This is a genomic window from Pseudomonas citronellolis (assembly GCF_001586155.1).
Taxonomy (GTDB): domain Bacteria; phylum Pseudomonadota; class Gammaproteobacteria; order Pseudomonadales; family Pseudomonadaceae; genus Pseudomonas; species Pseudomonas citronellolis.
Window position 1 is genome coordinate 168,466 of sequence record NZ_CP014158.1, and the last position, 450,376, is coordinate 618,841.

Here is a 450,376-nt window from a genome sequence, read left to right on the forward strand (position 1 = left end):
AGGCCTGGACCAGGATCGACGAGCCCGGCGTCTACCGCGGCCAGTGCGCCGAGCTGTGCGGCAAGGACCACGGCTTCATGCCCATCGTGGTCGACGTGAAGGCCAAGCCGGACTTCGACAAGTGGCTGGCCGAGCGCAAGGAAGAGGCGGCCAAGCTCAAGGAGCTGACCAGCAAGGAGTGGACCAAGGAAGAACTCGTCGCCCGTGGCGACAAGGTCTACCACACCATCTGCGCCGCCTGCCACCAGCCCGAAGGCCAGGGCATGCCGCCGATGTTCCCGGCGCTCAAGGGCTCGAAGATCGTCACCGGGCCCAAGGAGCACCATCTGGAAACCGTGTTCAACGGCGTTCCGGGCACGGCCATGGCGGCCTTCGGCAAGCAGCTCTCGGAAGTGGACATCGCCGCGGTGATCACCTTCGAGCGCAACAGCTGGGGCAACAACGACGGCGACATGGTCACTCCGCAAGACGTAGTGGCCTACAAGCAGAAGCAAAAATAACGAGGAGCCTGCGATGAGCGCTGTGATCGACCATCCCGAGCATTCGCACGCCGGCGAGCACCACCATGGCCCGGCCAAGGGCCTGATGCGCTGGGTCCTGACCACCAACCACAAGGACATCGGCACCCTGTACCTGTGGTTCAGCTTCTGCGCCTTCCTCCTCGGCGGCTCCTTCGCCATGGTGATCCGCGCCGAGCTGTTCCAGCCGGGGCTGCAGATCGTCGAGCCGGCCTTCTTCAACCAGATGACCACCATGCACGGCCTGGTGATGGTGTTCGGCGCGGTGATGCCGGCCTTCGTCGGCCTGGCCAACTGGATGGTGCCGCTGATGATAGGCGCGCCGGACATGGCCCTGCCGCGCATGAACAACTTCAGCTTCTGGCTGCTGCCGGCGGCCTTCGGCCTGCTGGTCAGCACCCTGTTCATGCCCGGCGGCGGCCCCAACTTCGGCTGGACCTTCTACGCCCCGCTGTCCACCACCTTCGCCCCGCACAGCGTGACCTTCTTCATCTTCGCCCTGCACATGATGGGGATGAGCTCGATCATGGGCGCGATCAACGTGATCGCCACCATCCTCAACCTGCGCGCCCCGGGCATGACGCTGATGAAGATGCCGCTGTTCGTCTGGACCTGGCTGATCACCGCCTTCCTGCTGATCGCGGTGATGCCGGTGCTGGCCGGCTGCGTGACCATGATGCTGATGGACATCCACTTCGGCACCAGCTTCTTCAGCGCGGCCGGCGGCGGCGACCCGGTGCTGTTCCAGCACGTGTTCTGGTTCTTCGGCCACCCCGAGGTGTACATCATGATCCTGCCGGCCTTCGGCGCGGTCAGCGCGATCATCCCGGCGTTCAGCCGCAAGCCGCTGTTCGGCTACACCTCGATGGTCTACGCCACCGCCTCGATCGCCTTCCTCTCGTTCATCGTCTGGGCGCACCACATGTTCGTGGTCGGCATCCCGCTGGTGGGCGAACTGTTCTTCATGTACGCCACCATGCTGATCGCCGTGCCCACCGGGGTGAAGGTGTTCAACTGGGCCTCGACCATGTGGCAGGGCTCGCTGACCTTCGAGGCGCCGATGCTGTTCGCCGTGGCCTTCGTCATCCTCTTCACCATCGGCGGCTTCTCCGGGCTGATGCTGGCCATCGCCCCGGCGGACTTCCAGTACCAGGACACCTACTTCGTGGTGGCGCACTTCCATTACGTGCTGGTGCCCGGGGCGATCTTCGGCATCTTCGCCTCGGTGTACTACTGGATACCCAAGTGGACCGGGCACATGTACGACGAGACCCTGGCCAAGCTGCACTTCTGGCTGAGCTTCATCGGCATGAACATGGCCTTCTTCCCCATGCACTTCCTGGGGCTGGCCGGCATGCCGCGGCGGATTCCGGACTACAACCTGCAGTTCGCCAACTTCAACATGGTCTCGTCCATCGGCGCCTTCCTGTTCGGCACCACCCAGCTGCTGTTCCTGTTCATCGTCATCAAGACCATCCGCGGCGGCAAGCCGGCCCCGGCCAAGCCCTGGGACGGCGCCGAAGGCCTGGAGTGGACGGTGCCCTCGCCGGCGCCCTACCACACCTTCAGCACCCCGCCGGAAGTGAAATGAACCGGCATCCGCGGGAACGGCCCTGGCCGTTCCCGCAGGAGGGATAGAACATGAGCGACGGCAATATCGAGACGCGCAAGCTGGTCACCCGCCTGCTGGTGGTGGTGGTGGCCATGTTCGCCTTCGGCTTCGCCCTGGTGCCGATCTACAACGTCATGTGCAAGGCCCTGGGCATCAACGGCAAGACTTCAGGCAGCGCCTACCAGGGCGGCCTCCAGCAGGTGGACATGGCGCGCCAGGTGAAGGTGGACTTCGTGGCCAACAACAACATCGACATGGTCTGGGAATTCCGCCCCGAGAGCGAAATGATCGTGGTGCACCCCGGGGCGGTGAACCAGATGCTGTTCGTCGCGCAGAACCCCACCGACAAGCCGATGACCGCCCAGGCCATCCCCAGCATCGCGCCCTCCACGGCCGCGCGCTACTTCCACAAGACCGAGTGCTTCTGCTTCACCCAGCAGGTCCTGCAGCCCGGCGAGCGCATCGAGATGCCGGTGCGCTTCATCGTCGACCGCGACCTGCCGGCGGACGTCCACCGCATCACTCTCGCCTACACGCTGTTCGACATCACCGCACGCAAGCCACCGGTGGCCAGCAACGACCGCTGACCGGCCCAGGAGAACAAGAATGGCAACCCACGATCCTTACTACGTTCCCGCCCAGAGCAAATGGCCGATCATCGCCACCATCGGCCTGCTCACCACGCTGTTCGGCGTCGGCACCTGGATGAACGACTACAGCGCCGGCAAGGAGGCTTCCCACGGGCCCTGGATCCTCTTCGCCGGCGGGCTGATCGTCGCCTACATGCTGTTCGGCTGGTTCGGCAACGTGATCAAGGAGAGCCGCTCCGGGCTCTACAGCCCGCAGATGGACCGCTCGTTCCGCTGGGGCATGAGCTGGTTCATCTTCTCCGAGGTGATGTTCTTCGCCGCCTTCTTCGGTGCGCTCTTCTACATCCGCCACTTCGCCGGGCCCTGGCTGGGCGGCGAGGGCCACAAGGGCATCGCCCACATGCTCTGGCCGCAGTTCCAGTACACCTGGCCGCTGCTGAGCAACCCGGACAACAAGCTGTTCCCGCCGCCCAAGGAAGTCATCGAGCCGTGGAAGCTGCCGCTGATCAACACCATCCTGCTGGTCACCTCCAGCTTCACCGTGACCTTCGCCCACCACGCGCTGAAGAAGAACCACCGCGGCCCGCTGAAGCTTTGGCTGGCGATCACCGTGGCGCTGGGCGTGGCCTTCCTGTTCCTGCAGGCCCACGAGTACCACGAGGCCTATAGCGAACTGGGCCTGACCCTCGGCTCGGGCATCTACGGCACCACCTTCTTCATGCTCACCGGCTTCCACGGCGCCCACGTGACCATAGGCGCGCTGATGCTGAGCATCATGCTGATCCGCATCCTGCGCGGGCACTTCGACGCCGAGCACCACTTCGGTTTCGAGGCGGCCAGCTGGTACTGGCACTTCGTCGACGTGGTGTGGATCGGGCTGTTCATCTTCGTCTACGTGCTTTGAGGAGGCACGCCCTGTAGGAGCGAGCTTGCTCGCGAGCCAGCCCCGCTGCGGAGTCGTTCGCGAGCAAGCTCGCTCCTACGAAGAGCAAGAGCAGGAAGTCAGAAAGTAGCGGAAGTGACCAACTGCCCGGAGTAGAAGCCCCAGGCGACCAGGGCGAGGGTGAGGGCGGCGAGGATGACCCGCACGGTAAGGGCGTTGACCACACGGGAACCGTGGCCCTCGTCCTTGACCAGGAAGAACAACCCGCTGAACAGGCTGGCCACGGTGGCCAGCAGCAGAACGACGATCGCGGCCTTGAGCATGACCTGGCTCCGATTGCTGAGGGGGTAACTTGCAGTATAGCCAGCACGCCATCGACTCCCGCCCGCGCCACGGCGTGGCGGCGGTCTTCCGGCCGGGCCTGGCGCCGACCCTGGTGGTCCTGGCGCTGCTCCCGCTGCTGGTCGCCCTGGGCTGCTGGCAGCTTTCCCGCGCCGCCGAGAAACGCGTGCTGCTGGCCGCCGCCGAAGCGCGCCGCGAAGCCGCGCCCATCCCCGCCGCGCAGCTCGAACGCCTGGCCAACCCCGCCTACGTGCGGGTGCGCTTGCAGGGCCGCCTGGACGCCGAACATACCCTGCTGCTGGACAACCGCACCCGCGACGGCGCCGCCGGCGTCGAGGTGCTGCAGCCCTTCCACGACAAGGCCAGCGGCCTCTGGCTGCTGGTCAACCGCGGCTGGTTGCCCTGGCCCAACCGCAGCGTGCCGCCGGCCTTCGACACGCCCGCCGGCGACCTGCTGCTCGACGCCTGGGCCTACGTCCCGCCGCCCGGCGGCCTGCAGCTGGCCGATGTGCGGCAGCAGGCCTGGCCGCAACTGATCACCCGCGTCGACCCGGACGCCACCTGGCAGGCCCTGGACCGCAACGGCCTGGCCCTGGAGCTGCGCCTGGAACCGGGCGACGCCGCCTTCGAGACCAACTGGCCGGTGGTCGCCATGGCCCCCGAACGCCACACCGGCTACGCCGTGCAGTGGTTCGCCATGGCCACCGCCCTGTTCGCCCTCTACCTCTATCTCGGCATCCGCCGCGCACGGGAGAAGCCCGCCCATGACCAGCCTGACCCTCGATGAAACCCAGCTGCGCCGCCGCAACCGCGGGCGCCTGCAACTGCTGCTGATCCTCGCCGTGGTATTCGGCCCGATGCTGCTGGCCACCGGCATGTACAAGTTCCGCTTCTGGGTGCCGGAAAGCCGCAGCTACCACGGCGAGCTGATCGCCAACGGCAGCACGCCCGCCGACCTGGGCGTGCAGGCCGACGCCGCGAGCGACCGCTGGCAACTGCTGGTCACCGCCCCCGCCGCCTGCGCCGCCGACTGCCAGCAACTGGTGTACCTGGCGCGGCAGATCAACATCGGCCTGAACCGCGACGCCAACCGCGCCGAGCATGCCCTGGCCGCCGCCCAGGCGCTGCCGGCGGACTTCCAGGCGCAGCTGGACAAGGACTACCCGCGCCTGAAGCGCTACGCCCTGCAGCCGGCCGCCGGCGAGCAGGCACCGCAGCTGTGGATAGTCGACCCCCACGGCAACCTGGTGCTGCGCTACGCCGCCGGCGCCAACGGCAAGCAGATCCTCGGTGACCTGCAACTGCTGCTGAAGCTCTCCCACATCGGCTGAGCGCAGGCCACGACAACAACAAGAACGGGGGCTGTGCATGACGAACACACCGCGTAAACCCGGCTTCTACGTCGCCGCCTTCGCCACCGCCCTGGCGCTGGTGGTGGTGCTGCTCGGCGCCTACACCCGGCTCACCCACGCCGGCCTGGGCTGCCCGGACTGGCCCGGCTGCTACGGCTTCATCCACGTGCCCAGCAGTGAGGCGCAGCTGGCCCACGCCGAGCAGCACTTCCCCGAGGCCCCGGTGGAAGCGCAGAAGGGCTGGAACGAGATGATCCACCGCTACTTCGCCGGCACCCTGGGCCTGCTCATCGCTGGCCTTGCGGTACACGCCCTGCTGCGCCGCGGCCGCGACGGCCAGCCGCTGCGCCTGCCGTTGCTGTTGCTGGGCGTGGTGATCGCCCAGGCCGCCTTCGGCATGTGGACGGTGACCCTCAAGCTGTGGCCGCAGGTGGTCACCGCGCACCTGCTCGGCGGCTTCACCACCCTGTCGCTGCTGTTCCTCCTCGCCCTGCGCCTGTCCGGCGCCGTGCAACCGCTGCAACGCGCCGGCGCGCCACGCCGCCTGGCGGCCTTGGCCCTGGCCCTGGTGGTGCTGCAGATCGCCCTGGGCGGCTGGGTGAGCAGCAACTACGCGGCGGTGGCCTGCATCGACCTGCCCATGTGCCACGGCCAGTGGTGGCCGCAGATGGACTTCGCCAACGGCTTCCACCTGACCCAGCACATCGGCCCCAACTACCTGGGCGGGCAGCTCGACAGCGACGCCCGCACGGCCATCCACATGACCCACCGCATGGGCGCCTTCTGCGTGGTGGCGGTGCTGCTGGTGCTGGCCTGGCGCATGCAGCGCGTCGGCCTGATCTACCCCACCGCGCTGATGCTGCTGGCGCTGTCGCTGCAGGTCGGCCTGGGCATCAGCAACGTGCTGCTGCACCTGCCGCTGCCGGTGGCGGTGGCGCACAACGGCGGCGGCGCCTGCCTGCTGCTGAGCCTGGTGCTGGTCAACTACCGCCTGCGCGCGCCGGTCCGCGTCGCCAAGGTCGCTGCGGCCGGCAGAGCGCGCACACTGCCGGCGCTGGAGCGGCCGGTGGCCTATCCCTCGCAAGGCTGAACCCCCTTCAACGAACGGAGAGTCGAACATGGCCAGCGTACTGAGCGGCACCCGCAGCCAACCCGGCTGGCGCGATTACCTGGAGCTGACCAAGCCCAAGGTGGTCCTGCTGATGCTGATCACCTCGCTGATCGGCATGCTGCTGGCCACCCGCAGCGGCGTGCCCTGGACGGTGCTGCTGTTCGGCAACCTGGGCATCGGCCTGTGCGCCGGCGCGGCGGCGGCGGTGAACCACGTGGTGGACCGGCGCATCGACTCGATCATGGCGCGCACCCACCGCCGCCCGCTGGTGGAGGGGCGGCTCTCGCCCAGCGTGGCCCTGGGCTTCGCCCTGCTCCTGGCGCTGGCCGGGATGAGCCTGCTGCTGACCTTCACCAACGCCCTCACCGCCTGGCTGACGCTGGCCTCGCTGCTGGGCTACGCGGCGCTCTACACGGGCTTCCTCAAGCGCGCCACGCCACAGAACATCGTGATCGGCGGCCTGGCCGGCGCCGCCCCGCCGATGCTCGGCTGGGTGGCGGTGACCGGGCACCTGTCGGCCGAGCCGCTGCTGCTGGTGCTGATCATCTTCGCCTGGACGCCGCCGCACTTCTGGGCCCTGTGCCTGCACCGCAAGGACGAGTACGCCAAGGCCGAGATCCCGATGCTGCCGGTGACCCACGGCGAGCGCTACACCAAGCTGCACATCCTGCTCTACAGCCTGGTGCTGTTCGCCGTGAGCCTGATGCCCTTCGCCATCCACATGAGCGGCCTGGTCTACCTGCTCGCCGCGCTGGCCCTGGGCGCGCGCTTCCTCGACTGGGCCTGGGCGCTGTACCGTGACAGCAGGCCCCATGCGGCCATCGGTACCTTCAAGTACTCTATCGCCTACCTGTTCCTGCTGTTCATCGCCCTGCTGGTGGACCATTACCTGCCCATCCACATGGCGCTGTAACAACCGGGTTCGCGAGCATTTCCGGGAAGCACGGCTTTTCGTAGGATGGCGTTGAGCGAAGCGATACCCATCAGCACGACCGTATGGGTATCGCAAGCTCAACCCATCCTACGAAGAGCATCTCGGCGCATGACAGTTGCTCCTACGAAAAGCCCCCGCAGGACCGACCTGCAGGAGCGAGGGCGCGCCTAGCCCTTGCTCGCGAACGCCCCTCGACCTCTCCCGACCACGAGAACCCCATGTCCCGAGTCAACAAGACCGTCCTCATCCTGGTAGCCATAGTCGCCGTCATCCTCGGCCTCACCGTGCAGAAGGTGCTCACCGAGAAACACCGCCTCGACCCCGCCGCGCTGCTCGACGCCGGCATCGTGCTGCTGCCGCAGAGCCGCGAGGTGCCGGCGCTGACCTTCCAGGACCAGGACGGCAAGCCGTTCGACACCGCCAGCCTCAAGGGCCGCTGGAGCCTGCTGTTCTTCGGCTACACCTTCTGCCCGGACGTCTGCCCCACCACCCTGGCGCAGCTGCGCGAACTGCAGGGCAAGCTGAGCCCGGAAGCGCGCGCGCAGCTGCAGGTGGTGTTCGTCAGCGTCGACCCGCACCGCGACACCCCGGCGCGCCTGAAGGAGTACCTGGGCTTCTTCAACGCCGGCTTCCAGGGCCTGGTGGGCAGCGACGAGGCCATCCAGAAGCTGGCCAACGCCATGAGCATCCCCTACATCCCGGCCGACACCAGCAAGCCCAACTACACCGTCGACCACAGCGGCAACCTGGTCATCATCGGCCCGGACGGCACCCAGCACGGCTTCATCCGCGCGCCGCTGAACAACGCCAAGCTCGCCGAACAGCTGCCCAAGGTGCTCGCCGACCAGGGCTGAGCCATTCGCCGGCGCGCAGCCGGCCCATTCACCGCGCTGCTTTGTCGCAGCCAGGCAACGGCCACCCTCGGGTGGCCGTTCTTTTTTTTCATCACCCGCCTGCACAGCCTTGGACTAGTCTGTTTTTCAAGGTCTGCCCCGACGCCTGCCCGAAAGCCAGGAAACATGCGCCGTGAGGCTGTCGCCAGGGATTTTCTGACTCTGTAGTCAATGTAAAAAATCTGCTACGGAATTCCAGGCATCAGTGATCACTCATATTTCGGATTAAAAACATTAATTAACACCTATAGATACGCCTGAGGCAGGATTGACGGGCCTCTCACCGGGTTGCCGGGGGTTCTGATGAGCAAACATTCACACCAGGGATAGCGTTTTCCCCGGGTCACAATAGGCAATTAGGCTAAAAGCCAGGGCGCACGCGCCCCTTGCCGGGACGGGGGAACTACGGGTCCCAACGTGACTTGTAGTCCTTTTTCAGTACTACTTCAGAACTTCTTGCCGACCCAGTGGCTCGATTGCACAATGCCGACGCCCAGCGGGTTCTGGACCCGCCCTTATCGCGGCATGCGTTGCCAGTTCGACAACCCGGCCGCCTTCCGGCGCCGGACTACTCAAGGATCACGCAGGAGATTTGTGAGTGCAGATCGGTGTCCCTCTCGAGACCCATGCCGGTGAAACACGGGTCGCCGCCACCGCTGAAACCATCAAGAAACTGGTTGGCCAAGGCCACCAGGTGATCGTTCAGAGTGGCGCCGGTATCAATGCCTGTCAGCCGGACAGCGCCTACGAGGCCGCCGGGGCGAAGATCGGCTCCGCCGCCGACGCCCTGGGCGCCGAACTGGTGCTCAAGGTGGTCGCCCCCAGCGCCGAGGAACTGGCGCAGATGAAGCCGGGCGCCGTGCTGATCGGCATGCTCAACCCCTTCGACAACGACAACATCGCGCGCATGGCCGAACGCGGCATCACCGCCTTCGCCCTGGAAGCCGCCCCGCGCACCTCGCGGGCGCAGAGCCTCGACGTGCTGTCGTCCCAGGCCAACATCGCCGGCTACAAGGCGGTGATGCTCGCGGCCAACCACTACCCGCGCTTCATGCCCATGCTGATGACCGCCGCCGGCACCGTTAAGGCCGCCCGCGTGCTGATCCTCGGCGCCGGTGTCGCCGGCCTGCAGGCCATCGCCACGGCCAAGCGCCTGGGCGCGGTGATCGAGGCCTCGGACGTGCGTCCGGCGGTGAAGGAGCAGATCGAATCCCTCGGCGCCAAGTTCGTCGACGTGCCCTACGAGACCGACGAAGAGCGCGAGTGCGCCGAAGGCGTCGGCGGCTACGCCCGCCCCATGCCGGCCTCGTGGATGGAGCGCCAGGCCAAGGCGGTGCACGAGCGCGCCAAGCAGGCCGACATCGTCATCACCACCGCGCTGATCCCGGGCCGCAAGGCGCCGACGCTGCTGCACGAAGCCACCGTGCAGGAGATGAAACCGGGCTCGGTGGTCATCGACCTGGCCGCGGCCCAAGGCGGCAACTGCCCGCTGACCGAAGCCGGGCAGGTGGTGGTCAAGCACGGCGTGACCCTGGTCGGCCACACCAACCTGGCCGCCATGGTCCCGGCGGACGCCTCGGCCCTGTATGCGCGCAACCTGCTCGACTTCCTCAAGCTGACCCTCTGCGCCGAAGGCTTCAAGGTCAACCTGGAAGACGACATCGTCGCCGCCTGCCTGATGTGCCGCGACGGCCAGGCCGTGCGCAAGAACGGCTGAGCCCTCCTTAATAAAGAAGAACCCGCCGGGCTTCTGCCCGGCCTAGAGACCGGTGAAAGACGATGGAAGAAATGCTGATCTCCCACGGGATCTACAACCTGATCATCTTCGTGCTGGCCGTGTACGTCGGCTACCACGTGGTATGGAACGTCACCCCCGCCCTGCACACCCCGCTGATGGCGGTGACCAACGCCATCTCGGCGATCGTCATCGTCGGCGCCATGCTGGCCGCCGCCCTGACCGTCACCCCGCTGGGCAAGATCATGGGCACCCTGGCCGTGGCCCTGGCCGCGGTCAACGTGTTCGGTGGCTTCCTGGTCACCCGCCGCATGCTGGAAATGTTCAAGAAGAAAGCGCCGAAAGCGCCGGCGGAGAAGCACTGACCATGAGCATGAACCTCGTCACTCTCCTTTACCTGATCGCCTCGGTCTGCTTCATCCAGGCCCTGAAGGGCCTGTCGCACCCGACCAGCTCGCGGCGCGGCAACCTGTTCGGCATGGTCGGCATGGCCATCGCCGTGCTCACCACCGTGGGCCTGGTGTTCAAGCTCGGCGCGCAACTGGCCGAGGGCGGCAACGCCGCCGCCGGCATCGGCTACATCCTGGTCGGCCTGCTGATCGGCGGCAGCGCCGGTTCGATCATGGCCAAGCGCGTCGAAATGACCAAGATGCCCGAGCTGGTCGCCTTCATGCACAGCATGATCGGCCTGGCCGCGGTGTTCATCGCCATCGCCGCCGTGGTCGAGCCGCAGTCGCTGGGCATCGTCCAGCACCTGGGCGACACCATCCCCACCGGCAACCGCCTGGAGCTGTTCCTCGGCGCGGCCATCGGCGCCATCACCTTCTCCGGTTCGGTGATCGCCTTCGGCAAGCTGTCGGGCAAGTACAAGTTCCGCCTGTTCCAGGGCGCACCGGTACAGTTCGCCGGCCAGCACATGCTCAACCTGGTGCTGGGCCTGGCTACCCTGGGCCTGGGTCTGGTGTTCATGTTCACCGGCAACCTCGCCGCCTTCGCCCTGATGCTGGCCCTGGCCTTCATCCTCGGCGTGCTGATCATCATCCCCATCGGCGGCGCCGACATGCCGGTGGTGGTGTCGATGCTCAACTCCTACTCCGGCTGGGCCGCGGCGGGCATCGGCTTCTCGCTGAACAACTCGATGCTGATCATCGCCGGCTCCCTGGTGGGCTCCTCGGGCGCGATCCTCTCGTACATCATGTGCAAGGCGATGAACCGCTCGTTCTTCAACGTCATCCTCGGTGGTTTCGGCGCCAGCGCCGACGACGCCGGCCCGGCTGGCGCCAAGGAAGCCCGCCCGGTGAAATCCGGTTCGGCCGACGACGCTTCCTTCCTGCTGACCAACGCCGACAGCGTGATCATCGTCCCCGGCTACGGCCTGGCGGTGGCCCGCGCCCAGCACGCGCTGATGGAACTGGCGGAGAAGCTGACCCACCGCGGCGTCACCGTGAAGTTCGCCATCCACCCGGTCGCCGGCCGTATGCCCGGCCACATGAACGTGCTGCTGGCCGAGGCCGAGGTGCCTTACGAGCAGGTGTTCGAGATGGAGGACATCAACTCCGAGTTCGGCCAGACCGACGTGGTGCTGGTGCTCGGCGCCAACGACGTGGTCAACCCGGCGGCGAAGAACGATCCGAAGTCGCCGATCGCCGGCATGCCGATCCTCGAGGCCTACAAGGCCAAGACCGTGATCGTCAACAAGCGCTCGATGGCCAGCGGCTACGCCGGCCTGGACAACGAACTGTTCTACCTGGACAAGACCATGATGGTCTTCGGCGACGCCAAGAAAGTCATCGAAGACATGGTCAAGGCCGTCGAATAACGACAGCCGTCGATCCACAAGACACCGGCCGCGCGCCGGTGTCTTGCTTTGCCGCAAAGGAAAACCCTCTGGACTTTGGTAGTAAGGAAGGCGGTGGCGGGGTGATTTTTCGACCTTGGTATAAGGGCGAAAAATCGCCGAATCCCTAGACTGGCCGCCTTGCACTCCCTATAAAGCCTGAGGTTTTTCCATGTACCGTGATCGCGTGCGCCTGCCTTCCCTGCTCGAGAAGGTGATGACTGCTGACCAGGCCGCAGCCCTGATCCAGGACGGCATGACCGTCGGCATGAGCGGCTTCACCCGCGCCGGCGAAGCCAAGGCCGTGCCGGAGGCCCTGGCCCAGCGCGCCAAGCAGCAGCCGCTGAAGATCAGCCTGATGACCGGCGCGAGCCTGGGCAACGACCTCGACAAGCACCTGACCGAGGCCGGCGTGCTGGCCCGGCGCATGCCCTTCCAGGTCGACAGCACCCTGCGCAAGGCGATCAACGACGGCTCGGTGATGTTCATCGACCAGCACCTGTCGGAAACCGTCGAACAGCTGCGCAACCACCAGCTCAAGCTGCCGGACATCGCGGTGATCGAAGCCGTGGCCATCACCGAGCAAGGCCACATCGTGCCGACCACCTCCGTGGGCAACTCGGCGAGCTTCGCGATCTTCGCCAAGCAGGTGATCGTCGAGATCAACCTGGCGCACAACACCAACCTGGAAGGCCTGCACGACATCTACATCCCGACCTACCGGCCGACCCGCACGCCCATCCCGCTGACCAAGGTCGACGATCGCATCGGCAGCACCGCCATCCCGATCCCGCCGGAGAAGATCGTCGCCATCGTCATCAACAACCAGCCCGACTCGCCCTCCACCGTGCTGCCGCCGGACAGCGAGACCCAGGCCATCGCCAACCACCTGATCGACTTCTTCAAGCGCGAAGTGGACGCCGGCCGCCTGGCGAAGAACCTCGCGCCGCTGCAGGCGGGCATCGGCAGCATCGCCAACGCGGTGATGTGCGGCCTGATGGAATCGCCCTTCGAAGACCTGACCATGTACTCCGAAGTGCTGCAGGACTCCACCTTCGACCTGATGGACTCGGGCAAGCTACGCTTCGCCTCGGGCAGCTCCATCACCTTGTCGAGCCGCCGCAACGCCGACGTCTTCGGCAACCTGGAGCGCTACAAGGACAAGCTGGTGCTGCGCCCGCAGGAAATCTCCAACCACCCCGAGGTGGTGCGTCGCCTGGGCATCATCGGCATCAACACGGCGCTGGAGTTCGACATCTACGGCAACGTCAACTCCACTCACGTCGGCGGCACGAAGATGATGAACGGCATCGGCGGCTCGGGCGACTTCGCCCGCAACGCCCACCTGGCCATCTTCGTCACCAAGTCCATCGCCAAGGGCGGCAACATCTCCAGCGTGGTGCCCATGGTCAGCCACGTCGACCACACCGAGCACGACGTCGACATCCTGGTCACCGAACAGGGCCTGGCCGACCTGCGCGGCCTGGCGCCGCGCGAGCGCGCCCGGGTGATCATCGAGAACTGCGTGCACCCGTCCTACCGCGATGCCCTGGCCGGCTACTTCGAGGCCGCCTGCCAGCGCGGCGGGCACACCCCGCACCTCCTGCGCGAAGCCATGAACTGGCACATCAACCTGGAAGAACGCGGCCACATGCTCGCCGCCAGCTGATCCGGCGTGCCTGGCGGGCCATTCCACAAAGAATGGCCCGCCAGGCTGGACAGTCGGAAAAAAACCACGTAAAAACACTTCCGAACAGTTTTTTATCCCACAGCGACTGTTCCGCTTCTCCTACTGCCATCCCCGGCAGGCCTGCTGAAAATCCTCAATCCCCCGCCGCCTGTGCACCACAATGGAGCGCAGCGGTACAGTTCGCCCCAAAATCGCCATTACAGTTCGCTGAAACAATTCGCTGACGCTATTTAATTCAAGGCAACTGTACCTATCGCGGCTGACCAAAAAGTCAGAAGATACTCCTCAACAACTTCCGCAACCCCACTACCCGCCAAAAGCGGGAAGGACGAAAATCATGGAACGTACCCTCGGTTCCGCCACTGTCAGCAACATCCGTTCTTCCTCCACCGCCCACCGCAGCCTGGTCGGCACCGTCCGCCTGTGGCAGCGCCGCATCGAGAGCCGCCGCCAACTGGCCCGCCTCGACTCGCGCCTGCTGGCCGACGCCGGCATCAGCGAAGCCCAGCGCTACGCCGAGCTGAACAAGCCGTTCTGGAAGTAAGCGGAAGCGCTGAACTGTCAGGCGGTAGATAGACAGTTCGAAACTGTACTGGTGAAAGGCCGCTAGATTGAGCGGCCTTTCTGCTTTTCCAGGCCCGGATCGGCGAACAGCAGTTCCCGATACAGACCGGCCCAGCGCCGTCCCATGGTCTCGGCGGTGAACAGTTCCTCGTAGCGCGCCTCGGCCTTCCTGCCCATCTCGGCTGCGCTCTCCGGGTGCTCCCATATCCAGCGCATCGCCTCGCGGAACGCCTTCGGCTCGCTGGGCGGCACCACCAGCCCCGTCACCCCCTGGATATTGATGTAGCTGGTGCCCGTCCCGATCTCGCTGGAAATCATCGGCTTGCCGTACATCGCGCCTTCCAGCAGGGAGATGCCGAACGCCTCCGAACGTAGGTGCGAAGGAAACACGATGGCGCGGCTCAGTTGCAGCAGCGCCACCTTGTCCACCTCGCTGACCCGCCCCAGGAAGCGCACGTGGCCCTCCACCCCAAGGGCGGCGGCCTGCGCCTTCAACTCAGCTTCCAGCGGCCCGGCGCCGACCACCACCAGCGGGTAGCCGGTCCCCTGGATCGCTTCCAGCAGGATGTGCAGGCCCTTGTAGTAGCGCATTACCCCGACGAACAGGAAGAAACCCTCTCCCACCCGCTGGCGCCAGCCGTCCAGGCAGTTCGCATCGGGCTGTGGATAACCCGTCTTGTCCAGCCCGTAGGGAATCACTTCGGTCTTGCCCGGGAAGCGCCGCAACACCTCGCTGGTGGCCAGGTAGTTGGGCGAGGCTGCCACTATGCGGTCGGCGCAGCCGAGGAAGCCGTTCATCAGCGGCTGGTACAGCTTGAGCAGATGGCGCTGGCGGACGATGTCCGAGTGGTAGGTCACCACCATCGGCTTGCGCACCCCGGAGAGGAAATGCACCAGGTCCATGAACGGCCAGGGGAAGTGGAAATTGATGATGTCGGCCTCGGCGGCCAGGGTACGGAAGCGCGGCAGCACGCTGTAGGAGAAGCCCGTCGAAGCCAACTGCAGGTCCAGGCGCGCACGGTGCACCCGGTGTCCATCGACCTCCAACAGCGCCGGCTCGGGATTGGCGCTCAAGGTGAGCACCTCGTTCTCGATGCCGTGGGCCTCGCCGCTGCGGCAGAGCTGGTTGATCACCTGTTCGATCCCGCCCACGGAGTCGGGCAGGTAGGTCTTGAAGAAATGTAGAACGCGCATTCAGCCTCCCATGGCCTGGCGATAGGCCTCGACGGTGGCGCGGGCGCACGCCTGCCAGCTGAAAGCCCCGGCGCGGTCCAGCCCCAGGCGCCGCAGACGTGCCCATTCGCTCCCGTCCTCCAGCAGCCGCTGGATGGCATCGGCCATGCCCTGCTCATCCTGCGGCTCGACGAAACAGCCGGCCTCGCCGGCCACTTCCGGTAGTGACGAGGTGCACGCCAGCACCGTCGGCACGCCGCTGGCCATGGCCTCCAGCACCGGCAGCCCAAAGCCCTCATAGAGCGACGGGAACAACAGCAGGCGCGCGCCGGCCAGCACGCACGCCAGGACATCGTCGTCCAGATAGCCGAGCAGGCGCACCTGGCCGCCGGCCAACGCCGCGGTCAACTCTGCGTCCAACTGTTCCTGGCGCCAGCCGGCCATGCCGGCGATCAGTAGCGGATAGCGCTCGCGCAGTGCCGGCGGCAACAGGGCATGGGCGCGCAGGGCCTGCTGCAGGTTCTTGCGCGGTTCCAGCGTGCCTACGCAGATCAGGTAGCCCCTGGCTTCCAGAGCCAGTGGCGCCAGTACAGTTCGCAGCTGTTCCGCCGTGCGTGGCCGGAAGCGCGGCGCACACCCCAGGGGCGCGACCATCACCCGCTCCGCCGGCAGGCCGAAATACGCACGCAGCTCCTCGCCGACGAAGTGCGAATCCACCAGGATGCGCCCGGCCCGGGTCACGCCTTCTCCGACACGCCGCTCGATCTCCGCCAGGCGGTCACGCGGCTGGGTCTGGGGATAACGCACGTGGGTCAGGTCATGCACCGTCATGACCATGGGGCCCTCGAACGCCAGCGGCCACAGGCTCGGTTCGTGATACAGCTGCACATCCCGCTCGCGCAGGCCCCGGTCGAAGCGCTGCTGCTCCAGCCAACGGCGGATCCGGTAGGCGCCCGGCACCCGCCTGGCCGCGGCACTCCAGCGCGAATAGCCCGGCAACGCCGCCTGCGGCAGCGCCTGCGACCAGCCCCAGCCATGGAAATAGTCCAGACCCACGCCGGGCTGCTCGCCCAGGGCCTGCGCCAGTGCCGCCACGTATTGGCCGATGCCGGTGCGCGGGGCCTGGAGGATGCGGGTGTTAAGCGCAATTCGCATCGACTCGTCCAGCCTGGGTGACGGGCAGCGGCGCAACATCCCGCATCGTGCGTTCGAGCAACTGCAGGCTGGCCTCGCGCCAGCCGATCCAGCGCCATTGCGCCAGCGAGCCCGACGCCGGGAAGCGCCCGCCGGCCTCGTAGGCCTCCACCAGCCGGGCCAGGCTCGCCGGGTCGTCCAGGTCGAAGTAGGCCATGAAGTCCTGGCCGATCTCGCGGAACACGGGGATATCGCTGGCCATCACCGGCAAGCCACGCTGCATGGCCTCCACCAGCGGCAGGCCGAAGCCCTCGGAGTGGGAGGGAAACACCAGCGCGCGCGCCTTGGCGTAGGCGTATTCCAGGCCCGTATCGTCGAGCCGGTTGAACATGAACAACTGGCGATTCAGGCGCGGATGACGGTGGATGGCGCCAATGAGGTCCTCGCTCTTCCAGCCGATCTTGCCGATGATGCACAGGCGCGCCTGCGAGCCCGCGGCCCAGAGCTGCTCGAAGGCCCTGAGCAGATAGGCGTGATTCTTTCGCGGCTCGATGGTGCTGACCATGAGATAGACCGGCGCACCGGACTCGAACACCTTCACCAGCGCCGGATCGGGCTTCTGCTCCTTCTCCACCTGGTCCAGCTCGGAACCCAGGTAGAAATGGTCGAACAGGCGCTTCTGCGCCTCTTCCGCCCCCAAGCGGCGGACTACCTCGGCCCGGACCTCGTCGCGGATGGTTTCGGAGATGGCGATGAAACCATCGGCGGTGCGCACGACCCAGTCGAACCAGCGGTCGAACACCCGGGTCAGCCCGGCATCGCAGAACTGCGAGTGTGTCAGCGGGATCAGATCGTAGATGACGGACACGATGCGGATTCCCTGTGCCTTCATGCTTTCGGCCAGCGCGTAGAAGTCCACGTGCCAGGACGAGTCGAGCATCAGGAACACGTCGCCCGGGCGGATTTCCAGCGGCACCGAGCGCTGCCGGACCATACCCAGGCGGCGCTCGAGCCACAGCAGCGTGCGCAGCGGCAGCGTCATGCTCAGGCTGCCCAGCTTCCAGCCCCAGAACAGCGCGCGCCTGGGCGTACCATCGGCAGCCAGGCCCAGCTTGCCCACCAACCAGGAGTGCAAGCCCCAGAAGCGCAGCCTGGCGTGGTCGAAGCCGTGGATCAGGCGGCGCATCAGGTTCGGCTTGCCGGATACCCTGGGCGGGATCAGCTCCAGGACCTGCTTGAGCTGCCCGTCCTGCATGATCACCGGGATGCATTCGACATCGCCCTGGCGCCCCTCGAGGTGCTGGACGACGCTGCGCACGACGCGCTGAATGCCCGAGTTCAGGTCCGGATGCTCGTAGACATAGGTACATTCGATCAGCAGGCGTTTCACGACAGGCTCCGGTCCGGAATGGGGGCTGCGGCTCGTTCGACCTCCAACTGGGCGCCGAGCCAGGAATAGCCGATGAAGTTCTCCCGGGTGCTGTTGACCACGTGGAAGATCATGGCGCAGTCGGTCCACTCGTAATTGCCGTCCAGGTGGGAGTCCAGGCGCGAGATGCTCAGCGACACCGAGTAGTTGCCGGTGCCCAGGCGTACGGGGAAGGCGTAGCGGTAGATCACTCGCTCGCCTGCCTTGAGATGCTCCTGCGCCTGTTCCAGGCGATGGGAGTTGATGCCGTACATGGCTTGGCCGAGACGGTCCTTGAGCATGAAGCCGAGGACCAGACGGTCGATGTCGGCCTCGACCCGCACCGTCACCTCCAGCACCACTTCCTGGCCGACCTCGACCACCTCGATGGACCGGCCCTGGGCGTCGAGCAGGCGCACCGACTCCATCACCGCCTCGCCGCTGCCGGAGATGGTGCGCGCCTTGCCATGGGCCAGCATCTCTTGGCGGACCATCTGGTTGAGGCCGTTGCCCATACGCGCGTGGTAGTAGTCCATGACCATTTCCGGGTCGCCCTGCTTGGCCACCCGGCCGAACTCCAGCAGCACCGCGCGATCGCAGATGGACTGGATGGCGAAGCGGTCGTGGGAGACGATCAGCAGCGTGGTGCCGTCGCGGCGGAAGCTGCGGATGCGCTCGAAGCTCTTGTGCTGGAAGTAGGCATCGCCCACCGACAGCGCCTCGTCGACGATCAGCACGTCGGGCCTGCGTGCGGTGGCGACGCTGAACGCCAGGCGCATCTGCATGCCGCTGGAGTAGGTGCGCACCGGCTGGTCGATGGCTTCACCGATCTCGGCGAAAGCCTCGATCGACGGCATCAGCGCCTCGATTTCCTCACGCTGCAGACCCAATAGCTGCGAGGCCATGTAGACGTTCTGGCGACCGGTGAACTCGGGGTGGAAACCCATTCCCAACTCAAGCAGCGCCGAGACCAGCCCACCGACCTCGCAGTGCCCGGTGGTGGGCGCGGTGGTGCCGGTGATGATCTTCAACAGCGTGCTTTTGCCCGCGCCGTTGGAGCCGACGATGCCCACGGCCTCGCCCGGCTGGATCTCCAGGTCGATGTCCTGCAGCACCCAGCGCTGCTGGTGCCGCGGCTGGCCGCCAATGCTCAGCCATTCGCGCAGGCGCGCCCAGCGCGAGGGGTATTGCCGGTAGGCCTTGCCCAGGTGATGTATGCGGATCTGTCCCATCAGAGTTCGTCCACCATTTCGCCCGAGCGTCGGCGGAAAAGCGCCAGCGCCAGGCCGCACAACAGGATGCCGGCGACGGCCAGCGGGAGCAGCTGCGCCCAGTCGGGCCAGCGGCCGTAGAGGAACAGGTTCTGGTAGGACTGGATCAGCGCCGTCATGGGGTTGAGCTGGATCGCGTGGCGGATCGGCTCCGGCAGGATGGCCAGCGGGTAGACGATGGGGGTGAACCAGAACCAGAACTGCACGACTATCCCGAACATCTGCCCGACGTCGCGGAAGAACACGTTGAGCAGGCCCAGCAACATGCCCAGCCCCACCGCGAACATCAGCTGCAACAGCAGCAGCAGCGGGAAAGCCAGCAGGGCGACGCCCGGCAGGCGCCCGGTGATCAGCAGGAAGCCGCAGAACAGGCCGAAGATGATCGAGAAGTTGAGCAGCGAGTTGAGCAGGCTCACCAGCGGCAGGCAGATGCGCGGGAAGCTGAGCTTCTTCAGCAGGTTGGAATTGTCCAGGAACATGGTGAGGCTGCGCGACACCACCTCGGAGAACAGGCCCCAGGTCAGCAGGCCGGAACACAGGAAGACGCTGTAGGCCAGCCTGTCGTCCACCCCGGGCAGGCGCGTGCGCATCACCTCGGAAAAGATCACCGTGTAGACCAGGATCATCGCCAGCGGGTTGAGCACCGTCCAGGCCACCCCCAGCAACGAACCCCGATAACGCGTTTCGAACTCGCGCCTGACGCTGCCGAGGATGAACCCCCGGTAGTGCCAGGCGCCTTTCAACATGCTCAGCGACATCAGACGACCCTGCCGTAGACATCCTCGAAACGGACGATATCGTCCTCGCCCAGGTATTCCCCGCTCTGCACCTCGATCATCACCAGGTCGATGACACCGGGGTTTTCCAGCCGATGCTTGTGGCCGGCGGGGATGTAGGTGGACTCGTTGCTATTGACCAGCCGGACCGACTCGCCGTTGGTCACCTTGGCCATGCCCTGCACCACGACCCAGTGTTCGCTGCGGTGGTGGTGCATCTGCAGCGACAACGAGGCATTGGGCTTGACCACGATACGCTTGATCTTGAAGCGCGACCCTTCCTCCAGGACCGTGTAGGTGCCCCAGGGGCGGTTCACGGTGCGGTGCAGCCGGTAGGCCTGGTTTTCGCTGTCCTTGAGCTGCTTGACCACCTTGCGCACGTCCTGGGCGCGGTCGGAGCGGGCGACCAGGATGGCGTCCGCGGTCTCGACGATGACCAGCCCCTCCACCCCTACGGTGGCGATCAGGCGCCCCTCGCTCTGCACGAAGTTGTCGCGGCTGTCGACGAAGATGGCGCTGCCGGCGGCGCGGTTGTTCTGCGCATCCGGCTCCACCAGCGCGCTCAGCGCGCCCCAGGAGCCGATGTCGCTCCAGTCGAAGGTCGCCGGTACCACCGCCACCCGCTCCGAGCGCTCCATCAGCGCGTAGTCGATGGATATGTCCTCCAGCACGCCGAAATGTTCCGCGGGAAGCTCCTGCTGCAGGAAGCTGCCCACCTCGTCGGGTTGGCTGGCCATCTGACACTCGATTGCCTTGGCCAACAGCTCCGGCGCGTGTCGTTCCAGTTCGCCGAGGCAGGTGCCGACGGTGAAGCAGAACATCCCCGAGTTCCATAGGAAACCGCCAGTGCTGACGAAGCCTTGGGCTGTAGCCAGGTCCGGCTTCTCGACGAAGCGCCTGACCCGGCTGCCGCCCCGCTCGTCGATGGCGTCGCCCATCTCGATGTAGCCGAAGCCGGTTTCCGGCGTCGTGGGCACTACGCCGAAGGTCACCAGGAATCCCTCTTGCGCCAGGGCACTGGCGTGTTCTACGGCGCGGGCGAACGCCTCGGTATCGCGGATCAGATGGTCGGCCGGCATCACCAGCATGGTCGCCTGGTCGCCGTGCCGGGCACGCAGGGCGAGCGCCGCCACGGCAATCGCCGGCGCCGTGTTGCGGCCCATGGGTTCGAGGATGAAATGTCCACGCTGGTCGAGCTTGGCGGCCTGGAAATGGTCCTTGCTGTGGAAGAAGTAGTCCCGGTTGGTCACCGTCACGATGTCGCCGTCGGCGGCGAGCACCCCGGCCGCCCGCCGGTAGGTCTTCTGCAGCAGCGACTGGCCATCGGGCATCGCCATGAAGGGCTTGGGAGCGCCTTCGCGGGAGACCGGCCACAGGCGCGTGCCTGCGCCGCCGGAGAGAATCACGGGAATCAGCATGGGTTACTCCTTGCCAACCCGGCGCAGGTCGGCGTCAACCATCATGTGGATGAGGGATTCCAGACTGGTCTTCGGGCTCCAGCCCAGCACGCGCTCGGCCTTGGCAGGGTTGCCGAGCAGCACATCGACTTCCGCGGGGCGGAAGAAGGCTGGGTCGATCACCACGTGGTCCTGGTACTTCAGGCCGACATGGTCGAAGGCGATGCGGCACATTTCCCGCACCGTGGTGGTCACGCCAGTGGCCACCACGTAATCGTCCGGCTTGTCCTGCTGCAGCATCAGCCACATGGCCTCGACGTAGTCGCCGGCGAAGCCCCAGTCGCGCTTGGCGTCGATGTTGCCCAGGCGCAGTTCGTCCTGCTTGCCGAGCTTGATCCGCGCTACCGCGTCGGTGACTTTACGGGTCACGAACTCGATTCCGCGCAGCGGCGATTCGTGGTTGAAGAGGATGCCGCTGGAGGTGTGCAGGCCGAAGCTCTCGCGGTAGTTCACCGTGATCCAGTGGCCGTACAGCTTGGCCACGCCATAGGGGCTGCGCGGGTAGAAGGGTGTGTTCTCGTCCTGCCGCTCGGCCTGGATCAGACCGAACATCTCGCTGGTGGAGGCCTGGTAGAAGCGTGTCTGCGGGCTGAACTGGCGGATCGCCTCGAGCAGGTGGGTGACCCCCAGGCCATCGACCACGCCGGTGGTGATCGGCTGGTCCCAGGAACTGCCGACGAAGCTCTGCGCCCCCAGATTGTAGATCTCGTCGGGCCGGCTCTTGATCACCGCACGCTGGATCGACGAGGCATCGGCCAGGTCGCCGTCCAGGTACGCCAGCTCGGACTCTATGCCCAGCTCGCGCAAGCGCCAGCGGGTATCGGTACTTCGGCGAGCCACCAATCCGTGGACCTTGTAGCCTTTTTCGAGAAGCAGTCTGGCGAGATAAGCGCCGTCCTGACCGGTAACGCCGGTAATCAGTGCAGATCTTGTCATTCTTGTAACACCCGTGATTCCCAGTCCGACAGAATCGTCGTCAGGGTTTGTCTTATCGTTATGTTCGGCATCCAGCCCGTCGCCTCGTGCAGCTTCCGATAGCTACCGCACACTCGGCGTTGTTCCGCCCGCCTCATGCGGGTGAGGTCCTGAATCAGTTCGATGTCGATATCCGCCAGGTCGGCCAGTTCCAGGATGAGTTCGCGGATCTTCCGCTCCCGTCCGGAGCAGACGTTGTAGACCTCGCCGCCCTCGCCCCTGTCCAGCAGGGCGAAATACGCGTCCAGCACATCCTGCACATCCAGGAAGTCCCGGGTAACGTCCACGTCGCCCACCTCCAGCCGGCGGGCCTGCAGGCCCTGGCGCATCCTGGCGATCTGGCGCGCCGCGCTGGCCAGTACGAAGGCGTCCTTCTGGCCCGCGCCGACGTGGTTGAACGGGCGCGCCACCAGGCAGCGCCAACCTTCGGTGTAGCCCCACTGGCGACACAGCAGCTCGGCGGACACCTTGCTCACCGCGTAGGGGTTGCGCGGCCTCGGTTGCAATTGCTCGTCGATGGGCAGGTTGGCCTCTTCCACCTGCCCGTAGACATCGCCCGAGCTGACATACAGGAAACTGCCCCCGAAGCCGGCACGCTGCAGCGCCTGGAGCAGGTTGAGCGTGCCCAGCAGGTTGACCTCGAAGGTCGCCGCGGGGTTGCGGAAGGCCTCCGGCACGAAGGTCTGCCCGGCCAGGTGAATGACGGCATCCGGCACCTCCTGCGCCAGCACCGCGTCCAGCGATGGCGGGCTCAGCAGGTCGAAGGGCGCATCCCCGACGAGGCGCCACGCGACGTCGCCACCTTCGGCGAGGCGGGCGCGCAGATGGCTCCCGACGAAGCCCCCCAATCCGGTTACGAACAGTTTCCTGGTCAATGCGTCCCCCCTTGTCTGTATGTTGTCGGGACCGTGCAAAGGGCTTGTGACGATGCACACAGATAGCGGCGAGCTCCCGTAGGCGCCCGTCACCCGCCCTCATCCCTCCTGTCGTGCTCCCAGTACCTTTTCGACCTCTTGCTCACGACGCCCATGTAGCCAATCGTTGGCGAGGCGCTTACCACGCTCGCGAAGGGGAACCTCCAGCAACCGGTAGTTCAGCTCTGCGCACACTAGGGTCAGTACCCCCGCAGTGAAAACGAACGAATAAAAGAAGTCGTCGCCGAACCCTGAGCTCTCCGGGGACAACCGATGCCAGACTTCCCGGGTCGCAAAATAGGCAGGCATGTGGATCAGGTAGACAGCATAGGAGCGTGCACCGAGCCAGATCAGCGGCCTGGCCAGCGGTCCGAACAGCGCACACAGGTAATCCCGGTTGTACGATGCGCCCCAGACCAGAAGTGCCGCCAGCAATGCGATGACGCTGAGCCGCATGCCGATGATGTTCAGGACATTGGAGCCCAGCGCCAGTAGCCCACACAGTGGCACGACCACGAATAGGGCTCCCAGCCAGGCATTGTTCAGAAACTGAGGAGCGAACAACTGATAGGACTGGTGACGCGACCAGATCGCTATCAGAACCCCCAGGCACAAAGCGTCGATACGCGTACATACCAGGAGCATGTGATAGCCGTCCCGTGGGGAGAGCAACTGAACAACTGCAACAGCTGCCACTAGGAGCACCAGGCGTTTGCGCAACAGCAGGTAAAGGAACGGAAACACCAGGTAGAACTGCTCTTCCAGAGACAGGCTCCAGTAGTGACTGCTCGCGCCATACTCGAAATGCCCGAACGAGGCCGCCAGACGGAAGTTGGCGACCTGGAGCACAGCCGCCATGGTTGGTTCGGCATTAGCTCGCACGCTGCCGAAGGCGGCCGACTGGTTGAAGCACACTGCCGCCATCAGTATCAGCACCAGCCACAGCCAGGCAGCCGGCAATAGTCGCCAGGCACGACGAATCCAAAAGACGATGGCAAGCTGCAGGGCCTCATGCCGAGTGGCCGCCCCTTCCATACGCGGAATCAGATCGCGAGCGATCACGAAGCCGGAGATGGCGAAGAACAGGTCTACCCCTGAAGCTCCCCCGAAATAGCTGAAGAACAGGGCTAGTCCAGGTGAGCTCCATGTGAACAGGTTCTGGTTGGTGTGGAGAACAGCCACGAATAACACGGCTATCCCGCGCAGCAGTTCAATATCGGCAATTTTCTTATTGTTCATCCTGCGCCGGCTCTATGGTTTGCGTGCAATGATCACCTGGCTCTTGGGCATCACCTCGTCCAGGGCAGCCTTGACCTTCTCCCCCTGGGGCAGTGAAAGCAGTGTGCTCCAGGTTCGGTCCCACTGCTCCAGCAGCGGGTGCCAGGGCGGGGATAGGGTCGGCTGGCCGCTGGCCCAGTAGAAGAACCACCATAGCGTCCGGTAGAAGCCGTAGGTCGTACGCCGCTCCACCTCCAGCCCGGCTTCGCGCACCAGCGTCTCGAAGCGCTCGCGCTCGAAGATGTGGATATGGTTCGGCTGCTGGAAGTAGCTATCCGGGGCGATGCCCTGCTGCGCCTTTTCGCCGAACGCATCCGGCACTGTGAGCAGGAACAGCGAACCGGGGCGCGCCACCCGTACCAGCTCGGCGAGGAAGCGTGCGGGGTCCTCGACGTGCTCCAACACCTCCATGGCGATGACGCGATTGACCCGGCCGTCCTCCAGTGGGATCGGATTGGCGTCCGTCACCAGCGGATGCACCGCCCGTGCGGCTGTCTCGCGAACCCGGGCCACGGCCGTATCGACGCTCGACTGATTGATGTCGGCGACGAAGATTTCCGCCCCCTGCCGCCCCGCGAAGAGCGTGAAACCGCCATCGCCACAGCCGATGTCCAGCACCGAATCGTCGGCGCCGATCGGGAAGCCCTCGATCAGCTCGCCGGTGTCGTTCCTGAACCAGCCACTCAGGGACATGTCGACCAGGCCCACCGGCACGGATGCCTCGGCTGCCTCGTTCGGCCTTTCCGGGGCTGGCGGAGCCGACAGCGCCACAGCCGCATCCGGTGCCTGTAGCAGTTTCTTCAAACGGTGCAGCATGGGTGCTCCTTGTGAATTCGTTGCCAGACCGGCAGCACACGCGGTGACGGAGCCGGACATGAAGAACAGGGCGGCACGGAAGCTCCCGAGGCGAGTCCGGGAATGCCGGATACGTCACAACTCGCCGGAGCGCCGCTTACGTATTCGCTCATTGAGCAACGCTCCATTCGGCGATACGGTTGCCTTCGGCCCGTGCCGCCGCCGCAGCCAGGAACGGTCGCAACCGCTCGTTCACCGCTCGCCTGGAGCAATAGTCCTCCATCCGTCGCACAGCCCTGTCGGCCATCTCCCGATACTGCTCCGGCTGCTCACGGAACAACCTGTAGGCATTGCGGTACGCCGCAACCAACGACGTCCAGTCAATCTGCTGTCGACAGGTACGTATCGCCGAACGTGGATCGTGCGGCCAGGCGGTGGCCTCCGCCCAGCTGTCCACCACGAACGCCACGTCTTCGTCGATGTAGTCGCTCATGCCGGAATGGACAGGGGCGATCGCCGGCTTGCCACAGGAGAGGAACTCCATCAGCGGCAGACATTGCCCCTCGCCGAAGGACGCGTTCACCACATAGCTAGTGGCTGTCATCAGCGCCTGATAGTCGGCATCCTCCAGGTAACCATGTACCAGCAGTACGCGGCATCGGAACGCTGGCAGGCGTGCCATGCAGCGAGCCATGGCAGTCAACGCCGAGCAATATTCACGATGGGTCAGCTTGAACAGCAGCACGGCATCGGACGTATCGGCGAACGCCGTGCAGAAGGCCGTGATCAGGTCCTGCCAGTTCTTGCGGCCATCGTAGGGATTGAACACCGTGGTGAAGACGACTCCCTCCAGTTCGAGGGCGAAAGGTGCCGGCTCGAACAGGGCTCGCTGCGGGAAGACATCCGCTGCAATCTCGGCGGGTTCACGGGAACCCTGCGCGGCCTTCGGTTGACGTCGCAGCAGCTTTCGCGAAACGGCCTTGGCCGCATTCGGCAACAGATCCTGCAGGACCAGCAGGTACCAAGCCGCCAAGTAACGGCGATGAATTCTCAGCCAGCCCTGCCAACCCACTCGTGATGCTGCCTCGACGGCGGCGGTGGCAATACCTTCCTCCTCATCGGGAGGCTCCTCGCCTTTGAACAGCCGGTGCCAGCGGTCAGGTTTGGCATGCAGGAACGACTGCAGGTCCAGTTTCCAGCTGTCGAAAACCACACCGTTGCCGCGTATCGATTGGCGCCCGGTCGCCATTGGCAGCGCGCGCAGCGCCGCGAAGGAATCCCATACCGGCGCCGGCACCGAGAGCATCGGGTAGGTGGCGTGCAGCACCTTGCGCGACGCCGCCACCGTCGACTGCGAGTGAGTGATCGCCTGGCCGAACTGGCGCAACATGAACGGCCAGTCCTGGGTGAAGTCGCGCAACCAGACCTCGTGGGGAATGCTGTCGAACTCCCAGGCGAACACCGGGATGGTCGGGCACTCCAGGTTCGCCTGCGTCTTGTGCGGCGGCGAGAAGCTCAGGAACACGCAGGCCTGCCCGCGTTCGCGGCTTTCCCGGTAGAGCGGGTCGACCTCCCCCCCCGGGTCGCTGACCACCACCACCTCGCCCAGTTCGCGCAGTGCCGGCAGGAACTCCTTGAGGACGAAGTAATAGCTGTACTCCGGTGCGCCGAGGCTGTTACGGATGGTGGAAGCGTTCGTTTCCGAGTAGACCAGGATCCTCATGAACCGGCCCCCACCTGAAGTGCCACAGGCTGGGCATCGGTACGTCGCGGCGCGAGGAACTGTCGCCAGTCGTCGGCCAGCCGCGTCCGGTCGCAGCGCTCCCTGGCGGCCTCCCGCGCCGCTCGCGAAAGCTGCCGGTAATGTTGCGGATTCTCTATCGCCACGGTGAATGCGCGAGCGAACACCTCGCACATCGAGGTCCAGTCGAGGCGGTGGTCACGCAAGTGCAGGCGCTTATCGGCATCCTGCACCCAGTAGGCAGGCTGCTCGGCGGAGCGGATGAGGAAGGGGTGGTCGTCCCCGATCCACTCACACAGCGCGCTGTGGCGAGGCGCCAGCACGGGCCGGCCGGCGCTCATGAACTCCTGCACGGTGAGGGCGGAGCCCTCGCTCTGCGCGGGGTGCACCAGATAATGGCTGGCCGCGACCAAGCGCGCGTACTCGGTGTCTTCCAAGTGAGCATTGACCACCACCACGCGGCACTGGAACGGCGACAGGCGCGACAGGTTGGTGAGCATCGCTATGCGTCCGGAGGACAGGTTGCTGTGGGTCAGCTTGAAAACGAGGGTGGCATCGGGCTGATCCCTGAAGGTCCAGCAGAAGGCGGTGAGCATTTCGGTCCAGTTGCGGGACGGGTCCTCGGCGCTGAGCACGCAGGTGAAAATCACCCCGTGCAGCCGTACCTTCTGTTCGATGGCCGGCAAGCAGCCATCAGGCACCTGCCGAGGCGGCGCTGGCATTGCCGCGGCAGTAGGCCGTGGCCGCAGCAGTTCGACTACGGCCTCGTTCCACCAGTCCCGCAGCAAGGTCCGGCTGATAGCCAGGCGCCGCCGCCAGGCCAGTGGTTGCGCGGCGGCAACAGGCGCTTCCTGGGTCAGCGGAGACGAGGAAGGCGGCTCGACACGGGCCAGTCCGTCCACGCACAACCCGATCGATGGGCTGTCCAGCAGTTGTCCACGGAAATCCAGCGTACGCGGGGCCAGCGAGATGCTGAGTCCTTCGTCCGGGGCCAGGGCGGCGAACCGCTCCCAGGGCTGGGCGGCGCTCACCAGGACGGGAAAATCGTTGCCCATCAACGTGCGGATGGCGTCGGCCGCCTGCTGGCTGAAGGTGATCACACCCTCGCTACGCGCCAACGGCGCTCGCCAGGTTGCAGCCTCGGGCGGCAGGTCCGCGAAGGCCCAGGGAAAGACGTAGAAACAGGGGCAGCCAGGCTCCACGGCCTGGGACAGGGGCAGCCCGAAGTGGCACAGCACCACGGGGCGGCCTGCCTCCCGGTAGTTTTGGCAAATGGCACGCAAGTCGGCATCCAGGCCCACCCCGACCGGTTCCCCGATCGCGTTCAGGACGGGCCAGATCGCTCGCTTGAGAAACTGTATCCCTTGTCCAGGTACCCCCAGAACATCGGAAGGATCCAGTCCTTCGCACAGACTCCGAACGAGAATGATCGTTTTCATCGTTGTTTTCAGCAACCTGACAGCAGAGAACCATTGTTGTTATTGAATGTTTGATGCCGAAAAATCCGGCCACGCACAGGGTCTCTTCGCTACCAGTCAGACCAAATCGCGACATCCTGCCGCAGCCTGGCAAGACTGTGTACACGCTCTAAAAAGCCATTTCGCACCGTCTAATTCAAGGCTTTTGTAGTGAAAGTGCAAATTACTGACAGATATGTCTGGCAGATAAGGCCATGGCGGAGCGTCTTCTACACAACCACAGCTAATAGTGACTGGCGAGTCATTGCGACGGACGACAACTTCCGGACTGTCGTGTGCGAATGCCGAGCGAAGGGTCGCTCCTGCCACGAATGTCGATCCCCAGCGCCGCAAGGGACCCACACAGCGACGCTGGAACGCAACAGTACAGATGATCTCGGACGTGCAGGTGTATCGATCGTCGAGTCGATACCTGTGTCTGGCGGCGGCGCCTCATCGGCTGGATGCTGTTCTTCCGCCAGGGAGAGCAGACAGATGGACCGTAACCACAGCCACCGTGTTCCGCACCTCGACATCACCCCGACGCCATGCCGCGTATCGATCAAGCGCCTCATGGCGGTGCTACGGCATTGCCTGCAAAACGCCCGCACCCGCCACCAACTCGCCCAACTCGGCGAGCGCGAGTTGGCCGACGCTGGCATCGACCGTTGCCAGCGCGCGCGGGAACTTTCGAAACCTTTCTGGCGCTGAGCGGCTGGCCGCCGGGGGCGGGCTCCGCTAGTCTGCATCGGTAGCGCGCGGCAGCTTTGGCCGCGCGGTTTCATCTCGACTGGGAGTGTCCATCCATGAATCGTCTGCGCCTGCTTACCGCCGCCGCCCTGCTCACCTGCGCCAGCGGCGCCTTCGCCACCAGCTTCATCGTCACTACCGATGCGCTGGTCGGCGCCACCAAGGCCACCTCCGACGGTACCACCGACATCACCAACTCCTTCCGCGACGACAAGATCGTCCTGGACGCCCGCGACGACGCCGCCAGCTTCGTCGCCACCGCCGGGCAGGTGCGCGGCGCGCATCTGGAAGCGGCGCTGCGGCACATTCGCGGCAAGCTGCCGAGCCTGGCCGCCAACGACCTGCAGCTGGCCCAGGCGATCCTGGTCATCTGACTTCCCCCTCGGCCCGGAGACGCTTTTTCAGAGCGTCTACCGGGCCTGCGAGGCTGGCTCTTGCCGGCACATTCCGTTAGCCTTGTCGGCTGTGCTTTTCCGATCGCCATAGCCCATGCGCAGCCTCCTATTCCTGCTCACCGGCCTCTGCCTGGCCACCCCCGCGCTGGCCTTCGAACAGACCACCATGTTCGTCGCCGGCAGCAGCTACGTGACCAGCAAAGTCACCAGTACGCCTTTCGAGAACAAACTGCTCGGTGCGGCCCGCGATGATGCCGCCAGCTACATCGCCACCGACGGCCGGGTGCGCGGAGCGCGCCTGGAACAGGCGTTGCGCTGGCTGCGCAAACAGCACCCGGAGCTCGCGGCGAACGATCGGGAACTGGCCGAAGCCATTCTTGCCCAATAGTCAGTCGTGAGCAGCGTCCGCTGCCGTTTCGGAGACTCCCATGCGCCTCAGCTCGATCCCCAAGAGCCCCCTGATCCTCGGCCTGCTGCTGGCCGCCTGCGCCTCCAGCGCCCAGGCACAGTCGGTCATCCGCCTGTTCAACATCACCACCAACGCCATCGGTCGCAGCGTGGACTTCACCTCCGACACCACCACCTCGATCCGCGACATGAAGATCGTCCGCGAGGCCCGCGACGACGCCGCCAGTTTCGTCGCCAGCGAAGGCGCCATCCGCGGCGCGCAGCTGGAAGCGGCGCTGAAGGTGGTCCGCGAGAAGGTACCGGATGCGCGCGACGCCTCCGACCAGCAGCTGGCCGAAGCCATCCTCGCTCTGTGATCCCCCGCGGCCGCCGCGCTCTGGCGGCACTGGGCCTGCTCGTCGCCGTCGGCGCCCGGGCCGATCTGCGCCTGGAGCTGCTGCCCGACGGCCTCGCCCCGGCGCAGCGCCAGGCCAGCCAGCAGCTGCTGGATGACGTCCGCCAGGCGTTGCCGCCACTCTTCGTCCAGGCCCTGGACCGCCGCGTCGAGGTGCAATGGCGCGACGACCTGCCGGGCAACGGCATGGGCCAGGCCCTGCGCCCCGGCGCCATCGCGCTGAACCGCAAGTACCTGGCCGCCCTCGCCGACGGCAGTGCCGCCAGCCTCAAGACCGGCCGCAGCCACGGCACCTTGCGCCGCGAATTGCAGGCCACGGTGGTCCACGAGCTGACCCACCTGTACGACCGCGGCCGCCTCTGGCTGCCCGCCGAGGCCCGGCTGATCCAGCGCTGCACGCGCCAGCAGGGCAGCATCGGGCGCATCGGCGAGGGCGCCGAGTGCCGCGGCCAGGCCAACCGCCGCTTCACCCTCTCCGACGACCCGCGCCTGCTCGACCTCGCCGGCTGGCCGCAACTGGCCGGCAAGCGCGGTCAGCGCGAGCACGACAACCGCTTCGTACTGCGCAGCCCGGACCGCTACGAGCTGAGCAACCCGCGCGAGTTCGTCGCGGTGAACATGGAGTACTTCGTCCTCGACCCCAGCTACGCCTGCCGCCGCCCGGCGCTGTACCGCTATTACGCCGAACGCTTCGGCGAGCGCCCGCAGCGCCAGGCCTGCGAACAATCCTTCGCCTACCTCAACGCCGGCCGCGACTTCGGCCGCCAGCCGCTGGGCAGGCTGGACCCGGAGCGCGTCTACGAGGTCGACTACCTGCTGGCCGAGGCCAACGACCAGTGGGTGAGCCGCTGGGGCCACGCCATGCTGCGCCTGGTGGTCTGCGCCCCGGGCCGGCCGCGCGGCCCGGATTGCCGGCTGGACCTGGACCAGCACCTGGTGCTGTCCTACCGCGCCTTCGTCGGCGACCTGCAGCTGTCCAGCTGGGACGGCCTGACCGGTTCCTACCCGTCGCGGCTGTTCGTCCTGCCGCTGTCCCAGGTGATCGAGGAATACACCAAGATCGAGCTGCGCAGCCTGGCCTCGATCCCGCTCAAGCTCAATCGCCAGCAGATCGACGAGCTGGTGGAGCGGGCCATGCAGGTGCACTGGGGCTACGACGGCAACTACTACTTCATTTCCAACAACTGCGCCGTGGAAACCCTCAAGCTGCTGCGCAGCGGCATCCCCGACCCGCGCCTGCAGGACCTCGACAGCATCACCCCCAACGGCGTGGTGCAGATCCTGGAGAACCGCGGCCTGGCCGACGCCAGCGTGCTCGACGACTCCAAGCGCGCGCTGCGCCTGGGCTACCGCTTCGACTCCTTCCGCGACCGCTACCAGGCGATGTTCGAGGTGCTGCGCCAGCGCCTGGACATTCCCCAGAGCAAGGTCGAGGACTGGCTGGCCCTGCCCGCCAGCGAGCGCCGCGCCTGGTTCGACAAGGCCGACCTGCGCGCCAGCGCCGCCATGCTGCTGCTGGAGCAGGCCTCGCTGCGGCGCCAACTGCAACTGGCCCAGGACGAGCTGAAGCGCCTGTACCTGGGCCACCGCGACGACGCCCGCGCCGACCCCAAGCTGGTGGCGGCGGGCAAGACGCTGCAGCAGATCCTCGACGACAGTGGCTTCCTAAGCCAGCCGGCGGAGCTGCTGGACAGCGGCTACGGCCTGCCGCAGCCGGGCGAGTCGACGCGCCTGGAACAACAGACCCAGGCCCGCCAGGCGCGCCTGCGCCAGCTCAGCGACAACCTCGACCAGGAAGTCCGCGCGCTGCTGGAGCCGGAGCGCCGCGAGGAGTTGCAGGCGCTGGAGGCCAATCTCAAGCAGCTTGGTGCGCACTTGCGGGCGCTGCATAAGGCGGCGGGTGGGTTTGAGTTGCCCTGAGGGGCTGTTTCTGTAGGAGCGACTGCGCCAAAGCGCTTTTCGTAGGATGGGTTGCAGGGGAGCACGTTGGGAGCGAGCTTGCTCGCGAACGGTGGTCAGCTGCGGCTTCGGTACGTTGGTTTGACTTCGCTCCCTCTCCCCAGCCCTCTCCCTGAAGGGAGAGGGGGCTAGTCCGTGCCGAGATGAGGCATGGTTTCAGCCTGGCAGCAACGGAATTGCCGGCTGACTCCAGAACATCCAAGCACACCGAACGGTTCCCTCTCCCTTCAGGGCGGGGCGCGCAGCCGAGGGTTAGGGAGAGGGGCTCTTCAGGACACGCACCGAGCCATCGGGCTGCGTTCCGTTCGCGAGCAAGCTCGCTCCTACACAAAACCCACCACCCCAAACAAAAAACGCGCCCGAAGGCTAATGCCAGTCAGTTAAGCTGACTGGCATTTTCATTTTCGTGTCGAATATTTTGCTGGTCGCTGCTTCACCGTTCTCGGGAACCAGCGATCAGGTCGCCGATGAGGTAGGACATACTGCGCCGCTGAGGCCTGCAAATCTGCCAGAAATCCTGGCAAGTTACCGGGATGGTTCAGCGACGTGCCATGCAGCAAGCCCAGGATTGCCCAACTGCAGGCGGTAAAACTCATTTCGCATGGGTATACCCCCGGGCACTGCCTCGACATCTGTACCATCTGATAACGTAACAGGTTGTAGCCCAGCAGCACGCCCCACAGTTCTTGCGCAATCATCTCCGGAGTCTTGCTTCTCAGGGTGTATTCGCCGCCCAAAAGTCCTTGCTTGATCTCCCGATAGCCCAGTTCGATTTCCCAGCGCTGACTGTAAAGATCGACGATCTCATCGCCAGGGAAACGCAGCGGATCGGTCATTGAGGTCAAGACGCTCACCACCTTTCCTTTGATCGTTTTGCTCAGCAACCTCGCTCGAATTTCCAACGGCAAGTCTGGCCATTGTTTGCGAGCCTGAGGCGATGTACGCAGAACGACCTGGGCATCATTGCGCCCAAGCTTGTGCTCTACCTCATACTGAGTGCCCTTTTTCAAAGGGATCAGCCAGTGTCGATGCTCGCCGTGCGATTGCCAGTGATGCAGCAAGCCCAACGAGTAGAAACCTTTGTCGAACAGGGTCAACGAATGATTCGGCGTGGTGGCGATCAGCTGTTCTGCCAGCTTCATTTCGCTACTGTGATAGCCCTCGAAAGTGCTGCTTATCAGTAGATGGCTGGTCAGCTCCATCTGACAGACCATCCGAACTTGAGGAAAGCTGCCGTCACCATGCTGGTTGGTCGCGCTGCCGTAGCACGCACGATTTTCTGCGGTATCAGGCGTATCCAGACAACGCCGTCCACGCCAAGCAGCGTCAATCCCAACCACTGCGGATGTTTGGTTTCTTCGTGCCATCGCTGCTGGGTCAGCGTAAAGACTTCGCGTACAGCTTCGCTACCCAGCCGCTGCCGCCCTTGCACAACAGCGCTGGGCGCCACCAGCGGCCGCTTGCCCGGTAGCATGATGTCCATGTGGTTCACGACATCCCAAGCCGACATCCGGCGGAACAACGCCATGCCGATGATGCACCACACCAGGCTTTCAAGCGGAAGACGACGCTTGCGAATGGTCGAGACACCTGCAGTCTCGAAAGCCTGTTTCACGATGTCTGGATCGAGCAAAGCTCCCAGCCCCTCCAGCGCATGAGGCCGCGATGCCATTTCGTGAGTGAGGGACAGGGCTTGTGACAGGCGCATAAAAAATCCGATGCTCGTTTCCAAGCATCGGATTTTGCGGCCTGCAGACTAAAGGTCAATGTGTCAGCCTTAACTGACTGGCATTAGCCCGAAGGCGCGTTTTTCATCAACCGAAGAACCCCTCAGCGGCGCCCCTCCAGCTTGAAGTAGAAGACCTTGGTCGCCTGCCGCGCGACGATCCGGCCGCCGCTGATGCGCGGCTCGAAGCGCCAGGTGTCCATGGCCTGGCGCACGGCGTTGTCGAACATCCGCGGCGGCGAGGAGTCCAGCACCTGGATGTCGTCGATGCGGCCGTCGGCGGTGATGGTGAACAGCACTTTCACGTGGCCTTCGATGCCGCGGCGCTGGGCCATCAGCGGGTACTTCGGCGAATCCATGCGCAGCGGCTTGATGTCGCTGTCGTTGAGGCTGCCGGTGGGCAGGCCGGCCGGGCCCTGGGTGCCGGTCGGGGCGGCCTGGGCGCCCGGGGTGCTCTGGCCCACGGTCGGCGCGGCCGGAGGCGGCGGCGGGGCGGGCGGCGTCGGCTCGGCCTGGGCTTGCTCGGCCGGCTCGGGTTCGGGCTTGGGTTTCGGCTTGGGCTTGGGCGCCTTCTTCGGCACCGCCTTTTCCACCGGCTTGGGCTTGGGTTTCGGCGGCTCCGGCTTGGGCGGCTCGACCACCGGCTCCGGCGGCGTGGGTTGCGGCGGCTGCGGCTCGGGCGCGGCGGCCGGCGGCTCCTTCACCGGTTCGGGCTTGGGCGGCAGCTGCACCACGCTGACCTGCATGGTCGGCACTTCGCCACGGCCGAGGTTGAGCTCGTCGGGGCTGGGCACGGCCCAGACCAGGCCGGCGACCACGGCCAGGTGCAGCACCACGGACAGCCCGGAAGACTTCCACCAGCCCGCCTGCTGGGGCGGCTGCTCCGCGTCTTCCACGCCCTCCACGGGCGCGGCGTAGGGGATCAGCAGTTCGGCGACGGGAACTTCCTCGTCGCGGCGGGCGCCGGAGCAGTCCACCAGACGCAGGTTGGCTTCATTGCCACGCTGGGCGCTGACGCAGGGCAGCGAGAGTCCTTCGTCGCTGTCGGAGGACGAAGGAAGTTCCGCGGCGGACGCGACGAGAGTGGAACTCGCCGGCGAGCGCGATTGCGATGGCGACATGGGAGAAGCCTGTGGAGAAATGACAGAATCTGATAATTATTATCATTCGCCCCGGGTATGGCAACCTTATTGGCCATCCGGCAACCAGGCACAGGTCAACATTTGCTGCTGCAGCGCCTGCGGATCCTGCTCTTTGGCGAAGATCAGCTCCAGCCGATTGTCCCGCCGCCAGGCGCTGGGCTGCCAGGGTTCGGCGCCCGTCACCCGGTTGCAGGCCAGCCAGCCGTCCTCGCAGTGCAGCACCGCCTTGGCCCGCAGCAAGCCGTCCAGGCCGGCCAGCCAGGACTCCAGCGCCGCGCGGCGGAAGCGCCAGTCGGCGTGCAGGCGCCAGCCGACGGCCTGGTGTCCACCGTCGCTGTGCACCTGGCGCAGGGGCGCGGCACGGGTCAGCAGTACCGGCAGTTCGGCCGTGGGGGCTGGCAGCTCCACCGCCGCGGCCGGGTCTAACGCTGCGACGAACGGCAGGCTCGCGAAGGGCAGGCGCCCCTGCTCGGTCCACACCAGCGGCAGCGCCGGCAGGCTGGCTTGCAGACGCGCGCGGGCCGCCTCATCCAGGGCTTCGCTCTTGTTCAGCACCAGCAGCGCGGCATCGGCCAGGGCGTCCTGCTGCGCCTCCGGCAGTGAAGCCCCGGCTGCCAGCGCCGCGGCATCCAGCACCAACAGCAGCGGCTGCGGCGCCAGCACGCCGCGCCAGGGCGCCTCGCCCAGCTGGCGCAGCAGGGTGCGCGGGTGGCCGAGGCCGGAGGGCTCGATGAACAGCCGCTGCGGCCGCGCCTTACGCAGCAGGCGGGCGAGGCCGACCTGGAAGGGCGCGCCGTTGACGCAGCACAGGCAGCCGCCGGCCACCTCGCCTATGGCCACGCCGTCGGCGTCGGCGGCCAGCAACGCGGCGTCCAGGCCGACCTGGCCGAATTCGTTGACCAGCACCGCCCAGCGCTCGCCAGGCGGGCGCTGGGCCAGCAGGTCGCGGATCAGGCTGGTCTTGCCGGCGCCCAGTGGGCCGCCGATCACATGGGTGGGAATCTGTTCGAGCATGGCGCCATGTTGCCGCCTGACGCAGGCCGGGAAAAGCGCTAGAGTCGGCCCTTCGCTCAAAGGACCCCGTTTTCATGCGTCTGCCGGCCCTGCTCCTGTCGTCCTGCCTCGCCCTGCCAGCCCTTGCCCACGCCGAAGCCTGCGTGGTGCACAGCCGCGGCAAGAACCTCGACGTGAAGGTCTGCCAGCAGAACCGCAGCATCCCGGCGAAGCTGTTCCACGAGGGTTTCTGTCAGCCGCAGCTGAAGGACCAGCAGGTCGAGGTGACCTACGCCGACGCCTGCCCCAGCGGCGCCTTCGGCGTCTGCAACAACGCCCAGGTGCCCAACAGCCCCTACCGCCAGGACATCCACTACTACGGCGTAGCCAGCGACGCGCGCTTCCTCCAGCCGTTCTGCGAAAGCCAGAGCAAGGGCCAGTGGCAGGCCGGCAAGTGACCGTCACGCGCCTGTCATGGGCGGCTGTTCTACTGCTGGTCGGGTACCTCACACCCACTGGCGCCCCACGCCAGCAAAGATCTTGGTGATAGGGCCGCCCCGCGCGGCCCTCTTTTTTCCGACTCTATTTCCCGCGTTTTCGCCATCCGGACCGGCGGTATCGCCGTTCGTCCGCGCAAAGGTGTCTTGCGCAGCCGCCCCTTCTGTCAGAAGGTCACATCCGCTAAGTTTTCAGAGCGTGAGGTACCTTGGGGGTTACGCATGAGCACGTCTATGAACCTGGACGGCCCCTTCTATCCACCGGCGCTGGGGGCGCCGGAACGACTCAGCGCGGAGCAGTTGCGCGCCTCGCTGGAAATCACCATGGCCGAGCACGGCGGCGGCGCCGTCTGGCTGTTCGCCTACGGCTCGCTGATCTGGCGCCCGGAGTTCCCGGTGGCCGAGGCCAGCCGTGCGCGGGTGCACGGCTACCACCGTGGGCTGTACCTGTGGTCGCTGACCCACCGCGGTACCCCGGAGATGCCCGGCCTGGTGCTCGGCCTGGACCGCGGCGGCTCCTGCGCCGGCTTCGCCTACCGGCTGCCCGACGACGACCTCGACGCCAACCTGTTCGCCCTCTGGCAGCGCGAGATGCCCTACGCCTCCTACCGCCCGGAATGGCTCAGCTGCCGCCTGGAGGATGGCCGCCGGGTGCGCGCCCTGGGTTTCGTCCTCGAACGCCACCTGCCCAGCTATGCCGGCTCGCTGCCGGACAGCATCGTGCAGCGCGTGTTCGACAGCGCCCAGGGGCACTTCGGCACCACCCGCGAATACGTCGAGCAGACGGTCAGCGCGCTGCGCGCCTGCGCCATGCCCGACCTGAACCTGGAGGCCCTGCTGGCGCGCTGCTGCGCCAAGGCCAGCGGCTGAGTCAGGGCGTCGGCTGGCGCACCTCGATCGGTTGCGCCGGCGTCTCGTCCAGCCCCCAGTCTGACCCATCCGCCCAGTCCTCGCCGAAGGTCTCGATGGGGTGCTGGGTGCGGCTGGAGCCATTGCCGCAACCCATGGCCGAGGCCGGGCAGTAGCGGTCGCAGCCCCAGCAGATGCGTTCGGGGTGGGCGGGGTGCAGGGGGAATTTCTTGGCCATGGAGGTTCGCCTGAAGGGAGTGGGCCCAGCTTCGATTCAACGCCTTCCGGCGCCCTGCGTACTTGTCGCGAATCAAGAAGTGCGGGAATAAGCAAATGCAGCATAAGTAAAGCATTTTTTATTCCTTAATTTATTGACGAAGCCCACCTACACTGCCTCCCCATGACGACTTTCAGGGGGATGAACCCATGCGCAGCGAACGCGTCCGCTATGTCCTGGTGCCCGGCTGGCACGGCTCGGAGGACGAGCACTGGCAGAGCCACTGGCAGCGCGCGCTGCCCAACGCCTCGCGGGTGGAGCAGCGCGACTGGGTGACGCCGCGGCATGTCGACTGGGTCGCCGAACTGGACCGCGAGATCCGCCGCCAGCCCGGTCGCGTGGTGCTGATCGCCCACAGCCTGGGCTGCGTCACCGTCGCTTCCTGGGCCCGCCGCGCCGGGCCCAGGGCCCTGGCCCAGGTGGCCGGCGCCCTGCTGGTAGCGCCCGCCGACGTCGAGCGCGAGACCTGCCACGCGGCGCTGCGCAACTTCGCCCCCATCGCCCTGGACGCCCTGCCTTTCCCCAGCGTGCTGGTGGGCTCGGACAACGACGCCGCCTGCAGTCCGCAGCGCGCCTTGCAGTTGGGCCGCGCCTGGGGCGCCGAGACGCTGATCCTGCCGGATGCCGGGCACATCAATGTGAAGTCCGGCCACGGGGCCTGGGAAGCCGGCTACCGTCACCTGTTCCGCCTGCAATACCTGATCGACCAGCGCGAACGCCGCCGGGCCTGAGCGAGACGGAATGTAGGAGCAACTGTCTTGCGCCGATGTGCCCTTCGTAGGATGGGTTGAGCTTGCGATACCCATGCTGCCGTGGTGATGGGTATCGCTTCGCTCAACACCATCCTACGAAAAGCCGTGCTTCCCTGGAGGTGTAGGCGGGCCCTGCCCGCGATTTCGCGCGCAGGGCGCGCTCCTGCATGGGAATGGTGCTCGGGCTTGCCCTCACCCCAGCCCTCTCCCGGAGGGAGAGGGGACCGCAGGCTCCGAGCGCGGGTAGCGCGGTGTAGCGGATCTCATCCGCGATCCGGCTGTCATGCGTGTCGCGGCATGACAGCAGAAACCCATCCTACGAGCCTGCCGCTCCCGCCTCGCGCCGTGCGCGGCCTTCGAGGCGGCGGCGCAGGCCGTGGCTTTCCAGGCTCAGCCGGCAGCCCTTGGCCGCCGCGGCGCGGCCCCAGTCCTCCAGCAGTTCCATGCAGGCGTGGTCGATGTAGCGCAAGTGCTGCAGCGGCACGTGCAGCGTGGTGCCCGGCTTCACCTGGTCCAGCAGGCGCGCCAGCTGCGGTACCCGCAGGAAGGTGGCGGCGCCCACCAGGCGCAGCTCGGCTTCGTCGCCGGCGCCGTTGTAGTGCAGGCTGGCCTTCAGTCGCGCGGCCTTCAGCGCCAGCTTGAGCAGGGTCAGGGCGAAGCCCACCAGCACGCCGGTGAGCAGGTCGGTGAGGACGATGCCCAAAGCCGTGGCCAGGTACACCAGCGCCGGCATCCGCCCGTAGCGCAGCAGGCCGGTGAGCGCCTTGGGATCGGCCAGCTTGAGCCCGGTGTAGACCAGCACCCCGGCCAGGCCGGCGATGGGGATCTGCCGCAGCAGCCCGCCGAGCAGGGCGACGAAGGCCAGCAGCCAGAGGCCGTGGAGGATGGCGGACAGGCGGCTGCGGGCGCCGGCCTGCACGTTGGCCGAGCTGCGCACGATCACCCCGGTCATCGGCAGCGCGCCGAGCAGGCCGCAGATCAGGTTGCCGACGCCCTGGGCGGACAGCTCACGGTCCATGTCCGAACGCGGCCCCTGGTGGATGCGGTCCACCGCGGCGGCGGAGAGCAGCGTCTCGGCGCTGGCGATGAAGGCCACCGCCAGGGCCGCCAGCAGCAGCTCGGGTTCGGCCAGGCGCAGCAGGTCGGCCGGGCGGACCCAGTCGATGGCCTGGCTGAGTTGTTCCGGCACTTCCACCCGCAGCACGTCCATGGGCAGCGCCAGGCTCGCCAGGGTCGCCGCGCTCACCCCGAGCAGGGCGCCGGGCAGGAAGCGCAGGCGCGCCGGGCGGAAGCGTTCCCAGCCCCACATCAGCGCCATGGTGCCGAGGCCCAGGGCCAGGGCCTGCGGGCCGTTGCCCAGCGAGGCGGCGAGGGCGCCGGGGAACGCCAGCAGGTTGTCCAGCCCTGATGCCTGTGGCTGGAGGTCGAGCATCACGTGGACCTGCGACAGCACGATGAGGATGCCGATGCCGGCGAGCATGCCGTACACCACCGCCGGCGCGGTGACGCGGAACCAGCAGCCCAGGCGCAGGCGCCCGGCGACTAGTTGGATCAGCCCGGCCAGCAACAGGATCGGCCCGAGCATGGCCATGCCGTGGCTGCGCACCAGTTCGAAGACCAGCACCGCCAGGCCCGCCGCCGGCCCGCTGACCTGCAGCGGCGAGCCGGCCAGCAGGCCGACCACCAGGCCGCCGACGATGCCGGTGAGCATGCCCTTGGCCGGCGGCATGCCGGAAGCGATGGCGATACCCATGCACAACGGCAGGGCGACGAGAAAGACCACCACCGAGGCCAGCAGGTCGCGGGGCAGGTTGTCCTTGAGGGCGCGCAGGGGCGCATGAAGGGGTTGGGGAACGGGCATGGCGCTTTCCTCCTTGGCTTTTTCGGGCGCGAGAAAGCCCACGACGCCGGGTCAGCGGCATCGACACGCGCAGGTTGTCAGGCCGCGCCGGCGGGCCGGCGCGGGGTTCGGGCAGGTGTCAGGTCAGGAAGCGGGCACGGCTGTCGTTGTGGAGGTGGGCGCCGTGCCCGTGAGGGTCAGGATTGCGAGTAGCGCGGGCGCGGCGTCGCCATGGGCATCGGGCCTTCGCCGTCCAGCGGGCGGAAGTGACCCACCTCGGCGTCGTAGGCCTTGATCTGGCTGGTCTCGATGTCATAGACCCAGCCGTGGATGAACAACTGGCCGCTGGCCAGGCGCGCGGCCACCGAGGGGTGGGTCTTCAGGTGGTCGAGCTGGGCCACCACGTTTTCCTCGGTGAGGATGTCCAGGGTGTCGTGGCTGGCGCAGCCGCAGTTCTGCTCGACCACCGTCTTGGCCACTTCGGCGTGGCGCAGCCAGGCCTTCACCGTGGGCATGCGCTCCAGCGTCTGCGGGTCGAGCACGGCCTTCATGGCGCCGCAGTCGGAATGCCCGCAGATGATGATGTGCTGCACGCCCAGGGCCATCACCGCGAACTCGATGGCGGTGGACACGCCGCCGTTCATCTGCCCGTAGGGCGGCACCACGTTGCCGACGTTGCGGGTGACGAAGAGGTCGCCCGGCGAGCTCTGGGTGATCAGTTCGGGGACGATGCGTGAATCCGCGCAGGTGATGAACATGGCGCGCGGGTTCTGCGCATGGGCGAGCTTCTTGAACAGCGCTTCCTGTTGCGGGAAGACCTCCTGGCGGAACTGGCGGAAACCTTCGACGATGCGCCGCAGGGCCTCGTCGGCATTCTCCGTGATGTGCTCCTCACCGTGCGATTTGTCGTTCATTGCATGAGCCTCGAAGAGTGACGATGGATTTTTCCCATGCTTGCCGACGTTTCGCACATGGCGAAAAGACACAAACGTTGGGAAATGATGTTCGTGACCGTTTGGTCATCCTGTCGGCAACCCTAGACAAGGAAGATTAATCAAAAATTAAATAAACGCTCTATCTCGCACGTTACAGACATCTTTAAGGCAAGATCGCCGATGATGCCGACAAGCTATCATGGCCCGATGATGTGAATGCGCCGCCTCAGAACAGGCTCATCTGTGCCCGCGGGACCTGGAACAGCGAGCAGTCCAGCCCACCGTAGTCGCGGCGGTCCAGCCCCAGGCGGCGGGCGGCCAATTGGAAGCGCTTGGCCAGCAGTTCGGCGAACACGCCTTCCCCGCGCATGCGCGTGCCGAAGCGGCTGTCGTAGTCCTTGCCGCCGCGGCTCTGGCGGATCAGGCTCATCACGTGCTCGGCGCGGTCGGGGAAGTGCGCCTGCAACCATTGCTGGAACAGCTCGGAAATCTCCAGCGGCAGGCGCAGGAGGATGTAGCCGGCCGAGCGCGCGCCGTTGTCGTGGGCGGCTTCCAGCAGGCGCTCCAGCTCCATGTCGTTGACCATCGGGATCATCGGCGCCAGCACCGCGCTGACCGGCACGCCGTGCTCGTGCAGGGTGCGCATGGCGCGCAGGCGCGCGCCGGGGCTGGCGGTGCGCGGCTCCATGATGCGCTTGAGCTCGTTGTCCAGGGTGGTGAGGCTGAAGGCCACGCTGACCAGGTTGAGGCTGGCCAGTTCGCCCAGCAGGTCGAGGTCGCGCAGGATCAGCGAGCCCTTGGTGATGATGTGCAGCGGGTGGCGGAAGCGCAGCAGAATCTCCAGCGCCTGGCGCGTCAGGCGCTGCTCGCGCTCCAGCGGCTGGTAGGCGTCGGTATTGATGCCCAGGGCGATGGGCCGCGGCACGTAGCCGGGCTTGCTCAGCTCCGCCTCCAGGCGCTCGGCGAGGTTGGTCTTGGCGATCAGCCGCGTCTCGAAGTCGATGCCCGGCGACAGGTCCCAGTAGGCGTGGCTGGGCCGCGCGAAGCAGTAGATGCAGCCGTGCTCGCAGCCGCGGTAGGGGTTGATCGAGCGGTCGAAGCCGACGTCCGGCGACTGGTTGCGGCTGATCACCGTCTTCGCCTGCTCCATCCGCACCTCGGTGGCGCGGCAGGGCGGCGCCTCGTCCTGGTACCAGCCGTCGTCCTCGGCCTCGCTGCGGGTCGGCGCGAAGCGGTTGTGCGGATTGCTGGCGGTGCCGCGGCCACGCGGCGGCAGGGGAGAGGACATGGGTGGGCTCCAGAATTTACTGTATATAAATACAGTATTCCCATGCGAATGACAGCCCCTGCCGATGGATGGCTGGGCGTAGGGCGAATAACCGTTCGCGGTTATCCGCCGTTTGACCATGGCCCCAGGCCCCCTGCGGAGCCAAACCCGAAGCCCCGCCTCAAGGCGCTCCGAACCCGACATCGGGTTGGGCAACGGCGTACAACCGCGAACGGTTGTGCGCCCTACGAATGGTGATGGGTATCGCTTCGCTCAACCCATCCTACGAGGGTGTTTCTCCCGCATCCCGCAGGAGCGGATTCATCCGCGATGCCGCCGGCAGGGCCGGCGCTCATGCCATCGCCGACCTCAGATCAACGCCCGCAACGACCAGTACAGCAGCGCCGCCAGGCAGATCGCCGCCGGCAGCGTCAGCACCCAGGCCAGCAGCATGTTGCGGATGGTCTGCCATTGCAGACCGCTGCCGTTGGCGGTCATGGTCCCGGCGACGCCGGAGGACAGTACCTGGGTGGTGGACACCGGCAGGCCGTAGATGTCCGCCGCGCCTATGGTGAGCATCGCGGTGAGCTGCGCGCTGGCGCCCTGGGCGTAGGTCAGCGGCTGCTTGCCGATGCCCTCGCCGACGGTGGTGACGATGCGCCGCCAGCCCACCAGGGTGCCCAGGCCGAGGGCCAGGGCCACCGCCACCTTGACCCACGGCGGGATGAACTGGACGGTGTCCAGGCTGCGGTCGCGCAGGGCCTGCAGGGTGCTCCAGGTGTCGACGTCGAAGACCTGCTCGGTGCGGTCGAGCTGGCGGATGGTCTCCACGCTCAGATACAGCTCGTTGTGCAGCGCCAGCACCTCGTCGTCGGGCAGCCCGCTCAGGTCGTCGTGGCCGCGCAGGCGCGCGCCTATGTTGTGCAGTTGCGCGGCCAGCGCCGGCAGCACCTCGGGGGTCAGGCGCTGCTCGCTCTGGTAGTCCAGCAGCACCCGGCGCGGGGCCGTGGGGATGTCTTCCGGGGCCAGCCGGCGCAGCTGCAGTTCGGCCCGGTGCGCCAGTTCGCGCAGTTGCTGCACCTGGGCCGGCGCCTGGCCGCGGTCGACGGCGAAGCTCAGCGGCATCAGCGCGGCGAGGATCAGCATGATCAGGCCGATGCCCTTCTGCCCGTCGTTGGAGCCATGGGCGAAGGACACCCCGGTGCAGGTCAGCACCAGCAGCGCGCGGATGCCCAGCGGCGGCGGCTGGCGCCCCTGGGGCGCGCTGAACAGCGTCTTGCGCCGCGCCACCGCGCGCATGCCCAGCAGTAGCAGGCCGGCGCCGAGGAAGCCCAGCAGCGGCGACAGCAGCAGGGCGTAGCCGACCTTCTGCAACTGCTCCCAGGCGCTGCCGTCGATGCCCAGTTCGCCGCTCAGCACGCCGTGGGCCAGGCTCACGCCGACGATGGAGCCGATCAGGGTGTGCGACGACGACACCGGCAGGCCCAGCCACCAGGTGCCCAGGTTCCACAGGATGGAGGCGCCGAGCAGGGCGAAGATCATCGCCAGGCCGGCGGCGCTGTCCACCCGCAGCAGCAGGTCCAGCGGCAGCAGGGTGACGATGCCGAAGGCCACCGCGCCGCTGGAGAAGAGCACGCCGAGCAGGTTCCATAACCCCGACCAGCCCACCGCCAGCTGCGGCGGCAGGGCGTTGGTGTAGATCACCGTGGCCACCGCGTTGGCGGTGTCGTGGAAGCCGTTGATGAACTCGAAGCCCAGGGCGATCAGCAGCGCCAGGGCCAGCACCAGCAGGGTGCCGCTGGGGCGCAGCTGGCCGCCCTGGGCGAGGATGTCCAGGGCCAGGTTGCCGAAGGTGTAGACCAGGCCGCCGCCGAGCAGGAGGAAGAACAGCACTTGCCCGGTGGGCGTGGCCACTTCCTGCAGCACCGGGTTCACCGGCATGCGCGAGACGCGCGTGGCGCGCAGGGACTGGAGCAGGTGGTAACGGTCAAGCACGTCCGTTGTGCTCCCTGTCGGGGACTGTGGTGTCGGGGGCGGGGCGAGGGGGCACTGGCGGCTCCTTCCTGCAAATGCCTAATAGCCTAGTCCGCCGGGCGGCGCTGCGGTTCTCCAATGTTTCCGAGATAGGCGCCCCAGGCGATATGTCAAATGGCTATTATCCGTGCCGGTCTTTCAACCACTACGCTTTCCTGGTGGGCCACCCGAGGGCACTGTCATGCAGGAAGAAAGCCCAAGTGCGTTTCCGAGATGGATGCCAGCAATGCCCTACGACCAGCTCCCGGATGTCTTCGCGCAGATTCTCGAACAGGCCATCGATGGCGTGGTGGTGCTGGACGAGCACAACCGCGTGCTGCTGTTCAACGCCGCCGCGGAGCGCCTGTGGGGCTATTCCCGCGAGGCGGTGCTGGGCCAGGACGTCGGCCTGCTGCTGCCCCGGGAGGTGCGTCCGCGCCTGGACGCCAGCCTGGACACCGAGGGCATAGTCGGCAGCCGTAGCGAGGTGCCGATGCGCTGCCGCGACGGCAGCCGGCTGTGGGGCTCGATGTCGATCTCGCACATCGAGTTCGACGGCAAGCGCCTGCTCGCCGCCTTCGTCAAGGACTGCACCCTGCAGCGCCGCCAGCGCGAGCAGATGGACGTGCTGTCGCTGGCCGCCAACGAGACCGACAACGCAGTCATCGTCACCGGCCGCGAGGGGCGCATCCTCTACGTCAATGCCGGCTTCAGCCGCATGTTCGGCTGGAACGCCGAGCAGGCCCAGGGGCGCTACCCCTCGGAGCTGCTGCAGGTGCCCCAGGCCAGCGTGCGGCGCTGGCGCCAGGCCGGCGCCGGGCTGTTCCGCAGCGAAGAGCTGGTGCGCGACCTGATCGGCCGGCCGCTGTGGTGCTCGGTGGTGGCCAACCCCATCCTCGACGCCCGCGGCCAGCCGGTGAACTCGGTGATGCTGCTCACCGACATCACCCACACCAAGCTGCACGAAGTGCTGCAGAACAAGGTGCTCGACGCCCTGGTGCGCGAGCGCCCGCTGGTGGACGTGATGGACCTGGTGTGCCGCGAGGTGGAGCGCATCGCCCCGGAGGTCAAGGCCTCGATCCTGCGCGTGGACGCCCAGGGGCGCATGCACCCGCTGGCTGCGCCGAGCCTGCCGGAGGCCTTCTCGCAGTCCATCGAGGGCGCGCGCATGGGCCCCCACGCCGGCAGCTGCGGCACCGCGGCCTACCGGGGCAAGGCGGTGATGGTCAGCGACATCGCCAGCGACCCGTTGTGGGACGACTACCGCCAGCTGGCGCTCCCCCTGGGCCTGAAGGCCTGCTGGTCGAGCCCGATCAAGAACAGCGAGGGCCGCGTCATCGGCACCTTCGCCTTCTACTACGAGCAGTGCCGCGGCCCGGACGAGTTGCACCTGCGCCTGGTGGACGTCAGCCTGCCGCTGTGCGCCCTGGCCCTGGAGCGCGAGGAAGCCCGCGCGCACATCCGCCAACTGGCCTTCTACGACACCCTCACCGGCCTGCCCAACCGCAGCCTGCTGCTGGCCGAGGCCGAGCAGGCGATGACGCGCATCGAGAACGACGAGGCGGAAATGGCGGTGCTGTTCATCGACCTGGACCGTTTCAAGCAGATCAACGATTCCCTCGGCCACCCGGCCGGCGACGAGCTGCTGCGCCTGGTGGCGGCGCGCCTGCAGGAGGTGGTGCGCGAGCAGGGCCTGGTGGGGCGCCTGTCGGGCGACGAGTTCGTGGTGGTGCTGCCGTACTGCGGCGGCCTGCTCGCCTCGCAGATCGCCGAGCGCATCCTCGCCCGCCTGGCCCTGGCGCACCGGGTGGGCGGCGTCAGCCTGATCACCCTGGCGAGCATCGGTATCAGCCTGTTCCCCAGCAACGGCCGGGACATGGAGACGCTGCTGCACCGCGCCGACATCGCCATGTACCAGGCGAAGAACGGCGGGCGTGGCAGCTACCGCTTCTTCAGCGAAGAAATGAACCAGCGCGCCCAGGAACGCCTGGCCCTGGAAAGCGCGCTGCGCGAGGCCGTGCAGCGCCAGGCGCTGAGCCTGCACTACCAGCCCCAGGTGCGCCTGGACGACGGCCGCGTGCACGCGGTGGAAGCCCTGGCCCGCTGGCGCCACCCGCAACTCGGCGCGGTGGCGCCGAACCGCTTCATCCCCCTGGCCGAGGAGTGCGGCATCATCGGCGAACTCAGCCAGTGGGTGCTGCGCGAGGCCTGTCGGCAACTGGCCGACTGGCGCCGGCGCGGCATCCACATCCCGGCGGTGGCGGTCAACCTGTCCCCCGCCGACTTCCGCGATCCCGACCTGCCGGTCCGCCTGCAGGACCTGCTGCAGCGCAACGGCCTGGCCGGCACCGACCTGGTGGTGGAAATCACCGAAGGCATGCTGCTGGACAACCACCCGGCGACCCTCGACATCCTCCGCGCCGTGCATGGCCTGGGCGTGCGGCTGTCGATGGACGACTTCGGCACCGGCTACTCCAGCCTCGGCTACCTGCACCGGCTACCGATCAGCGAACTGAAGCTCGACCGCAGCTTCGTCGCCGAGCTGAACGCCGGCGCGGCGGCGCAGGCGCTGACCGACGCGGTGATGAACATCGGCCGCAGCCTGGAGCTGATGGTGGTCGCCGAAGGGGTGGAGGACGAGGCGCAACTGGAGCTGTTGCGCCAGCAGGGCTACCCGGTGGCCCAGGGCTACCTGTTCTCGCGGCCCTTACCGGCGGCGGCGCTGGAGGAGTGGTTGGTGAGGAGGGGGAGAGAGGGGTAGGAGCGAGATTGCTCGCGAACCGGCTTTGCCGGTGGCTCTGGCGTGTCGGGTTGACTCCGATCCCTCTCCCCAGCCCTCGGCTGCGCGCCCCGCCCTGAAGGGAGAGGGGGCTAGTCCGTGCCGAGAGAAGGTATGGTTCCAGCTGGAAACCACCGGAGCTGTCGGCTAACGCCAGAGCAACCGTTTCTGCCGAACGGTCCCCTCTCCCTTCAGGGAGAGGGTTAGGGAGAGGGCGCTCTTAAAACCCCAGCACCGATAGCCCCCAGCAACCTCAATCCTTCTTCTTCAGCTTCGGATTAGGGAAAAACTGCACCCCCTGCACCTTCGGATCAGCCGGCTTCTTCAAAGCGCTGGCATTGACCCGCGTAGCCAACTCCTTCGGCACCGACTGCCCCTGGGCATTCAGCGTGTCGGCGTAACCGCAGGCCACGCACTCGCGGTGCGGCACGCCGTCCTCGTCCCACATCAGGATCTTGTCCTGCTCGCTGCAGGCCGGGCATACCGCGCCGGCGATGAAGCGCTTCTTCACCTCGGCCATCACGCAGCCTCCCCGGTCAGGCCGGAATGGCGCAGCAGCGCGTCGATCGACGGCTCGCGGCCGCGGAAGGCGACGAACAGCGCCATCGGCTCCTGGGAGCCGCCCTTGGCCAGGATGGCCTCGCGGAAGGCCGCGCCGGTCTGCGGGTTGAACACGCCCTCTTCCTCGAAGCGCGAGAAGGCGTCTGCCGACAGCACTTCCGCCCACTTGTAGCTGTAGTAACCGGCCGCGTAGCCGCCGGCGAAGATGTGCGCAAAGCTGTTGGCGAAGCGGTTGTACGCTGGCGGGCGCATCACCGCCACTTCGTCGCGCACGCCGTTGAGCACGTCGAGCACGCTGCGGCCGTCGCCGTGGCTGGTGTGCAGCTCGAAGTCGAACAGCGAGAACTCCAGCTGGCGCACCATCATCAGGCCGGACTGGAAGTTCTTCGCCGCCAGCATCTTCTCCAGGATGTCCTGGGGCAGCGGCGCGCCGCTCTCGTAGTGGCCGGAGATCAGCGCCAGGCCCTCGGGCTCCCAGCACCAGTTCTCCATGAACTGGCTGGGCAGCTCCACCGCGTCCCAGGCCACGCCGTTGATGCCCGAGGCGCCGGCGTGCTCGACGCGGGTCAGCAGGTGGTGCAGGCCATGGCCGAATTCGTGGAACAGCGTGGTCACTTCGTCGTGGGTGAGCAGCGCCGGCTTGCCGTTCACCGCCGGGGTGAAGTTGCACACCAGGTAGGCGACCGGGGCGATCAGCTGGCCGGCGGCGTCGCGGCGGCGGTCGCGGGCGCCGTCCATCCAGGCGCCGCCGCGCTTGTTGGCGCGGGCATAGAGGTCGAAGTAGAAGCGCCCGACGTGCTGGCCGTTCTCCTCGATCTCGAACAGGCGCACGTCCGGGTGCCAGCGCTCGAAGTCATGCAGCTCGCGGATCTGGATGCCGTAGAGCTTCTGCACGATGGCGAACAGGCCGGACAGCACCTTGTCCACCGGGAAGTACGCGCGCAGCGCTTCCTGCGACACGCTGTAGCGCGCCTCGCGCAGCTTCTCGCCGTAGTAGCCGGAGTCCCAGCTCTGCAGCTGCGCGCAGCCCTGTTCGGCGGCGTAGGCCTTGAGCTGGTCGAGGTCCTGCTGGGCGTAGGGCTTGCTGCGCACCGCGAGGTCACGCAGGAAGTGCAGCACCTGCTCCGGGGATTCGGCCATCTTGGTCGCCAGCGACAGCGCCGAGAAGTTGGCGTAGCCCAGCAGGCGCGCCAGCTCCTGGCGCAGGTCGAGGATTTCCTGCATCACCGGGCCGTTGTCGTTCTGCCCTGCGTTGGGGCCCTGGTCGGAGGCGCGGGTGCAGTAGGCGGCGTAGACCTCTTCGCGCAGGGCGCGGTCGTCGGCGTAGGTCATCACCGCGAAATAGCTGGGGAACTCCAGGCTGATCAGCCAGCCGTCCAGGCCCTTGGCCTGCGCGGCCTGCTGCATCTGCGCCTTGGCCGAGTCGGTCAGGCCGGCCAGCGCCGCCTCGTCGGTGACGTGCTTGGTCCAGGCCTGGGTGGCGTCCAGCAACTGGTTGGAGAAGCGGCTGCCCAGCTCGGACAGGCGCGCCTGGATTTCCGCGTAGCGCTTCTGCTGCTCGGCCGGCAGGTCGATGCCCGACAGGCGGAAATCGCGCAGGGCATGTTCCAGGATGGTCTTCTGCGCCACGTCGAAGTTCGCCGCGGCGGGGCTGGCGGCCAGGGCCTCGTAGGCCTTGAACAGCTCGCGGTTCTGGCCCAGCTCGGTCCAGTAGGCCGAGAGCAGCGGCAGGCAGCCTTCATAGGCCTCGCGCAGTTCGGCGCTGTTGCACACGGCGTTGAGGTGGCTCACCGGGCTCCAGGCCGCGCCCAGGCGCGCATGCAGTTCGTCCATGGCCAGCACCAGGCCGTCCCAGCTGGGGTTGGCGCCCTGTTCGGCGAGGATGCGCGCGATGGCCGCGCGGTTGTCGGCGAGGATCTGCTCGATGGCCGGCTTCACATGCTCGGGGCGGATGGCGGAGAAGGGCGGCAGGTCGTAGGACTGCAGAAGGGGATTCGCGCTCACGGTGGCAACCTTGGCTGAGGAAACACCCGGCCATCTTAAATACAATCGACGGCATCCGCAGCCTGAAGGAAAACTATCGTGGCCATACGTTCGTATCAGGGTAAAACGCCGCAACTCGGCGAACGCGTCTTCGTCGACCCCAGCGCCGTGCTCATCGGCGACATCGAGATCGGCGCCGACAGCTCGGTGTGGCCGCAGGTGACCATCCGCGGCGACATGCACCGCATCCGCATCGGCAGCCGGACCAGCATCCAGGACGGCAGCGTGCTGCACATCACCCACGCCGGCCCCTACAACCCCGACGGCTTCCCGCTGACCATCGGCGACGAAGTGACCGTCGGCCACAAGGTCCTGCTGCACGGCTGCAGCGTCGGCAACCGCGTGCTGGTGGGCATGGGCTGCATCGTCATGGACGGCGCGGTGATAGAAGACGAAGTCATCCTCGGCGCCGGCAGCCTGGTGCCGCCGGGCAAGGTGCTGGAAAGCGGCTTCCTCTACGTCGGCAGCCCGGCGAAGAAGGCCCGGCCGCTGAGCGACAAGGAAAGGTCCTTCTTCGCCTATACCGCGGGTAACTACGTGAAGCTGAAGGATCAGCATATTGCCGAGGGCTATGCCGAATGAGGCAATAGGCCGCGCGGAGACGATTGGGCACCGGTCTGTTTGTACGGCAATGAGACGAGCAGGAATGCTCTTCCGAGTGTCCGGTGCTTTTTAGCTGCCTACACGGCAGTGAAGCACGAGATCAACCGGGCCTACTGCGCCTCGCTTTTCTTAGCTGCCTACACGGCAGTGAAGCTGCTGGAAATGCCCGAGCAGACCCAGCGTCTTTTCTTAGCTGCCTACACGGCAGTGAAGGTGCTGCTCACCGACGGATCCCTGGCGTTCCTTTTCTTAGCTGCCTACACGGCAGTGAAGTAGAGATGTTACTCCTCAACCCCCTGACTTCCCACGAGAAAGCACCCTATCCACACGCATAACCCTTTTTCCAGGGGCCTCTCCAACTCATTGATTTTCATGGGACTCGCAAGAGGCTCCAGAAAAAGGGCAGGAAGTCACTGCATGGGCGTTTGGTCGGTGCGAAGGCCAGTTGTATGCTTCCGGTTCGATTCTTCCTGCCGCAGCTTCGCCCATGCACTACCAGAACATCCTCTTCGACCTCGACGGCACCCTCACCGACCCGCGCGAGGGCATCACCCGTTCGATCCAGTATGCCCTGGCGCAGCTGGGCATCGACGAGTCGGACCTGCGCCGGCTCGAGCACTTCATCGGCCCGCCGCTGCTGCAGTGCTTCATGAGCACCTATGGCTTCGACGAGGCGCGGGCCTGGGAGGCGGTGAACCATTACCGGATGCGCTTCAAGGACACCGGGTTGTACGAGAACCGGGTGTTCGACGGCGTCGGCGAGTTGCTGGCGCTGCTTGGCGGCCAGGGCCGCACGCTGTTCATCGCCACCAGCAAGCCCACCGTGTTCGCCGCCGAGATCGCCCGGCATTTCGACTTCGCCCGGCATTTCAAGGTGATCTACGGCAGCGAGCTGGACGGCACTCGCACCAACAAAGTGGAGCTGATCGAGCACCTGCTGCGCCTCGAAGGCCTGGACCCGGCGCAGACGCTGATGATCGGCGACCGCAAGCACGACCTGATCGGCGCGCACCGCAACGGCCTGAGCGCCGCCGGCGTCGGCTACGGCTTCGGCAGCCGCGAGGAGCTGCTGGCCGAAAGCCCGGCGCACTACTTCGCCAACCTGGGCGAACTGCACGCAGCCTTCGCCGCCGGCTGAGGCGCAAGACCCCGGGAGGACCGCCTCCCCGTGCTGCAACGGGGCGCCGTGGCGGCGGGGGAAATCGCGTCTAGAATGAGTCAGTCGGATGACGTCAAAAATATGGCAAATAGCCATTAATTTGCATTGCCTGGGGAAAGGCTCGCCTGCACAATTGCGCTTTCGCCAAAAGAACGACACTGACTCGGCGAACGGGATTTCTGGGGACAGCCATGGCGGCACGATGGGGATTGCGCGGCAAATCGGTGGTAGCGCTGTTACTGGCCTGCGTTCTGGCGTTGGTTCCCGCGGTGCTGCTCGGCTGGAAGGCGATGGAGGACATCCGTACGCACTTCGGCCTGGCCTATGCGAAGAACTTCACCCTGCTCAACCAGCAGAAGATCCTCGCCCCGGTGATCCGCGAGCTGTCGCTGTCGCGGCGCCTGGCCGAGTCGGTGGTGACCCAGGACTGGCTGCTGGACGAGAGCAGTTCCGAGCGGCGCACGCGCTTCTTCCGTGAGGCCGACGGTTACCGCGGCGACCAGGGCGAGTATTCCTACTTCGTCATTGTCGACTCCTCGCTGCACTACTACTTCAACGACTCCACCTCGCCGCTGTCCAACGCCCCGCGCTACACCCTCAGCCGCGACGACCCGCAGGACGCCTGGTACTTCGCGACCATGGCCAGCGACAGCCCCTACAACATCAACGTCAACTACGACGCCAAGCTGCGCGCCACCAAGGTCTGGTTCAACGTCCAGGTCATCGCCGGCAACCACAAGGTCGGCCTGGCCGGCGGCGGGCTGGACCTGACCGCCTTCCTCGACCAGTTCATCTCGCGCCGCGAGCCCGGGGTGACGCCGATGATCGTCGACGCCGACGGCGCCATCCAGGCGCACCCGGACCGCAAGCTGATTGCCCTGAGCTCCGGCGCCGGCACCGCCGAGAACGCCGGCCACCGGGTCTTCGACCTGCTGGCCAGCGACGAGGAACGCAAGGGCCTGCGCCAGGTGCTGGACGACGCCCAGGCGCACCCGGGCGAGGTGCGCACCTTCTGGGCCACCCTCGACGGCAAACGGCAGCTGCTGGCCACCGCGTACATTCCCGAGCTGCGCTGGCACGTGCTCAGCGCCGTCGACCTGCACGCCGCGCAGGTGCTCGACAGCCGCTGGATCTGGCCGCTGGCGGGCACCCTGCTGGGCCTGCTGGCGCTGCTGCTGATCGGCTTCGCCTACACCGTCGAGCTGCTGCTGCTCAAGCCGCTGCGCGGCCTGCGCCAGTCGGCCAAGGCGATCGCCGCCGGGCAGTACGACAACCCGCTGCCCAAGTCCCGCGGCGACGAGATCGGCGAGCTGTCCGACGCCTTCGCCAGCATGGCCAACCAGGTCCGCCGGCACACCGAGGACCTGGAGGACAAGGTACGCCAGCGCACCCAGGCCCTGGAGCAGGCCAACCGCGAGATGGCCGCGGCGCAGAAGAAGATCGGCGATTCCATCGACTACGCCAGCCTGATCCAGCGCGCCATCCTGCCCGACCGCCAGCTGCAGTCGTCCCTCGGCCAGCACCATTTCGTGCTGTGGAAGCCGCGCGACGTGGTCGGCGGCGACTTCTACATTTACCGCGAAGGCAGCGAGGACAGCCTGATCGGCGTGGTCGACTGCGCCGGCCACGGCGTGCCCGGCGCGCTCATGACCATGCTGGCGCTGGCCGCCATCGACCACGCCATCGACAGCGTGCAGAGCCACGACCCTGCGTCGATCCTGCGCGAGACAGACCAGGTGATGCGCGGCATGATCGGCCAGGAGCGGGTGACCCAGGCCCTGGCCACCAACATGGATGCCGGTTTCGTGCGCGTCGACCACGGCCGCCGGCTGCTGCACTTCTCCGGGGCGAAGATCTCGCTGTTCGCCAGCAATGGTGACGAGGTTCGCGAATACAAGGGCGGCCGTCGCGCCATCGGCGACAAGCGCCAGGGAGAGTACGAGAATATCCAGCTGCCGCTGGAGCCGGGCTGGACCTTCTACCTGTGCACCGACGGCTTCCTCGACCAGGCCGGCGGCGAGCACGGCTTCGGTTTCGGCAACAGCCGCTTCGCCGAACTGCTGCGCCGTCATTCACGTCTGCCATTGGCCGAGCAGGCGCGGGTGTTTGCCGCTACCCTGGCGGACTATCAGGGCGAACGGCCGCAACGCGACGACATCACCATCCTGTCCTTCCGATTCGAGTAGGAGTACGCCATGGAGACACTAGACCTGTTGGCCATGCGTGAAAGCTACACCCGACAACGCATCCTGCTGTGCTTCAACGGCCCGATCTCGCGCAGCCTGATCGAAGAGATCGGCCACGCCCTGCGCAACTACATGCAGGCCGAGCAGGCGCACCCCAGCGAGGCCATGGACGTCTTCGCGGTCTACATCGAGATGACCCAGAACATCCGCCACTACGCCACCCAGCGCGGCTACGGCGACCAGGACGCCTCGGCCACCGTGGCCATCGCCCGCGACGACGACGGCCACTACGTGGTGTCCGCCGGCAACCTGGTGGAGCTGGCGGACGGCCGCGAGCTGGTGCGCAACATCGAGGCCATCGCCGGGCTCGACAAGGCCCAGCTCAAGGCGGCCTACAAGGAGCAGCTGCGCCGCCCGCGCGATTCCGGGGTCAGCAGCGGCGCCGGCCTGGGCCTGCTGGACATCGCCCGCAAGTCCAGCATGCCCTTGCAGACCTCCCTTACCGAACAACCCGATGGGCGCGCGTTCTTCAGTCTGCGCGCCGTGATCTGACCACGCGTTTCAGGAATACAAAGGTATGAGTGACCTTCACATCAGCGGCACCCAGTCCACCCCGTCGATCCACGGTGACTGGGAAGCCGGCGTCCTGGCCATGCAGGGCGACTCCTATCCCGAGAACTCCTACGAACTCTTCGGCCAGGTGATCGAATGGGTGGAACGCTTCCTCGCCGGGGAGCAGCGCCCGCTGGCACTGGACCTGCGTCTGCTATACCTCAATACCAGTTCGATCAAGGCGATGATGGATATCTTCGACCTGCTCGAGGAAGCCCACCGCAACGGTCGACAGACCCAGGTGAGCTGGCACTACGACCGCCGCAACGAGCGCGTCGCCGAACTGGCCGAGGAATTCCGCGAAGACTGTAGCTTCCCGTTCGTCATACAGCCCTACGACGAGTGATGCCATGAACAGCGAACGCGAGCTGGACCTGTTGATCGAGGAGCTGCTGGCCGACCCGCAGTATTTCGACCATCCGCTGCGCGAGGCGCTGTTCCTCAAGCACCAGCAGTCCCTCGACCAGCTCGCGCGCCTGGAGCGCATCGCGCGGATTTCCGACGGTTTCCAGTCGATGGCGCGGGCGCAGAACTCGACGCTGTCCGAGCGCTACCACAAGCAGTTGCGCCAGCTGGAGAAGGTGGCGCGCATCTCCGACCGCTACCAGAACATGATGCGCGACCTCAACGTGGCGCTGCGCGAGGCCTCCACCCACGACCCGCTGACCGGCATCGGCAACCGCCGCCTGCTGATGGAGCGCCTGCGCGAGGAAAGCGAGCGCGCCCAGCGCAGCGGCAAGCCCTACGTGCTGGTGATCCTCGACATCGATCACTTCAAGCAGGTCAACGACACCTGGGGCCACGAGGTGGGCGACCGCGTGCTGGTGGAGATCGGCTGCACCATGCAGGCCGCGCTGCGCCAGTACGACCTGTGCGGGCGCTGGGGCGGCGAGGAGTTCCTCCTGCTGCTGCCGGAAACCGCCATGGCCGACGCCGACCAGGTGATCGACCGGGTACGCCAGGACATCCGCTCGCTGGCCGTGCGCGTGGGCACCGAGGCGCTGTCGGTGACCGCCAGCTTCGGCGTGGCCGAATACCGCCTGGGCGAGAGCTACTCGCAGACACTCAGCCGGGCCGATGCGGCGCTGCTGGAAGCCAAGCGCAGCGGGCGGGACAAGTGCGTGGCGAGTGCTGTGGCGAGTGGTTGAGCTGACGGGGTTTCTGTAGGAGCGAGCTTGCTCGCGAACGGTGCTCGCCGGTGGCATGGGTATTTCAGGTCACCTCCGCACCCTCTCCCCAGCCCTCTCCCTGAAGGGAGAGGGGGCTAGTCCGTGCCGAGAGAAGGTATGGTTTCGTCCTGATACCTGCGGAGTTGTCGGCTAACGCCAGAACAACCGTTTCTGCCCAACGGTCCCCTCTCCCTTCAGGGAGAGGGTTAGGGAGAGGGGCGGAGCCAATCCCAGGTACCAAAGCGACAGGTGAACCCCCATCGCAATCACCCCACCGCAAAAAAACCTCAAACCCTCACACTGGCAAAGGTCGACTCCCCCTGTGCCTGGCTCAGCGCCGAGATCGCCGAGGAGTGCGGCATCAGCGCCAGGTCCTGGGGTATCGGCATGACCATCACCGGCTGGCCGATCGGCTGGCCCTGGCGTTCGTCGCGTGGCGGGATGCCGAAGTATTCGCGGTAGCACTTGGAGAAGTGCGGGGTGGAGACGAAGCCGCACACCGAGGCCACCTCGATGATCGACATCGAGGTCTGCTTGAGCAGCTGGCGCGCGCGGATCAGGCGCAGCTTCAGGTAGTAGCGCGACGGCGAGCAGTGCAGGTACTTCTGGAACAGCCGCTCCAGCTGGCGCCGCGAGACGTTGACGTAGACCGCCAGCTCGTCGAGGTCGATCGGCTCTTCCAGGTTGGCTTCCATCAGCGCGACTATTTCCTGCAGCTTCGGCTGGTTGGTGCCGAGCATGTGCTTGAGCGGCACGCGCTGGTGGTCCTGCTCGTTGCGGATGCGCTCGTAGATGAACATCTCGGAGATCGCCGCCGACAGTTCGCGGCCGTGCTCGCGGCCGATCAGGTGCAGCATCATGTCCATCGGCGCGGTGCCGCCGGAGGAGGTGTAGCGGTTGCGGTCGATGGAGAACAGGCGGGTGCTCATGGCCACCCGCGGGAAGGCCTCCTGCATCGCCGCCAGGCATTCCCAGTGCACGCTGCAGTCGTAGCCGTCGAGCAGGCCGGCGCGGGCCAGCGCCCAGCTGCCGGTGCACACCGCGCCGAGGCGGCGGCCCAGGCGCGCCTGGGTCTGCAGGAAGCTCACGTGCTCGCGGGTGACGCTGCGCTGGATGCCCACGCCGCCGACCACGATCAGCGAATCCATCGGCGGGGCGCCGTCGGTGCTGGCGTCGGGGGTGATCTGCAGGCCGTCGCTGGCCCACACCTGGCGGCCGTCGAGGGTGAGGGTGTGCCAGCGGTACAGCTCCCTGCCGGAGAGCTGGTTGGCCATGCGCAGCGGTTCCACCGCCGAGGCCAGGGAGATCAGGGTGAAGTTGTCCAGCAGCAGGAAGCCGATGGACTGCGGAGCTCGGTTTTGCGGGGGAACTCCGGGGTTGAAAGCATTCATGATGCTCGATCTCCTCACGCTAGTCACGGTTGCCCCTGAGGGGCTTTCTTATGCTTGTTTTCTGCCTGGGTGACCCGCAGGTCACCACCGCTTCCAAGAGCAAGGCAAATGCCGTGCCTATGTTGATTGGGCGTTCAATAAAAAAAGAAAAGCGCCTGGGAACGGCGCTTTTGGGAGCTTGGATGCGACCCCTGACATGTCGCAAACGCCTATGGGGCGTGGCCTCTGGGGCATTTGGTAGCACTCGGCCCGTGGCTGCCGAGTGCCAGCATTTTCCGAAAGTAACGCTTGTCAGACCTGCCCGATAACGGCGCGACGCTGCGCCAAAATGTGGCGCCGGGCGCGCGGAGTGAGCAAAAGGGGGTCAGCACTCGATGATGCTGACGGCCAGGCCGCCGCGGGAGGTTTCCTTGTACTTGTCGTGCATGTCGGCGCCGGTGTCGCGCATGGTGCGGATGGCCTGGTCGAGGCTGATGAAGTGCTGGCCGTCGCCGCGCAGGGCCATCTGCGCGGCGTTGATGGCCTTCACCGCGGCGATGGCGTTGCGCTCGATGCAGGGCACCTGGACCAGGCCGCCGACCGGGTCGCAGGTCAGGCCCAGGTTGTGCTCCAGGCCGATCTCGGCGGCGTTCTCGACCTGCTCGGGGCTGGCGCCGAGCACTTCGGCCAGGCCGGCGGCGGCCATGGCGCAGGCCGAGCCGACCTCGCCCTGGCAGCCGACTTCGGCGCCGGAGATGGAGGCGTTCTTCTTGCACAGGATGCCCACCGCGGCGGCGGCGAGGAAGAAATCCACCACGTCCTGCTCGCTGGCGTCGGGGTTGAAGCGCATGTAGTAGTGCAGCACCGCCGGGACGATGCCGGCCGCGCCGTTGGTGGGCGCGGTGACCATGCGCCCGCCGGCGGCGTTCTCCTCGTTGACCGCCAGGGCGTAGAGGTTGACCCATTCCATGGCGCTGAGGGTGGAGCCGATGACGTTGGGCTTGCCGATCTCCAGCAGGTTGCGGTGCAGGCGGGCGGCGCGACGCTGCACGTTGAGGCCGCCGGGGAGGATGCCCTCGGCCTTGAGGCCGTTGTTCACGCAGTCCTGCATGGCGTGCCAGATGCGCATCAGGCCGTCGCGGGTGTCGGTGTCGCTGCGCCACATGCGCTCATTGGCGAGCATCAGCTGGGACACGCGCAGGTTGTGGCGGCGGCACAGCTGCAGCAGCTCGGCGGCGCTGTTGAAGTCGTAGGGCAGGCGGGTGGCGTCCTGGTCGAGGGAGCCGGTGGCGGCCTGCTCGGCATCGACGACGAAGCCGCCGCCGATGGAGTAATAGGTGTCGGCGTACAGCTCGGCGTCACCCTCGTAGGCGACCAGGCTCATGGCGTTGGGGTGGTAGGGCAGGTTCTCCTCCAGCAGGCGCATGTCGCGCACCCAGTCGAAGGCAATGCGCCGCTCGCCGGCCAGCAGCAGTTCGCCGCTGCCGAGCAGGTCGGCCATGCGCGGGGCGATCTGGCTGGGATCGATGCGGTCGGGCCATTCGCCCATCAGGCCCATGATCACGGCGCGGTCGGTGCCGTGGCCGACGCCGGTGGCGGAGAGCGAGCCGTAGAGCTTCACTTCGACGCGGCTGACGCGGGGCAGCAGCTGGCGCTCGCGCAGGGCGCCGACGAACAGGGCGGCGGCGCGCATGGGGCCGACGGTATGCGAGCTGGAAGGGCCAATACCGATCTTGAACAGGTCGAACACACTGATAGCCATGCCGGCCTCCGCAGGAACTGGGCGTGATGCGGAGCGCCCGCGGGCACTCCTGATGCGGGGCATCATCGGCCCTCGGCCGGCGGGGCCGGCGTCCGGCACCGACTTGGCCTTATCCAAAAGCGCCGCGGCGTGCGACACGGGAAGAATCGTGCCAGGCGATGTCGCTAATGCGACAAATAATTACGAATTTGAGACTTGGTCGATAGACAACATCAATCAGTCGACAGCCCCATATTTCGGGGTGTTTCATGATGAACGGTCGACGAACGGCTAGGGTTTCGCCTTCGGACCTGCGCTTGACCCCTCCCCGTAATTGCTAGAGGCTGACCTCATGAAGTGTTTTCTGTTGTCGCTGTTGGCGTTACCCGTTCTTTGCTCAGGCCTGGCCCAGGCCGCCGAACCACAGTCCTGCTCGCTGGTCCGTTTCGCCGATGTCGGCTGGACCGACATCACCGTCACCACCGCCGTCACCCGCCTGGTGCTCAGTGAACAGGGCTACCGCACCAAGGTCGAGCGTCTCTCCGTCCCCGATACCTACAAGGCCATGGCCGAGAAGCGCATCGACGTCTTCCTCGGCAACTGGATGCCGAGCATGGCCGCGGACATCAAGCCCTACGCCGACAACGGCCAGGTGCAGACGGTGCGCGCCAACCTGGAGGGCGCCAAGTACACCCTCGCCGTTCCCCAGTACGCCTACGACGCCGGCCTGAAGAGCTTCGCCGACATCGCCAGGTTCAAGGAGCAGCTGGGCGGCAAGATCTACGGCATCGAGCCGGGCAACGACGGCAACCAATTGATCCGCAAGATGATCGCCGAGAAGGCCTTCGGCCTGGGCGACTTCCAGCTGGTGGAGTCCAGCGAGGCCGACATGCTCGCCTCGGTGCGCCGCGCCGGCGCCCTCAAGCAGCCGATCGTGTTCCTCGGCTGGGAACCGCACCCGATGAACACCCGCCTGCAGATGCGCTACCTGGAAGGCGGCGATGCCTATTTCGGTCCGAACTACGGCGGCGCCACCGTCTACACCAACGTCAGGGCCGGCTATCTTGATGAATGCCCGAACGTCGCGCAGCTGCTGCGCAACCTGAAATTCGACCTGGCCATGGAGAACCGCCTGATGGACGCGGTGCTCAACGAACGGAGCAATCCGCGCCAGGCCGCCAAGGACTGGTTGCAGGCCAACCCGCAGGTGCGCGACGCCTGGCTCAAGGGCGTGCAGCCGCGCGCCCAGGCCCAGTCCAAGGCCGTCGCCCAGCAGTGAGAGCGACGCCGCCGGGACGCCGGAACAGGGCCGTGGAACTGGATGCGACACCCCTGGTGCTGATTGCGACTTCGCCTGCACTGGTTGCGACGCACCCGGTATGCGGCGGATTTTTCCTGTTCCATGATCGTTTCCGAATCGACGAAGAAAGGGCCCGCGTCCCGGCGCGGCCCACCTAGAAACCCACGCAGATCGCCCCATCCCGTAGAGGAGTACGCTCATGAAAGGTTGCAAGTCTTTGCTACTGGCTGTGTCCCTGAGTACGCCGCTGGTGGTTCAGGCCGCTGAACCTGAGTCGTGCGGCACGGTTCGCTTCTCCGACGTCGGCTGGACCGACATCACCGTCACCACCGCGACCACTCGCCAGGTGCTGGAGTCGCTCGGCTACACCACCAAGGTGAACATGCTTTCCGTGCCGGTGACCTATCGCTCGCTGGCGAACAAGGACCTCGACGTCTTCCTCGGCAACTGGATGCCGAGCATGGCCAACGACATCAAGCCCTACGCCGACAACGGCTCGGTGGAAACCGTGCGGGCCAACCTGGAGGGCGCCAAGTACACCCTGGCGGTCACCCAGGCGGCCTACGACGGCGGGCTGAAGACCTTCGCCGACATCGCCAAGTTCTCCGACAAGCTCGGCGGCAAGATCTACGGCATCGAGCCGGGCAACGACGGCAACCGCCTGGTCCAGGGCATGATCGACAAGAACCAGTTCGACCTGGGCAAGTTCAAGCTGGTGGAGTCCAGCGAGGCCGGCATGCTCTCGCAGGTGGGCCGCGCCGACCGCCGCAGCCAGTGGATTGTGTTCCTCGGCTGGGAACCGCACCCGATGAACACCCGCTTCAAGATGCAGTACCTGCAGGGTGGCGATGACGTGTTCGGCCCCAACTACGGCGGCGCGACCATCTACACCAACGTGCGCAAGGGCTACGTCCAGGAATGCCCGAACGTCGGCAAGCTGCTGACCAACCTCACTTTCACCCTGGACATGGAAAACAAACTGATGGACGCCGTGCTCAACGAGGGCAAGAAGCCCGAGGACGCGGCCAAGGCCTGGTTGAAGGATCACCCGGAACTGCTCGATGCCTGGCTGGCTGGCGTCACCACGCGTGACGGCAAGCCGGCGCTCGCCGCGGCCAAGGTCGCTTTCGCCAAGTGACCCTGGCCGGTCGCTTCCACCTTGCTTGATGGGCCCGCACTATGTTTCTGACTGAACACAAGATCCCCCTCGGTGAGCACATCGCCGCCTTCGTCGACTGGCTCACCCGCCATGGTTCGGCGGTCTTCGACAAGATCTCGGATGTCCTCGAGTTCCTCATCCACGGTGTCACCGGCGGGTTGCTGTGGTTCCACCCGCTGCTGCTCACCGCCATCATGGTGGGCCTGGTGCACTTCATCCAGCGCAGCATCGGCCTGACGCTGTTCGCCCTGGCCTCGCTGCTATTGATCCTCAACCTGGGCTACTGGCAGGAAACCATGGAGACCCTGGCCCAGGTCATCTTCGCCACCCTGGTGTGCGTCGCCATCGGCGTGCCCCTGGGCATCCTCGCGGCGCACAAGCCCTGGTTCTACACCGCCCTGCGCCCGCTGCTGGACCTGATGCAGACGGTGCCCACCTTCGTCTACCTGATCCCCACCCTGACGCTGTTCGGCCTGGGTGTGGTGCCGGGCCTGATTTCCACTGTGATCTTCGCCATCGCCGCGCCCATCCGCCTGACCTGCCTGGGCATCCAGGACGTGCCGGCGGAGCTGATGGACGCCGGCAAGGCCTTCGGCTGCTCGCGTTGGCAGCTGCTGACCCGAATCGAACTGCCGCACGCCATGCCCAGCATCGGCGCCGGCATCACCCAGTGCATCATGCTGTCGCTGTCGATGGTGGTGATTTCCGCGCTGGTAGGCGCCGACGGCCTCGGCAAGCCGGTGGTGAACGCGCTGAACACCGCGGACATCTCCCTGGGCTTCGAGGCCGGCCTGGCCATCGTCCTGCTCGCCATCCTGCTCGACCGGGTGTGCAAGCAACGCTCGCTGCGGGGGAGGTAAGCAACCATGGCTGCGATTGAATTCAAGAACGTCGATGTGATCTTCGGCAAGAACACCAAGGAAGCCCTGCGCCTGCTCGACGAAGGCCTGGGCCGCCAGGAAATCCTCAAGCGCACCGGCCAGGTGCTGGGCGTGGAGGACGCCAACCTAGACGTCGAGCGCGGCGAGATCTGCGTGATGATGGGCCTGTCCGGCTCGGGCAAGTCGAGTCTGCTGCGCTGCATCAACGGCCTCAACACGGTCAGCCGCGGCAAGCTGCTGATCGAGCACGAAGGCCAGCAGGTGGACGTCGCCAACTGCTCGCCGGCGACGCTCAAGACCATGCGCACCAAGCGCATCGCCATGGTGTTCCAGAAGTTCGCCCTGATGCCCTGGCTGACCGTGGCCGAGAACATCGGCTTCGGCCTGGAGATGCAGGGCCGCCCGGCTGCCGAGCGCAAGAAGGTGATCGACGAGAAGCTCGAACTGGTGGGCCTGTCGCAATGGCGCGACAAACGCCCGGACGAACTCTCCGGCGGCATGCAGCAGCGCGTCGGCCTGGCCCGCGCGCTGGCCATGGACGGCGACATCCTGCTGATGGACGAACCCTTCTCGGCGCTGGACCCGCTGATCCGCCAGCAACTGCAGGACGAACTGCTGGTGCTGCAACGCCAGCTGCACAAGACCATCGTCTTCGTCAGCCACGACCTCGACGAGGCGCTGAAGATCGGCTCGCGCATCGCCATCATGAAGGACGGCCGCATCATCCAGCACAGCAAGCCCGAGGAGATCGTGCTGAACCCGGCGGACGACTACGTGCGCACCTTCGTCGCCCACACCAACCCGCTCAACGTGCTGTGCGGCTCCAGCCTGATGCGCGGCCTGGACCAGTGCCGCCGGCAGGACGGCGAGGTGTGCTTCGACCAGGGCCGCGACTGCTGGATCGGCCTCACCGAGACCAACCAGATCAAGACCGCGCGCCAGGGCAGCAACATCATCGACCTGCAGCAATGGCGCCCGGGCGACCCGGTGGAAAAGCTCAAGCACGAGCCGACCCTGGTGGACGTCAGCATCCGCATGCGCGACGCGCTGCAAATCCGCTACCAGACCGGCCACAAGCTGGTCCTGCAGGAGCAGAGCCGCGTAGTCGGCGTGCTCGGCGACAGCGAGCTGTACCACGCGCTGCTGGGCAAGAACCTGGGCTGACGGGGCCGAGGCAACGAAAACGCCGGGCAGATGCCCGGCGTTTTCGTTTTGCGCGGAGTTTCTCCTGCACTTCGTAGGATGGGTTGAGCGAAGCGATACCCATCGCCACGGCCGCATGGGTTTCGCAGGCTCAACCCATCCTACGAAGAGCCCATCGGTGCAGCCATTCTCAATGCTTGAGCTCGGCCAGCCCCTTGAGCAGCGCCGCGTGGAAGGCCTGCGGGTCCTGGATCTGCGGCGCGTGGCCGAGCTTGTCGAACTCCACCAGGGTGGCGTGGGGGATGGCCTGGGCGGTGCGCTTGCCCAGCTCGGCGTAGTTGCCCAGCTTGGCGCGCAGCGGCTCGGGGGCCACGTCCTTGCCGATCGCGGTGTTGTCCTGGGTGCCGATCATCAGCAGGGTGGGCGCCTGGATCTGGCCGAACTCGTAGACCACCGGCTGGGTGAAGATCATGTCGTACTGCAGCGCCGAGTTCCACGCCACGCGCTCGTGGCCGGAGCCGTTGTACAGGCCGGCGAGCATGTTCACCCACTTGTCGTACTCCGGCTTCCACTGGCCGGCGTAGTAGGTGGCCTGCTCGTACTTGCGGATGCTTTCCGCGCTGGTCTTCAGCTCGCGCTCGTACCACTGGTCCGGGGTGCGGTAGGGCACGCCCAGGGCCTTCCAGTCCTCCAGGCCGATAGGGTTGACCAGCACCAGCTGCTCGACCTGCTGCGGGTACATCAGCGCGTAGCGCGCGGCGAGCATGCCGCCGGTGGAGTGGCCGAGCATGGTCACCTTGTGCAGCCTGAGCTTGTCCAGCAGGGCGTGGGTGTTGCTCGCCAGTTGCTGGAAGCTGTACTGGTAGTGCTCCGGCTTGGTCGACTTGCAAAAGCCGATCTGGTCCGGCGCCACCACCCGGTAGCCGGCCGCGCTGAGGGCGGCGATGCTCGCCTCCCAGGTGCCGGCGCAGAAGTTCTTGCCGTGCAGCAGCACCACCGCGCGGCCGTTGGGCTTGGCCGGCTTCACGTCGATGTAGGCCATGTGCACGTGCTTGCCCTGGGAGGCGAAGCTGAAGTGTCCCACCGGGTAGGCGTAGTTGAAGCGTTCCAGTTCGGGACCGTAGTTCGGCCGGGTTTCGGCGGCCTGCAACGGCAGGGCGGCGGCCAGCAGCAAGGCGGGGAGCCAGCGTCGGAACATGGGGTTTCCTCGGGAGGGCGGGGGAATGCTCTAGCATGCCTGGGGAGGCTTGAGGCTCACAAGGGCGTAGGGCGGATAACCGTTCGCGGTTATCCGCCGTTTGACCTACGACGGCGCTCTTCCTGCCATGTTAGGAGCAACTGTCTTGCAAGCCGCGCCGAGGTGCTCTTCGTAGGATGGGTTGAGCTTGCGAAACCCATGCGGTTGCGCTGATGGGTATCGCTTCGCTCAACACCATCCTACGAGAAGCCGTGCCTATCCGTATTGTAGGAGCGGGCCCTGCCCGCGAATCGCGCGCAGGGCGCGCTCCTACAGGTGACTCCGTTCGCGATGGCGGCGTTTCAGGCCGGCCCGTCGCGGGTCAGCCAGTCGATGAACAGCGAGAACAGCTCCGCCTGGGAGTTGATCTCCAGCTTGGTGTAGAGGTGCTTGCGGTGCATGCGCACCGTCTCCGGCGAGATGTCCAGCACGCGTGCGCTGGACTTCACCGAGTGGCCGCGCAGCAGCAGGTGGGCGATTTCCCGCTCGCGCTCGGTCAGGCAGTCGCCGCCGAAGTTCATGAAGGCTTCGCGGATGTGCCGGTTCAGCGCCGCCGCCGGTTGCGCGCCGGCGTCGCCGCCGGCCAGCAGCAGGTCGAGGCCGCCGCGGCTCTCGAACTGCCGGCACAGCTCGCGCACCAGCGGCAACGCGGCGCGCAGCAGTTCGGTCTGTTCCTCGCTGAAGCGCGCGCCGCTGCGGCCCTGGTACACGCACAGGGAAAGCTTGCGCTGGGCGTCGAGGTCGACGATGTAGTGGCTGTCTTCCACCGAGCCGCACTTGAGGTAGTAGGTCTTGTAGTACTCGCTGGCGAAGAAGTCGTCCGGGGCGATTTCCGCCAGCGGGTAGAAGCCCTCGGCCAGGCCGCCTTCCATGGCCAGGCAGAAGGGGTCGAGCAGGTAGCCGCGGGCGTAGTAGCGCTCGGTCAGCGGCTCGCGGTATTGCGCGGGGATGCCGTGCTGGAACAGGTGGCGCGGCGGCTGGCCCTTGCGCTCCAGGCCGAACAGCGAGGACTCGATGGGCACCAGCGCGCCGAGTGCCTCCACCAGCCGCGCCGGGAATTCCGCCGTGGCCACCGCCGCCATGGCGCGCGCCAGCCCCGCATGCCAGGCATGCCAGGCATGCAGGGCCGGGCTGTTGGGTGGGGTGTCGAGTGGGGTGGCCGGTGTGCTCATGGTCGGCAGCATACGGCCGCCGCCGACCAGGTGCAAAGCGCCGCGTCCGCGCATCAGTGGCCCGCGTAGTCGCCGCTGCGCTTGAGGTCCTCGGCGGTTTCGAGAATCGCCTCGCGCAGGGTGTCGACCACCTCGTCGACCTGCTCGCGGGTGATGGTCAGCGGCGGCGACATCACGTTCAGGTGCACGATCGGGCGCACCAGCAGGCCGCGCTTCTGCGCCCGCAGGTGGATCTTCTCGCCGATGTTCAGCTCCTCGGGGAACAGCGTCTTGCTGCGCTTGTCGGCGACGAACTCGACGCAGGCCATCAGCTTCTGGCAGCGCACGTCGCCCACCAGCGGCAGCTCGGCCAGCTCCTGCAGGCGCTGCTCCAGGTAGGCGCCGACGTCCTTGACGTGTTCCAGCAGGTTCTCGCGCTGAATGATCTCGATGTTCTTCAGCGCCGAGATGCAGCTCACCGGGTGCCCGCTGTAGGTGAAGCCGTGGCTGAAGCAGCGGCCTTGGTTCGGCTCGGCGATCACCTTCCAGATGCGCTCGGAGAAGATGCACGCGCCCAGCGGCAGGTAGCCGGAGGTCAGGCCCTTGGCGGTGGTGATGATGTCCGGCTGCATGCCGAACACGTCCTCGGAGGCGAAGAAGGCGCCCAGGCGGCCGAAGGAGGTCACCACCTCGTCGGCGACGTAGAGCAGGTCGTACTTCCGGCACACCTCCCACATGCGCTTGTGGTAGCCCTTGGGCGGGATGATCACGCCGCCCGAGCCCATGATCGGCTCGGCGAAGAAGGCCGCCACGTTGTCGGCGCCCAGTTCCAGGATCTTGTCCTCGAACTCCTTGACCAGGAATTCCAGGAAATCGCCCTCGGTCATGCCTGCCGGCGCGCGGTAGGGGTTGGGGCAGGAGATGTGGTGGATGAAGTCCTTGAGGAAGTCGAACTCGGCCGGGTGGTCGGCCACCTTGCCGCCGAGCGACATGGTCAGGAAGGTCGAGCCGTGGTAGGCGTTGACGCGGCTGATGATGTGCTTCTTGGCGTGCTTGCCGCGGCAGTTCTGGTAGTACTGGATCAGCCGGTAGGCGGTGTCCACGGCGGTGGAGCCGCCGGTGGTGAGGAACACGTGGTCGAGGTCGCCCGGGGCCAGTTCGGCGAGCTTCTCGCAGAGCTGGATGGCGGTGACGTTGGCCATGTCGCAGAAGGGGTTGGAGTAGGCTAGCTGGCGCACCTGCTCGGCTATGGCCTCGGCCATCTCCTCGCGGCCCAGGCCGATGTTGGTGCACCACATGCCGCCCACGGCGTCCAGGTAGCGGTTGCCCTTGGTGTCGTAGATGTAGGCGCCCTGGCCTGCGGCGATGTTCAGCGCGCCGTTCTCGCGGTGGTCGTCGAACACGTGGTAGCCGTGCACGTAGTGGGCCTTGTCGGCGGCGACCAGCTTTTCGTCATCGAACTGGGCGAAGAAGGCGGCGGATGGGGTGGTCATGGCAGTACCTCGATATTGCGGTTTCATCTCGTTAATTCCGTTTCCCTCTCCCTTGCCGGATCTGGTATCGCCTGAGCGCTTCAGGAGGGCGCCATCGGTCATCTCGGCACTATCGGCCCCCTCTCCCTTCAGGGAGAGGGCTGGGGAGAGGGGGCTCTTCAGTCAGTAGTCAGTCACGAAAACTCAGGTCCCCGTCTTCACCGCATTCCACGTCCGGGTGATCAGCCGCGTAGCCTTGGGCCCCTGGACCTTCTGGGTGAACAGCCGCGAGCGCGTCTCGGCATCCGGGTAGATCGCCGGATCGTCACGCACCTCGGCGGCCAGCAGCGGCTTGGCCGCGCCGTTGCTGGTGGCGTAGCGGATGTAGTCGCTGACGTCGGCGGCCACCTTCGGCTGCAGCATGTACTCGATGAACTTGTGGGCGTTGGCCACGTGCGGCGCGTCGGCCGGGATGTAGAAGTCGTCGAACCAGATCAGCGAGCCTTCCTTGGGCACGAAGTAGCCCAGCTTGACCTTGGCCCCGGCCTCGTCGGCGCGGGCCTGGGCGGTGGCGTAGTCGCCGGACCAGGTCATGGCCATGCACTGGTCGCCGTTGGCCAGGCCGTTGAGGTAGCTGGTGGAGTCGAACTTGCGGATGTACGGGCGGATCGACTGCAGCAGGTCCTGGGCGGCCTTGAGGTCCTCGGGGTTGGCGCTGTTCGGGTCGCGCTTGAGGTAGGCCAGGGCCAGCGGGATGACGTCGGTGGGCGAGTCGATGATGGTCACCCCGCAGTCGGCGAATTTCGACACCACCTTGGGATCGAACAGCATCGCCAGCGAGCCGATGGGCGCGTCGGGCATGCGCTGCCTGATCTTCTCGATGTTGTAGGTGATGCCGTTGCTGCCCCAGGTGTAGGGCGCCGAGTACTGCACGCCGGGGTCGTAGTGGTCCAGGTGCTTGAGCACCTCGGCGTCGAGGTTGCTCCAGCTGGGCAGCCTGCTCTTGTCCAGCGGCTGGAACACCCCGGCCTTGAGCAGCGGCGGCACCAGCGCGGCGTTGAGCACCACCAGGTCGTAGCCGGAGCGGCCGGGCAGCAGCTTGCCCTGCACCGTCTCGTAGGAGTCGAAGGTGTCGTAGACCACCTTGATCCCGGTGGCCTTTTCGAAGTCGGCGATGGTGTGCTCGCCGATGTAGTCGGTCCAGTTGTACAGCCTCAGCGTGTTGCCGCCGTCGGCGTCCGCGGCCTGGCCGAGCAAGGGGCTCAGCAGCAGGGCCGTGCCCAGGATCGCTGCGCAGGATTTGTACATGTCACTCCCACCTGTGGTTGTTTTCGAGGGTCGTGTCGGCTGTGGCCACTGTCCGCCGCCGGCCGTCGCCGGGCCATTCCCCGAATGGGTGGGTGGGGCTGGTATGCTGTTGCACATTCGTTCAGATTGGCGGCCTCGGACACAGGAGCGGCAGGCGATGAACCAGGCAGTGCGCTTTTCCCGGCTGGAACCCGAACAGCGCAAGGCGCTGCTGATCGAGGCCACCCTGGCGTGCCTGAAGCAGCACGGCTTCCAGGGCGCGTCGATCCGCAAGATCTGCGCCGAGGCCGGGGTCTCGGTGGGGCTGATCAACCACCACTACGCGGGCAAGGACGAGCTGGTGGCCGAGGCCTACCTGACGGTCACCGGGCGCGTCATGCAGTTACTGCGCGAGGCCATCGACCAGGCCGCGCCGGACCCTCGCGCACGCCTCTCGGCGTTCTTCCGCGCCTCGTTCAGCGCCGAGCTGCTCGACCCGCAGCTGCTCGATGCCTGGCTGGCGTTCTGGGGCGCGGTGAAGACCGCCGAGGCGATCAATCGTGCCCACGACCATTCCTACGGCGAGTACCGCGCCCTGCTGGCCCAGGCGCTGAACCAATTGGCCGAAGAGGAAGGCTGGGCCGACTTCGACGCCGACCTCGCCGCCATCGCCCTGTCCGCCATGCTCGACGGCCTGTGGCTGGAATCCGGGCTGAACCCCAACACCTTCAGCCCCGAGCAGGGCATCCAGGTCTGCGAAGCCTGGGTCGACGGCCTGCAGGCCGGCGGGCGGCAGCGCTTCAGCCGTCGGCCGGCGGACTGTTGATCGGCCGTTCAGCAATCGCTACTCTGCGCCGGCCCCTGGGAAATTTCCCATGGGCGCCCATCCTCTAATAAGAAATCCGCCGCGACCTCGCCGGCGGCCGCAGCAGGGTATTGGCGATGGCTCCCCGTGTACTGATCGTCGACGACGATCCGCTGATCCGCGAACTCCTCCAGTCCTACCTCGCCGGGGAGGGCTACGAGGTGGCCTGCGCCAGCACCGCCGAACAGGCCGAGGCCAGCCTGGCCGAAGCCGAGCAGGGCGGCCCGCCGTTCGACCTGGTGCTGCTGGACATCCGCCTGCCCGGCAAGGACGGCCTGACCCTCACCCGCGAACTTCGCGTGCGCTCGGAGGTGGGCATCATCCTGATCACCGGGCGCAACGACGACATCGACCGCATCGTCGGCCTGGAATGCGGCGCCGACGACTACGTGATCAAGCCGCCGAACCCGCGCGAGCTGGTGTCGCGGGCGAAGAACCTGATCCGCCGCGTGCGCCACGCCCGCGCCCCGGCCGCGGCGACGCCGGCGCGCCAGCCGCTCAAGCGCTTCGCCCAGTGGCGCCTGGACCCGGACCGCCGGCGCCTGGTCGACCGCGACGGCGGCGAAACCCTGCTCACCCACGGCGAGTTCCAGCTGCTCAGCGTGTTCCTGCGCAACAGCGGCCACACCCTCAGCCGCGACCAACTGATGGACCAGATCCGCAACCGCGAGTGGCTGCCCAACGACCGCTCCATCGACGTGCTGGTCGGCCGCCTGCGCCGCAAGCTGCGCGACGACCCGGCCGAACCCGAGCTGATCATCACCATCCACGGCGCCGGCTACCTGTTCACCGCCGCTCCCAGCGACGCCTGAACGTGCGCTGGCTGGCCCTGCTCGCCCTGGCGCTGCTCGCTCTGGCCCGGGGCGGCCTGGCGCCGGCCGCCGAGCGCGTGCGCTACTGCGACTATCCGGTGTACCCGCCGGTGTCCTGGAGCGATGGCCATGAAGTGCGCGGGCTGGCGCCGCAGGTGGTGAAGCGCGTGCTCGGCGGGCTCGGCTACGACGTGCAGGTGGTGGTGCTGGGCAACTGGAAACGCTGCCTGCTGGACGCCGCCGCCGGGCGTGTCGACGTGGTGCTGGCCTACCGCACGGCGCAGCGCGACCAGGGCCTGGCCTTCGCCGAGGCGCCGGTGCTGCGCGAGGAAGTGGCGCTGTTCTACAACCGCCGCAAGCCGGTGCGCTTCCAGACGCTGGAGGACCTTTCCCGCTACCGCGGCGGCCTGCTCTTCGGCGAGAGCTACGGCGCCGCGTTCGACCGCTTCGTCGCCAGCCACGACAATATCGAGTACGTCTCCGACAGCACGCAGAACTTCGGCAAGCTGATCCGCCAGCGCATCGACTTCATCCCCTACGAACGGCGCACCGGGCGGCTGCTGGTCGAGCGCCTGCCCGGCGGCGCAGACATAGTGGACGCGCCGCAACCGATCACCGTGGACTACCTGCGCCTGGCGGTGTCGCGGCATTCGCCGTTGCAGGCGCGCCTGGGCGAGATCGACAAGGCCCTGCAACGCCTGCAGGCCGACGGCAGCCTGGCGCGCTGGCTGGATGAGAGCGAGCGCGACTACCGCGCCATGCTCGCCCCCGGGGCGCAACCATGAAGGCCCTGCGCGCCCCCGGCCCGCTGGCGCGGCGCCTGCTGCTGCGGGTGCTGGGCTTCAGCCTGTGCTTCACCCTGCTGGCCGGCGCCCTGCAGCTGTACCTGGAATACCGCCGCGAGATGCGCGACATCGAAACCCGTCTGGAGCTGATCCGCAGCGGCTACCTGGCCAGCTTCGAGCGCAGCCTGTGGGACCTCAACCAGGCCCAGCTCAACGTGCAGCTGCACGGCCTGGTGGACTTCCCCGACATCGCCTGGGCGAGCCTCGCCAGCGCCGACTTCAACCTGATCCAGGGCGACATCCAGGCCCCCGGCCCGCTGCGCGTCGAACACTTCCCGCTCAGCTACCAGCCGCCGGACGGCGAGCTGCGCGCCCTCGGCGAGCTGGCCGTGGCCATCGACCAGGGCGCCGTGTATCGCCGCCTGTGGCACGGCGGGCTGAGCAACCTGCTGTGGATGGGCCTGTTCCTCTGCGGCCTGGCGGTGGCCCTGAGCTGGCTGTTCCACAAGCTGGTGACGCGCCACCTGGAGCGCATGGCCGAGTTCGCCGGGCGCATGGCCGGCGGCGACCTGCAGCAGCCGCTGCGCCTGGACAAGCGCATCCGCACCGAGGCCGACGAACTCGACACCGTGGCCCATTCCCTCGACGACATGCGCCAGGCCCTGCGCGAAGAGCGCGACGAACTGCAGCGCCAGGTCGAGCGGCGCACCGCCAGCCTGCGCCGGGCCAAGGACGAGGCCGAGGCGGCCAACGAGGCGAAGAGCCGCTTCCTGGCCACCATGAGCCACGAAATCCGCACCCCGCTGAACGGCATCCTCGGCATGGCCGAACTGCTGCGCGACGCGCCCCTGGGCGAGCTGGAACGCAAGCGCCTGCACGCCCTGCACAAGGCCGGCGAAGGCCTGCTGGCAGTGCTCAACGAAGTGCTGCACTTCGCCAAGCTGGAGGACGGCGCCAGCCTGCCGGAGCCGGTGGACTTCGACCTCGGCGAGCTGCTCGACGAGGTGCTGACGCTGCTGGAACCCCGCGCGGCGGCCAATGCCACGCTCCTGTCGCTGCACCTGGACGACGACGTGCGCCGCCGTTGCCGCGGCGCCGAGCAGTTCCTCCGCCAGGTGCTGAGCAACCTGGTGGCCAACGCGGTGAAGTTCACCGAGGGCGGCGAAGTGCGTGTGGAGGTGGAACTGCTGGCGCAGCAGGGCGAAGGCCAGCGCCTGCGCTTCGCGGTGGTCGACGATGGCATCGGCATTCCCGAGGCGGTGCAGGCGCGCATCTTCGAACGCTTCACCCAGGCCAGCGAGGAAGTCACCCGCCGCTACGGCGGCAGCGGCCTGGGCCTGGCCATCAGCAAGCGCCTGGTGGAAGCCATGGGCGGGCGCATCGGCGTGCGCAGTCGGGAAGGGCAGGGCAGCACCTTCTGGTTCGAGGTCGAGCTGCAAGCCGCGCTGGCTCCCGTGGTGGAGCCGCAGACGGCCCCGCGCGGCGAACGTGCCCTGAGCGTGCTGCTGGTGGAGGACGTGCCGCTCAATCGCGAAGTGGCCCAGGGCCTGCTGGAGCGTGACGGCCATGCCGTGTGCCTGGCCGAGGATGCCGAACCGGCGCTGGTCGCCTGTCGCGAGCAGGCCTTCGACCTGATCCTGCTGGACATGCACCTGCCTGGCCTGGGTGGCATCGAACTGTGCCGGGCGATCCGCGGCCAGGAGGGCGGGCGCAACCGGGAAACGCCGATCCTGGCCTTCACCGCCAGCGTGCAGCCGGCGCTGGTGCGCACCTACTTCGAAGCCGGCATGCAAGGCGTGCTGGCCAAGCCGTTGCGCGTCGACGACCTGCGTCGTGCGCTGGCCAACCTGCATCCGCCCATGCTGGAGCGGCCAGCGAATGGGGTGATCGACGAGCAGGTGCTGGCGACCCACCGTGAACTGCTGGGCGAGCATCGGGTGAAGGAACTGCTCGGTGTGCTGCGCGACCTGCTGGCGCAACAGCTGCCGCTGCTCCACGAAGCCATCCGCGCCGACGACGCCAGCGAGGCCGCCGGCCTGGCCCACCGCCTGGCGGGCAGTTGCCACTCGATGGGCCTGCGCGGGCTCGGCGAATGCCTGCACGGCCTGGAAGAAGCGGCCCTGGCCGGCGAACCGCTGCAAGCCTGGAGCGAAAGACTCGACACGCAACTCGGCGCCGCCAGGGCGCACCTCCTGTAGGAGCGAGCTTGCTCGCGAACGGACTCCCCGGCGGCTGCGGCGTCATGCGGTTCGCGAGCAAGCTCGCTCCTACGAAAGGCATGCATAGCCGCATGGCTTACCGGGAGGCACGCATTTCCCGCAGGCACGGACAGTCCCCTCTCCCTTCAGGGAGAGGGTTAGGGAGAGGGTTGCGGGCTTGCCGGTGAACTCCGTGCGTTCGGCCAACTCCGTCCCCTCTCCCCAGCCCTCTCCCTGAAGGGAGAGGGGGCCGCATGGCATGCTCGGACGTTTCGGCGTCAGCCGATGCGTCCGAAAAGCCCCCGCTACAAATTCCTTTGCTCGCGAACGAATTTCCCGGCGGCTGCGGTGCCATGCGGTTCGCGAGCAAGCTCGCTCCTACGAAAAGCACAGAATGCGCAGACCCAGCAGGGAGGCACGCATTCCCCGCTGGCACGGACAGTCCCCTCTCCCTTCAGGGAGAGGGTTAGGGAGAGGGTTGCGGGCTCCCAGATGAACTCCGTGCGTTCGGCTGACTCCGTTCCCTCTCCCCAGCCCTCTCCCTGAAGGGAGAGGGGGCCGCACGGCATGCTCGGACGTTTCGGCGTCAGCCGGTGCGTCCGGAAAGCCCTCGCTACAAATTCCTTTGCTCGCGAACGGATTTCCCGGCGGCTGCGGTGCCATGCGGTTCGCGAGCAAGCTCGCTCCTACGAAAAGCATGCATAGCCGCATGGCTTACCGGGAGGCACACATTTCCCGCAGGCACGGACAGTCCCCTCTCCCTTCAGGGAGAGGGTTAGGGAGAGGGTTGCGGGCTCCCAGATGAACTCCGTGCGTTCGGCTGACTCCGTTCCCTCTCCCCAGCCCTCGGCTGCGCGCCCCGCCCTGAAGGGCGAGGGGGCCGTTCGGCAGGCTTGGATGTTTCGGAGTTAGCCGGACGTTATCCCGAGGGCGTGGGGACTAGCCCGCTACAAATTCCTTACAGCTTTTTACATCTTCGATCCCGCCGTTCAACGCGACCTTACATCCCCTTCGAATAATCCGGCGGTATCCGTGCCCCGAGCCACGGCCTCTGACTGATTGGAGATAACAACAATGATCCAACGTAGAGTTCCGCTTCGCCGCGCCCGCCGTTTGCCGGAGGTGCGCCATGTCTGATTCGAAGATCCAGCTCACCCGCGCGCTCAAGAGCCGCCACATCTTCATGCTGTCCCTCGGCGGGGTGATCGGCACCGGGCTGTTCATGGGCGCCGGCGTCACCATCAACCAGGGCGGCCCGGCCGGCGCCGTGCTGGCCTACCTGGTGGCCGGGCTGCTGATGTACCTGGTGATGGTCTGCCTGGGCGAGCTGTCGGTGCAGATGCCTGTCTCCGGCTCCTTCCAGGCCCACGCCACGCGCTTCATCGGCCCGGCCACCGGGTTCATGATCGGCTGGGTGTACTGGATGAGCTGGGCCTCCACCGTCGGCCTGGAGTTCACCGCCGCCGGCATGCTGATGACGCGCTGGTTCCCAGAGGTGCCGATCTGGCTCTGGTCGGGCTTCTTCGTGGTCGTGCTGTTCTCCCTCAACGCCCTGGCCACCCGCGCCTTCGGCGAGGCCGAATACTGGTTCGCCGGGATCAAGGTGGCGGCCATCCTCGCCTTCATCATCGTCGGCGTGCTGGTGATCTTCGGCGGCATCCACCTCAACGACGGCGCGCCCGCCCCGATGCTCAACAACCTGGTCGGCGACAGCCTGTTCCCCAATGGCCTGTCGGCAGTGTTCGCGGTGATGATGACGGTGGTCTACGCCTTCCAGGGCTGCGAGATCATGGGCGTGGCCGCCGGCGAGACCGACCAGCCGGAGAAGAGCATCCCCCGCGCCGTGCGCAACGTGGTGTTCCGCGTGCTGATCTTCTACGTGCTGGCGATCGTCGTGCTGGCCGCCATCGTCCCCTGGCAGCAGGCCGGGCTGGTGGAAAGCCCGTTCGTGCAGGTGTTCGACATGGTCGGCATCCCCTACGCGGCGGACCTGATGAACTTCGTGATCCTCACCGCCATCCTCTCGGTGGGCAACTCCGGCCTGTACGCCTCTACGCGCATCCTCTGGGCCATGTCCAAGACCGGCATGGCGCCCAAGGGCCTGTCCAAACTCAGTTCCCGCGGCGTGCCGCTGTACGCGCTGCTGATCAGCCTGGCCTTCGCCCTGCTCTCGCTGCTGACCAGCGTGGTCGCCGCCGACACCCTGTTCATGGTGCTGATGGCGGTGAGCGGGATGGCCGGCACCGTGACCTGGATCGTCATCGCCTACGCCCAGTACCGCTTCCGCCGCGAACACATGGCCAAGGGCGGCAGCGTGGCCGACCTGAAATACGCCGCGCCGCTGTTCCCGCTGATCCCCCTGGCCTGCATCGCCATCTGCTGCTCGCTGTTCGTGTTCCTGGCCATGGACCCGACCCAGCGCCCGTCGCTGTACTGGGGCTTCGGCTTCATCGCCGCCTGCTACCTGGCCTACTACGTGCTCAAGCGCAAGCGCCCGCAGGTGGTCGGCGAGGCGGTGCCGAGCATCGGCTGAACCCACGAAGCCCCGCCCCGCGGGGCTTTTCGCTTTTCGGCCTTTCGTAGGATGGCGTTGAGCGAAGCGATACCCATCACCGCAACCGCATGGGTTTCGCAAGCTCAACCCATCCTACGAAAAGCCGTGCTTCCTGGAACCGTAGGAGACTTCGTCCGCGAAGGCCCGCAGGGCCGTTTGTGCGAAGTTGTAACAAGGTCCCGGGAAAAACCCTTCCGAATCCCCGCAGCCCCCGCACCACGCGGCCTTCCCGCCGTCCGGCGGGGCGTTACAAGCCCCCCGAACGGGTGCATTGCCGTCTTGTTGAACACTTGTTTAGTATTGTGGCCAACACCGCCCTCATGCGACAACAACAACGAGGCCAGCATGACTCACGCATCCCCGCTCAGCCGGGTCCAGGACGGCATCGCCTGGATTACCCTGAACCGCCCCGAACAGCGCAACGCGCTGGACGTTCCCACGCTGAAGAATCTGCACGCGCTGCTCGACGCCTACGCCGTCGACCCGGCCGTGCGCGTCATCGTGCTGACCGGCGAGGGCCGCAGCTTCTGCGCCGGCGCCGACCTCGCCGAATGGGCCGAGGCGGAAGCCCGCGGCGAGCTGGAGACCTACGGCTGGACCGAAACCGCCCACGCCCTGATGACCCGCCTGCACGGCCTGGACAAGCCGACCATCGCCGCGGTCAACGGCACCGCCGTCGGCGCCGGCATGGACCTCACCCTGTGCTGCGACTTCCGCATCGCCGGCGCCTCGGCGCGCTTCAAGGCCGGCTACACCGGCATGGCCTACTGCCCAGACGCCGGCGCCAGCTGGCACCTGCCGCGGCTGATCGGCAGCGAAGCGGCCAAGCGCCTGCTGTTCCTCGACGAACTGTGGAACGCCGAGCGCGCGCTGAACGCCGGGCTGGTCGGCGAAGTGGTCGCCGATGACCAACTGCAGGCCCAGGTCGGCGAATTCGCCGCGCGCCTGGCCGCCGGCCCGACCTTCGCCTTCGCCCAGACCAAGCGCCTGATCCGCGACGGCGCCAACCGCACGCTGGCCCAGCAACTGGAGGCCGAGCAGGCCGCCGGGCTGCTCTGCGGCCGCAGCGAGGACGCCGCCGAAGCCCTGCGCGCCGTGGCCGAGAAACGTCCTCCCAAATTCCAAGGCCGTTGAACGGCGAGGTATTCCCCATGGATTTCAAACTGACCCAGGAACAGGAAATGCTCGTCGAGGCGGTCAAGGCCTTCGTCGAGAAAGAGCTGCTGCCCCACGAGGAAGAAGTCGACCGCGCCGACGCGGTGTCGCCGGAGCTCGCCGCGCAGATTCGCGGCAAGGCGCTGGCCGCCGGCTTCTATGCCTTCAACATGCCCGAGGAAGTCGGCGGCGGCGGCCTCGACTACCTGTCCCAGGCGCTGGTCGAGCGCGAGCTGTCCAAGGTCTCCTGGGCGCTGCACGTATTCGTCGCGCGGCCCTCGAAAATCCTCATGGCCTGCAAGGGCCAGCAGGTGCAGGACTACCTGCTGCCCTGCGTGAACGGCGAGAAGATCGACTGCTTCGCCCTCACCGAGCCGGGCGCCGGCTCCGACGCCAACTCGATCAAGACCCGCGCCGTGCGCGACGGCGACGACTTCGTCATCAACGGCGCCAAGCACTTCATCAGCCACGCCGGCCACGCCGACTTCGCCATCGTCTTCGCCGTCACCGACAGCTACGAGCGTAACGGCAAGAAGCGCAACGCCGTGACCGCCTTCCTGGTCGACAAGGGCACCGCCGGCATGACCGTGCGCCGCGGCCCGAAATGCGTCAGCAACAAGGGCTACCACACCTACGAAATCTTCTTCGACGACTGCCGCGTGCCGGCCTCCAAGGTCCTCGGCGAAGTCGACAAGGGCTGGGAAGTGGCCAACGCCTGGCTCACCGCCGGCCGTGTGATGGTCGCCGCCAACTGCGTCGGTCAGGCCCAGCGCGCCATGGACCTGGCCCTGCAATGGTCGGCCGACCGCAAGCAGTTCGGCCAGGTCATCGGCAGCTACCAGGGCATTTCCTTCAAGCTGGCCGACATGGCCACGCAGATTCGCGCCGCCGAGCTGATGACCCTGCACACCGCGTGGAAGATGGACCAGGGCACGATGACCGACGGCGAGGCCGGCATGGCCAAGCTGTTCGCCAGCGAAGTGCTCGGCAAGGTCGCCGACGAGACCGTGCAGATATTCGGCGGCATGGGCCTGATGGACGAAGGCCCGGCGGAACGCATCTGGCGCAACGCGCGCATCGAGCGCATCTGGGAAGGCACCTCGGAAATCCAGCGCCACATCATCTCCCGCGAACTGCTGCGGCCGCTGCTGCGCTGATCCTCGCTCCCCTCTCCCGCTTGCGGGAGAGGGGCTGGGGGAGAGGGCAACGAGCCTTGCACCGAGACCTGATATGAACACAGAGAACCTCAAGCGCCTGCTGGCGCCCCGTCACCTGGCCTTCATCGGCGGCCGCAGCATGGCCCGCGCGCTCAAGCGCTGCGCCGAGGGCGGCTTCGCCGGGCCGCTGTGGCTGGTCAACCCGCAATACGACGAGCTGGAAGGCGTGCCTTGCGTGCGCAGCGTCGCCGAGCTGCCCGAAGGCCCCGACGCGGTGTTCGTCGCCACCAACCGCGACCTGACCCTGAATGCGGTCGCCGAGTTGGCCGCCAAGGGCGCCGGCGGCGCCATCTGCTACGCCTCCGGCTTCGCCGAAACCGGCGCCGAAGGCCAGGCCCTGCAACAGCGCCTGCTCGATGTGGCCGGCGACATGGCCCTGCTCGGCCCCAACTGCTACGGCCTGCTCGACTACCTGCACGGCGCCGCGCTGTGGCCGGTGGCCCACGGCGGGCACATCGTCGAGAGGGGCGTGGCGGTGCTGACGCAGAGCGGCAACTTCGCCTACAACCTGTCGATGAGCGACCGCTCGCTGCCGATCGCCTACATGGCCTCGGTGGGCAACCAGGCGCAGCTGGGCGTGGCCGAGCTGATGGACGTGCTGCTCGACGAGCCGCGCGTCACCGCCATCGGCCTGCACCTGGAAGGCCTGAAGAACGTCCCCGGCTTCGTCCGCGCCGCCTACAAGGCGCTGCAGAAAGGCATCCCGGTGATCGCGCTGAAGACTGGCGTATCGCAGATAGGCGCGGAACTGGCGCTCAGCCACACCAGCTCGCTGGCCGGCTCCGACGCGCTGTACGACGCGCTCTTCGACCGCCTCGGGGTGATCCGCGTGAGCGGCCCGGTGAGCTTCATCGAAACCCTCAAGGCCGCCGCCTGCGGCAACCTGCCGGCCGGCCCGAGCCTGGCCGCGCTGGCCTGCTCCGGCGGCGACGCCGGGCTGATCGCCGACTACGCCGAACGCAACGGCCTGCCGTTGCCCAGGCTGGTCGACGCGCAGCGCGCCGAACTGGCCCAGGTGCTGCCGGACTACGCCAACATCGCCAACCCGCTGGACTTCACCACCGCCATCTGGGGCGACGGCCCGGCGCTGGAGAAGATGCTCGACAGCGCCCTGCGCACGCCGGCCGACGCGGCCCTGCTGGTGCTCGACTACCCCGGCGAGGAAACCGGCGAACGCCCGCAGTGCGACCTGCTGCTGGAGCTGTACTGCGCGGCGCTGAAGCGCCACGACAAGGTCGGCTTCATCGCCTCGGCGCTGCCCGAACTGCTGCCGGCCCACGCCCGCGAACTGCTGCACGGCCACGGTGTGGCGGCGTTGCAGGGTGTGGAAGACGGCCTCGCCGCCTGGGGCCGCATCGCCCACTACCGCCAGCGCCGCGACGCGCTGCTGGCGCGCGGCGAGGCGGCGCTGGTGCCGCTGTGCCCGCAGGCCATCGACGGCCAGGGCCGGCTGCTCGACGAGTGGCAGTCCAAGCAGGCGCTGAAACCCTTCGGCCTGTCGCTGCCGGCCGCCGTGCTCAGCACCCCCGGCCAGGCCCGCGAGGCCGCTGCCGACCTGGGCTATCCGCTGGTGCTCAAGGCGGTCAGCGCCGAGCTGCCGCACAAGACCGAAGCCGGCGGCGTGGCGCTCAACCTACGCAACGAAGCGGCCCTGGAAGCGGCGCTGTTCGATATGCGCGAGAGCCTGGCGAAGCACGCTCCGCTGCTGAAGTTTGAGCAAGTGCTGCTGGAACGCATGGCCAGCCCGCCGCTGGCCGAGCTGATCGTCGGCATCAAGCGCGAGGTCGGCTTCGGCCTGGCCCTGGTGCTGGGCGCCGGCGGCATCCTCGTCGAGCTGCTCAAGGACAGCCGCAGCCTGCTGCTGCCGACCACCGACGCGGCCATCCGCGACGCCCTCCTGGGCCTGCGCAGCGCGCCGCTGCTCAGCGGCTTCCGCGGCCGCCCGGCGGTGGACATGGACAAGCTGGTGGACGCCATCCGCGCGGTCGCCGACTACGCCTGCGAGCATGCCGACGGCCTGCTGGAACTGGACGTCAACCCGCTGCTGGTCAACGCCGAAGGCGCCGTGGCAGTGGATGCGCTCATACGGCTGGCCGACGCCTGAGGACCTGAAGGGGAACACGAACGCTCCCCTCTCCCTTCAGGGAGAGGGGCTGGGGGATAGGGTGGTGGGCCGACGCGCCGACGACAAGAGCCCCTCTCCCCAGCCCTCTCCCGCAAGCGGGAGAGGGGGCAAGAGCGCTACGGCGCGAACGGCGATCACACACGTCGCCGGACAGACGAGGATTTGCCCATGCAACAACAGAAGACCCTCACCGGCGGCCAGGCCCTGGTCCGCCTGCTGGCCAACTACGGCGTCGACACCGTGTTCGGCATCCCCGGCGTGCACACCCTGGAGCTGTACCGCGGCCTGCCCGGCAGCGGCATCCGCCATGTGCTGACGCGCCACGAGCAGGGCGCCGGCTTCATGGCCGACGGCTACGCGCGCGTCAGCGGCAAGCCCGGCGTGGCCTTCATCATCACCGGCCCGGGCGTCACCAACGCCGCCACCGCCATCGGCCAGGCCTACGCCGACTCCATCCCGATGCTGGTGATCTCCAGCGTCAACCACACCGCCAGCCTGGGCAAGGGCTGGGGCTGCCTGCACGAGACCCAGGACCAGCGCGCCATGACCGCGCCGATCACCGCCTTCTCGGCGGTCGCCTTGACCCCGGAAGACCTGCCCGAGCTGATCGCCCGCGCCTACGCCGTGTTCGACAGCGAGCGCCCGCGCCCGGTGCACATCTCGGTGCCGCTGGACGTGCTCGCCGCGCCCATCGCCCGCGACTGGACGAATGAAGTGGTGCGCCGCGCCGGCCGTGGCCAGCCCGCCGCCGACGCGCTGCGCCAGGCTGTGGATAAACTCGCCGCGGCCAAGCGCCCGATGATCATCGCCGGCGGCGGCGCGCTGCATGCCGCGCAGGCCCTGGCAGCGCTCAGCGAACGCCTGGCCGCGCCGCTGTTCACCAGCGTCGCCGGCAAGGGCCTGCTGGCCCCGGAGACGCCGCTGGCCGCCGGCGCCACCCTGTGCACCCAGGCCGGCTGGGACATGATCGCCGAGGCCGACGTGGTGCTGGCCATCGGCACCGAGATGGCCGACACCGACTACTGGCGCGAGCGCCTGCCGCTGAACGGCGAGCTGATCCGCGTGGATATCGATTCGCACAAGTTCAACGACTTCTACCCCAGCGCCGTAGCCCTGTTGGGCGATTCGAAAGCCACCGCCGAAGCGCTGCTCGCCGCGCTGCCGGCCGCCAAGCGTGACGCCGGCAGCGCCATCGACCGCGTCGCCCAGCTGCGCCAGCAACTGGATGCCAGCCACGCGCCGCTGCAGCTTATCCACAAGGCGATCCTCGAACGCATCGCCAAGGCGCTGCCGGCCAACGCCTTCATCGCCAGCGACATGACCCAGCTGGCCTACACCGCCAACTACCTGTACCCCAGCCAGGCGCCGCGCGGCTGGCTGCACCCCACCGGCTACGGCACCCTCGGCTACGGCGTGCCCGCCGGCATCGGCGCCAAGTTCGGCGCGCCGGAGCGCCCCGGCCTGGTGCTGGTGGGCGACGGCGGCTTCCTCTACACCGCGCAGGAACTGGCCACCGCCACCGAGGAGCTGGACAGCCCGCTGGTGGTGCTGCTGTGGAACAACGACGCGCTCGGGCAGATCCGCGACGACATGCTCGGCCTGGATATCGAGCCGGTCGGCGTGCTGCCGCGCAACCCGGACTTCGCCCTGCTCGGCCGCGCCTACGGCTGCGAGATGCGCCAGCCGCAGAGCCTGGACGAGCTGGAGCGCGACCTGCGTGAAGGCTTCGCCCACCCCGGCGTGACCCTGGTCGAACTGAAACACGCCTGCGCGAAGTAGGCCCCGTTGCACCCGCCGGGGCGCAGGCCCCGGCGCATTGAAGGACTCCCCGTCATGCGCTTCTCGAACCTCACCCAACGCATCGCAGGCCCCGGCGCCGCCGCCTGGGACATCCACTACCGCGCCCTGGCGCGCCTGGAGCAGGGCGACGACATCCTGCTGCTGTCGGTGGGCGACCCCGATTTCGACACCCCGGCGCCCATCGTGCAGTCGGCCATCGACAGCCTGCTGGCCGGCAACACCCACTACTCCGACGTGCGCGGCAAGCGCAACCTGCGCGAGGCCATCGCCCGCCGCCACACGCAGCGCAGCGGCCAGGCGGTGGACGCGAACGACGTGGTGGTGCTGGCCGGCGCGCAGTGCGCGCTCTACGCCGTGGCGCAGTGCCTGCTGAACCCGGGCGACGAGGTGATAGTCGCCGAGCCCATGTACGTCACCTACGAAGCGGTGTTCGGCGCCTGCGGGGCAAAGGTCGTGCCGGTGCCGGTGCGTTCCGAGCACGGCTTCCGCGTGCAGGCCGAGGACGTGGCCAGGCTGGTCACCCCGCGCACCCGCGCCATCGCCATCAACAGCCCGCACAACCCCTCCGGCGCCAGCCTGCCGCGGGCGACCTGGGAGGCACTGGCCGAGCTGTGCATCGAACACGACCTGTGGATGATTTCCGACGAGGTCTACAGCGAACTGATATTCGACGGCGAGCACGTCAGCCCGGCCAGCCTGCCGGGCATGGCCGAGCGCACCGCGACCCTCAACAGCCTGTCCAAGTCCCACGCCATGACCGGCTGGCGGGTGGGCTGGGTGGTCGGCCCGCAGGACCTCTGCGGCCATCTGGAAAACCTCGCGCTGTGCATGCTCTACGGCTCGCCGGACTTCGTCCAGGACGCCGCCTGCACCGCGCTGGAAGCCCAGCTGCCGGAGCTGGAAGCCATGCGCGAGGCCTACCGCCAGCGCCACGACCTGGTGCTCGACTGCCTCGCCGATTGCGTCGGCCTGCGCGCCCTGCGCCCGGACGGCGGCATGTTCGTAATGGTCGACATCCGCCCCACCGGCCTCTCCGCCCAGGACTTCGCCGACCTGCTGCTGGACCGCCACGGCGTCTCGGTGCTGGCCGGCGAAGCCTTCGGCCCCAGCGCCGCCGGGCACATCCGCCTGGGCCTGGTGCTCGGCGCCGAGCCGCTGCGCGAAGCCTGCCGGCGCATCGCCCTGTGCGCCGCCGAACTGCTCAAGGAGAAGCGCTATGCATGACCGCCTGCGGCTGTACATCGACGGCGCCTGGGTAGCGCCGCAAGGGCAGGGCCTGGCCGAGGTGCAGAACCCGGCCACGGAACAGACCATCGGCCGCGAGTGGGGCGAGGAAGGTCTGGCGGAGTTCGTCGAACACAAGGTCATTCAACTCTGAACGCCTGAAGAGCACCCTCTCCCCAGCCCTCTCCCGCAAGCGGGAGAGGGGGCAAAAGCGCTTCGGTGCTACCGGCGGGAGAGGGCGCTGCAGGATGAACACGAACGCCCCCTCTCCCTTCAGGGCGGGGCGCGCAGCCGAGGGCTGGGGAGAGGGTGCTGAGCCAGTACGCCAATCCGCCAAGTAGCGCTTTTCTAGCCAGGAATCCACATGAACGTACTGATCATCCACGCTCACAACGAACCCCAGTCCTTCAGCACCGCGCTGTACAAGCTGGCCGAGGAAACCCTCAAGGGCCAGGGCCACGAAGTGCAGGTCTCCGACCTCTACGCGATGAACTGGAACCCGGTAGCCAGCGCCGCCGACTTCGGCGCGCGCGCCAACCCGGACTACCTGGTCTACGCCCTGGAGCAGCGCGAAGGCGCCAAGCACCAGACCATCGCCGCCGACATCCAGGCCGAGCTGGACAAGCTGCTCTGGGCGGACCTGGTGATCTTCAACTTCCCGATCTACTGGTTCTCCGCCCCGGCCATCCTCAAGGGCTGGTTCGACCGCGTGCTGGTCTCGGGTATCTGCTACGGCGGCAAGCGCTTCTACGACCAGGGCGGCCTGGCCGGCAAGAAGGCGCTGGTCACCGTCACCCTCGGCGGGCGCGAGCACATGTTCGGCGAAGGCGCCATCCACGGCCCGCTGGAAGACATGCTGCGGCCGATCCTGCGCGGCACCCTGGCCTACACCGGCATGACGGTGCTGCCGCCCTTCGTCGCCTGGCACGTGCCCTACATCGGCAACGACGCGCGCCAGGACTTCCTGCGCCAGTACCAGGACCGCCTGCAGCACCTGGAGGGCGACCAACCGCTGGAATTCCCGCGCCTGGCGCAGTTCGACGAACGCCTCTACCCGCTGCCGCGCTGACTGGCACGCCTCGATGCCGTGGCGCACCGTCGTAGGATGGTGTTGAGCGAAGCGATACCCATCACCGCGACCGCATGGGTTTCGCAAGCTCAACCCATCCTACGAAAGCACCTCGGCGCCGCCTGCAAACGAAAAAAGGCGCACATCAATCAAGACATGCGCCTTTGGAGGAAAAGGGCAGCCGCTGCAGCGGGGTATGCGCGGGGGAGTGTTGGCAAGCGGCTGGTGTGCCGGGTGCCAGACGATGGGCCTGATGGACCCATCGCTGCTGCAGCGACCTGGTTGCCACTATACCCGGCAACTGTCGCGGGAAAATGACCCTATACTGCGATTCAGTTTTGCAGACGGGGCAACAGTGGACACTTTACATGCGATGCGGGTCTTCGCCCGCGTGGTCGATGCCGGCAGCTTCACCGCCGCCGCCAATGCCCTGGGCCTGTCGACCGCCCAGGTCTCCCGCGTGGTCTCGGACCTGGAGGCCTACCTGCAGGCGCGCCTGCTGCACCGCACCACGCGGCGCCTGGCCCTGACCGAGACCGGCGAACGCTACCTGCAGCGTTGCCGGGAAATCCTCCTCGACGTCGAGGAAGCCGAGGCCGAGGCCAACGGCGCGCACCTGCGCCCGCGCGGCCGGCTGCGCGTGCACTCGTTGACCGGGCTCGGCCAGCAGCATCTCATCCCGCTGATCTCGCGCTACTGCCAGCAGCACCCGGAGGTCTACATCGAGCTGACCCTGGCCCAGCGCCAGCCGGACATCCTCGAAGAAGGCCAGGACGTGGTCATCACCCGCGACCGCGAACTGCCCGATTCCGAGTACGTCGCCCAGACCCTCGGCAGCATCTACAGCGTGCTCTGCGCCAGCCCCGGCTACCTGGCCGAGCGCGGCACCCCGCGCGCCATCGAGGACCTGCGCGAGCACCGCTGCCTGCGCCTGCAGGACCCGACCTTCCCGGAAGGCTGGGCCTTCGAGGAAGACAACGAGGCGAGCGTGATCCGCCCGCGCGACACCTTCATGGTCAACGTCGCCGAGGCCCTGGCCGGGGCCGCCCGCGCCGGCATGGGCATCTGCCTGCTGCCCAGCTACGTGGCTGCGCCGGCGCTGCGCCAGGGCGAGCTGGTGCGCGTGTTGCCCGAGCGCAGCCTGCACGTGCGGCAGATCTTCGCGCTCTACCCGTCGCGGCGCTTCCTCGACGCGAAGATCCGCACCTGGGTGGAGTTCCTCAAGGAAGAACTGCCCAAGGCCTTCGACGCCGACGAGCAGGTGATGAACGACCCCGCGCACTGGGCCTGAAAACGGATTGTTGCTTTTCAGGCAATGGTCTGTTGGTGAGCCAGCTATTTTTCCGCCTGTCGCCGAGTCGTAACCTTTGCATCGCCCCCACTGAGCGGGGCCAATCAAAGGTTCGAAAATCATGTCCCGTAAACTTGTTGTTGCTGCCCTGCTGTCCGTTTGCTCGCTGTCCTTCGTGCAACTGAGCTTCGCCGAAGAATCCCGACTGATGACCGACAAGATGGTGAAAGCCAACGAGGCCGCCATCGCCGCTGCCCAGCAGGCCTCCGATGCCGAGCGTACCGCCGGCAAGGCCGCTGCCCAGTCCAACGCCGATTCCTGATCGGCGTTACTTTCCCCCGGGAAGCCCGGAGCGTGAGCCGGTATTCCCAATGCCTTGCGCCGCATACGAAATGCGGCGTTTTTTTATCCTGGCGGGGGCGGTGATCTTTTCATTTTATGAAAAAGTCTTTCGCCGTCTTCGCGCTTTATCGGAAATAGATAGGTCAATAGACTTGTCTTTATCTGCCGGGCTCTCCCGGCAGGCCCGACACGATCAGCCTGATGTGTCACCGAGGGGCGGTGACTGCGAACTTCCGCCCCTCACGCCAGCCGGTTCCTCCAACGCCGACTGGCCCTGCTTCCCGACGCCGATATCCGATTGCTCCAATCGACGTCTTCTTTCCGGCCGCTGCACTCAGCGGCCGTTTTTTTGCCTGTGGAAAAGCGCCGGCCGCTCGAGGCGATATTGGCGAAGTGCCGTTGCGCAGGACAGAATCCCTTCTGTCTGGACATGGATGCCACGCATGACGCCGAACCTGTTCGCCACTCCCCGCGCAAGCCTGGGCTGGCCGCTGCTGGCTCTGTTCGGAGCCGCCGTCGCATTGCTGCTGCTCTGGTGGGGGGCAGGGAGCATCTCGCGCGGGTACCTGGCCAAGCGCCTGGAGGAGGCGACTCAGCCTTCTCCGAGATAATCCCCCCGGCTCAACCCATGCCGCTGCATCTTCTCGTTGAGGGTGCGGCGCGGCAGGCCGAGCAGTTCCATCACCGCCTTGATGTCGCCCTTGCACTGGCTCAGGGCCTGGCGGATGCATTCGGCCTCGTAGGCTTCCATGCGTTCGAACAGGCCGCTGCCGGCCGGCGCTTCCAGTTGCGCGGCGCGGTCCAGGCCGAGCACGTGGCGCTCGGCGGCGTTGGCCAGTTCGCGCACGTTGCCCGGCCAGTCGTGGGCCAGCAGCCGGGCCAGTTCGGCGGTGGACAGCGGCGGCGCCTCGCGGCCGAGCTTCTCGCTGGCCAACTGGGCGAAGTGTTCGAACAGCAGCGGGATGTCCTCGCGCCTTTCGCGCAGCGGCGGCAGGCGCAGTTCGGCGACGTTCAGGCGGTACACCAGGTCTTCGCGGAAGCGCCCGGCGCGGGCTTCTTCCAGCAGGTCCGGCTTGGTCGCGGCGATCACCCGCAGGTCGACGCGGATGCTCTGGTTCGAGCCCAGGCGCTCCAACTGCTGCTCCTGCAGCACGCGCAGCAGCTTGACCTGCTGGGCCAGCGGCATGCTCTCGATCTCGTCGAGGAACAGGCTGCCGCCGTTGGCGTGCTCCAGCTTGCCGATGCGCTTGCCCTGGGCGCCGGTGAAGGCGCCGCTCTCGTGGCCGAACAGCTCGCTTTCGAACAACTGCTCGGGGATGGCCGCGCAGTTCAGCGCGACGAAGGGCTTGTCCGCGCGCGGGCCGAAGTCGTGCAGGCAGCGGGCGACCAGCTCCTTGCCGGCGCCGGTCTCGCCGCGGATCAGCACGTTCACCGGCGTGCCGGCCAGGGCCAGCACCTGGCGGCGCAGGGCTTCCATCGGCTTCGACACGCCGAGCAGGCGCGACTCCACCTGGTCCTTGAGCGTGGCCTGTTCGCGCAGCTGGCGGTTCTCCAGCACCAGGCGGCGCTTTTCCAGGGCGCGGCGCAGGCTGTCCAGCAGGCGCTCGGGGGTGAAGGGCTTCTCGATGAAGTCGTAGGCGCCGTCGCGCATGGCCTGCACCGCCATGGGCACGTCGCCGTGGCCGGTGACCATGATCACCGGCAGGTCGCGGTCCAGCTGCTGCAGGCGTTCGAGCAGGGCCAGGCCGTCCGTGCCGGGCATGCGCACGTCGCTGATCACCACGCCGGCGAAACCGCGCTCCAGGTTCTTCAGGCACTCCTCGGCGCTCTTGCACAGGCGCACCGTGAAGCCGGACAGCTGCAGCCACTGCTGCACCGCTTCGCGGATGGCGGCTTCGTCATCGACGAAAATCACGTGTTCGGTCATGTCTCTTCGCTCGCGGCGGGCAGCACCAGGCGGAACAGCGCGCCGCCTTCGGGACGGTTGGCGGCCTCCAGGCGGCCGCCGAGTTCGTGGACGATGCCGTAGGATACCGCCAGTCCCAGGCCGAGTCCCTCGCCCACCGGCTTGGTGGTGAAGAAGGGATCGAAGACGTTGCCCAGGTGTTCGGCGGCGATGCCCGAGCCGTTGTCGGCGACTTCCAGAATCCAGTACGGGTCCTCGCGACGCAGTGCCACCCCGATGTGCGGGCGCTCGACGCCGGCCACCGCGTCCAGGGCGTTGCGCAGCAGGTTGACCAGCACCTGTTCCAGGCGGATGGCGTCGCCCAGCACCCAGGCCGGCACGCTGAGCACCTGGCTGACCTCCACCTGTTCGGCGCGGATGCGCGGCGTCAGCAACTGCAGGGCCTGGTCCAGCACGTGGCCCAGTTCGATGCGTTCGCGCAGGCCGCCGGGGGTCTTGCGGGCGAAGGTCTTCAGGTGGCCGGTCAGCGCGGCCATGCGCTCCAGCAACTCGTCCAGGCGCGCCAGGGCGGCGCGCGCCTCGTCGCTGCGCCCGGCGTCCAGCAGCAGGCGCACGCTGGCCAGGTGCATGCGCTGGGCGGTCAGCGGCTGGTTGATCTCGTGGGCCAGGGCCGCCGACATCTGCCCCAGGGCGGCCAGCTTGGCGGCTTGCACCAGGCCGTCCTGGGCGGTTTTCAGGGCGGCGGTGCGCTGTTCCACCAGTTGCTCCAGTTCCTCGCGGCTGCGCTGGCGCAGGCGGGCGATGCGCCAGCGCTGTTGCAGCAGCAGGGCTAGGAACACCAATGCCAGCCAGGCCCCGGCGGCGGCCAGGCGCGCGGTGGCGACGTCGCTCTGCACGCCGCGGGCGTCGCGCAGCAGGTGCAGGGTCCAGTCGTCGTCGGGCAGGCTCAGGGACTGCCAGAGGTAGTCGGTTTCGTCGTCCTTGGCGCCGACGCGCACCAGGCGGCTGTCCTCGCCCAGCGGCTGCAGGGTGCGGTGCTGTAACGGGCTCAGCGGCTGGCGGTCGTACTGGCGGGTCTGCGCCAGTTCCAGGCGGGCGAAGGTGTCCAGCGGCTGCAATTCGCGGTAGCGCCAGCCGGGGTGGTTGGCGAGGAAGACGATGCCCTTGGTGTCGCTGACCAGCACCAGGTCGGGGGTCTGGCTCCACTGCTGTTCCAGGTCGGGGAATTCCAGCTTGACCACGATGGCGCCGAGGAAGCGCCCGGCCTCGTCGCGCACCGCGTTGGCCAGGAAGTAGCCGGGGATGCCGGTGGTCACGCCCACCGCGTAGAAGCGCCCGGTGCCCTGGGCGATGGTCTGGCGGAAGTAGGGGCGGAAGGCGTAGTTGTGGCCGACGTAGCTGGTCGGCAGGCGCCAGTTGCTGGCAGCCACCGCCAGGCCGTCGCGGTCGAGCAGTTCCAGGGTGGAGGAGCGCGCCGCGGCGTTGATCCGCTCCAGCTTGAGGTTCAGCGCCTGCTGCAGCCCGCCGGCGACCGGGCCGGCCAGGGCCTGGCGCAGCTCCGGGTCCAGGGCCAGCACCGCCGGCAGGCTGCGGTAGCGTTCCAGCAGGGTGCGCAGCGAGCTGACGTACAGCCCCAGCTGCTCGTGGGCGGCCTCGGCCTCGGCGAGCAGCGAGCGGTGCCGCGCCTTTTCCCCGGCCCAGTACACCGACAGCAGCAGGCCGGCCAGCACCAGCAGGCTGGCGAGGATCAGGCGCAGGGGACGGGTCGGGCTCATGGCGCTCGGTGCGGGTGGGCGGAGCGCGACCATAGCATGTCCGGGCACTGGTCCGGCGCGGCCGCGGGTCGCTACACTGCGCGACCCTCGAGGAGAACGTCCGATGCAGTTGATCGCCTGGTCCCATTCCTGCTCCGCCGGCTTCACCCTGCGCGGCTGGCGCAGCGAACCCAGCGGCAAGCCGTTGCTGCACTTCCTGCATGGCAATGGTTTCTGCGGGCGGGCCTACGAGCCGATGCTCAAGCACCTGGCGCGGGACTTCGACCTCTGGCTGTGCGACGTCCAGGGCCACGGCGACAGCGACCACGGCGGGCGCTTCCATGGCTGGAACCGCAACGCCGAGATGGCCGTGGAGGCCTTCGAGGCCGGCCGCGGGGGCTACGGCGAAGTGCCGCGCTACGCCTGCGGGCACAGCTTCGGCGGCGTGCTCAGCAGCCTGATCCTGGCGCGCCATCCGCAGCTGTTCGAACGCGCGGCGCTGCTCGACCCGGTGCTGTTCACCCCGGCGATGATCGGCGTGATGGCGCTGTCCGAGGTGCTCGGCCTGCACGAGCGCAGGGCCATGGCGCAGAAGGCCAGGGCGCGGCGCAGCCAGTGGCCGGACCGCGCCGCCGCCTATGCCGGCCTGCACGGCCGCGGCATCTTCAAGGGCTGGACCGACGAGGCGCTATGGGCCTACGTGGAGAACGCCATCAAGGCGGTGGACGGCGGCGTCGAGCTGAAATGCCGGCCGAGCCGCGAGGCGGAAATCTTCAGCTCCTTCCCCAAGCGCCTGTGGCCGTCGCTGGCGAAGGTGAGCACGCCGACCCTGGTGCTGTTCGGCGAACGGACCTACCCCTTCGTGCCCAAGGCGGTGGCCCGCTGGTGCGCGCAGAACACCCACGTCGGCGGGCAGAGCGTCGCCGGCGGGCATTGCTTCATGCAGGAATACCCCCAGGACAGCGCCGAGCGGGTGGCGCGCTTCCTGCTCGGGCACGAGTAGCTAGTCGCCGACCTTCTTGTCGGCGTGGTTGCGCCGCCACTCGTCCAATCGCACCACCTCGGCCTTGTGCCGTGGCGCCTGTGGCTCGGCCGTGGGCGCCGGCAGGGCCTGGGCGATTTCCACCACCGCGTGCACCTCGTGGGGCTCGGGGTGGAAGCGGAAGGGCTCCAGCTCGATCGGGCCGGGGCGCTGGCCGAGCATGGTGATGCTGCCGTTGTAGCGGTCCTGGCCGCTGGCGGTGAACTCGAAGCCGTATTCCCGGGCCAGGCAGAGCATGCCGTTGGCGCCGCGGCGCAGGCGCAGGCGGCGCAGGGCGACGTTCTCGTCGAGCAGCTCCACCCCCTGCCGCGCGCAATGCTGGCGCGCCAGCTGCAGGGCGCGCTCGCGGATGCCGTGGGCGCGCCACCACCAGGCGGCGGCCGTGGCCAGCAGGAGGAATACGAAAAGGTTGCCCAAGGTCACTTCAAGGCTCCGCTCGGGAAGAGGCGCTCCAGCTTACCGAGTCTGTAGGAACGCGGCGAGAGCCGCCGGTTCCCAGGTGGTGATTTGCGCCCCATACTGACACATCCAGTTGCAGGAATTCGTCATGTCGTCGCGCACTCCCCACGTCCTCGCCATCCAGTCCCACGTCGTCTTCGGCCATGCCGGCAACAGCGCCGCCGTGTTCCCGATGCGCCGCGTCGGGGTGAACGTCTGGCCGCTGAACACCGTGCAGTTCTCCAACCATACCCAGTATGGCCACTGGACCGGCCAGGTGCTGCCGCCGGAGCAGATTCCGGCGCTGGTGGAGGGCATCGCCGCCATCGGCGAGCTGGGCAACTGCGACGCCGTGCTTTCCGGCTACCTGGGCAGCGCCGCCCAGGGCCGCGCGATCCTCGAGGCGCTGGCGCGCATCCGCGAGGCCAACCCGCGGGCGATCTACCTGTGCGACCCGGTGATGGGCCACCCGGACAAGGGCTGCATAGTGGCCCCGGAAGTCGGCGAGTTCCTACTCCAGGAAGCCGCCGCGGTGGCCGACTACCTGTGCCCCAACCAGCTGGAGCTGGACAGCTTCTGCCAGCGCAGCCCGCAGTCCCTGGAGGATTGCGTGGAGATGGCGCGCAGCCTGCTGGCGCGCGGCCCGAAGGCGGTGCTGGTGAAGCACCTGAACTACCCGGGCAAGCCGTCGGACGCCTTCGAGATGCTGCTGGTCAGCGCCGAGGGCAGCTGGCACTTGCGCCGCCCGCTGCTGGCCTTCCCGCGCCAGCCGGTGGGCGTCGGCGATCTGACCTCCGGCCTGTTCCTGGCCCGCCTGCTGCTGGGCGAGGCGCCCTGCACGGCCTTCGAATTCACCGCCGCGGCGGTGCACGAAGTGCTGCTGGAGACCCAGCACTGCGGCAGCTACGAACTGGAACTGGTGCGCGCCCAGGACCGCATCGCCCACCCGCGGGTACGTTTCGAGGCGAAGGCGATCTGAGGAGCGGCGCGTCAGGTTTCTTCGTCTAGGTGAGGAAGTGTTTGTAGCAGGGCGGGCAGTGCGCTGCGTACGGTTTCCCAGGTCAGGCCGAGGTCGATGTCGAAATAACCGTGGGCCAGGCGGTTGCGCATGCCCCTCATGTTGCGCCAGGGCACCTGGGACTGGGTGGCGACGAAATCGGGATGGTTGTCCATGATCTTGGCGGCGGCTTCGCCGATGATCACCAGGCTCATGATGACCGCCTGTTGGGTACGCTTGTCGGCGAGGAACGCCGTTTTGTCCATGCCTTCGACGAAGGTGCAGGCGTCGTTGGCCGCCTGGCGGATATGCTCCAGATAATCCTCCAGGCGGTTGATCGTCATACCGGCCTGGCTTCGCTCAGCAACTGGGCGCGAAATTTCACTGGGATATCGCCGGGTGTCAGCAGGTCGACCCTTACGCCCAGCACTTCCTGCAGTTCGTCCTGCAGGCCGCCGAGATCGAATAGCGTGGTACCGGGCGCCACGTCTACCAACAGGTCAAGATCGCTGCCATCCTGGTCGGTGCCCTGCAGGACCGAACCGAATACGCGTGGGTTGAGCGTGCCATAGCGGCGTGCCAGGTCGCGGACGACCTGGCGCTTTTGTTCGAGTGCAAGCGACGGCTTCATGGCCTTTCTCCATTCAGGCGTGCCGCATGGATGGCACCTTCGTTGATGTATACCTCCAGTGCCACCCCGGCCTCAAGCCGACTGCGGCAACCCATCCGGCTGCGGCGCCGGGGTGCCGTGCTGCTCGACGCGCTGGTACATGCCCTGGGCGATCTCGCGTTCGCCCATGATCACCAGGCTGGCGCCGTTCTGTTCCAGGTATTCCACCTCGGCGTCGAAGTGCGCGCGGGCGATGATGTCCAGTTCGGGGTTGGCCGCGCGGGCGCGGCTGGCGATCTGCCCGGCCTCGAAGCCGTTGGGGATGGCGATCAGCAGCCAGCGCGCGGTGGTGATGTTGGCCAGGGCCAGCACTTCCGGGTTGGCGGCGTTGCCGACCACTACGCTGAGGCCGCGCTCGCGCAGTTCGGCGGCCTTCTCGCGCTTGTCCTCGATCACCACCAGCGGCGTGCCGTCCTTCTGCAGGCGCGCGCTGACCAGTTCGCCGACGCGGCCGTGGCCGATGAGGATGGCGTGCTCGTGCTCGCGCACCGGCGGCGGCAGGTCCTCGTCCTGCACCTGGGCCTCGCTGGGCTGGGCGCTTTCCTTGCGCGCCTGCAGGCGCTCGATGGCGATGAACAGCAGCGGGTTGACCAGGATCGACAGGATGGCGCCGGCCAGCACCAGGTCGCGGCCCTGCTCGGGCAGCAGTTCGAGGGTCACGCCCAGGCCGACCAGGATGAAGGAGAACTCGCCGATCTGCGCCAGGCTGGCGGCGATGGTCAGCGCGGTGCTGTTGGGGTGGCCGAACAGGCGCACGATGACGTAGGCGGCCACCGATTTGCCGAAGACGATGACCAGGAAGGTGGCCAGCACCGGCAGCGGCTCCTGGATCAGGATCGCCGGGTTGAACAGCATGCCCACCGAGACGAAGAACAGCACGGCGAAGGCGTCGCGCAGGGGCAGCGAGTTCTCCGCCGCCTCGTGGCTGAGCTCGGATTCGTTGAGGATCATCCCGGCGAAGAAGGCGCCGAGGGCGAAGGACACGCCGAACACCACCGCCGAGCCGGTGGCGATGCCCAGGGCGATGGCCAGCACGGCGAGGGTGAACAGCTCGCGCGAACCGGTCGCGGCGACCTTCTCCAGGGCCCAGGGCACCACGCGGCGGCCGCCGAGGATCATCACCGCGACGAAGGCCACCACCTTGCCCAGGGTCAGCAGGATCGGCAGCAGGATGCCGCCGCTGGCGCCGTCCTCGGCCTTGCCGCCAAGCGTGCCGGCCAGCGCCGGCAGCAGCACCAGGGTGAGGACCATGGCCAGGTCTTCGACGATCAGCCAGCCGATGGCGATGCGCCCGCGCTTGGTGTCGATCAGCTGGCGCTGTTCCAGGGCGCGCAGCAGCACCACGGTGCTGGCCACCGACAGCGCCAGGCCGAACACCAGGCCGCCGCCCAGCGGCCAACCCATCATCCAGGCCAGGCCCATGCCGAGCAGGGTGGCCACGCCGATCTGCACCACCGCGCCGGGGATGGCGATGGCCTTCACCGAGAGCAGGTCTTTCAACGAGAAGTGCAGGCCGACGCCGAACATCAGCAGGATCACCCCCAGTTCGGCGATTTCCGTCGACAGCGCCTGGTCGGCGACGTAGCCGGGGGTGAAGGGCCCGGCCAGCACGCCGGCCAGCAGGTAGCCGACCAGCGGCGAGATGCGCAGGCGGTTGGCCAGGGCGCCGAGGATGAAGGCCAGCACGAAGCCGACGGCGAGGGTGGTCAGTAGCGGTGTGTGGTGCATGGTCTGGGCTCCGGGCACGCAGGGAACTGCCGCCCCGGGAGGGCGGTGGTTCGCAGGTGGATCACGGGGGCAAACCCGCGGATTGGGCAAGTCTAGGCGCTGGCGAGGCTTTCGGCCTTGCCGACGCTCAAGGTTAACTTGTTGACGCGCCGGACTTTTTCAGCGGCACTTGAGAAATCTTGTCAAGAAATGTCGGCATCCTTGTCCCATTCTTCACGAATTGCCTGGTAACGCTGCTCAAGTTCCTGGCGCAGCTGGCGACGCTGCTGGGCCTGGGCGAAGCGCCGGCGCTCCTCCCGGGTGACCGGCTGCAGCGGCGGCACGGCGGTGGGTTTGCGCTCGTCGTCCAGCGCCACCATGGTGAAGAAGCAGCTGTTGGTGTGGCGCACGGATTTCTCGCGGATGTTCTCGGTGACCACCTTCACGCCGATCTCCATGGAGGTGCGGCCGGTGTAGTTGACCGAGGCGAGGAAGGTCACCAGTTCGCCGACGTGGATCGGCTCGCGGAAGATCACCTGGTCGACCGAGAGGGTCACCACGTAGTGGCCGGCGTAGCGGCTGGCGCAGGCGTAGGCGACCTCGTCGAGGTACTTGAGCAGGGTGCCGCCGTGGACGTTGCCGGAGAAGTTGGCCATGTCCGGGGTCATCAGGACGGTCATGCTGAGTTGGTGGTTGCCGGGTTCCATATCGCTCTCGCAAGGCGGGTGGGGGATGCCAAGACTGGACGCACTGCGCCCAGCCCCGCGACACACTCTTTTCTATACCCCCCATTGGCCCCGGCGAACAGGGGCGCGCGCCAATCGCCGGGCGATTGGCGCGCGGCGCGGCTCAGCGGCCGGCGGAGAGGCCGAAGTCGATGGCCAGGTCGGCGCCGGTGATGGCTTCGGATTGCGGGCCGCAGAGGTACCAGACCAGGTCGGCGACCTCTTCCGGGCGGATGAAGCGCGCTTCCTTGCCCTGTGGATAATCCCGCAGCAGGCCGAGCTTGTAGGCGGCGGGGTTGCCCTGGCCGTAGCGCTCGGCCTGGTAGTCGAGCATCGGCGTGGCGATGTCGGCCGGGGAGATGGCGTTGACGCGCACGCCGTCCGCGGCCAGTTCCAGGGCCAGGGTGCGGGTGAGCATGGTCAGCGCCGCCTTGCTCGCGCAGTAGGCCGCCGAGCCGCGGTAGGCCTGGCGCCCGGAATCGCTGGAGATGTTCACGATGCAGCCGCGGTTGTCCTTGAGGTAGGGCGTGGCGGCCTGGCACATGTAGAACGCGGCCTTGAGGTTGACCCCCAGGACCAGGTCGAAGTCGTCCTCGTTGAAGTTTTCCACCGGGCCCTCGCGCCAGACCCCGGCGGCGTTGATCAGCGCGTCCAGGCGGCCGGTGCGGGCGAGGATGTCCGCCACCAGGCTCTGGCAGTTGTCCGCCCGGCGCAGGTCGGCCACGGCGCTGGCATCCAGCGGCACCTGGGCGTTGAGCGCATGCAGCCCGCTCTTGTCGACGTCGGTGGCGGCGATGCGCCAATGGCTCTGGGCGAAGCGCTTGGCGATGGCCTTGCCGAGGCCGCCGGCGGCCCCGGTGATCAGAACAACGGGTGTGCTCATTGACTGAGTGATCTCCCTGCCTGATAGGGAAACGGCGCGCCGTCAGGCAGTGGCGGCACGCCGCAAGGAAGAGGGCCGCACGGGCGGCCCTCTGTCTCTACTGACCAAGAAAAGACCAGAATCTTCGCTTTGCCAGGGTAATTTTTTCGTAAATCCCGCTGGAGCTTTCGTAGGCGACTGATGGTCGCGCTGGCTCAGGCGTGGTGCAGGTACCAGCGCCAGTCCTGCTCGCCGACCTCGCCCATGAACTGGCGGTATTCCTCCCACTTGATGGCCAGGAACACCTTGAGGAACTCCTCGCCCAGCGCCTCGCGGGCCCAGCTGGAGGCCTCCAGGGCGCGCAGCGCGGTGAGCCAGTCGGTGGGCAGGAACTCGCGGGCCTGCTCGTAGCCGTTGCCCTCGATGGCCGCGCCGGGGTCGAGCTGTTCGCGGATGCCCTTGTGGATGCCGGCGAGGATAGCCGCGGCGGCCAGGTAGGGATTGGCGTCGGCGCCACAGATGCGGTGCTCGATGTGCCGGCTCTTGGCCGGGCCGCCAGGCACGCGGAACGACACGGTGCGGTTGTTCACCCCCCAGCTCTTGGCCAGCGGCGCGTAGCTGTTGGCCTGGAAGCGGCGGAAGGAGTTGGCGTTGGGGCAGAAGATGGCCAGGGAGTCGAGCAGCGTGGCCATCATGCCGCCGATGGAGTGCCGCAGCAGCGGCGTGCCTTGCGGACCTTCAAGGTCGGAAAGCTCGCTGGCGTAGAGGTTGTTGCCCTGTTCGTCGGCCAGGCTGACGTGCAGGTGCATGCCGCTGCCGGCACGGTCGCCGAACGGCTTGGCCATGAAGCAGGCCTGCAGCCCGTGCTTGTTGGCCACGCCCTTGACCAGGCGCTTGTAGCGCACGCCTTCGTCGATGGCCTGGAGCACGTCGAAGCGGTGCTCCAGGGTCAGTTCCAGCTGGCCGGGGGCGTATTCGGAGATGGCCGTGCGCACCGGCAGGCCCTGGGCCTCGCAGGCGGCGTAGAGGTCGTCGAGGAAGGGCTGCATCTGTTCCAGCTCGTACACGCCGTAGACCTGCGGCGCCTGCGGGCGCACGCCGTTCATCTGCAGCGCCGGCTGCGGGCGGCCCTGGGCGTCGCGCTGCTTGTCCAGCAGGTAGAACTCCAGTTCCACCGCCATCACCGGGTGCAGGCCCTCGGCCTTGAGCCGCTCGATCACGCGCACCAGGGCCTGGCGCGGGTCCGCCGGGGTGGCCGGCAAGCCCTGGGTCGGGTGCATGCTCACCTGTAACTGGCCGGTGGGCGAGCTGCGCCAGGGCTGCAGGGTCAGGCTGCCGGGCAGCGGGTAGGTCCAGCAGTCGGCGTCGGCCACTTCCCAGACCAGCCCGGTGCCTTCGACGTCCTCGCCCTGCACGGTGAGCGCGAGGATCGAGCTGGGCAGCGGCCGGCCGTTGTCGTAGATGGCCAGCAGCTCGTCGCGGTGCAGCAGCTTGCCGCGCGGGATGCCGTTGGCGTCGATGATGAACAGCTCGATGCTGCGCACCTCGGGGTGCGCGGCGAGGAAGGCTTCGGCTTCCTTTCGATCGGCGAATTGCATGGTGGTCCTCGGTTAGCGCGGCGCGCCGGATGTTCTCTTCGTAGGAGCAACAGTCTTGCAGGCTGCACCGTAGGATGGGTTGAGCCTGCGAAACCCATGCTGCCGTGGTGATGGGTATCGCTTCGCTCAACCCATCCTACGACGGCGCTGCTCCTGTTCCTTGTAGGAGCGGATTCATCCACGATCCGCCGGCAGGCGGCGGAAAGCATCGCGGACGGAGTCCGCTCCTGCGACGGTGTTTCGGGTGGGCCCAGGGGCGCGGTGCATCAAGCCTCGCGCGCGCCAGGAATCGCCAGCAGCTCGGTGATGCCCGCGTCGAGGGTGTCGATCAGGCGGTCGACGTCGGCTTCGCTGGTGTCCGGGCAGCACAGGGTCATGTTGTGGAACGGCGTGATCAGGATGCCGCGGTTGATCAGGTACAGGTGCAGGGCCATCTGCAGTTCGTCGTGGAAGGCCGCTTCGGCCTCGGCGCCGGTGCGCGGCGAGACCGGGCAGAACTGGAACTCGCTGCGCGCGCCCAGCTCGGTCACCGACCACTTCAGGCCGTGCTTGGCGATCAGCCGGCGGAAGCCGTCGGCCAGGCGCCTGGCCAGCGGCAGCATGTGGTCGTAGGCGGCCTGGGTCATCACCTGTTCCAGGTTGGCGCGCATGCAGTGCATGGCCAGGGCGTTGGCCGAGAGGGTGGTGCCCATGCCGCTGTGGCCGTGGCCATGGCTGTCTTCCTGGGCCTTCTGCCGCGAGGCGAGCATCTTCTCGGCCATGTCCGCGCTGCAACCGAAGATGCCGCAGGGCACGCCGCCGGCGATCGGCTTGCCGACCACGAAGAAGTCCGGGTCGAGGTTCCACAGCTGGGTGCAGCCGCCGATGCCGGTGGAGATGGTGTGGGTTTCGTCGATGATCAGCAGCGCGCCGTACTTGCGCGTCAGCTCGCGGCACTTCTGCAGGAAGCCCGGGTCGGGCAGGACCATGCCGATGTTGGTCATCGCCGGCTCGCACAGCAGGGCGCAGACGTCGCCCCTGGCCAGCGCGGCTTCCAGCGCTTCGACGTCGTTGAAGGGGATGGAGCGGCTGTACTGGGTCAGGTCGTAGGCCTGGCCGACCAGGCCGGAGCGCGGCACGGTCTCGCCGTCGCGGTAGCGCACCATGACGTCGTCGACGGTGCCGTGGTAGCAGCCGTCGAACACCAGCAGGGTGTTGCGCCCGGTGATGGCGCGGGCCCAGCGCAGCACGTAGCGGTTGGAGTCGGTGGCGGTGGCGGTGACCTGCCAGAACGGCAGGCCGAAGCGCGCGGCCAGCAGTTCGCCGCAGACCACGGCGTCTTCGCCCGGGAGCATGGTGGTCAGGCCGTTGTTGGCCTGCTCGGCGATGGCGCGGGCCACCGGGTCCGGCGAGTGGCCGAACATGGTGCCGGTGTCGCCCAGGCAGAAGTCGACGTACTCGTGGCCGTCGACGTCGTAGAAGCGGGCGCCCTTGGCGCGCTCGACGAACAGCGGGCAGGGGGTGGACCAGTCGGCCATCCAGTGCATGGGCACGCCGGCGTACAGCGAGTTGCGCGCGCGCTCGGCCAGGGCCACGGATTTCGGGTTCTGCTCCAGGAAGCGTTGGCGTTCGCGGGCAGTGAATACGTCCACGGCCTGTTGGGCGATTCCGCTGGCGGTCATCTTGCACACCTCGTTCGTTTTTTCGCACATCTTCCATTTGTGATCACAAAAAAGTCAATACATGCTGCGGGACGCCTGTTAATCTTTCTTCTCAACAGAATTTGTGATCACAAAACAGAATGGCTCATGGGAGCGCACTGGCAAGGCCAGTTGGCGCGCCTGATCGGAACAAGGGAAAAGAAAATGACGCACAACTGCAGCCTGACCTTCGCCCAACTGCCGGCGCCGCCGGCCCGCGCGGAGTGACGCCATGGCCGAGAACCTCCAGCAGCAGCTGTACCAGAACCTGCGCCAGGCCCTGCTCAGCGGGCGCTTCCAGCCCGGCGAGCGGTTGAAGATCCGCGATCTGGCCGACGAATGGGGCACCAGCCCGATGCCGGTGCGCGCCGCGCTGCAGCGGCTGGTAGCCGAGGGCGCCCTGGAGGGCGAGCCGCAGCGCTCGCTGCGGGTGCCGCTGATGACCCGCGAGCGCTTCCTGCAGATCCTGCAGATTCGCCAGTCACTGGAGGGGCTTGCGGTGGAGGATGGGGTGCCGCGCCTGCAAGGGGCGGACATCGAGGTCCTGCAGGCCTGTACCGAAGCCATGGAGGAGGCCGTGCGGCGGCGCGACGTGCAGGCCTACCTGGAGCACAACAGCCGCTTCCACCTGACGCTCTACCGCGCCTGCGGCAACCCTACGCTATTGCGCATGATCGAGGCGCTGTGGCTGCAGGTCGGGCCCTTTTTCAACCGGCTGTTCACCGGCGCCGACCTGTCGCTGCGCCTGAACGACTTCCACGGCCAGGCCCTGGACGCCATCCGGCGGGGCGATGCCCGCGGCGCGCGGGCGGCCATCGAGCAGGACCTGGCCTACTTCGGCCAATACCTGCTGAATCTGCTGGCGCTGGAGTCGGGGGCGAGCGTGACGCGCTGAGGGCGCGTCACTCGGTCTTGATGTAGCGGACGTTTTCCTTGCGGATGAGGATCGTCTGCCCGTCGAGCTGCTCGAATTCGTAGTAGTCGTGGTACTTGTCGAAATCGGCATGGTCCTTTACCAGGACCTCGCTGCCGTCGTTCAGCATCACCACGGCCTTGTCGGCACAGCCGGCCAGGCCGAACAGCAGCGCGCTGAGGAGTAGGAATTTCAGCTTCATAGAGTCTCCAAGGGACATCGTGGACCGGCCTTGGCAGAAGGTTTGGGTACACGCTCGGTAGCCACTGTGACAACCGCTCCGCTTGGAAATTCAGTGCTCCGGGCTCAGGTGTCCAACCATACGTCGCGTGCCCAGGTCCACACCGAGTCCCAGGTTTCCTCGGTCAGTTCGCCGTCCGCCCAGAGCACCACCTCGCCGTCCTGGGCCACCGCATAGTAGTCGTCGCCATCGGCGCAGAGCGGTATCAGCTCGCGCGGCAGGCCCATCGCCCAGGCCACCGCGGCCACCTCCGGCAGGTAGGTATGGGAGTGCGGGTCGGTCACCGTGACCGGCTCCAGGCGACCGTAGACCACGTCGCTGACCTTCAGGAGGAACTCGCGGAATTCCGACGGAAGGCCGATCAGCAGCTCTTCCTCGATCTCCACCAGCAGTTCCTCGTCCGGCAGCTCCAGGGGGACAGGGACGGGCTCGTTGAGTTCACGCAATTGGTCGATGACGTCTTCCACGGCAGGGGCCTCTCGATTGACTGGGGCGCTTTATACAGTAGTAGCCGGGCCTGGGCGCAAGTTCACGTTGGGGGTGTTTGGCGGACGAGTGGAAGGGATTGGGGTGGGGCTGTCCTGAGCGGGGTGTCAGTCAGGCGCCATTGGGGTGGTTCCGGCTACCCTCGCGAATTCCCCGCCACGAAGGCCCGGACCAGGTGTCTCCCGTCGAGGGTACGTCCCTGCAGTCCATCGGGGCTCTCGCGACATCCATGTCGCATGACCTCCTGAGTGCGGGTTTCGCTCGGCCTTCTGAAGGGGCGTTCCGGTGCGCGCAGAGGTTTCTCTGGAAGTCCGAATCGCGGACAGAGTCCGCTCCTACGGTTCCAGGAAGCGCGGGCGTAGGAGCAACCGTCTTGCGCCGGGGCGCTTTTCGTAGGATGGGTTGAGCTTGCGAAACCCATGCGGTTGCGGTGATGGGTATCGCTTCGCTCAACACCATCCTACGGGTCTCGTGTTTGCCGGAGGGGGTAGCGGACCTTGTCCGCGATGGCCGGAACCTCCGGCGCGATTCGCGGATGAGATCCGCTCCTACGCTGCCCACCCGCGCCATTCCCCTGTAATTGGATGGACTCACCCTCACCGAGGCGTCGAGGCGCCACGGTGGCGGTCTAAGAAGCCACCGACAGTGAGGGTGAGTCCATGAAAAAGCATACGACGATGAATAAGCCGGTGTCTGCAACCGATGTATCGGTGTGCACGACAGTCGCCGTGGATCTGGCGAAAAAGGTCTTCCAGGTGGCGGGGGAAGACGCCCAAGGTCAACTGGCGTACGAACAGCGAATCAAGTCGCGTGAAGCGTTTCAGGTGTTTCTGCAGAAGCTGCCGGAGGGCGTGACGGTGCTGATGGAAACCGGCCCTGGAGCACAGGCCTGGGCCCGGTTGCTGCAGGCGCAGGGCAACCCGGTGCGTATTCTGCCGGCCCAGCGGGTGGCCGAGCACCGGAGCGGAGCGAAGAATGATCGCAATGATGCCCACGCCATTCTGCGGGCGGGCCGGGATAGCAGTATTGCGTCGGTACCGGTGAAGAGCGTCGCGGCACTGGCGATGCAGGCCTGGCACCGTGTCCGGCGGGGCTATGTGCGGCGGCGCACCGCCATGGGTAATCAGATCCGCGGGCTGCTGCTGGAGCAGGGTATCGCCCTGGCGCAGGGGGATGTGGGCTTGAAGCAAGGTGTCACCCGGGTGCTGGAAGACGCTAGACAGCCGTTGCCGGCGCTGCTGCGCGAGCTGATCGACGAGATGCTGAACGAATGGCAACGGCTGGGCGAGCGTATCGCCGCGCTGACCGGGCGTCTGGAAGCCTGTGCCGCCGCCGACCCGACAGCCAAACGGCTAATGACGGTACGTGGTATCGGTCCGATCACGGCCACGGCCTTGCTGGCCAAACAGGTCGAGCCGGAACGTTTCGCCAATGCGCGTCAGTTCGCTGCCTACTTCGGTATCGTGCCCGACCAGCACAGCAGCGGGCAGAAGGTAAGGCTGGGCAAGATGACCAAACGTGGCGACGCCTATGTGCGCAGCCTGATGGTCGTGGGCTCGCATGCGGTGTTGAAGCAACTGCGGCCCGATTCCGAACACCCGGACGATCGGCGCCTGCAGCGCTGGCTACAACGCCTGGGGCGCAAGGGCGCGGCAGTGCGACTGGCCAACCGCAACCTGCGTATCGCCTGGGTGCTGCTGTGCAGCGAACAAACCTACCAGCGCAAGCCGAATGCTTGCCGGGAGATGGAAATGAGCCACTGATCAACGAGTTCCCGCCAACGGGGCGCCAAGTCGCTCCAACCCTTGCTGAAGAACATTGACCCCTGGTCAGACCGTCGCGGATCGATGCCTACGCTCCTACCGGCCTTCGAGGCCTCTTTGTAATCGGCATTCCGCGGGCTTACCCAATGTTGGCCAGAAGCCCGACGTGGCTTCCTCGAACAGGCCTAATACATAGATGCAGTCGGGTTTTCATGTTCAAAAGCGGGTTGACGGTGGGGGTGAGTCCATACATAGGAGCGCGCCCTGCGCGCGAAATCGCGGGCAGGGCCCGCTTACAGGTTGCCGGAAGGCACGGTATTCCTCCCGCCGTAGGACTCTGTCCGCGATTGGACTCACCGGCCACGCCGGACGTCCCGGTGGCACTCCCGGATACGAAAACGCCGTTTCCCGGTAGAGGGAAACGGCGTTCTTTCTTGCTCAAGCGAACAGCCCTACGGCAGAAGCCATCAGCCGTTCTGGCGGATACCAGCCAGCAGCCAGGGCTGGTCCTGACCCTGGGCGCGCTCCATGCGCCAGCTTTCGCTGAAGGTCTCGCCCTGGTCGAAGCGCGAGGTCTTGGAGAGGCCGCTGAAGGTCAGGGTGGCGATGGTCTTGTCGGCCTGGTCGTCGACGCCTTCCAGTTGCACCTGCAGGTTGTCGATGTAGGTGGACTGGTAGCCGTCGCCCAGTTCGGCGCGTTCCTGCTTCAGCCACTGCAGCATCTGCGGGGTGACGAACTCGGCGATCTTGTCCATCTCGTTGGCGTCCCAGTGCTGTTGCAGGGACAGGAAGTGCTCGCGGGCGGCGCCGATGAAGCGCTGCTCGTCGAACCAGCTCGGCGCGTTGATCGCCGGGGCGGCCGCGGCCGGACGGGCGCTGGCGCCGAACGGCGACGGCTGGGCGGCCGGCATCTCGCGCTGTTGCGGCGCATGGCCGGCCATCGCCGGCTGGCCCTGGGCCTGCTGGCGGCGACGGGAAGCGATGAAGCGGAAGGCGATGAAGGCGATCAGCGCGATGATCAGGATGTCGAGGAACTGCATGCCCTGGAAGCCGTCGCCCATGAACATGGAGGCCAGCAGGCCGCCGGCGGCGATGCCGGCCAGCGGGCCCAGCCAGCGCGATGCGCCGCCAGCGGCGGCGGCACCTGCGGCCGCACCGGCTGCGGGAGCGGCGGCGTTGGGGGTGTTCGGGGCGGTGTTCGGTTGCACCTGGCGGGTCTGGTGGCTCGGCGCCGAGCCCATGCTCTTGCCGCCGCCGAAACGTTTGGCGGCATTGACGTCGAGGCTGAGCGTCACGGCGACACAGAAGGCCATGGCAAGGCTGAGAAAGCGCTTCATTGGGGTCATTCTCTTGGTTGGAATACGACGCGCGTCATGTTGCCGAGCATGGCCGCCAGGAACCAGCCGGATTTTGTTTCCGGCTATTGCCCCTGCGCCGCGCCAGGTCTCGGGCCAGAAGGGCTGCGAAGGTCTGTAACCGGGTTTTTCAGCGGCCTCGAAGACGCTGGCCGTTTGATAGGCTGGCGCCCTAGCGGGGCCGCTGGCCGCGCGATCCCCCCACTGCCACATCGCGCGAGGACCGCCGCCATGCACGCTATCGACTTCATCCAGGACCTGGCGGTGATCATGCTGATCGCCGGTTTCGTCACCATCCTCTGCCACCGCTTCAAGCAGCCGGTGGTGCTCGGCTACATCATCGCCGGGGTGATCATCGGCCCGCACACGCCGCCCTTCGCCCTGGTGCACGACGAGCAGACCATCAAGACCCTCGCCGAGCTTGGGGTGATCTTCCTGATGTTCTGCCTGGGCCTGGAGTTTTCCCTGCGCAAGCTGTTCCAGGTCGGCGCCACGGCGTTCATCGCCGCCTTCCTGGAGATCACCCTGATGATCTGGGCCGGCTTCGAGATCGGCCGGCTGTTCGACTGGAACACCATGGACTCGCTGTTCCTCGGCGCCATCCTGGCGATGTCCTCGACCACCATCATCATCAAGGTGCTGGGCGACCTGAAGCTGAAGAACGAGCGCTTCGCCCAACTGATCTTCGGCGTGCTGATCATCGAGGACATCCTCGGCATCGGCATCATCGCGCTGTTCTCCGGCATCGCCGTGAGCGGCACGGTGGAGGCCGACCAGGTGGTCTCCACGGTGGGCAAGCTGAGCCTGTTCATGGTCGTGGCGCTGGTCGTCGGCATCCTGCTGGTGCCGCGCCTGCTGGCCTACGTGGCGAAGTTCGAGAGCAACGAGATGCTGCTGGTGACGGTGCTCGGCCTGTGCTTCGGCTTCTGCCTGCTGGTGATCAAGCTGGAATACAGCGTGGTGCTGGGCGCCTTCCTGATCGGCGCGATCATGGCCGAGTCGCGCCAGCTGGTGCAGATCGAACGGCTGATGGAGCCGGTGCGCGACATGTTCAGCGCCATCTTCTTCGTCGCCATCGGCCTGACCATCGACCCGCGGGTGCTGGTGGACTACGCCGCGCCGATCCTGGTCATCACCCTGGTGGTGGTGCTGGGCAAGCTGGTGTCCTGCGGCACCGGCGCCTTCATCGCCGGCAACGACGGGCGCACCTCGATGCGCGTGGGCATGGGCCTGTCGCAGATCGGCGAGTTCTCCTTCATCATCGCCGCCCTGGGCATGAGCCTGGGGGTGACCAGCGACTTCCTCTACCCGGTGGTGGTCGGCGTGTCGGCCATCACCACCCTGCTGACGCCCTACCTGATCCGCTCTGCCGACCCCCTGGCGCTGTACCTGGGGCGCACCCTGCCTTCGCCCATGGTGCGGGTGTTCGGCCTGTACGGCGAGTGGCTGCGCAGCATCCGCCCGCGCGGCGACAAGGCGGTGCTGGCCGGGATGATCCGGCGCATCCTGCTGCAGGTGGGGGTGAACCTGGTGCTGGTGATCGCCATCTTCTTCGGCCTGGCGTTCTTCGCCGGGCGGATCGCCGAGTGGCTGGCCAACTGGGTCGAGCACGAGGCGCTGCACAAGGCGCTGATCTGGGGCGCCGCGCTGCTGCTGTCACTGCCTTTCCTGATCGCCGCCTACCGCAAGCTCAAGGCGCTGGCCATGCTGCTGGCGGAAATGGGCGTCAAGGCCGAGAGCGCCGGGCGCCACACCGCGCGGGTGCGCCGGGTGATCGCCGAGATGATCCCGCTGCTGTCCCTGGGCGGCATGATGCTGCTGCTGGCGGCGCTCAGCTCGAGCATCCTGCCGCCGGGGGAGCTGCTGGTGGTGGTGGGCCTGGTGGCCGCGCTGGCGCTGGCGGTGGGCTGGCGCTGGTTCATCCGCCTGCATTCGCGGATGCAGATCGCCCTGCTGGAAACCCTGGAGCAGGGCAAGGGCGGGCATTGAGCGTGCCGGGGCGATGCGGCCGGACTATACGCCCCACGAACCGCGCCGAGGGGCTTTCGTAGGATGGGTTGAGCTTGCGAAACCCATGCGGTCGCGGTGGTGATGGGTATCGCTTCGCTCAACCCATCCTACGGGACTTGCCGGATGGTGTAGGAGCGGACTCTGTCCGCGATAGCCGGATGTTCCGGCGCGATTCGCGGATGAGATCCTACGCTGCGCCACCCGCGCCACTCCCTGTAGGAGCGCGCCCTGCGCGCGATTCGCGGGCAGGGCCCGCTCCTACAGGTGATGCCTGACGTTGGGGCGGCGGCTCTACACCGCCTCCAGCTTGGCGTAGCCGAGCATCAGCCACTTGCTGCCTTCGCTGTCGAAGTTCACCTGCACCCGGGCCTGGGCGCCGGAGCCTTCGAAGTTGAGGATCACGCCGTCGCCGAACAGCGGGTGGCGTACCGACTGGCCGAGGGCGAAGGGGGTTTCCGGCACGCCGGCGCCGCTGAACAGGCTGCCGCTGCGCTGGTTGCCGGACAGCGGCCGGCTCACCGAGTTGGACAGGCGCACTTCCTGGATCAGGCCCGGCGGGATTTCGCGGACGAAGCGCGAGACCTTGTTGTAGGTCTCGCTGCCGTACAGGCGGCGCGTCTCGGCGTAGGTCAGCACCAGGCGCTGCATGGCGCGGGTGATGCCGACGTAGGCCAGGCGGCGTTCCTCTTCCAGGCGGCCGGGCTCTTCCAGGCTCATCTTGTGCGGGAACAGGCCTTCTTCCATGCCGGCCAGGAACACCAGGGGGAACTCCAGGCCCTTGGCGCTGTGCAGGGTCATCAGCTGCACGCTGTCCTCGAAGGCGTCGGCCTGGGTGTCGCCGGCCTCCAGCGCGGTGTGGTCGAGGAAGGCCACCAGCGGCGGGATGTCCTCGTCCTCGGGGTTCTCGAAGGCGCGGGCGGCGCTGACCAGTTCTTCCAGGTTCTCCACCCGGGCCTGGCCCTTCTCGCCCTTTTCTTCCTTGTGGTAGCCGATCAGCCCGGACTGCTCGATGACCGTCTGGGTCATCCGGTGCAGCGGCATGCCCTCGACCTGCTGGGCCAGCAGGTCGACGGTTTCGAGGAAGCCGTTGAGCGCGCTGGCGGCGCGGCCGGTCACGGCTTTCGCGGCGATCACGTCGTTGATCGCGCGCCACATGGAGGTGCCGTTCAGCCGCGCGGCGTTGCGGATGGCTTCGACGGTCTTCTCGCCGATGCCGCGCGGCGGGATGTTGACCACCCGTTCCAGCGCGGCGTCGTCGTCGCGCAGGCGGATCAGCCGCAGGTAGGCCAGGGCGTTCTTGATCTCGGCGCGCTCGAAGAAGCGCTGGCCGCCGTAGATGCGGTAGGGGATCTTCTCCCGCAGCAGCGCCTCTTCCAGCACCCGCGACTGCGCGTTGGAGCGGTAGAGGATGGCGATTTCGCTGCGCTTGAGGCCGTCCTTGCGCAGGGCGTCCTCGATGGTCTCGACGATGTAGCGGGCCTCGTCGTGCTCGTTGAAGCCGGCGTAGAGGGTGATGGGCTCGCCATCCACCCCGTCGGTCCACAGCTCCTTGCCCAGGCGCCCGTGGTTGTTGGCGATCAGGGCGTTGGCGGCCTTGAGGATGGTGGCGGTGGAGCGGTAGTTCTGCTCCAGGCGGATGTCCTCGGTGCCGGCGAAGTCGTCGGCGAACTGCTGGATGTTCTCGATCTTCGCCCCGCGCCAGCCGTAGATCGACTGGTCGTCGTCGCCCACCACCATCAGGCTCTCGCCGCCCTTGGCCAGCAGGCGCAGCCAGGCGTACTGCACGGCGTTGGTGTCCTGGAACTCGTCCACCAGGATGTGCCGGAAGCGCCGCTGGTAGTGCGCCAGCAGGCCGGGGTCGTTGCGCCACAGGTCCAGCGAGCGCAGCAGCAGCTCGGCGAAGTCGACCACCCCGGCGCGGGCGCAGGCCTCTTCGTAGGCCTGGTAGACGCTGACCATGGTGGCCAGGTAGAGGTCGCCGCTGGCCTGGATGTTCTGTGGGCGGTTGCCCTCGTCCTTCTGCGCGTTGATGAACCACTGCGCCTGGCGCGGCGGCCAGCGCTGCTCGTCCAGGCCCAGCTCGCGCACCACGCGCTTGACCAGGCGCAGCTGGTCGTCGCTGTCGAGGATCTGGAAGCCCTCGGGCAGCCCGGCCTCGCGCCAGTGGGCGCGCAGCAGGCGGTGGGCCAGGCCGTGGAAGGTGCCGACCCACATGCCCGCCGGGTTGATCCCCAGCAACTGCTCGATGCGCGCGCGCATCTCCGCCGCCGCCTTGTTGGTGAAGGTCACCGCCAGGATGCTGTGGGGCGAGGCGTGCTCCACCTGGATCAGCCAGGCGATGCGGTGCACCAGCACGCGGGTCTTGCCCGAGCCGGCGCCGGCGAGCACGCGCTGGTGGCCCAGCGGCGCGGCCACGGCCTGGCGCTGCGGGTCGTTGAGGGAGTTGAGCAGGAGGGAGAGGTCGTCGTTCATGGGGCGGCATTCTACCGACGGCGGGGAAAGCCCGGCAAACCAAAGCGCCGTCCGGCACCTGCCCGACGAAAGTTCAGCGATTTGCTGGCATATTGCCGCTTTCCCGAGCTTGGGCGACCCTGCCGCCTCGGTTATGCTCGGGCCACGCCAAGGCCGACCACTACAAGAAAAAGCCGCCTATGACCGCATACCTGGATACCTCGGCCGCGCCTTTCAGCCAGGCCGAGATCCGCCAGCAATACGCCCACGAACTGGCCATCGAGCGCACCCGCCTGCTCTACCAGGGCTCGCGGGTGCCGACCCTGCTCATGCTGCTCAACGGCCTGGCCTGCGCCGGCCTGCTCTGGCACAGCCAGGACGGCCTGCTGCTGTCCGGCTGGCTGGTGTGGCTGGTGCTGCTGGCGGTGATGCGGCTGATCCAGGTCGCCGCCTTCCACAACGCCGAGCCGCAGCGCCAGGCCGAAGCGCACTGGCAGCGGGCGTTCCTCTTCGGCGCCGGCGCCTCGGGGCTGACCCTGGCCTTCGCCGCCATCGCCCTGGTGCCGCCGGATGCCTTCCTGCAACAGGCCCTGGTGTTCGGCCTGATCGCCGCGGCCATTCTTTCCGCCAGCGTCGCCTACGCGGTGAGCCTGCCGGCCTTCCTGACCTTCGCCTTGCCCTGCCTGCTGCCGTCCATCGGCTACCTGCTGCTCAAGGGCAGCGACCTGCAGCAGGGCTGGGGGCTGCTCGGCTCGATCCTGCTGTCGGCCCTGCTGGTGGTGGCCTGGCAGGTCAACCGGCTGGTCCAGGGCAGCCTGCTGCGGCGCTTCCAGACCCTTGCGCTGGTAGACCACCTGGAGCAGGCCAAGGGCCGCGCGGAAGCCCTCAACCAGGACCTGGCCCGCGAGGTCGAGCAGCGCCGCAGCGCCGAACGCGCCCTGCGCGAGGCGCGCGACCAGTTGCAGGTGCGGGTCGAGGCCGGCAGCGTCGAGCTGAGCAACAGCCAGGCGCGCCTGGCCATGGCCCTGGAGGCCAGCGAGCTGGGGCTGTGGGACTGGAACCTGCGCACCGACGAGGTGCACCACTCGCGCCTGCGGGAAATCTTCGGCCTCGACCAGGACGCGGTGCGCAGCATGCGCGCCGACCTGCGCCCGCTGTTGCACCCGGACGACGTGCCGCTGCTGCGCCGGGCCCTGGCCGACCACCTGCGCGGGCGCACCGACGGCTACCGCGTCGAATACCGCGTGCGCCACGCCGACGGCCACTGGGTGTGGGTGGAGGACCGCGGCCGGGTGATGGCCCGCGATGCCCGCGGCAAGGTCACGCGGATGGTCGGCACCCGCTGCGACGTCAGCGCGCGCAAGCGCCGCGAGGAAGAGCAGCGCCTGGCCGCCACGGTGTTCGAGGCGGCCAGCGAGGGCATCGTCATCCTCGACGCCGACTACCGCCTGCTGGCGGTCAACCAGGCCTTCAGCCGCGTCACCGGGCACCGCCCGGAAGAGGTGATCGGCCAGGTCGCCGCGAGCCTTTCCGGCAACCCCGAGACGCGCCGCCAGTACCTGCTGATCCGCGAGGAGCTGGAGCGCGCCGGCAGCTGGCAGGGCGAGCTGCTGGAGACGCGCAAGAACGGCGAGCCCTACCCGCAATGGCTGCAGCTGAACATGGTGCGCGACAACCGCGGCCAGCTGTCCCACGTGGTGGGCTTCTTCGCCGACCTCACCGCGCGCCGCGACGCCGAGGAGCGCCTGCGCTACCTGTCGCACTACGACGAACTCACCGGCCTGGCCAACCGCGGCCTGTTCAAGCAGCGCCTGCACGATGCCGGCCAGCGCGCGCGGCACAGCGGGCGCGGCCTGGCCCTGCTGCTGATCGACCTGGACCGCTTCAAGCTGCTCAACGACAGCCTCGGCCACGAGGTCGGCGACCAGCTGCTGCGGCAGATCGCCCGGCGCCTGACCCAGGCGGTGCCGGAGGCGGACACCATCGCCCGGCTGTCGGCCGACGAATTCGCCGTGCTGGTGGACTCCTATTCCAGCCTCTCGGCCCTGGCGCGCCTGTCCAGCCGCCTGCTGACGCGGCTGCGCATGCCGATGAGCGTCGCCGGTCAGGAGCTGATGCTCAGCGCCTCCCTGGGCATCAGCCTGCTGCCGGAGAACGCCCGGGAGATTTCCGCGCTGATGAGCCAGGCGAACATGGCCATGCAGCACGCCAAGCACCTGGGCGGCAACACCTTCCAGTTCTTCACCGACAACCTCCAGGCCTGCACCCTGGAGCGCCTGCAACTGGAAGTGCAGCTGCGCAAGGCTGTCGAGGACGGCCAACTGGAAGTGCACTACCAGCCCAAGCTGAACCTGGCCAATGGCCGCCTGGACAGCGCCGAGGCCCTGGTGCGCTGGCGCCATCCGCTGCAGGGCATGATCCCGCCCGGCGACTTCATCCCCCTGGCCGAGGAAACCGGGCTGATCGGCGCCATCGGCGAGTTCGTGCTGCGCCGCGCCTGCCACCAGGGGCGCACCTGGCAGGCCCGCGGCCTGGCCGAGCTGCGGGTGTCGGTGAACCTCTCGGTGCACCAGCTGCGCCAGGGCAACCTGGTCAGCCTGGTGCGCACCGTGCTCGACGAAACCGGCCTGGAGCCGCGGCTGCTGGAGCTGGAGATCACCGAGAGCCAGCTGCTGGAGAACGTCGAGAGCGTCAGCACCACCTTCCGCCAGCTGCGCGAGATGGGCGTGAAGCTGGCCATCGACGACTTCGGCACCGGCTATTCCTCGCTCAGCTACCTCAAGCGCTTCCCGGTGGACTACGTGAAGATCGACCAGACCTTCATCCGCGACCTGTCCGCCCAGGGCGAGGACGCCGCCATCACCCGCGCCATCATCGCCATGGTCCACAGCCTGGAGCTGAAGGTGGTGGCCGAGGGCGTGGAGCGCCAGGAGCAGCTGGACTTCCTGCGCCAGCACCGCTGCGACGAGATCCAGGGCTACCTGATCAGTCCGCCGCTGGCGCCGGCGGCCTTCACCGCCTTCCTGGAGGCCCACGGCCAGCGGCCGGGCTAGGCCGCTCAGCGGTGCGCGTGGTCGCCGCTCACGCCCTGCAGCACGGCCTGGTCGATCTCGCTGAAGCGCAGCACGCGGCCGCCTTCGGCCTTGGCCAGGCGCTCGGCGTCGGCCTGGTTGCCGAAGGAGGCGAGGGTGGCGCCCATCGCCCCGGGGCGCTGGATGCCCACCACGTAGTAGGCGCTGGTGGCGTCGATCAGGTGGCGGTCGTCCGGGTGGTTCCAGTCGCTGCGGGCCATGTCGTGCACGTACAGGCGCTGGCCGTCGTGGCGGTTCTCCGGCTGCAGCCACCAGCCGAGCAGCTCGGCGGTGGAGCAGAACTTGCGCACCTTGCCGGCGCTCACGGCCTCGCCCTTGGGCCCGGGGAAGCCGTCGATGAGCATGCCGCAGACGTGGCATTCGTCGCCATTGTGGAAGGGCACCGGGGCGAGGTTGGCGGCGTCCTGGCGGCCGTCGCCGCAACCGGCGAGCAGCAGGCTGAACAGGGCGGCGGCGAGGTAGAGGCGGGGCAGCGGCATCGGGGGCTCCTTGGAGTGGGTTTTCAGGCCGGGCGGCGCCGGAACAGGCGGTAGGCCAGGGCCAGCGCCGCCGGCGTCCAGGCCGCCAGGGCCAGCCAGAGCACGGCGCCGGGCACCGGCAGGTCGCGGCCCAGGACCAGCACGCCGTCGATCTCCGGGCCGAGGCCGGAGAGGTTGATCAGGCGGTAGATGTCGGTGGGGTTGAGCAACAGCAGCCAGGGCAGCAGTTCGGGGCTGATGCGGCCCTTGCCGAGCACCAGCAGGGCCAGCAGGGCCAGGTCGAAGAGCAGCACGAAGAAGAACCACAGGCCCAGCGCCAGGCCGGCGGCGGTGGACTTCTCGCTCACGCGGCTGCTCAGCGCGTAGGCCATGGCCAGGAAGGCCCAGCCGAGCAGGGTGGAGGACAGGATGAAGCGGGCGAAGGCCCACAGCAGCTGCGACAGCTGGATGTCCGCCACCAGCACGGCGATGGACAGCGCGGCGGCGGCGAAGCCGAGCAGGGTGGCCAGGGCGAGGATCAGCCCGTGGCCGAGGAACTTGCCCAGCAGCAGCTGGCCGCGGCTCAGCGGGTAGGCCAGCAGGAGCAGCAGGGTGCCGCCTTCCTCCTCGCCGACGATGGCGTCGTAGGCCAGCAGCAGGGCGATCAGCGGCATGAGGATGGTGGCCAGGCTTGCGAGGCTGGCCATGGTCGCCGGGATCGAGGTGAAGCCCACCTGCCCGGCGGTGGCCGCGCCGAACCAGGCGATGCCCACGGCGAGCAGGGCGAACAGCAGGCTGATCGCCAGCAGCCAGCGGTTGCGCAGGCCGTCGGCCAGTTCCTTGCGGGCGATGTGCCAGACCGGCGTCATGCTGTTTCTCCGCAGGCGCGCGCGGCGCCCTGCATGTGGTGCAGGTAGAGGTCCTCCAGCGAGGGCGGCAGCACCTCCAGGCCCTCGGGCTGTTCTTCCAGCAGCGCCTGCAGCAGGCGGCGCTGCCGTTCTGCGGCAGCCAGCAGCTCGATGCGCCCGCCGTCCAGGGCGCGCACGCTGTAGCCGCTGTCGCGCCAGTGGGCCAGCCAGCGTTCGTTGCGCGGGCCGGCGATGCGGATGCGCGTCGGCAGGCCGGCTTCGCGGCGCAGCTCGGCCAGGCTGCCGCAGGTCAGCAGGCGGCCGTTGGCGAGGATGGCGGCGCGGTCGATGTGGGATTCGACGCCGGGCAGCACGTGGGAGCAGAGGATGACCCCGGTGCCCTGGTTGCGCAGGCGGTCGAGCAGGCGGTAGAGCTCGACGGTGGCCAGCGGGTCGAGGCCCACGCTGGGCTCGTCGAGCAGCAGCAGGCGCGGCCGGCCGAGGATCGCCTGGGCCAGGCCGAGGCGCTGGCGCATGCCCTTGGAGTAGGTCTTCAGGCGCCGGTCGGCGGCCTGGGTCAGGCCCACCTGTTCCAGCAGCGCGTCCACCTCGGCGGGGGCCGCGCCCTTCAGGCGGGCGAAGTGGCGCAGGGTTTCGCGGCCGGTCAGCTGCGGGTAGAAGGTGACGTTTTCCGGGAGGAAGCCGAGCTGGCGGCGCACCGCGGGGTCTTCGGCGGCGCGCCCGAACACCCGCACCTGGCCTTCGTCGGGGCGCAGCAGGCCGAGCATCAGCTTGATGCTGGTGGTCTTGCCGGCGCCGTTGTGGCCGAGCAGGCCGAGCACTTCGCCGGCGGCCAGGTCCAGGTCGAGCCCGTGCAGGGCGGTGAAGGCGCCGTAGCGCAGGCTCGCGCCTTCTATTTGCAGCAGCTTCATGGGCTCGCCTCCGCTTGCGGTTCGCGCATCAGCGGGTGGCTGTCGCGCACCCCCGGCGAGCGCGTCACCGGGAAGGCGCGCTGCACCCAGCGCAGCAGTTCGATGGATGGGCTGGCGAGCAGCAGGCGCACCTGCGGGTACAGCCACAGCAGGCGGTCGACGTTGTCGTTGGGCTCGTAGAAGACATCGCCCAGGCCGTCGTCGTCGCGGTCCCAGCCCAGGTAGTCGCTCCAGTAGTTGCCGCGGCCGTCGGCCGACCATTCCTGGGTGCGGTTGGCCACGTAGAGCACCTGCCGGCGGTTGCCGACGAAGGCGTTGCCGGCGATGCGGTTGTCCTCCGAGCCCGCGGTCAGGTGGATGCCCAGGGCGCTGCCGGCCAGGCGGTTGCCCTCGATGCGGTTGTACAGCGAGTTGTAGATGAACAGGGCCTTGCCCTCGGCGCCGGCGATCATGCCTTCGCCGGTCACGCCGCTGCCGCTGCGCACGCCCTCGACGCGGTTGCCGGCGAGGGTCGAGTAGGTGATGTAGTTCATCAGGATGCCGTAATTCTCGTCGTCCACCGAGCGGTTGCCGATCACGCTGAGCTTGCGGCTCTGCATCAGCGCGTAGCCGGTGCGGGTATGGCGGGTCAAGTTGCCGATCACCCGGCTGTCGTTGGTGAACATGTAGTGCACGCCGTAGCGCAGGTCTTCCAGGCGGTTGTGCTCGATGGCGCTGCCGTTGGCGGTGTCGATGTAGATGCCGTCGCGGGTGTGGCGCACCCGGTTGCCGCGCACCAGGGCGTTGCGCACCGCGTAGAGGTGGATGCCGTTGCCGCGGTCCTGGGAGCGCAGCCGCGCATCGCCCTCGATGCGGTTGTCCAGCACCTGGGCGTCTTCGCTGGCGTCGAGCCAGATGCCGAAGCCCGGGCCCTGCAGCCGGTTGTTGCGCAGGACCACGCCGCGGGCGCGCTTCTCGACGAAGATCGCCGAGTCCATGTCGGTCAGGTTGCGGCCCCAGTTGCGCACCCGGCAGCCTTCGACGCTGACGTCGGCGCTGCGCACGGTGAGGGTGCTGCCCTCGCCCTGGCCGTCGAAAGTGGCGCCGTCTTCACAGCGCAGGCGCATGGGCCGGTCGATGAGGAAGCGGCCGGCGTAGGTGCCGGCCGCCAGCGTCCACAGCCCGTCGCCGGCCGCGCGCAGGGGCAGCTCGTCGATCGGCTGCAGCGCGGCCAGCGCGGGGCCGGCGAGCGTCAGCAGCAGGGCGAGGCAGGCGCGGGAAGTGGGCACGCGGAAGCATCCTCCGGGGGCTTTTGCAGGTGGCGGCTGCCGGGCCCCCGAGCCCGGCAGCGCCAGCGGCCCGTATCAGGCCTTTTCCACCAGCATGCGGCCGACCATTTCCATGTGCAGGGCATGGCAGAACCAGCTGCAGTAGTACCAGTGCACCCCGGGCCTGTCGGCGACGAAGGTGATGGACGAGGTCTGCTGCGGGCTGATCTCCATGCTCACGCCGTGGTTGACCATGACGAAGCCGTGGGTCACGTCCTCGATCTCGTCGAGGTTGGTGATGGTCACCGTGACCTCGTCGCCCTGCTTCACGGTGAACTCGGTGATCCCGTAGGTGGGCGCCATGGAAGTCATGTACACGCGCACCTGCTTGCCGTCGCGGATGACCTTGTTGTCCTTGAGCAGGTCGATGCCGTCCTTCTTCGCCCGGGCCACGGTCGGGGCGAAGAAGGGGTCGTCGCGCGACCAGATCTTGCGCGGCTTGATCTGGTCGCGGCGGGCGAGGATGCAGTCGTGCGGCTCGGCGAAGGTGGGGCCGTCGTGGACCAGTTGCATCTCGTCGCCGGAGATGTCGATCAGTTGGTCGTTCTCCGGGTGCAGCGGGCCGGTGAGCAGGAAGCGGTCCTTGGAGAACTTGCTCAGCACCACCACCCACTTGCCGTCGGCCTCGCGGGTCTCGCAGAGCGAGGCGTGGTTGTGCCCCGGCTGGTAGTGCACGTCGAGCTTCTGGCGGATGTAGTCGACCTTCTCGCCCTTGTAGGCGCGCACCGCGTCCTCCAGGTTCCACTTCACCAGCTGGCTGTCGATGAACAGCGTGGTGTAGGCGTTGCCGCGGCCGTCGAAGGTGGTGTGCAGCGGGCCCAGGCCCAGTTCCGGCTCGGCGACTACGACCTCGCGTGGGTCCTTGAGCTTGCCGGCGAAGAGGTCCGGCAGTTTATCGATGGCGATCATGCTGCAGGTCGGCGACAGCTTGCCGTTGGCGATGAAGTACTTGCCGTCCGGCGAGGTGTTCAGGCCGTGGGGGTTCTTCGGCACCGGGATGTAGCGCGTCACCACGCTATCCTTGCCGTCTTTCCTGCGGCCGTCGACCACCGGGACCTTGGAGTCGCCCAGGGTGACGAAGCGCTTGGCCTTGATCTCGGCCTCGATGCGCGGGATGTCGAACACCACCACCCAGTCGCGCTCGTTGCGCATCATGCCGGCCAGGTCCACCGCCTTCTCCGAGTTGTAGCAGGTGGAGGCGGCGAAGCGGCCGGTGTAGTCCATGTCGGTGTTGTCGAGGTTGCCGTCGACTATCACCTGCCAGGCCACCTCCATGGTTTCGGCGTCGATGGCGTTGTACATGGTGAAGGCGTTGTCCGCGCCGGGGTCGAAGCTGGAGCCGTCGTTGGGGTGGGGAATGATGAACTCGGCGTTGCAGAACACGTACTTGGTGTGCGGCACCTTCTGCAGGCGCAGGCCGTGGATGGCCTGGACGTTGGGGATGGTGACGATCCTGTCGCACTTCATGATGTCCAGGCGGATGCGCGCGACGCGGCTGTTGGCCTTGTCGTTGATGAACAGGTACTTGCCGTCGTACTTGCCGTCGGTCATCGAGATGTGCGGGTGGTGGCAGTCGCCGTTGTGGAAGCGTGCGCTGTCGCCGAGGATGTGCTTGCTCTCGTTGGTCAGGCCCCAGCCGGTGGCCGAGTCGACGTTGAACACCGGGATGCGCATCAGCTCGCGCATCGACGGGACGCCGATCACCCGGACCTCGCCGGAGTGGCCGCCGCTCCAGAAGCCGTAGTACTCGTCCAGCTCGCCGGGGCCGACGTGGGCCTTGGCCTGCGCCGCCTTGACCGTATCGGCCCAGGCCTCGCGCGGGATCACCGCGCCGCCCAGGGCGCTGGCGCCGACCAGCGCCGCGGCGCCGGTGACCGCCGAGGCGCCGAGGAAGTCGCGGCGGCTGAAGCCGCTGGCGTCTTCGGGCTGCGGGTGTTTCTTCTCGTTCATGTCCGTTCCTCCCAAGTTGCTATTCAGAATTGGCGCTTCAGAGTTGGCGCACGGCAATCCGCTCGCCGTCGTCCGCCGGTTCCGGCTTGCTACGTTTCTTGCGCTTGTTCACCAGCGGTGGGCACTTGTTCTGGTCGTGGTAGGTGAGCTGGCAGTCGAGGCAGTAGTGGCACTCGTTGGCGTTGATCCGGCCGTCCGGGTGAATGGCCTGGATCTCGCACTCGCGGGCGCACAGTTGGCAGGGCTGGCCGCATTCCTTGCGCCGCTTGAGCCAGTCGAACAGGCGCGCCTTGCCGGGGATGGCCAGGGCCGCGCCGAGCGGGCAGAGGTAGCGGCAATAGACCTTGCGGGTGAACAGGTTGACCAGCAGCAGGCCGCCGGCGTAGGCGACGAAGCCCCACTGGCGGGCGAAGCCCAGGGTGATGGCGGTCTTGAACGGCTCCACCTCGGCGGCGCGCTCGGCGGTGGCGAGCGATTCGAGGGAGAGGCCGAACAGCGCCAGCAGGATGATGTACTTGATCGCCCAGAGCCGCTCGTGGACCGCGAAGGGCAACTCGAACTGCGGCACCCGCAGCTTGCGCGCGGCCTCGTTGAGCAGCTCCTGCAGGGCGCCGAACGGGCACAGCCAGCCGCAGAACACGCCGCGTCCCCAGAGCAGCACGCTGGCGGCGGTGAAGGTCCAGAGGATGAACAGGATGGGGTCGCTGAGGAACAGTTCCCAGCGGAAGCCTTCGAACAGCGCGTGGACGAAGGTCAGCACGTTGACCACCGACAGCTGGCCCAGGCAGTACCAGCCGATGAACACCAGGGTGAAGGCCAGGTAGCCGCGGCGCACCCAGTGCAGCAGGTGCGGCCGGCGGGTGAGGGCGTCCTGCAGGAAGAGGATGGTGGCGAGCAGCGCCAGGGCGCCGAGCAGCACGCCGATCTGGAAGCTCTTCTGGTACCAGATGCGCAGCCACAGGGGGCGCTTGGCCTCTTCCAGGGCCGCCAGTTCCTCGGCGCTGGGCTGCGGCCGCAGCAGGTAGGCCTCGGGCGTCTGGTAGGGCAGGGCGAAGCTGGTGAACAGGCTGGCCACCGGGCCGGTCTGGCGGCGCACCAGCAGCTCCAGGTTCCACGGCGTGCCGGGGTCGAAGCGGTGCTGGGCGCGGACGATGAAGACGGCCATCTCGGCGAAGGCCGGCATACCCTCGGCGTAGACGTCGGACAGGCGCTGGTAGTCGAGGTCGCGGAAGCTGAGGATGTCGCCGAACTGGCGCAGCTGCACCCGGTCGAAAATGCCACCGCGCACGTAGCCCGAGCCCTTGAACGAATACTGGCCGTTGCCCAGCACGGCGATGGCGTATTCGCCGGGCTTCAGCGAGTCCATCAGCTCGTGGTACTGGCGCTCGCCCAGCAGGTTGCGGCCGACGGTTGGCGGGTTGAGCAGGGCGGTGTAGAGGTCGATGAAGTCGTCCGCCCGGTGCGCCGCATCGGCCGCGCCGACGCTGGCGGCCTCGGTGCCCTTGAAGGCGTCGTCGATCTGCCCGCGGTTCAGCTGCAGGCGGCGGATCGCGCCGTTGCCGGTCAGCTCGGCCCAGGTCGCCGGCTGGAAGGCGTCCAGGCGCACCTGCGCGGGCTTGGGCCGGACGCTGCCGCCGTCCTCGATCAGCCCCAGGGACACCGCCACGGTATGGGCGGCGCGCATGACGATCTCATTGACCACCATGACTGTGACAGTGGCGCCGGCGACGGCATCGATGGTGGTCGTCCGGGCGTCGCTGGAGCGGCCGACCACCACGCGCTGGTCGGCCCGCACGCCGGCATAGCCGGCGGTGAAGGCGTGCAGTTTCTCGACGGGAATGCCGATCAGCAGGATCGGCTCGTGGTGTTCCAGTACATAGGCGTCGCGGATCACCGCATGGGGATCGAGGATCACCTGCAGGTTGATCGGCTTGCCGGAATAGGCCGGCATCTGCGTGACGCGGATGCTCTGGAAGGCGTAGCCGAGCAGCTCGTCGCCCTTGAACAGGCGGCGCACGCCGAACTCGCCCTCGGCATCGCTGATGCGTTCTACGCCGGGGAACACCTGGGCGATGCGCGTGCGCTCCAGGTCGCTGAGTTCGGCGCCTTGGGCGGCCAGGCCGACCAGTAGCAACAGCCAGCCCAGCAGCAGATGGAGGCACCGGACGGCGCCTTTGCGGCCGGCGTCGGGCTCCGTACTACAGTGGGCATCCTGGTCGGCGGCCATCGGGTTTCCTCCCCTGCGCAACAACAACTACTTGAGCGTGACTATCCACTCGGCAAGGGTCTTGGCCTCATCCTCGCTGACAGCGTTGGGCGGCATCGGCATCGCGCCCCAGACGCCCTGGCTGCCCTTGCGGATGCTGTGCATCACGTGGGCCACGCCGTCGGACTGGTCGCCGTACTTCTTCGCCACGTCATGGAAGGCCGGGCCCACCAGTTTCTTGTCCAGCGTGTGGCAGGCCACGCAGGCCTTGGCCTTGAACAGGTCCTCGGCGCTGCTGGCGAAGGCTGGCGCCTGTGCCAGCAACCCGGCGGCCAGCAGTACGGCCATTGCTTTGTTCATGGTTCTCTTTCCTCGCAGGCTTGGCGCCGCAGCGCCGGATCCAGGTGCCGGCGTCCCCCCGGCGGTGGCTGCGATTCTAGGAGGGGCCCGTGGCGCAAACGCTTGATGGGGATCAAGAACTTCCGGCGCGGCGCTTGAGGCGGATCGTCGCGCTGGCTAGCGTGCCAAGCCGTGGAACCCGATGGAGAACCCCCGCCCATGAACGCCCCCGCCCAGGAACTTCCGCTCTTCTACCAGCCCAGCGGCAACGAGGTGACGCTGTTCGGCGAAGCCGCGGCGCAAGGCATGCCGGTGCTGATCAAGGGCCCCACCGGCTGCGGCAAGACGCGCTTCGTCCAGCACATGGCGCAGCGCCTGGGCCGGCCGTTGTACACCGTGGCCTGCCACGACGACCTGTCGGCGGCGGACCTGGTCGGCCGCCACCTGATCGGCAGCGACGGCACCTGGTGGCAGGACGGCCCGCTGACCCGCGCGGTGCGCGAGGGCGGCATCTGCTACCTCGACGAGGTGGTCGAGGCGCGCCAGGACACGGTGGTGGTGCTGCACCCGCTGGCGGACGACCGCCGCGAGCTGTTCATCGAGCGCACCGGCGAATCGCTGGTGGCGCCGCCCGGCTTCATGCTGGTGGTGTCCTACAACCCCGGCTACCAGAACCTGCTCAAGGGCATGAAGCCGAGCACCCGCCAGCGCTTCGTGGCGCTGCGCTTCGACTACCCGGCGGCGGAGGTGGAGGCGGGCATCATCGCCCGCGAGGCCAACGTCGACCGCGAGCTGGCCCAGCGCCTGGCGCAGCTGGGCGTGGCCCTGCGCCGCCTGGGGCGGCAGGAGCTGGAAGAGGTCTGCTCGACGCGCCTGCTGGTGCTCACCGCGCGGCTGATCCATGCCGGGCTGGCGCCGCGCGAGGCCTGCCGCGCCGGGCTGGCCGAGCCGCTGTCCGACGACGAGGGCACCGTCGCCGCGCTGATGGACCTGGTCGATGTCCACTTCGCCTGAGACCCTGGCCAGCGCCCGGCGCCTGCCGGGCGACCTGGCGATGTGGCTGTTCATCCTCGCCGAGCTGAGCGTCTTCGCCATCCTCATCCTGGTCTTCGCCGTGGCCCAGCGCCTGGATGCCGAGGGCTTCCGCGCCGGCCGCGCGGCGCTGGACCTGTCCCTGGGTCTGGCCCTGACGCTGAGCCTGCTGACCGCCGGCTTCCTCGCCGCCGCCGCGGTGGAGCTGGTGCGCCGCGGCCACCAGCGCCGTGCCGGCTTCCTGCTGCTGGCGGCGCTGGCGCTCGGCCTGCTGCACGTCTGGCTGAAGGCCGGCGAGTACCTGCACCTGGCGCAGCGCGGGCTGGACCTGGAGCACAGCACCTTCTTCACGCTGTTCTGGCTGGTCACCGGCTTCCACTTCCTGCACGTCTGGCTGGGCCTGGTGATCCTCGGCTGGATGGCCCTGCGCTGCCTGCGCGGCGCCTATGCCCAGGGCGCCCTCGGCGGGCTGGAGTCCGGGGCGCTGTACTGGCACATGGTCGACCTGGTGTGGGTGATGCTGTTCCCGCTGGTCTACGTGCTGGCGCCGCTGCCATGAGGTCGCTGGCCCTGGCCTGGGCGTTGCTGGTGCCGCTGGCGCTGGCCGGCATCTGGCTCGGCAACCACGCCGCCAGCGCGCTGCTGCCGGTGGCGAGCATCCTGCTGCTGGCGCTGGGCAAGGCCTGGCTCATCGTGCTGCGCTTCATGGAGCTGGGCCACGGCCCGGCGTTGTGGCGCCGGCTGCTGCTCGGCTGGCCGCTGGCGCTCGCCGTGCTCCTCCTGGCCGTCCACGCAAGCTACTGATTTACCTGAAAATAAATACCTGACAGGAAGCATTGGTCTTTCTTGATCGCCATCAAGCGGATCGGCCCGGGGGCCTTCCTAGAATGGCCGCAAATCGAGACCGAGGAGGACCCCATGTCAGACACCTTCACCAAGGGCATGGCGAGGAACATATACCTGGGGGGAGGCGTTTTCTTCTTCCTGGTGTTTCTCGCCCTGACCTATCACACCGAAACCACCTTCCCCAAACGCACCAACCAGGCCGAGCTGACCGAGTCGGTGGTGCGCGGCAAGCTGGTGTGGGAGCAGAACAACTGCGTCGGCTGCCATTCGCTGCTCGGCGAGGGCGCCTACTTCGCGCCGGAGCTGGGCAACGTGATCGGCCGCCGCGGCGGTGACGCCGCCTTCGACAGCTTCCTCGCCGCCTGGATGAAGATGCAGCCGCTGGGCATCCCCGGGCGCCGGCAGATGCCGCAGTTCCACCTCAGCGACCAGGAGGTGACGGACCTGGCGGCCTTCCTGCGCTGGACCTCGAAGATCGATACCAACAAATGGCCGCCGAACAAGGAGGGTTGAGCATGAACCCGGGCAATCCCCATCTGAAATTCGCTTCGCAAGCGGTGGCCAAGCCGTACTTCGTGTTCGCCCTGATGCTGTTCGTCGGGCAGATCGTCTTCGGCCTGGTCATGGGCATGCAGTACGTGGTCGGCGACTTCCTGTTCCCGGCCATCCCGTTCAACGTCGCGCGCATGGTGCACACCAACCTGCTGATCGTCTGGCTGCTGTTCGGCTTCATGGGCGCGGCCTACTACCTGGTGCCGGAGGAGGCCGACCGCGAACTGCACAGCCCGAAACTGGCGATCGTGCTGTTCTGGGTGTTCGCCATCGCCGGCGTGCTGACCATCCTCGGCTACCTGCTGGTGCCCTACGCGGGGCTGGCCAGGCTGACCCACAACGAGCTGCTGCCGACCATGGGCCGGGAGTTCCTCGAACAGCCGACCATCACCAAGCTGGGCATAGTCGTGGTCGCCCTGGGCTTCCTCTACAACATCGGCATGACCTTGCTGAAGGGCCGCAAGACGGTGGTCAGCGTGGTGATGATGACCGGCCTGGTGGGCCTTGCGGTGTTCTTCCTGTTCTCCTTCTACAACCCGGAGAACCTGGCCCGCGACAAGTACTACTGGTGGTGGGTGGTGCACCTGTGGGTGGAAGGCGTGTGGGAGCTGATCATGGGCTCGATGCTGGCCTTCGTGCTGATCAAGGTCACCGGCGTCGACCGCGAGGTGGTGGAGAAGTGGCTCTACGTGATCATCGCCATGGCCCTGATCACCGGCATCATCGGCACCGGCCACCACTACTTCTGGATCGGCGCGCCGGGCGTGTGGCTGTGGCTCGGCTCGATCTTCTCGGCCCTTGAGCCGCTGCCGTTCTTCGCCATGGTGCTGTTCGCCTTCAACATGGTGCGCCGCCGTCGCCGCGAGCACCCGAACAAGGCCGCCTCGCTCTGGGCCCTGGGCACCACGGTGACCGCGTTCCTCGGCGCCGGCGTGTGGGGCTTCCTGCACACCCTGGCCCCGGTGAACTACTACACCCACGGCACCCAGCTGACCGCGGCCCACGGCCACCTGGCGTTCTACGGCGCCTACGTGATGATCGTGATCACCCTGATCAGCTACGCCATGCCGCGCCTGCGCGGGATCGGCGAGGCGGCCGACGCCCGGGCGCAGAGCCTGGAAATCTGGGCCTTCTGGCTGATGACCATCTCCATGCTGCTGATCACCCTGCTGCTGACCGCCGCCGGCGTGGTGCAGGTGTGGCTGCAGCGGATGCCGGCCGACGGCGCGGCCATGCCGTTCATGGCCACGGTGGAGCAACTGAAGGTGTTCTTCTGGTTGCGCCTGTACGCCGGCTTCGGCTTCCTCATCGGGCTGATCTGTTACCTGCTGAGCTTCCGCCAGCGCGGCCGCATCGCGGTGGGCGTGGCGCAACAGGCCGGTTGAGTTCCCTCCCCCGGGGCCCGTCTGCCTGGCAGCGGGCCCTTTTTTCGCGAGGCCGCGATGACCATTCACCTGGAACTGGAGGAAGGCTTCGGCCGCGCCTGGCACCGCTTCATCACCCGCCGCGCGAGCCCGACCTTCGAGGACGCGGCGGTGAGCCTGGACGAGGTCCGCCGCAGCCTGCTGCTGCTGTTCCGCGGCACCGGCGGCGAGGCCGGCGTCGGCGTGGAGGCGGCCAGCCCGCGCGAACTGCTGGTGCGCCGCAGCCTGTTGCAACAGGTGGCCGGCACCTGCCAGCAACTGCCGGTGGCCTGGTTCGACGCCGACTCCCTGCGCCTGCCGCCCAGCCTGGCGGTGTACCCGGATGCGCAACTGAACCGCGAACTCTACCGCTGGCTGGCGCTGCTCGCGGCGCACAGCCAGCCGCTGCGGCACTGGGCCGGCGACAACCAGGCCTGGACCCTCGCCGTGTTGCAGCGCTACCCGCTGCTGCGCCCGCGCTACGAGCGCCTGGTGGAGGCGCTGCTGCCGCTGCGCCCGGACCCGGCCCAGCTGCCGCCGGCCGAGGCGGTGCTGGAGCGCGCGCTGCGCCAGGCCCTGCGCGAGCCGGGCAGCGTCCTCCGCCTGCCGCGCAGCGAGCGCGCGCCCTGGCCGCTGCCGTTGTGGCTGTATCCACCGCAGCAGTTGGCGGCACCGCAGCGCACCGAACTGGTCGACGGCGACGAGCAGGGCAGGCCGACGGGCGACGTCCGCAACGGCATCGCCCGCAAGCGCGGCGAGCGCACCGAACAGGACCCGGGGCGCGGCGGCCTGCTGCTGTTCCGCCTGGAGAACCTGTTCAGCTGGTCCGAGCACGTCGAGCTGGACCGCGCCGGCGACGACAGCGAGGACCTGGACGCCGCGCGGGTGGCCGAGGACCTCGACCACCTGAGCCTGTCCCGGCAACGCCAGCGCAAGGGCGGCGGCCTGCGCCTGGACCTGGACCTGCCGGCGGCCGAATACGACGACCTGCCGCTGGGCGAGGGCATCCGCCTGCCGGAGTGGGACTACCGGCGCGGGTGCCTGCAGCCCGACCACGTCTGCCTGCAACCGATGCTGCCGCGCGATGCCGCGCCGGCGCCGCTGCCGGATGCGCTGGCGCCCATCGCCCGGCGCCTGCGCCGGCAATTCGAAGGCCTGCGCCAGCAACCGCAGTGGCTGCGCCGCCAGCCCCAGGGCAGCGAGCCGGACCTGCAGGCCTGGCTGGACTTCAGCGTCGAGCGGCGCCTGGGCGCCTGCGCCGAGACCGGCCTGTTCCTCGAACGCCGGCAAACCCGCCGCGACCTGGCCTGCCTGCTGCTGGCCGACCTGTCGATGTCCACCGACGCGCACCTGGACGACCGCCACCGCGTCATCGACCTGATCGGCGACAGCCTGCTGCTGTTCGGCGAGGCATTGCAGGCGGTGGGCGATCGTTTCGCGCTGTACGGTTTCTCCTCGCTGCGCCGGCACCACGTGCGCCTGACCCAGCTGAAGAGCTTCGAGGAACGCCACGGCGACGCCGTGCGCGGCCGCATCCGCGCCCTGCGCCCCGGCTACTACACACGCATGGGCGCGGCGATCCGCCGGGCCACGCAACTGCTGCTCGAACGCGGCGAGCGCCAGCGCCTGCTGCTGATCCTCACCGACGGCAAGCCCAACGACCTGGATTGCTACGAGGGCCGCTACGGCATCGAAGACACCCGCCAGGCGGTGCTGGAAGCCCGCCGCGCCGGGGTGCTGCCGTTCTGCCTGACCATCGACCGCGAGGCGGCGGACTACCTGCCGCACCTGTTCGGCCACCAGGGCTACCAGATGCTGCACGACCCGGCCCAGCTGCCGCTGCGCCTGCCGCAGCTGTACCGCCAGCTGACCCGCCGCCGCGAGTGAGGCCATGCGCCATTGTAGGAGCGGGCCCTGCCCGCGAATCGCGCGCAGGGCGCGCTCCTACAGGGGAACGACGTGGCGAGTGAGGCGGTGGACAGCCCTTTGTAGGAGCGAGTGGGACGCCCAGTTCTTGCTCGCGAACCAATCCCCGCAGCGAGACCCGTTCGCGACCGATTTACCGGCCGCTCAGGACAGCCCCCTCTCCCGCTTGCGGGAGAGGGTTGGGGAGAGGGTGCTCTTGAGCCCAACACCTGCGTCGCCGGAAACCCCGTTCGCGAGCAAGCTCGCGGTGGTGGCGATGGGTATCGCTTCGCTCAACCCATCCTACGGGGCTTCGAACCTACCTGTAGGAGCGGATTCATCCGCGATCCGGCCGGCAGGCCGGTTTCGGGACGCCTAGCGCGGCAACCAGACCGCCATGGCCACGCAGAACACCGCAAGGACGACACAGAACAGCTTGAACCGACGCAGCCGCTTCTGTCGGGCCAGGGCCTGTTCGGCCGGCAGCGGCATGCCGCAGCGCGGGCAGTCGGCCTGGTCGTCGGGACTGGCCTGCTGGCAATACAGGCACTGGCGCATGCCTATTCGAACTGCTCCAGGCGCAGCGGATCGAGGACCTGCACGGTGCGGCCCTGCAGGTCGATGATGCGTTCGTCGATCAGCCGGCGCAGCACGCGGGAGAAGGTTTCCGGCTGGATCGACAAATGCCCGGCCACCAGTTGCTTGGCCATCGGCAGGTCGAAGCGCAGGTCGGCGTCGCCGTGGCGGTTGAGCAGCGTCAGCAGGTAGCGCACCACCCGGTGGGTGGAGTTCTTCAGCGACAGCGTCTCGATCTCGTTGATCCGCCGGTGCAGGCGGATGCACAGGGTGCCGAGCAGGGCGAAGGGCAGCTGCGGGTTGCTGTGCAGCAGCTCCAGGTAGGTGCGGTTGGCGAAGCGGTAGACCTGCGTCGGCTCCAGCGCCTGGGCCGAGGCGACGTAGTCCGGGGTGTCCATGAACATCATGGCCTCGGCGAAGGTCTGCCGGCCGACCACCACTTCCAGCACCTTCTCCTGGCCCTCCGGGGTCAGCCGGAAGATCTTCACCGCGCCGGATATCACGAAGAAGAACGCATGCGCCGGCTCGCCCTGGTGGAACAGCTTGTCGCCCTTGTCGAGGTTGAGCAGCTGGCAGGTGGCGAGCAGCTGTTCCAGCTGCGCCTCGTCGAGGGCATCGAACAGGTGATGCCCGCGCAGGATCTGCTGGTGGACGCGCTGGGACTGCATGGCGGAGCTTTCCTGGGCAGGGGACATCCGCCCAGTATGCTCGCCATGCGCGGGTTGGGGGGTGAGGCATGCTGTCACGCCGGCCTCCGGCCGATGAATGGTCATTGTGGCCGGTTGGCGCCGACGAATAGCAGGTTGTTTTCCAGGTGGATGTGCTGCATCAGGTCGCGGCGCAGCTCTTCCAGCCCGGCGTAGAGCGCGCGCCAGGTGGTGCAGGCGTTGGCCGGGGCGGTCAGGTCGTCGGTCAGCTCGGCCAGCGCGGCCAGGGACTGGGCGTGTTCGTCGTGCTCGTGGCGCATCACCCCGATCGGCCCCTGCACGTGCAGCAGCGGCACGCCCTGGTTCAGCCAGGGGAACAGGATGTGCTCTTCCTTGCACATGTGCGATTCGAGTTCTTCCTGCATCCGCTCCAGCAGCGCCACCAGGCCGTGGGGGCAGTGCGGGTGCGCGGCGTGGGTGCGCTCCACGCGCTGGGCCAGCGGCAGCAGCGCGGGGAACTGCTGGCGGTGGCGCTGGTGGTAGCGCTCGAGGATGTGCTCGATCAGTTCGGCGTTGCTCGCCTGGCGCCAGTCGCGCTCTTCGCTGGCCGGGCGCAGGGCGCGCAGTTCGCTGGCGATGCGCTCGGCGTCCAGGCCCAGTTCGCTGGCGGCTTCGCGCAGGCTGCGCTGGCCGGCGCAGCAGAAGTCCAGCTTGTAGTCGCGCAACAGGCTGGTGCTGCCGGGCAGGCTGCAGGCCAGGTCGCTGAGGGTGCGTTCGGTCAGGTTGTCGTGCATGGCGGCGGGCCTCGGGAATCGGTGCGGTAGGCAGGCGCCAGTCTAGGAAGGGCGGTGCTCCGGGCTCCTTGATTGCGGTCAAGCGTCGCAGTGCGCGGTTTCCCGTTCGTCGTCGCCCTCGGCGATGTGCAGCAGCTGCTGCGGGTTGCGCACCAGCAGCTTCTGCCGGCCGCTGCGCACCAGGCCGCGGCCTTCCCAGGCGCAGAGGATGCGCGAGACGGTGTGCAGGGTGGTGCCGGTCATCTCGGCGATGTCCTGGCGGCTGACCGGGAAGTCGATGCGCACGCCCTCGGATTCCGCGCGGCCGCTGTTGCGCACCAGGCGCAGCACGGCGTGGGCGACGCGGCGCTCGACTTCCTCGGTGGCCAGTTCGCAGAAGCGCACGTGGGCTTCCTGCAGGCGCACGCCGATGGCCTGCACGGTGTTCACGGCGAAGCCGGGGTGGCGCGCCAGCAGCGGTTCCCACAGCGCGGTGGGCCAGGCCAGCGCCAGACTTTCCTGGGTGGCGGTCGCGCTGGCGGGGTAGTCCTCGCGGCCCAGGGCGCGGACGAAGCCGAACAGGTCGCCGGGGTTGACCAGGCGCACCAGCACGCGCTGGCCGTCGCAGGTCAGCTGGGTGGCCTTGAGGCGGCCGTGCACCAGCAGGTAGAAGTGCTCGGCCGGCTCGCCCTGCTCGAACACAGTGGCGCCGCAGTGCAGCGGCAGCACGCTGGCCGGGCGGAGGATGTCGTCCTGTTCCTCGCGGGTGCAGTTGGCAAAGGGTGGCAGGTTCGCCAGCCAGGCGCGGTTGATCGTCGGCTTGTCGCTCACGCTCGGGATTCCCTGGGGCCCGCCGCAGCATACCCGTTTCGCGGGGTGGCGAAACTTGAGTGGGATCAAGTCAAGGCAGCTCTCTGACCAGGCGGAAACCCAGGTTGTCCGGCGGTTGCCCGGCGCTGCAGCCGCCGCCGCGGGCGTCGCGGACGAATTCGTTGATGGCGGCGCGGTGGCGGCCCTCGGCGATGCGGATCGAGCAAGCCTCGACGCGGCTCTTTTCCGTGCCATCGGCGTCCAGGCTGACCCGCGTGTGGCAGCTCTGCGTCCACTCCCAGACGTTGCCCGCAAGGTCTGCCACGCCCAGTTCGTTGAGGCCATGGCTGCCGCGCGGCTGTGCCCGGGCCGGGCCTTCGCTGGCCGCCGCGGCCTCGAAGCGGTAGCGCGCCAGCCAGCGGCGCGCCGGGTTGCGGCCGTCGTCGTCGATGCGCAGGGCGTCGTCGGCCCAGCGCGAGCCGGCGAAGAACGCCCATTCCTCATCGCTGGGCAGGCGCCAGCGCTGGCCGGTGCGCTTGGACAGCCACTCGGCATAGAGCTGGGCGTCCAGCAGGCTGGCGCCGGTGAGCGGCAGGTCGGCGCCGGGCGTGGCGGCCTGGCCATCCAGCGCCAGGCAGGCGCCGGCGTCCACGCAGCGGGCGTATTCGGCCCGGCTGACCTGGTATTTCATCACCGCGAAGCGCGGCGCCAGGCGTTCGCTGCGCAGCGGCGCGTCCACCGGGCGGGCGTCGCGCCAGTAGTCGCCGGCGGGGCGGAAGCGGTATTCCCGCGGCGTCAGGCTGACGGTCTCCGGCGCCAGGCTCGGGTCGCTGCGCGGCAGCCAGGCGCCCAGGGCGATGGCCACCAGCAGCAGCGGAAGGGCGATGATCAGCGCCTTGCGCATCGGCGTTCCCTCGTGGCGGGGCCGGCCCTCGCGGGCCGGCCGGTGGCGTCACTTGATGGGCGAGGGCGGTTCGACCTGGCTCATCAGGTCGGAGTCCCATTGCCCCTCGACCTGGAAGTGCGCGGTTGCGCCCAGGGCCACGCCCTCGATCAGGTTGTGGTTGAGGTAGGCGTACAGGCCCGGCTGGCGGAAGGTGTACAGCGCAGCGCCGGCGGCGCCGCCGGGGATGAACCAGGTCTCCAGGCCTTCCTCCGGCGGGTTGCCGAACTTGCCGGTGGCCCAGACGTGGTCGCCGTGGCCGCCGATCAGGTGCGGGCGGGTGTCGCGGTTGGCCTGGGAGTGGACGATCAGCACGGTCTCGCCGACCTTGGCGGTCAGCGCGTTCTTGCCGGTCAGGGCGCCGACCCGGCCGTTGAACACCACGTGGCTGGGGATCAGCCCCTTCATGGTCTGCATGGTGTCGTTGAAGCTCTCGGCGGGCGTGGCGTAGCGCTTGAACTTGCCGTCCTTGTCGCGCGGCACGTAGAAGTCCTGCTCGCCGATGTAGAACACCTTGTCGTACTTCAGCGGGCGGCCGTCGCGGTCCTTCAGGCCGTCGCGCGGCAGCACCATGATCGCGCCGTTCATGCCCGAGACCACGTGCCAGGGGATCATCATCCCGCCGGGCGCGCAGTGGTAGACGAACACGCCGGGGCGGGTGGCCTTGAAGCGCAGCTTGACCTGCTCGCCGGGGTTGACGATGGTCAGCGAGCCGCCGCCCAGGGCGCCGGTGGCGGCGTGGAAATCGATGTTGTGGGCCATGCTGTTGCTGGCCGGGTTGACCAGGGTGAGTTCGACGTAGTCGTCCTGGTGCACCACCATCAGCGGCCCGGGCACCGAGCCGTCGAAGGTCATGGCGTGGACGTGGGTTTCGTCGTCGTCGATGATCAGGTCCTTCTCCTGGATGACCATGCGGAACTCCACCACCCGCGGCTTGGCGCTGGTGCGCTGTTCGTGGGCATGGACGAAGGGCGGGGCGAGCAGCTCGACCTTGCTCCTGGCCAGCTTCGACAGGTCCGGCGCCGGCCCGGTCTGCAGCGGCGCCGACTCCTTGGCGAAGGCCAGACCGCTGCCGAGGACCGAGCCGGCGACGCCGAGCGCGACGGCTCCGGCGAGCAGGCTACGGCGCGAGAAAGGCGTTTTTTCCAGGTCAGCCATGGGTACTTCTCCTAATGGACGAGATTGCGTTGTCCACAGGGAAACCCCTTGGGCGAAAACCTTCTTTGCGCCGCAGCAAATAGCGGCGCAGCTGGACAATCTGCCGCAGCGCGCCGTCTGGTTTTTCCTACGGCGCCTGTGTGAATGCGGCAAGTGCCTGTGCGCCGAGGTAAGATTCCAGCCCAAAGAGCGAATTCCCCGCGCCAAGGCGCGGGCCCCAACGGACAAGGACCTTGCATGCGCCCGCGTGGACTCCCCCTCCTGGCCCTCACCTTCGGCGTGCTCGCCGCGCAGCAGGCCTACGCCAGCAGCGACGATTCCTGCTACCCGAGCTGGAACCTCAAGCGCGACACCCTGGACGTGTGCAACAGCCTGCCGTTCCTCAGCCCCGGCAACGACAGCCGGGTCAACCTGCAGCTGCTGCTGGCCGATGCCGGCCGCGCCAGCCTGCCGGTCAAGGCGCTGTCCGATGACGAGCAGCAGCTGGGCTATGGCCTGGTGCCCTTCCCGCTGACGCGGCTGTTCGACGAACCCATGACCGTGGAGCCCGCAGCGGCCGCCGCGGCCAAGCCGGCGGCGCCCCTGGCGGAGCTTGCGGTGCGCATCGGCCTGCCGGCGGACGCGGTGCCGGCCGAGGGCGAGCGCTTCGCCAGCGGCGAGGGCAGCCGCTGCCGCAGCAACAACCCGGCCACCGCCCAGGACTTCCTCGCCCAGCTGCTGGCCGCCGACCTGCCGCCCGCCGACCTGCCGCCCGCCGAGCGGCAGGGCCTGGCGCGGGCGCGCCTGGCCCTGTTGCAGGGCTGCCAGTGGGACGACGCGCAGCTCGCCGGTCTGCTGCCCAAGGACGTGGATTCCCCCGCCGGGCGCGACTTCGCCGGCTACCTGCAAGGCGTCGCCGCCTTCTACAGCGGCCACTTTCCGGCCGCGCGCAAGAGCTTCCAGGCCCTGCACGACAGCCGGCTGCCGTGGCTGCGCGAGACGGCGCGCTACATGCTTGGCCGCAGCCAGCTCAACCAGGCGCAGCAGAACGCCTTCGACGACATGGGCTACCCCGACCTGCGCAAGGTCGACCAGGCCGCGTTGAAGGTCGCCGAGAGCGACTTCAAGGCCTACCTGCAGGCTTATCCACAGGGCCGCTACGCCACCTCGGCCAAGGGCCTGATGCGCCGCGTGTACTGGCTGATGAACGACCCCGGGCGTCTGGCCGCGGAGTACGCCTGGCTGTTCGCCCAGCCGGAAGCGGCCCAGGGCAACGCCGACCAGGCCCAGCTGATCGCCGAGGTGGACAACAAGCTGCTGGTCAGCGCGCACCCGGACGAGGTCAAGGACCCGCGCCTGCTGGCGGTGCTCGACCTGATGCAGATGCGCCACCACGAAGCCGGCGAGGGCCGCGCCCTCGACCTGCCCGGGCTGCAGGCGCAGAAGCCGCTGTTCGCCGAGCTGCCGGGGCTGCACGACTACCTGCTGGCCGCCTGGCAGCTGTACGTCGAGGAACAGCCGGCCAAGGCGGCCGAACAGCTGCCGAAGGCCCTGCCGCAGAAGCTCGACTACCTCGCCTTCAGCCAGCAGACCCTGCGCGGCTTCGCCCTGGAGGCCGGCAACGACTGGCTGGGCGCGGAGAAGCTCTGGCTGCAGCTGCTGCCGCTGGCCCGCCAGCCGCTGCAGCGCGAGCAGCTGGAACTGGCGCTGGCCTTCAACTACGAGCGCAGCGACCGCCTGGTGAAGGTCTATGCGGAGAACTCGCCGGTGCGCACCCCGGCTATCCGCGAGCTGCTGCTGCGCCACATCGCCGGCCCCGAGCTGCTGCGCCAGCAGGTGAAGTCCGAGACGGCGCCGGCCGAGGAGCGCGACACCGCGCTCTTCACCCTGCTGTACAAGGACCTGCTGCACGGCCGCTACGCCAACTTCGTCAACGACCTCGCGCTGCTGCCGGCCGAGCCCTCGACCAAGCCGCTGAGCGCCAGCCTTGGCTTCGTCTACGGCGGCGGGCAGCCGCTGAGCCTGTTCCAGTGGCCGGGCGGCAAGGGCAGCTCCGGCTACGATTGCCCGGCCATCCGCGACCTGGCCCTGGCCCTGCAGCAGGACCCGCAGCCGCCGCAGGCGCTGAACTGCTTCGGCGAGTTCATCCTGCGCAACAACCTCGACAGCTTCCCGCTGGACAACCAGCCCGGCGTGCGCGAACTGGGCGGCAGCCCGTCGCTGTTCGAAGGCGAGCCCTACTCGCGCCTGGACGGCTACCTGAAGGTGATCGCCGACGACCAGGCCGGCAGCGACGACAAGGCCTACGCGCTGTACCGCGCCATCAACTGCTACGCGCCCAGCGGCTACAACGGCTGCGGCAAGCAGGACATCGCCCCGGCGCAGCGCAAGCGCTGGTTCCGCACGCTGAAGACGCAGTACGCCGATACGCCCTGGGCGAAATCGCTGAAGTACTACTGGTAGCGCCGCCATGGGCCTGGCCGCGAAGAGCCTGGCGCTGGGCCTGCTGCTGTGGAGCGCTACGGCCCGCGCCGGAGTGGTGGACGCCGCCGACTACGACGCCTTCTGGCTGTGGGGCGGCGTGCAGGCCCAGCCGGTGCTGCGCCAGGCGCGCACGCTGTACGTGCTGCAAGGCCAGGTCAGCGCCCCGCGCGGCGCCCCCGAACAGCCGGCGCGCCTGCACGCCCAGGGCATCGCCATGCCGCGCCTGCGCACGGGCCAGGTGTGGCTGGTCTACCGCGCCCACAGCCTGCGCTGGAGCGAGGACAGCTACGCTACCCTGCTGGCCCAGCTGCGCCGCTGGCAGCGCGGCGGCAACCCGCTGCTGGGCGTGCAGATCGACTTCGACGCCCGCACCCGCTACCTCCACGAATACGTGGCCTTCCTGCGCGACTTCCGCCGGCGCCTGCCCATCGAATACCGCCTGAGCATCACCGGCCTGCTGGACTGGAGCAGCAACGCGGAGCCGGCGACCATCAACGAACTCAAGGACGTGGTGGACGAGGTGGTGGTGCAGACCTACCAGGGGCGGCGGACGATTCCCGACTACCAGCGCTACCTGCCAAGGGTGGCGCGCCTGCAGCTGCCGTTCCGCATCGGCCTGGCGCAGTACGGGCAGTGGCAGGCGCCGGAGTATCTGGAGCGCAGTCCGTGGTTCCGGGGGTATGTGGTGTTTTTGCAGAATCCGTGAGTTGGTGGGGGTTGGTTGTAGGAGCGAGCTTGCTCGCGAACGGAGTTTCCCGCTGGCTGCAGTGTTTCGGGTTGACTCTTTTCCCTCTCCCCAGCCCTCTCCCTGAAGGGAGAGGGGGCTTGTCTGTGCCGAGAGAGGGTGTAGTTTCAGCTGGAAACCACCGGAGTTGCCGGCTGACGCCAGAATAGCCAACCCTGCCCAACGGTCCCCTCTCCCTTCAGGGAGAGGGTTAGGGAGAGGGCGCTCTTCAGGTCAAGCGCCGAGATTGCCGGCGAAGCCCCCGTTCGCGAGCAAGAACTAGGCGTCCCCCTCGTTCCTACGAAAAACCTCCGCAACCACAACTCCCCCCACATCCCGCCTTAGCCGGCCGCTCCAGCAGATCCCGCATCAGCAACCCATAATCCAGCCCCACCTCCTCCGGCACCGGCAGATACACGACGTGCCCATCACCCGGCGCGACCTCGATGGCTTCACCACGAACATTCTCCAGACGTTCCAGCCGCAGCGTACGGTTCCCGCCCGGCGTCATGAGTTCGAGGCTGTCGCCCACCGCGAAGCGGTTCTTCACCCTTACCTCGGCGAGGTCGCCACGCCGCCCGCCAGTGAACTCCCCGACGAACTGCTGGCGCTCCGCCCGCGAGCTGCCGTACTGGTAATTCTGATACTCGTCATGTACATGGCGACGCAGGAAACCCTCGGTGTAGCCACGGTGGGCCAGGGACTCCAGCTCATCCATCAGGCCACGGTCGAAGGGCCGGCCGGCCACGGCGTCGTCGATGGCCTTGCGGTAGGCCTGGGCGGTGCGCGCCACGTAGTAGTGCGACTTGGTGCGGCCCTCGATCTTCAGCGAGTGCACGCCCATCTCGGCCAGGCGCTGCACGTGCTGGATGGCGCGCAGGTCCTTGGAGTTCATGATGTAGGTGCCGTGCTCGTCCTCGTGGGCTTCCATCAACTCGCCGGGGCGGTTGCCTTCTTCCAGCAGGAACACCGCGTCGGTGGGCGCGCCTTCGCCGAGAGTGGCTTCGCGCACCAGTTGGCCCAGTTCGTCCTCCCGCGCCGGGTGCGCCTGGTATTGCCAGCGGCAGGCGTTGGTGCAGGTGCCCTGGTTGGGGTCGCGGCGGTTGATGTAGCCCGACAGCAGGCAGCGCCCGGAGTAGGCCATGCACAGGGCGCCGTGGACGAACACCTCCAGCTCCATGTCCGGGACCTTCTCGCGGATTTCGCCGATCTCCTCCAGCGACAGCTCGCGGGAGAGGATCACCCGGCTCAGCCCCTGGTCGCGCCAGAAGGCCACGCTGGCCCAGTTCACCGCGTTGGCCTGCACCGAGAGGTGGATGTTCGCCGCGGGGAAATGCTGGCGCACCAGCATGATCATCCCCGGGTCGGACATGATCAGCGCATCCGGCCCCAGGGCCAGCACCGGCTCCAGGTCGGCCAGGAAGGTTTTCAGCTTGGCGTTGTGCGGGGCGATGTTCACCACCAGGTAGAAACGCTTGCCCAGGGCATGGGCCTCGGCGATGCCGATGGCCAGGTTGGCCAGGTCGAATTCGTTGTTGCGTACCCGCAGGCTGTAGCGCGGTTGCCCGGCATAGACGGCATCGGCGCCGTAGGCGAAGGCGTGGCGCATGGCTTTCAGCGAGCCGGCGGGGGAGAGCAGTTCGGGGGCTTGGAGCATGGCGTGGGGACGGTTGTGGATAAAACGCCGCACTCTAGCGGGGGCGGGGGTTTGGTGCCCTGAGCGGGGTCAATGTTGGTGGGGCTTTTCGTAGGAGCGAGGGGGACGCCTAGTTCTTGCTCGCGAATGAGGTTTCCAGGTGGCCCCGGTGTTTCGGTTTGACTCCTCTCCCTCTCCCCAGCCCTCGGCTGCGCGCCCCGCCCTGAAGGGAGAGGGGGCTAGTCCGTGCCGAGAGGAGGAATGGTTTCAGCCGGAAACCTTCGGTGCTACCGGCTGACTCCAGAACATCCAGTTCTGCCCAACGGTCCCCTCTCCCTTCAGGGAGAGGGTTAGGGAGAGGGCGCTCTCCAGGTCAAGCGCCGAGACTGCCGGCGAAGCCCCGTTCGCGAGCAAGCTCGCTCCTACACAAAAAGCACAACCTCACTCCAACCACCGCCGCCCCTGCAACTCCAGCAACATCTGCGCCTGCTCCGGCCCATTGCTGCCGGCGGGGTAGGGGCGCGGGCGCTGGTAGTGCTCCTGCCAGCCGGCGATGATCGGGTCGATCCAGCGCCAGGCGGCCTCCACTTCGTCGCGGCGCATGAACAGCGTCGAGTCGCCCTGGATCACGTCCAGCAGCAGGCGCTCGTAGGCGTCCCAGCGGCGCTTGCCGGGGCTGGCGGTCTGCGCCAGGTTCAGGTCCAGCTCGGCCGGTTCCAGGCGCATGCCCTTGCCGGGGGTCTTGGTCATCAGCTGCAGGCTGATGCGCTCCTCCGGCTGCAACCTTATCCACAGGCGGTTGGCCGGGCCGCTGCCGTCGCCGATCAGGGCGTGGGGCACCGGCTTGAACTGGATGACGATCTCCGAGCACTTCTTCGCCATGCGCTTGCCGGTGCGCAGGTAGAAGGGCACGCCGGCCCAGCGCCAGTTGTCGATCTCGGCGCGCAGGGCGACGAAGGTCTCGGTGTCGCTGTCGTTGTCCACGTTCTTCTCGAACCAGTAGGCCGGTACCTCCTGGCCGCCGATCCGCCCGGCGCCGTACTGGCCGCGCACGGTGCGGTCCTGCACGTCGAGGCCGCCGATCGGGCGCAGGGCCTGGAGGATCTTCAGCTTCTCGTCGCGCACCGACTCGGCGTCGAAGTGCACCGGCACCTCCATGGCCACCAGGCACAGCAGCTGCAGCAGGTGGTTCTGCACCATGTCGCGCATGGCCCCGGCGTGGTCGTAGTAGGCGCCGCGGTTTTCCACGCCGAGGGTCTCGTTGACGCTGATCTGCACGTGGTCGACGTAGGCGCTGCGCCACAGCGGCTCGAACAGGGTGTTGGCGAAGCGCAGGGCCAGCAGGTTCTGCACCGTCTCCTTGCCCAGGTAGTGATCGATGCGGAACACCCGCGACTCGTCGAACACCTGGCCGATGGCCTGGTTGATCGCCCGCGCCGATTCCAGCGAATGGCCCAGCGGCTTCTCCAGCACGATGCGCGTGTTCGGCCCGGCCAGGCCGGCGACCTTGAGGTTCTGCGCGATGGGCGCGAAGAGGTCCGGGGCGGTGGCCAGGTAGTGCACCAGCACGCGCTCATGGCCGAACTTCAGGCGCTGGCGAAGGCGGCTGAAGTCGGCGCTCTGCGAGGCGTCCATGGCCAGGTAGTCCAGGCGCGTGGCGAAGCTCTGCCAGTCGGCGACGCTGAAGTCGGCCCGCGCCACCTGCGCCCGGCAGTGCCGCTCGGCCAGCGCCAGGTAGGCCTCCTGCGAACGCTGGCTGCGGGCCAGGGCGAGGATGCGGGTGTCGGCCGGCAGGCGCTCCTCGCGGTGCAGGTGGTAGAGCGCCGGCAGCAGCTTGTGCAGCGCCAGGTCGCCGGTGCCACCGAACACCAGAATGTCGCAGGAAAGGGGAAATGCGGAAGTTTCGGACATCATCAGGTACTGCTCCACCACTTATTGCCTGGGCGTGACCACCTGACTTGTAGTATAACTACAAGCAGACTACATCCCTTCCGCCGATCATAGCCGAGTCCAGCCCAGTGAACCTGTTGCAGCACATTGCCCAGTCGCGTCATCTGCTTCGCAAGTCGGAACTCAAGGTCGCCGATCACGTGATGCAGGACCCCGCCTCGGTCATGCACAGCTCCATGGCCGACCTCGCCCACGGGGTGGGCGTCAGCGAGCCGACCATCGTGCGCTTCTGCCGCGCCATCGGCTGCACCGGCTTCCAGGACCTCAAGCTGAAGCTGGCGCAGAGCCTGGCCGCCGGCGCCAGCTTCGGCCAGTTCGCGATCAGCGAAAGCGACTCGGTCACCGACTTCAGCCTGAAGATCTTCGACACCACCCTGCATTCGCTGATGGAAGTGCGCGAGAAGCTCGACACCCACGCCCTGGAGCGCGCCATCGCCGCCATCGCCCACGCCCAGCGCGTGGAGTTCTACGGCTTCGGCGCCTCCGGCGCGGTGGCCGCGGATGCCCAGCACAAGTTCTTCCGCCTGCTGCTCTCGGCCGCGGCCTATTCCGACCCGCACATGCAGGCGATGTCGGCGGTGACCTTGAAGCCCAGCGACGTGGCCATCTGCATCTCGCAATCCGGCCGCTCCAAGGACCTGCTGGTGACCGCCAACCTGGTCCGCGAGGCCGGCGCCACCCTCATCACCCTGTGCCCCAGCCAGACCCCGCTGGCCGACCTGGCCACGGTGAACCTGGCGGTGGACGTCCACGAAGACACCGACATCTACACCCCGCTGACCTCGCGCATCGCCCACCTGGTGGTGATCGACGTGCTGGCCATGGGCGTGGCCATGGCCCGCGGCCCGGACCTGGTCAACCACCTCAAGAGCGTCAAGCGCAGCCTGCGCAGCCTGCGCCTGTCGCCCAAGGTGGTGAAGAGCCACGAGGAGCCGCGGCCGGAAGAGACGTCCTGAGCCGGCGCCGACCGCTCGTCGGCGTCACCGCGGCTTCACCGCCGCGCCCTCAAATTGTCATCCGTCGTCCGCATCCTGGCGTCTCCAGCCCTTCGGCCTTGGGAGATGCGAGATGCAACGCCATATCGACGACACCCAGAACCTGGACAGCAAGACCCGCCGCAAGCTCGAGGACCAGCGCCGCATGCAGTTCCGCCGGGCCATCGAGGAGCGTCTCGAAGCGCAACGTCTCGACCGCGAGATGTCCGATTATCCCGACCTGATCGCCGCCAACTACCTCAATTCTGCGCGGGCGTCGGTGAAAAGCGCTCGGCCAGCTGGCTGATCAGCGCGCGCTCCTCGCGGATGAAGGCGACGAACGCCTGGGCCACCGGGCTCAGGCGCTTGCCGCGGGCGTGCACCAGGCACCAGCTGCGGTAGAGCGGCAGTTCCTCCACCGGCAGTTCGCGCAGCAGCCCGGCGCGCAGTTCGCGGCTCACTGCGTGGCGCGGCAGCAGGGCCAGGCCGAGGCCGGCCAATACCCCTTCCCGTGAGCCTTCCAGCGAGGCGAATTCCAGTGTCTGCGGGAAGTGCGCGCGCTTCTGCTGGAAGTGTTCCTCGCAGGCCTTGCGCGTGCCCGAGCCGGGCTCGCGGATCAGCAGCGGCCAGGATTCCAGGTCCTTCAGCGACAGCTTGGCGGCGCTGCACAGCGGGTGGTCGGGCGGCGCCACCGCGACTATCGGGTTGTTCAGGAAGGGCAGGAACTCCAGGGCCATGTCCTGCGGCACCAGGGACATGATCACCAGGTCGTCGCGGTTGTCCGACAGGCGCTTGATCACCTGGGCGCGGTTGACCACGGTCAGGTGCAGGCTGACGTCCGGGTGCTGCTTCTGGAAGGCGGCGAACAGGTGCGGGGTGATGTACTTGGCGCTGGACTCCACCGCCAGGCGCAGCTGGCCCTGCAGCGAGCCCTTGAGGTCGGAGAGCTGCATGTCCAGCACTTCCAGGCGCTGGAAGATGTCGGTGCTGGCGCGCAGCAGGGCGTCGGCGGCGTCGGTCTGGTAGAGCTTCTTGCCGATGTACTCGAACAGCGGCTGGCCGACCAACTCCTCCAACTGGCGGATCTGCAGGCTGACCGCCGGCTGCGTCAGCGCCATTTCCTCCGCGGCGCGGCTGTAGGAACGGCTCTCGCACACCGCACGGAACACCTGCAGTTGGCGAAGTGTCATTCGCATCAAGGACTTACGCATTCGCACCGGCTCCCGCACGGGTCAGTTCGCTCGACTATAAGTCAAAAATTATGGCTATCCCAATAAATATTGATTTTGGGTAATCCTCGATCCCGCGTAGGGTAAAAAAACGCCGGAACCCTGCTCCGGCATTGCGCCGAACCGCCGCGGATCGCTCCGCGGCGGATTGCCGATTGTTTCAAGTGCCGGGTCCACGAGCCCCGGTCGAGGGAAACCGCAAGTGATCAAGAAAATCCTGATCGCCAACCGTGGGGAGATCGCTGTCCGCATCGTGCGTGCCTGCGCCGAGATGGGCATCCGTTCGGTGGCCGTCTACTCCGACGCCGACCGCCACGCCCTGCACGTGAAGCGCGCCGACGAGGCGCACAGCATCGGCGCCGACCCGCTGGCCGGCTACCTCAACCCGCGCGCCCTGGTGAACCTGGCGGTGGAAACCGGCTGCGACGCCCTGCACCCGGGCTACGGCTTCCTCTCCGAGAACGCCGAGCTGGCGGAAATCTGCGCCGAGCGCGGGATCAAGTTCATCGGCCCGTCGGCGGAAGTGATCCGCCGCATGGGCGACAAGACCGAGGCGCGGCGCAGCATGATCGCCGCCGACGTGCCCTGCACCCCGGGCACCGAGGGCAACGTCGCCGACCTCGCCGAGGCGCTGTCCGAGGCCGAGCGCATCGGCTACCCGGTGATGCTCAAGGCCACCTCCGGCGGCGGCGGCCGCGGCATCCGCCGCTGCAACAGCCGCGAGGAGCTGGAGCAGAACTTCCCCCGCGTCATCTCCGAGGCCACCAAGGCCTTCGGCAGCGCGGAAGTGTTCCTCGAGAAGTGCATCGTCAACCCGAAGCACATCGAGGCGCAGATCCTCGCCGATTCCTTCGGCAACACCGTGCACCTGTTCGAGCGCGACTGCTCGATCCAGCGCCGCAACCAGAAGCTCATCGAGATCGCCCCCAGCCCGCAGCTGACCCCCGAGCAGCGCGCCTACATCGGCGACCTGGCGGTGCGCGCGGCCAAGGCCGTGGGCTACGAGAACGCCGGCACCGTGGAGTTCCTGCTCGCCGATGGCGAGGTGTACTTCATGGAGATGAACACCCGGGTGCAGGTGGAGCACACCATCACCGAGGAAATCACCGGCATCGACATCGTCCGCGAGCAGATCCGCGTGGCCTCCGGCCTGCCGCTCTCGGTCAAGCAGGAAGACATCCAGCACCGCGGCTATGCCCTGCAGTTCCGCATCAACGCCGAGGACCCGAAGAACAACTTCCTGCCCTCGTTCGGCAAGATCACCCGCTACTACGCGCCCGGCGGCCCCGGCGTGCGCACCGATACGGCGATCTACACCGGCTACACCATCCCGCCGTACTACGACTCCATGTGCCTGAAGCTGATCGTCTGGGCACTGACCTGGGAAGAGGCCCTGGACCGCGGCCTGCGCGCCCTGGACGACATGCGCGTGCAAGGCGTGAAGACCACCGCGCCCTACTACCAGGAAATCCTCAAGAACCCGGAGTTCCGCAGCGCCCAGTTCAACACCAGCTTCGTCGAAAGCCACCCGGAGCTGACCCAGTACTCGATCAAGCGCAACCCGTCGCACCTGGCCATCGCCATCGCTACCGCCATTGCCGCCCACGCTGGCCTGTAGGGGAAGGATTCAGAACATGAGCAAGAAAATTTCCGTTACCGATACCATCCTGCGCGACGCGCACCAGTCGCTGCTGGCCACCCGCATGCGCACCGAGGACATGCTGCCGATCTGCGACAAGCTCGACAAGGTCGGCTACTGGTCGCTGGAAGTCTGGGGCGGCGCCACCTTCGACGCCTGCGTGCGCTTCCTCAAGGAAGACCCGTGGGAGCGCCTGCGCAAGCTCAAGGCCGCGCTGCCCAACACCCGCCTGCAGATGCTCCTGCGCGGGCAGAACCTGCTGGGCTACCGCCACTACAGCGACGACGTGGTGCGCGCCTTCGTGGCCAAGGCCGCGGTCAACGGCATCGACGTGTTCCGCATCTTCGACGCGATGAACGACGTGCGTAACCTGCGCGTCTCCATCGAGGCGGTGAAGGCCGCCGGCAAGCACGCCCAGGGCACCATCTGCTACACCACCAGCCCGGTGCACACCATCGACGCCTTCGTCGCCCAGGCCAAGGCCATGGCGGCCATGGGCGTGGACTCCATCGCCATCAAGGACATGGCCGGCCTGCTGACCCCCTACGCCACCGGCGACCTGGTCAAGGCCCTGAAGGACGCGCTGCCCCTGGAAGTGGTGGTGCACTCCCACGACACCGCCGGCGTGGCCAGCATGTGCCAGCTCAAGGCCGTGGAGAACGGCGCCGACCGCATCGACACCGCCATCTCCAGCATGGCCTGGGGCACCAGCCACCCGGGCACCGAGTCGATGGTCGCGGCGCTGCGCAACACCCCCTACGACACCGGCCTGGACCTGGAGCTGATCCAGGAAGTCGGCATGTACTTCCACGCCGTGCGCAAGAAGTACCACCAGTTCGAGAGCGAATTCACCGGCGTGGACACCCGCGTGCAGGTCAACCAGGTGCCCGGCGGCATGATCTCCAACCTGGCCAACCAGCTGAAGGAGCAGGGCGCCCTCAACCGCATGGCCGAAGTGCTCGAAGAGATCCCGCGGGTGCGCGAGGACCTGGGCTTCCCGCCCCTGGTCACCCCGACCTCGCAGATCGTCGGCACCCAGGCGTTCTTCAACGTGCTGGCCGGCGAGCGCTACAAGACCATCACCAACGAGGTGAAGCTGTACCTGCAGGGCCGCTACGGCAAGGCCCCGGGGCAGATCAACGAGCAGCTGCGGCGCCAGGCCATCGGCAACGAGGAAGTCATCGACGTGCGCCCGGCCGACCTGATCAAGCCCGAGCTGGACAAGCTGCGCGGCGAGATCGGCGCGCTGGCCAAGTCCGAAGAGGACGTGCTGACCTACGCCATGTTCCCGGACATCGGCCGCAAGTTCCTCGAGGAACGCGAGGCCGGCGCCCTGAAGCCCGAGGAGCTGCTGCCGATCCCCACCGGCAACGGCGTGGCCGCGGCCGGCGGCGAAGGCGTGCCGACCGAGTTCGTGGTCGACGTGCACGGCGAGAGCTACCGCGTGGACATCACCGGCGTCGGCGTGAAGACCGACGGCAAGCGCCACTTCTACCTGTCCATCGACGGCATGCCCGAAGAGGTGGTGTTCGAGCCGCTCAACGAGTTCATCGGCGGCGGCGGCAACAAGCGCAAGCACGCCAGCGCGCCGGGCGACGTCAGCACCACCATGCCGGGCAACATCGTCGACGTGCTGGTGAAGGAAGGCGACAGCGTGAAGGCCGGCCAGGCCGTGCTGATCACCGAAGCCATGAAGATGGAAACCGAGGTGCAGGCGCCCATCGCCGGCACCGTCAAGGCGATCCACGTAGCCAAGGGTGACCGCGTCAACCCGGGCGAGGTGCTGATCGAGATTGAAGGCTGACCGACGGACAGACGGGTCTCAAGGTTCAGTCCCCGGGGGAGCACGATGCTCCCCCTTTTTTTGCCTTTGCGAAAGCCATCACCTTCCGGCGCGGCCGGCTCGCCGCTTCATTGACCTGCATCCAGGCCCTTCGCCGCGCGCACGCCTATAAACGGCAGGCCGCAGGCCGAGTTCCGGGGAGGAGGCGATGCGTTTTGCGATTGCTCTGCTGTTGACCGTCAGTTGTACCGCCCTGGGCGACGAGGCCGCCCAGGCGCGCTTCGACGCCATCATGGCCGACCCCGCCAAGCGCGAGCAGGCCTATGCCGCCGGCCACGAGCGCATCGTGCTGTGCCGCAACTGCCACGGCGACGACGGCAACAGCCGGCGCGACTACATCCCGAACCTGGCCGCGCAGGCCCCGGGCTATCTGTTCACTGCCTTCGAGCGCTACGCCAGCGGGCAGCGCAGCGACTTCGTGATGAACCAGGCGGCCCGGATGCTGAGCCTCGACGAGCGGGTGAACATCGCCGTGTACTACAGCCAGCAGCAGGTGCTGCCGCGCCAGGGCACGGTGGACGATGCGCTGCGCGCCAGGGGCGAGGCGCTGTTCGGGCAGGTCTGCGTGGCCTGCCATGGCCCGCAGGGGCTCGGCCAGCAGGGCGTGCCGCGTATCGCCGGGCAGCCGGCGACCTACCTGCAGCGGACGCTGGAGGCCTACCGCGACAAGGATCCGCGCCGCGCCGGCTCGACCATGCTGGCGGTGGCGTCGCAGCTGCAGGCCGGGGATATCGAGGCGCTGGCGGCCTACCTGCAGCAATTGCACCCCTGAGGCGGGCAAATCCTTATATAATGCACGGTCTTTCCCCACTGTCAGTGATAGCGACCATGAGCCTGCCACCCTGCCCCAAATGCAATTCCGAATACACCTACGAGGACGGCGCGCTGCTGGTCTGCCCGGAATGCGCCCATGAATGGTCGGCCGATGCCGCCGTCGAAGGTGAGGGCGATGCCAAGGTGATCAAGGACGCCGTCGGCAACGTGCTGCAGGACGGCGACACCGTCAGCGTGATCAAGGACCTGAAGGTCAAGGGCTCGTCCCTGGTGGTCAAGGTCGGCACCAAGGTGAAGAACATCCGCCTGGTGGACGGCGACCACGACATCGACTGCAAGATCGACGGCATCGGCGCCATGAAGCTGAAGTCGGAGTTCGTGAAGAAGGTCTGAGCCGCTCGGCTTTTGTAGGCGCGGATTCATCCGCGATCGCCGCGCACGGGCCCGGCCGATCGCGGACGGAGTCCGCTCCTACGGTTCCAGGATGCACGGCTTTTCGTAGGATGGGTTGAGCTTGCGAAACCCATGCGGTCACGGTGATGGGTATCGCTTCGCTCAACGCCATCCTACGAAAAAGCGCCTCGGCGCAGTCGTGTAGGAGCGGGCCCTGCCCGCGAATCGCGCGCAGCGCGCGCTATTCCGCCGGCTGCAGGTCCTGGCGCAGCAGCTCCAGCGCCTCGCGCGGGCCGCCGGAGACGATCTGGGTGGGCACCGCCAGCATCAGGTTCAGCGGCAGGCCGAAGGCTTCCAGGACGTTGCCGTCGCGGTCGCGGCCGGGCTGCTGGCTGAGCCATTCCGGGTACTTGCGGCGCATGCGCTCGACGTAGCTGCCGGCGTCCGGCAGGTAGCCGTACAACGGCTTGCCCAGGGCCGCGGCGTAGCCGACCTCGAAGCAGGTGCCGCTGTCCGGCTCGCTGCCGCGGAACGACGCCAGGTTGGCCAGCACGCAGTCGGCCTCGGCGATCAGGCGCAGGTTGGCGCGGTAGATCCAGATCGCCTGCTGGTGCGGCTCGGTGATTTCCGCCGGCACCTGGACGTCCAGCGGGAACAGCCCCTCGAACCCGTATTCCGCGCACAGCGCCTTGAGCTGCGCGCCGTGCCCGGCGGCGTCGGGGCGGAACACGTCGGGGCCGGCGAGGTAGATCTTCAGCATGGTCACAACCCCATGAACGACAGCATCAGGAAGGTGGCGAAGAGCACGAAGTGAGTCATGCCCTCGATGGCGTTGGTCTTGCCGTCGTGCAGGTTGAAGCCCGCCACTATCAGGGTGATGAACATCATGCCGGTCTGCAGCGGCGTCATGGCCATCTGGATCGGCTGGCCCTTGAACAGCGCCAGGGCCTCGATCACCGGCACGGTGAGGATCACCGTGGACAGCGAGGCGCCCAGGGCGATATTGACCACCGGCTGCATGCGGTTGGCCAGCGCGGCGCGCAGCGCGGTGAGGATTTCCGGGCTGGCGGAGATGGCCGCCACCAGCAGCGCCGGCACGATCGGCGGCACGCCGCTGCCTTCCAGGCTGACGTCCAGGGCCTTGGACATGACCTCGGCCAGCGCGCCGATCAGCACCACCCCGGCCACCAGCAGGGCCATGGACTGGCGCGTGCTGCCGTGGGCCTCGTGGCCGTGCTGCTGCTCGCCGTGCACCGCGTAGTTGTAGGCGAAGAAGTAGCTGTGCTGGCCGGTCTGCATGCGCAGGAACAGGCCGTAGAGCATGATCATGCAGCCGATGGTGAACAGCGAGTAGAGCTTCCACTGCGCCGCCGGGATCAGCTCCGGGACCACCATGGAGATGCCCACCGCGGTGAGGATCATGGTCACGTAGGTCTTGCCCGAGTCGTCGTTGTACGACTGCTCGCCGTGCTTCAGGCCGCCGAGCAGCGCGGCCAGGCCGAGGATGCCGTTCATGTCCAGCATCACCGCGGCGTAGATGGTGTCGCGGGCCAGGGTGGGCGAATGGTTGTGGCCCATCATGATGGCCAGGATGACCACCTCCACCAGCACCGCGGCGAGGGTCAGGATCATGGTGCCGTAGGGCTCGCCGACCTTCTCCGCGAGGATCTCGGCGTGGTGCGCCACGCGCAGCGAGACGCTGATGATCGAGGCCAGCAGGACGCTGGCGGCCACCCCGGCCAGGGCCTTGCCGCCTTCGAGCAGGCTGTGTTCCAGGGGGTAGACCAGCACCGCCAGGAGCAGGGCGAGGAGGAGGAATTTCTCGTCTTTGAGCAGGCGCAGCATCGTCGGGGGACATCCGTTCCATGGGATAGAGGCGCCCATCTTAGGCCTTGCCCGGGGCCTTGCCCACCGTCGCCGGGGCGCAGACACCTATGAGGTTATCCGCCGTTTGGCGCGCGCTTCGGGGTCGGCCGAAACGCCGGGCCGACCTGCCGCGTTACCTCAGGCCGGCTCGACCAGCAGCACCGCGCCATCCTGCCCGGTGACCTTCACCTGGGCGCCGGCCGGCAGGTCCGGGCCGCTGACCAGCCACAGGCTGTCGCCGACGCGGATCTTGCCGCGGCCGCCGATGATGGCGTCGTGCAGGGCGAACTGCCGTCCGACCAGCTCGCTGCCGCGGCGGTTCAGGCCGCTGGCGGCTTCGCCGGCGCCCGGGCGGTGCTGGTAGCGCCACCAGAACACCACGGTGAGCAGCGCCAGGATGCCGAAGGCGAGGAACTGCCAGGTCCAGGCCAGGGCCGGGGCGAAGAAGGCGAGCACCCCGGTGGCCGCGGCGGCGATGCCGATCCACAGCAGGTAGCCGCCGGCGCCGAACACCTCGAGGATCAGCAGCAGGGTGCCGAAGGCCAGCCAGTCCCAGAAGCTCAGGTGTTGCAGATAGCCCCACATGGCTCAGCCCCGGCCCTTGGCGCCCGGCGCGCCATCGCCGAAGGTGGCCTTGACGATCTCGCCGATGCCGCCCACCGCGCCTATCACCTGGCTGGCCTCCAGCGGCATCAGCACTATCTTGCTGTTGTTCGAGGCGGCCAGCTGGCCGAGGGCGTCGACGTATTTCTGCGCGACGAAGTAGTTCACCGCCTGCACGTTGCCGCTGGCGATGGCCTCGGAGACCACCTGGGTCGCCCGCGCCTCGGCCTCGGCCTGGCGCTCGCGGGCCTCGGCTTCGAGGAAGGCGGCCTGGCGCTGGCCCTCGGCCTTGAGGATCTGCGCCTGCTTCTCGCCCTCGGCGGTGAGGATTTCCGCGGCGCGCTTGCCCTCGGCATCGAGAATCTGCGCGCGCTTGAGGCGCTCGGCCTTCATCTGGCTGGCCATGGCTTCCACCAGGTCGGCCGGCGGGCTGATGTCCTTGATCTCGATGCGGGTGACCTTCAGGCCCCAGGGCGCGGTGGCCTCGTCGACGGTGCGCAGCAGGCGCTCGTTGATGGCGTCGCGCTGGCTGAGCATGTGGTCCAGCTCCATGGAGCCGAGCACGGTGCGGATGTTGGTCATCACCAGGTTGCGGATGGCGTTCTCCAGGCCGCTGACCTCGTAGGCCGCGCGCGCCGCGTCGACCACCTGGTAGAAGCACACCGCGTCGATCTGCACGATGGCGTTGTCGGCGCTGATGGCCTCCTGCGGGGGAATGTCCAGCACCCGCTCCATCATGTTGATCTTCTGCCCGATGCGGTCCATCACCGGGACGATGATGTTCAGCCCCGGCTTGAGGGTGCCGGTGTAGCGGCCGAAGCGCTCCACCGTCCACTCGTTGCCCTGGGGTACCACCTTGAAGCCCATGAACACGATCGCCACCGCGAGGATGACGAAGAGGATCAGGACACTGCCGGTTTCCATTTGCTGCACTCCTTGGTCGATTGGGACTTCCGTGGCGCCCGGCTCCAAAGGAGCAGGGCGGCGGGAAAAGCTAACCCTTTCCCGTGTCATCCCGCGAGCCCTGTCGGGCTCGGAGATTTCCTATTTCTGCTCGCTCTGCGGCGTCACCCGCAGCACTTCCTCGATGGTGGTCAGGCCCGCGGCGACCTTCTGCGCGCCGGACAGGCGCAGGCTGCGCATGCCTTCCTTGAAGGCCTGGCGGCGCAGCGGGATGAGGTCGGTGTCGGCGGTGATCTGTTCCTTCAGGCTGTCGGTCAGCAGCATGATCTCGTACACCCCGGCGCGGCCGCGGTAGCCGGTGTCGCGGCATTCCAGGCAGCCCACCGCCTGCTGCGCGCCGGTGGGCAGCGGGGCGTTCCAGGGCCGCGTCAGCTCCTGCCAGTCGCTCTCCTCCAGCTCCAGCGGCGCCTTGCAGTGCGGGCACAGGGTGCGCACCAGGCGCTGGGCCATGACGCCGAGCACGGTGGCGCGGATCAGGTAGTAGGGCACGCCCAGTTCCAGCAGGCGGGTGATGGCCGTGGGCGAGTCGTTGGTGTGCAGGGTGGAGAGCACCAGGTGCCCGGTCAGCGCCGCCTGGATGGCCATCTCGGCGGTCTCCAGGTCGCGGATCTCGCCGACCATGATGATGTCCGGGTCCTGCCGCAGCAGGGCGCGCACGCCGCTGGCGAAGGTCAGGTCGATGTTGTGCTGCACCTGCATCTGGTTGAACGAGGGCTCGATCATCTCGATCGGGTCCTCGATGGTGCAGACGTTCACCTCGTCCGTGGCCAGCTGCTTGAGCGTGGTGTAGAGGGTGGTGGTCTTGCCCGAGCCGGTGGGGCCGGTGACCAGGATGATGCCGTTGGGCTGGTTGGTCATGCTCTGCCAGCGGCGCAGGTCCTCGGGGGAGAAGCCCAACTGGTCGAAGCTCTTGAGCAGCACCTCGGGGTCGAAGATCCGCATCACCATCTTCTCGCCGAAGGCGGTGGGCAGGGTCGACAGGCGCAGTTCCACCTCGGCGCCGTCCGGGGTCTTGGTCTTCACCCGGCCGTCCTGGGGCTTGCGCTTCTCGGCGACGTTCATGCGGCCGAGGGACTTCAGGCGGCTGACCACCGCCATGGTGACCTGCGGCGGGAACTGGTAGACGTTGTGCAGCACGCCGTCGATGCGGAAGCGCACCGTGCCCTGCTCGCGGCGCGGCTCGATGTGGATGTCGCTGGCGCGCTGCTGGAAGGCGTACTGGAACAGCCAGTCGACGATGGTGACGATGTGCGCGTCGTTGGCGTCCGGCTCCTGGTCGCTGGCGCCCAGGTTGAGCAACTGCTCGAAGTTGCCCACGCCGCTGGTCTTCATGTCCTGGGCGGAGGCGCCGCTGACCGACTTGGCCAGGCGGTAGAACTCGGTGGTGAAGCGCTGGATGTCCAGCGGGTTGCACACCACGCGCTTGATCGGGCGCTTGAGCACGTGGGTCAGGTTGCCTTCCCAGCTGTGCACGAAGGGCTGGGCGCTGGCGATGGTGACGCTGTCCGGCGCCACGGCCACGGCGAGGATCCTGTGGCGCTGGGCGAAGGCGTAGGACATCAGCGGGGTGACCGCGGCGACATCGATCTTCAGCGGGTCGATGCGCAGGTAGGGCTGGCCGGAATACTCGGCCAGCCAGTGCACCAGGGCGTCGAGGTCCAGGTGGCGGCCGGGGCGGTGCTGGTCCGGCACCTGCTGGGCGGCGAGGAACTCCAGGGGGTGCTGCTGGTTCTTCACCGCGCTGCGGCGGATCGCCAGGCACTGTTCGGCGTCGTTCTGCGCGACTCGGCCCTGGGCGACCAGCTCGTGGAGGATATCGGCCAGGTCAAGCCAGCGATCCTGGGCGGGCGAAGCGAAGACGGACATTCGGACTCCCTGCGTTCGTGTGTGCCGCGGACGGCTGCGGGTGGAGCTGGTCTGAGTCCGGCCCGCGCCGTCGGGTTCCCCAGCTTATTTCAAAAGCGCCTTCCAAGGCTTGAGGGTCAGCACAGTATGGGCCTGGGCGGCGAGGGCATCCAGGTCCGCGCTGTCGCGCCGGTGCAGGGCCTGTTCCAGCTTGGCCAGCTCGCCGTACAGGCGGTCGGCCTCGGGCAGGTCGAGCACGCCGCGGGCCAGGCGCAGCCACACCAGCAGGCGTTGCAGGCGCGGCAGTTGTTCGGCGAGCAGTTCCGGCTGCTGCTGGGCACGGGCCAGGGGCAGGCCCTCGGCCTCCTCGGCGAGCAGGCGCGGCAGCCATTTGCCCAGGGCCGCGGCGCCCTGGCGGTCGCCGCGCTCGTTGCGGCCTTCCTGCCAGGCGCGGGCCAGCAGCCAGCGCGAGGCCTGCAGCGAGAACAGGCCCCAGCGCGTCTGGCCGAGTTCGGCGCGGAAGGCTTCCGGCGCCTGCTGGCGCGCGGCTTCGTCGGCTTCGCCCTGTTCGATGAGCGGGCGCCAGTCGCCGATCAGCGCGTCCAGCGCGGTGCGCAGCTCGCGGCTGCTGGCGCGCGGCGCGGCCTGGCCGAGGCTGCCGAGCAGGGCGCGCAGGTCCACCAGTTGCTGCAGCCACTCCTGCAACAGACGCCAGTGGCCGTTGAAGCGGTACTGCTCGGCCAGGCGCTGGCTGCTGCCCAGCAGCGACCAGGCGATGGCGGCGAAGGCGCCGTCCAGCGGGGTTTCCGCCAGCAGCTTCTGGGTGTCCGGGTGCACCGTGTAGCTGGCCGGGTCGAACAGCCGGTAGCCGCGCTCGGCCTTGCTGATGTCGCAGGGCATCAGCGGCAGGTCGGCGGCCAGCTCGGCGGCCAGTTCCAGCAGCGCGGCGGGTTCGCCCTGGCGCAGTTCCAGCTCCAGCTCGCAGATTTCCTCTTCCTGCCGGTCGGCGACGACCTTGCCCAGGTCGAGGGCGGCTTCGATCGCCACCTTGGTCTTGCCGCGGCCCCAGGCGATCTCGGCGCGCTGGCGGGTGAAGTCGGTGCTGAAGATCGGCTGCAGCTGCTGCTTGTCGAGGTCGGCCAGGGCCGCCGGCCAGCAACTGTCGTCGAGCTTGCCCAGGTCCAGCTCGGGCTTGTCCAGGTACCAGTCCCACTCGTTGCGCTCGGACAGCCCGGCGACGCTGTGGCCGCGGCTCTTCAGCGTCTGGATGTACTGCTCGCCGTCGCGGCGCAGGCGCAGCGCCACCTTGGCCCGGGCCAGGTCGCGGCCGGGGGTGTCGTAGTACTGGTTGTACAGCTCGCTCTGCTGCCAGCCGGACTTGTTGCGCTTCTTCAGCAGCGGGTGGTCGCGCAGCGCCTCGAGGGTCTGGCGGCTGGCGCGCAGCTTGATTTCGGTTTCTTTCTGCATGGCGGAGTCCGGGAAGGAAAAGGGTAGACGGGCCCGCAGGGCTTGGCGCGGGAGCGTTCGTCGAAGCCCGCTAGTGTACAGGACCGCGTCGCCGCGCCGCTGTTCCACGCGACAGCGGCGGTTCAATTGCACGCCATCCTGGGCCATGATGGGTGCAACGCTTCCGGAGACGCCCATGCCCCTGCCGAGCCTGAAAGACCGTTTTGCCCAGTTGCTCGCCCTGCCGTCGGTGAGCTGTACCCAGCCCGCCCTGGACCAGTCCAACCGCCCGGTGGTGGAGCTGCTGGCCACCTGGCTGGGCGACCTGGGCTTCGCCTGCGAATTGCAGGAGATCGCCCCGGGCAAGTTCAACCTGCTGGCGAGCCTGGGCAGCGGCCCCGGCGGCCTGGTGCTGGCCGGGCACACCGACACCGTGCCCTACGACGAGTCGCTGTGGAAAAGCGACCCGCTGCGCCTGGACGAGCGCGACGGGCGCTGGTACGGCCTGGGCAGCTGCGACATGAAGGGCTTCTTCGCCATCGCCATCGAGGCGCTGCTGCCGCTGCTGGACAAGCCCCTGCGCCAGCCGCTGCTGATCCTCGCCACCTGCGACGAGGAAAGCTCCATGGCCGGCGCCCGCGCCCTGGCCGAGGCCGGCCGGCCGCTGGCGCGCGCCGCGGTGATCGGCGAGCCCACCGGGTTGCGGCCGATCCGCCTGCACAAGGGGGTGATGATGGAGCGCATCGACATCCTCGGGCAGAGCGGCCATTCCTCCGACCCGAGCCTCGGCCACAGCGCCCTGGAGGCCATGCACGCGGCCATCGGCGAGCTGCTGGCGCTGCGCGCGCAGTGGCAGAAGGAATTCGACAACCCGCAGTTCGGCGTGCCGCAGCCGACGCTGAACCTGGGCTGCATCCACGGCGGCGACAACCCCAACCGCATCTGCGGCCAGTGCGCCCTGGAGTTCGACCTGCGGCCACTGCCGGGGATGGACCCGCAGGCCCTGCGCCGGGCCATCGGCGAGCGCCTGGCGCCCCTGGCCGAGCGCTTCGCGGTGCGCCTGGACTACCAGCCGCTGTTCCCCGCCGTGCCGCCCTTCGAGCAGGCCGCGGACAGCGAGCTGGTACGCCTGGCCGAGCGCCTCAGCGGGCATTCGGCGGAAGCGGTAGCCTTTGGCACCGAAGCACCGTATCTTCAGCAGCTTGGTTGCCAGACCCTGGTCCTGGGCCCCGGCGACATCGCCTGCGCCCACCAGCCGGACGAACATCTGGAACTCGCTCGCATCCCGCCGACCGTGGAACTGCTGCGCGGCTTGATCCAGCATTACTGCCTGTAACCGCCCTGAAGAGGAGAAACCCGTCGATGTGCATGCGACGACGATAACCGCCGCTCCCGCCGCCCTTGCCGGCCATTCGCACTCGACGACCCTTCATCGCCCGCTCACAGGCCACCTGGACAATGCAAGACTACGTCACCTGGTTACGTCACGCTTCTCCCTACATCAACGCCCACCGGGACTGCACCTTCGTGGTCATGCTGCCCGGCGAGGGCGTGGAAGACCCGAACTTCGGCAACATCGTCCACGACCTGGTGCTGCTGCACAGCCTGGGCGTGCGCCTGGTGCTGGTCCACGGCTCGCGCCCGCAGATCGAGGCGCGCCTGGCCCAGCGCGGCCTGGCGCCGCGCTTCCACCGCGACCTGCGGGTGACCGACGCGCCCACCCTGGAATGCGTGATCGACGCCGTGGGCAGTCTGCGCATCGCCATCGAGGCGCGGCTGTCCATGGATATGGCCGCCTCGCCCATGCAGGGCGCGCGCCTGCGCGTGGCCGCGGGCAACCTGGTCACGGCGCGGCCGATCGGCGTGGTCGAGGGCATCGACTATCACCACACCGGCGAGGTGCGGCGCATCGACCGCAAGGGCATCGGCCGCCTGCTCGACGAGCGCTCCATCGTGCTGCTCTCGCCGCTGGGCTACTCGCCTACCGGGGAAATCTTCAACCTCGCCTGCGAGGACGTGGCCATGCGCGCGGCCATCGAGCTGGACGCCGACAAGCTGATCCTGTTCGGCGGCGAGCGCGGCCTGCTCGACGAGGACGGCAAGCTGGTCCGCGAACTGCGCCCGCAACAGGTGCCGGCGCACCTGCAGCGCCTGGGCAACAGCTACCAGGCCGAGCTGCTCGACGCCGCCGCCCAGGCCTGCCGCGCCGGGGTGCGGCGCAGCCACATCGTCAGCTACACCGAGGACGGCGCGCTGCTCAGCGAGCTGTTCACCCGCACCGGCAACGGCACCCTGGTGGCCCAGGAGCAGTTCGAGCAACTGCGCGAGGCGGGCATCGAGGACGTCGGCGGCCTGCTGGAGCTGATCCGCCCGCTGGAAGAGCAGGGCATCCTGGTGCGCCGCTCGCGCGAGGTGCTGGAGCGCGAGATCGAGCAGTTCAGCATCGTCGAGCGCGAGGGGCTGATCATCGCCTGCGCGGCGCTGTACCCGATCGCCGATTCCGACGCCGCCGAGCTGGCGTGCCTGGCGGTGAACCCGGAATACCGCCACGGCGGGCGCGGCGACCAGTTGCTGGAACGCATCGAGAAGCGCGCCCGGGCCCTGGGCGTGAAGACCCTCTACGTGCTCACCACCCGCACTGCCCACTGGTTCCGCGAGCGCGGCTTCCAGCCCAGCAGCGTCGAACGCCTGCCGGCGGCGCGGGCGTCGCTGTACAACTACCAGCGCAATTCGCAGGTGTTCGAGAAGAGCCTGTAGTTCAACGCCCTCTGTCTTTCGTAGGAGCGGATCTTATCCGCGAATCGCGCCGGGATGTCCGGCCATCGCGGACAAGGTCCGCTCCTACGGGGGAGGAATACCGTGCTTCCCGGCACAACCTGTAGCGGGCCCTGCCCGCGAATCGCGCGCAGGGCGCGCTCCTACAGGGGAATGGTGTGGGTGGGGCGGCGTAGGAGCGGATCCCATCCGCGAATCGCGCCGGGACGTCCGGCGATCGCGGACAAGGTCCGCCTACGGGGGAGGAATACCGTGCTTCCCGGCACAACCTGTAGGAGCGGGGCGGCGTAGGAGATCTTATCCGCGAATTGCGCCGGGGCATCCGGCTATCGCGGACAAGGTCCGCTCCTACGGGGGAGGAATACCGTGCTTCCCGGCACAACCTGTAGGAGCGGGCCCTGCCCGCGAAATCGCGCGCAGGGCGCGCTCCTTACAGGGGAATGGTGTGGGTGGGGCGGCGTAGGAGCGGATCTTATCCGCGAATCGCGCCGGGACGTCCGGCTATCGCGGGCAAGGTCCGCTCCTGTGGGGCTTAAACGCCGATCACCCCGAGGATGCTCGCCTGGTAGGCCGCCACGAAGGTGTCGAAATCCCCTTCCGGCTGGTGTTCCAGTTCCTCTTGTTCGGCCAGGGAGATCTTCGCCATGGCCTCGAAGGCTTCCTGCTCGATGGCCGGCAGCGGTTGGGCGAGGGTTTCCGCGTGTTCGCGGCTCTTGCGCAGGGCGAAGGCGGTGAAGCTTTCGCCGCGCTCGCGCATTTCCGCCAGGACCTGCGCGGACGGCGTGCGCTCCGGATCGGCCACCTTCTCGCGCTGCTGCGCCAGGCTCTGCGCATGGGCGTCGCCGCCGGTGGCGCGGTCGAGCAGTTCGGCGATGGGCGCGATGTGTTCCAGCAGTTCGCTGGCCCAGACCTGCAACGGCACGGTCTGCCCGCCACGCTGCAGGTGCAGCCCCGGGCGGCGGCCTTCCTTGACCACCTTGAGGAAGTTGCTGGTGGCCGCGCCGCACTCGCCGTCGGCCAGCAGCGGGCTGTCCTGCAGCGCGCAGTAGAGCAGGAAGGCGTCGAGGAAGCGGCCCTCGGCGGCGTCGATGCCCAGCGGCAGGAAGGGGTTGATGTCCAGGCAGCGCGCCTCGACGTACTGCACGCCGCGCGACTCCAGGGCCTGGATCGGCCGCTCGCCGCTGTAGGTCACGCGTTTCGGGCGGATGCTGGAGTAGTACTCGTTCTCGATCTGCAGCACGTTGGTGTTCAGCTGCACCCACTCGCCGTCCTGCTTGGTGCCGATCTTCTGGTAGGGCGGGTAGGGCGTGCCCACCGCGCTGCGCAGGCTCTCGACGTAGCTTTCGAGGTCGTTGTAGCAGGGCGTCAGGCCGGCCTGGGCGTTGTTCTGGTAGCCCAGGTCGCTCATCCGCAGGCTGGTGGCCCAGGGCAGGTATAGGGTGTGCTCGTCGAACTGCTGCAACTGGTGCGGGCGGCCGCGCAGGAAGCCGGCGTCCAGCGCCGGCGAGGCGCCGAACAGGTACATCAGCAGCCAGCTGTAGCGGCGGAAGTTGCGGATCAGGGCGATGTAGTGCGCCGACTGGAAGTCGCGCAGCGACATGCCGCCGTCCTCGTGGCGCTGCAGCAACTGCCACAGCCCCTCGGGCAGGGAGAAGTTGTAGTGGATGCCGGCGATGCACTGCATGGTCTTGCCGTAGCGCAGCGCCAGGCCCTTGCGGTAGACGTACTTGAGGCGGCCGATGTTGGAGCTGCCGTAGCGCGCGATCGGGATGCTTTCCTCGTCGGGCAGCTCGCAGGGCATCGACGGGCTCCACAGCAGCTCGCCGTCCAGGCGCTGGCTGGCGAAGCGGTGGATGCTCTCCAGGGACGCCAGGGTCTGCTCGACGCCGGTGCTGGTGGGGGTGATGAACTCCAGCAGCGCCTCGGAGTAGTCGGTGGTGATCTGCGGGTTGGTCAGGGCCGAGCCCAGGGCCTTGGGGTGCGGGCTCAGGGCCAGGCGGCCATTGCCGTCGACGCGCAGGCACTCGCGCTCGATGCCGTGCAGACACTGGCTGAGCAGGGGCAGGTTGGCAGCGTCGCCGAGCAGCGCCAGGCGGCGGGAGAGTAGGTCGCTCAATTTGATGTCCTTCACGCGGCAGTCGCCCCACTATGGGGGTGGACCGGGCGGTCTACAAGGGGGAGGGCGGCCGGCGTTGTCGCCTGGCGGGCTGCGACTCACCGGAGCCCACGTGGCGCGCGGGCTGCCGATGGTCAGGATAGAGCAGGAAAGGGGCTCGGGCTTACAGCTGGGCGAAGGTGCCTTGTCCCTTGGCGACCAGCTTGTCGCCCTGGAGCACGTCGGCCTCCACCACCAGCGTGCGGCGCCCGGCGTGCAGGACCTTCGCCACGCAGCGCACCTCGCCCTCGGCGACGGCGCGGATGTAGTTGATCTTGCATTCCAGGGTGACGCTCTGGCGGTCGAAGCCATGGGCGCTGGAGCAGGCCAGGCCCATGGTCACGTCCATCAGCGAGAAGATCGCCCCGCCGTGCATCACGTTGCCGCGGTTGCGCAGGTGCTCGGCCATCTTCAGGCTCACTTCGGCCTCGCCGTCGCCCAGGCGCACCGGCTCAAGGCCGATGTTCTCGCTGAAGGCGCTGATCATGACGTCGCGGCTGGGCATCTCGCTCATGGGGCTTCCTTACTTCTTCTTCAGTTGCTTGGCATTGGCGAACAGCGCGGCCATGGCGTTGTTCGCCGGGGCCTTCTCCTGCTGCCGCGGGGCGCTGCGCTCGCCACGCTGGCCACCGTTGCCGCGGCCGCCGCCGCGCGGGCCCTCGACCTTCTCGCCGGGGGTGTCGCCCATGCGCATGGACAGGCCGACGCGGTTGCGCGGGATGTCCACTTCCATGACCTTGACCTTGACGATGTCACCGGCCTTGACCACTTCGTACGGGTCCTTGACGAACTTCTCCGACAGCGCCGAGATGTGCACCAGGCCGTCCTGGTGCACGCCGATGTCGACGAAGGCGCCGAAGTTGGTGACGTTGGTCACCACGCCTTCGAGCACCATGCCCGGCTTGAGGTCCTTGAGGCTCTCGACGCCGTCCTGGAACTCGGCGGTCTTGAACTCCGGGCGCGGGTCGCGGCCGGGCTTGTCGAGTTCCTTGAGGATGTCGGTGACGGTGGGCAGGCCGAACTGCTCGTCGGTGAACTTCTTCGGGTCCAGGCGCTTGAGGAAGGCCGAGTCGCCGATCAGCGAGCGGATGTCGCGGCCGGTGTCGGCGGCGATGCGCTGCACCAGCGGGTAGGTCTCCGGGTGCACCGCGGAGGCGTCCAGCGGGTTGTCGCCGTTCATCACGCGGAGGAAGCCGGCGGCCTGCTCGAAGGTCTTCTCGCCCAGGCGGCTGACCTTCTTCAGGTCGTCGCGGGACTTGAACGCGCCGTTGGCGTCGCGGTGCGCCACGATGTTCTGCGCCAGGGTGCTGTTGAGGCCGGAGATGCGCGCCAGCAGGGCGGCGGAGGCGGTGTTGACGTCCACGCCCACGGCGTTCACGCAGTCTTCCACCACCGCGTCCAGGCTGCGCGCCAGCTGCAGCTGGGACACGTCATGCTGGTACTGGCCGACGCCGATGGACTTGGGCTCGATCTTCACCAGCTCGGCCAGCGGGTCCTGCAGGCGGCGGGCGATGGAGACGGCGCCGCGCAGCGACACGTCGAGGTCGGGGAATTCCCGGGCGGCCAGCTCGGAGGCCGAGTACACCGAGGCGCCGGCCTCGCTGACCATGATCTTGGTGCACTTGAGCGCCGGGTATTTCCTGATCAGCTCGGCGGCCAGCTTGTCGGTCTCGCGGCTGGCGGTGCCGTTGCCGATGGCGATCAGCTCGACCTGGTGCTTGGCGCAGAGCGCGGCGAGCACGGCGATGGTCTGGTCCCACTGGTTCTTCGGCGCGTGGGGGTAGACGGTGGCGGTGTCCAGCAGCTTGCCGGTGGCGTCGACCACGGCCACCTTCACGCCGGTGCGCAGGCCCGGGTCCAGGCCCAGGGTGGCGCGCGGGCCGGCCGGGGCGGCCAGCAGCAGGTCGTGCAGGTTGCGGGCGAAGACGTTGATCGCCTCGGCGTCGGCGCCTTCGCGCAGCTCGCCCAGCAGGTCGGTCTCCAGGTGGGTGTAGAGCTTGACCTTCCAGGTCCAGCGCACCACCTCGCCCAGCCACTTGTCGGCGGCGCGGCCCTGGTTGGAGATGCCGAAGCGCTCGGCGATCATCGCTTCGCACGGGTGGCTGGTGCCCGGCAGCTCCTCGCCGACCTTCAGCGCCACGCTCAGCACGCCTTCGTTGCGCCCGCGGAAGATCGCCAGGGCGCGGTGCGAGGGCGCGCCCTTGAAGGGCTCGTCGTGCTCGAAGTAGTCGCTGAACTTGGCGCCTTCGGTTTCCTTGCCCGGCACCAGGCGGGCGGTGAGGGTGGCGTTGTCCTTGAGGAACACGCGCAGGCGGTCGAGCAGGGTGGCGTCCTCGGCGAAGCGCTCCATGAGGATGTACTTGGCGCCTTCGAGCACAGCCTTGATGTCGGCGAAGCCCTTCTCGGCGTCGACGAAGCGCGCGGCTTCGGTCTCCGGGGTCAGCGTCGGGTCGGCGAACAGCGCGTCGGCCAGCTCGCCCAGGCCGGCCTCCAGGGCGATCTGGCCCTTGGTGCGGCGCTTCTGCTTGTACGGCAGGTAGAGGTCTTCCAGGCGCGTCTTGGTGTCGGCCAGCTTGATCTCGCGGGCCAGCTCGGGGGTCAGCTTGCCCTGCTCCTCGATGCTGGCGAGGATGCTGGCGCGGCGCTCGTCCAGCTCGCGCAGGTAGCGCAGGCGCTCTTCCAGCAGGCGCAGCTGGGTGTCGTCGAGGCTGCCGGTCACTTCTTTGCGGTAACGGGCGATGAAGGGGACAGTGCTGCCTTCGTCGAGCAGGGCCACGGCGGCGGCCACCTGCTGCGGTTGAACACGGCCGGAGGGCAGTGCGGAGAGCTCTTCGGCGATACGGGTGTTGATGCTGTCCATGAATCCACCTGGTGAAACCAACGAGAATACGGGGTGTGGCGCTAGCGCCGGCCGGCTCGCTCGGGCGTCCGGCAGGCGTCTATGACAACGCCCCGCCGCAAAAGCGCCGCATTATACCCAGGCAAAATCGCGCGAGAGGGCGGTCGGTCGGGGAAAAATCTGCTAACAATGGACAATCCGTGGCCAACCGAGGCTGGGCGATAATTGCCGGCCTGACCCGAACCTGGAGTTTCTATGTCGAACCCGTCCACCCTGCCCGAAGGTGAAAAGATCCTCATCGTCGACGACGACGCCCGCCTGCGCCGCCTGCTGGAGCGCTTCCTCGACGAGCAGGGCTACCGCGTGCGCGCCGTGGAGAACACCGAGCAGATGGACCGCCTGCTGGCCCGCGAGCTGTTCCAGCTGGTGGTGCTCGACCTGATGATGCCTGGCGAAGACGGCCTCTCGGCGTGCAAGCGCCTGCGCGAGGCGAACAACCAGATCCCGATCATCATGCTCACCGCCAAGGGCGACGAGTCCAGCCGCATCCAGGGCCTGGAGCTGGGCGCCGACGACTACCTGGCCAAGCCGTTCAACCCGCGCGAGCTGCTGGCGCGGATCAAGGCCGTGCTGCGCCGCCAGGCGCCGCTGGTGCCGGGCGCCCCGGCCGGCGAGGACGAGGTGGTCACCTTCGGCGACTACGAGCTGTACCTGGCCACCCGCGAGCTGAAGAAGAGCGGCGGCGAGGTGCACATGCTCACCACCGGCGAGTTCGCCGTGCTCAAGGCGCTGGTGCAGCACGCCCGCGAGCCGCTGACCCGCGACAAGCTGATGAACCTGGCCCGCGGCCGCGAGTGGGACGCCCTGGAGCGCTCCATCGACGTGCAGATCTCGCGCCTGCGCCGGCTGATCGAACCCGACCCGTCCAAGCCGCGCTACATCCAGACGGTGTGGGGCGTGGGCTACGTGTTCGTGCCGGACGGTAATGCCCGCAAATGATCCTCCTGTAGGCGCGAGCCCGCTCGCGAACCGACTCCGCAATGGGGCGGGTTCGTGAGCAAGCTCGCTCCTACGTTCCGTGCTCTGTGGTAGTTCATCTTGAAAACCCCGCCCTGGTTCCCGCAAAGCTTCTTCGCCCGCACCCTCTGGCTGGTGCTCATCGTCGTGCTCTTCTCCAAGGCGCTGACGCTGGTCTACCTGCTGATGAACGAGGACATGCTGGTCGATCGCCAGTACAGCCACGGCGCGGCGCTGACCGTGCGCGCCTACTGGGCCGCCGACGAGCGCTCGCGCGAGGCCATCGCCAAATCCGCCGGGCTGGCCTGGGTGCCCCACGAGAACGGCCAGCCGGAAGAACAGCACTGGCCCTACAGCGGCATCTTCCAGCGGCAGATGCGCACCGAGCTGGGCCCGGACACCGAGACGCGCCTGCGCATCCACCACCCGTCCATGCTCTGGGTCCACGCGCCCAACCTGGGCGACGGCTGGCTGGGCGTGCCGCTGTACCCGCACCCGCTGCGCGGCCAGCAGATCTGGAGCGTGCTCGGCTGGTTCCTCGGCATCGGCCTGCTGTCCACCGCCGCGGCCTGGATCTTCGTGCGCCTGCTCGGCCAGCCGCTCAAGCGCCTGGTGGTGGCCTCGCGAGAGTTCGGCAAGGGCCGCAGCGTGCGCCTGCCGCTGGGGCAGGACACCCCCAGCGAGATGGCCGAGGTGTACCGCGCCTTCAACCAGATGGCCGACGATGTCGAACAGGCCGCGCGCGAGCGCGAGCTGATGCTGGCCGGGGTGTCCCATGACCTGCGCACGCCGCTGACGCGCCTGCGCCTGTCCCTGGAACTGATGCCCGAGACCGAGCGCGAAATGGTCGAGGACATGGTCCGCGACATCGAGGACATGGACCAGATCCTCGACCAGTTCCTCGCCTTCATCCGCGACGGCCGCGACGAGCCGGTGGAGGCGGGCGACCTCAACGAACTGACCCGCGAGGTGGTGGCGCCCTACAACCAGGGCGAGGAGCACGTGCGCCTGAGCTTGCAGCCGCTGCCGCCGTTCCCGCTGCGCCGGGTATCGATGAAGCGCCTGCTCGGCAACCTGATCGGCAACGCCCTCAACCACGGCGGCGGCAACGTCGAGGTGGCCAGCCACCTGGCCGGCGGCGACGGCGCGCCCTACGTGGTGCTGAGCGTGCTGGACCGCGGCGCCGGCATCGACCCGCAGGAGCTGGACAGCATCTTCAACCCCTTCATCCGCGGCGACAAAGCCCGCGGCGGCAAGGGCACCGGCCTGGGCCTGGCCATCGTCAAGCGCATCGCCGCGCAGCACGGCGGCAGCGTGGAACTGCGCAACCGCGAGGGGGGTGGGGTGGAGGCCAGGGTGTGCCTGCCGCTGGGGTTGATGTTGCCGCGGGGGGCTTCCTGAGCGGCGCAACTGTCTGGCCAACTGCGCCGAAATGCTTTTCGTAGGATGGGTTGAGCCTGCGAAACCCATGCGGTCGTGGTGATGGGTATCGCTTCGCTCAACACCATCCTACGGGACGGCCGCTACGCCGCTACGTAGGGCGGATAACGCATCAGCGTTATCCGCCGTTGGGGCTAGCCTGGGACGGCGGTGCACTGGATGGGCTCCGCACCCTCTCCCTAACCCTCTCCCTGAAGGGAGAGGGGACCGTTCGGAGCGCGTGGGTATTCCTGAGTTAGCCGGCAACACCGAAGATTTCCGGTTGAAACCATTCCTCTTCTCGGCACGGACAAGCCCCCTCTCCCTTCAGGGAGAGGGCTGGGGAGAGGGTGGGGCTGTCCAGCAGCGAGAATCTTCCAGGAACACTCCCGCTCTACCACTCCAACCCCTTCACCCCCAACCGCCCCACCTTCCCATAAGGCCAAGCCCTATTCTGCGCCCCATGCCCACTCGGCAGCCCGTGGTACAGCGGCACCCCCAGCGGCCTCAGGTACTCCACGAAAATCTCTTCCAGGCTATGCGCCACATTCTTGCGCGGGCAGTCGGTGAAGGTGCCCAGCACCACCGCGCCCAGGCTCTCCGCATCGATGCTGTTGAGCAACTGCCAAAGGCTGCGCTCCAGGCGGTAGTAAGGCTCGCCCACATCCTCCAGCACCAGGATGGCGCCGGCAGGAGCATGCAGCGCGGCTACCGTGCCGGCGGTGCTGGCCAGGGCAGTGAGGTTGCCACCGATCAGTTCGCCTTCGACGGCTTTCTTCGGACCGCTCAGTTGGGAGCAGGGCAGGTGACACTCCTCGCCAGCCAGCAAGCGGCTGACCGAAGCCAGCGAGGCCAGGCGCTCGCGCTGTTCGCTGGGGGCGCTCAGCGGCTGCAGGCCGAGGGCGCTGGCCACCGGGCCGTGGATCGCCGGCAGGCCGTGGCGGTGGAAGGCGCTGAGCAGGATGGAAATGTCCGAGAAGCCGACCAGCGGCCGCGGCGAGGCCGCCCGCAGCCGCGCCCAGTCCAGCCCGGGCACCAGCTGGGCGCAGCCGTAGCCGCCGCGCAGGCACCAGACGGCGCTCACGTCCGGCAGCTCGAAGGCCCGGTGGAAGTCCTCCAGGCGCTGTTCGGCGCTGCCGGCCAGGTAGCGGTAGCGGGCTTCGGCGTGCTCGCCCAGGTAGTAGTCGATGCCCAGTACCTCCAGCTGGCGCAGGGTGGCCTCGAAGACCTCCTCGGCGATGGAGGAGGCCGGGGCGACCAGGGCGACGCGGCCTTCGAAGGGCGACCAGGTCAGGTCGGAGGAGCGGGGGGATCTGGGCATAAACGAAATCCGGGACGGCGTGACGAACGATATTGTAGGAGCGAGCTTGCTCGCGAACGGAGTTTCCCGGTCACAACGGTGAATGAGGTCACCTCCGTACCCTCTCCCCAGCCCTCTCCCTGAAGGGAGAGGGGGCCGTTCGGAGTGGCCTGGAAGGCTGGCGCCATCCTCAAACCCCGTCATTCCCGCGAATGCTGGCCCGAAGGGGAATAACCCAGAAACGGCGTAAGTGGTGAGATGGCCGCCCGGCTCACCCTTTGCCCTTAGTCCTGACCATATGCGGCCCGGCATTCTTCTCCAGGTACTCGATGATCACCCCGGCGATGTCCTTGTTGGTGGTGGTCTCGATGCCTTCCAGGCCCGGCGAGGAGTTCACTTCCATCACCAGCGCGCCGTGGTGCGAGCGCAGGATGTCCACGCCGGCCACCTTCAGGCCCATGATCCGCGCCGCGCGGATCGCCGTCATGCGCTCCTCGGGGGTGATCTTGATCAGGCTGGCGCTGCCGCCGCGGTGCAGGTTGGAGCGGAACTCGCCGGGCGCGGCCTGGCGCCGCATCGAGGCGATCACCTTGTCGCCCACCACGAAGCAGCGGATGTCGGCGCCGCCGGCTTCCTTTATGTACTCCTGCACCATGATGTTGTGCTTCAGCCCCATGAAGGCCTCCAGCACCGACTCGGCGGCCTTCTGCGTCTCGGCCAGGACCACGCCGACGCCCTGGGTGCCCTCCAGCAGCTTGATCACCAGGGGCGCGCCGCCGACCATCTGGATCAGGTCCGGCACGTCGTCCGGGGAGTGGGCGAAGCCGGTGATCGGCAGGCCGATGCCCTTGCGCGAGAGCAACTGCAGCGAGCGCAGCTTGTCGCGGGAGCGGGCGATGGCCACCGACTCGTTGAGCGGGAACACGCCCATCATCTCGAACTGGCGCAGCACCGCGCAGCCGTAGAAGGTGACCGAGGCGCCGATGCGCGGGATCACCGCATCGAAGCCTTCCAGCGGCTGGCCGCGATAGTGGATCTGCGGCTTGTGGCTGGCGATGTTCATGTAGGCACGCAGGGTGTCTATCACCACCATTTCATGCCCGCGTTGTTGCCCGGCCTCCACCAGCCGACGGGTGGAATACAGGCGCGGGTTGCGCGACAGCACGGCGATTTTCATTGGGCACCTGAAAGGGCGGGGGTAACCATGATGAGGGGTTTGTCCTGGACGTAGGTCAGCGCCGGGTTGACCACCAACTGGCCCTGGACCAGGGCCTTGGAACCCAGCAGCACGCGGTAGCGCATGGTCTTGCGGCAGGCCAGGGTGAATTCCACCGCCCAGGCGCGGTCGCCCAGGGCCAGGGTGGTGCGGATCACGTAGCGCGTCTGGGCCTGGCCGTTGGAGCTGCGGATGGTCTTCATCGTCACCAGCGGCGCCTCGCAGCGGTGGCGGCGCTGCACCTGGGTGCCCAGGTGGGCGGTGAAGCGCACCCAGTCGCGGCCGTCACGCTGGAAGGTGGCGATGTCGCTGGCGTGCAGGCTGGAGGTGCTGGCGCCGGTGTCGATCTTCGCGCGCAGGCCGACGATGCCCAGGTCGGGAAGGGCGATCCATTCGCGCAGGCCGATCACTGACAGGTGGTCGAATGTCTTCAAAAGGAGCCATCCCAGGGTTTTGCGGCATTCTAGCAGGGCCATCGGCGCCCGCCAGGGGCCTGCCGGGAACGCCGAGCCGAGGGTAGACTGGCCAGGTTGCAGAAGTGTGGATGAGGCCGTGAGCGAGAAAGACGACGACAGGGTACGCCTGGACAAGTGGCTGTGGGCTGCGCGTTTCTACAAGACCCGAGGCCTGGCCAAGGCGGCCATCGAGGGTGGCAAGGTGCATTGCCGGGGCGAGCGCTGCAAGCCGAGCAAGGAGCCAAAGGTCGGCGAGGAATACGTGCTGCGCACCGGGTTCGACGAGCGCACCGTGGTGGTCAAGGCGCTGTCGGGCGTGCGCCGCGGCGCGCCGGAGGCGCAGCTGCTCTACGAGGAAACCGCCGAGAGCGTGAAGCGCCGCGAGGACGCGGCGGCCATGCGCAAGGCCGGCGCCCTGGGCGTGCAGACCGACGGCCGGCCGAGCAAGAAGCAGCGCCGCCAGTTGCTGCACTTCCTCGACGACCAGGAATAGCGAAACCTCCGCCGTGGCGTAATGCTGTTCCCTTAAGAAAGGATGCTGTTTCTTTGCCTGGGGGAAATGGGATTTTCATATGGCTGGGACTATGGCTTGGCTTGCGAACGCGGAAACCCAGTTGCCTCGGCTTGGGTGTTTCTGCGCCGCACCGAGTCTGCCCGACCGTCTTGTTTCGCCCCCTCGGGCGAGTCCCTTTTGTCAAACGCCACAAAAGGAACCAAAAAGGCTTGCCCCGACATACGGGCCCGATGGAGCCGGGCTACCCTCGCGAACTCCCCCGCCACGGAGGCCCGCCCCGAGGGTACGTCCCTGTAGCCCATCGGGGCTCTCGCGACATCCATGTCGCATGACCTCCTGAGCGGGGGTTTCGTTCGGCCTTCTGAAGGGGCGTTCCGGTGCGCTCGGGTATTTCTCTGGAAGTCCAAAAGCCAGAGCGAATGCGCTTTGGCTTTTCGTAGGAGCGAGCTTGCTCGCGAACCCAGGTGTGAGCTAGTGGGAGGATTGGCACTGCCGGGGATGAGCTGGGAAGAGCCGGGAGGAAGCGGGACAACCAGGGGCGGCGCGGGCTGCAGGCGAACGGCCGACTGAATCAGTGCCAAAACTGGAGAAACGCAGGAAGGGCCAGATTTAGCGGGGCAATTGGCACTACGGCTTGAGGCGCTGAACTTGCCCCTGCTTGACCTCTTCGGCCAAGGCCTTGAGCTGGTCGGCATCGGCGTAGACTTCAGCTAGCAGCTCAAGCAGCGGCAGGCCCTGACGACCTGAGAGCGTCTCGGCAATATGGACGAGTTTACTGGCCAGGGCTTCCTGATGGTAGGCCAGGTCGAGCAGCTCGCGGCGCAGGCGCTGTGTCGGTCGACTCAAGCCCATGGTTATGCCCTCTAGATCAGCCAGCCTCCGGCCCAGACAGCGCGGCCAACAATCTGCAACTCGGGCAGGCGCTCTCTCGGGACGGTCATCGGCTGGTATTCCTTGTTGTGGCTGATGATCACCACCGATCCATCGAATTGCCGCTGCAGCCTTTTCGCATACAGGTGATCATCCAAGAGCACCACGTAAACACCTTCGCCCTCAAGGGTGTTGCGGTTCAGGTCGATCATCACCGTGTCATCGTCCTCGATGAGCCCCTTCATCGAGTCGCCGTCATTGCGCAAGCATGCCAGGCTTTCAGGGTTCAAGCCTTTCTTGCGCAGCGAGTAACGGGTGAAGGCCAGCTTCGTCAGAACCTTTGCGCGCTCGTTCCAGGCGCCATGGCCTGAGCTGCAGCGCGCATCATAGAGCGGTATGAAGGCATAGATATCATCTAGCGGTGTGACCTGCGGAGGCTTTGGAAACGGCTCGCCATCGCCAGATGCTAGCCAGCCGATGTCAACACCCACCGCTTTCGCGATCTCTACGCAGCGAGCGACCTTAGGTTCGCTTTGGCCGGTGAGGTAGTACTCCAGGGTTCTCCTGGGTATGGCTGTAATTCGCGCCAGCTCATCGCCACTTCCCGCTATCTCTGCACATTGACGGATACGAGCAGCAAGCCCTTCGCTCATTTCGCTTTCCCCCCAATAGAAAACGAAACGCCACTAGTGACCAAAGCGAAATTTCGCTTTGTCGGAAATGCTTTTAATATCAATAGCTTAGCCAAAGTTGTCCACCGCAAAGCCATTTTTGGAAAGCGAAACGCCATTTTTCGCTTTACCTGTTGGTTGGTAGTGGCTATGTTTATCCGCAACAGGCCGTTAAACGGCCTAAAAAAACCACCCGCCAAGATGGTTGTGCTGATGAACATCGCCGAAATGCCGCTTGATCCGGCCCAGCGCTGGGAGTGGATCAAATACCAGCTCCGAATCCATAAGTGCGCGCCCGCCGAACTGGCTCGCCAACTGGAGATCACTGACCGGGCAATCCGTGCCGTGAAGACCAGGCCGTACCCGCATATCGAGCGGGAGATCGCCAAAAGGCTGGGCGTGCAGCCCATTGAGCTGTGGCCTGAGCGCTGGAACCAGGACGGCTCCCCCCTGCGTCAACGCCCGAATCGGGCCGAAACCTTTCCACGCGGCGCCGCCAAGGATAGCCGTTACGTTCCTGTTTCGCACCGTAAAACCGGCACGGAGGCTTGAACATGCGTCACGGAAAAGACGACCGCACCCTGAATATTGAGTTCGATGTTCCCCAGCCCGTAGCTGTCAGCTCCTGCGACTTCCGGGTGCAGGTCAGCGAAATCGTTAGCGAGATTCTGGACGGTGCAAAGCTGGCCGCAGGCCTGCAGCGCTGCGACATCGCCGCACAAATGTCCCGTGCCTCCGGCGAGGACATCAGCAAGCACATGCTCGACGCCTGGTCGTCCCCGGCCCGCATTGACCACAACCTGCCTTTCTACAGGGCTGCTCTCCTGGAGCAGGTCTGCGGAACCCATCGCCTGACTGATCTTCTCGTTGAAATCCGAGGTGGGCGAGTCGCCTACGGCCGCGACGCGCTGCTGGCCGAGTTGGGCCGACAAGAGCGCATTCGCGAGGAGGCCACTCGCAAGGCACGCGAGCTGCGGCGCCATTTGGGAGGTGGAGCATGAACCGCATTCCTCAGGTGCTGCTCGACGATCTGCGCAACGCCACCGAGTTCTTCAACTCGGTCGATGGCGACATCGCTTCGATCCACAACGGCACCAGCCAGATTGCCACCGAATGGCTGAAGGACGCCGCGCTTGCCCTCGGTAACGCCCTGATCGCAGCCCGCTCGGCAGGCGAGGTGCCCCATGCTTAAGTGGTTTGCAGCCCAAGAATTGGCGGGGCTTCCGGGCCTGCCAGGCACGGAGCGTGCGATTCAAATCCGCGCCAAGCGCGAAAGGTGGGAAGGCCAGCGCCGCCTGGGCTCCAAGGCGCTGGAATACTCCTTCGCCGTCCTCCCTGCCGAAACCCAGGCCGCCCTGCTGGCCCGCCTGGTGCAGCAGGAAGAGCCGCAGCAGGCTCCGCAACCCACTGCCCCGCACGCGCTCATTACGCCTAAGCGTGACGGCATTTCCGCGTCACGCTTGAACGATGATCAGCGCGAGGTCATGACCGCGCGTATCGCCATCATTCGCGAGATTGAGCGCATGAGCCAGATGGTCAGCCAGCAGCGGGCCATCCTGACGCTTGTCGGCCTGGCCCGTGACAGCAAGCTCCCTCCCTATCTGGCCGGCCAGGTGGAGCGTGCCAACGACCGCAAGACGCCCGACCGCACCTTGAGCGAGCGCACCCTCAAGCGCTGGCTGGCGGACTACCGCAAGCACGGCGAGATTGCCCTAGCCCCCGTGCGGCGCAAGCCCAACATGAGCATTCCGAGCTGGGCGCCGGTCTTCCTCAAGCACTACCAGCGCCCGCAGAAGCCGAGCGTTGAAGCGGCTTATGCAGCGTTCGCCGCCGAGAACCCCGGCTGCCCGAGCATTCATGCCGTGCGCCGCTTCCTCGCCAAGTTGAGCCCGGAGGCTCGCGAGCAGGGCCGCATGGGCAGCCGCGAGCTGAAAGCGCTACAGCCCTTCAAGCGCCGTCAGGCCCATCAGCTGTGGCCCAACGACGTGTGGGTGGCGGACGGCCACACGTTCGACGCGGAGGTCATCAACCCGCTGACGGGGCAAATCTTCCGCCCGGAAATCACCCTGGTCATCGACTGGGCAACCCGGCGGATCACGGGCTTTTCCGTCAACCTGGCCGAGTCGACGCTGGCGACACTCGACACCCTGCGCGACGGCGTGACCCGCTGCGGCATGTACAAGGTGCTGTACGTCGACAACGGCGGCGGCTTCGATAACGCCGACGTCTACGAGGTCAACGACCGCTTGGGTGGCGAAATCACGCACTCCCTGCCGTACAACTCCCAGGCGCGGGGCGTTATCGAGCGGGCGCACCGGACCATCCTGGTGCGACTGGCGAAGGACTTCGACAGCTACATGGGCGCGGACATGGACAAGGAAGCCGCTACCCGTGTCCATCGCCTGTCCCGCAAGCAACTGGCAGAAGGCATCACCCCCACTCAGATTCCCGAGTTCGGCACCTTCTTCGCCAAGCTGCAGGATGCCCTGGACGCCTACAACCACGCTCCGCACCGCGGGCTTCGGAAGGTCCGCGACATCGCCACCGGCCTGATGCGACACCAGTCGCCCATGGAGGCCTGGAAGTCCGCTATCGCCGAAGGCTGGGAGCCTCTGCAGGCATCGGCCGACATCGTTGCCAGCGTGACGCGACCGCAGGTCGTCCGCACCACCAACCGGGGCGAGGTCCGCTTCAGCGGCAACATCTACTTCTTGGACGCCCTGCGTGACATCCACGGGGAAGAGGTCCGCGTTGCCTACGACTTCCGCGACGCCAGCCGGGTGTGGGTTCACACCATCGATGGCGAACTCATCGGCGAGGCGATCCTAGACGGCAACGCCGGCCCCGCGATGCCGCAGACACTCCTGGAGAAGGCCGCAGATAAACGCGAGCGCGGCCAGTTGAGCCGGTTGGTGACAAAGGCCAAGACCCTCACCGGCCAAGACGTCGAGCTGCGCGTTGTGCCAAAGGCGGCGCCAAGCGCAGACCTTTCGGTCGAGCAGATCGGCGAAGCCCGCCGCTATGCCGCAGCGCTGGCCGCGCCCTCGACCACCACCTTCGAAATCCCGACCGACTCTATGGCGCGTTACCGCCTGTGGAAGCGCGTCGACCGCCGCATCACCGCTGGCGAGCAGATGGAGCCCGAGGCCCATCGCTGGCACGGCGAATACCCCCGCACCGATGAATTCAAGTCCACCCAGGACATGTACGACTTTGCCGAGGCCGGCCTGGCCCGCGCTTGACCACAGGAGCAACAACCATGAATGCCAAGAAAATCGTCCCTCTGACCAATGTCGGTCTTCTCGCCAACGCTATCGACCGCGCCATGCGCCGCCCTGTAGGCCTGCCGGGCCTTGTGGTTGCCTATGGCAAGACTGGTTACGGGAAGTCCTTCGCGGCTGCGTTCGCCGCCACCAAGCACCGCGCCTATTACGTCGAGTGCCGTGAGACTTGGACTCGGAAGGCCTTCCTGCAGGCGGTCCTGCGTGACATGGGCATCACACCGGCCAGCACCTTGTCCGAGATGGTCGACCAGATCGCGGAGCAGCTCAGCCGCAGCAGTCGACCGCTGCTGGTCGACGATGCCCAGTACCTGCTGGACAAGGCCGCCGCGAACGTCATCACCGACATTCTCAACGCCAGCCAGGGAACCGTTGTTCTGATCGGAGAAGAGCGCGTTCCGACCAACCTGGCCAAGCTGGAGCGCCTGCACAACCGCGTCCTGGAGTGGGTTCCGGCACAGCCGGCCACCGCCGACGATCTGCGCGACCTGGTGGACGCCACCTACCCCCACCTGACCATTGCTGACGAACTGCTGGACGACCTGTGCGCGAAGACACAGGGCTGCCTGCGTCGTGTGGCCGTGAACCTGTACCGCGTCCACACCGAGGCCCAGGCCATGGGCAAGGACACGATTGACCTGGCCACCTGGGGGAATCGCGGCTGGTTCACTGGCGAAGCCCCGGCGCGGAGGGCTTGAGCATGGGAAACCGTGAGCCTCTACCGCGTGGCGCCGATGACATGAGCCTGCCCGAAGGGAAAACCTGCGGTGACTGCGTTCACTGCCGCCGCTGCACGACCATGTTCGGCCATATCCCGGCTGATGAATCGTGCGACTGGTCGCCCTCTCGCTTCCGTGAGGCGGAGGTGCGCAATGCGTAAGCCCATTCACCTCACCATGACTGGTGGCAAGAGCCCTCGCCAGCACATGTGGGAAGCCATCCGCTCGCTGTCTCGCGATCCTAAGGGCCTGACCACTTACAACGTGTCGCGCCTGTCCAACCAGGAAGATCAGGCAGTCGGCAGCTACCTGCGCGACCTGCAGAAGGCGGGCATCGTCGAGCGTGTTGAGGTCCTGGTGCAGCGTGACGCCCGGTGGAAGCTGCTTGTAGATGAAGGCGCCGAGGCTCCGCGCGTGAACAAGCGCGGCGAGCGCGTGCCGCCGTCTGCTGTCGAGAACATCTGGCGCACCCTGCGTATCCTGGGCGAGATGAGCGCCGCCGAGGCGGCAGAGCACGCCAGCGTCAACGGCGTGACGATGACCGAGCTGGCCGCGCGCACCTACCTGCAGGGGCTGACCCTCGCCGGCTATGTCACCCGTACCGACGGGACCCCAGGCAAGCCCGCCCGCTATCACCTGGTTCGCCAGCGCTACACCGGCCCGCAGCACCCGGTCTATCAGCGCAGCACTTTCGAGCAGGTCTACGACCCGAACCTGGACCAGGTGGTGTGGAGCAAGGGCGACGGGGAAAGCTCGGAGCTGGCCGGCCTGCGCATCGAGCGCGAACAGCTGCAGAAACAACTCCGGGAGCTGCAGGCGGCCACTGCTGAGGATCGAGCAGACGCCGCCCGCTATCGCCATATCGTCCACGTCCTGGGGATGGGTATCTCGCTGTCGGGCTCCTGCTCCGTGACCAAGTCGGTCGAGGAAACCAATGCGGCACTGGACGCCCTTATCGCGGAAGCCTCCGCGGAGGATCGCGCATGACTCGCGTCGACCTGTCCGCCTGGGGCGAGCAGCCCCCGGACTGGGTGGTCCTGCTGGCAGCCGAGGTTCAGCAGACCAACCGCACCCGAGCCGGCGAGCGCATCGGCATGAGCCGCTCTGCGGTCAGCCTGGTGCTCTCCAATCGCTACCCGTCGCCGTCCACCGCAGCCGTCGAGCGCCGTGTGGTGGAGGCGCTCGGCGCCCTGGACTGCCCTGCGCAAGACGCACGCATCAGCGTCGTCGAGTGCCAAGAGTTCCGCGAAATGCGTGCCCCCACGCACAACCCCCACGCCATGCAGCGCTGGCGCGCCTGCCAGCACTGCCCTCTGAACCCCAACTGCGCCCGCGCGATGGAGGCGAGTAATGCAACCCAGCACTAACGCTCCCCTGAAAGTCCTGACTCCGCAGTTCGCCGAGCGCCTGCGGACCTTCAACGAAGCCAGCCGCACGCTGCAGCGCATGGGCATCCGCCTGCACCGCATCGAGCCGACCGAGAACCGCCTGACGATCAGCCCGGAAGGCGGCCGCCTCCTGGAAAAAATGCGCCTGGTGGCTGGCTTCCAGCGCCACGGCTCGGCCGGCAGCACGCGCTACATCGCGCAGTTCCAGGGCGTGGAGGTGACCTGGTCCGAGCCCATCAGCTACCGCGACTACGCCACCCCGCGCGACCTCTGCGACCTCTCTTTCCACTGAAAAACTGGAGTAACCACATGGCTACAAATGCAATCGAAATCCCTGCCGGCTGGGTGCGCAATGCCACCGGCAACCTGGTGCACGAAAGCGAGATCAGCGAGCAGGACCGGCTGCGCGACCGCGTGGTGATGGACGTCGCTGCCGTGGCGCTGCGGCTGAACAGCGAGCTGAAGGCGCTGAAGGCAAAGGCCCTGGCCGACATTGATGACCTCATCACCATCGCCGGCGAGAAGTACGACATGAAGCTGGGTGGGCCGAAGGGCAATGTCAGCCTCCTTTCGTTCGACGGGCAATTCAAGCTCAAGCGCATCCACCAGGACAGCATCGGTTACACCGAGGAAATGGAGGTCGCCAAGGCCAAGGTATTCGAGTGCATCAGCCGCTGGGGCCAGACCGTTCATGAAGATGCCCACAAGCATCTTTTCACCCTGGCTACCAGGGCGTTCCGCCCCACCAAGAGCGGCGAAATCAGCATCTCTCGCGTCACGGAAATGCTGGGTGCCGAGATCAACGACCCCGACTGGAAGGCAGCCAAGCAGGCCGTCATGGATAGCCTGACCGTCAACGGTAAGGCGGTGTATATCCAGGTCCAGCAGCGCGCCGAGGGCAAGAAGTACTCGACCATCCTGCTCGATATCGCGGGGGTGTGATCGTGGCCCAGCGTACTGAAAAACAGCTCAACGCCGGGCAGCGCCGGAGTCTCAACGCCATGCGCGAGAAGCTGCTTGAGATGGCCGCCGTGTGGGACGAAGTCGACCAGTACCACGTGACGATTCTGACCGAGGCGGCAGACAAGCTGCGCGACGTTCACGACGAACTGCTGGGCATTTCAAAGGGGGAATGACGATGGCCAAGACCTTCGCAGCGTGCCGCCTGGACGGCCTGATCGAGCTGCACGAGCAGCATCCTGGTGACGGCTACTTCGCCCTGGCCGAGGGCGATCCGGCTGAGCTGGCGAGCGTCATCGCCCTCACCGCCGACTACGTCGCCGGGCCTGCCTGGCGTGTTCCGGGCTACCGTGCCGTCGAGTCTGCCTGGCGCGTACCGGGCATCAGCCAGGGGGCCGAGCCTCGCGCCAATCTCGGCGCCATCGCCAGCTACATCCGCCACCTTTCCACTCAAGACGCGCCCGGTGTGCGGGCGCTGGGGGTGTGACATGGGACGTGCTCCGCTGCTCGATGACATGAACCTGGACAAGAACGTCCGCCAGATCATCGACGAGGCCGAGCAGCTCGACGCTGACTGCTTCGACGTCATGCACCTGCAGCTGGACAACGGCAAAGAGCTGGTGATGGTCGCCATCACCGGCGAGTACCTGGACCCGGTGGCGAAGGTGCTGGAGTCCATCCGAGACCTACGGGAGGCCAAGTGATGCGCAGTACCGCCGCAATGAAGAACACGCACGGAGCCCTTTTCACCGAGTTCAACATGCGTCGCGCTGGTGATGGCTACACCGCAACGAGCCATGGGAAGTCAGCCAGTTGCTCCTGGAGCCGTGAGGCCTGCGCGAAGCGCTTGGGCCAGAAGCTCTATCCCGACGCTGTGATCCACGTCGAGTGCATCGACGAGAAGGCCGAAGGCTCCCACGACAGCCGTTGGCGCGTGACCGTGGAGGGCCACTGATGGAGCGCTACCACGACCCGCAGACCGACCCGCTGCCGCTTCGCTCGCCCTACCACGAAGCCGAGCGCCAGCGCCTGGAGCAACTGACCGCTGACTTCCTCGCCAAGGGCGGCGAGGTTCAGCAGGTCGGCCACCAGATGCGCGACAAGTACCCGTTCGTGATCGACGCCCGCCGCACCCCGGTCTATGCGCACCTGCTCGACCCGCCGGCCCAGCCCCTGGTGGCTAAGCCGACCAAGACCGTCGAGCGGGAGCCGACCGCGCAGGCGAAGCCTGAACGCAAGGTGCCACCGGCTCTGCTCGATGCGCGCACGCTGGCCGCGCGACTGATGGTCCAGGCGGCGCTGGGCGCATCGCCGGGCCAGGCTGCCAGGGCTGTCGGCATCGGCGAGAAGCACGCTCGCCAGCTGATCCGCGACTTCAACATCAAGTTCCATTGCCAACGCTAGGGGGATTCATGAGCAAGTTCACCATCACCATCGAAGACAAGAACGGTTGCCTGAGCGTCACCATGGCCGGCGACGGCAAGCCGGAAGGGTTCGCGGGACTGACCGCCGTGGCGCTTATGAGGCTCGCCCAGGACGTAGTGCCAAAGGCCGTCAAGCGCGCTGCCATGAATAGCGACTGCAAGTGCGAGAAGTGCAAGGCCGCGCGCGCCGAGGTGCAGACCGAGGCATCAGCCCCCAACGGAAAACCGACCATCCACTGAGTGAAACCGCCCCGGCCTGGCCGGGGACGGTCTGCCCAGCGTGGTGGCTGGGTACTGACGAGCAGCCGAGGAACCTATGGAACACAGCAAGGCCCTGGACAAAATCAAGAAACTGCTGCGCCTGGCCGGTAGCAGCAACCCACACGAAGCGGCGAACGCCATGCGCCAGGCGCGGGCGATGATGGAGAAGTTCGGTATCGGCGAGGGGGATGTCGCCCTCTCCGAGGTCACCGAACACGGCGCTGGGAGCGGCTCCAAAGTGAAGCCTGCCCAGTGGGAAGCGAACCTCTCCGTCACCGTGGCGAAGGCATACTCCTGCCGCACGCTCTTCCGAGGCGGCGTCGGCCAGTGGCGTTTCGTTGGCGAGATGGCCGAGGTAGCTGGCTACACCATGACCATCCTGCTGCGCCAGGTTCGCCAGGCGCGCCGTGAGTACATCGCCACTGTGCTGAAGCGCTGCAAGCCGGCGACCAAGACCAAGCGCGGCGACTTGTTCTGCGAGGCCTGGGTTTGGGCGGTGCGTCAGCAGGTAAACCAGTTTGCCGGGGCTGCGGCTCCGTCGCAGGCTGCCGAAGCCTACATGCTCAAGCACTACCCCAACCTAGTGCAGGGCAAGGCCATTGATCGCACCAGCAAGAAAGGTCCGCTCGGTGCGCGCGACATGCTCGATGCGGCCAAGGGTATCGAGGCGGCGGACGGCGTCCAGCTCAACCACGGCGTCGGTGGATCGGCGCCCCTGGCCCTGACCTGAGGTAGCGCCATGACCACGCCCCGCACCGACAAAGTCCGCAAACAGGACGCCAACCGCCAGCAGCAACTGCGCAACCGCAGGAGGGCGCACAAGCAGGCAGTGGGCGCAGAGAAACTCAAGCTCGAAATCTACGCAGGAACCCGCGCCGACATCGACACCATGTGCCAGGTCGGCGGCTTCGAAGAGGAAGCCGAGGCCATCACCCTTGGCCTGCGCTACCTGGCCGGCATGGCGCGCAGCCATCCCGAGGCGTTCCGCAGCGCCATGGACCCGAGGACCCCGGTATGACTCCCGAGACCATCAACGTCGCCGGCATCCCGGCGGCGGCCAACGAAGAGATCGACAAGCCCCGTTTCCAGACCACCCTGGATGGCGTGGAGCAGCGCTGCAGCAAGTGCGACGAATACTGGCCGTATGACGCGGAGTTCTTCTTCAAAGGCAGCAACGGCAAGCTCTACACCTACTGCAAGGCCTGCTACTACGAAATGCCGTCCATGCAGAAGCGCCTCGCGGCGCGCGGAAAACGGAGGTCGGTATGAGCAGCAAGGGCCGCCAACTGATCCAGATTGCCCGCCGCCAGCTGGGCATGGACGACGACACCTACCGCGCACTGCTCGGCCGCGTGGCCGGCGTGCGGTCCTCTACTGCACTCTCACCGCGCCAGGTCGGCCTGGTGCTGGCCGAGCTGGAGCGCCTGGGCTGGCAGCCTGTTCGGAAGCCGGCCGGTCGCGCCGCGCCGAAGGCGGCACCGGATCGCCAGGCCCTGGTCGGCAAGATCGAGGCGTTCCTGACCGAGGCCGGGCGCCCCTGGGCCTACGCCGACGCCATGGCCCTGCGGATGTTCCAGGTAGAGCGTGTTGAGTGGCTGGACGCCGGCCAGCTGGTCCGCCTGGTCGCCGCCCTGGCGTATGACGCGAAGCGTCACGGGCGGCGCGTATGAGCATGAGCCTGGAGCAGGTGCGGGACCAGCTGCCCGCCCAGGTGCTGGAGATCGCCGACATGGTGGGCATGCCTGCCGCCCTGCGCCTGGTCACGGAACTGGGCGGGACTACCTGGGAGTTCGCCAAGGGCGCCAACCGCAACGGGCAAATCCGGGTGGCGGCGCTGGCGGACATCGTCGGCGATGACGCGGCGCAGCTGCTGACCTCCCGCTTCGGGGGCGACGTGGTCTATATCGCGCGCTGCGACGCGGCGCTGCGCCGGTTGCGTGACCTGGAGATTAATCGCCAGTTCGAGCAGGCGGTGCGCGAAGGCGTGAGCGCGCGGGTTGTGGTTGCGGAGCTGGCCAGAACTTATAAGCTCTCCGACCGTCGTATCTGGATCATCCTCAACCAGGTGCTACCAGACCCTGCCGCACCTGGCGACCTCTTCGACTAGCCCCGCCCTCGCGGGGCTTTGTCTTTCTGCTGAACCCCTTCCTCTAAAACGCCGCCCGTCGCCTTAGCACTATGGCGGCATGAACGCACAGCCGATTCACCACGTCCCCCGTAGCGCCCGCGAGTACGCCGCAGAGGTCCTCGCCGAGCCCTCTGTTGAGCGCCGCCGGGCGATGCTGGAAGCCTGCCCGGCGATCTGGCGGGACATCGTCCGCAGCCACGTCGAGGAGACCTACGAGAAGGTCAAGGCCTACCGCGCTTTCATCAGCGGCCGCCGCCAGTCGATGGCGGCTGGCCCCCAGCCAGCGCCGCGCAGGGAAGACAGCCGCTTCCGCATCAGCGACTTCAAGAAGTCCGCGCCCGAGAAGGGCAACCAGGAACTGGCCAAGCTCAAGGCCCTGGTGGGAGGCCGCGATGGGGATTAAGGCCCGAGTCCTGGCGCTGGCTATCGGCGTAGCCACCCCCGTGGTGGGTTACTTCGAGGGGCGCAACCTGATTGCCTACCTGGACCCGGTGGGTATCCCGACCATCTGCGACGGCTGGACCCGTGGCGTCCAGCTCGGTGACCGGGCGACGCCGGCCGAGTGCGACGAGCGTACCCGCCAGGGCTTGGAGGAAGCGGCCCAGGTCTTCGAAGCCTGGGTGCCGCAGCAGGTCATCGACCGGCTGCCGGCCAGGAGCGTCGCGGCCTTCCTGTCCTTCATCTACAACGTCGGCCCCGGCAAGCCCGGAGTGAAAGACGGGTTCGTCTGGCTTAAGAACGGCAACCACTCAACCATGCTGCGCGAGTTGCAGGCCGGGCGGATCGCCCAGGCCTGCGCCCAGCTCCCCAGCTGGACCAGTGCTGGCGGCCGGAAGCTCAACGGCCTGGTCAAGCGCCGCGCCGCCGAGCGAGCGCTGTGCGAGGCCGACCTATGACCTGGCTCGACATCCTCAAGCGCCTGGCCGGCCCGGTGGCGGTCCTGGCCGTCTTGTTCCTGGTCGTCGCCGGCCTGGAGGCGATGCAGGCCACGGTGCGGCAGCAGGGCTACGACCAAGCCCAGGCCGAAGGCAAGGCCGCCCTGGAGCAGCTGCAGCGGGAATACGCCGATGCGGACACCCAGCGCGCCCGCCAGGCCGAGGCCGAGGCCAAAGCCGCCGCGAATCGCCTGGCCTCGGAGAAGGCCAGGGCCGACAAGCTCGCCGCCGAGCTGGCCGCGCAGCAGCGCCAACACCGCAAGACCACTGACCAACTCGCTGGGGAGATAGCCCGTGTCAACGACCTCTACCGGGAGGCGCTCGATGCGCCGCCTAAGCCTGTGCCTGCTTGCCTGCTTACTCGCGGCTGGGTGCGAGTCTACGACGAAGCAACCGGCGCCCATGTGCCAGCCGATCCAGCTGCCGCCGGAGCTGCTGCGCCGACCGGAGCCGGCAGCCCCGCTGACCAACTCCCCTCAGGCGTCGACCAGCGCGCCGTCCTGGCCCACCACGTTCGCTATGCCGAGCAGTGCCGGAACACGGCCGCTCAGCTGGACGCTCTGATCGACGCCGTGGAGGGCCATTGATGGCAACCGACCTGATCGGCTGGGCAATTTCGCTGCTGTCCATCTTCGCCGCCGTCGTAACCGCGCTGGTCAAGCTGCTGCTCTGGCAGTTCGAGAAGCGCTTGTCCGAGCGTTTCACCAGCCAAGACGAGGCACGCAAGGAAGCCAGCAAGCACTGGGAAGAGAGCTTCGCCAAGGTCCTGGAGCGCCAGGACAAGGACGCACAGGCCGTACAGCAGCTGGAGCGTGCCTTCCTCAACTTCAAGGCCGATCTGCCCAACCAGTACACCCGCCGCGAGGACTGGGCACGTGGCCAGTCCGTGATCGAGTCCAAGCTAGATGGCCTGGCGCTCAGGTACGAAAACATCCTGCTCAAAGGAGCGCGCAATGATTGACCCCGCCAAAGCCCGCCGAGAGTCTCTTCGCTGGTTCATCCTGCTGACTCTCAACACGTCGCGCCCCGTCGACCCGCATGAAACCGTCGTGCTGTCGACCATCCAGGCCGTTTATCCCGACGCCACGCCGATGGAGCTGCGCAAGGAATTGGACTACCTGGCCGACCGCCGCCTGGTCACCCTGGACAAGCAGCCCAGCGGCCAGTGGATTTGCGGCCTGACCCACTATGGCGTGGACATCGCCGAGTACGCCATCGAATGCTTCCCCGGTATCGCCCGGCCCGCGAAATACTGGAGCGTCTGACCATGCCGCCGCGCAGCAAGGTGGCCAGTCTGCCGGCCAAGGTAAAGGCCTGGCTGGACAAGGCGCTGGCCGAAAACAACTTCAGCGACTACGAGGCACTCTCGGCTGAACTGACCGCGCGGGGGTTCTCGATCAGCAAGAGCGCCCTACACCGCTACGGCCAGACCTTCGAGGACCGCCTGGCGGCGCTGCGCCAATCCAGCGAGCAGGCCAAGGCCGTGGTCACGGCGGCGCCCGATGACGAAGGCGCCGTGAACGAGGCGCTCATGCGCCTGGTTCAGGATCACCTGTTCAAGCTGCTGATGGCCTCCGAGGGCAAGCTGGACCTGCCCAAGGTGGCCAAGGCCGTGGCCGAACTGGGGCGCGCCTCCGTCGTTCAGCTGAAGTGGAAGGCCGAGTTCAAGGAGCGCGCCGAGGCGGCTGCCGCCAAGGTCGAAAACATCGCCAAGAAGGGCGGGCTCAGCGCCGACACAGTGGCCGAGATTCGCCGGGAAATCCTCGGGGTGGCCGGATGAACTATCTGCTCGCCTTCCTACTGGTCGCGCTCCCCGCATCGCCTGGCGAGCGGTACGCCGCCGCCGTGGCTCTCTTCCTTGCCTGGGTATTCCAGTGATGAGCAAGCAAACGAACGACCCGCTATTGCAGCACGTCAGCAACACGGCTGGGGCTGCGGTCCCTGCCGTGCTGCTGGACTACCAGAAGGAGTGGATCGGCATTCGCGCCCCGCTCAAGGTGGGCGAGAAGTCGCGCCGGATCGGCCTGACCTGGGCCGAGGCGGCGGACAACGTCCTGGTCGCTGCAGCAGCCAAGAACGCTGGCGGCCAGACCGTCTATTACCTGGGCTACAACCAGGACATGACCGTCGAATATATCCAGGCGTGCGCCATGTGGGCGCGGGCCTTCGACTACGCCGCCGGGGAGATCGAGGAAGGTATCTGGCAGGATGGCCCGGACAAGAACATCAAGACCTATGCCATCACCTTCCCCAGCGGGCACCGCATCGTTGCGCTGACCAGCCGTCCGTCCAACTTGCGGGGCCGGCAAGGCATCGTGGTTATCGACGAAGCGGCGTTCCATGCCGACCTCGCCCAGCTGCTGAAGGCGGCCCTCGCGCTGCTGATCTGGGGCGGCGAAGTCCACGTCATCAGCACCCACGATGGCACCGACAACCCCTTCAACGAACTGATCGACGAGATTCGCGCGGGCAAGCGCAAGGGCGTGCTCTTCCACTGCGACTTCAAGAAGGCCGTAGCCGATGGCCTCTATAACCGCGTGTGCCTGCGCAAAGGCATTCCCTACGACGCGGCAGAGGAACAGGCGTGGGTGGCCGACGTTTACGCCTTCTACGGCGATGCGGCCGAGGAAGAGCTGGATTGCATCCCCAGCCAGGGCGGTGGCACCTACCTGTCCCTGGCGCTGCTGGAGCAGCGCAGCCGGGACGGTGTGCCGGTCCTTCGCCTCGCGTACCCGGTAGGCTACGTCACCACCGCGGAACCGCTGCGCCTGGCCGATTCCTTCGCCTGGTGTGAGCGTGAGCTGGCACCGCTTTTGAAACAGCTGCCGGCCACCGCCTGGAGCTTCTACGGCATGGACTTCGCCCGCAGTGGCGACTTGTCGGTGATCGTGCCGCTGATCCAGGAACAGGACAGCCGCAAGCGGCCGCCCTTCCTTGTCGAGCTGCGCGGGGTGCCGTTCAAGCAGCAAGAGCAAATCCTGTTCTACATCGTCGACCGCCTGCCCAGCTTCATGGCGGGGGCCAACGATGCGCGCGGCAACGGCCAGCAGTTGGCCGAGGCGGCGTCGATCAAGTACGGGCACACCCGTATCAGCCAGGTGATGCTGACCGAGGGCTGGTATCGGGACAACATGCCCGGCCTCAAGGCCGACCTGGAAGACGGAACCCTCTACGACCTGCCCAGCGACCGCGACGTCATCGGCGATCTGCGCGCGTTCAAGATGGTCAGGGGGGTGGCCCGCGTCCCCGACGTCCGCACCACCGAGAAGGAAGGCGGCAAGCGCCACGGTGACGCCGGCATCGCCATGGCCCTGGCGCGCTTCGCCAGCCGCATGGAGATCGAGCAGTACGGCTACGAGGCCGTGCGCCCCTCCAACTCCGACAAGTTCAACGACGACGACCAGGTGTCCCATGGCTGGGGCATCGGAGGTGTGCTGTGACTAATTCCCCCATCCTCGACGCCAACGGCCAGCCCTTCCCGAAGGTCGACATCCTGCAGGAGGTCGTGCAGGCCAGCGTCACGGGCGTCTACCAGGCGTGGTCGACCGACACCGTGTCGACCTCGCTGGACCCGGCGCGGTTGCGCGCCATCCTCAACGCCGCCGCCACGGGCGATGCGCGCGAGTACCTGACCCTCGCAGAGGAAATGGAAGAGAAGGACCCACACTACGCGGCCGTCCTGGGCACCCGTAAGCGCGCGGTCAGCGGCTTGCCTGTCGCGGTAGAGGCCGCCAGCGAGGACCCGCGCGACGAAGAGATCGCAGAGGCGGTGCGCCAACTGGTCGAGGTCCCGGCGTTCGGCGACATGCTGGACGACCTGCTCGACGCCGTTGGCAAGGGGTATAGCGTTGTTGAACCCCTGTGGGAGTACCGCGACGAGAAGCTCTGGCCAAAGAGCTACGAGCACCGCGACCCGCGCTGGTTCCAGTTCGACCGCGTCACCGGCAAGCGCCTGCAGTTGCTCGACTCCACGGGCCTGGGCACCGAGCTGCCGCCTGGCCGCCTGCTCATCCACCGGCCTCGCCTCAAGTCGGGCCTGCCCATCCGGGGTGGTGTCGCGCGCCTGGTGGCCGTTTCCTACATGTGCAAGTCCTTCACCCTGAAGGACTGGATGCGGTTTGCAGAGCTGTACGGCATGCCACTGCGGATCGGCCGCTACGGTCCTGGCGCGAAGCCCGACGACATCGCCGTGCTCCGGCGGGCGGTTGCCCAGCTTGCAGCCGACGCGGCGGCAATTCTCCCGGAAGGGATGAAGATCGACTTCGTGGAAATCGCCAACGCTGCGGGCGGCGCCGAGCTGTTCGAGCGCCTGGCTGAATGGCTCGACAAGCAAATCAGCAAGGCAGTCCTGGGACAGACCATGACCACCGACGATGGATCGAGCCAGAGCCAGGCGAACGTCCACAACGAGGTGCGCAAGGACATCCTCAAGGCCGATGCCAAGCAGTTGACCGCGACCATCAACCGTGACTTGGTACGGGTGTTCGTCGACCTGAACTTCGGCCCGCAGAAGGTCTACCCGCGTGTGGTACTCCAGGTCACCGAACCGGAAGACCTCAAGGTGTTGGCCGATGCCTTGGGACCGTTCATTGACCGGGGGCTTCAGGTCGAGGCGTCTGCGATCCTCGACAAGTTCGGCCTGCCTAAACCTGCGGCCGGTGCGCTGGTGTTGCGTCCGTCTGGCGGGATAATGCAGTCAGCTGCCCTGAACCTTGAGCGACAGGTCTGCCAGTGTCCCGCGTGCGACGTCGCATGGAGGCAACGTAAGGCGCTCAACGCCGAGCAGCGCCGCGACGAGCTGGACCAGCTGGCCGACGGCGATCTGGGCGACTGGGAGCCACTGATGCGGCCCGTGCTCGATCCCCTCCAGGCGCTGGCCGACAAGGCCGGCAGCTTCGAAGAGTTCAAGGCCGGCCTCGGCCAGCTGCTCGATGAGATGGACCCGAGCGAGCTGATCGAGAAGCTGGCCGAGGCGAGCTTCAAGGCGCGCGCCCTGGGCGACGTGAGGGATGAACTGTGACGCCCGAAAACGCCCAGGTGCCAGTGCCAAAGGACGCGCTGGACTGGTTCCGCGCCAAGCGCATGAAGCCCAGCTTCAGCTACCTGGACGTCTGGCAGGAAGAGCACGCCACCATCTGGACGGTGGCCAAGGCTATGCGCCTGGACATCCTGGAAGCGATCCGCTCGGCGGTAGACGAGATGATCGAGGTCGGTCAGGACTTCGGCACCTTCAAGCGCGAGCTGCAGCCGCTCCTGGTCAAGCTGGGCTGGTGGGGCGTGTCGAACATGACCGATCCGCTGACCGGCGAAAAGCGCGACGTGCAGCTGGGCAGCCCGCGCCGGCTGCGCACCATCTACGACATCAACCTGCGCACCGCCAACGCAGCGGGCCAGTGGCAGCGCATCGAGCGAACGAAGAAGACGCACCCGTACCTGCTCTATCAGCTCGGCCCTTCCCAGCACCACCGGCCCCAGCACCAGGCCTGGGCCGGCATCCTGCTGCCGGCTGACCATCCGTTCTGGAAAACGCACTTCCCGCCGAACGGCTGGGGCTGCAAGTGCTGGGTGCGCCAGGTCTCGAAGCGCGAGGCAGCGCGCCTGCTGGCAACCGGCAAGTACCTGGACCGGGCGCCCACCCAGGAAGAGATGGAGTACATCAACCGCCGCACCGGCCAGGTGCTGCGCGTGCCGGTGGGGATCGATCCGGGCTGGGCCTACAACCCCGGCGCCGTGTCCCGCCTGGAGCAGGCGCAGCAGCTCCTGGTGGACAAGGAAAAGGCGTCCAAGGTACTGGCGGAAGCGGAAGGCCCCGGAAAGGCCCCTGGCGAAGGCGAAAGCAACTGAGGCTAGGCGACGGGTGCAGGTACGTGGTGTTTGCGCGTTCTGCGCAAATCTAACGGCGGTCTAACGGTATGACGAGGACGAGTATGCAGATGGAACGACAGGAAGATCAGGAAAAGCCCCAGGTCGAGCGCTTCGGCGGGATCTTGCGGGCGGACACTTCGGGCGAGCAGTGTGCCAAGTATATCCTGGCCAGCGAGTATGACCGCCTGGCCGCTGAAGCGGAGACCTTCCGCATCAGTTCCGACATCAAGCAGGCGAACCTGGAGCTTGAGCAAGAGCGCTACCGGTACGCCCTGATGCGTATAAAGGAGATGGACCTGCTGTTCGCCCGGCTCATTCTGGCCATGCGCTCGGCCGTCATCGAGATGGACCACGGCGCCGGAGCGGAAGCGGCCATGACCTGGATCGTCAACAGCCTGGCCGGTCCCGGCGAGCTGCCGCCGGACGGCGAGGTCGACGCACAAGGCTACTTCGACCGGGAGATCGCCGTGGTGGATAAGTCCCTGGCCGAGGTGTTTGCCTTCTTCAAGGCGAATCGCCTGCCGCCTGGCTGGGGATCGGCTCGCACTCCTTGCTGACTTGCTGAACCCCTTCCTCTAATCCCGCCCCCTCATGCCGCCGACTATGGCGGCATGAACAAACAAGCCCCCCAGCACAACCGCGCAGTCTCCACCGCCCTCTGCTTCGAGCTGAGCGCCGAGGTTCCCGAGTGGGTGGAGGTTCTCCCGCCTGGTCCCACCGTGACCGGCCGCGACGGCCGGCAATGGACCTACGACCCGCACCAGGTCATCGCCGCCACCATGGCGCACCAGGACGGGGCTGACCTGCCGTTCGACTACTGGCACGCCACCGAACTGAAAGCTCCGCTCGGCGAACCTGCGCCGGCTGTTGGCTGGGCGAAGGAGTACCGAGTCAACGAGCGCGGCGCTGTGGAGGCGCGCGTGGAATGGACGGAGGCAGCCCGCAACGCCATCCAGGCGCGCGAGTACCGCTACGTCAGCCCGGTGTTCATGCACAGCAAGGCGGGCCGCATCGAGCGCTTCAGCAGCTTCGGCCTGGTGACCAAGCCCAACCTTTCTATCAAGGCCCTCAACTCCGAGCAGGCCGCCGCCTTTCAACCACCAGAGGTAAACGCAATGGACCTCGCTGCAATCCTGGCGGCCCTCGGCCTGCCTGACACCGCCACGGCAGAGGACGCCGTGGCCGCCATCAACAAGCTGTCGCAGGACAAGAAAGACCTGCAGACCGCCGCCAACAGCGAGAAGGTGCCGTCGCTGGACAAGTACGTCCCGCGCCAGGACTTCAGCGCAATGGAGCGCCGCGCCCTGAATGCCGAGCAGCTGCTGGCGCAGCAGAAAAAGGATGACCTGGAGAAGGCCATCAACTCCGAGATCGAGGCCGCCCTCAAGGCCGGCAAGATCACTCCGGCAACCAAGGACTACCACCTTGCGGCCTGCCGCGAGCAAGGCGGCCTCGACCGCTTCCGCGACTTCATGAAGGCCGCGCCGCCCGTGACCGATCCGGTAGTGCCGGACGGCGAGTACAAGGGCGGCCAGAAGGCGCTCAACGCGGAAGAGCAGGCGGCCGCCAAGGCCTTCGGCTGGACCGAAGAGCAGTACATCGAAAAAACAAAGGGGGTTAAGTAACCATGCCTACCATCATCACGCCGGCCGTTCTCGGTCCGCTGTTCAAAGGCTACCGCGCCGAGTTTCAGCAAGCACTGAGCGACAACCAGGCCCAGGCCAAGTGGCAGCGTGTTGCCACGCGGATTCCCAGCGTCAGCGCTTCCAACCTTTACGCCTGGCTGGGGCAGTTCCCCATGCTGCGCGAGTGGGTGGGGGCCCGAGTCGTCAAGCAGATGGCGGCTGGAGGCTACGAGGTTGCGAACAAGCTGTTCGAAGGCACTGTTAGCGTGCCGCGCGTCGCTATCGAGGATGACCAGGCCGGTGTCTATCTGCCCTTGTTCGAGGAGATGGGGCGCGCCGCTGCCTATCACCCCGACTCTCTGGTATTCGAGGCTCTGAAGGCTGGCATGACCTCGGCCTGCTACGACGGTCAAAACTTCTTCGACACCGAACACCCGGTGTTCCCCGAAGTCGATGGCACTGGCACTGCGACGCTGGTCAGCAACCTGGACATTCCTCGTACCGATCCGGGGCCGACCTGGTATCTGCTGGACGTCTCGCGCGCCATCAAGCCGATTCTCTTCCAGGAACGCACCACGCCGGAGCTGACCAGCAAGACCAACCCGAACAACAGCGACGCGGTATTCGATGAAGACGTGTTCGTGCACGGTATCCGCTATCGCTGTAACGCCGGCTTCGGCCTGTGGCAGATGGCCTATGCCAGCCAGCAGCCGCTGACCGGCGAGTTCTACGGCAACGCCCGTGCCGCCATGGGCGAGTTCAAGGCCGATGGCGGTCGCCCGCTGAACATCGTCCCGAACCTGCTGGTCGTACCGCCCCGGCTGGAAGCTGCCGCCCGCAAGCTGCTGAAGAAGGACCAGGACGGCGGCAACGAGTGGGCCGGCACTGCCGAACTGTTCGTATGCAGTGAGCTGGCTTAAGGGGGCGCCGCCATGATCGTGCGTATCAAGGCAAGTCGGGCTGTCTACCGCAGGTGTGGCGCCGTCTTCGGCAAGCAGCCCCAGGACTTCGCGGACGACCGCTTCACCGTGGCCGAGCTGGAGACGCTCCAGCTCGACCCGGTGCTGACCGTCACGCTGGTCGATGGCGAGCTGCAGGCTGGTGCCAGCCAGTCTGGTGGCGTCCCGGCTGGTGGTTCTGCTTCGGCTGAGCCTCCCACCACGCCTTCTACCCAGGCCGCCAAGACGGCTCCGGTGAAGGCTGCACCCAAAGGCAAGGGCGGCGCCAAGCCTGGCCCGCGTGGTGGCAAGGGCCCGGCCAAGGCGGCAGGGAAGTCCGCCGCACCGGCTGACAAGGACGAGCAGCCGGCCGGTGACAGTGCCAATCCTCCCGCGAAGGATGCGGAAGGCGGCACCGGGGCCGGGCAGGAGTAACCGCCATGCCCTACGCCACCCGCGAGGAAATGGTTGAGCGCTGGGGCATGGACGCCCTCCTGGTCGTGGCGGATCGCGACCAGGACGGCGTGCTCGATGACGCGGTGGTCGACAAGGCGCTGGTGGATGCCAGCGCCGAAATCGACTCCTACGTGGGCGTCCTGAACCGCCTGCCGCTGCCGGAGCTTCCGGCCGCCCTGGTGCAGCCCTGCTGCGACATCGCCATGTATCGGTTGTCGCCGGACGGCACCAGCAGCACGGAAGAGAAGCGCAAGCGCTACGACGACGCGGTGAAGTACCTGGTGCGCGTGTCCGAGGGGAAAGCCTCCCTCGGCCTGGCGACACCGCCTGACCAGGAAAGCGGCTTTGCTTTCTTCGAGTCGGAACCCAAGCGGTTCGGGAAGCTGCTGTGAGCGGGGCCGCCATCAACGTAAACCTACTCCAGGACCCGCGCCTGGCTCGGCGGCTGGATCGTCTGGCCGAGCTGGACCTGGGCCCGCTCTTGGAGGGCATCGGCGCCGAGGTAGAGAGTCAGACGCGCCGCCGCATCCAGGTCGACAAGATGAGCCCGGCCAACGAGCCGTGGCCGGAGTGGTCCGCCGACTACGCCGAGACGCGGCACAGCGGCCAGAGCCTGCTGCAGGGCGCCGGGCATCTGCTGGATAGCCTGACCTACCAGGTCATGGGGGACAGCGTGCTGGTGGGCAGTCCGTTGGTCTACGCCGCCACCCACCAGTTCGGCGACGAAAAGCGCGGCATTCCCCAGCGGGAGTTCCTGGGCCTGGAGGGCGACGATCTGGAGGACGTAATCGGAATGATCGAGGACTACCTGGAGGACCTCGCAGATGAATGAGTTGACCGCCGACCAGGTGCTGGACGGCATCAAGGTCTGGGCCGGGCGGGTGTTCATAGTGGCCGGGCTCAAGGTCGAGACCGCGCTGCACGGCGGGCGTTTTACCCCGGCCGAGCTGGAGCGTTACGCCACCCGCACCCTGGCCTGTCGGATTGCCCTGGAGGGCCTGAAGTTCGAAACCAACGGACGGGGCCAACTGGAGGCTACCGCCCACGTCGTGGTGGTCGCGCTAGCTGGTGACCTGGGCCAGGCCGGGAGCCGTGCCAGCAACGTGCTGACGGTCACGGCAGCACTCCAGGCGGCACTCCCCGGTAGCCGCTGCGGCCTGGAGCTGATGGACAGCGTCAACGCGAAGGACATGCGCGCGGCCAACCTGTACCACGCCGAGCTGGAGAAGCGAAACACCGCAGCCTGGGTGCTGACCTGGCCGGTGAAGTTCCTACACCCCCGAGTCCGATAGGAGGACACATGAAGACCAATCAGGCCCCCGTCTCGGGGGAAACCAAGTCGGCCGGTGTGAAGGTGAAGATCACCGCCGAAAACGGGCATACCCATGCCCGCCTCAAGTATCCCAAGGATGAGGTAATCACCGTCTCCGAGGGCGATGCAGCCTTGATCGTCGACACCTTCAAGGTCGGCGAACGCGTGAAGGGGGAATAGACATGGCACAACCCGAAGTATTCAAAGGCATTGGTATCGTCTCCCTGCAGAAGCTGGGGGTGGAGAACGCCCCGATGCGCGATGCCGGAGACGTCGAGCAGCTCAAGATCGCGCACCGCACCAACTCGATCACCTGGAAGCAGCATCGCCGCCCCGGCGGCGGCAACCTGTCTAAGCTCGACACCCCCGAAGGCATCGACCTTACCGTGCAAATGCAGGAGTGGACCGACGAGAACTTGGCGATGTCCCTGCAGGGCACGGTCGTCGAGCTGGAGCCGGAGACCGTCACTGGCGAGGCGGTCGTCCTGATTCCGGGTAGCCTGGTCGTGACCGACTTCCCCGGCCCGACGAGCCTGGTCATCACCAAGACTCAGGGCAGCACGCCTGTGCCGCTGACCGAGGTTGAGACGTCGGCGGCAGGCTTCCGGGTGAAAGCGGGCAGTACCGCCATCACCGAACCGACTCCGGCGACCATCGCCTACACCAGCACCAAGGCGGTTCGCATCGAGCCCCTGGTTGAAGCCGGCGCCGAGTACAAGGTGGTGTTCGACGGCCTCAACGAAGCCCCTGGCGGTCGGCCGGTGGTGGTCACCATCTGGCGCTGGAAAGCGCCGCCGGCTGAAGAGCTGGCGCTGATCGACGCCGAGAACCCCGGCAAGCTGCTGTCGAAGGGTGAAATCCTGGCCGACCCCAGTCGCCCGGCCAACGAGTCGCCGTTCTACCGCATCGACAGGCTGTAATCCGCCCACCCTGCCGGCCCCGCCAGGGGCCGGCTCTCGGAGATATCGAACATGAGCATGGCTCTGAAACAGACACTCGACTTCGACGGCCTGCGCGTCGAGGTGCGTGAGCTGACCGTCGGCGAGATTCGCCAGTTGCTCAAGACCATGGCCGATGGCAGCGGTGGCGACCTGGTCGACGACATGCTGCTGGAAGAGATCGGTCTGGCCGAGCTGCAGCTGATGACCAACCTGGAGCCCGAGCAGTTGGACGACCTCGCACCGAGCCAGCTGCGCCAGGTGTACGAAGCCTGCCGCGAGGTGAACAAGGATTTTTTCGACCTGCGCGCTCGCGTCGAGCAAGTGGGGCAGCGAATCCTGGCGAAGCTCTCCGGCAGCTCGAACGAAACGCCAGCGCCCTGATTCGCCACGGGCACACTGGCCTCTGGAGCTACCCCTGGGGCACCTGGCAGGCGGCGCACGCCGAGGCAATCGAAGCCGCCGAGCGAGCCAGCAAAGGGCAGTAGCCCATAACGACGAAGCCCCGCGCAATGCGGGGCTTCTGCTGAACCCCTTCCTCTTCGGAGGGGAGCGCTGTCAGAGGAAGCTGTTCAGCAGCTAGGAGCGGTTCTTCGAGCGCCAGCCGGGGAAGCCAAGGGCTGCGGCGAGCAGCCACAGGAGAACCCCTACAGCAAATAGCACCACCGCTGCGCCGCCAACCAGCTCCGGCGCAATCAGGGCGACGACGACGATGAACAAGATGACCAGGTGATAGAACTTCATGACTGACGTTCGCCTCTCAGTTTCCGTAGATGCCCAGCAGGGGCGTGCCGAGCTGCAGAACTTCCGGGCCGGCTATACGGCTCTGGTCGATCAGCTACGGCGCCCACTCGGGCAAATCGCGTCCCTGCGCGATCTGCAGTCCAGCCTAGTCGAGAACGACAAGCAACTCAATGCGGTGCGCGACCGCGTGCGTGAGCTGGCCAACGAGCTGATCAGCGCGGAGAAGCCGACCAAGGCCCAGCAACTGGCCTACCGGGCCGCCACGGCAGAGGCCAAATCCCTGGAGCAGGCCATCGCCGGACAGAAGGTCCAGCTTGCCCAGTTGTCGGCCTCACTGAAGAGTGCCGGCGTCGACACCAACTACCTGAGCAACGAACAGAAGCGCCTCGCGGCGGACTTGGCACAGGCCAGCGCTGCGGCCGACCAGCAGGCCCGCGTGGCAGGTGCCCGCGCCGCGCTTGGCATCCGCCCGCACCGGGAGATTCGCAACGAGGTGGCGCTGCTCCAGCAGCAGTACGCCACCCTGCAGCGTGTCGGTGGGCTATCCGCTGCTGAGCTGGCTCAAGCCCAGGTGCGCCTGCGCGAGCGCACCGCCGAGCTGCTGGAGGGCACCAATGGCTGGGCCAAGTCTCTCGGCCAGGTGCATGTCCAGGCTGGCGTAGCGCTGGCTAGCGTCGGCGCCCTGGCCTACGGTGGCGGCCAGTTGCTGTCCTTCTACGCCCGGTTTGCCCAGGAAATGGCGGCGGTGGACAGCATCACCAACATGACCAGGCCGCAGCTCCAGGCTATGTCTCGCGACGTGCGCGACCTGTCGGTGGCCATGGGGCGGGACGCTGCGCAGTCGGCCGAGGCGCTCAACGACATCCTGTCGTCCGGCGTCTCCGAGGACAACGGCCTGTCGGTCCTGGCGCTGTCGACCAAGGCCGCCATCGCCGGCCTGACCGAGACCAAGACCGCCGCTGCTGGCGGCCTGGCAGTGGTCAACGCCTACGGCGAGAGCATCCAAAACCTGGAGCTTCGCTACGACCAGATGTTCCTGGCGGTGAAGGACGGGGTAACCACGTTCCCCGAGCTGGCGCAGTACCTGGGGGATGTGCTTCCCAGCGCCAAGGCTGCCGGTGTGGGGTTCGACGAGGTGGCCGCCGCCATCGCACGCATGACCATCGCCGGCATCCGCACCCCGCAGGCCGTCACCGCACTGAAGGGGGCGGTGAACGCGCTGGCCGCGCCGACGCCTGACGCGCAGAAGAAGATGGACGAGCTGGGCATCACCTGGAAGGGGCTCACTGCCACTTTGGAGGACATCGCGTCCCGGAAGCTGGGGCTCGATGCCATGCGCCAGCTGATCCCGGACGTTGAGGCGCGTACCGCCGTACTGAGCCTAACGCAGTACATCAAGGAGATGCGGGCCGAGGTGACGGCCATGGGCGAGGCCGGCGGCGCCATGGAAGCGGCCTATCAGAAGATGTCCAACACGCCCCAGGCAGACCTGGACCGATTCAACGCGGCACTCGCAGAGACGAAGCTGCAGTTGGGTGAGGCGGCAACGGCGTTCTTACCTCTGGTTAAAGGCCTGGGCCATGCACTGGAAGGTTTCAACTCACTACCCGGCCCTATCCGCACCACGCTTGCATTGATTGCTGCAACCTTTGCAGGCGTCGCAACCTTCGGAAGTGCAATCCGTGCCCTGCGCAGTCCTTTCGAGCTGTTCCTCGGCCACCTCCGCGCTACTCCCGGCGCCGCTGCTGCTACCTCCAGCGGCCTGGGCCGGATCGGTGCAAGCGCAGCCAGCCTGATTCCCACTCTGCGCAACCTGGCAACCGTTGCCAACCTGGCCAAGGGCTCCCTGGCCCTGGGCGTCATAGGGTGGACCGGCAGCAACCTGCTGGAGCTGTACGACCTCTATAAGCAGAACCAGGAACTGACCAAGAGCCAGCGCGACTACGAGCAAGCGCTCAACGACACCATCGCCACCACGGCTAAGTACGGCGATGTCGTGATCCAGCCTGCCGAGGCGCTGGCCCGGATGAATGACGAAGAGCGCAAGGCCTATGCCGAGAGCCTGCGCCTGGCGCAGCAGCACTACCAGAAGCAATCCGAGCTGCTGAGCCGGCGGGCGTATGAGCGCGATCCCTCATCCAACCAGGTCGATCCCGACGCCCTGGCCGCAGCGAAGCGCGCAGGTGACTACCGCCGCGCCCTGGAACAGATGGAGCATGACCAGGCTGCAGCGGCCCAGGCCCTGGAAGCCGCGGAGCAACGCCACAACGCCAACATGGACAAGATCAGGGCCGACAACCTGAAGAAAATCCAGGTCCAGCTGGCGGCTGAAATGCGGCTCTACGACGATGCCAACAAGCGCCTGCAGGCTGCGAAGAAACAGCGCGAGACCGTCGCCAAGGAATTCTCGGACCTGTCCAAGGACATGCGCGCCGCGCCCAGCCAGGGCGCCGCCTCACTGTCCGACGTCTACGACCTGCAGGCCGGCGCCCGCCAGTCGCTGGCGCGCGGCCGCAACGACGACGCCCTGCGCCAGGCCCGCGAGGCGGCCAAGGTGCTGCGCGAGCTGAAGGACGCGGGCGAGAACGGCTACGGGATGGCCGGCATCGCCGACAACCTGGGCAAGATCGCCAACGAGGCGGCGAAGAACGTCGAGGGCGACGAGAAGGTCAAGCTCGCCTTGGTGAAGGCCGAGATGGACGACTTGCTAGCCAAGGCCGAAGCGCTCAAGCGCGTGAACATCGAGTTCACGGGCGACGAGAAGAGCATGGAGCAGCTGGAGCAGCAGGCGCTGGCCCTGGCCGAGCGTCTGAAAAAATACATGGTCATTCCGGTCAACTACGTTGGCGTGGACCCGAACGTCGCCAGCAGCGAGAAGGCGGCCGGCAAGGTCATCGACGGCGCCGACGGCAGCGTCAATCGCGCGGCCGGGGGCTGGGTGGACGGCCCCGGTAGCTTCACCTCAGACAGCATTCGGCTGAACGCCTCGCGCGGCGAGTTCGTGCTGCAGGCCCGTGCCGCCCAGCGCCTGGGCGCGATGAACCTGGAGCACATGAACCGCACGGGCGAGCTGCCCGGCCGGGCTGAACTGGTGCCGCACATCCCCAGTCTTCCGTCCCTGGAGCGTAGCGGCGAGCGTCAGCCGCTCAACCTGGAAATGCCGTGGGGCGGCTCCTATGCCCTGGAGGGCTCGCCGGCCGAGGTCTCGCGGTTCGACCAGGACCTGCGCAAGGCCCGCATTAAGTTCGGAGGGACCGGCCGTGGATAACACCCCGACGTCGCTGGTCCTGGGCGGCCTGTCCATCATCCAGCACGCGGGCGCCGGCCCGATCCGCCAGCGCTATGAGCCCATCGGTGGCAGCACCTCGCTGCGCCTGAACGGTGGGACCGGGATCAAGATGACGAACTGGTCCAGGACGTCCACGACCGCCAGCGGCTCCGGCAACCTCGACCCCGGTCTGTTCGCCCTCGATGTCAGCCAGCCCCTGGAGCTGCTGTGCGTTGCGCCTCGCGCCATGATTGGCACAGCCCGGCAATTCGCGCTGCCCCCCGCCGCCCAGCGCCGCCCCGACGTGGCGCCCTGGGGCTGGGCATACGCTGGCGGCCGCTGGCTGGACACGAACGTCGACATGAACGGCGACAGCGCCGAGCTGCAGGCGGTCGTTGGCGCCAGCGCCTACCGCGTCTTCTGGCTGCCGCGCCTGGTGGTCTTCACGCCCGGGCTGTCCTACGAGTTCGACGAGGCCAGCGGGCTCTACGACTGGTCGCTGAGCGCGGAGGAAATCTGATGCTTGGCGGGCTTCCTCTCAACGCAGCTGCACTCGGCATACTGTGGGCCGTTGGCTCCGAACCGGGCGAGCCGGGTGAGCCTGGTGTTGTGCAGCCGCCGAAGCCACCAGGCCTGGGCGTGCCGACCTCGGGCTATGCCTTCCGCTGGTGGGTGTCGGTGCTGATCGGCGGCGAGCAAGTCGCCGCGAACCTGACCGGCCGCATGCAGATTGACCGCGAGGAAGGGGCGGCCGGCGTTGCCACTTTCTCCCTGTACTACCCGCCCGGCGAATCGGTTCCGACCGACCTGGGCGGCGATGCGGTGGCCATCGACTTCCTGAGCGAAACCGGCGGCGTCACCACCTCGGCCCGGCGCTATACCGGCGTTGCGGTGGAACCTCGCTGGGACGCGGTCAACCGGGTGATGGAGATCACCTGCAGCGACAAGCTGCAGCAGCGCATCGAGCAGATGCAGATTGCCGAGATTGACGCTCTGATTGGCGGCGCCTGGTCATCTGACGTCTTCGAAGCTATCGAGGGGCGTAGCCGCTTCGACTACGCCACCGAGCGCCTGAGCACGGTGCCTGCGGCCCTGGACATTGGCGTCGATGGCCAGATGCACGTCACCAGCTGGTATGCCCAGGCGCCGGCCTTTGTCTTCGCTGAGGGCAGCACGCTCTATCAGAGCGTGAGCGTCGAACTGGCCCAGGCGCAGAGCGCCACCAATCGCGTGGAGCTTAGCGTCGACTATCGCTACAGCCGCCTGTGGGAGCGCCACGACAGCTATTCGTGGGAGCACCCTGGCACGGGTGGGCTTGGGGGAGTTGGTGGCTTCTGCCACTGGCGGCCGGACTCGTCCGACCTGCCTGACGTCGGCATGATCGAGCAGGCGACGTCCAGCGCTGGCATGAAGATGTTGACCGGCGCGGTCTACAACAAGCTGCCGCCGTCCAGCGGCGACCCGTGCGGCACCGGTCAAGGCTGGATCAACAAGTTCCCCAACCTGGTGCTGGCCACCACCTGGACCGGGGGCCGACGGTGGGTGCAGCCGATCACCGAGCGCTACTCGGTCCTGGTCGGCACGCTTGTGGGCCTACAGGGCGCGAGCGAGGTTCAGGTGATCGCCCGCCAGAACGCCGCCTTCGAGATCGAGGACAAGCGCAGCGAGGCCTGGGAGAACGACGACTTCAACACAGGCGAGCCGGGTGCCATTGACCTGGTGGACGACTTGCGCCGCGAGACGGCCTTCAGCTGCACGCTGCAGCGGGCCGCCGTCACCGTCATCGGCGCGCATCGCGGCACCACGGTCAGCTGGCAGGTGCCCACCCCTATGGGTATCGGCTGCGACCTGGTGCATACGCTGGAGCTGCGCGACCAGGTGAAGGCGCGCGGCAAGTGCCGCCGCATCGTCGACGAGCTGGACTTCAGCGCCGGGACCGCCATCACCACGCTGTCCATTGCCGTGATGCGCGGCGGTGGCAGCTCCGACGTGCTGTCGCCGCCGGCCAAGCCGGACGTCGACGTCGCCGAGGTCGACTTCACCCACGACCCACTGCCCACCCAGCTTGGCATGCGCAACGAAAGCCCGATCTACAACGACGAGCTGGATGGCTTCGCGGGTAACTACGACAACCGCGACGACGATATCAACCCGAACCTGGAAGAGTTCCCGCGCCGGATGACGATCACCGCGCCGGAGATTGAGGCCGGCCTGCGCGACGAGCGCGAAGTGCCCGTTGCGGTCACCTACCAGGTCGGCATCCCCGACGACTTGCTGGAGCTTTGACACATGGCATCCAACACCAGCCGTACCAGCGCGCAGATGGTCGAGGACCTGCGGGTCCTCACTGGCGGCAGTAGCGCGCAGAGCAAGCAACTGGAGGCGCTGGAGCCTCGCGGCGCACTCGCCGCCAAGCGCGGCCGGGCGGACTACCAGGCACCGGCCGCAGCTACTGGCGGCGGGGGCATCGCCAGCCCGCTGAAGGAAGAGGACGCATCCAAGCGGGAGTACTACGAGGACCAGCTAATTCCCAGCACTGACGGGCTAGCATGGCTGCGCCTGAAGTCGGTGAAGAAGCTGGTGATGAAAGACGGTGACGGCGCGGAGGTCGTCATGGAGTTTGCAAATGGCCTATCCGAATAGTCCTGTCGATGCTGTACCTGCCGTGTGGGGCTGGCCCTGGCATGGCCTCATGACCAGCGAGGATGGCGAGTCGCCCAAGTTGGTTTACCCGGATACCGGCCGCGTCGTCGACTGTGGATACGGCGGCCACTGGACGTTCCTCTGGGACATTGGCATGCCGGCGCCGGTGCTGCCTGAAGGCACAGTGCTGGAGCCGAACGAGGCGTGGTGGACCAAGGCCGTGCTGCGACACCCTGGTGGCGCTGAGTTCAACGTCTGGGGCTGGGCTGGGACCGGCGCACCCGGACCGATCAGGCTGGCCAGTGGCGTCGGCAAACTCGAACTACAGTGCTGGCTGGACTTCTTCACCATGGCGCTCAACGTCCGGGCCACTGTCACAATCCGTCTGCCCGACGGTGTGCGCACTTCGACGGCGCTGGCTTCGATCAGCCGTGCCGACCTCGGCATACCGACAAGTGTCACCGAGCCGCCCTCGATTCAGATGATTGACCGACGTGCTGATGGCTGCGGAGTCATCATTCGCCTTTATCAATCAGTGGGAACGGCAGCGCGTCCCCTTGAGGAGACACTTGGGCTTGTCGAGGCCCAGTTCTCCGGTGACTTCAATTCGCTGGCGGTTTCGCTGCAGGTGCTTGCGACGGCTGCCGAAGGGCGTGGCGCATGGACGATCATCACTGATCCGGGCCCTTTTTCTTTGACCAAGGTCAAGGTCTCCCGGCCCGACTTCAACACTCACGACATTTACGTTGGAACCGTTGATGCCAAGTACCGGCTCGACCAGGCGGTATGGGCTTGGTACGACACTTCTGGGTATTCGGCGGAGGTTGTTCGTTACTCGATGCTGTATGACTTCCACGCCGAACTGACCGCCGATATCACAGAAGAAGGAAACCCTGAAGAAACACCCTGGACGTACGACTGCCTGTCAGTGACCGATGAAGTACAGACCTACACCTTGTCAGCAGGTGGCGTATCGACGACCTCCATTGTCACGAACAAGTTTACGGAGCACGACATTGGATGGTTCGGCGCCCCAGGGAACGCCCCGACCCACGGGGTTGATGGCCATCGAGAAAGCATAGGTCTGTGGGATGGCGAGCAGGTCGGCTACCGCGCCACGAATAACTACAACGAGTACGCGTGGCTGGGTTTTACCATCGCGTGGCCTTGGGTTCCGAAGGCGTCGCAACTGCCATGGACCTACGAGGTTGACACCTATGGTGCTCCGCCTGGCTCGTTTACCTCCGTAGTGAGATGGAAAGTCCTCTCAAACAAGATGCTGGCTATACGGCATGAGCTTGTAAAAGAGCAGAACAAGCCGGGACTCCGTTGGACTTACACCGACGCCTTGAGTCCCTCCGGCATCGTGTCTGGACGGATGACCATGAGTTCCGACGACACCTACAAGCCGGGCAAGCTGCGCGGCTCCTGGTGTCCTGTCACGTTCCAGGCGGTCAAGCATCTGGACCTTCACGACTACAGCTGGGTATGAACATGCCGACTCGTTACGTCAATAACTGGCTGACGCGCCTTAACGCCGCACTGCCGGCCGGTGGCGCCTCCCTGCCGGTCCCCCAGGCAGCTCTCAACAGGCTGGACCTGTCCAATGGCGGGCAATACTTCCTGACTCTGGTCAATAGCCTCAACCCCTTAGAGCAGAGTGCTTTCGAGGTGGTGCTGCTTACCGCCTCGGGCCTTCAGCGCGCCCACGAAGGCACAAATGACGTCCAGTGGCCGGCAGGCTCTTACGTCTACTGCGCAGTGACAGCCGGAGCAATAGCGATGCTCTTGGCAAGAGTCGAAGCGTTAGAGGCACAGCTGACTCCCTCTCTTCCGGAGAACCTGCTTGTTGACCACGGCGGTAACTCGCTGGTCGACCAGGCGGGCAACTACCTGGTCTATCGGGCTAGCACTCTTCCGGCCAACCTGCTTGTCGACCAAGGCGGTAATCCGTTAGTCGACCAAGCGAATAACTTCCTTATCAACGGAGCATGAATATGGCGAATGTCGAGCATGTATTGAGCGGGGCTGGTGCGCCAACGGCCGCGCCGCCGAGTATTTCCGCGCACTACGTAGACACTGTGTCAGGGGCCGCCTACATCTCAACTGGCACTTCGAATGCCAGCGACTGGCGCCTGCTGTATGAAGATACTGGATGGCAGTTGGCCGAGGGGTTGAACGACTTCCAGTATCCGCCGGAGTGCCGTCGGCTCAACGGTGTGGTGTACTTGCGCGGGCTGAGCTGGGTATCTACTGAATTCCAGGGGCAGTATGTAGCACAGCTGCCTGAGGGCTTTGCCCCCTTCGGGCAATGGCGCCAGTTTGTCCGTTCGAACTCCAACGAGGGCCGCCAATTCGAAATTACCATCTCGGGTTCTGACCCGAATGCTGGTCCTCCGGAAGACGTTGGCAAGATCATGGTCACGTCCAACTTCTCGGCGGCGGCTGGAAGCGACTATGTCGACTTCAGGGGGATTTCGTTCCCGGTGGGGTAGTTGGTTGTGCTGTCCGGTGCCCGCCTTGTGCGGGCATTCTTTCTTGTGCCAACTACAGCGCGAAAATTCTAGGTGTGCCTAATACGTGTCCGGTGCCAAACGTTGCGCAAGGCTGTGTCAAATCCGGCGCGCGCTTACACCAGGGTTCGCGTTCTCGGGAATGACGAGAGGAGGCAGGCGTTCCGGGATGACTCCGAACTCCCCGCACGCTCCGAACAGCCCCCTCTCCCTTTGGGAGAGGGCTGGGGTGAGGGAGCGAGGCCAGGCTGGTGACCTTCGCTGAACCACCACATATCGCTTAAGTGAACAGCATTACCGCCGTGGCGGGGGTTCCGGAGGGCGCCTCAGGCGGCGATCACGCTCAGGCGGTTGAGCAGCGGCACCTTCGCCAGCAGGGCGAACAGCGGCTCGGTCAGGCGCACCAGGCCGGCGCTGGCCCAGGCGGCGAACGGGGTGAAGCAGCTCCAGGCCAGGGCCAGCAGGGCCATCTGCACGCCGCCTATATAGTCGTCCTGGCCCCAGTGGGCGCCGGCCACCAGACGCGGCAGCATGAACAGCAGGGCCAGGGCCCAGACCACCAGCCACTGCACGGCATTGCGGGCGAACAGGCTGAGGAACAGCGCCCACACCAGCAGCACCGAGGCGTGGTCGCCGGGGAAGCTGCGCGCCGACTCGTCCTTCACCTCGAAGAGGGTGTCCTGCCAGCCGCGGAAGAAGTCTTCCAGGCGCACGGCGTCCGGAGCGATGGCCGAGATGCTGGCGTGCTGCCAGCCCAGGTGGTGGGCGATCTTGGCATAGAGGGTGCGGACGATCATCAGCACCACCATGGTCACCACCAGGCCGAAGGTCGCGGCGCGCACCTGGCCGGCCTTGAAGATCCAGTCGCCGCGGATCAGCAGCAGGAGCAGGATGACCCCGACCAGAATGTCGAACGGCCGGGTGCTGGCCACCGCCCAGACGTTGCGCCAGGCCTCGTTGGTCGCCAGCGGCGCGTTAAGGGCGTGGAACAGGCTGAAGTCGAAGAAGTCGATGGCGGCGCGGCTCGGCGTCCACAGCCAGAGCAGCAGCAGGGCCAGGGCCAGCAGGTGGCAGGCGATGAACGGGCGCCACGACCAGGTGGCTTGGAACGGCGAAGCTTTCTCCATAGAATCGATTCCCCCTTACTGAACCGGGCGGCTGTCGCAAAGCGCGCTTTATAGGCCTTTGCCATCAGCTTGTCATGTATTTGTGCCTCAGCCAGCGTTGTGCCCAGCATGTCCCAGATCGATCAAAGTCAGCGTTTCCTCTTCGACAACACCGACGTTCGCGGTGAAATGGTGGCGCTCGAACGCAGTTTCGCCGAAGTGCTGGCCAAGCACCCCTACCCGCAGCCGGTGGCCCAGTTGCTCGGCGAGATGCTCGCCGCCGCGGCGCTGCTGTGCGGCACCCTGAAGTTCGACGGCCTGCTGGTGCTGCAGGCGCGCTCCAGCGGCGCCGTGCCGCTGCTCATGGTGGAATGCTCCAGCGACCGCGAAGTGCGCGGCCTGGCCCGCTACGACGCCGAGGCCATCCGCGACAGCGCCGGCCTGCTCGACCTGATGCCCGACGGCGTGCTGACCATGACCGTGGACCCGAAGAACGGCCAGCGCTACCAGGGCATAGTGCCGCTGGAGGGCGCCTGCCTGGCGGATTGCCTGTCGTCCTACTTCGCCACCTCCGAGCAGTTGCCCACGCGCTTCTGGCTGGGCGCCGACGGCCGCCATGCCCGCGGCCTGCTGCTGCAGCAACTGCCGGCCGACCGCCTGAAGGACGCCGAGGACCGCGAGGCCAGCTGGCAGCACCTGACCACCCTGGCCGACACCCTCAACGTCGAGGAACTGCTGGGCTTGGACAACGAGACCCTGCTGCACCGCCTGTACCACGAGGAAGCGGTGCGCCTGTTCGAGCCGCAGCCGCTGGTGTTCCGCTGCAGCTGCTCGCGGGAGCGCTCGGCCAACGCCCTGGTCAGCCTCGGCAAGGAAGACGCCGAGCGCCTGCTGGGCGAGCTGGGCGGCGAGATCACCGTCGACTGCCAGTTCTGCAACCAGCGCTACGCCTTCGACGGCAGCGACATCGCCCAGCTGTTCGCCGGCGGCGGCAGCGCGGCGCCGTCACAAACCCGCCATTGATCGGCGCTATCGGGGCGATAGCCGAACCATTGACGCCCTCGCCGGATCAGAGGCTGCACGAGAACCGTTCTTTTCTGGCATAATCCCGCGACTTTTTTCCGCTGTAGTGGGAATTAGAAGTCACTACGCAATGTTTGGAGGACTCGGCTCCGGCCGATGGGGACCCACATGACGCAAGCCAACAAAGCCGTGTACACCGATATCAGCGTTGCCCAACTGGTCGAGGAAGCCATTCGCCGCGGCGAAGGTCGCCTGGCCGACAACGGCTCGCTGGTGGTGGAAACCGGCCACCGCACCGGCCGCTCGCCTGCCGACCGCTTCATCGTCGAAGAGCCCGGCAGCAAGGACTCCATCGCCTGGGGCGCGATCAACCGCCCGTTCCCGGCCGACAAGTTCGACGCCCTCTGGGAGCGCGTCCAGGCCTTCAACGACGCCCAGGACCACTTCGTTTCCCACGTGCATGTAGGTTCGGCCGCCGATCACTACCTGCCGGTCAAGATGACCACCGCCACCGCCTGGCAGAACCTGTTCGGCCGTCAGCTGTTCATCAACCCGGAAACCTACAACCCGGCCGGCCGCGACGAGTGGCAGGTGCTGAACGTGGCCAACTTCGAGTGCGTGCCCGAGCGCGACGGCACCAATTCCGACGGCTGCGTCATCCTCAACTTCGCCCAGAAGAAAGTGCTGATCGCCGGCATGCGCTACGCCGGTGAAATGAAGAAGGCCATGTTCTCGGTGCAGAACTACCTGCTGCCGGAGAAGGACGTGCTGCCGATGCACTGCGCCGCCAACATCGGCGAAGCGGGCGACGTGACCCTGTTCTTCGGCCTGTCCGGCACCGGCAAGACCACCCTGTCGGCCGACGAGAGCCGTTACCTGATCGGTGACGACGAGCACGGCTGGGGCGAAGGCGTCGTCTTCAACATCGAAGGCGGCTGCTACGCCAAGTGCATCGACCTGTCCGAGAAGAACGAGCCGGTCATCTGGAAGGCCATCAAGTTCGGCGCCGTGCTGGAGAACGTGGTTCTCGACGACGCGCGCGTCCCGGACTACGCCGACGACCGCCTGACCCAGAACTCCCGCGCGGCCTACCCGCTGGAGCACGTCGAGAAGCGTTCGGAAGCCAACCTGGGCGGCGAGCCCAACGCGGTGATCTTCCTGACCTGCGACCTGACCGGCGTACTGCCGCCGGTGTCGATCCTGAACAACGAGCAGGCGGCCTACCACTTCCTCTCCGGCTACACCGCGCTGGTCGGTTCCACCGAAATGGGTTCGGGCGGCGGCATCAAGTCGACCTTCTCCACCTGCTTCGGCGCGCCCTTCTTCCCGCGCCCGGCCGGCGTCTACGCCGAGCTGCTGATCAAGCGCATCAAGGCCTTCGGCTCCAAGGTGTACCTGGTCAACACCGGCTGGACCGGCGGTGGCTACGGCGTCGGCAAGCGCTTCAACATCCCGACCACCCGTGGCGTGATCGCTGCCATCCAGAGCGGCGCGCTGGTCGGCGCCGAGACCGAGCACCTGGACATCATCAACCTGGACGTGCCCAAGGCCGTCCCGGGCGTCGAGACCAACCTGCTCAACCCGCGCAACACCTGGGCTGACAAGGCCGCCTACGACGAAGCCGCCAAGGGCCTGGCCAGCAAGTTCATCGAGAACTTCAAGAAGTTCGAAGTGAGCGAAGCCATCAAGAACGCCGGCCCGCAGCTGTAAGCGCGCCCGTTCGCCGAAAGAGCCGCCTCCGGGCGGCTTTTTCATTGGCCGACCCCTGTGGGAGCTTGTCCGCGATAGCCGGGCGTATTGGCGGGCTTCGCGGATAAGATCCGCTCCTACGAGGGAGGAATGCCGTGCTCCCCGGCAACCTGTAATTGGATGGACTCACCCTCACCGAGGCGTCGAGGCGCCACGATGGCGGTCTAAGAAGCCACCGACAGTGAGGGTGAGTCCATGAAAAAGCATACGACGATGAATAAGCCGGTGTCTGCAACCGATGTATCGGTGTGCACGACAGTCGCCGTGGATCTGGCGAAAAAGGTCTTCCAGGTGGCGGGGGAAGACGCCCAGGGTCAACTGGCGTACGAACAGCGAATCAAGTCGCGTGAAGCGTTTCAGGTGTTTCTGCAGAAGCTGCCGGAGGGCGTGACGGTGCTGATGGAGACCGGCCCTGGAGCACAGGCCTGGGCCCGGCTGCTGCAGGCGCAGGGCAACCCGGTGCGTATCCTGCCGGCCCAGCGGGTGGCCGAGCACCGGAGCGGAGCGAAGAATGATCGCAATGATGCCCACGCCATTCTACGGGCGGGCCGGGATAGCAGTATCGCGTCGGTGCCGGTGAAGAGCGTCGCGGCACTGGCGATGCAGGCCTGGCACCGGGTTCGGCGGGGCTATGTGCGGCGGCGCACCGCCATGGGTAATCAGATCCGCGGGCTGCTGCTGGAGCAGGGTATCGCCCTGGCGCAGGGGGATGTGGGCTTGAAGCAAGGTGTCACCCGGGTGCTGGAAGACGCTAGACAGCCGTTGCCGGCGCTGCTGCGCGAGCTGATCGACGAGATGCTGAACGAATGGCAACGGCTGGGCGAGCGTATCGCCGCGCTGACCGGGCGTCTGGAAGCCTGTGCCGCCGCCGACCCGACAGCGAAACGGCTGATGACGGTACGTGGTATCGGTCCGATCACGGCTACGGCCTTGCTGGCCAAACAGGTCGAGCCGGAGCGTTTCGCCAATGCGCGTCAGTTCGCTGCCTACTTCGGCATCGTGCCCGACCAGCACAGCAGCGGGCAGAAGGTAAGGCTGGGCAAGATGACCAAACGTGGCGACGCCTATGTGCGCAGCCTGATGGTCGTAGGCTCGCATGCGGTGTTGAAGCAACTGCGGCCCGATTCCGAACACCCGGACGATCGGCGCCTGCAGCGCTGGCTACAACGTCTGGGGCGCAAGGGCGCGGCAGTGCGACTGGCCAACCGCAACCTGCGTATCGCCTGGGTGCTGCTGTGCAGCGAACAAACCTACCAGCGCAAGCCGAATGCTTGCCGGGAGATGGAAATGAGCCATTGATCAACGAGTTCCCGCCAACGGGGCGCCAAGTCGCTCCAACCCTTGCTGAAGAACATTGACCCCTGGTCAGACCGTCGCGGATCGATGCCTACGCTCCTACCGGCCTTCGAGGCCTCTTTGTAATCGGCATTCCGCGGGCTTACCCAATGTTGGCCAGAAGCCCGACGTGGCTTCCTCGAACAGGCCTAATACATAGATGCAGTCGGGTTTTCATGTTCAAAAGCGGGTTGACGGTGGGGGTGAGTCCATACATAGGAGCGGGCCCTGCCCGCGATTCGCGCGCAGGGCGCGCTCCTACAGGGGAATGGCGTGGGTGGGGCAGCGTAGGAGCGGATCTTATCCGCGATCGCGGACAAGGTCCGCGCCTACGGGGCTACCTTAGGAGCGTACTTTCCTCTGAACCGGAATCGGCTCGTTCGCGAGCAAGCCCGCTCCTACAATGGCTACCCCTAGCATGGCGTTTCCACCCATGACCGGTAAGGGAGATACCCGCATGCACGACACCCTCGAACGCGTCTTCGGTTTCCGCCAGTTCCGCCCCGGCCAGGAGGCTGCGGTCAGCGCCGTGCTGGCCGGGCGCTCGGCGGCGGCGATCTTCCCCACCGGCTCGGGCAAGTCGCTGTGCTACCAGTTGCCGGCGCTGCTGCTGCCGCACCTGACCCTGGTGGTGTCGCCGCTGCTGGCGCTGATGCAGGACCAACTGGCCTTCCTCGCCCGCCACGGCATCGCCGCCGCCAGCATCGACTCGGCGCAGAGCCGCGAACAGGTGGCGCAGACCATGGCCCGCGCCCGCAGCGGCGAGCTGAAGGTGCTGATGATTTCCGTGGAGCGCCTGAAGAACGAACGCTTCCGCAACTTCATCGGCGAAGTGCCGATCTCCCTGCTGGTGGTCGACGAGGCCCACTGCATCTCCGAGTGGGGCCACAACTTCCGCCCCGACTACCTGAAGCTGCCGGCCTACCAGAAACAGTTCCGCATCCCCCAGGTGCTGCTGCTGACCGCCACCGCGACGCCGGCGGTGATCGCCGACATGCGCGCCAAGTTCGCCATCGCCGAGGCCGACGTGGTCACCACCGGCTTCTACCGCGCCAACCTGAACCTGCAGGTGGAGCCGGTGGCCAGCGCCGCCAAGCGCGCCCGCCTGGTGGAATGGCTGGGCGCGCGGGCCGGGCAGCCGAGCATCGTCTACGTGACCCAGCAGAAGACCGCCGAGGACATCGCCGCGCACCTTTCCGAGCGCGGCATCCCGGCCCGCGCCTACCACGCCGGCATGGACCACGCCGAGCGCGAGGCCATCCAGCAGCGCTTCATGGCCGGCGCGCTGAACTGCATTGTCGCGACCATCGCCTTCGGCATGGGCATCGACAAGAGCGACATCCGCAACGTGGTGCACTTCGACCTGCCCAAGTCGGTGGAGAACTACAGCCAGGAGATCGGCCGCGCCGGGCGCGACGGCCAGCCCTCGGACTGCCTGGTGCTGGCCAACCGCGACAGCCTCAGCGTGCTGGAGAACTTCGTCTACGGCGATACCCCCGAGCGCGAGGGCATCCGCAGCGTGCTGGCGGAAATCGCCGCGGCGCCCAACGGCCAGTGGGAGCTGATGCTGACCGCGCTGTCGGACCAGTCGAACATCCGCCAGCTGCCGCTCAAGACGCTGCTGGTGCAGCTGGAGCTGCGCGGCATCATCGCCCCGCGCTTCGCCTACTTCGCCGAATACCGCTTCAAGAACCTCATCGAGCCGGATGCCCTGCTGGGCCACTTCGAAGGCGAGCGGCGGCAGTTCGTCGAGGCCATTCTCAGTACCTCGGCGCGGGCGCGCACCTGGTCGACCCTCGACTTCGACGCCCTCTACCAGCGCCACGGCGCCGAGCGCGCGCGGGTGGTCAAGGCCCTGGACTACTTCCAGGAGCGCGGCTGGATCGAGCTGGAAAGCAAGCAGATGACCGAGGTCTACGCGGTGCGCGAGGCGGGCTTCGACATGGATGCGCTCAGCGACGAGCTGTACGCCTACTTCAAGCGCCACGAGGCCAGCGAGATCGCGCGCATCGGCGCCATGCTGGAGCTGTTCGCCAGCGATCAGTGCCTGAGCCGGCGCCTGGCCCGCTACTTCGGCGACGAGCGGGCGCCGGAGCACTGCGGGCACTGCTCGGTCTGCGCCGGTCGCGTCGCCCACCTGCCGGAGCCGCCGGCCCTGCCGCCGCTGGACGGGCAGACGCTGCAGAGCCGCTGCGCCGCCTTCCTCGACAAGTACCAGGGCGCCCGCGGCATGCCGCCCAGCGCCGACTGCGTGACGCGCTTCCTCTGCGGCATCAGCGTGCCGGCCTTCACCCGCCTGCGGGCGCGCACGCTGCCGGGCTACGCGGCGCTGGAGGACTACCCCTACGCCCAGGTGCGCGCCTGGGTGATGGCGCAGCTGGCGCAAGGGTAACGCCGGGGCGGCTCCACCCATCCTAGGGTGGGGCGCCGGCCGGCGGCGGCCCTTGTAGGGTACGGGGGAGGAAATTCCTCCTAGACTCAGCAAGGCGTTGCCCGCCACCGGCCGAGGAGCCCCCATGTCTGTCGAGCACCTGGATGTCCTGATCGTCGGCGCCGGCCTGTCCGGTATCGGCGCCGCCTACCACCTGATGAAGCACTGCCCGGGCAAGACCTTCGCCCTGCTCGAGGGCCGCGAGGCCATGGGCGGCACCTGGGACCTGTTCCGCTACCCGGGCATCCGCTCCGACTCGGACATGTACACCCTGGGCTACAACTTCAAGCCCTGGACCGACGCCAAGGCCATCGCCGACGGCCCCTCGATCCGCCACTACATCGAGGAGACCGCGCAGGAAAACGGCATCGACCGCAAGATCCGCTACCGCCACCGCGTGCTCAAGGCCGACTGGAACAGCGACAGCGCGCGCTGGCTGCTGACCGTGCAGCGCGGCGACGAGCCGGAGCCGGTGCGCATGAGCGCGCAGTTCCTGCTGATGTGCACCGGCTACTACCGCTACGAGGCCGGCTACACCCCGGAATTCAAGGGCCGCGACAGTTTCCGCGGGCAGATCATCCACCCGCAGCTGTGGCCGGAAGGCTTCGACTACGCCGACAAGCGCGTGGTGGTCATCGGCAGCGGCGCCACCGCCGTGACCCTGGTGCCCTCGCTGACCGACAAGGCGCGCCACGTCACCATGCTGCAGCGCTCGCCGTCCTACGTGATCAGCCTGCCGCAGAAGGACCCGATCTCCAACTTCCTGCGCCGCTTCCTCCCCGAGACCTGGGTGTACCGCCAGGCGCGGGCGCGCAACGTGACCATGCAGATGGTCTTCTTCCTGTTCGCCAAGACCTTCCCCAGCCTGGCGCGCAAGGCCCTGCTGGGGCTGGCCAGGCACCAGTTGGGCAAGGACTTCGACATGCGCCACTTCAGCCCGCGCTACAAGCCGTGGGACGAGCGCGTGTGCTGCGTGCCCGACGGCGACCTGTTCAAGGCGCTGCGCAAGGGCAAGGCCTCGGTGGTCACCGAACACATCGACGGCTTCTGCGAGAAGGGCATCCGCCTGAAGTCCGGGCAGGTGCTGGAGGCCGACGTCATCGTCACCGCCACCGGCCTGGACCTGGTGATGTTCGGCGGCGCGGAGCTGGCGGTGGACGGCAAGCCGTTCCAGGTCAACCAGAGCATGGGCTACCGCGGCATCATGCTGCGCGATTTGCCCAACCTGGCCGCGGTGGTGGGCTACACCAACGCCAGCTGGACGCTCAAGGCGGACCTCTCCAGCGAGTACTTCTGCCGCCTGATCAACCACATGGACGCCATCGGCATGCGCCAGTGCACGCCGCGCGCCGGCGCCGGCCAGGTGAAGGAGGAGCCTTTCCTCAACCTCAACTCCGGCTACATCCAGCGCGCCGCCGACAAGATGCCCAAGCAGGGCGACCGCACGCCCTGGAAGCTCTACCAGAACTACGCCCTGGACCTGGCGCTGCTGCGCCACGGCAAGGTGGAGGACGGCTACCTGACCTTCACCTCGCCGCGCGCCCGGCAGGGCGACGAGGCCTCGTTGCAGGCAGTGTAGCGATTCGATGATTCCTATCGGGAAAACCGCGGCAAGCCTGCGCCCGGGCGGTTTACCATGGCGGACATTTTTCGCCGTCAACGAAAGGAGTCCCCATGCATATCGACGAAGCCATCCGCAGCCGCCGCGCGGTAAAGGGCTACGACCCGGCCTTCACTCTCAGCCGCGAAGAGAAGGACGAGCTGCTGCAGCTGGCCATGCTCGCGCCCTCGGCCTTCAACCTGCAGCACGTGCGCCTGGTCGAGGTCAGCGACGCGCAACTGCGCGCGCACATCCGCGAAGTGGCCTGGGGCCAGGCCCAGGTCACCGACGCTTCGATGCTGGTGGTGGTCTGCGCCCAGCTCGACAGCTGGGAAAAGAACGCCCGCCGCGTCTGGGAAGGCGCGCCCCAGGAAGTGCAGGACTACATGGCCGGCGCCATCGACGCCTACTACCGCGGCAAGCCCCAGGTGCAGCGCGACGAGACCATGCGCAGCTGCGGCCTGATGGCCCAGACGCTGATGCTCGCCGCCCGCGGCAAGGGCCTGGATTCCTGCCCCATGGACGGCTTCGACTTCGACGCCGTGGCCAAGCTGATCAACCTGCCGGAGAACCACGTGATCGGCCTGATGGTCGCCGTCGGCAAGCAGACCGTGGCGCCCAAGCCGCGGGTGGGCAAGCTGGCGCTGGACGAGGTGGTGATTCGCGATCGGTTCTGAGGTTTGCCGATGGCCAATGAACGCGCCCTTGGGCGCGTTCTGCTTTTCGTGGGGGCGAGGGGGACGCCTCGCGGACGGTACGGTTCCAGGAGGCACCCGTAGGATGGGTTGAGCGAAGCGATACCCATCACCGTGACCGCATGGGTTTCGCAAGCCCAACCCATCCTACGAAAAGCATCTCGGCGCAGGCCCTACGCCCTCGGCGCCGCCTCCAGCATCCGCCCCAGCAGCCACTGCAAGGCCAGGTCGCGCTCGCGCTGGGCCAGGTACACCAGTTCCAGGTGGAACTGGCCGACGTCGAAGGGCAGCTCCAGCACCTGCAGCGGCAGCAGCTTGGCGAAGTACTCGGCCAGGCGCGTCGGCAGCACCGTCAGCAGGTCGGTGCCGGCCACCAGTTGCGCGGCCTGCAGGTAGTTGGGGGTGACGTAGGCGATCTGCCGCTTCAGGCCCTGGCTGGCCAGCCACTGGTCGACCATGCCCTTGGTCTGCCCGCCGGACACCCACAGGTGGCGCTCGTTCAGGAAGCTGTCGAGGTCCAGCGAGCCGTTCACCCGCGGATGCCCGCGGCGCGCCAGCAGGCGCAGCGTCTCGCTGGCCCAGGGGCGGCGGGCGAAGCGCGCCGGGATGTCCTCGAAGCGGCCCAGCACCAGGTCCAGGTGGCCCTTGTCCAGCGCTTCAACCGGCAGGCTCGGGGCCAGGTGGCGTACGTCCAGGGCCACGCCCGGCGCCTCCGTGCCCAGGCGCTGCAGCAGCGCCGGCATGCACAGCAGCTCGGCGTAGTCGGTCAGCGCCAGGGTGAAGCGCTGGCGGCTGCGCGCCGGTTCGAAGCGCTCGGTGCCGCTGAGGCTGTGGAGGATACGCTGCAGCGACTCGCGGATCGGCGCCTCCAGCTCCAACGCCCGCGGCGTGGGCTGCATGCTGCGGCCGATGCGCACCAGCAGCGGGTCGTCGAGCAGCTCGCGCAGGCGGCCCAAGGCGTTGCTCACCGCCGGCTGGCTCAGGGCCAGGCGCTCGGCGGCGCGGGAAACGCTGCGCTCGCGCAACAGGGCGTCGAAGACACGCAGCAGGTTCAGGTCGAAGGTATTTATATTCATTAGCTAAATACTGCGCATCACAAGACTAAATTTCAAAAATAATCCGATCTTCCCTAAGGTGACTGTCACTTTTTTGCTCGAACGCCCGTTTGATAACAAGAGGAAGACCATGAGCCAGATTCCCCCGATTCGCAGCGCCGCGGTGATAGGCGCCGGCACCATGGGCCGCGGCATCGTCATGTGCCTGGCCAACGCCGGCGTGCAGGTGCAGTGGCTGGACAACAACCCGCAGATGCTGCTGCAGGCCCAGGGCGCGGTGGCCGACACCTACGCCCACAACGTGCGCCAGGGGCGGATCGACGAGGCTGAAGCGGCGGCCCGGCGGGCGCGCATCTCGCCTGTGGACAACTACACAGCGATCCGCGAAGCGGACCTGGTGATCGAGGCGGTCTACGAGAACCTGGAGCTCAAGCAGGCGATCTTCCGCGAGCTGGACGCGGCGCTGAAGCCCGCGGCGATCCTCGCCAGCAACACCTCCTACCTCGACGTCGACGCCATCGCCGCCGTGACCAATCGCCCGTCGCAGGTGCTCGGCCTGCACTTCTTCAGCCCGGCGCACATCATGAAGCTGCTGGAGATCGTGCGCGGCGCGAAGACCGCGCCCGCCGTGCTGGAGGCCGCCCTGGAGCTGGGCCGGCGCATGGGCAAGGTCAGCGTGGTGGCCGGCAACTGCCACGGCTTCATCGGCAACCGCATGTTGGAGAAGTACGTGCAGGAGTCGCGCCGGCTGATCCTCGAAGGCTCGCTGCCCTACCAGGTGGACGCTGCGCTGCAGGGCTTCGGCTTCGCCATGGGCCCGTTCCGCATGTTCGATGTGGTCGGCATCGACCTCGAATGGCGTGCCCGCGAGCTGGCCGGCAAGGGCCAGGACGCGCCCACCGTGCAGGTGGACAACCGCCTGTGCGAGATGGGCCGCTTCGGCCAGAAGAGCGGCAACGGCTTCTACCACTACGAACCCGGCAGCCGCCAGGCCGAGCACGACCCCGAGGTCGACGCCCTGGTGCTGCGCGAGTCCGAGCGCCTGGGCTACGCGCGCCGCGACATCGGCCCGGAGGAAATCCTCGAGCGCTGCCTGCTGGCGCTGGTCAACGAAGGCGCGAAAATCCTCGACGAAGGCATCGCCAGCCGCAGCGCCGACATCGACACCGTCTACCTCAACGGCTACGGCTTCCCCGCCGACAAGGGCGGGCCCATGGCCTGGGCCGACGCCCAGGGCCTGCCGAGCATCATCGCGCGCCTGCGCGACCTCGCCGGGCAGCACGGCGCGCACTGGCAGCCGGCCGCGCTGATCGAGCGCCTGGCCGCCAGCGGCGGGCGCTTCGCCGACGTCCACAAGGAGCACCACGCATGAGCTACCAGGCGCCCCTGCGCGACATGCGCTTCGTCCTCCACGAACTCTTCGACGCGACCGCTCACTGCGCGCTGCTGGGCAACGGCCTGGACCGCGAGCTGATCGACGGCGTGCTGGAAGAGGGCGCGCGCTACACCGGCGAGGTGGTGGCGCCGCTGAACCGCAACAGCGACGAGCAGGGCGCGACCCTGCACGACGGCGCGGTGACCACCCCGGACGGCTTCCGCGAGGCCTACAAGCAGTACTGCGACAACGGCTGGGCGAGCATGACCGGCCCGGTCGAGTTCGGCGGCCAGGGCTTCCCGCAGCTGGTGGCGGCGAACTTCCACGAGATGCTGATGGCCGCCTCGCTGTCCTTCCGCGTCTATTCCGGGCTCACCGAGGGCGCCGTGCTGGCGCTGTACAAGCACGGCAGCGCCGAGCTGCAGCGCGACTACCTGGCGAAGATGGTCAGCGGCGTGTGGACCGGCACCATGTGCCTCACCGAGCCCCAGGCCGGCACCGACCTGGCGCTGCTGCGCACCCGCGCCGAGCCGCGCGCCGATGGCAGCTACGCGGTCAGCGGCAGCAAGATTTTCATCAGCGGCGGCGAGCAGGACCTGTCGGAGAACATCGTCCACCTGGTGTTGGCGCGCCTGCCGGACGCCCCGGCCGGCGTCAAAGGCATCAGCCTGTTCCTGGTGCCGAAGTTCATCGCCAACCCCGACGGTACGCCGGGCGCGCGCAACGCGCTGAGCTGCGGCGCCATCGAGCACAAGATGGGCATCAAGGGCGCCTCCACCTGCGTGATGAACTTCGACGGCGCCAGTGGCTGGCTGCTGGGCGAGGCCAACCAGGGCCTGGCCTGCATGTTCACCATGATGAACGATGCGCGCTTCCAGGTCGGCCTGCAGGGCCTGGGCATCGCCGAGCGCAGCTTCCAGGGCGCCTTGAGCTACGCCCGCGAGCGCCTGCAATCGCGTGCCCTGACCGGCCCCGCGCAGCCGCAGAAGGCCGCCGACCCGATCATCAATCACCCCGACGTGCGGCGCATGCTGCTGACGCAGAAGACCCTCACCGAGGGCAGCCGCATGCTCGCCGCGCTCTGCGCCCGCGAGCTGGACCTGGAGCACGGCCACCCCGAGGCCGAGGGCCGCAAGGCTGCGGCGAAGCGCGCGGCGCTGCTGATCCCGCTGGTGAAGTCCTTCCTCACCGACATGGGCCAGGAAGTCGCCAGCCTCGGCGTGCAGGTCTACGGCGGCCATGGCTACATCCGCGAATGGGGCATGGAGCAGCTGATGCGCGACAGCCGCATCACGCAGATATACGAAGGCACCAACGGCATCCAGGCGCTGGACCTGATCCGCCGCAAGCTGCTGGGCGACGGCGGCGCCGAGATGGCCGCGCTGCAGGCCGACCTGGCGGAAACCTGCACCGCGCTGGCCGCCCACGCCGAGCTGGAACCCATGGCCGCGGTGGTGCGCGAGCGCATCCAGGAATGGCGTGGGCTGACCGCCGACGTGCTGGCCGCCACCCGCCGCGATGCGCAGGAGATCGGCGCCATGTCGGTGGACTACCTGCAGTACAGCGCCTACGCGCTGCTCGCCGGGCTCTGGCTGCGCGCCGCCGGCGTGGCCCAGGCGGCGCTGGACGCGGGCAGCGGCGAGGGCGACTTCTACCGCGCCAAGCTGGCCAGCGCCGACTTCTACCTGCGGCGCATCCTGCCGCGCGCCAGCATGCACCGCGAGGCCCTGCTGGGCGGCGCCGGCTGCCTGATGGCGCTGGACGAGGCGCACTTCGCCTTCTGATGGCCGGGCGGCCGCCCCGTCTCGCCCGGGGTGGCCGCCATGGCGGGCCGGGTTAAACTTGCATCGATTCAGCCCGATGACGAGAAACCACCCATGTACGAATGGCTCAACGCCCTGCCCAAGGCCGAACTGCACCTGCACCTGGAAGGGACCCTGGAGCCCGAACTGCTGTTCGCCCTGGCCGAACGCAACCGGGTGAAGCTGCCCTGGGCCGACGTCGAGACCCTGCGCAAGGCCTACGCCTTCAACAACCTGCAGGAATTCCTCGACCTCTACTACGCCGGCGCCGACGTGCTGCGCAGCGAGCAGGACTTCTACGACCTGACCTGGGCCTACCTGCTCAAGTGCAAGGCGCAGAACGTCATCCACGTCGAACCCTTCTTCGACCCGCAGACCCACACCGACCGCGGCATCCCCTTCGAGGTGGTGTTGCGCGGCATCCAGAGCGCGCTGAAGGACGGCAAGCAGCAGCTGGGCATCAGCCACGGCCTGATCCTCAGCTTCCTCCGTCACCTGTCCGAGGAAGAAGCCTTCAAGACCCTGGAGCAGGCCATGCCCTTCCGCGACGCCTTCGTCGCCGTGGGCCTGGACAGCTCCGAAGTGGGCCACCCGCCGAGCAAGTTCCAGCGCGTGTTCGACCGCGCCCGCGCCGAGGGCCTGCTGACCGTGGCCCACGCCGGCGAGGAAGGCCCGCCGCAATACATCTGGGAAGCCCTGGACCTGCTCAAGGTCGAACGCATCGACCACGGCGTGCGCGCCATCGAGGACGAGCGGCTGATGCAGCGCATCATCGACGAGCAGATTCCGCTGACCGTCTGCCCGCTGTCCAACACCAAGCTGTGCGTGTTCGAGCACATGGGCCAGCACAACATCCTCGAGATGCTCGAGCGCGGCGTGAAGGTGACGGTGAACTCGGATGATCCGGCTTACTTCGGGGGGTATGTGAGCGAGAACTTCCAGGCGCTGTACGAGCACCTGGGGATGACGAAGGAGCAGGCGCAGCGGTTGGCGCAGAACAGCCTGGATGCGCGGTTGGTGTAGGAGCGGGGGGGACGCCTAGTTCTTGCTCGCGAACGGTGCCTCCCGGCCACGCTGTGCGTGAGGTCACCTCCGTCCCCTCTCCCCAGCCCTCTCCCTGAAGGGAGAGGGGGCCTGTCTGTGCCGAGAAAAGTGATGTTTCCGCCGGAAACCTCTGCGCTAGCCGGCTAACGCCGTAACATCAAACCCTGCCCAACGGTCCCCTCTCCCTTCAGGGAGAGGGTTAGGGAGAGGGCGCTCTACCCCCCAACGCCCAAAGTCCCGAGCAAGCACCGTTCGCGAGCAAGCTCGCTCCTACGAAGAGCCCGTATCTACCCCCGCACACCGCAGAAAAGCCCCCAGGCACGGGTTGTCATTGTGCGGACTCCAAGCCACCCCATAATCCACCAACGGCGACGCCTCCAGCGCCACGAACGCAGCACCGGGCAGCTGCATCTTGCGCATCGAGTCCGGCACCAGGGCCACGCCCAGGCCCTCGGCCACCAGGTTGACGATGGTCTGCTGCAGGTGCGGCTCCAGCTGGATGCGCGGTTCGAAGCCGCTGTCCCGGCAGCATTGCATCACCGCTTCGTGCAGCGCCGGCGCGGTGCTGTGGGGGAAGCTGATGAACGATTCCCCCGCCAGGGCCCCGGCCGCCACCTGGGCGCTCGTGGCTAGCGGGTGCGCACTGGGCAGCACCGCGCACAGCGGCTCGCGCAATAGCGTGCGGTATTGCAGCTGGCCGCTCCCGTGGGCCGGGAAGGTCAGGGCCACGTCGGCCTCGCCGGCTTCCAGCGCCGGGCCGAGGTCGCGCGGCAATACTTCGTTGAGCACCACCTTCACCTGTGGATAAGCGTCGCTGTAGCGCTTGAGCAGGGTCGGCAGCAGCGTCCAGGCGGCGACCATGGTGAAGCTCAGGCGCAGTTCGCCGCGCTCGCCGCGGGCGCTGGCCTGGGCCGAGCGCACCGCCAGGTCGAGGCCGGCGAGCAGGCTCTTGCAGTGCTGCTGGAATTCGCGGCCGGCGGCGGTCAGCTCCACCGAGCGCGAGTGGCGGGCGAACAGCGGGGTGCCCAGCTCGGCCTCCAGCGCGGCTATCTGCCGGCTCAGCGGCGGCTGGGTCAGGTGCAGGGCCTCGGCGGCGCGGCCGAAGTGCAGGTGTTCGGCGAGGGCGAGGAAGTAGCGCAGCTGGCGCAATTCGATCATCGATGCGTTTCCGGAATCGATTGGGCTCTCAACAAGCATTGGACGGTATCGATGCGGCAATCCTATGCTCGCCAGCCCTCCTATAACAACGCCTTGCCGAGCTTGCCATGCACACCGTGATCGCCGTCGTCCTGCCCATCTTCGCGCTGATCCTGGCCGGCTGGCTGGCGCGCAGGACCAACCGCCTGGGCGAGGGCGCGGCGTCGGAGATCAACAAGCTGGTGGTCTGGCTATGCCTGCCGGCGCTGCTGTTCAAGGTCACCGCCACCTCCACCTGGGCGGAAATCTGGCAGCCGGGCTTCCTCGCTGCCTTTACCGCTGGCTGCCTGCTGGTGTTCGTCGCCACCCTGGCCTGGCGTATGTGGCAGGGCCGCGAGCTGCCGGCGGCGAGCATCGACGGGCTCAGCGCCTCCTACGCAAACACCGGCTACATGGGCATCCCGCTGTGCCTGCTGGTGTTCGGCCAGGACGGCCTGGAGCCGGCGCTGATCGCCTCGCTGCTGGTGGTCTGCGTGCTGTTCGCCGTCGCCGTGGTGTGCATCGAGGTCGGCCTGCAGAGCGAGAAGCACGTCGGCCGCGCGGTGCTGGTGGTGAGCCGCGCGCTGCTGAAGAACCCGCTGGTGGTCTCGCCGATCATCGGTGGCCTGTGGGCGGCCAGCGGCCTGGGGCTGGCCGAGCCGGTGGTGCATTTCCTCGACCTGCTGGCGGCGGCCACCACGCCTTGCGCGCTGATCTCGCTCGGCCTGTTCCTGGCGCAGAAGCAGGAGGGCCCGCAGGTGGGCGCCTGGCCGCTGGTGCTGGTCAAGCTGGTGGGGCAGCCGCTGCTGACCGGCGTGCTGGCCTACAAGGTGTTCGCCCTGCCGCCGTTGTGGGCGGATTCGGCGCTGCTGCTCAGCGCGCTGCCGACCGGCACCGGGCCGTACATGCTGGCGGAGTACTACAAGCGCGAGGCGCCGGTGGTGTCGCGCAGCATTCTGTTGTCGACGCTGGGGTCGTTGCTGACCTTGTCGCTGTGCCTGTTGTGGATTGCGCGTTGAGCCAAGGTTGCGGCCACGCCGTGGTCAAGCCTGGCGTAGTGCGGAAAAAAACCGGGCCTGCCAAGCGCGGGGCTGGCAGGCCCGTTCGCAAACCGCGTGGCGCCGGCGCGGGGAGGGGACCCCGCGTGGCGCCGGACGCGCCCCTCAGGCGTATGGCCCGAATTGCGTCAGGGTTGCGATCAAGCCGGTTCGGCAAGCGCGCCAGTCGCGCGCACGGATCGTTGGCGGCCGGAAATCCGGTGGGCGTCGCCGGCCGGCGCGGTGCCCTTGTCGTAGGGCCTGGCCAGCAGCATGTAGAGCACGCCCGCGCCCAGCACCACGGCGGTGGTGAGGATCATCGAGTAGTTGATGTACCAGGGCGCGTCGGGGCTGCGCGGCCAGACCATGTTGGCGATGGCGCCGGCGCCGTAGACCAGCGCGGCGACGTTCACCAGCGTGCCCCAGGGGCCCAGGCTGAACTGGCCGCCGGGCACCCAGCCCTTGGCGCGGGCGATCAGCGCGGCGACCACGATCAGCTGGAAGGCGACGTAGATGCCGATGGCGGCGAAGCCGACGATGGTGGCCGTGGCGTCGGCCATGAACAGGCCCAGGCAGACGATCGCCGCCGGCACCACGCCGCTGACGAGCAACGCGGCGGACGGCACCTGGTTGGCCGACAGGCGCTGCAGCGCGCGGCTGCCGACGATCATCTCGTCACGGGCGTAGGCGAACAGCAGGCGGCTGGCGGCGGCCTGCAGGCTGAGCACGCAGGACACGAAGGACACCAGCACCACCGCCATCACCAGGCGCGAGCCCAGCGGGCCGAAGGCGTTGGCCAGGATGGTGGCGACCGGGTCGGTGTCTTCCCCGGCGAGCACCTTGTGCATGTCCGGCACCGAGAGGATCAGCGCGAGGCAGGCGAACATCGCGGCGGCGCCGCCGATGTAGATGGTCATGCGCATGGCCTTGGGGATGCGCTTGCCGGGGTTGGGGGTTTCCTCGGCGACGTCGCCGCAGGCCTCGAAGCCGTAGTACTGGAACAGCCCGGCCAGGGAGGCGGCGAGGAACGCCGGCAGGTAGGAACCTTGCGCCGCGCCGAGGCCGAAGGTGTCGAAGAGCACGCTGAACGGCTGGTGGCGCTCGAAGATCAACAGGTAGCCGCCGACCAGGATGGCGCCGACCAGCTCGCAGAGGAAGCCGAACATGGCCACCCGCGCCAGCAGCTTGGTGCCCACCAGGTTGAGGCCGGTGGAGACCAGGATCAGCGCCAGGGCGATGTAGATGCTGACGTCCGCGCTCGGCGTGAAGCCCAGCAGCGCCGCCAGGTAGGGCCCGGCGCCGACCGAGACGCCGGCGATGGTGGCGCACAGTGCCCAGGCGTACACCCAGCCGACCATCCACGCCCAGCGCTTGCCCACCAGGCGCCGCGCCCAGGGGTAGACGCCGCCGGAGATCGGGAACTGCGAGACGATCTCGCCGAAGATCAGGCACACCAGCAGCTGGCCGAGGCCGATCAGCAGGTACGACCAGAACATCGGCGGGCCGCCGGCGGCCAGGCACAGGCCGAACAGGGTGTAGACGCCGACGACCGGCGACAGGTAGGTGAAGCCCAGGGAGAAGTTCTCCCACAGGCTCATGCTGCGCTCGAAGTTCGAGCTGTAGCCGAGGGCGGCGAGCTGCTCGGCATCGGAATCGGTTACGCCAGCGGCACGCTTGGCAGGGGACCCACTCATCGTTGTTTCCTCTCAGGGGGTAATGGGCAGTGGCGGATTGTCTGCGGCGGAGCTTGCGCATCCGCCGCTGCCCTCTACGGGCTCATTGTCGTTATGGAAAGCGCGGTGCTTATTTGCCGTCGTCGTACTGCGAGAGCCACTCCACCGCGGCGTCGCGGTAGCGGGTGAAGCCCTTGTAGTCCACCAGTTCCTGGTTGAGGGACTTGAGCACGCGGTGCATGCGCCTGGCCCAGGCGGGGTTGCTGGCGATGTCCTGCAGGCTCAGCAGGTAGGTGCGGATCGGGAACACGATGGCGTTGCTGCGCGGCAGGCGGTGCAGCGGCTGCAGCTCGATGCGCAGGTAGACCTTCTCGCCGGCGTTCTCGGCGGTCACCGTGGTGCGGTCCGGGGCCCAGTCCGGCAGGCTCTCGGCGGACACGTCCAGGCGCGGGTTGACCGTCAGCGACCAGTTCAGGCGGCGCACCGGGTGGCCGTTGCGCAGGCGCAGGAGGAACTTCAGCGCGCGGTCGAGCATGCCGGTTTCCTTCACCAGCGGCACCGGGCCGTGGTACTCGTGCCAGGCCATGCCCAGGTTGAAGCGCAGCGAGTAGTCGGCGCGCTGGGTGGCGATGCCGGCGCCCCAGTACAGGGTGCCGTCGCGCTCCTCCTGCAGCACCCAGTCGCCCTGGGCCTGGCGGGTGATGTATTCCATCGGCTCGTAGGGCAGGGTGGCCGGGTCGCCGAAGGTGAAGGTGTCGTCGATGCCCAGCAGCTTGTTGGTCCAGTGCCAGCGGGTGCCGTCGCGCTCCAGGGCGAAGTACTCCGGGTAGTCCTTGGCGTAGGACTCCATGATCAGCTCGAGCAGGTCCCACTGCGCCTCCATCATGTGCGGCGCCGAGACGTAGTGCATGCCCGGGTCCTTCTCCAGGGTGATGGCGCGGTCGCGGCACTCGCTGATGTAGTGCTCGTCGATGTCGAATACCGCGCGGAAGGCGCCGTCGCCGACGGAGACGTGGGGTTCCAGGTTCATCGAGTACATGTACTCGTCGTCCGGGAAGGGGAAGGGCGCGCGGGCGATGCACGCGGGGCTGTTGGCGTAGGTGTAGTCGTCGCGGTAGGTTTCGTCGGGGCGGAATTGGATGGTCATGGTCGTTCTCCGGCTCAGCAGTCGATGACCAGCCGCGAGCACTTGGCGCGCGACACGCAGGGCATGATTTTCTTGTTGGCGGCCTTGTCCTCGTCGGACAGCCAGTCGTCGGTGTGGAGAATCTCGCCGTCCAGTTCCAGGACGTTGGTCTCGCACATGCCGCAGGCGCCGCCGCGGCACAGGTAGGGAATCTCGTGGCCGGCGGCCTCGGCGGCTTCCAGCAGGCTCTGGTCGGGCGACACCTCGATGGTCGCGCCGCTGCGCGCCAGGGTGACCTTGAACGGCTCGCCGGAACTGCCCTGTTCGAGGAAGCGCTCGTAGTGGATGTGGCTGTCGGTCCAGCCGTGGGCGTGGGCCGCGTCTATGGTGGCCTGGATCATGCCCTCGGGGCCGCAGACGTACACGTCGCTGCCCAGCGGGCGGTCGGCCAGCACGGCGCTGATGTTCAGGCGCTCGCCGCGGTCGTCGCGGTACAGGCGCACGGCGTCGCCGTATTCGCGCGCCAGCTCCTCGCCCAGGCGCGCGTGTTCCGCGCCGCGCACCGCCAGGTGCACTTCGAACGGGGTGCCGCGCAGGCGCAGCTCGGCCAGCTGCGAGCACACCGGGGTGATGCCCACGCCGCCGGCGATGAACAGGTGCAGGCGCGCGTGCTTGCTCAGCGGGAACAGGTTCACCGGGCGGAGGATTTCCAGCTCGTCGCCTTCCTTCACTGCATCGTGCATGCGCCTGGAGCCGCCACGGCCGTCTTCCACGCGGCGCACGGCGATCTGGTAGGCGCTGGCGTCGTAGGGCGAACTCATCAGCGAGTAGGCGTTGCGGTAGGTGCCGCCGTCGTGGGGGATCAGCACCACCACGTTGCTGCCGCCGGAGAAGGGCGTGAGCTGGCCGCCGTCGCGCGGGACCAGGGTGAAGCGCTTGATCTCCGGGGTCACCTGCTCGATGCGGGCGACGCGGACGTTGAGGGTTCCGCTGGACTGGCTCATGTGTCGAGTTCCTCGGCTGCCGGCAGCTCGCCGGGGACTTCGGCGTCGGCCTTGACCGCCTGGAAGGCGGCGAGGCGGCGCGAGTAGTGGTCGCGGACCACCAGGGTGCGGGCGCAGTGCGGGCAGATGAACACGCGCTGGGTGACGTTCTCGGTGTAGCCGTCGCAGTGCACGCACCAGACGCGGCGCACGAAGGAGCCGCAGTGCTCGCGCAGCACTTCGTCCCGGTTCAGGTTGATGGCGTCGGCCGCCTGCATGGCGGTGCCGATGAAGCTTTCCGAGCCGGCCAGGTACAGGCGGGTGCCCATGCGCGACTGGCCGAGCAGGGCGTGCAGGTCGTCGACCAGCGAGCGGTTGCTCGGATAGACGCTCAGCTCGACGCCGGCGATGTCGCGCAGCGCGGCCAGATGGTTCTGCCCGGAGAAGGATTCGGTGGAATAGAGCACGCGGATGGGCGCGGTGCGCGGCATTTCGGCCAGCAGCCGGAGCATGGCGCTGCCGCCGCTGCCTTGCCCTGCGACTATGTGGTTGCTGCCGGCGAGCGGGCGCAGGTCGTCGTAGACCGGCCTGCTCTTGATACCTGTGATGAGCATTGTTGTTGTGCCTCCAGAACTGCCGGCAACCCCGGTCGGGGATGCCTGGCGCGATTCGAGGACCCGTGCACGGTCACGGGTCGATGGAGGTGGAGCACAGGGTGTGCCAAGAAATTAAGTTGTTGAAAATAAAGGGGTTGTTGTTTTGGAGGGAAGGGAATGTAAGCAGAAATGACAAGGGGGGATAGGCAGAAATGCAGCGTTGGTGGGGGGTGGTTATCCTGGGGCGGCGGTGTGGTGGTTGGGCGCCGCCCCTCTCCCCAGCCCTCGGCTGCGCGCCCCGCCCTGAAGGGAGAGGGGGCTAGTCCGTGCCGAGAGGAAGAGTGGTTTCAGCTGGAAACCACTGGAGCTGCCGGCTGACGCCAGAATACCCAACCCTGCCCAACGGTCCCCTCTCCCTTCAGGGAGAGGGTTAGGGAGAGGGAAGGGAGGTGAGAACAATGCCAATGCATCCGGCAAACGCAACACTCGTAGGATGGGTTGAGCGAAGCGATACCCATCACCGCTACCGCATGGGTTTCGCAAGCTCAACCCATCCTACGAAAAGCATCTCGGTGCAGCCTGCAAGGCAGTGGCTCCTGCAAAAGAAGGAGCAGCCTGCCGCTCAATCCCGCTGCAACTTCCGAATCAAGGTCCCGACGTCGATCCCCAGGTGCTGCGCCGCCTTGCGCTTGCTGCCGCACAGGCGCACGGCCTGGAGGATCACTTGCCGCTCGAAGCGCTGCACCTGCGCCTTGAGCGGTTCGTCGGCGCTGGCGAAGGGCGGCGGTTCTTCCTCTCCGGCGGGTGCGGCCTGGCCCAGCAGCTCCGGTGGCAGGTGCTGTTCCTCGGCGACGTCGTCGGCCAGCACCGCCAGGCGTTCGAAGATGTTCACCAACTCGCGGATGTTGCCCGGGAAGTCATGGCCCAGCAGGCGTTGGCGGCAGGCCGTGGACAGCCGCAGGGGCGGCTGGCGGTCGCGGTTGATGCGGGCCAGGAGGATGTCCATCAGCACCGGCAGGTCGTCGCGGTGGGCACGCAGCGGCGGGATGTCCACCGGCAGCACGGCCAGGCGGTAGTAGAGGTCGGCGCGGAACAGGCCGGCGGACACCTGCGCCTTGAGGTCCTTGTTGGTGGCGGCGATCACCTGCACCTGGACCTTCTTCGCCAGCGGCGAGCCCACCGGCTGGATGGTGCCGTCGTCGAGGAACTTGAGCAGCTTGGCCTGCACCTGCAGGGGGATCTCGCCGATCTCGTCGAGGAACAGCGTGCCGCCGGCGGCGCTCTCGATGTAGCCGCGCTTGCCCTGCTGCAGCGCGCCGGTGAAGGCGCCGCGCTCGTAGCCGAACATCTCCGACTCGAACAGCGTCTCGGGGATGCTCGCGCAGTTGACGTCGACGAAGGGCCGGTCGCCCCAGCCGGCGGCGCGGTGGATGTGCCGGGCGATGGCGGTCTTGCCCACGCCCGGCTCGCCGAGCAGCAGTAGGCGGGCGCGGCGGCGGAAGGCGCGCACGCCCATGTCGGCGATGTCCGAGAGCAGCGGCGACATGTGCAGCGCGTTGTCCTGGGGGTCGCCCAGGCTCGCCGGGCTGTCCGCCAGCGACGGCGCCGGGGCGCTGCGGCCGGCGCTCTCGCGTGCTTCGTATTCGCGCTGGATCAGCAGCGTGTAGGGCTTCTCGTAGGCGCCGGCGGGCACGCTCTGCAGGCGGGTGAGGAACAGCCGGCCGTCGCGCGAGCGCGTCAGCGCGCTCTTGCCGCCGCGGCGCACGGCCTGCAGGAAGTCGTCGAACTGCAGCGCCGAGCGCTGATAGAAATCGCTGTCGCTCAGGCCCAGCACGTCCTGGCGCGCCACGCGGTTGATGCGCTCGGCGGCCAGGTTGAGGAAGCGCACCCGGGAGTCGCCGTCGCAGACGATCAGCGCCTCGCCGAAGCCGTCGAGCAGGGCGTGCAGCGCCGGCGCCTCCAGCAGCGCGGCGAGCATCTCGGCGCTGACGTTGACCGACGAGCGCATGCCCATGCGCATCGGCGCGAAGAAGCCCTCGCCACTCATGGGTGCAGCTCTGCCGGCCGGCGCTCGACGCCGTCCGGGCGCAGCACCACCACGCGCCAGGCCTGGTCCTCGCGGATCAGGATGCGCGAGCAGTGGCTGTCGAAGGCGCGGTAGCGGCCGTACTGGTCGGGCAGCTCCAGGCGCTGCCAGGTGCGCTCGGGCAGCGGCAGGCGGTCGAGGGTGGCGGCCACGCCGGCGGCGCGGGTGATGCCGAACACCTGCTCGAAGGCGGCGTTGCGCCATTGCGGCTGAGCGGCTTCGTCGATCACCAGCACCGCGTCGGGCACCGCGTCGAACACCCGGCGCAGGGCCTCGATGCGCTGCTCGGCGTCATGCTGCATGCGCAGCTCCTGGCTGACGTCGCGCAGGCTGCCCCACATGCGCAGCAGGCGGCCGTTGTGGATGCTGGCGCGCACGTCGTTCTCCACGTAGGCCGGCGAGCCGTCGTGGCGGCGGTCCACCGAGAGCGCGCCGTCGACGTGGAAGTCGGCCTCGATCAGCCGCCGCACGAACTCCTCGTTGGCCGGGCTGCGCGGCCAGTACAGGCGCACCGGCTGCTGGCCGAAGTCGACGTCGGCGGGCATCTCGTAGATCGCCGCCATGGCGCGGTTGCACATGCGCCAGTAGGAGCGGTTCTCGAACACCTGGCGGACGATCTCGTCCGGCGTCTGGCGCACGTCCACCGGCTCGGCGAACTCGATGCACCAGTAGGCCACCTTGGCGCTGTAGAGCATCTGGCTCATGACTTCGTTGGCGTTCTGCAACTCGCCCAGGCGCCGGCTGATGCCGCCCAGGGGCATCTTCACCAGGTGCAGGCGCGCCGGCTCGCCGTCGCGCCACTGCAGCACGCCGCTGGCCAGCACCGGCAGCAGGCCGCCGTTGTGGCGGATGAGGGTCAGCTCCAGGTCCTGCACCCGTTCGTCGGCCGGCGGGTTGGCGAAGAGCTGCTGCAGGGCGCGCACCGAATCGGCGGTGTAGACCTGTTCCATGCCCTGGCCGTGCAGCGCGCCGGGCGGGTAGCCGAGCTGGTCGCTCTGTTCGGCGGAGACGTCGAGGAAGCGGCCATCCGCGGCGATGCTGTCGGCCAACAGCAGGCCACGGTCGAGCAGCAGGCGTAGCGGGTCCATCTGGGGTTCTCCATGGGGGATGACGGGGCCGGCGCGGTGGCGCGGGCCAGTCGTCTACCCAGGCAGGTTGCATGCCAGGACGGAGCGCCCGTGACATGGGGGCCGGCGGCCTGGCGCCGTGACGACTGTATGCAGAAATGCAGCACCGTTTGCGTTTGCGCAGCGTCTTCGCAGAAGGGTAGCGCCTCCCCGGGAAAGGCGTAAGACAGGACTTTGGCCTAGTACACGTCGATTAACATGGCATGTTAATCTGATGCGCATTCTTCCGCGGAGGAGTGGACGATGATCGCCGTACGTGACGCCTGGGCGGCCGGGCTTCTGAAGTTGCAGAACTGGCCACGCAACTTGCTGGCCGGGGTCATCGTCGGGGTGGTCGCGCTGCCCCTGGCCATGGCCTTCGCCATCGCCTCCGGGGTCAAGCCCGAACAGGGCCTGTACACGGCCATAGTGGCGGGCATCGCGGTGTCGCTGTTCGGCGGCAGCCGGGTGCAGATCGCCGGGCCCACCGGCGCCTTCATCGTCATCCTCGCCGGCATCACCGCGCGCTACGGCGTCGACGGCCTGCAGCTGGCCACGCTGATGGCCGGGGTCATCCTCCTGCTGCTGGGCATCACCCGCCTGGGCAGCGTCATCAAGTACATCCCCGACCCGGTCATCGTCGGCTTCACCGCCGGCATCGGGGTGATCATCTGGGTCGGCCAGTGGAAGGACTTCTTCGGCCTGCCGGCGGTGGGCGGCGAGCACTTCCACCAGAAGCTCTGGCACCTGCTGCAGGCGCTGCCGCAGCTGCACCCGGCGACCACACTGCTGGCTATTCTCGGCCTGGCCGCGGTGCTCTACGGCCCGCGCCTGCCTTACCTGGGGCGGGTGCCGGGGCCGTTGCTGGCGATGGTGCTGGTCAGCGTGCTGCAGGCGCTGTTCCAGTTCGACGGCGTGGCCACCATCGGCAGCGCCTTCGGCGGCATCCCCCGCGGCCTGCCGGTGCCGAGCCTGCCGGAGATCAGCCTGCCGCGGATGCTGGAACTGATCGGCCCGGCCTTCGCCATCGCCATGCTCGGCGCCATCGAGTCGCTGCTTTCGGCGGTGGTCGCCGACGGCATGGCCGGCACCCGCCACGACTCCAACCAGGAGCTGGTCGGCCAGGGCATCGCCAACCTGCTGGCGCCGCTGTTCGGCGGCTTCGCCGCGACCGGCGCCATCGCCCGCACCGCCACCAACATCCGCAACGGCGGCAACAGCCCGATCGCCGGGGTGGCCCACGCGGCGACCCTGGTGCTGATCATCCTGTTCCTCGCCCCGCTGGCCTCGAGCATCCCGCTGTGCGCGCTGGCGGCGATCCTCTTCGTGGTGGCCTGGAACATGAGCGAGGCCCGCCACTTCGTGCGCATGCTGCGCCGCGCGCCCAGGGCCGACGTGGCCATCCTGCTGATCACCTTCGGCCTGACGGTGTTCAGCGACCTGGTGATCGCGGTGAACATCGGGGTGATCCTGGCCATGCTGCTGTTCATGCGGCGCATGGCCTCCTCGGTGGAAGTGCTGCAGCAGGGCAGCGCCGAGCTGCGGGGCGAACTGCAAGGCGCGCTGCCGCCCGGCGTGCTCGTCTACACCATCGAGGGGCCGTTGTTCTTCGGCGCCGCGGAAACCTTCGAACGCGCCCTGGCGCAGACCCGCAGCGACCCCCAGTTGCTGGTGATCCGGCTAAGGCGGGTGCCGTTCATGGACATCACCGGGATGCAGACGCTGGAGGAGATGATCCAGCAACTGCGCAAGCGCGGGGTGACGGTGAAGCTCTGCGAGGCCAACCAGCGGGTGCGGCACAAGCTGGTGCGGGCGGGGATCATCGAGGCGGTGGGTAGGCGGAATTACCACGCCAGTTTTGCCATGGCGCTGGCGGCCTGCGAGGGGCGGGGGGAAGAGGTGGTTTCTTCGTAGGGAGGGTTCGGCGCCGCCTGGGAGCAATCGCGGACGGAGTCCGCTCCTACGGTTCCAGGAAGCACGGCTTTTCGTAGGATGGCGTTGAGCGAAGCGATACCCATCACCGCAACCGCATGGGTTTCGCAAGCTCAACCCATCCTACGAAAAGCGCCCCGGCGCGGCTTGCAAGACAGTTGCTCCTACGCCCGCCGGCAACGCAACGTCCGTAGGATGGGTTGAGCGAAGCGATACCCATCACCGCAACCGCATGGGTTTCGCAGGCTCAACCCATCCTACGAAAAGCGCTGGCGAGACCAGGCCCAGGGCGGCACGGGCGTAGGAGCGGACTCCGTCCGCGATCGAGCCGGCAGGCTGCTCCGGACTGGCCGGCGGCCCTCAATCCTGCCCCCCCACCTTCGGCTGCGTGGCATAGCTCACCCCGTGGCTCTCCAGGTAATCGCGGATCAGCTGGCGAACCACCTGGGAGGGTGTCAGGTCCTGGCTGGCGCAGAGTTCCTCGAAGGCCTTCTTCTTCACCGGGTCGATCAGGACGGTCAGGCGGGCGGTGCGGTTTTCCATGGGTTCTACTTGTTCGGTTCGCGGATGTTAATCAAATTCTAATGCCCCATCCGCGCCCCTGTCATGGCGCCGTCCGCCGCAGCCGCCGGTGGCTCACTGTTCGCCGCGGATGTACTGCTCCAGCTGCTGGATCAACTGGGCCTGCTCGGCGATGGCTTCCTTGACCAGGTCGCCGATGGACAACAGCCCCACCAGCTGGCCGTTCTCCACCACAGGCAGGTGGCGCAGGTGGCGCTCGGTCATGATGCTCATGCAGGTGTCGATGTTCTGCTGCGAATCCACCGTGACCACCGGCGAGCTCATGATGGCGCTGACCGGCGTGCCCACCGAACTGCGGCCCTGGAGGATCATCTTGCGCGCGTAGTCGCGTTCGCTGACCACGCCCACCACCTGGCCGTTGTCCACCACCGGCAGGGCGCCGACGTTCTTCACCGCCATCACCCGCAGGGCGTCGAGCACCATCTCGTGCGGGCCTATGGTGTGCACCTGCTGGCTCTGCTTGGCGTGGAGGAGCTGTGCGACGGTCTTCATGCTGGATGTCCTTCTGCTGTTGTGCGCAGGGCTATTACCCCGGGGTGGCGACAGGATCGGCAAGCGAGGCTTCCCGCACAATGCTGGAAACGGCATCGCCCCCATAGGAAAACGTCATGACCTTCCTTCTGACTTATAGCCAAATGCGCCGCGCCGCGCGACCGTCGAGGCTTTGCGCGGGCCCGGCGAGGCCGTAGCATTGAGGCCTGCCGCACCCCGCCTGCCGAGATAGCACCATGCACGACGACGACATCGACCTCCCCGAGCCGGAGCACGAGCACCTGCTCGACCACGAGTGGGACGAGGATTCCCCGGAGGATTTCGAGCACGGCGCCACCGGCCTGCGCGACGAGCCCGAGGACGCTGAGGACGACTGGGACGACGAGGACGGCGACGCCCACTGGCACGACGACTGAGGCGCGCCGGCGCTCACTGCGAAGTGATGCGCCGGTACTCGTTCTGGTACTGGTCGAACGGCAGGTTGCTGCGCTGCAGCTTCTGCAGCTGGCGTTCCTGGTTCTCCACCGCCACCACCGGTTTGGCCGCCGCCTCCCGGCTGGCCACCGACTGGCCGGGCGCCGGGGCCGGCGCGGGGCGGGCCGGTTGCTCGGCCGGCGTGCTGGCCGGCATCGGCGCCTCCGGTAGCGGGTCGCGCTTGGCGATGCGCTGGGCGCTTTCGACTTCCTCGATGATCGCCTTGGAAATGTCCTTGAGCTGGCCTTCCAGCGCCTCGGGCTCGGCGGAGTCGGTCTCGTAGCGGCGCGAGCCCATCAGCCGGCCGCTGGGGCCGTCGGTGAAGCGCACGTTGACGCGCAGGCTGCCCTTGCCCAGGCCGTCGCCGTCGGCCTGCTGGCGCAGGCGGTCGACTTCCACCACCAGCAGCGTCGCCGGCAGCGCGGTGGGGGTCACCGCGCCGGCCTGCTCGCCCAACTGGTAGTCGGACGAGGCCGCGCGGTCGGTCAGGATGCGCCGCCAGGTGCTGGTCAGCCGCGTCCAGCCCGGCGTCGCGGTCACGCTGGCGTCGCCCTGGAAGTTCACCAGCAGGCGGTTGCGGGTGTCGGCATAGGTGCTGATGGGGGAGAGCGCGTCGGCGCGCTTCACATCCGCCGCGCAGCCGGCCAGGCCGGCCACGAGGAGCAGTACGAAACAGGTACGCACGATGGCCTCCTTGGAAAATGCACGGGCCGGGAGGTGCAAGTCTAGTCGGTGCTTTGGCGCTTGCAGGGCGCGGCGGCACATTTCCGTCGCCCGGCTGTTCACCTGGCAACAGCGCATCAGCAGCTTGCCCGGCCGCGGACAGGACGATAACCCGGCGCCTGTTGCAAGTTCATGATCCGCAAGGCTTTCCGGCGCTGGCACGGTTGCTGCTCCGGCCACGTTGGAAGCCGCGTGGCGCCTGGCTGCGCGGCATGCAACTCCCGGAGAGCAGAACCATGAGCCAGCAACCCATCCGCTTCGCCTACTGGGTGCCCAACGTCAGCGGCGGCCTCGTCGTCAGCAACATCGAGCAGCGCACCAGCTGGGACTTCGACTACAACCGCCGGCTGGCGCAGAGCGCCGAGAAGGCCGGTTTCGACTACGCCCTGTCGCAGATCCGCTTCACCGCCGGCTACGGCGCCGAGTACCAGCACGAGTCGGTGGCCATCAGCCACGCGCTGCTGGCGGCCACCGAGAAGCTCAAGGTCATCGCCGCCATCCTCCCCGGCCCGTGGAACCCGGCGCTGGCGGCCAAGCAACTGGCGACCATCGACCAACTGACCGGCGGCCGCATCGCGGTGAACATCGTCTCCGGCTGGTTCAAGGGCGAGTTCCACGCCATCGGCGAGCCCTGGCTGGAGCACGACGAGCGCTACCGCCGCTCCGAGGAGTTCATCCGCGCGCTCAAGGGCATCTGGACCCAGGACGCCTTCACCTTCAACGGCGACTTCTACCGCTTCCGCGACTACAGCCTCAAGCCCAAGCCGCTGCAGCGCCCGCACCCGGAAATCTTCCAGGGCGGCAGCTCGCGGGCCGCGCGCGACATGGCCGCGCGGGTGTCGGACTGGTACTTCACCAATGGCAACACGCTGGAAGGCATCAAGGCCCAGGTCGACGACATCCGCGCCAAGGCCGCGGCCAACGGCCACGCGGTGAAGATCGGGGTGAACGCCTTCATCATCGCCCGCGACACCGAGGCTGAGGCCCGCGCGGTGCTGCAGGAAATCATCGACAAGGCCAACCCCGAGGCGGTCAACGCCTTCGGCCACGAGGTGAAGAACGCCGGCGCCGCCAGCCCGGAGGGCGAGGGCAACTGGGCGAAGTCCAGCTTCGAAGACCTGGTGCAGTACAACGACGGCTTCAAGACCAACCTGATCGGCACCCCGCGGCAGATCGCCGAACGCATCCTCGCGCTCAAGGCGGTGGGCGTGGACCTGGTGCTCTCCGGCTTCCTGCACTTCCAGGAAGAGGTGGAGTACTTCGGCGAGAAGGTCCTGCCCCTGGTGCGCGAGCTGGAGGCCGAGGCGCAGCGCAAGGCTGTTGCCTGACGGGCAACTGTTGGCTGCCGGACAGTGCTTCAACAAACAGTGTCCGGCCAGCGACTCGGCTGCCTTTGCTAGCCAGTAAGTGGCTGATTTATAGGAAGAAAATTTCGGGCATGGATCGTGCTCAGCCAGGACAGGGCCCGCTGCCGGGAGGTCCCGGCCCCACACGGGCCACTGTTCGCCATGAGGAAGACCATGTCCGTTTCTGCTGCCTATCCGATCAACCGCCCCGCCGCGCGGATCATCCGCGACGACGCCGAGGCCATCCGCGTCGCCCATGAGGTCGCCGAGCTGCTGCTGGCCGGCGCTTCCGAGCGCGACCTCAACCGCCTGGTGCCGGTGGAGATCGTCGACGCCTTCTCCAACAGCGGCCTGTGGGGCATCACGGTGCCGCGCGAATACGGCGGCGCCGAGGTGTCCCACGCCACCCTGGCCCAGGTCATCGCCATCGTCTCGGCGGCCGACCCGTCCCTCGGGCAGATTCCGCAGAACCACTACTGCCTGCTGGAGGACATCCGCCTGCAGGGCAGCGAGGAGCAGAAGCGGCACTTCTTCGCCCTGGTGCTGGAAGGCCACCGCTTCGCCAACGCGCTGTCGGAGACCGGCGGCAAGAACGTGCAGGACATCCGCACCCGCCTGGTCGCCGACGGCGATGGTTACCGCATCGACGGCCGCAAGGGCTACTGCACCGGCTCGCTATACGCGCACTGGCTGGGCGTGCTGGCGCTGGACGAGCAGGACCGTGCGCAACTGGCCTTCGTCCCGCGGGAAAGCGCCGGGCTGACGGTGGTGGACGACTGGGACAGCATCGGCCAGCGCACCACCTCCAGCGGCACCGTCTTGCTGGAGGGCCTGCGCGTGCCGGCCTTCCATCTGTTCCCCAGCTACCGCTCCTACGAGAGCCCGACCCTGGCCGGGCCCTTCGCCCAGATCACCACCGCCGCCATCGACGCCGGCATCGCCCGCGCGGCGCTGCGCGACACCATCGCCTTCGTCCGCGAGCAGGCGCGCCCGTGGATCGACGCGGGGGTGGAGAAGGCCAGCGAGGACCCGCTGACCATCATCCAGGTCGGCGGCCTGGACATCCGCCTGGAAGCCGCCGAAGCCCTGCTGGAGCGCGCCGGCCGCGTGCTCGACGCCGGCAAGGCGGCGCCCGACGAGGACAAGGTGGCCGCCGCCTCCCTGGCCGTGGCGCGGGCCAAGGTGCTGACCACCGAGATCGCCATCGAGGCGAGCAACAAGCTGTTCGAACTCGGCGGCACCCGTTCCACCCTGCGCAAGCACAACCTCGACCGCCACTGGCGCAACGCCCGCGTGCACACCCTGCACGACCCGGTGCGCTGGAAGTACCACCTGGTCGGCAACTGGCTGCTCAACGGCAAGCGCCCGCCGCGCCACGACTGGAACTGAGGGGGCGCCATGAGCAAGCAGATACGCCTCAACGCCTTCGCCATGAACACCGTCGGCCACCTCTCACCCGGCCTCTGGCGCCACCCGCGCGACCAGGCGCGGCGCTACACCGACATCCACTACTGGATCGAGCTGGCCAAGACCCTGGAACGCGGCAAGCTCGACGGGCTGTTCATCGCCGACGTGCTGGGCGTGTATGACGTCTACGGCGGCAACGCCGACGCGGCGCTGAGCAGCGGCGCCCAGGTGCCGGTGAACGACCCGCTGCAACTGGTGCCGGCGATGGCCGCGGCCACCCGCCACCTGGGCTTCGGCGTGACCGCCTCGGTGTCCTTCGAGCACCCGTTCCCCTTCGCCCGGCGCATGTCCACCCTCGACCACCTGACCGGCGGCCGCGCCGGCTGGAACATCGTCACCTCGTACCTGGCCAGCGGCGCGCGCAACCTCGGCCAGCAGCGCCAGCTGTCCCACGACCAGCGCTACGCCCTGGCCGACGAGTACCTGCAGGTCTGCTACAAGCTGTGGGAGACCAGTTGGGAAGACGACGCCGTGGTCGCCGACCGCGACAGCGGCGTCTATGCCGAGCCGTCCAAGGTCCACGGCATCCGCCACGAAGGCGAATACTTCCAGGTGCCCGGCTTCCACCTCTGCGAGCCCTCGCCGCAGCGCACCCCGGTGCTCTACCAGGCCGGCGCCTCCAGCCGTGGCCGGGCCTTCGCCGCGGCCAACGCCGAGTGCGTGTTCGTTGCCGCGCCGAGCAAAGCCGTGCTGAAGAAGCAGGTGGCAGACCTGCGCGAAGCGGTGCGCGCCGCCGGGCGCGAGCCGGGCGACGTGCTGGTGCTGGAACAGCTCACGGTCATAGTCGCGCCGACCGACGCCGAGGCCCTGGCGCGCCTGGCCGAGTACCGCGAATACGCCAGCGCCACTGGCGCCCTGACGCTGATGTCCGGCTGGACCGGCATCGACTTCGCCGAATACGCCCCCGCCCAGGTGCTGCGCGAGGTGCCCAGCGACGCCATTCAGTCGGCGGTGGAAGCCTTCACCCGCGCCGACCCGACGCGCACCTGGACCACCGCCGAGATCGCCGACTACTGCGCCATCGGCGGCGACGGCCCGGTGCTGGTGGGCTCGCCGCGGACCGTGGCCGACCAGCTGCAGGAGTGGGTGGCGGAAACCGACGTCGACGGCTTCAACCTGGCCGGCGTGGTCATGCCGGAAACCTTCGAAGCGGTGGTCGACCTGCTGGTGCCGGAGCTGCAGGCCCGCGGCCTGTTCAAGCGCGACTACGCCGAGGGCACCCTGCGCCACAAGCTGTTCGGCGCCGGCGACCGCCTGGCCGCGCCGCACCCGGTCGCGGCCCTGCGCGAGGAGGCCCGGCGATGAACGACTGGCTGGCCAACGTCGACTGGAGCGAGATCGCCCAGGCCTGCCTGGACACCCTGAGCATGCTCGGCGCGGCCCTGGGCTGCACCGTGCTGCTGGGGCTGCCGCTGGGCGTGCTGCTGTACCTCACCGGCCAGCGCCAGCTGCTCGACTCGCCGCGCCTGTACCGGGTGCTCTCGGTGCTGGCCAACGTGCTGCGCTCGATGCCCTTCATCATCCTGCTGATCGTGCTGATCCCCGCCACCGAGCTGCTCACCGGCACCTCGCTGGGTGTGCGCGGCGCCATCCCGCCGTTGGTGGTGGGCTGCACGCCCTTCTTCGCGCGGCTGGTGGAAAGCTCGCTGCGCGAGGTCGACCGCGGCCTGGTTGAAGCGGTGCAGGCGATGGGCGCGAGCACCCGGCAGATCGTTTTCCACACCCTGCTGCCGGAAGCGCGCACCGGGCTGATCGCGGCCATCACCGTGACCGCCATCGTGCTGGTCGACTACACGGCCATGGCCGGCGTGGTCGGCGGCGGCGGCCTGGGCGACCTGGCCATCCGCTTCGGCTACCAGCGCTTCCAGACCGACGTCATGGTGGTCACCGTGCTGCTGCTGATCCTGCTGGTGCAGGCCCTGCAGATGAGCGGCGACCGCCTGGTGCGCCACTACACCCGGCGCTGAACCCAAACACCCGCTCGCGGCGGCCGGGAAAACGCCGCCGCTGGCCCCACGTCCAACCCACGACGGCCATTCCAAGAAACCACTGATCGGAGCAAACAGCATGAAGAAAGTCCTGGCCGCCCTGGCAGCCGTAATAGCCATCAACGCCCACGCCAACGAGCACCTCGTCGTCGGCGCCACCCCGGTGCCCCACGCGGAAATCCTCGAATTCGTCAAACCGGCCCTGGCCAAGCAAGGCGTGGACCTGGAAGTGAAGGTGTTCAACGACTTCATCCAGCCCAACCTGCAGCTGGCGAAGAAGAACCTCGACGCCAACTACTACCAGTACCGCCCGTTCCTCGACGACTTCAACAAGACCCGCCACACCAACCTGGTGCCGGTGGTGGGCGTGCACATCGAGCCCTTCGGCGCCTACTCGGCCAAGTACAAGAGCCTGGCCGAGCTGCCCGATGGCGCCAGCGTGGCCATCCCCAACGACCCGGTGAACACCGGCCGCGCCCTGGTGCTGCTGGCCGAGGCCGGGCTGATCAAGCTCAAGGACCCGAGCAATCCGCAGTCCACCGAGCGCGACATCGTCGATAACCCCAAACACCTGAAGATCCGCGAGCTGGAAGGCGCCATGCTGGCGCGCTCGGTGAAGCAGGTCGACCTGGCCTTCGTCTTCGCCAACTACGCGCTGGAAGCCGGCATCGACATCAAGAGCGCGCTGATCGTCGAGAAGGGCAAGGACCTCTACGTCGAGTTCCTGGTGGCGCGTCCGGACAACATCCAGGACCCGGGCATCCAGAAGCTGGCCAAGGCGCTCAACTCGCCGGAAGTGCGCAACTTCATCCTGACCCGCTACAAGGGCGAGATCGCCCCCGGCTTCTGACGTGACCCGGCGCGGCGCCCAGGACGGGCGCCGCGCCCGGCAGGAACGCACCCATGGTCAGCTTCAACCATTCGCAGCCCCTGGCGGCTGCCACCCACATCCGCCTGCGCGGCCTGGCCAAGCACTACCTGGCCGGCGGCCGGGAAGTGCAGGCGCTGCACGGCATCGACCTGGAGATCCGCCGCGGCGAGGTGTTCGGCATCATCGGCCGCAGCGGCGCCGGCAAGTCCTCGCTGCTGCGCTCGCTCAACCGCCTGGAGCGGCCCAGCGCCGGCCAGGTGCTGGTCGACGGCGAGGACATCGGCGCCTTCGACGACGCGCGCCTGGCGCAGCTGCGCCGGCGCACCGGGATGATCTTCCAGCACTTCAACCTGATGGCCTCGCGCAGCGTCGGCGACAACGTCGCGCTGCCCCTGGTACTGGCCGGCGTGCCGCGCGCCGAGCGCGAGCGGCGGGTGGCCGAACTGCTGCAGTTGGTGGGCCTGGCGGACAAGCGCGAGGCCTACCCGGCGCAGCTTTCCGGCGGGCAGAAGCAGCGCGTCGGCATCGCCCGCGCGCTGGTGCTGCAACCGGACCTGCTGCTGTGCGACGAGGCCACCTCGGCGCTGGACCCGGAAAGCACCCAGTCGATCCTCGCGCTGCTGCGCGACATCAACCGCCGCCTGGGCCTGACCATCGTCCTCATCACCCACGAGATGGAAGTCATCCGCGACCTCTGCGACCGCGTGGTGGTGCTGGAGCGCGGCCGGGTGGTGGAGCAGGGCGAGGTCTGGGAAGTGTTCGGCGACCCGCGCCACGAAGTGACGCGCAGCCTGCTCGGCACGCTGCATCACGATATTGACGGCGAGGCGGCGGGCGAGGGCCTGCTGCTGGACCTGCACTACAGCGGCGCCAGCGCCCGCGAACCGGAGCCAGCGGCCATCGGCCGCGAACTGGGCTACGAGGTGCGCCTGGTGCAGGCCAGCCTGGAGCGCATCCAGGGCCGCTCCCTGGGCAGCCTGCGGCTGCGCGTGGCGGCGCCGGCGGCGGAGCGCGAGACGGTAGTGGCGCGCGCGCAGGCGCTGGCCGACCGGGTCAGCCTGGTGGGCAGTGCCTGACGGGGCTCAGATGGACAGCCGCACCACGCGGTTGTCCAGCGCCTGCTCCGGGCCGCGGCGCTTGTTCACCACCAGCTCGCCGATGGCGATCAGCCGCGTGCGGGTGACGTTGCGCGACAGGCCCAGCAGGTTGGCGGTGTGCACCTGGTTGTGGTGGCAGAAGCGGTAGGCGGCGCGCAGCAGGCTTTCCTCGACGCGTTCGTAGAGCGCCCCGGCGGATTCCTCGAACAAGCGGCGGAAGGCGCGCTGCAGCAGTTCCTCGGCGGACTCGCCGCCGCTGGCCGCAGGGCTGCCGGCATGGCCGGCGGGGGCTTCCTCCTGGCGCTCCAGGCGCAGGTTGGACAGGCGCAGGTCGTCCTCGCGCACCAGGCCGTCGCGGCAGGTCAGCAGGCTGTGGTGGATGACGTTCTCCAGCTCGCGGATGTTGCCCGGCCAGCCGTAGTTCACCAGCTTGCGCTCGGCCTCGGCGCTGAGCTGCACCTGGCCGTAGCCCAGGCGCTCGCTGTAGCTGCGGATGAAGTGGCGGGTCAGCGGCAGGATGTCGCCGGGGCGCTCGCGCAGCGGGTGCAGCTGCAGGGTGACGACGTTGAGGCGGTAGTACAGGTCCTCGCGGAAGTGCCCGGCGTTGATCGCCCGCTCCAGCTGCACGTTGGTGGCCGCCAGCACCCGCACGTTGATCGGGATGCTCTTGCGCGAGCCCAGGCGCACCACTTCGCGCTCCTGCAGCACGCGCAGCAGCTTGACCTGGATGGCCATCGGCAGGTCGCCGATCTCGTCGAGGAACAGGGTGCCACCGTTGGCTTCTTCGAACCAGCCGGCCTTGGCACTGAGGGCGCCGGTGAAGGCGCCCTTCTCGTGGCCGAACAGCTCGGCCTCCACCAGGGATTCGGAGAAGGCCCCGCAGTTCACCGCGACGAAGGGCCCGTTGCGCCGCCCGCTGAGGTTGTGGATGTGCCGCGCCACCAGCTCCTTGCCCGTGCCGGTTTCGCCGATGATCAGGACGCTGGCCTCGCTGGGGGCGACCTGTTGCAGATGGGCGAGCAGCGCCTGCGATTTCGGGTCTTCGAAGACCTGTGCGGTCGCCCGGATCGAGGTGGCCAGTGCGGGGGAGGGGGGTAGCGTCAGCAGTTGCATGTCTCTGCCTCAGGAATAGAAGGTGGGTGTCGGCCGCGTGCCGTTGAGCGCCCAGTCCCCCAGCTCGTGGAGCTTGTAGTCCAGCGGGTCGTGCAGGGACTGGGTGCGCAGGTTGCGCCAGAAGCGGTCCAGGCGCAGCGAGGCGTGGGTGGCGCGGGCGCCGGTGACCTCGAACAGGCGGTTGCAGATGTCCAGGCCGGCGCGGCTGGCGGCGACCTTGGCGGTGGCGATGGCCACCGCCAGCTGCGCGCGTTCCTCGGCGCCCAATGCGTGTTCCTTGCGCCAGGCCTCGTCCAGCAGCGCGGCGGCGCGCTGCACCAGCAGGCGCACGCTCTCCAGGCCGACCCAGAACTCGCCGTAGTGGCGCAGCACGTATGGGTCCTCGCCGACACTGCGGGCGCTGGAGCGGAACCACGGGCGGCTTTCCTTGAGGCTGTACTGCCGCGCCTCCTCGAAGGCGCCCTCGGCCACGCCGAGGAACAGGTTGGCGAACAGCAGCTGGGCGATCAGCGGGCGCAGGCAGGCGAAGGGCGTGCTCAGCGGGCCCGGGTCGAGCAGCAGCTCGGATTCCTCCACGCGCACCCGTTCGAAGGTGGCGCTGCCGCTGTCGGTCTGCCGCTGGCCCATGTTGTCCCAGTCGCCGTGCAGGGTGATGCCGGTGCGGCCGCTGGGGATGGCGGCGATCAGCAGCTTGCCGCCGTTGCCTTCGTCCACCGCCGAGGCGATGAGCATTTCCGAGTCGCTGGCGCCGGAGCAGAAGCTCTTCTTGCCGGAGAACTCGCGCCAGCCGTCGAACTTCTTCACCACGGTGCGGGTGTCCAGCGGGTTCAGGGCGTTGCCCCAGAACCAGTGCTTGCGCGCGGTCTGCTCGAACCACGGCTGCCACTGCTCGGGGCGGGCGAACAGGCGCACGGTGGCCAGCATCAGGTGCTGGAAGCCGAACACGTGGGCGATGGAGCTGTCGACGCGGGCGAACTCGCGGGTCACTTCCAGGGCCTCGCTCCAGCTGGCGCCCAGGCCGCCGTACTGTTTGGGGATGACCAGGCCGAGCAGGCCGCTGCGGCGCAGGGCGTCGCGCTCGGCCTTGGGCGTGCCGCCGAGCCGGTCGCGCTCGACGGCGCTTTCGGCGAATTCCGCCGCCAGCTGGCGGGCCAGTTGCAGCGGGCTGAGGATGGAGGCTTGTGCCGGCGAATTCATCGGGCGGCTCCTCAGGCGATGCGGCGCAGCGCGCGGTGGTCGCCGAACAGCGGCAGGGCGCGCTCCACGGCCAGGCGGATGCGCGCCTGGAGCAGTTCGCAGCTGATGCGGTAGTCCTTGAAGTCGGCCTCGCTGGCGTACACGCCCAGGGGCAGGGTCAGGGACTGGAAGAAGCTGAACAGCGGGCGCAGCTGGTGGTCGATGACCAGCGCATGGCGCTGGCTGCCGCCGGTGGCGGCGAGCAGCACCGGGGTGCCGATCAGGGCGTCCTGGCCGATCAGGTCGAACAGGTGCTTGAGCTGCCCGGGGTAGGAGCCGCGGTACACCGGCGAGGCCACCAGCAGCAGGTCGGCGCCCTCGATGGCGCGCAGCTGTACCTCTACCTCTTCCGGCAGCTCGGCGCGGCTCAGGGCGCCGCCCACCGGGCGGGCGATGTCGGCCAGCTCGATGAGCTGGACCTCGGCATCCAGGTGGCGGCCGATCTCGGCGAGGATGGCCTCGGTGAGGACCAGGGTGCGCGAGGGGCGATAGGCGCCGCCGGATACGGCGACCACTTTCAAGGGGGCAGTCATGTTCGGTTTCCTGTGCTGTTGCCCTGCCGGCAGGGCGGGTTCAGGTCGGGTTTCGCAAGACCTGTGCCAGGACTCAAGTCATTGATTTATATGGTTATTCATAAAGTGTTGCTGGGCGAACTGTTGGCTGGCGGCTAGTTGCTGCTGGGCAACTGTTGGCAGCGCAACAGTGGAGCGGCCGTCGATTCCTGCGCAGTTATAGAGGAATCGAGGTTGAGGTAAAAAAGAATAAATTCAGATTTTATTATTCTTTAATTGAATATGAGGGTTGCAGGCCGCGTCAGGCGGCGCCCTGGCTGCGGAACTCGCTGGGCGACAACCGCGTGTGCTTGCGGAAGAAGCGGCTGAAGTAGCCGACGTCGGAGAAGCCCAGGTCGTGGGCGATGGCCTTGATGCTCTGGCGCGAGTGGGCCAGCTCGCGCTTGGCCTCCAGCACCAGGCGCGCGTTGATCACCGCCCTGGCGGTGTGCGCCCAGGGCCGCCGCGCGGCGCGCGCGGAGCGGGCGAAGGTGGCGGGCGCCGGTTCCTGGTGAGCCGGGCCTGAATGCGCAACGCCGGTCAGCTTCCTGACCGGCGTTGTCGTTGCGAAGCCTGGGCGGGTGCTCAGCGGAACGCCGGCACCACGTGCTTGATGAACAGTTCCAGGGACTTCTTCTTCTGCTCGTAGGGCAGGCTGTTGTCGGCCCAGAAGCTGAACTCGTCGACGCCCAGCTCCTGGTAGTGGCGGATGCGCGCGATGATTTCCTCGGGGGTGCCGATCATGGTGTTCTTGCGGATGTTTTCCAGCTCGAACTCCGGGCGCTCCTTGAACTTCTCCTCGGGGCTGGGCGGCAGCAGGCCGTTGACCGGGACCTGCTTGTTGCCGAACCAGGCGTCGAAGGTGCGGTAGAAGCGCGAGATGGCCTCGGCGCCGACCTTCCAGCCTTCCGGGTCGTCGGCGGTGTGCACGTGGGTGTGGCGCAGCACCATCAGTTGCGGGCGCGGCACGCCGGGGTTGTTGGCCAGGGCCGCTTCGAACTTGTTCTTCAGGTCGACCACTTCCTCGTCGCCTTTCATCAGCGGGGTGACCATCACGTTGCAGCCGTTGGCCACGGCGAAGTTGTGCGAGTCCGGGTCGCGCGCGGCGATCCACATCGGCGGGGTGGGCTTCTGGATCGGCCGCGGCGAGGAGGTGGCGGTGGGGAACTTCCAGATCTCGCCGTCGTGGGCCACGTCGCCCTGCCACAGCGCGCGCACCACCGGGACCATCTCGCGCAGGTACTTGCCGCCCTCGGTGGCCGGCATGCCGTTGGCCATGCGGTCGAACTCGTACTGGTAGGCGCCGCGGGCCAGGCCCACTTCCATGCGGCCGTTGCTGATCACGTCGAGCAGGGCGCATTCGCCGGCCACGCGGATGGGGTGCCAGAAGGGCGCGATGATGGTGCCGGCGCCCAGGCGGATGGTTTCGGTGCGGGCGGCCAGATAGGCCAGCAGCGGCATGGGGCTGGGCGAGATGGTGTATTCCATGGCGTGGTGCTCGCCGATCCACACGGTGCTGAAGCCGCCGGCCTCGGCCATCAGCGTCAGCTCGGTGAGTTCCTCGAACAGCTGGCGGTGGCTGGTTTGTTCGTCGTAGCGCTCCATGTGCACGAACAGGGAAAATTTCATATCGCTTACCTCGAACCTTTTTTGTATCCGGCGCTGGGCGGGCCGGCGGATGGGATGCGCCTGCGCGCACCGCTGCTTCGGGGAATGGGCGCGGTCATGGCGATTGGCCACAAGCGTGCTGGGTGTCCGTGGTTTATTGGTATACCATAATACGGAATATCTGCAAGGCGTTTCTGCCCGGCGCCACCCCAAGGAGTTAAGGATGAACCTCAAACAGAAACTGATCCTGGCCTTCGCCGCCATCGCCAGCCTGCCGGTGCTGCTGGTCGCCGTGCTGGTGATCTTCAACCTGCGCGGCGAGGCGCGGGAAGGTTTCATCGACAGCAGCAGCCGGGAAATCCGCCAGGTGGAGAACGCCATGCAGCTGTTCTTCGACGGCATCGCCCAGAACGTCGAGTACCTGGCCGCCCACCCGCAGCTGCAGGCCATCGACGGCAGCCTCAAGCAGTACATCGGCGCCGATGCCGCGCAGCACCCGGACGGGGCGCTGGACCGCCAGGTGTTCGACCTGTTCGCCGGCCTGGCCCACAGCCACCCGGACTACGCCTACGTATCCCTGGGCACCCGCGACGGCGGCTACGCCTTCTGGCCGGGCGACGACAAGCTGGCCGGCTACGACCCGCGCAACCGCCCCTGGTACCAGGCGGCCATGGCCCAGCCGGGCCGCACCCTGCGTACCCATGCCTACTACTGGGCGGCGGACAAGGTGGTGCTGGTCAGCAGCGTGCGCACCTTCGCCAACCGCCTCGGCGAGCAGGGCGGGGTGGTCAACATCGACGTCTCGCTCAAGCGCCTGACCGACATCATCAAGGGCATCCGCCTGGGCGACAGCGGCTACCTGATGCTGATGGAAGGCGACGGCACCGTGCTGGTCGACCCGCACCAGCCGGAGCACAACTTCAAGAAGCTCGGCGAGCTGGGCGCCGGCTACGCCAGCCTGGCCAGCGCCGACAAGGGCCTGGTGGAGGTGGAGATCGACGGCGAGCGCTACCTGGCCAACGTCTGGCCGTCGGAGGGCCTGGGCTGGCGCTTCGTCGGCCTGATCAAGGAAAGCGAGGTGATGGCCGGGGCGACGCATCTGACCTGGCTGGTCGGCCTGATCGCCGCGGTGATAGCGCTGGGCTTCGCCGGCGTGGGCGCCGTGTTCGCCGGCCTGGTGGTGCGCCCGGTGCGCGCGGTGGCCGACGGCCTGGAAGGCATCGCCCAGGGCGACGGCGACCTGACCGGGCGCCTGGCGGTGCGCGGCCGCGACGAGACGGCGCAGCTGGCCGGCTGGTTCAACCAGTTCCTCGAGGCCATCCGCCGCCTGGTGCAGCACATCGGCCAGGCCGCGTCCGGCATCCACCAGAGCGCCGGCAGCGCCAGCGGCACCTCCCAGGCCCTGGCCGAGGCCGCGGCGCGCCAGCGCGAGGCGGTGGACATGGTGTCCACGGCGTTCAACGAGATGGTCATGACCGCCAACGAGGTGGCGCGCTCCTGCAGCCAGGCGGCGACTTCCGCCGACAGCGGCCAGCGCCAGGCCCACGACGGCCAGCAGCAGATCGACGAAGCGGTGGACAGCGTCGGCCGCCTGAGCGAGGAAATCGCCGGTTCGGCCAGCGCCATGCGCCAGCTGGAACAGGACAGCAACGACATCCAGTCGATCCTCGGCACCATCCGCTCCATCGCCGAGCAGACCAACCTGCTGGCGCTCAACGCCGCCATCGAGGCGGCCCGCGCCGGCGACCAGGGCCGCGGCTTCGCCGTGGTGGCCGACGAGGTCCGCGCGCTGGCGCGGCGCACCGCCGAATCCACCGGCGAGATCGACGCGCTGCTGGGCAACCTGGCCCGCCGCACCCACGACACCGGCCGGCAGATGCAATCCAGCCTGGAAGCCTCGCAGCGCACCGTCGGCTCCATCCGCGAGGCCCGCGCCTGCTTCGGCGCCATCCGCGAGTCGGTGGACGTGATCCGCGACATGAACGCGCAGATCGCCACGGCGGCGGAAGAGCAGCACCAGGTGGCGGAAGAGATCAACCGGCACATCGCCCAGATCCACCGCGACGCCCAGGAAGTGGCGGGGCTGGCGGAGGCCACGCGGGGGGATGCGCAGACGTTGAATGGGCTGTCGGAGGAGTTGAATCGATTGGTGTCGCGGTTCAGGACCTGAGCCGCTGCGGGGAAGGCTTTTCGTAGGAGCGAGCTTGCTCGCGAACAGTGGTTACCGGCGGGCTGCGGTGTTGGGTGTCAAGAGCGCCCTCTCCCCAACCCTCTCCCGCAAGCGGGAGAGGGGGCTGTTCGGAGTGGGAGGGGAATTTGGAGTCATCCTGATACTCCTCACTCCCCCTCGTCATTCCCGCGAACGCGGGACCCAGTGACTACGGGGTTCGCGAGCAAGCTCGCTCCTACGAAGAGCAGGATTTCCAGAGGAATATCCGAGCGCACCGGAACGCCCCTTCAGAAGGCCGAGTGAAACCCTCGCTCAGGAGGTCATGCGACATGGATGTCGCGAGAGCCCCGCGGGCTACAGGGACGTACCCTCGGGGCGGGCCTCCGTGGCGGGGGAGTTCGCGAGGGTAGCCCGACTCTGTCGGGCCCGTATGCGGGGCAAGCCTTTTTGGTTCCTTTTTGCGGGGGTGGCCTTCCACCGTTTGACAAAAGGGACTCGCCCGAGGGGGCGAAACAAAAAATCTCCGCAGACTCGGAGCGGCGCGCTACACCAAGCCCCCAAGCCACCGGGTTATTCCCCTTCGGGCCAGCGTAAGCGCTGTTCGCGATGGAGCCGCGTCCCGCGTTCGCGGGAATGACGAATTGGAAGGATGGCGCCTGACCGACACGCCGCTCAGGACAGCCCCCTCTCCCGCTTGCGGGAGAGGGTTGGGGAGAGGGCGCTCTTGAACCCAGCACCTACGCCCCGGGAAACACCGTTCGCGAGCAAGCTCGCTGGCAATCGGCGTCACGCCAAAGCCGGCAACGCCCCCATCTTCCCACGGCAATAAACCATCGGCTGCACCCGCTGCTCCGGCACCACCAGGTTCTTCACCGCGCCGACCATGATCGCGTGATCCCCACCCTCATACTCACGCCACAGCTCGCACTCGATCACCGCAGTCGCGCCTTCCAGCAGCGGATTGCCCAGCTCGCTCAGCTGCCAGTCGATGCCCAGGGCCTTGTCCTTGCCCTTCTTGGCGAAGCTGTAGGCCTCGCGCTGCTGCTCGGCGGAGAGCAGGTGGATGGCGAACTGCTTGCGGCGGATCAGCACCGGGTAGGAGTCGGAGGTGTAGTTGGGGCAGAACAGCACCAGCGCCGGGTCCATCGACAGCGAGCTGAACGCGCTGGCGGTCAGGCCCACCAGCTGGCCGTCCTCGTCCAGGGTGGTGATCACGGTCACGCCGGAGGGGAAGGAGCCCATGACTTGCTTGTAGAGGTTGGCGTCGATCATTGCGGTTACCTGCTGCCACGGGGGCGGGCGTTGGAGGAATTATTTTCGTCTGATGGTATACCGTATTATTGAAAGTTCAAGCCCCTGGATGACCGCCAGTCGGTTGCCGACGAACGTCGTGCAGGCGGCTGGAATCCGCGTGTGTACTGGGCTCGAAGGCTTCAGCGGGATGCCGGGAGGGACCCCTGGATAGCCCATGGTCGGAGCCGTTGGCGGGGAAGGGGCTTGCTGGAATCTTGGAATACCATAATATGGTGTTCGCCTAAGCATGCCTGCCAGCCCTTTCCGGGGCTTGCTGCCGAAGGCAAATTTCATACGTGGCTTTCGTACAAAGAAGACAAGAAGATGCTGTCCATGATGTTCCCCCGCCGCGCCCCCGACCGGGCCTGGCTCGATGATTCCCCGAGGTTGCACCCGCCCCTGGACCGCCGGTCCGGCGCCAGGCCGCCCGCGGCCTGATCCCGCAACCCCGATTCCCGACTGTCCGCGCCCGCAGTGGAACGCCGTCGGCCACCCGGCCGGCCGATCCGCGCTCGCGCCCGGCCATCCGCAGCGAGCCAGAAGATGTCCCATACCGAGTCCACCCCGCTCATCGAGAACCACACCGTCGACTACGTGCCCCCGGCCGAGCGCCATGGCCGTGCGCGCGACCTGTTCACCCTGTGGTTCAGCACCAATATCGCGCCGCTGCCGGTGGTGACCGGCGCCATGGTGGTCCAGGTCTACCACCTGGACCTGCTCTGGGGGCTGGTGGCGATCTTCCTCGGGCACATGCTCGGCGGCGTCGGCATCGCCCTGGCCTCGGCCCAGGGGCCGCAGCTGGGCATTCCGCAGATGGTGCAGAGCCGCGGCCAGTTCGGCCGCTACGGCGCGCTGCTGATCGTGTTCTTCACCGCGCTGATCTACCTGGGCTTCTTCATCTCCAACATCGTCCTGGCCGGCGAATCCATCCACAGCATCGCCCCGGCCGTGCCGCTGCCGGCGGGCATCCTGCTCGGCGCCCTGGGCGCCACCGCCATCGGCGTGATCGGCTACCGCTTCATCCACACTCTCAACCGCATCGGCACCTGGGTGATGGGCGGCGCGCTGCTGGTGGGCTTCGTGTGGATCTTCTGCCAGCAACTGCCGGCGGACTTCTTCAGCCGTGGCGGCTTCAACCTCTCCGGCTTCGTCGCCACCCTGTGCCTGGGCATCATCTGGCAGGTCAGCTTCTCGCCCTACACCTCGGACTACTCGCGCTACCTGCCGGCCAGCGTCGGCATCGCCAGGCCGTTCTTCGCCACCTTCTTCGGCGCGGTGCTGGGCACCAGCCTGTCGTTCAGCTTCGGCGCGGTGGCGGTGCTGGCCACGCCCGAAGGCACCGAGGCCATGGCCGCGGTGAAACAGGCCACCGGCGTGTTCGGCCCGGCGCTGATGGTGCTGTTCCTGCTCAACATCATCAGCCACAACGCGCTGAACCTGTACGGCGCGGTGCTTTCCATCGTCACCTCGATCCAGACCTTCGCCGCCGCCTGGACGCCCAGCGTGCGCCTGCGCGTGGCGTTGTCCTCGCTGGTGCTGGCCGGTAGCTGCCTGGTGGCGCTGAGCGCTTCGGCGAACTTCATCTCGCAGTTCATCGGGCTGATCCTCACCCTGCTGCTGGTCCTGGTGCCCTGGGCCTGCATCAACCTGATCGACTTCTACCTGGTCAAGCGCGGGCGCTACGACATCGCCTCGATCTTCCGCGCCGACGGCGGCATCTACGGGCGCTTCAACCCGCACGCGATCATTGCCTACGCCATCGGCATCCTGGTGCAACTGCCGTTCGCCAACACCGCGCTCTACGTCGGGCCCTACGCCAACTACCTGGAGGGCGCCGACCTGTCCTGGCTGGCCGGCCTGCTGGTGACCTGCCCGCTGTACTATTGCCTGGCCACCCGCGGCCAGGCACGTGAAAGCCTGCGGCAGGGGCGCCTGGGCCTGGCCGACTGATTCCTCGTTCCACTCTCCGCCCCGCCTTGAGAGCAGCTCTGGCGGGGCTTTTTTTCGTCTGTGGGAAAGGGCGTGGGATTGGCGGGCAGGTATGGACGGGAGACTTGGCGTCGACCTGTAGCTGCGCCGAGGCGCCCTTCGTGGAGCGAGCTTGCTCGCGAACAAACGCCGTGCCATGCGGTTCGCCTGTAGCGGGCCCTGCCCGCGATTCGCGCGCAGGGCGCGCTCCTACAGGGGAATGGAGCAGGCAAAAAAAGCCCCCGGCCGCCACAACGGCCGGGGGCGCAAGGGACTTCAAAGGGTCAGTGCGCGCCCTTCACCAGGTCGCTTTCGTTCCACTGGTTGTAGACGCAGGCGTCGGCCGCGGCCCAGCGCACGCGCACCGGGCTGCCCGGGTGCAGCGGCTGGCCGCCGGAGAGGGCCTTGAGGGTCAGCTGGGTGCCGCCCACGGTGGTCACGCTGCAGGTCTGGCTCTCGCCGAGGAACACCACTTCCTGCACGGTCGCGCCGAGTTCGTTCCAGCCGGCTTGCAGGGGCTGCGCGGCGGCCTGTTCGGCGCTCAGGGCCAGGGCCTTTTCCGGGCGGATCATCAACACCAGGTCCTGGCCTTCGCGCAGGCCGCCGGTGGGGCGGATGGCCAGGCTGGCGCTCTCGAAGCGCGCCGCGGCGTTGCCCTGGGCCTGCACGCGGAGGAAGTTGGAGTTGCCGAGGAAGGAGGCGACGAAGGTGTTCGGCGGGTTCTGGTAGAGGTCGTAGCCGCTGCCCAGGCCGACGATCTTGCCGTGGCTGAAGATGGCGATGCGCTGGGACAGGCGCATGGCCTCTTCCTGGTCGTGGGTGACGTAGACGATGGTGATGCCGAGGCGGCGGTGCAGGTGGCGCAGTTCGTCCTGCAGGTCTTCGCGCAGCTTCTTGTCCAGCGCGCCCAGGGGTTCGTCCATCAGCAGGATGCGCGGCTCGTAGACCAGCGCGCGGGCGATGGCCACGCGCTGCTGCTGGCCGCCGGAGAGCTGCGCCGGGCGGCGCTGGGCGAATTTCTCCAGCTGCACCAGCTTGAGCATGGCGTCGACGCGGCGCTCGCGGGCGTCGCCCTTCTGCTTGCGGATGTCCAGCGGGAAGCCGATGTTGTCGCGCACCGACAGGTGCGGGAACAGCGAGTAGCGCTGGAACACCATGCCGATGTCGCGCTTGTGCGGCGGCACGTTCACCAGCGACTGGCCTTCCACCAGGATCTCGCCGCTGCTGGGCGTCTCGAAGCCGGCCAGCATCGACAGCGTGGTGCTCTTGCCCGAGCCGCTGGAGCCGAGGAAGGTGAGGAATTCCCCGTCGCGGATGTCGAGGTTGATGTTGTCCACGGCGGTGAAGTCGCCGTAGTGCTTGTTCAGGTTGCGCAGGCTGACCAGGGTCCCGCCCTGCGCGGTTTCTTGGATGACGGCACTCATTGTCTGACTCCTCGCGCTCAGGCGCTGACTTCATTGCGCCGGCGCAGCAGCGCGGCGGCGAGCATCACCAGGACCGACAGGCCGATCAGCAGCGTCGAGGCGACGGCGATCACCGGGGTCAGGTCCTGGCGCAGGGTGGTCCACATCTTCACCGGCAGGGTCTGCAGGGTCGGGCTGGCCATCATCACGCTGAGCACCACCTCGTCCCAGGACACCAGGAAGGCGAACAGGCCGCCGGCGACCATGCCCGGGCGGATGGCCGGGAAGGTCACCTTGAACACCGCCTGCAGGCGCGAGGCGCCGCAGATCACCGCGGCGTCCTCGGTGGACTGGTCGAACAGCTTCAGCGAGTTGATGATCGAGATGATGGTGAAGGGCAGGGCGACTATCACGTGGCTGACCACGAAGGCGAACAGCGTGCCGGTGTAGCCCAGCTTGAGGAACAGCGCGTACACCGCCACGGCGATGATCACCAGCGGCACTATCATCGGCAGGGTGAACAGGCCGTAGAGCAGCTCGCGGCCGGGGAACCTGCCGCGCACCAGGGCGAAGGCGGTGGGCAGGCCCAGGGCCACCGCGCAGATGGTGGTCAGCACCGCGACCTTGAGGCTGGCCAGGGCCGCGTCCATCCACTCGGGGTTGGCGAAGAACTGCGCGTACCACTTCAGCGTCCAGCCCGGCGGCGGGAACACCAGCCACTGCGAGGAGCCGAACGACAGCAGCACGATGAACACGATCGGCAGCAGCAGGAAGGCGGCGATCAGGCCGGTGGTGAGGTACAGCCCGCCGCGCAGGCGCGGGCCCATGGCATTGGGGGAGAGCAGCATGGCGGCTTACCTCGCGTTACTGGCGCCGACCGGGGATTCCGGCTGCACTTTCAGGTAGACGTAGAACAGCACCAGGGTGATCAGGATCAGCAACGCCGCGGCGGCGCTGGCCAGGCCCCAGTTGAGGAAGGACTGCACCTGCTGGACGATGAATTCCGGCAGCATCATGTTCTGCGCGCCGCCCAGCAGCGCCGGGGTGACGTAGTAGCCCAGGGACATGACGAACACCATCAGCCCGCCGGAGAACAGCCCCGGCCGGCACAGCGGCAGGAACACCTTGAAGAAGTTGCTCCAGGGGCTGGCGCCGCAGATCGAGCCGGCCTGCAGCACCATGGGGTCGATGGCCGCCATGGTCGCCTGCAGCGGCAGCACGATGAACGGGATCATGATGTAGCTCATGCCGATCACCACGCCGGTGAGGTTGTGCACCAGTTCCAGCGGCTGGTCGATGATGCCCAGGGCCATCAGCACCTTGTTGATCACCCCCGAGGCCTGCAGCAGCACCAGCCAGGAGTAGGTGCGGGCGAGCAGGCTGGTCCACATCGACAGCAGCACGATGTTCAGCAGCCAGCGGCCCCAGCCGCGCGGCACCAGGGTGATCGCCCAGGCCAGGGGGAAGCCCAGCAGCAGGCTGATCAGGGTGACCAGCGCGCCGACCGCGAAGGTGTTGAACAGCACCCGGGTGTAGGCCGAGTTGGCGAACAGCTGGGCGTAGTTGTCCAGGCCCGGGGTGGGTTCGAGTACGCCGCGCAGCAGCAGCCCCACCAGCGGGGCGAGGAAGAACAGGCCGAGGAACAGCAGGGCCGGCAGCAGCTTGGCCGAACCGCGCCAGGGCGACACGCCTTGCGGCTTCATCGGCGACCTCGTTTGCACCGCGTCGGCGGCGCGCGCGGCGCCGTCGACGGGAGTGGAGCGGCCGTGGGGAACGGCCGTCATTTTCACTTGACCAGCCATTCGTTCCACCGTGCCGCGATGGCCGGGCCGTTCTTGGCCCAGTACGCGTAGTCGAGGGTGATCTGATCCTTAGCGTAGGCGGTCGGCAGGTTGGGGGCGAGGTCGCCCTTGAGCTGGCCGACGCTGTCGAGGTTCACCGGGGCGTAGGCGGTGAGGTTGGCGAAGTCGGCCTGGCCCTTGGCGCTGGAGGCCTCGGCGAGGAACTTCATGGCCGCGTCCTTGTTCTTCGAGCCCTTGGGCACCACGAGGAAGTCGGCCATGACCAGGTTCTGCTTCCAGCTCACGCCCACCGGCGCGCCGTCCTGCTGCAGGGCGTAGATGCGGCCGTTCCAGAACTGCCCCATGGTCGCCTCGCCGGAGGCCAGCAGTTGCTGGGACTGGGCGCCGCCGCCCCACCAGACGATGTCCTTCTTGATGCTGTCGAGCTTCTTGAAGGCGCGGTCCAGGTCCAGCGGGTAGAGCTTGTCGGCGGGCACGCCGTCGGCCAGCAGGGCCAGTTCCAGCACGCCGGGGCTCGGCCACTTGTACAGGGCGCGCTTGCCCGGGTAGGTCTTGGTGTCGAACAGCGCGCTCCAGTCCTGCGGGGCATTGCCGCCGACCTTGCCCTGGTTGTAGCCGAGCACGAAGGAGAAGTAGAAGGAGCCGACGCCGTGGTCGGAGACGAAGCGCGGATCGATGCGGTCGCGCTTGACCACGTTGAAGTCCAGCGGCTCCAGCAGGCCTTCGGCGGCGGCGCGCAGGGCGAAGTCCGCCTCCACGTCCACCACGTCCCACTGCACGTTGCCGCTTTCGACCATGGCCTTGAGCTTGCCGTAGTCGGTGGGGCCGTCCTGCACCACGCGGATGCCGCTGGCCTGGCTGAAGGGCTCGGCCCAGGCCTGCTTCTGGGCGTCCTGGGTGGTGCCGCCCCAGCTGACGAAGCTGATCGCGTCGGCGGCGCTGGCGGCGGTGCCGGCCAGGCCCAGGATGGCGGCGAAAGTCGCCGCGACTGCACGTTTCTTGAACACCATGTACATGCCCTCGTTGTTGTGTTTGTGCGCGGGCAGGCGGTCTGTGCCTGCCCATCAGGAGCAGTGGCCATCTGGGCCTGTCAGGGTCGGCCTTGTCCGGAGCGTCGTCCGGGCTGCCCGTGTTCGGGGCGGCGGAACAATCGTCGGCCTACGGGATGTCATATTATGGTATTCCAAACTTTCTGCAAGTCTCCTCCCCGTTCCAGGCCCCGTGGATTGCCGCTTGGCGCCGTCCCTGGCGGCTTTTCGGCTGCCGCCCGGTGGCGTCAATCGACTGATTTTTCTAGCCTTTATCCACATGTTCGGGCGCCGGTAAGCTGGCCGGCGGCCAGTATCGGCCGACCGGTGGTCAGGCCTCGGTCGCCGGCTTCCAGTCGTCGAAGGGCAGGCTTTCCACCACTTCCAGGCCATAGCCGGTGAGGCCGGCGTATTTCAGCGGCGGGCCGAGGTGGCGCAGCTTGCCCACGCCCAGGTCCTGGAGGATCTGCGCGCCGGTGCCGATCTCCGAATAGATGCGCGACTGCGAGCGGGTGAACGGCCGGCTCGGCTGGGTGAGCTGCGGCACGCGCTCCAGCAGCGCCTGGGACGACTCGTGGTTGGCCAGCACCACCACCACGCCGCGGCCTTCCTCGGCCACCCGTTGCAGCGCCGCCCACAGCGTCCAGTTGGGCGGCCCGGCGTACTCGGCGCCGACCAGGTCGCGCAGCGGGTCGATCACGTGCACGCGCACCAGGGTCGGCTCGGCGGGGTCGACCTCGCCCATCACCATGGCCATGTGCACGCCGCCCTCGATGCGGTCCTCGAAGGTCACCAGGCGGAAGCTGCCGTGCACCGTCGGCAGCTCGCGCTCGCCGATGCGCCGTACTGTGTGCTCGGTGCTCAGGCGGTAGTGGATGAGGTCGGCGATGGTGCCGATCTTGATCCCGTGCTGCGCGGCGAAGGCTTCCAGCTCGGGGCGGCGGGCCATGCTGCCGTCGTCGTTCATCACCTCGACTATCACCGCCGCCGGCGTCAGCCCGGCCAGGCGCGCCAGGTCGCAGCCGGCCTCGGTGTGCCCGGCGCGGGTGAGCACGCCGCCCTCGCGGGCGCGCAGCGGGAAGATGTGCCCGGGCTGGACGATGTCCTCGGCGCTGGCGCCCGGCGCCACGGCGGCCTGCACGGTGCGCGCGCGGTCGGCGGCGGAGATGCCGGTGGTCACCCCGGTGGCCGCCTCGATGGAGACGGTGAAGGCGGTGGAGTAGGGACTGCCGTTGTTCGGCACCATCTGTTCCAGCCCCAGGCGCTGGCAGTGTTCCTCGGTGAGGGTCAGGCAGATCAGCCCGCGCGCTTCGCGGGCCATGAAGTTGATGGCCTCGGGCGAGCAGAACTCGGCGGCCAGCAGCAGGTCGCCCTCGTTCTCGCGGTCCTCGTCGTCCACCAGCAGCACCATGCGGCCCTGGCGGAAGTCCTCGATGATTTCTTCGGTGGTATTGAACGGCATGACCGGCTCCGGGGTGTGGCAGTCAGAAAATTCTGGTATACCATCATACACAAAATATCCATCGCCAAGAGGTTGCCATGAAGGCCTACTGGATCGCCCACGTGGACGTCACAGACCCCGAGCAGTACAGCCAATACACCCGCCGCGCGCCAGCGGCCTTCGCCCTGTACGGCGGCCGCATCCTCGCCCGCGGCGGCCGCTCCGAAGCCCTGGAAGGCCGCCCGACGCCGCAGCGCAGCGTGGTGATCGAGTTCGATTCTTATGAGCGGGCGGTGGCCTGCTATCGGTCGAAGGAATACCAGGAGGCCTGGGCGCAGCGGCAGGGGGCGGCGAGGGCGGAGGTGATCATTGTTGAGGGCGTCGAGCCCTGAGGGTGGGGGTTTTCGTAGGAGCGAGGGGGACGTCTAGTTCTTGCTCGCGAACCGGCATTCCCCGGCAGCACTGGTGTTTGGGGTGAACCTCGTCCCCTCTCCCCAGCCCTCTCCCTGAAGGGAGAGGGGGCTTGTCCGTGCCTGCTTCGGGCCCTGTGCTGGCCAGCAACTTCGCATGTGCCGGCGAGCGCCAAGGTTACGCTTGAAGCCGAACGGTCCCCTCTCCCTTCAGGGAGAGGGTTAGGGAGAGGGCGCTCTCAATCCCAGCGCCCAAATCCCCGGCAAGCACCGTTCGCGAGCAAGAACTAGGCGTCCCCCTCGCTCCAGAAAGCGCAATCAGCGAATGAAATGAATCTTCCCGCTATCGTCATTCCCCATGTAGATCCCATACACCCCCGCTTGCCGCTCCTCGATGTAGCGCTCGAGAATCTGCCGGATCGCCGGGTAGTAGATCTGCTCCCAGGGAATGTCCTCGGGCGCGAAGAAGCGCCGGTCCAGGGTCTCCGGCCCGTAGGCGTCGGCGATTTCCAGGGCCTGGGCGCGGAAGATGATGTAGACCTCGCTGATCTTCGGCACGCTGAAGATGGAGTAGGGCGAGAGGATTTCGGCGCGCACGCCGCTCTCTTCCCAGACCTCGCGCAGGGCCGCCTGCTCGGTGGTCTCGCCGCTTTCCATGAAGCCGGCCGGCAGCGTCCAGGTGCCGGGGCGCGGCGGGATGGCGCGCTGGCACAGCAGGTAGCAGCCGTCGCGCTCGATGATGCAGCCGGCGATGACCTTGGGGTTCTCGTAGTGGATGTAGCCGCAGGCGCCGCATAGCAGGCGCTCGTGGGTGTCCCCCGGCGGCTGGCGGCGTTGCATCCGGTCGCCGCCGCACTGCGGGCAGAAGCGCGGGGCGGGCATGGCGTCAGCGGCCTATGCGCGGCTCTTTGAGGACGATGGGGGTGGCGATCTCGCGGACCTTGCCACCCTCTTCCTGCTTGGACTTCAGGTAGTCCAGCGCCACCTTGGCCGCTGCGCGCACGTGGTCCACCGAGGCCTGGTGCGCGGCCGCCGGGTCGCCGCTCTTGATCGCCGCGACCATCTTCTCCATCTCCTGGTTGCTCGCCCCGCGGCGGTTGGCCTGGGACACCGAAGTGGCGCGCAGGTAGCTGATGCGCGCTTGCAACTGGCGCAGCTGGGTAGCGGCGATGCGGTTGCCCGAGCCCTCCAGCAGCACGTCGTAGAAGCCCTGCACCGAATCCAGCACCTGCTGCAGGTCGCCTTCCTCCAGGGCCTTGCGGTTCTCCTCGAGGGCGCGTTCCAGGGCGCGGATGTCCTTGGCCTTGGCGTTGAGGGTAAACAGCTGGACGATCATCCCTTCGAGCACGCAGCGCAGCTCGTAGATGTCGCAGGCGTCTTCCAGGGTGATGATGGCCACCCGCGGGCCCTTGGCGTCGGCGAACTCCACCAGCCCCTCGGACTCCAGGTGGCGCAGGGCCTCGCGCACCGAGGTGCGGCTGACGCCCAGGCGGTCGCAGAGGTCGCGCTCGACCAGACGGTCGCCGGGCAGCAGCTGGAAGTTGAGGATGGCGCCGCGCAGCTTGTCCAGCACAATCTCGCGCAGGGTCACGGGGTTGCGGTTGACCTTGAAGCTATCGTCGAGGGGCAAGCGTTTCATGTGGTCCGCTCTGGTAATGGCTGTCCGTAGGGTGAAGCGGCCTAGCCCTGGGGCTCGGCATCGGCCTCGGCGAAGGCCTCGCGGGCCAGGCGGAAGCTGTCGACCGCCGCCGGGATGCCGCAATAGATGCCGACCTGGAGCAGGATTTCGCGGATCTGCTCGCGGCTGAGCCCGTTGCGCAGGGCGCCGCGGATGTGCAGCTTCAGTTCGTGCGGCCGGTTGAGGGCCGAAATCATCGCCAAGTTTATCATGCTGCGTTCTTTCAGCGACAAACCCTCGCGGCCCCAGACGTGGCCCCAGCAGTACTCGGTGACCAGCTCCTGCAGCGGCTTGCCGAAGTCGTCGGCCGCGGCCAGCGACTTGTTCACGTAGGCCTCGCCCAGCACCTGGGTGCGGATCGCCAGGCCCTTGTCGTACTTCTCGTTGCTCATCGCATGCTCCTTCTTTCATATAGGAGCAACTGTCTGCCGGCTGCTCCGAGGGGCTTCTCGCAGGATGGGGCGAGCTTGCGAAACCCATGCGGCCGTGGTGATGGGTATCGCTTCGCTCAACGCCATCCTACGTCGGTGTTTCTCCTGTACCTGTAGGAGCGAGCAGGCTCGCTCCCACGAGGACGGGACGGTCAGGCCAGCTGCGGCAGGGCGCCGAGCTTGCCGCGGTGGTAGACCATCGGCACCACGTTCTGCTCGGGGATGATCAGGTTCTTCACCGCGCCGACGATGATCGCGTGGTCGCCGCCGTCGTACTCGCGCCACAGCTCGCATTCGATGATCGCCGTGGCCTTGGCCAGCAGCGGGTTGCCCAGCTCGCTGAGGTGCCAGTCGATGCCCTTGGCCTTGTCCTTGCCCTTGCCGGCGAAGGCATAGGCCTCGGCCTTCTGGTCGGCGCACAGCAGGTGGATGGCGAACTGCTTGCTGTCGCGCAGGATTGGGTAGGTGTCCGAGGCGTAGTTGGGGCAGAACAGCACCAGCGCCGGGTCGATCGACAGCGCGCTGAAGGCGCTGGCGGTGATGCCGACGATCTCGCCCTGGGGGTCGAGCGTGGTGACCACGGTGACGCCCGAGGGGAAGGAGCCCATGACTTCCTTGTAGATTCCGGGTTCGATCATGTTCTGCCTCCTCAGCGCATCACGAAGGGGTCGGGCATCGGCGCCTGCGAGAGGTTGATCCACACCGTCTTCAGTTCGGTGTAGGCCAGCACCGAGTCGATGCCGCTCTCGCGGCCGTAGCCGCTCTGGTGGAAACCGCCGATCGGCGCCATGGCCGAGACCGCGCGGTAGGTGTTGACCCAGATGATTCCCGAGCGCACGTCGCGCGCCAGGCGGTGGGCGCGGCCCAGGTCGCGGGTCCAGATGCCGGCGGCCAGGCCGTACTGCGAGTCGTTGGCCAGGGCCAGGGCTTCGGCCTCGTCCTTGAACGGGATGACCGAGGCCACCGGGCCGAACACCTCTTCCTGCATGATGCGCATCGAGTGGCGGTCGCAGGCGAATAGGGTCGGCTCGTAGAACCAGCCCTCGCCCTTGCCTTCGGGGCGCTTGCCGCCCATCAGCAGGCGCGCGCCCTCGGCGTTGGCCACGGCCACCAGGTTCTCGACCACCGCCAGTTGCTGCGCGGTGGCCATGGGGCCCATCTCGCTGGCGTCTTCCTGCGGGTTGCCGATGCGGATGCGCTGGGCGCGTGCGATCAGGCGGGCGACGAATTCGTCGTAGATTTCGCGCTGCACCAGCAGGCGCGAGCCGGCCACGCAGCTCTGCCCGGTGGCGGCGTAGATGCCGGCCACCACGCCGTTGATGGCGCTGTCCAGGTCGGCGTCGGCGAAGATGATGTTCGGCGACTTGCCGCCCAGCTCCAGGGACAGCTTGGCGAAGTTCTCCGCGCTGCTGCGCACCACGTGGCGGGCGGTGGCGGCGCCGCCGGTGAAGGCGATCTTGCGCACCAGCGGGTGGCGCGTCAGGGCCGCGCCGGTGCTCGGGCCGAAGCCGGTGACCACGTTGATCACGCCGGCCGGGAAGCCGGCTTCCAGGGCCAGGCGGGCCAGCTCGAGGATGGTCGCCGAGGCGTGTTCCGAGGGCTTGAGCACGATGGTGTTGCCGGCGGCCAGGGCCGGGGCCAGCTTGATCGCGGTGAGGTACAGCGGGCTGTTCCAGGGGATGATCCCGGCCACCACGCCCAGCGGCTCGTGCACGGTGTAGGCGAACATGTCCGGCTTGTCGATCGGCAGGGTGCCGCCTTCGAGCTTGTCGGCCAGGCCCGCGGTGTAGTGGAAGAACTCCGGCAGGTAGCCGACCTGGCCGCGGGTCTCGCGGATCAGCTTGCCGTTGTCGCGGCTTTCCAGCTGAGCCAGGTGCTCCCTGTTCTCGGCGATCAGGTCGCCCAGGCGGCGCAGCAGCTTACCGCGGGCGGTGGCGCTGAGCTTGCGCCAGGCCGGGTCGTCGAAGGCCTTCTGCGCGGCCTGCACGGCGCGCTCGACGTCTTCCTCGGCGGCGTCGGGCAGCAGCGCCCAGGGCTGCGCGCTGGACGGGTCGAGGCTTTCGAAGGTCTTGCCGGAAAGCGCATCGAGCCATTGGCCGTCGATGCACATCTGGAAGCGGGCGAGTGTCATGCGACTATCCCCTTGGTCTGGTTCGGCAGGCTCAGGGCCTGGTGCAGGAAGTCCAGCAGCACCTGGTTGACCAGGCGCGGCGACTCCACCGGCATCATGTGGCGCTGTTCATCGAGTATGGCCACCTGCGCGCCGGGAATGCGCGCGGCCAGTTGCCGGGCCATCTCCGGGGTCGAGCCGGGGTCCAGCTCGCCGGTGGCGACCAGGGTCGGCGCCTGGATGCTGCCCAGGTCGTCGGCGCGGTACATGTCCTGGGTGGCGAACAGCTCGTAGGTGGTCAGGTAGCCCTGCGGGTCGTTGCTCGCCAGGGTCTGGCGGATGGCCGCGATCTGCGCCGGGTTGGCGGCCTGGTACTCGCGGCTGAACCAGCGCGACAGGGCCGCCTCGGCGTTGGCGTCGGGACCGTGTTCGGCGGCCTGGCGGGTGCGCTCGATGACGCCGGCGCGCTGTTCGGCGCTGCGGTTGAACACACTGTTGAGGATCACCAGCCCCTGCAGCCGCTGCGGATGGTGCAGGGCGAAGGCGCGCGCCACCAGGCCGCCCATGGAGAAGCCGATGACCGTGGCCTGCGGGATCTGCAGGTGGTCGAGCAACTCGCGCAGCTGCGCGGCGTAGCCGACCAGCCCGGTGCCCGCTTCGGGGCGCGGGCTGGCGCCGTGGCCGAGCATGTCGTAGGCGATGACCCGGTAGTGCGGGGCCAGGCCGACGATCTGCCCGCCCCACATTTCCTTGTTCAGGCCCACGCCGTGGATCAGTACCACGGGCTGGCCCTGGCCGGTCGCCAGGTAACTGGTGCCGGCCGGTGTGTGTTCAGCGGTGAGCCGAATCATGGAACGCTCCTGCACTGGCCGCGGAATCACTGGGCCTGCTCGGCGGCCAGCTCTTCCAGGTCGATGTAGCGGTTGCCGATGCGCGGGTGCAGGCGGCCGCCGTCGGCGGCGCCCAGGACCACGATGATCTCGTCGGCGCGCGGCGCGTCCTCGATCTGCATCTCCAGGGTGATGTAGTGCGAACGCAGGCCTTCGTCGTCCTTGTGCATCATCGGGACCTGGATCGAGGTGCCCGGGCCGCCGCGCTTGTTGGTGAAGCTCAGGTAGCTCTTGGCGTCCACCGCCTTGCGGTAGTGGTTGCCGAAGCGCAGGGTGTGGATCACCGCCGAGGCATGCTCGATCTCGCCATCGGCGCCGACCACGGCGGCCTTGCCATAGGCCTCGATCTTGTCGGCGCCACCGATCAGCGCGGTCAGGCGTTCGACCATCAGCGCGCCCAGCTCGGAGCAGTTGGCCCTGATCTCCGGCTTGAGGTCCTCGACGAAGCCGCGGCCCGCCCAGGGGTTCTTGATCACCACGGCCAGCCCGGCCATGGATACCGGTTTCTCGGCAGCCTTGCCGCCCTCGATGAAGGTTTCCTCGACGTAGCTGACGATCTTGCGGATTTCGAAGCTCATGGGCACTCCTTGGGTGTCTCTGTGCGATTTGGTCTGATGGTATACCATAATATTGGAAGTGCAAGAGGCAGGGTGGCAAAGGCGGTGGGGTCTGGCGACGGATGGTTGAGGAGGGGCTTGTCGGAAGGCTCGGGGACTCAGCGGGAATGGGCTTTGGCTGGTTGGTGAGGAAGGGGGAGCCTGTCGCCAGCTTTGAAAGTTGGCTGGCTCGATCAATTGGGAGGTTGGGGCATACCGCCGGCGGATGACGTGGCTTCTTCTTTGGTGGCAAAATGCCTCCAAACTGACAAGGAGGTCGCCATGCGCATCAAGCTACTCGCTGCAATCCTATCCGCCCCTCTGCTGCTCTCCGGCTGCGCCAGCATATTCACCGAGCAGGTCTACCCGGTCCAGGTAACCAGCTCGCCAAGCGGCGCCAATGTGGAGATCAAGGACGAAGACGGAAACATCGTCTACAACGGCATCACTCCTGCTACGGTGAAGCTCGAGGCAAGCGCCGGTTACTTCGATGGCCAGACCTACACGGTCAGGTTCCGCAAAGATGGCTATGCCGACGAGACAACCGTAATCGACTCCGGCGTGGAGGGTTGGTACTGGGGCAACCTGCTTCTCGGTGGTGTGCTGGGGATGCTGATCATCGACCCCTCAACCGGGGCGATGTTCGACTTGCCGAGCAAGGCATCCACCACCATGAAGGAAGCCGCGGCTCCGCAAGAAGCCGTCGCCTCGGCTGCCACCTATTCGACTTCGGCGCCTGGTCTCTCCAGGGACCAGTGGCAGCAGCAACAACTGCAGCAGCTCCAGGCCCAGCCGATGTCCTATGAGGAATACCAACGCCGCTACCAGCAGATCATGGCGCGGTAGCCTTTTATCTACCTAGAGCCGTCAGGCGTGTGCTCAGGTTTTCTGCTTCTCGAATTCAGTGTTGCCTGGCGAGGGTAACGGACGGGGAGATTTACAAAGTGAATACCATCCATCGTGCAATCAGCGAACCTCTACGTTCAGGCCTGGATTGGTACGAGACCTGGAAGGGAGCCGACCGGGGGTTTATCCAATGCTGGGAGGTTGGTCGGAGACGTGCTGCGGCCGAGCCGCAGTTGGCCGAGGCCTGCCTGGCAGGGCAGTTGCCGCCCTTGGGGTGGAAAGGCGGCGTCGTGAAACGCCTCAAGAAACCTGAGAAGTTCGGATCCTTTCGATACCTGGCCGAATGGCAGGGCCTGCGTGGTGAGGATCTGCACATCGACCTCGCCAAGGAGCTCTCCCTGGTTTGCTCGGCAACGGGCATGACGGTGGTGTTCACCTCCGACCTGGCGAAGCTGGCCGGCCCTGGAGGCAGCGATGAAGGAGAGGATGCCAATGGTTGATCTGCATCGGGAATTCGAAGGCAGCCGCTTTTTCCATGAGGCGCGCATCGATCGGCGCTCTGCGGACGCCCTGGTGGGCCTGGCCGCCGGTATTGCTGCAGACGGGCATATCAACCAGCAGGAGGCCGAGTTTCTGGAGAACTGGATCTCGGCCAACCTCGTGCACCTCGAGGATCCGGTGATCAACCTGTTGTATCGCCGGCTATCGGACATGCTCTCCGATGGAGTGCTGGATGCCGACGAGTCCGCGGAGCTGCTGGAAATCCTCCGCAGCTTCGCAGGTTTGAGCGCAGCCAAACCCAAGGCGAGCGACAACGCTTTCGTTCCTTCGAATGCACTGCCTCTCGATCATCCCGTCCCTGAGCTCGTATGGAATGGGCGGTTGTTTCTGTTCACGGGCGTCATGGCCTACGGCCCACGCAAGGACTGCGAGGCATTGGTTATCGAGCGCGGAGGCCAGATCGCACCCGGCGTGAGCAAGAAGATCCACTACCTGGTCGTTGGCGAAATAGGGAACGAGCAATGGCTCCACAGTACCTATGGCACCAAGATCAAGAAGGCGGTGGAGCTGCGGGAGAATGGCTGCTCATTGGCCATCATCAGTGAGAAGCACTGGCAGGTGGCGCTGTTCGGTTGAGGGAGTAGCACAGATGTTTTCTTGGGATGGGCTAACCACGCTTGGTGGCATTGCTGCGATTATTTGGGCCTATGGCTCGGCAGGCGAAGAGCGAAGGGCGAATTTCAGAGCATGGGCTGCTAGCCATATTGCATCAGTTGCCCCCGCTGCTAAGCGTGTAGCATGGTTGTCGGGGGTTGCAGCACTGGCTGTAGGGGCGGGCGCTGTCGCAATCAGCTCCGGGCTCTGGATTTTTGGGTTTCTGACTCGTGACGCACCCATCGCAAGAAAAGAAGTTTTCGAGCTGATTCTTAATATGGTGAACGTCACGGTTTATTCGGGGGGCGCTTTAGCTGGCGTTACTCTCATTTTCAAATTCCCGCAGCGTGAAATCATAAGTGGCATGCACGTTATATCCAGTCGAGATGGGGAATATTTGGAGCTCAAACTCGATGGCGAATGTGACGTGAGCACCCTGGAGCAGCAATTGAGGGGCGAAGGAATTCGGATTCGCCTGGATAAAGTCTCCCGTCGTAAGGCTCGGATCGCTATACAGGCGCCAGTTCCCTTGGTGCAGGTAGTGAGGGATGCAGAGACGTAGGTGTCGCTCACGTTCCCTTGTTCAATCTCGTATAGGTGGTCTGCATACCACTGCATCATTGCCCGGCGTTACTCGATATAAATTGCCTTGTCATATACCCCGGCCGCCGTCTTCCGCATGGGACAGTTGTGCCTCCATATGCTCCTTGGCGAAGCCTTTCTTCCGTAGGGTGGTGATGCGTGTGCCGGAAACCATGGCCGGTTTGTCGGCCGTCGTTGGGGGCGCTGGATTTCGCAGCATTTAATCCTTGTACACCGCTGGTTCGAATCTTCTTCAGATATACACAGCGGTCAAGGATAGAGGTAGATCCGGGAAGGGATTTCGATACAAGAAAGCCCGCACAGGGCGGGCTTTTCAGGGTGTTTCATAGACTGTGAGAGGCAGCCCGAAACAGGTAGATGACGCATCCGGCGGGATTCGAACCCACGACCCCCCTTCGGAGGGCAATGCGGTACAGGAATCTCGGTTGGCTGAAAATGCTCTTAGACGTCTCTAAGTGCCGTGCCGTAAGGCTTTTCTCCTATGTTGCCGACTGTAGTTTATGGCTTTTAGAGGCACCTAAGGATGGTCTGAAAAAGCCCCTACTCGAAAAATGCGCCCCAGTAGCCACGCGGCTTACAGGCCTGCAAACTCGAAAAAGGCAGGCTTTTTCAGAGTTTCCCTAAGGACAGTTACCTGAGGCACAAAACACGAAATTTGAATTGTTGGTTTTTGACCACTAGCCGGGCATACCGCTTGTCCTGCTGCTGGAGTTCAATAGCAGTCAGTCGCCGTGCAGCTGCAGCAACCCCCTGAGGAGTCAGCTCATTCATCCTTGCCTAGGGACTCCCAGTGGCCAACCAGCTCATCAATGCGGTCAGGAATATGCGGAGTCTTACTGAGCACTAGGCAGCGGGTGGTGCCCACGTATTCCTCAAGCAAGTAGAGTGTGTCCCCAACGTCGACCCCCAGCCAGCGCGCGCAGTTGGTCAGCTGTCAGTTGGTCGAGATTTTAGCCGGCATTGGCATCGGATATCTCCTTACCCACCCGATGCCAATGCTGGGATCTCTGCAGCAAACGTGTACAGCAGCCCCGCTCAATCCGAGCGGTTAGCCTCAGTCTTGCGCAACCGCTCCAGAATGGGATGATCTGCGGCGACCTGCTTGCCCAAGTGCATGGGACCGGGCAAGCGAAGATACCCGGCCCACAGCGGAGCGTTGCGGCAAAGCAGTGCAACTTGCTCGGCAGTAGCTGTCGGGTGAGCGAACGATCCGGCACGTATAATCGTGATTTCCGTGACACCGAGCTGCTGCCACGGATCTCGCAAGTCTTTCTCGGAGATCTCATAGCGGGTGTTGTTGCGTTGCGACCGGACGGAGCCGTACTGTTTGGACGGAGCGACGAAGTAATAGACGTCCAAGCTCTCATTGGACTGGAATATGCCGACCTTGGTGCCTATGTAGTGGGGGGTATCAGGTGACAGTGACTGATTCCCGCTCATTTGGGCAACGTCCAGGTCTGCGCGAATTCGTACGATGGCGGCGCCTTCAGGTACCGGGGGAAGGCCCTCGCCTGGACTGTCCTGGAGCCCCTTGTAGAATGTACGAAGGCCACTGTCGAGGCATGCGATCAGTGGGGCGTCAGCAACTTTGGTGGGTACCAGCAGGGCTTGAGTCACCAGCCTGGTGAGCTGGTCAGATGTAAGCAGCGTGGCGAATGCATGTATGGCCGAGACGCCCTCGTTATAACTGAACCACTTGCCCCCGGAGTCCGGGCCTGACTCGAACCAGAAAATCTCAGTGTTGGGCTCCCCCAACACCGCGCGGGTGATGACAGGAAGAAGCACTGCCGGGCCTTTTTCCTGGATGCGATCAAGCAGGACGGAAACTACAGTGGTCTTCTCCGGCGAAGCTTTGGATTTTGGTATCGGCGCGGGAAGGTAGCCGCTCAGGCGGATAGCCTCGATAATGGTGTTGGTGGCCTTGAAGTCGCGATCATCCTCTTTGCCCTTGCGCTTTTTCTTCAGTTGTTCATCGGGATCGATGTGCATGATGAATTGCGTCGCAATGCCGTGCTCTGCCAGAACTTGCCGGATCAAATGCTTGGGGTCCTGAGCGCCTTCCAATTTCGCTGCAGAAGCGCAGGTTTCGACGATCATCACCTTGGGGCCACCGCAGTGGGCTTGCGAAGCTGCGGGCAATACATGGTTAGATAGCCATGCCCTGAGGACTAGCAGGTCGTGTTGTCCCGCGAGCATGCGCCCCGCATCAGGCACATCCAGCCGAGTCAGTGTTACCAGTGGGGGCATCACCTCCTTGAAGAACTGACTGTCCTCACCGAGTGTTCCACTGGCCGCATGAAGCCGCAGCATTACCTCGGAGTGGGCTGCAAGCACCATCACCGGCAACGTGACCACCTCGCCGGTGGCTTGTGCTTTTTCCTCTCGCAAACTACCTACGGCCTTTCTGGCCAACAACGGAGATGTTCCAGGTAGGTTGTCCAGCAGGTGAAAGCCGGCCTGATCCAGGAACAATGGCCCGGGTCCTGATGCTATCAGTGGGTTGGACGGAGGGATGGCATAGATGGGCCTGAAGTCGCTGTCGATGGGGATGTCGCCTTCCTGAATAGATGGAAAAGACGAAACGCCCATAAATCCCAGTAAGTCTTCGATCGGATGCTCGTACGTGGTTTTCCATCCCCCTTCATGTGGCTGGGTCTTGAGCTTAGCCTTCACGATCTGATCGCCAACTTTTACCCAGGCATGCTTTTTCGTCCCAACAAGATTTGGCATGACCTGGCTCAGCTTCACACGTAACTGAAGGTAAGGCTCGGCTCGTCCGCGCAACAAAACCAGCTTGGGCTCAATGGCATGTACGGCGCTGGCGTAGCGGATATCGTTCTCCGAAACAACGGGATCGTCCCATGCCAAAAGCGTTGCGTCCGATGCCTGATAAAGCGTGATTGGTTTGCTGGCCTGCATGGGGTTGCGGATCATCGCCTGGCCAATTAGCCACGGAATGACGGTGTATGCCAGTGATGAAATATCACCTGGTGTCACGAGAAGGCTGGTCTCAAGGAGTACGAGGTCGGTGACAGCGAGCTTGCCCTCAAAGCCTTCGAGTCGCTCGTTCCAGATCCTCAATACATCCATCGACCATAGCCGCAGCGTCTCGTTGATGGTGTCGATCGGAAGAGGTTTGAGTAGAAGAATCGCCGATACGCCACCGTCCTTTTGCGGGGAAAGATTGACCTTCACAGGGCCACCAGAGAGGACGGTCAGCATTTCTTCTAAAGCGATGATAGGCAAGCCTGGGTGCGGCTTCTTTGCCAGTCCTTTGAGCGCTTGCCAAGCATCGAGGTAATGCTCTCCAATCACGACTCGGTAGGCCCGCCCCAGTTGTGTCGGGTCGAATCTGAAAAGGCTGGTGCGCAGCTCAAGCGTTTTCATACGGACTCCTTTCTTGATCGAAGAATGTATTGCTGAACCGCCGATGCGATGCCTGCATGGTGACGCTCGAACTGTTCCCAGTCGCCGTCTTCCTTGAGCCGGTTGACACTTTCATTGAGCATCTCTGACCAGGGCTTCAGACCTTTGAGGAACGCTGCATCTGCGAAGTAGCACGTGACGGGGGTGCCCCCTCGGCGGCCTCGTCCAATGAGTTGGGTCAGGCTCACCAGAATGTTCATGATGGTGTAGTGACGGATGTTGGCGGGTTGCTGGCTAAACGCCGGGCGTGCGGTACGGATCGTCTGCAACAGCGCATTGGAGAGCTTGCGTTCTTGCGTCATGACCTCTCCCGGACTGGAGCGTGGCAGCACTGTGTTCCCGGTTTCGTAGCAGATGTGGGCCAGGTTGTTGTTGGGGCTGTCGGACGCCGGTAAGGGACGGACACAGATCACAACTCCACCAATAGCGGAGAGTCCGTCTGCGTTGACGATATTGTGTCCTCTGGCTATAGGCCCAAGTGCGCTGACCAACAGCGTCTTATGCTTGTGCTTGCCGCTGGTGAACTCGGCAAGGTCGTCATAGATAAGCATCTGCTGGGCCTCCAGTGAGGAGGGTTTATATTCGCTTTGGCGACCACGCACCCATCCGACGGACTCGCCCGGGCCGTCCGGCATTTTCGCCAAAGTCATGGCTAGTGCTTCAGCGTCCGCATCGCTGTTGGTGACCAGCAGCAGGCGGGCCCTATCCCGGGTCTCGGGATCGTTTGCAAGCTTTTCCAACCGGGCCTTTAGCCATGGCCAGAGTTCCTTGGCGAGCTTGGTAACCAGGAATTTGCGTTGGGCAAATGGTCCCCCAGAGATCGCCGTGGTCTGATTGACGTTCTCGAACGTCACCTGGCCCTTGGCGTCCGGCACATCAATGAAGTCCTGGGCTTTCAGATCGAACGCACTGGCGCCGGGAAAATAGGCTGTTGCGGAGAAGCCGATGAACAGCCTCTTCACTCCGGCATAGCCCAACGCACTGATGTCAGGGAGGGAGAGCAGGGTACTGTGAGGGTCGCCCCGCATGGCGACGACGTGTAGCGTCGAGTCTTGGTCGCTGCTGTCTTTGCGTTTGAAGCCAAAGACTGCTCTTTGCAGCGGCCCGTTGGGGCTTGGGCTCAGCGGTTCTGGGCCGGCGATGCTCCGCCTGACCTCGTACGCATAAGGGATCTCCGCATTGACGAAGGCAGGTAGCTCGACCTGCAAATTTCGCAGGTGGGTCTCGATGACCAGCAGGGTACCGCGCAGAATCAGAGATGCTTTCAGGCGTATCCGATCATGTTCCTTCAGGCGCTCAGGCAGCCTGCCGCTCTCGGATAAGTCTGCGATCAGGTTTCCCAGGGTGATGGCCAGCGTTTCGAGTCTGTGTTCCCCATCGTTAGAACGCCAGTTGGCAAGGTTGCGGCTCAGTGATTGCAGGTGGTGCGGAAGCTGACCGAGATCGTTGCTAAACAGGTACTCAAGTGTTTCTCGGGTAATGCCAAGGGCTTGTGTGATGAAGGTGTCATCAGCGTCCGACCAGGTGGTCTCTTTGATTGGCCATTCGAAATAGCGTTCTTGCTGAAGATTCATGAGCTGGCTGACGCTCAGCGTGCAGTACATCAATGCCCAGTTGACCCGGTAAAGGCTGCTTCGATCGATTCCGGGGATGTGGGACTTTCCAACAACGTGGTTGAACAGACGCAGCAACGGGCTGTTATCACCTACATTGCCCAGCCTCAGCTCGATCACGCTGCTATCGATAGCCGACTTCAGGAGGCCATCGATTTCGTCCACCAGAAATACGGGTGTTGTTCGCAATAGGATTTCAACCAAGCTTCGGGGGCCTGGAAACTGTTCAGCGTCTGAAAGCGGGATGCGGGTTGTGCCAGACAACAGGGCGTGGTGGTTGATCACCACGATGTCAGCCTCCATCGCCTGTGACAGCATCCGGGTTTGGCCGCACCTGAAGAGGAAGGGGCAATGTTTGAGGCGCTTCGACGACTCCTCTCCATCATCCCCACATGCCGATATGCGTATGTTGAAGCACGGCTCGTTGCCTGGTTCCACAGCCATCAAGTCGGCTGAGTAAGCGTCAAGCAGGCAGGCATAATCGTAGGGGTGATCGGTCTTGCCCTGCTCGAACTGCATCTCTGCACGCTCGTATATCCGAGAGGCGGAATGCAGCGGTGCGACCTTCAACTCTTTGCCTACTGCCGCCGCCGATTGTTTGATGATGCGTACGGTGTTCTCGACTTCAACTAGCGTAGGGACTGCGATAGCAACCCTGTGTCCACGCTCGGCCGCGTCGATGGCCATCATCACCATCGCGACGCTCTTGCCGGAACCAGTCGGCGCATTGACTCTGTAAAAATTCCCCGAGTCGGCTTTGCGAACGGGCTCATCACCCCAGATGTTCACCAATGACGCTTCGTGCTGGCTATGCAGGTCAGGAGAGGCATCCATTTGTTTCGCGAGCTTCATCAGCCTGGCGTGCTCCCAGCTGATCTCGGGTAACGCCGTTGATGGTGGAATGAGGACGTGCTGGTCGAGCGCATTCAGGACATGACGTTCGTTTTCCGGGATGGCGAAGACCCTGACGTGATCTCCAGTGATGTGCTTGAGTACGACGTCTCCTTCATTGGGTAGCTGTCCATGAGCCGGCGCAGTACGACCATTCTTGAGCGCCTCGAAGTTTTCCCTGATGACCTGGTCAATATCCAGATGGGACGACAGGCGATACCGATCTTGCTCGTGGAGTTCAGTGTTCAGATTGGAGCTGTCCACCAGCTCAAAAGAGCTCAACTTGCCCTTCAGGATGCCCTCGGCGCTCAACATGAAGCGTTTTGGCTGAGCCAGCAAAGAAGGTCTGAGCCGCAAACTCTGGGCGATTAGCGTTTGCTGCGCTTCCGTCAGGGAGCCCCAGGTGCTCCACTTGCGTGTCCTGCCTGCAATGATTGCCGCAGCATCGGCCAGCGTAGGTTCGTTGGTGACGTAGCGCACAGCGATAGCCAGGAACAGTGTGGTCGCGATATCAGAAAGGGGGCGCATGCTTCAGCACCTCCTGCACGCATTGGCTCTGGGTGAACACGCGCACACCCAAAGGACAGTGCTCTCGGAGTAGAGATATGTTCTGCTTCTGGTAGTCGGGGATCACGATCCAGCGAGGCAAGTGGGACGGGATCTGTTCGATGTGTTTGGCGAGTTCATGGGCTGATACCCACACCTTTGCGTCGATATCCTGAGTGCTCTGGCCTATACGGATACGAAGATCTGTTCGATCGACGTTAGGCCAAAGTTCTACTTCGTAACCTCTCTCGGTCAGGGCGTGTGCCAGGGACAGTTCCAGCAATCCCGGCTGCAGTGTGAATTTCCATAAGGCCGGATTCAGCATGAGCCTTCCCTGGGCATCCTGGCCCTCAAGGTGACTGTTATTCACGCGGTTCACGAGCTTCGTGCCGTCTCTGAGAAAGAGGCTTTTCTTGTCCCGGCACCAGGCTGAGTCGCAGCTCACTTCATGCCGTTGGGTGTTCAGGGGCCAGTGGCATTCCGGGCACAGGTACAGCAACCCGTTATGCCGCAGGTGAAGCGGGATGGGCTCGTAGAAGTCACTGAGAGAGAGGTTCAGTGGGACGAATACGTCGCGGGCCTGGGAGGGGGCGATGACGCCGTGCTCAATGAGGAACAGGCGAAAGTTGCGATAGAGCGTGTCACCATCGGATCGCAGCCGGCACGCTTGCTTGACTCGGTTTACGCGAGCCTGGATGGTTTCCCAAAGCTGCCGGGCGTTGAGCTCCAACATCATTTCGTTACAGGTCTGCGACGCCATGTTGGAGCAGAGCAGGGGACCGGAATAGTCCGCCCGTATGGCCTCCGGGAGCCATTGCTCTATCGGCAAGTTCAGTTTGCGCTCCAATGCCATTGTCGTCACCGGAGAGCGCTCAGGCTCAAGCCTCCATAGCAGAGCCGATGCCCGTTGCAGAAGTGGGAATGCCTTTTTTCTGTCGGTGGCGCATAAGGTGGCGCCTTGCGCGAGCAGGCTTAGCAAACGTTGGGCGTATTGGGTGTTGTCCATTTCACTCAGCCTCTGTCGTTGTCTAGAAGAGGGGTGCTTGGTCTTACTTAAGCGTTCTGCCAGAAGGATTTATTGGGGGGCCATTCTCCTGGACGATTGGAAAAGGCGAAAACCTCCGCGCCTGCCAGATGATTCTACGAAGTGCTCTGGATACGTTGCCCTGGCTTTCTGCTTCAAATCCAACGTTTGCACTCTATGGCGGACTCCTTGACCCGGCACAGCCTGTTGCGAGCATGCCAGTGGGGTGGGCAAACTGCCAGTACTGAGGGCCGCATGTTGGCTAATCGTGCGCCTTCGGCGGCGCCCTCCGCTGCATTGACGTACTTGCCTACTACCGAGGAGCTAGATGAGCTTTACCGGAAGTCGACGATTATGTGGCTCTGCTCAGCCGACGGCGTACACCGACCCCAAAGGGTCAATGGTTTACTATTCGAGACGCGAATCGCAGCACAATTTACTCCTGTCTGGTACCGGCCAGGGGTATGAGTGGGGAGTACAGGGACAGTGTTGAAGAGGCAGCGCGCATTGACTTGCTGGGTGGGCGGGAACGATCTCAAAGCTGTTAACGACACCGAAGTGGGGCCGATTTTGTCGACCCTGCGGGCTGCGTCCTTTGATCGTGTCGAGCTGCTTTGTTCTTACCCTGTCGAGCGGGTTGAGCCCTACCTGGCATGGTTGCGCGAGCGTGTCGATATACCGGTCGAGGCTCATTACGAATCTCTGAGCTCCCCAGTCCACTTCGGGGAAATCTACCAGGCCGCCAACAAGCATCTGGAGCGCTTGTCCGTTTCCCGTGCCGATCTTTCGATTCTGCTCAGCCCAGGCACGCCAGCCATGCAGGCCGTGTGGATTCTTCTCGGCAAGACTCGCTATCCGGCCACTTTCTACCAATCCTCCCTCGAGCAGGGCGTACAGCAGATTGAGGTGCCATTCGAGATAGCCGCCGAGTACGTGCCCGCCGCCAATGGCATCACCAGCGACAAGCTACTGGAGCTGGCAGGGCAGGACGCTCCCGTCAACGCAGCCTTCGACAGCATTGTCACGCAGAGTGAACGCATGTTGACACTTAGGGCTCAAGCGCAAGTCCTGGCACAGAAACAAGTACCGGTGCTGATCTATGGTGAAACCGGTACTGGCAAGGAGCTATTTGCCAGGGCTATCCACAACGCCGGTCCACGTTCTGCTGGCCCCTTCATTGCGGTCAACTGCGGGGCGATTGCGCCTGAACTCATCGACTCCACTCTGTTTGGTCATAGGAAAGGTGCTTTCACCGGTGCGGTGGAGAATCGAGATGGGGTGTTCCGGCAAGCGCATGGCGGCACGCTGTTTCTGGATGAATTTGGTGAGCTGAAGCCGGACGTGCAGGTTCGCCTATTGCGAGTCCTCCAGGGAGGCACGCTCACGCCGGTTGGGGGCAGCCAGGAGTTAAAGGTCGATGTACGGCTGATTACGGCTACCCACCGAAATCTGATGCAGGAAGTGGCTCAGGGGCGTTTCCGCGAGGACTTGTTCTATCGGATAGCTGTCGGAGTTCTTCATCTACCGCCTCTGCGGGAACGTGAAGGGGATCTGCTCCTGCTGGTAGATACGTTGCTAGAAAATCTCGCCGAGCAAGATTCCTCGCTGGCTGGTAAGGAAATTTCCGCTGAAGCAAAAAAACTTATTCTGAGACACCCCTGGCGTGGCAATGTCCGGGAGCTTCAGTCCACATTGCTAAGAGCTGCACTCTGGTGTCAGGGCAGTGCTATCGGTGCGGCGGATATTGAGCAGGCTCTGTTTCAACTTCCGCAGGAGCAAGCCGACATCATGACACGGGATGTTGAGCAAGGTATTGATTTACAAGGGATTATTTCTGAGGTCGCAGGGCATTACCTGCACAAGGCACTCACTCTCACCGGTTACAACAAGACTCGCGCCGCCAGCCTGCTGGGCCTCAAAAGCCAGCAAACGCTGAGCAATTGGATCGACAAATACGGCATCGAATAAAAACTTGGCACGGTCCTCGCTGTAGGACTGGCATGGACAGAATCGCCTATATGAAATCAGCCAACTTCGAATTCCTTCGCTCCGGCAACGAGTTGCTGGCAAACCTCGCGGGCCTGGCCGAAGCCGTATTGTTTATCGACCCGGGCAGTGCGCTGACTCGCCTGCGCAGCTTCGCCGAAGAGCTGACCAAAGCCATCTACAAGGAAGAGCTGCTGCCGCGTATGCCGCAGTCGACTTTCTACGACCTGGTGAAAAACCCGGTGTTTGTCGATTGCGTCAGCAAGCCTCTGGTTCATCAGATCAACTTCCTACGCATCCAGGGCAATGACACCGCTCACGGTGCAGAAGGAGACCTGCGCAACGCACTGCTGGCGCTGAAGACCGCTCATCAACTGGCCATGTACATGGCCATCAAGTACTACGGCACTGCGCAGGCTGATATTCAGCCCTTTGCCGAGGTGCAGGATCCGACTGCAGCGCTGCTCAGCCTGCAGAAGACAGTTTCCAGCTACGAGAAGGAGCTCAACCAGCAGCAGGAAGAGCTTCAGCGCGTCATGGACAAGCTGGAGCAGGAGCGTACCCGTAACCTCGACAAGCTCGAGCCGCCGGCCAAGCCCGATCAGCAAAAGCGTCAGCAGCAGAGCCAGAAGATTGCCGACAGCCTGCAATGGAACGAGGCCAAGACTCGTACCCTGCTGATTGATGCCATGCTTCTGCAGGCCGGCTGGGATGTCAGTAACCCCGCTCAGGTCGGTCACGAGGTGAAAGTCGATTTCCCGGATAACTCCTCCGGCAAGGGGCGTGCGGATTACGTGCTATGGGGAGACAACGGCCAGCCGCTGGCTGTGATCGAGGCCAAGAAATCCGGCAATGTCAGCTTGCAGGCCGGGCGCGAACAGGCGCGCATGTATGCCGACGGCTTCGAGCGCATGGGCATGCAGCGCCCGGTGATTTTCTACAGCAACGGCTACGAAACCTTCATCTGGGACGACCAGCAGTACAACACCTATCGCCCGGTGTATGGCCTCTACAGCAAGGACAGTCTCGAATACCTGATCTACCAGCGGCAGTACCGCATTGCCGAGGTTGAAAAGCACAACCCCGAGCTGAGCATTGCCGACCGGCCCTATCAGATCGAGGCCATCAAGACCGTCGCCGCGCACTTCCAAACACAACGCCGCAAGGCCCTGATCATCCAGGCCACCGGCACCGGCAAAACCCGTGTGGCGATTGCGTTGGCTGAATTGCTACTGCGCTCCGGCTGGGCCAAGCGCGTATTGTTCCTCTGTGATCGCAAGGAACTGCGGGTGCAGGCCGATGATGCCTTCAAGCAAAATCTGCCCAGCGAACCGCGCTGCGTGATTGGTGAAACCAACAAGGTCGACCAGACCGCACGCATCTATATCGCCACCTACCCGGGCATGATGAACCGCTTTGCCCAGCTCGACGTGGGCTTCTTCGACTTGATCATTGCCGACGAAAGCCACCGCAGCATCTACAACAAGTACCGCGACCTGTTCGACTATTTCGATGCGTTGCAAGTGGGCCTGACAGCGACGCCGGTGAAGTTCATCAGCCGCAACACCTTCGATATTTTCGACTGTGAAACCACCGACCCCACTTTCGAGTTCGGCCTGGATGCCGCCATCAACAACGAACCGCCCTACCTGGTGCCGTTCCGTGTACGCGACCTCACCACTGACTTCCTGCGCGATGGCATCCACTACAACGACCTGAGCGATGAGCAGAAGCGTCAGCTCGAAGAAGATCTCGGCGAAGAGGAGGCCAGGCGCACCACCATTGCCGGCAAGGACATCGGCCGCAAGATCTTCAGTGAAGACACCGACCGCATCATCCTGGAAAACCTGATCAACAACGGCATCAAGGACGAAACCGGATCGCTGGTCGGCAAGACCATCATCTTTGCCCAGCGCCAGGACCACGCCGAGCACCTGGAAAAGCTCTTCTGCAAGCTCTATCCGCAGTATGGCACCAAGGTCTGCAAGGTCATCCACAACGCCATTCCGCATGTGGACACCCTGATCAAGGAGTTCAAGAAGCCGGACAACGACTTCCGCATCGCCATCTCGGTGGACATGCTCGACACCGGCATCGATGTGCCCGAAGTGGTCAACCTGGTATTCGCCAAGCCGGTCAAGTCCTGGGTCAAGTTCTGGCAGATGATCGGTCGTGGCACGCGCCTGCGCCCCAACCTGTTCGGCCCAGGCAAGGACAAGAGTGAGTTCCTGATCTTCGACCACTACGGCAACTTCGACTACTTCGAGCAGGAGTATCAGGAGCCGGAGGACACTGGCGGCAAATCCCTCCTGCAAACCACCTTCGAGGCACGCGTGGAGCTGGCCCAGGCAGCGCTTAAGCACAACCATGCAGCCGCCTTCGATACCGCCATCGAGCTACTGCGGGCGGACATCAACGACTTGCCGGACACCAGCGTGGCCGTGAAGCGCGAGCTGCGTGTTGTGCATCAGTTGCAGCAAACCGCGCTGCTGAAACAGTTCGATGCCAAAACCCAGCACCTGCTGATGGACAGTATCGCCCCACTGATGTCGGCCCGGGTGCTGCGCGACAAACATGCCACCGCTCTGGACAAGCTGATCGCAGGCATCCAGCGCTGCCTGGTCGAGCAGGCCAGTTGCTTTGAGGATGGCAAGATCACCCTACTGGCCGAAGTGGACAAGCTCGCCGTTAACATTCAGGCCGTGCGGCAGAAGGATGCCGTGATCGCTGAGGTGCGCAGCGCCGAGTTCTGGCAACAACCCAGCATCGGCAAGCTGGAACATGCCCGCCAGGAGCTGCGTGGCATCATGAAGTACCGCCAGACCGACACCGGGCCTGGCTATGGCGTAGACACCACGCGAACCGCGGATGGCAACGTCCAGGGCGAAGAGCGTGTGGTGTATATCGCTGGCGCCAACGAAGCGATGATCTACCGCCGCCGCCTCAAGGACATTCTTGACGGCATGCTGGCCGCCAATCCAACCCTGCAGAAAATCCACAAGGGCGAGCCGATTGCCGAGCCAGAACTGAAGACGCTCACCTCGACCATCCTCACCAGCCATCCGGGCGTCAGCCTGGAAGTGCTCAACGAGTTCTACGGCCGTACCGCGGATCAGCTGCACCTTACCGTGCGCGAGATCATTGGCCTGGATGCGCAAGCCATCGAGGAGCATTTCAAGAGCTTCCTCCATGCCCACCCCAGCCTCACCGCCCAGCAGGTTCGCTTCATGAATCTGCTGAAGAACTACATCGCGCAACACGGCAGCATTGTCGTGGAGAAACTCTACGAGCCGCCGTTCGACAGTATTTCCCACGAGGGTATCGACGGCGTCTTCGCCCCCGAGGATGTCGGCGAGTTGGTCGCCGTGCTCAAGCCCTTCCTGCGCGGGGATGTCCCGCCAAGCAGTCACTAGGAGTGATCATGCAAGCTAGCCAATGGACGACAGAAATCATCGTGATCTGCGGGGTGCTCGCTATCGCCGCAGCGGTTATCGGCTATGTGGTCGCTGCCCTGCGTCAGGGGAGGCAGATCAGCCAGCTCAGTATGCAGCTTGAGCAGGCAGAGCTGGCCAGGGCGTCGACTGAGGCTCAGCAGCAATCTCTGCAGATTCAGCTCAAGGCAGCAGAAGCGCGCAGTCATGAGCTGCAGATCGAAGAGGGCAAGTTGAAGGCGCAGTTGCAAGCATCGGCCGATACCATGGCGCGTCTTTCTGCCGAGCTGCATGAGCGTAAAGCTGCCGGATCGGACTTGCAGGTGAAACTGGAAGAAGCAAACCGGCAACATCATGAGTCAGCCAGGCGTCTGGAGGCTGTGCAGGCTGGTGCCCAAGGGCTGCAGGAGCAGGTGACCGAACTGCGCGGGCGCCTCGATACATCGACAACCACAAATGCTGCGTTGCAAGAGGAGCGTGACCGCCTCAAGGATGCCTTGGCGAGCGAAGAAACACGCGCGAAGGTGGCGGAAACCGCCGAGCGTGAAGCTCGCGAACAGCTTAGCGAGACCAAGCACAAGCTGACCGAGCACGTGCAAGCCCTCGACACTTTGCAGAAGCGCTACCAGTCGACGAGCAATGAGCATGCTGAGCTGAAGACCTCCCTGGACAAGAGCGAGAAGCAGGTGGCCGAGCTACGTGAGCGCCTGGCTCAGGCTCAGGCCACAAATGAACAGCTGCACACGGATCGTGACCGTTTGAAAGACGGACTTGCGGATGAGGGCAAACGGGCCAAGGCCCTGGAAACTGCCGAGCGCGATGTGCGCAGCCAACTTCTTGAAACCAAGGAAGCGCTTTCTCAGCAGGTGCGATCGTTCAACGAGTTGCAGGAGCGCCTGAGCACACTTTCGTCCGAGCACACCGAACTCAAGACCACCTTGCAGAAGCGCGAGGAGCATTTCCAGGAACAGATGGCGCAGTTGGCCGACACCCGCAAGTCGCTGACCCAGGAATTTGAGAACCTGGCCAACAAGATCTTCGAGGAGAAGGGCAAGACCTTCACCCAGACCAGCCAGACCAGTATCGATGGGATGCTCAAGCCTTTCCGCGAGCAGATCGAAGGCTTCCAGAAGCGCATCAACGAAGTTCACGACGCCTCGCTGCAAGGCAACACCAGCCTAAATGCCGAAATCAGGAAGGTGCTGGAAATCGGCCTGCAGATGAGCAAAGAGGCCAACAATCTGACCTCGGCCCTCAAGGGTGACTCCCAGCAGCGCGGTGCCTGGGGTGAGGCGCAGCTGCGTCGCACATTGGAAATGAGCGGCCTGATCGAAGAGGCGCACTACGAAGTGCAGAGCGCCTTCAAGGATGCCGAAGGCCGTTCCAGGCAGACCGATTACCTGATCAAGCTGCCCGACGGCAAACACATCATCATCGACAGCAAGGTTTCGCTGGTTGCATACGACCGCGCCGTGTCCGCCGAGTCGCCGGAAGAATGCCAACTGGCGATGACCGAGCACGTCAAAGCCGTACGCAAGCACATCGACGACCTCGCCTCCAAGGACTACACCAACCTCGTCGGTATGCGCAGCCCCAGCTTCGTGCTGATGTTCATGCCTGTCGAGCCGGCCTATATCGAGGCCATGAAGCACAACAAGGACCTATTCGAGTACGGCTACAAGAAAGGCATCGTGCTGGTCTCGCACACCACCCTGATTCCCATTCTGCGTACCGTCTCCAACCTGTGGATGATCGAGCGCAGCAACGCCGAGGCGCGGGAAATCAGCGAGAAGGCGGGCGAGATCTACAACCAGGTCTGCACCGTGGCCGAGCGCCTCGGCAAGCTGGGAGGCACCCTCAACACCGTCAGCAACCACTACAACGACACCGTCAAGGCGCTGGCTGGTAAGCAAGGCCTCTACGGCAAGGTGGAACGCTTCAACAAGCTCTCGGCCAAGGTCAGCAAGACCCTGCCAGCGCTGGAGCCCACTCACATGGACTTCGAGAACGAGCGGCTTGCGCTGATCGTAGAGGCGCTCGACGAAGCGCCGGAGCCAGCCGACGATTTGCCGCAACTGATCCAGAACAGTCACGAAGGCGAGCTGCTACCGCAGGCCTGACAACCCATTTTTGAACGAGAGAAGTACCCCGAATGCTCACCGGCAAAATCCGCAACGATATCGACAAGCTCTGGGAAAAATTCTGGACTGGCGGCATCACCAACCCGCTGACCGTGATCGAGCAGATCAGTTACCTGATGTTCGCCCGCATGCTCGACATGCAGGAAGACGTGGCCGAGCGCAAAGCCAACCGCACCGGCAAGGACTTTGCCCGCCTGTTCCCCAGCACCCCGGAAGGCCAACTGCTGCGCTGGAAGAACTTCCACCACAAGAGCGGTAAGGAGCTGCACCAGCACCTCAAGCAGAACGTCTACCCCTTCTTCGCCAAGCTCGGCAGTGCCGAGGGCGAGGGTGGTGGGCGTGAAGGCCTCGGCCATATCAGCGAGTACATGCAGGACGCCGACCTGGAGATCAAGAACGAGTCGGTGCTGGCCTCCGCCGTGGAGATGGTTCATGCCTTGCCGTTGACTCAGAGCGACGTGAAGGGCGATATCTACGAATACCTGCTGAGCAAGCTCACCACCGCCGGTATCAACGGCCAGTTCCGCACGCCGCGCCACATCATCGACGCGATGATAGAGCTGATAGCCCCGCAGCCTACGGACGTGATTTGCGACCCGGCCTGCGGCACGGCTGGCTTCCTCGCCCGCACCATGGAATACCTCAACCGTGTGCATTCCAGTCCGGAAGGCACCTTCAGCGATGAAGACGGTAATCTGCATTACTCGGGCGACTTGCTCGAACCCTACCGCCAGCACATCAACAGCCAGATGTTCTGGGGCTTCGACTTCGACACCACCATGCTGCGCGTCTCCAGCATGAACATGATGCTCCACGGCGTGAACGGCGCGAACATCCGCTACCAGGACTCCCTGAGCAAATCCATCAAGGAGCACTACCCGCGTCAGGAGCAGAACTTCTTCGACGTGGTGCTGGCCAACCCGCCGTTCAAAGGCAGCCTGGACGAAACCAACACCAACCCCGACGTACTCGGCCTGGTGAAAACCAAAAAGACCGAGCTGCTGTTCGTCGCCCACATCCTGCGCTCGCTCAAGCTCGGCGGACGCGCCGCGGTGATCGTGCCGGACGGCGTGCTGTTCGGCTCATCCAAGGCTCACCAGCAGCTGCGCCAGGAGCTGCTGGAGAACAACCAACTGGAAGGCATCGTCAGCCTACCCAGCGGTGTATTCAAGCCCTACGCAGGCGTCAGCACCGCCATCCTCATCTTCACCAAGGGCGGCAGCACCGAGCGCGTGTGGTTCTACGACCTGCAGGCCGACGGCTACTCGCTGGACGACAAGCGCACCGAGCTGAAAGGCGAGGGCAGCAACGACCTGCCCGACGCCATTGCCCAATGGCACAAATATCGGCAGATGGTCGAGGGCAATGTCAGCACCAGTACCATCAACACGCTGTTCGGTGACAAGCGCAAAAAGGCCTTTGTCGTGCTGGCTGAGGATATTGCTGCCAACAAGTACGACCTCTCCATCAACCGCTACAAGGAAGTCGAGTACCAGCAGGAGCAGTACGAAGAGCCGAAGGTGATTCTGCAACGCCTCAGAGGACTGGAGCAGGAGATTCTGGCGAATCTGGATGAGCTGGAGGGAATGCTGTGAACCAAGTTTTTCCGGCGCATTGGGATGTATTGCCGTTCCGCTTGGCTGTCAAAGACGCCACATCTGAATATTCGAAGCTGCAGAAATCCGAATACTTGGGGCAAGGCAGGTTTCCTATAGTTGACCAAGGGCAGCAGAAATTTGGCGGCTATACAGATGATGAGTCAGTAGTCTCTTTGGATGGGTGTCCTGCAATTGTATTTGGTGATCACACCCGGATTTTTAAATTTATAGATGAGCCTTTTTGCTTGGGTGCTGATGGTGCAAAGGTTCTTGAGCCAAAGGCCGAGTTGGACAAGAGGTTCTTATTCTATTATTTATCTTCATTGAACATTGAGTCTGCTGGTTATAGCAGGCACTTTAAGTTTCTCAAGGAAAATGTTGTTCCAGTTCCACCCCTGCCCGAACAAAAGCGCATCGCCGCCATCCTCGACAAGGCCGACGCCATCCGCCGCAAACGCCAGCAAGCCATCCAACTTGCCGACGACTTCCTCCGCGCTGTGTTTCTGGACATGTTCGGCGACCCGGTGACCAATCCGATGGGGTGGGAGGTCAAGCGGCTCGGTGATGTCATAAAGCTCTCAAGTGGAAACGGATTGTCTGCTAAAGAAATGGATTCAGGTGGTTGTTATCCGGTGTACGGTGGAAATGGGATCAACGGTTATCATTCCGAATACATGTTCGAGGAGCCGCAGTTGGTCATCGGTCGTGTAGGAGCTTACTGCGGAGCCATTCACATTACGCAGCCGTGCGCTTGGGTAACTGATAATGCGCTTTACATCAGGGAGTATGTTCAGGATGTAAATGTTCACTATATGGCTCAGCTTCTGGATGTTTCTAATTTAAATCAGTACGCAGGCAAGGCTGCGCAGCCTCTCGTTTCGGGGGGCAGGATATATCCACTTGAGATGATTTTTCCGCCACTTCAAGATCAGTTCAAGTTCGAAGCTATAAAGACTAAATATCTTGAGTCGAGCAAGATCGTTTATAGTGCATTACTAGAAATTGAGACGATGTTTGGCTCGCTAACCCAAAAAGCTTTTTCCGGCCAGCTATAGATAAGGAAGTCCCCATGCGCCTCAAGTCCGTCAAGCTCACCCACTTCCGCGGCTACCGTGCCACCACGGTCATTCCCATCGACGAAGCTATGACTGGCATCGTCGGCCGCAATGACTATGGCAAATCGACCATCCTCGAGGCCCTGGCGATCTTCTTTGAGAATGGCGACATCAAGGCCGACAAGAGCGATATGAACTGCTTCAGCCTGGCTGAGGGTGCCGAGCAGTTCGAGATTGCCTGTGAGTTCGACGGCCTGCCCGAGGCGCTGGTGCTGGATGAAAATGCTGAGACCTCCTTGGCACAGGAATATCTGCTCAACGCCGACAGCGCTCTGGAGATCGTGAAAATCTTCAAGGCCGGCACCGGCAAGTTGGAGCGTACGGCCATCCGCTGTCAGCACCCAGCAGATGCCGAGTTGGCAGCTCTGCTTAGTCTCAAGATGGCCGATCTGAAAAAGCTCGGCGAGCAGCGTGGCATCGCCGATCAAGTTGCCGACAAACGCGTGGCTTCGCAGTGGCGGCAGGCTATTCGTGCTGCGGCACAGCCTATTGCCTGTCAGGAGACTCTGCTCGACGTTAGTAAAGGGCTTTCGACAGACAGCAAATCCATCTGGGAAAAGATTGAGGCCCAGCTGCCAACATTCGCTTTGTTCAAGGCGGATCGCGAGAGCAGTGACGGCGACTCCGAAGCCAAGAACCCGCTGCAGCAGGCGGTCAAGGAAGCCCAGGCGGCGCTGCAAAATGAAATCAGCGCACTGGAGCAACAAATTGAAGCCAGCGTGCTGGATGTCGCCACCCGCACCCTCGACAAGTTGCGGGAGATGGCCCCCGAACTGGCCAACGAGCTGACGCCGCGCTTCAAGGAAAAACCCAAGTGGAGCTTCAACTTCACCCTGGATGGTGAGAATGGCATCCCCATCAACAAGCGCGGCAGCGGCGTGCGCCGCCTGATCCTACTCAACTTCTTCCGCGCCGAGGCGGAGAAGGCGGTGGTGGGCACCCAGCGCAATGTCATCTATGCCATCGAAGAGCCTGAAACCTCCCAGCATCCCAACTACCAGATGATGCTGATGAAGGCGCTGCTGGAGCTTTCCAACCAGCCCAACCGGCAGATCATCGTCACCACCCACGTCCCCGCGTTAGCCGGCCTGATGCCCATCGACGGCATCCGTTATGTCACCAAGGACGAAAACGGCATCCCTATCGTCAAGATGCCCAATGACGATGTGCTCAAGGAGGCCGCAGAGAGTCTGGGTGTACTTCCCGAAACAGGAATGGAGCGGGCGAAGGGGGTCGTGCTGGTGGAAGGTAAGTCAGACGTCACCTTCCTCCGTCACGCGGCCAACACCCTGAAGGCTGGCGGACACCTTGAGTCCAGTCTGGAGGATGTCGGGATCGTACCCATCCTCATCGGTGGCTGCGGTAACGTGAAGCACTGGGTCACCCTCAACCTTGCCGATGATCTAGGTCTTCCCTGGTGCGTGTTTCTCGACTCCGACATTGGTGGTCGGCCGGAGCAAAATCTGAAGCGCAAAGAAGAGGTAGAGGAGAAGGGGCGCGCGTTTTACTCGACTAGAAAGCGTGAAATCGAGAACTACCTATGCCCAGATTTGATTGAGGCTCAAACCGGGGTAAGGGTGAATTTCACCGACACCTGTGATGCAAAGAAAATCATCGGCGAGGCGGTGCGCGTCAAAGCGGATGATGTGATCGACAGGTTCTGGCCGTTGATGACTGCCGAGCAGATCCTTCAGCGCTCGATGTATCAAGATGACGATGAGCAACGCTCAGAGCTTAAAGAGCTAATCGAGAACCTGCTGGCGTTGGCTGCCTGATGGTGTGAAAGGAGCAAAGAATGGAAGGCAACAATCATCTCTACAAGCTTGCAACCACACCCTCGGGGCAACGCCTATGGACTTACATGGCGGCCATTCTCGAAGTCACGGAAATGGATCAGGGAAAGCCGTTCCCGCTGAAGCGGTTCCTGGGGAATTTTCAGACTCACTTGGATGCAGGTCGGATCGAACGCGTACCCGAGGGGTACAGATTGACCCGCCGTGGGCAAGACTATTTTCAAGACCGCTACCGTGCCGGGAATCCCCAGTATATAGAGCGACCTGCGGTTGAGCGGATGATCAGGTCAATCAGCTCAGGGAGCGGAGAGGGGGATTGGGTTCCGCTGTCCTGAGGTCTGTCTCATGGAGTTTAGGAGCGGATGGTTCAATCAGGGAGGTTGTTCATGTCGTACTCCGTAATTAAGTGCTCGTCCTGGCTGGGACGCTTTCTCCAGCGTCGTGGGCTTTCAGCGCCTGATCAGCGCGGACTCTATGCGTACCACTGCAGTCTCGAAGAGTACGGAGAGCTGCAGCATTTGCTCCGTGAGTTGGGGGGCTTTGATGCCGCGTTAAAGGACCCCGCAGCCTGTGCCTGTTTGGTGCTTTTTGGTTCGGAGTGGTATCGCCGTGAGTACCGCAGCGAGTATGCCTGGACCTGGGACCCGATCTGGAAAGCTTTGGGATTCAATCTGTCGCCGGGTGAGCTGAGCAAGGCCATTCCAAAAGGGTTGGAGGGGTATTGGAAACGTCCCCTTCATTTCTACGAAGCGGGTCATCGGGACTTTCTGGGGTCGCTGTTTGGTGAGGGGGGCTTGCCCTTTCAGGTATTGCGCGAGGGAGGCAGTCGCTTCCAGTCACTGTTTGATCGTTTGCTAAGGCAGTACGACCAGTGGCACCTGCTGGGGTTCAACACTCTCCAGCAGGTGGAGCAGCAACTGGAAAAGGCAAGCCTTCCTCAAGTGTTTGCCTCGCGTACGTCCGTGGAACTGATTGCGCGCATGGTCGATGAGCTTGTGGCTCTGGTACGAAATTATGGGTTGCCCCAGGTGGATGAGCCTGTCGCCCGCCTGGATGCGCTGAACCCCAAGTGGCGTGAATTGTTCCCTCTGCCTCTGGATAACGAGACTGGCAGCGAACTCCTCAATGGTCTTTTAAAGACTGCGACCATCGAGGGTAAAAAGCGACGCCGAGATGCTGCTGGATGGTCTTGCCGACACTTCTGGCATGAGGCCCAGCCTGATGTGCTCAAGGTTCAGGTCTCGATGCCGGAGGAGGTAGTGCTTCGTCTGACGACGCAGCCATCTACCACCCGTTTTGAGCTGGCCATTGTCGAAGATGGACAGGTGATTGCTGCGCTTGGCCCCGGCTATGCGCTGGTCGACAACGGTGTCGCCCATATCCGGTTGCGCGTCCGTGAGGTGATTGGAAAGCGGCAGGATTGCAGTGCTCAACTGAGTCTGGTGGCTATGGCAGGCGGCATGCTGATCGCCACCCAGCCGATAGAGGGCAGTGCAGTGGCCCTTGGCGAAGTACCGTTGGGTTTCGAGCCAGTGAATGATCGCTGGCAGCTGTGCGGTCAGGCTTCATTCAATACGGCGGGTGAAGAGCTGCTGCTGGTGCTGCCAGACGGTGGCAAGTTGAACATGGCTGCAGAGGGCGAGGAAGCCATCTTCAGCGATATGGCACCGGCTTTTTCGCTGCATACGGTAAAGGTTCAGGGCAAGGCGCAGTTCCAGGTTGAGAGTGATGAACTCTACCGGATACGCATGGGACATGCGGTTGGTATGGGCTTGGGGCTGGAACTGGCTGGTACCCAGATCGACTGGCCGACCAAGCCCGCGCTGACCTTTGTCGGTCTGCCTCGTGTGCAGTGGCCGACCGTTGCCGGGGAACTGCAACAGCAGGGCGGTGACTTGTACGTTGCCGGCAAACAGCCGGGAAGCGGCTTGTTGCAGGATGTACTGGGTACCCAATATGTGTCGGTGCGCAACCGCAGCGGCGATGCCTTGCTACGCCGCCGAGTGGGCATCCTGCCGACGGATTTCCGTGTTGAGCTGCGCAGTGGTGAGAAACCGGGGCAGGGGAGCATTCTGGTGCATTCCCGGCAGCGCTGCCTGCTTCAGATTGTTGACGACAGTCTGCAGGTACAGCAGGTAAAGCATGAGGATCACACCGAGCTTAGGCTCTTGGCAAAGGGCTTTCCTCCAGTCAGGGTCCGCCTTTCAGTTACCCCCAGCTTGATGGCTGACCCAGTGGAGATTGACCTGCCGTTTCCCAACTCGGGTTCTCTGGCCTTTGATGGCACAGGCAAACAGCTGAAGCGTGATCTCAGCGTCGACGACCTGTTGGGGGCGCGTTTGTATCTGTTTGGCCGGGCTGGCGCACCAACCCGCTTTAGCCTTGAGCTGACCCTCAGGGGTAGTGCGGCCAGGAATGCTTGTTACAGCTGGACCTACACGGCGGCCGAAAAGCCGCTGGAGATCAGTCTGTTCAATATCCGTGAACAGATTGTTGACCTGCTTTCGCTTCAGTCGGGAATCGATCAGGTCGTCGAGTTGCGGGTGTTCGGTAACGGTCAGGACGCCAGTTACCGCATCCGTAGGTATTCGACGGAGATGCAACTGGATCGCGACCGTCAGATGCTGTGTGCTGCCAATCTGCACGATGGCACCGACGCCATTCCCGAACCGGTGTTGATGCTATTGCATGATCCTATGCGTAGCTCCATCGCGCTCAGTTCCCGCACCAGCGAAGGTGTGCCCACCGGCGACTTCGAGTTACCTATTGCTGTTGAAAGGGATGGTCCCTGGCTGGTGTTGCCCAAATCAGGCTCATCTGTGTCGTTCCGGCCGCTGTTTATCGCTGGTGGCTGGCAGCCTTTGGCGCCGAGCGATGGGATCCAGAGTCTGCAAAAGGCAGTATTGACCTTCGATCACGCTTCACCTGTTAGCTCTTTCACGCCTGTGTTGGATGCTATGGCGGTTAACCCTATGCATAGCGGCTGGCAGTTTTTGCGGGCCTTGTATGAGGGGTACGGCTATCTGCCCCTGGCGACCTTCGAGGTCTGGAAGGCTCTGGTAGGGCACACCCGCGCGTTGGCGATGGCACTTTTCAAGTTTGAGATGGAAGCGAAATTCCTTGGTCGGCTGGAGGCTGAGTTTCCGATTTTCTGGGAGTTTCTTCCTATTGCAGAAATCCACCTTGCGGCCAAGCGCTTCGCTGCATTCCTTAAGGTGAAAGGGGTCGCTGAGGAAGCCATTGATGCTCTGATCGGACGAATGTTTTCGCGATTGGGGGAAACCTATCCAGCCTACGGGCAGAGTGTGCAGCGCTTCCTTTCAGGCAAGCCTGTTGGCCCAGAGATCAAGGTGCCGCTAGCGACTTTCAAGAGTGTCCTGCATGGCTGGTACCTTGAGTTGATTCGCGAGCGCAGTGAGGCAAAGTGGCCGGAGTTCGGCGGCGAGCGGCTGGTACGTTGGCACAGCAGCCAAGGCGGCTCGGTGATTGCCTTCAGGTCGGAAATGGATTACCGCAATGCGGTGCTCTATCTACCGGTATTCGCCGCTGCGGTCGCCTGTGGCAAGGCTCGGTTCACAGATGTGTTTGCGGACGGCGTCGAGGCGATTTTCTTCTTGCGCCAGGTCCGCGATTTCGATTCGAAGTGGTTCAACTCAATCTATCAATATTGCTTGTTGAACAGCGTCATGGATATGCAGAAGGCAGAGTCGGTTAATGGATAAGTATTTCTCTGGGCTAGTCGAGCAGGCGCTTTCCCGTGCCACTGAGTCCACCTTGAGTATCTTGAGCATTACCGATCCGGGCTTGCGTGAGCACCTGGGAAGTCTGATGCGCGCGGAGTGCGGGAAAGAGGGTGCATTCCTGGCGCCACCCTTGTTCGAGCAGACCTTCGGTTGGGAAGAGTCGGCGTTCACCATGGAGCAACTGGCGAGCAAGGAGCACTTGCTGAGCAAGGAGATCGTGGCCTCGCTCGATGGTAAGGCGAATGGGCGTTACCGCTTTGGCGCGAGTTGGAAACCCTTCACCCACCAGTTGGCCAGCTGGCGCTCATTGCTAGAGAGGAAGCATTCGGTGGTCGTCACCAGTGGTACCGGCTCGGGTAAGACCGAATGCTTTATGGTGCCGGTGCTGGAGGATCTTTATCGGGAGTACTGTGACGCAGGTCGTCAGCCGCTGGTCGGGGTTCGGGCGCTGTTCCTGTATCCACTTAACGCCCTGATCAACTCGCAGCGCGAACGTTTGAATGCCTGGACTCAGAGCTTTGGAAACGGCATTCGCTATTGCCTGTACAACGGCAATACCCCGGAGTTGCAGGCGAAGGTGCGTAGCGAGCAGAGCCAAAAGCCTAACGAAATTCTGTCGCGCGAGCTGATGCGTACGCAACCGGCGCCCATTCTGGTCACCAACGGCACCATGCTCGAATACATAATGGTGCGCCAGGTCGATGCGCCCATCGTAAGAATCTCCAGAGAGCAGAAATCGCTGCGCTGGATTGTTCTGGACGAGGCTCACACTTACGTGGGCTCCCAGGCGGCTGAATTGGCATTGCAGCTGCGACGGGTAATGACAGCCTTCGGTGTTACGCCCAAGGATGTCCGCTTTGTGGCGACCTCTGCGACTATTGCCGGTGAGGACGCTGCAGGACAGTTGAAGCAGTTTCTCTCGGATCTGTCGGGGGTGCCGGTTACGCAGATTGATGTCTGGGGGGGTAACCGAGTCATTCCTCCTCTTGCTCCCTGTCAACAAACGCTGGTTGCTCTGGATACGCTCGAGTCCATGCCGCCTGTAATTGCGGACGATCCAGAGGTTCATCCGGATCGATACGAGGCCCTGGTCCATTCTCCGCAAGCCCGAGCACTGAGAAATCTGCTGGTGACCACCCCCAAGCCGTTGAAGCTAACCGAGATGGTCAGCCAGATGCGTCAGGAAGGTGGGTGGTCACTGTCACAGGACGAAATACTACGTTGGTTGGATGTGTGTTCAGGCACTCGTCCTTCAGCCAGTGAGCCGGCGTTTCTGAAGCTGCGGGCGCACTTCTTCCAGCGCACTACTCACGGGTTATGGGCCTGCTTTGACGAGTGCTGCTCAGCAAAGTCCGGAACGGCGCTGCAACAAAACTGGCCCTTTGGTTATGTCTACGCCAATCAGAGGCAAACCTGCAGCTGTGGCAGCCCGGTATTCGAGTTGGCGTTCTGCAATGACTGCAATGAGCCGCATCTGCTGGCGCGAGATAAGAATGGAAAGCTCATCCAGTGGGAAAGCTCTGGTGGCGATGAATTTTCCCTGCAGACTGAAACACCTGTTGAGGAAGATGCGGAGGCTGGTGGCGCAGGGATACTTTCAGCCAAGACACCGCTGGTGCTTTGCTCGTTCGAGAATGCCGGCAGCGCATACATCCCCGTTGAGGTCGATAAGTTCGCTGGTTCCTTCGCACCTGTTTCAGCGGAACGGGTACGGCTTGGGGTTAGAGATCTTGATGCCAAGTGCAGCCGTAACAGCTGTGGATCGAGTGGACTGCATGGGAACTCTCCTTTCCGCCGCGCAATGCTGGGCGGACCCTTCTATGTAGCCAATGCCGTGCCGACAGTCCTTGAATACTGTCAAGACTATCAAGAGGAAGATCAGACGCCGGAACACGGCCCGCAGTCTCTGCCTGGTAGAGGCCGTCGGCTAATTACCTTCACGGACAGCCGTCAGGGCACGGCGCGCATGGCTGTACGTATGCAACAGGAGGCGGAGCGCAGCAGGTTGCGCGGACTTGTCGTGGAGATTTTGAGCTGGTACCAGCGGAGCCAGGTCACCTCTCAGGTAGATTCCAGCAGCATCGATCCGTCGGTCTTGCAACAATTAATCGCCAAGGCGAAAGAGGAAGTGGAGCTATACCGCAGCGTTGGTATTCGGGAGGAAGTCAGGGTTGCGGAGGAAAAAGTTACACGGTTTACGGCCATGCTAGCTTCAGCAACTGGAGCGAAAGTTAGGCCGACGCTAGTTTCTCTAGCCTGGACGGAGCTCGCCAATGAGCTCAAGCAGAAGGCTGACCTGAAAGGCTCGATGCTGCTTTACAACAAATATCAGAAGCCCGAGGTCTTCCGGGACAATGATGGCCCCTACAAGCTGGCGGAGATGTTGCTATTCCGCGAGTTTATGCGCCGCCCGAAACGGCAGAACAGTCTTGAAACCCAAGGGCTGGTGAAGGTCGGATACGTTGGCATGGATAAGATCCATGAAGTGCCGGAGTACTGGGGGCAGAAAGGTCTGACGCTCGATGATTGGCGTGACTTCCTAAAGGTGGCGCTGGACTTTCATGTTCGGGAGAACAGCTATATTCAGGTCGAAGAGGGCTGGTTGAGCTGGATCGGTAGCCGCTTTTCTGCCAAGAGTCTGCGTAATCCCGAGTCGAAAGAAGCGGATGAGATCCGGGTCAAGCGCTGGCCTCAGATCCGCAATGGCAACCATTCCCAGCGCCTGATCAAACTATTGTTGCTTGGTGCTGGTTTGAACCCGGCTAACACGGCCGACGTTGATCTGGTCAATGCCTGGCTAAGAGCTGCCTGGTTGCAGTTGGCCAGACCGGGCTCAGCGCTGAAGGCTGACGAAAACCGGTACTACCTACCCAGAGAGCACATGCTGTTCTCGTTGGTTGACCGAGCCTATGTCTGCCCGGTTACCAACAAGCTGTTGGATACCACCTTCAAAGGCTTTACGCCTTACCTCCCCGCTCACCTGGATTTCTCTCAGTTGACTGAAGAGCAGCGCAAGAGCTATCAGGCAGCGCCGGTTGAGCTACCTGACCTGTGGGAGTTTGACCGTTCTCAGGACGATTATGCGCCGGGACTTGCGCGAGTTAGAGACCAGATGGCGAATGATCGTCTTGTAAGCGATCTGCGAGCACGGAACCTGTGGACGGATATCAATGATCGGGCAGTGGAAGGTGGCTTCTACTACCGCACAGCGGAGCACTCGGCCCAGCAGTCTTCTGAACGCCTCGGCTCCTATGAAGAGATGTTCAAGAAGGGGCAGCTCAACGTTCTGAACTGCTCCACCACCATGGAGATGGGCGTAGATATTGGCGGTATTTCTGCTGTGGTCATGAACAATGTACCACCGCACCCGGCCAACTACCTGCAGCGTGCCGGTCGCGCGGGGCGAAGCAAGGAATCCAGGGCGATTACCTACACGCTTTGTAAGAACAACCCGCATGATCAGCAGGTTTTCGCCAATCCGAGTTGGCCGTTCGAGACCAGGATCCCCGCGCCAGTGGTGGCATTGAACTCCGAGCGACTCGTACAACGGCACATCAACTCGCTACTGTTGGCGGACTTTCTCTGCAATGTTGTCGGGCCCACTCAGACTGAGAAAACCAGTCTGAATACACAGTGGTTCTACGACGATGAGCACGGTCTCTCACAATGTGACCGATTCATTGAGCGACTGGGACAAGTTGTCTCCGATCTGGACGACGCGCTCAAAGACTTGGTGAAAGGCACAGCTCTGGTCGGTGTGGACCCGGCTCAGCTGCGCCGTCGTTCAATCGATTCGATCAAGCCGCTGCAGAGTCGTTGGCTGAAGAGCTATCGCTTCTTACTTTCTGAGGAGAAGCACGCGAAAGCCAACAGCCCCTATCTGAAGCGTCTCCAGATTGAAAAGGCTCGCCACTGCAATGAGTACCTGTTGCGGGATCTTGCTGCGCGTACCTTCCTGCCTGGTTATGGCTTCCCTACCGACGTGGTGAACTTCGATAACTTCACGATTGAGGATTACATCCGCGAGCAGGACGCAGGGAAAAAGTTGAAGCACGATCGCGAGGATAACGTATCCCGCTACAAGGGGCTGCCGTCACGCAATCTGTCGATTGCCATTCGCGAGTACGCTCCTGGTGCAGAAATCGTTCTGGATGGCCGGGTGTTCAGGTCTGCCGGCGTTTCCCTCCACTGGCATAACCTCAATGCTGATAGCAAAGAAGCGCAGAAAATGGACATTGCGTGGCGTTGCGATGTCTGTGGTGCTCTGGACTATGAGGAGGGGTTGATAAAGACCGATGAGCTGACTTGCAGCAATGTCGACTGCCAGTCACTGATCAAGCCCCAAAACATTCGCAAGGTCCTGCAGCCCTCTGGTTTTGTCACCGATGCTTATGAGTCGGCCTCCAATGACATCCAGCATCAGAAATTCATCCCAGTTGAAACCGCCTGGGTTTTCGTCAACGCCAACAAGACTCCATTGCCAAACCCGGCGGTTGGGGCAATGGCTTATGGTGCGGATGGAAAGGTCTTCCATCACAGCTCGGGCGAGCACGGAACAGGTTATGCCTTGTGCATGAGTTGTGGTCGAGCTGAGTCCATGCAACCGGATAGCGGGTTCCCGCGAGACCTGTCGCCGTCTGGCGAGCACTATCCGCCGCGCCCGACTAAAGAGGACAAAGATCAGAACAACAAGCGCCTTCCCTGCCAGGGCAGCGGGAGCATTCTTCCTAGTGTGAGCCTTGGCGCTGTAGCTACTACTGATGTGTTTGAACTCACCTTGCACCATCCCGTGCGCGGGGAGTTCATTGCAGACTCAGCGCAGGGAAGTGAAATTGCCATGACGCTAGCAGTGGCTTTGCGGGCTGCGCTGGCCGAGATACTGGGCGTATCTGCTTCCGAATTGGGTTATGCAACTCGGCCAAGCAAACTGCCAAATGGACAGTCCATTCGCGTCCTTCAGCTTTTCGACGTAATCAGCGGTGGTGCGGGCTTTGCCACTAGCGCGCCGCTGCATGTCGAGGAGCTGCTGTGGGGGATGGTGAAGAAGCTCGATTGCAAGCATTGTGAAACTGGCTGTAGTGAGTGCCTGCTGGACTCCCAAACACGGCATGATCACGACAAGCTGGATCGCAAGGCAGCGCTCGACTGGCTGGGCCCAGACTTCATTCATCACGTGGGTTTGACCGCCGAAAACAAACTCTCATTCGCCGATGGCCAGTATGCGCCTGGCAGCATTGAGAGCGTTCTGCGCCGGCTGATCAACGAGGGTGCAAAGAGAATTACTCTAGTGGCCTCTGGTGATGTGGCAGAGTGGGATCTTCTTGCTCCACAGTTTCGTAAGGCGATTCAGGCCTATGTTCTGGCCGACGAGCTGACTGTTGAGCTGCTCGTCCCGGCAGATATCACTGATGGGGTTCTTGTGCAGGATCTCCAGCGCCTGTCGGACCTTGGAGTAAACGTCGGGAATGCGATCACTGAGCCAGGTGAGCATCTCGTTGCCCAGGTGTTTAAAGAGAGCGAAGTTGTCACGCTGGCCTCGCGCAGCCTCGTGGCAACTGTTCCAGGCCGCAGCTGGCATCAAAGCGATGAGCTAGTCGTACTCTCGAAAAGTCAGCCGGAATTTGGCTGGCAGGCGATGGATCTTTCCAGTGCAGCGAGCGACTCCTTCGGCAAGGTAGCGATCGTCGACATCTCAATCCATGAGGAACTCAATGGACCGCTGCTGCAATTCGGTGAACGTTTCTGGGAGATGCTTGGCGCTAGAGATCAGCAAGTCGCTGACGTGATTGCGACTGCGAAGATCAACAGGCTGATCTACTCAGATCGTTACATTCAGAACCCCGCGGCCGTTACGATCCTGGGGGCGGTTCTGAGAGATCTGAAAAGCCGCATTTCTGCGGATGCGGTTGTGCAGGTGAAGACACTATTCAAATCAGGTCGAATACAAGGGCGTAAAGCCTTTGATGACTGGGCAAGTCAGGATGATTTCGAGTTCTTCTCGCGCAATTGGCTGTCGGCAATGGTTGGACATCAAGTTGAGCTGGTTGTGGAGTTGTCGAATCGCGAAATCCCTCATCACCGGAGGTTAGAGCTTGAGTTTGAAGACGGCAGGACTCTGAAGGTCAGATTCGACCAAGGGGTCGCTTATTGGCAGGTTCGCTTCAGCTCGCATAGCGACATGTGGTTTGACTTTGACATGGCTGTCCAAGATCAGCTAATACACATGGCCAGGTTGGTTGAAATGGCTCGGATACAAAACTCTGAGCAGAAGTGGGCGACGGATGTGCTGGTGGAGCTAAAGGGCTGGTAAAAATACTATTTTAAGATGGGCAGCTAGTTTACGGCGAAAAAGTAGGCTAGCCACCTAATTTGTTTGTATGAAGAGCCACGTCTGGTGGGAGCTGGCCAGATGGTTGCTGAACGAAGAGATCTCTGTGTCTTGAATGGTCGAGCCATCTCTAATCGATATCTTGGACATTAGTCTGAGTTCCAGTGGGGGGGGTAGAAGTTATCTTCTCGGCAGCCTGCTCAGTCAATACTTCTCGTGCGTGATTCTCAATGAAGTCGAACACCTCTCGGGGAACACTGTATTGGAACTGTTTGCGGCGATTGCGCGAAACTATGCCATTGTTACTCAGGCACATCATCACCAGTTGTGCCAGGTCGCTGCCACGGACATCGAAGCGTGCGTCGACGGCCTTGAATATCTGGTCGTAGGCTTGGAGAAACTCGGTTTCTTCATGCAACTCGACTTCCAGCGCCTGCCTGGCCATCTCCAGCGTGAAGGCCACGCCCTCGGTAGCGTCCCAGTAGCGATAGATCCCCTCATTCCCTGTGAACTCGAAGCTCAGGTCGTTCGCATCGAGCCACAGCACCCGCCAGAATTCGCGTGCCGGGCGCGAGAAGCTTTGCAGGGCCTCGAGATAATGTTGTTCCTCGCGCTTCATCGCCACGGAGACGGGCAGCAGCAGGCCGTGGCTCATGGCGCCGCTTCGGCAAAGCGCCTGATGGATCAGGAAGCGGGACAGGCGTCCGTTGCCATCCATGAACGGATGCAGGAAGACGAAGCCGAACGAGATGATGCCGGCAGCGACCAGCGGATCGATTTGCAGGGGCGCTTCGTTGGCGAACTGCATCAGTTCGTCCATCAGTTCCCGGCATAGCTCGGGAGGTGGGGGAACGTAGGTCACACCTGCAGCGCCGCGCAGGCCGTTGTTCAGGTGATTCTGTTCGTGGCGGAAGGCGACCGCACGATCGAAGGGATTGCTGATCGTGCTGTTCTGCAGCGCGACCAGGTAGTCTTCGGTCAGCGGCTGGCGCTCATGGGCCTGCCGGAGCAGCTGGACGAAGCGCTCGGCCTTGTCCGCGCTGGGGGCTTCGCGCTCGATGGCGAAGGAGTTGTGGGTTTCGTGCAGGTAGGCCCAGCTCAGGGCCCTGTCCATCATTCCCGCGGGCAGCGAGCCGATGAACTCACGTGACTTGCCGAGGATGTCCAGTGCCAATAGCGCCTCGATCCTGGCTGTCCGCTCGACCGTAGCGCAATAACGGAGGGTGCCGAGGCCGTTGAAATCCACCCGCCAACGGGCATCGCGCCGGGCAGGGCCGGTGATGTAGCGGGCCGGATCGAACAGCGGGGTCGCCGCCCCCTTCGGGCTCCCGTCATGGGGCAGCCGGGTTCCGCTGAAAGCCTCCCAGAGGAAGCAGGCCTTGCGGATATAGGCGCCGCTCGGGGCCTTGCGAAGCTCTGTCAGCATGGTGGCGGCGGGGATCAGTGGCAATGCCTGGGCCAGCACGCCCAGGTTGATCCCCTCGTGCTTCAGGGCGAACAGGACATGGGCGCAGCAGTCGCCTGGCGGTGGGGCAAGGCGTTGCGGTACGGCGAGTTCGCGGCCCAGCGGCTCGATCCGCGTGACAGGTCTGATTACCGCCGGACGCTGGATCGGGAAGACCTTCAGCTTCAGGGCCTCGACCAGAAAGGCATAGCCGATGAATTGGCTTTCCATTCGGTGCTCCTGGCTAGAAATTTTTGAATTGAACCAACATTATTTGAAATATCGGCGTCTGGATAGACAAAATTTTACAGGCGCTGGGAAGAGTGGTTTCAGGCGGGTTTGGCTATCTGCATGCGGCAGGAAAGATGAGGGTAGCCTTGCCAATGTCGGTTCCTGTATCCGCGATGGCATGAAGCCCGCATAGCGCTGAACCTCATTGGAGTCGGGCCGTTCTGATCGCATGGGCGGCGGCGGGAAACGAAAAAGGCCCAGGTTTTCACCTGGGCCTTTTATATGGATGGCGCATCCGGCGGGATTCGAACCCACGACCCCTGCCTTCGGAGGGCAGTACTCTATCCAGCTGAGCTACGGATGCGCATGGCCGCGGCTGGCGCGGCAGGCGGCAATCATACGCATCTGATCGGCTTGCGTCCATCGTTCGGGCATGGCTCCGGTTAATTCGAAATCGGTCTGCCGCCCGTCGGCCGGGGCTGGCCTGGAGGCGCCGGGTGGCATGTACTTTCGTTGGTTTTTTCGAACGACCCCTTGCCCTTTGGGGGATGGGGCCCTAGGATGCGTTTGACATTTCAAACGCCCACCACAACAACAGGAGACAGGGGAATTGGCGTCACAGTACCCGGCCTCGTGCCAGTGGGATGACCGACTTCCGTACTGCCTGGCGAATGCGCGCGATGCCGTGCAGCAGCCGACTCCTGCAGTGGTGGCGTTTCCGCAGCGTATCCCGTCCATGGACCTCCCGGTTGACCTGACCGGCTACGGCTACCGCCGTGGTCCGTTTTCGCGCGCCCGTGCGCGACGATCGGCGACCCTGCGCTAGCGCCGGTGCCGTCCCCTGGCGGGCGGCGCGGCGGGACGATGGAACGGGTGGGGCGAGCGCCCCTCCAATGCTTCCCGGACAACAAGAGCAGGCGGGGTAGTCGAGGTAGACCCGCTGCTTATGGCTTTCCTCGAAGGAGACTGGTCATGCAACTCAATGATGCCAAGCTGTTCCGCCAACAGGCCTATATCGATGGTTCCTGGGTGGACGCCGACAGCGGTCAGACCATCAAGGTCAACAACCCGGCCACCAACGAGATCATCGGCAGCGTGCCGAAGATGGGCGCCGCCGAAACCCGCCGCGCCATCGAGGCCGCCGACAAGGCTCTGCCGGCCTGGCGCGCGCTGACCGCCAAGGAGCGCGCCAACAAGCTGCGCCGCTGGTTCGAGCTGATGATCGAGAACCAGGACGACCTGGCCCGCCTGATGACCATCGAGCAGGGCAAGCCGCTGGCCGAAGCCAAGGGCGAGATCGCCTATGCCGCCTCCTTCCTCGAGTGGTTCGGCGAAGAAGCCAAGCGCATCTATGGCGACACCATCCCCGGCCACCAGCCGGACAAGCGCATCATCGTCATCAAGCAGCCGATCGGCGTCACCGCGGCCATCACTCCGTGGAACTTCCCCTCGGCGATGATCACCCGCAAGGCCGGCCCGGCCCTGGCCGCCGGCTGCACCATGGTCCTCAAGCCCGCTTCGCAGACTCCGTATTCCGCCCTGGCCCTGGCCGAGCTGGCCGAGCGCGCCGGCATTCCGAAAGGCGTGTTCAGCGTGGTCACCGGCAGCGCCGGCGAGGTCGGCGGCGAGCTGACCAGCAACCCGATCGTGCGCAAGCTGACCTTCACCGGTTCGACCGAGATCGGCCGCCAGCTGATGGCCGAATGCGCCAAGGACATCAAGAAGGTGTCCCTGGAACTGGGCGGCAACGCGCCCTTCATCGTCTTCGACGACGCCGACCTGGATGCCGCCGTCGAAGGCGCGCTGATCTCCAAGTACCGCAACAACGGCCAGACCTGCGTCTGCGCCAACCGCCTGTACGTGCAGGACGGCGTGTACGACGCCTTCGTCGAGAAGCTCAAGGCCGCCGTGGCCAAGCTGAACATCGGCAACGGCCTGGAAAGCGGCGTGACCACCGGCCCGCTGATCGATTCCAAGGCCGTGGCCAAGGTCGAAGAACACATCGCCGACGCCGTGGGCAAGGGCGCCAAGGTCGTCGCCGGCGGCAAGCCGCACGCCCTGGGCGGCACCTTCTTCGAGCCGACCATCCTGGTCGACGTGCCGAAGAACGCGCTCGTTTCCAAGGACGAGACCTTCGGCCCGCTGGCCCCGGTGTTCCGCTTCAAGGACGAGGCCGACGTGATCGCCATGTCCAACGACACCGAGTTCGGCCTGGCCTCCTACTTCTACGCTCGCGACCTGGGCCGCGTGTTCCGCGTGGCCGAGGCCCTGGAGTACGGTATGGTGGGCATCAACACCGGCCTGATCTCCAACGAGGTCGCGCCGTTCGGCGGCATCAAGGCCTCCGGCCTGGGCCGCGAAGGTTCGAAGTACGGCATCGAGGACTACCTCGAGGTCAAGTACCTCTGCCTGGGCGGCATCTGATTTCCCGTGGGCGCGGGGGTGGCAGGCAAGAGCCGGCAGCCACCCCCGCGCCGGCGTTTTCCGGTGGTGGCACCGGACAACCCACCCGGCGGGCCGCAAGTGCCGCGACAGTCGATCATCGTATGCTGTCGCGAGTGGCTTCTCCCCGTCTTCATCCTTTGACCCGGCCGACCGATGAGCGGCCACTGAGGAAGCTATGAGCAAAACCAACGAATCCCTGCTGCAACGCCGCCAGGCCGCCGTTCCGCGCGGCGTGGGCCAGATCCACCCGGTCGTCGCCGAGCGCGCCGAGAACGCCACCGTGTGGGACGTCGAAGGCCGCGAGTACATCGACTTCGCCGGCGGCATTGCCGTTCTGAACACCGGCCACCTGCACCCGAAAGTGGTCGCCGCCGTTCAGGAGCAACTGACCAAGCTGTCCCACACCTGCTTCCAGGTGCTGGCCTACGAGCCCTACATCGAGCTGGCCGAAGAGATCGCCAAGCGCGTGCCGGGCAACTTCCCGAAGAAGACCCTGCTGGTCACCTCCGGCTCCGAAGCGGTCGAGAACGCCGTGAAGATCGCCCGTGCCGCCACCGGCCGCGCCGGCGTGATCGCCTTCACCGGCGCCTACCACGGCCGCACCATGATGACCCTGGGCCTGACCGGCAAGGTCGTCCCGTACTCCGCCGGCATGGGCCTGATGCCGGGCGGTATCTTCCGCGCCCTGGCTCCGTGCGAGCTGCACGGCATCAGCGAAGACGAGTCGATCGCCAGCATCGAGCGCATCTTCAAGAACGACGCCCAGCCGCGTGACATCGCCGCCATCATCATCGAGCCGGTACAGGGCGAGGGTGGCTTCTACGTCAACTCCAAGCCGTTCATGCAGCGCCTGCGCGCCCTGTGCGACGAGCACGGCATCCTGCTGATCGCCGACGAAGTGCAGACCGGCGCTGGCCGTACCGGCACCTTCTTCGCCACCGAGCAACTGGGCATCGTCCCGGACCTGACCACCTTCGCCAAGTCCGTCGGCGGCGGCTTCCCGATCTCCGGCGTCGTCGGCAAGGCCGAGATCATGGACGCCATCGCCCCCGGTGGCCTGGGCGGCACCTACGCCGGCAGCCCGATCGCCTGCGCCGCGGCCCTGGCCGTGCTGAAGGTGTTCGACGAAGAGAAACTGCTGGAGCGTTCGCAAGCCGTTGGCGAAACCCTGAAGGCCGGCCTGCGCGAGATCCAGGCCAAGCACAAGGTGATCGGCGACGTCCGTGGCCTGGGTTCGATGGTTGCCATCGAGCTGTTCGAAGGCGGCGACGTGAACAAGCCGGCGGCCGAGCTGGTCAGCAAGATCGTTGTGCGTGCTCGCGAGAAGGGCCTGATCCTGCTCTCCTGCGGCACCTACTACAACGTGATCCGCTTCCTGATGCCGGTGACCATCCCGGACGCCCAGCTGAAGCAAGGCCTGGCCATCCTGGCCGAGTGCTTCGACGAACTGGCCTGATCGGCTCGTTCGGCAGTGCCGGAAGAGGCCCGCGCAAGCGGGCCTTTTCTTTTTCCGGGGTTCCGCTCCGGCTGCGGCGCCGTGACGCATCTACCCCCTTGGTCGTATCGGAGAGCGGCGCCGCATCAGCTATCCTGTCCTGCGCGCGATGTCGTCCGGGCCGCCCTATGGCAGGCACCTTGCGACTCGGTTAAGGTGCGCGCGCATCTGCGAGAGGATCTCCATGACAGCACTCAGCGCCGCGCCGACCGTTCTGGTCGCCGCCGCCGACCCCTGGAACCGCGAACTGCTCGGCCAACTGGTGCTGAGCGTGCGTTGCGACGCGGCCATCGAATACTGCGAGGACGGCGACCAGGCCATCGATGCCTGCCGCTTGCGCGCCTTCGCCCTGGTGCTGGCCGAGCAGGAACTGGCCGGCACCGACGGCATCGACCTGCTCCGCCACCTGCGCCGCAGCCGCCGCGGGGCAAACGCGCCGGACTTCATCCTGATCAGCGCCAAGGCCGATGGGGCCAGCGTGCGCGCGGTGCTGCCGCTGGCGCCCAGCGCCTACCTGGTCAAGCCGTTCAATGCCGAGGACCTGCGCCAGCGCCTGCGCAGCCTGCTGCTGGAGCCTGGGCAGGAAGTCAGCTGCGCCGTGCCCCGGGAGCCCACCGGCAGCCTGGCCGACTTCCTCGCCGAGGCCCGCGATGCCGCCGAGGGCGCGCCCCTGCTGGCGGAGGTCGGCGAGTCGGCGAGCCGTTGCCTGAACACCGAGGGCGTCAGCCTGGAGCAGTTGGAGGAAGAATTCGGTCGCGACCCGCAGATCACCGCCTGCCTGATCGCCGCGGCCAACAGCGCCGCGCGGCACGTCGGCATGCCCTGCCTGACCCTCGCCCAGGCGCTGGCCCGCCTCGGCCTGGCCCAGGCCTGCAACCTGGTCCTGGGGCTCAGCCTGGAGCGCGCCGCGCAGCTTGTGGAGCCACGCCTGAAGGAGCGCGCCGCGGCGTTCTGGGCGCTGTCCCAGCGCACCGCGGATGCCGCCGAGGCCCTGGCCGAGAGCCTCGACGTCGACGCGCCACGCTGCTACACCGCCGGCCTGCTGCATTGCCTGGGCGACCTCGCGGTGCTGCGTACCCTGGAGGAGTGGTGCCGGCGCGGCGGAGCGCTGGAAGACCAGGAGATCGACGACAGCCTCAAGGCCTTCGGCGCCAGTTTCGGCTCCACGCTGCGCGCGCGCTGGCGCCTGCCGCTGGAGCTGCGCGGGCTGGTCGCCGCGTGCTACGGCATGGGCAGCGGGGTGTTCTCGCGCAAGGCGCTGATCCTCAACCTGGCGGCCAGGGCGGCGCGCTTGCCGGCGTCCCAGGCTGGGCAGTTGAAGGAAGAGAAGGCGCTGCGGATGCTTGGGCTGGGGCCGGTGGAATTGCAGTTGCTGCAGAAGTTCTGTGGTGCCGAGGAGCCAAGCGCTTCGTAGGATCAGCCGTTTTCCGGCTGCACGAGAAGCCGCGCCCGCCGGTTGTGGTGGGAGCGGCTGTCTTGCAGGCTGCGCCGAAGCGCTTTTCGTAGGATGGGTTGAGCCTGCGAAACCCATGCTGCCGTGGTGATGGGTATCGCTTCGCTCAACACCATCCTACGAAAAGCCGTGCTTCCTGGAACGTAGGAACTTTTCCGCGATAGCCGGACGTTCCGGCGCGATTCGCGGATGAGATCCGCTCCTACGCCGCCCCACCTGCGCCATTCCCCTGTAGGAGCGCGCCCTGCGCGCGAAATCGCGGGCAGGGCCCTGCAGGGCCTGGACCGCGCGCAGACAATAAAAAACGCCGCTTCCCCTCACGGGAAGCGGCGTTCCTTTATGGCTGACGCGCTAACGCCTCAACGCTTGGCCAGTAGCTCCCGGCCGCGCGCCACGGCGGCGCGGACCTGGGCGGGGGCGGTGCCGCCGATGTGGTCGCGGGCGTTCACCGAGCCTTCCAGGGTCAGCACGGCGAAGACGTCGTCGTCGATCTGGTCGCTGAACTTGCGCAGCTCTTCCAGGCTCATCTCGGCCAGGTCCTTGCCGCTGTCCACGCCGTATTTCACCGCGTGGCCGACGATCTCGTGGCAGTCGCGGAAGGGCAGGCCCTTGCGCACCAGGTAGTCGGCCAGGTCGGTGGCGGTGGAGAAGCCGCGGCGGGCCGCCTCGCGCATGATCTCGCGCTTGGGCTTGATCGCCGGGACCATGTCGGCGAAGGCGCGCAGGCTGTCGCGCAGTGTGTCGGCGGCGTCGAACAGCGGCTCCTTGTCTTCCTGGTTGTCCTTGTTGTACGCCAGCGGCTGGCCCTTCATCAGCGTCAGCAGGCCGGTGAGGTGGCCGAAGACGCGGCCGGACTTGCCGCGCACCAGTTCCGGCACGTCGGGGTTCTTCTTCTGCGGCATGATCGAGGAGCCGGTGCAGAAGCGGTCGGGCAGGTCGATGAACTGGAACTGCGCGCTGGTCCACAGCACCAGTTCTTCGGAGAAGCGCGACAGGTGCATCATCGCCAGGGAGGCGGCGGCGCAGAATTCGATGGCGAAGTCACGGTCGGACACGCCGTCCAGCGAGTTGCCGGAGATCGCTTCGAATCCCAGCAGTTCGCAGGTGATTTCCCGCTGGATCGGGTAGGTGGTGCCGGCCAGCGCGGCGCTGCCCAGGGGCATGCGGTTGACGCGCTTGCGGCAGTCCACCAGGCGCTCGTAGTCGCGGCTGAGCATCTCGAACCAGGCCAGCAGGTGGTGGCCGAAGGTCACCGGCTGGGCGGTTTGCAGGTGGGTGAAGCCGGGCATGATGGTGTCGGCTTCCGCCTCGGCCAGGCCCAGCAGGCCCTGCTGCAGGCGGGTGATCTCGGCGAGGATCAGGTCGATCTCGTCGCGCAGCCACAGGCGGATGTCGGTGGCCACCTGGTCGTTGCGGCTGCGGCCGGTGTGCAGCTTCTTGCCGGTGACGCCGATGCGGTCGGTCAGGCGCGCCTCGATGTTCATATGCACGTCTTCCAGGTCGACGCGCCAGTCGAAGCTGCCGGCCTCGATCTCGGCCTGAATCTGCTTCAGGCCATCGATGATGGCGTCGCGCTCGGTGTCGGTCAGCACGCCGGCCTTGGCCAGCATGGTGGCGTGGGCGATGGAACCCATGATGTCGTGGCGGTAGAGGCGCTTGTCGAAGTCGACGGAGGCGGTGAAGCGGGCGACGAAGGCGTCGACGGGCTCGCTGAAGCGGCCGCCCCAGGACTGGTTGGTCTTCTCTACGCTCATGGATCTCTCTCGCGGAAACGGGCAGGCGCGTTCGCTGCCTGCAGGAAGGGCAAAGTCCGACGATAATAGCAGGCTGAAGGTCAAAAACGGCGTGTGCTGCGACGGGTGTGGCGGGGGGAAGGACAAGGGCGCCCCGCCCGGGCGCGGCGCAGTCGACATTTCGGTGCTCGAATTCGCCCGGCAGGCTACGAGCCGCTTGCCGAGGCGTGGAGGCTTGCGGAAACTTCGTCGATGCCAAACCAAGCCAAGACCGGCGACCAGCCGGCAACCCAAGACGATTTCTTCATTCCCGAACTGTGCCAGAGCGAAGCGCTGTTCAGCCTGGTCCTGCTGGCCGAGCTGCTGGTGCTGGTACTGGTGCTGGCCGAGCCGATGACGCCCAGCTTCAACTGGGTGCGCCTGGCCCTGGCCTCGCTGTTCGTGCAGTGGATAGTGCTGCTCTCGGCCGGCCTGCTGTGCCGCCTGCGGCCGCTGCTGGCGCGCTGGCCGGCGTGGGGCGCGGGGCTGGCCAGCTGCCTGCTGGTGGTGCTGCTGACCCTCGGCTGCACCGCGGTGGCCGACTACTACGCCCTGGGCGGGCCGCTGTCGATCAAGGGCGAGGTCAACCTGTACCTGCGCCATGCGTTGATCGCCCTCATCATGTCGGCCTTGTTGCTACGCTACTTTTATCTGCAGAGCCAATGGCGCAGGCAGGAACAGGCCGAGCTGCGCGCGCGCATCGAGTCGTTGCAGGCGCGCATCCGTCCGCACTTCCTGTTCAACAGCCTGAACAGCATCGCCAGCCTGATCGAGCTGGACCCGGGCAAGGCCGAACAGGCGGTGCTGAACCTGTCGGACCTGTTCCGCGCCAGCCTGGCCAAGCCGGGGACTTTAATTTCCTGGGGGGAGGAACTGGAGTTGGCCAGGCGCTATCTTTCCATAGAGCAGTATCGCCTGGGCGACCGGCTGCAACTGGATTGGCAGGTGAGCGGCGTGCCCGACGGCGTGCCCATCCCGCAGCTGACCCTGCAGCCACTGTTGGAGAATTCATTGATCTACGGTATCCAGCCGCGCATCGAAGGCGGCCTGGTGAAGGTTGAGGCGGACTATCGTGACGGTGTGTTCCAGCTGTGCGTGAGCAACCCTTACGACGAGTCGACGCAGACGCTGCCCACGAAGGGGACCAAGCAGGCGCTGCAGAATATCGCAGCGCGAATTGCGGCACTTTTCGGGCCAAAAGCGAGTCTCAGCGTCGAACGCCGTGACGGACGGCACTACACCTGTCTACGCTATCCATGTGCGCGTCTCATGCAGGAAGCCTGAGCTTATGAATGTCCTGATCGTCGATGACGAACCCCTGGCGCGCGAGCGCCTGGCCCGACTGGTGGGGCAACTGGACGGCTACCGCGTCCTCGAACCCTCCGCCAGCAACGGCGAAGAAGCGCTGGCGCTGATCGACAGCCTGAAGCCGGATATCGTCCTGCTGGATATCCGCATGCCCGGCCTGGATGGGCTCCAGGTCGCCGCCAAGCTGTGCGAGCGCGAAGCCCCCCCGGCGGTGATCTTCTGCACCGCCCACGATGAATTCGCCCTGGAGGCCTTCCAGGTCAGCGCGGTCGGCTACCTGGTCAAGCCGGTGCGCGCCGAGGACCTGGCCGAGGCCCTGAAGAAAGCCTCCAGGCCCAACCGCATCCAGCTGGCGGCGCTGACCAGGCCGCCGGCCGCCGGCGGCCCCGGCCCGCGCAGCCACATCAGCGCGCGGACGCGCAAGGGCATCGAGCTGATCCCCCTGGAGGACGTGATCTTCTTCATTGCCGACCACAAGTACGTGACCCTGCGCCACGACGGCGGCGAGGTGCTGCTGGACGAGCCGCTGAAGGCGCTGGAGGACGAGTTCGGCGAGCGCTTCGTGCGCATCCACCGCAACGCCCTGGTCTCGCGCGAGCGCATCGAGCGCCTGCAGCGCACCCCGCTGGGGCATTTTCAGCTTTACCTCAAGGGCCTGGATGGCGACGCCCTGACCGTGAGTCGGCGCCACGTCGCCGGCGTGCGCCGCTTGATGCACAACCTTTGAGGGCTGCAGGCGCGCCGAGGCGATTTTCGTAGGAGCGAGCTTGCTCGCGAACCGCATGGCACCGCGTTTGTTCGCGAGCAAGCTCGCTCCTGCGAGAGGCCGGATAGGGTTCGCTGGCGAAGCGCAATCCCAGGGATGGTCCGAAAGCCTGCTTTGGCGTCGCAGGGGGGAAAGCCTGGGCGCCGAAGCCTGTTATCATCCCCGGCAGTCCTTTGTCCGGAATTGCCCATGTCGTCCCGCGAAATCCGAATCGCCACCCGTCAGAGCGCTTTGGCCCTGTGGCAGGCCGAGTACGTCAAGACCCGCCTGGAGCAGGCCCACCCCGGCCTGCGCGTGAGCCTGCTGCCGATGACCAGCCGCGGCGACAAGCTGCTCGATGCGCCGCTGGCGAAGATCGGCGGCAAGGGCCTGTTCGTCAAGGAGCTGGAGACCGCCTTGCTGGAAGGCGCGGCGGACATCGCCGTGCACTCCATGAAGGACGTGCCCATGGACTTCCCCGAGGGTCTGGGCCTGTACTGCATCTGCGAGCGCGAGGACCCGCGCGACGCCTTCGTCTCCAACACCTACGCCAGCCTCGCCGAGCTGCCCGCCGGCAGCGTGGTCGGCACCTCCAGCCTGCGCCGCCAGGCGCAGCTGCTGGCCAGCCGCCCGGACCTGCAGATTCGCTTCCTGCGCGGCAACGTCAACACCCGCCTGGCCAAGCTCGACGCCGGCGAATACGACGCCATCATCCTCGCCGCCGCCGGCCTGATCCGCCTCGGCTTCGAGGCGCGCATCCGCTCCAGCATCGGCGTCGAGGACAGCCTGCCGGCCGGCGGCCAGGGCGCCGTGGGCATCGAATGCCGCAGCGCCGATAGCGAGATCCACGCGCTGCTGGCGCCGCTGCACCACGCCGACACCGCGCTGCGGGTGACCGCCGAGCGTGCGCTGAACAAACGCCTCAACGGCGGCTGCCAGGTGCCCATCGCCTGCTACGCCGTGCGCGAGGGCGAGCAGCTGTGGCTGCGCGGCCTGGTTGGCCAGCCCGACGGCACGCAACTGCTGCGCGCCGAAGCCCGCGCGCCCCTGGCCGAGGCCGAGGCGCTGGGCGTGAAGGTCGCCGAAGAACTGCTGGAACAGGGCGCGGCCGATATCCTCGCCGCCGTCTATGGCGAGGCCGGCCCGCAGTGAGCCACTGGCGCCTGCTGCTGACGCGGCCGCAGGACGAGTGCGCGGCCCTGGCCGCCAGCCTCGCCGAGCACGGCGTGGCCAGCGCCAGCCTGCCGCTGCTGGCTATCGAGCCGCTGGAAGAAACCCCCGAGCAGCGCAGCCTGCTGCTCGACCTGGACCGCTACTGCGCCGTGGTGGTGGTCAGCAAGCCTGCCGCGCGCCTGGGCCTGGAGCGCATCGACCGCTACTGGCCGCAGCCGCCGGCGCGCCAGGACTGGTTCGCGGTCGGCGCGGCCACCGCGGCTATCCTCGATGACTACGGCCTGCGCGTGCATCACCCGGAAGACGGCGACGACAGCGAAGCGCTGCTGGCCCTGCCGGCGCTGGCCCGCGCCCTGCAGGTGCCCGGGCCGCGGGCGCTGATCCTGCGTGGCGAAGGTGGCCGGGAATTCCTCGCCGAGCGCCTGCGCGGCCAAGGCGTGGCGGTGGATTATCTGGAACTCTACCGTCGCGTGCTGCCGGACTACCCGGCGGGAGAGCTGGCGCGGCGGGTGCGCGACGAAGCACTGAACGGCCTGGTGGTGAGCAGCGGCCAGGGCCTGGAACACCTGCTGCGCGTGGCCGGGGAGGACTGGCCGTGGCTGGCCGGGCTACCCTTGTTCGTGCCCAGCCCGCGGGTCGCCGAACTGGCCCGGGAAGCCGGTGCGCGACACGTGATCGATTGCCGCGGGGCGAATGCCGCGGCCCTGCTGGAGGCGCTCAGGGGCGCCGACGAAGAATAATTTCCGAGCGAAGGATGGACCTGTGAGCGAAGCCGTCACTCCCCAAGACACCCCGCAAGATACCCCCGTCGAGCCGACCCCGCCCGCTCCGGCCCGGTCCGGCAACGGCCTGGCCCTGCTCGCCCTGCTGGTCGGCGTCGCCGGCCTCGGCGTCGGTGGCTGGGGGCTGTGGCAGACGCAGCAGCTGCAGGCCCGCGACCAGGCCCGCGCGCAACAACTGGAAGAAGCCCGTGGCGAGGCGCAGAGCCTGCTGAACCACAACAGCGCGCTGGACAAGCGCCTGGACGCGCTGCCCAGCGCCGACGAGCTGGAGGCCCGCCGGCGCCTGGTGGTCGAGCTGCAGGGCGACCAGCAGCACCTGGCCCAGCAGTTCAAGCAGGTCCTCGGGCAGAGCCGCCAGCAGTGGCGCCTGGCCGAGGCCGAGCACCTGATGCGCCTCGCCTCGCTGCGCCTTTCCGCGCTGCAGGACATCGACAGCGCCACCCAACTGGTGCAGGGCGCAGACGACATCCTCCGCGCGCAGAACGACCCGGGCGCCTTCGCTGCCCGCGCGCAACTGGCCAAGAGCCTCGAAACCCTGCGCAGCCTGCCGCAGCCGGATCGCACCGGGCTGTTCCTGCAACTCGGCGCGCTGCGCGAGCAGGCCGCCCAGCTGCAACCGCTGGAGCCCAGCTTCAAGGAAGGCCCGGGCAAGGCCTCGACCACCGCCTGGGGCGACGGCAGCAGCACCCTGGACCAGTGGTGGGAACGCATCTCGCGCTACGTGCGCATCGACTTCAACGCCGGCCAGGACGTGCGCCCGCTGCTCTCCGGGCAACAGCTGACGCGCGTGCGCCTGGCCCTGAGCCTGGCCCTGGAGCAGGCGCAGTGGGCCGCGCTCAACGGGCGCCAGGAAGTCTACCAACAGGCCCTGAAGCAGGCCCGGCAGATCCTCGGCGACTTCTTCAACGCCGACCTCGCCGACAGCCGCGCCCTGGGCCTGCGCATCGACGAGCTGGCGCAGCAGCCGGTGGCCGTGCAGGTGCCCGACCTGACCCCGGCGCTGGGCGCCCTGCAGGCTTACGTGGTGCGCCGCGACCAGGCCGCCCTCGACCAGCAGCAGGCGCCCGCCGCGCCCCAGGCGGAGGGTAGCCAATGAGCCGCGTCTACCTGCTGGTCCTGGCCCTGGTGGTCGCCGCCACCCTGGTCGGCCTGGCCATCGCCGAGCAGTCGGGCTACGTGCTGATCGCCTACAAGAGCTTCCGCTACGAATCCAGCCTGTGGACCTTCCTCGCCCTGCTGGCGCTGGTCTGGCTGCTGTACCTGGCGGTGCGCCTGGTATTGCGCCTGGTCGGCGTGTCCGGGCGGGTGGTCAACCCCTGGTCGCGCTTCAACCGCCGCCGCCGCGCCGAAATGGCCGAGGAACACGGCCAGCGCGACCTCGCCGAAGGCCACTGGGCCCCGGCCCTGCGCCACCTGCGGCGCGCCGCCGAACTGAACCAGCACAGCCTGTCCAGCTACCTGGGCGCGGCCCGCGCGGCCAACGAGCTGGGGCGCTTCGACGAGTGCGACCAGTTGCTCGACCGCGCCCTGGAACGCCAGCCCGGCACGGAGCTGGCCGTGGGCCTGACGCGCGCGCAACTGCTGATCAACCGTGGCGCCTTCGAACCGGCCCGCGCGGTGCTGGTGAAATTGCACGAGGAACACCCGCGCCACCCCACGGTGCTGCGCCTGCTCCAGCAGCTCTACGTCAGCCTGCAGGACTGGCGCCCGTTGCTGGCCCTGCTGCCGGAACTGCGCAAGGAGCGCGTGCTGGAGAACGCCCAGCTCAGCGACCTGGAGCGCCGCGCCTGGATCGCCGCCCTGGAAGCCGCCGGCGAGCAGGGCGTGGGGCAGGGCGAGACGGCCCTGCAGCCGCTCACCCAGACCTGGCAGAACCTGCCCGCCAACCTGCGCGCCCAGCCGCTGCTGGTCGCCGCCTATGCCCAGCAGCTGCTGCGCCTGGGCGCGCCCGAGGAGGCGGAGAAGGTCCTGCGCCAGGCCCTCAAGGAAGGCTACGACGAACGCCTGATGCTGCTCTACGGCAAGGCCCGCGGCGGCGACCCGGCGCGCCAGCTGCAGAACGCCGAGGCCTGGCTGAAGAAGTATCCCGACGACCCCGTCCTGCTCCTGTCCCTGGGCCGCCTGTGCCTGGCCGACAAGCTCTGGGGCAAGGCCCGCGACTACCTGGAGGCCAGCCTGGCCCGCCAGCACAGCGCCGAGACCTGCGCCGAGCTGGCGCGGCTGCTGGCGCACCTGGGGGAAACCGAGCGCAGCAACAGGCTGTTCCAGGAAGGCCTCGGTCTGTTCGGCGCGCCCGTAGGCAGTGCAGTCCAGTTGCCTGCGAAAGCGTAAGACGGTTCGGATGAAACGCGGCGCCCTCGGGCGCCGCTTTCGTTTGGGCTGACAGCTGCCGCCTACTTGCCGGCCTGCTTGCCGACGTAGCGGATGCGGTAGATCGCCCCGGCCATGTCGTCGCTCACCAGCAGCGACCCGTCCGCGGCCACCAGCACGTCGGCGGGGCGCCCCAGCACTTCCTCGCCGGGCTGCAGCCAGCCCTCGGCGAACAGGCTCTGGCGTTTCAGCGAGCCGTCCGCGTTCAGCTCGACGCGCACCACCCGATAGCCGACCTTGCGGCTGCGGTTCCACGAGCCGTGCTCGGCGATGAAGACGTTGCCGCGGTACTCGGCGGGGAACTGCTCGCCGCTGTAGAAACGCATGCCCAGCGCCGCCACGTGGGCGCCGAGGCCGGCCACCGGCGCCACGAAGGCCGAGCAGGGGCGCTGAGCGAACTCCGGGTCGGCGATGCGCCCGGCATGGCAGTCCGGGTAGCCGAAGTCGTCGCCGGCCTTGCCCACGCGGTTCAGCTCGTCGTCGGGCTGGTCGTCGCCGAGCAGGTCGCGGCCGTTGTCGGTGAACCACAGCCGGCCCCGGGCGTCCCAGTCGAAGCCCACGGTGTTGCGCACGCCATAGGCCACCACTTCGCGCTGGCTGCCGTCCGGCTGCATGCGCTGCAGGTTGGCGTAGCGCTCGCGGTCCGGGCGGCAGATGTTGCAGGGCGCGCCCACCGGCACGTAGAGCTTGCCGTCGGGGCCGAAGGCGATGAACTTCCAGCCGTGGTGCGTCTCGCCGGGGAACTGCGGCGGCAGTTCCTCGGGCTTTGGCGGCGCATCCAGGTGCGTCTCGATGTCGCGCAGCACGTAGAGGCGGCTGACAGCCGAGACGTACAGATCGCCCTGGTGGAAGGCCACGCCGCTGGGCATCTTCAGGCCGCTGGCGATCACCCGCGGGCGCTGTTCGCCGGGGCGCAGGGCGTACACCTTGCCGGCCTCGCGGCTGCCGACGAAGAGCGTGCCCTCGCTGCCCAGGGCCATGGCGCGGGCGTTGGGCAGCTGGTCGCTGAGCACCTCGATGCGGAACCCTTCGGGCACCTTGAGCCGCTCCACGACCGAGGCGGCGAATGCACCGGGGAGGGGGACGAACAGCAGCGCGGCGAGTAGGATCAGCTGTCGACGCATGGTAGGAATTCCCTGATGGCTGTCCGGCCCAGTCTAGCCCGCCGCCTTGAAAGGCCCGCGGAATTTCCTCTACCGTAGCGGCCTTTCCGAAAATGCCGTGCCACTGGAGCCGCCATGAACCTGGCCAGCCCGCGTTCCCTGTTCTTCCTCGCCTTCCTCGCCTGCGCCGCCATGCTCGGCGCCGGTTTCTACCTGCAGTACGTCGTCGGCCTGGAACCCTGCCCGCTGTGCATCGTGCAGCGCATCTTCTTCGCCGGCGCCGGGCTGTTCTCGCTGATCGCCGCGCTGCATGGCCGCGGCCGGCGCGTCTACTCGGTGCTGGTGCTGCTCTGCTCGCTGGGCGGGGCCGGCACCGCCGGCCGGCAGATCTGGCTGCAGACCCTGCCGCCGGACCAACTGCCGTCCTGCCTGCCGCCGCTGGACTACATGATGCAGACCATGCCCTACGCGGACATCCTCTGGACCATGTTCCACGGCTCGGCCGACTGCGCCGAGGTGACCTGGACGCTGCTCAGCCTGAGCATCCCGGAGTGGAGCCTGCTGGCCTTCGTCGGCTTCGCCCTGTTCGCCGTCTTCCAGTTTCTGCGCCGCGGCTGATCGCCGCGCGGCGGCAGAACTGTCCTACGGCGCGAAGCCAGCGCCGTCGCGGGCTGCCGATTAAACGCTCGTATGAATTTTCCCACGAAAGGTGTCTTGAAGCGGACATCCCGCGGGCATACTCTGGTCTTCCGCACCGCCGGGATTCCGCCATCAGAGCGGTAGAACGCCGGCGAGTGCCCGCATTCGACAGAGAACTGTCCCGCCGCGGAACCGCCGGGACAGGCCGAGGGAAGCGAGGACAAGATGCTCGAGAGCTGCCGCAATGCCCAGGAACGTTGGGGAGGCGTCCACCAACTGATCGACCGCTGGTTGCGTGACCGCCAGGAACTCATCCAGGCCTTCGATTCGCTATCCGGACCCCAGGCGCCCGCCGTCAATGGCGAGGGGCTGGAGAACTTCTGCCAGCGCCTGGTCGACTACGTCTCCGCCGGCCACTTCGAGGTCTACGAACAGCTGATGGACGAGGCCAAGGCCTTCGGCGATGCGCGCGGCCTGGAACTGGCCAAGCAGATCTACCCGCGCCTGGAAGCCATCACCGCGTCCGCATTGAACTTCACCGATCGCTGCGACAACGGCGATTGCCGCGAAGGCACCTGCCTCACCAACGAGTTGAAGCTGCTGTGCCAACAGCTTCACGAGCGTTTCGAACTGGAAGATTGCCTGATCGAGGTGCTGCACAACGCCCACGAACAGCGCACGGTCACCGCCTGATTCTGGCGGGCGGGAAAAGGGGCGCGGTCCTTGCGGACGCGCCCTTTTTTCATGCCCGCGAAAACCTCGGCGAGGTGGCTGAAAGCCGCGTACTACGAGGCTTACAGCCATTCGGAAAGCTCCGCCTGACGGCCTCGTGGCGGCAGTCTGTGGCGTCGTTGGCGAGGGTGTCGCTGGAGATGGCGTGCCCGCAGGCTGCTGTCCGGCCTGTGGAAAAACGGCTGCAGATTGTGCCTGGCGCGGGTTTCAGCTTTATGGGGGCGTTGGCGAGAGGGCCTGCGCGGGTCTAGTATGGGCGCAACCACGTACGCCAGGAGGCACGTCATGTCGGCCAACAAGAAACCTGTCACCACCCCTTTGCATCTGCTGCAGCAACTTTCCCACAGTCTGATCGAGCACTTGGAGACCGCTTGCAAGCAGGCCCTGGTGGACTCCGAGAAACTGCACGCCAAGCTGGAAAAGCAACGTGCCAAAGCGCAGGACAAACTGCACAAGGCACGCACCAAACTGCAGGAAGCAGGCAAGTCCGGGAAGGCCAAGGCACAAGCCAAGGCCAAGGCCGGCATCGCAGAGCTGGAAGAGGTGCTGGAAACACTGAAGGGCCGTCAGGCGGAAACCCGCGCCTACATCGCCAACCTCAAGCGTGACGTCCAGGAAAGCCTGAAGCTGGCCCAGGGCGTGAGCAAGGTGAAGGAAGCGGTCGGCAAGTCGCTGGCCACCCGCAAGCCGGTTGCCGCCGCCAAGCCTGTCGCCGCCAAGCCGGTAGTCAAGGCTGCCGCTGCCAAGCCTGCCGCCAAACCGGCCGCCAAGGCCGTTGCCGCCAAGCCGGCTGCCAAGGCTGCTGCCGCGAAGCCCGCCGCTAAACCGGTTGCCAAGGCTGCTGCTGCGAAGCCCGCCGCCAAGCCGGCTGCTAAAACTGCTGCTGCGAAGCCCGCCGCCAAACCGGCTGCCAAAGCTGCCGCTGCGAAGCCCGCCGCCAAGCCGGCTGCTAAAACTGCTGCTGCGAAGCCCGCCGCCAAACCGGCTGCCAAAGCTGCCGCTGCGAAGCCCGCCGCCAAGCCGGCTGCTAAAACTGCTGCTGCGAAGCCCGCCGCCAAACCAGCTGCCAAGGCTGCTGCTGCGAAGCCCGCCGCTAAACCGGCTGCCAAAGCTGCTGCTGCGAAGCCTGCCGCCAAGCCGGCTGCCAAAGCTGCTGCTGCGAAGCCTGCCGCCAAGCCGGCTGCCAAGTCCGCTGCTGCGAAGCCTGCTGCCAAACCGGCTGCCAAGCCTGCTGCTGCGAAGCCTGCCGCCAAACCGGCTGCCAAGCCCGCTGCTGCGAAGCCTGCCGCCAAACCGGCTGCCAAGCCCACCGCTGCGAAGCCTGCTGCCAAACCGGCCGCCAAGCCCGCCGCTGCGAAACCCGCGGCCAAGCCCGCCGTCGCCGCCAAGCCTGCAGCTCCGGCCGCTACCCCGGCTGCTCCCGCTGCCCCGGCCGCGTCGACCGCTCCGGTCGCCAGCGCCGCACCGGCTCCGGTAGCGCCGAGCGCTCCGGCCGCCACTCCGAGCAGCGCTTCCTAAGACGCCGCTCGCGAAGCCGCCGCGGTGCGCAGCTGTTGCAGCGCACCGCGGCGTGCCTTCCCCGCTTCGTCGGCGCAGCCTTGCAGCCAGGCGTCCAGTTCGTCCCTTCCCGCTTCCGTCCAGTCCCGTCCCGCTTCCGCCAGCCGCTCCAGTTGCAGGCGTTCGGCGCGCAGCTCCAGCGTTTTCAGGGTTTCCCGTAGTTCTTCCAGATGGGCGTCGTCCTGCGCCCCCGCCTTCCACTGTTGGCGCAGCATCCGCAGCGGCTTGACCACCTCGCGTTGCCAGTTGGTGGAGGCCTTCGCCAGGGTGTCCAGGCGTTGTTCGGAGCAGGCCCGGCCGCGAGCGGCGAACCAGGCCCCGGCCAGCAGCAGGCAGACGTCGGCGCCGGCTTCCTGCAGCTCCAGGCAGGCCGCCTCGACGCCCGGCTGCGCGTAGAGGTCGAGGGCGAACGACCAGATATCTTCTGTCATAGGGCTCCCACAGCGGTTGCGCGGCGAAGCTGATAAACTCCGCCGCCATGATTCGACTCCAAAATCTTACGCTACAGCGTGGCCCCCAGCGCTTGCTGGAAGGTGCCGAACTGACCTTGCATGCCGGCCAGAAAGTCGGCCTGATCGGCGCCAACGGCGCCGGCAAATCGAGCCTGTTCGCCCTGCTGCGCGGCCAGCTCGGCCAGGACGCCGGCGACTGCCGGATCCCCGCCGACTGGCGCATCGCGCACATGCGCCAGGAGGTGGACACCCTCGAGCGCCAGGCCGTGGACTACGTCCTCGACGGCGATGTGCGTCTGCGCGAGATCCAGGCGCAGCTGGCCATCGCCGAGAACGCCCACGACGGCGCCGCCGTAGCGCGCCTGCACACCGAGCTGGACAACGCCGACGGCTACACCGCCGACGCGCGGGCGCGCAAGCTGCTGGCCGGCCTGGGCTTCACCGCCGAGCAGATGGAGCGCCGCGTCGGCGACTTCTCCGGTGGCTGGCGGATGCGCCTGAACCTGGCCCAGGCACTGATGTGCCCGTCCGAACTGCTGCTGCTCGACGAACCCACCAACCACCTCGACCTCGACGCCATCCTCTGGCTGGAAGAGTGGCTCAAGGGCTACCCGGGCACGCTGATCCTGATCTCCCACGACCGCGACTTCCTCGATGCCGTGGTCGACCACGTGGCGCATCTGGAGCAGCGCAAGCTGACCCTCTACCGCGGCGGCTACTCGGCCTTCGAGCGCACCCGCGCCGAACGCCTGGCGCAACAGCAGCAGGCCTACGAGAAGCAGCAGGCGCAGCGCGCCCACATGGAAAAGTACATCGCCCGCTTCCGCGCCCAGGCCACCAAGGCGCGCCAGGCACAGAGCCGCATCAAGGCCCTGGAACGCCTGGAGGAGCTGGCCCCGGCCCACGTCGACTCGCCCTTCGACTTCGTCTTCCGCGAGTCGGACAAGATTTCCAGCCCGCTGCTGGACCTGTCCGAGGCGCGCCTGGGCTACGGCGAGAAGACGGTGCTGGAGAAGGTCAAGCTGCAACTGGTGCCCGGCGCGCGCATCGGCCTGCTGGGCCCCAACGGCGCGGGCAAGTCGACCCTGATCAAGACCCTCTCCGGCGACCTGCCGCTGCTGGCCGGGCATCTGGCGCGCGGCGAGAACCTCGCCATCGGCTACTTCGCCCAGCACCAGCTCGACTCGCTGGACGCCAAGGCCAGCCCGCTGCTGCACCTGCAGCGCATCGCCCCGGGCGAGCGCGAGCAGACCCTGCGCGACTTCCTCGGCGGCTTCGATTTCCGCGGCGCGCGCTGCGACGAGCCGGTGCTGAACTTCTCCGGCGGCGAGAAAGCGCGCCTGGCGCTGGCCCTGATCGCCTGGCAGAAGCCCAACCTGCTGCTGCTGGACGAGCCGACCAACCACCTCGACCTGGAGATGCGCCTGGCCCTGACCATGGCCCTGCAGGAGTTCTCCGGGGCGGTGGTGGTGGTGTCCCACGATCGCCATCTGCTCAAGAGCACCACCGACCAGTTCCTGCTGGTGGCCGACGGCCGCGTGCAAGACTTCGACGGCGACCTCGACGACTACGCCCGCTGGCTGGTGGATTTCCGCGCGCGCCAGGCGCCGGTCGCCAATGCCGGCGCAGCGTCTGTCGAGAAGACCGACAAGCGCGCCCAGCGCCAGGCCGCCGCCGCGTTGCGCCAGCAGCTGGCGCCGCACAAGCGCGAGGCGGACAAGCTGGAGAAGGAACTGGGCGGCATCCACGAGAAGCTCGCCGCGCTGGAGGAAAAGCTCGGCGACAGCGCCCTCTACGAGAACGCGCGCAAGGACGAACTGCGTGACCTGCTGGCCCGGCAGGCGAGCCTGAAAGCCCGCGAGGCCGAGGTCGAGGAAGCCTGGCTGGTGGCCCTGGAAACCCTGGAGAACCTCCAGGCCCAGCTCGAAGGAGCCGAGTGATGGAAGACCTGCCGCTGCTCGTCGCCTGGAGCGATCCATTGCTGCGCGGCCTGCAGATCGTCCTCATCCTGCTGCTGGCCTGGGTGCTGCAGCGCATGGTGGCGCGCGGGCTGAACCGCCTGGCGCAGCGCTACCCGATCCCCCACGAACTGCTGCTGCCGCTGCGCGGCGGCCTGCGCTGGCTGATCATGGGCTCGGCGCTGATGATGGTGCTGGAGCGCCTGGGGGTTTCCGCCCAGGTGCTGTGGACCGCGCTGACCGGCTTCGTCGCGGTCGCCGCGGTGGCCTTCTTCGCCATCTGGAGCGTGCTTTCCAACCTGTTCTGCGCGCTGCTGATCTTCACCGTCGGGCCGTTCCGCCTGGGCGACTTGGTGGAGGTCATCGAGTCGGCCGACAAGCCCGGCGTGAAGGGCCGCGTCAGCGCCATCAACCTGCTCTACACCACCCTCGAGGAAACCTTCGAGGACGGCACCAGCGCCCTGCTGCAGGTGCCCAACAGCCTGTTCTTCCAGAAGGCCATCCGGCGCTGGAAAGGGCCCGGGCTGAGCAGCGGAAGATAACAACCACAACCCCTGTTCCCACACGGATACCCACGCACTATGGAATGGCTCGCTAGCCCTGAAATCTGGGTCGCCTTTCTGACCCTGACCGCCCTGGAGATCGTCCTGGGCATCGACAACATCATCTTCATCTCCATCCTGGTCAGCCGCCTGCCGGCGGCACAGCAGCCCAAGGCGCGGTTCTTCGGCCTGGCGCTGGCGATGGGCACGCGGATTCTCCTGCTGCTGTCGATCACCTGGGTGATGCGCCTGACCGCCGACCTCTTCGAGGTGTTCGGCCAGGGCGTTTCCGGGCGCGACCTGATCCTGTTCTTCGGCGGCCTGTTCCTGCTGTTCAAGAGCACCATGGAGATCTACCACAGCCTGGAAGGCGCCGAGGAAGGCGGGCAGGGCAGCGCCAGGAGCCGCGGCTTCATGGCGGTGATCGTGCAGATCGCGATCATCGACATCATCTTCTCCCTGGACTCGGTGATCACTGCCGTGGGCCTGGTGCAGAACGTGCCGGTGATGATCGCCGCCATCGTCATCTCGGTCGGCGTGATGATGCTCGCCGCCGGCACCATCAGCGACTTCATCGACAAGCACCCGTCGCTGAAGATGCTGGCGCTGTCGTTCCTCATCGTGGTCGGCACCGTGCTGGTGGCCGAGGCCTTCGAGGTCCACGTGCCCAAGGGCTACGTCTACTTCGCCATGGCCTTCTCGCTGGCGGTGGAAGCCCTCAACATCCGCCTGCGCGGCGCCCTGGCGCGCAAGCGCGGCGAAGAGCCGGTGAAGCTGCGCAAGGACCTGCCGAGCTGATTGGCATTCCCCGCGCCGGGCTTCCTCCGCACCTGTAGGAGCGGGCCCTGCCCGCGATTCGCGCGCAGGGCGCGCTCCTACAGAGGAATGCCGGAGTTGCGCTGATGGGTATCGCTGCGCTCAACACCATCCTACGAAAAGCCATGCTCGCTCATGCGGTAAGCGGGCCCTGCCCGCGATTCGCGCGCAGGGCGCGCTCCTACAGGGGAATGCCGGAGTTGCGCTGATGGGTATCGCTTCGCTCAACGCCATCCTACGGCTCGACGCGCCCGGAAAGAGGCTCTCCGTGACCAAGCCCGAAGCGCGCCTGGGATCAAGGTCAATCGGCGGATAACCGCGAACGGTTATCCGCCCTACACGGCAACGCGCGACTCGGGCACACTGGCTACCCGTAACAAGATTTTTCGCCACGAGGTCCACCATGCTCGCCAGTACCTGGTTCGCCTTCCTCATCGCCTGCTGGGTGATCAGCCTGTCGCCCGGCGCTGGGGCCATCGCCTCGATGTCCTGCGGCCTGCAGTACGGCTTCTGGCGCGGCTACTGGAACGCCCTGGGTCTGCAGATCGGCCTGGCCCTGCAGATCGCCGTGGTCGCCGCGGGCGTCGGCGCGCTGCTGGCCACCTCGGCGCTGGCCTTCAGCGTGATCAAGTGGTTCGGCGTGGTCTACCTGGCCTACCTCGCCTGGCGCCAGTGGAGCGCCGCCCCGCAGGTGATGCAGGCCGACGCCGAGCGCCCCATCGGCCGCCCGCTGAGCCTGGTGCTGCGCGGCTTCCTGGTCAACGCCAGCAACCCCAAGGCGGTGATCTTCATGCTCGCCGTGCTGCCGCAGTTCGTCGACCCGCACCGGCCGATGGCGATGCAGTACGTGATCATGGGCGCGACCATGATCTGCGTCGACCTGATCGTCATGGCCGGCTACACCGGGCTGGCCGCGCGGGTGCTGCGCGCGCTGCGTTCGCCGCGCCAGCAACGGCTGATGAACCGCACCTTCGCCAGCCTGTTCCTCGGCGCCGCCGCGCTGCTGGCCACCGTTCGCCGCGCCCCGGTGTGAAGCCGACGGGCGCCGCCTAGGCGCCCGAATGGTGGCGGAGTAGTATTGGCGCCCTCCATTCTCATTCGCCTTCCGCCATGCGCCTTCCAAAGCTTCTCATCTGGCTGCTGCCGCTGCTTTGCGGCGCCAGCCTCACGGCCCTGGCCGACGTTCCGGTCGACCCCTCCCAGGCCCTGCACCTGCTGAGCTACCTGGCCGCGGACTACCCGCCGACGGTGAGCGCCGGGCAGGTGGTCGACGCCACCGAATACAAGGAGCAACTGGAGTTCGCCGGCCAGCTGCAGGCGCTGCTGCTGGCCCTGCCGGCGCGCCCCGAGCGGGCCGACCTGGAGCGCGAGGTGGCCGGCCTGCGCCGCGCCATCGAGCAGCGCCAGCCCGGCGCCCTGGTGGCGCAGCAGGCGCGGCACCTGGAAGCGCGCCTGGCGGATGTCTACCAGGTGGTGCAGACCCCCGCCATCACCCCCGACCCGGCCCGCGGCGCACCGCTCTACGCCCAGCAGTGCTCGATCTGTCACGGCGACGCCGGCAAGGGCGACGGCCCGGCGGGCATCGGCCTGCAGCCGCCGCCGGCCGACCTCACGGCCCGCGCGCGCCTGGACCAGCTGAGCCTCTACGACCTGCGCACGGTGATCGGCCTGGGCGTCGCCGGCACCGACATGCCGGCCTTCGCCGACCAGTTGGACGAGCGCCAGCGCTGGGACCTGGCAGCCTACGTGGCGGGCCTGAGCGCCGCCGAGGCCCAGCCCGACGGCGCCCACGCCTACCCGCTGGCGAGCCTGGCCACCCAGACCCCGGCCGAAGTGGCTGCCCGCGACGGCGACGCCGCCGCGCAGAGCTTCCGCGCCCTGCGCGCGCACCCGCCGCTGGAGCACCGCGGCCCGGCGCAGCTGATCGACTACACCGCCGCCACCCTCGACAAGAGCTTCGCCATCTACCGCCAGGGCGATCACGACCAGGCCTACGACCTGTCCGTGGCGGCCTACCTGGAAGGCTTCGAGCTGGTGGAAAGCTCGCTGGACAACGTCGACGCCACCCTGCGCAAGGCCACCGAGAAAGAACTCATGGCCTACCGCCAGACGCTGCGCGACGGCCTGCCCGAAGCCCAGGTGGCGCAGCAGCTGGAGCGCGCCAAGGGCAAGCTTGGCGAAGCCGCCAAGGCGCTCAGCGGCGACTCCCTGAGCAGCACCATCAGCTTCGTCTCGGCGCTGCTGATCCTGCTGCGCGAGGGCGTGGAAGCCATCCTGGTGCTCGCTGCCATCCTCGCCTTCCTGCGCAACACCGGGCAGGAAGCCGCCACCCGCGGCGTGCACGTCGGCTGGGGCCTGGCCTTCGTCGCCGGCTTCGCCACCTGGGCGCTGGCGGCCTACGTGATCGACATCGGCGGCGCCCAGCGCGAGCTGATGGAGGGCTTCACCTCGCTGTTCGCCTGCGTGATGGTGCTCTGGCTCGGCGTGTGGATGCACGACCGCCGCCACGCCGCGGCCTGGCAGGACTACATCCGCAGCAGCCTGGTGGGCGGCGGCGGGCGCTTCGGCTTCGCCGTGCTGGCGTTCTTCTCGGTGTACCGCGAGCTGTTCGAGGTCATCCTGTTCTACGAAACCCTCTGGCTGCAGGCCGGCCCGGCCGGGCACAGCGCGGTCATCGCCGGCGCCGGCTGCGCGGTGGTGCTGCTGATCGGCCTGGCCTGGGTGATCCTGCGCGGCTCGGCGAAACTGCCGCTGAAGCTGTTCTTCACCGTCAACGCCGCGCTGCTCTGCGCGCTCTCGGTGGTGTTCGCCGGGCACGGCGTGGTGGCCCTGCAGGAAGCCGGGGTGATCGGCACCCGCCCGGTGCCCTTCTTCGACTTCGACTGGCTGGGCATCAAGGCCGACGCCTACTCGCTATCGGCCCAGGCCCTGGCGCTGCTGGCGGTGGTCGTGCTCTACGGGCGCAGCCTGCTGGCGGAAAAACGCAAGGCCGCGGCGCTGCCCTGAGGCGGCACGCGGCAAACCCCGACGGCCAGTGCGATACTGGCCGTCGTCATTTTCGGGAAACGAGTCCGATGCGTATCTGGATCGATGCCGACGCCTGCCCGCGCGCGGCGAAGGAACTGGTGGCGAAGTTCGCCCTGAAGCGCAAGCTGGAAGTGGTGATGGTCGCCGGCCAGCCGGTGGCCAAGCCGCCGTTCGCCTGCGTCAGCCTGGTGGTGGTGCCCAGCGGCATGGACGCCGCCGACGACTACCTGGTGGAACAGGCCGAGCCGGGCGACCTGGTGATCTGCAGCGACGTGCCGCTGGCCGACCGCCTGGTGAAGAAGGGCGTGGACGCCCTGGACCCGCGCGGCCGCGAGTTCGACGCGAAGAACATGGGTGAGCGCCTGGCGCTGCGCAACCTGATGACCGACCTGCGCGACCAGGGGCAGATGGGCGGCGGCCAGGCGCCTTATGGCGACAAGGATCGACAGGCTTTCGCCAATGCGCTGGATCGGTTGTTGACGCGGTTGAGCAGAAGCTAAAAGAGACGCTGGAAGCTTGAAGCCGAAAGCTAGAAGCCGCACGATCTCCAGCTTCCAGCTTCCAGCTTCCAGCTTCCAGCTTCCAGCTTCCAGCTTCCAGCTTCCAGCTTCCAGCTCCAATCCTGCCTTACGCCAACTCCAACACCCGATCCACCAGCTTGTTGATCCCGCTGGCCGCCTCGGCGATGTTCTGCGCCAGCATGTAGGCCGGGGTGGTCACCAGCTTGTGGCGGCTGTCCTCGACTATCTCGTCCACCGGGCATTCGACGTGCTTGGCGCCCATGCGGGTGAGGGCGGCGGCGGTGTCGGCGTCGCAGCCGATGGTGCATTCGATGCCCGGGCCGTAGATGCGCTCGGCCATGGCCGGAGCGATGCAGATCAGGCCCACCGGCTTGTGCGCGGCGGCGAAGGCCTTGGCCAGGGCCAGCACGTCCGACTCGACCTCGCAGCGGTCGCCCTCGAAGGCGAAGTTGGACAGGTTCTTCGCCGCGCCGAAGCCGCCGGGGACGATGAGCGCGTCGAAGTCCTCGACCTTCGCCTCGCGCACGTCCTTGATCTCGCCGCGGGCGATGCGCGCGGATTCCACCAGCACGTTGCGGCTCTCCGGCATTTCCTGTCCGGTGAGGTGGTTGACCACGTGGTGCTGGGCGATGTCCGGGGCGAAGCACTGCACCTGCGCGCCGCGCTGGGACAGGCGCAGCAGGGTGATCACGCTTTCGTGGATCTCGGCGCCGTCGTAGACGCCGCAGCCGGAGAGGATGACGGCAACTTTCTTGTGCATGCAGGTACTCCTGGTTCGGGGTTGGCCGGTGGCAACGTGGCTGTCGCCATATGCCGGCCGGGTTGTCACCGGCGGCCGTTGTAGCCGGGCGCCAGAGGACTAGGATCGGTATCCATAAGCATAACGATTCGGTCGCGCCATGAACTACATCCTCTTCGCGGTGCCGTTCTTCTTCCTGCTGATCGCGCTGGAGCTGTTGGCCGACCGCTGGCGCGGCATCTCCACCTATCGCCTGAGCGACGCCCTGAACAGCCTCAGCGCCGGGGTGCTGTCCACCACCAGCGGCCTGCTGACCAAGGGCATCGGCCTGGTCACCTACGTGTTCGCCTGGCAGCACCTGGCGCTCTTCGAGCTGTCCGCGCAAAGCGCCTGGGTCTGGGTATTCGCCTTCGTCTTCTACGACTTCTGCTACTACTGGAACCACCGCCTGGGCCACGAGCGCAGCATCCTCTGGGCGGCCCACGCGGTGCACCACCAGAGCGAGGAGTACAACCTCAGCACGGCGCTGCGGCAGACCAGCACGGGCTTCCTGTTCGGCTGGATCTTCTACCTGCCGATGGCCGTGGCCGGCGTGCCGCCGCTGGTGTTCGTCAGCGTGGCGGCGCTGAACCTGCTCTACCAGTTCTGGGTGCACACCCGGCACATTCCCAAGCTGGGCTGGTTCGAATGGTTCTTCGTCAGCCCGTCGAACCACCGCGTGCACCATGCGCAGAACCCCGTCTACATGGACCGTAACTATGGTGGCGTGTTCATCCTCTGGGACCGCCTGTTCGGCACCTTCCAGGAGGAGCTGGACGAGGAACCGGTGGTGTTCGGCGTGACCGTGCCGCTGGCCAGCTGGAACCCGCTGTGGGCCAACCTGCAGGTCTACGCCGCGCTGTGGAACGACGCGCGGCGGGCGGGTAGTTGGTGGGACAAGCTGCGCATCTGGTTCATGCGCACCGGCTGGCGCCCGGCCGACGTGGCGGCGCGCTACCCGCTGCAGAAGCCCGACCTGGCGGCCTTCCGCAAGTTCGAGGTGCCGCTGCCCCGCGGCCGGCAGTGGTACGCGACCGTGCAGTTCGCCGGCTATGTGGTCGGCGGCACTTTGCTGCTGGGGCTGGGGGAGGGCTGGCCGCTGCCGGCGCTGCTGCTGGGCTGGGCATGGATGGCCTGCGGCCTGTTCGTCATCGGCGCCTGGCTGGAGAACCGCGCCTGGGCGCCGCGGCTGGAAGGGCTGCGCCTATTGCTGAACCTGCCCTGGGTGGCGATCACCGCCGCAGCGGCCGGCCTGGCGCTGCCGGGGTGGGCGTTGGCGCTGCTGGGCGCCCATGCCGCCCTCAGCCTGCTGGCGTTGTGGGGCCTGCGCCACGAGGGGCGGCAGGCGCAGCCGGCCTGATCAGTTGCCGTTGCGGCTGTTCTTGATGCGCCGGTGCAGCCACAGCAGCAGGCCGATGGCGAGCAGGCCGCCGAGGACCATGAGTTCGTACTTCTTGATGTTGCCCAGCACGCCTTCGAGCACGCTGCCGAAGTAGTACGCCGCCGAGCCGAGCGCGCTGGCCCAGACGATGGCGCCCAGGCCGTTGAGCAGCAGGTAGCGGCCCGGCGGGTAGCCGGACAGGCCGATGGCCACCGGCATCACGGTGCGCAGGCCGTAGACGAAGCGGAAGCTCAGCACCCACAGGTCCGGGCGCCGCCGCACGTGCTCCAGGGCGCGGTCGCCGAGCTTCTGCCAGCGCGGCTTGCGCGCCAGCAGCTTGCGCCCGTGGCGGCGGCCGAGGAAGTACCAGAGCTGGTCGCCCGCGTAGCTGCCGAGGAAGGCCACGGCGATCACGTATTCGAGCTGCATGTAGCCGCGGAAGGCAAGGAAGCCGGCCAGCACCAGAATGGTCTCGCCCTCGAAGAAGGTGCCGAGGAACAGGGCCACATAGCCGAAATCCTGCAGGAATTGTTGGAGCATTATCGAGGCAACGCAGCAAAATGAACGCGCAGCCTAACGCGGTTGTCGTCCGGGGGGAAGGCACCTGCTGGCGGCTTGCTGGCCTTTGCATGGCCCGGGCCGCCTACTTTGGTCGTATGCTGCGGTTTCGGGTCCCTGCGACCGGTTGCCGCGACCCCAGGTCACTGTTACCCCTTGTTACCAATCGGTCATAATCCCCGACTATAACTGTCACACTGTGCCTGTCGTCAGGGCCCTGGAGTACGCCGTGAGCTTCATTTCCGCCGAACGCGCCTTCCCCTTCACCCGCCTGCGCCGCAACCGCCGCGACGAGTTCTCCCGTCGCCTGGTGCGCGAGAACGTGCTGAGCGTCGACGACCTCATCCTTCCGGTGTTCGTCCTCGACGGCAAGAACCAGCGCGAGGCCATCGCCTCGATGCCGGGCGTCGAGCGCCTGTCCATCGACCTGCTGCTGGAGGAAGCCGAGCAACTGGTGGAACTGGGCATCCCGGCGCTGGCGCTGTTCCCGGTCACGCCGCTGGAGAAGAAGTCCCTCGACGGCGCCGAGGCCTACAACCCCGAGGGCATCGCCCAGCGCGCCACCCGCGCCCTGCGCGAGCGCTTCCCGGAGCTGGGCATCATCACCGACGTGGCCCTGGACCCGTTCACCATCCACGGCCAGGACGGCATCCTCGACGAGAACGGCTACGTGATGAACGACGAGTCGGTGGACGTACTGGTCAAGCAGGCGCTGTCCCACGCCGAGGCCGGCGCCCAGGTGGTGGCTCCCTCGGACATGATGGACGGCCGCATCGGCGCCATCCGCGAGGCGCTGGAATCCACCGGGCACATCAACACCCGGATCATGGCCTACTCGGCCAAGTACGCCAGCGCCTACTACGGCCCGTTCCGCGACGCGGTCGGCTCCGCCGCCAACCTCGGCAAGGGCAGCAAGGCCACCTACCAGATGGACCCGGGCAACAGCGACGAGGCGCTGCACGAGATCGCCGCCGACCTCGCCGAAGGCGCCGACATGATCATGGTCAAGCCGGGCATGCCCTACCTGGACATCGTCCGCCGGGCCAAGGACGAATTCCGCGCGCCGACCTTCGTCTACCAGGTCAGCGGCGAATACGCGATGCACATGGCGGCCATCGAGAATGGCTGGCTCAGCGAGGCGGTGATTCTCGAATCGCTGCTGGCCTTCAAGCGCGCCGGCGCTGATGGCATCCTGACCTACTTCGCCAAACGTGCGGCAGAACAACTGAAAAGGGGGCGCTGACGCCCCCGCGACGAGACTTGCGATGAATACCGAAGGCCAGAACGCTACCGACCTGATCGAAACCGAAGTGACTGTCAGCGAGACCCTGGAGACCGTCGAGGTCCCCGTGGTCGCCGAACCCCCCGTGGAGGCGCCCGCCGCCCCGGCGGTGGCGGTGAACGTCGACGACAGCGCCCTCTACATTCATCGCGAGCTGTCGCAGCTGCAGTTCAACATCCGCGTGCTGGAACAGGCGCTGGACGAGTCCTACCCGCTGCTCGAGCGCCTGAAGTTCCTGCTGATCTTCTCCAGCAACCTCGACGAGTTCTTCGAGATCCGCGTCGCCGGCCTGAAGAAGCAGATCACCTTCGCCCGCGAACAGGCCGGCGCCGACGGCCTGCTGCCGCACCAGGCCCTGGCGCGGATCAGCGAGCAGGTGCACGAGCAGGTCGGCCGCCAGTACGCCATCCTCAACGACATCCTGTTGCCGGAGCTGGCCAAGCACGGCGTGCGCTTCATCCGCCGGCGCTACTGGACGCCGAAGATCAAGGCCTGGGTGCGGCGCTTCTTCCGCGACGAGATCGCCCCGATCATCACCCCTATCGGCCTCGACCCGACCCACCCGTTCCCGCTGCTGGTGAACAAGAGCCTGAACTTCGTGGTCGAGCTGGAGGGGATGGACGCCTTCGGTCGCGACTCGGGCCTTGCGATCATCCCGGCGCCGCGCTCGCTGCCGCGGATCATCCGCCTGCCCGAGGACGTGGCCGGGGAGGGCGACAACTACGTGTTCCTCTCCTCGATGATCCACGCCCACGCCGACGACCTGTTCTCCGGCATGAAGGTCAAGGGCTGCTACCAGTTCCGCCTGACGCGCAACGCCGACCTCTCGGTGGACGCCGAGGACGTCGAGGACCTGGCCCGCGCGCTGCGCGGCGAGCTGTTCTCGCGGCGCTACGGCGACGCCGTGCGCCTGGAGGTGGTGGACACCTGCCCGGCGCACCTGTCCAACTACCTGCTCAAGCAGTTCGGCCTGGCCGAGAGCGAGCTGTACAAGGTCAGCGGCCCGGTCAACCTGACCCGCCTGTTCAGCGTCACCGGCCTGGCCAGCCATCCGGAGCTGCAGTACCCGCCGTTCACCCCGACCATTCCGAAGCTGCTGCAGAAGAAGGAGAACATGTTCGGCGTGCTGGCCAAGCTGGACGTGCTGCTGATGCACCCCTTCGAGTCCTTCACCCCGGTGGTGGACCTGCTGCGCCAGGCGGCCAAGGACCCGAACGTGCTGGCCATCAAGCAGACCCTGTACCGCTCCGGCGCCAACTCGGAAATCGTCGACGCCCTGGTGGAAGCGGCGCGCAACGGCAAGGAGGTCACCGCGGTGATCGAGCTGCGCGCGCGCTTCGACGAGGAATCCAACCTGCAACTGGCCAGCCGCCTGCAGCAGGCCGGCGCGGTGGTGATCTACGGCGTGGTCGGCTTCAAGACCCACGCCAAGATGATGCTCATCCTCCGCCGCGAGGACGGCGAGCTGCGCCGCTACGCGCACCTGGGCACCGGCAACTACCACGCCGGCAACGCCCGCCTGTACACCGACTACAGCCTGCTCACCGCCGACGTGGCGCTGTGCGAGGACCTGCACAAGCTGTTCAACCAGCTGATCGGCATGGGCAAGACGCTGCGCATGAAGAAGCTGCTGCACGCGCCCTTCACGCTGAAGAAGAACCTGCTGGAGATGATCAACCGCGAGGCTGCCCAGGCCGCCGAAGGCAAGCCGGCGCACATCATGGCCAAGGTCAACTCGCTGACCGACCCGAAGGTCATCCGCGCGCTGTACAAGGCCAGCCAGGCGGGGGTGAAGATCGACCTGGTGGTGCGCGGCATGTGCTGCCTGCGCCCGGGCGTGCCGGGGGTGTCGCACAACATCCAGGTGCGCTCGATCATCGGCCGCTTCCTCGAGCACAGCCGCATCTACTACTTCCTCAACGGCGGCGACGAGAAGCTCTACCTCTCCAGCGCCGACTGGATGGAGCGCAACCTCGACATGCGCGTGGAGACCTGCTTCCCGGTGGAAGGCAAGAAGCTGGTGCAGCGGGTGAAGAAGGAGCTGGAGCTGTACCTGGCCGACAACACCCAGGCCTGGGTGCTGCAGGCCGACGGCAGCTACCAGCGCCTGAACCCCACCGGCAACCAGAACCCGCGCAACGCCCAGGCCATGCTGCTGGAGCGCCTGTGCACGCCGGTGATCAACGGACGCTGAGCCGCCCTGGTCCCGAAAAGCCCCGCCGCGCAAGCGCCGGGGCTTTTTCATGGGTTCATCGCTCCTACAGGGGAATGGCGTGGATGGGGCCGCGTAGGAGCGGATCTCATCCGCGAATCGCGCCGGAGGTTGTGGCTATCGCGGAGAAGCTCCGCTCCTACGGTCGAGGTTGGTGCGGCTTCTTGTAGGAGCGGGCCCTGCCCGCGATTCGCGCGCAGGGGAATGGGTGGGGCCGCGGCCGTCGTAGGATGGGTCGAGCGAAGCGATACCCATCACCAGCACCGCATGGGTTTCGCAGGCTCAACCCATCCTACGAAGAGCGCCTCGGCGCAGTCGGCTCCCTCAGCTCACGCTCAACTGGTACCCCACGCGCTGCAGCCAGCCGGCTTCCTGTTCGAAGTCGGCCTGGGTCAGCGGGTTGGCTTCCAGCCAGCCCTTGGGGAAGCGCACTTCCAGGCTCTTCGAACCCACCTTGAGGGTGACGTCCGGCATTTCCTGGGTACCGCGGATGTGGTGGAAGAGGATGGCGAAGCGCAGCACGATGCACAGGCGGATCAGCTTGTCGCCCTCAGGGCCCAGCTCGGCGAAGCGGTCCGCCGGGATGTTGCGGCGGTGGCCGCGCACCAGCAGGGCCAGCACCTGCTGGTCCTCGCGGGAGAAGCCGGCCAGGTCCGAGTGCTCGATCAGGTAGGCGCCGTGCTTGTGGTAGTGGTAGTGGGCGATGTCCAGGCCCAGCTCGTGGGTGCGCGCGGCCCAGCCGAGCAGCTCGCGGTGCCAGTCGTCCTGCAGGCTCCAGGGCTCGGCCACCTGCTCCAGCGCCTGGAGGGCCTTGGCCTCGACGCGGGCGGCCTGGTCGAGGTCGACGTGGTAGCGCTCGATCAGCGCGCTGATGGTGCGCTCGCGCACGTCTTCATGGTGATGACGGCCGAGCAGGTCGTAGAGCACGCCTTCGCGCAGGGCGCCTTCGGAGTGCTGCATCTGCTTGAGTTCCAGCGCGTCGAACAGCGCTTCGACGATGGCCAGGCCGGCCGGGAAGATCGGCCGGCGGTCCGGCTTGATGCCGTCCAGGTCGAGCTTGTCCACGTCGCCCAGTTTCAGCACCTTGCGCTTGAGCCAGGCCAGGCCGTCGGGGTTGATCTCGCCGTTGCCGTGGCCGCCGGCCTGGATCGCCAGGCACACCGCGCGGATGGTGCCGGAGGCGCCCAGGGCCTCGTCCCAGCCCAGGCGGCGCAGGCTGTTCTCGATGCCCATCAGCTCCAGGCGCGCCGAGGTGTAGGCCTGGGCGTAGCGGGCCGGGGTGATCTTGCCGTCCTTGAAGTAGCGCTGGGTGTAGCTGACGCAGCCCATCTGCAGGCTCTCGCGCAGCTGCGACTCGAAGCGCTGGCCGATGATGAACTCGGTGCTGCCGCCGCCGATGTCGGCCACCAGGCGGCGCCCGGTGGTGTCCGGCAGGGTGTGCGAGACGCCCAGGTAGATCAGGCGCGCTTCCTCGCGGCCGGAGATGACTTCCACCGGATGGCCGAGGATTTCCTCGGCGCGGCGGGTGAATTCGTTGCGGTTGCGCGCCTCGCGCAGGGCGTTGGTGCCGACCACCCGCACCGAGCCCGGCGGCATGCCGTTGATCAGCTGGGCGAAGCGCCGCAGGCAGTCCAGGCCGCGCTGCATGGCTTCTTCGTTGAGCAGGCGGTCCTCGCCGATGCCGGCGGCCAGCTGGACCTTCTCGCCGAGCCGCTCGAGGATGCGGATCTCGCCATGATCGGCCTTGGCCAAGACCATGTGGAAGCTGTTGGAACCCAGGTCCAGGGCGGCGATCAGCGGGAAGGTCTTGGCGGGGGTATGGGGCATGGTGCGAAGGTCCGTTTGTTAACCCCGCCATCCTGCCACGATAGCCCTTCGGTGCCAACGAACGCCGGGCCGTCGATCGGTTTCGCCGGGGCCGGCGATAGCGACACTCAATCGCCTGCGCCTTTCGGAAGGCGGCCAAGGCGGGCTATGATGGGCCCACTTTTTTTCGCATCCGATTCCCACGGAGAGATTTCATGAGCGAACATATCGTCAGCGTTACCGATGCCAGCTTCGAGCAGGACGTGCTGAAGGCCGATGGTCCTGTGCTGGTGGACTACTGGGCCGAGTGGTGCGGTCCGTGCAAGATGATCGCGCCGGTACTGGACGAGATCGCCAAGGACTATCAGGGCAAGCTGAAAGTCTGCAAGCTGAACATCGACGAGAACCAGGAAACCCCGCCGAAATACGGCGTGCGCGGTATCCCGACGCTGATGCTGTTCAAGGGCGGCAACGTCGAGGCCACCAAGGTCGGCGCCCTGTCCAAGTCGCAACTGGCGGCCTTCCTCGACAGCAACATCTGAATCGAGACAGCCCCCGGAAAAGCCCCGCACGACGCGGGGCTTTTTTCATTCCGTCCCCTAGACGCCCCTTGGCGCGGGTGTTACATTCGGGCCTGCAACGTTGTTTTACGTTGTCCCCTGCAAGCCGTCGCCGACGCACTTCCTATTCGAATTTCCAAGCGATCCTGTCGTCACTCTGCGGCACGGCATTAACGAGCTCACATGCTTGTTTCCCCTTTCCTCATATCTATCTAACACCTCCTTCTTATGAATCTGACCGAACTCAAGCAAAAGCCGATTACCGAATTGCTGGAAATGTCCGATGCCATGGGCCTGGAAAACATGGCCCGTTCGCGCAAGCAGGACATCATCTTCGCGCTGCTGAAGAAGCACGCGAAGAGCGGCGAGGAAATCTCCGGTGACGGCGTGCTGGAGATTCTCCAGGACGGCTTCGGCTTCCTGCGCTCCGCCGACTCCTCGTACCTGGCCGGCCCGGACGACATCTACGTCTCGCCCAGCCAGATCCGCCGCTTCAACCTGCGCACCGGGGACACCATCGTCGGCAAGATTCGCCCGCCGAAGGAAGGTGAGCGCTACTTCGCCCTGCTCAAGGTCGACTCGATCAACTTCGATCGTCCGGAGAACGCGAAGAACAAGATCCTGTTCGAGAACCTGACCCCGCTGTTCCCGACCAAGCGCCTGACCATGGAAGCCGGCAACGGCTCCACCGAGGACCTCACCGGCCGGGTGATCGACCTCTGCTCGCCGATCGGCAAGGGCCAGCGCGGCCTGATCGTCGCACCGCCGAAAGCGGGCAAGACCATCATGCTGCAGAACATCGCGGCCAACATCGCCCGCAACAATCCCGAGTGCCACCTGATCGTCCTGCTGATCGACGAGCGCCCGGAAGAAGTGACCGAGATGCAGCGCACCGTGCGCGGCGAAGTGGTCGCCTCCACCTTCGACGAACCGCCGACCCGCCACGTGCAGGTCGCCGAGATGGTGATCGAGAAGGCCAAGCGCCTGGTCGAGCACAAGAAGGACGTGATCATCCTGCTCGACTCCATCACCCGCCTGGCGCGTGCCTACAATACCGTGATCCCCAGCTCCGGCAAGGTGCTCACCGGTGGTGTCGACGCCCACGCCCTGGAGAAGCCCAAGCGCTTCTTCGGCGCCGCGCGCAACATCGAGGAAGGCGGTTCGCTGACCATCCTCGCCACCGCGCTGATCGAGACCGGCTCGAAGATGGACGAGGTGATCTACGAGGAATTCAAGGGTACCGGCAACTCGGAACTCATCCTCGACCGTCGCATCTCCGAGAAGCGCGTGTTCCCGGCGATCAACATCAACCGCTCGGGCACCCGCCGCGAAGAGTTGCTGACCGGCGAGGAAGAGCTGCAGCGCATGTGGATCCTGCGCAAGATCCTGCACCCGATGGACGAGATCGCCGCCGTCGAGTTCCTGCTGGACAAGCTCAAGCAGACCAAGACCAACGACGAGTTCTTCGACTCGATGAAGCGCAGCAAGTAAGCGCCGCTGGTTGATCGCTGCAAGCCACGAGGCCGGGGAAACCCGGCCTTCGTGTTTCTGCGAAGTGGTGTTAAAGGCTAAACTGTCGCATCTTCGCCTACGCCATCGAGACTTCCATGCAGTATCGCGACCTGCGCGAGTTCATCGCCGCCCTGGAGCAGCGCGGCCAGCTCAAGCGCATCCAGGTGCCGGTGTCCCCGGTGCTGGAAATGACCGAGGTGTGCGACCGCACCCTGCGGGCCAAGGGCCCGGCCCTGCTGTTCGAGAAACCCACCGGCTTCGACGTGCCCGTGCTCGGCAACCTGTTCGGCACCCCCGAGCGCGTGGCCCTGGGCATGGGCGCCGAGGACGTCTCCGAACTGCGCGAGATCGGCAAGCTGCTGGCCTTCCTCAAGGAGCCGGAGCCGCCCAAGGGCCTGAAGGACGCCTGGAGCAAGCTGCCGATCTTCAGGAAGGTCATCAGCATGGCGCCCAAGGTGCTCAAGGACGCGCCCTGCCAGGAAGTCATCGAGGAAGGCGAGGCGGTCGACCTGGGCAGGCTGCCGGTGCAGACCTGCTGGCCCGGCGACGTTGCGCCGCTGATCACCTGGGGCCTGACCGTCACCCGCGGGCCGAACAAGGAACGGCAGAACCTCGGCATCTACCGCCAGCAGGTGATCGGCCGCAACAAGGTCATCATGCGCTGGCTCAGCCACCGCGGCGGCGCCCTGGACTACCGCGAGTGGTGCCAGAAACACCCGGACCAGCCCTACCCGGTGGCCGTGGCCCTGGGCGCGGACCCGGCGACCATCCTCGGCGCCGTGACGCCGGTGCCCGACACCCTCTCCGAATACGCCTTCGCCGGGCTGCTGCGCGGCCACCGCACCGAACTGGTGAAGTGCATCGGCAGCGACCTGCAGGTGCCGGCCAGCGCCGAGATCGTCCTGGAAGGGGTGATCCACCCCGGCGAGATGGCCGACGAAGGCCCCTACGGCGACCACACCGGCTACTACAACGAGGTGGACCGCTTCCCGGTGTTCACCGTCGAGCGCATCACCCGCCGCCAGAAGCCGATCTACCACAGCACCTACACCGGCCGCCCGCCGGACGAGCCGGCGATCCTCGGGGTGGCGCTGAACGAAGTCTTCGTGCCCATCCTGCAGAAGCAGTTCCCGGAGATCACCGACTTCTACCTGCCGCCCGAAGGCTGCTCGTACCGCATGGCGGTGGTGACCATGAAGAAGCAGTACCCCGGCCACGCCAAGCGCGTCATGCTGGGTGTGTGGTCGTTCCTGCGACAGTTCATGTACACCAAGTTCGTCATAGTCACGGACGATGACATCAACGCGCGGGACTGGAACGACGTGATCTGGGCGATAACCACGCGCATGGACCCCAAGCGCGACACGGTGATGATCGACAACACGCCGATCGACTACCTCGACTTCGCCTCGCCGATCTCCGGCCTGGGCTCGAAGATGGGCCTGGACGCCACCCACAAGTGGCCCGGCGAGACCAGCCGCGAATGGGGCCGCGCCATCGTCAAGGACGAGGCGGTGAGCCGTCGCGTCGACGAAATCTGGGCCAGTCTGGGGATAGATTGAGCTGGAAGCTGGAAGCTGGAAGCTGGAAGCTAGAAGCGGTTTTTACTTCCAGCTTCTGGCTTCCAGCTTCCAGCTCTCCAAGCTATAGAAAAAAGAGATCGATCATTTGAGAGTGACCTTGCAACCCTCCGGCGCCCAGCTCGAACTGCGTCCGGGCGAACGCATCCTCGACGGCGCGCGGCGCCTGGGCTACGACTGCCCGCAGAGCTGCCGCAACGGCAACTGCCACGTCTGCGCCGCGCTGCTGGTGGAAGGCAGCGTGCGCCAGGACGGCGAGGTGCGCGACCATGGCGAACTCTTCACCTGCCTGGCCGAGCCCCTGGAAGACTGCGTGCTGCACTGGGACGGCGTGCTCGCCCCGGGCGAGCTGCCGCTGCGCAAGCTGGCCTGCCAACTGACGCTGTGCGAAGCGGTGGGCGGCGACGTCTGGCGCGTGCGCCTGCGCGCCCCGGCCGGCAAGCCGCCGCGCTACCACGCCGGGCAATACCTGCTGATCGAGCGCGAGGACGGCAACCACTCGGCCTTCTCCCTGGCCTCGGCGCCCCACGAGGGCCGCGACCTGGAGCTGCACATCCTGGCGCGGGAGAACAGCGCCATCGAATTGCTCGGGCAACTGCAGCGCGAGCGCATCGCCCGCGTGCAGATGCCCTTCGGCGATGCTCACCTGGCCGAACTGCCCGAAGGCCCGCTGGTGCTGATCGCCGCCGGCACCGGCATGGCGCAGATGCACAGCCTGATCGAGCACTGCCGCGCCCAGGGCTTCGCCCACCCGGTGCACCTGTACTGGGGCGTGCGCCGGCCCGAGGACTTCTACGCGCTGCCGCACTGGGACGAATGGAAGGGCCTGGCCAACCTGCACCTGCACAAGGTGGTCAGCGACCTGTGCGGCTGGCAGGGCCGCTGCGGCCTGTTGCACGAGGCGGTGTGCGAGGATTTCCCCGACCTGGGCAGCCTGACCGTCTACGCCAGCGGCTCGCCGGCGATGGTCTACGCCACCCTCGACGCCCTGGTGGCCGCCGGCATGGACGCCCACCAGATGCGCGCCGACGTCTTCGCCTACGCGCCACGGGATTAAGGCAAGCGGGCCCTGCCCGCGATTCGCGCGCAGGGCGCGCTCCTACAGGGGGCACGGTGCTGGGGCAACCCGTAGGATCTCATCCGCGAATCGCGCCGGTGGTTATGGCTATCGCGGAGAAGCTCCGCTCCTACAAAAACACCTCGGGGCGGCCTTCAGGGAAATACCGTCGTAGGATGGCGTTGAGCGAAGCGATACCCATCGCCACGGCAGCATGGGTTTCGCAGGCTCAACCCATCCTACGAAGAGCGCCCCGGCGCAGTCGGCAAGACGGTTGCTCCGGTATCGTTTCGCTTAATCCAACCTACGGCAACGCCGAAGGAAATTCCGCGGCAAGGGTTTGCGCCAGCCAATCGCCGAACCACTCGATATCGGCGCTGCTCGGTCCCGGCGGGATCAGCAGCTGGTAGCTCTCCAGGCGCACCTGGTTAGGCAGCGGCCGCACCAGCGCGCCGGATTCCAGCTCCTTGCGCACCAGCACGTCGTTGGCCAGGGCGATGCCGGCGCCGGCTTCGGCCATGGACAGCGCGTGGTCGTTGCTGACGTAGAGCACGTCGGGGCTGACGCGGATGTCCAGCTGGTTGGCGGCGAACCAGGCGTTCCACCATTCGCCGTCGTGGACGTGGATCAGATCGTGGCGCACCAGCTCCTCGGCGCTGTCCAGCGGGCCGTGGGCCGCCAGGTAGGCCGGCGAGCACACTGGGAATACCTGCGGGTGCAGTAGCGTGGCCTGGCTCTGCGGGTACTGGCCGGGCATGCCGTAGGCGATGCCCAGGTCGGCGCTGTTGCCGTCCACCTCGGTGAAGGTCGGGTTCGGCTCGATCGCCACCTTCAGCCCCGGGCGCTGCTGGCGCAGGGTTTCCAGGTGCGGCATCAGCCAGCGCTTGGCGAAGGCCGGCACCACCAGGATCTTCAGCCAGCGCGCCGAGCCGCCGGGCACCAGTTCGAGGCTGGCCTCGGCGATCTGCTGCAGGGCTGTGGATATCTTCGCGTAGTAGCGCTGCCCGGCTGGCGTCAGGCTGACCCCGCGCGGCGTGCGCTCCAGCAGCTGCACGCCCAGCCAGTCCTCCAGCAGGCGCACGTGGCGGCCGATGGCCGGCTGGGTGACATGCAGCGCCCTGGAGGCGGCGACGTAGCTGCCCAGGCGCGCGGCCGCTTCGAAGGCGCGCACGGCGTTGAGCGGCGGCAAGCGGGGGAGTGACATGAGGGTGGGCCTCGTGCGTTGTTAAATTATTTAATATCGAATGTAAGAAAATTGAGCTTTTTGCTCAACCGCAATCTGGCCACACTCGGCCCCAGCAGCCTCACCACAAAACCAGCCGGTCACCGGCACACGCTGCAGCGCTTTCCCCATTCCTGCCACAACAAATACAAGCCTCCGCGCGCACCGCGCCAGCGGGGGAGGGAACCGGAGGTACATCCATGAGTGCCCTGCACAGCCTGCAGACGGCCGCCGTCTCCATCCGTTCGGTGCGCAAGGTCTACGGCGACCCCGACAGCGGCCCGGTGGCGCTGAAGAGCGTCGACCTGGACATCCGCGACAACGAATTCTTCACCCTGCTCGGCCCCTCCGGCTGCGGCAAGACCACCCTGCTGCGGATGATCGCCGGCTTCGAGTTCCCCACCGCCGGGGAAATCCTCCTCTACGGCGAGAACATCGCCGACCGCGCGCCCTACGATCGCCCGGTCAACACCGTGTTCCAGCATTACGCGCTGTTCCCGCACATGACCATCGCGCAGAACCTGGCCTTCGGCCTGGAGTCGCACCCCATGGGCCAGCGCCTGGGCAAGGTGGCCGTCGCCGAGCGGGTGCGCGAGATGCTCGCCCTGGTGCAGATGGAACGCTTCGCCGAGCGCCGCCCGACGCAGCTTTCCGGCGGCCAGCAGCAACGCGTGGCCCTGGCCCGCGCGCTGGCCCCGCACCCCAAGGTGCTGCTGCTCGACGAGCCGCTCTCGGCCCTGGACCTGAAGCTGCGCCAGGCCATGCGCGAAGAACTCAAGACGATCCAGGCCAAGACCGGGATCACCTTCATCTTCGTCACCCACGACCAGGAAGAAGCCCTGACCATGTCCGACCGCATCGCCGTGCTGGCCAATGGCGAGGTGCAGCAGGTCGGCCGGCCGACGGACATCTACGAACAGCCGCGCAACCGCTTCGTCGCCGACTTCATCGGCGAGACCAACTTCCTCCCGGCGCAGGTCGCCGAGTTGGCCGGCGAGCAGGCGCTGTTCCGCATCCCCGGCGGCCAGACGCTGCGCGCGGTGGGCCGCGAGGGCCTGCGCGAAGGCGCCGAGGTGACCCTCTCGATCCGCCCCGAGCGCCTGCGTCTGGTCGGTGCTGACACCGCGGACGCCACGCCCTGCACCCTGGCCGAACAGGTCTACCTGGGCACCGACCTGCAGTACCAGGTGCAACTGGCCGATGGCACCCGCCTGCGCGTGCGCACGCCCAACAGCGCCGGGCAGAGCCAGCGTTTCGCCGCCGGCGAGCGCCTGGGCCTGCAGTTCGACCGCGACAGCGCCAGCGTGCTGCTGGACTGAGGAACCCGCCATGACCACTCTCACCGTACGCCCCGGCAACGCCCTGGAGCGGCGCCGGGCCCTGGCTGGCCTGCTCGGCGTGTCGCCGGCGCTGCTGGCGATCGGCCTGTTCCTGGTGGTGCCGATCCTCATCGTCGCCGCCTACTCGCTGATGCAGGCCAACCCCTATGGCGGCGTCAACCACGTGTTCAGCAGCGACGCCTACGTCTCGCTGCTGTTCGAACGCCAGCTGGACGACAGCCTGGCCTTCGCCGACTCCTACCTGATCATCGCCCTGCGCTCGCTGGGCATCGCCACGGCCACCACCGTGATCACCCTGCTGGTGGGCTTCCCGGTGGCGGTCTGGCTGGCCATGCAGCCGGCGCGGCGGCGCGGCCTGCTGATCTTCCTGATCACCGTGCCGTTCTGGGCCAACCTGCTGATCCGCACCTACGCCTGGATCCTGCTGCTGCGCGGCACCGGGGCGATCAACAACGGCCTCATGGGCCTGGGCCTGATCCACCAGCCGCTGCCGCTGCTCTACAACGACGGCGCGGTGCTGCTGGGCCTGGTCTACACCTACGCGCCCTTCGTGGTGCTGCCGATCTACTCGACCCTGGAGAAGATGGACATGCGTCTGCTGGAAGCCGCCCAGGACCTCTACGCCGGGCGCCTGCGCACCCTGCGCAAGGTGGTGCTGCCGATCGCCCGGCCGGGCATCCTGGCCGGCGCCATCCTCACCTTCGTGCCCTGCCTGGGCGCGATGATCGCTCCCGAGCTGCTCGGCGGCGGCACCAAGATGATGCTCGGCAACCTGATCTTCCGGCAGTTCGCCGATGCCCGTAACTGGCCCTTCGGCGCCGCCCTGTCGCTGGTGCTGATGGCGGCGGTGATGCTCGCCCTGACCTTCTACGCGATGCGCGCCGAGCGCCTGCGCGTGGCCCGGGGAGGTGTGTGATGCCGAGTCTGTTGCGCAAGCGCCGTCTCGGCGTGCAGGACTTCCCCGGCTTCGGCGGCTTCAGCCTGCTGTTCTACCTCTACCTGTACGCGCCCATCGTGGTGCTGGTGGTCTACTCGTTCAACGCCAACCAGTCCGCCACCGTGTGGACCGGCTTCAGCCTCGACTGGTACCGCGCCGCCTTCGCCAACCAGGCGCTGCGCAGCGCGGCCGGCAACAGCCTGCTGATCGCCGTGTGCGCCAGCATGATCGCCACCGCCATCGCCACCCTGGCCGCGCTGGGCACCTCGCGCGGGGCCAGGTTCAAGGGTATGCGCCTGTCCATGGGCGCCATCATGCTGCCGCTGGTGCTGCCGGAGATCGTCGTCGGCGTGGCTACCCTGGCGCTGTTCTCCAGCCTCGGCGTGTCGCTGGGCTATGGCAACCTGATCATCGCCCACACGGTGTTCTGCATCCCCTTCGCCTACCTGCCGATCCGCGCCCGCCTGGAGGACATGGACCTGTCCCTGGAACAGGCCGCCGCCGACCTCTACGCCGGGCCCTGGCGGACCTTCCGCAAGGTCACCCTGCCGCTGCTGATGCCGGGGATCTTCTCCGGGCTGATGCTGGCCTTCATCGTCTCGCTGGATAACTTCGTGATCTCGATGATGGTCTCCCAGGCCGGCACCACCACCTTGCCGATCTTCATCTTCGGCCTGCTGCGGATGGGCGTCACGCCCGACGTCAACGCGGTGTCGACGCTGATCCTCGGGGTTTCCGTGTTCTTCGTCAGCCTTTCCTTCCTGCTCGGCAAAGCCAAAGCCTGAGCGCCACGCCACAACCGGGAGTCAACATGAGCAAGTCGATCGCAGTCATCGCCGCCACCCTGTCGCTGAGCCTGGCCGGCGCGGCCCACGCCGCCGGACAGGTCAACGTCATCAGCTGGAGCGGCTACTTCTCGCCGCAGATCCTGGAGAAGTTCGAGAAGCAGACCGGCATCAAGGTTACGGTGGATTCCTACGATTCCAACGAGACCCTGCTGGCCAAGCTCAAGCAGGGCGGCAGCGGTTACGACGTGGCCATCCCCTCGCACCAGTTCGTGCCCATCCTGGTCCACGAGAACCTGCTGGAGCGCTTCGACCCGATCAAGCAGCCGTACTACGCGAACATCGAGGACAACCTGCGCAAGCCCACCTGGGACCCGGAAGGCGGCTACTCGGTGCCCTTCATCTGGGGCACCACCAGCGTGGTCTACGACACCGCCACCTACAAGGGCCCGGCCGACAGCTACTCGCTGCTGTTCCAGCCGCCGCAGGAGCTGCAGGGCAAGATCAACATGCTCGACTCGGTCAACGAGGTGATGGACACCGCCAGCCTGTACCTGGGCGTGCCGCTGTGCAGCGAGGACCCGAAACAGGTGCAGCAGGTGCTGAACCTGCTCAAGGCGCAGAAGCCCTTCGTCAAGACGTACAGCTCCAAGGCCGGCTCGGTGCGCGAGAACCTCGCTTCCGGCGAGACCTCCATGTCGCTGTTCTGGGGCGGCTCGTCGCTGCGCGCCCGGGAGATGAAGCCGAGCCTGAAGTACCTCTACCCGAAGGAAGGCGTGATGGCCTGGGTGGACAACCTGGTGATCCCCAAGGGCAGCAGGAATCCTGACGCCGCCCGCCAGTTCATCGCCTTCATGAGCCAGCCGGAGAACTCGGCGATCACCCAGAACTTCCTCAAGCACCAGAGCCCGATCAAGGGCACCGACGCCTTCCTCGACCCGAGCCTGAAGGATGCGCCGGAGCTGCACATCCCCGAGGGCACCAAGGTGGTCTTCAGCAAGACCTGCGGCGAAGGCGCCATCCGCCTGGCCGACCGCCTGTGGACCAACCTGATGCGCTGATCTAAGGCGCTGGCCCCCCGCGTTCGCGGGGGTGACGGGGTGGGGCAGGGCGCCGCGAGGCGCCGTGGCTTCGCTCACCCCGCCAAAAGTCGCATCTGCACAAACATCGTTCCGTCATTCCCGCGAACGCGGGAACCCAGAGAAAGGCCGCGTCACATGAGCCAGAACCCGAATATCAGCCCCCTCGTCCAGCTTCAGGCCCATGAGCTGGCGCAGCTCATCCGCCTGCGCCAGGTCTCCTGCCGCGAGGTGATGGGCGACTACCTGGCGCACATCGAGCGCTTCAACCCGGCGGTCAACGCCCTGGTCAGCCTGCAACCGGCCGAGGCGCTGCTGGCCCAGGCCGACCAGCGCGACGCCGAGCTGGCCCGCGGCGAATACCGCGGCTGGATGCACGGCCTGCCCCACGCCATCAAGGACCTGTCGCTGACCAAGGGCATCCGCACCACCCTGGGTTCGCCGCTGTACCGCGACTACCTGCCCGAGCGCGACGGCATCATGGTCGAGCGCATCCGCGCCGCCGGCGCCATCCTCATCGGCAAGAGCAACACCCCGGAATTCGGCCTCGGCTCGCAGAGCTACAACCCGCTGTTCGGCGCCACCGGCTGCGCCTACGACCCCAGCCGCACCGCCGGCGGCAGCAGCGGCGGCGCCGCGGCGGCCCTGGCCCTGCAACTGGTGCCGGTGGCCGACGGCAGCGACATGATGGGCTCGCTGCGCAACCCGGCGGCCTTCAACAACATCGTCGGCTTCCGCCCGTCCCAGGGCCGCGTGCCCTTCGACGACGCCGCCGACCTGTTCTTCGACCAGCTCGGCTACGAAGGCCCCATGGGCCGCAGCGTGCGCGACGTGGCCCTGCTGCTGTCGGTGCAGGCCGGCAGCGATGCCCGCGCGCCGCTGTCCATCGCCGAATCCGGCAAGGCCTTCGCCGGCCCGCTGGAGCGTGACTTCAAGGGCGCGCGCCTGGGCTGGCTGGGCGACCTCGGCGGCCACCTGGCCATGGAGCGCGGCGTGCTGGAGCTGTGCCAGCGCGCGTTCGCCGACTTCCAGGCCATCGGCTGCGAGGTCGAATCCTGCGAACTGGGTTTTTCCGCCGAACGCTTGTGGGACTGCTGGCGCACCCTGCGCCACTGGTTCGTCGCCGGTTCCCTGGGCGCGGCCTATGCCGACCCGGCCAAGCGCGAACTGCTCAAGCCGGAGGCACACTGGGAAGTGGAGAACGGCCTGCGCCTGTCGGCCATGGACGTGTACCAGGCCACGGTGGCGCGCAGCGACTGGTACCGCGCCATCCAGCGCCTGTTCGAGCGCTACGACTACCTGCTGCTGCCCAGCGCCCAGGTGTTCCCCTTCGACAAGAACCTGCATTGGCCGAAGGAAGTCGCCGGCCGCGCCATGGACACCTACCACCGCTGGATGGAAGTGGTGATCCCCGCCACCCTGTCCGGCTGCCCTGTCGCCAACGTGCCGGTAGGCTTCAATGAACAGGGCCTGCCCATGGGCCTGCAGATCATCGGCCGGCACCAGGCCGACATGGCCGTGCTGCAACTGGCCCATGCCTACGAGCAGGCCACCCAATGGTACCGGCGCTGCCCGCCGCCGCTGCTGGCGCAGTGAGGCGCGCCGAAGAAGGAGGTTCGATGAACGTCAGCTTCTTCCAGGAACTGCTGCAGAGCATCAGCGAACGCGGCCGCCAGCTGCTGGAATCCCGCGAGCCAGCGCCGATCAGCGCCGCCTCGCTGGTGGAGGCCAGCCGCCGGCTGCTCTCCGGCCACGGCGAGGCTTCCGGCGTGGCCCTGGCGCGCCAGGTGCTGTGCGCCTATCGCGACTGCCCGGCGGAGCAGCAGAAAGCCTTCTTCGACAACCTGCTGGACGACTTCGCGCCGCCCCGCGAAGCCCTGGCCGAAGCCTGCCGGCGCTACCTGGAGAACCCCGGCGCCGAGCAGGTCACCGCGCTCTTCGAGGCCTGCGAGCCGCCGCGCCAGGAACTGTTCCGCCGCCTCAACCAGGCCCCCGGCGGCACCGCCGAGCTGATCGCCATGCGCCGCCGGCTGCTGCAGGAGCTCAAGGCGCGGCCGCAACTGGCGGCGGTGGACCACGACCTGCAGCACCTGCTGGCCTCCTGGTTCAACCGTGGTTTCCTGGTGCTGCGGCGCATCGACTGGTCGACGCCGGCGGCGATCCTGGAAAAGATCATCCGCTACGAGGCGGTGCACGCCATCAAGGACTGGGACGACCTGCGCAGCCGCCTGCAACCGGCCGACCGCCGCTGCTTCGCGTTCTTCCACCCGGCCTTGCCGGAGGAGCCGCTGATCTTCGTCGAGGTGGCGCTGACCCGCCAGATGCCCGCCGCCATCGCGGAAATCCTCGAACAATCCGGCGAGGCCGCAGAAGCGCCGGACACCGCGGTGTTCTATTCCATCAGCAACTGCCAGGAGGGCCTGCGCGGCATCTCCTTCGGCAACTTCCTGATCAAGCAGGTGGTGGAGGAACTGGCCCGCGAAGTGCCGGGCCTCAAGCAGTACGTCACCCTCTCGCCGGTGCCCGGCTTGCGCCGCTGGCTCGACAGCCAGGCCGAGCGCCCCGAGGTCGCCGAATGCCTGAAGGCGCTCAGGCCCGACGCGCCGCCGCCCCCGCGCCTGGAACAGCCGCTGCTGGCGCTGGCCGCCGAGTACTTCCTGCAAGCGAAGAACGCCCAGGGCCAGCCGCTGGACCCGGTGGCGCGCTTCCACCTGGGCAACGGCGCCCGCCTGGAACGCCTGAACTGGCGCGGCGACCTCTCCGCCGGCGGCCTGCGCCAGGCCGCCGGGCTGATGGTCAACTACCGCTACGAATTGCGTCAGATCGAGAAAAACCACGAAGCCTACGCCAACCAGGGCACGGTGATCGCCGCCAACGAGGTCAAGCGACATCTCCCCCCACCGGCCAAGCCACGCCGCTAGGAACCGCCATGAACCAGAGCCTTTTCGCCGCCGTCGGCGAGCACCTGCCCGAAGACCTGAACAAACCCTTCCTCCGCACCCCGGACGGCGGCGGCTACAGCTACGCCGAGATGCTGCGCAGCAGCGCGCAGTTCGCCCACGCCCTGGTGGAGCTCGGCGTGCAGCCGGGCGACCGCGTCGCCGTGCAGGTGGACAAGAGCCCCGAGGCGGTCATGCTCTACCTCGGCACCCTGCGCGCCGGCGCGGTCTACCTGCCGCTGAACAGCGGCTACACCAGCGACGAGCTGAGCTACTTCCTCGGCGACGCCGAGCCTTCGCTGTTCGTCTGCACCCCGGCCTTCGAGGAACAGGCCAGGGCACTGGCGCAGCAATGCGGCGTGGCCCGCGTGGCGAGCCTGGGCCAGCGCTGCGAAGGCAGCCTGATGCCCCATGTGGAAGGCAAGCCGGGGCGCTTCCTGGACATCGAACGCAGCGCCGACGACCTCGCCGCCATCCTCTACACCTCCGGCACCACCGGGCGTTCCAAGGGCGCAATGATCAGCCACGGCAACCTGGTCTCCAACGCCCGCGCGTTGGTCCAGGCGTGGGCCATCACGGCGGACGACTGGCTGCTGCACGCGCTGCCGATCTTCCACATCCACGGCCTGTTCGTGGCCATCAACAGCCTGCTGATGGCCGGCGGCTCGCTGCTGTACGTGGACAAGTTCGACGCCGCCGAAGTGCTGCGCCTGCTGCCCCGGGTGAACCTGCTGATGGGCGTGCCGACCTTCTACACCCGCCTGCTCGACCAGCCGGGGCTGATCCGCGAAGCGGTGGCGCACATGCGCCTGTTCGTCTCCGGCTCCGCACCGCTCACCGCCGAGACGCACAAGGCCTTCCGCGAACGCACCGGGGTGGCGATCCTGGAGCGCTACGGCATGACCGAGACCGGCATGAACACCTCCAACCCGCTGAATGGCGAACGCATCGCCGGCACCGTCGGCTTCCCGCTGCCGGGCGTGGAACTGCGCATCACCGACCCGGGCGAGAAAGAGGCGAAGCTGCTGCCGCAGGGCGAGCCGGGGATGATCGAAGTGCGTGGCCCCAACGTGTTCCGCGGCTACTGGAGGATGCCCGAGAAGACTGCCGAGGAACTGCGTAGTGACGGCTTCTTCATGACCGGCGACATCGGCTTCATCGACGACAAGGGCTACGTGCAGATCGTCGGCCGCAGCAAGGACATGATCATCAGCGGCGGCTACAACGTGTACCCGAAGGAACTGGAACAACTCATCGACACCCTGCCGGGCGTGGCCGAATCGGCGGTGATCGGCGTGCCGCACCGCGACTTCGGCGAAGGCGTGACGGCGGTGGTGGTGGCCAAGCCCGGCGAGGCGCCGAGCGAAGCGGACATCCTGGCCGGCCTGGACGGTCACCTGGCGCGCTACAAACAGCCCAAGCGGGTGGTGTTCGTGGACGCGCTGCCGCGCAACGTGATGGGCAAGGTGCAGAAGAACCAGCTGCGCGAGCGCTTCAAGCAGTTGTACGCCTGAACGTAGGGCGGATAACCGTTCGCGGTTATCCGCCGTTGGCGCCGACGGCGGATAACGGCTTTTCGTAGGAGCGAGGGGGACGCCTAGTTCTTGCTCGCGAACAGTGCTCGCCGGTGAGCTCGGTGTATTGGATGGACTCCGCAACCCTCTCCCCAGCCCTCTCCCTGAAGGGAGAGGGGGCTATCCGTGCCGCTGGTGGTTTTCGTGCCATCCGGCAACACCGGCGTAGCCGGCGAGCGCCGAAATCACACTTCACATCGAACGGTCCCCTCTCCCTTCAGGGAGAGGGTTAGGGAGAGGGAACGAGGCCCATCCCCCACACCGCTACATCAGGCCGAACACCCTCAACGCACCTGCACCACCACCTTCCCAACAGCCCGCCGCTGCCCGAGATGGTTGATGGCATCCCCAGCCTTCTCCAACGGATAAGTCTGCGAAACCAGCGGCTTCAACTTGCCCTCGGCAAACCACTGGAACAACTGCTGGAAGTTCGCCGCATTGTCCTGCGGCTGGCGCTGGGCGAAGGCGCCCCAGAACACGCCCACCAGCGAGGCGCCCTTGAGCAGCGGCAGATTGGCCGGCAGCGACGGGATGGTGCCGCTGGCGAAGCCCACCACCAGCAGGCGGCCGTTCCAGGCGATGCTGCGGAAGGCTTCCTCGAACAGCTCGCCGCCCACCGGGTCGTAGATCACGTCCACGCCCTGGCCGCCGGTGATTTCCTTGAGCTTGTCCTTCAGGCTGCCTTCGCTGTAGTTGACCAGCACATCCGCGCCGGCGGCCTTGGCCACTTCCAGCTTGGCGTCGCTGCTGGCCGCGGCTATCACTTTCGCGCCCATGGCCTTGCCGATTTCCACCGCCGCCAGGCCCACGCCGCCGGAGGCGCCGAGCACCAGCAGGGTTTCGCCCGGCTGCAGGTTGCCGCGCTGCTTCAGCGCGTGCATCGAGGTGCCGTAGGTCATGCCGAAGGCGGCGGCGGTGGTGAAGTCCATGCCCGCCGGGATCGGCAGCACGTTGTAGGCGCCCACCGCCACCTGCTCGGCGAAGCTGCCCCAGCCGGTCAGGGCGATGACGCGGTCGCCGGGCTTCACGTGGCTGACCTTCTCGCCCACCGCCGCGACCACGCCGGCGGCCTCGCCGCCCGGGGCGAAGGGGAAGGGCGGCTTGAACTGGTACTTGCCCTCGATGATCAGGGTGTCCGGGAAGTTCACTCCGGCGGCGTGGACGTCCAGCAGCACTTCGTTTTTCTTCGGCTCGGGGCTGGCGACTTCTTCCAGCACCAGGGTTTCGGCGGGGCCGAAGGCTTTGCACAGCAAGGCTTTCATCGGAGGTACTCCTTTCGTGTAATGCCCGGCAGTGTAGGAGTGACGGGGCGGGGGGCAAATCAGTATGGTCCCGGCTTATGCCCGTGCATAACCGCCGGGCTTGGGCCGCGCGCCCGGTATGGCTATGCTTGCCGGCATCGTGCATGGAGAAGTCGCCTTGAAAGCCCTGATCGCCCTGTCGCTGGCCCTGTTCCTCAGCCCCCTGATGGCTTCCGAGGAGGCCAAGCCGGAAGACGCCAACAAACCGCTGTTCGTCGACCTCACCCCGGCCCTGGTGGGCAACTACGGCAGCGGCCCGAAACTGAAGTACTACAAGGCCGATATCGCCCTGAAGGTCACCGGCAAGGAGGCCGAGGAGAAGGTCGAGCACCACGAGCCGCTGATCCGCAACCAGCTGATCATGCTGTTCGCCCAGCAGACCGACGAGAGCCTCGGCAGCGTCGAGGCCAAGGAGAAACTGCGCCAGGAGGCGCTCAAGCAGGTACAGACGGTCCTCAAAGAAGAGGAAGGGAAGCCGCTGGTGGACGATCTGCTGTTCAACAACCTGATCGTGCAGCCCTGACAAGACACAGGTTTCGCGCGTTTTCGCCCGCTCTTCAGGCCTTTTCGGGCGGCTCTGACCTGTATCAAGGCCTTTTCCCCTCCCTTCGCTGAAGATCCCTACAAGATCGCTCAGATGAGCGTTGACCAGGGGGTACGATGAAGGGAAATTCGAAACGCTGGCTGTTCCGTGGCGGCGTGCTCGCGGCCTGCGCCGTGGTCGCCGCGCTGGCCTGGCAGACGCTCAAGCCCAACGGCCTGGGCGAAGGCTTCGCCAGCGGCAACGGGCGCATCGAGGCCACCGAGGTGGACGTAGCCACCAAGCTGCCCGGCCGCGTGGCCGAGATCAAGGTGGACGAGGGCGACTTCGTCAAGACCGGCGAAGTGGTCGCGCGCATGGACACCCAGGTGCTGGAAGCGCAATTGGCCCAGGCCCAGGCCGAGGTGCGCCGGGCGCAGAACGCCAAGCTCACCGCCGAATCCGTGGTGACCCAGCGCAACAGCGAGAAGAGCACCGCCGAGGCGGTGGTGGCCCAGCGCCAAGCCGAACTCACCGCCGCGCAGAAGCGTTTCACCCGCACCGAACAACTGGTCAGGCGCAACGCCCTGCCGCAACAGCAATTGGACGACGACCGCGCCGTGCTGCAGAGCGCCCAGGCCGCGCTGTCCGCCGCGCGCTCCCAGGTGATCTCGGCCCAGGCCGCCATCGAGGCCGGGCGTTCCCAGGTGATCGAGGCGCAATCGGCCATCGAGGCGGCCACCGCCAGCGTCGCCCGGCTGCAGGCCGACATCGACGACAGCCTGCTGCGCGCTCCCCGCGACGGCCGTGTGCAGTACCGCGTGGCGCAGCCCGGCGAGGTGCTGGCCGCCGGCGGAAAGCTGCTCAACATGGTCGACCTGACCGACGTCTACATGACCTTCTTCCTGCCCTCGGCCCAGGCTGGCCGCGTGGCCCTCGGCCAGGAGGTGCACCTGGTGATCGACGCGGTGCCGCAGTACGTGATCCCGGCCAAGGTCTCCTACGTCGCCAGCGTCGCCCAGTTCACGCCCAAGACCGTGGAAACCGCCAACGAGCGCGAGAAGCTGATGTTCCGCGTCAAGGCGCGCCTGGACCCGGCGCTGCTGGAGAAATACATCACCTACGTGAAGACCGGCGTGCCCGGCATGGCCTACCTGCGCCTGGACCCTGAGGCGCAATGGCCGGACAACCTGCAGATCAAGGTTCCGCAATGAGCGCCCCGCTCGCCGCGGTGGCCAGCCTGGCCGGCGTGTCGCTGCGCTACGGGCAGACCCGCGCGGTGGACGACGTGAGCCTGGACATCCCGGCCAACCGCATGGTCGGCCTGATCGGCCCGGACGGCGTCGGCAAGTCCAGCCTGCTGGCGCTGATCGCCGGCGCGCGCAAGCTGCAGGACGGCCAGGTGCACGTGCTCGGCGGCGACATGCGCGACGCCCGCCACCGCCGCGCGGTGTGCCCGCGCATCGCCTACATGCCCCAGGGCCTGGGCAAGAACCTCTACCCGACGCTCTCGGTGTTCGAGAACGTCGACTTCTTCGGCCGCCTGTTCGGCCACGACAAGGCCGAGCGCGAGCGGCGCATCGCCGACCTGCTGCACAGCACCGGCCTTGCGCCCTTCGCCGAACGCCCGGCGGGCAAGCTCTCCGGCGGCATGAAGCAGAAGCTCGGGCTGTGCTGCGCGCTGATCCACGACCCCGACCTGCTGATCCTCGACGAGCCCACCACCGGCGTCGACCCGCTGTCGCGCAACCAGTTCTGGGAACTGATCGGGCGCATCCGCGCCGGCCGCCAGGGCATGAGTGTGCTGGTGGCCACCGCCTACATGGAGGAGGCCGAGCGCTTCGACACCCTGGTGGCGATGGACGAGGGCAAGGTGCTGGCCACCGGCACCCCGGCCGAGCTGCGCGAGCACACCGCCACGCAAAGCCTGGAGGCGGCCTTCGTCGCGCTGTTGCCCGAGCGCAAGCGCGCCGGCCACCACGAGCTGGTGATCCCGCCGCGCCAGCACAGCGAGGGCGCGCCGCAGATCGCCATCGAGGCCGAGGGGCTGACCTGCCGCTTCGGCGACTTCGTCGCGGTGGACCACGTCAGCTTCCGCATCGAGCGCGGGGAAATCTTCGGCTTCCTCGGCTCCAACGGCTGCGGCAAGTCCACCACCATGAAGATGCTCACCGGCCTGCTGCCGGCCAGCGAGGGTAGCTGCGCGCTGTTCGGCCAGCCGGTGAACGCCAAGGACATGGCCACCCGCCGCCGGGTGGGCTACATGTCCCAGGCCTTCTCGCTGTATGCCGAGCTGACGGTGCTGCAGAACCTGGAACTGCACGCCAAGCTGTTCCACCTGCCGAGCGAGCAGATAGGCCCGCGGGTGGAGGAGATGCTCGCCCGCTTCGACCTCGGCAAGGTCCGCGACGAGCTGCCCGACAGCCTGCCGCTGGGCATCCGCCAGCGCCTGTCGCTGGCCGTGGCGGTAATCCACAAGCCGGAAATCCTCATCCTCGACGAGCCCACCTCGGGCGTCGACCCGGTGGCCCGCGACGGCTTCTGGCAGTTGATGGTCGAGCTGTCGCGGCGCGACGGGGTGACCATCTTCATCTCCACCCACTTCATGAACGAGGCCCAGCGCTGCGACCGCATCTCGCTGATGCACGCCGGCAAGGTGCTGGACAGCGACACCCCGCAGGGCCTGATCGACAAGCGCGGCCTGCCGACCCTGGAGGCGACCTTCATCGCCTACCTGGAGGAGGCCGCCGGCAGCGCCGCGCCGCCGCCCGAGCCGCAGGCGCCGGCCAGCACCGTCGACGAACAGGCGCCGCACAAGCCGCAGCGCCAGCGTTTCAGCCCGCTGCGGCTGTTCAGCTATGCGCGGCGCGAATCCATGGAACTGCGCCGCGACCCCATCCGCCTGACCCTGGCGCTGCTGGGCACGGCGCTGCTGATGTTCATCATCGGCTACGGCATCAACATGGACGTCGAGGACCTGTCCTACGCCGTGCTCGACCGCGACCAGACCACCACCAGCCAAGCCTACGCGCTGAACATCGCCGGCTCGCGCTACTTCGTCGAGCACCCGGCGATCCGCGACCCCGACGACCTCGACCGGCGCCTGCGCAGCGGCGAGCTGAGCCTGGCGCTGGAGATCCCGCCGCACTTCGGCCGCGACCTCAAGCGCGGCGACGACCCGGCCATCGGCGTGTGGATCGACGGCGCCATGCCCACCCGCGCCAACACCGTGCAGGGCTACGTGCAGGGCCTGCACGGCAGCTACCTGGCCGAGCTGGCCCGGCAGAGCGGCAACGCCGAGGCCAGCGCGGCGGCCAGCACCGAGGTGCGCTACCGCTACAACCCCGACGTGGAGAGCCTCAAGGCCATGGTCCCGGCGGTGATCCCGCTGCTGCTGATCATGATCCCGGCGATGCTCACCGCCCTGGGCGTGGTGCGCGAGAAGGAGCTGGGCTCGATCACCAACCTCTACGTCACCCCGGTGACGCGCCTGGAGTTCCTGCTCGGCAAGCAGTTGCCCTACATCGGCATGGGCATGGTCAACTTCGTGCTGATGCTGGCCATGGCGGTGCTGCTGTTCCGTGTGCCGCTCAAGGGCAGCCTGCTGGCCCTGAGCCTCGGCGCGCTGCTGTACGTGATCACCAGCACCGGCCTCGGCCTGCTGCTGTCGACCTTCATGAAGAGCCAGATCGCCGCGGTGTTCGGCACCGCCATCGCCACCATGATCCCGGCCATCCAGTTCGCCGGGCTGATCCACCCGGTGTCCTCGCTGGAGGGCGCAGCGGCGCTGATCGGCAGGCTCTACCCGACCTCGCACTTCCTGATCATCAGCCGCGGCACCTTCTCCAAGGCCCTGGGCCTGAGCGACCTGTGGCTCTACTACCTGCCGCTGCTGGCGGCCATCGGCGTGCTGACGCTGCTCAGCGTGCTCCTGTTGAAGAAGCAGGAGGACTGAGCGATGAAGAAACTGGCGAACATCTTCAACCTGGGCATCAAGGAGTTCCGCAGCCTCGGCCGCGACTACGCGATGCTGATCCTGATCGCCTGGGCCTTCACCCTGGGCGTCTACAGCTCCGCCACCGGCGTGCCGGAAACCCTGCACCACGCGCCCATCGCGGTGGTCGACGAGGACCAGTCGCAGCTCTCCTCGCGCATCGTCAACGCCTTCCAGGCACCGTACTTCCGCACCCCGGAAATGATCGGTCACGCGCAGATGGACCGCGGCATGGACACCGGCCTGTACACCTTCACCCTGGACATCCCGCCGGACTTCCAGCGCGACGTGCTGGCCGGCCGCCAGCCGGCGGTGCAGGTCAACGTCGACGCCACCCAGACCGCCCAGGCCTTCTCCGGCGCCGGCTACATCCAGAACATCATCGCCACCGAAGTGCGCGAGTTCGTCAGCCGCTATCGCAGCGAGCCGGGCATGCCGGCGGAGCTGGCGGTGCGCATGGAGTTCAACCCCAACCTGACCCAGGCCTGGTTCGGCGCGGTGATGGAGGTGATCAACCAGATCACCATGCTGTCGATCATCCTCACCGGCGCGGCGCTGATCCGCGAGCGCGAGCACGGCACCGTCGAGCACCTGCTGGTGATGCCGCTGACCGCCTTCGAGATCATGCTGGCCAAGGTCTGGTCCATGGGCGTGGTGGTGCTGGCGGCGGCCGCGCTGTCGCTGCAGCTGGTGGTGCGCGGTTGGCTGGACGTGCCGATCAGCGGCTCGCTGGCGCTGTTCCTGCTGGGCGCGGCGCTGCACCTGTTCGCCACCACCTCGATGGGCATCTTCCTTGGCACGGTGGCGCGCTCGATGCCGCAGCTGGGGCTGCTGGTGATCCTCACGCTGATGCCGCTGCAGATCCTCTCCGGCGGCACCACGCCGCGCGAGAGCATGCCGGAGCTGGTGCAGAACATCATGCTGTTCGCCCCGACCACGCACTTCGTCAGCCTGGCCCAGGCCATCCTGTTCCGCGGCGCCGGGCTGGCCATCGTCTGGCCGCAACTGCTGGCGATCATTGGTATCGGCGCGGCGTTTTTCTGCGGGGCGTTGTGGCGGTTCCGCAGGACTATTTCGCAGATGGCTTGATGTGGGGGGCTTGCTCGTGAATGGGGGGGCTGCCGGTTGGCGCGGTGTGTTGGATGGATTCCGCAACCCTCTCCCCAGCCCTCTCCCTGAAGGGAGAGGGGGCTAGTCCGTGCCGAGAAAGGTGATGGTGTCAGCCGGAAACCGCTGGTGCTGCCGGCTGACTCAGGAATACCCAAGCGCTCCGAACGGTCCCCTCTCCCTTCAGGGAGAGGGTTAGGGAGAGGGCGCTCTTCGGGATCAACACCAAGCGGTCACCGGCAAACACTGTTCGCGAGCAAGCTCGCTCCTACGAAGAGCATCCCCACCGAGCCAAGAGGCGAATCTCATCCACGCCCCACCCGACAACCGGCCTGCGTCCTAGCGTCGCGCCAACCCAAGAATGATCTTCCACTGCTCCTCGCTCACCGGCATCACCGACAAACGGCTGCCGCGCTGCACCAGGGCCAGCTCCTCCAGCCCGGCGGCGGCGCGGATGGTGGCCAGCGGCAGCACTTCCCTGAACGCCTCCACGAAACTCACGTCCCGCGCGCTCCAGGGGTTCTTCCCGGCGCTGGCCTTGGCGTCGTGGTAGGGGCTCTGCGGGTCCAGCGCCGTGGGGTCGGGGTAGGCCTCGCCCTCGATGCGGGCGATGCCGGCCACGCCCGGCTGCGGGCAGCTGGAGTGGTAGAAGAAGAACAGGTCGCCGGGCTGCATGCTGCGCACGAAGTTGCGCGCCTGGTAGTTGCGCACGCCGTCCCAGCGCGCCTTGCCCAGGCGCTGCAGGTCATGGATCGACAGTTCGTCGGGTTCGGATTTCATCAGCCAGTGCGGCATGATCCTTGCTCCAGTTTCGCCGTTTTTGTGGGAAGCGGCTGACTCCGACGACTGGACCAGGCATGGAATTGCGAGACGCTTTCCATTGTCGGAGAATGCCGCCGTTTTCAGCTTGGCACGCGCCGGACGGACCAAAAACCACCGCCGGCCATCGTTGACAGTTTGCCTGGAAGGGGGAGGCAATCGATGAAGCGTAAGCCCGATCTGTTGTGGGTGCTGGTGATTCTTTTCGGCCTGGGCGTTGTCACCACCGGTTACACCCAGAGCCTGTGGGATCGCCAGGGCGAGGTCCCGGTCCAGGTGACCAAACAGCCCTGATCCACCCCGCCGGGCGCCGCAGGGAACGCGGCGCCTAGGCGAGCGCGCCGTACCAGCCGGCGTCGCTGACGATGCCCTGCAGCGGCACATCCCAGCTGGCCAGGTCCAGCCTGTCCACCTTCTGGCATTCGTGCGCCAGGCCCAAAAGTGTCGGTTTGCGCCAGATTTTGCGCCTGCCCAGGTACGCCAGGGTGCGGTCGTAGAAACCCTTGCCCATCCCCAGGCGCCCACCCCGTTCGTCGAAACCCACCAGCGGCAGCAGCACCAGATCCAGCGCCCAGGGCTCGCGTTGGCGGCCGCGGTCCGGCAGCGGCTCGGCGATGCCGTAGCGGTTTTTCCGCCAGCGCTCGCCGTTGCCGACGCGCTGGAAGGTCATGTGGGTGTGCGGCCAGCGGCTGAGCACCGGCAGGTAGGTGGCCTTGCCGCGTTTCTGCGCGGCCTCGAGCAGCGGGCGCGGGTCGATCTCGCCGTCGGCGGGCAGGTACAGGGCGATGTGGCGGGCGCGGCGGAACAGCGGGTGTTGCGCCATGCGCCGTTGCAGGTCGCGGGCGGCCTGGCGTTGCTGTTGCGCGCTGAGCTTGCGGCGGGCCTGGCGCAGCAGACGGCGCAGGGCGGCGCGGGAAAGGTCTTGGGCGTGGATCATGGTAGGAGGAAAGCTCCCCGGACATGCCGCTGTCGGGTTAGCCCTTGAACCCGAAAGTTCAAGGTGGCGGTTGCAGTAGGCTTTAAGGCTTTCCGTCGTGCGGACATGCACACCAGCCCAACTGGCAACCTCCGTTGTTGCGATTATCGGCTCAGGGACATCACCGACTGGCCAACACACCAGGGAGCGTGGCCAGTATACCCCAGGGTTTTCTCCGGGGTCAGTCTTCCCGCCCGGGCTGATCGGTGGTAAGGGCGCGGTCCACGCGCTCGAGCAGTTCGCGCACGCGTTCGCGGGTGCTGCTGTGCTCGTTGTCCATGCGCTCCTGCTTGTGCAGCAGGTCGTGGGTGATGTTCAGCGCGGCCATCACGGCGACGCGGTCGGCGCCGATGACCTTCCCGCTCGAGCGGATCTCGCGCATCTTGCTGTCCAGGTAGCGCGCGGCGCTTTCCAGGTTGACGCGCTCCTCGGCGGGGCAGGTGATGCAGTATTCCTTGTCGAGAATCTGCACGTTCAGGGTGTTCGTCTGGCTCATGAGTCCTGCTCCAGGGCTTTCAGGCGCAAAATCATCGCTTCGACCTTGTGGCGCGCCAATTCGTTCTTCTCGATCAGATGAGCGCGCTCTTCGCGCCAACTTTTCTCGTTGGCCCGCAGCAGCCGGTTCTCCGCCTTGAGCTGTTCCAGGCGCTGGAGCAGGAGGTCGAATTTGGCGATCAGCGTTTGCAGGTCGGCGTCTTCCATGGGCTCTCGCTTGGGCAAGGGGATGACCGGAAACTATACAAGGTACGGCACCGCACGGGGTTGCCCGACATGCCGTCGCATGGTCTGAGCGCGCCCGGCGGTGCTAGGATAGCCACTCTCATTCTATGCATAGCGCCTGGTGGCGCCTAGCGTCGATATTCAGGTCCCGCGCATGTCCACAGTAAATTCCGCCTACACCGCTTTCGCCAACCTGCTCGCCGAGGCGGCCCTGCCGATCTCCCCGGCGGAACTGCACGGCCACCTGCTCGGGCGCGTCTGCGCCGGCGCCGGCTTCGACCAGGGCGAGTGGCTGCAGGCCGCTTCCGAACTGCTCGGCGGCGAACTCAGCGAACGCCTGCAGGCGGCCCTGGGCGGCCTGCTGGGCATGGTCCAGCAGGACCTGAGCGCCGGCGAGATGGCCGTGGTGCTGATGCTGCCCAACGACGACGCCCCGCTGGCCGAGCGCGCCCAGGCCCTGGGCCAGTGGTGCCAGGGCTTCCTCGCCGGCTTCGGCCTGGCGTTGCGCCAGGCCAGCCTGTCCGACGAGGCCGACGAAGTGCTCCAGGACATCGCCGCCATCGCCCAGGTCCAGGGCCAGCTGGAAGAGTCCGAGGACGGCGAGACGGACTACATGGAAGTCCAGGAATACCTGCGGGTCGCCCCGCTGCTGCTGTTCTCCGAATTCGGCAAGGTGCCGGCGCCGGCCGACAAACCCTCCCTGCACTGAGGTAGCTGCATGATCCGTATCGCCAAACCGGAATACGCCCGTCGGCGCAAGGCGCTGATGGCGCAGATGGAGCCCAACAGCATCGCCATCCTGCCCGCGGCGCCGATGTACATCCGCAACCGCGACGTCGAGCACGTCTACCGCCAGGACAGCGACTTCCAGTACCTCACCGGTTTCCCCGAGCCGGAAGCGGTGATGGTGCTGATCCCCGGCCGCGAGCACGGCGAATACGTATTGTTTTGCCGCGAGCGCGACCCCGAGCGTGAACTCTGGGATGGCCTGCGCGCCGGCCAGGACGGCGCGATCAGGGACTTCGGCGCCGACGACGCCTTCCCCATTGGCGACATCGACGACATCCTCCCCGGCCTGATCGAGGGCCGCGACCGCGTCTACTACGCGCTGGGCGCCAACCCCGAGTTCGACCGCCGGCTGATGGACTGGATCAACGTGATCCGCTCCAAGGCCCGCCAGGGCGCGCAGCCGCCGAACGAGTTCGTCGCCCTCGACCACCTGCTGCACGACCTGCGCCTGTACAAGAGCGCCGGCGAAGTGAAGGTGATGCGCTACGCCGCCGAGGTTTCCTGCGGCGCCCACATCCGCGCCATGCAGGCTTGCCGGCCGGGGTTGTACGAATACCACCTGGAGGCGGAGCTGGAATACGCCTTCCGCCTGGGCGGGGCGAAGATGCCGGCCTACGGCTCGATCGTCGCCACCGGGCGCAACGCCTGCATCCTGCACTACCGGGAGAACGACGCGCAGATCAAGGACGGCGACCTGATCCTGATCGACGCCGGCTGCGAGATCGACTGCTACGCCAGCGACATCACCCGCACCTTCCCGGCCAACGGCGTGTTCAGCCCCGAGCAGAAGGCCATCTACGAGCTGGTGCTGGAAGCCAACATGGCCGCCTTCGACTACATCGCCCCCGGCCGCCACTGGAACGAAGCCCACGAGGCCACCGTGCGCGTCATCACCGCCGGCCTGGTGAAGCTCGGCCTGCTCAAGGGCGACGTCGACGAACTGATCGCCAGCGAAGCCTACAAGGCCTTCTACATGCACCGCGCCGGCCACTGGCTGGGCATGGACGTGCACGACGTCGGCGAGTACCGCGTCGGCGGCGAATGGCGCGTGCTCGAGCCGGGCATGGCGATGACCGTCGAGCCGGGCATCTACATCGCGCCGGACAACACCGACGTGCCGAAGAAATGGCGCGGCATCGGCGTGCGCATCGAGGACGACGTGGTGGTGACCAGGAGCGGCTGCGAAGTGCTGACCAACGGCGTGCCCAAGACCGTCGCCGCCATCGAGGCGCTGATGGCCGAAGCCAAGGCCCGGGCGGCCTGAGATGCAGCGCGCGAACCTGGCGATCATCGGCGGCGGCCTGGTCGGCGCCAGCCTGGCGCTGATCCTGCAGGCCGGCGCCCGCGAGCGCGGCTGGCGCATCGTGCTCATCGAGCCGTTCGCCCCCGGTGACGCCTACCAGCCCAGCTATGACGCCCGTTCCTCGGCGCTGTCCTTCGGCAGCCGGCAGATCTACGAACGCCTCGGCCTGTGGCAGCGCATCGCCCAGCGCGGCGAGCCGATCAGCCAGATCCACGTGTCCGACCGCGGGCGCTTCGGCTCCGCACGCCTGACCGCAATGGAGGAGGGTGTGCCGGCGCTGGGCTACGTGGTGGAGAACGCCTGGCTCGGCCAATGCCTGTGGCAGGCCCTGGACCACGAAGTGGTGAGCTGGCGCTGCCCGGCCGAAGTGCGCCGTATGCAGGCGCTGGACGACGGCTACCGGCTGACCCTGGACGACGACTCGATCCTGGACTGCGACCTCGCCGTGCTCGCCGACGGCGGCCGCTCCGGCCTGCGCGAGCAGCTGGGCATCGGCGTGCGCGAGGCGCCCTACGGGCAGACCGCGCTGATCGCCAACGTCAGCCCCAGCGAGGAACACCGCGGCCAGGCCTTCGAACGCTTCACCGAACAGGGCCCCATGGCCCTGCTGCCGCTGCCGGACAACCGCTGCGCGCTGGTCTGGACGCGCCCGCCGCGCGACGCCGAGCGCCTGCGCGAGCTGCCCGAGCGGCAGTTCCTCGACGAGTTGCAGGCAGCCTTCGGCTACCGCCTGGGCGGCTTCCGCCAGGTCGGCGCGCGCTACTGCTACCCGCTGACCCTCAGCGAGGCCGAGGAGCAGGTGCGCCCGCACCTGGTGGTGCTCGGCAACGCCGCGCACAGCCTGCATCCCATCGCCGGGCAGGGCTTCAACCTGTCGCTGCGCGATGCCCAGGCCCTGGCCGACCAGTTGCTCGGCGCCGACGCCGCGCCCGGAGACTTCGCCGTGCTGCAGCGCTACCTGGAAGGCCAGCGCCTGGACCAGCAGATGACCGTCGGCTTCTCCGACCGCGTCACCCGCCTGTTCTCCAACGCCCAGCCGGTGCTGGCCACCGGGCGCAACCTGGGCCTGCTCGGCCTCGACCTGCTGCCGCCGGCCAAGCGCTGGTTCGCCCGCCAGGCCATGGGCCTGGGCGCGCGGCCGGTCTAGGGAGCGGCGATGTCGTCAGGCAAGATGGCCCGCCGTGCCCGCCTGCTGCGCTTCGGCCTCAACCTCTACCCGCCCTACCTCGGCGCCGGCGTGCGGGTGCGCCACATCGCCCCGGATTTTCGCGAGGTGCGGGTGAAGATGGTGCTGTCCTGGTTCAACCGCAACTACGTCGGCACCCAGTTCGGCGGCAGCCTGTACAGCATGACCGACCCCTTCTTCATGCTCATGCTGATGGAGAACCTGGGGCGCGACTACATCGTCTGGGACAAGGCCGCCAACATCGAATTCATCACCCCGGGCAAGGGGCCGGTGTACGCCGAGTTCCGCATCGACCAGCAGCTGCTGGACGAAGTCCGGGCGCAGACCGCCGACGGCGGCAAGTGCCTGCCCAAGCTGCACGCCGAGGTGCGCGACGGCGAGGGCACGCTGGTCGCGCGGGTGCAGAAGACCCTCTACATCAGGCTCAAGCCGCGCCTGCGCAAGGCCGGCTGACGACATGGAAAAAGGAATGCAGATGCACGCGGATCTGGTGATTGTCGGGGCGGGGATGGTCGGCAGCGCGCTGGCCCTGGCGTTGCAGGGCAGCGGCCTGGAAATCCTGCTGCTCGACGGCTCGCCGCTGAGCGTGAAGCCCTTCGACCGCACGGCGCGCTTCGAGCCGCGGGTCAGCGCCCTGTCCGAGGCCAGCCGGCGCATCCTCCAGCGCCTGCACGCCTGGGACGGCATAGTCGCGCGGCGCGCCGAGCCCTATCGCGAGATGCACGTGTGGGACGGCTCCGGCACCGGCCAGGTGCACTTCAGCGCGGCCAGCGTGCACGCCGAGGTGCTCGGCCACATCGTCGAGAACCGCGTGGTGCAGGACGCCCTGCTGGAGCGCCTGCACGACACCACCCTCGGCCTGCTGCCCGGCGCGCGCCTGGAGCAGCTGCGCCACTCGGGCGACGACTGGCTGCTGACCCTGGCCGACGGCCGGCAGATCCGCACGCCGCTGGTGGTCGCCGCCGACGGCGCCAACTCCGCCGTGCGCCGCCTGGCCGGCTGCGCCACCCGCGAGTGGGACTACCTGCACCACGCCATCGTCACCAGCGTGCGCTGCGAAAAACCGCACCAGGCCACCGCCTGGCAGCGCTTCACCGACGACGGCCCGCTGGCCTTCCTGCCGCTGTCCCGCGAGGGCGACAGGCACTGGTGCTCGATCGTCTGGTCGACCACCCCGGAGCAGGCCGAACGCCTGATGGCGCTGGACGACGACGGCTTCCGCGAAGCCCTCGGCCGGGCCTTCGAGCATTGCCTGGGCGGCATCGAGCAGGTCGACCCGCGCCTGTGCATCCCGCTGCGCCAGCGCCACGCCAAGCGCTACGTGGAACCGGGCCTGGCGCTGATCGGCGATGCCGCGCACACCATCCACCCGCTGGCCGGGCAGGGCGTCAACCTGGGCTTCCTCGACGCTGCGGTGCTGGCCGAGGTGCTGATGCACGCCCACGCCCGTGGCGAGCGCATCGCCGACGAGCGCGTGCTGAGCCGCTTCGAACGCCGGCGGATGCCGCACAACCTGGCGATGATGGCGGCGATGGAAGGCTTCCAGCGCCTGTTCCAGGCCGACCCGCTGCCGGTGCGCTGGCTGCGCAACGCCGGCCTGCGCCTGGTCGACCGCCACCACGAGGCCAAGGGCCTGTTCGTCCGCCAGGCCCTGGGCCTGTCCGGCGACCTGCCGACGCTGGCGCGGGTCTGAGGCGCCGCGACCCCGTGTCGCGGCGTGGTGAAACACCCGGTCACAAAGGTCGGCTCCGGGGCTAAATGAGGTTCCTTATCATCTGGAACCTCATTCCGCTACCCAGGAGCCGCCAGCATGTCGGTACGCAAAGGCCTTCTCGCTTCCCTCGCCCTCGCCGCACTGGCCGGCACCGCCCAGGCCGCCGACGAGGTGGTGGTCTACTCCTCGCGCATCGACGAGCTGATCAAGCCGGTGTTCGATGCCTACACGAAGAAGACCGGCGTGCAGGTCAAGTTCATCACCGACAAGGAAGCGCCGCTGATGGCGCGGATCAAGGCCGAGGGCGCCAACACCCCGGCCGACCTGCTGCTCACCGTGGACGCCGGCAACCTCTGGCAGGCCGAGAAGATGGGCATCCTGCAGCCGTTCGATTCGCCGACCCTCGACGCCAACATTCCCCCGCAGTACCGCTCCGGCACCGACAGCTGGACCGGCCTGTCGCTGCGCGCGCGGACCATCGCCTACTCCACCCAGCGGGTGAAGCCGGAGGAGCTGAGCACCTACGAGGCCCTGGCCGACAAGCAGTGGGAAGGCCGCCTGTGCCTGCGCACGGCGAAGAAGGTCTACAACCAGTCGCTGACCGCCACCCTGATCGAGACCCACGGCGAGCAGAAGACCGAGCAGATCCTCAAGGGCTGGGTGGGCAACCTGGCCACCGACGTGTTCTCCGACGACACCGCGCTGCTCCAGGCCATCGCCGCCGGCCAGTGCGACGTCGGCATCGTCAACACCTACTACTACGGGCGCCTGCACAAGCAGAAGCCGGACCTGCCGGTGAAGCTGTTCTGGCCGAACCAGGGCGACCGCGGCGTGCACGTCAACCTCTCGGGCATCGGCCTGACCAGGCACGCGCCGCACCCCGAGCAGGCCAAGGCCCTGGTGGAGTGGATGACCGGCCCCGACGCCCAGGCGCTGTTCGCCTCGCTGAACCAGGAGTTCCCGGCCAACCCGAAGGTCGCGCCCTCGGAGGAAGTGGCGGCCTGGGGCAACTTCAAGGCCGACAGCATCCCGGTGGAAGTCGCCGGCAAGCGCCAGGCCGAAGCCATCAAGCTGATGGACCGGGCCGGTTGGAATTGACCGGGAGCCGGAAGCTGGAGGTCGGCGTGGACCTGGCTTCCAGCTTCCGGCTTCTAGCTTCCAGCTAATCACTTATGCGCTGGTACCCCATCAGCTTCTCCATCGCCGCCCTGGTGGCGTTGCCGCTCGTCGTGCTGGCGCTGAGCTGGGGCGAGATCGACACGGAAATCTGGGTGCACCTGTGGGACACCCAGCTGCCGCGCCTGCTGGGCAACAGCCTGGTGCTGGTGCTCGGCGTCGGCATCGGCGTGACCCTGCTGGGCACCAGCCTGGCCTGGCTCACAGCGCTCTGCGAGTTCCCCGGGCGGCGCTGGCTGGACTGGGCGCTGATGCTGCCCTTCGCCATCCCGGCCTACGTGCTGGCGTTCGTCTTCGTCGGCCTGCTGGACTTCGCCGGGCCCTTGCAGACGCTGCTGCGCGAATGGTTCGGCAGCGGCCTGCGGCTGCCCCGGGTGCGTTCCACCGGCGGGGTGATCCTGGTCCTGGTGCTGGTCTTCTACCCCTACGTCTACCTACTGGCGCGCGGCGCCTTCCTGGCCCAGGGCCGCGGCCTCACCGAGGCGGCGCGGGTGCTCGGGTTGTCGCCCTGGCAGGCCTTCTGGCGCGTGGCCCTGCCCATGGCGCGGCCGGCCATCGGCGCCGGCCTGGCCCTGGCGGTCATGGAGACCCTGGCCGACTTCGGCGCCGTCTCGGTGTTCAACTTCGACACCTTCACCACCGCCATCTACAAGACCTGGTACGGCTTCTACAGCCTGTCCAGCGCCACCCAGCTGGCCAGCCTGCTGCTGCTCGGGGTGTTCCTGGTGGTGCTCGGCGAGCGCCATAGCCGCGGCCGCGTCGTGGCCGGCAGCGAGAAGCCGCGCACCGCGCCGTTGTACCGCCTGCGCGGGTTCAAGGCCTTCGCCGCCAGCGCCTGGTGCGGCCTGGTGTTCGCCTGCGCCTTCGCCATTCCCCTGGCGCAACTGCTGGCCTGGTGCTGGCAGCGCGGCCGCTTCGACCTCGACGAGCGCTACTGGGGCCTGCTCTGGCACAGCCTCGGCCTGGGCGCCACGGCGGCGGCGCTGTGCGTGGCGGTCGGCCTGCTGCTGGCCTTCGCCCGTCGGCAGACGCCGGCGAGGCCGGTGCGCGCCGCGGTGGGCCTGGCCAACCTCGGCTACGCGGTGCCCGGCTCGGTGCTGGCGGTGGCGATCATGCTGGCCTTCAGCTGGCTCGACAACCATTGGGTGATCCCGCTCTCCAGCGCCTTGGGCGGCGCCGGCAAGCCGCTGCTGCTGGGCAGCCTGGGGGCGTTGCTGCTGGCCTACCTGATCCGCTTCCTGGCGGTGGCCGAGGGGCCGCTGGAAAGCACCCTGATGCGTATCCGCCCGTCCTTCGCCGAGGCTTCGCGCAGCCTCGGCGTGGCGGGGCCGGCGCTGTTCGCCCGCGTCTACCTGCCGCTGCTGGCGCCGGGGCTGATGAGCGCCGCGCTGCTGGTGTTCGTCGACGTATTGAAGGAAATGCCGGCTACCCTGCTGATGCGTCCCTTCGGCTGGGACACCCTGGCCGTGCGCATCTTCGAGATGACCAGCGAGGGCGAATGGGCCCGCGCCGCGCTGCCGGCGCTGAGCCTGGTGCTGGCCGGGCTGCTGCCGGTGGTGCTGCTGATCCGCCGTTCCGCGGCCAGCGCGGCGGGGCGCGACTCGACCGTCGGCCGAGGTGTCCAGGCACCGGCCTAGCGGCTACAATGCGCCGGTTTCGTGCGGGCCGCCCTCGCGCTCCGCATCCGCCATTCCCGGAAGGAGAACACCCATGGGACAGCGCACCCCGCTCTACGACCTGCATGTCGCCCTCGGCGCGAAAATCGTCGATTTCGGCGGTTGGGACATGCCCCTGCACTATGGTTCGCAGGTCGAAGAGCACCACCAGGTCCGCCGTGACTGCGGCGTGTTCGACGTCTCCCACATGACCGTGGTCGACGTCACCGGCCCGCAGTCCAGGGAATACCTGCAACGCCTGCTCGCCAACGACGTCGAGCGCCTGCAGGTGCCCGGCAAGGCGCTGTACAGCGCCATGCTCAACGAGCGCGGCGGGGTGGTCGACGACCTCATCGTCTACCTGGGCGTGTACGGCTATCGCGTGGTGGTCAACGCCGCCACCCGCGAGAAGGACCTGGCCTGGATGCAGGCCCACACCGAGGGCTTCGAGGTCCAGCTGCAGGCGCGCCCGGACCTGGCCATGCTGGCCGTCCAGGGCCCCAACGCGCGGGACAAGACCGCCGATCTGGTGAGCCCCTCCCGCGCCACCCTGATCCGCGAACTCAAGCCGTTCCAGGGCAAGGCCGACGGCGACTGGTTCATCGCCCGCACCGGCTATACCGGCGAGGACGGCCTGGAGATCATGCTGCCCGCCGCCGAGGCGCCGGGCTTCCTCAACGAACTGGTCGGCGCCGGCATTTCCCCCGCCGGCCTGGGCGCGCGCGACACCCTGCGCCTGGAAGCCGGGATGAACCTCTACGGCCAGGACATGGACGAAGAGATTTCGCCCCTGGCCGCCAACATGGGCTGGACCATCGCCTGGGAACCGGCCGGGCGCGATTTCATCGGCCGCCAGGCCCTGGAAGCCCAGCGCGCCGCCGGCGACCAGCCGAAGCTGGTCGGCCTGGTGCTGGAGGAGCGCGGCGTGCTGCGCGCCCACCAGGTGGTGCGGGTGGCCGGCATCGGCGAGGGCGAGATCACCAGCGGCAGCTTCTCCCCGACCCTCGGCAAGTCCATCGCCCTGGCCCGCCTGCCGGCGGCCACCGGCGACCGCGCCGAGGTGGAAATCCGTGGCAAGTGGTACCCGGTGCGCGTCGTTCAGCCGAATTTCGTGCGTCATGGCAAGGCCCTGATCTAAATTGCATAGGCGACCCGTCGTCGCCGCTGCCCCGTCCCCGAGGAAAACAAGATGAGCAACATTCCCGCCGACCTGCGTTACGCCGCCAGCCACGAGTGGGCGCGCCTGGAAGCCGACGGTACCGTCACCGTGGGCATCTCCGACCATGCCCAGGAAGCCCTGGGCGACGTGGTCTTCGTCGAGCTGCCGGAGCTCGGCAAGCAACTCAACGCTGGCCAGGAAGCCGGTGTGGTGGAATCGGTCAAGGCCGCCTCCGACATCTACGCCCCGGTCGGTGGCGAGGTGATCGCCATCAACGAGGTCCTGGCCGACACCCCCGAGGAAGTCAACAACGACCCCTACGGCTCCTGGTTCTTCAAGCTCAAGCCGAGCAACCCGGCCGAGCTGGACAAGCTGCTCGACGCCGCCGGCTACCAGGCCGCCTGCGACGCGGACGCCTGATCGCCGCGCCGAACCCCCAAGGCCCCGCTCAGTCGGGGCCTTGTTCTTCCCGCCTGGCCTATCCTGTCTTGATCGTGCATTCCCGATCGAGGTCCAGGCCATGTCGAAAAGCCCTTCGCTGTCCCAGCTGAACCAGCCCGATGCCTTCCTGCGCCGCCATCTCGGCCCCGACGAGGCGGAGCGACGGAGCATGCTCGAGGCCCTGGGCGTCGCCAGCCTCGACGACCTGATCGTGCAGACGGTGCCGCCGGCCATCCGCCTGAACCGCCCGCTGGAGCTGCCGCCGGCGCTGGACGAGCAGGGCGCCCTGGAGAAGCTCAGGGGCTATGCGCAGCAGAACCAGCTGTGGACCAGCCTGATCGGCACCGGCTACTACGGCACCGTCACGCCCACGGTGATCCTCCGCAACGTGCTGGAGAACCCCGGCTGGTACACCGCCTACACGCCCTACCAGCCGGAGATCGCCCAGGGCCGCCTGGAGGCGCTGCTGAACTTCCAGCAGCTGACCATCGACCTCACCGGCCTGGACCTGGCCAGCGCCTCGCTGCTCGACGAGGCCACCGCCGCCGCCGAGGCCATGGCCCTGGCCAAGCGCGTGGCCAAGGCCAAGAGCAACCTGTTCTTCGTCGACGTGAACTGCCACCCGCAGACCATTTCCGTGGTGCGCACCCGCGCCCAGGCCTTCGGCTTCGACCTGGTGCTGGACGAACTGGACAACCTGGGCCAGCACGCCGTGTTCGGCGCGCTGCTGCAGTACCCGGACAGCCGCGGCGAGGTCCGCGACCTGCGCCCGCTGATCGACGCCCTGCATGCCCGGCAGGCCATCGCCTGCGTCGCCGCCGACCTGCTCAGCCTGCTGCTGCTGACGCCGCCGGGCGAACTGGGCGCCGACGTGGTGCTCGGCAGCGCCCAGCGCTTCGGCGTGCCCGTGGGCTACGGCGGGCCCCACGCGGCCTTCTTCGCCACCCGCGACGAGTTCAAGCGGGCCATGCCTGGGCGGATCATCGGCGTGTCCCGCGATGCCCGCGGCAACACCGCGCTGCGCATGGCGCTGCAGACCCGCGAGCAGCACATCCGCCGCGAGAAGGCCAACTCCAACGTCTGCACCTCGCAGGTGCTGTTGGCCAACATCGCCAGCCTCTACGCCGTCTACCACGGCCCCGAGGGCCTCAAGCGCATCGCCCAGCGCGTGCACCGGCTCACCGCCATCCTCGCCGCCGGGCTGTTCGCCAAGGGCCTCAAGCGCGTCAATGCGCACTTCTTCGACACCCTGACCCTGGAGGTGGGCGCGCAGCAGGCGGCCATCCTCGAACGCGCCCGCGCGGCGCGCTACAACCTGCGCATCGTCGGCGAGGACCGCCTGGGCGTCAGCCTGGACGAAACCTGCGATGCGGAGACCGTCGCCACGCTGTTCGACATCTTCCTCGGCGCCGGCCACGGCCTGAGCATCGCCGTGCTGGACGCCGGCGACCTCTCCGACGGCATCCCCGGCACCCTGCAGCGCCGCTCCGGCTACCTGGGCCACCCGGTGTTCAACCGCCACCACAGCGAAACCGAGATGCTGCGCTACCTGCGCCAGCTCGAAGGCAAGGACCTGGCGCTGAACCAGGCGATGATCCCGCTGGGCTCCTGCACCATGAAGCTCAACGCCACCAGCGAGATGATCCCCATCACCTGGCCGGAATTCGCCAACCTGCACCCCTTCGTGCCGCGCGAACAGGCCGAGGGCTACCGGCTGATGATCGACGAGCTGGAGAGCTGGCTGCGCGCCATCACCGGCTTCGACGCCATCTGCATGCAGCCCAACTCCGGGGCCCAGGGCGAGTACGCCGGGCTGCTGGCCATCCGCAAGTACCACGAGAGCCGCGGCGAGGGGCACCGCAACGTCTGCCTGATCCCGTCCTCGGCCCACGGCACCAACCCGGCCTCGGCGATCATGGCGAGCATGCGCGTGGTGATAGTCGAGTGCGACAAGGGCGGCAACGTCGACCTGGAGGACCTCAAGCTCAAGGCCGCCGAGGCCGGCGCCCAGCTGGCCTGCCTGATGATCACCTACCCCTCGACCCACGGCGTGTACGAGGAGGGCATCCGCGAGATCTGCGAGGTTATCCACAGCCACGGCGGCCAGGTCTACATGGACGGCGCCAACCTCAACGCCCAGGTCGGCCTGGCGCGGCCGGCGGACATCGGCGCCGACGTGTCGCACATGAACCTGCACAAAACCTTCTGCATCCCCCACGGCGGTGGCGGCCCGGGCATGGGCCCGATCGGCGTGAAGAAGCACCTGGCGCCGTTCGTCGCCAACCACCCGGTGATCCGCGTCGAAGGCCCCAACCCGCTGAACGACGCGGTCAGCGCCGCGCCCTGGGGCAGCGCCAGCATCCTGCCGATCAGCTGGATGTACATCGCCATGATGGGCCCGCAACTGGCCGACGCCACCGAGGTGGCCATCCTCAGCGCCAACTACCTGGCCCAGCGCCTGGACGGCGCCTTCCCGGTGCTCTACCGCGGGCGCAACGAGCGCGTGGCCCACGAATGCATCCTCGACCTGCGCCCGCTCAAGGCGCAGACCGGGATCAGCGAGGAGGACGTGGCCAAGCGCCTGATGGACTACGGCTTCCACGCCCCGACCATGTCCTTCCCGGTGCCCGGCACGCTGATGGTGGAGCCCACCGAGAGCGAGTCGCTGCACGAGCTGGACCGCTTCGTCGAGGCCATGCTGAGCATCCGCGCGGAAATCGCCAAGGTCGAGACCGGCGAATGGCCGGCCGAGGACAACCCGCTCAAGCGCGCCCCGCACACCCTGGCCGACGTCACCGGCCCCTGGGAGCGGCCCTACGGCATCGCCGAAGCGGTGACCCCCAGCGAGCACACCCGCGCCTTCAAGTACTGGCCGGCGGTGAACCGGGTGGACAACGTGTTCGGCGACCGCAACCTGTTCTGCGCCTGCGTGCCGGTGGACGAGTACCGGGAGTGAGAAAATCCGCGCCTACGAAATACCGAGCCCCCTGTAGGAGCGGGCCCTGCCCGCGATTCGCGCGCAGGGCGCGCTCCTACAAGGGCACGGTGTGGAGGCAAACCGTAGGATGGCGTTGAGCGCAGCGATACCCATCGCCACGGCCGCATGGGTTTCGCAGGCTCAACCCATCCTACGGTCTGGATGAGATCCGCTTCTACGAAATGCCGAACCCCCTGTAGCGGGCCCTGCCCGCGATTCGCGCGCAGGGCGCGCTCCTACAAGGGTGCGGTGTAGAGGCAAACCGTAGGATGGCGTTGAGCGCAGCGATACCCATAGCCGCGGCCGCATGGGTTTCGCAGGTTCGATCCATCCTACGGTCTGGATGAGATCCGCTACGAAATCCCGAGCCCCCTGTAGGAGCGGGCCCTGCCCGCGAATCGCGCGCAGGGCGCGCTCCTACAAGGGGGCGGTGTAGAGGCAACCGTAGGATGGCGTTGAGCGCAGCGATACCCATCGCCACAGCCGCATGGGTTTCGCAGGCTCGATCCATCCTACGGTCTGGATGAGATCCGCTACGAAATTCCGAGCCCCTGTAGCGGGCCCTGCCCGCGATTCGCGCGCAGGGCGCGCTCCTACAAGGGTGCGGTGTGGAGGCAACCGTAGGATGGCGTTGAGCGCAGCGATACCCATCGCCACGACCGCATGGGTTTCGCAAGCTCAACCCATCCTACGAAGCGCCGTCACTGCGCCACGCCCTCCTGGCTCATCAGGATGGCATTGGCCAGCTCCATGTCGCTGCGCTGCTGCAGTTCCGGATGATCGCTGCGCAGGCGCTGCAATGCGGCTTCCAGGTACGGGCCGCGGATGGCGCCGTCGCTGGCCACGTAGCTGCCGGCGTCGTCGCGGGCGGCGAGGATCAGCTTGTGGTCGTGCTTGAAGGTCAGGTAGGTCGAGGCGGTGGTGGCCCCGGAGGAGATGATGTCGCGCCAGAAGCCGTCGGCCATGGCCGGGGCCAGGGGCAGCAGGGTGAAGACAGCGAGGATGCCGGTCAGTTTGAACATGCGCATGGGAGTTTCTCCTCCGTAGGTCCGCATACCTTTCTGAGCGCTCGGCGCTGCCAGGGGTTCCGGTTATCTGGATGACCGGTTCGCGGTTACGTTGGTCCCATCTTGGGACTAGCATGTGCCGATGAAAATCATCGCCATCGGCAACCTGCGCGATTTCTGGCTGGCCCATCCGGACGCGGAGCAACCACTCAAGGCCTGGATCGATGAAGCCAAGGCCGCGACCTGGGGCCAGCCGGGCGACATCAAGGCCAGGTATGCCAGCACGAGCATCCTCAAGAGCCGCCGGGTGATGTTCAACATCAAGGGCAACGACTATCGACTGATCGTCGCGGTTGCCTACCGGTTCGGCGCGGTCTACATCAAGTTCATCGGCACGCACGCGCAGTACGATGCCGTCGACGCGAATACCGTCGAGATGGAGTGAGAGAGCATGCACATTCGACCTATCCATACGCACGAGGACTACAAGGCCAGCCTCAAGGAACTGTCCGCCTACTTCGACGACGAGCCGGAGCCCGGCACTCCCGAGGGGGATCGTTTCGAAGTGCTGTTGACGCTGGTCGAGGCCTACGAGGCCAAGCACTACCCGGTCGAGGCGCCGCACCCCATCGAGGCCATCAAGTTCCGCATGGAGCAGGGCGGCCTGACCGTCAAGGACCTGGTGCCCTCGATTGGCCAGCCCAACCGCGTCTATGAGGTGCTGTCCGGCAAGCGCAGCCTGACGCTGCCGATGATCCGCAAGCTGCACCGCAACTTGGGGATTCCCGCCGAGAGTCTGATCGCCGAGTACGCCTGAGGCGAGCGCATCGAAAAGCCCGCTGCCCCGTGAAGGGCTGCGGGCTTTTGCGTGTCCGGGGAGTGCCGTTCAGCGTTCGCCGGCCAGCAATGCACTGGCCAACTCCATATCGCTGCGCTGCTGCAACTGCGGATAATCGCTGCGCAGCCGCTGCAGCTCGGCTTCCAGCCAGGGGCCGCGGATGGCGCCGGCGCTGGCGACGAAGCTGCCGGCGTCCTCGGCCAGCGGGCCGACCAGTTTGTGGTCGTCGCGGCTGGTGAGGTAGCTGGAGGCGGTGGTGGCGCCGGTGGACAGCACGCCGCGCCAGAAGCCGGCGTCTTCGGCCTGGGCGGCGGCGAAGGGGAGGGTGGACAGGGCGACGGCCAGGGCCGCTCCGGGGATACGCATGGATGCTCCTTGGGTGACTGCGTTCGCGTCCCCTCAGAGTGCGTGCCCGCCGGCGAGTTCCGGAGCGCCTGGTGGAATCAGGTGCTTCCGGGCGGCGCCGTCATTCTCCCTTCAGCGCCGGGTCGTCGGGGTTCTGCTGTTCCAGCTCGGCCAGTTGCATCTGCACCTTCTCCAGCTGGCCGATCTCGCGCAGGTAGGCGATCAGCGCCAGGCGCGCGTCGCGGTTGGCCGGGTGGCGTTGCAGCAGTTGCTCCAGCTGGCGGCAGGCGGCGTCGGCCTGGCCGCTGTCGTGCAGGCCGATGGCCAGGATGTAGCGGAACTGGGCGCTGTCCGGGGCCAGGCGCACCGCTTCCTGCAGCTCCTTGAGCGCCGCGTCGCGCTGGCCCTGGCGGATCAGCGCCAGGCCCTGGGCGTGGTGCAGCAGGCCGGACTGCGGGTGGCGCTTGAGCGCGCCGTCCAGCAGCTGGCGGGCTTCGTCGGGGCGCTGGCGGGCTTCCAGCCACTGGTAGAGGCTGACCAGCGCCGGGAGGAAGTCGGGGTCGCGCACCAGGGCCGCGCGCAGCGCCGGTTCCACTTCGGCGTCGCGGCCGGTGATCTGGTAGAGCATGGCGCGGTTGAGGTTGGACTCGGCGCGCTCGGCCAGGCTCAGCTGGACCTCCTCGTATTCCTTCAGGCCCTTGGCCAGCGGCGCCTGCAACCCGGCGCGCACCTCCGGCGGCAGTTGCGCCAGTTGCCAGGTGGCGGAGAGGCGCACGGCGCGCAGCGGGTCGTCCAGCAGCGGGGCCAGCAGCAGCGCCTGGCGCGGCGGGCTGGCCAGGGCGGCGACCGCGCCTATGGCGGCGTTGCGCACTAGCGGGTCCTTGTCCTTCAGGCCCTGGGCGGCCAGTTCCAGGGAGCGCGGGCTGGGATAGGCGGGCAGTTCGGCGAGCAGGGTGGCGCGGCGGATCGCCGGCAGGTCGCTGCTGGCCAGCAGCAGGTGCAGCGCCCGCGAGGCGCCGGGCTGGCCGTTGCGGGCCTTCCACAGGGTGTCGTCGTAGCGCGGCACGGCGCCGGCCGGCTTGGCGTCGCTGGCGTACCACAGGCGGAACTGCTCGCTGACCTTGGAGGCGCTGTCGCGGTGGCAGCCCATGCAGGCGTCCGGCGCGCCTATCTTCTGCGCGTGCTGCGGGTCGGGGATGCTGAAGCTGTGGTCATGCCGGTAGTGGTTGACCATGTAGTACTTGCCCGGCATGTGGCAGGACGTGCACTGCGCGCCAGGCGTGCCGCTCTGGTGGTGGTGATGTTCGGGCGAGTCGTAGTTCTTCGCCAGCAGGCCCTTGCCGTCGATGCCTGGGCGCACCGGCTTGCCGGCCGGGTTGTGGCACTGTAGGCAGAGGCCGTTGCCGGCGATCTTCACCTGGCCGCTGTGGGGGTTGTGGCAGTCGGTGCACTTCACGCCCTTCTCGAACATCTTGCTCTGGGTGAAGGAGCCCCACTCGAAGACCTCGTCCTTGATCTTGCCGTCGATCTGGTACAGCTCGCGGGTCAGCAGGCTGGGCAGGTAGTCGTCCATGAACCGGTGGCGGTGCTGGAAGCCGTCGCCCAGCGGCGCGCGGCGGGCGTGGCAGCGCGCGCAGTTCTCCACCAGCTCGCTGGCGGCGGTGCTGGCGCCCAGCGGCTTGTCGAACCCGCGGCTGGCGTCGCCGTCGGGTTTCTGCGCCCATTCCAGGTGGCGCGAGGCCGGGCCGTGGCAGGCCTGGCAGCCGACGCCCAGGCTCTGCCAGTGGCTGGCGAAGGCGTTCTTGTCGGCGTCGAAGTTGCGCTTGAACTCGGTGGTGTGGCACTCGATGCACATGAAGTTGGCGTTCTGCGTCGGGCGCGTCCAGTGCAGCTCGTCCTTGAAGTCGATGCGCTGCCCGGGGTTGAGTTCGAACCAGCGCTGCTTCTGGGTATCCCAGGCGACGCCGAGGGCCTGCAGGCGGCCGCCGGGGTATTCCAGCAGGTACTGCTGCAGCGGCGCCACGCCGAAGGTGTAGGCCACCTTGAAGTCCGCCGGCTTGCCGTCGGCGCCCGGGGTGTTCACCCAGAATTCCTCGCCCTTGCGGAAGAAGCGGGTGCTTTCGGCCTCGCCCTTGAACCTGGCGTCGGCGAAGTCGCCCAGCACGTTGGCTTCGTTGGCCACCTGCATCGCCTTGTGGTGATGCGAGCCCTGCCAGTCCTGGAACTGGCCCTGGTGGCATCCCTGGCATTGCTGCTCGTCGACGAAGCCGGCCTTCGGCGCCTCGGCCACCACGGGTTTCGCCGGGGGCGCGGGCGGGCTCGCGACGGGCAGCGACGGGGCGCTGTGCTCGACGTACCACCAGGCGCCCGCGCTGGCCAGCAACAGTACGGCCACCAGCGCGGCAGCCAGGCGCCGCGCCAGGCGGGGGGAGGAGGTGGGGCGGGCCGGTGCGGCCCCTTTGCGGTCTTTCTTATGGGCAGGCTTCTGCATGCGACGTCCGTTGTTCGGGCAGCCATGTATCACGGTGGCAGCAGCTTCAGTGACTGCCGGGGGTATGTCAAACCCGGTTCCGCCGCAGTGGCGGCGGCCCCTCGAAAGGATGAGGCGCGGTCAGGGCTGGCGGATGGCGGCGACCCGGGCGCTGTCCACCTTCACCGCCGGGTTGCCGAACTGCGCCGTGAGGTAATTGACCAGGGTGGCGATCTGCTGGTCGTCGAGCGCGCCGGCGAAGCCTGGCATGAACACCTGCTGCCCGGCGCTTTCACGGTGCACGCCGGTGAGCACGACCTGCACCAGGTTGTCCGGCTGCTGCGCGCCCACCGTGGTGTTGCGGCTGAGCATGGGGTAGTAGGCGTCCTGCGTGCCCTGGCCGTTCCAGCCGTGGCAGCTGGCGCAGTTGCCGAGGAACAGCCGGGCGCCGTCGTCGCGGCTCCGGGTATCGAAGTCCTCGCCGCGCAGCGTCACCACGTCGTCGGCGGGGCCGCCCCAGGCGAAGCGCGGCTTGCGCTCGCCGTCGCCGACCGCCCTGACGCTGCGCAGGTAGCTGGCGATGGCCTGCAGGTCGTCGGGCCGCAGGTACTGGAAGCTGTGCTCCACGGCCTCGGCCATGGGCCCGGCGGCCTGGGCCTTGCCGGGCAGGCGGCCGCTGCGCAGGTACTGCACCAGTTCGGCGTCGCTCCAGCCGCCGATGCCGGCGTGGGTGTCGCTGGTGATGTTGTAGGCGTACCAGCCGCCCAGGGCGGCGCCGGCGAGGTAGCCGCTGCCCTTCTCGTCCAGGGCCTTCTCCTGGAAGGCCAGGCCGCGCGGGGTATGGCAGGTGCCGCAGTGGGCCAGGCCCTGCACCAGGTAGGCGCCGCGGTTCCAGGCCGCGCTCTGTTTCGGGTTGGGCTGGAAGGGCCGGTCGTCGTGGAACAGCGTGTTCCAGACGGCCAGCGGCCAGCGCATGTTCAGCGGCCAGGGGATGTCGCTGTCGCGGTTGGCCTGGGCCACGGCCTCGACGCCGCCGCGCAGGAAATAGGCGTAGAGGGCCTGCATGTCCGCGTCGCCGATCTTGGCGTAGGCGGTGTAGGGCATCGCCGGGTAGAGGTGCAGGCCGCCCCTGGCCACGCCTTCGCGCAGGGCGCGGGCGAAGTCTTCGGAGCTGTAGCTGCCGATGCCGGTGCGCGGATCGGGAGTGATATTGCTGGAGTAGACCGCGCCCAGCGGGGTGGTCAGCGCCAGGCCGCCGGCGAAGGGCTGGCCGCCGGGCGCGGTGTGGCAGGCGGCGCAGTCGCCGGCGCGGGCCAGGTATTCGCCGCGCTGCAGCAGCTCGGCTGGCGCAGGGTCCAGGGCCGGGGCGGCCTGGGCCAGGCAGGGCAGCAGGAGGAGGGCGGCCAGCAGGCGGGCGGACATGCTCAGGCCTCCCCTTTCAGGCGCTCGGCCAGGCGCAGGGCGAGGGCGGCGAGGCTCAGGGTGCAGTTCACCGAGCCCACCGTGGGCATCACCGCGCTGCCGGCGATGAACAGGTTGGGATGGTCGTGGCTGCGGCAGTCGCGGTCCACCACCGAGTCGCCGGGGTCGTCGCCCATCAGCGTGGTGCCGGCGATGTGGTTGTTGTTGGCGAAGCTGTCCTCGAACTGCACCTCGCTGCCGCCGAGCAGCCTGGCAGCGTGGGCATAGACTTCTCGGGTGTGCACCGCGCTGCGGCGCACATAGTCGTCCATGGCGTAGGTGAATTCCGGCTTGGGGATGCCCAGGGCGTCGCGCTCGCTGGCGCTGGGCACGATGCGGTTCTCCGGGCGCGGGAGGATTTCGTGGAAGCTGTCGAAACGCACGAAGCGCGCGGCGCGGTCGCGGATCTGCGCTTCCAGCTCGCGGCCGAGCAGCAGCGGGCCCTGGCGGATCAGTTCGGCAGCCACCTGGTCGACCCGCGAGAGGTTGGACAGGTGGATCTTCTTCGCCGCGTACTGGCTGCGGAAGGCGCCGTCGCGGAAGCCGACCATCGAGGTCATCTCCTGCGGCCCGCGCCCGGGCCAGAGCTTCTCGCTGGCGTAGAAGCGCACCGCGGTGCCGGGGTGGTCCATGAGGTTGCGGCCGACCATGCCGGAGGCGTTGCCGACCTCGGACATCAGCATCAGCTTGGGCGTCTCCACGCCATTGGCGGCGAGCACGAAGACCTTGCCTTCGACCCGCGTCTCCTCGCCCTGCGGGTCCTTGCAGAGGGCGGCGACTATGCGTCCGCCATCGCCCTTCTCCAGCTTGAACACCACGCTATTGTCCAGCAGCCGGGCGCCGGCGGCCTCGGCCTTCTCGACGTGGACGATGCCGTTGTACATGGCGCCCACCGGGCAGATCGGCATGCAGTTGTTGTTGCCGCAGCAGGTCGGCCGGCCGTCGAAGGGGCGGCTGTTGCGCGCCACCGGCTCGGTGACCACGCGGTAGCCATTGGCGTTGAGTACGTCCTTCACCCGCTGCTCGTTCCACGACAGCGGCAGCGGCGCCATGGGGTAGGCCTGGCTGCGCGGCGAGCCCAGCTCCTCGTCGGCCGGGCCCCAGACGCCTAGGGCCTCTTCGGCGCGCTGGTACCAGGGCTCCAGCTCCGCGTACTCGAACGGCCAGTCGCGGCCGACGCCGTACAGGCTCTGGAGCTTGAAGTCGCTGGGCAGGAAGCGCCAGGCCGAGGCTGCCCAGTGCCAGGTGGTGCCGCCGACCACCCGCAGGTACTGCACGTCGTAGGGGTGTTCGCCCTTCTGCACCAGGTAGTGGTTGTCCGGGTGGTACTGCGGGTGCGGTGCGTGGGCCATGGACGGGTAGGGCGCCTGGTTGTCGGACTTGTCGGCCTGGTTGCGGAAGCGCTCGACGATCTCCCAGCGCGACAGCCGCGGGCCGGCCTCGAGGATCAGCACGTCCTTGCCGGCCAGGGCCAACTGGTGGGCGACCAGGGCGCCGGCGACGCCGGAGCCGACCACCACGTAGTCGGCGCTTTGCGTGTCGGCCATGCTCAGGCCCCCCGCTCGACCGGTTGCGCGGCCCAGAAGCCCGGCTGGTTGCTGCAGTAGCTGCGCGGCAGCAGCACGTCGTCCACCGCGCGGAACATCAGCGCGCTTTCATAGGCGACCACGCTGGGGTGGTCGTCCTCGCCCACGTAGCCCAGGTACCAGGCGGCGAGCATCTGCCGCGCCAGCCACTGCTGGCGCTCGCTCCAGCGCTGCGGGCCGTCGCCCAGGCGCGCCTGCAGCTCGCCCAGGCTCTGGGCGAGGGCGGTGTCGCGCTGCGCCAGGGCCAGGTACAGGCGCTGGCCGATGCGTGGGTCGAGGTTGCTGCGCCCGGTCAGGCGCTGCGACAGCGTCATGAAGATCGCCAGTTCCGCCTCGGCCTGGGGCGTCAGCGCGGCCCAGGCCAGGGCCGCCGGGCCCAGCAGCAGGCCACCGGCCACGGCGCCGCCGCAGGCCATGGCCAGCAGGCGCCGGCGGGACAGGGAAAAGCGTGGCTGGTCTGGCATGCGGACCTCTCGTTCAGCAGGCAGCGGCGGCCCGGGGCCGCGGCGGGATCACGGGGTTATGGGCTGGGTCGGGCCCGGCCTTCTGGCTTATCGTCGGCGCGCTCCAACCAAGGGTGGCGATACGCGGGCCTGCCCCTTAGTATTGCGGCATCTCGCGATTCTGCAGGGCGAATGCGCCCGCGCCGAACCTTCGGCGTGCCTCGCGGACCTCTCTACGACACGGGTTTTCCATGAAACAGTACCTCGACCTGATGCGCCACGTGCGCGAGCACGGCACCTTCAAGAGCGACCGTACCGGCACCGGCACCTACAGCGTATTCGGCTACCAGATGCGCTTCGACCTGGGCGAAGGCTTCCCCCTGGTGACCACCAAGAAGTGCCACCTGAAATCGATCATCCACGAGCTGCTGTGGTTCCTCAAAGGTTCGACCAACATCGCCTACCTGAAGGAAAACGGCGTCTCCATCTGGGACGAATGGGCCGACGAGAACGGCGACCTCGGCCCGGTCTACGGCTACCAGTGGCGCTCCTGGCCGGCGCCGGACGGCCGCCACATCGACCAGATCGCCAACCTGATGACGATGCTGAAGAACAACCCGGACTCGCGCCGGCTGATCGTCTCGGCCTGGAACCCCGCGCTGATCGACGAGATGGCCCTGCCGCCGTGCCACGCGCTGTTCCAGTTCTACGTCGCCGACGGCAAGCTCAGCTGCCAGCTGTACCAGCGCTCGGCGGACATCTTCCTCGGCGTGCCCTTCAACATCGCCAGCTACGCCCTGCTGACGCTGATGGTCGCCCAGGTCGCCGGCCTGCAGCCGGGCGACTTCATCTGGACCGGCGGCGACTGCCACCTGTACGCCAACCACCTGGAGCAGGCCGACCTGCAGCTGAGCCGCGAGCCGCTGCCGCTGCCGACCATGAAGCTCAACCCCGAGGTGAAGGACCTGTTCGACTTCCGCTTCGAGGACTTCGAGCTGGTCGGCTACGAATCCCACCCGCACATCAAGGCGCCTGTCGCCGTATAGGAAATCGACCGCAGGCTATTTCGTCCGTAGCCTGCGGACTTTCTGTCAGAGCTCTTGGCGAAACTAGACCGTTCTGAGCCAGAACGCTGCTCCGTGCCTTTCCACGCCTTCCATTCGCTCGTCGGTCCAGAGGTCGTTCAGCAACTGCATGCTCTCAGTGCAGTAGTAGAGGTAAACCAGGGGCAGTTCGATTTCCAGTCCTTTCATCCCGCCCAGTAAGTAGCAGCACAGTAGATACTGTTCGTTGTAGAAGCGGTCCGCCCATTCGTTGGGATAGTCGAAGGGCAGGTAGATGTCATGTATGCCAATAGTTATGCCAGCACGCAGGGTGGGAAGTATCTCTGTGAAGAAGACCGTCACATCGGAGTTCTGGAATGACCGATGACTATTGTCGATGAAGAAGACGTCACCCTCTTCGAGTATCGAAAAGAAGTCGATCTCCAGGTCCTCCAGTGGGGCCCTGACGACCTCGTCGCAAATGGCATCTATCTCGGCTCGCGGGCATGGGTCGATCGAAATGATCCTGGTTTTCAGGTCATGGTCCTTGATGGCCTGGCGGACGAACTTCGTCGAGTTTCCTGAACCGATCTCGACGTAATGGCGAGGGTTATTCATGGCTGTATAGCCATATAGCGAAAGGGCATCGGCGCCTGGTAGCCAGCCATTTATCCAGTTGGGGGCCTGCGGTCGGCTGGGTATGCAATCTCTTCTTATCTGGCAGAGTTGTTCCTTGAATTCTAGGAAGCCCTGCAGAGTGCTCTCTATCTTCAGTTGGTTTTCAAGGTGGTAGTTGTCAAGCAACTCTCTGATCCGAGAGCTTGCGAGGCTTTCCCTTCTCTTGGGGGTGTAATTCGAGTAATCGTTTATTATGACTTTATGTTCCATAGCTCTTATATATTCCAAATGACTGGGTTGTTTTAAAGTTTCTGATCTTACAAGTGGTCCATGTAGGAGATTTCTATTTTTCCCTGTTCATAAGTTGATTATCGATCTTGGATTCGATGGGGCTTCGCCTTGCTGATGCGAGTCGAACCTCCCTAATCACTCTGCAACTCCATTCACTAGATGAATAAGTGTTTCGCCTGGCGGTATAGTGTTTCGTATTGATTAGGAGCGTTGCTATGCTGCAACGGCTGGTCGTCGTCTGGCGGCCTACGGATTTTCCGCAGTACAACGACAAGATCGGGGACCGTCATGCAGCCTTTCAGCTTCGCCACCACCGCGCAGATCCTTTGCGAGAGCGGTTCCGCCGTCCGCCTCGGCGCGCTTTGCCAGGAGCGCGGCGCCGCCCGCGTGCTCATCGTCAGCGACCCCGGCATTACCCGCCTGGGCCTGCTCGACGGCGTGCTGCCGGGCTTCGCCGCCGCCGGGGTGGCGGTGCAGGTGTTCGACCAGGTGCTGGCCGACCCGCCGGAGGCGGTGGTCCTGCAGGCCGCCATGCAGGCGCTGGAGATGGGCGCGCAACTGGTGGTCGGCTTCGGCGGCGGCAGTTCCATGGACGTGGCCAAGCTGGTCGCCCTGCTGGCCCACCCGCAGGCCAGCCAGGCCCTGCCGGAGCTGTTCGGCGTGGGCAATGCCCGCGGCCCGCGGCTGCCGCTGATCCAGGTGCCGACCACCGCCGGCACCGGTTCGGAAGTCACCCCCATTGCCATCGTCACCACCGGCGCCACCACCAAGAGCGGCGTGGTCAGCCCGCACCTGCTGCCGGATCTGGCCCTGCTCGATGCCGACCTGACCCTCGGCCTGCCGCCGGCGGTGACCGCGGCCACCGGCATCGACGCCATGGTCCATGCCATCGAGGCCTACACCAGCAAGCTGAAGAAGAACCCGCTGTCCGATCTGCTGGCCCGCGAGGCCCTGCGCCTGCTGGCGCAGAATCTCGACGCGGTGGTGCACGACGGCGCCAACCGCGAGGCGCGCCAGGCCATGCTGCTGGGCGCCTGCCTGGCCGGCCAGGCCTTCGCCAACGCGCCGGTGGCGGCGGTGCACGCCCTGGCCTACCCGCTGGGCGGGCATTTCCACATTCCCCACGGCCTGTCCAACGCGCTGGTGCTGCCGGAGGTGATGCGCTTCAATGCGCCGGCCGCCGCTGCGCTGTACGCGGAGCTGGCGCCCCTGCTGCTCGGCGAGCGCCTGCGCCCCGGCGACCGCGACGGCCTGGTCGGGCAGTTCATCGACGAGCTGGCGGACCTCAGCCCACGCTGCGGCCTGCCTTCGCGCCTGCGCGACGCCGGGGTGCCGGAGCACATGCTGCGGCTGTTGGCCAGCGACGCCATGCAGCAGCAGCGCCTGCTGGTCAACAACCCGCGCGAGGTCGACGAGGCCGACGCCCTGGCGATCTACCGCGCCGCCTACTGAGGACGACATGAGCGAACACCCCAGCCGCGCCGACTACCGGCACTTCCAGCCGATCACCACGCGCTGGCACGACAACGACATCTACGGCCACGTGAACAACGTGACCTACTACGGCTTCTTCGATACCGCGGTGAACACCTACCTGATCGAGCAGGGCGGGCTGGACATCCACGACGGCGAGGTGGTCGGCTTCGTGGTCAGCTCCAGCTGCGACTACTTCGCCCCGGTGGCCTTCCCCGAGCGCATCGAGGTCGGCCTGCGCGTCGGCAAGCTGGGCAACAGCTCGGTGCAGTACGAACTGGCGGTGTTCCGCCAGGGCGAGGACCTGGCCTGCGCCGCCGGGCGCTTCGTGCACGTCTTCGTCGAACGCGCGGGCAACCGCCCGGTGGCGATCCCCGCCGGCCTGCGCGAGGCGATGCAGGCGTTGCTGGCAGGCTGAGCCTGGTTGAGCGCGCCCTACACCCGGCCCAGCCTTGGCGTAGGGCGAATAACCGTTCGCGGTTATCCGCCGATACACCCATCTCATGCCCGGCTTCTCGGTCGAGCTTGGAGCGCCCGGAAGAGGTGCTCCGTGACCGAACCCGAAGCGCGGCTTGGAACGAGATCAAACGGCGGATAACGCCATAGGCGTTATGCGCCCTACACCCGGCCCACCCTTCGGCGTAGGGCGAATAACCGTTCGCGGTTATCCGCCGTTACACCGAGCTTATGCCGGTGTTGCGGTCGAGCTTGGAGCGCCCGGAAGAGGTGCTCCGTGACCGAACCCGAAGCGCGGCTGGGAACGAGGTCAAACGGCGGATAACGCCGTAGGCGTTATGCGCCCTACACCCGGCCCAGCCTTGGCGTAGGGCGAATAACCGTTCGCGGTTATCCGCCGTTACACCCATCTCATGCCCGGCTTCGCGGTCGAGCCCGGAGCGCCCGGAAGAGGTGCTCCGTGTCCGAACCCGAAGCGCGGCTGGGAACGAGGTCAAACGGCAGATAACGCCGTAGGCGTTATGCGCCCTACACCCAACCTCCAATCCGCCGTTTCACCTACGGTCAGGGGCTCCAGCCACCATGAAAAACGCCGTTTCCTCTCAGGGAGGAAACGGCGTTTTGTCTTGCCTGTGCGACCGAAGGCTCAGTCGCGGTGTTTGTGCCGGCGCTTGTGTTTGTGCTTGTGGCCGCTGTCGTGATGATCCTTGTCATCGGCCAGCGAGCTGCCCACCGCGCCGCCGGCCGCGCCGCCCAGGCCGGCGCCGATGGCTGCGCCGGTGGAGCCGCCGACCTTGTTGCCCAGCACCGAGCCGCCGGCCGCGCCCAGGCCGCCGCCGATGGCGGCCTCGGTCTTCTTGCCGTCCTTGGCGCTCATGGCGCCGCCGGCCGCACCGCCGACGCCGGCGCCGATGGCCGCGCCGGTGCTGCCACCCAGGGCACCGCCGACGACGTTGCCCAGGGCGCCGCCCAGGCCGCTACCGACCGCCGCGTTGGTGTTGTCGCCGGCCAGGGCGTACTGGCTGGCGACCAGGCCGAGGGCCAGGGCCGAGAGAGTCTTGCGCATGTTCGAACCTTTCAGGAGGGAAGAGGGTGGAAGCATTGTTCCGAACGCAAAACAGCCGGACAAGCGTGTCCGGCTGAGCTGCGGGGTTTATCGCGGGGCGCCTGCCCTGGGTCAATCCCAGTGCTTGTGGTGGCGATGGTGCTTGTACCAGCCGCGATGACGGCCACGGTCGTGCCAGTGGTGGCGGTCGTCGTAGCGGGCGCGGCGGTAGCCGCGGTAGTCGTCGTCATCGTCGTGGCGGTTGCTGTCGGCATAGTGGTTGCCCAGGGCGCCACCGCCGCCGCCGCCCAGGGCCGCGCCGATCAGGCCGCCGGTGCTGCCGCCGATCTTGTTGCCGATGACCTGGCCGCCGGCTGCGCCGAGGCCGCCGCCGATGGCCGCTTCGGTCTTGTTGCCGCGGCGGGCGCCGACCGCACCGCCGGCCGCGCCACCGACACCGGCGCCAATGGCTGCGCCGGTGCTGCCGCCGACCGCCTGGCCGACGACGGTACCCAATACCCCGCCCAGGGCGCCACCGACGCCGGCACGGGTGTCGCCGTCCGCGAAGGCGGAACCACCGACCAGCGCAAGAGACAACAGGAGCATCGAGGAGTACTTCATAGAGAGGTTCTCTGTGTGGATGTTGGCGCCGATGCTGCTGTTGTACGAAGGCGCTTACAAGCCTCTGCCGACGAGTGACGCGACTTTCATCAAAAAACGCAAGTATATGATTTAAGAACAGAACTTTTTCTATTTCGGGCTGTCAGAATGACATTCCGAGGGTACGGATTTCGCGTGTTTTTCTCACAAAATGCTGTTGCAATGATGGCATTTCACGCGATGGGGAAAGGCGAAAGCCGATTCCGTAGACCAGCCTCGGCTCTTTCCCGTCGAATTTTCCGGATGAATGACTCGGGCGTACAACCGTGCGGGGTCGCACGCCCGAGGCCGTCAGAGGATGCGGCCGTCGTCCCGGGCGTTTTCCAGGCGCACCGCGACGAACTTCGAGGTGGGGGTGAAGCTGCCTTCGCCGTGGCTTTCCAGCGGCACCAGTGGGTTGGTCTCCGGGTAATAGGCCGCTGCCTGGCCCGCGGGGATGTCGAACGCCAGCAGGGTGAAGCCGCTGACCCGCCGCTCCACGCCGTCGTCCCACAGGGAAACCATGTCCACCTTCTGCCCGGGTTCGAAGCCCAGCCGGCGGATGTCCGCCTCGTTGGCGAAGACCACCTCGCGCTGGCCGCGCACGCCGCGGTAGCGGTCGTCCAGACCGTAGATGGTGGTGTTGTACTGGTCGTGGGAGCGCAGCGTCTGGAGGATCAGGTCGGGGCGCTGGCCGGTGCGCCGCACCTGTTCCGGCAGCAGGTCCTCGGGCAGGGGCGCGGCGCTGAAGTTGGCCAGGCCGCTGGCGGTGTTCCAGCGCCGTTCCCGGGCCGCGTTGCCCAGGTAGAAGCCGCCCGGGTGCTTGACCCGCTGGTTGAAGCCGGCGAAGCCGGGGATGGTGTCGGCGATCAGCTCGCGGATGCGGTCGTAGTCGGCGATCAGCGCGTCCCAGTCCACCGGGCGGTTGCCCAGGGTGGCCTTGGCCATGCCGGCGATGATCGCCGGTTCCGAGCGCATCTGCGTCGACAGCGGTTCCAACTGGCCGTAGGAGGCGTGGAGCATGCTGAAGGAATCTTCCACGGTCACCGCCTGCGGGCCGCCGGCCTGGCGGTCGACGTCGGTGCGGCCGAGGCAGGGCAGGATCAGCGCGTCTTCGCCGCAGGTCAGGTGGCTGCGGTTGAGCTTGGTGCTGATGTGCACGGTCAGCGCGCAGCTCGCCAGGGCGCGGTGGGTGCGCGGGCTGTCCGGCGTGGCCTGGGCGAAGTTGCCGCCCAGGCCGATGAACACCCGCGCCTTGCCTTCGAGCATGGCGTTGATGGCTTCCACGGTGTTGTGGCCGTTGTGCCGCGGCACCTGGAAGGCGAAGCGTTTCTCCAGGGCATCGAGCAGCGCCGCCGGCGGCCGGTCGTTGATGCCCATGGTGCGGTCGCCCTGCACGTTGCTGTGGCCACGCACCGGGCACAGGCCGGCGCCGGGCCGGCCGATGTTGCCGCGCAGCAGCTGCAGGTTGACCACTTCCTGGAGGGTCGGCACCGAATGGCGGTGCTGCGTCAGGCCCATGGCCCAGCACATGATCACGCGCTCGGCGCGGCGGTACATGGTCGCCGCCGTCTCGATCTCGGCCAGGCTCAGGCCCGACTGGCGCTCGATGGCGTCCCAGGCGGTGGCGTCCAGCTCGGCCAGGTAGGCCTCGACGCCATGGGTGTGTTCGGCGATGAAGGCGTGGTCGAACACCGCCGGCTCGCCGTTGGCCTGGGCCTCGCGCTCCCACTGCAGGAGGAACTTGGCCATGCCGCGCACGGCGGCCATGTCGCCGCCCAGGGCGGGGCGGAAGAACGCGGTGTTCAGCGGCTCGGAGCCGTTGGTCAGCATCTCCAGGGCGTGCTGCGGGTGCTGGAAGCGCTCCAGGCCGCGCTCCTTGAGCGGGTTGAAGGCCACCACCTGGGCGCCGCGCTTCACCGCCTCGCGCAGCGGTTCGAGCATGCGCGGGTGGTTGGTGCCGGGGTTCTGGCCGAACACGAAGATGGCGTCGGCGTGCTCGAAGTCGTCGAAGGTGACGGTGCCCTTGCCGACCCCGACGCTCTGCCCCAGGGCCACGCCGCTGGCCTCGTGGCACATGTTCGAGCAGTCCGGGAAGTTGTTGGTGCCGAAGGCGCGGACGAACAGCTGGTAGAGGAAGGCCGCCTCGTTGCTGGCCCGGCCGGAGGTGTAGAACTCGGCCTGGTCGGGGCTTTCCAGGCTGTTCAGGTGCTTGGCCACCAGGGCGAAGGCCTCGTCCCAGCTCACCGGCACGTAGCGGTCGCTGGCGCGGTCGTAGCGCATCGGCTCGGTCAGCCGGCCCTGGTACTCCAGCCAGTAGTCGCTCTGCTCGCGCAGCGCGCTGACGCTGTGGCGGGCGAAGAAGGCGGCGTCCACGCGGCGCTTGGTGGCTTCCCAGTTCACCGCCTTGGCGCCGTTCTCGCAGAACTTCACCCGGCCGTCCTCGGGGGAGTCGCCCCAGGCGCAGCCGGGGCAGTCGAAGCCGCCGTTCTGGTTGGTCTTGAGCAGCGCGCGCAGGTTCTTCAGCGGCTGCTTGCTGTCCAGCCAGAAGCGCGTGACGCTGATCAGCGCGCCCCAGCCGGCTGCCGGGCCCTTGTAGGGTTGGTAACGGGGGTTGATCGGTTGCAGGCTCATCGGGATGTCGGGTGTCGGTGGGAGGCCGGCGCCGGGCTGTAGACCCGCGGCGCGTTGTGGTGGGGGAGGTGGACCAGGTTCAGCCGGTGCCCGCGCGCCCACTCGACGGTGAGCGCGCTGGGCGCGGACAGGCTGACCAGGGTGGCGATGCCGGCGCGCACGGCCTTTTGGATCAGCTCCAGGCTGCAGCGGCTGGTGACCACCGCGAAGCCCTCGCGGCAGTCCAGGCGTTGCTGCTTGAGCGCGCCTATCAGTTTGTCCAGGGCGTTGTGCCGGCCGATGTCCTCGCGGCACAGGACGATGCTGCCGGTGCCGTCGACATACAGCGCCGCATGCAGCGCGCCGCTGCGCTGTGCCAGGCTCTGCGCCTGGTCGATGCGCTGGCGCAGGCCCAGCAGGTGGGCCGCCGGCGGCAGCGGCGCCGGTTCCAGCGGGCGCAGTTCGGGCAGTGCCTGCTCCAGCGCTTCCACGCCGCACAGGCCGCAGCCGCTGGTGCCGGCCAGGCGCCGGCGCAGGCGCTTGAGCGCCCAGAAGGCGCGGTTGGTGATCTGCACGTCGACGCTGACGGCGTCGGCGAGGCGCTTCAGGCGGATGTCATAGATGTCGTCGATGGACTCGACCAGGCCGGCGCTCAGGCTGAAGCCGCGGACGAAATCCTCGAGGTCGCCGGGCGAGGCCATCATCACGGCCTGGCTCAGGCCGTTGTAGGCGATGGCCAGGGCCACTTCCTCGGCCAGCACGGCGCTGCCGGAAGCGGGCCCGCTGCCCAGTTCGGCATAGGCGTAGGCGCCCTCGGCTGCGGCATCCGCGGGCACCGGGCGATCTGGCTGGCAAGGCATGGGGTGGGCACTGTATTCGAATAATGGCCCCAGCCTAAGCCTGGGGGCCGAGGGTGTCTAATCGGCAGCGCCTATGCCGTGATCGATGGCATCTATCACCAAGCTGGGCGGGGCGTTCCGTCGGGTGCCGCCGGCTTTCGGACGACTCCTATCGTTGTCTCCCCGGGTGGCGTCTAGACTTCCTGGCGGCGCGGGCGGCCTGGAGCCGGCCGCTGGAACCGTAACCGCAAGGAGAAAGGACATGGGCATTCTGTCATTCGTTAAGGAAGCCGGCGAGAAGCTGCTGGGCGGCCTGCTGGGCGACAAGGCGCAGGCCGCCGATTCGCTGAAGGAGCACGTGGCCAAGGTCGGCCTGGGCAACCCGAACATCCAGGTCAGCGTCGAGGGCGACAAGGTGATCGTCAGCGGCGAGGCGGCCAGCCAGGAAGAGAAGGAGAAGATTCTCCTGGCCCTGGGCAACGTCGAAGGCGTGGCCGGCGTGGAGGACAGCATCAGCGTGCCCCAGGCGGCGCCGGCGGCGCGCTTCGTGACGGTGAAGAAGGGCGACACCCTGAGCGCCATCGCCAAGGCCGAGTACGGCAACGCCAACGCCTACATGAAGATTTTCGAGGCCAACAAGCCGATGCTCAGCCACCCGGACAAGATCTACCCGGGGCAGGTGCTGCGGATTCCGGAGTAAGGCGGGCAGGCGGGGGATCGATACCCTGTAACGGCGCTCTTCGTAGGATGGGTTGAGCTTGCGAAACCCATGCGGCGGTGGTGATGGGTATCGCTTCGCTCAACACCATCCTACGACGGTGTTCTTCCTACAGGCCCTCGATCAAGGTGCGGTAATCCTCTACCGCCGCGAACTCCGCCGTGTCCTTCGCTCCCTGGCGGCTGTCCGGCTGGCGTACCGCCAGCAGGTGGCCGACACCGAAGTCGCGGGCGCTGCGCAGGATCGGCAGGCTGTCGTCGATGAACAGGCTGCGCGCCGGCTCGAAGCCGAAGTCGGCGTGCAGGGCCTGCCAGAACTGCTGGTCTTCCTTGGGGAAGCCGTAGTCGTGGGAGCTGATCAGGCGGTCGAACCAGGGCGCCAGCTCCACCCGCTCCAGCTTCAGCGACAGCGAATCGCGGTGCGCGTTGGTGATCAGCGCCACGCGCTTGCCGGCGCGGCGCAATGCGGCGAGGAAGGTGTCGGCGTCCGGGCGCAGGGCGATCAGGTGCGCCACCTCGCGCTTGAGGTCGCGGATCGACAGCTTCAGCTCGCGGCTCCAGAAGTCCAGGCAATACCAGTTGAGCTGCCCGGCGTTGTCGCGGAACAGCGGCAGCAGCTCGGCGTCGGCCTGCTCGCGGTCGATGCCGTGGTGCTCGGCGTAGCGCTGCGGCAGGTGCTCGAGCCAGAAATGGTTGTCGAAGTGCAGGTCGAGAAGGGTGCCGTCCATGTCCAGCAAGACGCTGTCGATCCCGGCCCAGTCCAGGCGTGGCATGTTCTGCCCTGTCGCGAAGTGCCGTCCTGTCGCCATCGAGGCGCAAGGATCGGCACGGATTATCGGAAAAGGCGGGTATCATAGCCCACCCGGACCCGCCCCAGGAGTCGTCCCATGCGTCAGAAACCCGAGGTGCTCGCCCGCGAGATCGTCGCCAAGAGCCGCCTGTTCGCAGTCGAAGAGCTGCAGTTGCGCTTCGCCAACGGCGTCGAGCGGACCTACGAGCGCCTGGTGGGCAAAGGCCAGGGTTATGGCGCGGTGATGGTGGTGGCGCTGCTGGACGCCGAGCACGCCGTGCTGGTGGAGGAATACTGCGCCGGCGTCGACGAATACCAGCTGTCGCTGCCCAAGGGCCTGGTGGAGCCGGGCGAGGACGTGCTGGCCGCGGCCAACCGCGAGCTGAAGGAAGAAGCCGGCTACGGCGCGGGGCAGCTGGAATACATCACCGAGCTGTCGTTGTCGCCGGGCTACATGAGCCAGCGCATCCAGGTGGTGCTGGCCCGCGACCTCTACGCCGAAAGCCTGCCCGGCGACGAACCCGAGCCGCTGCGGGTGGACCGCATCAACCTGCGCGAGCTGTCCAGCCTGGCGCAGAACGCCGCCTTCAGCGAAGGCCGCGCCCTGGCCGCGCTCTACCTGGTGCGCGACATCCTGATCCAGCGTGGGGAGCTGCAGCTCTGATGCAAGACCTGATTCCATCCGTCGTGGCGCTGGCGCAGCGCGCCGGCGAAGTCATACTGCCGTTCTGGCGCAGCGAACTGAAAGTGGACGAGAAGGCCGACGCCTCGCCGGTGACCGCCGCCGACCTGGCCGCCCACCGCGTGCTGGAAGCGGGCCTGCGGGCGCTGGCGCCGGAGGTGCCGGTGCTGTCCGAGGAGGATTGCGCCATCGCCCTGGCCGAGCGCAGCCAGTGGTCGCGCTGGTGGCTGGTCGACCCGCTGGACGGCACCAAGGAGTTCATCGCCGGCAGCGAGGAATTCACCGTCAACGTCGCCCTCATCGAGCACGGCAAGGTGCTGTTCGGCGTGGTCGGCATTCCGGCCACCGGCCGCTGCTATTACGGCGGCGCCGGTCTGGGCGCCTGGCGCCAGGATGCGAGCGGCGCGGTCGAACCGATCAGCGTGCGCACTGCGCCCGCCGAAGCCTTCACCGTGGTGGCCAGCAAGCGCCACTCCAGCCCGGCCCAGGAACGCCTGCTGGCCGGCCTGGGCGAGCGCTTCGGCGACCTGGAGCTGGCCAATATCGGCAGCTCGCTGAAATTCTGCCTGCTGGCCGAAGGCTCGGCCGACTGCTACCCGCGCCTGGCGCCCACCTCGCAGTGGGACACCGCGGCGGCCCAGGGCGTGCTGGAAGGCGCCGGCGGCGAAGTGCTGGACCTGCGCGGCGAAGCCTTCACCTACGAGGCCCGCGAGGATTACCTGAACGGCTCCTTCCTGGCCCTGCCGAAGGCGGCGGCCTGGCGCGACGAGCTGATCCAGCTGGCCCGCGCGCTGGATTGATTTCCCGCGCCCTGCGCACTAAATCGCTTCCCGTAGGAGCGGACCTTGTCCGCGATAGCCGGATACACCGGCGTGGTTCGCGGATAATATCCGCTCCTACGCCACGCCTCCGCGCCATTCCCATGTAGGAGCGCGCCCTGCGCGCGAAATCGCGGGCAGGGCCCGCTCCTACAGTTCAACTGAGGCATGGTGCTTCCCGTAGGAGCGGACCTTGTCCGCGATAGCCGGACACACCGGCGCGATTCGCGGATAAGATCCTCCTACGCCACGCCTCCGTGCCATTCCCATGTAGGAGCGCGCCCTGCGCGCGAAATCGCGGGCAGGGCCCGCTCCTACAGTTCAACTGAGGCATGGTGCTTCCCGTAGGAGCGGACCTTGTCCGCGATAGCCGGACACACCGGCGCGATTCGCGGATAAGATCCGCTCCTACGGGGCTGCAAGGGAAACACCCGTAGGATGGTGTTGAGCGAAGCGATACCCATCAGCGCAACCGCATGGGTTTCGCAGGCTCAACCCATCCTACGAAGAGCATCTCGGCGCAGCCGGCAAGACAGCTGCCCCTGGCAAGCGAAGCGGTTCGCGAGCAAGCTTGCGCCTACAGACAGATCATCATCGCCGTGACTTTCCATGCCTGAATTACCCGAAGTCGAAACCACCCGCCGGGGCATCGCGCCCTACCTCGAAGGCCAGCGCGTCAGCCGCGTGGTGGTCCGCGACCGGCGCCTGCGCTGGCCGGTGCCCGAGGACCTGGACGTGCGCCTGTCCGGGCAGCGCATCCTGCAGGTCACGCGGCGCGCCAAGTACCTGCTGCTGGAGGCCGAGGCGGGCACGCTGATCAGCCACCTGGGCATGTCCGGCAGCCTGCGCCTGGTGGAGTGCGGCCTGGCGCCGGCCAAGCACGAGCACGTGGACATCGAGCTGGAGTCGGGCCTGGCGCTGCGCTACACCGACCCGCGGCGCTTCGGCGCGCTGCTCTGGAGCCAGGCGCCGCTGGAGCACGAGCTGCTGCGCCACCTGGGCCCGGAACCGCTCACCGACGCCTTCGAGGGCGAGCGCCTGTACCAGCTGTCCCGCGGCCGCAGCATGGCGGTCAAGCCGTTCATCATGGACAACGCCGTGGTGGTCGGGGTGGGCAACATCTACGCCACCGAGGCGCTGTTCGCCGCCGGCATCGACCCGCGCCGCGAGGCCGGGAGCATTTCGCGGGCGCGCTACCTGAAGCTCGCCGAGGAGATCAAGCGCATCCTGGCCATCGCCATCGAGCGCGGCGGCACCACCCTGCGCGACTTCGTCGGCGGCGACGGCCAGCCCGGCTATTTCCAGCAGGAGCTGTTCGTCTACGGCCGCGGCGGGGAGTTCTGCAAGGTCTGCGGCAGTACCCTGCGCGAGGTGCGCCTGGGCCAGCGCGCCAGCGTCTACTGTCCGCGCTGCCAACGCTGAGCGGGCGCTTTTCCGCTATTGCTATCGGGTGGTTCGCGAGCAAGAACTAGGCGCCCCCCTCGCTCCTACGAAGAGCGGCCGCCTGGAGCGAGCTTGCTCGCGAACCCTGCCCTGCACCCATAACAACAAGAAGGTCCATCGATGTCCGGCAACTACCTGCCCCGCAACCCTTTCGCCGAATGGCTCGGCCACGGCATGCTCAAGGCCGCCGGCTGGCGCATCGAAGGCGCCTTGCCGCCTCTCGACAAGTTCGTGGTGATAGGCGCGCACCACACGTCCAACTGGGATTTCATGCTGTTCCTGGCGGCCAAGTTCGTGCTGCGCCTGAACGCCCGCTGGTTCGCCAAGCACACCCTGTTCCGTTGGCCGTTCGGCGGCCTGCTGCGGCGCTGGGGCGGCATCCCGATCCAGCGCCACCTCAAGCTGAACACCGTGGAGCAGGCGGTGCAGGCCTTCCGCGACAGCCGCGAGATGATCCTGATCATCTCCCCCGAGGGCACGCGCAAGAAGGTCGAGCGCTGGAAGATGGGCTTCTACCACATCGCCAGCGGCGCCGGCGTGCCGGTGGTGCTGGCGGCGCTGGACTATGGCAACCGCCGCATCGTCATCGGCGAGCCGTTCTGGCCGAGCGGCGACGAGGCGGCCGACCTGCAGCGGATGCTGGCCTTCTACCGCCCCTTCGTGCCGAGGAAGCCGGAGCACGCCTTCCTCGGCGGTTGATGGCCATCACGCTGACAAGCCCTGTCGCGCTGATATAGTTAATGGCAGTCTGCCTGCCAACCCAGCATAAAAAGGATTTACGCCATGAACCTGTTCCGCGCCCTGGCCGTCGTTCTGGCCCTGACCTTCGGTCTGTCGGCCGTTACCGCCCAGGCCTCCGACGCGATCAGCAACACCTCCAGCGGGGACCCGATCTACAGCACCGACTCGCCGCCGTTCTACAAGATGCTCGGCGACCTGATCATCGCCCGCCCGCTGCTGCTGGGCGCCACCGTGATCGGCACCGCGGCCTTCATCGTCAGCCTGCCGTTCACCGCCCTGGGCGGCAATGTCAAGGAAGCCGGCCAGGCGCTGGTGGTGGATCCGGGCAAGGCCACCTTCGTGCGCTGCCTGGGCTGCACCGAAAGCGGCTACAAGCAGGACTGATCCTCTGTCGCGCCGGTACGCCGGCGCGCCCTTGCCGAGGGGGCCATGGCCCGTAGCGAACTGAAGAAGCACCTGCGCCCGCTGCTCCTGCTGCTGGCGGGGGGCGGGCTCGGCTACGCCTTCTGGTCCAGCGCCGGGCTGCTGCAGCTGGGCGCGGGCCTGGCGCTGTTCCTGTTCGGCATGCAGTGCCTGGAGGAGGGCCTGCGCGACCTGGCCGGCAGCCAGTTGGAGCTGTGGCTCGAACGCAGCACCTCGACGCCGTCCAAGAGCCTGCTGTTCGGCCTGTGCGGCACCTTCGTGCTGCAGTCCAGCACCCTGGTCTCGCTGCTCACCATCGCCTTCATCAGCACCGGGCTGATCCAACTGGCCAGCGGCATCGCCATCCTCTTCGGCGCCAACCTCGGCGCCACCAGCGGCATCTGGCTGCTGGCCCTGGCCGGGCAGAACCTCAGCCTGAGCCCGCTGGCCCTGCCGCTGCTGGTGTTCGGCGTGCTGGCCAGCTTCAACGGGCCCAAGAGCAAGGCCGCCGGGCGCATCCTCATGGGCATCGCCTTCATCTTCCTCGGCATCGACCAGATCAAGGAAGGTTTCTCCAGCTTCGGCGACGCCATGGACATGACCGGCCTGCAGGCCGAAGGCGTGCTGGGCGCCCTGCTGTTCGTCGGCATCGGCACCCTGGTCACCGTGGTGCTGCAGTCCAGCCACGCCACCCTGATGCTGACCCTCGCCGCGCTGGCCGGCGGCCAGCTGGAGCTGGGCCAGAGCCTGGCCATCGCCATCGGTTCCAACGTCGGCAGCAGCGTGACCACCGCCTTCGTCGGCTCCCTGGGCGGCAACCGCAACGGCCAGCGCCTGGCCCTGGCCCACGTGCTGTTCAACGTAGTCAGCGGAGTGATCGCCTTCATCCTACTGGCGCCGCTGACCTGGCTGGTGCGCTGGCTGACCGCCCAGGTCGGCCTGGGCGACAACCTGCTGATCCAACTGGCGGCCTTCCACACCCTGTTCAACGGCATGGGCGTGCTGCTGTTCTGGCCGTTGCAGACGCGCCTGGCGCAGTGGCTGATCCGCTGGCTGCCGGACGTCGAGGAGCCTTCGGTGCTGATTACCGACCTGGCCCCGGCGACCGCGGTGCAACTGCCGGAGCGCACCCATGCGCGCTACCTCAGCGAGCGCGCCCTGGATTCGGCGGACGCCGCCGCCAGCGCGGTGACCCAGGAGCTGCAGCACCTGGGGCGCCTGAGCATCGAGGTGATCTGCCACGCGCTCTACCTGCCGGTGGACCTGCTCAACCAGCCGAAGGTGGACGAGGCCGCCCTGCACGCCGGGCCGGAGCGCTTCGCCATGGACGCCCAGGCGCTCTACCAGCAGCACATCAAGGGCGTGTACGGCGACCTGTTGAGCTTCATGGGGCGCCTGGAGACGCCGCTGGACGAGGCGCACCAGCATTTCTGGATGGCCTGCCAGGTGGCGGCGCTGCAACTGGTGGACGCGGTGAAGGACGCCAAGCACCTGCAGAAGAACCTGGGGAGGGCGCTGCAGGGCGAGCCTTCGGTGGCGCGGGAATGCTACCTGGAGCTGCGCCGCCACCTGCTGGGCGCGTTGCGCGAGGTGCGCGCCATCGGCGCCCTCGACCCCCGCCAGCTGCCGGAAGGCGCCTGGGCCGCGCGCCTGGCGCTGTTCGACGAACAGGCCGCGGAGTTCGACGGCGCCTTCCGCAACCGCCTGTTCGCCGCGGTGCGCCGCCACGAGCTGGACGGCGCCCAGACCAGCTCGCTGATGAACGACCTGGGCTACGCCAGCCGCATCGTGCAGAGCCTGCGCAACGTGCTGCAGCTGCGCGCCGAGCAGGGCCTTGACGGCGCCCTGCCCGAGCGCGATGCCGACGGGGCGCCCTCGCTGCTGGTGCCCTGACTCAGTAGTGCACCGTGGTCCCGGCGGCCAGGCCGATGCCGCGCGGGTCGCTGGCGGCATCCACGTTCCCGGTCTTCTTGCGCCACAGCAGCACCTGCTGGTTGCCGTAGGACGGGGCGACTTCCTTGAGGCTGTAGCCACGGCCATTCAGCTCGGCCTTCTGCGCCTCGGTGAAGGTGCGCGGCTCGTGCTCCAGCACGTCGGGCAGGTACTGGTTGTGGTAACGCGGCGCGCCCACCCAGCTCTGCACCGAGCGGCCGTCCAGGTACTGCAGCATGGCCAGCAGCACCATGCTGGGGATGCGGCTGCCGCCCGGGGTGCCGAAGGCCGCCAGTTCCTCGGGGCTTTCGATGAAGCTCGGGCTCATGCTCGACAGCGGGCGCTTGCCGGGGGCGATGGCGTTGGCCGCGCTGCCGGCCAGGCCGTAGGCGTTGCTGCCCTGGATGTCGGCGGCGAAGTCGTCCATTTCGTCGTTGAGCAGCACGCCGGTGCCGGGCGGGGTGAAGGTGGAGCCGAACGGCAGGTTGACCGAAAGGGTGGCTGCCACCGCATTGCCCTGTTCGTCGATCACCACGAAGTGCGTGGTGTGGTCGCCCTCGCGCCAGCTCGGCGCCGGCGGCAGGGACGCGCTGGGCGTGGCGCGGCGCGGGTCGATGCCGGCGGCCAGGCGCTTGAGGTAGTCGGGGGCGAGCAGTTGCTGCACCGGGTTGGCGATGCGGTCCGGGTCGCCGAGCATGCTGCGGTCGTGGTAGGCGCGGCGCAGGACCTCGGCCACGTAGTGCACGCGCTGGATGGGCTCGGCCTTCTGCCAGGGCAGCTGGGCGAGCATACCCAGGCTCTGGGCGATGGCCACGCCGCCGGCCGAGGGCGGCGGCGCGCTGACCAGCTCGCGGCCGTCGCCCAGCGGGTAGCGCAGCGGCTGGCGTTCCACCACCTGGTAGCTGCGCAGGTCTTCCAGGCTCCAGACGCCGCCGGCGGCGCGCACGCCCTGCACCAGTTGCTCCGCCGTCTCGCCTTCGTAGAAGCCGCTGCGGCCGTAGCGCGCCAGGCGCGACAGGGTGTTGGCCAGGTCCGGCTGGCGCAGCAGGTCCCATTCCTCGGGCAGGTTGCCCTGCTGCAGGAAGATGCGCGAGGTCTCGCGGTCCTTGCGCATGGCTTCCAGGCGGCCGGCGGCGCGGGTGATGTAGATGCGGTCGACGGAGACCCCGTCGGTGGCCAGGCGGATCGCCGGCACCAGGTTGTCGGCCAGCGGCTTGCGGCCGAAGCGGCTGGTGAGCTCCACCAGGGCCGCGGGCAGGCCGGGGATGGCGGCGGCCAGCGGGCCGTTCAGCGACAGTTCCGGCTGCACCTTGCCGTTGCGCACGTACATCTGCGCGCTGGCGGCCAGCGGCGCGCGCTCGCGGGCGTCGATGAAGCGGTAGCTGGGCGTCGGCCCGGCCTGGCGCAGCAGGAAGAAGCCGCCACCGCCCAGGCCCGAGCTGTAGGGTTCGGCCACCGCCAGGGCGGCGGCGATGGCCACCGCGGCGTCGAAGGCGTTGCCGCCGCCGGCGAGGGTTTCCAGGCCGGCCACGGTGGCCGCCGGGTGGGCGCTGGCCACGGTGGCCTGGGCGACCGGCTGGCTGGCGGCATGGACGCTGGCGGCGCCGAGCAACAGCAGGCCGCAGGCGAGGGCGAGGGAACGGAAACTGTGGTTCAGCAGGGACATGGCATCTCACGAATCGTCGGGTGGCCCCGGACTGGCATCCGGGAAAAACCACGGGAGCGAATTGGGAGGATAGACAATCCCGCCGCGTCGCGGTTGCCGAATGCCCTGTGGGATTTCGGCGATCCGCCTGTCAAGCCCGCGCGGTCAGGCCTTGCCGGTGATCTTGAGGTACTTCTGCATCAGCTCGTCCTTGCTCTCGACATGGGCGTCGTCGAGGGGGATGCAGTCCACCGGGCAGACCTGCTGGCACTGCGGCTCGTCGTAGTGGCCGACGCACTCGGTGCACAGGTTCGGGTCGATCACGTAGATCTCCTCGCCCTGGGAGATGGCGCCGTTCGGGCACTCGGGTTCGCAGACGTCGCAGTTGATGCAATCGTCGGTGATTTTCAGGGACATCGAAAAACTCCGGCCTTGGCCCATGGCCAGGCTGTCAGCAACAGGAATGCTGCAATTTTGCCGCATTGGCGTGCGCGTTGCACGCCGGCCGGATCAATTGCCGCCTTCCCTGGCGGCGCCCGGTCAGCGCTTGAAGCGCTCGGCCAGGGCGCTGGACACCGCGGGATGGACGAACTTGGTGATGTCGCCACCCAGGGCGGCGATCTCGCGCACCAGGGTCGAGGAGATGTACGAATACTTCTCCGACGGGGTGAGGAACATGCTCTCCACGTCCGGGGCGAGCTGGCGGTTCATGTTGGCCAGCTGGAACTCGTACTCGAAGTCCGACACCGCGCGCAGGCCGCGCAGCAGGATGTTGGCGTTCTGTTCCTTGACGAAGTGCGCGAGCAGGGTGGAGAAGCCGACGACTTCGACGTTGGGCAGGTGCGAGGTGACCTGGCGCGCCAGTTCGACCCGTTGTTCCAGGGGGAACAGGGGGTTCTTCTTGGGGCTGGCGGCAACGGCGATGATCACCTGGTCGAACAGCCGCGAGGCCCGCTCGACCAGATCGGCATGGCCTTTGGTGATGGGGTCGAAGGTACCCGGGTACAGCACTCGGTTCATCGCAGCGTCCTGGTGGTTCAAGGGGCAGGCGTGGGCATTGGCGGGGCTGGATGGTAACGCAGCAGCCCGGATGGGCCAAGCGACCTTGGTAGTGCCCGCCGGCGCGGACTACCGGATTTTCCCGGGAGGAAACCGCCGGCCGGCGCGCAAGGCCCGTGGCAGAGCCTTCGCGCCGGGATCGGGGCTCAGGCCTTGCCCAGGCGCTCGGCGAGGCCGCTGGCCAGCTGCGCGGTCAGGCCGTAGACCGACAGCTGCGGGTTGGCGCCGATGCTGGTGGGGAACAGCGAGCCGTCGTGGATCGACAGGTTCTCCAGCTGGTGGTGGCGGCCGAGGCTGTCGCACACCGATTGCCGCGGGTCCTCGCCCATGGCGCAGCCGCCCATCACGTGGGCGCTGCCCAGGCGGGTGCGGTACAGCTCAAGGCTCAGGCCGTCGATCAGCGCGCGGGCTTCGGCGGGCGTCTTCACGTAGCCGGCGTCGGCGTGCAGCGGCAGCACTGTCTTGGCGCCGGCGGCGAACTGCACCTCGGCCATGGTGTGGAAGGCGCGGCGGATGCCGTCCCAGGTGTAGTCGGTCATGCGGTAGTCGAGCACCGGGGTGTCGTCGCCGCGCAGGCTCACCGTGCCCACTGCGCTATCCGGGTGGAAGCCGTCGCGCATCAGGGCGAGGATCATGTTGGTGTGCGGCAACTGCTCCATACGCAGGGCGTTGTCGACGCCGAAGCGGCCGAGCAGGGTGGCCGCCAGGGCCGGCTGCAGCGGCGGCACTTCCAGCTTGTAGGACATGTGCCCGGCGGTGCCGTTGTCCCACTGGAAGTGGTCGGAGTAGATCGACTGCGGCGCGCCGTAGAAGGGGTTGACCACCTCGTCGAACTGCGCGGCGCTGAAGTTCACCACGTGCAGGAAGGTGCGCTGGCCGACGCGGCCGTTGGGGTCCGGCGCCTTGGAGCGCAGCAGCACCGCCGGGCTGTTGATGCCGCCGCCGGCGAGCACGTAGTGGCGCGCCTTGACGGTGATCTTGCGGCCGGTGGGCGCCACGCAGCGTGCGTCCATGGCCAGGCATTCCAGGCCGCTGACCTTGCCGCCGTCGTGCAACAGGCGGTTGGCGCGGGCCAGGAACAGCAGCTCGCCGCCCTTGTCCAGGCTGGCCGGGATGGTGGTGACCAGCATCGACTGCTTGGCGTTGGTCGGGCAGCCCATGCCGCAGTAGCCGAGGTTCCAGCAGCCGCGCACGTTGCGCGGGATGACCTTCCAGTGGTAGCCGAGCTTCTCGCAGCCGCGGCGGATCACGTCGTTGTTGAAGTTCGGCGGCATGATCCAGGGCGCCACGCCCAGGCGTTCTTCCATTTTCGCGAACCAGGGGGCCATTTCCGCCGGGCTGTGGCCCTTCACCCCGTGTTCCCTGGCCCAGTGCTCCAGGGTGGCGTCGGGGGTGCGGAAGCTGGAGGTCCAGTTGACCAGGGTGGTGCCGCCCACGGCGCGGCCCTGGAGGATGGTGATGGCGCCGTCCTTGCTCATCCGTCCGATGCCTTCCTGGTACAGGCTGGAGTAGGCCTCCGGCTCCTGCATCTTGAAGTCGGAGCTGGTCTTGAGCGGGCCTTCCTCCACCAGCAGCACCTTGTAGCCGGCGCCGCTGAGGATTTCCGCGGTGGTGCCGCCGCCGGCGCCGGAGCCGATGACGACCACGTCGGCTTCCAGGGTCAGGTCGTTGTCCAGGCGCGAGCCATCGTGGACTTTCCAGCCGCGGGCCAGGCCCTCGGCGAACAGATCGGGTACGGGCATCAGGGGTACTCTCGGGAATTCTTGTTATGGGAGTGGCGGCGCTCAGACCTTCGGCGGCCCGGGGTAGCCGCAGTGCGCCCAGGATTCCGGGCGCCCGTACCAGGCCATCATCACCAGCTGCAGCAGCGAGCTGTGGCCCATCTTCAGCAGGCCGATGGAGCTGTTCTGCCAGCGCTCCAGGAAATGCCTCACGTCGTCCGCGCCGGCCTTCTCCCAGCTGCCCCAGATGCCGGTGAGCGGGCCGCGGGTGACCGGCAGGGCCAGCACGTCGAACAACTGCACGGTGAGCTTGAGCATTTCCGGCGAGAGGTGGTGGAGGGTGTGGTCGAGGCCGGCGAGGCTGGCCTGCACCGCCTCGGCCATGCGCTCGGCCGGCACGGCGCCGGCCAGCATCACCGGGATCAGGGCGCGCAGGAAGGGCAGGTCGGACTCGCGGATGACCTTCATGCCGCTGGCCGGGGTGCTGGCCGAGCAGCCGCTGAGGGTGGCGGTGACGCCGGCGGTGGCCAGGAAGGCGCCGCCGAGCAGGCCGATCTTGAGCACGCCGCGCCGGGAGAGTCCCGGCGCGCTCAGGGAGGTGTCTGTCATTGTTGTTGTTTCACCTGGGTGGAATACGCGGTTTCAGCGGACGAACAGCTTGTAGACCAGTTTCTGCAGCGCCTTGCCGTAGGGCGGGTAGATCACCCGGGCGGCGTTGAAGCGCGGCTTGCTGAACACCGCCTTGGCCTTGCTGAAGGTGAGGAAGCCTTCGTGGCCGTGGTAGTGGCCCATGCCGGAGGGGCCGACGCCGCCGAAGGGCATGTCGTCCTGGGCGACGTGCAGCAGGGTGTCGTTCAGGCACACGCCGCCGGAGTGGGTCTGCGCCAGCACCTGCTCCTGCTCGCGCTTGTCGTAGCCGAAGTAGTACAGGGCCAGCGGCCGCGGCCGGTCGTTGATGTAGGCCAGGGCCTCGTCCAGGCGCTGGTAGGGGACGACCGGCAGCAGCGGGCCGAAGATCTCGTCCTGCATCACCTTCATGTCGTCGTCGACGTTCAGCAGCAGCGCCTGGGGCAGGCGCCGCCCGCTGGCTTCCGGCAGCAGGCGAATGACCTGCGCGCCCTTGGCCTGGGCATCGCTCAGGTAGCCGTTGAGGCGGGCCAACTGGCGTTCGTTGACGATGGCGGTGTAGTCGGGGTTGTTCTCCACCGTCGGGAAGAAGCCCTGCACCACGTCGCGGTAAGCGCTGACGAACTCCTCGACGCGCTGCTGCGGCACCAGCACGTAGTCCGGCGCCACGCAGGTCTGCCCGGCGTTGAGCGACTTGCCGAAGGCGATGCGCTCGGCGGCGTCCTTCATCGGCACGTTCTCCGAGATCAGCGCCGGCGATTTGCCGCCCAGTTCCAGGGTGACCGGGGTGAGGTTCTCCGCCGCGGCGCGCATCACGTGCTTGCCGACGCTGGTGGCGCCGGTGAACAGCAGGTGGTCGAAGGGCAGCTTGGAGAAGGCCACGCCGACGTCCACCTCGCCCTGGACCACGGCCACCAGGTCCTCGGGGAAGACCTTGGCCAGCAGTTCCTTGAGCGCCTGGGCGGTGGCCGGGGTGGATTCGCTCATCTTGATCATCACCCGGTTGCCGGCGGCCAGCGCGGCGGTCAGCGGGCCGATGGCAAGGAACAGCGGGTAGTTCCACGGCACTATCACCCCGGCCACGCCCAGCGGCTGGTACACCACCTTGGCCGAGGCCGGCATGAACTGGATGCCGACGCTGCGCCGCGAGGGCTTCATCCAGCGCGCCACGCGTTTGCGCGCGTAGTGCACGCCGTGCAGGCTGGGCATGATCTCGGCGAGCAGGGTCTCGTCGGCGGAGCGGTGGCTGAAGTCGCGGGAAATGGCCTCGATGATCGGCTGCTGCTCGCGCACCAGCAGGTCGGCCAGGCTCTTGAGCCATTGCTGGCGCTGGCCGGCGCTGGGCTGCGGGTTGGCGCGGTAGGCCTGGCGCTGGCGCTCGAACAGGCTCTGAAGCTGGTTGATGTCCTGCTGCGTCTGCTGCAGGTAGGCGATGTCGGCGACCATGGCGGGCTCCTCGGCGGACCGGCTGGGGGAAGCGCTCCGAGTGGGTGGGGCGCTTCGCGTTGTGCTTGTTGCTGGATTTTTAGAGCAATTACTCTAAAGTGTCAAATAGCATGCCGCGTCAGCGCCGCGCGGCCCACCCAACGAAAAGCTGGGCGGCCGCCCGGAGTGTTACGCCGGCTGCATCGCACGTAGCAATCCGTGTACCTTTGCCCCTTGCCGTAGAAAAGTGATTCCGAGTCCGCGCATGGCCCCACGCATCAAGACCCGCGACCGCATCGTCCAGGAGAGCCTGGCGCTGTTCAACGCCCAGGGCGAGCGCAGCGTCACCACCAACCACATCGCCGCGCACCTGGGCATGTCCCCGGGCAACCTGTACTACCACTTCCGCAACAAGCAGGCGATCATCGCTGAGCTGTTCGCCGAGTACGAGGCGCGTGTCGACGACTTCCTGCGCCTGCCCGAAGGCCGCGGGCTGACCATCGAGGACAAGACCTTCTACCTGGAGGCGCTGCTGGCGGCCATGTGGCGCTACCGCTTCCTGCACCGCGACCTGGAGCACCTGCTGGAAAGCGACGCGGAGCTGGCCGCGGCCTACCGCGCCTTCGCCCGCCGCGCGCTGGTGAACGCCAAGGCCATCTACCGCGGCTTCGTCGAGGCCGGGATATTGCGGATGGACGAAATCCAGCTGGAGGCCCTGACCCTCAACGCCTGGATCATCCTCACCTCCTGGGTGCGCTTCCTCTGCACCACCCAGGAAGTCACCGGCGACCTCAGCGAGGAACTGCTGCGGCGCGGCATCTACCAGGTGCTGGCGCTGGAGAGCGGGCACATCGCCGAGGATTCGCAGGCGGCGGTGGAGCGGATCGCCGAAAGGCTGTATGTGCCGTTGACGGAAAGTTCTTCGCAGGGCGTGTGAGTTATCCACAGGGGTGATCACCACACATGGATGGCGTCCTACGTTTGGCTTTTCGTAGGAGCGAGCTTGCTCGCGAACGGTGTTTGCCGGTGAGTGCTTGGTGTTCGCCCAAGAGCGCCCTCTCCCTAACCCTCTCCCTGAAGGGAGAGGGGACCGTTGGGCAGGGTTGGAGGTCCCGCAGTCAGCCGGCAACACCGAAGGTTTCCGGCTGAAACCTTGCCTTGTCTCGGCACGGACAAGCCCCCTCTACCTTCAGGGAGAGGGCTGGGGAGAGGGAAAGGAATTCAACGTCGCACCGAAGCAACCGGCATACGCCCGTTCGCGAGCAAGCTCGCTCCTACATGGCAAGGAGGAGCACCGCCGTAGGATGGGTTGAGCGAAGCGATACCCATCACCACGACCGCATGGGTTTCGCTTCGCTCAACCCATCCTACGAAAAGCCGTATCGACCCCCGCCGGTATCAATCTTTGCGCGGCCCAGGCACCAGCGGCTGGCGCAGTTCCAGGCCATGCCGGAGGAAGAACCCCTCCACCCCATCTGTAGCATCGGTGTACAGGCGCGCGCCGGGATGGTCGGCGATGAAGCGCTGCATCAGCGAAGTGCCGATACCTCGCCCTTGGTGGCCAGGCAGCACCGCCAGCTCCGCCAGCCAGGTGGTCTGGGCGTTCTCCGGCTCGGCGCGGAGCAGGCCGACCACCTGCTCGCCCTCGCTGGCCAGCAGCACGTAGCCGGAAGATTCGCAGAGATCGCGCAACTCGTCCGCGTCGTTCGGGTGGCCCCAGCCGACGGCGCGGTAGAGCGTGGCTATGCCGGCGCACTGGGTATCGTCCAGCGACGTGGCGCGGTGGATGCGGATGGTCGCTTCGCTCATGGCTTCCCCTCCTTGCCCTTTGGCGCTTCCAGCCTGGACCATCGCTGGCCGGCAGATGCTGATCCCGGTCAAGCTCGCGTCAGCCGGCGCTGCCATGCAGGGCCAGCAGCCAGTCGGGGATGCGCCTTTCCAGATAGTAGTCCGGCCGCCCTGGCGTGCCGCCGATGAAGCCCACGTGGCCGCCGTGCTCGTGCAGCTCCAGCTCGGTGCTGGCGGAGAGCTCGTCCGCCGGCGGGATGCTGCCGGCGTCGATGAAGGGATCGTCGCTGGAATGGATGATCAGCGTCGGGGTGCGGATGCCGCCCAGGTAGAAGCGGCTGGAGGCGCGCTTGTAATAGTCGTGGGCGTCGGCGAAGCCGTGCAGCGGCGCAGTGACGCGGCCGTCGAAGTCCCAGAAGGTGCGCATGCCGTCCAGCGGCCCCAGGCGTTCCAGCGCCGCCAGGTGCTCCTGGGCGCCGCGTTGGGCGAAACTCTGCTGCTTGTTGCGCACGTAGGCCACCAGTTCGCGCATGAAGTGCGCCTGGTAGATGCGCGAGAAGCCGATGCCGATGCGGTCGGCGCAGCGGTCCAGGCGGAACGGCACCGACACCGCTGCGGCGCCGCGCAGGGGGCAGTCCTGGCCCTGCTCGCCGAGGTACTTGAGCAGCACGTTGCCGCCCAGCGAATAGCCCACCGCGTACAGCGGCGCCAGCGGGCGCATGCGCCGCAGGTGCTCGATGACTGCTGCCAGGTCCTCGCTGATGCCCGAGTGGTAGCCGCGCGGCAGCAGGTTGGGCTCGCCCGAGCAGCCGCGCCAGTTCAGCGCCACGCTGGCCCAGCCGCGGGCCTGCACGGCGAACTGCAGGCCGCGGATGTAGTGCGAGTCGGAAGAGCCGGTCAGCCCATGGACGGCCAGCACCAGTGGCGTGCGCGCACTGTGCGGGCCGTGCCAGTCGAGGTCGAGGAAGTCACCGTCCTCCAGCCACAGCCGCTCGCGCTCGCGGCGCAGCACCGGCGCCTTGCGCAGCAGCGAGCCGTAGAGCGTCTGCAGATGCGGGCCGGGGAGCCACCAGGCGGGTTGGAAGGGCGGTGTCATGCGGGCACGGCTCAGTTGCGGATGAGGTTCATGATCAGGTGGATCATCAGTTCTTTCTGTCGCGGATCGCTTTGCGCCACCAGCAGGGCGATGGCGGCCAGGGCGTTGTCGTTGATCTTCAGTTCGCCGTCGTGCTTGAGGTGATGCTGGTTGCGCTGCAGGAACCAGATGAACAGGAAGGCGCCGATACGCTTGTTGCCGTCGGTGAACGGATGGTTCTTGATGATGAAGTAAAGCAGGTGCGCAGCCTGCTCCTCGATGCTGGGGTAGAGGAACTGGCCGGCGAAGGACTGCGTGACGTTGCCGAGAATGCCGAGGAAGCTGTCGTCCTTGGGGCGGCCGAACAACTCGCTTGCCTCGCCCTTGGCCAGCAGCTCGGTCTTCAGGGCCGTGATCGCAGCTTGGGCATCGGCGGGTTCGATGGCGTAGCGGATGCTTTCATCGAAACCTTCCGCGGGCAGGCGCTCGCTGTCGAACTGGTTGAGCAGCACGAAGGTGCGCGCATAGCCGGCGATGACGCTCACCAGGCCCCGGGCCTCGGGCAGGCTGGCCTGGTCGATGAGGTTCTGCTGGAACAGCGTCAGCGTCCGCTCCAGTTCGCGAACCCGTGCCTGCTGGGCTTTCAGGCGTTGCTCGTTGAGTGCGTAACCCTGGACCAGGTAGTCCTTGAGCACCTGGTTGGCCCAGATGCGGAAGCGTGTGCCCTGCCGGGAGTTGACGCGGTAGCCGACGGAGATGATGGCGTCGAGGTTGTAGTAGTCGATCTGCCGGGTGACTTCGCGATCCCCCTCGCGTTGAACGGTTGCATTTTTTGCAACGGTTCGTTCGCGATCCAGTTCCCTGCTGTCGAAGATGGCTTTCAGGTGCCGCGAAATGACCGACTTGTCACGCCCGAAAAGGTCGGACAGTTGCTGCAGGTTGAGCCAGAGCGTGTCGTGCTCCAATCGAACCTCGACTGCCAGATGACCGTCGTCCGCTTCGTAGATCAGAATCCCCTGCTCATCGGTGTCGCTCATCCAGTGCATCCTTTTTGTCTGACCGCCTTCCCCTGAGGGATCAACTCATCCTTCGCGCCGCCACAGCGCGTAATGCACATTCCCCGCCTGCTTTTCCCGGTGCAGCCGCCAGTTGGCCGGCAGGCCGAGGCTGGAAGGGGCGCTTTCGCTCTCGGTGTAGATCCAGGCGTCGGCCGCCAGCCAGCCGTTTTCCTCCAGCAGGCGGCAGGTGTTCTGCAGCAGGTCCTGATGGAAGGGCGGGTCGAGGAATACCAGGTCCACCGGCGCCGGGGCCGGCTTGGCCAGGTAGGCGAGGGCATCCTGCAACTGCACTTCGCCGTTCTCGCACTTGAGGGTGGCCAGATGGCCGCGCAGGGCGGCCACGGCTTCGCGGTTCAGGTCCAGGGCCAGGCCGCTGCTGGCGCCGCGGGACAGGGCTTCGAGGAACAGCGCTCCGCTGCCGGCGAAGGGGTCGAGCACGCGGGCGCCGGGGACGTAGGCGGCCAGCCAGTTGAACAGCGTCTCGCGCACCCGGTCCGGGGTCGGGCGCAGGCCCGGGCCGTCGGGGAAGGCGAAGCGCCGGCTGCGCCACTCCCCGCCGATGATGCGCAGCTGGCCCTGGCCGCCGTGCTGGCGGGCGTTGGCGGGGGCAAGGGCCTTGGGTCTTCTGTTCATCAGTGCTCCGGAACGCCGAGGGGCTGTTCGGCCGGTTTGTCGGTGGGCGGCGGCAGCGGTTTCTGCGGCACCGTGGGGCCGGCGGTGACGATGACGAAGGCGTCCGGGTCGATGTGGCGCTGCATGGCCGCCTTGACCTTGTCCACGTCCAGCGCCTGGACCTGGGCCAGGAAGGTCTCCAGGTAGTCCGAGGGCAGGCCGTAGAAGCCGATGGCGCCGAGCTGGCCGACGATGTCGGCGTTGCTCGCGGTGGACAGCGGGAAGCTGCCGGCCAGTTCGCGCTTGGCGTCGTCCAGTTCCTTCTGCGTCGGGCCGTTCTTCACGTAGTCGCGGACGATGTCCTGGACCAGCTTGAGGGTGCCTTCGCTGAGTTCGGCGCGGGTCTGCAGGCCGATGGTGAAGGGCCCGCGCGCCTGCATGCCGGTGAAGCCGGAGGACACGCCGTAGGTCAGCCCGCGCTTCTCGCGCACCTGGTCCATCAGGCGGGTGCCGAAGCCGCCGCCGCCGAGGATCTGGTTGCCCAGGTACAGCGCCGGGTAGTCCGGGTCGTTGCGGGTGATGCCCAGCTGGGCCAGCAGCAGGTGGGTCTGCTTGGAGGGGAACTCGATGTGGCTGGGGCCCGGCTTGGGCACGGCCGGCTGGGCCACCGGCGGCAGCGCCGGGCCCTTGGGCAGCGCGGCGGAGACCTTGGCGGCGATGGCCTCGGCCTCGGCGCGGCTGAGGTCGCCGACCAGCGCGATCACCGTGTTGCCGGCGGCGTAGCCCTTCTGGTGGAAGGCGCGCAGCTGGGCGACGCCGATCTTCGGCACCGACTGCTCGTTGCCGTCGCTGGAATGGGCGTAGGGGTGGTCGCCGTAGAGGCGCTTGAACAGTTCCAGGCCGGCCAGCTTGCCGGGGTTCTGCTTCTGGTATTCGAAGCCGGCCAGCACCTGGTTCTTAATGCGCGCCAGGGCTTCCTCTGGGAAGGTCGGCTGGCCCACTACCTGGTCGAACAGGGCGACGGCGGCCTCGCGCTTGTCCTTCTCGCTCAGGCTGCGCAGGCCGGCTACCGCCATGTCGCGGTAGGAGCCGTTCATGAAGTCGGCGCCCAGGTCCTCGAAACCGGCGGCGATGGCGCTGGTGTCCTTGCCCGGCACCCCTTCGTTGAGCATGGCGTTGGTCAGCATGGCCAGGCCCGGGGCGTCGCCGTCCTGGCTGCTGCCGGAGGCGAAGGTCAGGCGCAGGTCGAACATCGGCAGCTCGTGGGCTTCGACGAAGAGCACGCGGGCGCCTTCGGCGGTGGTCCAGCGCTGGATGTCCAGCTGGCGGTGGCCGGGCTTCTTGCCGGCGGCCTCGGCCAGCGACTGCAGGCCGCTGGGTGCCGCGGCGGCCGGCGTTTGCGGGGCGGGGTTGCTGCCGCCGGCGGGGCGGCTGACGCAGAACGCCAGGCCGGCGATCAGCAGGAGGACGACCAGGCCGAGCAGGCCGTAGCGCAGGCCATTTCGTTCACTCATTTGCTCGGCTCCTTGTCGGTATCGGCTTGCGGCAGCACCTGGGCGAGGGTCAGGCGCGAACGGACGAAATAAGTGCGGGCGGCTTTCTGGATATCTTCGGCCGTGACCTGGCGGATGGCTTCCAGGTCCTGGTCGGCAAGGCGCCAGGACAGGCCGACGCTCTCCAACTGGCCGATGCTGCTGGCCTGGGCGGCGATGGAATCGCGCTCGAAGACCAGCCCGGCGATCAGCTGGGCGCGCACGCGCTCCAGTTCTTCCTGGCTGGGCGGGGTGGTCTTGAGTTCGTCGAGCTGCTGCCAGAGGGCCTTCTCCACCTGTTCCAGGGTCTTGCCCTTTTGCACGTTGGGGGTGGCGCTCAGGGTGAACAGGGTGTCGCCGCGGGCGAAGGCGTCGTAGGAGGCGGAGGCGCCGGCCACCAGTTCCTGGCCGCGCTCCAGGCGCGAGGACAGGCGGGCGCTGTAGCCGCCGTCGAGCAGCGCGGAGATCAGCCGCAGGGCATGCACCTCGCGCGGGTTCTCGCTGCTGCCCAGGCTGGGCACGTTGAAGCCCATGATCAGGCTGGGCAGTTGGGTGCGCACCTCGAGGGTGAGGCGGCGTTCGCCCGGGTCGGGCACTTCCAGCGGTTTGCGCGCCGGTGGCAGTTCGCGCCGCGGGATGTCGCCGAACCAGCGCTGGGCCAGGGCCTTGACCTCCTCGGGCTGGACGTCGCCGACCACCACCAGGGTGGCGTTGTTCGGCGCGTACCAGGCCTTGTACCAGGCGCGCAGGTCGTCGATGGTCATGCGCTGCAGGTCGGCCATCCAGCCGATGGTCGGCGAGTGGTAGCCGCTGGACAGGTAGGCCGCGGCCTTGAAGCGCTCGTAGGCGAGGGCGTAGGGCTTGTCCTCGGTGCGCAGGCGGCGTTCTTCCTTGATCACCTCGATCTCGCTCTTGAACTGGTCGGCCGGCAGCGTCAGGTGCGCCATGCGGTCGGCCTCCAGTTCGAAGGCCACCGGCAGGCGGTCCTTGGCCAGCACCTGGTAGTAGGCGGTGTAGTCGTCGGTGGTGAAGGCGTTCTCTTCGGCGCCGAGGTCGCGCAGCACGCGCGAGGCTTCGCCCGGGCCCATCTTGCTGCTGCCCTTGAACATCATGTGCTCCAGGGCGTGGGACAGGCCGGTGAGGCCGGGCGTCTCGTAGCTGGAGCCGATCCTGTACCAGAGCTGGGAGACCACCACGGGGGCGCGGTGGTCTTCGCGAACCACCAGCTTCAATCCGTTGTCCAGTACGTATTCGTGGGTCGGCTGGGGTTCGGCGGCGACGGCGAACAGCGGCAGGCAGAGTACGCCGCAGAGCAGGCCGAGCGCGCGGCGGGGAGGATTCTTCATGGTCGAACAGGTCCTTGCTGGTGGCCCGAAGGGCGGTGGCATGGCTGTCGGGCAGCCGCCTAACCCCGGCAGGCGAGGAGATGCTAGGATACCCATCCGTTTTCCGGGCGGCCACGTCCCGTGCCGCTCCCTTGAGATGCAAGCCATTCATGTTTGGTTCCAACGACGACAAGAAGGCCCCGCAGGGCGGGGAGAAGAAAGGCCTGTTCAGCTGGTTCCGCAAGAAACCCCAGGCCGAAGAAACCGTAGCGCCAGCCCCCGAGGCCGAGGCGGCTGCCGCGCAGCCGGCGGAAAGTACGGCGCAGCCTGAACAACCCGCGGCGGCCCCGGCGGCCGACGCGCCCCGTCCGGCCCCCGTCGACGAGCTGAGCACGCCGCTGCCCGTGGCCCCTGCCGAGCCGTTGGCGCCGGCGCCGCAGGCCGAAAGCGTGCCGGCCGAGCCGCTGGAGCCTGTTCGCCCGGCCGAGCCGCAAGCGCCCGTCGAGCCGCAGCCCCCGGTGGAAGCGGCCGCGCCAGTCGCCCCCGCCGCGCCTGTGATCGAGCCTGTCCCGGAGCAGCCGGCAGCCGCCGAGCCCGCGCCCGTCGCCGTCGAGAAGCCCGCCGCTCCGACCGAAGCAGCCAAGCTCGGCTTCTTCGCCCGCCTCAAGCAGGGCCTGTCGAAGACCAGCGCCAGCCTCGGCGAGGGCATGGCCAGTCTGTTCCTGGGCAAGAAGGCCATCGACGACGACCTGCTCGACGAGATCGAGACGCGCCTGCTGACCGCCGATGTCGGCGTCGAGGCCACCACCGCCATCGTGCAGAACCTGACCCGGCGCGTGGCGCGCAAGGAACTGGCCGACAGCGAAGCGCTGTACAAGGCCCTGCAGGAAGAACTGGCCGGCCTGCTGCGCCCGGTGGAACAGCCGTTGGCCATCGCGGCCGGCAAGCAGCCCTATGTGATCCTCGTGGTCGGGGTGAACGGCGTGGGCAAGACCACCACCATCGGCAAGCTGGCGAAGAAGCTGCAGATGGACGGCAAGAAGGTCATGCTGGCCGCCGGCGACACCTTCCGCGCCGCCGCCGTGGAACAGCTGCAGGTCTGGGGCGAGCGCAACAACATCGCGGTGATCGCCCAGCACACCGGCGCCGACTCGGCCTCGGTGATCTTCGACGCCGTGCAGGCCGCCAAGGCCCGTGGCGTCGACGTGCTGATCGCCGACACCGCCGGGCGCCTGCACACCAAGGACAACCTGATGGAAGAGCTGAAGAAGGTGCGCCGGGTCATCGGCAAGCTGGACGACACGGCTCCCCACGAGGTCCTGCTGGTGCTCGACGCCGGCACCGGGCAGAACGCCATCAACCAGGCCAAGCAGTTCAACAACGCCGTGGAACTCACCGGCCTGGCCCTGACCAAACTGGACGGCACCGCCAAGGGCGGGGTGATCTTCGCCCTGGCCAAGCAGTTCGGCCTGCCGATCCGCTACATCGGCGTCGGCGAAGGGATCGACGATCTGCGCACCTTCGAGGCCGACGCTTTCGTCCGTGCATTGTTCGAGACCCGGGAGACCGCATGATCCGCTTCGAGCAGGTCGGCAAACGCTATCCCAACGGCCACGTCGGCCTGCATGACGCCTCGTTCCGCATCCACCGCGGCGAGATCCTCTTCGTCACCGGCCACTCCGGCGCCGGCAAGAGCACCCTGCTGCGGCTGATCCTGGCGATGGAGCGGCCGACTTCCGGCAAGCTGCTGCTCGGCGGCCAGGACCTGGCGCGCATCACCACCGCGCAGATTCCTTTCCTGCGCCGGCAGATCGGCGTGGTGTTCCAGAACCACCAGCTGCTCAACGACCGCACGGTGTTCGACAACGTCGCCCTGCCGCTGCAGATTCTCGGCCTGCCCAAGGCGGAGATCGCCCAGCGGGTGGAAGCGGCGCTCGACCGCGTGAGCCTCAAGGAAAAGGCCGAGGACCTGCCGTCGGACCTCTCCACCGGCCAGCAGCAGCGCGTCGGCATCGCCCGCGCGGTGGTGCATCGCCCGGCCCTGCTGCTCGCCGACGAGCCCACCGGCAACCTCGACCCGCGCCTGGCCTCGGAGATCATGGGCGTGTTCGAGGACATCAACCGCCTCGGCACCACCGTGCTGATCGCCAGCCACGACCTGGCGCTGATCGCGCGCATGCGCCATCGGATGATCACCCTGCAGCGCGGGCGGATCATCGCGGACCGCGAGGAGGAGGCCTGATGAACGATCAGCAACTGCCGCACGCTCCGGAAGAGGGCACGCAGCCGAAGAAGAGCCGCGAGCGCGTGGAGAAGGAATCCACCGACTGGGGCCAGCTGTTCAGCGCCTACGGCGAAAGCCATCGCGCCAGCCTGGTGGACAGCCTCAAGCGGATGTTCGGCCACCCCTTCGGCAGCTTCTTCACCTGCCTGGTGATGGGCATCACCCTGAGCCTGCCCATGGGCCTGTCGCTGCTGCTGGGCAACGTCGAGCGCCTGGGCGGCTCCTGGCAGCGCGCGGCGCAGATTTCCCTGTACCTGGACCTGAAGACCAGCGAGAGCCAGGGCCAGGACCTGCGCGAGCAGATCGAGCGCATGCCCGACGTGATCGAGGCGCAGCTGATCAGCCGCGAGGATGCGCTGAAAGAGCTGCAGGAACAGTCCGGCCTGGGCGAGGCGCTCAAGGAGCTGCCGGAGAACCCGCTGCCGGCGGTGATCTCGGTGACGCCCAAGCAGGTCGACCGCAACCAGCTCGATGCCCTGCGTCAACGCCTGGCCGAGCTGCCGGGTGTACAACAAGCGCAACTGGACCTGGTGTGGGTCGAGCGGCTGTCGGCCATCCTCAAGCTGGGCGACCGCTTCGTCTTCGGCCTGACCGTGGTGCTGGTGCTGACCCTGCTGCTGGTGATCGGCAATACCATTCGTCTGCACATCGAAAACCGCCGTAACGAAATCGAAGTGATCAAGCTGGTCGGCGGGACCGACGGCTACGTGCGTCGGCCCTTCCTTTATATGGGCGCGCTCTACGGCCTGGGCGCCGGCATCCTGTCCTGGGCCCTGCTGGAGTTCGGGCTGAACTGGCTGAACGCCTCGGTGGTCAACCTGGCCGGCCTCTACGGCAGCGATTTCACCCTGGCCGGCGTGCCCTTGAACGACGGCCTGTCGCTGACCATAGGCGCGGTGCTGCTGGGCTGGATCGGCGCCTGGCTGGCCGTGGCGCGGCACCTGCGGGAGCTGGCGCCGCGCTGACAAACGACTGATTTGCCCGGTTTTCTTCAAGGCTGTAAAGGAACTTTTACACCCGCTTGCAGTCAGATCGCTCAGTGCTACACTGCGCGAGTTTCGTGAATCGGAGGATTCGCATGACCACTTCTTTGCAACCTGTCTATGCCCTGGCTCCCGGCGCGAACCTGGAAGCCTACGTGCACTCGGTGAACAGCATCCCGCTGTTGACGCCGGAGCAGGAGCGCGAACTGGCCGAACGCCTCTTCTATCAGCAAGATCTGGAAGCGGCACGGCAAATGGTGCTGGCGCACCTGCGCTTCGTCGTGCACATCGCCCGGAGTTATTCCGGGTACGGCCTGGCCCAGGCCGATCTGATCCAGGAGGGCAACGTCGGCCTGATGAAGGCCGTGAAACGCTTCAACCCGGAAATGGGTGTGCGTCTGGTGTCCTTCGCCGTGCATTGGATCAAGGCGGAAATCCACGAGTTCATCCTGCGCAACTGGCGGATCGTCAAGGTCGCCACCACCAAGGCGCAGCGCAAGCTGTTCTTCAACCTGCGCAGCCAGAAGAAGCGTCTGGCCTGGCTGAGCAACGACGAAGTCGAACGCGTCGCCGAGAGCCTGGGCGTGGAAGCCCGGGAAGTGCGCGAGATGGAAAGCCGCCTGAGCGGCCAGGACATGGCCTTCGACCCGGCGGCCGACGCCGACGACGACAGCGCCTACCAGTCGCCGGCGCACTACCTGGAAGACCATCGCTACGACCCGGCGCGCCAGTTGGAGGAAGCGGACTGGAGCGACAGCTCCACCGCCAGCCTGCACGAGGCGCTGGAAGGCCTGGACGAGCGCAGCCGCGACATCCTCCACCAGCGCTGGCTGGCCGAGGAGAAGGCGACGCTGCACGACCTGGCAGCCAAGTACAACGTGTCCGCCGAGCGCATCCGTCAGCTGGAAAAGAACGCGATGAACAAGCTCAAGGGGCGCATCGAGGCATAAGCGCCCGCTGCACCGCTAGACTGAAGACCGCACCCCTCGGGGTGCGGTTTTTTTCTGCCCGCGAATGCCCGGAGACCCGATGCCCCGACTACGCCCGGCCCACGGCCTGCTGATCCTCGCCTTCGCCCTGCTGGCCTTCGCCGCCGGCCTGTGGGTGGCGCGCTCCACGGCGCCGCTGCCGCCCCCGGCCTGGCTGGAGGACTGGCAGCGCGAGGTGTTCGGCCCCTTGGCCGACGGCACCCTGGACCTCGGCCAGTTGCACAGCTGGCAGGAAGGCGCACTGTGGCTGACCCGCGACCAGCAGGGCGCCCAGCTGAGCTACCGCGGCACCCTGGGCACGCCCGACGGGCCCTGGCGCATGGAGGCCGAGCTGGTGCTGAGCGATGAAGAGCGCAGCAGCCTGCAGAAGGCCACGGGCATAGCGCCGGGGGCGCCCGACCAGCCGCTCAGCGACGCCATGCTGGAACAACTGCGCCGGCAGGTGGTGGCCTCGGTGCTGCTGGCGCCCAGCCAGACGCTGAGCGTCGGCCGTCTGGTGGCCAGCTTCGGCCCGCCGCGCCTGCGTTTGCAGACCGACGGCGGCGAGGCGTGGATCTACCCCGAGCGCGGCCTGACGCTGCTGCACCGCAATGGCGAGCTGGTCTGGCTGCAGGTGGTGCCGCGGGAGAGTCTGGCGCACTGAGCGTGGCTCAGCGCAGGCGCTCCAGGTAGTCGGGGCCGCCGAGCTGCCACATCTGCTGGCGGATCCAGGCGGCGCGCTGGCGCACGTAGCCGCTGGGGCGCGCGGCGCTCCACTGGCGCGGGTTGGGCAGCACCGCGGCGAGCTGCGCGGCCTGCTGCGCCGACAGGCGGCTGGCGTCGACGCCGAAGTGATGGCGCGCGGCGGCCTGGGCGCCGAACACGCCGTCGTCCCACTCGGCGCTGTTCAGGTAGACCTCGAGGATGCGCTGCTTCGGCCACAAGGTCTCCAGCAGCACCGTGAACCAGGCTTCCAGGCCCTTGCGCAGCCAACTGCGGCCGGACCAGAGGAACAGGTTCTTGGCGGTCTGCTGGCTGATGGTGCTGGCGCCGCGGAGGCTCTTGCCGCGGCCGTTGTGGGCCAGGGCCTGCTCGATGGCCGGCAGGTCGAAGCCGTGGTGCTCGGCGAACTTCTGATCCTCGCCGGCGATGACCGCCACCTTGAGGTTGTCGGAAATCGAGTCCCAGCTGCGCCAGTCGCGCTGCAGGTCGATGGGCTGGCCGTTGAACCAGGACTGCACTTTGCGCTCGACCATCAGCATGCTGCCCGGCGGCGGCACCCAGCGCAGGACGACGACCACGGCCACGCTGCCCAGGGCGAAATAGACGAGGAACTTGAACAGGCGGCGGAGTAGGTTGCGCATGCTGGGGTTTGCCCGGGCGATAGTGCGCGTCATTATAACGGGCTTGACCCTCCAGGGAGTTTTCCCATGCTGCGTACCTTCCTGCTGTTCGCTGCTTTCTTCGGCTTCACCGGGGTGGCCCTCGGCGCCTTCGCCGCCCACGGCCTGAAGAGCCGCCTGAGCGCCGACTACCTGGCGATCTTCCAGACCGGCGTGCATTACCAGATGCTCCATGCCCTGGCCCTGTTCGGCGTGGCGCTGCTGTCGGCGCACCTGGGTGGCCGCCTGGTGGGCATCGCCGGCGGGTTCTTCGTCGCCGGCATCCTGATCTTCTCCGGCAGCCTCTACCTGCTGACGCTGACTTCCACCCCGGTGCTCGGCGCCATCACGCCCATCGGCGGCGTCTGCTTCCTCGCCGGCTGGCTGTGCCTGGGCCTGGCGGCCTGGAGGCTGGCGGGCTGACCCGGACGTCAGAATCGCCGGCCGATGGCCCGCTTGCGCCTTGGTCATCGCCGGCTCTCGGGCTAGAATGCCCACCCCCTCCAATCGCGACGGTGCTGCCCATGCGTATCCAGTTGAACGGCGAACCCTACGAGCTGCCCGACGGCCAGAGCGTGGCCCACCTGCTCGAACGCCTGGAACTGGGCGGGCGCCGCGTCGCGGTCGAACTGAACCTGGACATAGTGCCGCGCAGCCAGCACGCCGCTACCGCCCTCAAGGAGGGCGACCAGGTGGAGGTGGTGCACGCCATCGGCGGCGGCTAGGCCGTCGCTTCCCCGATTCAGGCCCCGCCCCACCCGCTTTTGCTGAGGAAAGATCCGATGAGCCAAGCCTCTTCCACCCTGCCGGTCGACAAGCCTTTCACCCTCGCCGGGCGCACCTATGAATCGCGCCTGCTGGTCGGCACCGGCAAGTACCAGGATCTCGACGAGACGCGCCGCGCCATCGAGGCCTCCGGCGCGCAGATCGTCACCGTGGCGGTGCGCCGCACCAACATCGGCCAGAACCCCGACGAGCCCAACCTGCTCGACGTGATCCCGCCGGACCGCTACACCATCCTGCCGAACACCGCCGGTTGCTACGACGCCGTGGAAGCCGTGCGCACCTGCCGCCTGGCCCGCGAACTGCTGGACGGCCACAACCTGGTCAAGCTGGAAGTGCTGGCCGACCAGAAGACGCTGTTCCCCAACGTCGTGGAAACCCTCAAGGCCGCCGAAGTGCTGGTCAAGGACGGCTTCGACGTGATGGTGTACACCAGCGACGATCCCATCATCGCCCGCCAACTGGCTGAGATGGGCTGCATCGCGGTGATGCCGCTGGCCGGCCTGATCGGCTCCGGCCTGGGCATCTGCAACCCCTACAACCTGCGTATCATCCTCGAGGAAGCCACCGTTCCCGTGCTGGTCGATGCCGGCGTGGGCACCGCCTCCGATGCCACCATCGCCATGGAGCTGGGCTGCGAGGCGGTGCTGATGAACACCGCCATCGCCCACGCGCAGAACCCGGTGATGATGGCCGAGGCCATGAAGCACGCCATCGTCGCCGGTCGCCTGGCCTACCTGGCCGGGCGCATGCCGCGCAAACTGTACGCCAGCGCCTCCTCGCCGATGAGCGGCCTGATCGGCTGACCCCGGCGCGGCGCCCCGAGCGGGCCGGTTCGCCAAGCGCGGGCCGGCCCGTCGTCACTTTCACTGCCCCGTTTTTTCCAAGGTCCGAACATGAGCGATACCCAGCAGCCCCAGGCCGAGCAGGCCACCGACCGGCCGATGCGCACCATCAAGAGCTTCGTGATGCGCGCCGGGCGCATGACCGAAGGCCAGCAGCGCGGCCTCGACCAGGGCTGGCCGCGCTTCGGCCTGGAACTGGCCGACGGCCCGCGCGACTTCGACCAGGTGTTCGGGCGCAAGGCCCCGCGCACCTTCGAGATCGGCTTCGGCATGGGCCACGCCACCCTGGAGATGGCCGCCGCGGCGCCGGACCAGGACTTCATCGGCGTCGAAGTGCACCGCCCGGGCGTGGGCGCGCTGCTCAACGGCATGCTGACGCAGAATCTCACCAACATCCGCGTCTACAGCTGCGACGCCCTGGAAGTGCTGCGCGACTGCGTGGCCGACGCCAGCCTGGACCGCGTGCTGCTGTTCTTCCCCGACCCCTGGCACAAGGCGCGCCACCACAAGCGCCGCATCGTCCAGCCGGCCTGGGCGGAGCTGGTGCGCAGCAAGCTGAAGGTCGGCGGCGTCCTGCACATGGCCACCGACTGGGAACAATACGCCGAGCACATGCTGGAAGTGATGAACGCCGCGCCCGGCTACCGCAACCTGTCCCCGGACAACACCTACGTGCCGCGCCCGGAAGAGCGCCCGGTGACCAAGTTCGAACGCCGCGGCGAGCGCCTGGGCCATGGCGTCTGGGACCTGAAGTTCCAGCGCGTCGACTGAGTCACCGAAACGTCCTACATGGGAATGGCGTGGGTGGGGCGGCGCGTGTCGACTGCGCCGCAATGCTCTTCGTAGGATGGGTTGAGCCTGCGAAACCCATGCGGCCGCGGTGATGGGTATCGCTTCGCTCAACCCATCCTACGAGGGCGTTCCCCTGCCCCTGTAGGAGCGGGCCCTGCCCGCGATATCGCGCGCAGGGCGCGCTCCTACATGGCAATGGCGTGGGTGGAGCGGCGGCGTGTCGACTGCGCCGAGGTGCTCTTCGTAGGATGGGTTGAGCCTGCGAAACCCATGCGGTTGCGGTGATGGGTATCGCTTCGCTCAACCCATCCTACGTCAGTGTTTCCCCTGCCCCTGTAGGAGCGGGCCCTGCCCGCGAATCGCGCGCAGAGCGCGCTCCTACCCCGGAATCAGTCGATCAGCTCCGCGCCGACCACCGTGATGTCCGGCAGGCTCAGCGGCGCCGGGGTGATCTGCAGGTACTTGATGCTGCTGCGCGGGATCAGCAGCAGGTCGCCGTCCACCTCGATGCTCAGGCAGGGCGACTCCAACTGCTTGCGGATGCCCTGCGCCACCTCCACCGGGTCCTCGCTCTGTTGCGGGAATCGCAGCGCCAGGCGCTGGCCGTCGACGAAGTGCAGGTACAGGTGCTTGATCGGTTTCATGGCGTTTCCCCAGCTGCGCGTTGGCTACTGGGGAAACACTAGCAGGCCCGTCAGCTGCGGTCGGCGATCATGCCGATGATGAAGAACAGCAACAGCAGCACCGGCGCCAGGGTGTAGTTGTTGAAGTAGTTCAGGCCGTGGGCCACCCAGGGGGTGACGAAGACCATGGCCAGGCCGTAGCCCACGGCGCAGATGAGCACGAACAGCAGGGTGCGGAAGACGAAGTTGAGGCTGCCGATGCGCTGCTGCACCCAGGCGTTGATCGCCGGGCCGAACAGCACCAGCAGGGTGGCCATGATCGCCAGGGCGATATCGGACAGATGGCTGCGGCTCCAGCGGGAGGCGCTGGCGATCAGGTCGAGGGCGAAGTCCATGCAGGCTCCTTGGTCGGGGGCGGTCGACGGGGAAGTTTACCCGAGCGACAGGTGGGTGGTTCAGCTGTCGGGCTTTTTTCGCAGCAGCAGTTGCAACGTCTTCCAGGCCAGTTTCTTGTCGCGCAGCAGCAGAAGCTGCTTGATCAGGCGCAGCGGCAGGTGGCGCCGGTAGCTGGCGAAGAGTTCGGGGCGGTGCTGGCTGTAGTAGCGGTACTCCGACTCGTAGATGCTTTCGTAGCGGGCCCGGGATACCTGGTTGCGGCTGCTGATCGAGAGGTTCTGGCGGATTCCCGCGGCCATGACGTAGACCTGCTTGCCGTCGGACAGCGCGTGGTGGAAGGCCCAGTGGTCCAGGTAGTCCAGCGGGAAGGCGGGATTGAAGCCGCCGATCCGGTCCAGCCAGGTCGTGCGCCAGCAGGCGCCGGAGTTGATCGCGGTCATCTGCTGCCTGCGATAGCCGGTCTCGATGCCCTCCGCACTGGCGCGGACACGGCTGTTGTCCATGGGCGAGACCTGGCGCTGGCCATCGCTGACCCGCGGCACCAGGCAGACGCAATCGGCGGCCAGGCCGTCCGCCCGTTCTGTCAGTTCGTGGAAATACGCCTCGGGCAGTCGGGTGTCCTGGTCGAGCAGCAGCAGCCAGTCGTGGCCTTGCTCGCAGGCGTCGCGCAGCGCCAGGTTGTAGGCGGCGGCGAGGCCCGGGTTGCTCGGGTCGTGTCTGTAGTTCACGGCGATGGGGTATTCGCCGGGCGGCAGCGCCTGGGGCGTTGGGCTGTTGTCGTGGATGACCAGGCTGACGTCATGGGTGGCCAGCAGGTCCTGGTTCTGCATGAGGCTGCGGAAGCTCTCCGAGTCGCCGAGCTTCTGCTTGTAGATCACCAGGACGATGGTCGCTCGCATGCCGCGCGCAGGCCTCAGGGCAGGAACTGCTGCAGCAGGTCGTTGAGGAACAGCTGGCCGCGCTCGGACGGCCGCAGGCGCTCGTCGTCCTCGGCCAGCAAGCCCTGGGCGCGGGCTTCGCGGCAGGCTTCGGCGATGGCTTGCAGCGGCAGGCCGGTGCGCTGCTCGAACAGCTCTGCCGGGACCCCGTCCACCAGGCGCAGGGCGTTCATCATGAACTCGAAGGGCAGGTCGGCCGCTTCCAGCACCCGCTCTCCGGCCTGGAAGGCCTTGGCCGGGTTCAGGTAGTCCTTCGGCAGGCGCGTCTTCCAGGTGCGCAGGATGCGGCCTTCGGGGCTGCTGAGCTTGGCGTGGGCGCCGGCACCGATGCCGAGGAAGTCGCCGAAGGTCCAGTAGTTGAGGTTGTGCCGGGCGCGCAGGCCGTCGCGGGCGTAGGCCGAGGTCTCGTACTGGAGGTAGCCGGCTTGCGCCAGGCGGGCCTGGCCGGCTTCCTGGATTTCCCAGAGGGCGTCGTCTTCCGGCAGTTCCGGCGGCTGGCTCCAGAACACCGTGTTCGGCTCCATGGTCAACTGGTACCAGGACAGGTGCGTCGGGGCCAGGGCGATGGCCTGCTCCAGGTCGGCCAGGGCGTCGGCCACGCTCTGGTCGGGCAGGCCGTGCATCAGGTCGAGGTTGAAGTTGTCGAAGCCGGCGCGGCGCGCCATGTCCGCCGCGCGCACCGCCTCGTCGCCGTCGTGGATGCGCCCCAGGGCCTTGAGCTTATCGGCCTGGAAGCTCTGCACGCCGATGGACAGGCGGTTGATGCCCAGGGCCCGGTAGTCGGCGAATTTGGCCTGTTCGAAGGTGCCGGGGTTGGCCTCCAGGGTGATTTCGATGTCGTTTTCGAAACCGACTTCGCGCTCCAGGCCTTCGAGGATGCGCCCCAAGGCACTGGCGGAGAACAGGCTGGGCGTGCCGCCGCCGAAGAAGATCGAGGTCAGCTTGCGGCCGTGGACGTGCTGCCGGTCAGCCGCCAGGTCGGCCAGCAGCGCCTGGACGTAGGCGTCCTCGGGCAGCTCCGGGCCGGCGGCGTGGGAGTTGAAGTCGCAGTACGGGCATTTGCGCACGCACCAGGGGATATGAATGTAGGCCGACAGGGGCGGGAGCTGAAAGCCGGAAGCTGGAAGCTGGTGGCTTTCAGCTTCGAGCTTCGAGCTTTCAGCTGCTTTCATAACCCCAACCGCTGTTTCAGCAGGGCCATGGCGCGGGCGCGGTGGCTCAGGCGGTTCTTCTGCTCGGGGGGCAGTTCGGCGCTGGAGCAGCCGCTTTCCGGCACCCAGAACAGCGGGTCGTAGCCGAAGCCGTGCTCGCCGCGGGCCTCGTGGAGGATGCTGCCTTCCCAGATGCCTTCGCAGAGGATCGGCAGCGGGTCGTCGGCATGCCGCACCAGGGCCAGGACGCTGACGAACTGCGCGCCGCGCTGGTCGTCCGGCACGCCCTGCAGGGCGTCCAGCAGCTTGGCGTTGTTCGCCGCATCACCCTTGCCGTCGGCGTAGCGCGCGGAGTAGATGCCCGGCGCGCCGCCGAGGTAGTCCACCGCCAGGCCCGAGTCGTCGGCCAGCGCCGGCAGCCCGGAGATGCGCGCGGCGTTGCGCGCCTTGAGGATGGCGTTCTCGACGAAGGACAGGCCGGTTTCCTCTGGCTCCACGTCGCTGAACTCGCCGATCGAGCGCACCTTCACGTGGGCGCCCAGCATGGCCTGGAGTTCCTTGAGTTTGCCGGCGTTGTGACTGGCCAGCACCAGTTGTTCGAGCTTGATCATTCGTCTGGGTAGATTTCCTGGAGGAACTCGAAGCTTTGCGGGGCTTCGGAGCCTTTCTGTACCTGGATGTCGAAGGTCAGGGTGTCACGGCCTTCGATGGGGAACTGGGCGATGTGGTAGACCGCGCCTTCTTCCACCACGCGCTTGAAGGTCAGCGGGATCGGCTGGCCCATGAGGTTCTTGGCGGTGCCGGAGACGGTGACCTGGGCCGGCTTGCCGCTGGCGTCCAGCGGCACGATGTTGACCACGCCCTGGGCCTTGCTGCGCACCACGCCGACGGCCGCGGCGACCTTGGGTTGGAGGAAGCTGGAGTTGTAGACGCTGTAGTGGACCTTGAGGTCCCCCAGCGTGGTGGCCTGCTCGGCGAAGGCCGGCAGTGCCAGGAACAGGCAGAACAGCAGGGAGGCTAGGCGGCGCATGGTTTTCTTCTCCTGGGTTCGGGGCCCCGGGCGGTTCAGACGGCGATGCGGTGGTCCGGCAGGCTTGGACCGCTGACCCGGTAGATGCCGATTTCACCCAACAGATTAGGCCAAACTCGGCACGACCAGCGATGACGGTGGTCACGATCCACCGCCAGGCGGTCGAGCACCCGCAGGCGCTTCTCGCGGCACAGCGCCTCGAAGTCCTTGAAGGTGCAGAAGTGGATGTTCGGCGTGTTGTACCAGGTGTAGGGGAGGAATTCCGACACCGGCATGCGGCCGTTGCGCGCCAGGTACCAGCGGCAGCGCCAGTGGCCGAAGTTGGGGAAGGTGATGATGCAGGTGCGGCCGACGCGGAGCATTTCCTCGAGGATCCTGTCCGGGTAGTGCACGGCCTGCAGGGCCTGGGTCATGACCACCACGTCGAAGCTGTTGCTGGCGAAGCTGCCGAGGCCCTTGTCCAGGTCCTGCTCGATGACGTTCACGCCGCGTTCGACGCACTTGGCGATGTTTTCGCTGTCGATTTCCAGGCCGTAGCCGGTGACCTGCTTGTGTTCGGCCAGCCAGGCGAGCAGTTCGCCGTCGCCGCAGCCCAGGTCGAGCACCCGGCTGCCGGCGGGGATCCAGTCTTGGATGATGTCCAGGTCGGCGCGCATGGGGCTTCCTTATACGCTGATGCGGTTCATGTAGGCGCTGAAGGCCTGCAGGTAGCGGGGGATCGGCATGAGGAAGGCGTCGTGGCCCTGGGGTGCGTCGATCTCCAGGTAGCAGACGTTCTTCTTCGCCGCGATCAGGGCGTCGACGATCTCCCGCGAGCGCGCCGGGGAGAAGCGCCAGTCGGTGGTGAAGGACATCAGGCAGAAGTCCGCCTTCACCCCGGCCAGGGTGCGCACCAGGTCGCCGTCGTGGGCGGAGGCCGGGTCGAAATAGTCCAGCGCCTTGGTCATCAGCAGGTAGGTGTTGGCGTCGAAGCGGGTGGAGAATTCCTCGCCCTGGTAGCGCAGGTAGCTCTCGACCTGGAATTCGACGTTGTAGAGGTCGTAGTTGAGCTTCTCGGCCTTGCGGTCGCGGCCGAATTTCTCGCCCATGGCGTCATCGGACAGGTAGGTGATGTGCCCGACCATGCGCGCCAGGCGCAGGCCGTGGCGCGGGATCACGCCCTGTTCCTGGAAGTGGCCGCCGAGGAACTCAGGGTCCGAGAGGATGGCCTGGCGCGCCACTTCGTTGAAGGCGATGTTCTGCGCAGAGAGCTTGGGCGCGCTGGCGATGCACAGGCAGTGGCGCACGCGCTCGGGGTAGCTGATGGTCCACTGCAGCGCCTGCATGCCGCCCAGGCTGCCGCCGACCACAGCGGCCCACTGATTGATGCCCAGGCGATCAGCCAGGCGAGCCTGGCTGTTGACCCAGTCTTCCACGGTGACCACCGGAAAATCGGAGCCGTAGATGCGCCCGGTCTCCGGATCGAGGCTGGTGGGGCCGGTGGAGCCGTTGCAGCCGCCGAGGTTGTTCAGCGCGACCACGAAGAACTTGCGGGTGTCGATGGCCTTGCCCGGGCCGATGCAGCTGTCCCACCAGCCCGGCTTGCGCTCGTCGGGGCTGTTGTAGCCGGCGGCGTGGTGGTGGCCGGAAAGCGCATGGCAGATCAGCACGGCGTTGCTCGCCGTGGCGTTCAGCTCGCCGTAGGTCTCGATCACCAGCTGGTATTCGGGCAGCGTCCTGCCGCTGGCCAGGGCCAGGGGTTCGCTGAAGTGCAGCGTCTGGGGAGAGACCAGACCGACGGAATCTTCGGGGAAGACTGTTGGCATCGACCCAGCTCATGAATAAAAGGAGGGCGCCAGTCTAAAGAGGGTGGCCAGAGAGGGCAAGGTTGCTCAGCCAGGCAGGTTCTGGCGGATTTTCAGCGCCCATTCCGGGGTTTCGGATTCATCGCAGTAGCATTTGGAAAGTCGCCCGTCGCGGGTTCTGAATAGCGGGCGGGGTTCCTGTCGATCCACGGAGTTGTCGAACACGTAGAGTCGGTCCACCCAATTGGCCAGTGCATCGCAATTGACTATGGATTTGAAGTAGCGCGAGACGATTTTGCTGATGCGCACTTCGTGGCCGCCATCCATATAGCGGAAAGTGATGCGTGAGGCATTGATGGCTGGGTGCGTAGTGCTGACGAAAAATACCCTGACGAAATAGCCGGCATCCTTGGCCCGAGCGATGAAGTCCAGTTTGTCATCCGTGGAAAGCACCGTCTCGAAGGCCAGGCTCGTCCCCTCGACCAAGGCTTTCTCACGCAGTTGCTGGGCCTTGTTGGCCGCTTCGATGGCTGCCTCTTCGGAGTTCCAGCCCCCGAATTCCCGTTCGGCGATTTCATCCGGATTGATGAAGATGCAGCCTTCCAGCCACTGATGTTCGCGAAGCTGCTCGGTGATGGAGGTCTTGCCGGAGCCATTGGGGCCGGCGAAGACGATCAGCCTGGGTTTTTCCATGCTTCAGGTTTTGGGCTGGGGGCGCTGGTCACGACGCTTGCGGCTGTCTTCGAAAGCGGCGTTCAACGATGCCCTGAGCTGCTGGTCGACGCGGGATATCCGCTGCCGGGCGGCCTGACGAACCTCGCTCAGCAGGTCGGACAACTGCTCCTCGCTGGGTTCGTTGGGGTTGGAGATCAGGTTGTAGTTCGACATGGGCGGTACTCCCCATCGATAGGACTTTCCGAGCATAGGGAGTCTGCCTGGAAAAACCAAGTTCAGGCGCGCTGCGAGCCGGGCAGGGCGACCACGCGGGCCTGGCGCTGCAGCGGCGAGGGGCGGCGCAGCAGGCGGAGGATTTCCGAGGCTTCGGCCAGCTGTTTTTCCAGCTCTTCCTGGTAGCGCGCCATGAGCAGGGCGCGCTGGCGCACCTGCTGGGTTTCCTGGGCCAGGGCCTTCAGGCGCAGCATGTGGGTTTCCAGCAGCTGCTTGTTCTCCAGGGTGTACTGCATCAGCGGCATCAGGGCGTCGCTGGCCCAGCGCTCGACTTCCTCGCGCACGCGCTGGTGCAGGAGGATGACTTCCTGGGCCAGGGTGGCGATGAAACGCCGCGTCAGCAGGCGCTGTTCGGTGAGCAGGGTCTTGAGCTGCAGGCGGAAGCGGTCGGCCTGCTCGCGCAGCCGGGCCAGTTCGCGCTGGTAGGCGGCGACGTCGAAGCGCGGGGCGTCCAGGGCGTTCAGCGGGTTTTCCTGGTTGTGCCGCTGGTAGATGGCCTCGACCATGCGGTTACCCAGCTCGGCCTCGTGCTGCAGGCTGTGCAGGTCGCCCTCCACGGCCTGGAAGAAGTTCAGGATGGCCTGGTTGATGCCCAGGGTGGTCCAGCTGCCGCGCAGTTTCTCGTGGACCTTGGCCAGGTGCCGCTCCAGGCGTTCGGCGCGCACGGTCTGGCCGAGCAGCTCGCCCTGGCGGCGCAGTAGGCGCTGGTTGGTCTTCAGGTTGAGCAGGCTGCGGTGGTGCAGGCCGTGGTCTTCCTTGGTCCGCGCGGTCAGCTCGAACAGCAGCTGGCCGCTGTCCTGCTGCTGGCCTTCGAGCTGCGCCTGCTGTTCGCGCAGGCGCTCCAGGCGGGCGCGCAGGCTGTGCTGGCTGTTGTTCAGCAGGGCCAGCACCTGGCCGAGCACCGCGCCCTCCAGCAGGCGCTCCTTGTCCGCCACTATGCGCTCGCAGAGCAGGTTCTCCAGGTTTTCCAGCTGGCTGCGGGCGAGCAGCTCGGCGTCCTTGCGCACCTTGGCCAGCAGCGCCTGCTTGGCCGACAGCGGCAGCACGCTGTCGCGGGGGATGCCCAATTGCCGAGCGGTGGCGTCGCGGATGCGCTGGATGGCGTTGTGCACGAAGGTATCGCCGGCCAGGTCGTCCCAGAGCACGTCGACCTTGTTCAGCACCGCGTACAGGGTGCACTGGCCGTCTTCCACCAGGTGCCGCACGTGGTCCTGCCAGACCGCCAGGTCCGAGGCGGTGACGCCGGTGTCGGCGGCCAGCAGGAAGATCACCGCCTGGGCGCTGGGCAGCATCGACAGGGTCAGTTCCGGCTCGCTGCCCAGGGCGTTCAGCCCGGGGGTATCGAGGATGCGCAGGCCCTGGCGCAGCAGCGGGTGATCGAAGTTGACCAGGGCGTGGCGCCAGGCTGGCACGCGCACATGGCCGGGGCGTTCGGCGGCTTCCAGCATGTCCGGGAGGAAGCCCAGCTGGATCGCCTGCTCCACCGGCAGGCTCTTGGTCCGGGCGGTCTGCGCGAAGGCCTGGGCCATGTTGGCCGGGTCGGAGGTGTCCAGGGGGATGTTCACCCAGTGCCGCGGCACCTGCTTGAAGCGGGCGATGCTGGCGTCGGCCACCCGCGTCTCGATGGGCAGCAGGCGGATGTAGGGGCGTTCGGAGCGCGGGTCGAAGAAGATCTCGGTGGGGCACATGGTGGTGCGCCCGGCCTGGGAGGGCAGCATGCGCTGGCCGTACTCGGAGAAGAACAGGCTGTTGATCAGCTCGGTCTTGCCGCGGGAGAACTCGCCGACGAAGGCCAGGGTGATGTGGTCCAGGCGCAGCAGGCGCAGGGCGCGCTCCAGGCGCGCGTCTATGTCGGCGCTGTTCAGCCGGCTCTGCTCCAGCCAGCTGCGATAGCGGATGATGTCCCGGACCAGTTCCCGCTTCCAGGTGACGTAGGCGTCGATCTGCTGACTGAGTCGCTCCATGCTCATCCAGGCGGTCCTGTGGCTTGCGCGTCCTGCGCGGGGGAAGAATGCCTGGATTATGAAGCGCGGCGAGGTGGCGTCAATTGGCCTGTATCACATTCCTATCTGTAAGGTCGGTCAAGGCGACCGAGCGGTTATCCCCAGCTCGGCCGGCAGCCGTGCCGGCCGGGGAATGCGCACGCGCTTCTGGCGGTTCAGCTCGCCGCTCTCGAGTATTACCGCGCTTTTCGGCACGCCGAAGGCCTTGCCGAGGAACGCCAGCAGGTGGGCGTTGGCCTTGCCCTCCACCGGCGGGGCGGTGAGGCGGATCTTCAGGCGCTCGCCGTGCAGCCCGGCGAACTCGTCGCGGCTCGCCTTGGGCTGCAGGTGGCAATCGAGGATCAGGTCCTCGCCGTCCCAGCGGTAGAAGCTCATTGGCGTGTCGAACTCCCGGAGCGCGCGAGCTAGAGCGAGACGAGGCGGAAACAGCCGGGGATGCGCAGTTTACGTTCTGTAAATGAGCAATCACCGGCTGTTTCCAACGCTGTATCGCCGACGCGCCGCCGCTCCCTGTTTACATGAACGGGCTGAGGATCTGCGGCATCCCGGTCATGGCCGCCAGGTTGCCGATCACCAGCATGTCGAGCAGCTTCAGCGCGATGAAGGCGAAGATCGGCGAGATGTCCAGCCCGCCGAGGTTCGGCAGCAGCTTGCGGAAGGGCGCCAGCAGCGGCTCGCAGATCTGGTTCACCAGCTGCGCGCCGGGGTTGTAGCTGCCGGGGGCGACCCAGGAGAGGATCACGCTGATGATCAGGGCGAAGAAGAACACCTTGAGGAACAGCGAGGTCACGGCGATCACCGACCACACCAGCAGTTGCAGGACGTACCCGCCGACGCCGTAGCCCATCAGCGTCAGGGTGACGATCATCAGCACCAGCTGGACCAGGATGGCCAGCACCAGGGACGCCAGGTCGATGCCGCCGAAGCCGGGGATCACCCGGCGCAGCGGGTTCAGCAGCGGCTTGGTGGCGCGCACGATGAACTGGCTCAGCGGGTTGTAGAAGTCGGCGCGCACCAGCTGCAGGATGAAGCGCAGCAGGACGATCAGCAGGTAGAGGCTGCCGAGGGTCTGGATGACATAGATGGCAGCGGTGGAAAGTCCGGTCATGTAAGGCTCCTCATTGCCCCAGTTGTTCGGCCAGTTCGGCGGAACGGTGGTCGGCGGCGGCCAGGGCGCGCTCGACCAGTGCTTCGAATCCATTCGCCTGGAAGGAAGTGATGGCGGCTTCGGTGGTGCCCTTGGGCGAAGTCACGCGGCGGCGCAGTTCGGCCGGGCCGACGTCGCTGGCCACCGCCATGCGCGCGGCGCCCAGGGCGGTCTGCCGGGTCAGGCGGGCGGCGACTTCGTGGCTCAGGCCGAGCTTCTCGCCGGCGACGGTCATGGCTTCCATCAGCAGGAAGAAGTAGGCCGGGCCGCTGCCGGAGACGGCGGTGACGGCGTCGATCTGCTTCTCTTCGTCCAGCCACAGGGCGATGCCCACCGCGCCCAGCAGCTGTTCGGCCTGCTGGCGCTGGGCCGGGCTGACCTGGGCGGTGGCGTACAGGCCGCTGGCGCCTTCGCCCAGCAGCGCCGGGGTGTTGGGCATGCAGCGTACCAGCAGCTCGGTGCCCAGCCAGCGCGACAGGCTGGCGCAGGGAATGCCGGCGGCGATGGAGACGATCAGCTGGCCCGGTTCGAGCAGCGCGGCCAGGGGCTCGCAGACCTGCTTCATGACCTGCGGCTTGACCGCCAGGACCACCACGTCGGCGCCGGCGATGGCGCTGGCGTTGTCCTCGAACACCTCGATGCCGTGCTCGGCGGCGATCTTCGCGCGCTGTTCGGCGCCCGGGTCGCTGGCGCGGATGTGGCTGGCGGGCACGCCCTGGGCGCGCAGGCCACCGATCAGGCTGGCGGCCATGTTGCCGGCGCCGATGAAAGCGATGCGGGTGCTGCTCATGGGTTGTGTTCCTTGATCAAGAATGGGGACCGTAGTCGCGCGCGCCGAACAGCGCGGTGCCGATGCGCACCCAGGTGGCGCCTTCGGCGACGGCGGCTTCGAGGTCGTGGCTCATGCCCATGGACAGGGTGTCCAGGCCGAGGTTCAGGGCAGTCAGGAGTTCCCGCAGGCGGGCGAAGGCGGCGCGCTGGGCGGCGACGTCCTCGGTGGGTTCGGGGATGGCCATCAGCCCGCGCAGCTTCAGGTTGGGCAGGGCGGCCACGGCGCGGGCCAGGGCCGGCAGTTCCCCGGGGGCGCAGCCGGACTTGCTGGCCTCGCCGCTGACGTTCACCTGCAGGCAGACGTTGAGCGGCGGCAGGTGCGCCGGGCGCTGCGCGGACAGGCGCTCGGCGACCTTCAGGCGGTCCACCGAGTGCACCCAGTGGAAGTGCTCGGCGATGGGCCGCGTCTTGTTCGACTGGATGGGGCCGATGAAGTGCCAGGTGAGCGCCAGGTCGGCCAGTTCCACCTGCTTGCCGAGGGCTTCCTGCAGGTAGTTCTCGCCGAAATCGTCGAGGCCGGCGGCATGGGCTTCGCGGATGTCGGCGGCGGGCTTGGTCTTGCTCACCGCCAGCAGCGCTACGCTGCCCGAAGGCCGCCCGCAAGCTTGCTCCGCCTCACGGATACGCTCGCGAACCTTTGCAATATTCTCTGCTATCGTGGACATTACCTGCGCTCTGAGGCCCGGCTGCTGCAAGTTCAGCGGCATTCTACCTGCTTGCATTGGATTGGGGAGTCCCATGGATATTACCGAGTTGCTCGCCTTCAGCGCCAAGCAAGGCGCTTCGGACCTGCACCTCTCGGCCGGCCTGCCGCCGATGATCCGCGTCGACGGCGACGTGCGCCGCATCAACCTGCCGCCGCTGGAGCACAAGCAGGTGCACGCGCTGATCTACGACATCATGAACGACAAGCAGCGCAAGGATTTCGAGGAATTCCTGGAAACCGACTTCTCCTTCGAAGTGCCGGGCGTGGCGCGTTTCCGCGTCAACGCCTTCAACCAGAACCGCGGCGCCGGCGCCGTGTTCCGGACCATTCCCTCCAAGGTGCTGACCATGGAGGATCTGGGCATGGGCGAAGTGTTCAAGCGGGTTTCCGACGTGCCGCGCGGGCTGGTGCTGGTGACCGGGCCGACCGGTTCGGGCAAGTCCACCTCGCTCGCGGCGATGCTCGACTACCTGAACAACACCAAGTACAGCCACATCCTCACCGTCGAGGACCCGATCGAATTCGTCCACGAATCGAAGAAGTGCCTGGTCAACCAGCGCGAGGTGCACCGCGACACCCTCGGCTTCAACGAGGCGCTGCGCTCGGCCCTGCGTGAGGACCCGGACATCATCCTGGTCGGCGAGATGCGCGACCTGGAAACCATCCGCCTGGCGCTGACCGCCGCGGAAACCGGCCACCTGGTGTTCGGCACCCTGCACACCACCTCCGCGGCCAAGACCATCGACCGTATCGTCGACGTGTTCCCCGCCGAGGAGAAGGCCATGGTCCGTTCCATGCTCTCCGAATCGCTGCAGGCGGTGATCTCCCAGACCCTGCTGAAGAAGATCGGCGGCGGCCGGGTGGCGGCCCACGAGATCATGATCGGCACCCCGGCGATCCGCAACCTGATCCGCGAGGACAAGGTGGCGCAGATGTACTCGGCCATCCAGACCGGCGGCGCGCTGGGCATGCAGACCCTCGACATGTGCCTCAAGGGCCTGGTCGCCAAGGGCCTGGTGACCCGCGACGCGGCGAAGGAAAAGGCGAAGATTCCGGAAAACTTCTGATTCTCCCCGGGCCCGGTGCCCGGCCAGGCGGCGCGGCACACGCACGGGCGGCCTGGATGACAGTCGAATCGCACAGTGCGTGAACGAATCAGGTTGGATCGATCATGGAATTCGAGAAGCTTCTGCGGCTGATGGTGGAGAAGGGCGCCTCGGACCTCTTCGTCACCGCCGGCGTGCCCCCGTCGATGAAGGTCAACGGCAAGGTGCTGCCGGTGACCAAGACCCCGCTGTCGCCCGAGCAGACCCGCGAGACGGTGCTGGCGGTGATGAACGAGCAGCAGCGCCGCGACTTCGCCGAGCACCACGAGTGCAACTTCGCCATCAGCGCCCGCGGCATCGGGCGCTTCCGCGTCAGCGCCTTCTACCAGCGCAACCTGGTGGGCATGGTGTTGCGCCGCATCGAGACCAACATCCCGACCATCGAGGACCTCAAGCTGCCGGAGATCCTCAAGAAACTGGCCATGACCAAGCGCGGGCTGGTGATCTTCGTCGGCGCCACCGGCACCGGCAAGTCCACCTCGCTGGCGGCGATGATCGGCTACCGCAACAAGAACTCCACCGGGCACATCATCTCCATCGAGGACCCGATCGAGTACATCCACCAGCACCAGGGCTGCATCGTCACCCAGCGCGAGGTGGGGCTGGATACCGACACCTTCGAGGTGGCGCTGAAGAACACCCTGCGCCAGGCGCCGGACGTGATCATGATCGGCGAGGTGCGCTCGCGCGAGACCATGGAGCACGCCGTGGCCTTCGCCGAGACCGGCCACTTGTGTCTGGCCACCCTGCATGCCAACAACGCCAACCAGGCGCTGGAGCGGATCATCCACTTCTTCCCGGCCGACCGGCACCAGCAGATCTGGATGGACCTGTCGCTGAACCTCAAGGCCATCGTCGCCCAGCAACTGGTGCCGACCCCGGACGGCAAGGGCCGCCGCGCGGTGATCGAGGTGCTGCTGAATACCCCGCTGGCCGCCGACCTGATCCGCAAGGGTGAGGTGCATGAGCTGAAGCCGTTGATGAAGCGCTCCACCGAGCAGGGCATGCAGACCTTCGATCAGGCGCTGTACCAGCTCTATTCCCAGGGTGAGATCACCTATGAGGATGCGCTGGCCTATGCCGACTCGGCCAACGATCTGCGGTTGATGATCAAGCTTGGGTCGGAGACCGATGCGGATCATCTGTCGAGCATGACTCAGGGGTTGACCCTGGAGCTGAGCGAAGACGATCCGAATCGCCGCTTCCGCTGAGCAGCTCCCTCGCCGCAACCCGCAATTATCATGAACGCCGGAGCGTAGGGCGAATAACCGTTCGCGGTTATCCGCCGATACACGGAGGTCTCGGCCCGCGCCCAGGTCAACCCTGGAGTCGCCGGGGGCCAAGGCCAAACGGCGGATAACGCCATAGGCGTTATGCGCCCTACGGTCCTTTGCCCGAAAAGCCTGTCAGCGGCTTTGTATTCCCCGCGACTTTTCTTACAGTGGCGATAAACCCGCCGCGATCGCGTCGGTCGAATCCAGGAATCCCTGCCAAGGAGCGCTTCATGCCCAATACCCCCGACACCCACAGCAAGGTCATCGGCTACCTGCTATGGATTTTCGGCTTCACCGGTTCCCACCGCTTCTACTATGGCAAGCCGGTCAGCGGGACCATCTGGTTCTTCACCCTCGGGCTGTTCTTCATCGGCTGGATCATCGACCTGTTCCTGATCCCCTCGATGGACGACGAGGCCGACCTGCGCTACCGCAGCGGCGCCCTGGACTACAACGTGGCCTGGATCCTGCTGACCTTCCTCGGTGTGTTCGGCGTGCACCGCATGTACATGGGCAAGTGGCTGACCGGCATCCTCTACCTGTGCACTGGCGGCCTGTTCTTCCTCGGCGTGCTCTACGACTTCTGGACGCTCAACGCCCAGGTCTCCGAGCGCAACGGCCCGCAGCGGCTGTAAGCGTTCCTTGCCGGAAAGCCCGCCCACCGGCGGGCTTTTTCGTCAGCCGGCATGGCGACGGGCGCGCCGCCGGCCTATGGTCAGGAAGACCATAAAGGCGCGCTGCCGGGCGATCCCCGCGGCGCCGACAAGGAGTGGATGCCATGAGCAACGAACTTCGTCCTGCCGTACTCGACCTGATCGGCAACACGCCGCTGGTGCAGGTCAGCCGCTTCGATACCGGCCCCTGCACGCTGTTCCTCAAGCTGGAATCGCAGAACCCCGGCGGCTCGATCAAGGACCGCATCGGCGTGGCCATGATCGAGACCGCCGAGCGCGACGGCCGCCTGCAGCCCGGCGGGACCATAGTCGAGGCCACCGCCGGCAACACCGGCCTGGGCCTGGCCCTGGTGGGCCGCGCCAAGGGCTACCGGGTGGTGCTGGTGGTGCCGGACAAGATGTCCAGCGAGAAGGTCCTGCACCTCAAGGCCATGGGCGCCGAGGTGCACATCACCCGCTCCGACGTCGGCAAGGGCCACCCGGAGTACTACCAGGACGTGGCCGCGCGCCTGGCCGCGGAAATCCCCGGGGCCTTCTTCGCCGACCAGTTCAACAACCCGGCCAACCCCCTGGCCCACGAAACCAGCACCGCCCCGGAAATCTGGCAGCAGACCGGCCATGACCTGGACGCCATCGTCGTCGGCGTCGGCTCCGCCGGCACCCTCACCGGGCTGACGCGCTTCTTCCGCCAGGTGCAGCCGAACCTGGAGATGGTCCTGGCCGACCCGGTGGGCTCGGTGATGGCCGGCTACGTGCGCGACGGCACCCTCGGCGAGGTCGGTTCCTGGGCGGTGGAAGGCATAGGCGAGGACTTCATTCCCTCCATCGCCGACCTCTCCAGCGTGCGCCACGCCTATTCCATCAGCGACGAGGAGAGCTTCGCCCATGCCCGCGAACTGCTGCGCGCCGAAGGCATTCCCGGCGGTTCCTCCACCGGCACCCTGCTGGCCGCCGCCTTGCGCTACTGCCGCGAGCAGACGCAGCCCAAGCGCGTGCTCAGCTTCGTCTGCGACACCGGCACGCGCTACCTGTCCAAGGTCTACAACGACCAGTGGATGACCGACCAGGGCCTGCTGCAGCGCAAGCGTTACGGCGACCTGCGCGACATCATCGCGCGGCGCTTCGAGGAGGGCCGGGTGATCAGCGTGGGGCCGGACGACACCCTGCTCACCGCCTTCCAGCGCATGCGCCTGGCCGACGTCTCGCAGCTGCCGGTGCTGGCCAACGGCAGGCTGGTCGGGGTCATCGATGAATCCGACATCCTGCTGGGCGTGCACGCCGACGCCAGCCATTTTCGCCAGCCGGTGGCCAGCGCCATGACCACCCGCCTGGAAACCCTGGCCCCGGACGCCAGCCTGGCCGAACTGCAGGCCGAGCTGGACTGCGGCCTGGTCGCCATCATCGCCGACGCCTCGGGCTTCCATGGCCTGATCACCCGTTTCGACTTGCTCAACCACCTCCGGAGAACGCTCCCATGAGCCAGGATTCCAAGGCCTCGCGCGGTTTCGCCACGCGGGTCATCCACGCCGGCCAGGCGCCCGATCCTTCCACCGGCGCGCTGATGCCGCCGATCTACGCCAACTCCACCTACCTGCAGGACAGCCCTGGAGTGCACAAGGGCCTGGACTACGGGCGCTCGCACAACCCCACGCGCTGGGCCCTGGAGCGCTGCGTGGCGGACCTGGAGGGCGGCAGCAAGGCGTTCGCCTTCGCCTCCGGGCTGGCGGCCATCTCGGCGACCCTGGAATTGCTCGATGCCGGCTCGCACATCGTGTCCGGCAACGACATCTACGGTGGCACCTTCCGCCTGTTCGAGCGCGTGCGCCGGCGCAGCGCCGGGCACGAATTCAGCTTCGTCGACCTCACCGACATCGGCGCCATCGAAGCCGCGCTGCGCCCGGAAACCCGCATGGTGTGGATCGAGACGCCGAGCAACCCGCTGCTGCGCCTGGCCGACCTGGAGGCCATCGCCCGCCTGTGCCGCAGCCGCGGCATTCTCTGCGTGGCCGACAACACCTTCGCCAGCCCGCGCATCCAGCGCCCGCTGGAGCTGGGCTTCGACGTGGTGGTGCATTCGACCACCAAGTACCTGAACGGCCACTCCGACGTCATCGGCGGCATCGCCGTGGTCGGCGACAACCCGGAACTGGCCGAGCGCCTGGGCTTCCTGCAGAACGCCGTGGGCGCCATCGCCGGCCCCTTCGACGCCTTCCTCACCCTGCGCGGGGTGAAGACCCTGGCCCTGCGCATGGAACGGCACTGCGCCAACGCCCTGGAACTGGCCCAGTGGCTGGAACGCCAGCCGCAGGTGGCGCGGGTGCACTACCCGGGCCTGCCCTCGCACCCGCAGCACGAGCTGGCCAAGCGGCAGATGAACGGCTTCGGCGGGATGATCTCGATGGACCTGGCCACTGACCTGGCCGGCTCGAAGCGTTTCCTGGAGAACGTGCGCATCTTCGCCCTGGCCGAGAGCCTGGGCGGGGTGGAGAGTCTGATCGAGCATCCGGCGATCATGACCCATGCCACCATTCCGCCGGCTACCCGGGCTGAGCTGGGGATAGGCGATGCGCTGGTGCGGTTGTCGGTGGGGGTGGAGGATGTCGAGGATCTGCGTGCGGATTTGGCGCAGGCGTTGGCGACTATCTAGGGGCGGGGGCTTTTTTGTAGGAGCGAGCTTGCTCGCGAACGGTGCTTTCCGGCCATGCTGTGCATGAGGTCACCTCCGTCCCCTCTCCCCAGCCCTCTCCCTGAAGGGAGAGGGGGCTTGTTCGTGCCGAGAGAAGGCCTGGTTTCAGCCGGCAGTCTCTGTGCTAGCCGGCTGACGCCAGCACATCCAACTCTGCCCAACGGTCCCCTCTCCCTTCAGGGAGAGGGTTAGGGAGAGGGCGCTCTAAAGCTCAACGCCAAAAATCGCCTGCAAGCCCCCTTCGCGAGCAAGCTCGCTCCTACAGGAAAAGAAAAAGCCCGCCGGATGGCGGGCTTCTTCTTCATGCCTGGGCAGGCTCAGATGGCATGCACGATATGCCCATCCACCAGCGTGCAACGCACCGCGCCCGGCAGGCAGTGGCCGATGAACGGGCTGTTCTGCCCGCGGGAGTACCAGGTCTCGCCGGCCAGAGTCTGGCCCTCGGCCTCGAACAGCACCAGGTCTGCCGCCTCGCCCACCGCTATGCGGCCGGCCGGCAGGCGCAGCGCGGCGGCCGGGCCGGTGGTCAGGCGCGCCAGCAGGGTCGGCAGGTCGAGCAGGCCGTCCTGCACCAGGGTCATGGCCAGCGGCAGCAGTAGTTCGACGCTGCTGATGCCCGGCTCGGTGTCGGCGAAGGGGGCGTTCTTGGCGTCCGCCTCGTGGGGCTGGTGGTGGCTGGCGATGGCTTGTATCACGCCGCTCTTCACCGCTTCGCGCAGGGCGTCGCGGTCCTTGCGCGAGCGCAGTGGCGGCTGCACGTGGTAGAGGCTGGAGAAGTCGGCCAGGGCCTCGTCGGTGAGGATCAACTGGTACAGCGCCACGTCGGCGGTCACCGGCAGGCCGCGGGCCTGGGCCTGGGCGATCATCTCCACGCCGCGGGCGCTGGTCAGCTGGCTGAAGTGCGCGCGCACGCCGCTCTGCTCCACCAGCAGCAGGTTGCGGGCCAGGGCCACGGTCTCGGCGCTCTCGGGGATGCCGGCCAGGCCGCGGAAGCTGGCGGTGGGGCCGTCGTGGGCCAGGCCGCCCTGGGCCAGTTCGGCATCCTGGGAGGTGAAGATCACCGTCAGGTCGAAGGTCGCCGCGTACTCCAGCGAGCGCAGCAGCACGCGGTTGCTGGCCAGCGGCGCCAGGCCGTTGCTGAAGGCCACGCAGCCGGCGTCGCGCAGGGCGGCCAGTTCGGACAACTGCTCGCCGGCCAGGCCGCGGGTCAGCGCGCCTATGGGGAAGACCTTGGCATTGCCGGCCTCGCGGGCGCGGTCGAGGATCAACTCGGCCACCGCCGGGGTGTCCAGCACCGGCCTGGTCTGCGGCGGGCAGCACAGGCTGGTGACGCCGCCGGCGCTGGCGGCGCGGGTTTCGCTCTCGATGTTGCCCTTGCGGCTGTAGCCCGGCTCGCGCAGGGCCACGTTCAGGTCCACCAGGCCGGGCGCGGCGATCAGGCCGGCGGCGTCCAGCTCCTGGGCGGCGTGGAAATCGGTCGGGGCCTGGCCCAGGGCGATGATCCTGCCGGCTTCTATATGGACGTCGCAGACCTGGTCCAGGCCGCTGGCCGGGTCGATGACGCGGGCGCCGTGAATGCTGACGGTCATTGCGCGTCCTCCTGTTCCAGCTGGCGTTGGGCGTTCTGCCCGCTCATGGCCATGGACAGCACGGCCATGCGGATGGCGATCCCGTAGGTCACCTGGTTGAGGATCACCGACTGCTCGCCGTCGGCCACCGCGGATTCGATCTCCACGCCGCGGTTGATCGGCCCCGGATGCATGACGATGGCATCGGGCTTGGCCAGCTTCAGGCGCTTCTGGGTCAGGCCGTAGAGCTTGAAGAACTCGCCTTCGCTGGGCAGCAGGCCGCCCTGCATGCGCTCGCGCTGCAGGCGCAGCATGATGACCACGTCGACGTCCTTGAGGCCTTCGTTGGCGTCGGTGAACACCTTCACCCCGTAGACCTCCTCCAGGCCGATCGGCAGCAGGGTGCGCGGGGCGATGACGCGGATGTCCGGGCAGCCGAGGATCTTCAGCGCCAGCATGTTCGAGCGTGCCACCCGCGAGTGCAGGACGTCGCCGACGATGGCCACCGAGAGGTTCTCGAAGCTGCCCTTGTGGCGGCGGATGGTGAGCATGTCGAGCATGCCCTGGGTCGGGTGCCCGTGGCGGCCGTCACCGCCGTTGATCACCGCCACCCTGGGGCTGACGTGCTCGGCGATGAAGTGCGCGGCGCCCGAGTCGCTGTGGCGCACGACGAACATGTCGGCGGCCATGGCCTCGAGGTTGCGCAGGGTGTCGGTGAGGGTCTCGCCCTTGCTGGTCGAGGAGGTCGACACGTTCAGCGTGATGACGTCGGCGGACAGGCGCTGGGCGGCCAGTTCGAAGGTGGTGCGGGTGCGCGTGGAGTTCTCGAAGAACACGTTGCACACGGTCTTGCCGCGCAGCAGCGGGACCTTCTTTACCGCGCGCGCGCCGACTTCGAGGAAGGAGTCGGCGGTGTCGAGGATTTCGGTCAGCAGCTCGCGGGGCAATCCGTCGAGCGAGAGGAAGTGGCGCAGCTGGCCCTGGTCGTTGAGCTGCAGCGGGCGCTTGGCGTCTGTCGGCATGGGGCAGGCCCTGAAATGTGGAGAGGTGGCGCGCGCGTTCAGAGCGCGCTGATAAGGGTGCGCTCGAGGACGAGTGGTGCGGGACCGCGCAATTTTACCCTTTCATTGGGGGCCAGCGACAGGGTCTGGCCGACCACGTCGGGGCGGATCGGCAGTTCCCGGGCGTTCAGGTCCAGCAGGCAGACCAGGGTCACGCTGGCCGGGCGGCCGTAGTCGAACAGCTCGTTGAGCGCGGCGCGGATGGTGCGGCCGCTCATCAGCACGTCGTCGACCAGGACCAGGTGCTGGCCGTCGATCTCGAATGGCAGTTCCGACGGACGGACCTGCGGGTGCAGGCCGCTGCGGGTGAAGTCGTCGCGGTAGAAGGAGACGTCGAGGATGCCGAGGATTTCCTCGCTGTGCAGTTCCTTGAGCAGGGCCTGGGCGACCCAGATGCCGCCGGTGTGGATGCCGACGAAGCGCGGCGTGTCTATGCCGCGCTCGGCGAGGTGGTTGCGCAGGTCGGTGGCCATGCGCGGCAGGAGTTCGGCGGGACTGGGCAGGTTCATGACATCTCCTGGATGACTCGTGGCGGTCCAGGCTGGGCCGCCGTGGATTCCTCGGGCGCCCGTGTGCGGCGGGTACCCGCTCAAGATTAGCGCGTGTGCCGCGGCCGGCACTGCCGCAGGTCAAGCGCCGCCGTGGGCCTCCAGCCAGCCCTCGAGCAGCAGGGCCGCGGCCAGGGCGTCCACCGGGCGTTCGCGGTAGCCGTCGCGCTGGCCCTGGGCCAGGCGCTCGCCCTTGGCGGCGTAGGTGGTCAGGCGTTCGTCGTGGGTGTGCACCGGCAGGTTGTAGCGGCCGTGCAGGCGGCGGGCGAACTTCTCGGCGCGCTCGCTCATCTCGCTGGGCGTGCCGTCCATGTTCAGCGGCAGGCCGACGACGATGGCGTCCGGCTGCCATTCCTTGATCAGCGCCTCGACGCGGTTCCAGTCCGGCACGCCGTTCTGCGCCTTGAGCACGCAGAGTTCGCGGGCCTGGCCGGTGACCGCCTGGCCGACGGCGACGCCGATCTGCTTGGTGCCGTAGTCGAAGCCCAGCAGCAGGCGCGGCGCGCCCATCAGGCGTGCCCGGCCTGGGCGGTGAGCAGGCTGAGGTTGATCCCCAGGCGCTGTGCGGCGGCGGCCAGGCGCTGCTCGGCGGGCACGTCGAAGAGCACCTCCAGGTCCGCCGGGCAGGTCAGCCAGGCGTTGTCGGCCAGCTCGGCCTCCAGCTGGCCGGCTTCCCAGCCGGCGTAGCCGAGGGCGATGACGCTCTGCGCGGGGCCGCTGCCGTCGGCGATGGAGAAGAGCACGTCCTGGGAAGTGGAAAGGTTCAGCTCGCCCAGCTCCAGGGTGGCCTGGAACAGTTGCCCGGCCGGGTGCAGGACGAAGCCGCGGTCGGTCTGCACCGGGCCGCCGCTGTAGACGGTGATGCCCTGGCAACGCGCCGGCGGCAGGGGCTCGGGGCGCAGCTGTTCGAGCACGTCGCTGAGGTTCAGGCCGCTGGGGCGGTTGATCACCAGGCCCATGGCGCCCTGCTCGTTGTGCTCGACCAGGTAGGTCAGGGTCTGGGCGAAATTGGGATCGGCCATGTGCGGCATGGCGATCAGGAAATGGTGCTTGAGGTAGGTGGGCGCTGTATTCATGGCGCTAGTTTCAGGCTTGGGCGCGCGGCCTGCAAGCCGCCCGGAGGGGGCTATCGACTCGACAGACGGTCGCCGCGCTCGAAGCGCCAGGTGCGGATGATTTCCAGGCGGTCGATGTCCGCCAGGTCGCCGCTGAACGGGGCGAAGGGCGCGGCCAGGCGGACGATGCGCTGGGCGGCCTGGTCGAGCAGAGGCTGCCCGGAGGACTCCAGTACCTGCACCTCGTACAGCGAGCCGTCGCGGTTGATCGACACCAGCAGCCGCAGGCTGCCGTAGATGCGCTGGCGGCGGGCCTCGTCGGGGTAGTTGAGGTTGCCGATGCGCTCGATCTTCTTGCGCCACTCCTCCTTGTACCAGGCGCCCTTGTCGCGCATGGTCGAGGCGGCGGTCAGGCGGTGGATGCGCGGGCGCTTGGCGTAGGCCTGGCGCTCCTTGGCAAGGTCCGCCTCGAGGCTGGAGATTTCCGCCGACAGCTGGCTGGAGTCGAACTGCGGCGCTGGCTGGGCGACCTGCTCGGCCTTGGGCTTCTGCGGCTTGGCCTGGACCTTCTGCGGCTTCGGCGCCTTGGTGGCCACGGCGGTCTTGGGCGATTCCGCCTCCTTGGCCTGCTTCGGCGTCGGCGGCGGGGCGACCTTCTTCGCCTCGCTGTCCTGGAACGGCGCCTGCTCGGTGGTCTTGGGGATGGCCTTGTGCTCGAGGGTGCCGCTGCCTTCCTGGTTCATCTGCGCCAGGTAGTCGGCCTTCTCCGGCTTCTTCTCGCTCTTGAAGGTGGCCAGGGTGATTTCCAGCGTCTTGCTCAGCTGGCTCGGATGGGGCATGGAGAAGCCCACGCCGAGGATCAGCGCCACATGCAGCACCGCCGCCACGAACAGGGTGAAGCCCAGGCGGTCCGCCGGGCGGACGCCGGAGGACGGGAAGGCTTGGGGGGAGGTTGCAGCGTTCATTGCATATAGGGTTGGCCGGGGTGGGCGAAGTCTGCTTTCCCCGGCCGCCGCCTGCAAGCGGCAAGCGTCAAGTTGTCGGCTGCGTCAAACTTGCGCCGCCGCCGCGCGGGCCTTGAGCTTGCCCTCGATGGCGTCCATCAGGCGCTCGCCGATGCGGGTGTCGTAGGCCTTGTCGATCTCGCGGATGCAGGTCGGGCTGGTGACGTTGATCTCGGTGAGGTAGTCGCCGATCACGTCCAGGCCGACGAACAGCAGGCCGCGCTCGCGCAGCTGCGGGCCGACCTGCTGGGCGATCCAGCGGTCGCGCTCGGTCAGCGGCTGGGCCACGCCGCGGCCGCCGGCGGCGAGGTTGCCGCGCGTCTCGCCCTGCGCCGGGATGCGTGCCAGGCAGTACTCCACCGGTTCGCCGTCGATCATCAGGATACGCTTGTCGCCATCCTTGATCTCCGGGATGTAGCGTTGTGCCATGATCTGCTGGTGGCCGTGCAGGGTCAGGGTCTCGAGGATCACCGAGAGGTTCGGGTCGCCCTCGCGGTGGCGGAAGATCATGGTGCCGCCCATGCCTTCGAGGGGTTTGAGAATGATGTCACGATGTTCGGCGGCGAACTCGCGCAGAATGTCGGCTCGCCGTGTGACCAGGGTCGGCGGCGTGCACTGCGGGAACAGCGTGGCGAAGAACTTCTCGTTGCAGTCGCGCAGGCTCTGCGGGCGGTTCACCACCAGGGTGCCGGCGCGCTCGGCCTGTTCCAGCAGGTAGGTGGAATAGATGTACTCGTTGTTGAAGGGCGGGTCCTTGCGCATCAGGATCACGTCCAGCTCGGCGAGCGGCAGGTCGATCTCCTGGTCCAGCTCGTACCAGCGCTCGGCGTCGTCGAAGACCTTCAGGGGGCGGATCTTGGCCCGTGCGGCGTTCGCTTTCTGGTAAAGATCCTGTTGTTCCATGTAGAACAGCGTCCAGCCACGGGCCTGGGCCGCCAGCAGCATCGCCAGGGAGCTGTCCTTCTTGAAGTTGATGCTCGCGATGGGGTCCATCACGATGCCCAGGCGTACGCTCATGGGGAGTCCTCCGAAAGGGGGGGTGCGGCGACGAACCGCGCCGAAAAGGGCGGAAAAGGATGCTCAGGGTGGCGCCGGATATGTGCCCGGTCAAGGAAAAAGCCAGCGCATCCGGGGTGTTATGGATGGATGCGGGAGAGTGTGCTAAAAGACTCCGACGATTGGGTCGCAGCCCGAACGGTGGCAGGGCGTCAGCGCACTGAATATAAGACAGTAACGATTCACCGAGATGGTAAAAGGGCGAACATGGAACAGCATTCCGATGGTTTGAAGGTGATGGTCATCGACGATTCCAAGACGATCCGTCGTACCGCCGAAACCCTGCTCAAGAAAGTCGGCTGCGATGTCATCACGGCCATCGATGGCTTCGACGCGCTGGCGAAGATCGCCGACACCCATCCGAACATCATCTTCGTCGACATCATGATGCCTCGGCTCGACGGCTATCAGACCTGCGCCCTGATCAAGAACAACAGCGCCTTCAAATCCACCCCGGTGATCATGCTGTCCTCCAAGGACGGCCTGTTCGACAAGGCCAAGGGTCGTATCGTCGGCTCCGACCAGTACCTCACCAAGCCCTTCAGCAAGGAAGAGCTGCTCGGCGCCATCAAGACCCACGTGCCCGACTTCACCCCGGTGGAGCAAGCTTCCTGATGTCCGGCCCTGCGTGCCGGTGATGCCTTTTCCTGGGGGACCCCATGGCTCGAATCCTCATTGTTGATGACTCTCCGACCGAGATGTACAAGCTGACCGCGATGCTGGAGAAGCACTCGCACCAGGTGCTCAAGGCGGAGAACGGCGCCGACGGCGTCGCCCTGGCCCGGCAGGAGAAGCCGGACGTGGTCCTGATGGACATCGTCATGCCCGGGCTGAACGGCTTCCAGGCCACCCGGCAGCTGTCCAAGGACCCGGAGACCAGCGCCATCCCGGTCATCATCGTCACCACCAAGGACCAGGAGACCGACAAGGTCTGGGGCAAGCGCCAGGGCGCTCGCGACTACCTGACCAAGCCGGTCGACGAAGAAACGCTGCTCAAGACCATCAATGCGGTACTCGCCGGCTGACGCCGGGCGGGGCCCGAATAACTATTAGAAAAGGCCAGGGCCGGCATGTCTGAAGTCCAGAGTCCCTTCCAGCTTCTCGTCGAGATCGACCAGCGCTGCCGTCGCCTGGCCGCCGGCCTGCCGGCGCAGCGCGAGGTCGTGCAGAGCTGGAACGGCATCGGCTTCCGCATGGCCGGCCGCCTGTTCGTGGCGCCCATGGGGGAGGTCGGCGAAGTGCTCCACGAGCCGCGCTACACCCTGTTGCCCGGCGTGCGCGAGTGGGTCCGGGGCGTGGCCAACGTCCGCGGTCGGCTGCTGCCGATCATGGACCTGTGCGGATTTCTCGGCGCGGAGCTGTCGCCGTTGCGCAAGCAGCGCCGCGTGCTGGTGGTAGAACACGGGGAGGTGTTCGCCGGGCTCATCGTCGATGAGGTCCTGGGCATGCAGCACTTCCCGGTGGACGCCTTCAGCGAGCAGTTGCCGCCCCTGGAGGCGGCGCTGCAACCCTTTGTTCATGGCGTATTCCATCGAGAGCAGCCCTGGCTGGTATTCAGCCCGCATGCCCTGGCGCAGCACCCGGGCTTCCTCGACGTCGCCAGCTAGTTGAAAACGGTTGGGTCGGGAACCTCCGGCCCGTGTCGTGACATGGAAACCGAAATCGTGGTGGGTCCAGGCGGGGGCCGTATATGAAGAAAATCAAGACAGGCAATCTCTTTGCGGGAGCGCGCAGCAGTTCACTGATCGCGGGGCTGTTCATCGTCCTGATCGTCTCGATCGTGCTGCTGTTCGCCAACTTCGCCTACCTCAACACCCAGTCGAACCACGACAAGCAGTACATCGGCCATGCCGGCGAACTGCGCGTGCTGTCGCAGCGGATCGCCAAGAACGCCACCGAAGCGGCGGCGGGCAAGAGCGAGGCGTTCAAGTCGCTGAAGGACGCCCGCAACGACTTCGAGAAGCGCTGGAACGTGCTGCTCAAGGGTGACGAGAGCACCGGCCTGCCGCCGAGCCCGGCCGCCGTGCAGACGCAGATGGCCGACGTGCAGAAGGACTGGGACCTGCTGCGCAAGAACACCGACTCCATCCTCGCCAGCGAACAGACCGTGCTTTCGCTGCACCAGGTGGCCGCGACCCTCGCCGAGACCATCCCGCAGCTGCAGGTGACCTACGAGGAAGTGGTGGACATCCTCCTGGAAAGCGGCGCGCCGGCCGACCAGGTCGCCGTGGCCCAGCGCCAGTCGCTGCTCGCCGAACGTATCCTCGGCTCGGTGAACAAGGTGCTCGCCGGCGACGAGAACTCGGTGCAGGCCGCCGACAGCTTCGGCCGCGACGCCAGCCTGTTCGGCCGGGTGCTCAAGGGCATGAAGGAAGGCAACGCGGCGATGAGCATCTCCAAGGTGACCAACGCCGAGGCCGTCGATCGCCTCAACGAGGTCTCCGAGCTGTTCGAGTTCGTTTCCGGCTCGGTGGACGAGATCCTCGAGACCTCGCCGGAACTGTTCCAGGTCCGCGAGTCCGCCAACACCATCTTCAGCAGCTCGCAGACCCTGCTGGACAAGGCCTCCAAGCTGGCCGACGGCTTCGAGAACCTGGCCGGCGGCCGGCACCTGAACCAGGTGGCGAGCGTCGCCCTGGGCATCCTCGCCCTCGGCTCGATCATCCTCATCGGCCTGGTGATGGTGCGCGAGACCAACCGCCGCCTCGCCGAGACTGCCGAGAAGAACGAACGCAACCAGGCGGCGATCCTGCGGCTGCTCGACGAGATCGCCGACCTCGCCGACGGTGACCTGACCGTGGCCGCGACCGTGACCGAGGACTTCACCGGCGCCATCGCGGACTCCATCAACTACTCCATCGACCAGCTCCGCGAGCTGGTGGAAACCATCAACCTCACCGCCGTGCAGGTGGCCGCCGCCGCCCAGGAAACCCAGGCCACGGCGATGCACCTGGCCGAGGCTTCCGAGCACCAGGCCCAGGAAATCGCCGGCGCTTCCGCCGCGATCAACGAAATGGCCGTGTCCATCGACCAGGTATCGGCGAACGCCAGCGAGTCCTCCGCAGTGGCGGAACGTTCCGTGGCCATCGCCAACAAGGGCAACGAGGTGGTGCACAACACCATCACCGGCATGGACAACATCCGCGAACAGATCCAGGACACCTCCAAGCGGATCAAGCGCCTGGGCGAATCGTCCCAGGAGATCGGCGACATCGTCAGCCTGATCAACGACATCGCCGACCAGACCAACATCCTCGCCCTGAACGCCGCGATCCAGGCGTCCATGGCCGGTGACGCGGGCCGCGGCTTCGCCGTGGTGGCGGACGAGGTACAGCGCCTGGCGGAACGTTCCTCCGCCGCGACCAAGCAGATCGAGGCGCTGGTGAAGACCATTCAGACCGACACCAACGAAGCGGTGATCTCCATGGAGCAGACCACCTCCGAAGTGGTGCGTGGCGCCCGCCTGGCGCAGGACGCCGGTGTGGCCCTGGAAGAGATCGAGAAGGTATCCAAGACCCTGGCGGCGCTGATCCAGAACATCTCCAACGCCGCCCGTCAGCAGGCGTCGTCCGCCGGCCACATCTCCAACACCATGAACGTGATCCAGGAGATCACCTCGCAGACCTCCGCCGGTACCACCGCCACTGCGCGCAGCATCGGCAACCTGGCGAAGATGGCGAGCGAGATGCGCAACTCGGTATCCGGCTTCAAACTGCCGGACCTGGCAGAACGGGCCTGAGCGGAGGTGCGCGGGGCTGAAGGGCGCCGCGCACGACAGTCTTGAGCGAGAGGCGCGACATGCAGGCAACTGGCGTCTGGTCGTTGCAGCCGTTGGCCGACATGTCGGCGGCGGAGTTCCGCGACTGGCAGGCTCTGCTGGAAGAACGCACCGGCGTTGTAGTCAACGAACAACGCCGGACCTTCCTGCAGACCAGCCTGGGCGCGCGCATGCGCGAGCTGGGCATCGGCGACTACGCCAGCTACTACCACCAGGTCACCGACGGCCCGCGGGGCGCAGTGGAGTGGTCGAACCTGCTGGACCGCCTGACCGTCCAGGAAACCCGCTTCTTCCGCCACCTCGCGTCCTTCGAGCTGCTCGCCGGCTACGTCCGCGAGCGCCTGCCGGCGCTGGGGCGGCCGCTGGCGTTGTGGAGCGTGGGTTGTTCCAGCGGCGAGGAGCCGTACTCGCTGGCCATGGTGGTCGCCGAGGCGCTGCGCGAGCTGGAACTGCCGTCGCTGTACGGGGTGAGCGGCACCGACATCAGCCTCAGCGCCCTGGGCAAGGCCCGCGAGGCGCTGTACCCGGCGCGCAAGCTGGCGGATGTCGAGGATGAACTGCGGCAACGCTATTTCCGGGAAGAGGCCGACGGCCGCTACCGGGTGCGACCCGAGCTGGCCGAGCGGGTGTGCTGTACGCGATTGAACGTGCTGGACCTGGGGCAGGCGCCCATGTCCGGCCTGGACGTGATCTTCTGTCAGAACCTGCTGATCTACTTCCGCCGCTGGCGGCGCCGGGACATCCTCAACCGCCTGGCCGAGCGCCTGGCGCCGGGTGGGCTGCTGGTGATAGGCGTTGGCGAGGTTGCCGAATGGCAGCACCCGGACCTGGTGCCGGTGGCCGACGAGCGGGTTCTGGCCTTTACCCGGAAGGGATGACACAGACACATGAGTGGAGTGGCTATGGGTGATCGGCACGATTATGTCGCCCTGGAATGGGTGAAAGGCGAGATCGCCGAAACCCTCAAGCAGGCGCGGCAGGCCCTGGAGGCGTTCGTCGAGAACCCGCAGGACCCCACGCGCATGGGTTTCTGCCTGGCCCACGTCCACCAGGTGCGGGGCACCCTGCAGATGGTGGAGTTCTATGGCGCCGCCCTGCTCGCCGAGGAAATGGAGCAGCTCACCCAGGCGCTGATCGACCAGCGCGTGCCCAGCCAGGGCGAGGCCCTGGAAGTGCTGATGCAGGCCATCCTGCAGTTGCCGGTGTACCTGGACCGCATCCAGAGCGCGCGCCGCGACCTGCCGATGGTGGTGCTGCCGCTGCTCAACGACCTGCGCGCCGCCCGCGGCGAGAAGCTGCTCTCGGAAACCAGCCTGTTCGCCCCCGACCTGTCCGGCGGCAAGCCGCTGCTGCCCCACGACGCCCTGGCGCGCCTGCGCACCTCCGAGCTGCCGACGCTGCTGCGCAAGCTGCGGCAGATGCTGCAGGTGGCGCTGGTCGGGGTGATCCGCAACCAGGACCTGCCGACCAACCTGGGCTACATGGCGCGGGTCTTCGCCCGCCTCGAATCGCTGTGCCGGGAGGCCCCGCTGGGCCGCCTGTGGACCATCGCCTCGGCCATGGTCGAAGGCCTGGCCAACGGCAGCATCGCCAACGGCACCACGGTGCGCAACCTGCTGCGCCAGGTCGACCGCGAGTTCAAGCGCCTGGTCGAGGAGGGCGCAGACGGGATGAACCAGGCGGCGCCCGACGAACTGGTGAAGAACCTGCTGTTCTATGTGGCCAAGGCGTCCGACCAGTCGCCCAAGGTGCGCGAGGTCAAGGACGAGTACCGTCTCGACGAGGCGCTGCCCGGCGCCGCCGTGGTGGACGAGGAACGCGCCCGCCTGGCCGGCCCGGACCGCGACGCCATGCGCTCGGTGGTCGGCGCCCTGTGCGAGGAACTGGTGCGGGTCAAGGACAGCCTCGACCTCTTCGTGCGCAGCGACCGCTCCGCGGTGGCGGACCTCCAGGCCCTGGTGACGCCGCTCAAGCAGATCGCCGACACCCTGGCGGTGCTCGGCTTCGGCCAGCCGCGCCGGGTGATCCTCGACCAGCTCGAAGTGGTCGGCGCCCTGGCCGACGGGCGTCGCGAACCCAGCGACGCCACCCTGATGGATGTCGCCGGCGCGCTGCTCTACGTCGAGGCCACCCTGGCCGGCATGGCCGGGCCCAGCGAGGAACATGGCGACGAGGAGAGCCGCCTGCCGACCACCGACGTGGCGCAGATCCACCAGGTGGTGATCAAGGAGGCGCGCAACGGCCTGGAGCTGGCCAAGGACGCCATCATCGAGTTCATCGCCTCGCAGTGGAACCACGAGCACCTGGCGCGGGTGCCGGAACTGCTGACCCAGGTCCGCGGCGGCCTGGAAATGATCGACCAGGGGCGCGCAGCCCGGCTGCTGGAGGCCTGCAACCGCTACATCCAGGAACAGCTGCTGGCGCGCCAGGCGGTGCCGGACTGGCACAGCCTGGACACCCTGGCCGACGCCATCACCGGCGTCGAGTACTACCTCGAACGCCTCTCCGAGGACCAGGGCAGCTCCGGCGAGCTGATCCTCGACGTCGCCGAGGAGAGCCTGGAACAGCTGGGCTATCCGCTCAAGCCGCGGCCTTCCATCCTCGACATGCCGACGCCCGACGCCCCGGCGGACGAGGCGCTGGCGGAAATCGACCTGCTGGCGACCAGCGCCGCCGCCGACGTGCTGGCGGAACAGGGCGTCGTCGACGAGCTGCAGGCGCCGGACGACATAGTGCCCGAGGCCGCCCAGGCCTTCGCCGCCGAGCCCGGCTGGGAACCGGCCAATGCCGGCGATCTCGCCCAGCCCGGCGACGAGCTGGCCTGGGACCTGCCGGCCACCGAGGAAGCGGCGCCGATCCGCGAGGACGTCGAGGCGCCGTTGCTGGTCTCCGACGACAACTGGACCCTGGCCGAGCCCGAGACGCCGGCGCTCGACGATGCCGGTGTCGACTTCAGCCTGGACGCGCCGCTGGAATCGCCCGCCGAGCCGGTGGAGCCGAGCTGGTCGCTGGACGAGAGCCTGTCCCTGGACGGCCTGGAGCCGCTGCCCGGCTCCGAAGTGGCGCCCGCAGCCCCGGGCCTGGCGGCCGCAGGCGATTCCTGGACCCTCGACGACCTGCCGGCCCTGGATGCCGCCGCGAGCCCCGCAGCCGCGGAAGGCGAAATCCAGTGGACGCTGGACGAAGAAACCCCCTCCACCTCCGACACCTCGTGGAGCCTGGACGACCTGCCGGCCCTGGATGCCGGGGCCGAGCCGCAAACCAACCCGTCGGCGCCGGCCAGCGAACTCGAATGGGACCTGGCGTTCGACGCGCCGCAACCTGGCGATAGCGCACCGGCCCTGGGCGAATGGAGCCTGGAACCCCTCGCCGACGAGCCGCCGGCGAGCGACGAACTGCCCGCGCTGGAGCTGGATGCCCCGCTCGATGCGCCTGGGTCATCTCTGGAAGAACTGCCCGAGCTAGCGGCCCCGGCCAGCGAGCAGCCCAGTGCCGCGGACCAGGCCTGGGAGGACTTGGACATGGCCGCGCTGGACCTGCCCGAGGTCGAGCTGCCGTCACCGCCGGCCGAGCCCGAGGCCGAGCCGGAGGAGGCGAAACCGCTGTCCCTGGCCGAGGTGATGGCCACCCCGGCCCAGGCGATCAATCCGCCGGCCCGCGAGGTGCCGCCCAGCCTGCTGCCGCCGCCGGCCGACGAGGAACCGGTGGACGAGGAGCTGCGCGAGGTCTTCATCGAAGAGGCCGGCGAGGTCCTGGAAACCATCAACGAATACCTGCCGCGCTGGCAGGCCGACGTCGACGACCGCGAAGCGCTGACCGAGATCCGCCGCGCCTTCCACACCCTCAAGGGCAGTGGGCGCATGGTCCGGGCGCTGGTGGTCGGCGAACTGGCCTGGTCCATCGAGAACCTGCTCAACCGCGTGCTCGACCGCAGCATCGCGGCCAGCGCGCCGGTGCTGCAGGTGATCGGCGACGTGGTGGCGCTGATGCCGTCGCTGGTGGACGAGTTCGCCGCCAGCGCGCAGCGCCAGCGCGACGACGTCGACCAGCTCGCCGCCACCGCCCACGCCCTGGCCAAGGGCGAACCGGTGCCGCCGCCGGAAGGCGGGGAAACACCGGCGGTCGAAGAGGTGGCGCTGGAGCCGGCGGTCGAAGCCGCGGCCCTGGACGAAGGTCTCGACCCGCAGCTGCTGGAAATCTTCCGCAACGAGGCCGAAGCCCATCTGGAAACCCTCGGCGGCTTCCTCGCCGACTGCGACCGCGAGCTGCCCCAGCCGGTCACCGACGACCTGCAACGCGCCCTGCACACCCTCAAGGGCAGCGCGCACATGGCCGGCATCCTGCCGATCGCGGAAATCGCCACGCCGCTGGAGCGGCTGGTGAAGGAGTTCAAGACCAACCTGCTGCAGGTCGACCTGCGCGAGGCCGAGCTGTTGCGCGAGGCCGAGCGCCTGCTCAGGGTGGGTCTGCAACAACTGGACGCCGGCCGTCCGCTGGCGCACATCGACGGCGGCGACGAGTTGCTGCAGCGCATCGCCCAGGTCCAGCAGGAGCGCCTGGAGGCCGCGGAGGCCAAGCGTCGCGGCGAAAGCGGCGAGAGTGGCGGCGATCCGCAGATGCTCAGCCTGTTCCTCGCCGAGGGCATGAACATACTGCTGGACGCCGAGGACCTGCTCGGCCGCTGGCGCGAACACCCCCACGAAGGCCAGGAGCTGGGCGCCCTGCACGAGGAGCTGGCGACACTGGCCAAGGGCGCGCAGCAGGCCGAGCTGCCGCAGATGGCCGAACTCTGCGAAGCGCTGCTGGCCGTCTACGGCGCGGTGCAACAGGGCCGGCTGGCGGTGAGCGACGACTTCTTCGGCGCCGCCGAAGACGCCCACGAGGCGCTGATCGGCATGATGGACCAGGTGGCCGCGGCGTTGCAGGTCAGCGCCTGCCCGCAACAGGTCGAGGCCCTGCAGCGCCTGCTCCAGGCGCCCGCCGTGGAGGCCGATGAGGCATCCGAGCCGGTGCAGGCGGAGGCCGACGGCGAGAGCGATTTCATCGACCTCGACCAGCTCACCGCCGACGACTTCCCGCTGGAGGACGAAGAGCTGCTGCTCGACCGCCCCACCGCACCGGAAGACCTGCCCGAAGGCCTGAAATGGCCGGCGGCGCCGCTCGCCGAGGCGCAGGAGCCCGCGCCGGTCGAGCCGGAAGACGTTCGCGCGGCCAACCCCGTGCAGACGCTGGACGAGGAAATGGTGGCGATCTTCCTCGAAGAGGCCGTGGACATCCTCGACAGCGCCGGCCAGGCCCTGGCGCAGTGGAGTCAGGCCCCGGAGACGCCGGCGCCGCTGTCCACCCTGCAACGCGACCTGCACACCCTCAAGGGTGGCGCGCGCATGGCCGAGATCCGCGAGATCGGCGACCTGTCCCATGAGCTGGAGTCGCTCTACGAAGGCCTGCTCGACCAGCGCTTCCAGGCCGGCCCCGGCCTGGCCGGGCTGCTCCAGGCCTGCCACGACTGCCTGGCGCAGCAGCTCGACCAGTTGCAGGCCGGGCAGCCGCTGACCGACCCGGACGCGCTGATCCAGCGTATCCGCGCCTTCCGCCAGAACCCCGAGACGGCCTTGACCGCCGCGCCGGCCGAGCCGCAGCCTGAAGCCGAAGCCGAAGCCGAAGCCGAAGCCGAAGCCGAAGCCGAAGCCGAAGCCGAAGCCGAAGCCGAAGCCGAAGCCGAAGCCGAAGCCGAAGCCGAAGCCGAAGCCGAAGCCGAAGCCGAAGCCGAGCCGCTGGCGGACGAGCCGCCGCTGCCGATCGTCGACGAGAGCGAATCCGAGCCCGAGCCCGAGCAGGAGCCGGAGACCGAAGGCACGGCGCCCGAGGCGGTCGACCCGGTGCTGGAGGAAATCGACCTCGCCACCTTCCTCCATGAGGCGGAAAGCGATCCCAGCGCCCAGGCCCTGGAGCAGTCCGACGACGTCGAGCCCGCGGCGGAACCGGCGTTCGAACCGCTGGAAGTGCACGACCAGGAATTGGTGGACATCTTCCTCGAAGAAGGCTTCGACATCCTGGAAAGCGCGGCCGGCGCGCTGCAGCGCTGGATGGGCAACGTCGACAACGGCGTCGAGCTCGAAGCCCTGCAGCGTGACCTGCATACCCTCAAGGGCGGCGCGCGCATGGCCGAGATCCGCCCCATCGGCGACCTCGCCCACGAACTGGAATACCTCTACGAAGGCCTCTGCGGCGGGCGCCTGCGCGCCAGCGACGGGCTCTTCGCCCTGCTCCAGCGCTGTCACGACCGCCTGGCGGAAATGCTCGAGGCGGTGCAGGGCCGGCGGCCGGTTCCCGAGGGCGAGTCGCTGATCGCGGCGATCCGCGACTTCCGCGCCAACCCCGACGAACAGCTGAGCATGCCCAGCAGCGTCAGCCTGCAGCCGCTGGTGCCGTCGCTGCTGGCCGGCGACGAGCCGGCGGCGGACATCATCGACATCTTCCTGGAAGAGGCCGACGACCTGCTCGAAGGCATGGAGCACGCCCTGGGCCGCTGGGACGCCGATGGCGACCACGGCGCCCTCGACGAGCTGCTGCGCATCCTCCACACCCTCAAGGGCGGTGCGCGGCTGGCCGGGCAGAACGCCCTCGGCGACCTCGCCCACGACCTCGAGGAGCACCTCACCGAAGCCCAGCGCCAGGGCGCGCCCTGGCCGGACAGCCTGCTGCTCGACGTGCAGTCGGGCTTCGACGGCCTGCAGAACGAAGTGGACCACCTGCGCCAGCAGGTCGGCGAGGCCGATGCCGCCGCGGAAAGCGCCGCGGCCGTCACGCCGCCGCCCGCCAGCGAGCCGGAGCCGGTCGAGCCGCCGCTGCCGGTCCTGGCCGCCGGCGCCATCATGGCCGTCGTCGAGCCGCAGCGCAGCGAGGCGCCCAAGGTCCTGCCCTTCGTCCAGCGCGCCCAGGAGGCCGCGCAGCAGGCCGCCGCGCGGCGCGCCCCGCAGGAGCTGGTGAAGGTCCCGGCGCCGCTGCTGGAAAACCTGGTCAACCTGGCCGGCGAAACCTCCATCTTCCGCGGCCGCGTCGAGCAACAGGTGAGCGACGTCGGCTCCACCCTCACGGAGATGGACGCCACCATCGAGCGGGTGCGCGACCAGCTGCGCCGCCTCGACACCGAGACCCAGGCGCAGATCCTCTCGCGCCACCAGGCCGACGCCGAGCGCGCCGGCTACGAGGACTTCGACCCGCTGGAGATGGACCGCTACTCGCAGCTGCAGCAGCTGTCCCGCGCGCTGTTCGAGTCCGCCTCCGACCTGTTCGACCTCAAGGAAACCCTGGCCGCGAAGAACCGCGACGCCGAGACCCTGCTGCTGCAGCAGGCGCGGGTCAACACCGAGCTGCAGGAAGGCCTGATGCGTACCCGCATGGTGCCCTTCGACCGCCTGGTGCCGCGCCTGCGGCGCATCGTCCGGCAGGTCGCCGGCGAACTGGGCAAGCAGGTGGAGTTCATCGTCGGCAACGCCGAAGGGGAAATGGACCGCACCGTGCTGGAGCGCATAGTCGCGCCCCTGGAGCACATGCTGCGCAACGCCGTCGACCACGGCATCGAATCCGCCGACGCGCGCCGCGCCGCCGGCAAGCCGGAGGCCGGCAGCATCCGCCTGGAGCTGGGCCGCGAGGGGGGCGACATCCTCCTCAGCCTGGCCGACGACGGCGGCGGCATCCGCCTCGACGCGGTGCGCCGCAAGGCCGTCGAACGCGGCCTGATGGCGGCCGATGCCGAGCTTTCCGACCACGAGGTGCTGCAGTTCATCCTCGAGGCCGGCTTCAGCACCGCCGAAAAGCTCACGCAGATTTCCGGGCGCGGCGTCGGCCTGGACGTGGTCAACGCCGAGGTCAAGCAGCTCGGCGGTTCCATGAGCATCCACTCGGAGACGGGGCAGGGCACCCGCTTCGCCATCCGCCTGCCCTTCACCGTATCGGTGAACCGCGCGCTCATGGTGCTTTCCGGCGAGGACCTGTACGCCGTGCCGCTGAACACCATCGAGGGCATCGTCCGCGTCTCGCCCTACGAGCTGGAGGCCCTCTACGAGGAGGGCGGCAGGCAGGGCCATGCGCCGCACTTCGAATATGCCGGGCAGGACTACGAGCTGAAATACCTGGGCGATCTGCTGAACAACGGCCAGCAGCCCAAGTTGGTGGGCCAGTCGTTGCCGTTGCCGGTGATCCTGGTGCGCTCCGCGGAACACGCGGTGGCGGTGCAGGTGGACGCCCTGGCCGGCTCCCGCGAGATCGTGGTGAAGAGCCTGGGCGCGCAGTTCGCCGGGGTCAGCGGCATCTCCGGGGCGACCATCCTCGGCGACGGCCGCGTGGTGGTGATCCTCGACCTGCTGGCGACCATCCGCGCCCGCCTGGCCAGCCTCGCCCTGCATGCCCAGCCGCGCCGCGCGCTGCCCAATGCGCCGCAGGCGGACAGCGAGCAGCAGCGCCCGACCCTGGTCATGGTGGTGGACGACTCGGTCACCGTGCGCAAGGTCACCAGCCGCCTGCTGGAACGCAACGGCATGAACGTGCTGACCGCCAAGGACGGGGTGGACGCCATCGCCCAGCTGCAGGAACACAAGCCCGACATCATGCTGTTGGACATCGAGATGCCGCGCATGGACGGCTTCGAGGTGGCCACCCTGGTGCGCCACGACGAGCGCCTGAAGGACCTGCCGATCATCATGATCACCTCGCGCACCGGCGAGAAGCACCGCGAGCGGGCCCTGGCCATCGGCGTCAACCGCTACCTGGGCAAGCCCTACCAGGAGTCCGAGCTGCTCGACAGCATCCAGGCGCTGGTGACCGCCCATGCCTGAGCAGAGCGGCGCAAGGATCGCGATCATCGCCGACACCTCGCTGCAGCGCCACGTGCTGCAGCAGGCGCTGGCCGGGCATGGCTACCAGGTGGTGCTCAACGCCGACCCCGGGCGTCTGGATGAGGCTCAGTTGGCCGCCTGCGAGACCGACCTGTGGCTGGTCGACCTGGCCCAGCAGGAGGACACGCCGCTGCTCGACAACCTGCTGGAGCAGGCCCAGGTGCCGGTGCTGTTCGGCGAGGGCCATGCCCCCGAGCGGCTCTCCGAACACTATCCGCGCTGGGAACGGCGCCTGGTGGGCAAGCTGCGACGCCTGGTGGGCGACCCCAGCGCCAATGTCGGCCAGAGCCTGGAGGCGCTGCTGAGCGAGGCCCAGCGGCCGAACCGCATAGCCTTGCCCGACGACCTGGCGGCCTCGCCGCTGCAGGTGGGCGAGCCGGCGCGCCAGGTCTGGCTGCTGGCCGCGTCCCTGGGCGGCCCAGCGGCGGTCAAGGCGTTCCTCGATGCGCTGCCGGGCGGCCTGCCGCTGGCCTTCCTCTATGCCCAGCACATCGCCCCGTCGTTCGAGCAGAGCCTGCCGCAGGCGGTGGGGCGGCATAGCCAGTGGCGCGTCAACCTCGCCCGCGACGCCGACTGGCTGCGCTGCGGCGAAGTGGTGGTGGTGCCGGTGCAGCACGAGCTGGGCTTCGCCGAGGATGGCCGCATGCGCCTGGGCCAGCGGGCCTGGCCGGAGCCCTACAGCCCGTCCATCGATCAGATGATGCTCAACCTCGCCCAGCAGTTCGGCAGCCGCTGCGGGGTGATAGTCTTCAGCGGCATGTGCAGCGACGGCAGCGCCGCGGCCGCCTACGTGCGCCGCCAGGGCGCCGAGATCTGGACGCAGCGCGCGGACGGCTGCGCCTGCTCGAGCATGCCCGACAGCCTGCGCGAGGGCGGCTACAGTACCTTCTCGGCCGATCCGCGCGAGCTCGCCGCGGCGCTGGTCGAACACCTGGCCGCGCAGTGTGCGGCCACTGGAGTGGAGTCATGAGTGATCTTTCCCTGCCGCAGGAAGCCCCTGTGAACGGCACCCCGGCCAACCTCGGCGCCGACGAGGCGCCCGCCAGCCTGACCGGGCTGCTGGTGCCCCTGGCCGACCGCACCCTGCTGCTGCCCAACGTGGCCGTGGCCGAACTGATCGCCTACCGCGCGCCCCAGGCGCAACCGGGCCTGCCGGCCTGGTACCTGGGCCAGGTGGCCTGGCGCGACCTGCGCCTGCCGCTGCTGTCCTTCGAGGCGGCTTCCGGCGGCGCGGCCCAGGTCGGCCCAGGGGCGCGGGTCATCATCCTCAACGCCCTGGGCGGACGGCCCCACGTGAAGTTCCTGGCGCTGCTGGCCCAGGGCATCCCGCGTTCGCTCAAGGTCGGTCCCGAGCTGCCTCGCGCCGAGGCCGAGCTGGCGCCGCTGGAACTGGCGGCGGTGAGCGTCGGCGACGACCTGGTGCGCATCCCCGACCTGGTGGCGCTGGAGCAGAAGCTCGCCGACGCCGGGCTGATCTGAGCCCCCGGCCATGGCGCTGCGTCACGCCTGGCTGGGCGATGGCTGCGAAGTGGCCAGCGCGGCGCTGAGCGGGCACCGCTTCGACAAGCACAGCCACGACGAATTCGTCATCAGCGCCAACCTCTGCGGCAGCGAGGACATCTGGCTGGACGGCCGCAGCTTCCAGGCCGGCGCCGGCGACATCACTCTCTACAACCCGGGGCAGATCCAGGGCGGCGGCGCCGCCGACGGCCAGCCCTGGCGCTTCGTCAGCCTCTACCTGCCGGAAGCCGTGCTGGCCGAGAGCCTGGGCCTGCGGCGCCTGGCCTTCGAACGGCCGCTGCTGACGCATCCACAACTGGCTGGGGAACTGGCCCGGGCGGTGGAGCTGGCCCTTTCCGGCGATACCTTCCTGCGCGAGCGCGGCGAGGAGCGCCTGACCCTGGTGCTGGCCGAGCTGGCGCGGCACGCGGGCACCCGCCCTCCGGCCACGGCAGCCCTTGGCCGGCGCCCGGTGGAGCGCCTGCAGGAACTGCTCGCCGCCAACCTCGCCGAGCCGCTGAGCCTGGAGGCCATGGCGCAGCAGGTGCAGGTCTCCAGGTTCCACCTGCTGCGGGCCTTCAAGCAGCACACCGGGATGAGCCCGCGGCAGTGGGCCATGCAACTGCGCACCCGGCGCGCACTGGCGCTGCTGCGGGCAGGCGTCGCCGTGGGCGATGCCGCCCATGCCCTGGGCTTCGCCGACCAGAGCCACCTGACCCGCCACTTCCGCAGCGCCTACGGCATCAGCCCCGGCCGCTACCAGCGCACGCTGCGCGGCTGAAGCGGCGCAATCCGGTTCAAGTTTTTCCGCCATCACCTGGGGAGAATGGGCGCATTCCCGCTTTCCGGAGTCCCGCCCCATGCTCGCCATCTTCCTTGCTGCCCTGCTGTTCGGCTTCGCCTTCAACATCTCGCCGGGGGCGGTGTTCAGCGAAACCCTGCGCCGTGGCCTGACCGGCGGTTTCCGTCCGGCGCTGCTGGTGCAGTTGGGTTCGTTGATCGGCGATGCGGTCTGGGCGCTGCTGGGGCTGACCGGCCTGGCCCTGCTGCTGGCCCACGAGCAGGTGCGCGTGCCGCTGACCCTGGCCTGCGCCGGCTACCTGGCCTGGCTCGGCATCCAGGGCCTGCGCGACGCCTGGCGCCCGCCGCTGGACGACCTGGAGGCGGCCACCAGCGCCGGCAACGCCTTCGCCTCCGGGGCGGCCATCTCGCTGTCCAACCCGAAGAACGTGGTCTACTGGGGCGCGCTGGGCAGCGCCCTGGCCGGCATCGTCGAAGGCGCCCCGAGCCAGGCGCAGTCGCTGGTGTTCTTCGCCGGTTTCATGCTCTCGTCGCTGATCTGGTGCTTCCTCTGCGCCGGCCTGGTGGACTGGCTGCGGCGCAACACCTCGCTGTTCTGGCACCGCGTCAGCTACGCCGGCTGCGGCCTGCTGCTGCTTGGCCTGGCCGGCCTGGCGCTGCGCGGGCTTTGAGGGCGCGCGTCTGACGCGCCAATCGCTACGGCGATGGGTATCGCTTCGCTCAACCCATCCTACGGGGCTTCGAACCCACCTGTAGGCGCGGATTCATCCGTGAGCCGGCCGACAGGCCGGTTCCGGGATATCGCGGACGGAGTCCGCTCCTACGCTGCGCCAGCCGCGGCGTTCCCCTGTAGGAGCGCGCCCTGCGCGCGAACCGCGGGCATGGCCCGCCACGATGGGGCCGGGGAGGCACGGTCGCAGGACCTTGTCCGCGATAGCCGAGGGTTCCGCCGGCTACCTCAGAAATCGCCCCACAGCTGCTGCGCCACGCTCAGTGCCACCACCGGCGCGGTCTCGGTGCGCAGCACCCGCGGGCCCAGGCGGGCGGCGTGGAAGCCGGCGGCCCTGGCCTGTTCCACCTCGGCGTCGCTCAGGCCGCCTTCCGGGCCGATGAGGAAGGCCAGGCTGCCCGGGCGGGCGTGGCTGGCCAGGGGCTCGGCCACCGGGTGCAGGACCAGCTTGAGGTCCGCCTCGGTGGCCTGCAGCCATTCGGCGAGGCTGACGGGGGCGTCTATCTGCGGCAGCACCGAGCGGCCGCATTGCTCACAGGCGCTGATGGCGATCTGGCGCCAGTGGGCGGTGCGCTTGTCGGCGCGTTCGTCCTTCAGGCGCACTTCGCAGCGTTCGCTGACGATCGGGGTGATCCGCGCAGCGCCCAGTTCGGTGGCCTTCTGGATCGCCCAGTCCATGCGCTCGCCGCGGGACAGGCCCTGGCCCAGGTGCAGGCGCAGCGGCGACTCGGCCAGGCCGGCGAAGCTTTCGCGCAGCTCCACGCGCACGTTCTTCTTGCCTACTTCCACCAGTTCGCCGAGGAATTCCTGGCCGGAACCGTCGAACAACTGCACGGCATCGCCGGCGGCATGCCGCAGCACGCGGCCGATGTAATGGGCCTGGGCCTCGGGCAGCTCGTGCTGGCCGAGGGAGAGGGGGGCGTCGATGAAGAAGCGGGAAAGGCGCATAGGGGCTGGAAGCTGGAGGCTGGAAGCCGGAAGTCTACCCGCGGTGCGCTTCCGGCTTCCAGCTTCAGGCTTCCAGCTTTTTGGGCTAGCCCGGATCCCGGTGATCCGGGTACAACCCGCTGACCGCCACGCTCACCGAGTCCCGGCAGGCGATGTCGATGCCTTCGCTGGCCACTTCGGCGAGGAAGTCGATTTCCTCCGGGGTGATCACGTAGGGCGGCAGGAAGTACACCACGTTGCCCAGCGGGCGCAGCATGGCGCCGCGTTCCAGGGCGTGCTGGTAGACCTTCAGGCCGCGGCGCTCCTGCCAGGGGTAGGCCGCGCGGCTGGTCCTGTCCTGGACCATCTCGATGGCCAGGGCCATGCCGGTCTGGCGGACCTCGGCCACGTGGGGATGGTCGGCCAGGTGCGCGGTGGCCGAGGCCATGCGCGCGGCCAGGGCCTTGTTGGCCTCGATCACGTTGTCCTGCTCGAAGATGTCGAGGGTCGCCAGGGCCGCGGTGCAGGCCAGCGGGTTGCCGGTGTAGGTGTGCGAATGCAGGAAGGCGCGCAGGGTGGCGTAGTCGTCGTAGAAGGCCTGGTAGACGGTGTCGGTGGTCAGCACCGCGGCCATCGGCAGATAGCCGCCGGTCAACGCCTTGGACAGCACCAGGAAGTCCGGGGTGATGCCGGCCTGCTCGCAGGCGAACATGCTGCCGGTGCGGCCGAAGCCGACGGCGATCTCGTCGTGGATCAGGTGCACGCCGTAGCGGTCGCAGGCCTCGCGCAGCAGCTTGAGGTACACCGGGTGGTACATGCGCATGCCGCCGGCGCCCTGGATCAGCGGTTCGACGATGACCGCGGCGACTTCCCGGTGATGCTGTTCCAGGGTGCGCTCCATGTGCTCGAACATGGCCCGCGAATGGGCTTCCCAGCTCTCGCCCTCGGCGCGCAGGTAGCAGTCCGGGCTGGGCACCTTGAGGGTGTCGAGCAGCAGCGACTTGTAGGTTTCGGTGAACAGCGCCACGTCGCCCACCGACATCGCCGCCACGGTTTCGCCGTGGTAGCTGTTGGTCAGGGTGACGAAGCGCTTCTTCGCCGGCTGGCCGCAGTTCTGCCAGTAGTGGTAGCTCATCTTCAGCGCCACCTCGATGCCGGAGGAGCCGTTGTCGGCGTAGAACACCCGCGACAGGCCCTCGGGCGTGAGGCGCACCAGGCGCTCGGACAGCTCGACCACAGGCGCATGGGTGAAGCCGGCGAGGATCACGTGCTCCAGCTGGTCGACCTGGTCCTTGATGCGCTGGTTGATGCGCGGGTTGGCGTGGCCGAAGACGTTCACCCACCAGGAGCTGACCGCGTCCAGGTAGCGCTTGCCCTCGAAGTCCTCCAGCCACACGCCCTTGCCGCGGCGGATGGGGATGACCGGCAGGCGCTCGTGGTCTTTCATCTGGGTGCAGGGGTGCCAGAGCACCTCCAGGTCGCGCTGCATCCACTCGGCGTTCAGGCCCATGGAAGGTCTCCTCTTGAAGTCGTCGGGCAAGCCTATGCAATGGGACATGGACGGACAAGGCGCGCGCCGCGACACACGGCAGAGGGTGGCATCTGGCCGGCCACTGGGCGCTGGCGTATGCTGCGCGCCTTCGCACCATGTTGGGGGATGCACGATGAAGATTCGATGGCTGCGCGCGGCCTCGCTGCTGGCGCTGGCGGCGTTCAGCGCGTTCGCGCTGGGCAAGGACAAACAGCCGACCGCGATCGTGGTCGGCGGCGGGCTGGCCGGCCTCAGCGCCGCCTATGAACTGCAGCAGTCGGGCTGGCAGGTCACCCTGCTGGAGGCCAAGCCGCAGATCGGCGGGCGCTCGGGCCTGGCCACCAGCGAATGGCTGGGCAACGCCAAGGCCCAGCCGACCCTCAACGGCTACCTGGACACCCTCAAGCTGAAAGCGGTGCCGGCGCCGGAATTCGTGCGTACCCCCAGCTACCTGATCGACGGCGTCTACTACAGCTCCGCCGACCTGAAGCAGAAGATGCCTGCCGTGGCCGCCGACCTGGAGCGCTTCGAGAAGTCGCTGAACGATCTCTCGGCGTCCATCGACGACCCGCTCGACCCGCTGGCCAACAAGACCCTGTTCGCTCTCGACCAGCTCAACGTCGCCCGCTGGCTGGACAAGCTGAACCTGTCGCCGACCGCGCGCCTGCTGGTCAACCAGCGCATCCGCTCGCACTACGACGAGCCCTCGCGCCTGTCGCTGCTGTACCTCGCCCAGCAGGGCCGGGTGTACCGCAACGTCGACGACCGCGACTTGCGCGCCGCGCGCCTGCCGGGCGGCAGCCAGGTGCTGGCCCAGGCCTTCGTCAAGCAGTTGAAGACCATCAAGACCAACGCCCGCGTCAGCGCCATCGTGCAGGACAAGGACGGCGTCACCGTCAAGGCCGGCAGCACCGGCTACAGCGCCGACTACGTGGTGCTCGCCGTGCCGCTGCGCGCCCTGGCCCAGATCCAGCTGACCCCGGGGCTCAACGCCAGGCAGCAGGAAGCGCTGAAGAACACCAACTACGGCTGGCGCGACCAGATCCTGCTGAAGTTCAAGCGCCCGGTGTGGGACGACAAGTCGCGCCTGTCCGGCGAGATCTACAGCGACCAGGGCTTGGGCATGATCTGGGTCGAGCCCGCGCTCAAGGGCGGCGCCAACGTGCTGATCAACCTCTCCGGCGACAACGCCCGCGTGCTGCAGGCCTTCGGCGACCGGCAGATGGTCGACCAGGTGCTGATCCGCATGAACAAGTACTACCCGAAGATGCGCGGCGCCTATTCCGGCTACGAAATGCGCCGCTACAGCACCGATGTCAGCACCGGCGGCTCCTACCTGGCCTACGGCCCGGGGCAGATCAGCCGCTTCTGGCGCGCCTGGGAACAGCCGCTGCCGCGCGTCGCCTTCGCCGGCGAGCACACCGACGCGCTCTACCCGGGCACCATCGAGGGCGCCCTGCGCAGCGGCAAGCGCGCCGCCGCGCAACTGCGCGACCTGGCCGACGGCAAGAACGTCAGCATCCCCGCGCCGGCCAAGGCCAGCGAAGCGCCGGCGGCGCCGGCCGCGGGCGAGGGCAAGAAGAAGGGCGCGTTCTCCTGGTTCACCGACATGTTCTGAGCCGCGGCTCCCGCCACTGCCTGTGAAAAAGGGGCGCCTTCCAGCGCCCCTTTTTCTTTGGCGGCGAATAATTCCCGCGCCCGGGGTGTTATCTCGAACGAGGCACAGAAGGCTCTGGAATGGTCGTTAGCCAGCCAAGCTATCTTGTGAATCGATGTTTCAAAGCAGTAATTTCCACTTTTATCCGATCGTTTTGCCGCTAGTCTTGATGCTCCGGCTTTATCAGGAAACCTTTCGATGCAATGGCGTAATTCGCCCTCCCGTTACGGTCTGGTCAGTCTCTTCCTGCACTGGGGCAGCGCCCTGGTGGTCTTCGGCCTGTTCGGCCTGGGCCTGTGGATGCGCGAGCTGGACTACTACGACACCTGGTACCACCGCGCCCCGGAAATCCACAAGAGCATCGGCATCCTGCTGGCCATCGCCCTGATCGTGCGCATCGCCTGGCGCTTCCTCAGCCCGCCGCCGCCGGCCCCGGCCAACCATGGCGTGCTGACGCGCAAGGCCAGCAAGCTCGGCCATCTGGCGCTGTACGGGCTGCTGATCGCGGTGATAGTCGCCGGTTACCTGATTTCCACCGCCGAGGGCAAACCCATCAGCGTGTTCGGCTGGTTCGACGTGCCGGCGACCCTGAGCGGGCTGCCCGAGCAGGCCGACACCGCCGGCGCCATCCACCTGTACCTGGCCTGGGCCCTGGTGGTCTTCGCCGTACTGCACGCCCTGGCGGCGCTCAAACACCATTTCCTCGACCGCGATGCGACCCTCACGCGCATGCTCGGCCGTTCCACGGATTGACCCCACCTAGCACCATATGGAGATCACCATGCTGAAGAAGACCTTCGCCGCCCTGGCCCTGGGTACCGCCCTGTTCAGCGCCGGCCAGGCCATGGCCGCCGACTACAAGATCGACAAGGAAGGCCAGCACGCCTTCATCGAGTTCCGCATCAAGCACCTGGGCTACAGCTGGCTGTACGGCCGCTTCGACGACTTCGACGGCGCCTTCACCTTCGACGAGAAGAACCCGGCCGCCGACAAGGTCAAGGTGACCATCAACACCAACAGCGTGAACACCAACCACGCCGAACGTGACAAGCACCTGCGCAGCGGCGACTTCCTCAACGTCTCGAAGAACCCCACCGCGACCTTCGAGTCCACCGGCGTCAAGGCCGACGGCAAGAACGCCGAGATCACCGGCAACCTGACGCTCAACGGCGTGACCAAGCCGGTCACCATCAAGGCCGAGCTGGTCGGCCAGGGCGACGACCCGTGGGGCGGCTACCGCGCCGGCTTCCTCGGCACCACCACCCTGAAGCTGAAGGACTTCAACATCCAGCGCGACCTCGGCCCGGCTTCCCAGGAAGTCGAGCTGACGCTGTCGGTAGAGGGTGTGCGTCAATAGGACGCGGTTGCAGCGAAACGCCGGCGCAAGCCGGCGTTTTCGTTACTGCGGCAGCTCTTCCTGGGCGTCCAGGCAGCGTTGCAGCAGGTGCGCCATGCAGCGCTGCTCCTCGGCATCCAGCGGTGCAAAGAGCCTGTCATGGGTGCATGCGAGAATCGCCTGGGCCTGGGCATGGACGACCTTGCCGGCCTCGGTGAGGAACAGCTGGAAGCTGCGCTGGTCCCCCGGGTTGCGCTCGCGGCGGACCAGGCCGCGGCTCTCCATCTCGCGGACCTTGCGGGTGATCAGCGCCTTGTCGCGGCACATCTGCCGGCCGACGTCCTGCAGGTTGATGAGGCCCTCGGCCTCGGCGATCAGCTCCAGCAGGCGGATGTCCGGCGGCGCCAGGTCGATGCCCTGGGCGAGCAGGCCCATCTGCAGCTGGTTGCGCAGATGCTCGAAGAGCGCCATCAGGTTCTCTGGCAGGTCGGGATTCACGGGACGGGTCATGGCCTGGACGGGGTAAACGGAATGTAAAGCCGATTGATCGGCCGATTCATTTTCCTTATTTTAGTTGACGCTATCAACTTTATGACAAGCCGCTCACGCCGAATGGGAATCGTCTGAAGCGCCCGCCATGGGCTAAAACGTTTCAGGTGGTTACCGACAAGGCTTTCGGTCGTTTACAAACAAACCTGAATGTAAGTATTTTGCCAGCCTTTCCGGCCCGGCTGCCGCCGTGGTGCCGGATGCTTTCGCTTACGAGGACAACGATATGCAACGAACGCCAGCCAAGCGCGCCCTGGTTCCGGCCC

407 protein-coding genes, 1 tRNA gene, 2 other RNA genes and 9 pseudogenes (2 of these 419 running past the window's edge) are annotated in these 450,376 nt (G+C 67.0%); 245 read left to right on the forward strand and 174 right to left on the reverse strand.

What is annotated here, in order from left to right; genetic code table 11:
- The 4 genes in view from coxB to PcP3B5_RS00760 are tightly spaced (at most 50 nt apart) and all read left to right on the forward strand, a layout consistent with a single transcriptional unit that may run on beyond the window.
- On the forward strand, positions 1-500 hold the final stretch of the coding sequence (gene coxB / locus PcP3B5_RS00745) for a cytochrome c oxidase subunit II (RefSeq protein WP_061560320.1). 625 nt of this gene lie to the left of the window's left edge; only the last 500 of its 1,125 coding nucleotides appear in the window; its start codon lies off the left edge, out of view; the stop codon is at positions 498-500.
- Positions 501-513: 13 nt separating this feature from the next.
- Entirely contained in the window at positions 514-2,109 is a 1,596-nt protein-coding gene (ctaD, locus tag PcP3B5_RS00750; RefSeq protein ID WP_009614691.1) for a cytochrome c oxidase subunit I, read from the forward strand.
- 50 nt (positions 2,110-2,159) lie between these two features.
- The gene (locus PcP3B5_RS00755) at positions 2,160-2,717 is read left to right on the forward strand and encodes a cytochrome c oxidase assembly protein (protein ID WP_043269958.1); all 558 of its coding nucleotides are present in this window, start codon (positions 2,160-2,162) and stop codon (positions 2,715-2,717) included.
- Positions 2,718-2,736: 19 nt separating this feature from the next.
- Positions 2,737-3,624 carry a cytochrome c oxidase subunit 3 gene (locus PcP3B5_RS00760; RefSeq protein WP_043269956.1) on the forward strand — a complete coding sequence of 296 codons (888 nt, stop codon included), beginning with the start codon at positions 2,737-2,739 and terminating at the stop codon, positions 3,622-3,624.
- A 98-nt stretch (positions 3,625-3,722) separates the two neighbouring features.
- Here PcP3B5_RS00760 and PcP3B5_RS00765 read toward each other — a convergent pair whose 3' ends face one another.
- Positions 3,723-3,926, reverse strand: a complete 204-nt coding sequence (locus tag PcP3B5_RS00765; protein ID WP_009614697.1) for a twin transmembrane helix small protein — start codon at positions 3,924-3,926, stop codon at positions 3,723-3,725.
- 29 nt (positions 3,927-3,955) lie between these two features.
- Here PcP3B5_RS00765 and PcP3B5_RS00770 point away from each other — a divergent pair, with 29 nt between their 5' ends.
- From PcP3B5_RS00770 to PcP3B5_RS00815, 10 genes are all read left to right on the forward strand, one after another.
- Positions 3,956-4,732: an SURF1 family protein gene (locus PcP3B5_RS00770; protein WP_043269955.1), complete on the forward strand. Its 777-nt coding sequence runs from the start codon at positions 3,956-3,958 to the stop codon at positions 4,730-4,732.
- Complete coding sequence (locus tag PcP3B5_RS00775; protein ID WP_009614702.1) at positions 4,710-5,276, forward strand: hypothetical protein; 567 nt, start codon at positions 4,710-4,712, stop codon at positions 5,274-5,276. The genes PcP3B5_RS00770 and PcP3B5_RS00775 overlap by 23 nt, the downstream gene beginning before the upstream one ends.
- 37 nt (positions 5,277-5,313) lie before the next feature.
- Entirely contained in the window at positions 5,314-6,387 is a 1,074-nt protein-coding gene (locus PcP3B5_RS00780; RefSeq protein WP_061560321.1) for a COX15/CtaA family protein, read from the forward strand.
- A gap of 28 nt (positions 6,388-6,415) precedes the next feature.
- Positions 6,416-7,321, forward strand: coding sequence for a heme o synthase (cyoE, locus tag PcP3B5_RS00785; protein ID WP_043269951.1), 906 nt, complete (start codon positions 6,416-6,418; stop codon positions 7,319-7,321).
- Between the two features lie 239 nt (positions 7,322-7,560).
- Entirely contained in the window at positions 7,561-8,196 is a 636-nt protein-coding gene (locus PcP3B5_RS00790) for an SCO family protein (RefSeq protein ID WP_061560322.1), read from the forward strand.
- Positions 8,197-8,833: 637 nt separating this feature from the next.
- Positions 8,834-9,952, forward strand: a complete 1,119-nt coding sequence (locus tag PcP3B5_RS00795; RefSeq protein WP_061560323.1) for a Re/Si-specific NAD(P)(+) transhydrogenase subunit alpha — start codon at positions 8,834-8,836, stop codon at positions 9,950-9,952.
- Positions 9,953-10,014: 62 nt separating this feature from the next.
- Positions 10,015-10,335 carry an NAD(P) transhydrogenase subunit alpha part 2 gene (locus PcP3B5_RS00800; protein ID WP_009614711.1) on the forward strand — a complete coding sequence of 107 codons (321 nt, stop codon included), beginning with the start codon at positions 10,015-10,017 and terminating at the stop codon, positions 10,333-10,335.
- A 2-nt stretch (positions 10,336-10,337) separates the two neighbouring features.
- Positions 10,338-11,789, forward strand: a complete 1,452-nt coding sequence (locus tag PcP3B5_RS00805; RefSeq protein WP_043318501.1) for an NAD(P)(+) transhydrogenase (Re/Si-specific) subunit beta — start codon at positions 10,338-10,340, stop codon at positions 11,787-11,789.
- Between the two features lie 190 nt (positions 11,790-11,979).
- Positions 11,980-13,476, forward strand: a complete 1,497-nt coding sequence (locus PcP3B5_RS00810) for an acetyl-CoA hydrolase/transferase family protein (protein WP_061560324.1) — start codon at positions 11,980-11,982, stop codon at positions 13,474-13,476.
- Between the two features lie 358 nt (positions 13,477-13,834).
- Positions 13,835-14,041 carry a DUF1127 domain-containing protein gene (locus tag PcP3B5_RS00815; RefSeq protein ID WP_009614715.1) on the forward strand — a complete coding sequence of 69 codons (207 nt, stop codon included), beginning with the start codon at positions 13,835-13,837 and terminating at the stop codon, positions 14,039-14,041.
- A gap of 62 nt (positions 14,042-14,103) precedes the next feature.
- On the opposite strand, the gene PcP3B5_RS00820 is transcribed toward PcP3B5_RS00815, so the two are convergent.
- The 12 genes from PcP3B5_RS00820 to PcP3B5_RS00875 all read right to left on the reverse strand — a co-directional run bounded on the left by PcP3B5_RS00820 (position 14,104) and on the right by PcP3B5_RS00875 (position 28,422).
- Positions 14,104-15,255 (reverse strand): glycosyltransferase family 4 protein, encoded by a 1,152-nt coding sequence (locus tag PcP3B5_RS00820; RefSeq protein WP_058487855.1) that lies wholly within the window; start codon positions 15,253-15,255, stop codon positions 14,104-14,106.
- On the reverse strand, positions 15,256-16,389 hold the full coding sequence (locus PcP3B5_RS00825) for a glycosyltransferase family 4 protein (RefSeq protein WP_061560325.1): 1,134 nt from the start codon (positions 16,387-16,389) through the stop codon (positions 15,256-15,258).
- Positions 16,373-17,758, reverse strand: coding sequence for a glycosyltransferase family 4 protein (locus PcP3B5_RS00830; protein WP_061560326.1), 1,386 nt, complete (start codon positions 17,756-17,758; stop codon positions 16,373-16,375). Before PcP3B5_RS00830 ends, PcP3B5_RS00825 begins: the two co-directional genes overlap by 17 nt.
- Entirely contained in the window at positions 17,755-19,008 is a 1,254-nt protein-coding gene (locus PcP3B5_RS00835; RefSeq protein ID WP_061560327.1) for an ABC transporter ATP-binding protein, read from the reverse strand. Before PcP3B5_RS00835 ends, PcP3B5_RS00830 begins: the two co-directional genes overlap by 4 nt.
- Positions 19,008-19,805 carry an ABC transporter permease gene (locus tag PcP3B5_RS00840; RefSeq protein WP_058073081.1) on the reverse strand — a complete coding sequence of 266 codons (798 nt, stop codon included), beginning with the start codon at positions 19,803-19,805 and terminating at the stop codon, positions 19,008-19,010. The genes PcP3B5_RS00835 and PcP3B5_RS00840 overlap by 1 nt, the downstream gene beginning before the upstream one ends.
- Entirely contained in the window at positions 19,805-21,241 is a 1,437-nt protein-coding gene (locus PcP3B5_RS00845) for a mannose-1-phosphate guanylyltransferase/mannose-6-phosphate isomerase (RefSeq protein WP_043269932.1), read from the reverse strand. The genes PcP3B5_RS00840 and PcP3B5_RS00845 overlap by 1 nt, the downstream gene beginning before the upstream one ends.
- A gap of 3 nt (positions 21,242-21,244) precedes the next feature.
- On the reverse strand, positions 21,245-22,216 hold the full coding sequence (gene gmd / locus PcP3B5_RS00850) for a GDP-mannose 4,6-dehydratase (protein ID WP_061560328.1): 972 nt from the start codon (positions 22,214-22,216) through the stop codon (positions 21,245-21,247).
- Positions 22,213-23,130, reverse strand: a complete 918-nt coding sequence (locus PcP3B5_RS00855; RefSeq protein ID WP_061563182.1) for a GDP-mannose 4,6-dehydratase — start codon at positions 23,128-23,130, stop codon at positions 22,213-22,215. The genes gmd and PcP3B5_RS00855 overlap by 4 nt, the downstream gene beginning before the upstream one ends.
- A gap of 99 nt (positions 23,131-23,229) precedes the next feature.
- Positions 23,230-24,408 (reverse strand): acyltransferase family protein, encoded by a 1,179-nt coding sequence (locus PcP3B5_RS00860; RefSeq protein ID WP_061560329.1) that lies wholly within the window; start codon positions 24,406-24,408, stop codon positions 23,230-23,232.
- Positions 24,409-24,420: 12 nt separating this feature from the next.
- A complete protein-coding gene (locus tag PcP3B5_RS00865; RefSeq protein ID WP_061560330.1) occupies positions 24,421-25,263 on the reverse strand; it encodes a class I SAM-dependent methyltransferase in 843 nt (280 codons plus the stop codon).
- 148 nt (positions 25,264-25,411) lie between these two features.
- Complete coding sequence (locus PcP3B5_RS00870) at positions 25,412-26,965, reverse strand: glycosyltransferase (RefSeq protein ID WP_061560331.1); 1,554 nt, start codon at positions 26,963-26,965, stop codon at positions 25,412-25,414.
- On the reverse strand, positions 26,962-28,422 hold the full coding sequence (locus PcP3B5_RS00875; RefSeq protein ID WP_061560332.1) for a glycosyltransferase: 1,461 nt from the start codon (positions 28,420-28,422) through the stop codon (positions 26,962-26,964). Before PcP3B5_RS00875 ends, PcP3B5_RS00870 begins: the two co-directional genes overlap by 4 nt.
- A 513-nt stretch (positions 28,423-28,935) precedes the next feature.
- Between PcP3B5_RS00875 and PcP3B5_RS31925 the strand changes: the two genes are divergently transcribed.
- From PcP3B5_RS31925 to PcP3B5_RS00900, 5 genes are all read left to right on the forward strand, one after another.
- A complete protein-coding gene (locus PcP3B5_RS31925; RefSeq protein ID WP_061560333.1) occupies positions 28,936-29,151 on the forward strand; it encodes a DUF1127 domain-containing protein in 216 nt (71 codons plus the stop codon).
- 95 nt (positions 29,152-29,246) lie between these two features.
- Positions 29,247-29,564, forward strand: a complete 318-nt coding sequence (locus PcP3B5_RS00885; protein ID WP_061560334.1) for a DUF2388 domain-containing protein — start codon at positions 29,247-29,249, stop codon at positions 29,562-29,564.
- Between the two features lie 115 nt (positions 29,565-29,679).
- A complete protein-coding gene (locus PcP3B5_RS00890) occupies positions 29,680-29,973 on the forward strand; it encodes a DUF2388 domain-containing protein (protein WP_043269916.1) in 294 nt (97 codons plus the stop codon).
- Between the two features lie 40 nt (positions 29,974-30,013).
- Positions 30,014-30,349, forward strand: coding sequence for a DUF2388 domain-containing protein (locus PcP3B5_RS00895; protein ID WP_009614751.1), 336 nt, complete (start codon positions 30,014-30,016; stop codon positions 30,347-30,349).
- Positions 30,349-32,307 (forward strand): DUF7844 domain-containing protein, encoded by a 1,959-nt coding sequence (locus tag PcP3B5_RS00900; RefSeq protein ID WP_145923964.1) that lies wholly within the window; start codon positions 30,349-30,351, stop codon positions 32,305-32,307. The genes PcP3B5_RS00895 and PcP3B5_RS00900 overlap by 1 nt, the downstream gene beginning before the upstream one ends.
- Before the next feature lie 437 nt (positions 32,308-32,744).
- Here the strand turns inward: PcP3B5_RS00900 and PcP3B5_RS00905 are convergent.
- The 3 genes and pseudogenes from PcP3B5_RS00905 to PcP3B5_RS00915 form a co-directional block, all read right to left on the reverse strand.
- Positions 32,745-34,054 (reverse strand): annotated as a pseudogene (locus PcP3B5_RS00905) (IS4 family transposase).
- A 122-nt stretch (positions 34,055-34,176) separates the two neighbouring features.
- The gene (locus tag PcP3B5_RS00910) at positions 34,177-35,193 is read right to left on the reverse strand and encodes an energy transducer TonB (protein ID WP_009614755.1); all 1,017 of its coding nucleotides are present in this window, start codon (positions 35,191-35,193) and stop codon (positions 34,177-34,179) included.
- 66 nt (positions 35,194-35,259) lie between these two features.
- A complete protein-coding gene (locus PcP3B5_RS00915) occupies positions 35,260-36,228 on the reverse strand; it encodes a CobW family GTP-binding protein (RefSeq protein WP_061560336.1) in 969 nt (322 codons plus the stop codon).
- 74 nt (positions 36,229-36,302) lie between these two features.
- Between PcP3B5_RS00915 and PcP3B5_RS00920 the strand changes: the two genes are divergently transcribed.
- Positions 36,303-36,665 (forward strand): hypothetical protein, encoded by a 363-nt coding sequence (locus tag PcP3B5_RS00920; RefSeq protein ID WP_009614759.1) that lies wholly within the window; start codon positions 36,303-36,305, stop codon positions 36,663-36,665.
- Positions 36,666-36,926: 261 nt separating this feature from the next.
- Complete coding sequence (locus PcP3B5_RS00925; protein WP_043269912.1) at positions 36,927-37,574, forward strand: gamma-glutamylcyclotransferase; 648 nt, start codon at positions 36,927-36,929, stop codon at positions 37,572-37,574.
- A gap of 1 nt (position 37,575) precedes the next feature.
- Here PcP3B5_RS00925 and PcP3B5_RS00930 read toward each other — a convergent pair whose 3' ends face one another.
- A complete protein-coding gene (locus PcP3B5_RS00930) occupies positions 37,576-37,791 on the reverse strand; it encodes a DUF3079 domain-containing protein (protein ID WP_009614763.1) in 216 nt (71 codons plus the stop codon).
- Positions 37,792-37,979: 188 nt separating this feature from the next.
- Here PcP3B5_RS00930 and PcP3B5_RS00935 point away from each other — a divergent pair, with 188 nt between their 5' ends.
- A complete protein-coding gene (locus PcP3B5_RS00935; protein WP_061560337.1) occupies positions 37,980-38,561 on the forward strand; it encodes an alpha/beta hydrolase in 582 nt (193 codons plus the stop codon).
- A gap of 337 nt (positions 38,562-38,898) precedes the next feature.
- Here PcP3B5_RS00935 and PcP3B5_RS00940 read toward each other — a convergent pair whose 3' ends face one another.
- From PcP3B5_RS00940 to PcP3B5_RS00955, 4 genes are all read right to left on the reverse strand, one after another.
- A complete protein-coding gene (locus tag PcP3B5_RS00940) occupies positions 38,899-40,443 on the reverse strand; it encodes a SulP family inorganic anion transporter (protein WP_061560338.1) in 1,545 nt (514 codons plus the stop codon).
- Between the two features lie 176 nt (positions 40,444-40,619).
- Entirely contained in the window at positions 40,620-41,336 is a 717-nt protein-coding gene (locus tag PcP3B5_RS00945; protein WP_061560339.1) for a carbonic anhydrase, read from the reverse strand.
- 247 nt (positions 41,337-41,583) lie between these two features.
- On the reverse strand, positions 41,584-42,645 hold the full coding sequence (locus PcP3B5_RS00950) for a PA0069 family radical SAM protein (protein WP_043318484.1): 1,062 nt from the start codon (positions 42,643-42,645) through the stop codon (positions 41,584-41,586).
- A 348-nt stretch (positions 42,646-42,993) separates the two neighbouring features.
- A complete protein-coding gene (locus PcP3B5_RS00955) occupies positions 42,994-44,565 on the reverse strand; it encodes an inorganic phosphate transporter (RefSeq protein WP_052267911.1) in 1,572 nt (523 codons plus the stop codon).
- Positions 44,566-44,884: 319 nt separating this feature from the next.
- Here PcP3B5_RS00955 and PcP3B5_RS00960 point away from each other — a divergent pair, with 319 nt between their 5' ends.
- Positions 44,885-47,398, forward strand: coding sequence for an EAL domain-containing protein (locus PcP3B5_RS00960; RefSeq protein WP_061560340.1), 2,514 nt, complete (start codon positions 44,885-44,887; stop codon positions 47,396-47,398).
- Positions 47,399-47,669: 271 nt separating this feature from the next.
- Here the strand turns inward: PcP3B5_RS00960 and PcP3B5_RS00965 are convergent, their stop codons facing one another.
- Positions 47,670-47,936, reverse strand: a complete 267-nt coding sequence (locus PcP3B5_RS00965) for a YheV family putative zinc ribbon protein (RefSeq protein WP_043269901.1) — start codon at positions 47,934-47,936, stop codon at positions 47,670-47,672.
- Positions 47,936-49,981, reverse strand: coding sequence for an oligopeptidase A (gene prlC, locus PcP3B5_RS00970; protein ID WP_061560341.1), 2,046 nt, complete (start codon positions 49,979-49,981; stop codon positions 47,936-47,938). Before prlC ends, PcP3B5_RS00965 begins: the two co-directional genes overlap by 1 nt.
- 78 nt (positions 49,982-50,059) lie before the next feature.
- On the opposite strand from prlC, the gene PcP3B5_RS00975 reads away from it, so the two are divergent.
- The 7 genes from PcP3B5_RS00975 (at position 50,060) to siaD (ending at position 55,728) form a co-directional block, all read left to right on the forward strand.
- Positions 50,060-50,602, forward strand: a complete 543-nt coding sequence (locus tag PcP3B5_RS00975) for a gamma carbonic anhydrase family protein (protein ID WP_061560342.1) — start codon at positions 50,060-50,062, stop codon at positions 50,600-50,602.
- 108 nt (positions 50,603-50,710) lie between these two features.
- A complete protein-coding gene (locus tag PcP3B5_RS32480; RefSeq protein WP_420820151.1) occupies positions 50,711-50,899 on the forward strand; it encodes a hypothetical protein in 189 nt (62 codons plus the stop codon).
- Positions 50,900-51,110: 211 nt separating this feature from the next.
- On the forward strand, positions 51,111-51,761 hold the full coding sequence (locus PcP3B5_RS00980) for an HAD family hydrolase (protein WP_061560343.1): 651 nt from the start codon (positions 51,111-51,113) through the stop codon (positions 51,759-51,761).
- A gap of 212 nt (positions 51,762-51,973) precedes the next feature.
- Entirely contained in the window at positions 51,974-53,968 is a 1,995-nt protein-coding gene (gene siaA / locus PcP3B5_RS00985; protein ID WP_061560344.1) for a biofilm regulation protein phosphatase SiaA, read from the forward strand.
- A 9-nt stretch (positions 53,969-53,977) separates the two neighbouring features.
- A complete protein-coding gene (gene siaB / locus PcP3B5_RS00990; protein ID WP_009614787.1) occupies positions 53,978-54,520 on the forward strand; it encodes a biofilm regulation protein kinase SiaB in 543 nt (180 codons plus the stop codon).
- Between the two features lie 25 nt (positions 54,521-54,545).
- Positions 54,546-54,926, forward strand: coding sequence for a biofilm regulation phosphoprotein SiaC (gene siaC / locus PcP3B5_RS00995; RefSeq protein ID WP_009614788.1), 381 nt, complete (start codon positions 54,546-54,548; stop codon positions 54,924-54,926).
- 4 nt (positions 54,927-54,930) lie between these two features.
- Complete coding sequence (siaD, locus tag PcP3B5_RS01000; RefSeq protein WP_061560345.1) at positions 54,931-55,728, forward strand: biofilm regulation diguanylate cyclase SiaD; 798 nt, start codon at positions 54,931-54,933, stop codon at positions 55,726-55,728.
- A gap of 308 nt (positions 55,729-56,036) precedes the next feature.
- Here the strand turns inward: siaD and gbdR are convergent, their stop codons facing one another.
- The gene (gbdR, locus tag PcP3B5_RS01005; RefSeq protein ID WP_009614790.1) at positions 56,037-57,140 is read right to left on the reverse strand and encodes a choline metabolism transcriptional regulator GbdR; all 1,104 of its coding nucleotides are present in this window, start codon (positions 57,138-57,140) and stop codon (positions 56,037-56,039) included.
- Between the two features lie 364 nt (positions 57,141-57,504).
- Positions 57,505-58,881, reverse strand: coding sequence for an L-serine ammonia-lyase (locus tag PcP3B5_RS01010; RefSeq protein WP_061560346.1), 1,377 nt, complete (start codon positions 58,879-58,881; stop codon positions 57,505-57,507).
- Positions 58,882-59,263: 382 nt separating this feature from the next.
- Here PcP3B5_RS01010 and PcP3B5_RS01015 point away from each other — a divergent pair, with 382 nt between their 5' ends.
- The 4 genes from PcP3B5_RS01015 to choV all read left to right on the forward strand — a co-directional run bounded on the left by PcP3B5_RS01015 (position 59,264) and on the right by choV (position 63,364).
- The gene (locus PcP3B5_RS01015; protein WP_372241070.1) at positions 59,264-60,139 is read left to right on the forward strand and encodes a choline ABC transporter substrate-binding protein; all 876 of its coding nucleotides are present in this window, start codon (positions 59,264-59,266) and stop codon (positions 60,137-60,139) included.
- A 220-nt stretch (positions 60,140-60,359) separates the two neighbouring features.
- Complete coding sequence (locus tag PcP3B5_RS01020; RefSeq protein ID WP_061560347.1) at positions 60,360-61,298, forward strand: choline ABC transporter substrate-binding protein; 939 nt, start codon at positions 60,360-60,362, stop codon at positions 61,296-61,298.
- A 41-nt stretch (positions 61,299-61,339) separates the two neighbouring features.
- Positions 61,340-62,179, forward strand: a complete 840-nt coding sequence (gene choW / locus PcP3B5_RS01025; RefSeq protein WP_009614795.1) for a choline ABC transporter permease subunit — start codon at positions 61,340-61,342, stop codon at positions 62,177-62,179.
- A gap of 6 nt (positions 62,180-62,185) precedes the next feature.
- Complete coding sequence (gene choV / locus PcP3B5_RS01030) at positions 62,186-63,364, forward strand: choline ABC transporter ATP-binding protein (protein WP_009614797.1); 1,179 nt, start codon at positions 62,186-62,188, stop codon at positions 63,362-63,364.
- A gap of 169 nt (positions 63,365-63,533) precedes the next feature.
- Here the strand turns inward: choV and PcP3B5_RS01035 are convergent, their stop codons facing one another.
- From PcP3B5_RS01035 to PcP3B5_RS01050, 4 genes are all read right to left on the reverse strand, one after another.
- Positions 63,534-64,541: an alpha/beta fold hydrolase gene (locus PcP3B5_RS01035; protein ID WP_043269875.1), complete on the reverse strand. Its 1,008-nt coding sequence runs from the start codon at positions 64,539-64,541 to the stop codon at positions 63,534-63,536.
- A 341-nt stretch (positions 64,542-64,882) separates the two neighbouring features.
- Positions 64,883-65,752 carry a helix-turn-helix transcriptional regulator gene (locus tag PcP3B5_RS01040; protein ID WP_061563183.1) on the reverse strand — a complete coding sequence of 290 codons (870 nt, stop codon included), beginning with the start codon at positions 65,750-65,752 and terminating at the stop codon, positions 64,883-64,885.
- Positions 65,753-65,805: 53 nt separating this feature from the next.
- Positions 65,806-67,224, reverse strand: a complete 1,419-nt coding sequence (locus tag PcP3B5_RS01045) for an aminotransferase (protein WP_058073059.1) — start codon at positions 67,222-67,224, stop codon at positions 65,806-65,808.
- Between the two features lie 183 nt (positions 67,225-67,407).
- Positions 67,408-68,511, reverse strand: coding sequence for a polyamine ABC transporter substrate-binding protein (locus PcP3B5_RS01050; RefSeq protein WP_061560348.1), 1,104 nt, complete (start codon positions 68,509-68,511; stop codon positions 67,408-67,410).
- A gap of 157 nt (positions 68,512-68,668) precedes the next feature.
- Here PcP3B5_RS01050 and PcP3B5_RS01055 point away from each other — a divergent pair, with 157 nt between their 5' ends.
- From PcP3B5_RS01055 to PcP3B5_RS31930, 15 genes and pseudogenes are all read left to right on the forward strand, one after another.
- Positions 68,669-69,316 (forward strand): TetR family transcriptional regulator C-terminal domain-containing protein, encoded by a 648-nt coding sequence (locus PcP3B5_RS01055; protein ID WP_009614807.1) that lies wholly within the window; start codon positions 68,669-68,671, stop codon positions 69,314-69,316.
- Between the two features lie 110 nt (positions 69,317-69,426).
- Positions 69,427-70,167 carry a response regulator gene (locus PcP3B5_RS01060; protein ID WP_116424583.1) on the forward strand — a complete coding sequence of 247 codons (741 nt, stop codon included), beginning with the start codon at positions 69,427-69,429 and terminating at the stop codon, positions 70,165-70,167.
- Positions 70,164-70,952 carry a substrate-binding periplasmic protein gene (locus PcP3B5_RS01065; RefSeq protein WP_420820176.1) on the forward strand — a complete coding sequence of 263 codons (789 nt, stop codon included), beginning with the start codon at positions 70,164-70,166 and terminating at the stop codon, positions 70,950-70,952. Before PcP3B5_RS01060 ends, PcP3B5_RS01065 begins: the two co-directional genes overlap by 4 nt.
- On the forward strand, positions 70,949-73,150 hold the full coding sequence (locus PcP3B5_RS01070; RefSeq protein WP_061560350.1) for a hybrid sensor histidine kinase/response regulator: 2,202 nt from the start codon (positions 70,949-70,951) through the stop codon (positions 73,148-73,150). Before PcP3B5_RS01065 ends, PcP3B5_RS01070 begins: the two co-directional genes overlap by 4 nt.
- Positions 73,151-74,279: 1,129 nt before the next feature.
- Positions 74,280-75,683 carry an amino acid permease gene (locus tag PcP3B5_RS01075; protein ID WP_061560351.1) on the forward strand — a complete coding sequence of 468 codons (1,404 nt, stop codon included), beginning with the start codon at positions 74,280-74,282 and terminating at the stop codon, positions 75,681-75,683.
- A 366-nt stretch (positions 75,684-76,049) separates the two neighbouring features.
- Positions 76,050-76,838: an enoyl-CoA hydratase/isomerase family protein gene (locus PcP3B5_RS01080; RefSeq protein WP_061560352.1), complete on the forward strand. Its 789-nt coding sequence runs from the start codon at positions 76,050-76,052 to the stop codon at positions 76,836-76,838.
- A gap of 17 nt (positions 76,839-76,855) precedes the next feature.
- Complete coding sequence (locus tag PcP3B5_RS01085) at positions 76,856-78,016, forward strand: acyl-CoA dehydrogenase family protein (protein ID WP_061560353.1); 1,161 nt, start codon at positions 76,856-76,858, stop codon at positions 78,014-78,016.
- A gap of 73 nt (positions 78,017-78,089) precedes the next feature.
- Entirely contained in the window at positions 78,090-80,180 is a 2,091-nt protein-coding gene (locus tag PcP3B5_RS01090) for an acetate--CoA ligase family protein (protein WP_061560354.1), read from the forward strand.
- Positions 80,181-80,305: 125 nt separating this feature from the next.
- Positions 80,306-81,980 (forward strand): annotated as a pseudogene (locus PcP3B5_RS01095) (5-guanidino-2-oxopentanoate decarboxylase); the annotation flags it as partial.
- A 54-nt stretch (positions 81,981-82,034) separates the two neighbouring features.
- Positions 82,035-83,225: a pyridoxal phosphate-dependent aminotransferase gene (locus PcP3B5_RS01100; RefSeq protein WP_061560356.1), complete on the forward strand. Its 1,191-nt coding sequence runs from the start codon at positions 82,035-82,037 to the stop codon at positions 83,223-83,225.
- Entirely contained in the window at positions 83,218-83,379 is a 162-nt protein-coding gene (locus PcP3B5_RS31785) for a hypothetical protein (protein WP_160336923.1), read from the forward strand. The genes PcP3B5_RS01100 and PcP3B5_RS31785 overlap by 8 nt, the downstream gene beginning before the upstream one ends.
- Before the next feature lie 210 nt (positions 83,380-83,589).
- The gene (locus PcP3B5_RS01105; RefSeq protein ID WP_043269852.1) at positions 83,590-84,294 is read left to right on the forward strand and encodes an NAD(P)H-dependent oxidoreductase; all 705 of its coding nucleotides are present in this window, start codon (positions 83,590-83,592) and stop codon (positions 84,292-84,294) included.
- Between the two features lie 355 nt (positions 84,295-84,649).
- Positions 84,650-85,585, forward strand: coding sequence for a LysR family transcriptional regulator (locus PcP3B5_RS01110; protein ID WP_043269850.1), 936 nt, complete (start codon positions 84,650-84,652; stop codon positions 85,583-85,585).
- A 121-nt stretch (positions 85,586-85,706) separates the two neighbouring features.
- Positions 85,707-85,907: a hypothetical protein gene (locus tag PcP3B5_RS01115; protein WP_009614826.1), complete on the forward strand. Its 201-nt coding sequence runs from the start codon at positions 85,707-85,709 to the stop codon at positions 85,905-85,907.
- 463 nt (positions 85,908-86,370) lie between these two features.
- Positions 86,371-86,538: a hypothetical protein gene (locus tag PcP3B5_RS31930; protein WP_024128825.1), complete on the forward strand. Its 168-nt coding sequence runs from the start codon at positions 86,371-86,373 to the stop codon at positions 86,536-86,538.
- Here the strand turns inward: PcP3B5_RS31930 and PcP3B5_RS01120 are convergent.
- Together PcP3B5_RS01120 and PcP3B5_RS01125 are read right to left on the reverse strand one after the other, a co-directional pair.
- Entirely contained in the window at positions 86,520-87,854 is a 1,335-nt protein-coding gene (locus tag PcP3B5_RS01120) for a sigma-54-dependent transcriptional regulator (protein WP_009614830.1), read from the reverse strand. The two genes, PcP3B5_RS31930 and PcP3B5_RS01120, sit on opposite strands and share 19 nt — an antisense overlap.
- Entirely contained in the window at positions 87,851-89,608 is a 1,758-nt protein-coding gene (locus tag PcP3B5_RS01125; RefSeq protein WP_061560357.1) for a sensor histidine kinase, read from the reverse strand. The genes PcP3B5_RS01120 and PcP3B5_RS01125 overlap by 4 nt, the downstream gene beginning before the upstream one ends.
- 103 nt (positions 89,609-89,711) lie before the next feature.
- On the opposite strand from PcP3B5_RS01125, the gene PcP3B5_RS01130 reads away from it, so the two are divergent.
- Positions 89,712-90,590 carry an alpha/beta fold hydrolase gene (locus PcP3B5_RS01130; protein WP_061560358.1) on the forward strand — a complete coding sequence of 293 codons (879 nt, stop codon included), beginning with the start codon at positions 89,712-89,714 and terminating at the stop codon, positions 90,588-90,590.
- Here the strand turns inward: PcP3B5_RS01130 and PcP3B5_RS01135 are convergent, their stop codons facing one another.
- A complete protein-coding gene (locus PcP3B5_RS01135) occupies positions 90,591-91,052 on the reverse strand; it encodes a DUF3301 domain-containing protein (protein ID WP_043269833.1) in 462 nt (153 codons plus the stop codon).
- 124 nt (positions 91,053-91,176) lie between these two features.
- Here PcP3B5_RS01135 and pdxY point away from each other — a divergent pair, with 124 nt between their 5' ends.
- Positions 91,177-92,046 carry a pyridoxal kinase PdxY gene (pdxY, locus tag PcP3B5_RS01140; RefSeq protein ID WP_009614845.1) on the forward strand — a complete coding sequence of 290 codons (870 nt, stop codon included), beginning with the start codon at positions 91,177-91,179 and terminating at the stop codon, positions 92,044-92,046.
- An 11-nt stretch (positions 92,047-92,057) separates the two neighbouring features.
- Here the strand turns inward: pdxY and PcP3B5_RS01145 are convergent, their stop codons facing one another.
- The 7 genes from PcP3B5_RS01145 to PcP3B5_RS01175 form a co-directional block, all read right to left on the reverse strand.
- Positions 92,058-92,408: a HepT-like ribonuclease domain-containing protein gene (locus PcP3B5_RS01145; RefSeq protein WP_058487813.1), complete on the reverse strand. Its 351-nt coding sequence runs from the start codon at positions 92,406-92,408 to the stop codon at positions 92,058-92,060.
- A complete protein-coding gene (locus tag PcP3B5_RS01150; RefSeq protein WP_058487812.1) occupies positions 92,405-92,695 on the reverse strand; it encodes a nucleotidyltransferase family protein in 291 nt (96 codons plus the stop codon). Before PcP3B5_RS01150 ends, PcP3B5_RS01145 begins: the two co-directional genes overlap by 4 nt.
- Positions 92,696-92,767: 72 nt before the next feature.
- Positions 92,768-94,462 carry a YbaL family putative K(+) efflux transporter gene (ybaL, locus tag PcP3B5_RS01155; RefSeq protein WP_061560359.1) on the reverse strand — a complete coding sequence of 565 codons (1,695 nt, stop codon included), beginning with the start codon at positions 94,460-94,462 and terminating at the stop codon, positions 92,768-92,770.
- Between the two features lie 182 nt (positions 94,463-94,644).
- Complete coding sequence (locus PcP3B5_RS01160; protein WP_009614849.1) at positions 94,645-95,148, reverse strand: acyl-CoA thioesterase; 504 nt, start codon at positions 95,146-95,148, stop codon at positions 94,645-94,647.
- Between the two features lie 142 nt (positions 95,149-95,290).
- Positions 95,291-96,049, reverse strand: a complete 759-nt coding sequence (locus PcP3B5_RS01165; protein WP_043314669.1) for an SDR family NAD(P)-dependent oxidoreductase — start codon at positions 96,047-96,049, stop codon at positions 95,291-95,293.
- A gap of 194 nt (positions 96,050-96,243) precedes the next feature.
- Complete coding sequence (locus tag PcP3B5_RS01170) at positions 96,244-97,626, reverse strand: glutamine synthetase family protein (protein ID WP_061560360.1); 1,383 nt, start codon at positions 97,624-97,626, stop codon at positions 96,244-96,246.
- Between the two features lie 266 nt (positions 97,627-97,892).
- A complete protein-coding gene (locus PcP3B5_RS01175; protein WP_061563185.1) occupies positions 97,893-99,287 on the reverse strand; it encodes an aspartate aminotransferase family protein in 1,395 nt (464 codons plus the stop codon).
- Between the two features lie 250 nt (positions 99,288-99,537).
- Here PcP3B5_RS01175 and PcP3B5_RS01180 point away from each other — a divergent pair, with 250 nt between their 5' ends.
- The gene (locus PcP3B5_RS01180; protein WP_058073047.1) at positions 99,538-100,200 is read left to right on the forward strand and encodes a GntR family transcriptional regulator; all 663 of its coding nucleotides are present in this window, start codon (positions 99,538-99,540) and stop codon (positions 100,198-100,200) included.
- Positions 100,201-100,207: 7 nt separating this feature from the next.
- Here PcP3B5_RS01180 and PcP3B5_RS01185 read toward each other — a convergent pair whose 3' ends face one another.
- The gene (locus PcP3B5_RS01185; protein WP_009614860.1) at positions 100,208-100,420 is read right to left on the reverse strand and encodes a YgdI/YgdR family lipoprotein; all 213 of its coding nucleotides are present in this window, start codon (positions 100,418-100,420) and stop codon (positions 100,208-100,210) included.
- Between the two features lie 104 nt (positions 100,421-100,524).
- Positions 100,525-100,926, reverse strand: coding sequence for an SMI1/KNR4 family protein (locus PcP3B5_RS01190; protein ID WP_009614862.1), 402 nt, complete (start codon positions 100,924-100,926; stop codon positions 100,525-100,527).
- Positions 100,927-101,604: 678 nt separating this feature from the next.
- Between PcP3B5_RS01190 and PcP3B5_RS01195 the strand changes: the two genes are divergently transcribed.
- Positions 101,605-102,708 carry an IS110 family RNA-guided transposase gene (locus PcP3B5_RS01195; RefSeq protein ID WP_061560361.1) on the forward strand — a complete coding sequence of 368 codons (1,104 nt, stop codon included), beginning with the start codon at positions 101,605-101,607 and terminating at the stop codon, positions 102,706-102,708.
- Between the two features lie 467 nt (positions 102,709-103,175).
- Here PcP3B5_RS01195 and PcP3B5_RS01200 read toward each other — a convergent pair whose 3' ends face one another.
- Positions 103,176-104,045: a Tim44 domain-containing protein gene (locus PcP3B5_RS01200; RefSeq protein ID WP_058073046.1), complete on the reverse strand. Its 870-nt coding sequence runs from the start codon at positions 104,043-104,045 to the stop codon at positions 103,176-103,178.
- A 249-nt stretch (positions 104,046-104,294) separates the two neighbouring features.
- On the opposite strand from PcP3B5_RS01200, the gene PcP3B5_RS01205 reads away from it, so the two are divergent.
- Positions 104,295-106,052 carry a cation:proton antiporter gene (locus PcP3B5_RS01205; protein WP_061560362.1) on the forward strand — a complete coding sequence of 586 codons (1,758 nt, stop codon included), beginning with the start codon at positions 104,295-104,297 and terminating at the stop codon, positions 106,050-106,052.
- Positions 106,053-106,364: 312 nt separating this feature from the next.
- Here the strand turns inward: PcP3B5_RS01205 and uvrD are convergent, their stop codons facing one another.
- Positions 106,365-108,545: a DNA helicase II gene (gene uvrD / locus PcP3B5_RS01210; protein ID WP_061560363.1), complete on the reverse strand. Its 2,181-nt coding sequence runs from the start codon at positions 108,543-108,545 to the stop codon at positions 106,365-106,367.
- 179 nt (positions 108,546-108,724) lie between these two features.
- On the opposite strand from uvrD, the gene PcP3B5_RS01215 reads away from it, so the two are divergent.
- The gene (locus PcP3B5_RS01215) at positions 108,725-111,577 is read left to right on the forward strand and encodes an EAL domain-containing protein (RefSeq protein WP_061560364.1); all 2,853 of its coding nucleotides are present in this window, start codon (positions 108,725-108,727) and stop codon (positions 111,575-111,577) included.
- A gap of 5 nt (positions 111,578-111,582) precedes the next feature.
- Here PcP3B5_RS01215 and PcP3B5_RS01220 read toward each other — a convergent pair whose 3' ends face one another.
- The 7 genes from PcP3B5_RS01220 to PcP3B5_RS01250 form a co-directional block, all read right to left on the reverse strand.
- Positions 111,583-112,095, reverse strand: a complete 513-nt coding sequence (locus PcP3B5_RS01220) for a nitrous oxide reductase accessory protein NosL (protein WP_043314677.1) — start codon at positions 112,093-112,095, stop codon at positions 111,583-111,585.
- Positions 112,096-112,118: 23 nt separating this feature from the next.
- Positions 112,119-112,943, reverse strand: a complete 825-nt coding sequence (locus PcP3B5_RS01225) for an ABC transporter permease (protein ID WP_009614874.1) — start codon at positions 112,941-112,943, stop codon at positions 112,119-112,121.
- On the reverse strand, positions 112,940-113,854 hold the full coding sequence (locus PcP3B5_RS01230) for an ABC transporter ATP-binding protein (RefSeq protein WP_061560365.1): 915 nt from the start codon (positions 113,852-113,854) through the stop codon (positions 112,940-112,942). The genes PcP3B5_RS01225 and PcP3B5_RS01230 overlap by 4 nt, the downstream gene beginning before the upstream one ends.
- Positions 113,851-115,122 (reverse strand): nitrous oxide reductase family maturation protein NosD, encoded by a 1,272-nt coding sequence (locus PcP3B5_RS01235; RefSeq protein ID WP_058073041.1) that lies wholly within the window; start codon positions 115,120-115,122, stop codon positions 113,851-113,853. Before PcP3B5_RS01235 ends, PcP3B5_RS01230 begins: the two co-directional genes overlap by 4 nt.
- A 75-nt stretch (positions 115,123-115,197) precedes the next feature.
- Positions 115,198-117,111: a TAT-dependent nitrous-oxide reductase gene (gene nosZ, locus PcP3B5_RS01240; RefSeq protein ID WP_009614880.1), complete on the reverse strand. Its 1,914-nt coding sequence runs from the start codon at positions 117,109-117,111 to the stop codon at positions 115,198-115,200.
- A 37-nt stretch (positions 117,112-117,148) separates the two neighbouring features.
- Entirely contained in the window at positions 117,149-119,248 is a 2,100-nt protein-coding gene (gene nosR / locus PcP3B5_RS01245; protein WP_082816434.1) for a transcriptional regulator NosR, read from the reverse strand.
- Between the two features lie 117 nt (positions 119,249-119,365).
- Positions 119,366-119,677 (reverse strand): c-type cytochrome, encoded by a 312-nt coding sequence (locus tag PcP3B5_RS01250; protein WP_009614885.1) that lies wholly within the window; start codon positions 119,675-119,677, stop codon positions 119,366-119,368.
- A 198-nt stretch (positions 119,678-119,875) separates the two neighbouring features.
- Here PcP3B5_RS01250 and PcP3B5_RS01255 point away from each other — a divergent pair, with 198 nt between their 5' ends.
- From PcP3B5_RS01255 to PcP3B5_RS01280, 6 genes are all read left to right on the forward strand, one after another.
- On the forward strand, positions 119,876-120,670 hold the full coding sequence (locus tag PcP3B5_RS01255; protein WP_009614887.1) for a CbbQ/NirQ/NorQ/GpvN family protein: 795 nt from the start codon (positions 119,876-119,878) through the stop codon (positions 120,668-120,670).
- Positions 120,654-121,247, forward strand: coding sequence for a cytochrome c oxidase subunit 3 (locus tag PcP3B5_RS01260; protein WP_061560366.1), 594 nt, complete (start codon positions 120,654-120,656; stop codon positions 121,245-121,247). Before PcP3B5_RS01255 ends, PcP3B5_RS01260 begins: the two co-directional genes overlap by 17 nt.
- Positions 121,244-121,492, forward strand: coding sequence for a cytochrome C oxidase subunit IV family protein (locus PcP3B5_RS01265; RefSeq protein WP_009614890.1), 249 nt, complete (start codon positions 121,244-121,246; stop codon positions 121,490-121,492). Before PcP3B5_RS01260 ends, PcP3B5_RS01265 begins: the two co-directional genes overlap by 4 nt.
- 114 nt (positions 121,493-121,606) lie before the next feature.
- Complete coding sequence (locus PcP3B5_RS01270) at positions 121,607-122,047, forward strand: c-type cytochrome (RefSeq protein ID WP_043270323.1); 441 nt, start codon at positions 121,607-121,609, stop codon at positions 122,045-122,047.
- Between the two features lie 2 nt (positions 122,048-122,049).
- Entirely contained in the window at positions 122,050-123,471 is a 1,422-nt protein-coding gene (locus tag PcP3B5_RS01275) for a cbb3-type cytochrome c oxidase subunit I (RefSeq protein ID WP_009614895.1), read from the forward strand.
- Between the two features lie 57 nt (positions 123,472-123,528).
- Positions 123,529-125,376, forward strand: a complete 1,848-nt coding sequence (locus PcP3B5_RS01280) for a nitric oxide reductase activation protein NorD (RefSeq protein ID WP_061560367.1) — start codon at positions 123,529-123,531, stop codon at positions 125,374-125,376.
- 393 nt (positions 125,377-125,769) lie between these two features.
- On the opposite strand, the gene PcP3B5_RS01285 is transcribed toward PcP3B5_RS01280, so the two are convergent.
- The 6 genes from PcP3B5_RS01285 to nirK form a co-directional block, all read right to left on the reverse strand.
- A complete protein-coding gene (locus PcP3B5_RS01285; protein WP_061560368.1) occupies positions 125,770-125,952 on the reverse strand; it encodes a hypothetical protein in 183 nt (60 codons plus the stop codon).
- 2 nt (positions 125,953-125,954) lie between these two features.
- Positions 125,955-126,638 (reverse strand): Crp/Fnr family transcriptional regulator, encoded by a 684-nt coding sequence (locus PcP3B5_RS01290; protein ID WP_009614901.1) that lies wholly within the window; start codon positions 126,636-126,638, stop codon positions 125,955-125,957.
- Between the two features lie 101 nt (positions 126,639-126,739).
- Complete coding sequence (gene ytfE, locus PcP3B5_RS01295; RefSeq protein ID WP_009614903.1) at positions 126,740-127,411, reverse strand: iron-sulfur cluster repair protein YtfE; 672 nt, start codon at positions 127,409-127,411, stop codon at positions 126,740-126,742.
- 78 nt (positions 127,412-127,489) lie between these two features.
- Entirely contained in the window at positions 127,490-128,221 is a 732-nt protein-coding gene (locus tag PcP3B5_RS01300) for a Crp/Fnr family transcriptional regulator (RefSeq protein WP_082657062.1), read from the reverse strand.
- Between the two features lie 70 nt (positions 128,222-128,291).
- Positions 128,292-129,104, reverse strand: a complete 813-nt coding sequence (locus PcP3B5_RS01305) for an SUMF1/EgtB/PvdO family nonheme iron enzyme (protein ID WP_061560369.1) — start codon at positions 129,102-129,104, stop codon at positions 128,292-128,294.
- A 48-nt stretch (positions 129,105-129,152) separates the two neighbouring features.
- Complete coding sequence (nirK, locus tag PcP3B5_RS01310; RefSeq protein WP_009614910.1) at positions 129,153-130,301, reverse strand: copper-containing nitrite reductase; 1,149 nt, start codon at positions 130,299-130,301, stop codon at positions 129,153-129,155.
- A gap of 237 nt (positions 130,302-130,538) precedes the next feature.
- Here nirK and PcP3B5_RS01315 point away from each other — a divergent pair, with 237 nt between their 5' ends.
- On the forward strand, positions 130,539-132,743 hold the full coding sequence (locus PcP3B5_RS01315) for a PA5441 family protein (protein WP_061560370.1): 2,205 nt from the start codon (positions 130,539-130,541) through the stop codon (positions 132,741-132,743).
- Positions 132,744-132,750: 7 nt separating this feature from the next.
- Positions 132,751-133,470: a DUF3142 domain-containing protein gene (locus tag PcP3B5_RS01320; protein ID WP_061560371.1), complete on the forward strand. Its 720-nt coding sequence runs from the start codon at positions 132,751-132,753 to the stop codon at positions 133,468-133,470.
- Positions 133,471-133,786: 316 nt separating this feature from the next.
- Here PcP3B5_RS01320 and trhP read toward each other — a convergent pair whose 3' ends face one another.
- Entirely contained in the window at positions 133,787-135,145 is a 1,359-nt protein-coding gene (trhP, locus tag PcP3B5_RS01325) for a prephenate-dependent tRNA uridine(34) hydroxylase TrhP (protein WP_061560372.1), read from the reverse strand.
- 420 nt (positions 135,146-135,565) lie between these two features.
- Positions 135,566-137,035: a glucose-6-phosphate dehydrogenase gene (gene zwf / locus PcP3B5_RS01330; protein ID WP_167361039.1), complete on the reverse strand. Its 1,470-nt coding sequence runs from the start codon at positions 137,033-137,035 to the stop codon at positions 135,566-135,568.
- Between the two features lie 107 nt (positions 137,036-137,142).
- On the opposite strand from zwf, the gene hexR reads away from it, so the two are divergent.
- Together hexR and PcP3B5_RS01340 are read left to right on the forward strand one after the other, a co-directional pair.
- The gene (hexR, locus tag PcP3B5_RS01335) at positions 137,143-138,030 is read left to right on the forward strand and encodes a transcriptional regulator HexR (RefSeq protein ID WP_009614923.1); all 888 of its coding nucleotides are present in this window, start codon (positions 137,143-137,145) and stop codon (positions 138,028-138,030) included.
- A gap of 112 nt (positions 138,031-138,142) precedes the next feature.
- Positions 138,143-138,355, forward strand: a complete 213-nt coding sequence (locus tag PcP3B5_RS01340) for a PA3496 family putative envelope integrity protein (RefSeq protein WP_061560373.1) — start codon at positions 138,143-138,145, stop codon at positions 138,353-138,355.
- Here the strand turns inward: PcP3B5_RS01340 and PcP3B5_RS01345 are convergent.
- A complete protein-coding gene (locus PcP3B5_RS01345; protein ID WP_116424636.1) occupies positions 138,309-139,244 on the reverse strand; it encodes a LysR family transcriptional regulator in 936 nt (311 codons plus the stop codon). The genes PcP3B5_RS01340 and PcP3B5_RS01345 overlap by 47 nt on opposite strands.
- Positions 139,245-139,479: 235 nt before the next feature.
- Between PcP3B5_RS01345 and PcP3B5_RS01350 the strand changes: the two genes are divergently transcribed.
- The 4 genes from PcP3B5_RS01350 (at position 139,480) to PcP3B5_RS01365 (ending at position 143,926) form a co-directional block, all read left to right on the forward strand.
- Entirely contained in the window at positions 139,480-140,895 is a 1,416-nt protein-coding gene (locus PcP3B5_RS01350) for an acetyl-CoA carboxylase biotin carboxylase subunit (protein WP_009614928.1), read from the forward strand.
- A 16-nt stretch (positions 140,896-140,911) separates the two neighbouring features.
- The gene (oadA, locus tag PcP3B5_RS01355; protein WP_009614930.1) at positions 140,912-142,720 is read left to right on the forward strand and encodes a sodium-extruding oxaloacetate decarboxylase subunit alpha; all 1,809 of its coding nucleotides are present in this window, start codon (positions 140,912-140,914) and stop codon (positions 142,718-142,720) included.
- Between the two features lie 187 nt (positions 142,721-142,907).
- Positions 142,908-143,531 (forward strand): c-type cytochrome, encoded by a 624-nt coding sequence (locus PcP3B5_RS01360; RefSeq protein WP_082816240.1) that lies wholly within the window; start codon positions 142,908-142,910, stop codon positions 143,529-143,531.
- Between the two features lie 56 nt (positions 143,532-143,587).
- Entirely contained in the window at positions 143,588-143,926 is a 339-nt protein-coding gene (locus PcP3B5_RS01365) for a zinc ribbon domain-containing protein YjdM (RefSeq protein WP_009614934.1), read from the forward strand.
- A 241-nt stretch (positions 143,927-144,167) separates the two neighbouring features.
- Here PcP3B5_RS01365 and PcP3B5_RS01370 read toward each other — a convergent pair whose 3' ends face one another.
- The 6 genes from PcP3B5_RS01370 to PcP3B5_RS01395 form a co-directional block, all read right to left on the reverse strand.
- The gene (locus PcP3B5_RS01370; RefSeq protein WP_061560374.1) at positions 144,168-144,686 is read right to left on the reverse strand and encodes a nucleoside 2-deoxyribosyltransferase; all 519 of its coding nucleotides are present in this window, start codon (positions 144,684-144,686) and stop codon (positions 144,168-144,170) included.
- A gap of 2 nt (positions 144,687-144,688) precedes the next feature.
- A complete protein-coding gene (locus tag PcP3B5_RS01375) occupies positions 144,689-145,771 on the reverse strand; it encodes a calcium:cation antiporter (protein ID WP_061560375.1) in 1,083 nt (360 codons plus the stop codon).
- Positions 145,772-145,930: 159 nt separating this feature from the next.
- Positions 145,931-146,377: an NfeD family protein gene (locus tag PcP3B5_RS01380; protein WP_043269779.1), complete on the reverse strand. Its 447-nt coding sequence runs from the start codon at positions 146,375-146,377 to the stop codon at positions 145,931-145,933.
- A 3-nt stretch (positions 146,378-146,380) separates the two neighbouring features.
- Positions 146,381-147,319 (reverse strand): SPFH domain-containing protein, encoded by a 939-nt coding sequence (locus PcP3B5_RS01385; protein WP_009614942.1) that lies wholly within the window; start codon positions 147,317-147,319, stop codon positions 146,381-146,383.
- 120 nt (positions 147,320-147,439) lie between these two features.
- Positions 147,440-149,224 carry a type IV pilus assembly ATPase TfpB gene (gene tfpB / locus PcP3B5_RS01390; protein ID WP_061560376.1) on the reverse strand — a complete coding sequence of 595 codons (1,785 nt, stop codon included), beginning with the start codon at positions 149,222-149,224 and terminating at the stop codon, positions 147,440-147,442.
- An 84-nt stretch (positions 149,225-149,308) separates the two neighbouring features.
- Positions 149,309-150,670 (reverse strand): CYTH domain-containing protein, encoded by a 1,362-nt coding sequence (locus tag PcP3B5_RS01395; protein ID WP_061560377.1) that lies wholly within the window; start codon positions 150,668-150,670, stop codon positions 149,309-149,311.
- 175 nt (positions 150,671-150,845) lie between these two features.
- On the opposite strand from PcP3B5_RS01395, the gene argE reads away from it, so the two are divergent.
- Positions 150,846-151,985, forward strand: coding sequence for an acetylornithine deacetylase (argE, locus tag PcP3B5_RS01400; RefSeq protein ID WP_061560378.1), 1,140 nt, complete (start codon positions 150,846-150,848; stop codon positions 151,983-151,985).
- A 122-nt stretch (positions 151,986-152,107) separates the two neighbouring features.
- Complete coding sequence (argA, locus tag PcP3B5_RS01405) at positions 152,108-153,406, forward strand: amino-acid N-acetyltransferase (RefSeq protein ID WP_009614950.1); 1,299 nt, start codon at positions 152,108-152,110, stop codon at positions 153,404-153,406.
- Between the two features lie 550 nt (positions 153,407-153,956).
- On the opposite strand, the gene gshA is transcribed toward argA, so the two are convergent.
- The 3 genes from gshA to PcP3B5_RS01420 all read right to left on the reverse strand — a co-directional run bounded on the left by gshA (position 153,957) and on the right by PcP3B5_RS01420 (position 158,439).
- Positions 153,957-155,540 (reverse strand): glutamate--cysteine ligase, encoded by a 1,584-nt coding sequence (gshA, locus tag PcP3B5_RS01410; protein WP_061560379.1) that lies wholly within the window; start codon positions 155,538-155,540, stop codon positions 153,957-153,959.
- A 163-nt stretch (positions 155,541-155,703) separates the two neighbouring features.
- Positions 155,704-156,093, reverse strand: coding sequence for a PaaI family thioesterase (locus PcP3B5_RS01415; RefSeq protein ID WP_009614954.1), 390 nt, complete (start codon positions 156,091-156,093; stop codon positions 155,704-155,706).
- Positions 156,094-156,102: 9 nt separating this feature from the next.
- Entirely contained in the window at positions 156,103-158,439 is a 2,337-nt protein-coding gene (locus tag PcP3B5_RS01420; RefSeq protein WP_009614956.1) for a Tex family protein, read from the reverse strand.
- A gap of 234 nt (positions 158,440-158,673) precedes the next feature.
- Here PcP3B5_RS01420 and ompR point away from each other — a divergent pair, with 234 nt between their 5' ends.
- Both ompR and PcP3B5_RS01430 read left to right on the forward strand, forming a co-directional pair.
- The gene (ompR, locus tag PcP3B5_RS01425) at positions 158,674-159,417 is read left to right on the forward strand and encodes an osmolarity response regulator transcription factor OmpR (protein ID WP_009614957.1); all 744 of its coding nucleotides are present in this window, start codon (positions 158,674-158,676) and stop codon (positions 159,415-159,417) included.
- A gap of 99 nt (positions 159,418-159,516) precedes the next feature.
- Complete coding sequence (locus PcP3B5_RS01430) at positions 159,517-160,836, forward strand: ATP-binding protein (protein ID WP_009614958.1); 1,320 nt, start codon at positions 159,517-159,519, stop codon at positions 160,834-160,836.
- Positions 160,837-161,248: 412 nt separating this feature from the next.
- On the opposite strand, the gene PcP3B5_RS01435 is transcribed toward PcP3B5_RS01430, so the two are convergent.
- From PcP3B5_RS01435 to rimB, 3 genes are all read right to left on the reverse strand, one after another.
- A complete protein-coding gene (locus tag PcP3B5_RS01435; protein ID WP_061560380.1) occupies positions 161,249-162,175 on the reverse strand; it encodes a S66 peptidase family protein in 927 nt (308 codons plus the stop codon).
- A gap of 250 nt (positions 162,176-162,425) precedes the next feature.
- The gene (gene rimK / locus PcP3B5_RS01440) at positions 162,426-163,331 is read right to left on the reverse strand and encodes a 30S ribosomal protein S6--L-glutamate ligase (RefSeq protein WP_009614960.1); all 906 of its coding nucleotides are present in this window, start codon (positions 163,329-163,331) and stop codon (positions 162,426-162,428) included.
- Positions 163,328-163,804, reverse strand: a complete 477-nt coding sequence (gene rimB / locus PcP3B5_RS01445) for a retropepsin-like aspartic endopeptidase RimB (protein WP_024128818.1) — start codon at positions 163,802-163,804, stop codon at positions 163,328-163,330. Before rimB ends, rimK begins: the two co-directional genes overlap by 4 nt.
- Before the next feature lie 118 nt (positions 163,805-163,922).
- On the opposite strand from rimB, the gene hslR reads away from it, so the two are divergent.
- A complete protein-coding gene (gene hslR / locus PcP3B5_RS01450) occupies positions 163,923-164,318 on the forward strand; it encodes a ribosome-associated heat shock protein Hsp15 (protein WP_009614968.1) in 396 nt (131 codons plus the stop codon).
- 648 nt (positions 164,319-164,966) lie between these two features.
- On the opposite strand, the gene PcP3B5_RS01455 is transcribed toward hslR, so the two are convergent.
- Positions 164,967-165,191 (reverse strand): hypothetical protein, encoded by a 225-nt coding sequence (locus tag PcP3B5_RS01455; protein ID WP_061560381.1) that lies wholly within the window; start codon positions 165,189-165,191, stop codon positions 164,967-164,969.
- Positions 165,192-165,202: 11 nt separating this feature from the next.
- Positions 165,203-165,862, reverse strand: a complete 660-nt coding sequence (locus PcP3B5_RS01460; RefSeq protein ID WP_061560382.1) for an XRE family transcriptional regulator — start codon at positions 165,860-165,862, stop codon at positions 165,203-165,205.
- A 36-nt stretch (positions 165,863-165,898) separates the two neighbouring features.
- Here PcP3B5_RS01460 and PcP3B5_RS32080 point away from each other — a divergent pair, with 36 nt between their 5' ends.
- The 40 genes from PcP3B5_RS32080 (at position 165,899) to PcP3B5_RS01660 (ending at position 188,494) form a co-directional block, all read left to right on the forward strand.
- On the forward strand, positions 165,899-166,432 hold the full coding sequence (locus tag PcP3B5_RS32080; RefSeq protein ID WP_237143067.1) for a helix-turn-helix domain-containing protein: 534 nt from the start codon (positions 165,899-165,901) through the stop codon (positions 166,430-166,432).
- A gap of 2 nt (positions 166,433-166,434) precedes the next feature.
- Positions 166,435-166,881 carry a hypothetical protein gene (locus PcP3B5_RS01470; RefSeq protein WP_061560383.1) on the forward strand — a complete coding sequence of 149 codons (447 nt, stop codon included), beginning with the start codon at positions 166,435-166,437 and terminating at the stop codon, positions 166,879-166,881.
- On the forward strand, positions 166,878-167,072 hold the full coding sequence (locus PcP3B5_RS01475) for a hypothetical protein (protein ID WP_061560384.1): 195 nt from the start codon (positions 166,878-166,880) through the stop codon (positions 167,070-167,072). Before PcP3B5_RS01470 ends, PcP3B5_RS01475 begins: the two co-directional genes overlap by 4 nt.
- A complete protein-coding gene (locus PcP3B5_RS01480; protein WP_061560385.1) occupies positions 167,065-169,122 on the forward strand; it encodes a Mu transposase C-terminal domain-containing protein in 2,058 nt (685 codons plus the stop codon). The genes PcP3B5_RS01475 and PcP3B5_RS01480 overlap by 8 nt, the downstream gene beginning before the upstream one ends.
- Positions 169,123-169,139: 17 nt before the next feature.
- On the forward strand, positions 169,140-169,859 hold the full coding sequence (locus PcP3B5_RS01485; protein ID WP_061560386.1) for an AAA family ATPase: 720 nt from the start codon (positions 169,140-169,142) through the stop codon (positions 169,857-169,859).
- 174 nt (positions 169,860-170,033) lie between these two features.
- The gene (locus PcP3B5_RS01490; protein WP_203228535.1) at positions 170,034-170,867 is read left to right on the forward strand and encodes a hypothetical protein; all 834 of its coding nucleotides are present in this window, start codon (positions 170,034-170,036) and stop codon (positions 170,865-170,867) included.
- On the forward strand, positions 170,864-171,247 hold the full coding sequence (locus tag PcP3B5_RS01495) for a helix-turn-helix domain-containing protein (RefSeq protein WP_061560387.1): 384 nt from the start codon (positions 170,864-170,866) through the stop codon (positions 171,245-171,247). Before PcP3B5_RS01490 ends, PcP3B5_RS01495 begins: the two co-directional genes overlap by 4 nt.
- A complete protein-coding gene (locus PcP3B5_RS01500) occupies positions 171,231-171,560 on the forward strand; it encodes a hypothetical protein (protein WP_061560388.1) in 330 nt (109 codons plus the stop codon). Before PcP3B5_RS01495 ends, PcP3B5_RS01500 begins: the two co-directional genes overlap by 17 nt.
- A gap of 17 nt (positions 171,561-171,577) precedes the next feature.
- Positions 171,578-172,210, forward strand: coding sequence for a DUF3164 family protein (locus PcP3B5_RS01505; RefSeq protein WP_061560389.1), 633 nt, complete (start codon positions 171,578-171,580; stop codon positions 172,208-172,210).
- Between the two features lie 2 nt (positions 172,211-172,212).
- On the forward strand, positions 172,213-172,404 hold the full coding sequence (locus PcP3B5_RS01510) for a hypothetical protein (RefSeq protein ID WP_145923839.1): 192 nt from the start codon (positions 172,213-172,215) through the stop codon (positions 172,402-172,404).
- Between the two features lie 2 nt (positions 172,405-172,406).
- Positions 172,407-172,715: a hypothetical protein gene (locus PcP3B5_RS01515; RefSeq protein WP_061560391.1), complete on the forward strand. Its 309-nt coding sequence runs from the start codon at positions 172,407-172,409 to the stop codon at positions 172,713-172,715.
- Between the two features lies 1 nt (position 172,716).
- Positions 172,717-172,932 (forward strand): hypothetical protein, encoded by a 216-nt coding sequence (locus PcP3B5_RS01520; protein ID WP_145923840.1) that lies wholly within the window; start codon positions 172,717-172,719, stop codon positions 172,930-172,932.
- On the forward strand, positions 172,932-173,183 hold the full coding sequence (locus PcP3B5_RS01525) for a hypothetical protein (RefSeq protein WP_061560393.1): 252 nt from the start codon (positions 172,932-172,934) through the stop codon (positions 173,181-173,183). Before PcP3B5_RS01520 ends, PcP3B5_RS01525 begins: the two co-directional genes overlap by 1 nt.
- Positions 173,183-173,632 (forward strand): hypothetical protein, encoded by a 450-nt coding sequence (locus tag PcP3B5_RS01530; RefSeq protein ID WP_061560394.1) that lies wholly within the window; start codon positions 173,183-173,185, stop codon positions 173,630-173,632. The genes PcP3B5_RS01525 and PcP3B5_RS01530 overlap by 1 nt, the downstream gene beginning before the upstream one ends.
- Before the next feature lie 8 nt (positions 173,633-173,640).
- Positions 173,641-173,892 carry a hypothetical protein gene (locus tag PcP3B5_RS01535; protein WP_061560395.1) on the forward strand — a complete coding sequence of 84 codons (252 nt, stop codon included), beginning with the start codon at positions 173,641-173,643 and terminating at the stop codon, positions 173,890-173,892.
- An RNA gene (locus PcP3B5_RS01540) (hammerhead ribozyme type II) lies at positions 173,891-173,963 on the forward strand. Before PcP3B5_RS01535 ends, PcP3B5_RS01540 begins: the two co-directional genes overlap by 2 nt.
- 5 nt (positions 173,964-173,968) lie before the next feature.
- A complete protein-coding gene (locus PcP3B5_RS01545) occupies positions 173,969-174,643 on the forward strand; it encodes a DUF2786 domain-containing protein (protein ID WP_061560396.1) in 675 nt (224 codons plus the stop codon).
- A 9-nt stretch (positions 174,644-174,652) separates the two neighbouring features.
- Positions 174,653-174,931, forward strand: a complete 279-nt coding sequence (locus PcP3B5_RS01550) for a hypothetical protein (protein ID WP_061560397.1) — start codon at positions 174,653-174,655, stop codon at positions 174,929-174,931.
- Positions 174,928-175,182, forward strand: coding sequence for a hypothetical protein (locus PcP3B5_RS01555; protein WP_061560398.1), 255 nt, complete (start codon positions 174,928-174,930; stop codon positions 175,180-175,182). The genes PcP3B5_RS01550 and PcP3B5_RS01555 overlap by 4 nt, the downstream gene beginning before the upstream one ends.
- Positions 175,179-175,583, forward strand: coding sequence for a gp16 family protein (locus tag PcP3B5_RS01560; RefSeq protein WP_061560399.1), 405 nt, complete (start codon positions 175,179-175,181; stop codon positions 175,581-175,583). The genes PcP3B5_RS01555 and PcP3B5_RS01560 overlap by 4 nt, the downstream gene beginning before the upstream one ends.
- Entirely contained in the window at positions 175,580-176,020 is a 441-nt protein-coding gene (locus PcP3B5_RS01565; RefSeq protein WP_237143068.1) for a Mor transcription activator family protein, read from the forward strand. Before PcP3B5_RS01560 ends, PcP3B5_RS01565 begins: the two co-directional genes overlap by 4 nt.
- A gap of 79 nt (positions 176,021-176,099) precedes the next feature.
- On the forward strand, positions 176,100-176,444 hold the full coding sequence (locus PcP3B5_RS01570; RefSeq protein WP_061560401.1) for a hypothetical protein: 345 nt from the start codon (positions 176,100-176,102) through the stop codon (positions 176,442-176,444).
- The gene (locus PcP3B5_RS01575; RefSeq protein WP_061560402.1) at positions 176,434-176,937 is read left to right on the forward strand and encodes a lysozyme; all 504 of its coding nucleotides are present in this window, start codon (positions 176,434-176,436) and stop codon (positions 176,935-176,937) included. The genes PcP3B5_RS01570 and PcP3B5_RS01575 overlap by 11 nt, the downstream gene beginning before the upstream one ends.
- Positions 176,934-177,563 carry a hypothetical protein gene (locus tag PcP3B5_RS01580; RefSeq protein WP_061560403.1) on the forward strand — a complete coding sequence of 210 codons (630 nt, stop codon included), beginning with the start codon at positions 176,934-176,936 and terminating at the stop codon, positions 177,561-177,563. The genes PcP3B5_RS01575 and PcP3B5_RS01580 overlap by 4 nt, the downstream gene beginning before the upstream one ends.
- Positions 177,563-177,937, forward strand: a complete 375-nt coding sequence (locus PcP3B5_RS01585) for a hypothetical protein (protein ID WP_061560404.1) — start codon at positions 177,563-177,565, stop codon at positions 177,935-177,937. The genes PcP3B5_RS01580 and PcP3B5_RS01585 overlap by 1 nt, the downstream gene beginning before the upstream one ends.
- Complete coding sequence (locus PcP3B5_RS01590) at positions 177,930-178,241, forward strand: hypothetical protein (RefSeq protein WP_061560405.1); 312 nt, start codon at positions 177,930-177,932, stop codon at positions 178,239-178,241. The genes PcP3B5_RS01585 and PcP3B5_RS01590 overlap by 8 nt, the downstream gene beginning before the upstream one ends.
- 2 nt (positions 178,242-178,243) lie before the next feature.
- Entirely contained in the window at positions 178,244-178,756 is a 513-nt protein-coding gene (locus tag PcP3B5_RS01595) for a DUF3486 family protein (RefSeq protein ID WP_061560406.1), read from the forward strand.
- Positions 178,757-178,853: 97 nt separating this feature from the next.
- Positions 178,854-180,416, forward strand: coding sequence for a hypothetical protein (locus tag PcP3B5_RS01600; RefSeq protein WP_061560407.1), 1,563 nt, complete (start codon positions 178,854-178,856; stop codon positions 180,414-180,416).
- Positions 180,413-181,996 carry a DUF935 domain-containing protein gene (locus PcP3B5_RS01605; RefSeq protein WP_061560408.1) on the forward strand — a complete coding sequence of 528 codons (1,584 nt, stop codon included), beginning with the start codon at positions 180,413-180,415 and terminating at the stop codon, positions 181,994-181,996. Before PcP3B5_RS01600 ends, PcP3B5_RS01605 begins: the two co-directional genes overlap by 4 nt.
- A 17-nt stretch (positions 181,997-182,013) precedes the next feature.
- A complete protein-coding gene (locus PcP3B5_RS01610; protein ID WP_061563188.1) occupies positions 182,014-182,820 on the forward strand; it encodes a phage head morphogenesis protein in 807 nt (268 codons plus the stop codon).
- A gap of 89 nt (positions 182,821-182,909) precedes the next feature.
- A complete protein-coding gene (locus PcP3B5_RS01615; RefSeq protein ID WP_145923841.1) occupies positions 182,910-183,398 on the forward strand; it encodes a hypothetical protein in 489 nt (162 codons plus the stop codon).
- A 54-nt stretch (positions 183,399-183,452) separates the two neighbouring features.
- Entirely contained in the window at positions 183,453-184,466 is a 1,014-nt protein-coding gene (locus PcP3B5_RS01620; protein ID WP_061560410.1) for a phage protease, read from the forward strand.
- Between the two features lie 2 nt (positions 184,467-184,468).
- Positions 184,469-185,386 carry a Mu-like prophage major head subunit gpT family protein gene (locus PcP3B5_RS01625; RefSeq protein ID WP_061560411.1) on the forward strand — a complete coding sequence of 306 codons (918 nt, stop codon included), beginning with the start codon at positions 184,469-184,471 and terminating at the stop codon, positions 185,384-185,386.
- 12 nt (positions 185,387-185,398) lie between these two features.
- Positions 185,399-185,839 carry an HI1506-related protein gene (locus PcP3B5_RS01630; protein ID WP_061560412.1) on the forward strand — a complete coding sequence of 147 codons (441 nt, stop codon included), beginning with the start codon at positions 185,399-185,401 and terminating at the stop codon, positions 185,837-185,839.
- A gap of 5 nt (positions 185,840-185,844) precedes the next feature.
- On the forward strand, positions 185,845-186,252 hold the full coding sequence (locus tag PcP3B5_RS01635; RefSeq protein WP_061560413.1) for a gp436 family protein: 408 nt from the start codon (positions 185,845-185,847) through the stop codon (positions 186,250-186,252).
- Complete coding sequence (locus tag PcP3B5_RS01640) at positions 186,249-186,692, forward strand: phage virion morphogenesis protein (protein ID WP_061560414.1); 444 nt, start codon at positions 186,249-186,251, stop codon at positions 186,690-186,692. The genes PcP3B5_RS01635 and PcP3B5_RS01640 overlap by 4 nt, the downstream gene beginning before the upstream one ends.
- Positions 186,685-187,152 carry a hypothetical protein gene (locus PcP3B5_RS01645; protein WP_061560415.1) on the forward strand — a complete coding sequence of 156 codons (468 nt, stop codon included), beginning with the start codon at positions 186,685-186,687 and terminating at the stop codon, positions 187,150-187,152. The genes PcP3B5_RS01640 and PcP3B5_RS01645 overlap by 8 nt, the downstream gene beginning before the upstream one ends.
- 8 nt (positions 187,153-187,160) lie before the next feature.
- Positions 187,161-187,352 carry a hypothetical protein gene (locus PcP3B5_RS01650; protein ID WP_061560416.1) on the forward strand — a complete coding sequence of 64 codons (192 nt, stop codon included), beginning with the start codon at positions 187,161-187,163 and terminating at the stop codon, positions 187,350-187,352.
- A 2-nt stretch (positions 187,353-187,354) separates the two neighbouring features.
- A complete protein-coding gene (locus PcP3B5_RS01655) occupies positions 187,355-188,092 on the forward strand; it encodes a phage tail tube protein (RefSeq protein WP_061560417.1) in 738 nt (245 codons plus the stop codon).
- Positions 188,093-188,149: 57 nt separating this feature from the next.
- Positions 188,150-188,494, forward strand: coding sequence for a hypothetical protein (locus PcP3B5_RS01660; protein ID WP_145923842.1), 345 nt, complete (start codon positions 188,150-188,152; stop codon positions 188,492-188,494).
- 195 nt (positions 188,495-188,689) lie between these two features.
- Here PcP3B5_RS01660 and PcP3B5_RS31790 read toward each other — a convergent pair whose 3' ends face one another.
- Positions 188,690-188,854, reverse strand: coding sequence for a hypothetical protein (locus tag PcP3B5_RS31790; protein ID WP_160336924.1), 165 nt, complete (start codon positions 188,852-188,854; stop codon positions 188,690-188,692).
- On the opposite strand from PcP3B5_RS31790, the gene PcP3B5_RS01665 reads away from it, so the two are divergent.
- Genes PcP3B5_RS01665 through PcP3B5_RS01695 form a run of 7 tightly spaced genes read left to right on the forward strand, consistent with a single transcriptional unit; the run spans position 188,853 to position 197,260 of the window.
- Positions 188,853-192,122: a phage tail tape measure protein gene (locus tag PcP3B5_RS01665; protein ID WP_082816242.1), complete on the forward strand. Its 3,270-nt coding sequence runs from the start codon at positions 188,853-188,855 to the stop codon at positions 192,120-192,122. The two genes, PcP3B5_RS31790 and PcP3B5_RS01665, sit on opposite strands and share 2 nt — an antisense overlap.
- On the forward strand, positions 192,115-192,642 hold the full coding sequence (locus PcP3B5_RS01670) for a hypothetical protein (RefSeq protein ID WP_061560420.1): 528 nt from the start codon (positions 192,115-192,117) through the stop codon (positions 192,640-192,642). The genes PcP3B5_RS01665 and PcP3B5_RS01670 overlap by 8 nt, the downstream gene beginning before the upstream one ends.
- Complete coding sequence (locus PcP3B5_RS01675) at positions 192,642-194,408, forward strand: hypothetical protein (protein ID WP_082816243.1); 1,767 nt, start codon at positions 192,642-192,644, stop codon at positions 194,406-194,408. The genes PcP3B5_RS01670 and PcP3B5_RS01675 overlap by 1 nt, the downstream gene beginning before the upstream one ends.
- Before the next feature lie 3 nt (positions 194,409-194,411).
- Positions 194,412-194,765 carry a hypothetical protein gene (locus tag PcP3B5_RS01680; RefSeq protein ID WP_061560421.1) on the forward strand — a complete coding sequence of 118 codons (354 nt, stop codon included), beginning with the start codon at positions 194,412-194,414 and terminating at the stop codon, positions 194,763-194,765.
- The gene (locus PcP3B5_RS01685) at positions 194,749-196,257 is read left to right on the forward strand and encodes a hypothetical protein (RefSeq protein ID WP_145923843.1); all 1,509 of its coding nucleotides are present in this window, start codon (positions 194,749-194,751) and stop codon (positions 196,255-196,257) included. Before PcP3B5_RS01680 ends, PcP3B5_RS01685 begins: the two co-directional genes overlap by 17 nt.
- Positions 196,254-196,760, forward strand: a complete 507-nt coding sequence (locus tag PcP3B5_RS01690) for a hypothetical protein (RefSeq protein ID WP_061560423.1) — start codon at positions 196,254-196,256, stop codon at positions 196,758-196,760. Before PcP3B5_RS01685 ends, PcP3B5_RS01690 begins: the two co-directional genes overlap by 4 nt.
- Positions 196,761-196,762: 2 nt before the next feature.
- Positions 196,763-197,260: a hypothetical protein gene (locus PcP3B5_RS01695; protein WP_061560424.1), complete on the forward strand. Its 498-nt coding sequence runs from the start codon at positions 196,763-196,765 to the stop codon at positions 197,258-197,260.
- Positions 197,261-197,604: 344 nt separating this feature from the next.
- Here the strand turns inward: PcP3B5_RS01695 and PcP3B5_RS01700 are convergent, their stop codons facing one another.
- Positions 197,605-198,405, reverse strand: a complete 801-nt coding sequence (locus PcP3B5_RS01700; protein ID WP_061560425.1) for a phosphatase PAP2 family protein — start codon at positions 198,403-198,405, stop codon at positions 197,605-197,607.
- 108 nt (positions 198,406-198,513) lie between these two features.
- Here PcP3B5_RS01700 and hslO point away from each other — a divergent pair, with 108 nt between their 5' ends.
- The 6 genes from hslO to PcP3B5_RS01730 all read left to right on the forward strand — a co-directional run bounded on the left by hslO (position 198,514) and on the right by PcP3B5_RS01730 (position 207,199).
- Positions 198,514-199,407: an Hsp33 family molecular chaperone HslO gene (hslO, locus tag PcP3B5_RS01705; RefSeq protein ID WP_009614970.1), complete on the forward strand. Its 894-nt coding sequence runs from the start codon at positions 198,514-198,516 to the stop codon at positions 199,405-199,407.
- A 168-nt stretch (positions 199,408-199,575) separates the two neighbouring features.
- Positions 199,576-201,117: a phosphoenolpyruvate carboxykinase gene (locus PcP3B5_RS01710; RefSeq protein ID WP_009614971.1), complete on the forward strand. Its 1,542-nt coding sequence runs from the start codon at positions 199,576-199,578 to the stop codon at positions 201,115-201,117.
- A 234-nt stretch (positions 201,118-201,351) separates the two neighbouring features.
- Positions 201,352-202,455, forward strand: coding sequence for an IS110 family RNA-guided transposase (locus tag PcP3B5_RS01715; RefSeq protein ID WP_061560361.1), 1,104 nt, complete (start codon positions 201,352-201,354; stop codon positions 202,453-202,455).
- A 493-nt stretch (positions 202,456-202,948) separates the two neighbouring features.
- The gene (locus PcP3B5_RS01720) at positions 202,949-204,883 is read left to right on the forward strand and encodes a RecQ family ATP-dependent DNA helicase (RefSeq protein WP_061560426.1); all 1,935 of its coding nucleotides are present in this window, start codon (positions 202,949-202,951) and stop codon (positions 204,881-204,883) included.
- A gap of 124 nt (positions 204,884-205,007) precedes the next feature.
- Complete coding sequence (locus PcP3B5_RS01725; RefSeq protein WP_061560427.1) at positions 205,008-206,501, forward strand: flavin-containing monooxygenase; 1,494 nt, start codon at positions 205,008-205,010, stop codon at positions 206,499-206,501.
- Positions 206,502-206,596: 95 nt separating this feature from the next.
- Positions 206,597-207,199 (forward strand): nitroreductase family protein, encoded by a 603-nt coding sequence (locus PcP3B5_RS01730; RefSeq protein ID WP_061560428.1) that lies wholly within the window; start codon positions 206,597-206,599, stop codon positions 207,197-207,199.
- Positions 207,200-207,390: 191 nt separating this feature from the next.
- Here PcP3B5_RS01730 and PcP3B5_RS01735 read toward each other — a convergent pair whose 3' ends face one another.
- Positions 207,391-208,293: a LysR family transcriptional regulator gene (locus PcP3B5_RS01735; protein WP_061560429.1), complete on the reverse strand. Its 903-nt coding sequence runs from the start codon at positions 208,291-208,293 to the stop codon at positions 207,391-207,393.
- Positions 208,294-208,402: 109 nt separating this feature from the next.
- Between PcP3B5_RS01735 and PcP3B5_RS01740 the strand changes: the two genes are divergently transcribed.
- The 3 genes from PcP3B5_RS01740 (at position 208,403) to PcP3B5_RS01750 (ending at position 212,472) form a co-directional block, all read left to right on the forward strand.
- Positions 208,403-209,644 carry a 3-hydroxyacyl-CoA dehydrogenase gene (locus PcP3B5_RS01740; RefSeq protein WP_061560430.1) on the forward strand — a complete coding sequence of 414 codons (1,242 nt, stop codon included), beginning with the start codon at positions 208,403-208,405 and terminating at the stop codon, positions 209,642-209,644.
- Entirely contained in the window at positions 209,641-211,431 is a 1,791-nt protein-coding gene (locus PcP3B5_RS01745) for an acyl-CoA dehydrogenase C-terminal domain-containing protein (protein WP_061560431.1), read from the forward strand. The genes PcP3B5_RS01740 and PcP3B5_RS01745 overlap by 4 nt, the downstream gene beginning before the upstream one ends.
- Positions 211,432-211,524: 93 nt before the next feature.
- Positions 211,525-212,472: an adenosine deaminase gene (locus PcP3B5_RS01750; protein ID WP_061560432.1), complete on the forward strand. Its 948-nt coding sequence runs from the start codon at positions 211,525-211,527 to the stop codon at positions 212,470-212,472.
- A 291-nt stretch (positions 212,473-212,763) separates the two neighbouring features.
- Here PcP3B5_RS01750 and PcP3B5_RS01755 read toward each other — a convergent pair whose 3' ends face one another.
- Complete coding sequence (locus PcP3B5_RS01755; protein ID WP_061560433.1) at positions 212,764-213,651, reverse strand: LysR substrate-binding domain-containing protein; 888 nt, start codon at positions 213,649-213,651, stop codon at positions 212,764-212,766.
- 107 nt (positions 213,652-213,758) lie between these two features.
- Between PcP3B5_RS01755 and PcP3B5_RS01760 the strand changes: the two genes are divergently transcribed.
- Positions 213,759-214,688 (forward strand): AEC family transporter, encoded by a 930-nt coding sequence (locus tag PcP3B5_RS01760; protein WP_043269744.1) that lies wholly within the window; start codon positions 213,759-213,761, stop codon positions 214,686-214,688.
- Between the two features lie 179 nt (positions 214,689-214,867).
- On the opposite strand, the gene PcP3B5_RS01765 is transcribed toward PcP3B5_RS01760, so the two are convergent.
- The 6 genes from PcP3B5_RS01765 to PcP3B5_RS01790 form a co-directional block, all read right to left on the reverse strand.
- Positions 214,868-216,400, reverse strand: a complete 1,533-nt coding sequence (locus PcP3B5_RS01765; RefSeq protein WP_061560434.1) for an APC family permease — start codon at positions 216,398-216,400, stop codon at positions 214,868-214,870.
- Between the two features lie 109 nt (positions 216,401-216,509).
- Entirely contained in the window at positions 216,510-217,526 is a 1,017-nt protein-coding gene (locus PcP3B5_RS01770; RefSeq protein WP_009614988.1) for a heme-dependent oxidative N-demethylase family protein, read from the reverse strand.
- Positions 217,527-217,540: 14 nt separating this feature from the next.
- The gene (locus PcP3B5_RS01775; protein WP_009614991.1) at positions 217,541-218,509 is read right to left on the reverse strand and encodes a PDR/VanB family oxidoreductase; all 969 of its coding nucleotides are present in this window, start codon (positions 218,507-218,509) and stop codon (positions 217,541-217,543) included.
- Positions 218,506-219,102 (reverse strand): dimethylamine monooxygenase subunit DmmA family protein, encoded by a 597-nt coding sequence (locus tag PcP3B5_RS01780; protein ID WP_043314477.1) that lies wholly within the window; start codon positions 219,100-219,102, stop codon positions 218,506-218,508. Before PcP3B5_RS01780 ends, PcP3B5_RS01775 begins: the two co-directional genes overlap by 4 nt.
- A gap of 604 nt (positions 219,103-219,706) precedes the next feature.
- Positions 219,707-221,131, reverse strand: a complete 1,425-nt coding sequence (locus PcP3B5_RS01785) for a sigma-54 interaction domain-containing protein (RefSeq protein WP_061560435.1) — start codon at positions 221,129-221,131, stop codon at positions 219,707-219,709.
- The gene (locus PcP3B5_RS01790; RefSeq protein WP_043269731.1) at positions 221,128-222,258 is read right to left on the reverse strand and encodes a PAS domain-containing protein; all 1,131 of its coding nucleotides are present in this window, start codon (positions 222,256-222,258) and stop codon (positions 221,128-221,130) included. The genes PcP3B5_RS01785 and PcP3B5_RS01790 overlap by 4 nt, the downstream gene beginning before the upstream one ends.
- 282 nt (positions 222,259-222,540) lie before the next feature.
- On the opposite strand from PcP3B5_RS01790, the gene PcP3B5_RS01795 reads away from it, so the two are divergent.
- Entirely contained in the window at positions 222,541-224,190 is a 1,650-nt protein-coding gene (locus PcP3B5_RS01795) for a SulP family inorganic anion transporter (protein ID WP_061560436.1), read from the forward strand.
- 378 nt (positions 224,191-224,568) lie between these two features.
- On the opposite strand, the gene PcP3B5_RS01800 is transcribed toward PcP3B5_RS01795, so the two are convergent.
- Both PcP3B5_RS01800 and PcP3B5_RS01805 read right to left on the reverse strand, forming a co-directional pair.
- Positions 224,569-224,751 (reverse strand): ribbon-helix-helix domain-containing protein, encoded by a 183-nt coding sequence (locus tag PcP3B5_RS01800; protein ID WP_009615001.1) that lies wholly within the window; start codon positions 224,749-224,751, stop codon positions 224,569-224,571.
- A 93-nt stretch (positions 224,752-224,844) separates the two neighbouring features.
- The gene (locus PcP3B5_RS01805; RefSeq protein WP_043269727.1) at positions 224,845-225,282 is read right to left on the reverse strand and encodes a CBS domain-containing protein; all 438 of its coding nucleotides are present in this window, start codon (positions 225,280-225,282) and stop codon (positions 224,845-224,847) included.
- 236 nt (positions 225,283-225,518) lie between these two features.
- Between PcP3B5_RS01805 and PcP3B5_RS01810 the strand changes: the two genes are divergently transcribed.
- Positions 225,519-225,698 (forward strand): hypothetical protein, encoded by a 180-nt coding sequence (locus PcP3B5_RS01810; protein ID WP_061560437.1) that lies wholly within the window; start codon positions 225,519-225,521, stop codon positions 225,696-225,698.
- A gap of 13 nt (positions 225,699-225,711) precedes the next feature.
- Here PcP3B5_RS01810 and PcP3B5_RS01815 read toward each other — a convergent pair whose 3' ends face one another.
- Positions 225,712-226,440 (reverse strand): hypothetical protein, encoded by a 729-nt coding sequence (locus tag PcP3B5_RS01815; RefSeq protein ID WP_061560438.1) that lies wholly within the window; start codon positions 226,438-226,440, stop codon positions 225,712-225,714.
- A gap of 251 nt (positions 226,441-226,691) precedes the next feature.
- On the opposite strand from PcP3B5_RS01815, the gene sfnG reads away from it, so the two are divergent.
- The 6 genes from sfnG to PcP3B5_RS01845 all read left to right on the forward strand — a co-directional run bounded on the left by sfnG (position 226,692) and on the right by PcP3B5_RS01845 (position 233,227).
- Positions 226,692-227,807 carry a dimethylsulfone monooxygenase SfnG gene (gene sfnG / locus PcP3B5_RS01820; protein WP_420820153.1) on the forward strand — a complete coding sequence of 372 codons (1,116 nt, stop codon included), beginning with the start codon at positions 226,692-226,694 and terminating at the stop codon, positions 227,805-227,807.
- A 192-nt stretch (positions 227,808-227,999) separates the two neighbouring features.
- Positions 228,000-229,214, forward strand: coding sequence for an SfnB family sulfur acquisition oxidoreductase (locus PcP3B5_RS01825; RefSeq protein WP_043269719.1), 1,215 nt, complete (start codon positions 228,000-228,002; stop codon positions 229,212-229,214).
- 9 nt (positions 229,215-229,223) lie between these two features.
- A complete protein-coding gene (locus PcP3B5_RS01830) occupies positions 229,224-230,597 on the forward strand; it encodes an LLM class flavin-dependent oxidoreductase (RefSeq protein WP_061560440.1) in 1,374 nt (457 codons plus the stop codon).
- Positions 230,594-231,259, forward strand: a complete 666-nt coding sequence (locus tag PcP3B5_RS01835; protein ID WP_043269715.1) for a methionine ABC transporter permease — start codon at positions 230,594-230,596, stop codon at positions 231,257-231,259. Before PcP3B5_RS01830 ends, PcP3B5_RS01835 begins: the two co-directional genes overlap by 4 nt.
- A gap of 100 nt (positions 231,260-231,359) precedes the next feature.
- Positions 231,360-232,130, forward strand: coding sequence for a MetQ/NlpA family ABC transporter substrate-binding protein (locus tag PcP3B5_RS01840; protein WP_043314493.1), 771 nt, complete (start codon positions 231,360-231,362; stop codon positions 232,128-232,130).
- A gap of 53 nt (positions 232,131-232,183) precedes the next feature.
- Positions 232,184-233,227, forward strand: coding sequence for a methionine ABC transporter ATP-binding protein (locus PcP3B5_RS01845; protein ID WP_061560441.1), 1,044 nt, complete (start codon positions 232,184-232,186; stop codon positions 233,225-233,227).
- A gap of 6 nt (positions 233,228-233,233) precedes the next feature.
- Here the strand turns inward: PcP3B5_RS01845 and PcP3B5_RS01850 are convergent, their stop codons facing one another.
- The 5 genes and pseudogenes from PcP3B5_RS01850 to PcP3B5_RS01865 all read right to left on the reverse strand — a co-directional run bounded on the left by PcP3B5_RS01850 (position 233,234) and on the right by PcP3B5_RS01865 (position 237,777).
- Entirely contained in the window at positions 233,234-234,361 is a 1,128-nt protein-coding gene (locus tag PcP3B5_RS01850) for a sigma-54 interaction domain-containing protein (protein WP_061560442.1), read from the reverse strand.
- A 9-nt stretch (positions 234,362-234,370) separates the two neighbouring features.
- Positions 234,371-235,558, reverse strand: a complete 1,188-nt coding sequence (locus PcP3B5_RS01855) for an acyl-CoA dehydrogenase family protein (RefSeq protein ID WP_009615013.1) — start codon at positions 235,556-235,558, stop codon at positions 234,371-234,373.
- Between the two features lie 11 nt (positions 235,559-235,569).
- Positions 235,570-236,130, reverse strand: coding sequence for an FMN reductase (gene msuE, locus PcP3B5_RS01860; protein WP_061560443.1), 561 nt, complete (start codon positions 236,128-236,130; stop codon positions 235,570-235,572).
- A gap of 280 nt (positions 236,131-236,410) precedes the next feature.
- Positions 236,411-236,590 (reverse strand): annotated as a pseudogene (locus PcP3B5_RS31275) (helix-turn-helix domain-containing protein); the annotation flags it as partial.
- Positions 236,591-236,733: 143 nt separating this feature from the next.
- Positions 236,734-237,777, reverse strand: coding sequence for an LLM class flavin-dependent oxidoreductase (locus tag PcP3B5_RS01865; protein WP_061560444.1), 1,044 nt, complete (start codon positions 237,775-237,777; stop codon positions 236,734-236,736).
- Positions 237,778-238,135: 358 nt separating this feature from the next.
- Between PcP3B5_RS01865 and PcP3B5_RS32485 the strand changes: the two are divergent.
- Positions 238,136-239,020: pseudogene (locus tag PcP3B5_RS32485) on the forward strand (cache domain-containing protein); the annotation flags it as partial.
- A 207-nt stretch (positions 239,021-239,227) separates the two neighbouring features.
- Positions 239,228-239,926, forward strand: a complete 699-nt coding sequence (locus PcP3B5_RS32490; protein WP_370311659.1) for a methyl-accepting chemotaxis protein — start codon at positions 239,228-239,230, stop codon at positions 239,924-239,926.
- A 786-nt stretch (positions 239,927-240,712) separates the two neighbouring features.
- On the opposite strand, the gene PcP3B5_RS01875 is transcribed toward PcP3B5_RS32490, so the two are convergent.
- On the reverse strand, positions 240,713-241,198 hold the full coding sequence (locus PcP3B5_RS01875) for a flavin reductase family protein (protein WP_061560446.1): 486 nt from the start codon (positions 241,196-241,198) through the stop codon (positions 240,713-240,715).
- A 564-nt stretch (positions 241,199-241,762) separates the two neighbouring features.
- Between PcP3B5_RS01875 and PcP3B5_RS01880 the strand changes: the two genes are divergently transcribed.
- Complete coding sequence (locus PcP3B5_RS01880; protein WP_061560447.1) at positions 241,763-243,169, forward strand: purine-cytosine permease family protein; 1,407 nt, start codon at positions 241,763-241,765, stop codon at positions 243,167-243,169.
- Positions 243,170-243,471: 302 nt separating this feature from the next.
- Here PcP3B5_RS01880 and PcP3B5_RS01885 read toward each other — a convergent pair whose 3' ends face one another.
- The 5 genes from PcP3B5_RS01885 to ribBA all read right to left on the reverse strand — a co-directional run bounded on the left by PcP3B5_RS01885 (position 243,472) and on the right by ribBA (position 248,882).
- The gene (locus PcP3B5_RS01885) at positions 243,472-244,611 is read right to left on the reverse strand and encodes an ABC transporter ATP-binding protein (protein WP_061560448.1); all 1,140 of its coding nucleotides are present in this window, start codon (positions 244,609-244,611) and stop codon (positions 243,472-243,474) included.
- 17 nt (positions 244,612-244,628) lie between these two features.
- Positions 244,629-245,438: an ABC transporter permease gene (locus tag PcP3B5_RS01890; protein ID WP_009615023.1), complete on the reverse strand. Its 810-nt coding sequence runs from the start codon at positions 245,436-245,438 to the stop codon at positions 244,629-244,631.
- A 6-nt stretch (positions 245,439-245,444) separates the two neighbouring features.
- Positions 245,445-246,392 carry an ABC transporter permease gene (locus tag PcP3B5_RS01895; RefSeq protein WP_116424685.1) on the reverse strand — a complete coding sequence of 316 codons (948 nt, stop codon included), beginning with the start codon at positions 246,390-246,392 and terminating at the stop codon, positions 245,445-245,447.
- Positions 246,377-247,402, reverse strand: coding sequence for an ABC transporter substrate-binding protein (locus PcP3B5_RS01900; protein WP_061563190.1), 1,026 nt, complete (start codon positions 247,400-247,402; stop codon positions 246,377-246,379). The genes PcP3B5_RS01895 and PcP3B5_RS01900 overlap by 16 nt, the downstream gene beginning before the upstream one ends.
- Positions 247,403-247,751: 349 nt before the next feature.
- Positions 247,752-248,882: a bifunctional 3,4-dihydroxy-2-butanone-4-phosphate synthase/GTP cyclohydrolase II gene (gene ribBA, locus PcP3B5_RS01905; protein ID WP_061560449.1), complete on the reverse strand. Its 1,131-nt coding sequence runs from the start codon at positions 248,880-248,882 to the stop codon at positions 247,752-247,754.
- Positions 248,883-248,959: 77 nt separating this feature from the next.
- Between ribBA and PcP3B5_RS01910 the strand changes: the two genes are divergently transcribed.
- Entirely contained in the window at positions 248,960-249,253 is a 294-nt protein-coding gene (locus PcP3B5_RS01910; RefSeq protein WP_061560450.1) for a DUF1330 domain-containing protein, read from the forward strand.
- Between the two features lie 336 nt (positions 249,254-249,589).
- Here the strand turns inward: PcP3B5_RS01910 and PcP3B5_RS01915 are convergent, their stop codons facing one another.
- The 7 genes from PcP3B5_RS01915 to PcP3B5_RS01945 all read right to left on the reverse strand — a co-directional run bounded on the left by PcP3B5_RS01915 (position 249,590) and on the right by PcP3B5_RS01945 (position 254,958).
- Complete coding sequence (locus tag PcP3B5_RS01915) at positions 249,590-250,153, reverse strand: NUDIX hydrolase (protein WP_043269686.1); 564 nt, start codon at positions 250,151-250,153, stop codon at positions 249,590-249,592.
- A 4-nt stretch (positions 250,154-250,157) separates the two neighbouring features.
- On the reverse strand, positions 250,158-250,910 hold the full coding sequence (locus PcP3B5_RS01920) for a GntR family transcriptional regulator (protein WP_043269684.1): 753 nt from the start codon (positions 250,908-250,910) through the stop codon (positions 250,158-250,160).
- A 41-nt stretch (positions 250,911-250,951) separates the two neighbouring features.
- On the reverse strand, positions 250,952-251,341 hold the full coding sequence (locus PcP3B5_RS01925; protein WP_061560451.1) for a carboxymuconolactone decarboxylase family protein: 390 nt from the start codon (positions 251,339-251,341) through the stop codon (positions 250,952-250,954).
- 191 nt (positions 251,342-251,532) lie between these two features.
- Positions 251,533-252,018 (reverse strand): flavin reductase family protein, encoded by a 486-nt coding sequence (locus tag PcP3B5_RS01930; protein WP_061560452.1) that lies wholly within the window; start codon positions 252,016-252,018, stop codon positions 251,533-251,535.
- Positions 252,019-252,029: 11 nt separating this feature from the next.
- Positions 252,030-253,511 (reverse strand): aldehyde dehydrogenase, encoded by a 1,482-nt coding sequence (locus PcP3B5_RS01935; protein WP_061560453.1) that lies wholly within the window; start codon positions 253,509-253,511, stop codon positions 252,030-252,032.
- Positions 253,508-254,341, reverse strand: a complete 834-nt coding sequence (locus tag PcP3B5_RS01940; RefSeq protein WP_009615033.1) for an alpha/beta fold hydrolase — start codon at positions 254,339-254,341, stop codon at positions 253,508-253,510. Before PcP3B5_RS01940 ends, PcP3B5_RS01935 begins: the two co-directional genes overlap by 4 nt.
- Before the next feature lie 26 nt (positions 254,342-254,367).
- Complete coding sequence (locus tag PcP3B5_RS01945; protein ID WP_061560454.1) at positions 254,368-254,958, reverse strand: amino acid synthesis family protein; 591 nt, start codon at positions 254,956-254,958, stop codon at positions 254,368-254,370.
- Between the two features lie 300 nt (positions 254,959-255,258).
- Between PcP3B5_RS01945 and PcP3B5_RS01950 the strand changes: the two genes are divergently transcribed.
- The 4 genes from PcP3B5_RS01950 to PcP3B5_RS31280 all read left to right on the forward strand — a co-directional run bounded on the left by PcP3B5_RS01950 (position 255,259) and on the right by PcP3B5_RS31280 (position 257,539).
- Entirely contained in the window at positions 255,259-255,822 is a 564-nt protein-coding gene (locus PcP3B5_RS01950) for a peptidase associated/transthyretin-like domain-containing protein (RefSeq protein WP_070065485.1), read from the forward strand.
- 98 nt (positions 255,823-255,920) lie between these two features.
- The gene (locus PcP3B5_RS01955; RefSeq protein ID WP_061563191.1) at positions 255,921-256,322 is read left to right on the forward strand and encodes a hypothetical protein; all 402 of its coding nucleotides are present in this window, start codon (positions 255,921-255,923) and stop codon (positions 256,320-256,322) included.
- The gene (locus tag PcP3B5_RS01960) at positions 256,315-256,959 is read left to right on the forward strand and encodes a BRCT domain-containing protein (protein WP_061560455.1); all 645 of its coding nucleotides are present in this window, start codon (positions 256,315-256,317) and stop codon (positions 256,957-256,959) included. The genes PcP3B5_RS01955 and PcP3B5_RS01960 overlap by 8 nt, the downstream gene beginning before the upstream one ends.
- A 13-nt stretch (positions 256,960-256,972) precedes the next feature.
- On the forward strand, positions 256,973-257,539 hold the full coding sequence (locus PcP3B5_RS31280; protein ID WP_145923844.1) for a hypothetical protein: 567 nt from the start codon (positions 256,973-256,975) through the stop codon (positions 257,537-257,539).
- Positions 257,540-257,547: 8 nt separating this feature from the next.
- Here the strand turns inward: PcP3B5_RS31280 and PcP3B5_RS32085 are convergent.
- The 4 genes and pseudogenes from PcP3B5_RS32085 to PcP3B5_RS01980 all read right to left on the reverse strand — a co-directional run.
- Positions 257,548-257,750 (reverse strand): annotated as a pseudogene (locus PcP3B5_RS32085) (tyrosine-type recombinase/integrase); the annotation flags it as partial.
- Positions 257,751-258,615: 865 nt separating this feature from the next.
- A complete protein-coding gene (locus tag PcP3B5_RS30480; protein WP_082816244.1) occupies positions 258,616-260,967 on the reverse strand; it encodes an RNaseH domain-containing protein in 2,352 nt (783 codons plus the stop codon).
- Positions 260,964-264,038 carry a hypothetical protein gene (locus PcP3B5_RS01975; RefSeq protein ID WP_061560457.1) on the reverse strand — a complete coding sequence of 1,025 codons (3,075 nt, stop codon included), beginning with the start codon at positions 264,036-264,038 and terminating at the stop codon, positions 260,964-260,966. Before PcP3B5_RS01975 ends, PcP3B5_RS30480 begins: the two co-directional genes overlap by 4 nt.
- Positions 264,022-265,062 carry a restriction endonuclease-related protein gene (locus PcP3B5_RS01980; RefSeq protein WP_061560458.1) on the reverse strand — a complete coding sequence of 347 codons (1,041 nt, stop codon included), beginning with the start codon at positions 265,060-265,062 and terminating at the stop codon, positions 264,022-264,024. The genes PcP3B5_RS01975 and PcP3B5_RS01980 overlap by 17 nt, the downstream gene beginning before the upstream one ends.
- 525 nt (positions 265,063-265,587) lie before the next feature.
- On the opposite strand from PcP3B5_RS01980, the gene PcP3B5_RS01985 reads away from it, so the two are divergent.
- From PcP3B5_RS01985 to PcP3B5_RS02030, 9 genes are read left to right on the forward strand one after another with little or no spacing between them, the layout of a single operon-like run.
- Positions 265,588-267,048 (forward strand): sigma-54 interaction domain-containing protein, encoded by a 1,461-nt coding sequence (locus PcP3B5_RS01985; RefSeq protein WP_237143069.1) that lies wholly within the window; start codon positions 265,588-265,590, stop codon positions 267,046-267,048.
- Positions 267,049-267,098: 50 nt separating this feature from the next.
- Positions 267,099-270,479: a DEAD/DEAH box helicase family protein gene (locus PcP3B5_RS01990; RefSeq protein WP_061560459.1), complete on the forward strand. Its 3,381-nt coding sequence runs from the start codon at positions 267,099-267,101 to the stop codon at positions 270,477-270,479.
- A gap of 8 nt (positions 270,480-270,487) precedes the next feature.
- Positions 270,488-272,617: a DNA recombination protein RmuC gene (locus PcP3B5_RS02000; protein ID WP_016253785.1), complete on the forward strand. Its 2,130-nt coding sequence runs from the start codon at positions 270,488-270,490 to the stop codon at positions 272,615-272,617.
- 32 nt (positions 272,618-272,649) lie between these two features.
- On the forward strand, positions 272,650-274,233 hold the full coding sequence (locus PcP3B5_RS02005) for a type I restriction-modification system subunit M (protein WP_016253784.1): 1,584 nt from the start codon (positions 272,650-272,652) through the stop codon (positions 274,231-274,233).
- Positions 274,230-275,291, forward strand: a complete 1,062-nt coding sequence (locus tag PcP3B5_RS02010; protein WP_061560460.1) for a restriction endonuclease subunit S — start codon at positions 274,230-274,232, stop codon at positions 275,289-275,291. The genes PcP3B5_RS02005 and PcP3B5_RS02010 overlap by 4 nt, the downstream gene beginning before the upstream one ends.
- Before the next feature lie 14 nt (positions 275,292-275,305).
- Positions 275,306-277,126 (forward strand): AAA family ATPase, encoded by a 1,821-nt coding sequence (locus PcP3B5_RS02015; protein WP_061560461.1) that lies wholly within the window; start codon positions 275,306-275,308, stop codon positions 277,124-277,126.
- A 20-nt stretch (positions 277,127-277,146) separates the two neighbouring features.
- Complete coding sequence (locus PcP3B5_RS02020) at positions 277,147-277,479, forward strand: hypothetical protein (RefSeq protein ID WP_061560462.1); 333 nt, start codon at positions 277,147-277,149, stop codon at positions 277,477-277,479.
- 51 nt (positions 277,480-277,530) lie between these two features.
- Positions 277,531-280,866: an STY4851/ECs_5259 family protein gene (locus tag PcP3B5_RS02025; RefSeq protein WP_061563193.1), complete on the forward strand. Its 3,336-nt coding sequence runs from the start codon at positions 277,531-277,533 to the stop codon at positions 280,864-280,866.
- Positions 280,859-287,197, forward strand: coding sequence for a DEAD/DEAH box helicase (locus tag PcP3B5_RS02030; RefSeq protein ID WP_061560463.1), 6,339 nt, complete (start codon positions 280,859-280,861; stop codon positions 287,195-287,197). The genes PcP3B5_RS02025 and PcP3B5_RS02030 overlap by 8 nt, the downstream gene beginning before the upstream one ends.
- 148 nt (positions 287,198-287,345) lie before the next feature.
- Here the strand turns inward: PcP3B5_RS02030 and PcP3B5_RS02035 are convergent, their stop codons facing one another.
- Together PcP3B5_RS02035 and PcP3B5_RS02040 are read right to left on the reverse strand one after the other, a co-directional pair.
- The gene (locus PcP3B5_RS02035; RefSeq protein ID WP_061560464.1) at positions 287,346-288,890 is read right to left on the reverse strand and encodes a Fic family protein; all 1,545 of its coding nucleotides are present in this window, start codon (positions 288,888-288,890) and stop codon (positions 287,346-287,348) included.
- 287 nt (positions 288,891-289,177) lie between these two features.
- A tRNA-Arg gene (locus tag PcP3B5_RS02040) sits at positions 289,178-289,254 on the reverse strand.
- Positions 289,255-289,862: 608 nt separating this feature from the next.
- Between PcP3B5_RS02040 and gabD the strand changes: the two genes are divergently transcribed.
- The 3 genes from gabD (at position 289,863) to PcP3B5_RS02055 (ending at position 294,244) form a co-directional block, all read left to right on the forward strand.
- Entirely contained in the window at positions 289,863-291,314 is a 1,452-nt protein-coding gene (gene gabD, locus PcP3B5_RS02045; protein WP_009615037.1) for an NADP-dependent succinate-semialdehyde dehydrogenase, read from the forward strand.
- Between the two features lie 196 nt (positions 291,315-291,510).
- Positions 291,511-292,791: a 4-aminobutyrate--2-oxoglutarate transaminase gene (gene gabT, locus PcP3B5_RS02050; protein ID WP_009615038.1), complete on the forward strand. Its 1,281-nt coding sequence runs from the start codon at positions 291,511-291,513 to the stop codon at positions 292,789-292,791.
- Between the two features lie 223 nt (positions 292,792-293,014).
- Positions 293,015-294,244 (forward strand): HDOD domain-containing protein, encoded by a 1,230-nt coding sequence (locus PcP3B5_RS02055; RefSeq protein WP_061560465.1) that lies wholly within the window; start codon positions 293,015-293,017, stop codon positions 294,242-294,244.
- Positions 294,245-294,642: 398 nt separating this feature from the next.
- Here PcP3B5_RS02055 and argH read toward each other — a convergent pair whose 3' ends face one another.
- Positions 294,643-296,037 (reverse strand): argininosuccinate lyase, encoded by a 1,395-nt coding sequence (gene argH / locus PcP3B5_RS02060; RefSeq protein ID WP_061560466.1) that lies wholly within the window; start codon positions 296,035-296,037, stop codon positions 294,643-294,645.
- Positions 296,038-296,268: 231 nt separating this feature from the next.
- Between argH and PcP3B5_RS02065 the strand changes: the two genes are divergently transcribed.
- The 6 genes from PcP3B5_RS02065 to PcP3B5_RS02090 all read left to right on the forward strand — a co-directional run bounded on the left by PcP3B5_RS02065 (position 296,269) and on the right by PcP3B5_RS02090 (position 302,394).
- Positions 296,269-297,339 carry a sensor histidine kinase gene (locus PcP3B5_RS02065; RefSeq protein ID WP_009615041.1) on the forward strand — a complete coding sequence of 357 codons (1,071 nt, stop codon included), beginning with the start codon at positions 296,269-296,271 and terminating at the stop codon, positions 297,337-297,339.
- 4 nt (positions 297,340-297,343) lie between these two features.
- Positions 297,344-298,090, forward strand: a complete 747-nt coding sequence (gene algR / locus PcP3B5_RS02070) for an alginate biosynthesis regulator AlgR (RefSeq protein WP_009615042.1) — start codon at positions 297,344-297,346, stop codon at positions 298,088-298,090.
- A gap of 228 nt (positions 298,091-298,318) precedes the next feature.
- Complete coding sequence (gene hemC / locus PcP3B5_RS02075) at positions 298,319-299,260, forward strand: hydroxymethylbilane synthase (protein ID WP_061560467.1); 942 nt, start codon at positions 298,319-298,321, stop codon at positions 299,258-299,260.
- Entirely contained in the window at positions 299,257-300,021 is a 765-nt protein-coding gene (locus tag PcP3B5_RS02080) for a uroporphyrinogen-III synthase (protein ID WP_061560468.1), read from the forward strand. Before hemC ends, PcP3B5_RS02080 begins: the two co-directional genes overlap by 4 nt.
- Before the next feature lie 22 nt (positions 300,022-300,043).
- The gene (locus tag PcP3B5_RS02085) at positions 300,044-301,159 is read left to right on the forward strand and encodes a uroporphyrinogen-III C-methyltransferase (protein WP_061560469.1); all 1,116 of its coding nucleotides are present in this window, start codon (positions 300,044-300,046) and stop codon (positions 301,157-301,159) included.
- The gene (locus PcP3B5_RS02090) at positions 301,156-302,394 is read left to right on the forward strand and encodes a heme biosynthesis HemY N-terminal domain-containing protein (RefSeq protein WP_009615047.1); all 1,239 of its coding nucleotides are present in this window, start codon (positions 301,156-301,158) and stop codon (positions 302,392-302,394) included. The genes PcP3B5_RS02085 and PcP3B5_RS02090 overlap by 4 nt, the downstream gene beginning before the upstream one ends.
- Positions 302,395-302,456: 62 nt before the next feature.
- Here PcP3B5_RS02090 and PcP3B5_RS02095 read toward each other — a convergent pair whose 3' ends face one another.
- A complete protein-coding gene (locus tag PcP3B5_RS02095) occupies positions 302,457-303,557 on the reverse strand; it encodes a PQQ-dependent sugar dehydrogenase (protein ID WP_058072622.1) in 1,101 nt (366 codons plus the stop codon).
- 114 nt (positions 303,558-303,671) lie between these two features.
- Here PcP3B5_RS02095 and PcP3B5_RS02100 point away from each other — a divergent pair, with 114 nt between their 5' ends.
- From PcP3B5_RS02100 to PcP3B5_RS02110, 3 genes and pseudogenes are all read left to right on the forward strand, one after another.
- The gene (locus PcP3B5_RS02100; RefSeq protein ID WP_009615049.1) at positions 303,672-304,154 is read left to right on the forward strand and encodes a disulfide bond formation protein B; all 483 of its coding nucleotides are present in this window, start codon (positions 303,672-303,674) and stop codon (positions 304,152-304,154) included.
- Positions 304,155-304,400: 246 nt separating this feature from the next.
- Positions 304,401-304,868, forward strand: a complete 468-nt coding sequence (locus PcP3B5_RS02105) for an Rsd/AlgQ family anti-sigma factor (RefSeq protein ID WP_009615050.1) — start codon at positions 304,401-304,403, stop codon at positions 304,866-304,868.
- 324 nt (positions 304,869-305,192) lie between these two features.
- A pseudogene (locus PcP3B5_RS02110) lies at positions 305,193-306,236 on the forward strand (AlgP family protein); the annotation flags it as partial.
- A 185-nt stretch (positions 306,237-306,421) separates the two neighbouring features.
- Here the strand turns inward: PcP3B5_RS02110 and PcP3B5_RS02115 are convergent.
- Positions 306,422-306,895 (reverse strand): TIGR02444 family protein, encoded by a 474-nt coding sequence (locus PcP3B5_RS02115; RefSeq protein ID WP_061560471.1) that lies wholly within the window; start codon positions 306,893-306,895, stop codon positions 306,422-306,424.
- 47 nt (positions 306,896-306,942) lie between these two features.
- Between PcP3B5_RS02115 and PcP3B5_RS02120 the strand changes: the two genes are divergently transcribed.
- The 6 genes from PcP3B5_RS02120 to PcP3B5_RS02145 all read left to right on the forward strand — a co-directional run bounded on the left by PcP3B5_RS02120 (position 306,943) and on the right by PcP3B5_RS02145 (position 313,759).
- Positions 306,943-308,856, forward strand: a complete 1,914-nt coding sequence (locus tag PcP3B5_RS02120) for an ATP-binding cassette domain-containing protein (RefSeq protein ID WP_061560472.1) — start codon at positions 306,943-306,945, stop codon at positions 308,854-308,856.
- Positions 308,856-309,416: a mechanosensitive ion channel family protein gene (locus PcP3B5_RS02125; RefSeq protein ID WP_043269653.1), complete on the forward strand. Its 561-nt coding sequence runs from the start codon at positions 308,856-308,858 to the stop codon at positions 309,414-309,416. Before PcP3B5_RS02120 ends, PcP3B5_RS02125 begins: the two co-directional genes overlap by 1 nt.
- Before the next feature lie 39 nt (positions 309,417-309,455).
- On the forward strand, positions 309,456-310,214 hold the full coding sequence (locus PcP3B5_RS02130; RefSeq protein WP_043269651.1) for a TerC family protein: 759 nt from the start codon (positions 309,456-309,458) through the stop codon (positions 310,212-310,214).
- A gap of 421 nt (positions 310,215-310,635) precedes the next feature.
- Positions 310,636-311,265, forward strand: a complete 630-nt coding sequence (locus PcP3B5_RS02135; protein WP_009615056.1) for a LysE family transporter — start codon at positions 310,636-310,638, stop codon at positions 311,263-311,265.
- 77 nt (positions 311,266-311,342) lie between these two features.
- Positions 311,343-313,238, forward strand: a complete 1,896-nt coding sequence (locus PcP3B5_RS02140) for a cytochrome c/FTR1 family iron permease (RefSeq protein ID WP_061560473.1) — start codon at positions 311,343-311,345, stop codon at positions 313,236-313,238.
- A 68-nt stretch (positions 313,239-313,306) separates the two neighbouring features.
- Positions 313,307-313,759: a YaiI/YqxD family protein gene (locus PcP3B5_RS02145; RefSeq protein WP_058487746.1), complete on the forward strand. Its 453-nt coding sequence runs from the start codon at positions 313,307-313,309 to the stop codon at positions 313,757-313,759.
- A 127-nt stretch (positions 313,760-313,886) separates the two neighbouring features.
- Here the strand turns inward: PcP3B5_RS02145 and elbB are convergent, their stop codons facing one another.
- Positions 313,887-314,540 (reverse strand): isoprenoid biosynthesis glyoxalase ElbB, encoded by a 654-nt coding sequence (elbB, locus tag PcP3B5_RS02150; RefSeq protein WP_061560474.1) that lies wholly within the window; start codon positions 314,538-314,540, stop codon positions 313,887-313,889.
- Between the two features lie 139 nt (positions 314,541-314,679).
- Here elbB and PcP3B5_RS02155 point away from each other — a divergent pair, with 139 nt between their 5' ends.
- Positions 314,680-315,918, forward strand: a complete 1,239-nt coding sequence (locus PcP3B5_RS02155; protein ID WP_061560475.1) for a sterol desaturase family protein — start codon at positions 314,680-314,682, stop codon at positions 315,916-315,918.
- On the opposite strand, the gene PcP3B5_RS02160 is transcribed toward PcP3B5_RS02155, so the two are convergent.
- Positions 315,919-316,482 (reverse strand): DedA family protein, encoded by a 564-nt coding sequence (locus PcP3B5_RS02160; RefSeq protein ID WP_099049022.1) that lies wholly within the window; start codon positions 316,480-316,482, stop codon positions 315,919-315,921.
- Between the two features lie 244 nt (positions 316,483-316,726).
- Between PcP3B5_RS02160 and hemB the strand changes: the two genes are divergently transcribed.
- Together hemB and ppk1 are read left to right on the forward strand one after the other, a co-directional pair.
- A complete protein-coding gene (gene hemB, locus PcP3B5_RS02165) occupies positions 316,727-317,740 on the forward strand; it encodes a porphobilinogen synthase (protein ID WP_043269641.1) in 1,014 nt (337 codons plus the stop codon).
- Between the two features lie 22 nt (positions 317,741-317,762).
- Entirely contained in the window at positions 317,763-319,973 is a 2,211-nt protein-coding gene (gene ppk1 / locus PcP3B5_RS02170) for a polyphosphate kinase 1 (RefSeq protein ID WP_009615067.1), read from the forward strand.
- A 342-nt stretch (positions 319,974-320,315) separates the two neighbouring features.
- On the opposite strand, the gene ppx is transcribed toward ppk1, so the two are convergent.
- Complete coding sequence (gene ppx / locus PcP3B5_RS02175; RefSeq protein ID WP_009615068.1) at positions 320,316-321,818, reverse strand: exopolyphosphatase; 1,503 nt, start codon at positions 321,816-321,818, stop codon at positions 320,316-320,318.
- 194 nt (positions 321,819-322,012) lie between these two features.
- Here ppx and trxA point away from each other — a divergent pair, with 194 nt between their 5' ends.
- From trxA to PcP3B5_RS32700, 4 genes and pseudogenes are all read left to right on the forward strand, one after another.
- Positions 322,013-322,339, forward strand: coding sequence for a thioredoxin TrxA (gene trxA / locus PcP3B5_RS02180; protein WP_009615069.1), 327 nt, complete (start codon positions 322,013-322,015; stop codon positions 322,337-322,339).
- A 246-nt stretch (positions 322,340-322,585) separates the two neighbouring features.
- Complete coding sequence (gene rho / locus PcP3B5_RS02185; RefSeq protein WP_009615070.1) at positions 322,586-323,848, forward strand: transcription termination factor Rho; 1,263 nt, start codon at positions 322,586-322,588, stop codon at positions 323,846-323,848.
- A 116-nt stretch (positions 323,849-323,964) separates the two neighbouring features.
- Positions 323,965-325,431 carry a 4-hydroxy-3-polyprenylbenzoate decarboxylase gene (gene ubiD, locus PcP3B5_RS02190; RefSeq protein WP_058072629.1) on the forward strand — a complete coding sequence of 489 codons (1,467 nt, stop codon included), beginning with the start codon at positions 323,965-323,967 and terminating at the stop codon, positions 325,429-325,431.
- Positions 325,432-325,543: 112 nt separating this feature from the next.
- Positions 325,544-325,687: pseudogene (locus PcP3B5_RS32700) on the forward strand (2Fe-2S iron-sulfur cluster-binding protein); the annotation flags it as partial.
- Between the two features lie 348 nt (positions 325,688-326,035).
- Here the strand turns inward: PcP3B5_RS32700 and PcP3B5_RS32705 are convergent.
- Positions 326,036-326,296, reverse strand: a pseudogene (locus PcP3B5_RS32705) (hypothetical protein); the annotation flags it as partial.
- Between PcP3B5_RS32705 and PcP3B5_RS32710 the strand changes: the two are divergent.
- Positions 326,186-326,506, forward strand: a pseudogene (locus PcP3B5_RS32710) (CDP-6-deoxy-delta-3,4-glucoseen reductase); the annotation flags it as partial. The pseudogenes PcP3B5_RS32705 and PcP3B5_RS32710 sit on opposite strands and share 111 nt — an antisense overlap.
- A 304-nt stretch (positions 326,507-326,810) precedes the next feature.
- On the opposite strand, the gene PcP3B5_RS02200 reads toward PcP3B5_RS32710, so the two are convergent.
- Entirely contained in the window at positions 326,811-327,710 is a 900-nt protein-coding gene (locus PcP3B5_RS02200; RefSeq protein ID WP_009615073.1) for a LysR substrate-binding domain-containing protein, read from the reverse strand.
- 218 nt (positions 327,711-327,928) lie between these two features.
- Here PcP3B5_RS02200 and PcP3B5_RS02205 point away from each other — a divergent pair, with 218 nt between their 5' ends.
- The 7 genes from PcP3B5_RS02205 (at position 327,929) to PcP3B5_RS02235 (ending at position 336,322) form a co-directional block, all read left to right on the forward strand.
- Positions 327,929-329,047, forward strand: coding sequence for an ABC transporter ATP-binding protein (locus tag PcP3B5_RS02205; RefSeq protein ID WP_061560477.1), 1,119 nt, complete (start codon positions 327,929-327,931; stop codon positions 329,045-329,047).
- Between the two features lie 10 nt (positions 329,048-329,057).
- Positions 329,058-329,984: an ABC transporter permease gene (locus PcP3B5_RS02210; protein ID WP_061560478.1), complete on the forward strand. Its 927-nt coding sequence runs from the start codon at positions 329,058-329,060 to the stop codon at positions 329,982-329,984.
- Positions 329,984-330,790, forward strand: coding sequence for an ABC transporter permease (locus PcP3B5_RS02215; RefSeq protein ID WP_009615076.1), 807 nt, complete (start codon positions 329,984-329,986; stop codon positions 330,788-330,790). Before PcP3B5_RS02210 ends, PcP3B5_RS02215 begins: the two co-directional genes overlap by 1 nt.
- Before the next feature lie 26 nt (positions 330,791-330,816).
- The gene (locus tag PcP3B5_RS02220) at positions 330,817-331,851 is read left to right on the forward strand and encodes an ABC transporter substrate-binding protein (RefSeq protein ID WP_061560479.1); all 1,035 of its coding nucleotides are present in this window, start codon (positions 330,817-330,819) and stop codon (positions 331,849-331,851) included.
- Positions 331,852-332,007: 156 nt separating this feature from the next.
- Positions 332,008-333,465, forward strand: coding sequence for an amidase (locus tag PcP3B5_RS02225; RefSeq protein ID WP_061560480.1), 1,458 nt, complete (start codon positions 332,008-332,010; stop codon positions 333,463-333,465).
- Between the two features lie 23 nt (positions 333,466-333,488).
- Entirely contained in the window at positions 333,489-334,790 is a 1,302-nt protein-coding gene (locus PcP3B5_RS02230) for a malonyl-CoA decarboxylase (RefSeq protein ID WP_061560481.1), read from the forward strand.
- Positions 334,791-334,798: 8 nt separating this feature from the next.
- Positions 334,799-336,322: a malonate--CoA ligase gene (locus PcP3B5_RS02235; protein ID WP_061560482.1), complete on the forward strand. Its 1,524-nt coding sequence runs from the start codon at positions 334,799-334,801 to the stop codon at positions 336,320-336,322.
- Positions 336,323-336,666: 344 nt separating this feature from the next.
- Here PcP3B5_RS02235 and PcP3B5_RS02240 read toward each other — a convergent pair whose 3' ends face one another.
- Complete coding sequence (locus PcP3B5_RS02240) at positions 336,667-337,644, reverse strand: NADPH:quinone oxidoreductase family protein (protein ID WP_058487733.1); 978 nt, start codon at positions 337,642-337,644, stop codon at positions 336,667-336,669.
- A gap of 157 nt (positions 337,645-337,801) precedes the next feature.
- On the opposite strand from PcP3B5_RS02240, the gene PcP3B5_RS02245 reads away from it, so the two are divergent.
- From PcP3B5_RS02245 to PcP3B5_RS02260, 4 genes are all read left to right on the forward strand, one after another.
- On the forward strand, positions 337,802-338,206 hold the full coding sequence (locus PcP3B5_RS02245; RefSeq protein WP_009615084.1) for a flagellar basal body-associated protein FliL: 405 nt from the start codon (positions 337,802-337,804) through the stop codon (positions 338,204-338,206).
- Between the two features lie 137 nt (positions 338,207-338,343).
- Positions 338,344-339,417 carry an HlyD family secretion protein gene (locus PcP3B5_RS02250; RefSeq protein ID WP_061560483.1) on the forward strand — a complete coding sequence of 358 codons (1,074 nt, stop codon included), beginning with the start codon at positions 338,344-338,346 and terminating at the stop codon, positions 339,415-339,417.
- Complete coding sequence (gene rbbA / locus PcP3B5_RS02255) at positions 339,414-342,158, forward strand: ribosome-associated ATPase/putative transporter RbbA (protein ID WP_061560484.1); 2,745 nt, start codon at positions 339,414-339,416, stop codon at positions 342,156-342,158. The genes PcP3B5_RS02250 and rbbA overlap by 4 nt, the downstream gene beginning before the upstream one ends.
- 3 nt (positions 342,159-342,161) lie before the next feature.
- Positions 342,162-343,286 carry an ABC transporter permease gene (locus PcP3B5_RS02260; protein WP_058487730.1) on the forward strand — a complete coding sequence of 375 codons (1,125 nt, stop codon included), beginning with the start codon at positions 342,162-342,164 and terminating at the stop codon, positions 343,284-343,286.
- A gap of 357 nt (positions 343,287-343,643) precedes the next feature.
- Here the strand turns inward: PcP3B5_RS02260 and PcP3B5_RS02265 are convergent, their stop codons facing one another.
- Entirely contained in the window at positions 343,644-344,099 is a 456-nt protein-coding gene (locus PcP3B5_RS02265; protein WP_061560485.1) for an EVE domain-containing protein, read from the reverse strand.
- Between the two features lie 186 nt (positions 344,100-344,285).
- Here PcP3B5_RS02265 and PcP3B5_RS32295 point away from each other — a divergent pair, with 186 nt between their 5' ends.
- A complete protein-coding gene (locus PcP3B5_RS32295) occupies positions 344,286-344,417 on the forward strand; it encodes a hypothetical protein (protein ID WP_009615095.1) in 132 nt (43 codons plus the stop codon).
- Between the two features lie 34 nt (positions 344,418-344,451).
- Here PcP3B5_RS32295 and PcP3B5_RS02270 read toward each other — a convergent pair whose 3' ends face one another.
- The 4 genes from PcP3B5_RS02270 to PcP3B5_RS02285 all read right to left on the reverse strand — a co-directional run bounded on the left by PcP3B5_RS02270 (position 344,452) and on the right by PcP3B5_RS02285 (position 345,801).
- Positions 344,452-345,060, reverse strand: coding sequence for a 5-formyltetrahydrofolate cyclo-ligase (locus PcP3B5_RS02270; protein WP_043316421.1), 609 nt, complete (start codon positions 345,058-345,060; stop codon positions 344,452-344,454).
- 10 nt (positions 345,061-345,070) lie between these two features.
- Positions 345,071-345,249: non-coding RNA, 6S RNA (ssrS, locus tag PcP3B5_RS02275), on the reverse strand.
- Positions 345,250-345,280: 31 nt separating this feature from the next.
- Complete coding sequence (locus PcP3B5_RS02280) at positions 345,281-345,595, reverse strand: cell division protein ZapA (RefSeq protein WP_009615099.1); 315 nt, start codon at positions 345,593-345,595, stop codon at positions 345,281-345,283.
- Positions 345,592-345,801: a TIGR02449 family protein gene (locus tag PcP3B5_RS02285; protein WP_009615100.1), complete on the reverse strand. Its 210-nt coding sequence runs from the start codon at positions 345,799-345,801 to the stop codon at positions 345,592-345,594. The genes PcP3B5_RS02280 and PcP3B5_RS02285 overlap by 4 nt, the downstream gene beginning before the upstream one ends.
- 172 nt (positions 345,802-345,973) lie before the next feature.
- On the opposite strand from PcP3B5_RS02285, the gene PcP3B5_RS02290 reads away from it, so the two are divergent.
- The 10 genes from PcP3B5_RS02290 to gcvP all read left to right on the forward strand — a co-directional run bounded on the left by PcP3B5_RS02290 (position 345,974) and on the right by gcvP (position 358,198).
- Positions 345,974-346,528, forward strand: a complete 555-nt coding sequence (locus PcP3B5_RS02290; RefSeq protein WP_061560486.1) for a UPF0149 family protein — start codon at positions 345,974-345,976, stop codon at positions 346,526-346,528.
- 9 nt (positions 346,529-346,537) lie between these two features.
- On the forward strand, positions 346,538-347,872 hold the full coding sequence (pepP, locus tag PcP3B5_RS02295) for a Xaa-Pro aminopeptidase (protein WP_061560487.1): 1,335 nt from the start codon (positions 346,538-346,540) through the stop codon (positions 347,870-347,872).
- Position 347,873: 1 nt separating this feature from the next.
- The gene (ubiH, locus tag PcP3B5_RS02300) at positions 347,874-349,058 is read left to right on the forward strand and encodes a 2-octaprenyl-6-methoxyphenyl hydroxylase (RefSeq protein WP_009615106.1); all 1,185 of its coding nucleotides are present in this window, start codon (positions 347,874-347,876) and stop codon (positions 349,056-349,058) included.
- A gap of 9 nt (positions 349,059-349,067) precedes the next feature.
- The gene (locus PcP3B5_RS02305) at positions 349,068-349,550 is read left to right on the forward strand and encodes a DUF4442 domain-containing protein (protein ID WP_058072645.1); all 483 of its coding nucleotides are present in this window, start codon (positions 349,068-349,070) and stop codon (positions 349,548-349,550) included.
- Positions 349,551-349,572: 22 nt separating this feature from the next.
- Entirely contained in the window at positions 349,573-350,790 is a 1,218-nt protein-coding gene (locus PcP3B5_RS02310; RefSeq protein ID WP_082816437.1) for a 2-octaprenyl-3-methyl-6-methoxy-1,4-benzoquinol hydroxylase, read from the forward strand.
- Positions 350,791-350,907: 117 nt separating this feature from the next.
- Positions 350,908-351,909 (forward strand): extracellular solute-binding protein, encoded by a 1,002-nt coding sequence (locus PcP3B5_RS02315; protein WP_061560489.1) that lies wholly within the window; start codon positions 350,908-350,910, stop codon positions 351,907-351,909.
- Between the two features lie 74 nt (positions 351,910-351,983).
- Positions 351,984-353,624: an ABC transporter permease gene (locus PcP3B5_RS02320; RefSeq protein WP_061560490.1), complete on the forward strand. Its 1,641-nt coding sequence runs from the start codon at positions 351,984-351,986 to the stop codon at positions 353,622-353,624.
- A 73-nt stretch (positions 353,625-353,697) separates the two neighbouring features.
- The gene (gene gcvT / locus PcP3B5_RS02325) at positions 353,698-354,780 is read left to right on the forward strand and encodes a glycine cleavage system aminomethyltransferase GcvT (protein WP_009615117.1); all 1,083 of its coding nucleotides are present in this window, start codon (positions 353,698-353,700) and stop codon (positions 354,778-354,780) included.
- Between the two features lie 51 nt (positions 354,781-354,831).
- Positions 354,832-355,221: a glycine cleavage system protein GcvH gene (gcvH, locus tag PcP3B5_RS02330; protein ID WP_009615120.1), complete on the forward strand. Its 390-nt coding sequence runs from the start codon at positions 354,832-354,834 to the stop codon at positions 355,219-355,221.
- 100 nt (positions 355,222-355,321) lie between these two features.
- Positions 355,322-358,198 carry an aminomethyl-transferring glycine dehydrogenase gene (gene gcvP / locus PcP3B5_RS02335; RefSeq protein ID WP_061560491.1) on the forward strand — a complete coding sequence of 959 codons (2,877 nt, stop codon included), beginning with the start codon at positions 355,322-355,324 and terminating at the stop codon, positions 358,196-358,198.
- A gap of 722 nt (positions 358,199-358,920) precedes the next feature.
- Here gcvP and PcP3B5_RS02340 read toward each other — a convergent pair.
- The gene (locus PcP3B5_RS02340) at positions 358,921-359,247 is read right to left on the reverse strand and encodes a DUF2388 domain-containing protein (protein ID WP_061560492.1); all 327 of its coding nucleotides are present in this window, start codon (positions 359,245-359,247) and stop codon (positions 358,921-358,923) included.
- Positions 359,248-359,368: 121 nt separating this feature from the next.
- Here PcP3B5_RS02340 and PcP3B5_RS02345 point away from each other — a divergent pair, with 121 nt between their 5' ends.
- The gene (locus PcP3B5_RS02345; RefSeq protein WP_058072648.1) at positions 359,369-359,671 is read left to right on the forward strand and encodes a type II toxin-antitoxin system HigB family toxin; all 303 of its coding nucleotides are present in this window, start codon (positions 359,369-359,371) and stop codon (positions 359,669-359,671) included.
- A gap of 6 nt (positions 359,672-359,677) precedes the next feature.
- Positions 359,678-360,043: a helix-turn-helix domain-containing protein gene (locus tag PcP3B5_RS02350; protein WP_009615128.1), complete on the forward strand. Its 366-nt coding sequence runs from the start codon at positions 359,678-359,680 to the stop codon at positions 360,041-360,043.
- A gap of 69 nt (positions 360,044-360,112) precedes the next feature.
- Here PcP3B5_RS02350 and PcP3B5_RS02355 read toward each other — a convergent pair whose 3' ends face one another.
- The 5 genes from PcP3B5_RS02355 to PcP3B5_RS02375 all read right to left on the reverse strand — a co-directional run bounded on the left by PcP3B5_RS02355 (position 360,113) and on the right by PcP3B5_RS02375 (position 366,390).
- Positions 360,113-360,430: a DUF2388 domain-containing protein gene (locus PcP3B5_RS02355; RefSeq protein WP_043314009.1), complete on the reverse strand. Its 318-nt coding sequence runs from the start codon at positions 360,428-360,430 to the stop codon at positions 360,113-360,115.
- A gap of 100 nt (positions 360,431-360,530) precedes the next feature.
- Entirely contained in the window at positions 360,531-362,900 is a 2,370-nt protein-coding gene (locus PcP3B5_RS02360; protein WP_061560493.1) for a multiheme c-type cytochrome, read from the reverse strand.
- Positions 362,901-363,020: 120 nt separating this feature from the next.
- A complete protein-coding gene (locus PcP3B5_RS02365; protein WP_061560494.1) occupies positions 363,021-364,301 on the reverse strand; it encodes a cytochrome c in 1,281 nt (426 codons plus the stop codon).
- A 2-nt stretch (positions 364,302-364,303) separates the two neighbouring features.
- A complete protein-coding gene (locus PcP3B5_RS02370; protein WP_061560495.1) occupies positions 364,304-365,887 on the reverse strand; it encodes a GMC family oxidoreductase in 1,584 nt (527 codons plus the stop codon).
- A gap of 2 nt (positions 365,888-365,889) precedes the next feature.
- A complete protein-coding gene (locus tag PcP3B5_RS02375; RefSeq protein WP_009615138.1) occupies positions 365,890-366,390 on the reverse strand; it encodes a sugar dehydrogenase complex small subunit in 501 nt (166 codons plus the stop codon).
- Between the two features lie 230 nt (positions 366,391-366,620).
- On the opposite strand from PcP3B5_RS02375, the gene PcP3B5_RS02380 reads away from it, so the two are divergent.
- Positions 366,621-367,415, forward strand: a complete 795-nt coding sequence (locus tag PcP3B5_RS02380) for a thymidylate synthase (RefSeq protein WP_009615140.1) — start codon at positions 366,621-366,623, stop codon at positions 367,413-367,415.
- 63 nt (positions 367,416-367,478) lie between these two features.
- Here the strand turns inward: PcP3B5_RS02380 and PcP3B5_RS02385 are convergent, their stop codons facing one another.
- Positions 367,479-368,300 (reverse strand): class I SAM-dependent methyltransferase, encoded by an 822-nt coding sequence (locus tag PcP3B5_RS02385; protein WP_082816246.1) that lies wholly within the window; start codon positions 368,298-368,300, stop codon positions 367,479-367,481.
- 309 nt (positions 368,301-368,609) lie between these two features.
- Here PcP3B5_RS02385 and PcP3B5_RS02390 point away from each other — a divergent pair, with 309 nt between their 5' ends.
- Complete coding sequence (locus tag PcP3B5_RS02390; protein ID WP_058072655.1) at positions 368,610-369,773, forward strand: iron-containing alcohol dehydrogenase; 1,164 nt, start codon at positions 368,610-368,612, stop codon at positions 369,771-369,773.
- A 7-nt stretch (positions 369,774-369,780) separates the two neighbouring features.
- Positions 369,781-370,212, forward strand: a complete 432-nt coding sequence (locus tag PcP3B5_RS02395) for an acyl-CoA thioesterase (protein WP_058072656.1) — start codon at positions 369,781-369,783, stop codon at positions 370,210-370,212.
- Positions 370,213-370,896: 684 nt separating this feature from the next.
- Here the strand turns inward: PcP3B5_RS02395 and PcP3B5_RS02400 are convergent.
- The 4 genes from PcP3B5_RS02400 to fdhD all read right to left on the reverse strand — a co-directional run bounded on the left by PcP3B5_RS02400 (position 370,897) and on the right by fdhD (position 375,407).
- Positions 370,897-371,316 (reverse strand): glycine zipper domain-containing protein, encoded by a 420-nt coding sequence (locus PcP3B5_RS02400; RefSeq protein WP_009615147.1) that lies wholly within the window; start codon positions 371,314-371,316, stop codon positions 370,897-370,899.
- A 111-nt stretch (positions 371,317-371,427) separates the two neighbouring features.
- Positions 371,428-371,916: a surface antigen gene (locus PcP3B5_RS02405; protein ID WP_043269566.1), complete on the reverse strand. Its 489-nt coding sequence runs from the start codon at positions 371,914-371,916 to the stop codon at positions 371,428-371,430.
- Between the two features lie 330 nt (positions 371,917-372,246).
- Positions 372,247-374,568 (reverse strand): FdhF/YdeP family oxidoreductase, encoded by a 2,322-nt coding sequence (locus PcP3B5_RS02410; RefSeq protein ID WP_061560496.1) that lies wholly within the window; start codon positions 374,566-374,568, stop codon positions 372,247-372,249.
- Positions 374,565-375,407 (reverse strand): formate dehydrogenase accessory sulfurtransferase FdhD, encoded by an 843-nt coding sequence (fdhD, locus tag PcP3B5_RS02415; protein ID WP_061560497.1) that lies wholly within the window; start codon positions 375,405-375,407, stop codon positions 374,565-374,567. The genes PcP3B5_RS02410 and fdhD overlap by 4 nt, the downstream gene beginning before the upstream one ends.
- Positions 375,408-375,648: 241 nt before the next feature.
- On the opposite strand from fdhD, the gene lysM reads away from it, so the two are divergent.
- Positions 375,649-376,086, forward strand: a complete 438-nt coding sequence (lysM, locus tag PcP3B5_RS02420; RefSeq protein ID WP_043269560.1) for a peptidoglycan-binding protein LysM — start codon at positions 375,649-375,651, stop codon at positions 376,084-376,086.
- Positions 376,087-376,213: 127 nt separating this feature from the next.
- Here the strand turns inward: lysM and yrfG are convergent, their stop codons facing one another.
- The gene (gene yrfG / locus PcP3B5_RS02425) at positions 376,214-376,876 is read right to left on the reverse strand and encodes a GMP/IMP nucleotidase (protein ID WP_061560498.1); all 663 of its coding nucleotides are present in this window, start codon (positions 376,874-376,876) and stop codon (positions 376,214-376,216) included.
- Between the two features lie 114 nt (positions 376,877-376,990).
- Here yrfG and nudE point away from each other — a divergent pair, with 114 nt between their 5' ends.
- The 6 genes from nudE (at position 376,991) to PcP3B5_RS02455 (ending at position 382,872) form a co-directional block, all read left to right on the forward strand.
- Positions 376,991-377,557, forward strand: a complete 567-nt coding sequence (nudE, locus tag PcP3B5_RS02430; protein ID WP_009615159.1) for an ADP compounds hydrolase NudE — start codon at positions 376,991-376,993, stop codon at positions 377,555-377,557.
- The gene (gene cysQ, locus PcP3B5_RS02435) at positions 377,557-378,375 is read left to right on the forward strand and encodes a 3'(2'),5'-bisphosphate nucleotidase CysQ (protein WP_061560499.1); all 819 of its coding nucleotides are present in this window, start codon (positions 377,557-377,559) and stop codon (positions 378,373-378,375) included. Before nudE ends, cysQ begins: the two co-directional genes overlap by 1 nt.
- 627 nt (positions 378,376-379,002) lie before the next feature.
- Complete coding sequence (gene mutM, locus PcP3B5_RS02440; RefSeq protein ID WP_043313994.1) at positions 379,003-379,815, forward strand: bifunctional DNA-formamidopyrimidine glycosylase/DNA-(apurinic or apyrimidinic site) lyase; 813 nt, start codon at positions 379,003-379,005, stop codon at positions 379,813-379,815.
- Positions 379,816-379,956: 141 nt separating this feature from the next.
- On the forward strand, positions 379,957-380,535 hold the full coding sequence (locus PcP3B5_RS02445) for a lysophospholipid acyltransferase family protein (RefSeq protein WP_061560500.1): 579 nt from the start codon (positions 379,957-379,959) through the stop codon (positions 380,533-380,535).
- A gap of 84 nt (positions 380,536-380,619) precedes the next feature.
- Positions 380,620-380,961 carry a hypothetical protein gene (locus PcP3B5_RS02450; RefSeq protein ID WP_043269552.1) on the forward strand — a complete coding sequence of 114 codons (342 nt, stop codon included), beginning with the start codon at positions 380,620-380,622 and terminating at the stop codon, positions 380,959-380,961.
- A gap of 45 nt (positions 380,962-381,006) precedes the next feature.
- Positions 381,007-382,872: a Na/Pi cotransporter family protein gene (locus PcP3B5_RS02455; RefSeq protein WP_058487710.1), complete on the forward strand. Its 1,866-nt coding sequence runs from the start codon at positions 381,007-381,009 to the stop codon at positions 382,870-382,872.
- Position 382,873: 1 nt separating this feature from the next.
- On the opposite strand, the gene ggt is transcribed toward PcP3B5_RS02455, so the two are convergent.
- From ggt to PcP3B5_RS02485, 6 genes are all read right to left on the reverse strand, one after another.
- Positions 382,874-384,577 (reverse strand): gamma-glutamyltransferase, encoded by a 1,704-nt coding sequence (gene ggt, locus PcP3B5_RS02460; RefSeq protein WP_061560501.1) that lies wholly within the window; start codon positions 384,575-384,577, stop codon positions 382,874-382,876.
- Between the two features lie 144 nt (positions 384,578-384,721).
- Positions 384,722-384,973, reverse strand: a complete 252-nt coding sequence (locus PcP3B5_RS02465; RefSeq protein WP_009615176.1) for a YfhL family 4Fe-4S dicluster ferredoxin — start codon at positions 384,971-384,973, stop codon at positions 384,722-384,724.
- Positions 384,974-385,096: 123 nt separating this feature from the next.
- A complete protein-coding gene (coaD, locus tag PcP3B5_RS02470) occupies positions 385,097-385,576 on the reverse strand; it encodes a pantetheine-phosphate adenylyltransferase (protein ID WP_009615178.1) in 480 nt (159 codons plus the stop codon).
- A 185-nt stretch (positions 385,577-385,761) separates the two neighbouring features.
- Entirely contained in the window at positions 385,762-387,357 is a 1,596-nt protein-coding gene (locus tag PcP3B5_RS02475; RefSeq protein WP_061560502.1) for a GMC family oxidoreductase, read from the reverse strand.
- Between the two features lie 42 nt (positions 387,358-387,399).
- Positions 387,400-387,945 carry a hypothetical protein gene (locus PcP3B5_RS02480; RefSeq protein ID WP_061560503.1) on the reverse strand — a complete coding sequence of 182 codons (546 nt, stop codon included), beginning with the start codon at positions 387,943-387,945 and terminating at the stop codon, positions 387,400-387,402.
- A 33-nt stretch (positions 387,946-387,978) separates the two neighbouring features.
- Positions 387,979-389,409: a coniferyl aldehyde dehydrogenase gene (locus PcP3B5_RS02485; protein WP_061560504.1), complete on the reverse strand. Its 1,431-nt coding sequence runs from the start codon at positions 389,407-389,409 to the stop codon at positions 387,979-387,981.
- 244 nt (positions 389,410-389,653) lie between these two features.
- Here PcP3B5_RS02485 and PcP3B5_RS02490 point away from each other — a divergent pair, with 244 nt between their 5' ends.
- Complete coding sequence (locus PcP3B5_RS02490) at positions 389,654-390,325, forward strand: TetR/AcrR family transcriptional regulator (RefSeq protein ID WP_061560505.1); 672 nt, start codon at positions 389,654-389,656, stop codon at positions 390,323-390,325.
- 461 nt (positions 390,326-390,786) lie between these two features.
- On the opposite strand, the gene PcP3B5_RS02495 is transcribed toward PcP3B5_RS02490, so the two are convergent.
- The 6 genes from PcP3B5_RS02495 to PcP3B5_RS02520 form a co-directional block, all read right to left on the reverse strand.
- Complete coding sequence (locus PcP3B5_RS02495) at positions 390,787-391,197, reverse strand: GNAT family N-acetyltransferase (protein ID WP_061560506.1); 411 nt, start codon at positions 391,195-391,197, stop codon at positions 390,787-390,789.
- 79 nt (positions 391,198-391,276) lie between these two features.
- On the reverse strand, positions 391,277-392,272 hold the full coding sequence (locus tag PcP3B5_RS02500; RefSeq protein ID WP_058487705.1) for a hydrolase: 996 nt from the start codon (positions 392,270-392,272) through the stop codon (positions 391,277-391,279).
- 11 nt (positions 392,273-392,283) lie between these two features.
- Positions 392,284-393,288, reverse strand: a complete 1,005-nt coding sequence (locus PcP3B5_RS02505) for a virulence RhuM family protein/type II toxin-antitoxin system death-on-curing family toxin (RefSeq protein WP_061560507.1) — start codon at positions 393,286-393,288, stop codon at positions 392,284-392,286.
- Between the two features lie 45 nt (positions 393,289-393,333).
- Positions 393,334-393,942, reverse strand: a complete 609-nt coding sequence (rsmD, locus tag PcP3B5_RS02510) for a 16S rRNA (guanine(966)-N(2))-methyltransferase RsmD (protein WP_061560508.1) — start codon at positions 393,940-393,942, stop codon at positions 393,334-393,336.
- Entirely contained in the window at positions 393,942-395,435 is a 1,494-nt protein-coding gene (locus PcP3B5_RS02515; RefSeq protein WP_061560509.1) for a M16 family metallopeptidase, read from the reverse strand. Before PcP3B5_RS02515 ends, rsmD begins: the two co-directional genes overlap by 1 nt.
- The gene (locus PcP3B5_RS02520; protein WP_173427909.1) at positions 395,432-396,841 is read right to left on the reverse strand and encodes a M16 family metallopeptidase; all 1,410 of its coding nucleotides are present in this window, start codon (positions 396,839-396,841) and stop codon (positions 395,432-395,434) included. The genes PcP3B5_RS02515 and PcP3B5_RS02520 overlap by 4 nt, the downstream gene beginning before the upstream one ends.
- Positions 396,842-396,948: 107 nt before the next feature.
- Here PcP3B5_RS02520 and ftsY point away from each other — a divergent pair, with 107 nt between their 5' ends.
- The 5 genes from ftsY (at position 396,949) to PcP3B5_RS02545 (ending at position 401,677) form a co-directional block, all read left to right on the forward strand.
- A complete protein-coding gene (gene ftsY, locus PcP3B5_RS02525) occupies positions 396,949-398,352 on the forward strand; it encodes a signal recognition particle-docking protein FtsY (protein ID WP_061560510.1) in 1,404 nt (467 codons plus the stop codon).
- The gene (ftsE, locus tag PcP3B5_RS02530; protein ID WP_009615202.1) at positions 398,349-399,020 is read left to right on the forward strand and encodes a cell division ATP-binding protein FtsE; all 672 of its coding nucleotides are present in this window, start codon (positions 398,349-398,351) and stop codon (positions 399,018-399,020) included. The genes ftsY and ftsE overlap by 4 nt, the downstream gene beginning before the upstream one ends.
- Positions 399,020-400,027: a permease-like cell division protein FtsX gene (gene ftsX, locus PcP3B5_RS02535; RefSeq protein WP_009615204.1), complete on the forward strand. Its 1,008-nt coding sequence runs from the start codon at positions 399,020-399,022 to the stop codon at positions 400,025-400,027. Before ftsE ends, ftsX begins: the two co-directional genes overlap by 1 nt.
- Before the next feature lie 113 nt (positions 400,028-400,140).
- The gene (gene rpoH / locus PcP3B5_RS02540; protein WP_009615206.1) at positions 400,141-400,995 is read left to right on the forward strand and encodes an RNA polymerase sigma factor RpoH; all 855 of its coding nucleotides are present in this window, start codon (positions 400,141-400,143) and stop codon (positions 400,993-400,995) included.
- Positions 400,996-401,074: 79 nt separating this feature from the next.
- Positions 401,075-401,677, forward strand: coding sequence for a hypothetical protein (locus PcP3B5_RS02545; RefSeq protein ID WP_043269524.1), 603 nt, complete (start codon positions 401,075-401,077; stop codon positions 401,675-401,677).
- Positions 401,678-401,684: 7 nt separating this feature from the next.
- Here the strand turns inward: PcP3B5_RS02545 and mtgA are convergent, their stop codons facing one another.
- On the reverse strand, positions 401,685-402,410 hold the full coding sequence (mtgA, locus tag PcP3B5_RS02550; protein ID WP_061560511.1) for a monofunctional biosynthetic peptidoglycan transglycosylase: 726 nt from the start codon (positions 402,408-402,410) through the stop codon (positions 401,685-401,687).
- A gap of 33 nt (positions 402,411-402,443) precedes the next feature.
- Here mtgA and PcP3B5_RS02555 point away from each other — a divergent pair, with 33 nt between their 5' ends.
- The 4 genes from PcP3B5_RS02555 (at position 402,444) to trmB (ending at position 404,794) form a co-directional block, all read left to right on the forward strand.
- Positions 402,444-402,818, forward strand: coding sequence for a DUF423 domain-containing protein (locus PcP3B5_RS02555; protein ID WP_009615211.1), 375 nt, complete (start codon positions 402,444-402,446; stop codon positions 402,816-402,818).
- A gap of 101 nt (positions 402,819-402,919) precedes the next feature.
- Positions 402,920-403,120, forward strand: coding sequence for a sulfur carrier protein ThiS (thiS, locus tag PcP3B5_RS02560; protein WP_009615213.1), 201 nt, complete (start codon positions 402,920-402,922; stop codon positions 403,118-403,120).
- 57 nt (positions 403,121-403,177) lie between these two features.
- Positions 403,178-403,984 carry a thiazole synthase gene (locus tag PcP3B5_RS02565; RefSeq protein ID WP_009615215.1) on the forward strand — a complete coding sequence of 269 codons (807 nt, stop codon included), beginning with the start codon at positions 403,178-403,180 and terminating at the stop codon, positions 403,982-403,984.
- A gap of 138 nt (positions 403,985-404,122) precedes the next feature.
- Positions 404,123-404,794, forward strand: a complete 672-nt coding sequence (gene trmB, locus PcP3B5_RS02570; protein ID WP_218585327.1) for a tRNA (guanosine(46)-N7)-methyltransferase TrmB — start codon at positions 404,123-404,125, stop codon at positions 404,792-404,794.
- Positions 404,795-405,204: 410 nt separating this feature from the next.
- On the opposite strand, the gene PcP3B5_RS02575 is transcribed toward trmB, so the two are convergent.
- The 15 genes from PcP3B5_RS02575 to PcP3B5_RS02645 form a co-directional block, all read right to left on the reverse strand.
- The gene (locus tag PcP3B5_RS02575) at positions 405,205-405,459 is read right to left on the reverse strand and encodes a hypothetical protein (RefSeq protein ID WP_009615219.1); all 255 of its coding nucleotides are present in this window, start codon (positions 405,457-405,459) and stop codon (positions 405,205-405,207) included.
- Positions 405,460-405,509: 50 nt separating this feature from the next.
- The gene (locus tag PcP3B5_RS02580) at positions 405,510-405,833 is read right to left on the reverse strand and encodes a DUF3392 domain-containing protein (protein WP_009615221.1); all 324 of its coding nucleotides are present in this window, start codon (positions 405,831-405,833) and stop codon (positions 405,510-405,512) included.
- A 60-nt stretch (positions 405,834-405,893) separates the two neighbouring features.
- Entirely contained in the window at positions 405,894-406,733 is an 840-nt protein-coding gene (locus PcP3B5_RS02585; protein ID WP_061560512.1) for a glycosyltransferase, read from the reverse strand.
- A 14-nt stretch (positions 406,734-406,747) separates the two neighbouring features.
- Positions 406,748-407,944: a radical SAM family heme chaperone HemW gene (gene hemW / locus PcP3B5_RS02590; protein ID WP_061560513.1), complete on the reverse strand. Its 1,197-nt coding sequence runs from the start codon at positions 407,942-407,944 to the stop codon at positions 406,748-406,750.
- Positions 407,941-408,534 carry an RdgB/HAM1 family non-canonical purine NTP pyrophosphatase gene (gene rdgB, locus PcP3B5_RS02595; RefSeq protein WP_009615226.1) on the reverse strand — a complete coding sequence of 198 codons (594 nt, stop codon included), beginning with the start codon at positions 408,532-408,534 and terminating at the stop codon, positions 407,941-407,943. The genes hemW and rdgB overlap by 4 nt, the downstream gene beginning before the upstream one ends.
- The gene (locus PcP3B5_RS02600; RefSeq protein WP_009615227.1) at positions 408,531-408,953 is read right to left on the reverse strand and encodes a DUF4426 domain-containing protein; all 423 of its coding nucleotides are present in this window, start codon (positions 408,951-408,953) and stop codon (positions 408,531-408,533) included. Before PcP3B5_RS02600 ends, rdgB begins: the two co-directional genes overlap by 4 nt.
- A 35-nt stretch (positions 408,954-408,988) precedes the next feature.
- The gene (gene metW / locus PcP3B5_RS02605; RefSeq protein WP_009615228.1) at positions 408,989-409,609 is read right to left on the reverse strand and encodes a methionine biosynthesis protein MetW; all 621 of its coding nucleotides are present in this window, start codon (positions 409,607-409,609) and stop codon (positions 408,989-408,991) included.
- A gap of 9 nt (positions 409,610-409,618) precedes the next feature.
- Positions 409,619-410,758, reverse strand: coding sequence for a homoserine O-succinyltransferase MetX (metX, locus tag PcP3B5_RS02610; RefSeq protein ID WP_043269509.1), 1,140 nt, complete (start codon positions 410,756-410,758; stop codon positions 409,619-409,621).
- 66 nt (positions 410,759-410,824) lie between these two features.
- The gene (locus PcP3B5_RS02615; protein ID WP_043269507.1) at positions 410,825-411,430 is read right to left on the reverse strand and encodes an ATPase; all 606 of its coding nucleotides are present in this window, start codon (positions 411,428-411,430) and stop codon (positions 410,825-410,827) included.
- 3 nt (positions 411,431-411,433) lie between these two features.
- Positions 411,434-411,625, reverse strand: coding sequence for a hypothetical protein (locus PcP3B5_RS02620; RefSeq protein ID WP_009615231.1), 192 nt, complete (start codon positions 411,623-411,625; stop codon positions 411,434-411,436).
- Between the two features lie 62 nt (positions 411,626-411,687).
- Positions 411,688-413,655, reverse strand: a complete 1,968-nt coding sequence (locus tag PcP3B5_RS02625; RefSeq protein WP_061560514.1) for a dynamin-like GTPase family protein — start codon at positions 413,653-413,655, stop codon at positions 411,688-411,690.
- A 111-nt stretch (positions 413,656-413,766) separates the two neighbouring features.
- Positions 413,767-414,063 carry a DUF167 domain-containing protein gene (locus tag PcP3B5_RS02630; protein ID WP_058487695.1) on the reverse strand — a complete coding sequence of 99 codons (297 nt, stop codon included), beginning with the start codon at positions 414,061-414,063 and terminating at the stop codon, positions 413,767-413,769.
- A 139-nt stretch (positions 414,064-414,202) separates the two neighbouring features.
- Positions 414,203-414,796: a YggT family protein gene (locus tag PcP3B5_RS02635; RefSeq protein ID WP_009615234.1), complete on the reverse strand. Its 594-nt coding sequence runs from the start codon at positions 414,794-414,796 to the stop codon at positions 414,203-414,205.
- 10 nt (positions 414,797-414,806) lie between these two features.
- Positions 414,807-415,625: a pyrroline-5-carboxylate reductase gene (proC, locus tag PcP3B5_RS02640; protein WP_061560515.1), complete on the reverse strand. Its 819-nt coding sequence runs from the start codon at positions 415,623-415,625 to the stop codon at positions 414,807-414,809.
- A gap of 16 nt (positions 415,626-415,641) precedes the next feature.
- Complete coding sequence (locus tag PcP3B5_RS02645) at positions 415,642-416,331, reverse strand: YggS family pyridoxal phosphate-dependent enzyme (protein WP_061563194.1); 690 nt, start codon at positions 416,329-416,331, stop codon at positions 415,642-415,644.
- A 73-nt stretch (positions 416,332-416,404) separates the two neighbouring features.
- Between PcP3B5_RS02645 and pilT the strand changes: the two genes are divergently transcribed.
- From pilT to PcP3B5_RS02670, 5 genes are all read left to right on the forward strand, one after another.
- Positions 416,405-417,439, forward strand: a complete 1,035-nt coding sequence (pilT, locus tag PcP3B5_RS02650) for a type IV pilus twitching motility protein PilT (protein WP_009615237.1) — start codon at positions 416,405-416,407, stop codon at positions 417,437-417,439.
- Positions 417,440-417,543: 104 nt separating this feature from the next.
- Entirely contained in the window at positions 417,544-418,689 is a 1,146-nt protein-coding gene (locus tag PcP3B5_RS02655; protein WP_009615238.1) for a PilT/PilU family type 4a pilus ATPase, read from the forward strand.
- Positions 418,690-418,982: 293 nt separating this feature from the next.
- On the forward strand, positions 418,983-419,387 hold the full coding sequence (locus PcP3B5_RS02660; RefSeq protein ID WP_043269499.1) for an NINE protein: 405 nt from the start codon (positions 418,983-418,985) through the stop codon (positions 419,385-419,387).
- Positions 419,388-419,530: 143 nt separating this feature from the next.
- Positions 419,531-420,904, forward strand: a complete 1,374-nt coding sequence (locus PcP3B5_RS02665) for a pyridoxal-phosphate dependent enzyme (protein WP_061560516.1) — start codon at positions 419,531-419,533, stop codon at positions 420,902-420,904.
- Complete coding sequence (locus tag PcP3B5_RS02670; RefSeq protein WP_043269495.1) at positions 420,901-422,073, forward strand: cystathionine gamma-synthase; 1,173 nt, start codon at positions 420,901-420,903, stop codon at positions 422,071-422,073. The genes PcP3B5_RS02665 and PcP3B5_RS02670 overlap by 4 nt, the downstream gene beginning before the upstream one ends.
- A 356-nt stretch (positions 422,074-422,429) precedes the next feature.
- Here PcP3B5_RS02670 and PcP3B5_RS02675 read toward each other — a convergent pair whose 3' ends face one another.
- The 7 genes from PcP3B5_RS02675 to gshB form a co-directional block, all read right to left on the reverse strand.
- Positions 422,430-423,701 (reverse strand): dihydroorotase, encoded by a 1,272-nt coding sequence (locus PcP3B5_RS02675; RefSeq protein ID WP_061560517.1) that lies wholly within the window; start codon positions 423,699-423,701, stop codon positions 422,430-422,432.
- Complete coding sequence (locus PcP3B5_RS02680; protein ID WP_061560518.1) at positions 423,698-424,702, reverse strand: aspartate carbamoyltransferase catalytic subunit; 1,005 nt, start codon at positions 424,700-424,702, stop codon at positions 423,698-423,700. Before PcP3B5_RS02680 ends, PcP3B5_RS02675 begins: the two co-directional genes overlap by 4 nt.
- Before the next feature lie 38 nt (positions 424,703-424,740).
- Positions 424,741-425,250 carry a bifunctional pyr operon transcriptional regulator/uracil phosphoribosyltransferase PyrR gene (pyrR, locus tag PcP3B5_RS02685; RefSeq protein WP_009615244.1) on the reverse strand — a complete coding sequence of 170 codons (510 nt, stop codon included), beginning with the start codon at positions 425,248-425,250 and terminating at the stop codon, positions 424,741-424,743.
- 120 nt (positions 425,251-425,370) lie between these two features.
- Entirely contained in the window at positions 425,371-425,799 is a 429-nt protein-coding gene (gene ruvX / locus PcP3B5_RS02690) for a Holliday junction resolvase RuvX (RefSeq protein ID WP_009615245.1), read from the reverse strand.
- A complete protein-coding gene (locus PcP3B5_RS02695; RefSeq protein WP_009615246.1) occupies positions 425,799-426,365 on the reverse strand; it encodes a YqgE/AlgH family protein in 567 nt (188 codons plus the stop codon). The genes ruvX and PcP3B5_RS02695 overlap by 1 nt, the downstream gene beginning before the upstream one ends.
- A gap of 50 nt (positions 426,366-426,415) precedes the next feature.
- On the reverse strand, positions 426,416-427,309 hold the full coding sequence (locus PcP3B5_RS02700; protein WP_009615247.1) for an energy transducer TonB: 894 nt from the start codon (positions 427,307-427,309) through the stop codon (positions 426,416-426,418).
- Positions 427,310-427,393: 84 nt separating this feature from the next.
- Positions 427,394-428,365 (reverse strand): glutathione synthase, encoded by a 972-nt coding sequence (gene gshB, locus PcP3B5_RS02705; protein WP_043317848.1) that lies wholly within the window; start codon positions 428,363-428,365, stop codon positions 427,394-427,396.
- Positions 428,366-428,611: 246 nt separating this feature from the next.
- On the opposite strand from gshB, the gene pilG reads away from it, so the two are divergent.
- The 10 genes from pilG (at position 428,612) to PcP3B5_RS02755 (ending at position 444,051) form a co-directional block, all read left to right on the forward strand.
- Positions 428,612-429,019, forward strand: a complete 408-nt coding sequence (gene pilG / locus PcP3B5_RS02710) for a twitching motility response regulator PilG (protein WP_009615249.1) — start codon at positions 428,612-428,614, stop codon at positions 429,017-429,019.
- 44 nt (positions 429,020-429,063) lie between these two features.
- Positions 429,064-429,429, forward strand: a complete 366-nt coding sequence (pilH, locus tag PcP3B5_RS02715) for a twitching motility response regulator PilH (protein WP_009615257.1) — start codon at positions 429,064-429,066, stop codon at positions 429,427-429,429.
- 45 nt (positions 429,430-429,474) lie between these two features.
- On the forward strand, positions 429,475-430,011 hold the full coding sequence (locus PcP3B5_RS02720; protein WP_009615258.1) for a chemotaxis protein CheW: 537 nt from the start codon (positions 429,475-429,477) through the stop codon (positions 430,009-430,011).
- A gap of 83 nt (positions 430,012-430,094) precedes the next feature.
- Positions 430,095-432,143 carry a methyl-accepting chemotaxis protein gene (locus PcP3B5_RS02725; RefSeq protein ID WP_043269485.1) on the forward strand — a complete coding sequence of 683 codons (2,049 nt, stop codon included), beginning with the start codon at positions 430,095-430,097 and terminating at the stop codon, positions 432,141-432,143.
- 59 nt (positions 432,144-432,202) lie between these two features.
- A complete protein-coding gene (locus PcP3B5_RS02730) occupies positions 432,203-433,060 on the forward strand; it encodes a protein-glutamate O-methyltransferase (protein ID WP_061560519.1) in 858 nt (285 codons plus the stop codon).
- 24 nt (positions 433,061-433,084) lie between these two features.
- Complete coding sequence (locus PcP3B5_RS02735) at positions 433,085-441,019, forward strand: Hpt domain-containing protein (RefSeq protein WP_061560520.1); 7,935 nt, start codon at positions 433,085-433,087, stop codon at positions 441,017-441,019.
- Positions 441,012-442,049 carry a chemotaxis protein CheB gene (locus tag PcP3B5_RS02740; protein WP_009615262.1) on the forward strand — a complete coding sequence of 346 codons (1,038 nt, stop codon included), beginning with the start codon at positions 441,012-441,014 and terminating at the stop codon, positions 442,047-442,049. The genes PcP3B5_RS02735 and PcP3B5_RS02740 overlap by 8 nt, the downstream gene beginning before the upstream one ends.
- Entirely contained in the window at positions 442,046-442,558 is a 513-nt protein-coding gene (locus tag PcP3B5_RS02745) for a chemotaxis protein CheW (protein ID WP_009615263.1), read from the forward strand. The genes PcP3B5_RS02740 and PcP3B5_RS02745 overlap by 4 nt, the downstream gene beginning before the upstream one ends.
- A 10-nt stretch (positions 442,559-442,568) precedes the next feature.
- On the forward strand, positions 442,569-443,360 hold the full coding sequence (locus PcP3B5_RS02750; protein WP_061560521.1) for an AraC family transcriptional regulator: 792 nt from the start codon (positions 442,569-442,571) through the stop codon (positions 443,358-443,360).
- Positions 443,361-443,439: 79 nt separating this feature from the next.
- Positions 443,440-444,051, forward strand: coding sequence for a LysE family translocator (locus PcP3B5_RS02755; protein ID WP_043269477.1), 612 nt, complete (start codon positions 443,440-443,442; stop codon positions 444,049-444,051).
- A gap of 287 nt (positions 444,052-444,338) precedes the next feature.
- Here PcP3B5_RS02755 and PcP3B5_RS02760 read toward each other — a convergent pair whose 3' ends face one another.
- Together PcP3B5_RS02760 and PcP3B5_RS02765 are read right to left on the reverse strand one after the other, a co-directional pair.
- The gene (locus PcP3B5_RS02760; RefSeq protein WP_043269475.1) at positions 444,339-445,058 is read right to left on the reverse strand and encodes a 16S rRNA (uracil(1498)-N(3))-methyltransferase; all 720 of its coding nucleotides are present in this window, start codon (positions 445,056-445,058) and stop codon (positions 444,339-444,341) included.
- Between the two features lie 85 nt (positions 445,059-445,143).
- Positions 445,144-446,547, reverse strand: a complete 1,404-nt coding sequence (locus tag PcP3B5_RS02765; RefSeq protein WP_061560522.1) for an adenosylmethionine--8-amino-7-oxononanoate transaminase — start codon at positions 446,545-446,547, stop codon at positions 445,144-445,146.
- 154 nt (positions 446,548-446,701) lie between these two features.
- Between PcP3B5_RS02765 and PcP3B5_RS02770 the strand changes: the two genes are divergently transcribed.
- The 3 genes from PcP3B5_RS02770 to PcP3B5_RS02780 all read left to right on the forward strand — a co-directional run bounded on the left by PcP3B5_RS02770 (position 446,702) and on the right by PcP3B5_RS02780 (position 449,582).
- Positions 446,702-448,186, forward strand: a complete 1,485-nt coding sequence (locus PcP3B5_RS02770; protein WP_009615272.1) for a flavin monoamine oxidase family protein — start codon at positions 446,702-446,704, stop codon at positions 448,184-448,186.
- Positions 448,187-448,423: 237 nt separating this feature from the next.
- A complete protein-coding gene (locus PcP3B5_RS02775) occupies positions 448,424-448,978 on the forward strand; it encodes a cytochrome b (RefSeq protein WP_058487688.1) in 555 nt (184 codons plus the stop codon).
- Positions 448,979-449,006: 28 nt separating this feature from the next.
- Positions 449,007-449,582 (forward strand): YceI family protein, encoded by a 576-nt coding sequence (locus tag PcP3B5_RS02780; protein WP_009615277.1) that lies wholly within the window; start codon positions 449,007-449,009, stop codon positions 449,580-449,582.
- Positions 449,583-449,624: 42 nt separating this feature from the next.
- On the opposite strand, the gene PcP3B5_RS02785 is transcribed toward PcP3B5_RS02780, so the two are convergent.
- A complete protein-coding gene (locus PcP3B5_RS02785) occupies positions 449,625-450,071 on the reverse strand; it encodes a MarR family transcriptional regulator (RefSeq protein ID WP_009615279.1) in 447 nt (148 codons plus the stop codon).
- A 265-nt stretch (positions 450,072-450,336) separates the two neighbouring features.
- On the opposite strand from PcP3B5_RS02785, the gene mexA reads away from it, so the two are divergent.
- Positions 450,337-450,376, forward strand: partial view of a multidrug efflux RND transporter periplasmic adaptor subunit MexA gene (mexA, locus tag PcP3B5_RS02790; protein ID WP_009615280.1) — the beginning only. Its footprint extends 1,109 nt past the window's final position; the window shows 40 of its 1,149 coding nt (coding positions 1-40); its start codon is at positions 450,337-450,339; its stop codon lies beyond the right edge, outside the window.

Bases quoted from the DNA above. Each gene is read 5' to 3' on its own strand.
- ctaD (WP_009614691.1), top strand. From the start codon at position 514: ATGAGCGCTGTGATCGACCATCCCGAGCATTCGCACGCCGGCGAGCAC.
- PcP3B5_RS00755 (WP_043269958.1), top strand. From the start codon at position 2,160: ATGAGCGACGGCAATATCGAGACGCGCAAGCTGGTCACCCGCCTGCTG.
- PcP3B5_RS00760 (WP_043269956.1), top strand. From the start codon at position 2,737: ATGGCAACCCACGATCCTTACTACGTTCCCGCCCAGAGCAAATGGCCG.
- PcP3B5_RS00765 (WP_009614697.1), bottom strand. From the start codon at position 3,926: ATGCTCAAGGCCGCGATCGTCGTTCTGCTGCTGGCCACCGTGGCCAGC.
- PcP3B5_RS00775 (WP_009614702.1), top strand. From the start codon at position 4,710: ATGACCAGCCTGACCCTCGATGAAACCCAGCTGCGCCGCCGCAACCGC.
- PcP3B5_RS00780 (WP_061560321.1), top strand. From the start codon at position 5,314: ATGACGAACACACCGCGTAAACCCGGCTTCTACGTCGCCGCCTTCGCC.
- cyoE (WP_043269951.1), top strand. From the start codon at position 6,416: ATGGCCAGCGTACTGAGCGGCACCCGCAGCCAACCCGGCTGGCGCGAT.
- PcP3B5_RS00790 (WP_061560322.1), top strand. From the start codon at position 7,561: ATGTCCCGAGTCAACAAGACCGTCCTCATCCTGGTAGCCATAGTCGCC.
- PcP3B5_RS00800 (WP_009614711.1), top strand. From the start codon at position 10,015: ATGGAAGAAATGCTGATCTCCCACGGGATCTACAACCTGATCATCTTC.
- PcP3B5_RS00805 (WP_043318501.1), top strand. From the start codon at position 10,338: ATGAGCATGAACCTCGTCACTCTCCTTTACCTGATCGCCTCGGTCTGC.
- PcP3B5_RS00810 (WP_061560324.1), top strand. From the start codon at position 11,980: ATGTACCGTGATCGCGTGCGCCTGCCTTCCCTGCTCGAGAAGGTGATG.
- PcP3B5_RS00815 (WP_009614715.1), top strand. From the start codon at position 13,835: ATGGAACGTACCCTCGGTTCCGCCACTGTCAGCAACATCCGTTCTTCC.
- PcP3B5_RS00820 (WP_058487855.1), bottom strand. From the start codon at position 15,255: ATGCGCGTTCTACATTTCTTCAAGACCTACCTGCCCGACTCCGTGGGC.
- PcP3B5_RS00825 (WP_061560325.1), bottom strand. From the start codon at position 16,389: ATGCGAATTGCGCTTAACACCCGCATCCTCCAGGCCCCGCGCACCGGC.
- PcP3B5_RS00835 (WP_061560327.1), bottom strand. From the start codon at position 19,008: ATGGGACAGATCCGCATACATCACCTGGGCAAGGCCTACCGGCAATAC.
- PcP3B5_RS00840 (WP_058073081.1), bottom strand. From the start codon at position 19,805: ATGTCGCTGAGCATGTTGAAAGGCGCCTGGCACTACCGGGGGTTCATC.
- PcP3B5_RS00845 (WP_043269932.1), bottom strand. From the start codon at position 21,241: ATGCTGATTCCCGTGATTCTCTCCGGCGGCGCAGGCACGCGCCTGTGG.
- gmd (WP_061560328.1), bottom strand. From the start codon at position 22,216: ATGACAAGATCTGCACTGATTACCGGCGTTACCGGTCAGGACGGCGCT.
- PcP3B5_RS00860 (WP_061560329.1), bottom strand. From the start codon at position 24,408: ATGAACAATAAGAAAATTGCCGATATTGAACTGCTGCGCGGGATAGCC.
- PcP3B5_RS00865 (WP_061560330.1), bottom strand. From the start codon at position 25,263: ATGCTGCACCGTTTGAAGAAACTGCTACAGGCACCGGATGCGGCTGTG.
- PcP3B5_RS00870 (WP_061560331.1), bottom strand. From the start codon at position 26,965: ATGAGGATCCTGGTCTACTCGGAAACGAACGCTTCCACCATCCGTAAC.
- PcP3B5_RS00875 (WP_061560332.1), bottom strand. From the start codon at position 28,422: ATGAAAACGATCATTCTCGTTCGGAGTCTGTGCGAAGGACTGGATCCT.
- PcP3B5_RS31925 (WP_061560333.1), top strand. From the start codon at position 28,936: ATGGACCGTAACCACAGCCACCGTGTTCCGCACCTCGACATCACCCCG.
- PcP3B5_RS00885 (WP_061560334.1), top strand. From the start codon at position 29,247: ATGAATCGTCTGCGCCTGCTTACCGCCGCCGCCCTGCTCACCTGCGCC.
- PcP3B5_RS00890 (WP_043269916.1), top strand. From the start codon at position 29,680: ATGCGCAGCCTCCTATTCCTGCTCACCGGCCTCTGCCTGGCCACCCCC.
- PcP3B5_RS00895 (WP_009614751.1), top strand. From the start codon at position 30,014: ATGCGCCTCAGCTCGATCCCCAAGAGCCCCCTGATCCTCGGCCTGCTG.
- PcP3B5_RS00910 (WP_009614755.1), bottom strand. From the start codon at position 35,193: ATGTCGCCATCGCAATCGCGCTCGCCGGCGAGTTCCACTCTCGTCGCG.
- PcP3B5_RS00915 (WP_061560336.1), bottom strand. From the start codon at position 36,228: ATGCTCGAACAGATTCCCACCCATGTGATCGGCGGCCCACTGGGCGCC.
- PcP3B5_RS00920 (WP_009614759.1), top strand. From the start codon at position 36,303: ATGCGTCTGCCGGCCCTGCTCCTGTCGTCCTGCCTCGCCCTGCCAGCC.
- PcP3B5_RS00925 (WP_043269912.1), top strand. From the start codon at position 36,927: ATGAGCACGTCTATGAACCTGGACGGCCCCTTCTATCCACCGGCGCTG.
- PcP3B5_RS00930 (WP_009614763.1), bottom strand. From the start codon at position 37,791: ATGGCCAAGAAATTCCCCCTGCACCCCGCCCACCCCGAACGCATCTGC.
- PcP3B5_RS00935 (WP_061560337.1), top strand. From the start codon at position 37,980: ATGCGCAGCGAACGCGTCCGCTATGTCCTGGTGCCCGGCTGGCACGGC.
- PcP3B5_RS00940 (WP_061560338.1), bottom strand. From the start codon at position 40,443: ATGCCCGTTCCCCAACCCCTTCATGCGCCCCTGCGCGCCCTCAAGGAC.
- PcP3B5_RS00945 (WP_061560339.1), bottom strand. From the start codon at position 41,336: ATGAACGACAAATCGCACGGTGAGGAGCACATCACGGAGAATGCCGAC.
- PcP3B5_RS00950 (WP_043318484.1), bottom strand. From the start codon at position 42,645: ATGTCCTCTCCCCTGCCGCCGCGTGGCCGCGGCACCGCCAGCAATCCG.
- PcP3B5_RS00955 (WP_052267911.1), bottom strand. From the start codon at position 44,565: ATGCCGGTGAACCCGGTGCTGCAGGAAGTGGCCACGCCCACCGGGCAA.
- PcP3B5_RS00960 (WP_061560340.1), top strand. From the start codon at position 44,885: ATGCCCTACGACCAGCTCCCGGATGTCTTCGCGCAGATTCTCGAACAG.
- PcP3B5_RS00965 (WP_043269901.1), bottom strand. From the start codon at position 47,936: ATGGCCGAGGTGAAGAAGCGCTTCATCGCCGGCGCGGTATGCCCGGCC.
- PcP3B5_RS00980 (WP_061560343.1), top strand. From the start codon at position 51,111: ATGCACTACCAGAACATCCTCTTCGACCTCGACGGCACCCTCACCGAC.
- siaA (WP_061560344.1), top strand. From the start codon at position 51,974: ATGGCGGCACGATGGGGATTGCGCGGCAAATCGGTGGTAGCGCTGTTA.
- siaB (WP_009614787.1), top strand. From the start codon at position 53,978: ATGGAGACACTAGACCTGTTGGCCATGCGTGAAAGCTACACCCGACAA.
- siaC (WP_009614788.1), top strand. From the start codon at position 54,546: ATGAGTGACCTTCACATCAGCGGCACCCAGTCCACCCCGTCGATCCAC.
- siaD (WP_061560345.1), top strand. From the start codon at position 54,931: ATGAACAGCGAACGCGAGCTGGACCTGTTGATCGAGGAGCTGCTGGCC.
- gbdR (WP_009614790.1), bottom strand. From the start codon at position 57,140: ATGAATGCTTTCAACCCCGGAGTTCCCCCGCAAAACCGAGCTCCGCAG.
- PcP3B5_RS01010 (WP_061560346.1), bottom strand. From the start codon at position 58,881: ATGGCTATCAGTGTGTTCGACCTGTTCAAGATCGGTATTGGCCCTTCC.
- PcP3B5_RS01020 (WP_061560347.1), top strand. From the start codon at position 60,360: ATGAAAGGTTGCAAGTCTTTGCTACTGGCTGTGTCCCTGAGTACGCCG.
- choW (WP_009614795.1), top strand. From the start codon at position 61,340: ATGTTTCTGACTGAACACAAGATCCCCCTCGGTGAGCACATCGCCGCC.
- choV (WP_009614797.1), top strand. From the start codon at position 62,186: ATGGCTGCGATTGAATTCAAGAACGTCGATGTGATCTTCGGCAAGAAC.
- PcP3B5_RS01035 (WP_043269875.1), bottom strand. From the start codon at position 64,541: ATGTTCCGACGCTGGCTCCCCGCCTTGCTGCTGGCCGCCGCCCTGCCG.
- PcP3B5_RS01040 (WP_061563183.1), bottom strand. From the start codon at position 65,752: ATGAGCACACCGGCCACCCCACTCGACACCCCACCCAACAGCCCGGCC.
- PcP3B5_RS01045 (WP_058073059.1), bottom strand. From the start codon at position 67,224: ATGACCACCCCATCCGCCGCCTTCTTCGCCCAGTTCGATGACGAAAAG.
- PcP3B5_RS01050 (WP_061560348.1), bottom strand. From the start codon at position 68,511: ATGTACAAATCCTGCGCAGCGATCCTGGGCACGGCCCTGCTGCTGAGC.
- PcP3B5_RS01055 (WP_009614807.1), top strand. From the start codon at position 68,669: ATGAACCAGGCAGTGCGCTTTTCCCGGCTGGAACCCGAACAGCGCAAG.
- PcP3B5_RS01070 (WP_061560350.1), top strand. From the start codon at position 70,949: ATGAAGGCCCTGCGCGCCCCCGGCCCGCTGGCGCGGCGCCTGCTGCTG.
- PcP3B5_RS01075 (WP_061560351.1), top strand. From the start codon at position 74,280: ATGTCTGATTCGAAGATCCAGCTCACCCGCGCGCTCAAGAGCCGCCAC.
- PcP3B5_RS01080 (WP_061560352.1), top strand. From the start codon at position 76,050: ATGACTCACGCATCCCCGCTCAGCCGGGTCCAGGACGGCATCGCCTGG.
- PcP3B5_RS01085 (WP_061560353.1), top strand. From the start codon at position 76,856: ATGGATTTCAAACTGACCCAGGAACAGGAAATGCTCGTCGAGGCGGTC.
- PcP3B5_RS01090 (WP_061560354.1), top strand. From the start codon at position 78,090: ATGAACACAGAGAACCTCAAGCGCCTGCTGGCGCCCCGTCACCTGGCC.
- PcP3B5_RS01100 (WP_061560356.1), top strand. From the start codon at position 82,035: ATGCGCTTCTCGAACCTCACCCAACGCATCGCAGGCCCCGGCGCCGCC.
- PcP3B5_RS31785 (WP_160336923.1), top strand. From the start codon at position 83,218: ATGCATGACCGCCTGCGGCTGTACATCGACGGCGCCTGGGTAGCGCCG.
- PcP3B5_RS01105 (WP_043269852.1), top strand. From the start codon at position 83,590: ATGAACGTACTGATCATCCACGCTCACAACGAACCCCAGTCCTTCAGC.
- PcP3B5_RS01115 (WP_009614826.1), top strand. From the start codon at position 85,707: ATGTCCCGTAAACTTGTTGTTGCTGCCCTGCTGTCCGTTTGCTCGCTG.
- PcP3B5_RS31930 (WP_024128825.1), top strand. From the start codon at position 86,371: ATGACGCCGAACCTGTTCGCCACTCCCCGCGCAAGCCTGGGCTGGCCG.
- PcP3B5_RS01120 (WP_009614830.1), bottom strand. From the start codon at position 87,854: ATGACCGAACACGTGATTTTCGTCGATGACGAAGCCGCCATCCGCGAA.
- PcP3B5_RS01125 (WP_061560357.1), bottom strand. From the start codon at position 89,608: ATGAGCCCGACCCGTCCCCTGCGCCTGATCCTCGCCAGCCTGCTGGTG.
- PcP3B5_RS01130 (WP_061560358.1), top strand. From the start codon at position 89,712: ATGCAGTTGATCGCCTGGTCCCATTCCTGCTCCGCCGGCTTCACCCTG.
- pdxY (WP_009614845.1), top strand. From the start codon at position 91,177: ATGTCGTCGCGCACTCCCCACGTCCTCGCCATCCAGTCCCACGTCGTC.
- PcP3B5_RS01145 (WP_058487813.1), bottom strand. From the start codon at position 92,408: ATGACGATCAACCGCCTGGAGGATTATCTGGAGCATATCCGCCAGGCG.
- PcP3B5_RS01150 (WP_058487812.1), bottom strand. From the start codon at position 92,695: ATGAAGCCGTCGCTTGCACTCGAACAAAAGCGCCAGGTCGTCCGCGAC.
- ybaL (WP_061560359.1), bottom strand. From the start codon at position 94,462: ATGCACCACACACCGCTACTGACCACCCTCGCCGTCGGCTTCGTGCTG.
- PcP3B5_RS01160 (WP_009614849.1), bottom strand. From the start codon at position 95,148: ATGGAACCCGGCAACCACCAACTCAGCATGACCGTCCTGATGACCCCG.
- PcP3B5_RS01165 (WP_043314669.1), bottom strand. From the start codon at position 96,049: ATGAGCACACCCGTTGTTCTGATCACCGGGGCCGCCGGCGGCCTCGGC.
- PcP3B5_RS01170 (WP_061560360.1), bottom strand. From the start codon at position 97,626: ATGCAATTCGCCGATCGAAAGGAAGCCGAAGCCTTCCTCGCCGCGCAC.
- PcP3B5_RS01175 (WP_061563185.1), bottom strand. From the start codon at position 99,287: ATGACCGCCAGCGGAATCGCCCAACAGGCCGTGGACGTATTCACTGCC.
- PcP3B5_RS01180 (WP_058073047.1), top strand. From the start codon at position 99,538: ATGGCCGAGAACCTCCAGCAGCAGCTGTACCAGAACCTGCGCCAGGCC.
- PcP3B5_RS01185 (WP_009614860.1), bottom strand. From the start codon at position 100,420: ATGAAGCTGAAATTCCTACTCCTCAGCGCGCTGCTGTTCGGCCTGGCC.
- PcP3B5_RS01195 (WP_061560361.1), top strand. From the start codon at position 101,605: ATGAAAAAGCATACGACGATGAATAAGCCGGTGTCTGCAACCGATGTA.
- PcP3B5_RS01200 (WP_058073046.1), bottom strand. From the start codon at position 104,045: ATGAAGCGCTTTCTCAGCCTTGCCATGGCCTTCTGTGTCGCCGTGACG.
- PcP3B5_RS01205 (WP_061560362.1), top strand. From the start codon at position 104,295: ATGCACGCTATCGACTTCATCCAGGACCTGGCGGTGATCATGCTGATC.
- uvrD (WP_061560363.1), bottom strand. From the start codon at position 108,545: ATGAACGACGACCTCTCCCTCCTGCTCAACTCCCTCAACGACCCGCAG.
- PcP3B5_RS01215 (WP_061560364.1), top strand. From the start codon at position 108,725: ATGACCGCATACCTGGATACCTCGGCCGCGCCTTTCAGCCAGGCCGAG.
- PcP3B5_RS01220 (WP_043314677.1), bottom strand. From the start codon at position 112,095: ATGCCGCTGCCCCGCCTCTACCTCGCCGCCGCCCTGTTCAGCCTGCTG.
- PcP3B5_RS01225 (WP_009614874.1), bottom strand. From the start codon at position 112,943: ATGACGCCGGTCTGGCACATCGCCCGCAAGGAACTGGCCGACGGCCTG.
- PcP3B5_RS01230 (WP_061560365.1), bottom strand. From the start codon at position 113,854: ATGAAGCTGCTGCAAATAGAAGGCGCGAGCCTGCGCTACGGCGCCTTC.
- nosZ (WP_009614880.1), bottom strand. From the start codon at position 117,111: ATGAACGAGAAGAAACACCCGCAGCCCGAAGACGCCAGCGGCTTCAGC.
- PcP3B5_RS01250 (WP_009614885.1), bottom strand. From the start codon at position 119,677: ATGAACAAAGCAATGGCCGTACTGCTGGCCGCCGGGTTGCTGGCACAG.
- PcP3B5_RS01255 (WP_009614887.1), top strand. From the start codon at position 119,876: ATGAACGCCCCCGCCCAGGAACTTCCGCTCTTCTACCAGCCCAGCGGC.
- PcP3B5_RS01260 (WP_061560366.1), top strand. From the start codon at position 120,654: ATGTCCACTTCGCCTGAGACCCTGGCCAGCGCCCGGCGCCTGCCGGGC.
- PcP3B5_RS01265 (WP_009614890.1), top strand. From the start codon at position 121,244: ATGAGGTCGCTGGCCCTGGCCTGGGCGTTGCTGGTGCCGCTGGCGCTG.
- PcP3B5_RS01270 (WP_043270323.1), top strand. From the start codon at position 121,607: ATGTCAGACACCTTCACCAAGGGCATGGCGAGGAACATATACCTGGGG.
- PcP3B5_RS01275 (WP_009614895.1), top strand. From the start codon at position 122,050: ATGAACCCGGGCAATCCCCATCTGAAATTCGCTTCGCAAGCGGTGGCC.
- PcP3B5_RS01280 (WP_061560367.1), top strand. From the start codon at position 123,529: ATGACCATTCACCTGGAACTGGAGGAAGGCTTCGGCCGCGCCTGGCAC.
- PcP3B5_RS01285 (WP_061560368.1), bottom strand. From the start codon at position 125,952: ATGCGCCAGTGCCTGTATTGCCAGCAGGCCAGTCCCGACGACCAGGCC.
- PcP3B5_RS01290 (WP_009614901.1), bottom strand. From the start codon at position 126,638: ATGCAGTCCCAGCGCGTCCACCAGCAGATCCTGCGCGGGCATCACCTG.
- ytfE (WP_009614903.1), bottom strand. From the start codon at position 127,411: ATGCACGACAACCTGACCGAACGCACCCTCAGCGACCTGGCCTGCAGC.
- PcP3B5_RS01305 (WP_061560369.1), bottom strand. From the start codon at position 129,104: ATGCGCAAGGCGCTGATCATCGCCCTTCCGCTGCTGCTGGTGGCCATC.
- nirK (WP_009614910.1), bottom strand. From the start codon at position 130,301: ATGGCTGACCTGGAAAAAACGCCTTTCTCGCGCCGTAGCCTGCTCGCC.
- PcP3B5_RS01315 (WP_061560370.1), top strand. From the start codon at position 130,539: ATGCGCCCGCGTGGACTCCCCCTCCTGGCCCTCACCTTCGGCGTGCTC.
- PcP3B5_RS01320 (WP_061560371.1), top strand. From the start codon at position 132,751: ATGGGCCTGGCCGCGAAGAGCCTGGCGCTGGGCCTGCTGCTGTGGAGC.
- trhP (WP_061560372.1), bottom strand. From the start codon at position 135,145: ATGCTCCAAGCCCCCGAACTGCTCTCCCCCGCCGGCTCGCTGAAAGCC.
- zwf (WP_167361039.1), bottom strand. From the start codon at position 137,035: ATGTCCGAAACTTCCGCATTTCCCCTTTCCTGCGACATTCTGGTGTTC.
- PcP3B5_RS01340 (WP_061560373.1), top strand. From the start codon at position 138,143: ATGCAACGCCATATCGACGACACCCAGAACCTGGACAGCAAGACCCGC.
- PcP3B5_RS01345 (WP_116424636.1), bottom strand. From the start codon at position 139,244: ATGCGAATGACACTTCGCCAACTGCAGGTGTTCCGTGCGGTGTGCGAG.
- oadA (WP_009614930.1), top strand. From the start codon at position 140,912: ATGAGCAAGAAAATTTCCGTTACCGATACCATCCTGCGCGACGCGCAC.
- PcP3B5_RS01360 (WP_082816240.1), top strand. From the start codon at position 142,908: ATGCGTTTTGCGATTGCTCTGCTGTTGACCGTCAGTTGTACCGCCCTG.
- PcP3B5_RS01365 (WP_009614934.1), top strand. From the start codon at position 143,588: ATGAGCCTGCCACCCTGCCCCAAATGCAATTCCGAATACACCTACGAG.
- PcP3B5_RS01370 (WP_061560374.1), bottom strand. From the start codon at position 144,686: ATGCTGAAGATCTACCTCGCCGGCCCCGACGTGTTCCGCCCCGACGCC.
- PcP3B5_RS01375 (WP_061560375.1), bottom strand. From the start codon at position 145,771: ATGCTGCGCCTGCTCAAAGACGAGAAATTCCTCCTCCTCGCCCTGCTC.
- PcP3B5_RS01380 (WP_043269779.1), bottom strand. From the start codon at position 146,377: ATGTGGGGCTATCTGCAACACCTGAGCTTCTGGGACTGGCTGGCCTTC.
- PcP3B5_RS01385 (WP_009614942.1), bottom strand. From the start codon at position 147,319: ATGGAAACCGGCAGTGTCCTGATCCTCTTCGTCATCCTCGCGGTGGCG.
- tfpB (WP_061560376.1), bottom strand. From the start codon at position 149,224: ATGTCCGTCTTCGCTTCGCCCGCCCAGGATCGCTGGCTTGACCTGGCC.
- PcP3B5_RS01395 (WP_061560377.1), bottom strand. From the start codon at position 150,670: ATGCAGAAAGAAACCGAAATCAAGCTGCGCGCCAGCCGCCAGACCCTC.
- argE (WP_061560378.1), top strand. From the start codon at position 150,846: ATGCCCCTGCCGAGCCTGAAAGACCGTTTTGCCCAGTTGCTCGCCCTG.
- argA (WP_009614950.1), top strand. From the start codon at position 152,108: ATGCAAGACTACGTCACCTGGTTACGTCACGCTTCTCCCTACATCAAC.
- PcP3B5_RS01415 (WP_009614954.1), bottom strand. From the start codon at position 156,093: ATGAGCGAGATGCCCAGCCGCGACGTCATGATCAGCGCCTTCAGCGAG.
- PcP3B5_RS01420 (WP_009614956.1), bottom strand. From the start codon at position 158,439: ATGGACAGCATCAACACCCGTATCGCCGAAGAGCTCTCCGCACTGCCC.
- ompR (WP_009614957.1), top strand. From the start codon at position 158,674: ATGTCGAACCCGTCCACCCTGCCCGAAGGTGAAAAGATCCTCATCGTC.
- PcP3B5_RS01435 (WP_061560380.1), bottom strand. From the start codon at position 162,175: ATGCCCAGATCCCCCCGCTCCTCCGACCTGACCTGGTCGCCCTTCGAA.
- rimK (WP_009614960.1), bottom strand. From the start codon at position 163,331: ATGAAAATCGCCGTGCTGTCGCGCAACCCGCGCCTGTATTCCACCCGT.
- PcP3B5_RS01455 (WP_061560381.1), bottom strand. From the start codon at position 165,191: ATGGGCTTGAGTCGACCGACACAGCGCCTGCGCCGCGAGCTGCTCGAC.
- PcP3B5_RS01460 (WP_061560382.1), bottom strand. From the start codon at position 165,862: ATGAGCGAAGGGCTTGCTGCTCGTATCCGTCAATGTGCAGAGATAGCG.
- PcP3B5_RS01470 (WP_061560383.1), top strand. From the start codon at position 166,435: ATGCGTCACGGAAAAGACGACCGCACCCTGAATATTGAGTTCGATGTT.
- PcP3B5_RS01475 (WP_061560384.1), top strand. From the start codon at position 166,878: ATGAACCGCATTCCTCAGGTGCTGCTCGACGATCTGCGCAACGCCACC.
- PcP3B5_RS01480 (WP_061560385.1), top strand. From the start codon at position 167,065: ATGCTTAAGTGGTTTGCAGCCCAAGAATTGGCGGGGCTTCCGGGCCTG.
- PcP3B5_RS01485 (WP_061560386.1), top strand. From the start codon at position 169,140: ATGAATGCCAAGAAAATCGTCCCTCTGACCAATGTCGGTCTTCTCGCC.
- PcP3B5_RS01490 (WP_203228535.1), top strand. From the start codon at position 170,034: ATGCGTAAGCCCATTCACCTCACCATGACTGGTGGCAAGAGCCCTCGC.
- PcP3B5_RS01495 (WP_061560387.1), top strand. From the start codon at position 170,864: ATGACTCGCGTCGACCTGTCCGCCTGGGGCGAGCAGCCCCCGGACTGG.
- PcP3B5_RS01500 (WP_061560388.1), top strand. From the start codon at position 171,231: ATGCAACCCAGCACTAACGCTCCCCTGAAAGTCCTGACTCCGCAGTTC.
- PcP3B5_RS01505 (WP_061560389.1), top strand. From the start codon at position 171,578: ATGGCTACAAATGCAATCGAAATCCCTGCCGGCTGGGTGCGCAATGCC.
- PcP3B5_RS01515 (WP_061560391.1), top strand. From the start codon at position 172,407: ATGGCCAAGACCTTCGCAGCGTGCCGCCTGGACGGCCTGATCGAGCTG.
- PcP3B5_RS01520 (WP_145923840.1), top strand. From the start codon at position 172,717: ATGGGACGTGCTCCGCTGCTCGATGACATGAACCTGGACAAGAACGTC.
- PcP3B5_RS01525 (WP_061560393.1), top strand. From the start codon at position 172,932: ATGCGCAGTACCGCCGCAATGAAGAACACGCACGGAGCCCTTTTCACC.
- PcP3B5_RS01530 (WP_061560394.1), top strand. From the start codon at position 173,183: ATGGAGCGCTACCACGACCCGCAGACCGACCCGCTGCCGCTTCGCTCG.
- PcP3B5_RS01535 (WP_061560395.1), top strand. From the start codon at position 173,641: ATGAGCAAGTTCACCATCACCATCGAAGACAAGAACGGTTGCCTGAGC.
- PcP3B5_RS01545 (WP_061560396.1), top strand. From the start codon at position 173,969: ATGGAACACAGCAAGGCCCTGGACAAAATCAAGAAACTGCTGCGCCTG.
- PcP3B5_RS01550 (WP_061560397.1), top strand. From the start codon at position 174,653: ATGACCACGCCCCGCACCGACAAAGTCCGCAAACAGGACGCCAACCGC.
- PcP3B5_RS01555 (WP_061560398.1), top strand. From the start codon at position 174,928: ATGACTCCCGAGACCATCAACGTCGCCGGCATCCCGGCGGCGGCCAAC.
- PcP3B5_RS01560 (WP_061560399.1), top strand. From the start codon at position 175,179: ATGAGCAGCAAGGGCCGCCAACTGATCCAGATTGCCCGCCGCCAGCTG.
- PcP3B5_RS01565 (WP_237143068.1), top strand. From the start codon at position 175,580: ATGAGCATGAGCCTGGAGCAGGTGCGGGACCAGCTGCCCGCCCAGGTG.
- PcP3B5_RS01570 (WP_061560401.1), top strand. From the start codon at position 176,100: ATGAACGCACAGCCGATTCACCACGTCCCCCGTAGCGCCCGCGAGTAC.
- PcP3B5_RS01575 (WP_061560402.1), top strand. From the start codon at position 176,434: ATGGGGATTAAGGCCCGAGTCCTGGCGCTGGCTATCGGCGTAGCCACC.
- PcP3B5_RS01580 (WP_061560403.1), top strand. From the start codon at position 176,934: ATGACCTGGCTCGACATCCTCAAGCGCCTGGCCGGCCCGGTGGCGGTC.
- PcP3B5_RS01585 (WP_061560404.1), top strand. From the start codon at position 177,563: ATGGCAACCGACCTGATCGGCTGGGCAATTTCGCTGCTGTCCATCTTC.
- PcP3B5_RS01590 (WP_061560405.1), top strand. From the start codon at position 177,930: ATGATTGACCCCGCCAAAGCCCGCCGAGAGTCTCTTCGCTGGTTCATC.
- PcP3B5_RS01595 (WP_061560406.1), top strand. From the start codon at position 178,244: ATGCCGCCGCGCAGCAAGGTGGCCAGTCTGCCGGCCAAGGTAAAGGCC.
- PcP3B5_RS01600 (WP_061560407.1), top strand. From the start codon at position 178,854: ATGAGCAAGCAAACGAACGACCCGCTATTGCAGCACGTCAGCAACACG.
- PcP3B5_RS01615 (WP_145923841.1), top strand. From the start codon at position 182,910: ATGGAACGACAGGAAGATCAGGAAAAGCCCCAGGTCGAGCGCTTCGGC.
- PcP3B5_RS01620 (WP_061560410.1), top strand. From the start codon at position 183,453: ATGAACAAACAAGCCCCCCAGCACAACCGCGCAGTCTCCACCGCCCTC.
- PcP3B5_RS01625 (WP_061560411.1), top strand. From the start codon at position 184,469: ATGCCTACCATCATCACGCCGGCCGTTCTCGGTCCGCTGTTCAAAGGC.
- PcP3B5_RS01630 (WP_061560412.1), top strand. From the start codon at position 185,399: ATGATCGTGCGTATCAAGGCAAGTCGGGCTGTCTACCGCAGGTGTGGC.
- PcP3B5_RS01635 (WP_061560413.1), top strand. From the start codon at position 185,845: ATGCCCTACGCCACCCGCGAGGAAATGGTTGAGCGCTGGGGCATGGAC.
- PcP3B5_RS01645 (WP_061560415.1), top strand. From the start codon at position 186,685: ATGAATGAGTTGACCGCCGACCAGGTGCTGGACGGCATCAAGGTCTGG.
- PcP3B5_RS01650 (WP_061560416.1), top strand. From the start codon at position 187,161: ATGAAGACCAATCAGGCCCCCGTCTCGGGGGAAACCAAGTCGGCCGGT.
- PcP3B5_RS01655 (WP_061560417.1), top strand. From the start codon at position 187,355: ATGGCACAACCCGAAGTATTCAAAGGCATTGGTATCGTCTCCCTGCAG.
- PcP3B5_RS01660 (WP_145923842.1), top strand. From the start codon at position 188,150: ATGGCTCTGAAACAGACACTCGACTTCGACGGCCTGCGCGTCGAGGTG.
- PcP3B5_RS01665 (WP_082816242.1), top strand. From the start codon at position 188,853: ATGACTGACGTTCGCCTCTCAGTTTCCGTAGATGCCCAGCAGGGGCGT.
- PcP3B5_RS31790 (WP_160336924.1), bottom strand. From the start codon at position 188,854: ATGAAGTTCTATCACCTGGTCATCTTGTTCATCGTCGTCGTCGCCCTG.
- PcP3B5_RS01675 (WP_082816243.1), top strand. From the start codon at position 192,642: ATGCTTGGCGGGCTTCCTCTCAACGCAGCTGCACTCGGCATACTGTGG.
- PcP3B5_RS01680 (WP_061560421.1), top strand. From the start codon at position 194,412: ATGGCATCCAACACCAGCCGTACCAGCGCGCAGATGGTCGAGGACCTG.
- PcP3B5_RS01685 (WP_145923843.1), top strand. From the start codon at position 194,749: ATGGCCTATCCGAATAGTCCTGTCGATGCTGTACCTGCCGTGTGGGGC.
- PcP3B5_RS01690 (WP_061560423.1), top strand. From the start codon at position 196,254: ATGAACATGCCGACTCGTTACGTCAATAACTGGCTGACGCGCCTTAAC.
- PcP3B5_RS01695 (WP_061560424.1), top strand. From the start codon at position 196,763: ATGGCGAATGTCGAGCATGTATTGAGCGGGGCTGGTGCGCCAACGGCC.
- PcP3B5_RS01700 (WP_061560425.1), bottom strand. From the start codon at position 198,405: ATGGAGAAAGCTTCGCCGTTCCAAGCCACCTGGTCGTGGCGCCCGTTC.
- hslO (WP_009614970.1), top strand. From the start codon at position 198,514: ATGTCCCAGATCGATCAAAGTCAGCGTTTCCTCTTCGACAACACCGAC.
- PcP3B5_RS01710 (WP_009614971.1), top strand. From the start codon at position 199,576: ATGACGCAAGCCAACAAAGCCGTGTACACCGATATCAGCGTTGCCCAA.
- PcP3B5_RS01715 (WP_061560361.1), top strand. From the start codon at position 201,352: ATGAAAAAGCATACGACGATGAATAAGCCGGTGTCTGCAACCGATGTA.
- PcP3B5_RS01720 (WP_061560426.1), top strand. From the start codon at position 202,949: ATGCACGACACCCTCGAACGCGTCTTCGGTTTCCGCCAGTTCCGCCCC.
- PcP3B5_RS01725 (WP_061560427.1), top strand. From the start codon at position 205,008: ATGTCTGTCGAGCACCTGGATGTCCTGATCGTCGGCGCCGGCCTGTCC.
- PcP3B5_RS01730 (WP_061560428.1), top strand. From the start codon at position 206,597: ATGCATATCGACGAAGCCATCCGCAGCCGCCGCGCGGTAAAGGGCTAC.
- PcP3B5_RS01735 (WP_061560429.1), bottom strand. From the start codon at position 208,293: ATGAATATAAATACCTTCGACCTGAACCTGCTGCGTGTCTTCGACGCC.
- PcP3B5_RS01740 (WP_061560430.1), top strand. From the start codon at position 208,403: ATGAGCCAGATTCCCCCGATTCGCAGCGCCGCGGTGATAGGCGCCGGC.
- PcP3B5_RS01745 (WP_061560431.1), top strand. From the start codon at position 209,641: ATGAGCTACCAGGCGCCCCTGCGCGACATGCGCTTCGTCCTCCACGAA.
- PcP3B5_RS01750 (WP_061560432.1), top strand. From the start codon at position 211,525: ATGTACGAATGGCTCAACGCCCTGCCCAAGGCCGAACTGCACCTGCAC.
- PcP3B5_RS01755 (WP_061560433.1), bottom strand. From the start codon at position 213,651: ATGATCGAATTGCGCCAGCTGCGCTACTTCCTCGCCCTCGCCGAACAC.
- PcP3B5_RS01760 (WP_043269744.1), top strand. From the start codon at position 213,759: ATGCACACCGTGATCGCCGTCGTCCTGCCCATCTTCGCGCTGATCCTG.
- PcP3B5_RS01765 (WP_061560434.1), bottom strand. From the start codon at position 216,400: ATGAGTGGGTCCCCTGCCAAGCGTGCCGCTGGCGTAACCGATTCCGAT.
- PcP3B5_RS01770 (WP_009614988.1), bottom strand. From the start codon at position 217,526: ATGACCATCCAATTCCGCCCCGACGAAACCTACCGCGACGACTACACC.
- PcP3B5_RS01775 (WP_009614991.1), bottom strand. From the start codon at position 218,509: ATGAGCCAGTCCAGCGGAACCCTCAACGTCCGCGTCGCCCGCATCGAG.
- PcP3B5_RS01780 (WP_043314477.1), bottom strand. From the start codon at position 219,102: ATGCTCATCACAGGTATCAAGAGCAGGCCGGTCTACGACGACCTGCGC.
- PcP3B5_RS01785 (WP_061560435.1), bottom strand. From the start codon at position 221,131: ATGAGTGGCGAGGGCTTCTTCGCGCCGATGCGCATGGGCATGCGCTCG.
- PcP3B5_RS01790 (WP_043269731.1), bottom strand. From the start codon at position 222,258: ATGGACCCGCTACGCCTGCTGCTCGACCGTGGCCTGCTGTTGGCCGAC.
- PcP3B5_RS01795 (WP_061560436.1), top strand. From the start codon at position 222,541: ATGATCGCCGTACGTGACGCCTGGGCGGCCGGGCTTCTGAAGTTGCAG.
- PcP3B5_RS01800 (WP_009615001.1), bottom strand. From the start codon at position 224,751: ATGGAAAACCGCACCGCCCGCCTGACCGTCCTGATCGACCCGGTGAAG.
- PcP3B5_RS01805 (WP_043269727.1), bottom strand. From the start codon at position 225,282: ATGAAGACCGTCGCACAGCTCCTCCACGCCAAGCAGAGCCAGCAGGTG.
- PcP3B5_RS01810 (WP_061560437.1), top strand. From the start codon at position 225,519: ATGCACGACGACGACATCGACCTCCCCGAGCCGGAGCACGAGCACCTG.
- sfnG (WP_420820153.1), top strand. From the start codon at position 226,692: ATGCAACTCCCGGAGAGCAGAACCATGAGCCAGCAACCCATCCGCTTC.
- PcP3B5_RS01825 (WP_043269719.1), top strand. From the start codon at position 228,000: ATGTCCGTTTCTGCTGCCTATCCGATCAACCGCCCCGCCGCGCGGATC.
- PcP3B5_RS01830 (WP_061560440.1), top strand. From the start codon at position 229,224: ATGAGCAAGCAGATACGCCTCAACGCCTTCGCCATGAACACCGTCGGC.
- PcP3B5_RS01835 (WP_043269715.1), top strand. From the start codon at position 230,594: ATGAACGACTGGCTGGCCAACGTCGACTGGAGCGAGATCGCCCAGGCC.
- PcP3B5_RS01840 (WP_043314493.1), top strand. From the start codon at position 231,360: ATGAAGAAAGTCCTGGCCGCCCTGGCAGCCGTAATAGCCATCAACGCC.
- PcP3B5_RS01845 (WP_061560441.1), top strand. From the start codon at position 232,184: ATGGTCAGCTTCAACCATTCGCAGCCCCTGGCGGCTGCCACCCACATC.
- PcP3B5_RS01850 (WP_061560442.1), bottom strand. From the start codon at position 234,361: ATGCAACTGCTGACGCTACCCCCCTCCCCCGCACTGGCCACCTCGATC.
- PcP3B5_RS01855 (WP_009615013.1), bottom strand. From the start codon at position 235,558: ATGAATTCGCCGGCACAAGCCTCCATCCTCAGCCCGCTGCAACTGGCC.
- msuE (WP_061560443.1), bottom strand. From the start codon at position 236,130: ATGACTGCCCCCTTGAAAGTGGTCGCCGTATCCGGCGGCGCCTATCGC.
- PcP3B5_RS01865 (WP_061560444.1), bottom strand. From the start codon at position 237,777: ATGAAATTTTCCCTGTTCGTGCACATGGAGCGCTACGACGAACAAACC.
- PcP3B5_RS32490 (WP_370311659.1), top strand. From the start codon at position 239,228: ATGACCGCCAACGAGGTGGCGCGCTCCTGCAGCCAGGCGGCGACTTCC.
- PcP3B5_RS01875 (WP_061560446.1), bottom strand. From the start codon at position 241,198: ATGATCGACGCCAACCTCTACAAGCAAGTCATGGGCTCCTTCCCCTCC.
- PcP3B5_RS01880 (WP_061560447.1), top strand. From the start codon at position 241,763: ATGTCCCATACCGAGTCCACCCCGCTCATCGAGAACCACACCGTCGAC.
- PcP3B5_RS01885 (WP_061560448.1), bottom strand. From the start codon at position 244,611: ATGAGTGCCGTCATCCAAGAAACCGCGCAGGGCGGGACCCTGGTCAGC.
- PcP3B5_RS01890 (WP_009615023.1), bottom strand. From the start codon at position 245,438: ATGCTGCTCTCCCCCAATGCCATGGGCCCGCGCCTGCGCGGCGGGCTG.
- PcP3B5_RS01895 (WP_116424685.1), bottom strand. From the start codon at position 246,392: ATGGCTGGTCAAGTGAAAATGACGGCCGTTCCCCACGGCCGCTCCACT.
- PcP3B5_RS01900 (WP_061563190.1), bottom strand. From the start codon at position 247,402: ATGGTGTTCAAGAAACGTGCAGTCGCGGCGACTTTCGCCGCCATCCTG.
- ribBA (WP_061560449.1), bottom strand. From the start codon at position 248,882: ATGCCGTTCAATACCACCGAAGAAATCATCGAGGACTTCCGCCAGGGC.
- PcP3B5_RS01910 (WP_061560450.1), top strand. From the start codon at position 248,960: ATGAAGGCCTACTGGATCGCCCACGTGGACGTCACAGACCCCGAGCAG.
- PcP3B5_RS01915 (WP_043269686.1), bottom strand. From the start codon at position 250,153: ATGCCCGCCCCGCGCTTCTGCCCGCAGTGCGGCGGCGACCGGATGCAA.
- PcP3B5_RS01920 (WP_043269684.1), bottom strand. From the start codon at position 250,910: ATGAAACGCTTGCCCCTCGACGATAGCTTCAAGGTCAACCGCAACCCC.
- PcP3B5_RS01925 (WP_061560451.1), bottom strand. From the start codon at position 251,341: ATGAGCAACGAGAAGTACGACAAGGGCCTGGCGATCCGCACCCAGGTG.
- PcP3B5_RS01930 (WP_061560452.1), bottom strand. From the start codon at position 252,018: ATGATCGAACCCGGAATCTACAAGGAAGTCATGGGCTCCTTCCCCTCG.
- PcP3B5_RS01935 (WP_061560453.1), bottom strand. From the start codon at position 253,511: ATGACACTCGCCCGCTTCCAGATGTGCATCGACGGCCAATGGCTCGAT.
- PcP3B5_RS01940 (WP_009615033.1), bottom strand. From the start codon at position 254,341: ATGATTCGGCTCACCGCTGAACACACACCGGCCGGCACCAGTTACCTG.
- PcP3B5_RS01945 (WP_061560454.1), bottom strand. From the start codon at position 254,958: ATGAGCTTCGAAATCCGCAAGATCGTCAGCTACGTCGAGGAAACCTTC.
- PcP3B5_RS01950 (WP_070065485.1), top strand. From the start codon at position 255,259: ATGCGCATCAAGCTACTCGCTGCAATCCTATCCGCCCCTCTGCTGCTC.
- PcP3B5_RS01960 (WP_061560455.1), top strand. From the start codon at position 256,315: ATGGTTGATCTGCATCGGGAATTCGAAGGCAGCCGCTTTTTCCATGAG.
- PcP3B5_RS31280 (WP_145923844.1), top strand. From the start codon at position 256,973: ATGTTTTCTTGGGATGGGCTAACCACGCTTGGTGGCATTGCTGCGATT.
- PcP3B5_RS30480 (WP_082816244.1), bottom strand. From the start codon at position 260,967: ATGAAAACGCTTGAGCTGCGCACCAGCCTTTTCAGATTCGACCCGACA.
- PcP3B5_RS01975 (WP_061560457.1), bottom strand. From the start codon at position 264,038: ATGCGCCCCCTTTCTGATATCGCGACCACACTGTTCCTGGCTATCGCT.
- PcP3B5_RS01980 (WP_061560458.1), bottom strand. From the start codon at position 265,062: ATGGACAACACCCAATACGCCCAACGTTTGCTAAGCCTGCTCGCGCAA.
- PcP3B5_RS01990 (WP_061560459.1), top strand. From the start codon at position 267,099: ATGAAATCAGCCAACTTCGAATTCCTTCGCTCCGGCAACGAGTTGCTG.
- PcP3B5_RS02000 (WP_016253785.1), top strand. From the start codon at position 270,488: ATGCAAGCTAGCCAATGGACGACAGAAATCATCGTGATCTGCGGGGTG.
- PcP3B5_RS02005 (WP_016253784.1), top strand. From the start codon at position 272,650: ATGCTCACCGGCAAAATCCGCAACGATATCGACAAGCTCTGGGAAAAA.
- PcP3B5_RS02015 (WP_061560461.1), top strand. From the start codon at position 275,306: ATGCGCCTCAAGTCCGTCAAGCTCACCCACTTCCGCGGCTACCGTGCC.
- PcP3B5_RS02020 (WP_061560462.1), top strand. From the start codon at position 277,147: ATGGAAGGCAACAATCATCTCTACAAGCTTGCAACCACACCCTCGGGG.
- PcP3B5_RS02025 (WP_061563193.1), top strand. From the start codon at position 277,531: ATGTCGTACTCCGTAATTAAGTGCTCGTCCTGGCTGGGACGCTTTCTC.
- PcP3B5_RS02030 (WP_061560463.1), top strand. From the start codon at position 280,859: ATGGATAAGTATTTCTCTGGGCTAGTCGAGCAGGCGCTTTCCCGTGCC.
- PcP3B5_RS02035 (WP_061560464.1), bottom strand. From the start codon at position 288,890: ATGGAAAGCCAATTCATCGGCTATGCCTTTCTGGTCGAGGCCCTGAAG.
- gabD (WP_009615037.1), top strand. From the start codon at position 289,863: ATGCAACTCAATGATGCCAAGCTGTTCCGCCAACAGGCCTATATCGAT.
- gabT (WP_009615038.1), top strand. From the start codon at position 291,511: ATGAGCAAAACCAACGAATCCCTGCTGCAACGCCGCCAGGCCGCCGTT.
- PcP3B5_RS02055 (WP_061560465.1), top strand. From the start codon at position 293,015: ATGACAGCACTCAGCGCCGCGCCGACCGTTCTGGTCGCCGCCGCCGAC.
- argH (WP_061560466.1), bottom strand. From the start codon at position 296,037: ATGAGCGTAGAGAAGACCAACCAGTCCTGGGGCGGCCGCTTCAGCGAG.
- PcP3B5_RS02065 (WP_009615041.1), top strand. From the start codon at position 296,269: ATGCCAAACCAAGCCAAGACCGGCGACCAGCCGGCAACCCAAGACGAT.
- algR (WP_009615042.1), top strand. From the start codon at position 297,344: ATGAATGTCCTGATCGTCGATGACGAACCCCTGGCGCGCGAGCGCCTG.
- hemC (WP_061560467.1), top strand. From the start codon at position 298,319: ATGTCGTCCCGCGAAATCCGAATCGCCACCCGTCAGAGCGCTTTGGCC.
- PcP3B5_RS02090 (WP_009615047.1), top strand. From the start codon at position 301,156: ATGAGCCGCGTCTACCTGCTGGTCCTGGCCCTGGTGGTCGCCGCCACC.
- PcP3B5_RS02095 (WP_058072622.1), bottom strand. From the start codon at position 303,557: ATGCGTCGACAGCTGATCCTACTCGCCGCGCTGCTGTTCGTCCCCCTC.
- PcP3B5_RS02100 (WP_009615049.1), top strand. From the start codon at position 303,672: ATGAACCTGGCCAGCCCGCGTTCCCTGTTCTTCCTCGCCTTCCTCGCC.
- PcP3B5_RS02105 (WP_009615050.1), top strand. From the start codon at position 304,401: ATGCTCGAGAGCTGCCGCAATGCCCAGGAACGTTGGGGAGGCGTCCAC.
- PcP3B5_RS02115 (WP_061560471.1), bottom strand. From the start codon at position 306,895: ATGACAGAAGATATCTGGTCGTTCGCCCTCGACCTCTACGCGCAGCCG.
- PcP3B5_RS02120 (WP_061560472.1), top strand. From the start codon at position 306,943: ATGATTCGACTCCAAAATCTTACGCTACAGCGTGGCCCCCAGCGCTTG.
- PcP3B5_RS02125 (WP_043269653.1), top strand. From the start codon at position 308,856: ATGGAAGACCTGCCGCTGCTCGTCGCCTGGAGCGATCCATTGCTGCGC.
- PcP3B5_RS02130 (WP_043269651.1), top strand. From the start codon at position 309,456: ATGGAATGGCTCGCTAGCCCTGAAATCTGGGTCGCCTTTCTGACCCTG.
- PcP3B5_RS02135 (WP_009615056.1), top strand. From the start codon at position 310,636: ATGCTCGCCAGTACCTGGTTCGCCTTCCTCATCGCCTGCTGGGTGATC.
- PcP3B5_RS02140 (WP_061560473.1), top strand. From the start codon at position 311,343: ATGCGCCTTCCAAAGCTTCTCATCTGGCTGCTGCCGCTGCTTTGCGGC.
- PcP3B5_RS02145 (WP_058487746.1), top strand. From the start codon at position 313,307: ATGCGTATCTGGATCGATGCCGACGCCTGCCCGCGCGCGGCGAAGGAA.
- elbB (WP_061560474.1), bottom strand. From the start codon at position 314,540: ATGCACAAGAAAGTTGCCGTCATCCTCTCCGGCTGCGGCGTCTACGAC.
- PcP3B5_RS02155 (WP_061560475.1), top strand. From the start codon at position 314,680: ATGAACTACATCCTCTTCGCGGTGCCGTTCTTCTTCCTGCTGATCGCG.
- ppk1 (WP_009615067.1), top strand. From the start codon at position 317,763: ATGAATACCGAAGGCCAGAACGCTACCGACCTGATCGAAACCGAAGTG.
- ppx (WP_009615068.1), bottom strand. From the start codon at position 321,818: ATGCCCCATACCCCCGCCAAGACCTTCCCGCTGATCGCCGCCCTGGAC.
- trxA (WP_009615069.1), top strand. From the start codon at position 322,013: ATGAGCGAACATATCGTCAGCGTTACCGATGCCAGCTTCGAGCAGGAC.
- rho (WP_009615070.1), top strand. From the start codon at position 322,586: ATGAATCTGACCGAACTCAAGCAAAAGCCGATTACCGAATTGCTGGAA.
- ubiD (WP_058072629.1), top strand. From the start codon at position 323,965: ATGCAGTATCGCGACCTGCGCGAGTTCATCGCCGCCCTGGAGCAGCGC.
- PcP3B5_RS02200 (WP_009615073.1), bottom strand. From the start codon at position 327,710: ATGTCACTCCCCCGCTTGCCGCCGCTCAACGCCGTGCGCGCCTTCGAA.
- PcP3B5_RS02205 (WP_061560477.1), top strand. From the start codon at position 327,929: ATGAGTGCCCTGCACAGCCTGCAGACGGCCGCCGTCTCCATCCGTTCG.
- PcP3B5_RS02210 (WP_061560478.1), top strand. From the start codon at position 329,058: ATGACCACTCTCACCGTACGCCCCGGCAACGCCCTGGAGCGGCGCCGG.
- PcP3B5_RS02215 (WP_009615076.1), top strand. From the start codon at position 329,984: ATGCCGAGTCTGTTGCGCAAGCGCCGTCTCGGCGTGCAGGACTTCCCC.
- PcP3B5_RS02220 (WP_061560479.1), top strand. From the start codon at position 330,817: ATGAGCAAGTCGATCGCAGTCATCGCCGCCACCCTGTCGCTGAGCCTG.
- PcP3B5_RS02225 (WP_061560480.1), top strand. From the start codon at position 332,008: ATGAGCCAGAACCCGAATATCAGCCCCCTCGTCCAGCTTCAGGCCCAT.
- PcP3B5_RS02230 (WP_061560481.1), top strand. From the start codon at position 333,489: ATGAACGTCAGCTTCTTCCAGGAACTGCTGCAGAGCATCAGCGAACGC.
- PcP3B5_RS02235 (WP_061560482.1), top strand. From the start codon at position 334,799: ATGAACCAGAGCCTTTTCGCCGCCGTCGGCGAGCACCTGCCCGAAGAC.
- PcP3B5_RS02240 (WP_058487733.1), bottom strand. From the start codon at position 337,644: ATGAAAGCCTTGCTGTGCAAAGCCTTCGGCCCCGCCGAAACCCTGGTG.
- PcP3B5_RS02250 (WP_061560483.1), top strand. From the start codon at position 338,344: ATGAAGGGAAATTCGAAACGCTGGCTGTTCCGTGGCGGCGTGCTCGCG.
- rbbA (WP_061560484.1), top strand. From the start codon at position 339,414: ATGAGCGCCCCGCTCGCCGCGGTGGCCAGCCTGGCCGGCGTGTCGCTG.
- PcP3B5_RS02260 (WP_058487730.1), top strand. From the start codon at position 342,162: ATGAAGAAACTGGCGAACATCTTCAACCTGGGCATCAAGGAGTTCCGC.
- PcP3B5_RS02265 (WP_061560485.1), bottom strand. From the start codon at position 344,099: ATGCCGCACTGGCTGATGAAATCCGAACCCGACGAACTGTCGATCCAT.
- PcP3B5_RS32295 (WP_009615095.1), top strand. From the start codon at position 344,286: ATGAAGCGTAAGCCCGATCTGTTGTGGGTGCTGGTGATTCTTTTCGGC.
- PcP3B5_RS02270 (WP_043316421.1), bottom strand. From the start codon at position 345,060: ATGATCCACGCCCAAGACCTTTCCCGCGCCGCCCTGCGCCGTCTGCTG.
- PcP3B5_RS02280 (WP_009615099.1), bottom strand. From the start codon at position 345,595: ATGAGCCAGACGAACACCCTGAACGTGCAGATTCTCGACAAGGAATAC.
- PcP3B5_RS02285 (WP_009615100.1), bottom strand. From the start codon at position 345,801: ATGGAAGACGCCGACCTGCAAACGCTGATCGCCAAATTCGACCTCCTG.
- PcP3B5_RS02290 (WP_061560486.1), top strand. From the start codon at position 345,974: ATGTCCACAGTAAATTCCGCCTACACCGCTTTCGCCAACCTGCTCGCC.
- pepP (WP_061560487.1), top strand. From the start codon at position 346,538: ATGATCCGTATCGCCAAACCGGAATACGCCCGTCGGCGCAAGGCGCTG.
- ubiH (WP_009615106.1), top strand. From the start codon at position 347,874: ATGCAGCGCGCGAACCTGGCGATCATCGGCGGCGGCCTGGTCGGCGCC.
- PcP3B5_RS02305 (WP_058072645.1), top strand. From the start codon at position 349,068: ATGTCGTCAGGCAAGATGGCCCGCCGTGCCCGCCTGCTGCGCTTCGGC.
- PcP3B5_RS02310 (WP_082816437.1), top strand. From the start codon at position 349,573: ATGCACGCGGATCTGGTGATTGTCGGGGCGGGGATGGTCGGCAGCGCG.
- PcP3B5_RS02315 (WP_061560489.1), top strand. From the start codon at position 350,908: ATGTCGGTACGCAAAGGCCTTCTCGCTTCCCTCGCCCTCGCCGCACTG.
- PcP3B5_RS02320 (WP_061560490.1), top strand. From the start codon at position 351,984: ATGCGCTGGTACCCCATCAGCTTCTCCATCGCCGCCCTGGTGGCGTTG.
- gcvT (WP_009615117.1), top strand. From the start codon at position 353,698: ATGGGACAGCGCACCCCGCTCTACGACCTGCATGTCGCCCTCGGCGCG.
- gcvH (WP_009615120.1), top strand. From the start codon at position 354,832: ATGAGCAACATTCCCGCCGACCTGCGTTACGCCGCCAGCCACGAGTGG.
- gcvP (WP_061560491.1), top strand. From the start codon at position 355,322: ATGTCGAAAAGCCCTTCGCTGTCCCAGCTGAACCAGCCCGATGCCTTC.
- PcP3B5_RS02340 (WP_061560492.1), bottom strand. From the start codon at position 359,247: ATGCGCATGTTCAAACTGACCGGCATCCTCGCTGTCTTCACCCTGCTG.
- PcP3B5_RS02345 (WP_058072648.1), top strand. From the start codon at position 359,369: ATGAAAATCATCGCCATCGGCAACCTGCGCGATTTCTGGCTGGCCCAT.
- PcP3B5_RS02350 (WP_009615128.1), top strand. From the start codon at position 359,678: ATGCACATTCGACCTATCCATACGCACGAGGACTACAAGGCCAGCCTC.
- PcP3B5_RS02355 (WP_043314009.1), bottom strand. From the start codon at position 360,430: ATGCGTATCCCCGGAGCGGCCCTGGCCGTCGCCCTGTCCACCCTCCCC.
- PcP3B5_RS02360 (WP_061560493.1), bottom strand. From the start codon at position 362,900: ATGCAGAAGCCTGCCCATAAGAAAGACCGCAAAGGGGCCGCACCGGCC.
- PcP3B5_RS02365 (WP_061560494.1), bottom strand. From the start codon at position 364,301: ATGTCCGCCCGCCTGCTGGCCGCCCTCCTCCTGCTGCCCTGCCTGGCC.
- PcP3B5_RS02370 (WP_061560495.1), bottom strand. From the start codon at position 365,887: ATGGCCGACACGCAAAGCGCCGACTACGTGGTGGTCGGCTCCGGCGTC.
- PcP3B5_RS02375 (WP_009615138.1), bottom strand. From the start codon at position 366,390: ATGCCAGACCAGCCACGCTTTTCCCTGTCCCGCCGGCGCCTGCTGGCC.
- PcP3B5_RS02380 (WP_009615140.1), top strand. From the start codon at position 366,621: ATGAAACAGTACCTCGACCTGATGCGCCACGTGCGCGAGCACGGCACC.
- PcP3B5_RS02385 (WP_082816246.1), bottom strand. From the start codon at position 368,300: ATGGAACATAAAGTCATAATAAACGATTACTCGAATTACACCCCCAAG.
- PcP3B5_RS02390 (WP_058072655.1), top strand. From the start codon at position 368,610: ATGCAGCCTTTCAGCTTCGCCACCACCGCGCAGATCCTTTGCGAGAGC.
- PcP3B5_RS02395 (WP_058072656.1), top strand. From the start codon at position 369,781: ATGAGCGAACACCCCAGCCGCGCCGACTACCGGCACTTCCAGCCGATC.
- PcP3B5_RS02400 (WP_009615147.1), bottom strand. From the start codon at position 371,316: ATGCGCAAGACTCTCTCGGCCCTGGCCCTCGGCCTGGTCGCCAGCCAG.
- PcP3B5_RS02405 (WP_043269566.1), bottom strand. From the start codon at position 371,916: ATGAAGTACTCCTCGATGCTCCTGTTGTCTCTTGCGCTGGTCGGTGGT.
- PcP3B5_RS02410 (WP_061560496.1), bottom strand. From the start codon at position 374,568: ATGAGCCTGCAACCGATCAACCCCCGTTACCAACCCTACAAGGGCCCG.
- fdhD (WP_061560497.1), bottom strand. From the start codon at position 375,407: ATGCCTTGCCAGCCAGATCGCCCGGTGCCCGCGGATGCCGCAGCCGAG.
- lysM (WP_043269560.1), top strand. From the start codon at position 375,649: ATGGGCATTCTGTCATTCGTTAAGGAAGCCGGCGAGAAGCTGCTGGGC.
- yrfG (WP_061560498.1), bottom strand. From the start codon at position 376,876: ATGCCACGCCTGGACTGGGCCGGGATCGACAGCGTCTTGCTGGACATG.
- nudE (WP_009615159.1), top strand. From the start codon at position 376,991: ATGCGTCAGAAACCCGAGGTGCTCGCCCGCGAGATCGTCGCCAAGAGC.
- cysQ (WP_061560499.1), top strand. From the start codon at position 377,557: ATGCAAGACCTGATTCCATCCGTCGTGGCGCTGGCGCAGCGCGCCGGC.
- mutM (WP_043313994.1), top strand. From the start codon at position 379,003: ATGCCTGAATTACCCGAAGTCGAAACCACCCGCCGGGGCATCGCGCCC.
- PcP3B5_RS02445 (WP_061560500.1), top strand. From the start codon at position 379,957: ATGTCCGGCAACTACCTGCCCCGCAACCCTTTCGCCGAATGGCTCGGC.
- PcP3B5_RS02450 (WP_043269552.1), top strand. From the start codon at position 380,620: ATGAACCTGTTCCGCGCCCTGGCCGTCGTTCTGGCCCTGACCTTCGGT.
- PcP3B5_RS02455 (WP_058487710.1), top strand. From the start codon at position 381,007: ATGGCCCGTAGCGAACTGAAGAAGCACCTGCGCCCGCTGCTCCTGCTG.
- ggt (WP_061560501.1), bottom strand. From the start codon at position 384,577: ATGTCCCTGCTGAACCACAGTTTCCGTTCCCTCGCCCTCGCCTGCGGC.
- PcP3B5_RS02465 (WP_009615176.1), bottom strand. From the start codon at position 384,973: ATGTCCCTGAAAATCACCGACGATTGCATCAACTGCGACGTCTGCGAA.
- coaD (WP_009615178.1), bottom strand. From the start codon at position 385,576: ATGAACCGAGTGCTGTACCCGGGTACCTTCGACCCCATCACCAAAGGC.
- PcP3B5_RS02475 (WP_061560502.1), bottom strand. From the start codon at position 387,357: ATGCCCGTACCCGATCTGTTCGCCGAGGGCCTGGCCCGCGGCTGGAAA.
- PcP3B5_RS02480 (WP_061560503.1), bottom strand. From the start codon at position 387,945: ATGACAGACACCTCCCTGAGCGCGCCGGGACTCTCCCGGCGCGGCGTG.
- PcP3B5_RS02485 (WP_061560504.1), bottom strand. From the start codon at position 389,409: ATGGTCGCCGACATCGCCTACCTGCAGCAGACGCAGCAGGACATCAAC.
- PcP3B5_RS02490 (WP_061560505.1), top strand. From the start codon at position 389,654: ATGGCCCCACGCATCAAGACCCGCGACCGCATCGTCCAGGAGAGCCTG.
- PcP3B5_RS02495 (WP_061560506.1), bottom strand. From the start codon at position 391,197: ATGAGCGAAGCGACCATCCGCATCCACCGCGCCACGTCGCTGGACGAT.
- PcP3B5_RS02500 (WP_058487705.1), bottom strand. From the start codon at position 392,272: ATGACACCGCCCTTCCAACCCGCCTGGTGGCTCCCCGGCCCGCATCTG.
- PcP3B5_RS02505 (WP_061560507.1), bottom strand. From the start codon at position 393,288: ATGAGCGACACCGATGAGCAGGGGATTCTGATCTACGAAGCGGACGAC.
- rsmD (WP_061560508.1), bottom strand. From the start codon at position 393,942: ATGAACAGAAGACCCAAGGCCCTTGCCCCCGCCAACGCCCGCCAGCAC.
- PcP3B5_RS02515 (WP_061560509.1), bottom strand. From the start codon at position 395,435: ATGAGTGAACGAAATGGCCTGCGCTACGGCCTGCTCGGCCTGGTCGTC.
- PcP3B5_RS02520 (WP_173427909.1), bottom strand. From the start codon at position 396,841: ATGCCACCGCCCTTCGGGCCACCAGCAAGGACCTGTTCGACCATGAAG.
- ftsY (WP_061560510.1), top strand. From the start codon at position 396,949: ATGTTTGGTTCCAACGACGACAAGAAGGCCCCGCAGGGCGGGGAGAAG.
- ftsE (WP_009615202.1), top strand. From the start codon at position 398,349: ATGATCCGCTTCGAGCAGGTCGGCAAACGCTATCCCAACGGCCACGTC.
- ftsX (WP_009615204.1), top strand. From the start codon at position 399,020: ATGAACGATCAGCAACTGCCGCACGCTCCGGAAGAGGGCACGCAGCCG.
- rpoH (WP_009615206.1), top strand. From the start codon at position 400,141: ATGACCACTTCTTTGCAACCTGTCTATGCCCTGGCTCCCGGCGCGAAC.
- PcP3B5_RS02545 (WP_043269524.1), top strand. From the start codon at position 401,075: ATGCCCCGACTACGCCCGGCCCACGGCCTGCTGATCCTCGCCTTCGCC.
- mtgA (WP_061560511.1), bottom strand. From the start codon at position 402,410: ATGACGCGCACTATCGCCCGGGCAAACCCCAGCATGCGCAACCTACTC.
- PcP3B5_RS02555 (WP_009615211.1), top strand. From the start codon at position 402,444: ATGCTGCGTACCTTCCTGCTGTTCGCTGCTTTCTTCGGCTTCACCGGG.
- thiS (WP_009615213.1), top strand. From the start codon at position 402,920: ATGCGTATCCAGTTGAACGGCGAACCCTACGAGCTGCCCGACGGCCAG.
- PcP3B5_RS02565 (WP_009615215.1), top strand. From the start codon at position 403,178: ATGAGCCAAGCCTCTTCCACCCTGCCGGTCGACAAGCCTTTCACCCTC.
- trmB (WP_218585327.1), top strand. From the start codon at position 404,123: ATGCGCACCATCAAGAGCTTCGTGATGCGCGCCGGGCGCATGACCGAA.
- PcP3B5_RS02575 (WP_009615219.1), bottom strand. From the start codon at position 405,459: ATGAAACCGATCAAGCACCTGTACCTGCACTTCGTCGACGGCCAGCGC.
- PcP3B5_RS02580 (WP_009615221.1), bottom strand. From the start codon at position 405,833: ATGGACTTCGCCCTCGACCTGATCGCCAGCGCCTCCCGCTGGAGCCGC.
- PcP3B5_RS02585 (WP_061560512.1), bottom strand. From the start codon at position 406,733: ATGCGAGCGACCATCGTCCTGGTGATCTACAAGCAGAAGCTCGGCGAC.
- hemW (WP_061560513.1), bottom strand. From the start codon at position 407,944: ATGAAAGCAGCTGAAAGCTCGAAGCTCGAAGCTGAAAGCCACCAGCTT.
- rdgB (WP_009615226.1), bottom strand. From the start codon at position 408,534: ATGATCAAGCTCGAACAACTGGTGCTGGCCAGTCACAACGCCGGCAAA.
- PcP3B5_RS02600 (WP_009615227.1), bottom strand. From the start codon at position 408,953: ATGCGCCGCCTAGCCTCCCTGCTGTTCTGCCTGTTCCTGGCACTGCCG.
- metW (WP_009615228.1), bottom strand. From the start codon at position 409,609: ATGCGCGCCGACCTGGACATCATCCAAGACTGGATCCCCGCCGGCAGC.
- metX (WP_043269509.1), bottom strand. From the start codon at position 410,758: ATGCCAACAGTCTTCCCCGAAGATTCCGTCGGTCTGGTCTCTCCCCAG.
- PcP3B5_RS02615 (WP_043269507.1), bottom strand. From the start codon at position 411,430: ATGGAAAAACCCAGGCTGATCGTCTTCGCCGGCCCCAATGGCTCCGGC.
- PcP3B5_RS02620 (WP_009615231.1), bottom strand. From the start codon at position 411,625: ATGTCGAACTACAACCTGATCTCCAACCCCAACGAACCCAGCGAGGAG.
- PcP3B5_RS02625 (WP_061560514.1), bottom strand. From the start codon at position 413,655: ATGAGCATGGAGCGACTCAGTCAGCAGATCGACGCCTACGTCACCTGG.
- PcP3B5_RS02630 (WP_058487695.1), bottom strand. From the start codon at position 414,063: ATGAGCTTCTACCGCTGGGACGGCGAGGACCTGATCCTCGATTGCCAC.
- PcP3B5_RS02635 (WP_009615234.1), bottom strand. From the start codon at position 414,796: ATGACCGGACTTTCCACCGCTGCCATCTATGTCATCCAGACCCTCGGC.
- proC (WP_061560515.1), bottom strand. From the start codon at position 415,625: ATGAGCAGCACCCGCATCGCTTTCATCGGCGCCGGCAACATGGCCGCC.
- PcP3B5_RS02645 (WP_061563194.1), bottom strand. From the start codon at position 416,331: ATGTCCACGATAGCAGAGAATATTGCAAAGGTTCGCGAGCGTATCCGT.
- pilT (WP_009615237.1), top strand. From the start codon at position 416,405: ATGGATATTACCGAGTTGCTCGCCTTCAGCGCCAAGCAAGGCGCTTCG.
- PcP3B5_RS02655 (WP_009615238.1), top strand. From the start codon at position 417,544: ATGGAATTCGAGAAGCTTCTGCGGCTGATGGTGGAGAAGGGCGCCTCG.
- PcP3B5_RS02660 (WP_043269499.1), top strand. From the start codon at position 418,983: ATGCCCAATACCCCCGACACCCACAGCAAGGTCATCGGCTACCTGCTA.
- PcP3B5_RS02665 (WP_061560516.1), top strand. From the start codon at position 419,531: ATGAGCAACGAACTTCGTCCTGCCGTACTCGACCTGATCGGCAACACG.
- PcP3B5_RS02670 (WP_043269495.1), top strand. From the start codon at position 420,901: ATGAGCCAGGATTCCAAGGCCTCGCGCGGTTTCGCCACGCGGGTCATC.
- PcP3B5_RS02675 (WP_061560517.1), bottom strand. From the start codon at position 423,701: ATGACCGTCAGCATTCACGGCGCCCGCGTCATCGACCCGGCCAGCGGC.
- PcP3B5_RS02680 (WP_061560518.1), bottom strand. From the start codon at position 424,702: ATGCCGACAGACGCCAAGCGCCCGCTGCAGCTCAACGACCAGGGCCAG.
- pyrR (WP_009615244.1), bottom strand. From the start codon at position 425,250: ATGAACCTGCCCAGTCCCGCCGAACTCCTGCCGCGCATGGCCACCGAC.
- ruvX (WP_009615245.1), bottom strand. From the start codon at position 425,799: ATGGGCGCGCCGCGCCTGCTGCTGGGCTTCGACTACGGCACCAAGCAG.
- PcP3B5_RS02695 (WP_009615246.1), bottom strand. From the start codon at position 426,365: ATGAATACAGCGCCCACCTACCTCAAGCACCATTTCCTGATCGCCATG.
- PcP3B5_RS02700 (WP_009615247.1), bottom strand. From the start codon at position 427,309: ATGAACGCTGCAACCTCCCCCCAAGCCTTCCCGTCCTCCGGCGTCCGC.
- gshB (WP_043317848.1), bottom strand. From the start codon at position 428,365: ATGAGCGTACGCCTGGGCATCGTGATGGACCCCATCGCGAGCATCAAC.
- pilG (WP_009615249.1), top strand. From the start codon at position 428,612: ATGGAACAGCATTCCGATGGTTTGAAGGTGATGGTCATCGACGATTCC.
- pilH (WP_009615257.1), top strand. From the start codon at position 429,064: ATGGCTCGAATCCTCATTGTTGATGACTCTCCGACCGAGATGTACAAG.
- PcP3B5_RS02720 (WP_009615258.1), top strand. From the start codon at position 429,475: ATGTCTGAAGTCCAGAGTCCCTTCCAGCTTCTCGTCGAGATCGACCAG.
- PcP3B5_RS02725 (WP_043269485.1), top strand. From the start codon at position 430,095: ATGAAGAAAATCAAGACAGGCAATCTCTTTGCGGGAGCGCGCAGCAGT.
- PcP3B5_RS02730 (WP_061560519.1), top strand. From the start codon at position 432,203: ATGCAGGCAACTGGCGTCTGGTCGTTGCAGCCGTTGGCCGACATGTCG.
- PcP3B5_RS02735 (WP_061560520.1), top strand. From the start codon at position 433,085: ATGGGTGATCGGCACGATTATGTCGCCCTGGAATGGGTGAAAGGCGAG.
- PcP3B5_RS02740 (WP_009615262.1), top strand. From the start codon at position 441,012: ATGCCTGAGCAGAGCGGCGCAAGGATCGCGATCATCGCCGACACCTCG.
- PcP3B5_RS02745 (WP_009615263.1), top strand. From the start codon at position 442,046: ATGAGTGATCTTTCCCTGCCGCAGGAAGCCCCTGTGAACGGCACCCCG.
- PcP3B5_RS02750 (WP_061560521.1), top strand. From the start codon at position 442,569: ATGGCGCTGCGTCACGCCTGGCTGGGCGATGGCTGCGAAGTGGCCAGC.
- PcP3B5_RS02755 (WP_043269477.1), top strand. From the start codon at position 443,440: ATGCTCGCCATCTTCCTTGCTGCCCTGCTGTTCGGCTTCGCCTTCAAC.
- PcP3B5_RS02760 (WP_043269475.1), bottom strand. From the start codon at position 445,058: ATGCGCCTTTCCCGCTTCTTCATCGACGCCCCCCTCTCCCTCGGCCAG.
- PcP3B5_RS02765 (WP_061560522.1), bottom strand. From the start codon at position 446,547: ATGGGCCTGAACGCCGAGTGGATGCAGCGCGACCTGGAGGTGCTCTGG.
- PcP3B5_RS02770 (WP_009615272.1), top strand. From the start codon at position 446,702: ATGAAGATTCGATGGCTGCGCGCGGCCTCGCTGCTGGCGCTGGCGGCG.
- PcP3B5_RS02775 (WP_058487688.1), top strand. From the start codon at position 448,424: ATGCAATGGCGTAATTCGCCCTCCCGTTACGGTCTGGTCAGTCTCTTC.
- PcP3B5_RS02780 (WP_009615277.1), top strand. From the start codon at position 449,007: ATGCTGAAGAAGACCTTCGCCGCCCTGGCCCTGGGTACCGCCCTGTTC.
- PcP3B5_RS02785 (WP_009615279.1), bottom strand. From the start codon at position 450,071: ATGACCCGTCCCGTGAATCCCGACCTGCCAGAGAACCTGATGGCGCTC.